At 72.5% G+C, this 461373-nt stretch carries 409 protein-coding genes, 2 tRNA genes, 2 pseudogenes and 3 riboswitches (2 of these 416 running past the window's edge); of the genes and pseudogenes, 173 read left to right on the top strand and 240 right to left on the bottom strand.

The window, feature by feature from the left end; translation table 11 throughout:
* Window positions 1–155 carry the 5' end (the start) of a helix-turn-helix domain-containing protein gene (locus BJ982_RS30425; RefSeq protein ID WP_260413879.1) on the bottom strand. 1165 nt of this gene lie to the left of the window's left edge, so the window shows 155 of its 1320 coding nt (coding positions 1–155); its start codon is at window positions 153–155; its stop codon lies off the left edge, out of view.
* Window positions 156–515: 360 nt separating this feature from the next.
* Here BJ982_RS30425 and BJ982_RS30430 point away from each other — a divergent pair, with 360 nt between their 5' ends.
* The 3 genes from BJ982_RS30430 to BJ982_RS30440 are packed head-to-tail and all read left to right on the top strand — an operon-like array spanning window position 516 to window position 1233.
* Complete coding sequence (locus BJ982_RS30430) at window positions 516–731, top strand: hypothetical protein (protein ID WP_184885713.1); 216 nt, start codon at window positions 516–518, stop codon at window positions 729–731.
* The gene (locus tag BJ982_RS30435) at window positions 728–910 is read left to right on the top strand and encodes a hypothetical protein (RefSeq protein ID WP_184885715.1); all 183 of its coding nucleotides are present in this window, start codon (window positions 728–730) and stop codon (window positions 908–910) included. Before BJ982_RS30430 ends, BJ982_RS30435 begins: the two co-directional genes overlap by 4 nt.
* Window positions 907–1233 (top strand): hypothetical protein, encoded by a 327-nt coding sequence (locus BJ982_RS30440; RefSeq protein ID WP_184885718.1) that lies wholly within the window; start codon window positions 907–909, stop codon window positions 1231–1233. The genes BJ982_RS30435 and BJ982_RS30440 overlap by 4 nt, the downstream gene beginning before the upstream one ends.
* A 238-nt stretch (window positions 1234–1471) precedes the next feature.
* On the opposite strand, the gene BJ982_RS30445 is transcribed toward BJ982_RS30440, so the two are convergent.
* A complete protein-coding gene (locus BJ982_RS30445) occupies window positions 1472–1699 on the bottom strand; it encodes a hypothetical protein (RefSeq protein WP_184885720.1) in 228 nt (75 codons plus the stop codon).
* 96 nt (window positions 1700–1795) lie between these two features.
* On the opposite strand from BJ982_RS30445, the gene BJ982_RS38695 reads away from it, so the two are divergent.
* Together BJ982_RS38695 and BJ982_RS41100 are read left to right on the top strand one after the other, a co-directional pair.
* Window positions 1796–2110: a hypothetical protein gene (locus tag BJ982_RS38695; protein WP_203959208.1), complete on the top strand. Its 315-nt coding sequence runs from the start codon at window positions 1796–1798 to the stop codon at window positions 2108–2110.
* A 46-nt stretch (window positions 2111–2156) separates the two neighbouring features.
* Window positions 2157–2987: a site-specific integrase gene (locus BJ982_RS41100; RefSeq protein ID WP_239123136.1), complete on the top strand. Its 831-nt coding sequence runs from the start codon at window positions 2157–2159 to the stop codon at window positions 2985–2987.
* Window positions 2988–3020: 33 nt separating this feature from the next.
* On the opposite strand, the gene BJ982_RS30455 is transcribed toward BJ982_RS41100, so the two are convergent.
* Window positions 3021–3094 (bottom strand) — tRNA-Pro (locus tag BJ982_RS30455).
* Between the two features lie 201 nt (window positions 3095–3295).
* Here BJ982_RS30455 and BJ982_RS30460 point away from each other — a divergent pair.
* Window positions 3296–3703, top strand: coding sequence for a hypothetical protein (locus tag BJ982_RS30460; protein WP_239123137.1), 408 nt, complete (start codon window positions 3296–3298; stop codon window positions 3701–3703).
* A 155-nt stretch (window positions 3704–3858) separates the two neighbouring features.
* Here BJ982_RS30460 and BJ982_RS30465 read toward each other — a convergent pair whose 3' ends face one another.
* Entirely contained in the window at window positions 3859–4290 is a 432-nt protein-coding gene (locus tag BJ982_RS30465) for a hypothetical protein (protein ID WP_184885724.1), read from the bottom strand.
* Between the two features lie 631 nt (window positions 4291–4921).
* Between BJ982_RS30465 and BJ982_RS30470 the strand changes: the two genes are divergently transcribed.
* Window positions 4922–6067 carry a TROVE domain-containing protein gene (locus tag BJ982_RS30470; RefSeq protein WP_184885726.1) on the top strand — a complete coding sequence of 382 codons (1146 nt, stop codon included), beginning with the start codon at window positions 4922–4924 and terminating at the stop codon, window positions 6065–6067.
* 81 nt (window positions 6068–6148) lie between these two features.
* Here the strand turns inward: BJ982_RS30470 and BJ982_RS30475 are convergent, their stop codons facing one another.
* The 3 genes from BJ982_RS30475 to BJ982_RS30485 all read right to left on the bottom strand — a co-directional run bounded on the left by BJ982_RS30475 (window position 6149) and on the right by BJ982_RS30485 (window position 11237).
* Window positions 6149–7204, bottom strand: coding sequence for a methyltransferase (locus BJ982_RS30475; protein ID WP_184885728.1), 1056 nt, complete (start codon window positions 7202–7204; stop codon window positions 6149–6151).
* A 78-nt stretch (window positions 7205–7282) separates the two neighbouring features.
* Entirely contained in the window at window positions 7283–8554 is a 1272-nt protein-coding gene (locus BJ982_RS30480) for a hypothetical protein (protein ID WP_184885730.1), read from the bottom strand.
* A gap of 22 nt (window positions 8555–8576) precedes the next feature.
* Window positions 8577–11237 (bottom strand): hypothetical protein, encoded by a 2661-nt coding sequence (locus BJ982_RS30485; RefSeq protein ID WP_203959210.1) that lies wholly within the window; start codon window positions 11235–11237, stop codon window positions 8577–8579.
* 297 nt (window positions 11238–11534) lie between these two features.
* Here BJ982_RS30485 and BJ982_RS30490 point away from each other — a divergent pair, with 297 nt between their 5' ends.
* A complete protein-coding gene (locus BJ982_RS30490; RefSeq protein ID WP_184885732.1) occupies window positions 11535–11864 on the top strand; it encodes a hypothetical protein in 330 nt (109 codons plus the stop codon).
* Between the two features lie 103 nt (window positions 11865–11967).
* Here BJ982_RS30490 and BJ982_RS38705 read toward each other — a convergent pair.
* Window positions 11968–12563: pseudogene (locus BJ982_RS38705) on the bottom strand (histidinol dehydrogenase).
* 128 nt (window positions 12564–12691) lie between these two features.
* On the opposite strand from BJ982_RS38705, the gene BJ982_RS39895 reads away from it, so the two are divergent.
* Genes BJ982_RS39895 through BJ982_RS30510 form a run of 3 tightly spaced genes read left to right on the top strand, consistent with a single transcriptional unit; the run spans window position 12692 to window position 14812 of the window.
* Window positions 12692–13519, top strand: coding sequence for a hypothetical protein (locus BJ982_RS39895; protein ID WP_239123138.1), 828 nt, complete (start codon window positions 12692–12694; stop codon window positions 13517–13519).
* Window positions 13520–13525: 6 nt separating this feature from the next.
* Window positions 13526–14614 (top strand): hypothetical protein, encoded by a 1089-nt coding sequence (locus tag BJ982_RS30505; protein WP_184885734.1) that lies wholly within the window; start codon window positions 13526–13528, stop codon window positions 14612–14614.
* A gap of 3 nt (window positions 14615–14617) precedes the next feature.
* Complete coding sequence (locus BJ982_RS30510; protein ID WP_184885736.1) at window positions 14618–14812, top strand: hypothetical protein; 195 nt, start codon at window positions 14618–14620, stop codon at window positions 14810–14812.
* A 77-nt stretch (window positions 14813–14889) separates the two neighbouring features.
* Here BJ982_RS30510 and BJ982_RS30515 read toward each other — a convergent pair whose 3' ends face one another.
* The 3 genes from BJ982_RS30515 to BJ982_RS30525 all read right to left on the bottom strand — a co-directional run bounded on the left by BJ982_RS30515 (window position 14890) and on the right by BJ982_RS30525 (window position 17705).
* Window positions 14890–16227 (bottom strand): NAD(P)/FAD-dependent oxidoreductase, encoded by a 1338-nt coding sequence (locus BJ982_RS30515; protein ID WP_184885738.1) that lies wholly within the window; start codon window positions 16225–16227, stop codon window positions 14890–14892.
* 80 nt (window positions 16228–16307) lie between these two features.
* Entirely contained in the window at window positions 16308–16760 is a 453-nt protein-coding gene (locus BJ982_RS30520) for an ATP-binding protein (RefSeq protein WP_184885740.1), read from the bottom strand.
* Window positions 16761–16919: 159 nt separating this feature from the next.
* Window positions 16920–17705: a SigB/SigF/SigG family RNA polymerase sigma factor gene (locus BJ982_RS30525; protein ID WP_184885742.1), complete on the bottom strand. Its 786-nt coding sequence runs from the start codon at window positions 17703–17705 to the stop codon at window positions 16920–16922.
* 225 nt (window positions 17706–17930) lie between these two features.
* On the opposite strand from BJ982_RS30525, the gene BJ982_RS30530 reads away from it, so the two are divergent.
* Entirely contained in the window at window positions 17931–18299 is a 369-nt protein-coding gene (locus BJ982_RS30530) for an STAS domain-containing protein (protein WP_239123139.1), read from the top strand.
* Between the two features lie 52 nt (window positions 18300–18351).
* Here BJ982_RS30530 and BJ982_RS30535 read toward each other — a convergent pair whose 3' ends face one another.
* Complete coding sequence (locus tag BJ982_RS30535) at window positions 18352–19083, bottom strand: GAF and ANTAR domain-containing protein (protein ID WP_239123140.1); 732 nt, start codon at window positions 19081–19083, stop codon at window positions 18352–18354.
* A 182-nt stretch (window positions 19084–19265) separates the two neighbouring features.
* On the opposite strand from BJ982_RS30535, the gene BJ982_RS30540 reads away from it, so the two are divergent.
* Together BJ982_RS30540 and BJ982_RS30545 are read left to right on the top strand one after the other, a co-directional pair.
* Window positions 19266–21167: a SpoIIE family protein phosphatase gene (locus BJ982_RS30540; RefSeq protein ID WP_184885746.1), complete on the top strand. Its 1902-nt coding sequence runs from the start codon at window positions 19266–19268 to the stop codon at window positions 21165–21167.
* Window positions 21168–21369: 202 nt separating this feature from the next.
* The gene (locus tag BJ982_RS30545) at window positions 21370–22545 is read left to right on the top strand and encodes a glycosyltransferase (protein WP_184885748.1); all 1176 of its coding nucleotides are present in this window, start codon (window positions 21370–21372) and stop codon (window positions 22543–22545) included.
* Between the two features lie 96 nt (window positions 22546–22641).
* On the opposite strand, the gene BJ982_RS30550 is transcribed toward BJ982_RS30545, so the two are convergent.
* Window positions 22642–23508, bottom strand: a complete 867-nt coding sequence (locus tag BJ982_RS30550) for a neutral zinc metallopeptidase (RefSeq protein WP_184885750.1) — start codon at window positions 23506–23508, stop codon at window positions 22642–22644.
* A 94-nt stretch (window positions 23509–23602) separates the two neighbouring features.
* The gene (gene sthA, locus BJ982_RS30555) at window positions 23603–25006 is read right to left on the bottom strand and encodes a Si-specific NAD(P)(+) transhydrogenase (RefSeq protein WP_184885752.1); all 1404 of its coding nucleotides are present in this window, start codon (window positions 25004–25006) and stop codon (window positions 23603–23605) included.
* A 111-nt stretch (window positions 25007–25117) separates the two neighbouring features.
* On the opposite strand from sthA, the gene BJ982_RS30560 reads away from it, so the two are divergent.
* A complete protein-coding gene (locus tag BJ982_RS30560) occupies window positions 25118–26194 on the top strand; it encodes a glycoside hydrolase family 16 protein (protein ID WP_184885754.1) in 1077 nt (358 codons plus the stop codon).
* On the opposite strand, the gene BJ982_RS30565 is transcribed toward BJ982_RS30560, so the two are convergent.
* Window positions 26172–27257, bottom strand: a complete 1086-nt coding sequence (locus BJ982_RS30565) for a PucR family transcriptional regulator (protein ID WP_239123144.1) — start codon at window positions 27255–27257, stop codon at window positions 26172–26174. The genes BJ982_RS30560 and BJ982_RS30565 overlap by 23 nt on opposite strands.
* 95 nt (window positions 27258–27352) lie before the next feature.
* Here BJ982_RS30565 and BJ982_RS30570 point away from each other — a divergent pair, with 95 nt between their 5' ends.
* From BJ982_RS30570 to BJ982_RS30585, 4 genes are all read left to right on the top strand, one after another.
* Window positions 27353–28270: a proline dehydrogenase family protein gene (locus BJ982_RS30570; RefSeq protein WP_184885758.1), complete on the top strand. Its 918-nt coding sequence runs from the start codon at window positions 27353–27355 to the stop codon at window positions 28268–28270.
* Window positions 28271–28278: 8 nt separating this feature from the next.
* Entirely contained in the window at window positions 28279–29958 is a 1680-nt protein-coding gene (gene pruA, locus BJ982_RS30575) for an L-glutamate gamma-semialdehyde dehydrogenase (RefSeq protein WP_184885760.1), read from the top strand.
* A 180-nt stretch (window positions 29959–30138) separates the two neighbouring features.
* Complete coding sequence (locus tag BJ982_RS30580; protein ID WP_184885762.1) at window positions 30139–30732, top strand: NUDIX hydrolase; 594 nt, start codon at window positions 30139–30141, stop codon at window positions 30730–30732.
* 306 nt (window positions 30733–31038) lie between these two features.
* On the top strand, window positions 31039–32721 hold the full coding sequence (locus tag BJ982_RS30585; protein WP_184885764.1) for an alkaline phosphatase D family protein: 1683 nt from the start codon (window positions 31039–31041) through the stop codon (window positions 32719–32721).
* Window positions 32722–33443: 722 nt separating this feature from the next.
* Here the strand turns inward: BJ982_RS30585 and BJ982_RS30590 are convergent.
* Complete coding sequence (locus BJ982_RS30590) at window positions 33444–35180, bottom strand: ATP-binding cassette domain-containing protein (protein WP_184885766.1); 1737 nt, start codon at window positions 35178–35180, stop codon at window positions 33444–33446.
* 87 nt (window positions 35181–35267) lie between these two features.
* On the opposite strand from BJ982_RS30590, the gene BJ982_RS30595 reads away from it, so the two are divergent.
* Window positions 35268–36041: a TetR/AcrR family transcriptional regulator gene (locus tag BJ982_RS30595; RefSeq protein ID WP_184885768.1), complete on the top strand. Its 774-nt coding sequence runs from the start codon at window positions 35268–35270 to the stop codon at window positions 36039–36041.
* Between the two features lie 6 nt (window positions 36042–36047).
* Here the strand turns inward: BJ982_RS30595 and BJ982_RS30600 are convergent, their stop codons facing one another.
* Genes BJ982_RS30600 through BJ982_RS30610 form a run of 3 tightly spaced genes read right to left on the bottom strand, consistent with a single transcriptional unit; the run spans window position 36048 to window position 38942 of the window.
* Window positions 36048–36473, bottom strand: a complete 426-nt coding sequence (locus BJ982_RS30600) for a PPOX class F420-dependent oxidoreductase (protein WP_203959211.1) — start codon at window positions 36471–36473, stop codon at window positions 36048–36050.
* A gap of 52 nt (window positions 36474–36525) precedes the next feature.
* Window positions 36526–38172 carry a thiamine pyrophosphate-binding protein gene (locus BJ982_RS30605; protein ID WP_184885770.1) on the bottom strand — a complete coding sequence of 549 codons (1647 nt, stop codon included), beginning with the start codon at window positions 38170–38172 and terminating at the stop codon, window positions 36526–36528.
* Complete coding sequence (locus BJ982_RS30610) at window positions 38169–38942, bottom strand: cyclase family protein (protein ID WP_184885772.1); 774 nt, start codon at window positions 38940–38942, stop codon at window positions 38169–38171. The genes BJ982_RS30605 and BJ982_RS30610 overlap by 4 nt, the downstream gene beginning before the upstream one ends.
* A 174-nt stretch (window positions 38943–39116) precedes the next feature.
* Between BJ982_RS30610 and dhaK the strand changes: the two genes are divergently transcribed.
* From dhaK to BJ982_RS30630, 4 genes are all read left to right on the top strand, one after another.
* A complete protein-coding gene (dhaK, locus tag BJ982_RS30615) occupies window positions 39117–40109 on the top strand; it encodes a dihydroxyacetone kinase subunit DhaK (protein WP_184885774.1) in 993 nt (330 codons plus the stop codon).
* 2 nt (window positions 40110–40111) lie between these two features.
* Window positions 40112–40750: a dihydroxyacetone kinase subunit DhaL gene (gene dhaL / locus BJ982_RS30620; protein WP_184885776.1), complete on the top strand. Its 639-nt coding sequence runs from the start codon at window positions 40112–40114 to the stop codon at window positions 40748–40750.
* Window positions 40747–41139, top strand: a complete 393-nt coding sequence (gene dhaM, locus BJ982_RS30625; protein ID WP_184885778.1) for a dihydroxyacetone kinase phosphoryl donor subunit DhaM — start codon at window positions 40747–40749, stop codon at window positions 41137–41139. The genes dhaL and dhaM overlap by 4 nt, the downstream gene beginning before the upstream one ends.
* A gap of 118 nt (window positions 41140–41257) precedes the next feature.
* The gene (locus BJ982_RS30630) at window positions 41258–42676 is read left to right on the top strand and encodes a dihydrolipoyl dehydrogenase family protein (protein ID WP_184885780.1); all 1419 of its coding nucleotides are present in this window, start codon (window positions 41258–41260) and stop codon (window positions 42674–42676) included.
* Window positions 42677–42891: 215 nt separating this feature from the next.
* On the opposite strand, the gene BJ982_RS30635 is transcribed toward BJ982_RS30630, so the two are convergent.
* Window positions 42892–43224, bottom strand: a complete 333-nt coding sequence (locus BJ982_RS30635; protein WP_221482400.1) for an ArsR/SmtB family transcription factor — start codon at window positions 43222–43224, stop codon at window positions 42892–42894.
* A gap of 81 nt (window positions 43225–43305) precedes the next feature.
* On the opposite strand from BJ982_RS30635, the gene BJ982_RS30640 reads away from it, so the two are divergent.
* From BJ982_RS30640 to BJ982_RS30650, 3 genes are all read left to right on the top strand, one after another.
* Complete coding sequence (locus BJ982_RS30640) at window positions 43306–44568, top strand: MFS transporter (protein WP_203959212.1); 1263 nt, start codon at window positions 43306–43308, stop codon at window positions 44566–44568.
* Between the two features lie 141 nt (window positions 44569–44709).
* Window positions 44710–44973 carry a DUF6343 family protein gene (locus tag BJ982_RS30645; RefSeq protein ID WP_184885782.1) on the top strand — a complete coding sequence of 88 codons (264 nt, stop codon included), beginning with the start codon at window positions 44710–44712 and terminating at the stop codon, window positions 44971–44973.
* Between the two features lie 109 nt (window positions 44974–45082).
* The gene (locus BJ982_RS30650) at window positions 45083–45733 is read left to right on the top strand and encodes a pyridoxamine 5'-phosphate oxidase family protein (RefSeq protein ID WP_184885784.1); all 651 of its coding nucleotides are present in this window, start codon (window positions 45083–45085) and stop codon (window positions 45731–45733) included.
* A 30-nt stretch (window positions 45734–45763) separates the two neighbouring features.
* Here the strand turns inward: BJ982_RS30650 and BJ982_RS30655 are convergent, their stop codons facing one another.
* The gene (locus BJ982_RS30655; protein WP_184885786.1) at window positions 45764–46078 is read right to left on the bottom strand and encodes a hypothetical protein; all 315 of its coding nucleotides are present in this window, start codon (window positions 46076–46078) and stop codon (window positions 45764–45766) included.
* Between the two features lie 311 nt (window positions 46079–46389).
* A complete protein-coding gene (locus BJ982_RS30660) occupies window positions 46390–46644 on the bottom strand; it encodes a Smr/MutS family protein (RefSeq protein WP_184614554.1) in 255 nt (84 codons plus the stop codon).
* Window positions 46645–46946: 302 nt separating this feature from the next.
* Here BJ982_RS30660 and BJ982_RS40690 point away from each other — a divergent pair, with 302 nt between their 5' ends.
* Window positions 46947–50333: a S8 family serine peptidase gene (locus BJ982_RS40690; RefSeq protein ID WP_203959213.1), complete on the top strand. Its 3387-nt coding sequence runs from the start codon at window positions 46947–46949 to the stop codon at window positions 50331–50333.
* Between the two features lie 127 nt (window positions 50334–50460).
* On the opposite strand, the gene BJ982_RS30670 is transcribed toward BJ982_RS40690, so the two are convergent.
* On the bottom strand, window positions 50461–50910 hold the full coding sequence (locus BJ982_RS30670) for an ATP-binding protein (RefSeq protein ID WP_184885788.1): 450 nt from the start codon (window positions 50908–50910) through the stop codon (window positions 50461–50463).
* A gap of 305 nt (window positions 50911–51215) precedes the next feature.
* Between BJ982_RS30670 and BJ982_RS30675 the strand changes: the two genes are divergently transcribed.
* Together BJ982_RS30675 and BJ982_RS30680 are read left to right on the top strand one after the other, a co-directional pair.
* A complete protein-coding gene (locus BJ982_RS30675) occupies window positions 51216–52043 on the top strand; it encodes a helix-turn-helix domain-containing protein (RefSeq protein ID WP_184885790.1) in 828 nt (275 codons plus the stop codon).
* Complete coding sequence (locus BJ982_RS30680) at window positions 52034–52255, top strand: DUF397 domain-containing protein (protein WP_184885792.1); 222 nt, start codon at window positions 52034–52036, stop codon at window positions 52253–52255. The genes BJ982_RS30675 and BJ982_RS30680 overlap by 10 nt, the downstream gene beginning before the upstream one ends.
* A gap of 83 nt (window positions 52256–52338) precedes the next feature.
* Here the strand turns inward: BJ982_RS30680 and BJ982_RS30685 are convergent, their stop codons facing one another.
* From BJ982_RS30685 to BJ982_RS30695, 3 genes are all read right to left on the bottom strand, one after another.
* Window positions 52339–52791 carry an iron chaperone gene (locus tag BJ982_RS30685; protein WP_184885794.1) on the bottom strand — a complete coding sequence of 151 codons (453 nt, stop codon included), beginning with the start codon at window positions 52789–52791 and terminating at the stop codon, window positions 52339–52341.
* A gap of 158 nt (window positions 52792–52949) precedes the next feature.
* On the bottom strand, window positions 52950–53504 hold the full coding sequence (locus BJ982_RS30690) for a DoxX family protein (protein WP_184885796.1): 555 nt from the start codon (window positions 53502–53504) through the stop codon (window positions 52950–52952).
* A gap of 93 nt (window positions 53505–53597) precedes the next feature.
* Window positions 53598–53951, bottom strand: a complete 354-nt coding sequence (locus tag BJ982_RS30695; RefSeq protein WP_184885798.1) for a VOC family protein — start codon at window positions 53949–53951, stop codon at window positions 53598–53600.
* A 196-nt stretch (window positions 53952–54147) separates the two neighbouring features.
* Here BJ982_RS30695 and BJ982_RS30700 point away from each other — a divergent pair, with 196 nt between their 5' ends.
* The 6 genes from BJ982_RS30700 (at window position 54148) to BJ982_RS30725 (ending at window position 60910) form a co-directional block, all read left to right on the top strand.
* Window positions 54148–56967: an ATP-binding protein gene (locus BJ982_RS30700; RefSeq protein ID WP_184885800.1), complete on the top strand. Its 2820-nt coding sequence runs from the start codon at window positions 54148–54150 to the stop codon at window positions 56965–56967.
* Between the two features lie 366 nt (window positions 56968–57333).
* Window positions 57334–57888 (top strand): hypothetical protein, encoded by a 555-nt coding sequence (locus tag BJ982_RS30705; protein WP_184885802.1) that lies wholly within the window; start codon window positions 57334–57336, stop codon window positions 57886–57888.
* A gap of 381 nt (window positions 57889–58269) precedes the next feature.
* Window positions 58270–58767: a TIGR03618 family F420-dependent PPOX class oxidoreductase gene (locus BJ982_RS30710; protein WP_184885804.1), complete on the top strand. Its 498-nt coding sequence runs from the start codon at window positions 58270–58272 to the stop codon at window positions 58765–58767.
* A 103-nt stretch (window positions 58768–58870) separates the two neighbouring features.
* Window positions 58871–59590: a DsbA family oxidoreductase gene (locus BJ982_RS30715; RefSeq protein WP_184885806.1), complete on the top strand. Its 720-nt coding sequence runs from the start codon at window positions 58871–58873 to the stop codon at window positions 59588–59590.
* The gene (locus tag BJ982_RS30720) at window positions 59587–60294 is read left to right on the top strand and encodes an MBL fold metallo-hydrolase (RefSeq protein WP_184885808.1); all 708 of its coding nucleotides are present in this window, start codon (window positions 59587–59589) and stop codon (window positions 60292–60294) included. The genes BJ982_RS30715 and BJ982_RS30720 overlap by 4 nt, the downstream gene beginning before the upstream one ends.
* A 235-nt stretch (window positions 60295–60529) precedes the next feature.
* Window positions 60530–60910 (top strand): effector-associated constant component EACC1, encoded by a 381-nt coding sequence (locus tag BJ982_RS30725; RefSeq protein ID WP_184885811.1) that lies wholly within the window; start codon window positions 60530–60532, stop codon window positions 60908–60910.
* Window positions 60911–61025: 115 nt separating this feature from the next.
* Here the strand turns inward: BJ982_RS30725 and BJ982_RS30730 are convergent, their stop codons facing one another.
* Window positions 61026–61235: a hypothetical protein gene (locus tag BJ982_RS30730; protein ID WP_184885813.1), complete on the bottom strand. Its 210-nt coding sequence runs from the start codon at window positions 61233–61235 to the stop codon at window positions 61026–61028.
* Between the two features lie 70 nt (window positions 61236–61305).
* Complete coding sequence (locus BJ982_RS30735) at window positions 61306–61734, bottom strand: CBS domain-containing protein (protein WP_184885815.1); 429 nt, start codon at window positions 61732–61734, stop codon at window positions 61306–61308.
* Between the two features lie 181 nt (window positions 61735–61915).
* Here BJ982_RS30735 and BJ982_RS30740 point away from each other — a divergent pair, with 181 nt between their 5' ends.
* Window positions 61916–63310, top strand: coding sequence for an aminopeptidase P family protein (locus BJ982_RS30740; RefSeq protein ID WP_184885817.1), 1395 nt, complete (start codon window positions 61916–61918; stop codon window positions 63308–63310).
* A 224-nt stretch (window positions 63311–63534) separates the two neighbouring features.
* Entirely contained in the window at window positions 63535–64818 is a 1284-nt protein-coding gene (locus tag BJ982_RS40695) for an amidohydrolase family protein (protein ID WP_184885819.1), read from the top strand.
* Between the two features lie 46 nt (window positions 64819–64864).
* Here BJ982_RS40695 and BJ982_RS30750 read toward each other — a convergent pair whose 3' ends face one another.
* Window positions 64865–65869, bottom strand: coding sequence for a cation diffusion facilitator family transporter (locus tag BJ982_RS30750; RefSeq protein ID WP_184885821.1), 1005 nt, complete (start codon window positions 65867–65869; stop codon window positions 64865–64867).
* Window positions 65870–66002: 133 nt separating this feature from the next.
* Between BJ982_RS30750 and BJ982_RS30755 the strand changes: the two genes are divergently transcribed.
* The 3 genes from BJ982_RS30755 (at window position 66003) to BJ982_RS30765 (ending at window position 69140) form a co-directional block, all read left to right on the top strand.
* The gene (locus BJ982_RS30755; protein WP_184885823.1) at window positions 66003–66497 is read left to right on the top strand and encodes a MarR family winged helix-turn-helix transcriptional regulator; all 495 of its coding nucleotides are present in this window, start codon (window positions 66003–66005) and stop codon (window positions 66495–66497) included.
* A 75-nt stretch (window positions 66498–66572) separates the two neighbouring features.
* Entirely contained in the window at window positions 66573–67295 is a 723-nt protein-coding gene (locus tag BJ982_RS30760; protein WP_239123147.1) for an LppX_LprAFG lipoprotein, read from the top strand.
* 3 nt (window positions 67296–67298) lie between these two features.
* Window positions 67299–69140 carry an MFS transporter gene (locus BJ982_RS30765; RefSeq protein ID WP_260413881.1) on the top strand — a complete coding sequence of 614 codons (1842 nt, stop codon included), beginning with the start codon at window positions 67299–67301 and terminating at the stop codon, window positions 69138–69140.
* Window positions 69141–69175: 35 nt separating this feature from the next.
* Here the strand turns inward: BJ982_RS30765 and der are convergent, their stop codons facing one another.
* The 11 genes from der to pyrG all read right to left on the bottom strand — a co-directional run bounded on the left by der (window position 69176) and on the right by pyrG (window position 80975).
* The gene (der, locus tag BJ982_RS30770) at window positions 69176–70600 is read right to left on the bottom strand and encodes a ribosome biogenesis GTPase Der (protein WP_184885825.1); all 1425 of its coding nucleotides are present in this window, start codon (window positions 70598–70600) and stop codon (window positions 69176–69178) included.
* A 107-nt stretch (window positions 70601–70707) separates the two neighbouring features.
* A complete protein-coding gene (gene cmk, locus BJ982_RS30775; RefSeq protein ID WP_184885827.1) occupies window positions 70708–71382 on the bottom strand; it encodes a (d)CMP kinase in 675 nt (224 codons plus the stop codon).
* Window positions 71383–71443: 61 nt separating this feature from the next.
* The gene (locus BJ982_RS30780; protein WP_239123156.1) at window positions 71444–72550 is read right to left on the bottom strand and encodes a prephenate dehydrogenase; all 1107 of its coding nucleotides are present in this window, start codon (window positions 72548–72550) and stop codon (window positions 71444–71446) included.
* A complete protein-coding gene (aroH, locus tag BJ982_RS30785) occupies window positions 72547–72906 on the bottom strand; it encodes a chorismate mutase (RefSeq protein ID WP_184885829.1) in 360 nt (119 codons plus the stop codon). The genes BJ982_RS30780 and aroH overlap by 4 nt, the downstream gene beginning before the upstream one ends.
* A 127-nt stretch (window positions 72907–73033) precedes the next feature.
* On the bottom strand, window positions 73034–74971 hold the full coding sequence (locus BJ982_RS40700; RefSeq protein ID WP_184885831.1) for a pseudouridine synthase: 1938 nt from the start codon (window positions 74969–74971) through the stop codon (window positions 73034–73036).
* Window positions 74968–75552, bottom strand: coding sequence for an SMC-Scp complex subunit ScpB (scpB, locus tag BJ982_RS30795; protein ID WP_203959214.1), 585 nt, complete (start codon window positions 75550–75552; stop codon window positions 74968–74970). Before scpB ends, BJ982_RS40700 begins: the two co-directional genes overlap by 4 nt.
* Window positions 75542–76432: a segregation and condensation protein A gene (locus tag BJ982_RS30800; RefSeq protein WP_184885835.1), complete on the bottom strand. Its 891-nt coding sequence runs from the start codon at window positions 76430–76432 to the stop codon at window positions 75542–75544. The genes scpB and BJ982_RS30800 overlap by 11 nt, the downstream gene beginning before the upstream one ends.
* A gap of 87 nt (window positions 76433–76519) precedes the next feature.
* Window positions 76520–77443 (bottom strand): ParA family protein, encoded by a 924-nt coding sequence (locus BJ982_RS30805; protein ID WP_184885837.1) that lies wholly within the window; start codon window positions 77441–77443, stop codon window positions 76520–76522.
* A 90-nt stretch (window positions 77444–77533) separates the two neighbouring features.
* Window positions 77534–78496: a site-specific tyrosine recombinase XerD gene (locus tag BJ982_RS30810; RefSeq protein ID WP_221483071.1), complete on the bottom strand. Its 963-nt coding sequence runs from the start codon at window positions 78494–78496 to the stop codon at window positions 77534–77536.
* Window positions 78497–78511: 15 nt separating this feature from the next.
* Entirely contained in the window at window positions 78512–79174 is a 663-nt protein-coding gene (locus tag BJ982_RS30815) for an NUDIX domain-containing protein (RefSeq protein WP_184889572.1), read from the bottom strand.
* A 130-nt stretch (window positions 79175–79304) separates the two neighbouring features.
* Window positions 79305–80975 carry a CTP synthase gene (gene pyrG / locus BJ982_RS30820; RefSeq protein WP_184885839.1) on the bottom strand — a complete coding sequence of 557 codons (1671 nt, stop codon included), beginning with the start codon at window positions 80973–80975 and terminating at the stop codon, window positions 79305–79307.
* 184 nt (window positions 80976–81159) lie between these two features.
* On the opposite strand from pyrG, the gene BJ982_RS30825 reads away from it, so the two are divergent.
* The 3 genes from BJ982_RS30825 to BJ982_RS30835 all read left to right on the top strand — a co-directional run bounded on the left by BJ982_RS30825 (window position 81160) and on the right by BJ982_RS30835 (window position 83225).
* Window positions 81160–81807, top strand: coding sequence for an acyltransferase (locus tag BJ982_RS30825; protein WP_239123158.1), 648 nt, complete (start codon window positions 81160–81162; stop codon window positions 81805–81807).
* Between the two features lie 120 nt (window positions 81808–81927).
* Window positions 81928–82554 carry a DUF4126 domain-containing protein gene (locus BJ982_RS30830; protein WP_239123160.1) on the top strand — a complete coding sequence of 209 codons (627 nt, stop codon included), beginning with the start codon at window positions 81928–81930 and terminating at the stop codon, window positions 82552–82554.
* 83 nt (window positions 82555–82637) lie between these two features.
* Window positions 82638–83225, top strand: coding sequence for a Uma2 family endonuclease (locus BJ982_RS30835; RefSeq protein ID WP_184885843.1), 588 nt, complete (start codon window positions 82638–82640; stop codon window positions 83223–83225).
* Here the strand turns inward: BJ982_RS30835 and BJ982_RS38710 are convergent.
* The 7 genes from BJ982_RS38710 to uvrB form a co-directional block, all read right to left on the bottom strand.
* The gene (locus BJ982_RS38710) at window positions 83222–84169 is read right to left on the bottom strand and encodes an HPP family protein (protein WP_203959215.1); all 948 of its coding nucleotides are present in this window, start codon (window positions 84167–84169) and stop codon (window positions 83222–83224) included. The two genes, BJ982_RS30835 and BJ982_RS38710, sit on opposite strands and share 4 nt — an antisense overlap.
* Entirely contained in the window at window positions 84166–84876 is a 711-nt protein-coding gene (gene narI / locus BJ982_RS30845) for a respiratory nitrate reductase subunit gamma (protein ID WP_184885845.1), read from the bottom strand. The genes BJ982_RS38710 and narI overlap by 4 nt, the downstream gene beginning before the upstream one ends.
* Entirely contained in the window at window positions 84873–85676 is an 804-nt protein-coding gene (gene narJ, locus BJ982_RS30850) for a nitrate reductase molybdenum cofactor assembly chaperone (protein ID WP_184885847.1), read from the bottom strand. Before narJ ends, narI begins: the two co-directional genes overlap by 4 nt.
* Window positions 85673–87265: a nitrate reductase subunit beta gene (gene narH / locus BJ982_RS30855; RefSeq protein ID WP_184885849.1), complete on the bottom strand. Its 1593-nt coding sequence runs from the start codon at window positions 87263–87265 to the stop codon at window positions 85673–85675. Before narH ends, narJ begins: the two co-directional genes overlap by 4 nt.
* Window positions 87265–90981 (bottom strand): nitrate reductase subunit alpha, encoded by a 3717-nt coding sequence (locus BJ982_RS30860; RefSeq protein WP_184885851.1) that lies wholly within the window; start codon window positions 90979–90981, stop codon window positions 87265–87267. The genes narH and BJ982_RS30860 overlap by 1 nt, the downstream gene beginning before the upstream one ends.
* Before the next feature lie 856 nt (window positions 90982–91837).
* On the bottom strand, window positions 91838–92275 hold the full coding sequence (locus BJ982_RS30865) for a MarR family winged helix-turn-helix transcriptional regulator (RefSeq protein ID WP_184885853.1): 438 nt from the start codon (window positions 92273–92275) through the stop codon (window positions 91838–91840).
* Window positions 92276–92886: 611 nt separating this feature from the next.
* Window positions 92887–94998 (bottom strand): excinuclease ABC subunit UvrB, encoded by a 2112-nt coding sequence (gene uvrB, locus BJ982_RS30870; RefSeq protein ID WP_203959216.1) that lies wholly within the window; start codon window positions 94996–94998, stop codon window positions 92887–92889.
* Between the two features lie 224 nt (window positions 94999–95222).
* Here uvrB and BJ982_RS30875 point away from each other — a divergent pair, with 224 nt between their 5' ends.
* The 3 genes from BJ982_RS30875 to BJ982_RS30885 are packed head-to-tail and all read left to right on the top strand — an operon-like array spanning window position 95223 to window position 97739.
* On the top strand, window positions 95223–96245 hold the full coding sequence (locus tag BJ982_RS30875; RefSeq protein WP_184885855.1) for a hypothetical protein: 1023 nt from the start codon (window positions 95223–95225) through the stop codon (window positions 96243–96245).
* 2 nt (window positions 96246–96247) lie between these two features.
* On the top strand, window positions 96248–96898 hold the full coding sequence (locus tag BJ982_RS30880; RefSeq protein ID WP_184885857.1) for a hypothetical protein: 651 nt from the start codon (window positions 96248–96250) through the stop codon (window positions 96896–96898).
* Window positions 96899–96917: 19 nt separating this feature from the next.
* Window positions 96918–97739, top strand: a complete 822-nt coding sequence (locus tag BJ982_RS30885) for an inositol monophosphatase family protein (RefSeq protein ID WP_184885859.1) — start codon at window positions 96918–96920, stop codon at window positions 97737–97739.
* Between the two features lie 13 nt (window positions 97740–97752).
* On the opposite strand, the gene BJ982_RS30890 is transcribed toward BJ982_RS30885, so the two are convergent.
* Window positions 97753–98934: an ArsB/NhaD family transporter gene (locus BJ982_RS30890; RefSeq protein ID WP_239123161.1), complete on the bottom strand. Its 1182-nt coding sequence runs from the start codon at window positions 98932–98934 to the stop codon at window positions 97753–97755.
* A gap of 270 nt (window positions 98935–99204) precedes the next feature.
* Between BJ982_RS30890 and BJ982_RS30895 the strand changes: the two genes are divergently transcribed.
* Window positions 99205–104919 (top strand): WD40 domain-containing protein, encoded by a 5715-nt coding sequence (locus BJ982_RS30895; protein ID WP_184885864.1) that lies wholly within the window; start codon window positions 99205–99207, stop codon window positions 104917–104919.
* A gap of 97 nt (window positions 104920–105016) precedes the next feature.
* On the opposite strand, the gene coaE is transcribed toward BJ982_RS30895, so the two are convergent.
* From coaE to polA, 5 genes are all read right to left on the bottom strand, one after another.
* On the bottom strand, window positions 105017–105616 hold the full coding sequence (gene coaE / locus BJ982_RS30900; protein WP_184885866.1) for a dephospho-CoA kinase: 600 nt from the start codon (window positions 105614–105616) through the stop codon (window positions 105017–105019).
* Between the two features lie 23 nt (window positions 105617–105639).
* Complete coding sequence (locus BJ982_RS30905) at window positions 105640–106110, bottom strand: GNAT family N-acetyltransferase (RefSeq protein WP_184885868.1); 471 nt, start codon at window positions 106108–106110, stop codon at window positions 105640–105642.
* 102 nt (window positions 106111–106212) lie between these two features.
* The gene (gene rpsA / locus BJ982_RS30910) at window positions 106213–107691 is read right to left on the bottom strand and encodes a 30S ribosomal protein S1 (protein ID WP_184885869.1); all 1479 of its coding nucleotides are present in this window, start codon (window positions 107689–107691) and stop codon (window positions 106213–106215) included.
* A 224-nt stretch (window positions 107692–107915) separates the two neighbouring features.
* Window positions 107916–109001 carry a polysaccharide deacetylase family protein gene (locus BJ982_RS30915; protein ID WP_239123163.1) on the bottom strand — a complete coding sequence of 362 codons (1086 nt, stop codon included), beginning with the start codon at window positions 108999–109001 and terminating at the stop codon, window positions 107916–107918.
* A gap of 198 nt (window positions 109002–109199) precedes the next feature.
* Window positions 109200–111902, bottom strand: coding sequence for a DNA polymerase I (gene polA / locus BJ982_RS30920; RefSeq protein ID WP_184885872.1), 2703 nt, complete (start codon window positions 111900–111902; stop codon window positions 109200–109202).
* Window positions 111903–111970: 68 nt separating this feature from the next.
* On the opposite strand from polA, the gene BJ982_RS30925 reads away from it, so the two are divergent.
* A complete protein-coding gene (locus BJ982_RS30925; RefSeq protein WP_184885874.1) occupies window positions 111971–112393 on the top strand; it encodes a PaaI family thioesterase in 423 nt (140 codons plus the stop codon).
* A 163-nt stretch (window positions 112394–112556) separates the two neighbouring features.
* Here the strand turns inward: BJ982_RS30925 and BJ982_RS30930 are convergent, their stop codons facing one another.
* Genes BJ982_RS30930 through BJ982_RS30940 form a run of 3 tightly spaced genes read right to left on the bottom strand, consistent with a single transcriptional unit; the run spans window position 112557 to window position 114897 of the window.
* Window positions 112557–113351, bottom strand: coding sequence for an amino acid ABC transporter ATP-binding protein (locus tag BJ982_RS30930; RefSeq protein ID WP_184885876.1), 795 nt, complete (start codon window positions 113349–113351; stop codon window positions 112557–112559).
* A 4-nt stretch (window positions 113352–113355) separates the two neighbouring features.
* Entirely contained in the window at window positions 113356–114207 is an 852-nt protein-coding gene (locus tag BJ982_RS30935) for an amino acid ABC transporter permease (RefSeq protein ID WP_184885878.1), read from the bottom strand.
* A 3-nt stretch (window positions 114208–114210) separates the two neighbouring features.
* Complete coding sequence (locus BJ982_RS30940) at window positions 114211–114897, bottom strand: ABC transporter substrate-binding protein (protein ID WP_221482401.1); 687 nt, start codon at window positions 114895–114897, stop codon at window positions 114211–114213.
* 339 nt (window positions 114898–115236) lie between these two features.
* Here BJ982_RS30940 and BJ982_RS30945 point away from each other — a divergent pair, with 339 nt between their 5' ends.
* The 7 genes from BJ982_RS30945 to BJ982_RS30975 all read left to right on the top strand — a co-directional run bounded on the left by BJ982_RS30945 (window position 115237) and on the right by BJ982_RS30975 (window position 120206).
* Window positions 115237–115788 carry a DUF4352 domain-containing protein gene (locus BJ982_RS30945; protein ID WP_184885882.1) on the top strand — a complete coding sequence of 184 codons (552 nt, stop codon included), beginning with the start codon at window positions 115237–115239 and terminating at the stop codon, window positions 115786–115788.
* Window positions 115789–116121: 333 nt separating this feature from the next.
* The gene (locus BJ982_RS30950; protein WP_184885884.1) at window positions 116122–116319 is read left to right on the top strand and encodes a hypothetical protein; all 198 of its coding nucleotides are present in this window, start codon (window positions 116122–116124) and stop codon (window positions 116317–116319) included.
* A gap of 78 nt (window positions 116320–116397) precedes the next feature.
* The gene (locus BJ982_RS30955; protein WP_184885886.1) at window positions 116398–116949 is read left to right on the top strand and encodes a TlpA disulfide reductase family protein; all 552 of its coding nucleotides are present in this window, start codon (window positions 116398–116400) and stop codon (window positions 116947–116949) included.
* Between the two features lie 53 nt (window positions 116950–117002).
* The gene (locus BJ982_RS30960) at window positions 117003–118811 is read left to right on the top strand and encodes an ABC transporter ATP-binding protein (protein WP_239123164.1); all 1809 of its coding nucleotides are present in this window, start codon (window positions 117003–117005) and stop codon (window positions 118809–118811) included.
* Between the two features lie 3 nt (window positions 118812–118814).
* Window positions 118815–119357: a MauE/DoxX family redox-associated membrane protein gene (locus tag BJ982_RS30965; RefSeq protein ID WP_184885890.1), complete on the top strand. Its 543-nt coding sequence runs from the start codon at window positions 118815–118817 to the stop codon at window positions 119355–119357.
* A gap of 35 nt (window positions 119358–119392) precedes the next feature.
* A complete protein-coding gene (gene lepB / locus BJ982_RS30970) occupies window positions 119393–119890 on the top strand; it encodes a signal peptidase I (protein WP_184885892.1) in 498 nt (165 codons plus the stop codon).
* A 109-nt stretch (window positions 119891–119999) separates the two neighbouring features.
* Entirely contained in the window at window positions 120000–120206 is a 207-nt protein-coding gene (locus BJ982_RS30975; RefSeq protein ID WP_184885894.1) for a hypothetical protein, read from the top strand.
* 99 nt (window positions 120207–120305) lie between these two features.
* On the opposite strand, the gene BJ982_RS30980 is transcribed toward BJ982_RS30975, so the two are convergent.
* The 5 genes from BJ982_RS30980 to BJ982_RS31000 form a co-directional block, all read right to left on the bottom strand.
* Complete coding sequence (locus BJ982_RS30980) at window positions 120306–121037, bottom strand: ABC transporter ATP-binding protein (protein WP_184885897.1); 732 nt, start codon at window positions 121035–121037, stop codon at window positions 120306–120308.
* The gene (locus tag BJ982_RS30985; protein ID WP_184885899.1) at window positions 121027–121809 is read right to left on the bottom strand and encodes an ABC transporter ATP-binding protein; all 783 of its coding nucleotides are present in this window, start codon (window positions 121807–121809) and stop codon (window positions 121027–121029) included. The genes BJ982_RS30980 and BJ982_RS30985 overlap by 11 nt, the downstream gene beginning before the upstream one ends.
* Window positions 121806–122951, bottom strand: a complete 1146-nt coding sequence (locus BJ982_RS30990) for a branched-chain amino acid ABC transporter permease (RefSeq protein WP_184885901.1) — start codon at window positions 122949–122951, stop codon at window positions 121806–121808. The genes BJ982_RS30985 and BJ982_RS30990 overlap by 4 nt, the downstream gene beginning before the upstream one ends.
* A complete protein-coding gene (locus BJ982_RS30995) occupies window positions 122948–123916 on the bottom strand; it encodes a branched-chain amino acid ABC transporter permease (protein ID WP_184885903.1) in 969 nt (322 codons plus the stop codon). Before BJ982_RS30995 ends, BJ982_RS30990 begins: the two co-directional genes overlap by 4 nt.
* Window positions 123917–124015: 99 nt before the next feature.
* Entirely contained in the window at window positions 124016–125179 is a 1164-nt protein-coding gene (locus BJ982_RS31000; RefSeq protein ID WP_275411716.1) for a branched-chain amino acid ABC transporter substrate-binding protein, read from the bottom strand.
* Window positions 125180–125606: 427 nt separating this feature from the next.
* Between BJ982_RS31000 and BJ982_RS31005 the strand changes: the two genes are divergently transcribed.
* Window positions 125607–126521, top strand: coding sequence for a permease-like cell division protein FtsX (locus tag BJ982_RS31005; RefSeq protein ID WP_184885907.1), 915 nt, complete (start codon window positions 125607–125609; stop codon window positions 126519–126521).
* Window positions 126522–126600: 79 nt separating this feature from the next.
* Here BJ982_RS31005 and BJ982_RS31010 read toward each other — a convergent pair whose 3' ends face one another.
* On the bottom strand, window positions 126601–127194 hold the full coding sequence (locus tag BJ982_RS31010) for an ANTAR domain-containing response regulator (protein WP_184885909.1): 594 nt from the start codon (window positions 127192–127194) through the stop codon (window positions 126601–126603).
* Between the two features lie 50 nt (window positions 127195–127244).
* On the opposite strand from BJ982_RS31010, the gene BJ982_RS31015 reads away from it, so the two are divergent.
* Window positions 127245–127317: transfer RNA gene (locus BJ982_RS31015), tRNA-Leu, on the top strand.
* Between the two features lie 122 nt (window positions 127318–127439).
* Here the strand turns inward: BJ982_RS31015 and pyk are convergent.
* The 16 genes from pyk to hisI all read right to left on the bottom strand — a co-directional run bounded on the left by pyk (window position 127440) and on the right by hisI (window position 147009).
* Entirely contained in the window at window positions 127440–128870 is a 1431-nt protein-coding gene (gene pyk, locus BJ982_RS31020) for a pyruvate kinase (protein WP_184885911.1), read from the bottom strand.
* 275 nt (window positions 128871–129145) lie between these two features.
* Entirely contained in the window at window positions 129146–130822 is a 1677-nt protein-coding gene (locus tag BJ982_RS31025) for a S8 family peptidase (RefSeq protein ID WP_184885914.1), read from the bottom strand.
* Window positions 130823–131062: 240 nt separating this feature from the next.
* Window positions 131063–132547 carry a glutamate synthase subunit beta gene (locus BJ982_RS31030; protein WP_184885918.1) on the bottom strand — a complete coding sequence of 495 codons (1485 nt, stop codon included), beginning with the start codon at window positions 132545–132547 and terminating at the stop codon, window positions 131063–131065.
* A gap of 14 nt (window positions 132548–132561) precedes the next feature.
* Window positions 132562–137076: a glutamate synthase large subunit gene (gltB, locus tag BJ982_RS31035; protein WP_184885920.1), complete on the bottom strand. Its 4515-nt coding sequence runs from the start codon at window positions 137074–137076 to the stop codon at window positions 132562–132564.
* A gap of 296 nt (window positions 137077–137372) precedes the next feature.
* On the bottom strand, window positions 137373–138020 hold the full coding sequence (locus BJ982_RS31040; RefSeq protein WP_184885921.1) for a beta/alpha barrel domain-containing protein: 648 nt from the start codon (window positions 138018–138020) through the stop codon (window positions 137373–137375).
* 11 nt (window positions 138021–138031) lie between these two features.
* Window positions 138032–138838: a hypothetical protein gene (locus BJ982_RS31045; RefSeq protein WP_184885923.1), complete on the bottom strand. Its 807-nt coding sequence runs from the start codon at window positions 138836–138838 to the stop codon at window positions 138032–138034.
* 106 nt (window positions 138839–138944) lie between these two features.
* On the bottom strand, window positions 138945–140015 hold the full coding sequence (lgt, locus tag BJ982_RS31050; RefSeq protein WP_184885925.1) for a prolipoprotein diacylglyceryl transferase: 1071 nt from the start codon (window positions 140013–140015) through the stop codon (window positions 138945–138947).
* Window positions 140016–140041: 26 nt separating this feature from the next.
* Window positions 140042–140791: a DsbA family protein gene (locus BJ982_RS31055; RefSeq protein ID WP_184885926.1), complete on the bottom strand. Its 750-nt coding sequence runs from the start codon at window positions 140789–140791 to the stop codon at window positions 140042–140044.
* A complete protein-coding gene (locus BJ982_RS31060; RefSeq protein WP_239123167.1) occupies window positions 140791–141351 on the bottom strand; it encodes a DoxX family protein in 561 nt (186 codons plus the stop codon). The genes BJ982_RS31055 and BJ982_RS31060 overlap by 1 nt, the downstream gene beginning before the upstream one ends.
* A 279-nt stretch (window positions 141352–141630) precedes the next feature.
* Entirely contained in the window at window positions 141631–142425 is a 795-nt protein-coding gene (trpA, locus tag BJ982_RS31065) for a tryptophan synthase subunit alpha (RefSeq protein WP_184885930.1), read from the bottom strand.
* A 39-nt stretch (window positions 142426–142464) separates the two neighbouring features.
* The gene (trpB, locus tag BJ982_RS31070; RefSeq protein ID WP_221483077.1) at window positions 142465–143688 is read right to left on the bottom strand and encodes a tryptophan synthase subunit beta; all 1224 of its coding nucleotides are present in this window, start codon (window positions 143686–143688) and stop codon (window positions 142465–142467) included.
* Window positions 143689–143702: 14 nt separating this feature from the next.
* Entirely contained in the window at window positions 143703–144527 is an 825-nt protein-coding gene (gene trpC, locus BJ982_RS31075) for an indole-3-glycerol phosphate synthase TrpC (protein ID WP_184885934.1), read from the bottom strand.
* Window positions 144528–144737: 210 nt separating this feature from the next.
* Window positions 144738–145223: a DUF2752 domain-containing protein gene (locus tag BJ982_RS31080; protein ID WP_239123169.1), complete on the bottom strand. Its 486-nt coding sequence runs from the start codon at window positions 145221–145223 to the stop codon at window positions 144738–144740.
* A 1-nt stretch (window position 145224) separates the two neighbouring features.
* Window positions 145225–145623, bottom strand: coding sequence for a CD225/dispanin family protein (locus BJ982_RS31085; RefSeq protein WP_184885937.1), 399 nt, complete (start codon window positions 145621–145623; stop codon window positions 145225–145227).
* Window positions 145624–145981: 358 nt separating this feature from the next.
* Entirely contained in the window at window positions 145982–146671 is a 690-nt protein-coding gene (locus BJ982_RS31090; RefSeq protein WP_184885939.1) for a TIGR02234 family membrane protein, read from the bottom strand.
* Complete coding sequence (hisI, locus tag BJ982_RS31095) at window positions 146668–147009, bottom strand: phosphoribosyl-AMP cyclohydrolase (protein WP_184885941.1); 342 nt, start codon at window positions 147007–147009, stop codon at window positions 146668–146670. Before hisI ends, BJ982_RS31090 begins: the two co-directional genes overlap by 4 nt.
* 163 nt (window positions 147010–147172) lie before the next feature.
* Between hisI and BJ982_RS31100 the strand changes: the two genes are divergently transcribed.
* From BJ982_RS31100 to BJ982_RS31135, 8 genes are all read left to right on the top strand, one after another.
* The gene (locus BJ982_RS31100; protein WP_184885943.1) at window positions 147173–148021 is read left to right on the top strand and encodes a helix-turn-helix domain-containing protein; all 849 of its coding nucleotides are present in this window, start codon (window positions 147173–147175) and stop codon (window positions 148019–148021) included.
* 134 nt (window positions 148022–148155) lie between these two features.
* A complete protein-coding gene (locus BJ982_RS31105; protein WP_184885945.1) occupies window positions 148156–148497 on the top strand; it encodes a hypothetical protein in 342 nt (113 codons plus the stop codon).
* 49 nt (window positions 148498–148546) lie between these two features.
* Window positions 148547–148852, top strand: coding sequence for a hypothetical protein (locus BJ982_RS31110; protein WP_184885947.1), 306 nt, complete (start codon window positions 148547–148549; stop codon window positions 148850–148852).
* Window positions 148853–149137: 285 nt separating this feature from the next.
* Window positions 149138–150292, top strand: coding sequence for an LLM class flavin-dependent oxidoreductase (locus tag BJ982_RS31115; protein ID WP_184885949.1), 1155 nt, complete (start codon window positions 149138–149140; stop codon window positions 150290–150292).
* 19 nt (window positions 150293–150311) lie between these two features.
* The gene (locus tag BJ982_RS31120; protein WP_184885951.1) at window positions 150312–151316 is read left to right on the top strand and encodes an amino acid ABC transporter permease; all 1005 of its coding nucleotides are present in this window, start codon (window positions 150312–150314) and stop codon (window positions 151314–151316) included.
* Between the two features lie 8 nt (window positions 151317–151324).
* Window positions 151325–152077, top strand: coding sequence for an amino acid ABC transporter ATP-binding protein (locus tag BJ982_RS31125; protein WP_184889581.1), 753 nt, complete (start codon window positions 151325–151327; stop codon window positions 152075–152077).
* Window positions 152078–152099: 22 nt separating this feature from the next.
* Entirely contained in the window at window positions 152100–153110 is a 1011-nt protein-coding gene (locus tag BJ982_RS31130; protein ID WP_184885953.1) for an ABC transporter substrate-binding protein, read from the top strand.
* 67 nt (window positions 153111–153177) lie between these two features.
* Window positions 153178–153666, top strand: a complete 489-nt coding sequence (locus tag BJ982_RS31135; RefSeq protein ID WP_239123171.1) for a GNAT family N-acetyltransferase — start codon at window positions 153178–153180, stop codon at window positions 153664–153666.
* Here the strand turns inward: BJ982_RS31135 and BJ982_RS31140 are convergent.
* Together BJ982_RS31140 and BJ982_RS31145 are read right to left on the bottom strand one after the other, a co-directional pair.
* Entirely contained in the window at window positions 153630–155402 is a 1773-nt protein-coding gene (locus BJ982_RS31140) for an ABC transporter ATP-binding protein (protein WP_184885957.1), read from the bottom strand. The two genes, BJ982_RS31135 and BJ982_RS31140, sit on opposite strands and share 37 nt — an antisense overlap.
* Window positions 155399–157183, bottom strand: a complete 1785-nt coding sequence (locus BJ982_RS31145) for an ABC transporter ATP-binding protein (protein WP_184889584.1) — start codon at window positions 157181–157183, stop codon at window positions 155399–155401. The genes BJ982_RS31140 and BJ982_RS31145 overlap by 4 nt, the downstream gene beginning before the upstream one ends.
* Before the next feature lie 195 nt (window positions 157184–157378).
* Here BJ982_RS31145 and BJ982_RS31150 point away from each other — a divergent pair, with 195 nt between their 5' ends.
* Window positions 157379–158014 (top strand): TIGR03085 family metal-binding protein, encoded by a 636-nt coding sequence (locus tag BJ982_RS31150; RefSeq protein WP_203959217.1) that lies wholly within the window; start codon window positions 157379–157381, stop codon window positions 158012–158014.
* Window positions 158015–158164: 150 nt separating this feature from the next.
* Window positions 158165–158326 (top strand): hypothetical protein, encoded by a 162-nt coding sequence (locus BJ982_RS31155; protein ID WP_184885961.1) that lies wholly within the window; start codon window positions 158165–158167, stop codon window positions 158324–158326.
* 27 nt (window positions 158327–158353) lie between these two features.
* On the opposite strand, the gene BJ982_RS31160 is transcribed toward BJ982_RS31155, so the two are convergent.
* From BJ982_RS31160 to hisD, 9 genes are all read right to left on the bottom strand, one after another.
* On the bottom strand, window positions 158354–159349 hold the full coding sequence (locus tag BJ982_RS31160) for an LppU/SCO3897 family protein (protein ID WP_184885963.1): 996 nt from the start codon (window positions 159347–159349) through the stop codon (window positions 158354–158356).
* A gap of 231 nt (window positions 159350–159580) precedes the next feature.
* Complete coding sequence (gene hisF / locus BJ982_RS31165; protein WP_184885965.1) at window positions 159581–160351, bottom strand: imidazole glycerol phosphate synthase subunit HisF; 771 nt, start codon at window positions 160349–160351, stop codon at window positions 159581–159583.
* Entirely contained in the window at window positions 160348–161070 is a 723-nt protein-coding gene (priA, locus tag BJ982_RS31170; protein WP_184885967.1) for a bifunctional 1-(5-phosphoribosyl)-5-((5-phosphoribosylamino)methylideneamino)imidazole-4-carboxamide isomerase/phosphoribosylanthranilate isomerase PriA, read from the bottom strand. Before priA ends, hisF begins: the two co-directional genes overlap by 4 nt.
* 2 nt (window positions 161071–161072) lie before the next feature.
* Entirely contained in the window at window positions 161073–161411 is a 339-nt protein-coding gene (locus BJ982_RS31175) for a hypothetical protein (RefSeq protein ID WP_184885970.1), read from the bottom strand.
* A 43-nt stretch (window positions 161412–161454) separates the two neighbouring features.
* On the bottom strand, window positions 161455–162087 hold the full coding sequence (gene hisH, locus BJ982_RS31180) for an imidazole glycerol phosphate synthase subunit HisH (protein WP_184885972.1): 633 nt from the start codon (window positions 162085–162087) through the stop codon (window positions 161455–161457).
* Entirely contained in the window at window positions 162078–162233 is a 156-nt protein-coding gene (locus BJ982_RS31185; protein ID WP_184889979.1) for a CG2302 family histidine operon protein, read from the bottom strand. The genes hisH and BJ982_RS31185 overlap by 10 nt, the downstream gene beginning before the upstream one ends.
* The gene (gene hisB, locus BJ982_RS31190) at window positions 162230–162850 is read right to left on the bottom strand and encodes an imidazoleglycerol-phosphate dehydratase HisB (RefSeq protein WP_184885974.1); all 621 of its coding nucleotides are present in this window, start codon (window positions 162848–162850) and stop codon (window positions 162230–162232) included. Before hisB ends, BJ982_RS31185 begins: the two co-directional genes overlap by 4 nt.
* Complete coding sequence (locus BJ982_RS31195) at window positions 162847–164013, bottom strand: histidinol-phosphate transaminase (protein ID WP_184885976.1); 1167 nt, start codon at window positions 164011–164013, stop codon at window positions 162847–162849. Before BJ982_RS31195 ends, hisB begins: the two co-directional genes overlap by 4 nt.
* The gene (gene hisD / locus BJ982_RS31200; protein ID WP_184885978.1) at window positions 164010–165314 is read right to left on the bottom strand and encodes a histidinol dehydrogenase; all 1305 of its coding nucleotides are present in this window, start codon (window positions 165312–165314) and stop codon (window positions 164010–164012) included. The genes BJ982_RS31195 and hisD overlap by 4 nt, the downstream gene beginning before the upstream one ends.
* A 101-nt stretch (window positions 165315–165415) precedes the next feature.
* On the opposite strand from hisD, the gene ybaK reads away from it, so the two are divergent.
* Both ybaK and BJ982_RS31210 read left to right on the top strand, forming a co-directional pair.
* The gene (gene ybaK, locus BJ982_RS31205; protein WP_184885980.1) at window positions 165416–165913 is read left to right on the top strand and encodes a Cys-tRNA(Pro) deacylase; all 498 of its coding nucleotides are present in this window, start codon (window positions 165416–165418) and stop codon (window positions 165911–165913) included.
* Window positions 165914–165922: 9 nt separating this feature from the next.
* Window positions 165923–167338 carry an amidase gene (locus BJ982_RS31210; RefSeq protein WP_184885982.1) on the top strand — a complete coding sequence of 472 codons (1416 nt, stop codon included), beginning with the start codon at window positions 165923–165925 and terminating at the stop codon, window positions 167336–167338.
* 609 nt (window positions 167339–167947) lie between these two features.
* Here BJ982_RS31210 and BJ982_RS31215 read toward each other — a convergent pair.
* Together BJ982_RS31215 and BJ982_RS31220 are read right to left on the bottom strand one after the other, a co-directional pair.
* Window positions 167948–168382 (bottom strand): hypothetical protein, encoded by a 435-nt coding sequence (locus tag BJ982_RS31215; RefSeq protein ID WP_184885984.1) that lies wholly within the window; start codon window positions 168380–168382, stop codon window positions 167948–167950.
* A gap of 558 nt (window positions 168383–168940) precedes the next feature.
* A complete protein-coding gene (locus BJ982_RS31220) occupies window positions 168941–169162 on the bottom strand; it encodes a hypothetical protein (RefSeq protein WP_184885986.1) in 222 nt (73 codons plus the stop codon).
* A gap of 231 nt (window positions 169163–169393) precedes the next feature.
* Here BJ982_RS31220 and BJ982_RS31225 point away from each other — a divergent pair, with 231 nt between their 5' ends.
* A complete protein-coding gene (locus BJ982_RS31225; protein WP_260414652.1) occupies window positions 169394–169717 on the top strand; it encodes an amidase family protein in 324 nt (107 codons plus the stop codon).
* Between the two features lie 187 nt (window positions 169718–169904).
* Entirely contained in the window at window positions 169905–170429 is a 525-nt protein-coding gene (locus BJ982_RS31230) for a snapalysin family zinc-dependent metalloprotease (RefSeq protein WP_184885988.1), read from the top strand.
* Between the two features lie 107 nt (window positions 170430–170536).
* On the opposite strand, the gene BJ982_RS31235 is transcribed toward BJ982_RS31230, so the two are convergent.
* Window positions 170537–171055 (bottom strand): hypothetical protein, encoded by a 519-nt coding sequence (locus tag BJ982_RS31235; protein WP_184885990.1) that lies wholly within the window; start codon window positions 171053–171055, stop codon window positions 170537–170539.
* 126 nt (window positions 171056–171181) lie between these two features.
* Here BJ982_RS31235 and murA point away from each other — a divergent pair, with 126 nt between their 5' ends.
* Together murA and BJ982_RS31245 are read left to right on the top strand one after the other, a co-directional pair.
* On the top strand, window positions 171182–172486 hold the full coding sequence (gene murA, locus BJ982_RS31240; RefSeq protein WP_184885992.1) for a UDP-N-acetylglucosamine 1-carboxyvinyltransferase: 1305 nt from the start codon (window positions 171182–171184) through the stop codon (window positions 172484–172486).
* 52 nt (window positions 172487–172538) lie between these two features.
* Window positions 172539–174935, top strand: a complete 2397-nt coding sequence (locus BJ982_RS31245) for a transglycosylase domain-containing protein (protein WP_239123666.1) — start codon at window positions 172539–172541, stop codon at window positions 174933–174935.
* A 50-nt stretch (window positions 174936–174985) separates the two neighbouring features.
* On the opposite strand, the gene BJ982_RS31250 is transcribed toward BJ982_RS31245, so the two are convergent.
* Complete coding sequence (locus tag BJ982_RS31250; RefSeq protein ID WP_184885994.1) at window positions 174986–176284, bottom strand: hypothetical protein; 1299 nt, start codon at window positions 176282–176284, stop codon at window positions 174986–174988.
* Between the two features lie 710 nt (window positions 176285–176994).
* Here BJ982_RS31250 and BJ982_RS31255 point away from each other — a divergent pair.
* A complete protein-coding gene (locus tag BJ982_RS31255) occupies window positions 176995–177753 on the top strand; it encodes a DUF2306 domain-containing protein (RefSeq protein ID WP_184885996.1) in 759 nt (252 codons plus the stop codon).
* Between the two features lie 96 nt (window positions 177754–177849).
* Here the strand turns inward: BJ982_RS31255 and BJ982_RS31260 are convergent, their stop codons facing one another.
* The gene (locus tag BJ982_RS31260) at window positions 177850–178764 is read right to left on the bottom strand and encodes an oxidoreductase (protein ID WP_184885998.1); all 915 of its coding nucleotides are present in this window, start codon (window positions 178762–178764) and stop codon (window positions 177850–177852) included.
* A gap of 63 nt (window positions 178765–178827) precedes the next feature.
* Between BJ982_RS31260 and BJ982_RS31265 the strand changes: the two genes are divergently transcribed.
* Window positions 178828–179163, top strand: coding sequence for a hypothetical protein (locus BJ982_RS31265; protein WP_184886000.1), 336 nt, complete (start codon window positions 178828–178830; stop codon window positions 179161–179163).
* A 79-nt stretch (window positions 179164–179242) separates the two neighbouring features.
* Here the strand turns inward: BJ982_RS31265 and BJ982_RS31270 are convergent, their stop codons facing one another.
* From BJ982_RS31270 to BJ982_RS31285, 4 genes are all read right to left on the bottom strand, one after another.
* Window positions 179243–180691 carry an alpha/beta hydrolase gene (locus BJ982_RS31270; protein WP_184886002.1) on the bottom strand — a complete coding sequence of 483 codons (1449 nt, stop codon included), beginning with the start codon at window positions 180689–180691 and terminating at the stop codon, window positions 179243–179245.
* A 260-nt stretch (window positions 180692–180951) separates the two neighbouring features.
* Window positions 180952–181227: an aldo/keto reductase gene (locus BJ982_RS31275; protein WP_239123657.1), complete on the bottom strand. Its 276-nt coding sequence runs from the start codon at window positions 181225–181227 to the stop codon at window positions 180952–180954.
* A 653-nt stretch (window positions 181228–181880) separates the two neighbouring features.
* Entirely contained in the window at window positions 181881–182096 is a 216-nt protein-coding gene (locus BJ982_RS31280; RefSeq protein WP_184886004.1) for a DUF397 domain-containing protein, read from the bottom strand.
* Window positions 182078–182917, bottom strand: a complete 840-nt coding sequence (locus BJ982_RS31285; RefSeq protein ID WP_184886006.1) for a helix-turn-helix domain-containing protein — start codon at window positions 182915–182917, stop codon at window positions 182078–182080. Before BJ982_RS31285 ends, BJ982_RS31280 begins: the two co-directional genes overlap by 19 nt.
* 617 nt (window positions 182918–183534) lie before the next feature.
* Between BJ982_RS31285 and BJ982_RS31290 the strand changes: the two genes are divergently transcribed.
* Both BJ982_RS31290 and BJ982_RS31295 read left to right on the top strand, forming a co-directional pair.
* Window positions 183535–183990 (top strand): ATP-binding protein, encoded by a 456-nt coding sequence (locus BJ982_RS31290; RefSeq protein ID WP_184886008.1) that lies wholly within the window; start codon window positions 183535–183537, stop codon window positions 183988–183990.
* Window positions 183991–184176: 186 nt separating this feature from the next.
* On the top strand, window positions 184177–184500 hold the full coding sequence (locus tag BJ982_RS31295; protein ID WP_184886010.1) for a hypothetical protein: 324 nt from the start codon (window positions 184177–184179) through the stop codon (window positions 184498–184500).
* Between the two features lie 171 nt (window positions 184501–184671).
* Here the strand turns inward: BJ982_RS31295 and dnaE are convergent, their stop codons facing one another.
* The 3 genes and pseudogenes from dnaE to BJ982_RS39930 all read right to left on the bottom strand — a co-directional run.
* On the bottom strand, window positions 184672–188193 hold the full coding sequence (gene dnaE / locus BJ982_RS31300) for a DNA polymerase III subunit alpha (protein WP_184886012.1): 3522 nt from the start codon (window positions 188191–188193) through the stop codon (window positions 184672–184674).
* An 89-nt stretch (window positions 188194–188282) separates the two neighbouring features.
* Entirely contained in the window at window positions 188283–188651 is a 369-nt protein-coding gene (locus BJ982_RS39925; RefSeq protein WP_239123667.1) for a chorismate mutase, read from the bottom strand.
* Between the two features lie 201 nt (window positions 188652–188852).
* A pseudogene (locus BJ982_RS39930) lies at window positions 188853–189266 on the bottom strand (chorismate mutase); the annotation flags it as partial.
* A gap of 358 nt (window positions 189267–189624) precedes the next feature.
* On the opposite strand from BJ982_RS39930, the gene BJ982_RS31310 reads away from it, so the two are divergent.
* The 3 genes from BJ982_RS31310 (at window position 189625) to BJ982_RS38715 (ending at window position 195512) form a co-directional block, all read left to right on the top strand.
* The gene (locus BJ982_RS31310) at window positions 189625–192084 is read left to right on the top strand and encodes a serine/threonine-protein kinase (RefSeq protein ID WP_184886016.1); all 2460 of its coding nucleotides are present in this window, start codon (window positions 189625–189627) and stop codon (window positions 192082–192084) included.
* Between the two features lie 127 nt (window positions 192085–192211).
* Window positions 192212–193954 carry a serine/threonine-protein kinase gene (locus BJ982_RS40705; RefSeq protein ID WP_184886018.1) on the top strand — a complete coding sequence of 581 codons (1743 nt, stop codon included), beginning with the start codon at window positions 192212–192214 and terminating at the stop codon, window positions 193952–193954.
* Window positions 193955–194030: 76 nt separating this feature from the next.
* Window positions 194031–195512: a serine/threonine-protein kinase gene (locus BJ982_RS38715; protein ID WP_203959417.1), complete on the top strand. Its 1482-nt coding sequence runs from the start codon at window positions 194031–194033 to the stop codon at window positions 195510–195512.
* Window position 195513: 1 nt separating this feature from the next.
* On the opposite strand, the gene BJ982_RS31325 is transcribed toward BJ982_RS38715, so the two are convergent.
* The 4 genes from BJ982_RS31325 to BJ982_RS31340 all read right to left on the bottom strand — a co-directional run bounded on the left by BJ982_RS31325 (window position 195514) and on the right by BJ982_RS31340 (window position 197812).
* Entirely contained in the window at window positions 195514–196443 is a 930-nt protein-coding gene (locus BJ982_RS31325) for an RluA family pseudouridine synthase (protein ID WP_184886020.1), read from the bottom strand.
* Window positions 196436–197083: a signal peptidase II gene (gene lspA, locus BJ982_RS31330; RefSeq protein ID WP_307784662.1), complete on the bottom strand. Its 648-nt coding sequence runs from the start codon at window positions 197081–197083 to the stop codon at window positions 196436–196438. The genes BJ982_RS31325 and lspA overlap by 8 nt, the downstream gene beginning before the upstream one ends.
* The gene (locus BJ982_RS31335) at window positions 197047–197448 is read right to left on the bottom strand and encodes a TraR/DksA family transcriptional regulator (protein WP_184889588.1); all 402 of its coding nucleotides are present in this window, start codon (window positions 197446–197448) and stop codon (window positions 197047–197049) included. The genes lspA and BJ982_RS31335 overlap by 37 nt, the downstream gene beginning before the upstream one ends.
* A gap of 94 nt (window positions 197449–197542) precedes the next feature.
* Window positions 197543–197812 (bottom strand): DUF167 domain-containing protein, encoded by a 270-nt coding sequence (locus tag BJ982_RS31340; RefSeq protein WP_184886024.1) that lies wholly within the window; start codon window positions 197810–197812, stop codon window positions 197543–197545.
* 335 nt (window positions 197813–198147) lie between these two features.
* Here BJ982_RS31340 and ileS point away from each other — a divergent pair, with 335 nt between their 5' ends.
* From ileS to BJ982_RS31355, 3 genes are all read left to right on the top strand, one after another.
* Complete coding sequence (gene ileS, locus BJ982_RS31345) at window positions 198148–201312, top strand: isoleucine--tRNA ligase (protein WP_184886026.1); 3165 nt, start codon at window positions 198148–198150, stop codon at window positions 201310–201312.
* A gap of 172 nt (window positions 201313–201484) precedes the next feature.
* Window positions 201485–203113 (top strand): Ig-like domain repeat protein, encoded by a 1629-nt coding sequence (locus BJ982_RS31350; protein ID WP_184886027.1) that lies wholly within the window; start codon window positions 201485–201487, stop codon window positions 203111–203113.
* A gap of 302 nt (window positions 203114–203415) precedes the next feature.
* Complete coding sequence (locus tag BJ982_RS31355) at window positions 203416–205047, top strand: alpha/beta fold hydrolase (protein ID WP_203959416.1); 1632 nt, start codon at window positions 203416–203418, stop codon at window positions 205045–205047.
* A gap of 179 nt (window positions 205048–205226) precedes the next feature.
* On the opposite strand, the gene BJ982_RS31360 is transcribed toward BJ982_RS31355, so the two are convergent.
* Window positions 205227–205613: a DUF6355 family natural product biosynthesis protein gene (locus BJ982_RS31360; RefSeq protein WP_184886031.1), complete on the bottom strand. Its 387-nt coding sequence runs from the start codon at window positions 205611–205613 to the stop codon at window positions 205227–205229.
* A gap of 294 nt (window positions 205614–205907) precedes the next feature.
* On the opposite strand from BJ982_RS31360, the gene BJ982_RS31365 reads away from it, so the two are divergent.
* From BJ982_RS31365 to pntB, 4 genes are all read left to right on the top strand, one after another.
* Complete coding sequence (locus tag BJ982_RS31365; RefSeq protein WP_184886033.1) at window positions 205908–207014, top strand: hypothetical protein; 1107 nt, start codon at window positions 205908–205910, stop codon at window positions 207012–207014.
* A gap of 94 nt (window positions 207015–207108) precedes the next feature.
* Window positions 207109–208176: a glycoside hydrolase family 43 protein gene (locus tag BJ982_RS31370; protein ID WP_184886035.1), complete on the top strand. Its 1068-nt coding sequence runs from the start codon at window positions 207109–207111 to the stop codon at window positions 208174–208176.
* A gap of 160 nt (window positions 208177–208336) precedes the next feature.
* Window positions 208337–209872 (top strand): Re/Si-specific NAD(P)(+) transhydrogenase subunit alpha, encoded by a 1536-nt coding sequence (locus BJ982_RS31375; protein WP_239123654.1) that lies wholly within the window; start codon window positions 208337–208339, stop codon window positions 209870–209872.
* Window positions 209873–209876: 4 nt separating this feature from the next.
* Window positions 209877–211298: a Re/Si-specific NAD(P)(+) transhydrogenase subunit beta gene (pntB, locus tag BJ982_RS31380; RefSeq protein ID WP_184886037.1), complete on the top strand. Its 1422-nt coding sequence runs from the start codon at window positions 209877–209879 to the stop codon at window positions 211296–211298.
* Window positions 211299–211409: 111 nt separating this feature from the next.
* On the opposite strand, the gene BJ982_RS31385 is transcribed toward pntB, so the two are convergent.
* Window positions 211410–211823 carry a PPOX class F420-dependent oxidoreductase gene (locus BJ982_RS31385; RefSeq protein ID WP_184886039.1) on the bottom strand — a complete coding sequence of 138 codons (414 nt, stop codon included), beginning with the start codon at window positions 211821–211823 and terminating at the stop codon, window positions 211410–211412.
* A 345-nt stretch (window positions 211824–212168) separates the two neighbouring features.
* Between BJ982_RS31385 and BJ982_RS31390 the strand changes: the two genes are divergently transcribed.
* Window positions 212169–213383 (top strand): acyl-CoA dehydrogenase family protein, encoded by a 1215-nt coding sequence (locus BJ982_RS31390; protein ID WP_184886041.1) that lies wholly within the window; start codon window positions 212169–212171, stop codon window positions 213381–213383.
* A 112-nt stretch (window positions 213384–213495) separates the two neighbouring features.
* On the opposite strand, the gene BJ982_RS31395 is transcribed toward BJ982_RS31390, so the two are convergent.
* From BJ982_RS31395 to mraZ, 18 genes are all read right to left on the bottom strand, one after another.
* On the bottom strand, window positions 213496–214986 hold the full coding sequence (locus BJ982_RS31395; protein WP_184886043.1) for a hypothetical protein: 1491 nt from the start codon (window positions 214984–214986) through the stop codon (window positions 213496–213498).
* A gap of 42 nt (window positions 214987–215028) precedes the next feature.
* Window positions 215029–215898 (bottom strand): DivIVA domain-containing protein, encoded by an 870-nt coding sequence (locus tag BJ982_RS31400; protein ID WP_184614304.1) that lies wholly within the window; start codon window positions 215896–215898, stop codon window positions 215029–215031.
* A gap of 48 nt (window positions 215899–215946) precedes the next feature.
* A complete protein-coding gene (locus BJ982_RS31405; RefSeq protein WP_184886045.1) occupies window positions 215947–216231 on the bottom strand; it encodes a YggT family protein in 285 nt (94 codons plus the stop codon).
* 109 nt (window positions 216232–216340) lie between these two features.
* Window positions 216341–216850 (bottom strand): cell division protein SepF, encoded by a 510-nt coding sequence (locus tag BJ982_RS31410; RefSeq protein WP_184616392.1) that lies wholly within the window; start codon window positions 216848–216850, stop codon window positions 216341–216343.
* Between the two features lie 101 nt (window positions 216851–216951).
* Complete coding sequence (locus BJ982_RS31415) at window positions 216952–217662, bottom strand: YggS family pyridoxal phosphate-dependent enzyme (RefSeq protein WP_184886047.1); 711 nt, start codon at window positions 217660–217662, stop codon at window positions 216952–216954.
* A gap of 129 nt (window positions 217663–217791) precedes the next feature.
* On the bottom strand, window positions 217792–219267 hold the full coding sequence (gene ftsZ, locus BJ982_RS31420) for a cell division protein FtsZ (RefSeq protein ID WP_184886049.1): 1476 nt from the start codon (window positions 219265–219267) through the stop codon (window positions 217792–217794).
* 235 nt (window positions 219268–219502) lie between these two features.
* Entirely contained in the window at window positions 219503–220174 is a 672-nt protein-coding gene (locus tag BJ982_RS31425) for a cell division protein FtsQ/DivIB (protein WP_239123650.1), read from the bottom strand.
* Entirely contained in the window at window positions 220171–221580 is a 1410-nt protein-coding gene (gene murC, locus BJ982_RS31430; RefSeq protein WP_184886051.1) for a UDP-N-acetylmuramate--L-alanine ligase, read from the bottom strand. The genes BJ982_RS31425 and murC overlap by 4 nt, the downstream gene beginning before the upstream one ends.
* Window positions 221577–222668: an undecaprenyldiphospho-muramoylpentapeptide beta-N-acetylglucosaminyltransferase gene (murG, locus tag BJ982_RS31435; RefSeq protein WP_184886053.1), complete on the bottom strand. Its 1092-nt coding sequence runs from the start codon at window positions 222666–222668 to the stop codon at window positions 221577–221579. Before murG ends, murC begins: the two co-directional genes overlap by 4 nt.
* Window positions 222665–224017, bottom strand: coding sequence for a putative lipid II flippase FtsW (gene ftsW, locus BJ982_RS31440; RefSeq protein WP_239123645.1), 1353 nt, complete (start codon window positions 224015–224017; stop codon window positions 222665–222667). The genes murG and ftsW overlap by 4 nt, the downstream gene beginning before the upstream one ends.
* Window positions 224014–225366, bottom strand: a complete 1353-nt coding sequence (gene murD, locus BJ982_RS31445) for a UDP-N-acetylmuramoyl-L-alanine--D-glutamate ligase (protein ID WP_184886055.1) — start codon at window positions 225364–225366, stop codon at window positions 224014–224016. The genes ftsW and murD overlap by 4 nt, the downstream gene beginning before the upstream one ends.
* Before the next feature lie 51 nt (window positions 225367–225417).
* Complete coding sequence (gene mraY, locus BJ982_RS31450; protein WP_184886057.1) at window positions 225418–226476, bottom strand: phospho-N-acetylmuramoyl-pentapeptide-transferase; 1059 nt, start codon at window positions 226474–226476, stop codon at window positions 225418–225420.
* Window positions 226473–227873 (bottom strand): UDP-N-acetylmuramoyl-tripeptide--D-alanyl-D-alanine ligase, encoded by a 1401-nt coding sequence (locus BJ982_RS31455; RefSeq protein WP_184886059.1) that lies wholly within the window; start codon window positions 227871–227873, stop codon window positions 226473–226475. The genes mraY and BJ982_RS31455 overlap by 4 nt, the downstream gene beginning before the upstream one ends.
* Before the next feature lie 108 nt (window positions 227874–227981).
* Window positions 227982–229499, bottom strand: a complete 1518-nt coding sequence (locus tag BJ982_RS31460) for a UDP-N-acetylmuramoyl-L-alanyl-D-glutamate--2,6-diaminopimelate ligase (protein ID WP_184889596.1) — start codon at window positions 229497–229499, stop codon at window positions 227982–227984.
* Between the two features lie 37 nt (window positions 229500–229536).
* Entirely contained in the window at window positions 229537–231240 is a 1704-nt protein-coding gene (locus BJ982_RS31465) for a peptidoglycan D,D-transpeptidase FtsI family protein (protein ID WP_184889598.1), read from the bottom strand.
* A 686-nt stretch (window positions 231241–231926) separates the two neighbouring features.
* Entirely contained in the window at window positions 231927–232466 is a 540-nt protein-coding gene (ftsL, locus tag BJ982_RS31470; protein ID WP_184886061.1) for a cell division protein FtsL, read from the bottom strand.
* A complete protein-coding gene (gene rsmH, locus BJ982_RS31475) occupies window positions 232463–233446 on the bottom strand; it encodes a 16S rRNA (cytosine(1402)-N(4))-methyltransferase RsmH (protein ID WP_184886063.1) in 984 nt (327 codons plus the stop codon). Before rsmH ends, ftsL begins: the two co-directional genes overlap by 4 nt.
* Before the next feature lie 291 nt (window positions 233447–233737).
* The gene (mraZ, locus tag BJ982_RS31480) at window positions 233738–234169 is read right to left on the bottom strand and encodes a division/cell wall cluster transcriptional repressor MraZ (RefSeq protein WP_184889600.1); all 432 of its coding nucleotides are present in this window, start codon (window positions 234167–234169) and stop codon (window positions 233738–233740) included.
* A gap of 503 nt (window positions 234170–234672) precedes the next feature.
* Here mraZ and BJ982_RS31485 point away from each other — a divergent pair.
* Genes BJ982_RS31485 through BJ982_RS31495 form a run of 3 tightly spaced genes read left to right on the top strand, consistent with a single transcriptional unit; the run spans window position 234673 to window position 239437 of the window.
* Complete coding sequence (locus tag BJ982_RS31485; protein WP_373869698.1) at window positions 234673–235674, top strand: AAA family ATPase; 1002 nt, start codon at window positions 234673–234675, stop codon at window positions 235672–235674.
* On the top strand, window positions 235671–236954 hold the full coding sequence (locus BJ982_RS31490) for a DUF58 domain-containing protein (protein ID WP_184886067.1): 1284 nt from the start codon (window positions 235671–235673) through the stop codon (window positions 236952–236954). The genes BJ982_RS31485 and BJ982_RS31490 overlap by 4 nt, the downstream gene beginning before the upstream one ends.
* Entirely contained in the window at window positions 236951–239437 is a 2487-nt protein-coding gene (locus BJ982_RS31495) for a transglutaminase TgpA family protein (RefSeq protein WP_184886070.1), read from the top strand. The genes BJ982_RS31490 and BJ982_RS31495 overlap by 4 nt, the downstream gene beginning before the upstream one ends.
* Window positions 239438–239792: 355 nt before the next feature.
* Here BJ982_RS31495 and BJ982_RS31500 read toward each other — a convergent pair whose 3' ends face one another.
* The 11 genes from BJ982_RS31500 to BJ982_RS31550 all read right to left on the bottom strand — a co-directional run bounded on the left by BJ982_RS31500 (window position 239793) and on the right by BJ982_RS31550 (window position 249868).
* A complete protein-coding gene (locus BJ982_RS31500) occupies window positions 239793–240185 on the bottom strand; it encodes an SCO2097 family morphological protein (RefSeq protein WP_184886071.1) in 393 nt (130 codons plus the stop codon).
* 147 nt (window positions 240186–240332) lie between these two features.
* Window positions 240333–241589, bottom strand: coding sequence for a DNA polymerase IV (locus tag BJ982_RS31505; protein WP_184886073.1), 1257 nt, complete (start codon window positions 241587–241589; stop codon window positions 240333–240335).
* Between the two features lie 56 nt (window positions 241590–241645).
* Window positions 241646–242410: a class I SAM-dependent methyltransferase gene (locus BJ982_RS31510; protein WP_239123635.1), complete on the bottom strand. Its 765-nt coding sequence runs from the start codon at window positions 242408–242410 to the stop codon at window positions 241646–241648.
* A 111-nt stretch (window positions 242411–242521) separates the two neighbouring features.
* Window positions 242522–242932 (bottom strand): transcription antitermination factor NusB, encoded by a 411-nt coding sequence (nusB, locus tag BJ982_RS31515; protein ID WP_184886075.1) that lies wholly within the window; start codon window positions 242930–242932, stop codon window positions 242522–242524.
* Entirely contained in the window at window positions 242933–243493 is a 561-nt protein-coding gene (gene efp / locus BJ982_RS31520) for an elongation factor P (protein WP_184886077.1), read from the bottom strand. It lies immediately after the preceding gene.
* Between the two features lie 54 nt (window positions 243494–243547).
* Window positions 243548–244597: a M24 family metallopeptidase gene (locus BJ982_RS31525; protein ID WP_184886079.1), complete on the bottom strand. Its 1050-nt coding sequence runs from the start codon at window positions 244595–244597 to the stop codon at window positions 243548–243550.
* Between the two features lie 42 nt (window positions 244598–244639).
* Window positions 244640–245680 (bottom strand): LLM class F420-dependent oxidoreductase, encoded by a 1041-nt coding sequence (locus BJ982_RS31530; protein ID WP_184886080.1) that lies wholly within the window; start codon window positions 245678–245680, stop codon window positions 244640–244642.
* Between the two features lie 109 nt (window positions 245681–245789).
* Window positions 245790–246401 (bottom strand): nucleotidyltransferase family protein, encoded by a 612-nt coding sequence (locus tag BJ982_RS31535; protein WP_184886082.1) that lies wholly within the window; start codon window positions 246399–246401, stop codon window positions 245790–245792.
* 90 nt (window positions 246402–246491) lie between these two features.
* On the bottom strand, window positions 246492–247640 hold the full coding sequence (locus BJ982_RS31540; RefSeq protein WP_184886084.1) for an XdhC family protein: 1149 nt from the start codon (window positions 247638–247640) through the stop codon (window positions 246492–246494).
* A complete protein-coding gene (locus tag BJ982_RS31545; RefSeq protein ID WP_260413884.1) occupies window positions 247633–248697 on the bottom strand; it encodes a vWA domain-containing protein in 1065 nt (354 codons plus the stop codon). Before BJ982_RS31545 ends, BJ982_RS31540 begins: the two co-directional genes overlap by 8 nt.
* 193 nt (window positions 248698–248890) lie before the next feature.
* A complete protein-coding gene (locus BJ982_RS31550) occupies window positions 248891–249868 on the bottom strand; it encodes an AAA family ATPase (protein ID WP_445009398.1) in 978 nt (325 codons plus the stop codon).
* Between the two features lie 357 nt (window positions 249869–250225).
* Between BJ982_RS31550 and BJ982_RS31555 the strand changes: the two genes are divergently transcribed.
* From BJ982_RS31555 to BJ982_RS31575, 5 genes are all read left to right on the top strand, one after another.
* A complete protein-coding gene (locus tag BJ982_RS31555; protein WP_184886088.1) occupies window positions 250226–251092 on the top strand; it encodes an ABC transporter permease in 867 nt (288 codons plus the stop codon).
* Window positions 251065–251811: an ABC transporter ATP-binding protein gene (locus tag BJ982_RS31560; RefSeq protein ID WP_184886090.1), complete on the top strand. Its 747-nt coding sequence runs from the start codon at window positions 251065–251067 to the stop codon at window positions 251809–251811. The genes BJ982_RS31555 and BJ982_RS31560 overlap by 28 nt, the downstream gene beginning before the upstream one ends.
* A gap of 31 nt (window positions 251812–251842) precedes the next feature.
* Entirely contained in the window at window positions 251843–252841 is a 999-nt protein-coding gene (locus tag BJ982_RS31565; protein ID WP_184886092.1) for an ABC transporter substrate-binding protein, read from the top strand.
* Window positions 252841–254010: an LLM class flavin-dependent oxidoreductase gene (locus tag BJ982_RS31570; protein ID WP_184886094.1), complete on the top strand. Its 1170-nt coding sequence runs from the start codon at window positions 252841–252843 to the stop codon at window positions 254008–254010. Before BJ982_RS31565 ends, BJ982_RS31570 begins: the two co-directional genes overlap by 1 nt.
* A gap of 289 nt (window positions 254011–254299) precedes the next feature.
* The gene (locus BJ982_RS31575; protein WP_184886096.1) at window positions 254300–254548 is read left to right on the top strand and encodes a hypothetical protein; all 249 of its coding nucleotides are present in this window, start codon (window positions 254300–254302) and stop codon (window positions 254546–254548) included.
* 21 nt (window positions 254549–254569) lie between these two features.
* On the opposite strand, the gene BJ982_RS31580 is transcribed toward BJ982_RS31575, so the two are convergent.
* From BJ982_RS31580 to BJ982_RS31600, 5 genes are read right to left on the bottom strand one after another with little or no spacing between them, the layout of a single operon-like run.
* Complete coding sequence (locus BJ982_RS31580; protein WP_239123625.1) at window positions 254570–255022, bottom strand: PH domain-containing protein; 453 nt, start codon at window positions 255020–255022, stop codon at window positions 254570–254572.
* A 35-nt stretch (window positions 255023–255057) separates the two neighbouring features.
* Complete coding sequence (gene ribH, locus BJ982_RS31585; RefSeq protein ID WP_184886100.1) at window positions 255058–255528, bottom strand: 6,7-dimethyl-8-ribityllumazine synthase; 471 nt, start codon at window positions 255526–255528, stop codon at window positions 255058–255060.
* 34 nt (window positions 255529–255562) lie between these two features.
* On the bottom strand, window positions 255563–256780 hold the full coding sequence (locus BJ982_RS31590; RefSeq protein ID WP_184886102.1) for a bifunctional 3,4-dihydroxy-2-butanone-4-phosphate synthase/GTP cyclohydrolase II: 1218 nt from the start codon (window positions 256778–256780) through the stop codon (window positions 255563–255565).
* Window positions 256777–257400 carry a nicotinamide riboside transporter PnuC gene (gene pnuC / locus BJ982_RS31595; RefSeq protein WP_184886104.1) on the bottom strand — a complete coding sequence of 208 codons (624 nt, stop codon included), beginning with the start codon at window positions 257398–257400 and terminating at the stop codon, window positions 256777–256779. Before pnuC ends, BJ982_RS31590 begins: the two co-directional genes overlap by 4 nt.
* The gene (locus BJ982_RS31600) at window positions 257397–258017 is read right to left on the bottom strand and encodes a riboflavin synthase (protein WP_184886106.1); all 621 of its coding nucleotides are present in this window, start codon (window positions 258015–258017) and stop codon (window positions 257397–257399) included. Before BJ982_RS31600 ends, pnuC begins: the two co-directional genes overlap by 4 nt.
* A gap of 332 nt (window positions 258018–258349) precedes the next feature.
* Window positions 258350–258478, bottom strand: a riboswitch (FMN riboswitch).
* A 403-nt stretch (window positions 258479–258881) separates the two neighbouring features.
* Here BJ982_RS31600 and BJ982_RS31605 point away from each other — a divergent pair.
* The 5 genes from BJ982_RS31605 to BJ982_RS31625 all read left to right on the top strand — a co-directional run bounded on the left by BJ982_RS31605 (window position 258882) and on the right by BJ982_RS31625 (window position 264945).
* Window positions 258882–259904 (top strand): ABC transporter permease, encoded by a 1023-nt coding sequence (locus tag BJ982_RS31605; RefSeq protein WP_184886108.1) that lies wholly within the window; start codon window positions 258882–258884, stop codon window positions 259902–259904.
* A gap of 63 nt (window positions 259905–259967) precedes the next feature.
* Window positions 259968–261758 carry an ABC transporter substrate-binding protein gene (locus BJ982_RS31610; protein WP_184886110.1) on the top strand — a complete coding sequence of 597 codons (1791 nt, stop codon included), beginning with the start codon at window positions 259968–259970 and terminating at the stop codon, window positions 261756–261758.
* 75 nt (window positions 261759–261833) lie between these two features.
* The gene (locus BJ982_RS31615) at window positions 261834–262814 is read left to right on the top strand and encodes an ABC transporter permease (protein WP_184886112.1); all 981 of its coding nucleotides are present in this window, start codon (window positions 261834–261836) and stop codon (window positions 262812–262814) included.
* A 35-nt stretch (window positions 262815–262849) separates the two neighbouring features.
* Complete coding sequence (locus BJ982_RS31620; RefSeq protein WP_239123624.1) at window positions 262850–263914, top strand: ABC transporter ATP-binding protein; 1065 nt, start codon at window positions 262850–262852, stop codon at window positions 263912–263914.
* Entirely contained in the window at window positions 263911–264945 is a 1035-nt protein-coding gene (locus BJ982_RS31625; protein ID WP_184886116.1) for an ABC transporter ATP-binding protein, read from the top strand. The genes BJ982_RS31620 and BJ982_RS31625 overlap by 4 nt, the downstream gene beginning before the upstream one ends.
* Window positions 264946–265079: 134 nt before the next feature.
* On the opposite strand, the gene BJ982_RS31630 is transcribed toward BJ982_RS31625, so the two are convergent.
* Window positions 265080–265487 (bottom strand): DUF7674 family protein, encoded by a 408-nt coding sequence (locus BJ982_RS31630; protein WP_184886118.1) that lies wholly within the window; start codon window positions 265485–265487, stop codon window positions 265080–265082.
* Window positions 265488–265653: 166 nt separating this feature from the next.
* Between BJ982_RS31630 and BJ982_RS31635 the strand changes: the two genes are divergently transcribed.
* The gene (locus BJ982_RS31635) at window positions 265654–266397 is read left to right on the top strand and encodes an SDR family oxidoreductase (protein WP_184886120.1); all 744 of its coding nucleotides are present in this window, start codon (window positions 265654–265656) and stop codon (window positions 266395–266397) included.
* 63 nt (window positions 266398–266460) lie between these two features.
* Here the strand turns inward: BJ982_RS31635 and rpe are convergent, their stop codons facing one another.
* The 23 genes from rpe to pyrR all read right to left on the bottom strand — a co-directional run bounded on the left by rpe (window position 266461) and on the right by pyrR (window position 292931).
* On the bottom strand, window positions 266461–267132 hold the full coding sequence (rpe, locus tag BJ982_RS31640) for a ribulose-phosphate 3-epimerase (protein ID WP_184886122.1): 672 nt from the start codon (window positions 267130–267132) through the stop codon (window positions 266461–266463).
* A gap of 172 nt (window positions 267133–267304) precedes the next feature.
* A complete protein-coding gene (locus BJ982_RS31645) occupies window positions 267305–268222 on the bottom strand; it encodes a leucine-rich repeat domain-containing protein (RefSeq protein WP_184886124.1) in 918 nt (305 codons plus the stop codon).
* 276 nt (window positions 268223–268498) lie between these two features.
* Entirely contained in the window at window positions 268499–268996 is a 498-nt protein-coding gene (locus tag BJ982_RS31650; RefSeq protein WP_184886126.1) for a cupin domain-containing protein, read from the bottom strand.
* Window positions 268997–269027: 31 nt separating this feature from the next.
* On the bottom strand, window positions 269028–270449 hold the full coding sequence (locus tag BJ982_RS31655) for an RsmB/NOP family class I SAM-dependent RNA methyltransferase (RefSeq protein WP_239123623.1): 1422 nt from the start codon (window positions 270447–270449) through the stop codon (window positions 269028–269030).
* Between the two features lie 66 nt (window positions 270450–270515).
* The gene (fmt, locus tag BJ982_RS31660; RefSeq protein ID WP_184886130.1) at window positions 270516–271466 is read right to left on the bottom strand and encodes a methionyl-tRNA formyltransferase; all 951 of its coding nucleotides are present in this window, start codon (window positions 271464–271466) and stop codon (window positions 270516–270518) included.
* Between the two features lie 3 nt (window positions 271467–271469).
* Window positions 271470–272018 carry a peptide deformylase gene (gene def, locus BJ982_RS31665; protein ID WP_184886132.1) on the bottom strand — a complete coding sequence of 183 codons (549 nt, stop codon included), beginning with the start codon at window positions 272016–272018 and terminating at the stop codon, window positions 271470–271472.
* Between the two features lie 100 nt (window positions 272019–272118).
* Entirely contained in the window at window positions 272119–273480 is a 1362-nt protein-coding gene (locus tag BJ982_RS31670) for a hypothetical protein (RefSeq protein WP_184886134.1), read from the bottom strand.
* A gap of 198 nt (window positions 273481–273678) precedes the next feature.
* Window positions 273679–275394, bottom strand: a complete 1716-nt coding sequence (locus BJ982_RS31675; RefSeq protein ID WP_184886136.1) for a hypothetical protein — start codon at window positions 275392–275394, stop codon at window positions 273679–273681.
* Window positions 275395–275444: 50 nt separating this feature from the next.
* Entirely contained in the window at window positions 275445–278075 is a 2631-nt protein-coding gene (locus BJ982_RS31680) for a primosomal protein N' (protein WP_184886138.1), read from the bottom strand.
* Window positions 278076–278266: 191 nt separating this feature from the next.
* On the bottom strand, window positions 278267–279460 hold the full coding sequence (gene metK / locus BJ982_RS31685; RefSeq protein WP_184886140.1) for a methionine adenosyltransferase: 1194 nt from the start codon (window positions 279458–279460) through the stop codon (window positions 278267–278269).
* A 124-nt stretch (window positions 279461–279584) separates the two neighbouring features.
* On the bottom strand, window positions 279585–279953 hold the full coding sequence (locus tag BJ982_RS31690; RefSeq protein WP_184886142.1) for a hypothetical protein: 369 nt from the start codon (window positions 279951–279953) through the stop codon (window positions 279585–279587).
* Between the two features lie 99 nt (window positions 279954–280052).
* Window positions 280053–281273, bottom strand: a complete 1221-nt coding sequence (gene coaBC / locus BJ982_RS31695) for a bifunctional phosphopantothenoylcysteine decarboxylase/phosphopantothenate--cysteine ligase CoaBC (RefSeq protein WP_184889606.1) — start codon at window positions 281271–281273, stop codon at window positions 280053–280055.
* A 24-nt stretch (window positions 281274–281297) separates the two neighbouring features.
* Window positions 281298–281561: a DNA-directed RNA polymerase subunit omega gene (gene rpoZ, locus BJ982_RS31700; RefSeq protein ID WP_184614195.1), complete on the bottom strand. Its 264-nt coding sequence runs from the start codon at window positions 281559–281561 to the stop codon at window positions 281298–281300.
* A 105-nt stretch (window positions 281562–281666) separates the two neighbouring features.
* On the bottom strand, window positions 281667–282260 hold the full coding sequence (gene gmk, locus BJ982_RS31705; protein WP_184886144.1) for a guanylate kinase: 594 nt from the start codon (window positions 282258–282260) through the stop codon (window positions 281667–281669).
* A 121-nt stretch (window positions 282261–282381) separates the two neighbouring features.
* Window positions 282382–282705 carry an integration host factor, actinobacterial type gene (gene mihF / locus BJ982_RS31710; protein ID WP_114031276.1) on the bottom strand — a complete coding sequence of 108 codons (324 nt, stop codon included), beginning with the start codon at window positions 282703–282705 and terminating at the stop codon, window positions 282382–282384.
* Window positions 282706–282972: 267 nt separating this feature from the next.
* Window positions 282973–283671, bottom strand: coding sequence for an orotidine-5'-phosphate decarboxylase (pyrF, locus tag BJ982_RS31715; protein WP_184886146.1), 699 nt, complete (start codon window positions 283669–283671; stop codon window positions 282973–282975).
* Window positions 283668–284642, bottom strand: coding sequence for a dihydroorotate dehydrogenase (locus BJ982_RS31720; protein WP_184886148.1), 975 nt, complete (start codon window positions 284640–284642; stop codon window positions 283668–283670). Before BJ982_RS31720 ends, pyrF begins: the two co-directional genes overlap by 4 nt.
* Window positions 284632–285528 (bottom strand): dihydroorotate dehydrogenase electron transfer subunit, encoded by an 897-nt coding sequence (locus BJ982_RS31725; RefSeq protein WP_373869609.1) that lies wholly within the window; start codon window positions 285526–285528, stop codon window positions 284632–284634. The genes BJ982_RS31720 and BJ982_RS31725 overlap by 11 nt, the downstream gene beginning before the upstream one ends.
* A gap of 14 nt (window positions 285529–285542) precedes the next feature.
* Window positions 285543–288836, bottom strand: coding sequence for a carbamoyl-phosphate synthase large subunit (gene carB / locus BJ982_RS31730; protein WP_184886150.1), 3294 nt, complete (start codon window positions 288834–288836; stop codon window positions 285543–285545).
* Entirely contained in the window at window positions 288829–289980 is a 1152-nt protein-coding gene (carA, locus tag BJ982_RS31735; RefSeq protein ID WP_184886152.1) for a glutamine-hydrolyzing carbamoyl-phosphate synthase small subunit, read from the bottom strand. Before carA ends, carB begins: the two co-directional genes overlap by 8 nt.
* Window positions 289981–290023: 43 nt before the next feature.
* Window positions 290024–291328, bottom strand: a complete 1305-nt coding sequence (locus tag BJ982_RS31740; protein ID WP_184886154.1) for a dihydroorotase — start codon at window positions 291326–291328, stop codon at window positions 290024–290026.
* Complete coding sequence (locus BJ982_RS31745) at window positions 291325–292260, bottom strand: aspartate carbamoyltransferase catalytic subunit (protein WP_184886156.1); 936 nt, start codon at window positions 292258–292260, stop codon at window positions 291325–291327. The genes BJ982_RS31740 and BJ982_RS31745 overlap by 4 nt, the downstream gene beginning before the upstream one ends.
* Window positions 292257–292931: a bifunctional pyr operon transcriptional regulator/uracil phosphoribosyltransferase PyrR gene (gene pyrR, locus BJ982_RS31750; protein ID WP_184886158.1), complete on the bottom strand. Its 675-nt coding sequence runs from the start codon at window positions 292929–292931 to the stop codon at window positions 292257–292259. The genes BJ982_RS31745 and pyrR overlap by 4 nt, the downstream gene beginning before the upstream one ends.
* A 522-nt stretch (window positions 292932–293453) precedes the next feature.
* Between pyrR and bldD the strand changes: the two genes are divergently transcribed.
* Window positions 293454–293948 (top strand): transcriptional regulator BldD, encoded by a 495-nt coding sequence (bldD, locus tag BJ982_RS31755; protein ID WP_184886160.1) that lies wholly within the window; start codon window positions 293454–293456, stop codon window positions 293946–293948.
* Window positions 293949–294700: 752 nt separating this feature from the next.
* Here the strand turns inward: bldD and BJ982_RS31760 are convergent.
* Together BJ982_RS31760 and BJ982_RS31765 are read right to left on the bottom strand one after the other, a co-directional pair.
* Window positions 294701–295141 carry an SAV_6107 family HEPN domain-containing protein gene (locus BJ982_RS31760; RefSeq protein WP_184886162.1) on the bottom strand — a complete coding sequence of 147 codons (441 nt, stop codon included), beginning with the start codon at window positions 295139–295141 and terminating at the stop codon, window positions 294701–294703.
* A gap of 483 nt (window positions 295142–295624) precedes the next feature.
* A complete protein-coding gene (locus tag BJ982_RS31765; RefSeq protein WP_184886164.1) occupies window positions 295625–296446 on the bottom strand; it encodes a L,D-transpeptidase family protein in 822 nt (273 codons plus the stop codon).
* Between the two features lie 128 nt (window positions 296447–296574).
* Here BJ982_RS31765 and BJ982_RS31770 point away from each other — a divergent pair, with 128 nt between their 5' ends.
* Window positions 296575–297051, top strand: a complete 477-nt coding sequence (locus BJ982_RS31770; protein ID WP_184886166.1) for a YbaK/EbsC family protein — start codon at window positions 296575–296577, stop codon at window positions 297049–297051.
* A 137-nt stretch (window positions 297052–297188) separates the two neighbouring features.
* Window positions 297189–297770 (top strand): GNAT family N-acetyltransferase, encoded by a 582-nt coding sequence (locus BJ982_RS31775; RefSeq protein WP_203958952.1) that lies wholly within the window; start codon window positions 297189–297191, stop codon window positions 297768–297770.
* Here the strand turns inward: BJ982_RS31775 and metF are convergent.
* Window positions 297767–298699 carry a methylenetetrahydrofolate reductase [NAD(P)H] gene (gene metF, locus BJ982_RS31780; protein ID WP_184886168.1) on the bottom strand — a complete coding sequence of 311 codons (933 nt, stop codon included), beginning with the start codon at window positions 298697–298699 and terminating at the stop codon, window positions 297767–297769. The genes BJ982_RS31775 and metF overlap by 4 nt on opposite strands.
* A gap of 110 nt (window positions 298700–298809) precedes the next feature.
* On the opposite strand from metF, the gene BJ982_RS31785 reads away from it, so the two are divergent.
* A complete protein-coding gene (locus tag BJ982_RS31785; RefSeq protein ID WP_184886169.1) occupies window positions 298810–299874 on the top strand; it encodes a polyprenyl synthetase family protein in 1065 nt (354 codons plus the stop codon).
* A gap of 16 nt (window positions 299875–299890) precedes the next feature.
* Here the strand turns inward: BJ982_RS31785 and thiE are convergent, their stop codons facing one another.
* The 3 genes from thiE to BJ982_RS31800 are packed head-to-tail and all read right to left on the bottom strand — an operon-like array spanning window position 299891 to window position 302100.
* Window positions 299891–300529, bottom strand: coding sequence for a thiamine phosphate synthase (gene thiE, locus BJ982_RS31790; RefSeq protein ID WP_184886171.1), 639 nt, complete (start codon window positions 300527–300529; stop codon window positions 299891–299893).
* The gene (locus tag BJ982_RS31795) at window positions 300507–300881 is read right to left on the bottom strand and encodes an Rv2175c family DNA-binding protein (RefSeq protein ID WP_184886173.1); all 375 of its coding nucleotides are present in this window, start codon (window positions 300879–300881) and stop codon (window positions 300507–300509) included. Before BJ982_RS31795 ends, thiE begins: the two co-directional genes overlap by 23 nt.
* A gap of 49 nt (window positions 300882–300930) precedes the next feature.
* On the bottom strand, window positions 300931–302100 hold the full coding sequence (locus BJ982_RS31800; protein WP_184886175.1) for an NAD(P)/FAD-dependent oxidoreductase: 1170 nt from the start codon (window positions 302098–302100) through the stop codon (window positions 300931–300933).
* Window positions 302101–302237: 137 nt separating this feature from the next.
* Window positions 302238–302349: riboswitch (TPP riboswitch) on the top strand.
* Between BJ982_RS31800 and thiO the strand changes: the two genes are divergently transcribed.
* The 4 genes from thiO to pknB all read left to right on the top strand — a co-directional run bounded on the left by thiO (window position 302339) and on the right by pknB (window position 306585).
* Entirely contained in the window at window positions 302339–303499 is a 1161-nt protein-coding gene (gene thiO / locus BJ982_RS31805) for a glycine oxidase ThiO (protein WP_184886177.1), read from the top strand. It overlaps the preceding riboswitch by 11 nt.
* 58 nt (window positions 303500–303557) lie before the next feature.
* The gene (gene thiS / locus BJ982_RS31810; protein ID WP_184886179.1) at window positions 303558–303758 is read left to right on the top strand and encodes a sulfur carrier protein ThiS; all 201 of its coding nucleotides are present in this window, start codon (window positions 303558–303560) and stop codon (window positions 303756–303758) included.
* Between the two features lies 1 nt (window position 303759).
* Complete coding sequence (locus BJ982_RS31815; RefSeq protein ID WP_184886181.1) at window positions 303760–304575, top strand: thiazole synthase; 816 nt, start codon at window positions 303760–303762, stop codon at window positions 304573–304575.
* Between the two features lie 84 nt (window positions 304576–304659).
* Entirely contained in the window at window positions 304660–306585 is a 1926-nt protein-coding gene (gene pknB / locus BJ982_RS31820; protein WP_184886183.1) for a Stk1 family PASTA domain-containing Ser/Thr kinase, read from the top strand.
* A gap of 33 nt (window positions 306586–306618) precedes the next feature.
* On the opposite strand, the gene alc is transcribed toward pknB, so the two are convergent.
* From alc to uraD, 8 genes are read right to left on the bottom strand one after another with little or no spacing between them, the layout of a single operon-like run.
* The gene (alc, locus tag BJ982_RS31825; protein ID WP_184886185.1) at window positions 306619–307704 is read right to left on the bottom strand and encodes an allantoicase; all 1086 of its coding nucleotides are present in this window, start codon (window positions 307702–307704) and stop codon (window positions 306619–306621) included.
* On the bottom strand, window positions 307701–309017 hold the full coding sequence (allB, locus tag BJ982_RS31830) for an allantoinase AllB (protein WP_184886187.1): 1317 nt from the start codon (window positions 309015–309017) through the stop codon (window positions 307701–307703). Before allB ends, alc begins: the two co-directional genes overlap by 4 nt.
* Window positions 309014–310432, bottom strand: a complete 1419-nt coding sequence (locus BJ982_RS31835; RefSeq protein ID WP_373869611.1) for an 8-oxoguanine deaminase — start codon at window positions 310430–310432, stop codon at window positions 309014–309016. The genes allB and BJ982_RS31835 overlap by 4 nt, the downstream gene beginning before the upstream one ends.
* Window positions 310429–310902, bottom strand: coding sequence for a (2Fe-2S)-binding protein (locus BJ982_RS31840; protein ID WP_184886189.1), 474 nt, complete (start codon window positions 310900–310902; stop codon window positions 310429–310431). The genes BJ982_RS31835 and BJ982_RS31840 overlap by 4 nt, the downstream gene beginning before the upstream one ends.
* Window positions 310893–311768, bottom strand: coding sequence for an FAD binding domain-containing protein (locus BJ982_RS31845; RefSeq protein WP_184886190.1), 876 nt, complete (start codon window positions 311766–311768; stop codon window positions 310893–310895). Before BJ982_RS31845 ends, BJ982_RS31840 begins: the two co-directional genes overlap by 10 nt.
* Window positions 311769–311798: 30 nt before the next feature.
* Window positions 311799–312674, bottom strand: a complete 876-nt coding sequence (gene pucL, locus BJ982_RS31850) for a factor-independent urate hydroxylase (RefSeq protein WP_184886192.1) — start codon at window positions 312672–312674, stop codon at window positions 311799–311801.
* A 2-nt stretch (window positions 312675–312676) separates the two neighbouring features.
* Complete coding sequence (uraH, locus tag BJ982_RS31855; protein ID WP_184886194.1) at window positions 312677–313000, bottom strand: hydroxyisourate hydrolase; 324 nt, start codon at window positions 312998–313000, stop codon at window positions 312677–312679.
* On the bottom strand, window positions 312997–313527 hold the full coding sequence (gene uraD / locus BJ982_RS31860; protein ID WP_184886196.1) for a 2-oxo-4-hydroxy-4-carboxy-5-ureidoimidazoline decarboxylase: 531 nt from the start codon (window positions 313525–313527) through the stop codon (window positions 312997–312999). The genes uraH and uraD overlap by 4 nt, the downstream gene beginning before the upstream one ends.
* A 172-nt stretch (window positions 313528–313699) precedes the next feature.
* On the opposite strand from uraD, the gene BJ982_RS31865 reads away from it, so the two are divergent.
* The gene (locus BJ982_RS31865; RefSeq protein WP_184886198.1) at window positions 313700–314575 is read left to right on the top strand and encodes a deoxyribonuclease IV; all 876 of its coding nucleotides are present in this window, start codon (window positions 313700–313702) and stop codon (window positions 314573–314575) included.
* A gap of 496 nt (window positions 314576–315071) precedes the next feature.
* On the opposite strand, the gene BJ982_RS31870 is transcribed toward BJ982_RS31865, so the two are convergent.
* The 3 genes from BJ982_RS31870 to BJ982_RS31880 form a co-directional block, all read right to left on the bottom strand.
* Window positions 315072–315881 carry a LytR/AlgR family response regulator transcription factor gene (locus BJ982_RS31870; RefSeq protein ID WP_184886200.1) on the bottom strand — a complete coding sequence of 270 codons (810 nt, stop codon included), beginning with the start codon at window positions 315879–315881 and terminating at the stop codon, window positions 315072–315074.
* A gap of 73 nt (window positions 315882–315954) precedes the next feature.
* Window positions 315955–317142 carry a histidine kinase gene (locus BJ982_RS31875; RefSeq protein ID WP_184886203.1) on the bottom strand — a complete coding sequence of 396 codons (1188 nt, stop codon included), beginning with the start codon at window positions 317140–317142 and terminating at the stop codon, window positions 315955–315957.
* 42 nt (window positions 317143–317184) lie between these two features.
* Entirely contained in the window at window positions 317185–317793 is a 609-nt protein-coding gene (locus tag BJ982_RS31880; protein ID WP_184886205.1) for a molybdopterin-dependent oxidoreductase, read from the bottom strand.
* Between the two features lie 337 nt (window positions 317794–318130).
* Between BJ982_RS31880 and aroF the strand changes: the two genes are divergently transcribed.
* Window positions 318131–319171 (top strand): 3-deoxy-7-phosphoheptulonate synthase, encoded by a 1041-nt coding sequence (gene aroF / locus BJ982_RS31885; RefSeq protein ID WP_184886207.1) that lies wholly within the window; start codon window positions 318131–318133, stop codon window positions 319169–319171.
* Between the two features lie 157 nt (window positions 319172–319328).
* On the opposite strand, the gene thiI is transcribed toward aroF, so the two are convergent.
* From thiI to BJ982_RS31900, 3 genes are all read right to left on the bottom strand, one after another.
* On the bottom strand, window positions 319329–320549 hold the full coding sequence (gene thiI / locus BJ982_RS31890; RefSeq protein WP_184886209.1) for a tRNA uracil 4-sulfurtransferase ThiI: 1221 nt from the start codon (window positions 320547–320549) through the stop codon (window positions 319329–319331).
* A gap of 298 nt (window positions 320550–320847) precedes the next feature.
* Entirely contained in the window at window positions 320848–321873 is a 1026-nt protein-coding gene (locus BJ982_RS31895; RefSeq protein ID WP_184886211.1) for a 6-phosphofructokinase, read from the bottom strand.
* 228 nt (window positions 321874–322101) lie between these two features.
* Window positions 322102–323109, bottom strand: coding sequence for a lactonase family protein (locus BJ982_RS31900; RefSeq protein WP_184886213.1), 1008 nt, complete (start codon window positions 323107–323109; stop codon window positions 322102–322104).
* A gap of 171 nt (window positions 323110–323280) precedes the next feature.
* Here BJ982_RS31900 and BJ982_RS31905 point away from each other — a divergent pair, with 171 nt between their 5' ends.
* Together BJ982_RS31905 and BJ982_RS31910 are read left to right on the top strand one after the other, a co-directional pair.
* The gene (locus BJ982_RS31905; protein WP_184886216.1) at window positions 323281–324192 is read left to right on the top strand and encodes a bifunctional helix-turn-helix transcriptional regulator/GNAT family N-acetyltransferase; all 912 of its coding nucleotides are present in this window, start codon (window positions 323281–323283) and stop codon (window positions 324190–324192) included.
* A gap of 419 nt (window positions 324193–324611) precedes the next feature.
* Window positions 324612–327881, top strand: coding sequence for a KAP family P-loop NTPase fold protein (locus BJ982_RS31910; protein ID WP_184886218.1), 3270 nt, complete (start codon window positions 324612–324614; stop codon window positions 327879–327881).
* 3 nt (window positions 327882–327884) lie between these two features.
* Here BJ982_RS31910 and BJ982_RS31915 read toward each other — a convergent pair whose 3' ends face one another.
* Window positions 327885–328352 (bottom strand): Dps family protein, encoded by a 468-nt coding sequence (locus BJ982_RS31915; RefSeq protein ID WP_184886220.1) that lies wholly within the window; start codon window positions 328350–328352, stop codon window positions 327885–327887.
* 111 nt (window positions 328353–328463) lie between these two features.
* On the opposite strand from BJ982_RS31915, the gene BJ982_RS39940 reads away from it, so the two are divergent.
* A complete protein-coding gene (locus tag BJ982_RS39940) occupies window positions 328464–329336 on the top strand; it encodes a helix-turn-helix domain-containing protein (protein ID WP_184886222.1) in 873 nt (290 codons plus the stop codon).
* A complete protein-coding gene (locus tag BJ982_RS31925; protein ID WP_184886225.1) occupies window positions 329333–331870 on the top strand; it encodes a VIT domain-containing protein in 2538 nt (845 codons plus the stop codon). The genes BJ982_RS39940 and BJ982_RS31925 overlap by 4 nt, the downstream gene beginning before the upstream one ends.
* 41 nt (window positions 331871–331911) lie before the next feature.
* Here BJ982_RS31925 and BJ982_RS31930 read toward each other — a convergent pair whose 3' ends face one another.
* Both BJ982_RS31930 and BJ982_RS31935 read right to left on the bottom strand, forming a co-directional pair.
* Complete coding sequence (locus tag BJ982_RS31930) at window positions 331912–332742, bottom strand: SWIM zinc finger family protein (RefSeq protein ID WP_184886227.1); 831 nt, start codon at window positions 332740–332742, stop codon at window positions 331912–331914.
* A gap of 44 nt (window positions 332743–332786) precedes the next feature.
* Entirely contained in the window at window positions 332787–335771 is a 2985-nt protein-coding gene (locus BJ982_RS31935) for a DEAD/DEAH box helicase (protein ID WP_239122833.1), read from the bottom strand.
* A gap of 582 nt (window positions 335772–336353) precedes the next feature.
* Between BJ982_RS31935 and mmuM the strand changes: the two genes are divergently transcribed.
* The gene (gene mmuM / locus BJ982_RS31940; RefSeq protein ID WP_184886231.1) at window positions 336354–337238 is read left to right on the top strand and encodes a homocysteine S-methyltransferase; all 885 of its coding nucleotides are present in this window, start codon (window positions 336354–336356) and stop codon (window positions 337236–337238) included.
* Here the strand turns inward: mmuM and BJ982_RS31945 are convergent.
* The gene (locus BJ982_RS31945; protein ID WP_275411670.1) at window positions 337214–338665 is read right to left on the bottom strand and encodes an MFS transporter; all 1452 of its coding nucleotides are present in this window, start codon (window positions 338663–338665) and stop codon (window positions 337214–337216) included. The two genes, mmuM and BJ982_RS31945, sit on opposite strands and share 25 nt — an antisense overlap.
* 584 nt (window positions 338666–339249) lie before the next feature.
* On the opposite strand from BJ982_RS31945, the gene BJ982_RS31950 reads away from it, so the two are divergent.
* On the top strand, window positions 339250–340281 hold the full coding sequence (locus BJ982_RS31950; protein ID WP_184886233.1) for a LacI family DNA-binding transcriptional regulator: 1032 nt from the start codon (window positions 339250–339252) through the stop codon (window positions 340279–340281).
* Window positions 340282–340393: 112 nt separating this feature from the next.
* Window positions 340394–343057: a carbamoyltransferase HypF gene (locus BJ982_RS39945; protein WP_311772293.1), complete on the top strand. Its 2664-nt coding sequence runs from the start codon at window positions 340394–340396 to the stop codon at window positions 343055–343057.
* 316 nt (window positions 343058–343373) lie between these two features.
* Here BJ982_RS39945 and BJ982_RS31965 read toward each other — a convergent pair whose 3' ends face one another.
* Window positions 343374–343883 (bottom strand): YceI family protein, encoded by a 510-nt coding sequence (locus tag BJ982_RS31965; RefSeq protein ID WP_184886235.1) that lies wholly within the window; start codon window positions 343881–343883, stop codon window positions 343374–343376.
* Between the two features lie 121 nt (window positions 343884–344004).
* Entirely contained in the window at window positions 344005–344712 is a 708-nt protein-coding gene (locus BJ982_RS31970; RefSeq protein WP_184886237.1) for a lysophospholipid acyltransferase family protein, read from the bottom strand.
* A 229-nt stretch (window positions 344713–344941) separates the two neighbouring features.
* Here BJ982_RS31970 and BJ982_RS31975 point away from each other — a divergent pair, with 229 nt between their 5' ends.
* Both BJ982_RS31975 and BJ982_RS31980 read left to right on the top strand, forming a co-directional pair.
* Window positions 344942–345703, top strand: coding sequence for an alpha/beta hydrolase (locus BJ982_RS31975; protein ID WP_184886240.1), 762 nt, complete (start codon window positions 344942–344944; stop codon window positions 345701–345703).
* Window positions 345704–345837: 134 nt separating this feature from the next.
* The gene (locus tag BJ982_RS31980; RefSeq protein WP_184886242.1) at window positions 345838–346296 is read left to right on the top strand and encodes a hypothetical protein; all 459 of its coding nucleotides are present in this window, start codon (window positions 345838–345840) and stop codon (window positions 346294–346296) included.
* A 28-nt stretch (window positions 346297–346324) separates the two neighbouring features.
* Here BJ982_RS31980 and BJ982_RS31985 read toward each other — a convergent pair whose 3' ends face one another.
* The 7 genes from BJ982_RS31985 to BJ982_RS32015 form a co-directional block, all read right to left on the bottom strand.
* On the bottom strand, window positions 346325–347527 hold the full coding sequence (locus BJ982_RS31985) for a hypothetical protein (RefSeq protein WP_239122835.1): 1203 nt from the start codon (window positions 347525–347527) through the stop codon (window positions 346325–346327).
* Between the two features lie 111 nt (window positions 347528–347638).
* Complete coding sequence (locus BJ982_RS31990) at window positions 347639–348328, bottom strand: endonuclease/exonuclease/phosphatase family protein (protein WP_184886244.1); 690 nt, start codon at window positions 348326–348328, stop codon at window positions 347639–347641.
* A 22-nt stretch (window positions 348329–348350) separates the two neighbouring features.
* On the bottom strand, window positions 348351–349295 hold the full coding sequence (locus BJ982_RS31995; protein WP_184886246.1) for an ROK family glucokinase: 945 nt from the start codon (window positions 349293–349295) through the stop codon (window positions 348351–348353).
* Window positions 349296–349331: 36 nt separating this feature from the next.
* Window positions 349332–350069 carry a hypothetical protein gene (locus tag BJ982_RS32000; RefSeq protein ID WP_184886248.1) on the bottom strand — a complete coding sequence of 246 codons (738 nt, stop codon included), beginning with the start codon at window positions 350067–350069 and terminating at the stop codon, window positions 349332–349334.
* A complete protein-coding gene (locus BJ982_RS32005; RefSeq protein ID WP_184886250.1) occupies window positions 350069–351280 on the bottom strand; it encodes an ArsA family ATPase in 1212 nt (403 codons plus the stop codon). The genes BJ982_RS32000 and BJ982_RS32005 overlap by 1 nt, the downstream gene beginning before the upstream one ends.
* On the bottom strand, window positions 351277–351714 hold the full coding sequence (locus BJ982_RS32010; RefSeq protein WP_184886252.1) for an SRPBCC family protein: 438 nt from the start codon (window positions 351712–351714) through the stop codon (window positions 351277–351279). Before BJ982_RS32010 ends, BJ982_RS32005 begins: the two co-directional genes overlap by 4 nt.
* A gap of 84 nt (window positions 351715–351798) precedes the next feature.
* The gene (locus BJ982_RS32015; protein WP_184886254.1) at window positions 351799–352566 is read right to left on the bottom strand and encodes a metallophosphoesterase family protein; all 768 of its coding nucleotides are present in this window, start codon (window positions 352564–352566) and stop codon (window positions 351799–351801) included.
* 162 nt (window positions 352567–352728) lie between these two features.
* On the opposite strand from BJ982_RS32015, the gene BJ982_RS32020 reads away from it, so the two are divergent.
* The 3 genes from BJ982_RS32020 (at window position 352729) to BJ982_RS32030 (ending at window position 359705) form a co-directional block, all read left to right on the top strand.
* Window positions 352729–354543, top strand: a complete 1815-nt coding sequence (locus BJ982_RS32020) for an AMP-dependent synthetase/ligase (protein WP_184886256.1) — start codon at window positions 352729–352731, stop codon at window positions 354541–354543.
* Between the two features lie 22 nt (window positions 354544–354565).
* Window positions 354566–355306: a 3-keto-5-aminohexanoate cleavage protein gene (locus BJ982_RS32025; protein ID WP_184886257.1), complete on the top strand. Its 741-nt coding sequence runs from the start codon at window positions 354566–354568 to the stop codon at window positions 355304–355306.
* A gap of 151 nt (window positions 355307–355457) precedes the next feature.
* Window positions 355458–359705, top strand: a complete 4248-nt coding sequence (locus tag BJ982_RS32030) for a HAMP domain-containing protein (protein WP_184886258.1) — start codon at window positions 355458–355460, stop codon at window positions 359703–359705.
* Window positions 359706–359748: 43 nt separating this feature from the next.
* Here BJ982_RS32030 and BJ982_RS32035 read toward each other — a convergent pair whose 3' ends face one another.
* The 3 genes from BJ982_RS32035 to BJ982_RS32045 all read right to left on the bottom strand — a co-directional run bounded on the left by BJ982_RS32035 (window position 359749) and on the right by BJ982_RS32045 (window position 362853).
* Complete coding sequence (locus BJ982_RS32035) at window positions 359749–360588, bottom strand: carbohydrate ABC transporter permease (protein WP_184886259.1); 840 nt, start codon at window positions 360586–360588, stop codon at window positions 359749–359751.
* Between the two features lie 73 nt (window positions 360589–360661).
* Complete coding sequence (locus BJ982_RS32040) at window positions 360662–361600, bottom strand: carbohydrate ABC transporter permease (RefSeq protein WP_184886260.1); 939 nt, start codon at window positions 361598–361600, stop codon at window positions 360662–360664.
* Complete coding sequence (locus BJ982_RS32045; RefSeq protein WP_184889618.1) at window positions 361597–362853, bottom strand: extracellular solute-binding protein; 1257 nt, start codon at window positions 362851–362853, stop codon at window positions 361597–361599. The genes BJ982_RS32040 and BJ982_RS32045 overlap by 4 nt, the downstream gene beginning before the upstream one ends.
* Before the next feature lie 144 nt (window positions 362854–362997).
* On the opposite strand from BJ982_RS32045, the gene BJ982_RS32050 reads away from it, so the two are divergent.
* A complete protein-coding gene (locus BJ982_RS32050) occupies window positions 362998–363822 on the top strand; it encodes an IclR family transcriptional regulator (RefSeq protein ID WP_239122836.1) in 825 nt (274 codons plus the stop codon).
* Between the two features lie 147 nt (window positions 363823–363969).
* Here BJ982_RS32050 and BJ982_RS32055 read toward each other — a convergent pair whose 3' ends face one another.
* From BJ982_RS32055 to BJ982_RS32065, 3 genes are all read right to left on the bottom strand, one after another.
* The gene (locus tag BJ982_RS32055; RefSeq protein WP_239122837.1) at window positions 363970–365100 is read right to left on the bottom strand and encodes a glycosyltransferase family 4 protein; all 1131 of its coding nucleotides are present in this window, start codon (window positions 365098–365100) and stop codon (window positions 363970–363972) included.
* A complete protein-coding gene (locus BJ982_RS32060) occupies window positions 365097–366380 on the bottom strand; it encodes a M48 family metallopeptidase (protein WP_239122838.1) in 1284 nt (427 codons plus the stop codon). Before BJ982_RS32060 ends, BJ982_RS32055 begins: the two co-directional genes overlap by 4 nt.
* Before the next feature lie 64 nt (window positions 366381–366444).
* Complete coding sequence (locus tag BJ982_RS32065) at window positions 366445–367338, bottom strand: peptidase MA family metallohydrolase (RefSeq protein ID WP_184886264.1); 894 nt, start codon at window positions 367336–367338, stop codon at window positions 366445–366447.
* Between the two features lie 287 nt (window positions 367339–367625).
* On the opposite strand from BJ982_RS32065, the gene BJ982_RS32070 reads away from it, so the two are divergent.
* Window positions 367626–368498, top strand: a complete 873-nt coding sequence (locus tag BJ982_RS32070; RefSeq protein ID WP_239122839.1) for a CHAP domain-containing protein — start codon at window positions 367626–367628, stop codon at window positions 368496–368498.
* Between the two features lie 107 nt (window positions 368499–368605).
* On the opposite strand, the gene BJ982_RS39950 is transcribed toward BJ982_RS32070, so the two are convergent.
* On the bottom strand, window positions 368606–369178 hold the full coding sequence (locus tag BJ982_RS39950; RefSeq protein WP_275411671.1) for a C40 family peptidase: 573 nt from the start codon (window positions 369176–369178) through the stop codon (window positions 368606–368608).
* Between the two features lie 82 nt (window positions 369179–369260).
* Window positions 369261–369421, bottom strand: a riboswitch (cyclic di-AMP (ydaO/yuaA leader).
* Between the two features lie 434 nt (window positions 369422–369855).
* On the opposite strand from BJ982_RS39950, the gene BJ982_RS32080 reads away from it, so the two are divergent.
* Together BJ982_RS32080 and BJ982_RS32085 are read left to right on the top strand one after the other, a co-directional pair.
* On the top strand, window positions 369856–370431 hold the full coding sequence (locus tag BJ982_RS32080; RefSeq protein ID WP_184886266.1) for an ArsR/SmtB family transcription factor: 576 nt from the start codon (window positions 369856–369858) through the stop codon (window positions 370429–370431).
* Window positions 370428–371732, top strand: coding sequence for an MFS transporter (locus tag BJ982_RS32085; protein ID WP_184886268.1), 1305 nt, complete (start codon window positions 370428–370430; stop codon window positions 371730–371732). The genes BJ982_RS32080 and BJ982_RS32085 overlap by 4 nt, the downstream gene beginning before the upstream one ends.
* A gap of 349 nt (window positions 371733–372081) precedes the next feature.
* On the opposite strand, the gene BJ982_RS32090 is transcribed toward BJ982_RS32085, so the two are convergent.
* From BJ982_RS32090 to BJ982_RS32100, 3 genes are all read right to left on the bottom strand, one after another.
* Window positions 372082–373068 (bottom strand): C40 family peptidase, encoded by a 987-nt coding sequence (locus BJ982_RS32090; protein ID WP_239122840.1) that lies wholly within the window; start codon window positions 373066–373068, stop codon window positions 372082–372084.
* Between the two features lie 148 nt (window positions 373069–373216).
* Window positions 373217–374539 (bottom strand): NYN domain-containing protein, encoded by a 1323-nt coding sequence (locus BJ982_RS32095; RefSeq protein WP_184886273.1) that lies wholly within the window; start codon window positions 374537–374539, stop codon window positions 373217–373219.
* Between the two features lie 326 nt (window positions 374540–374865).
* A complete protein-coding gene (locus BJ982_RS32100; RefSeq protein WP_184886275.1) occupies window positions 374866–375432 on the bottom strand; it encodes a hypothetical protein in 567 nt (188 codons plus the stop codon).
* 223 nt (window positions 375433–375655) lie between these two features.
* On the opposite strand from BJ982_RS32100, the gene BJ982_RS32105 reads away from it, so the two are divergent.
* The 4 genes from BJ982_RS32105 to BJ982_RS32120 all read left to right on the top strand — a co-directional run bounded on the left by BJ982_RS32105 (window position 375656) and on the right by BJ982_RS32120 (window position 383248).
* A complete protein-coding gene (locus tag BJ982_RS32105; RefSeq protein WP_184889635.1) occupies window positions 375656–377389 on the top strand; it encodes a DEDD exonuclease domain-containing protein in 1734 nt (577 codons plus the stop codon).
* A 531-nt stretch (window positions 377390–377920) separates the two neighbouring features.
* Window positions 377921–381316, top strand: a complete 3396-nt coding sequence (locus BJ982_RS32110; protein ID WP_203958954.1) for a DEAD/DEAH box helicase — start codon at window positions 377921–377923, stop codon at window positions 381314–381316.
* 139 nt (window positions 381317–381455) lie between these two features.
* A complete protein-coding gene (locus BJ982_RS32115) occupies window positions 381456–381743 on the top strand; it encodes an Lrp/AsnC family transcriptional regulator (RefSeq protein ID WP_184886277.1) in 288 nt (95 codons plus the stop codon).
* 248 nt (window positions 381744–381991) lie between these two features.
* The gene (locus BJ982_RS32120; protein ID WP_184886279.1) at window positions 381992–383248 is read left to right on the top strand and encodes a hypothetical protein; all 1257 of its coding nucleotides are present in this window, start codon (window positions 381992–381994) and stop codon (window positions 383246–383248) included.
* A 212-nt stretch (window positions 383249–383460) separates the two neighbouring features.
* Here the strand turns inward: BJ982_RS32120 and BJ982_RS32125 are convergent, their stop codons facing one another.
* From BJ982_RS32125 to BJ982_RS32135, 3 genes are all read right to left on the bottom strand, one after another.
* The gene (locus tag BJ982_RS32125) at window positions 383461–384012 is read right to left on the bottom strand and encodes an effector-associated constant component EACC1 (protein WP_184886281.1); all 552 of its coding nucleotides are present in this window, start codon (window positions 384010–384012) and stop codon (window positions 383461–383463) included.
* 622 nt (window positions 384013–384634) lie between these two features.
* Complete coding sequence (gene trpD, locus BJ982_RS32130; protein WP_184886283.1) at window positions 384635–385720, bottom strand: anthranilate phosphoribosyltransferase; 1086 nt, start codon at window positions 385718–385720, stop codon at window positions 384635–384637.
* A 198-nt stretch (window positions 385721–385918) separates the two neighbouring features.
* On the bottom strand, window positions 385919–386314 hold the full coding sequence (locus BJ982_RS32135; protein WP_184889639.1) for a response regulator transcription factor: 396 nt from the start codon (window positions 386312–386314) through the stop codon (window positions 385919–385921).
* A 181-nt stretch (window positions 386315–386495) separates the two neighbouring features.
* Here BJ982_RS32135 and ctaE point away from each other — a divergent pair, with 181 nt between their 5' ends.
* The 4 genes from ctaE to qcrB are packed head-to-tail and all read left to right on the top strand — an operon-like array spanning window position 386496 to window position 390745.
* Window positions 386496–387122, top strand: coding sequence for an aa3-type cytochrome oxidase subunit III (gene ctaE, locus BJ982_RS32140; RefSeq protein WP_184886285.1), 627 nt, complete (start codon window positions 386496–386498; stop codon window positions 387120–387122).
* Between the two features lie 17 nt (window positions 387123–387139).
* Window positions 387140–387970 carry a cytochrome bc1 complex diheme cytochrome c subunit gene (qcrC, locus tag BJ982_RS32145; protein WP_184886287.1) on the top strand — a complete coding sequence of 277 codons (831 nt, stop codon included), beginning with the start codon at window positions 387140–387142 and terminating at the stop codon, window positions 387968–387970.
* Window positions 387963–389096 (top strand): cytochrome bc1 complex Rieske iron-sulfur subunit, encoded by a 1134-nt coding sequence (gene qcrA / locus BJ982_RS32150; RefSeq protein WP_184886289.1) that lies wholly within the window; start codon window positions 387963–387965, stop codon window positions 389094–389096. Before qcrC ends, qcrA begins: the two co-directional genes overlap by 8 nt.
* Complete coding sequence (gene qcrB / locus BJ982_RS32155) at window positions 389093–390745, top strand: cytochrome bc1 complex cytochrome b subunit (RefSeq protein WP_184886291.1); 1653 nt, start codon at window positions 389093–389095, stop codon at window positions 390743–390745. Before qcrA ends, qcrB begins: the two co-directional genes overlap by 4 nt.
* Window positions 390746–390864: 119 nt before the next feature.
* Here qcrB and BJ982_RS32160 read toward each other — a convergent pair whose 3' ends face one another.
* From BJ982_RS32160 to ctaC, 4 genes are all read right to left on the bottom strand, one after another.
* The gene (locus tag BJ982_RS32160; protein WP_239122842.1) at window positions 390865–392139 is read right to left on the bottom strand and encodes a L,D-transpeptidase; all 1275 of its coding nucleotides are present in this window, start codon (window positions 392137–392139) and stop codon (window positions 390865–390867) included.
* 202 nt (window positions 392140–392341) lie between these two features.
* Complete coding sequence (locus tag BJ982_RS32165) at window positions 392342–392737, bottom strand: cytochrome c oxidase subunit 4 (RefSeq protein ID WP_184886293.1); 396 nt, start codon at window positions 392735–392737, stop codon at window positions 392342–392344.
* On the bottom strand, window positions 392734–394386 hold the full coding sequence (gene ctaD, locus BJ982_RS32170) for an aa3-type cytochrome oxidase subunit I (RefSeq protein ID WP_260414669.1): 1653 nt from the start codon (window positions 394384–394386) through the stop codon (window positions 392734–392736). Before ctaD ends, BJ982_RS32165 begins: the two co-directional genes overlap by 4 nt.
* 14 nt (window positions 394387–394400) lie before the next feature.
* Window positions 394401–395183 carry an aa3-type cytochrome oxidase subunit II gene (ctaC, locus tag BJ982_RS32175; protein ID WP_184886295.1) on the bottom strand — a complete coding sequence of 261 codons (783 nt, stop codon included), beginning with the start codon at window positions 395181–395183 and terminating at the stop codon, window positions 394401–394403.
* 261 nt (window positions 395184–395444) lie between these two features.
* On the opposite strand from ctaC, the gene BJ982_RS32180 reads away from it, so the two are divergent.
* Window positions 395445–396584, top strand: a complete 1140-nt coding sequence (locus tag BJ982_RS32180; RefSeq protein ID WP_184886297.1) for a cysteine desulfurase family protein — start codon at window positions 395445–395447, stop codon at window positions 396582–396584.
* The gene (locus tag BJ982_RS32185) at window positions 396581–396883 is read left to right on the top strand and encodes a sulfurtransferase TusA family protein (protein WP_239122844.1); all 303 of its coding nucleotides are present in this window, start codon (window positions 396581–396583) and stop codon (window positions 396881–396883) included. The genes BJ982_RS32180 and BJ982_RS32185 overlap by 4 nt, the downstream gene beginning before the upstream one ends.
* Window positions 396884–396919: 36 nt before the next feature.
* On the opposite strand, the gene BJ982_RS32190 is transcribed toward BJ982_RS32185, so the two are convergent.
* A complete protein-coding gene (locus tag BJ982_RS32190; RefSeq protein WP_184886299.1) occupies window positions 396920–397906 on the bottom strand; it encodes a carbohydrate kinase family protein in 987 nt (328 codons plus the stop codon).
* Between the two features lie 104 nt (window positions 397907–398010).
* Between BJ982_RS32190 and BJ982_RS39955 the strand changes: the two genes are divergently transcribed.
* Window positions 398011–398145, top strand: a complete 135-nt coding sequence (locus tag BJ982_RS39955; protein ID WP_260413885.1) for a hypothetical protein — start codon at window positions 398011–398013, stop codon at window positions 398143–398145.
* A 117-nt stretch (window positions 398146–398262) separates the two neighbouring features.
* Here BJ982_RS39955 and erpA read toward each other — a convergent pair whose 3' ends face one another.
* A complete protein-coding gene (gene erpA, locus BJ982_RS32195; protein WP_184886302.1) occupies window positions 398263–398616 on the bottom strand; it encodes an iron-sulfur cluster insertion protein ErpA in 354 nt (117 codons plus the stop codon).
* A gap of 217 nt (window positions 398617–398833) precedes the next feature.
* On the opposite strand from erpA, the gene nadA reads away from it, so the two are divergent.
* The gene (gene nadA / locus BJ982_RS32200; RefSeq protein ID WP_184886303.1) at window positions 398834–400018 is read left to right on the top strand and encodes a quinolinate synthase NadA; all 1185 of its coding nucleotides are present in this window, start codon (window positions 398834–398836) and stop codon (window positions 400016–400018) included.
* A gap of 13 nt (window positions 400019–400031) precedes the next feature.
* Here nadA and BJ982_RS32205 read toward each other — a convergent pair whose 3' ends face one another.
* The 6 genes from BJ982_RS32205 to BJ982_RS32230 form a co-directional block, all read right to left on the bottom strand.
* On the bottom strand, window positions 400032–400754 hold the full coding sequence (locus BJ982_RS32205) for an SIMPL domain-containing protein (RefSeq protein ID WP_184886305.1): 723 nt from the start codon (window positions 400752–400754) through the stop codon (window positions 400032–400034).
* 85 nt (window positions 400755–400839) lie between these two features.
* Window positions 400840–402633, bottom strand: coding sequence for a phosphatidylglycerol lysyltransferase domain-containing protein (locus tag BJ982_RS40710; RefSeq protein ID WP_239122845.1), 1794 nt, complete (start codon window positions 402631–402633; stop codon window positions 400840–400842).
* Between the two features lie 137 nt (window positions 402634–402770).
* Complete coding sequence (gene pspAB / locus BJ982_RS32215) at window positions 402771–403331, bottom strand: PspA-associated protein PspAB (RefSeq protein WP_184886307.1); 561 nt, start codon at window positions 403329–403331, stop codon at window positions 402771–402773.
* Between the two features lie 4 nt (window positions 403332–403335).
* Window positions 403336–404247: a zinc metalloprotease HtpX gene (gene htpX / locus BJ982_RS32220; RefSeq protein ID WP_184886309.1), complete on the bottom strand. Its 912-nt coding sequence runs from the start codon at window positions 404245–404247 to the stop codon at window positions 403336–403338.
* A 9-nt stretch (window positions 404248–404256) separates the two neighbouring features.
* A complete protein-coding gene (gene pspAA / locus BJ982_RS32225) occupies window positions 404257–404535 on the bottom strand; it encodes a PspA-associated protein PspAA (protein WP_184886311.1) in 279 nt (92 codons plus the stop codon).
* Window positions 404532–405347, bottom strand: coding sequence for a PspA/IM30 family protein (locus BJ982_RS32230; RefSeq protein WP_184886313.1), 816 nt, complete (start codon window positions 405345–405347; stop codon window positions 404532–404534). Before BJ982_RS32230 ends, pspAA begins: the two co-directional genes overlap by 4 nt.
* A gap of 232 nt (window positions 405348–405579) precedes the next feature.
* On the opposite strand from BJ982_RS32230, the gene BJ982_RS32235 reads away from it, so the two are divergent.
* Entirely contained in the window at window positions 405580–406203 is a 624-nt protein-coding gene (locus tag BJ982_RS32235) for a DUF3043 domain-containing protein (protein WP_184886315.1), read from the top strand.
* 80 nt (window positions 406204–406283) lie between these two features.
* Window positions 406284–407282 (top strand): aldo/keto reductase family protein, encoded by a 999-nt coding sequence (locus tag BJ982_RS32240; protein ID WP_184886317.1) that lies wholly within the window; start codon window positions 406284–406286, stop codon window positions 407280–407282.
* An 87-nt stretch (window positions 407283–407369) separates the two neighbouring features.
* Here BJ982_RS32240 and BJ982_RS32245 read toward each other — a convergent pair whose 3' ends face one another.
* A complete protein-coding gene (locus BJ982_RS32245) occupies window positions 407370–407576 on the bottom strand; it encodes a hypothetical protein (protein ID WP_184886319.1) in 207 nt (68 codons plus the stop codon).
* Between the two features lie 261 nt (window positions 407577–407837).
* On the opposite strand from BJ982_RS32245, the gene BJ982_RS32250 reads away from it, so the two are divergent.
* Both BJ982_RS32250 and BJ982_RS32255 read left to right on the top strand, forming a co-directional pair.
* Complete coding sequence (locus BJ982_RS32250; RefSeq protein WP_203958955.1) at window positions 407838–408953, top strand: bifunctional adenosylcobinamide kinase/adenosylcobinamide-phosphate guanylyltransferase; 1116 nt, start codon at window positions 407838–407840, stop codon at window positions 408951–408953.
* A 90-nt stretch (window positions 408954–409043) separates the two neighbouring features.
* Window positions 409044–409811: an adenosylcobinamide-GDP ribazoletransferase gene (locus BJ982_RS32255; RefSeq protein WP_184886321.1), complete on the top strand. Its 768-nt coding sequence runs from the start codon at window positions 409044–409046 to the stop codon at window positions 409809–409811.
* A 2-nt stretch (window positions 409812–409813) separates the two neighbouring features.
* Here the strand turns inward: BJ982_RS32255 and BJ982_RS32260 are convergent, their stop codons facing one another.
* The 3 genes from BJ982_RS32260 to BJ982_RS32270 are packed head-to-tail and all read right to left on the bottom strand — an operon-like array spanning window position 409814 to window position 412067.
* Complete coding sequence (locus tag BJ982_RS32260; protein ID WP_184886323.1) at window positions 409814–410719, bottom strand: CPBP family intramembrane glutamic endopeptidase; 906 nt, start codon at window positions 410717–410719, stop codon at window positions 409814–409816.
* Window positions 410716–411711 (bottom strand): DUF1648 domain-containing protein, encoded by a 996-nt coding sequence (locus tag BJ982_RS32265; RefSeq protein WP_184886325.1) that lies wholly within the window; start codon window positions 411709–411711, stop codon window positions 410716–410718. The genes BJ982_RS32260 and BJ982_RS32265 overlap by 4 nt, the downstream gene beginning before the upstream one ends.
* Window positions 411708–412067, bottom strand: a complete 360-nt coding sequence (locus BJ982_RS32270; protein WP_275411672.1) for a GntR family transcriptional regulator — start codon at window positions 412065–412067, stop codon at window positions 411708–411710. Before BJ982_RS32270 ends, BJ982_RS32265 begins: the two co-directional genes overlap by 4 nt.
* Before the next feature lie 136 nt (window positions 412068–412203).
* Here BJ982_RS32270 and BJ982_RS32275 point away from each other — a divergent pair, with 136 nt between their 5' ends.
* From BJ982_RS32275 to BJ982_RS32320, 10 genes are all read left to right on the top strand, one after another.
* The gene (locus tag BJ982_RS32275) at window positions 412204–413703 is read left to right on the top strand and encodes a leucyl aminopeptidase (protein WP_239122846.1); all 1500 of its coding nucleotides are present in this window, start codon (window positions 412204–412206) and stop codon (window positions 413701–413703) included.
* A 155-nt stretch (window positions 413704–413858) separates the two neighbouring features.
* Window positions 413859–415238, top strand: a complete 1380-nt coding sequence (gene lpdA, locus BJ982_RS32280) for a dihydrolipoyl dehydrogenase (RefSeq protein ID WP_184886329.1) — start codon at window positions 413859–413861, stop codon at window positions 415236–415238.
* Window positions 415239–415272: 34 nt separating this feature from the next.
* Entirely contained in the window at window positions 415273–416745 is a 1473-nt protein-coding gene (gene sucB / locus BJ982_RS32285) for a 2-oxoglutarate dehydrogenase, E2 component, dihydrolipoamide succinyltransferase (protein WP_184886332.1), read from the top strand.
* A gap of 103 nt (window positions 416746–416848) precedes the next feature.
* Window positions 416849–417796: a TIGR01777 family oxidoreductase gene (locus tag BJ982_RS32290; RefSeq protein ID WP_184886334.1), complete on the top strand. Its 948-nt coding sequence runs from the start codon at window positions 416849–416851 to the stop codon at window positions 417794–417796.
* Between the two features lie 96 nt (window positions 417797–417892).
* The gene (locus BJ982_RS32295) at window positions 417893–418630 is read left to right on the top strand and encodes a Type 1 glutamine amidotransferase-like domain-containing protein (protein WP_184886336.1); all 738 of its coding nucleotides are present in this window, start codon (window positions 417893–417895) and stop codon (window positions 418628–418630) included.
* Between the two features lie 86 nt (window positions 418631–418716).
* On the top strand, window positions 418717–419385 hold the full coding sequence (gene lipB / locus BJ982_RS32300) for a lipoyl(octanoyl) transferase LipB (RefSeq protein ID WP_184889651.1): 669 nt from the start codon (window positions 418717–418719) through the stop codon (window positions 419383–419385).
* 87 nt (window positions 419386–419472) lie between these two features.
* Window positions 419473–420402 carry a lipoyl synthase gene (gene lipA / locus BJ982_RS32305; protein ID WP_184886338.1) on the top strand — a complete coding sequence of 310 codons (930 nt, stop codon included), beginning with the start codon at window positions 419473–419475 and terminating at the stop codon, window positions 420400–420402.
* A 79-nt stretch (window positions 420403–420481) separates the two neighbouring features.
* The gene (locus BJ982_RS32310; protein ID WP_239122847.1) at window positions 420482–422983 is read left to right on the top strand and encodes a beta-glucosidase family protein; all 2502 of its coding nucleotides are present in this window, start codon (window positions 420482–420484) and stop codon (window positions 422981–422983) included.
* Window positions 422984–423039: 56 nt separating this feature from the next.
* A complete protein-coding gene (locus BJ982_RS32315; protein WP_184886340.1) occupies window positions 423040–423720 on the top strand; it encodes a DUF4191 domain-containing protein in 681 nt (226 codons plus the stop codon).
* Window positions 423720–424532 (top strand): class I SAM-dependent methyltransferase, encoded by an 813-nt coding sequence (locus tag BJ982_RS32320; RefSeq protein ID WP_184886342.1) that lies wholly within the window; start codon window positions 423720–423722, stop codon window positions 424530–424532. The genes BJ982_RS32315 and BJ982_RS32320 overlap by 1 nt, the downstream gene beginning before the upstream one ends.
* Here BJ982_RS32320 and BJ982_RS32325 read toward each other — a convergent pair.
* Window positions 424529–424990: an RDD family protein gene (locus BJ982_RS32325; protein ID WP_184886344.1), complete on the bottom strand. Its 462-nt coding sequence runs from the start codon at window positions 424988–424990 to the stop codon at window positions 424529–424531. The two genes, BJ982_RS32320 and BJ982_RS32325, sit on opposite strands and share 4 nt — an antisense overlap.
* Before the next feature lie 142 nt (window positions 424991–425132).
* Between BJ982_RS32325 and glnA the strand changes: the two genes are divergently transcribed.
* On the top strand, window positions 425133–426557 hold the full coding sequence (glnA, locus tag BJ982_RS32330; RefSeq protein ID WP_184886346.1) for a type I glutamate--ammonia ligase: 1425 nt from the start codon (window positions 425133–425135) through the stop codon (window positions 426555–426557).
* A 96-nt stretch (window positions 426558–426653) separates the two neighbouring features.
* On the opposite strand, the gene BJ982_RS32335 is transcribed toward glnA, so the two are convergent.
* On the bottom strand, window positions 426654–427220 hold the full coding sequence (locus tag BJ982_RS32335) for a DUF6461 domain-containing protein (RefSeq protein ID WP_184886348.1): 567 nt from the start codon (window positions 427218–427220) through the stop codon (window positions 426654–426656).
* A gap of 280 nt (window positions 427221–427500) precedes the next feature.
* Here BJ982_RS32335 and BJ982_RS32340 point away from each other — a divergent pair, with 280 nt between their 5' ends.
* A complete protein-coding gene (locus BJ982_RS32340; RefSeq protein WP_184886350.1) occupies window positions 427501–428055 on the top strand; it encodes an ester cyclase in 555 nt (184 codons plus the stop codon).
* 52 nt (window positions 428056–428107) lie between these two features.
* Here the strand turns inward: BJ982_RS32340 and BJ982_RS32345 are convergent, their stop codons facing one another.
* A complete protein-coding gene (locus BJ982_RS32345; RefSeq protein ID WP_184886352.1) occupies window positions 428108–428290 on the bottom strand; it encodes a hypothetical protein in 183 nt (60 codons plus the stop codon).
* 258 nt (window positions 428291–428548) lie between these two features.
* On the opposite strand from BJ982_RS32345, the gene BJ982_RS32350 reads away from it, so the two are divergent.
* From BJ982_RS32350 to BJ982_RS32365, 4 genes are all read left to right on the top strand, one after another.
* Window positions 428549–428731, top strand: coding sequence for a hypothetical protein (locus tag BJ982_RS32350; protein WP_184886354.1), 183 nt, complete (start codon window positions 428549–428551; stop codon window positions 428729–428731).
* Window positions 428732–428874: 143 nt separating this feature from the next.
* A complete protein-coding gene (locus tag BJ982_RS32355; RefSeq protein WP_184886356.1) occupies window positions 428875–429087 on the top strand; it encodes a heavy-metal-associated domain-containing protein in 213 nt (70 codons plus the stop codon).
* Entirely contained in the window at window positions 429084–430043 is a 960-nt protein-coding gene (locus BJ982_RS32360) for a DUF8832 domain-containing protein (protein ID WP_184886358.1), read from the top strand. The genes BJ982_RS32355 and BJ982_RS32360 overlap by 4 nt, the downstream gene beginning before the upstream one ends.
* Window positions 430044–430250: 207 nt before the next feature.
* Complete coding sequence (locus BJ982_RS32365; protein ID WP_184886360.1) at window positions 430251–431459, top strand: acetyl-CoA C-acyltransferase; 1209 nt, start codon at window positions 430251–430253, stop codon at window positions 431457–431459.
* A 9-nt stretch (window positions 431460–431468) separates the two neighbouring features.
* On the opposite strand, the gene BJ982_RS32370 is transcribed toward BJ982_RS32365, so the two are convergent.
* The 3 genes from BJ982_RS32370 to BJ982_RS32380 form a co-directional block, all read right to left on the bottom strand.
* Window positions 431469–432515 carry a polysaccharide deacetylase family protein gene (locus tag BJ982_RS32370; RefSeq protein WP_184886362.1) on the bottom strand — a complete coding sequence of 349 codons (1047 nt, stop codon included), beginning with the start codon at window positions 432513–432515 and terminating at the stop codon, window positions 431469–431471.
* Between the two features lie 160 nt (window positions 432516–432675).
* Window positions 432676–433698 (bottom strand): hypothetical protein, encoded by a 1023-nt coding sequence (locus BJ982_RS32375; protein WP_184886364.1) that lies wholly within the window; start codon window positions 433696–433698, stop codon window positions 432676–432678.
* A gap of 446 nt (window positions 433699–434144) precedes the next feature.
* Window positions 434145–434732: a hypothetical protein gene (locus tag BJ982_RS32380; protein ID WP_184886366.1), complete on the bottom strand. Its 588-nt coding sequence runs from the start codon at window positions 434730–434732 to the stop codon at window positions 434145–434147.
* 226 nt (window positions 434733–434958) lie between these two features.
* On the opposite strand from BJ982_RS32380, the gene BJ982_RS32385 reads away from it, so the two are divergent.
* Window positions 434959–435507: a DinB family protein gene (locus BJ982_RS32385; RefSeq protein WP_184886368.1), complete on the top strand. Its 549-nt coding sequence runs from the start codon at window positions 434959–434961 to the stop codon at window positions 435505–435507.
* Between the two features lie 46 nt (window positions 435508–435553).
* On the opposite strand, the gene BJ982_RS32390 is transcribed toward BJ982_RS32385, so the two are convergent.
* On the bottom strand, window positions 435554–437092 hold the full coding sequence (locus BJ982_RS32390) for an alpha/beta hydrolase (RefSeq protein WP_203958957.1): 1539 nt from the start codon (window positions 437090–437092) through the stop codon (window positions 435554–435556).
* 87 nt (window positions 437093–437179) lie between these two features.
* Window positions 437180–438967 (bottom strand): AfsR/SARP family transcriptional regulator, encoded by a 1788-nt coding sequence (locus BJ982_RS32395; protein WP_184886370.1) that lies wholly within the window; start codon window positions 438965–438967, stop codon window positions 437180–437182.
* A gap of 511 nt (window positions 438968–439478) precedes the next feature.
* On the opposite strand from BJ982_RS32395, the gene BJ982_RS32400 reads away from it, so the two are divergent.
* From BJ982_RS32400 to BJ982_RS32410, 3 genes are all read left to right on the top strand, one after another.
* Window positions 439479–440672, top strand: a complete 1194-nt coding sequence (locus tag BJ982_RS32400) for an amidohydrolase family protein (RefSeq protein ID WP_184889657.1) — start codon at window positions 439479–439481, stop codon at window positions 440670–440672.
* A 118-nt stretch (window positions 440673–440790) separates the two neighbouring features.
* Entirely contained in the window at window positions 440791–441294 is a 504-nt protein-coding gene (locus BJ982_RS32405) for a hypothetical protein (RefSeq protein ID WP_184886372.1), read from the top strand.
* A complete protein-coding gene (locus tag BJ982_RS32410) occupies window positions 441291–442496 on the top strand; it encodes an MAB_1171c family putative transporter (RefSeq protein ID WP_184886374.1) in 1206 nt (401 codons plus the stop codon). Before BJ982_RS32405 ends, BJ982_RS32410 begins: the two co-directional genes overlap by 4 nt.
* A gap of 45 nt (window positions 442497–442541) precedes the next feature.
* On the opposite strand, the gene BJ982_RS32415 is transcribed toward BJ982_RS32410, so the two are convergent.
* The 4 genes from BJ982_RS32415 to BJ982_RS32430 form a co-directional block, all read right to left on the bottom strand.
* Window positions 442542–442964: a helix-turn-helix domain-containing protein gene (locus BJ982_RS32415; RefSeq protein WP_184886376.1), complete on the bottom strand. Its 423-nt coding sequence runs from the start codon at window positions 442962–442964 to the stop codon at window positions 442542–442544.
* A gap of 125 nt (window positions 442965–443089) precedes the next feature.
* Window positions 443090–443548, bottom strand: a complete 459-nt coding sequence (locus tag BJ982_RS32420) for an NUDIX domain-containing protein (protein WP_184886377.1) — start codon at window positions 443546–443548, stop codon at window positions 443090–443092.
* Between the two features lie 104 nt (window positions 443549–443652).
* Window positions 443653–446643 (bottom strand): bifunctional [glutamine synthetase] adenylyltransferase/[glutamine synthetase]-adenylyl-L-tyrosine phosphorylase, encoded by a 2991-nt coding sequence (locus BJ982_RS32425; RefSeq protein WP_184886379.1) that lies wholly within the window; start codon window positions 446641–446643, stop codon window positions 443653–443655.
* A 34-nt stretch (window positions 446644–446677) separates the two neighbouring features.
* Entirely contained in the window at window positions 446678–447433 is a 756-nt protein-coding gene (locus BJ982_RS32430; RefSeq protein ID WP_184886381.1) for a type 1 glutamine amidotransferase, read from the bottom strand.
* 442 nt (window positions 447434–447875) lie between these two features.
* Here BJ982_RS32430 and BJ982_RS32435 point away from each other — a divergent pair, with 442 nt between their 5' ends.
* The 6 genes from BJ982_RS32435 to BJ982_RS32460 all read left to right on the top strand — a co-directional run bounded on the left by BJ982_RS32435 (window position 447876) and on the right by BJ982_RS32460 (window position 458635).
* Window positions 447876–448637, top strand: coding sequence for a nucleotide exchange factor GrpE (locus BJ982_RS32435; protein ID WP_239122848.1), 762 nt, complete (start codon window positions 447876–447878; stop codon window positions 448635–448637).
* A gap of 3 nt (window positions 448638–448640) precedes the next feature.
* The gene (locus BJ982_RS32440) at window positions 448641–450224 is read left to right on the top strand and encodes an Hsp70 family protein (RefSeq protein ID WP_184886383.1); all 1584 of its coding nucleotides are present in this window, start codon (window positions 448641–448643) and stop codon (window positions 450222–450224) included.
* Between the two features lie 10 nt (window positions 450225–450234).
* Window positions 450235–452802 (top strand): SaeA-related protein, encoded by a 2568-nt coding sequence (locus tag BJ982_RS32445; protein WP_184886385.1) that lies wholly within the window; start codon window positions 450235–450237, stop codon window positions 452800–452802.
* Window positions 452803–452864: 62 nt separating this feature from the next.
* A complete protein-coding gene (locus BJ982_RS32450; protein ID WP_239122849.1) occupies window positions 452865–454037 on the top strand; it encodes a TRAFAC clade GTPase domain-containing protein in 1173 nt (390 codons plus the stop codon).
* Window positions 454038–454217: 180 nt separating this feature from the next.
* Window positions 454218–456857: a GAP1-N2 domain-containing protein gene (locus BJ982_RS40715; protein ID WP_184886387.1), complete on the top strand. Its 2640-nt coding sequence runs from the start codon at window positions 454218–454220 to the stop codon at window positions 456855–456857.
* Window positions 456857–458635, top strand: a complete 1779-nt coding sequence (locus tag BJ982_RS32460; RefSeq protein WP_184886389.1) for a TRAFAC clade GTPase domain-containing protein — start codon at window positions 456857–456859, stop codon at window positions 458633–458635. The genes BJ982_RS40715 and BJ982_RS32460 overlap by 1 nt, the downstream gene beginning before the upstream one ends.
* Window positions 458636–458689: 54 nt before the next feature.
* On the opposite strand, the gene BJ982_RS32465 is transcribed toward BJ982_RS32460, so the two are convergent.
* Entirely contained in the window at window positions 458690–459427 is a 738-nt protein-coding gene (locus tag BJ982_RS32465; protein ID WP_184886392.1) for a hypothetical protein, read from the bottom strand.
* A gap of 666 nt (window positions 459428–460093) precedes the next feature.
* Between BJ982_RS32465 and BJ982_RS32470 the strand changes: the two genes are divergently transcribed.
* The gene (locus BJ982_RS32470; protein WP_184886394.1) at window positions 460094–460987 is read left to right on the top strand and encodes a hypothetical protein; all 894 of its coding nucleotides are present in this window, start codon (window positions 460094–460096) and stop codon (window positions 460985–460987) included.
* 165 nt (window positions 460988–461152) lie between these two features.
* A protein-coding gene (locus tag BJ982_RS32475) for a dihydrofolate reductase family protein (protein ID WP_184886396.1) crosses the window boundary here: on the top strand, window positions 461153–461373 show its 5' end (the start). It continues 388 nt past the right edge of the window; 221 of the gene's 609 nt are visible here — the first part of the coding sequence; its start codon is at window positions 461153–461155; the stop codon falls past the right edge of the window.

Here is a 461373-nt window from a genome sequence, read left to right on the forward strand (position 1 = left end):
TTCTCCCACTTGGCGAGCAGCGACAAGTCGACTGGGAGCAGCGACGCCACAGCCTCAAGGCTCTCACCCCGCTGCTCACGACACCACCTCAGCGCGGCGCCAAGTAAATGCCACGGCGACAGGGACGGGTCCACGGCATCAGCGTGACGAGACATCGGCTCCCCAGGTTTTGGACACCCTCGGCCACTTCGTCTTGGCCAAATCGTTGACCTTGGAATTGGCGTTGACCGCACTCCAGCATTGCATACGCCGGTCTTTCGCGTCCCACAGCTTGGAAAGAGGTCAATGAGCTACTCAGAGTCGAAACGCCCGTTATGCGGAGGCGACGAGAAGACGACAGCTCCACAGAACCGGACTCCAAGGGCGACGACCGCACAGTCACGAGCGAGCGCGAGGACTGCGGGCCCCCGTTGACCTGACGATCTAAGACTCGCGCCGCGGAAATTGGACGGGCCCATCTCGGCAGGTTTCTCCCCATGCCAAGACAGGCCCTTGATCGCATGGAGGTGCGATCCATGACACACCCTACGACCGCCCCCGAGAAAGTCCCGCCCGCATGGCGTGTGTTCCGGAGCGACGCCGGGCGCCTGTGGGCGACACGTGTACCACCGTTCCCGTCCTCGAAGTGGAAGTTCGGCGTGGAGCCCATGGTCGACGCCGACGACTTGGTCAGCCTGGCCCGAGTGATGGCCGAGCAGGAGTCCCGTGCGGCCCTGGCCGGTGAGCAGTGAACGCCGCGGCCGAGCACGGTCTCGCCGAGTTCGAGAATGTGCGGCAGGACGAGGACGGCATGCTGCGCGCCACCCACATCCGCAGCAGGCGAGAGGCGTGCGGAGAGAACTGGGAGGCGATCCGTCTCGACGCCCTGGTCATCCGGATCAGCGAGACTCTGAAGCGGGCGTGGTCGTGAGCCACATCGAGGGCATGCTCGGCGCCTCTCAGGGACACGCGGGCCACGGCCCGCACGTGGAGGAACTGGCGGGCGAACCGGAGCAGCGCATCACCTGGTACAAGGCGGGCCCGCATGTCGACCGGCCGCGGGAGCAACGCTGGACGTGCCAGTGCCGGCTGACCGTGTACGTCCTCGTCGTTGGGGCCGGCCGAGCATGGATCCGCCGGGTGAGAAAGCGGAACGTGGCGGATCAACGGCCGGAGGTCGTCGAGAGCGAGCATCTGCCGCACCGGGACGCCGCGGCACTGTGGGAGCGGCTGCTGCTGGGCCGGGCCCGGTAGAGACTCCCGCCCGGTCTCGCCGTGGGGGTCCGGCCGGGCGGGTCTAACGTGCGGCGGTACGCCAAGGTCCCGGTGTGGGAGCCATGACCCGCGTACCGCCGCACCTTAATACTCCCGCCTGCTGAACCTGGGGAGAATCACCTGGGCGGGAATGGCGCGGCGGCATACACCTCTCCCTCGCCGGGTGTCGGGGTACGCCGCCGTGCCTGCTATTCCGAAACCACCACTGCGAGGTGGATCACTTGCCGCCTCGGCTAGCTCTCTTGGCGGCCTTGGCTTGACGCATCTTCAAGGTCGCGCGCTGGTAGTACGCCTTCTTCGCGTTCTCGGCCGCCTTGCGCCGGTTAGCCGGCGTCAGCGGGTCCGGCTGGAGACGGCTTACGGGCACATCCTGCTTTCGGACCGGGCCACCGTGGATGATGGGCTGGTGATCCTCGACCGTGCCGCATGCGAGGCCGCGCAGCACGGGCTCGCACACCAACTGCGCAGCATCGAGGGCATCCAGCGGACCATCCAGGGGGAGATCCGCCTCCCCCTACCACGGCGACCAGGGAGCAACCGAGTGAGCGTTAAGCAGAAAGTCATCACCGACGAGCAGTGGCGGCACGCCCGCACCATCTGGGACTACCACCAGATGCACCACGACCTGCGCCGATGTGATGTGGCCATCGGCCTGGGCAGCCACGACCTCGGGGTCGCGCATGCGACGGTCGAGCTGTACCACGCCGGGTGGTTCCCGCTGCTCGTCTTCTCCGGCGCCACGAGCCCCACCACCGCGGCTCAAGACCCTGGACCCCTACCTTGCCGGCTGGCGTCGGCGGGTGGTGCCCACACTTGGCCACCTGCCCATACGGCTGATCTCCAACGGGGTGGTTGACCGCGCCGTCCATGGCTGGATCGCCGATGAATGTGGCCAGTCAACCGTGAAGAACAGCTTGGCTGTGCTCGTGCGCGTCATGGAACAGGCCGTCCGCGACGGCATCATCGATCGCAACCCCGCCCGGGTGACCGGCTGGCGCAGGGAGTACCAACGGGCGGAAGACGAGTTGGACGATCCTCGCGCGCTGGCTCTTCCCGACTGGGAGACGCTGACCCGGCTCGCCGCGGCGTTGGTGGAGCGCTCGGTCGGCGCCTATCAGGGGTGGGGTGAGGTGGTCATCTTCGCTGCGTGCACCGCTGCTCGGATCGGTGAGGTGTCAGGCGTACGGGCCGGTGACATCGATTGCGTCTCGTGGACCTGGACGGTTCGCCGTCAAACCACGCCCAGTCCCGGCGGCCTGGTGGACAAGGGCACGAAGGGGAAGCGGGCTCGCAAGGTGCCACTGATCGCGGAAGTTCGAGACCTGGTCGCTCGCCGGCTCGATGCGCTCGGCTCGGATCCGGCGGCCAGGCTGTTCACCGGGCCGCGTGGGGGGGCGGATCACCACCGCGGTTCTCCGGGACGCGACCCATTGGGACGAAGTGGTGACCAAGCTGGGTTTCGAGCACCTTCGGCGCCACGCCCTTCGGCACACGGGACTGACCTGGATGGCGGATGCCGGCGTGCCGGTGCATGTGCTCCGGAAGATCGCCGGGCATGGCTCGCTGAGCACGACGCAGCGCTACCTTCACCCGGACGTGCGCTCGATCTCGGACGCGGGGGAGGCGTTGAGCGCTCATCTCTCGGTGCGCCGGTCCCCAAGTGGTCCCCGGCTGCGGGCGGTCTAGAGACGCCCGATGATCTAGCCGACATGAAGAAAGGTCTGTTGACCTGAGGTTTCCCTCAGCTCGACAGACCTTCTCGTCTGTCGGGACGACAGGATTTGAACCTGCGACCCCTTGACCCCCAGTCAAGTGCGCTACCAAGCTGCGCTACGTCCCGTTGCTCACTGGGTGAGCAAGAACAACCTTAGCGCAGATCCAGGGGTCCTGCGTACGCGTGCTTGGCGGTGGGGAAGGGCGGGGTGGGTGGCGCCGGGTGAGAGGTGGGAGAACATGGGGGTGAGGGGTTCTCGGTGTCTAGGAGGAGAGGTTGAGGGTGGGGCGTAAGGCTCATATTGATCGGGAGGAGTTGCGGCGGCTTGTGGCTTCTGGGCGGTCCAACGCGGAGCTGGCCGCGTACTTCGGGGTGACCGAGTCGGGGATCTTGCAGGCCAAGCGGATGGCGGGGCTGGCCAAGCCGATGCTCGATCATGGGCGTGCGCTTCCCTGGAAGCTCAACCGGGCGCACAACCAGAGTGGGCCGGCGACGAACCTCAGGAACCTCTCGGCGATCGCCCAGGGCGGGCAGGTGCCGCAGACGAAGATCAATACGGCGCTCAGGTGGGCGCGGAGGCTCACCGAGAGCGGTCTGGACGTCGGCTACAGCTACGAGGACGGGTTCTACGAGAGGCCGGTCGAGGGCGCCTCCCACATCGAGGCCGTGCTGACCGCGGCGCTGACGTCCCTGAACGAGCGCGGAGAGGGAGAGCGGGCCGACGAAGGCGCCTGATCTACAGGCTCCGCCCGGTTCGGCGCCGAGCCTGGCATCGCAAGGTCCACGCCTTTGCCGGGCCTGGCTGTCATGGGAGATGGCGGTGAGTCAGGGGTATCGCACGATCCACGCCTTTGCCCGGGGGCCTGACTGTCACCGAAGAGGACGGCGAGTCAGGGGCGGGGAAGCTCGAAGGCCAGGTAATGGGGTGCCAGCCGATTCTGGACCCGATCGTCGGTGACGACGAGGGACGGAAGCGCGGCGCCGATCCCTCCTCCCGCGGCTCCGAAGGCCGACGCTGTCAGCCCTCCGAAAGACGCGCCCACGGCGCCGCCGAGCGAACCGAGCGTGAACATGATGGAGGATCTTCCCATCCGGTGAAGAAACTTCGATGCGCGCCGCGCTCGGAGAAGGTGGACCCTTCCTTTGGTGAGGGCGTCGCTGACGCAGCGTCGGGAATCGACGAAGTGCCCCAGGGAGCGCAAGGTCATGGATTCCTGCGAGCCGAGGCTGACGTGGCGCTGCCACAGTGCGAAGGCATCGTCGTCGAGACGCATGGAGATGATGTCGCGCCAGGACGGATCGTCGATTCCCGGGACGTCCATACGCGCCAGTTCCCTGAGCCATCACCGGCGCCGGCGTCCGCCTTTCGCGGAAATTCACGTGTGCTATTCACGTCTACTGGCTAATGTGGAGATCAGTTCGTCGGGCTGGAAGTGGGCGCGAGTCGAAGGACATCGGTTATCTCTCCCATAGATTCCGCCGGTGGTCACCCGCACATCCGCGTCCGCTCCCGGCTCGATGAACTGGTCAGGTCGGGAACCGGCACGAGTCGAAGTCTCATCGGTTATCCACTCATAATGGGGCGGTCGCGGGTTCGAGTCCCGCCACGGGTTCGCCTGTGTAGCTCAGTTGGTAGAGCACCAAAAAGGCCGGTGGGCATGCCCATATCCGTGCCGGTTCCCGATCTGATCGTTCGTCGGTCCCGTGGGTGGTACGGGTCGAATCCGGTCGGTTATCTCACGGTGAATACAGGTTCGAATCCTGTCGGGCCGCCGCCTACGCCGAGGGCGACGCCGGCACCCGCCAGGCCGCCAAGTTCGCGCTGCCCAAGGTCGCCCGCACCACCGACCACCTGGCCGCGTTCTTCGGCTACTACAAGAACCTCGGCGGCAAGGCCACCAGGCGCGGCACCGGCCCCGTGGCGGGCCGCAGCCTGCGCTCGGCTCGTGGCTCTTGGAGGGCAGTGCGAACGACGTGGCGTTCCGGGTGTGCAAGGCCCGCCGGCGGAAGACGCCGCAGGGCGAGGCGTTCGATGTGCGCGACGTGCTGCGCATCGCCCACCCGGCCGCCGACGCGGAGCAGCGGAAGGCGCTGTTCGGGTGGATCGCCGGGAACGTCGGCGACGACGAGGCGCGCGCCGAGCTGCCCGCCGTGGACCGTTTCCTCACCGCCAAGGCCGTCACCTCGGCGGAGGAGGCGGTGCGCGTGGTGACCGAGGCGCGGGTGCCGTGGGAGTTCCTGCCCGACGCGATGCTGCGCGAGCCGGGAGTGTGGGACGCCCTGGTGGACACGGTCGGCATGACCGCGCTCGTCCGTAACCTGGCGCGGATGACCCGCATCGGCACGCTCAAGCCCATGGGCGACGCCACCCGGCGCGCGGTCGCGCGGCTCACCGACGCCGACGCCGTCCACCGGGCGCGGATCCACCCGATGGACGCCTGGCTTGCCATGCGCGTCTACGCCTCCGGCCGCTCCCAGCCCAACCGGCGCGCCGCCGCGCAGACCTGGAAGCCGGTCCCGGCCGTCCTCGACGCCCTGGAGGAGACCTACGAGCTCGCCTTCGGCGCCGTCGAGCCGTCCGGGAGGCGCCTCCTGGTGGCCGTCGACTCCTCCGGGTCCATGGCGTGCGTGAAGGTCCACGCGGGCGGTTCGCCGATCGGCACGCCGTACGAGGTCGGCTGCGCGATGGCCGTCATGCTCGCGCGGATCGAGGACGGCGGCGTCCACGTCATCGACGTCGACACCCGCGTCCACGCCTCCAAGGTCACCCCGCGCACCAACCTGCGGGAGATCGCACGCTGGCAGCCCTCCGGCGGCGGCACCGACCTGTCGCTGCCCTTCACCTGGGCCCGGGACGAGCGCCTTGAGGTCGACGGGGTCGTCCTGTTCAGCGACAACGAGACCTGGGCCGGCCGCGCCCACCCCTCGCAGGCGCTCACCGCCTACGGGCGCTCGGTCAACGCGACCGCCCGGGTGGTCGTGGCGTCCATGACCGCCACCGGCCACTCGATCGGTGACCCGCGCGACGACGGCGTGCTGAACGTCGCCGGGCTGGACGCCTCGCTGCCGCTGGTCGTGAACGGTTTCATCCGCGGCTGACGGGCGCGCCGCACGGGCTCTGCCTCGGACGGCCGGACTGCGCCACCCGGCCGTCCGAGGCGTTCGCGTGGCCGCGGAGGATTATTCGGGCGGTGCCGGCGCGCAGGTGAGGACGAGTTGGCCCAAGGGGGTGCGCTGGGTGTTGAGGAGGTGGAGGGCGGAGGCGGTGGTGAGCGCCGTGTAGTCGTCGACGGTGCGTTCCCGGCCGCCGCTGAGGACGAGCATGCGCAGGTTCATCTCGGCGTGCGGGGCCGGGTCGTCGCCGGAACCGCCGGGAGACTCGATGACGACGACCCGTCCGTGCCGTCCGGCCGCGTCGGCGCAGCGGCGCAGGATGCGGACGGCCTCGTCGTCGCTCCAGTCGTGGAGCACTCGTCTGATCACGTAGACGTCGCCCCCTGCGGGCAGCGGGTCGAAGAAGCTCTGGCCGGCGAACGCGCACCGCGTGCCCAGGCCGCGCGCGGCCAGGTGCCGCCGGGCTCGCTCGACCGTGCCGGGCAGGTCCACGAGCGTGGCCCGGATCCCGGCGTGGGCGCTTAGCACTTCGGCGAGCAGGGCTCCGGTGCCGCCGCCGACGTCGACCACGTGCCGTGCGCCGGACCAGTCGTACGCGCCGGCCGCGTCGGCGACGTAGTCGGCCCCGGAGGCCATGACCGCGTCGAACGACTCGCTCATCGCCGGGTTCTCGGCGAGGTGACGCCAGAACGGGGCGCCGAAGACCGTCTCCCAGGCCGGTCGCCCGGTGCGGACGGTGTGGAGGAGGCCGGTGAACGCCAGGTCCATCCGCCCGCCGAAGCCGTCCAGGTCGAGCCGGGCCCGCATCCCGGACGGGTGGCCGGACGCCAGCAGCGCGGCGGGCGCGTTGACCGCGAACGCGCCCGGCTCCGGCTCGGTGAAGACGCCCCGGCAGACCAGGTGGCGCAGCAGCCGGCCCAGCGCGTCCGCGTCGGCGCCCGCCCGGCGTGCCAGTTCCTCGACGGGCACGGCGGCGCCGGCCATCAGATCGGCCAGCCCCAGCGAGGCGGCGACCCGTACGGCCATCGGCGTGGCCAGGTCCGCCATGGGGGCCAGCACCTCCCATGCCGCCTCCCACGCCGAAAGCCGCCCCTGCTCGTGATCGTCTTCGCCGCCGGTCACAGCCCTTCCTCCCCCGGAATCACGGCTCGCCGGCCGGGCAGGCCATCCGGCGGCCTCGGCTCCATCGCCGGGCACCGGTCACTTCGTGCCTTTGGCGGTGAAGAACAGCGGGTCGGCGTGGGCGAGCGCATGGGACATCATCCCGCGCAGGAACAGGCCGTGGCCATGGGCGCGGCCGATGTCGTAGTCGCCGTCGTGCCACCCGCGCTGCTGGTTGCCGACGATGATCTCGTTGCCGTTCTTGTCATGGTTCAGCAGGTAGAAGCGGAAGAAGGACACCGGCAGGCAGACCAGGCCGAACCGCGCGTCCGATCCGTACGCCTCCGACGCGAGGCCCCGCGCCTGGCCGCGGACCTTCTTGGCCGGGCCGTCCGACCAGGAGACGTCCTCCAGGTCGAGGTCGGCGCGGTCGGTCCACCCGCGCCCGCCCGGCTCGGGATCGCCCAGGCACTGGTTGTAGTGGCTCCGGTAGGAGGTGTACAGGTAGGCGCGGGCCCTGCGGTTGAGCTGCGCCCACTGGCGGGTGGCCGTCCAGAGCCGGGCCAGCTCGGGCAGCCGCTGGGCGTCGTTGTCGCCGAGGTTGATGTCGAAGCCGTTCCACTGGGTGAGGTGCTCGATGAAGAACGGCGTGCGGCCGACCTGGCGCATGAGCTGGACCAGCCGGTCGCCGCTGCGGCTGTACGCGGAGAGCATCACGGCGCCGGGCCGGTCGAACTGGGCCGGGCCCTTCAGCAGCGTCGTCAGGGACCGGTAGACGTCGGCCAGGGCGCCCAGCATGCCGGCCGGGGTGAGCAGGTCGGCGAAGTTCCCGGCCACGTCGGCGACCGGGACCACGTAGGCGAGGTTCGGGTCGCGCTCGGTGACGGCCATGACGTGGTGGGCGACGCTCTTGAAGTCCTGGCAGAGGTAGCGGATGCCCAGCTTCACGTAGTACGGCACCCCGTCCGCGCGCAGTTTGCCCCGCCAGTAGGGCCGCGAGCCGGTGTAGTCGCCCTCGTACGTGGGCGGGTGGAACAGGACGTGGAAGTTCAGCGGCGCGGTCAGCGCGCCGCGGCTCAGCCGCCCCGCCAGCGCGCCCGGCAGCCAGACGAAGAACAGCCGTGTCGTGCCGGAGTCGCGTTCCAGCGCGAACGCGCGCCCGGCGGCGTCCTTTCCGTGGCCCGGGCCGTAGGCGGCCTCGTGGTAGCCGATGCCGTCGCCCGCCGCCTTGTCGAGCACCTTCCAGGCGAACTTGCGCAGGCCGCCGCCGGGCAGCAGCGCGCCGGGATCCGCCTCCACCTCCCCGGCGGGGCCGCGCCGGAAGAGCGGCAGCGGCTGGAGTGCCAGGACCTCCGCGCTGACGTCCCTCATCGTCATCGTCGTCGGGCGCCGTCTACGAGATCGTCGTGAGGTTGGACGTCATGGCGATGTCCGTTCCCGACGACGGGGTGTACTCGCCCCACTCCGCGATGAGCGCGCCCTTCTCCCCCGGTTGCAGGATCGGCACCGGGGACTGGGTGCCGCGGTGCGCGACGGTGATCCGGGCGACGGTGATCTGCGTCGGGCCGGGGATCGCGGTCACGGTCTGCGCCTCCTGCAGGCGCCGGTCGTCCTCCACGTCGATGACGACCGGCAGCCCGACGACGAAGCCCTCGCTGCTCTCGACCCTGATCGTCACCGGGTTGGGGCTCGGCGCGATGTCCGCCGCGCAGGTGGTGTAGACGGCGTCCTGCAGGCGGACGGCCGCCCGGCCCGGATTGGCGGGCGGGATGCCCGGGTAGTTGCGGTCGTCGTACGCGGCGATCTCCTTGGCGATCGACAGGTAGGGGGCGGGGATCTGCGCGTCGACCGCGCCGCCCTCGGCGAAGCGCATCCACCGCTCCTCCCAGCCCTTGCGCACGGTGAGCACGATGCGGGCGCTGCCGGCGCGCAGGAACGCCTGCCGGTTGGGGTCGGGGTGCCGGAGGCGGCGGACGAAGTCCCAGCTCGGGGGGACGTCCCAGAAGTAGGAGTACAGGAACGTGACCACGTTCTCCCACTCGATGGCCTGGTTGAGGAACCGGATGACGTCCTCGTGCCGCCGCAGCACCGACCACTGCTCGGGGCTCAGGTCCAGCCCCGGCCCGTCGAAGCCGATGCCGTGCTTCAGATCGACTCCCGCGGCGGTGAACGCGGCGAGCACGTCGTCCGGCATGAAGTCGAAGTCGGGGCCGAGGACGAAGCGCAGCACGCACTTCATCAGCTCGTCGTTCTCCTCGCGCCGCAGGGTCAGCGTGTCGACGCTCTCCAGCCGCTCCTCGATGGCGGCGATGCGGGCGGCGATCTCCTGCTGCTGGGCGAAGTACCGGGTCTGGGCGGCGGTGTACAGGGTGTTCCAGACGTCGGTCCGCCACTGCTCGACGGCCTCGGGCGTCAGCTCGCGCAGCACGGTCAGCCCGGCGAACACCTGCTCGGAGTGGTGGAAGAAGAAGGTGACCTTGTGCCGTCCGGTGAACCCGGCCATGTACGGCACGCCGGAGCCGACCGACATGATCTTGTGGTCGCGGATGATCAGCGGCCCGCTGAGGCCGCCCCACCCCGGCTCGGCGTGCGCGCCGATGACGTCGAAGTTCATCCTGTCGTCCGAGTCGTCCTTGCCGATCTGCGCGTCCAGCCGCATCTCGCGGACCCGCGTCCCCCCGGGGACGTCGAACTCCAGGTCCAGGAAGTACCATCCGCCGCCCGTGCCGACGTGCGCGCTGACGGTCAGCGGCGTCGGCTCCTCCGGGTACGGCCGGACCGCCACGCCGTGCCGGTCGGCGAGCCACCGGTACTTGGGCACCCCGGCCGGGTCCGGCCGTCCGTTCTGGTCGACCTTGTCGGTCGTGATGTCGGAGTACTTCACGTCGAACTCGAACGGCCCTTGCTGCGCGCGCAGCCATTCCAGGTCGGCGTACGCGCGCCGCATGGCCGCGCCCGGCTCCGGCACCGTGATGTCGTACGTCAGACGCAGCCCGTAGCGGTACAGCCGGACCCGCCACTTGCGCATCAGGCTGAAGTAGTCGACCCGGATGGGGTCCTTGCCCGGGTTGCGCAGCATGCGGGTCGAGGTCTCGGACGCGCCCGTCTCGGTCTTCGTCGAGATGGTGACCTTGTGTTCCCGCCGCGACCGCGACGCGGCCTTCTGGGTGGTCGTCCGGGCGTGCTTGACGCTCTCGCTCGCGGACGCCGACTCCGACCCCTGCGCGGTGAAGCCGGTGGTGCTGGAGCCGGAGATGATGGGGATGCCGCCCTGCACCGTTCCGGTGATGTTGAACTGGTTGGAGTGCTGGCTCTGCGACGACGTCGACTGGGCGAGGTCGGTGTTGTCGGTGACACCCGTCTCGCTGACCTCCTCCAGCGAGTCGGTGACGATGGTCGTGAACTCCTTGGACGTCACCGACCACTCGGTGTGCGTGACCGCCGTCTCCTCGCCGGGGGCCAGCGGGATGGTCGCCACGAGTTCGCCGCGCTGGATGCCCACCGGGACCATCTCGATGCGTTCCAGGTTGAGCACGCCGACCGGCGGCGCGGTCACCGCGAGCAGGCCGCGCAGCGCGACCGCCGCGGTGTTGACCGCCTGGGCGGCACGGCCGCTCGCCTCCGGGTCGCGCGCCGCGTCCACCGCGTTCAGCCGCTCGGCGCGCCTGCCGAGCAGGGCTTCGGCGAACGCCGCCAGCTCGCCGGCCGGCACGCGCGAGATCGCGGCGAGGCCCGGGCGCAGGGCGGGGACGGCCGGCTCCTCGAACGCCTGGAGCAGTTCGAAGGTCGCCTCGGAGACGCGCGCCTCCGCGTCCCGTAACCGGTCGCGGACCTCGGCGGTGTCGCCGGCGTTCAGGGCGAGCTGCCGGATGGCGCCGGACTTGGCGATGCCGCCGCCCGGCTCGCCGGCCGCCGCCGTGACCTGCACCGGCACGAGCGTGCCCTTCAGGATCTCCCGCGCCGAGTTGTCCAGGACGGGCGCGGTGGGAGGCGAGGGTGGCGGCGGATTCGGCGGGCCCGCGGCGGGAATGGGGGCGGAGGCGGGAGTCGGCATGGTTTTCCCCTGACAGCCGGAACTGGCATCGGCGCTACTTCGCGGCAAATGTCCGGAATCATGAGGTATGTAGATAATGCCAGGCTATGCCGCTGTTTACGGGTAAAAGGTCGGCCGGAGAATTGGCATATGGGATTGTGCGCCCAGGCTAATCCCGGATTCCGGTCGGCGGCCAGTCCTTTCCCCGGATCGGTCTCCCCCGAGTAGCCACATACCAGGAAATGCAACGATTCGATCAACCCGGTACGCCGCCCGACCGCGCGGACAAGACTCACCTTCATGCAGTTAGGACAGTTCATGAAGATGCGGGAAGAGCCGTGGACGCCTGGCCCTAACGACTCACCCTTCGGTTTCACGCTGCTCAACCCGCAAGGGGACAGACACCTCGCGTTCGACGACAGGCGTGGTCACTGGTACCGGCTGTGGCGAGGCCGGCGCCCCGAGCGCCTCAACGGCGGCGACGCCATCCTCCTCCGCCCGAGCGAGACCGGCTCGATCCTCCAGATCTCCATGGTCTGGATCATGAACCACCCCACGGAGACCCGGCGCCACGCCTTGGCCGAAGAGGTCGCCGCCGGCGCCCACGCCGTCGTCCAGCACTTCGCCAGACTCTCCGGCGCCGTCTGACCACACGAACCCCCACGACACTCCCCCGACAACCAGCGGCGTCCCCTCCGACGAGGAGCGGGCGCCGCCCTCATGCCATGGAACCGGCGTCAGCGCCGGATGCTCATCGAGGGAGCCAGGGGACGTTGTGGCCCAGGTGGCGGATGTCGGCGCTGCGGGCGTGGCCTTCGAAGTGTTCTGTGCGGGAGGTGCGGGCGCAGAGCTCGCCCAGGCGTGCGCTGGCCGCTGGGGTGGCCACCTCCTGGTACGTCACTGTTTTGAGGTATTTGCCGACCCACAGGCCGCCGGTGTAGCGGGTGGGGAGGGTGTGGTTGGTGCCGATCACCTTGTCGCCGTAGGAGACGCACGTGCCGGCGCCGAGGAACAGCGCGCCGTAGTTCGTCGTCACGTCGAGCGCGCGGCGGGGGTTCTCGGTGAGGATCTCCACGTGCTCGGCGGCGAAGGTGTCGGCGAGCCTGAGCGCCGCGTCGACGGAGCCGTCCACCACGATCACCTGCCCGTGGTCGCGCCAGGCCGGCCCGGCCATGTCCCTGGTGGGCATGGTGGGCAGCAGGTCGTCGATCCAGCACATCGTCCGCTCGGCGAGGCCGCCGAGGTCGTGATGAGGATGGCCGGCGAGTCGGGGCCGTGCTCGGCCTGGCTGAGCAGGTCGACGGCGACGACGATCACGAGCCGCGCCTGGTTCTGCGGGCCACCCACGCCGCCGCGCCGTGACGAGGGCGGGCCCGGACGTGGCCGCGCGGGTGGAGGTGGGATCCGGGTCGTTTCGGGATGGCCGTCGCGGGCAGTCGGGGGGTTGACAAACGCAGACAAACCCGGAGGCAGACATGACCATCGCCTGGGTGGCCGTCGTCCTAGCCGTGGTGGTGGCGATCCTGGCGGTCGGCTACCTCATGGCGCAGCGGCAGCGGAGGCACCGGCTCCAGGAACGTTTCGGACCGGAGTACGAGAGGACGCTCCGCGCGAGCGACAGCCGTCGCGAGGCCGAGCAGGAACTACGCGAACGAGAGCAGCGCCACGCCGAGCTGGACATCAGGCCGCTCGCGCCGGAGAGCCGCTCCGCCTACGCCAAGAAGTGGACCGAGGTGCAGGAGCGGTTCGTCGACGCTCCCGGCTTCGCGGTCACCGAGGCGGACCACCTGGTGACGGCCGTGATGGCGGACCGGGGGTACCCGACCGAGGGCTTCGAGCAGCAGGTGTCGGACCTGTCCGTCGCCCACGGGCCGGCGCTGGACCACTACCGCGCGGCGCACGAGATCAGCAGCCGCGCCGCCCGTCAGGAGGCCTCGACGGAGGAACTGCGGCAGGCCATGGTGCACTACCGCGCCCTGTTCGAGGAACTGCTGGAAGACACCACGAGCAACCTCACCGGCCGGGACGGGCACCGTCACGACACGGCCGCGCACAACGGCACGACGACCCACGACGGCACGACGACCCACGACCGGGCCGCGCGGGACGGCGACGTTCCGGCCGCCCGCCCCGAGGACGTCCGCCGCGAGGATGTCCACCGTGACGAGGTGCGTCGCGAGGACGTCCGCCGGGAGCCGGGCGACCGGCTCGTCAGCCCGGGCCGCGGGGAGCACGGACGGCACGAGGCCGTCGAGGTCCCCGGTCGCCGGGACGGCCGGAACCACGACGTTCAGGGAGGCTGACCAGCGATGGAACCGTATCGCCGAGACAAGGCCGAGGACGAGGCGACGCGCGAGCGGGCGCGGGTGGACCTCGCCGACCATGAGCGCGCCGACCATGAGCGTGCGGGCGGGCCGCTCGCGGACGAGGGCCTCGGCGGGCTCCGCGACGCCCGCCCCGAGGACGGCCGGTCCCCCTCCGGGACGGCCGACCCCGCGCACACCGCCACCTCCCCCGGGTCCGACCTGGCCGATCCGGGCGAGGCGCGGGAGGCGGAGCGGCGGCGGGAGCACGACGACGCGCTGCGCGACCCCGACTCCGTCCCCGGGCGGCCCGGACGGACCGGCGAGCCCGGGTCGCACAGTGAGGCGCGGCCCACGCCCGAGCCCGTCCTCGACTTCGAGCCGACCGGGCAGTTCGGCGCGCCTCCGCAGTCCTCCGACCTGATCGTGTACCCCAAGCCGGAGGAGCGGGCGGGGACGGACGAGCTGACGACGACCGGCAGGCCGGTGGCCGGTCCCGGCCTCACGCGCACCGGCCATGACAAGGGAGACGACCTGGTGAGGGAGAACGAGGTGGCGACGAAGGACCGGGCAGGGCTCACGGTCGCGAAGGACGGCACGCACGAGTCCTCGCGCGCGGCCGGCCTGGACCACGACGGCGTGGCCGCGCACGACGGCGCCGCGGACGGCGTGACCGCGCACCGCGACGCCCCGGACGGCGCGATCGCGAACGGCGGCGCCACTGGTGGCGTGACCGCGCTTCGCAGCGTCCCGGGTGACGGGACCGTGAACGGCGCCACGGACGGCGCCGGCGGGAACGGACGGGGCACGGCGGACGGGGACTTCCTCGGGCGGTGGCGCGAGGTGCAGGCCGGGTTCGTGGACGACCCCCGGGACGCCGTGGAGCGGGCCGACCGGCTCGTCGAGGAGGCCGTGGACGCGCTGACCACGCGCAGGAAGAACCTCGCCGACCGCTGGAAGAACGGCGGCGACGGCGACACCGAGCGGCTCCGGCTGGCGCTGCGCGACTACCGCTCGCTCCTGGAGGAGCTGGTGGGGCTCAATCACGCGAACGCCGGGCACGCGAGTTCCCCGGCCCGTCACGAATCGAGGTAACGCATGCTTGCCATCGTCGCGGCGATCGTCTTCGGACTCGCCTTCATCCTGGCGCTCATCGGCTCCACCATCGGGATCTCGACCACCGCGCTGATCGCGCTCGGGCTGTGCCTGCTGGCTCTGCACCAGGGCGGCATCGGGACCTCCAGCGTCGGCTCCGGCTCCTGGCGCGGCGGCTACCGTCGCACCCGCCGCTGACGACGCGCATGACAGGACGAAGAGGGGGCGCCGGGACGGCGCCCCCTCGTCTGCGTTCCAACGGGCTTTCCACCACGTCAGCCGCGGGCGAGCATGCGTTCGCGGATCGGGGTGGTGCGGGCGGCGTACTCGAACTCCTGGCGGGGGTCCTGCATGGCGCCCAGGGAGACGATCTCGCGCCGGAAGAAGAAGCCCATGATCCAGTCGGCCATGATGCGGGACTTCTTCTCGAAGGTCGGCACCTTCGACAGGTGGTAGGCACGGTGCAGCATCCAGGCCGGGAGGCCCCGGATCCGGTGCCCGTACACGTTGGCCACGCCCCGGTAGCGGCCGAGGCCGGCCACCGACCCGGCGCTGCGGTGGACGTACGGACGCCGCTCCTCGCCGCGCAGGGTGGCGATGAGGTTGTCGGCGAGCCGGGCGGCCTGGCGGACGGCGTGCTGGGCGTTGGGCGGGGTGGTGAGGCCGGGATGGACGAGGTCGGGGACGGCGGCGCTGTCGCCGGCGGCGAAGGCGAAGTGGGTGCCCTCGACGAGCAGGTAGGCGTCGACCTTGACGCGGCCGTGCTCGTCGAGGGGGAGGTCGCCGCTCGCGGCGAGCGGGTTGGGTTTGACGCCCGCCGTCCACACCAGGGTGCCCGCGTCGAACTCGTCGCCGTCGCTGAGGACGATATGGCGGTCCACGGCCGATTTCAGCAGGGTGCTGGTGCGCACGTCGATGCCGCGCCCGCGGAGCTGCTGGGCGGTCCACCGTCCCATCTCGGGGCCGACCTCGGGCAGGATCTCGCCGGTGGCCTCGACGAGGATCCAGCGCATGTCCCGGCGTTCGATGGTGCGGAAGTACCGGCAGGCGTCGGCGGCCATGTCCTCCAGCTCTGCCAGGGCCTCGACGCCGGCGAAGCCTCCGCCCACGAAGACGAAGGTGAGCGCCCGCCGCCGTACGTGGACGTCGGTGGTCGAGGCGGCGAGGTCGAGCTGGGCGAGCACGTGGTTGCGCAGGTGGATGGCCTCTTCGAGGGTCTTGAAGCCGATCCCCCACTCGGCGAGGCCGGGGATGGGCAGGGTGCGGGAGACCGAGCCGGGCACGAAGACGAGGTGGTCGTACCGCAGCCGGCGCGGCGGCCCCTCGTAGGGCTGGAACCCGGCGGAGCGGGAGGAGAGCTCGACGTCCAGGACCCGGCCGCTGAGGATGGTGCACGCGGGCAGGACGCGGCGCAGGAAGACGACGACGTGCCTGGGCTCGATGTTGCCGGCCGCGGCCTCGGGGAGGAACGGCTGGTAGGTCATGTAGGAGTCCAGGTCGGCCAGGGTGATGGACGCCTCGCCGCGGTGGAGCCTGCGCTGGAGGCGGAGGGCGGCGAACATGCCGGTGTGGCCGCCACCGACGATGAGCACGCGCGGGGTTCGCTCCCTCATGGTTGCGGACGTACCCCATCCGATGCCGCCGAACAGGGGATTTGCCAGAATTGTCAGCTTTGCCGGATATATCCGAGCTGTCAGACCTGGAAGCGCATGGTGAGGCTCGTCCCAGCGGCGCCGGTGCGGAGGATCAGCTGCTTGGTCAGCCGGCGCGCCACCCACAGGCCCATGCCGCTCGTCGAATAGTCGTGCGGGGCGATCATCCCGGGCTGATCTTCGATGATCCAGTGGCCGTCGTCGTGGACGTCGATGAGGAGGTCGCCGCCTTCGCACCACACGCGCAGCCGCGCCTTGGCCGAACCGTGTGTCACGGCGTTGGTGGCGACCTCGTTGACGGCGACGAGATAGTCCCCGATGCTCTCCTCCGCCATTCCGGCCCTGCGGGCCTGGAGCGCGGCGAAGTCCCGCACCTCGGGGAGGTCGGCGACACAGAAGGTCAGTTCCCTGACCGGCACGCCGGACGGGAACAGCGAAGTGCCGCCCCCGTCCGCGAGGAAGCGGGGAGGAGGAGGAATATCGTCCTCGTTCACCCGATAACCGCCTCCATGAGCGATCAGACTAGGTCACCCTGTGCCCGGGAATGCCGTCATACATCGATGAAGATACCCCGGGACACCGCTTCGCGAGGGTGATGGCCTGCACGCAAGCCGCTTTCCGCCCGATTCAGTGCCCCGGGATCGCCCGTCTAATCAGCTCGCGCCCACGAGTTGTGCGCGGAGCTGGTCAAGGACCTTGCGGAGGATACGCGAGACGTGCATCTGCGAGATGCCGAACTCGGCGGCGATCTCGGCCTGCGTCATGTTGCCGTAGAAGCGCAGCAACAGGATGTTGCGCTCGCGGTCCGGCAGCCGGTCGATCAGCGGCTTCATCGCCTCGCGGTCGACCAGGGTGGCCAGCTCGTCGTCGTCGTCCGGGATGACGTCCCCGAGCGCGGCGGCGTCGTCGTCGGCGCCCATCGGGGCGTCCAGCGACAGGGTGCTGTAGGCGGCGGAGGCGTCCATCGTGAGGAGCATGTCCTCCTCCGAGATGCCCATCTTCTCGGCCAGCTCGGCGACGGTGGGGAACCTGCCGAGCTCCTGGGTGAAGTCGGCGACGAGACGGTTGAGCTCCGAGCGCCGCTCCTGGTAGAGGCGCGGAACCCGCACGGCCCAGGTGCGGTCACGGAAGTGCCGCTTGACCTCGCCGGTCATCGTGACCATGGCGTAGCCCCTGAAGCTGTGGCCGAGCTCGGCGTCGAAGCCGTTGATCGCCTTCATCAGGCCGACGTACGCGGCCTGGAGCAGATCTTCCATGGGCTCGCCGCGGTGGCGGTAGCGGCGGGCGATCTCACGCGCCATGGGAAGGTGCATCTCGACTATCATCTCGCGAAGCCGCGCCGCGCGTTCCTCGTCGGTGGCGGGCTCGGCCAGCTCACGGAGGAGGTCTTCGGCGGTGACGTCGGTCTGGGGGAAGGTGCTGCGGTCTTCGGCAGCCATTGCTGCTCCCTCGTATGCCTTGCAAGCGAGGCGAGAACCACCTGAACCCATGCAGAGCAGGCGTCGCCTCGCGTACTACGGTCGAGACGAGGCCCTCTGCTGGACCTCGGCTCCAGTATTCCCCAGAAATCAAGAGTATTGCTACCCCCTAAGCAACAGTAATGTTGCGATTGACCCCCCGATGGGGTTGGCGCCATGCGCCAGGATGCGGTGAGGAGGCGCGTGGTGACCGTTCCCGACAAGGCCGAGTCGGCTTTGACCCTTACCTCGGCGGTTGCCGAGGGCGTACCGGTGGTCCGGGTGAGCGGCATCCTCGATGCCACCACACGTCAGCAGTTCACCGACAGCCTGGCCGAGATCACCGACGATCACGGCCCCGACCTGGTGCTCGACCTGGCGGGCGTGACCTTCATGGACTCCCGGGCGCTCGGCCTGATCGTCCACCACTGGCAGCGCACGATGGCGGCGCAGGGCCACTTCGCCCTGGTCGGCGTGCAGTACTCCAACTCCAAGGTGATGTGGGTGACGGGCCTGGCGCAGCGGCTGCCGCTGTACGACACGCTGGAGGAGGCGCTGGCCGCCTTCCGCGGATGACCCCGGGGCCGTCCCGGGCGCCGGGCGGGAGCCGCGGCGTCCCGGGCCCGGCTCAGGACGGGGCCGCGCCGCCGTGCTTGCTCTGGTGCTCGCTGACCAGCAGCCGCGCGAGGTCGGCCACCTTGACCTGGTGGTGCTGGGACAGGCGGCGCAGCTCGTCGAAGGCCGCCTCGGCCGAGCATCCGCTGGCGTGCATGATGATGCCCTTGGCCTGGTCGATCACCGAGCGGCCCGCGAGGGCCTCCTGGAGCTGGGCGGCGTCGGTGAGCACCTCGTCGTAGTCGGAGATGTTGGCCAGCGCCACGGTGAGGTGCTCGGTGAGCAGGGCGGCGAGCGGGTCGGCCGAGCCGCCGGTGAACGCCCCCGGCCGCACCGCGTACAGGCCGAGCACGAGCGTGGCGTCCTCGATCGTGATCGGCAGCACGAGCGCGGCCCGCACGCCGTAGCGGACGGCGGTCGCGGCGTACCGGGGCCAGCGCGTCTCCTGCAGCAGGTCGGGCACCAGGACGTTCCTGCGGGTGGCCACGGCCTCCAGGGCGGGGCCCTCGCCGAGGGCCTGCTCGCGGTCGATCAGGGCGATCAGGTCGCTGTGGGAGGCGGAGAACATGAGCCGCTCGTCGCGCCGCAGCTCGACGGTGCCGCCGGCGCACCCCGGGACGCCGACGGCGACGGCGCCGGTGATGCCGCGCAGCACGCTCTCCATCGAGGTGCCCTCGTGGACGCGGCCGAGCGCCGCCAGATCACGGGCGAGGGCGGGACCGAACATGCGCATCGTCTCCGGCATCGTCTACAGCACCTTCTCCATGTGCGGGCTCCATACGCAGGCTCATCTGCGGGTCTCGGTTCCCCGAAGCCTCAGGTTAATTCGCGCCATGAGATGCTCTTCGACGCGCGGGCGCCGTGCCGCCGTAGTTGACGTACCGTCTAGCAGGGGAACGCCCGCCCGGTGACACGAAGGACGCCCAATTGACCGAGCCTACCGACCTGCCCGCGCTGGAACAGGCGCTCAGCGGCCTGACCGCCCGCATCTCGTCGCTGCGCCAGGCCCGCGCGGCCTATCCCGCCGACCCCGGGCCCACGCTGGACGCCGCGCTCGTGGAGCTGGACACGGCCCGCGACCTGTTGCGGGGAGCGATCGGAGAGCTCGGCAAATCACGCCGCAGGCCGGCGGGGCCCGGCGGCAGGGACGGCACGAACCGTGAGCTCAAGCTGCTGCGCACGCTCTACCGGGCGATGCCGGTGCCGGTGATCGTGCTGGACGCCTCCGGCACCGTGCGGCGGGTGAACGCCGAGGCGTCCCGCCTGCTCGGCAGCCCGGACGGCTATCTCACCGGCCGCGCGTTCCCGCTGCTCGTGGACGTCTCCCGGCGGGCGGCGTTCCGCTCGCACCTGACGTCCGTCCTGCACACCGGCGAGACCGCGGCGTTCCCGACGCGGCTGGCCCACCAGGGGCGCGCCCACAACGTGCAGCTCGTCCTGACCCAGCTCCGCATGGCCGGCGAGCCGCAGGAGATGATCGCGGCGGTCGCGCTGCCGGTCGAGGCGCGCACGCCCGAACCCGGCCGCGCCGAGGAGCAGGACGCCACGCCGGACGAGCCCCAGCTCCTGGCCGGCGCGCGGCGCCAGGAGCTGCTGTCGCAGCTCACCCGCCTGCTGCTGGACGAGGAGAGCCTGAGCCAGCCGGTCGCGCTGATCCGCTCGGGCCGCCTGCTGGCCGCGCACACCGCCGACTGGGTCATCGCCGACGTCGTGCGCGATGGGGTGGCGCGGCGGTCGCTGGTGCTCGGCCCCACCAACCAGCCGGTGTCGCGGCTGATCCGCACGCTGGAGCGCCTCTCCCCCACCGCGGCGCCGCTGATCTCGCACGTGCTGGAGAGCGGCACGGGCGTCGTCCACGAGATGGTCGAGGACGAGTCGCTGCTCGGCGCCCTGCCCGACGGCGTGCCCGTCCTGCAGGCGGCGCGGGCCGGCTCCGTACTGAGCGTGCCCATCGGCGTGGGCGACGAGACGGTAGGGGTGCTCACGCTGCTGCGGCTGCGCGAGCGTCCCTCGTTCGGCCTGGCCGACCTCGGGCTCATGGAGGACGCCGGCGCGCACATCGGGCTGGCCCTGCGCGCCCAGCGCACCTTCCACGAGCGCTCGCAGGCGGCGGACACCCTGCAGACCGGCGTGCTGCCGCGCACGCTCCCGGAGATCCCCGGGTACGACACGGCGGCGGCCTACCACACCGGCGCGGGTCCGCGGGCGATCGGCGGCGAGTTCTACGACGTCTTCCGCGTGAAGGACGGCTGGGGGTTCGCGGTCGGCGGCGTGGTCGGCCAGGGCGAGGAGGCGGCGTCGGTGACCGCGATGGTGCGCGGCGGCCTGCGCACGCTCAGCGTCTGGGAGGACGACCCGGCCGAGGTCGTCGCGCGGCTGAACGACGCCCTGGTCGCGCAGGACACCGGCATGTTCGTCATGGTGGCCGCGGGTTTCGTCACGCCGGGACGGCGCGGCGGGCGCGTCCGGCTGGCCTCGGCGGGCAACCACCCGCCCGCGGTGCTGAAGGGGGACGGCGAGGTCGGCTACACCGCCGGGGGCGGCATGCCGCTCGGCATCGAGATCGGCACGAAGTTCCCCGTCGAGGAGGTCGCGCTGGCGATCGGCGACACGCTGGTGCTGTACTCCGACGGGCTGGCGGGCTCGCGCGGCAGGTCGGGCCAGGCCGAGCTGGCCTACGGCGAGGGCCGCCTGACCGAGGTGCTGGCCCGGTGCGCGGGGCAGCCGGCGACGTCGGTGGTCAAGGCCGTCGAGGACGACCAGCGGGCGTTCTCCGGCGGTCAGGTGCTGGACGAGACGACGATCCTGGCGCTGCGGCGCGCCCGCTGACCTGGCGCTGCGGCGGGCCCGCCGGGGCCGCCGCGGGGCCTGTCCGGGTGGATCCGGGGCAGGGTTTACAAGATTTTTTCGCGAAAGGGGTTTGCCGCTTAACTGACATCGGTACACTGACGTACAGATTTCGTGCCTAAGACGCAGGCACAACTCAGTACGTTCACGGGTCCGTCGCGACCCGGCTTCCCTGAGGTGTGCCGTGAAAATCGCCTTCGTCTCCGTGCACGAGCTTTCGTCCGACCTTCTCGCCGTCGCCCGCGAGTTGAGCGCTGCCCACCGCGTCACCATCTACACGCGTCGCGACGCCGCCGACCGCAAGCCCCGCGGCAAGGTGGCCACCGGCGTGGCGATCGAGTACGTGGACGCGGGCCCGGCCCGGCCGCTCCCCGAGACCGCGGTCATGCCGCACGTCTCCGCCTTCAGCGCCCATCTGCGGGAGCGCTGGGCCAAGGACCGCCCCGACGTCGTGCACGCCCACTCCTGGACCGGCGGCCTGGCCGCCGTCGCCGCGATCGACGGCCTGGACGTGCCGATCGTGCAGACCTTCCACGCCGCGAACCCGATCGGCGCCCGCCCGGGCGACCGCGAGGCCGCGGCCCGCACCAAGCTGGAGCGGGCGATCGGGCGGCGGGCCAACGCGGTCGTCGCGTCCTGCGCGAGCGAGGCGGCGGACCTGATCCGGCTGGGCGTGCCGCGCAGGACCATCGCCGTCGTCCCGCACGGCGTGGACGTCGAGCGCTTCCGCCGCCAGGGCCCGGCCGGCGCCCGCGGCGACCGTCCCCGCCTGCTGCACGTCGGTCACATCGGCCGGGGCGGCGGCGCCGACGTCGCGATCCGGGCGCTGGACGGCATTCCGGGCGCGGAGCTGGTGATCGCCGGCGGCCCCCGTCCCGACGCCCCGGAGGCCGAGCGCGACCTGGAGCGCCTGACCCTGCTGGCCAAGGAGGCCGGCGTGGAGGACCGGGTCACGCTGCTCGGCCACGTCACCCACAACGCGATGCCGAAGCTGATGCGCGGCGCGGACATCGTCCTCACGCTGCCGGTCGCCGCGCCCAACGGCAAGGTCGCGCTGGAGGCCATGGCCTGCGGCGTCCCGGTGATCGCCTCGGCCGTCGGCGCGCACCTGGACTCGGTGGTCGAGGGCGTGACCGGCCTGCTGGTCCGCCCGCAGGACCCGGCGGCCCTGGCCCGCCGCACCCGCGCCCTCCTCGGCGACCTCACCCGCCGCACGGCCCTGGGCTTCGCCGGCGCCGACCGCGCCGGGTCCCGGTACTCGATGGAGCGCATCGGCCGCGAACTGGTCCGCGTGTACGAGAACGTGACCGGCCGCGCCCGTCCCGTCGAGCTGGACGAGGCCGAGGCCGAGGCCGCCTGACCACTCCCGCCGGGCCCGTGCCACCCCCGGGTGGCACGGGCTTCGTCGCTCCCGGGCCTCTGCGGGTCTCCCCGGCTCCGGGCAGCCGGGCGCCGGTCAGGTGACGGCGTGTACGGGGACGGTCCAGGTGTCGCACGCCTTGGGCCGTCCCGACCGGAATCCTCGTTCCAGCCACCGCGACTGCGTGTCCGACCGCCCGTGGTCGCGGACCCACCGCGCCTCCAGCGTGCCCTGATAGGACTCCTGGAACCGGCTCCACGGCGGGAGCGCCTCGCGCAGGAGGTGGAGCGCGACTCCGCCCAGGCAGGTCGCCTGGAGCTCCAGCCGCCGGCTCAGGACGTCCTGTACGGCGCGTTTGGCGCCGTACGCGGCCTCCGCTTCCCAGTCGAGGATGTTGACCATGTGCTGGACGTGGTGGGCGTACTCGTGGGCGACGAGGTCGGCCACCAGGGCGGTCCCGTCCGGGGACAGGTCGTCCCGCTCCAGAAGGACGTAGTAGGCGCGGGACTCCGGGCAATAGGTGCCGTCCGCGCCTCTGGAGGGCATCGTCCCGCATTCGCGATCCTTGACCCGGCGCGGCACGAAGACCCGGCGCGGCGGCGTGAAGTACGTCCTCGCCGCCTTGAACTCCCGCGCCCAGACGCGGTCCAGGCAGGCGGAGAAGGCGTTGCCGTACCGCCGCATCGAGGCCAGGCTTCCCGCCCTGACCACGGGAAGGCGGCAGGACGTCCTCGGGACCTTCGGCACGGCGTAGAGCGGGCTCCTGACGGCGGCGTCACGGCCCTGGGGCGGGGGGACCCGGTCCGGTGCCCTGGCCGGGGACACGGGTCGCGTGGGAGTGGCCGTGGGGCTGGGCTCGGCGTGCCACCGTCCCACGCCCAGAGGCGCCGCGTCGCGGGCCGGCTCCGCGGCACAGGAGGCGAGGACGGCGCACACGCTGAACGCGGCGAGGATGCGGCGCATGATCGCGCATCATAGGGAACGAAGCCGCATGTCGTATATCAAGTGATATTGCTTCACATGCCGGGCGGACCTTATCGTCCGCCCGGAACGGGCGTCAGTCGGCGAAGCGCGCCATTCTGCGGATCTTGTTCATGGCGTCCAGGGCGGCGACCTTGTAGGACTCCGACAGGGTCGGATAGTTGAACACCGCCTCCACCAGGTAGTCCACGGTGCCGCCGCAGCCCATGACCGTCTGCCCGATGTGCAGCAGCTCGGTGGCGCCGGTGCCGAAGACGTGCACGCCGAGCAGGGCGTGGTCCTCGGGCGAGACCAGCAGCTTGAGCATGCCGTAGGTGTCGCCGATGATCTGGCCGCGCGCCAGCTCCCGGTAGCGCGACACCCCGACCTCGAAAGGGATGTGCGCCTTGGTCAGCTCGTCCTCGGTCCTGCCGATGAAGCTGATCTCCGGGACCGTGTAGATGCCGATCGGCTGAAGGTGCGACATGCCCCGCAGCGGCTCGTCGCAGGCGTGGTGGGCGGCGATGCGGCCCTGCTCCATCGAGGTGGCGGCCAGCGCGGGGAAGCCGATGACGTCGCCGACCGCGTAGATGTGCGGCACGGCCGTGCGGTAGTACTCGTCCACGGCGATCCGGCCCCGGGCGTCGGCGGTGAGCCCGGCGGCGTCCAGGCCGAGGCCCTCGGTGACGCCGTTGCGGCCCGCCGAGTACAGGACGGTCTCGGCCGGGATCTTCTTGCCGCTCTCCAGCACCGTGACGCAGCCGCGCGCCCGCCGCTCGACCGAGGCGACGGTCTCGCCGAAGCGGAAGGTGACCGCGAGGTCGCGCAGGTGGTACTTGAGCGCCTCGACGATCTCCAGGTCGCAGAACTCCAGCATCCGCTCCCGCCGCTCGACCACGGTGACCTTGGTGCCGAGCGCGGCGAACATGGAGGCGTACTCGATGCCGATCACCCCGGCGCCGACGACCACCATCGAGTCGGGCACGTGCTCCAGCCGCAGCATCCCGTCGGAGTCGATGATCGTGCGGTCGTCGAAGTCCACGCTGTCCGGGCGCGCGGGCCGCGTCCCGGTGGCGATGATGACCTTGTCGGCGGTGACCTTGGCGGTCTTGCCGCGCTCGTCGGTCACCTCGACCGTGTGCGGGTCCAGGAAGCGGCCGCAGCCGAGCAGCATGGCGACGTGGTTGCGGGACAGCTGGCTCCTGACGACGTCGATCTCCCGGCCCACCACGTGCGCGGTGCGCATGGTGAGGTCGGCGACGGTGACGTCCTCCTTCAGCCGGTAGCTCTGGCCGTACAGCTCCCGTTGGTTGAGGCCGGTGAGGTAGAGGACGGCCTCGCGCATCGTCTTGGACGGGATCGTGCCGGTGTTGATGCACACCCCGCCGACCATGTCGCGCCGCTCGACGATGGCGACCGTGCGCTCCAGCTTGGCCGCCGCGATGGCCGCCTTCTGCCCGCCGGGGCCGGACCCCAGAACAAGGATCTCGAAATCGGACACACCGCCAAGTGTGCGGTGAAGCTAGGAAATGGTGAATACCTACCTGCCATAGGGGGCGCGAATTCGGCATAACGCTGGGATCACGGACAGATGCCTGTTTTCATTGGGCGCATGTCGATCCGTGGCGCGTACCTGATCGTGGTGGCGGCGAGCCTGACGCTCTGCCCGATCCCGGAACCGGCGGCCCGGCACTCCCCCACGGCTCCCCCGCCGGCCGTCCGCCCCGAGACACCCCCCGCGCCTCCCGTGACTCCCCCGCCGGCGGTCCGCCGCGGGACGCCGCCCCCGTACCCGCCCCACGCCCCGCCGGTGGTGAGCCGTCCCGCTCCCCCGCCCGCCCGTGCGGCGGACGCCGGCCCCGACCGCCCCCCGCCTCCCGTCTACGACCACCGGTACGGCGGCACCGCCGCGCCATCGGTCCCGGTTCCCCCGCCTGCCCCTGTCCCCCCGCCCGGCCTGGACGGCACCCCGCCCGCTCCTCCCTCTCCGCCGGCCGCGCCCGGCTCCGCCGAGCCGCCGGGCGGCGCCGCGTCCGATCGTCCCGACGCCCGGTGGGGCGTGCCCGTGCTGGTGGAGGACTTCGACGGCGACCGGGTCGACACGAGCAAGTGGGAGGTCTACCACTCCCCCGGCGCCGCGGTGAACCCGCGCACCGCCGAGGCGACCACCGTCCACGACGGCATGCTGCGCATGACCGGCGGCTTCTACGGCGGCAAGGACCTGTCCGGCGGCGTCGCGAGCCGGATGTCGCAGACCTACGGCCGCTGGGAGGTCCGGTTCCGCGGCGAGCCCGGCCGCGGGTACTCGCTGGTCGCGCTGCTGTGGCCGGAGAGCCAGAGCCCCGAGTACGCCGAGGTCGACTTCGCCGAGGTGATCGACGCGACCCGCCGGAGCGCGGGGATCTACGTCCACCGGGGCGAGTCGCGGCAGGCGCAAAGCCTGGTGCGCGCCGACTTCACGCGCTGGCACACGGCGGCCGTCGACTGGACGCCCGGACGGCTGACGTTCTGGCTCGACGGCAGGCGGACCTGGGAGTACACCGGGCCGAACGTCCCCGCGGCGCGGCCCATGCACCTCACCCTGCAGAACGACGTGGTCTGCAACCAGTGGTCGCCCTGCCGGGACGCGTCCACGCCCGCCACGGTGTCGATGTTCGTGGACTGGGTCAAGATCTACCGGGCGCCCTGACCCGGGCGCGGGCGGGCCCGTCCAGCAGTTCGGCCGCCTTGAGCCCGAGGTGCAGCACGAGGCGGTCCTCTCCGTCGGCGAGGTCGAGCCCGGTGGCGCGCTCGGCCTTGGCCAGCCGGTAGTAGAGGGTCTGGCGGTGGACGCCGAGCCGCGCCGCGGTCTCCCCGGCGTGCCCGGCGTGGTCGAGGTAGGTGCCGACGGTGTGGGCCAGCTCGCCGTCCAGCACGGCGGCCTCGGCGGCGAGGTCGGCCAGCTCGGCGGCGGAGAGCCGGGCGAGCAGGCGGTGGACGCCGAGCGAGCTCCAGCAGGCGACGGGCGCGTGCCGGGGCACCCGCTGGGCGACGCGCAGCGCCAGCGTCGCCTCCCGCCAGCTCCGCCACGCCTCGCCGACGTCGTCCCGGACGCCGCCGATGCCCGCCGCCGTGCCGTACATGCCGATGACCCGGGCCGCGACGGCCTCGGCCTGCGCGGCGGGGACGAGGACGGCGGTGACCGGGTCGCCCGCGTCGGCGATCACGCCGCGCGGCAGCGTCCACAGCGGCACGACGCCGCCGGTGCCGCTCTGCACGGCGATCGCGGCGCACGGCCCGGGAAGATCGATCGCGGCGGAGGCGCGCAGCTCGGGGTCGGCCGACAGCAGGTCGCGCAGGCGGGCGCCGAGGTCCTGGCGGCTGCGCGCCTCCCTGGCCAGGGCGGCGGCGGCACGTTCCACCAGGGGCGCGACCCGGGCCAGCCGCTCGTCGCCGAGCGCGCCGGAGTCCAGCAGCCACAGGTAGCCGTAGGTGACGCCGCGGTGGCGCAGCGGGACGCAGACGCGGGCCAGCACGCCGAGGCCCCGGTCGGCCGGGATGCGGACCGGGCCCTCGGCCGAGGCGATGCCGTACCCCTCGAAGTAGGCGCGGACCTCGTCGGAGGCGCGCCTGCGCAGGATGGACTCGCGGCGCACGGTGTCGATGTCCCCGCTCTGGGCCGCGTAGGCGAGCATCTGGAACGAGCGGTCCTCCAGCGTCGCGGAGGCGTCCAGGATCCCCGCGATCTCATCGACTGTTTCCTGCAGATCCACTCGCACATTGTCATACATCTGTATGAACCGGGTAGACGCCGCCCGTGGCGGATGTCCATGGAAGCCGCTGAAGTGCAGCTTTTAGGGTGGTTGACATGCTCGGTTCCCTGCTTCTGGCGGTTTCGCGCAGCCCTCTCGCGCGCCGCGCCGTATCGGGTTTCCCGGTCACCCGGCATGTGGTGGACCGGTTCGTCGCGGGCGAGGACGCCGGAGACGCGCTGCGCGCCGTGCGCCGCCTCACCGACGCGCGCCTCACGGTCACCCTCGACCATCTCGGCGAGGAGACCAAGGACGCCAGGGCCGCCGCCGAGACGGTCAAGGCGTACGTCACGATGCTGGACACGCTGCGCCCCCTCGGCCTCGGCGACCGCGCCGAAGTGTCGGTCAAGCTCTCGGCCGTCGGCCAGATGCTGGACGACCGCATGGCCCTGGACCACGCCCGCGAGGTCTGCGCCGCCGCGCGGGACGCCGCCACCACCGTGACCCTGGACATGGAAGATCACACCACGGTCGACTCCACGCTGTCGATCCTGCGCGACCTGCGCGAGGACTTCCCCTCCACCGGCGTGGCGATCCAGGCGTACCTGCACCGCAGCGAGCAGGACCTGCGCGAGCTGTCCCGGGAGGGCTCCCGGGTGCGGCTGGTCAAGGGCGCCTACCGCGAGCCCGCCACCGTCGCCCACCAGAAGAAGACCGAGGTGGACAAGGCGTACGTGCGGTGCCTGCGCATCCTCATGGAGGGGAAGGGGTATCCCATGGTGGCCACGCACGACGACCGGCTCATCTCGATCACCGAGCTGCTCGCCGACGAGGCCGGACGGAGCCGCGACAGCTTCGAGTACCAGATGCTCTACGGGATCAGGACCGACAAGCAGGAGGCGCTCGCCGCCGCCGGCTCCACCGTCCGCGTCTACGTGCCCTACGGCGACGACTGGTACGGCTACTTCATGCGCCGCCTGGCCGAGCGGCCCGCCAACGTCGCCTTCTTCCTGCGTTCACTCCGCTCCAAGTGAGGTCAGTCATGGATGCCGTCACCAACGTCCCCGTCCCGGCCAACGAGCCGGTCCACGGCTACGCCCCCGGCAGCGCCGAACGGGCGGCGCTGGAGGGCCGTGTCAAGGAGCTGTCCGGCACGGCGATCGACCTGACGATGACGATCGGCGGGGAGCGGCGCATGGCCACCGGCCCGGCCATCGAGGTCGTGCAGCCGCACAACCACGCCCACGTGCTCGGGCACACCGCCGACGCCTCGGCCGCCGACGTGCGCGCCGCCGTCGACACCGCGCTGCGGGCCGCCCCGGCATGGCGGGCGCTGCCGTTCGAGGAGCGGGCCGCGATCTTCCTCAGGGCCGCCGACCTGCTGTCGGGCCCGTGGCGGGCGACGCTCAACGCGGCCACGATCCTCGGCCAGTCCAAGACCGCGCAGCAGGCCGAGATCGACGCCGCCTGCGAGCTGATCGACTTCCTGCGCTTCAACGTGCACTTCGCGCGGCAGCTCCTCACCGAGCAGCCGAGCTCGTCGCCGGGTGTGTGGAACCGCATGGAGTACCGGCCGCTGGAAGGCTTCGTGCTGGCGATCACGCCGTTCAACTTCACCGCCATCGCCGGCAACCTGCCGACCTCCGCGGCGCTGATGGGCAACGTGGTCGTGTGGAAGCCGTCGCCGACGCAGCAGTTCGCCGCGCACTTCACGATGCGCCTGCTGGAGGAGGCCGGGCTGCCGCCGGGCGTCATCAACATGGTGACCGGCAACGGCGCGGCCGTCTCGGAGGTCGCGCTCACCCACCCGCGGCTGGCGGGCATCCACTTCACCGGGTCCACCGCGACCTTCCAGCACCTGTGGGCCACCGTCGGCGCCAACATCGCCGGCTACCGCGGCTACCCGCGCCTGGTCGGCGAGACCGGCGGCAAGGACTTCGTGCTCGCCCACCCGTCCGCCGACCCGGCCGCGCTCACCACGGCGCTGATCCGCGGCGCGTTCGAGTACCAGGGCCAGAAGTGCTCGGCGGCCTCCCGGGCGTACGTCCCCCGCTCGATCTGGAGCGGGATCCGCGACGACTTCGTGGCGACCGCCGAGTCCCTGACCGTGGGCGACGTCGCCGCCGACCTGTCGACGTTCATGGGCGCGGTCATCGACGCGCGCGCGTTCGCCAAGAACAAGGCGGCCATCGACCGGGCGAAGGCCACCGGCTCGGTGGAGGTGCTCACCGGCTCCTACGACGACTCCACCGGCTACTTCGTCAGGCCCACGGTGCTGGTCGGCGCCGACCCCGAGGACGAGGTGTTCGTCAAGGAGTACTTCGGGCCGATCCTCGCCGTGCACGTCTACGACGACGGCGACTACGACACCGTCCTCGACCAGCTGGAGGGCGTGTCCCCGTACGCGCTGACCGGCGCGGTCATCGCCCGCGACCGGTACGCGATCGCCGAGGCGACCGAGCGGCTGCGCTTCGCGGCCGGCAACTTCTACATCAACGACAAGCCCACCGGCGCGGTCGTCGGGCAGCAGCCGTTCGGCGGCGCCCGGGGCTCGGGCACCAACGACAAGGCCGGCTCGATCTTCAACCTGATCCGCTGGGTCAACGCCCGCGCCATCAAGGAGACCTTCGTGCCGCCGGTCGTCGCGCCGCCCTACCGGGGCGACATCCCCCAGACCGGCTGGCAGCAGCCCGGCCTGGACGCGCTCGGCTTCACGGAGTGACGTCCGGCTCCGGCCTCGCTTTCCCGAGCGGCGCCTGACGTGGGCGCCCGGCCCCAACGGCGTGGCCGGGTGCCCTCGTCATCAGGGCCGGGCGGTCCGTCGCCGTGGCGATGGCCGGTCCTGGCGGCGTGCGTCTCCTGACAGAATCTCCCGGGTACGGGTGACGACGGGGGGAGCGACATGACCGCGGCCGGGCACGACGGCGGGCACACCACACTGGCGGACGTCCTCGGCGGGTACGCGCCGGCGTCGGAGAGCGAGGCGGCCGAGCTGCGGCGGGTCCGTGCGCTGGCCTCTGGCGAGAACCCCTGGGACCGGGCGACGCCGCTGCACCTCACGGCGTCCGCGCTGATCGTCCACCCGCCGACCCGCCGCGTGCTGCTGCGCTGGCATCCGCGGCAGCGGGCGTGGCTCCAGGTGGGCGGGCACGCCGACCCGCACGAGGAGCTTCCCCTCGCGATCGCCCTGCGCGAGGGCGCCGAGGAGACCGGGCTCGCCGACCTCACGCCGTGGCCGGACGCGGCGCTGGTGCACCTCGTCATCGTCCCCGTCGCCGCCGGGTCCGCCGAGCCCGCGCACGAGCACGCCGACCTGCGCTTCGTCCTCGCCACCGCCACGCCCGAGGCGGTGCGGCCGGAGAACCCGGAGGCGCGGCTGCGGTGGGCGTCCATCGCCGAGGCCCGCGAGCTGACCACCGAGGCCAACCTGCGCGAGACGCTGTCCCGCGTCGGGCGGCTCCTGGAAGACGCGCCCGCCTCCGCCGGGGCCGTGTGACCGTCCGCCTCGCGGAGCATGTCCCGCAGGCCGCGCTCGGCGGGCCGCGTCCCGGTGGGGGGCGCGGCCCGAACTTCTGGTGGGGCGCTTCGGCGGGGCGCGGTTCACCGTACGTCAACGCCACTGACAACGCGTGAGAGTCGCAGGCCAAGGCCACAGGGGGTCTGGGAGCGACTGCCGGGTTGGTGCTCGTCTCTACCTGAGGCAGCAACCATGCCCTTTTCATGATGGTCGGCGTTAACTAGGTTTTCATGATCGTCGGTAAGGCTACGGGTGACCACCCCAAGATCAGACCTGGGAGATCCCGTGCAGCGTCTCGACCGACGATCATTCCTCGTCACCGGACTGGCCGCAGGAGCGATCGCCACAGTCCCCGCCGCCTCGGCCCTCGCCGAGCCCGACCCCGCCGCCGAGACCGCGCTGAGCCTCGCCTCCCGCGGGCTGCGCACCGACCCGTTCCAGCTCGGAGTGGCCTCCGGCGACCCCGGCCACGACGGCTTCGTGATCTGGACGCGCCTCGCCCCCCAGCCGCTCGCCGAGGACGGCTCCGGAGGCATGCCGTCCCGCCCCTTCCCCGTCCTGTGGCAGGTGTACGCCGACGAACGCCTGCGCCACGTCGTGCGCGCCGGCGTGGCCATCGCCTCGCCCGAATGGGGGCACGGCGTCCACGTGGAGGTCGGCGGCCTGCAGCCCGGGCGCGAGTACTGGTACCGCTTCCGCCTCGGCTCCTACGTCTCCCCCGCCGGCCGGACCAGGACCGCGCCCCACCCGCTGACCCTGGGCGGACCGCTCTCCATGGCGTTCGTGTCCTGCGCGCAGTACGAGCACGGGTACTTCACCTCCTACCGGCGCCTCGCCGAGGACCACCCCGACCTCGTGCTGCACCTCGGCGACTACCAGTACGAGTACACCAAGGACACCTACACGATCCCCGGCGGCAACGTCCGCGACCACGACGGCCCCGAGACCGAGACGCTGGCCGGCTACCGGCAGCGGCACGCCCAGTACAAGGCCGACCCCGACCTGCAGGCCGCGCACGCCACCGCCCCCTGGCTGGTCGTCTGGGACGACCACGAGCTCGACAACAACTGGGCCGACGAGGTGCCCGAGCGGCCCGACATCCCCCAGCCGAACTTCCTGGCCCGCCGCGAGGCCGCGTTCCGCGCTTACTACGAGAACATGCCGCTGCGCCGCACCTCGGTCCCGCGCGGCATCGACATGCAGCTCTACCGGCGGATCCGCTGGGGACGCCTGGCCACCTTCCACATGCTCGACACCCGCCAGTTCCGCGACGACCAGGCCTGCGGCGACGGCTACCGCGACTGCCCGGCCGCCCTCGACCCCGCCCGCTCCATCACCGGGCCCGAGCAGGAGGCATGGCTGATCGACGGCTTCCGCCAGTCCCGCGCCCAGTGGGACATCATCGGCCAGCAGGTCTTCTTCGGCCAGCGCGACAACAACGCCGGGCCCGCCAAGGTGACCAGCATGGACGCCTGGGACGGCTACGTCGCCTCCCGCCAGAGGATCACCCAGGGCTGGGTGGACGCCAGGGTCCGCAACGCCGTCGTCCTCACCGGCGACGTGCACGCGCACTGGGCCGGCGACCTCAAGCTCGACTACGACGACCCCGACGGCCGCGTGGTCGGCTCGGAGCTGGTCGCCACCTCGATCAGCACGGGCGGCGACGGCGCCGACTCCGACCCCGCCGGCCAGCCCTTCCTCAAGATCAACCCGCACCTGAAGTTCTACAACAACCAGCGCGGCTACGTGCTCACCAAGGTCGAACGCGACCAGCTCACGGCCGACTTCCGCGTCGTACCCCACGTCCAGACGCCCGGCGCCGCCGTCCACACCAAGGCCACCTTCGTCGTCGACGACCGCGTCCCCGGCGTCCGCCAGACCTACCTCCGCCCCGTCGACCCCGCCCTCAGAACCACCGGCGCCCCCACCATCGAAGACACCGTAAAACTCGAAACCGACCGCCCGTAACCACCTCACCGGCTCCCGGGCGACGACGCCCGGCCCCCGCCCGAGGGGCCGGGCGTCGTCCAGGCTCCTCGGTCATCCCCGTCGTTCTCCGAGAGAAGTCTCGGGGCCGCGCGGCTTGCCGACGTGCACTTCTGGAGAGGTCTCCAGACTGCGCCGCTCCCCGGCGTGCAGCTCTGGGAGGTCTCCGGACTGCGCGGCTCGCCGACGTGCACTTCTGGGGAAATCTCCAGACTGCACCGCTTCCCGGCGTGCCGCTCTAGGGCGGTCTCCAACCGCGCCGCTCCCTGGCGTGCACTTCTGGGTGGGATCGCGGCGCCTGACCACGACGGCGCGGCACGGGTGGGCTCAACACACCTCAACCACTACAAACCACCCTTCGCCTTGGCCTCGCCGTACAGCCGGCCATCCAGACGACTCCGCGCAATGATCGAAGTGATCGAGCCCACCCGAGCGGCACCGTCGTGGCCGATCACCGTGAGCCCACCCGATAGCGCGCAACCCCCAACCGGCAGGGATCAACACCGGACGGCTTGGAGCTCCCCTGCCACGCGGCGCGGAAGTCTCCGGGCTGCGCGGCCCGCCGGCGTCCACTTCTGGGTGGGATCACGACGCCCGACCACGACGGCGCCGCACGGGTGGGCTCAACACACCTCAACCACCACAAACCACCCCTTACCTTGGCCTCGCCGTACAGCCCGAGCGACCCCGTGCTGGATGGGGATTCAGTCCCAGGTCGGTTGTGGGGATTCGTGGACGGTTCCGTTGGGGTGGAAGATCAAATAGCGGTCGAAGTCGGTGGCGAACCAGCGGTCGTGGGTGACGGCGAGGACCGTGCCGGAGAATCCCTCCAGGCCCCGCTGGAGGGCGTCGGCGCTGGCCAGGTCGAGGTTGTCGGTCGGCTCGTCCAGGAGGAGGAGGGTCGCGCCCTGGAGTTCGAGGAGGAGGATCTGCAGCCGGGCCTGCTGGCCGCCGGACAGGGTCTCGAAGCGCTGCCGTCCGGCCGGGGCGAGTTCGTATCGGGCCAGCGCGGCCATGGCCTCGTTGAGCGTCAGCCCGTGCCGTTCGGTGATCAGGTCGGCGGGGGTGCGGCCGTGCAGGTCGGGGCGCAGGTGCGTCTGTGCGAAGTGCCCCGGCACGACCCGCGCCCCTAGCCGCACCAGCCCCTCATACCGCACCCGCCCCTTGTGACGCGCCAGTTCCTCATGCAGCACCAGCCCCTGCCGCAGCGCCAGCTCTCCATGCGGCGCCAATTCCTCATGCAGCACCAGTTCCTCGGGCAGCGCCGGCCCTTGCGGTGTCGGCGCGGCGGCCGTCGGCGGGGCTTCGCCTGTCGCCTCGGTGAGGAGGCGGAGGAAGTGGGACTTGCCCGAGCCGTTGGCGCCGAGGATGGCGACGCGTTCGCCGTACCAGATCTCGGTGTCGAAGGGCCGGGTCAGGCCCGTGATGGCCAGCCCCTCGCAGACGATCACCCGTTTGCCGGTGCGCCCGCCGCGCAGGCGCATGCGGACGTTCTGTTCCCTGGGCGCCTGCTCGGGCGGGCCCGCCTGCTCGAAGCGCTCCAGCCGTGTGCGTGCCGCGCGGTAGGCCGATGAAAGGGCGTCGTTGTTGGCGGCGGTCTGCCGGAGGGTCTGGACGAGGCGGGCGAGCTTGGCGCGCTCCTCGTCCCAGCGGCGGCGGCGCTCCTCCAGGCGGGCGACGCGGTCGCGCCGGGCCTGGGCGTAGGTGGCGAAGCCGCCGCCGTGGACCCACGCCCCCCGGGACTCGACGGTGACGATGCGGTCGGCGGCGGTGGCCAGGAGTTGCCGGTCGTGGGAGACGAGCAGCACGGTCTTGGCGGTGGCGCGCAGCGCCTCCTCCAACCGGCGCTTGGCCGGGACGTCGAGGTAGTTGTCCGGCTCGTCGAGCAGGAGCACCTCGTCGGGGCCGCGCAGCAGCGCCTCCAGCACGAGCCGCTTCTGCTCGCCGCCGGACAAGGTGACCACCGGCCGCTCCCTGATCGCGTCGTACGGCAGCCCCATGGCCTCGGTCGCGCAGGTGTCCCACACGACCTCCATGGCGTACCCGCCGGCGTCGCCGTACTCGGCCAGCGCGTGGGCGTAGGCGAGTTGCGCCGGTTCGTCGTCGCGCGCCGCCAGCGCCGCCTCGGCCGCGCGCAGGGCGGCGGCGGCGCCGCGCAGCCGTTCGGGCGCGACCGACAGGAGCAGGTCGTGGACGGTGCGGCCGTCGCGGACGGCGCCGATGAACTGCCGCATGACGCCGAGCCCGCCCGATCGGGCCACCCGGCCCGCGGCGGGGGCGAGATCGCCTGCGATCAGCCCGAGGAGGGTGGTCTTGCCCGCGCCGTTGGGGCCGACCAGCCCGGCGGTGACGCCTTCACCGACGCGGAAGGAGACCTCGTGGAGCAGGAGCCGCCCGTCGGGCAGCACGTAGGTGAGGCCGTCCACCTCCACATGTCCCATGACCGTCCGCCTCCACTCCGACCGGACCAACGTTCGAGTACCGGATCGCTGGTCCAGTACCGGAACGCCATACTAGACTGAGCGTCCATGAACGCGAACACGTCGGGATCGGACACGGCGGGGAACGTGTGGCTGCGCCCGGCGAAGGCCCGGCGCGCGACGGCTCCGCTCAGCCCCGAGCGCATCGCCGGCGAGGCCGTCGAACTGCTGGACGAGGAGGGCATCGGCGGGCTGACCATGCGGCGGCTGGCCGAACGCCTCGGCACCGGCTCGACGACGTTGTACTGGCACGTCAAGACCAAGGACGACGTCCTGGACCTGGCACTGGACACCATCTTCGCCGCGGTCCCGCTCCCCGCGGCGGCGCGCGAGCGGGCCGGATCGAGCGCCCCCGCGAACGATGGGGCTCCGCCGTCAGGAGGCCATGGCGGGAGCTGGCGGGACGAGATCACCCTCCTGATCAACGGCTGGCGGGCCGTCCTGCTGGCGCATCCGTGGTCGACGGCCGCGCTGGGCCGTCCGCTCCTCGGGCCGAACGTCCTCGGCAGGACGGAGTTCCTGCACGCCACCCTGGCCGGGGCGGGCTTTCGCGAGCCCCATCTCACCGCAGCCGCCTACGGACTGTTCAACTACGTCATCGGCTCCACGGTGATGCAGGTCATCGCGCAGGCGGGCGACGAGGCGCGCACCCGCGAGGCGACCGCGCGCCACCTGCGCGAGAACGCGGACCGCTACCCGACCCTGGCCGCGATGGACCCCACGGCCGCCGACTGGGACACCACCTTCGCCCTAGGGCTCGGCTACCTCCTCGACGGCATGGCGGGACCCGGCCCGCACTCCCCCGCCCCGCCACGCGGCTGACGGCGGTCAGATGGCGATGTCGCTCGCCGCGATGACCCGTTCCGCCCGGACGCGCACCACCACCTCGCCCGGCGCGCCGTTGCGGCGGCCGTACTCCGCGGCGAGGTCCGGGCCCATGTAGCGGCCGCCGAGGACGGTGGCCCACTTCCGGAGCTCGTCCAGGTCGTCCGACAGCGTGGCCGTGCCCTCGACCATGACGAACGCGTACGGCGGCCGCTCGTCGTCGACGCAGATCGACACCCGGGGGTCGCGCCGCATGCTCCGGGCCTTCTGGCCGGCGCGGGCGGTGGTGAACACGAAGTCGTCGCCGTCGAGGGTGAACCACACGGGGGTGACGTGCGGGCGGCCGTCCGCGCGCGTGACCCCGATCTTGCCGGTGCGCGTGCCTTCCCGCACGAACCGGCGCCACTCGTCGTCACTCATCCGTTTCATGAGGTCACGCTACGGCACCGCCACCCGCGCGCCGCCGGGCGGGGGCCGGGCGTCAGTGGCCGCGGAACGCCTCCTCCAGCCACCACGCGCCCCGCTCGCAGGTCACCTTGGCGTGGACGAGCAGCGGCCGGTCGCGCGGCCCGTCCAGCCATTCCGCCACCGCGGCGAGGTCTCCGGGCCCGCGCACGATGACCGCCGCGCACCCGTACCCGCGCCCGATCGAGGCGAAGTCCACGGGCGGGAAGCGCACCTGGTCCAGCGGATGGCCGTCCGGCCCGAAGTGGTGGACCTCCGCGCCGTACGCCTCGTCGTCGTAGATCACGATGACCATGGGCAGCCCGAGCCGTACGACGGTCTCCAGCTCCGAGGCACCCATGAGCGCGCCGCCGTCGCCGAGCGCCGCCACGGGCAGGCGGTCGGGCCGGGCGACGGCCGCGCCGATCGCCGTGGCCAGGCCGAGGCCCACGGACTGGAACGCCTGGGTGAAGCAGAGGCCGTTCTCGTCGGGGACGGACAGGAACATGGACGGATAGCCCATGAAGTTCCCCGAGTCGACGCCGATGATCCGCTCGGCGGGCAGCAGGCCGTCCAGCGCGATCGTCAGCGTCCTCGGGTCGATGCGCCCCGCGGCCGATTCGTCGGTGTAGGGGACGTCGCGCCAGGACACCTCGCGGGCGATCCGCTCCGCCAGCGCGGAAGTGCGCCTGGCGCGTCCGGCCGGGGGACGGTTCTCGCCCTCGACGAGGGCGGTCACCGCGCGGGCGGTGGCGGCGGCGTCGCCGACCACGCCGATGTCGATGGGCAGGTGCGCGCCGAGCGCCCCCGGCTCCAGGTCGACCTGGGCGATCATGGCGGACGGGCCGATGAGCCTGCCATGACGCATGGTCCACATGTTGAGCGCGCAGCCCCACCCGACGATCAGGTCGGACTCGCGGATCAGCGCGGCGGTGAGCGGGGAGGCGAACCCGCCGCTCACGTCCAGGTTCCAGGGGCTGCCCGCGAACAGGCCGCGGGCGACCGCCGAGGTGGCGAGCAGCGCGCCCGTGCGGTCGGCGAGCGCCTCCAGCTCGCGCCGGGCGTGCCGCGCCCCGCGTCCGGCGACGAACACGGGGCGCCGGGCGGCGGCCAGGGCGGCGGCGAGCTCGCCGGCCCGCTGGGGCGGGGATTCCGGCACGGCCCGCTCGGGCGGGGCCGGGACGGCGAGGGCGTCGTCGGCGAGCGTCAGCCGCTGCACGGCCAGGGGCAGGTTCAGCACGACCGTGCGGCGCTCCGCCGCGGCCAGGCGGAAGGCCCGCACGGTCTCGGCGACGGCGGTCTCCGCGGAGGTCACGCGCAGGGGCACGGCGCCGACGGCCTCGGCCAGCCGGAACTGGTCGATGTGGAAGTTCGACCTGGGTTCCATGGCCTCGCCGGCGAGCACGACCAGCGGCGTCCGGCTCTTGGCGGCCTCGGCGATGCCGGTGGTCGCGCCGGTCAGCCCCGGCCCCTGGTGGACGCTGAGCACGCCGACCGTGCCGCTCACGCGGGCGTAGGCGTCGGCCATGGTGGCCGCGCCGCCCTCGTGGCGCGCGGCGACGAATCGCACGCCGTGCTCGGCCAGGGCGTTGGTGACGTGGAAGTTCCCGCTGCCGACCACGCCGAACGCCGCCGTCACGCCGAGCCGTGCCAGCACGGCGCCGACGGCCCGCGCGACGATCATCGCTCGACGAGGGCGAGGACGCGGACGGGGCTGCCCGAGCCGCCCACGATCGGCAGCGGCGGGGCCACCACGACGGCGCCGGTGACGGGCAGCCGGTCGAGGTTGCGAAGCTGCGTGAGGCCGTACTTGCCGGCGCCGAGCAGGAAGGAGTGGCAGGGGAAGGCCGGGTCGAAGGAGTGGGCGGCCCCGGCGTCGGTGCCGACGGTCTCCACGCCGATGCCGGCGATCGGCGTCTCCTCCGCCAGCCACCTGGCGCATTCGGCGGAGACGCCCGGGGTGTGCGAGCCGGTCTCGTCGGCGTTGAGGAAGCCCTCCTGGTCGTTGGCGCGCACGTCCCAGCCGGTGCGGTAGAGGAGCCAGCCGCCCTCGGGCAGCGGCCCGTTGGCCGCCTCCCACTCCTTGACGTGCTCGATCCGCAGGAGGAAGTCGGGGTCGCCGGCCGCGTGGGCGGCGAAGTCGAGCACCACGGCGGGCGCGATCAGGCGGGCGGGCGGCACCGCGGCGACGTCCTCGCCGTCCCGGCCGGTCACCCAGTGGACGGGCGCGTCGAAGTGGGTGCCGGTGTGCTCGCCGGTGGTGATGTCGTTCCAGTACCAGGCGGGGCCGCGGTCGTCGTAGCGGCTGATCTCGGTGAGCCGGAAGGGGACGGTGTTCCCGAACGGCTCGGGCAGCTTCAGGACCGGCGTCGAGGAACTCAGCGGCGCCGTGAGGTCGACCACCTCGATGGCCCCGCTCCGGATGCTCTCGACGAGACTGCTCAACACCGACATCTACCGCACCTCACGTTCTCGGATCGTTCGGCCTCGATCCTCCCGCGCCGCCGGGGCCGTCCGCCACCACCCGGGCGTACGGAACGGCACTTCACCGCGAGGAGTCGAGCTTGCCAACACCTCCCTGGCAGGAGAGATTGGCCGGGGGACCGCCGACGGCCGGAGGACCAGATCATGAAAAAGCTGATCAACCACCCGGACGACGTGGTGACCGAGGCGCTCGCGGGGATGGCCCTGGCCCACCCGGGGCTGCGGGTGGACGTCGCGAACAGGGTCGTCTACCGGCGCGCGGCGCCCGTCCGGGGCAAGGTGGGGCTGGTGTCCGGCGGCGGATCCGGCCACGAACCCTTGCACGGCGGCTTCGTCGGCCATGGCATGCTCGACGCCGCCTGCCCCGGCGAGGTCTTCACCTCGCCCGTCCCCGACCAGGTGGTCGAGGCCACCAAGGGCGTGGACGGCGGCGCGGGCGTGCTGCACGTCGTCAAGAACTACACCGGCGACGTGCTGAACTTCCAGATGGCGGCGGAGCTGTGCGCCGAGGAGGGCGTGGAGGTGGCGTCGGTGCTGGTGGACGACGACGTCGCCGTCACCGACTCCCTCCACACCGCCGGGCGCAGGGGCACCGGCGCGACCGTGTTCGCCGAGAAGATCGCCGGGGCCCTGGCCGAGGCGGGGGCGCCGCTGGCCGAGGTCGTCAAGGCGGGCGAGGAGGTCGTCGCGCGCAGCAGGTCCTTCGGCGTGGCCCTCACCCCGTGCACGGTCCCCGCCGCGGGCCGGCCGACGTTCGCGCTCGAACCCGACGAGGTCGAGCTCGGCATCGGCATCCACGGCGAGCCCGGCCGCGCCAGGGCCGCCGCCGCGCCGGCCCGCGAGCTGGCCCGCGTCGCCATGGAGGCCGTGCACACCGACATGCCGCTGTCCGGTGACGTCCTGGTGATGGTCAACGGCATGGGCGGCACGCCGCTCGCCGAGCTGTACATCGTGTTCGCCGAGGTCGCCGCCTTCCTGCGCGAGAAGGGCGCCGCACCCGCCCGGTCCCTGGTCGGCAATTACGTCACCAGTCTGGACATGCAGGGCTTCTCGGTCACCGTCTGCCGGCTGACCGACGAGCTCACCGCCCTCTGGGACGCCCCCGTGGACACCCCCGCCCTCCGCTGGGGCCGCTGACCATGGACACCGGGTTCTTCGTCGCCTGGATCGAGGCGGCGGCGCGGGCCGTCGCCGCCGACCGGGAGCGCCTGACCGAGCTGGACGCCGCGATCGGCGACGCCGACCACGGGATCAACCTGGACCGCGGCTTCACCGCCGCGCGCGAGGCCCTCGCCGCCGACCCTCCCGCCACCCCGGGCCGGGCGCTCACCCTCACGGGCACGACGCTGATCCGCAAGGTCGGCGGCGCCTCCGGTCCCCTGTACGGCACGGTGTTCCGGCAGATGGGCACGGCGCTCGGCCCCGCCGCCGCGGCCACGCCGGACGCCCTCGCCGACGCGGTGGCGGCCGCCGTGGCCGGTGTGGAGCGGCTCGGCGGCGCCCGCGAGGGCGACAAGACCATGGTCGACGCCCTGGCGCCCGCGTCCCGGGCGCTGTCCGGCGCCGTGCGCGCCGGGACCGCGATCGAGGAGGCGCTGGACGCCGCCGTGGCCGCCGCCGAGGACGGCGCCCGCGCGGCGATCCCGTTGCGGGCCCGCAAGGGCCGGGCCAGCTACCTCGGCGACCGCGGCATCGGCCACGAGGACCCCGGCGCCGCGTCCTCCGTCCTCCTGCTCGCGGCCCTCCGGCAGGCCGCACGAGGAGGCCTGCGCCGATGAGCACCCCTCAGCGTCTGGTGGGAATCGTCCTGGTCTCGCACAGCGACACGCTCGCGTCCTCGGCGGCGGCCCTCGCCGTGCAGATCGCCGGACCCGACGTGCGCGTGGCCCCCGCGGGCGGCACGGAGGACGGCGGCCTCGGCACCAGCGCCGACAAGGTCGCCGCGGCCATCGAGACGGTCGACCAGGGGGTCGGCGTGGTGCTGATCCCCGATCTCGGCAGCTCGGTGCTCACCGCCCGCCTGCTCGAATCGCCGGGCCGGGTCGCCATCGCCGACGTCCCCTTCGTCGAGGGCGCGATCGCCGCCGCCGTCCAGGCCGGGATCGGCGGCAGTCTGCAGGACGTCCTGGCCGCCGCCGAGGACGCCCGCGTCTACCGCAAGCTCTGACGATCCGGCCCGGCCCCGAACCGTCATCCGGGACCAGCGCGTCGCCGTGTCGGCGGCCCGAAGACTGGGCAGGCCACCCGTAGGCGTGTGAGCTGCGACGACGGGGGGCCGCGTGTCCATGGGTGACGATGGCGACGCGTTCGACGTGATCGTGATAGGCGCGGGCCCGGCCGGGGAGATCGCCGCCGCGCGGGCCGTGCGGGGCGGCCTGACGGCGGCCGTCGTCGAGGAGCGCCTGGCCGGCGGCGAGTGCGCCTACTACGCGTGCATCCCGAGCAAGGCCCTGCTGCGGCCGGTGGACCTGGCCGCCGAGGTACGCGGTCTGCCGGGGCTGGAGCTGCGCGGCCCGATCGACGCGGCGGCGGTGCTGGCCCGCCGCGACGAGGTCGTGTCGCACCTCGACGACAGCGGCCAGGTGCGCTGGATCGAGGACCGGCCGGCGACGTTCGTCCGGGGCCGGGGACGCCTGGCGGGGCCGCTGCGCGTCGAGGTGACCGGGCCGGACGGGGACGTCAGGACGCTCCAGGCCCGGCACGCGGTCGTCGTCGCCACCGGCAGCGACCCGCTCGTCCCCGGCGTGCCCGGGCTGCGCGAGGCGCGGCCGTGGACGAACCGGGAGGCCACGGTCGCCGAGCAGGTGCCCAAGCGGCTGGTCGTGATCGGCGGCGGGGCCGTCGGCTGCGAGATGGCGCAGGCCCTGCACGCGCTCGGGGCGCTGGAGACGACGATGCTCGTGCGCGGCGGCCGCCTGCTGAGCCGGTTCGAACCGTTCGCCGGGGAGCTTCTCGCCGATTCGCTGCGGCGGGACGGCGTGGACGTGCGGTTCGGCCGCTCCGCCGTCCGCGTCGAACGCGCGTTCCTGGACGGCCCGGTGACCGCCCACCTCGACGACGGCGTGCAGATCGAGGCCGACGAGGTCATGGTCGCGACCGGGCGCAGGGCCGCCGTCGTGGATCTCGGCCTGGAGACGGTCGGCGTGCCGGCGGACGGGCCGATCGAGGTGGACGCGACCATGCGGGCGACCGCCGTCCCGGACGGCTGGCTCTACGCCGTCGGCGACGTCAATGGGCTGAACCTGCTCACCCATATGGGCAAATATCAGTCCAGGTTGTGTGGGGACGCGATCGTCGCCCGCGCCCGGGACCTGCCCGGCGAGCCGGCGCGCGACACCGCCGACCACGCGGGCGCCCCGCAGGTCATCTTCACGGACCCGCAGGTGTGCGCGGTGGGCCTCACCGAGTCGCAGGCGCGCGAGGCCGGCCTGCCGGTGCGGGTCGTGGAGGACGACCTCGCCACGGTGTCGGCCGCACGTCTCCAGGCCGACGACTACCGCGGCCGGGTGAAGATCATCGTCGACGAGGAGCGCCGCGTCCTCCTCGGCGCCACCATCGTGGGCCCCGCCGTGCTGGACCACCTGCACGCCGCCACGATCGCGGTCACGGCCGAGGTGCCGCTCGACCGCCTGTGGCACGCCGTCCCGGTGTTCCCGACGATGAGCGAGTTCTGGCTGCACCTGCTGGAGGCGTACGGCCTGTGAGCCACGGCTCAGGGCGCCGGGCGTGAGGGAGGAAGCGGTCGGCCATGCGCAGGGCCGGGTCCGTGCACCACTCGGCGTGGAGGAGTACGGCGAGGCCAAAGGCGTTCAGGCGTTCGATCGCTTCCTCTCTTCGAGCATAACGCCTGGTCATCCCACCCGCCGTGGCACGATCGACGACCTGTCCGCGCCCGCGCGGGCCGCTGCCGGTGGACCCGTCAGGCGTCCGAGGGCCCGGGCGTGGCGAGGACGGCGGTGAGCAGGCCGGGGAAGCGGCCCTCCAGGTCGTCGCGGCGCAGGCTCACGTAGCGCCGGCGCCCGGCGGGGACGTTGCGGATCACCCCCGCCTCGCGGAGCGTCTTGAGGTGGTGCGAGAGGGTCGATTTGGGGATCTCGCCCTCGATGGGCTGGCAGGCGGCCACTTCGAGCGGCCCCTCGGCGAGCCGCCGTACCAGCGCGAGCCGCGCGGGGTCGCTCAACGCGAACAGCACGTCGGTCACCACGAGGTCGGCGGCTTCGGGGTGCGCCAGCTCCCGCGCGGAGGACATCATGGTTCGATAATAGTTGAACAGTGCGCCCGGGCAGGCGTAGCCTCTAACCGTTCGAAAATTCTGGAACAGTTGGGGGCTTCATTGAGTACCAGAAGGAACGAGCGCACACCGGCGGCGCGGATGTCGCGGCGTGCGGGGTTCTGGACGCTCGGGGGCACGTTGCTGGCGTTCATGGCCGCCTCCAGCGCGCCGTCGCCGCTCTACGTCGTGTACCAGGCGCGATGGGGCTTCTCCTCCGGCACGCTGACCGCCGTCTTCGCCGTCTACGCCCTCGCCCTGCTGCTCGCGCTGCTCACCGTCGGAGGGCTCTCGGACTTCGTGGGACGCCGCCCGGTGCTGCTCGCCGCCCTGGCCGGCGAGATCGTGGCCATGGTGACCTTCCTGACCGCGGGCGGGGTGGCGCAACTGCTGGCGGCGCGCATCGTGCAGGGCCTCGCGACCGGCGCGGCCACCGGCGCCATCAGCGCGGGACTCGTGGACCTGCAGCCGTCCCCCGGCTCGCGGCTCGGCCCCCTGGTGAACACCGCGGCCCCGACCACCGGACTCGCCGTCGGCGCCCTCGGCACGGGACTGCTCGCCCACTACGCGCCCGCGCCGACCACGCTGGTGTTCGCCCTGCTCACGGCCGCATTCGTCCTGATCATCGCCGCGATCGCCCTGCTCCCGGACACGGTCACGCCCCGCCCCGGCGCCCTGGCCTCGCTGCGCCCCCGCGCGCGGGTCCCCCGGCAGGCGCGGGCCGCGTTCCTCGGGGCCGTCCCCTGCCTGATCGCCACCTGGGCCCTGGGCGGGCTGTACCTGTCACTCGGGCCCTCGCTCGTGGCCGGCGTCCTGCACGTCCCCGACCGCCTGGCCGGCGGGCTCCTGGTCGCGGTGATCACGACAGCGGGGGCCGTCGCCTCGGTGCTGGCGCGTGACCTCGCGCCGCGACGGGTCATGATCGGAGGCTCGGCGGCCCTGGCGGCCGGCACGGTCATCACCCTGACCGGCCTGGCCGTGACGTCGCTCCCGCTGTTCTTCGCCGGCGCCGCCGTCGCGGGCTCCGGTTTCGGCGCCTCGTTCCTCGGCACCCTGCGCTCACTCGCCGCCCTCGCGGCCCCCCGCGAGCGCGCGGAGCTGTTCGCCGCCGTCTACGTGGTCAGCTACCTCGCGTTCAGCCTGCCCGCCGTCCTCGCCGGCGAACTCGTCCCCGTCCTCGGACTCGCCACGACGGCCACCGCGTACAGCGTCCTGATCATCATCCTGGCCCTTCTCGCCGTGGCCACCGGCCCCCTGTCGAAGCGCCCCGTCCTCTCCCCCGACCCGGTCCTGACCGACCCCGCTCCCGCCGCCGAACGCGTCTGAGGCACCTCCCCCGGACCCCGCCCGCGACGACCATGCCGCCCGCCGAATCGCACCCGGACGCGGAGGGTAGGGCCTCCTTGAAGAGGAAGGACGCGGGGGCGGGGCCCGGTGACGACCTCGGCCGCGGGCGAGGTGAGAGCCATGTGGGGAGACCGCTCAGGAACCGAGCCGAAGACGGCGCGCAGCCCGCTCGGCCTGCGGGCCATCCTCTCCGGCGTGGCACTGCCCGTGGCCATGGCCGTCGGGGTCGCCTTCATCGTGGCGGGCACGAGCACCGGCGCCGGCATCTGGTACGCCGAGGCCGCCGTGGCCTTCGCCGTCGCGCTCATCGCCGCCATAGACCTCATAGTGATCCGCCACAGGGCCCGCCGCCGCTCCCAGGAGAACCACCCCCCATCCTCTTGACCCCAACGTTCACCATCCCCGTCCCACCGCGAAAGGGTGTCGCGCGCCGAGGCGGCCTTTGTTGGGCGAAATGTGGCAAGTATGCTGATTGGCGCTTGATCATCGGTCGATGTGGGGAGTCGTCGTGGCGGAGGGGTCGGAGATCGTGGAGGTCACCTCGGAAGCCGAGTTGCGGGCGCTGCTCGGCGCGCCGATTCCCCGGGCCCTGGCCAAGGAGCGGGTCACGCTGCACGAGCGGGACCGCGAGTGGCTGGCGGCGTCCCCGTTCTGCCTGGTGGCGACCTCCGGAGCGGACGGCACGTGCGACGTCTCCCCGAAGGGCGACCCTCCCGGCTTCACCTACGTGATCGACGACACCACGATCGCGATCCCGGACCGCCCGGGAAACCGGCGGGTGGACGGCTTCCTGAACATCCTGGCCAACCCGCACGTCGGCCTGCTCTACGCGGTCCCTGGCCGCAACGAGACGCTCCGTATCAACGGCCGCGCCCGGCTGGTCCGCGAGGCGCCGTACTTCGACGAGATGATCGTCAAGGGACACCGCCCCGCGCTCGCGCTGGTCGTGGACATCGAGCAGATCTTCTTCCACTGCGGCAAGTCGTTCATGCGCTCATCCCTGTGGAAGCCCGGCACCTGGAACCCCGACGCCCTGCCGTCCCACGCCACCATCGTCAAGAGCGTGCAAAAGACCGAGGAGACCCTCGAAGAACTGGAGCACTACTACGGCGCCCAGTACGCCACCCGCCTCTACCGCTCCTGACGCGGCCGTACGCGCCCTCGCGCCGCCCGCTCAGATGTGGAAGATCACACCCCAGTAGATGGGGAGGTCGTCGCGGGAGCTTCCCGGGTTCATCCTGGCCACGATGACGTTGCCGCGGCAGCCGGGTTCGGCGTAGAGGTAGGCGATCCGGTCGGTGTTGTTCCGCGCCTTTCCACCACCGTCCACCAGCCAACAGCGCCAGTCCTCAGGGTTCCCCAAGGTCTGCCAGCCGCCGTCGGGGGTGGTCGCTCTGAAGATGCCGGTCGCCGCGTGAGCCGGGGTGGGGGTGCTGAGGGTGAGCACGGCGGCGGTGATGCCACCGAGTAGAGCTGCCTTACGACGCACGATCATCACTCCTCGCAGTCTGGTCAACACAAGTAGCGTCGGCGACAGGGCGCGTGCTGCCGATAGGGCGGTCTGGTGGCGGTACGGCGAGGCTTTCATGGCTTCTGGGGCAATTGGCATCGAAGTCCCCGACCCGGCCTGGATTGAGCGCCGCAAGAGCGCGCGAACCGCGAAGGCCGAGTCGGTGAAGCCGCCGGCCCCGGCCCGCGAGAAGGTGGTCCCATGCACACTCGCGCAGGTCGAGGCGCTCAGGAAGCGGTACGCCTCAGGCGATCAGCTTGAGCGTTCAGCCTGGCGGACGCGCTACGCCGCTACTTGTGCCGGAAGTACACGAACAGGCGGCCGTGGTTCTTGGCGTCCTTGTCGATGCGGTGGTAGAGGGCCTTGATCTCTTTTTGGTCCAGGAAGCGCAGGACCTTCTTCTTGAGCTGGCCTGATCCCTTGCCGGGGATGATCTCGACCTCGGTGGCCTTCTTCCGGATCGCCTCCTGGATGATGCCGTGCAGCGCGCGGTCGATCTCGGCGCCCCTGTTGTAGATGTCGTGGAGATCGAGCTTCAGCTTCACGACCGCGATTGTACGTCCCCGGGCCTGGAACGTTCTTCCAACTGCGCCGATCACACGAACTAACCGTGAACTGTCCGCTTTTGGTCAGATATTGCCGCAGATCAGTCTGTAAATCGACCTAGGCCGGACTCAAGTCCGCACTTAGACTCCCCCTGTGTTCGACCATCCGGCGGCGGCCGGACGGCCGGCACGTGTCGCCCAACGGGGAGGGTGAAGTCTCCTTCCCGTGTCGTCGTACGCGGGCGGCACGGCTTCTCCATGCCCTTTTGGCGGCAGGTCCCAGTGGTCCTCCAGGAGGTGCCGTGCCAAGCAATCCCCCGCCCACCCTTTTATCCCGTACACGCCGGTCATCCCGTTCGCGCCGGGCGCTGGCCGTCGCAGCGAGCCTCGTCGTCGTCGGCGCGATCATCCCCGCCGTCCCGGCCTCCGCGGCCCCGACCCCCGGGCCGGAGACCGCGTCCACCAGCAAGTGGAAGGCCACCGCGCTCACGCCCGCCGACCGCGTCCAGGGCGCCAAGTCGCCGAGCGGCAAGCTGGCCAAAAGCGACACCGCGCTGTTCAAGGCCACCGGAAGCGCGCCGGTGAACGTGGTGGTCAAGCTCGACTACGACTCGCTCGCCGCCTACAAGGGCGGTGTGGACGGTCTCAAGGGCACGAGCCCCTCGGTGACCGGAAAGAGCCTGGACGTCAAGAGCGACGCCGCGAAGAAGTACGAGAAGCACATCGAAGGCGTCGAGAACGCCTTCCTCTCCGCCTTGGCCGGGAACGTTCCCAGCGCCAAGGCCGGGCAGCGCCTGCGCACGGTGTACGGCGGCATCGCGGTGAAGGTGCCGGCCAACAAGGCCGTTGAGCTGCTCAAACTGCCCGGCGTGGCCGCGGTGCAGGAGGACAGGCTCCAGCAGCCGCTGACGGATTCGAGCCCGGACTTCATCGGCGCCCCGACGATCTACAACAAGCTGGGCGGCAGCCCGTCCTCCGGCAAGGGCGTGGTCTTCGGCAGCCTGGACTCCGGCGCGTGGCCCGAGCACCCGTCGTTCAAGGATCCGGGCAACCTGCCCGCTCCCCCGCCCACCAAGGACGGCACGCCGCGCGTCTGCGACTTCGGCGACAACCCGCTGACCCCCGCCACCGACGTCTTCGTCTGCAACAACAAGCTGATCGGCGGCAGGCCGTTCCTGGACACCTACAACGCCGTGTACAGCGGCGAGGTGTACCCCGACAGCGCCCGTGACTCCAACGGGCACGGCACCCACACCGCCACCACCACCGCGGGCGGCCCCGTGGCGGACGCGAACCCGCTCGGCATCAGCCGGGGACCGATCCACGGCATCGCCCCGGCCGCCGCGGTCTCGGTGTACAAGGTGTGCGGCGCGGAGGGCTGCTTCCCGTCCGACTCGGCCGCCGCCGTGGGCCGGGCCATCCTGGACGGCGTCCGGGTGATCAACTTCTCGATCTCCGGCGGCAGCGACCCCTACAGCGACCCGGTGGAGCTCGCGTTCCTCGACGCGTACGCGGCCGGGGTGTTCGTGTCGACCTCGGCGGGCAACTCCGGCCCCGGCGCGGGCACGACCGACCACCGCGCCCCGTGGGTGACCACGGTCGCCGCCTCCACCCAGACCCGGACGTACCGGTCGACCGTCACGCTGACCGGCACGGGCGGGGCCACGGCCACCGTCTCCGGCGCCTCGATCACGGCGGGCGTCGACTCCCCGCTGCGCATCGTGTCGGCCGCGGCGCCCCCGTACTCCGACCCGCTGTGCCAGAACCCGGCTCCTCCGGGCCTGTTCAGCGGCAAGATCGTCGCATGCCAGCGGGGCCCGAACCGGGTCCTGAAGAGCTTCGCCGTCCGGCAGGGCGGCGCGGCCGGCATGATCCTCTACAACTCCACGCCGCTCGACGTGATGACCGACAACCACTGGCTGCCGACCGTCCACATCGATCAGCCGGACAGCACGACCCTGCTGAACTTCCTCGCCGCCAACCCCGGCGCGACCGCGAAGTTCACCCAGGGCACCAAGACCACCTGGCAGGGCGACGCCATCACCTCGTTCTCGTCGCGGGGCCCCGGCGGCGACTTCCTCAAGCCGGACGTCACCGCCCCCGGCCTGCACATCCTCGCCGGCACGACCCCCACGCCCGAGTCGCCGCTGGAAGGCCCGCCGGGCAACTACTACCAGGTCATCGCGGGTACCTCGATGTCGGCGCCGCACGTGGCCGGGGCCGGCGCGCTGCTGTTCGCGCTGCACCCCGACTGGACGCCTGGCCAGGTCAAGTCCGCGCTGGAGACCACCGCCAAGACGGCCGGCGTCACCAAGCAGGACCGCACGACCCCGGCCGACCCGTTCGACCACGGCGGCGGGCGCATCGACCTCACCAAGGCCGGCGACCCGGGCCTGACCCTGGACGAGACCGCCGCCAACTACGCGGCCTCCTCGAACGACCCGCTCAACCGGATCGACCTGAACGTGCCGTCGGTGAACGCGCCGGTCATGCCGGGCGTCATCACGGCCAAGCGCAAGGTCACCAACGTCTCCGGCAAGACGCTCGCCTACACCGCCACCGGAACCGCCCCGAACGGCGCCTCGGTGACGGTGCTGCCGCCGCTGTTCAGCGTCAAGCCCGGCAAGACCGCCGAACTGACCGTCGTGATCACCGCGGCGGACCTGCCGGACGGTCAGTACTTCGGCCAGGTCAACCTGAAGCAGGTCGGCGGCAGCCGTGACCTCCACCTGCCCGTGGCGTTCTACCGTCAGGAGGGCGCGGTGCCGGTCGACCAGACCTGCGCCCCGGCCACCATCGCGCGGAACACCGGCGAGTCCACCTGCACGGTCACCGTCGAGAACACCACGCTGAAGGACACCGAGGTCACCGCGCTCACCACGCTCGACGCCAAGCTGCGCCTCAACAGCGTGACGGGCGCGACCAAGGTCGGCACGCAGATCGCGACGACCAAGACCACGCTCGCGGCACGCCAGCCCGACAAACCGGGCATCGCCCCTGGAATCGGCCCGGCGGGCTACATCCCGCTCGACGTGTTCGGCATCACGCCGACCCCGATCGGCGACGAGGAGGCGATCAACTTCACCGTTCCGGCCTTCGTCTACGCGGGTAAGTCGTACAACCGCATCGGCGTCGTCTCCAACGGTTACAGCATCCCCGGCGGCAGCTCCGGATCCGGCGACGTGAGCTTCACGCCGCAGACCCTGCCGGACGTCTCCCCGCCGAACAACGTCCTGGCGTCCTACTGGACCGACCTGGACGGCACGGGCGCGCCGGGCATCCTCGCCGGCACGCTCACCGACGGCGTGTCCACCTGGCTCGTCCTCGAATGGCGCGTCCACCTGTACGGGCAGACCGGCCTGAAGGTCTTCCAGCAGTGGATCGGCGTCAACGGGGCCGAGGACATCACCTACGCCTACGACCCCACCGCCCTGCCCGGCGACCCCGGCGCCACCTACGGCCTGACCGTCGGCGCCGAGAACGCGGAGGGCACGGCCGGCGGCCAGATCTCCGGCCCCCCGACCGAGGACTACCGCGTCCAGAGCACCCCCGGCGCCCCCGGCGGCAAACTCACCTACACCCTGAAGGTGAAGGGCGTCTCCCCAGGCGTCGGCTCCCTCACCACGGCGACCTCCACCGCCGAAGTGAAGGGCATCACCGTCGAAGTAGACAAGATCACCGTCCAGTAGCACAACACCAGGCGGGGCCGGCACCAACCGGCCCCGCCCTTTTTCTTTCCGCCCCGGATCCTTGTGACCCGGATCCTTGTGACCCGGATCGACGGCACGAGCCGGGAAGCTCACCTCGCATGGGTGGCTACTCCAGCACCTGGAACCACACCGACCGGCCCGGCCCGTCGTCCCGAGGCGACGCCCCCCAGGCCGACGCGATCTCACTGACCAGCCAGAGCCCCCGGCCACCGGCGCTGCCGGCCTCCGCCGGGCGGGCGACCGGCGCCCCTCCCGCCGCGCCGTCGTCCGCCACCTCGACGTGCACCCCCCGCACCCGCGACAGCAAGGAAACGCGCAGCGTCACCCACCCGTCGGCCGAACGGCCCGAGTCCGAGTGGGTCACCGCGTTGGTGACCACCTCGCTCAGCAGGAGGAGCACGTCGTCGAGCACGGGCGCGACGATCCACACCGCGAGCAGCTCCCGCGCCCAGGCCCGGGCCACCGGCACCGACGCCTCCACCGCCGGGAACGCCCTGCGCCACCCTCCCGCCGCCACCTCCCCGCCGTGCCGCAGAACCTGGTCGCCCGTGGTCATGTCATCCCCGTGAGGCCGCATTTCTCCCGTCCCGGACATGGCACGCCCGGACGGAGAAGGGCCGTCTTTTCGATGAGGCATCACGCGCATCCGTCCCTCGCTCAGGCGGCACATACTCCGCTTTGATTTCGCGTTCGAATAAAGAAGGCGTGTGCTTAGATTGCTCTCGTGACCGGTGAATCCATGACCGATCGGCGATCCATAAGATGACCCGCGATACCGAACGCTGGTATATCGAAACCGCTTTTCGACATCACGGAGTCGCATACGAATGGCCCGTTTTTCGCTGTTTCTGGAGGAAGGCAATGAGCGTCGAACCGTTTCCCGACCCCGGTTCCCCCCGCGCGCTCTTCGGCGCGGAGATGCGCCGCCTACGCGAGGCCGCCCAACTGTCCCAGGCCGCCGTGGCCGCCCGCCTCGGCTGCACCCAGACCCAGGTCAGCCGCCTGGAGGCCGCCACGCGCACCCCGTCGAAGTCCGACGCGGAAAGACTGGACCGCCTGTTCGCCTCGGCGGGCGGCACTCATTTCGCGAACTTGTACCGACGCATCACCGTGCGCCCGGGCGGGCCGATCTGGTTCAAGGGCTGGACGGACGAGATAGAACCGAACGCCCTGGTCCTCCGCTCTTGGGACCCGCTCTTGATCCCGGGCCTCTTCCAGACCGAGAGCTATGCCCGACACATCTTCGCCCAGGAACCCCAGATGGCGCCGGAGCGAGCGGAAGAACTGGTCGAAGCCCGCATGCGACGCCGACGGGTACTCGATAGAGCCACCCCTCCGATCGTTCACGTTCTGATCGACGCCGGAGTACTACGCCGCAAGGTCGGCGATCCCGATGTGATGCGAGAGCAGCTCGAATACCTGCTCAGCGCGTCCACGATTCCACATGTCTCCATTCAGGTCGTCGACCCTGAGTGTCTTCCTGGAATGGCAGGGCCGTTCATGATCGCGGAGTTGCCGCACGGTCAGCCACATACCGTTCACGCGGACTCTCCCGTCGAAGGACAGATCACAGTGGCCCCGGATTACGTGAATTCAGTCCAAAGGCGATATGAAGCCATACGGCTTTGGGCCTATCCTGAGCGGATATCGCAGCGAATGATCGAGGATGTGAAGAACGAATGGATCTGAGCGTCGCCGTCTGGCGGAAGTCAACGTACTCTTCCGGGAACGGCGGGCAGTGCGTCGAGGTGGCGAGCAATCTGCCGCGGGTGGTCGCGGTTCGCGACAGTAAGAACACTGGCGTCCCTGCCCTCCTGACCGCCCCGGGGGCGTGGTGCGCCTTCATCGAAGGCGTCAAGGCGGGACACCTGGGCACTCGCGTTGTCGGTGGTCGCCGCTAGCGTGCAGGGATGATCAAGTTACGAGGGCTCCGCCTGGCATCGGGGGCTTTGGTCGTGGTGGTGATGCTGGGCGAGGCGGCCGATCAGCCTTGCGCCTGTCTCACCAGGGCGGCGATCCGCTCTTCCACCTCGGGTGTCACCTCGGTCAAGGCGAAGCTGGTCGGCCACATGGGGCCGTCGTCCAGGTTGGCCGAGTCGTTGAAGCCAAGGGTGGCGTAGCGGGCCTTGAACTTGTCGGCGCTCTGGAAGAAGCAGACGACCTTGCCATCCCGGGCGTAGGCAGGCATCCCATACCAGGTTTTCGGCGCGAGGTCCGGGGCGTTTTCGGTGACGATGGCGTGGACGCGCTCGGCGATGGCCCGGTCGGAGTCCGGCATATCGGCGATCTTGTCGAGCACGTCCTGGAGCGCCAGTGCCGCCTTGTCGGCGCGTGAGGTGCGGCGCGCCGCCTTCTTCTCCTCCTCGGCGTGCTCCTTCATCGCGGCCCTCTCCTCGGCCGTGAATCCCTCGTAGCCGGTGCTCTGCTTGCCGCTCATCTGTCGATCTCCTTCAAGGCGCTCGGCGCGCCGCGTCCGATGTGCTGGTGATTTCCTTGATTCCCAGATTGACCTGGGATGCCGCTACTGCGGCGGGTGTCGGCGGGTGTCGGCGGGTCAGACGGCCGCAGCCTGGACCATGGCGGCCATCGCGCGGATCAGAATTGAGCGTGGGTCATCGTGTACCACGTCGGGGCGAACGTCAGAAGGGCTATCACGGCGAGGGCCGCAAGCGACTTGAGGAGGCGGGGGGTGGTCAGAGTAGCCGCAGAGGTAGGCCTGAGCGTCCATCGTCCGACCGTGATGAACGCTGCAACGCCGCCCAGGACGAGATTCGCGGGTATGAGGCCGTACTCACCGCGGATGAGATGGAATCCCGTCGCGAGGATCATCGTCAGGGCCAGGCCGGCCGCGGCGAGCGGCGTGAGCTTCGGCTTGACGCCCGTCATCGCGGGCAGGATGAGGCCGAGACCGCCGAGCACCTCAACGACTCCGATGAAGACGATCAGCGGCTGCGGCACGACCGCATACCAGGCTACGGCCCGAGGTGCGGCCGCGTAGAGGGCATCGTCATACAAAAGGACCTTGCCGAAGCCGCTGCCTGCGAAGAAGAAACCCCACAGCGCTTGAAGCGACCACAACACGCCGTTCAGCGTCAGCATAGTGATCCTGGCCTTGCCGGCAGGGCCGTTGAAGGTCTTGGCAGCGGTCATCGCCGTGCGCCTTGGACGGGCCGCTGGGCCGGCATTCGCGGTCATGGGTGTTCCTTTTCCGGGTGGGGTGGCTAAGGCTGGGGCGTGTGGTGTTCAGCGGTCCTGGAGCAGGCCCAGAACGTTGCCGTCGGGGTCGGTGACGGTGGCGACCACCCGGCCGCCGCCGACGTCGTGCGCGGCCTCCTTCACCACGGCGCCGGCGGCGGTGAGCTCGGCGAGCTTGGCTTCGATGTCCGGCACGTGCCAGTAGGCCACCGGCGAGGTCATGCCCTGCGGCCCGCCGCCCGGCACCAATCCGATGTGCTGGCCGCCGATGTCGAAGCCGACGTAGTACGGGCTGTCGGTCTGCGGCGGGCCACCGAGCAGGGCCGCGTAGACCTGCTTGGCCTTGGCCAGGTCGGACACGGGGTGCAGCACGGTCTTGATGCTCAGGGCGGTGTCGCTCATCGTCACTCCTAGGGTCGCGGTCCGATGTTCATCGGCCTGTTGTTCATGTGCCCTCAGCTTCGCCTCTCGGCAGGTCGGACCACATCCGTGGCGGCCACGGAACGCGAGCACGGAGCCGGCCACGGAACGCGAGCACGGAGCGGAGTCCCGTGCTCGCCCGGAGGGGGCACATTGGGACCTACGGCAGAATGGGACGATGGCGGCCACGGTGGACGTATCACCTCGGGAGGCCGAGGTCCTGGAGCTGATCGGCGAGCATCTCAGCAACGCCGAGATCGGGGCTCGGCTGTTCATCTCGGTGCGGACCGTGGAGAGTCACGTCTCTTCGCTGCTGCGCAAGCTGGAGGTGCCGGACCGGCGGGCGCTCGCCGGCCGGGCGGCCAGGCCGATCGCGGCTGACGGGACGACCGGGACGACGCACCCCGCGCCGGTCCTGCCGACGCCGTTGACCTCGTTCGTCGGCCGGGCGAGCGAGCGGGCCGAGCTGACCAAGATGATCGAGACCGGGCGGCAGGTGACCGCCCTCGGCCCCGGTGGGGTGGGAAAGACCAGGCTCGCACTGACGGTGGCCGCGGACGCGGCCGAAACGTACGCCGATGGGGTGTGGTTCGTCGACCTGGTGCCGGTCACCGGCCCGGGCATGGTCGCGGCCGCGGCCGCCGGCGCGCTCGGCCTCGGCGAGGAGCCCGGCCGCGATCTGACCGAGTCGGTGATCGCCGCGCTGGCCGGCCGGCACGCGCTGCTGGTGCTGGACAACTGCGAGCAGGTACGGGACGGGGTGGCGCTGTTCCTGGAACGGCTGCTGGCGGCATGCCCCCGGCTGGCGGTGCTGGCGACCAGCCGGGCCCGGCTGATGGTGCCGTTCGAGCGGATCTACCAGGTGCCGCCGCTGTCGCTGGGGGGCGACGGCGATTCGGACGCGGTCGCGCTGTTCACGGAAAGGGCGGCGGCGGTCGGCCGGTCGCTGGACCCGTCGCTGCGCGCCCAGGTAGCCGCGATCTGCGACCGGCTGGACGGGATGGCGCTGGCGATCGAGCTGGCCGCCGCCCGGTACCCCACCCTCGGCCTGGACGGCCTCACCGCCGCCCTGTCTCACCCGCTTCGAATGCTGACCGGCGGCTCCCGCGCCGAAGACCGGCACCGCTCGGTACGGGCCGCGCTGGACTGGAGTCACGCACTGTTGGAACCGTCCGACCGCGCGCTGCTGCGCCAGGTGTCATTGTTCGTGGCGCCGTTCACCGCCGCGGCGGCGGCGGAGGTGGCCGGGGTGGATGGAGGCATCGTCGCCGACGGGCTGGCCCGGCTCGCCGAGCAGAGCCTGCTGGTGGTGACGCCCGTGCCCGGCGGCACCGGCTACCGGGCGCTGGAGACCATCCGGCAGTACGGGACCGAGCGACTCGCCGAGGCCGGTGAGCTGGCCGAGACCCGATCCCGGCACCTGCGCTGGTGCCTGGCCAGGGCCGCCGACCTCGCGGCGGTGTCCCCGGACTGGCGGGCCCGCTTCGACGCGGTCGCCGACGACCTGCGCGCCGCGCTGAAGTGGGCGGCCGATCTGCCGGAGCACCGCGCTGACGCCCACCGTCTCGCCCGTTCGCTGGCGGACCTGACCTTCACCCGCCACCTGGTCGGCGAGTCCCAGGCCCGCTTCGAGCAGGCCGCCGCGCTCGCCGAGGACCCGGCCGACGCCGCGCCGATGCTGCGAAACGCCGCCGCCGTCGCCGGTTGCCGGATGCGCGGCGACGACATGTACCGCCTGCACCGCGAGGCCGCGGACGCCGCCCGCCGTGCGGGCGACACGGCGGGCGCCGCCACCGGCCTGGCGACCGTCGCGACGACGGCGTTCCGCTTTTCCAGCAAGTTCGTCCGCGTCCCACCCCGGGAGGAAGCCATCGGCCTGATCACCGAGGCCCGCGGCCTGGCCGGGGAGTCCCCGTCCGCTCAGGCGGCGGTGGCATTGGCCGAGGCCGGGATGGCTCTCCTGGATGCCTTCGAGACGGCCCAGAGCGGTGCGGGGGGTGGGCGCGGCGACGCGCTGCCGGAGACGATCAAGTGGGCCGAGCGGGCAGTGGAGCTCGCCCGGCGGACCAATGATCCGCTCGCTGAATCCGCCGCGCTTGACACGTTCGCCGCCGTCCGGAGTTGGGCCGGGGACACGTTCGGCGCGGCCGAGACGATCCGGCGTCGGGCCGGGCTCCTGGCCGCCGCGCCGGTCACCCCGGCCGGCACCCATGAACTGATCGACGCCCTCGCCGAGGCCGCCGAAGCGGCCCTCGGCATCGGTGATCTGCCCGGTGCCCGCCGCTGGGCCCGGCAGCTGGCCGATCATCCGCTGCTGGCCGAGGTCGGGCATCGCGCGACGAGCCTTCTGCTGGTGGCCGACGCGCTGGCGGGCAACGTCGACGAGGTGCTCACTGGCGGCGTCCGGTTCCTGGACACGTGGCGGCGGAGCGGCAGCCGGGACACCCCGGTCCTCGGCGCGGCGGCGGCAGGGGTCATCATGGTCCACGGCCTGCGCCACGACGACGAGGCCCAGCGCGAATGGCAGGAGGTCCTGAACCAGCCCGAAACCTTGTCCGAACACGCCCATGGCTACGGCGCGGTCTTCGACGCGATCCTCCTGCTCCACCACGGCCAGGCGGCGCGGGCACTGGAGCGGATGGCGCCCGATCCCGAAGAGGTCTGGCGATGGATCACCTGGACCTGGCTTCACTGGTACGTAGCGCTGCGCGCCGAGGCCACGGTGCTCGCCGGTAGCCCCAACGCCGCCGAACGCCTCGCCGACGCCCGGACCGTCGTGAGCGGCAATCCGATCGCCACCGCCATCGTGGAACGAGCCCAGGCCCTGCTCGACAAGGACCGGAAACGCGTGCTCGCCACAGCGGACGCGTTCGAGACCGCCGGTTGCCGCTACCAGTCGGCACGAAGCCTGATACTCACGGGCGGCGAGCACGCCGCCCGTGGCACGGCCCTGCTCTCCGACCTCGGACTCGCACCCATGGCCGTACCTGGCGGATGATCCTGTCGTTCTCATGAAGACCGCTGAGACGTAGCCGTAATGGCCACGTCAGGCCAGGCCCCTTTCCCGGAGCACGGCAGGGGGTGCGCCATCGCAGGCGGACGAGCCGACATCCGAGACCGAAGATCACCGCCCTGCGCGGTGGAGGCGTCAGCCTCACCGCGGCCGCGCCGCCATCACCTCCTGGCTGACCTGGTGCCGGCCGGCGGCGGTGACACTGCGCCGGCGCACCGCCTGAGCGGAGACATCACATCTACGTCACGCCGAAGTGACGCTCGGCTTCTGATGATGGGCTTGCCCCCTGTCCCCAGAAGAAGGGATCGAAAAAAGGCAGGTCAGCCAGACGCGCTCACACGGGAGACAGCGATGACGAGAAAGTCCGTGCGCCGGGTGCTCGCCGGTGCCGTGGGAACCTGTTGCCTCGCGGGAATGGTTCAGATGGCGGCGAGTCCGGCCATCGCGCAGGCGACGCACAAGGCGACGCAGCCGATCACCACGTCGATGCCCGCGGACAACGGAGACGACTGGGGCCGCGACCGGGACCGCGACGGCGGCTGGGACCGCGACGGCAGCTCCAGGCGCGGCAGAGACCGCGACTGGGACCGCGACGGCAGCTGGGATCGGGGCGAAAGCTCCAGACGCGGCCGAGGCTTCGAGCGCGAGCGCGAGATCAGCCCCCGGCGCGGCCGGGAGATGGAACGCCGCGAGATGGAGCGCCGCGAGAGCTCAAGGCGCGACTGGGACCGCGACCGGGGCGAAAGCTCCAGGCGCGGCCGAGGCTTCGAGCGCGAGCGCGAGATCAGCCCCCGGCGCGGCCGGGAGATGGAACGCCGCGAGATCAGCCCCCGGCGGAGCCGCGAGATGGAGCGCGGCCGGGAGATCAGCCCCCGCCGGAGCCGAGAGAGTGAAAGGCGGTACTGAGAGCAGCGCCGCCACGCTCTGACCCGTCATCTCGGCGGGTCAGGACGGCGCAGGATCCGCCCGGACGAGCAGCCGTTCCGGGCGGTCCTCGCTCAGGGGTCAGGCCGTGGAGTGACGCGGGCGTCCCGCCGTCTGTCCTCCCCCGACAGCACAGACGTGATCTCACAAGCCGCAGAGACGGCGACGCCCTCGATCGAGTCGGCCTTCCTTGATGCGACCGCGCCCTTCGTCAGGATGTCCCGATTGACGTAACCGGACCGGGGTCCGTATCGTGGTTGACGGATCGGATCACAGTCCGTCCTCAGGGGACAGGTCGGTCACGGTCCCCCTAGGGGACAGTCGGATCACGGTCCACCCCCAGGCGAGCGATCGGGAGGGAAGATGACGGTGCCCGGCGACCCGCGGGTCTCCGCCGAGGAGGGCCTGCGGCTGGTCCGCGCGTACGGCGGCGCGGACAACTGGCTCGCGGTGCTGGTGACCACGCGCCCGGACGGGCAGCCCTCGGTCAGCGTGGTCAACGCGGGCGTGCTGCCGCACCCGCTGACCGGGACGCCTGCCGTCGCGTTCGTCTCGCGCGGCGGCACGGCCAAGCTGGCCAACCTGCGCCGGGACCCGCGCGCCACCCTGGTCTTCCGCGCCGGGTGGGAATGGGTCGCCGTCCGCGGCCCCGCCGAGCTGGCCGGACCGGACGATCCCCTGGCCGGACTGGACGCCGATCGCGTGCCCGGGCTGCTGCGCGACATCTACCACGCGGCCGGCGGCGAGCATCCCGACCTGGAGGAGTACGACCGGGCGATGGCCGCCGACCGGCGCACCGCCGTGCTGCTGCGCCCGGACCGGTTCACCACCAACCCGCGCGGCGCCGAACACCAGGAGTGAGAATGACGATCGCCCACGACCGGCCCCCGCGGCGCCGGGGCAGAGGAGCTGGAATGACGCCACCCCAGGACCGGCCCTCGCGGCGCCGGGCAGAGGAGCAGGGATGACGCCCCCCGGCGATGTCCCTGGCGATGTCCCCGCCGTGCCGCCCGTGCGGAGCGGCACGATCCAGGTCTGGTCGGACCTGCTGTGCCCGTTCGCCTACGTCGGCCTGCTGCGCCTGCGCCGGGCCCGCGAGCGCCTCGGGCTGAGCGCGGCCGTCCGGCTGGAGCACCGGACGTTCCCCCTCGAACTGTTCAACGGCCCCCACCCCCGACGCGGCACCGACACCGAGGCCGTCGGGCTCGGCCAGATCGAGCCCGCGGCGGAGTTCCGCGTCTGGACCGCCGACGAGGCCCTCTACCCCCACACCGTCCTGCTCGCCGCCGAGGCCGTGCACGCCGCGAGCGCGCAGGGCCCGCACGCCGGGGAAGAGCTCGACCTGGCGCTGCGCCGGGCGTTCTGGACCCGTTCCCGGTCGATCAGCCACCGCCAGGTCATCCTCGACGTGGCGGGCGAGCTGCCGGACGGCGTGATCGACGTGGCGGCGCTGGCCGCCGCGCTGGACGACGGGCGGCACCGGTCCGCCGTCATGGCCGACTTCGCGGTCGCGCGGACCGACGCCGTCTCGGCCAGCCCCACCTTCCGGCTCGCCGACGGCACGGCGGTCGCCAATCCCGGCATCGCGGTCCGCTGGGAGGGCCCGTGGGCGTCGGGCTACCCGGTCGTGGAGTCCCATGACCCGGACGTGTACGACGACCTGCTCAAGCGCGCCACCTCGTGAAGGCGGCCACCGAGGCCGTTCTGCGGCGCGTCGTCGTCGGCGTGCTGGACACCAACTGCTGGGTCCTGCACGCCCGCGGCGACCGCCGCGCCCTGGTCGTGGACCCCGGGGACGAGCCGGGCCGCGTGCTGGCCGCCGTCGCGGACCTCGACGTGGTGGCCGTCCTGCTGACCCACGCCCACTTCGACCACGTGCTCGCGGCCCCGGATGTGGCCGGATCCCTCGGCGTTCCCGTCCTCGCGCACCCGGCCGAGGCGCCGGTCTGGCCGCACGAGATCGAGACCGCGCGCCGCGCCGGGCACTGGGACGCGGGCACCGCCACGGCCGACCTGCTGGCCCGCGATCCCGCCCTGCTGGCCTTCTCGGCGGGCGCGGCCCGCTGGGACGGCGCGTACACGCCGGTCGCCGACGGCGAGGTGCTCACGGTGGGGCCACTGGAGGTCACGGCCCTGCACACCCCCGGCCACACCCCGGGCGGCCTGACCCTCTCGGTGGACGGCCACCTGCTCACCGGCGACACCCTGTTCCCCGGCGGCCCCGGCCTGACCGGCCCCGCCCTCTCGGACTTCCCGGCCATCATCGACTCCGTCCGGCGGCTCCTGACCTGGCCGGGCCCGACACGGATCCACCCCGGCCACGGCCCGGACACCACCGTCGCGGCCGAACGCCCGCACCTGGACAGCTGGATCGCCCGCGGCTGGTAAGCCCAGACCCACGGACGGCAGGACCCGCCGCCGGCATGGCCAGGCGCGTTTCCTCGTCGGCGGGGACGACGGGCATTTCGTCCACCCCCTTATTCCGGCGGTACACCCTGTTATTCCGCCTTTTACGGCGGACGCCGGTTCATCGGGTGACCAGATCGATATCCCGAATCCGCCATCCTGACCACGCCTTCCCCCGTCACAATGACGAAGCGCCGACGGGAGGAAACCCAGGGACATGAGCTTCATCGTCGAGGTCGAGACCGGCGACGCCGGTCATCTCCGCGACCTGCACGCGTGGACGGGCCGGCAACCCGCGCTCCGAGGTCTGACCCGCATCATCGCGGCAGCGCCCGCACCGGGCAGGCTCGGCCCGGTCCCGGAGATCCTCCAGGTCGTCGTGGGCTCGGGCGGCGCGCTCGCCGGACTGTCGGGCATGGTGATCGCCTGGCTCAATGCGCGCCCGGGTGAGGTGACGGTCAAACTGACCCGCGGCGAGGACCATCTGGAGATCACCAGCAAGTGCGTGAGATCCCTGTCGCCCGAAGAACTGCGCACGCTCGTCATTCAGGTTTCGGAAACCCTTGACGGTAGCCGAAAAATCGCTGGTGGCCGATAACCGGCAAATCCGAATATTGTCGCCAAAGGCCGGCAGGGCCCTCATCCCCGGCTCAGGCACGTACGGCCCCGGTCACGCCTCACTCCCCTGCCCGCCGTCCGGGCGACCGTCGGGCTCAGACGAGACGCTCCGGGCGGTCCTCACGGATCCAGGTGACGCCGTCGAGGCGGGCCAGGGCCTTGGCCGCCTCGGGGGAAGGGACGACCACGACGACGCGGGCGGGTGGGAGTTCGCGGATGAGTACCGCGCCCGGGACGGTGGTCAGGTGGGCGCGGAAGTCGGGCATCGGGATGGAGATGCCGACGATGAAGGCGGTTCTGGTCACCGCGTGGTCCTTCATCTCGCGGCCTCGCGGGTTCTCGGGAGGCCGGTCGGCGGGGTCGACGGGGCGGAAATCAGCCGTGGAGGTAGTCGACGAGGTGGGCTTTCTCGGCTTCCAGCTCCTCGATGGCGCTCTTGACGACGTCGCCGATGCTGACGATCCCGGCGAGGCGGCCGTCGCTGACCACGGGGACGTGGCGGATGCGGTGGTCGGTCATGGTCTTGCGCAGGTCGCCGGCGTCGGCGTCGGGCTCGCACGTGCGGACGGGGGTGGTCATGATGGCGGACACGGGCTCGGCGAGGACCTCGGGGCCGTTCTGGTGGAGGCGGCGCACGACGTCGCGTTCGGAGACGATGCCGAGGATGGACATGCCGTCCTCCGACACCACCACGGCGCCGATGTTGTGGTCGGAGAGGGTGGCCAGCAGTTCCGTCACCGTGGCCTGGGGGCGGACGGTGGCCACCGTGCTTCCTTTGCGCCGTAGGATCGCGCTGATGAGCATCGACATCACCTCGTGACGCTGGGGAACGCGGAGAGTACCTCTGACTTCCCCACCTGATGTCATCGTTAAGCGCGCGGGGCGGTAAAGCCGGCGGCATAAGGGGGACCCAAATCCGGGGCTCTTCCCGGAATGCCCGCGATGAGTAAAATGCCACATACCACCGTCTCCCTCAAGGACTGCGATGAGCGATCAGCTGAACACCGGCAGCCACGACCTGCCCTTCTCCGATGCTCTGGCCGCGTTCATGACCACCGGGTGGCAGGAGAGCGAGACCACCCACGCCCCGCTCCCCCTCGCCGCCTACACCGCCAAGCGGCGCGCCGCCCTGGCCCAGCGGTTCCCCGGCGAACGGCTCGTCATCCCCTCGGGCACGCTCAAGGTGCGCAGCAACGACTCCGACCACCGCTTCCGCCCGCACAGCGCGTTCTCCTACCTCACCGCCGGGCGCGAGCCGGACGACGTGCTCGTCGTCGCCCCGGACGGCCACGCGACGCTGTTCACCCGCCCCCGCTCGCCGCGCTCCGCCGACGGCGCGGCCGGGCAGGAGTTCTACCGCGACCGCAGGTACGGCGAGTTCTGGGTCGGCGCGCGCCCCACCCTCGCCGAGGCCGAGGCGCTCTACCAGATCGAGTGCGCGCCGATCGGCCGCCTGCCGGAAGCGCTGACCGGGCCCGCGCGGGTGCTGCGCGGCGTGGACGACTCCGTGGACGCCCGGGTGACGCCGCACGAGGGCGACGACGAGCTGGCCGCGTTCCTGTCGGAGATGCGCCTGATCAAGGACGAGTGGGAGGTCGCCGAGCTGCAGCACGCCGTGGACGCGTCGGTCCGTGGCTTCGAGGACGTCGTGCGCGCCCTGCCCCGCGCGCTCGCCCACCCGCGCGGCGAGCGCTACGTCGAGGGCGTGTTCGGGCTGCGGGCCCGGCTGGAGGGCAACGCGACCGGCTACGAGACCATCGCCGCCTCCGGCGCGCACGCCTGCGTACTGCACTGGATCCGCAACGACGGGCGGCTGAACCGGGACGAGCTGCTGCTGCTCGACGCGGGCGTGGAGACCGACGACCTCTACACCGCCGACATCACCCGCACCCTGCCGCTGTCCGGCCGGTTCAGCCCGGTGCAGCGGCAGGTGTACGAGCTGGTGCACGCGGCGCAGGACGCCGGCATCGCGGCGCTGCGGCCGGGCGCGCGCTTCCGCGACTTCCACCGGGCCGCGATGGCGGTGATCTCCGAGGGGTTGCGCGAGTGGGGCGTGCTGCCGCACGCGGACGGCGACCTGCACCGGCGCTACACGCTGTGCAGCAGCGGGCACATGCTCGGCCTGGACGTCCACGACTGCGCCAAGGCCCGCGCCTCGGCGTACATGGACGGCGTGCTGGAGGCGGGCCAGGTGCTCACGGTGGAGCCGGGCCTGTACCTGCAGCCGGACGACCTGACGCTGCCGCCGGAGCTGCGCGGCATCGGCGTGCGCATCGAGGACGACCTGGTGATCACCGAGCACGGCGCCCGGCTGATGTCGGCCGGCCTGCCGCGCCACCCGGACGAGGTCGAGTCCTGGATGGCCTCCCTGGCCGGCTGAGCGGACGCGGGGACCGGGACGCCGTCCGCGCCCGGTCCCCGCCTGTTCGCGGGAGTTCACCCGGCGGCTACGGGGCGGCCGTACGGGCCGTGGCCGCGTCGGCGTGTCGGCCCGGCTAATGATCAAATAGCCGTTAACCTGGGCTTTTCGTGAACTCCTTACAGCAATCGCTTCTGTCGCAGAGTGCGGCCCCCGACGGCCCTCTCGCCCTGACCGGGGTCACAGTGGTCGACACGACCGGAGGGCCGTCCCTACCGGGCACGACCGTCGTCGTGGCGGACGGCCGCATCGCCGCGGTGGACGCGCGGCCCCCGCTCCCGCCCGGCACGCGCGTGGTGGACGCGCCCGGCGCGCACGTCATCCCGGGCCTGTGGGACATGCACGTCCACGTGTTCGACGAGACCCGCCTGCCCCTGTTCCTCGCCAACGGCGTCACCGGCATCCGTCACATGGGCATGGCGCCCGTCCACACCGAGTGGCGCGACCGGCTCACCCGGGGCGAGCTGCTCGCCCCGCGCACGGTGGTCGCCGGCCGCATCATCGACGGCCCGAACCCGATGCGGCCGAACTCGATCGCGGCCGGCACCGAGCGGGAGGCCAGGGAGGCGGTGCGGATGAGCGTGGACGACGGCGCCGACTTCCTCAAGGTCTACAGCCTCCTGCCCCGGGACGCCTACTTCGCGCTCGCCGACGAGGCCGCGCGGCTCGGCGTCACGTTCGCCGGGCACGTGCCGTTCGGGGTCACGGCCACCGAGGCGGCCTCCGCCGGGCAGCGCAGCATCGAACACCTGGAAGGGATCTTCCTGGACACCTCGGCGCGGGCGGCCGAGCTGCGCGGCGAGGTCGCCGCGATCGACGGCACGGACATGGCCGCCATCTTCCGGATCTTCTCCGAGGTGCTCCCCGCCGCGGCCGCCTCCGCCGACCCGGCGCGGGCCGCCGCGCTCTTCGACACCTTCGCCAGGAACGAGACCTGGCACGTCCCGACGCTGTCCGCGCTCCAGGCGATGGCCTTCGCGGGCGGCGACGACTTCCCTCTTGAGAGCTACCTGCCCTACGTCGAGCCCGGCCTGCGGGACGCGTGGAGTTCGCACCGGGCGTGGGGCGGCGACCCGGAGCGGCGGGCGCGCAACCGCGACCAGTTCGACCGCCAGCTCGGGGTGACCGCCGGCCTGCACGAGGCCGGGGTGGACCTGCTGGCGGGCACCGACACCTTCGTGCCCGGGTTCAGCCTGCACGACGAGCTGGAGCTGCTGGTCCACGCGGGCCTGACGCCGCTCGCGGCGCTCCGCGCGGCCACCTGGAACCCGGCCCGCTTCCTGGGGGTCACCGACGCCTTCGGCAGCGTCGAGGTGGGCAAGGCCGCCGATCTGCTCGTCCTGGACGGCGACCCGCTCCGCGAGATCGGCAGCACGCGGAAGATCCGGGCGCTGGTCCACGGCGGCAGGCTCTTCGACCGCGCGGAGCTGGACGGCATGGCGTCCGGCTTCGGCGACGAGCAGGCGTGACCGGGAAGGCCGTCCCGGGACACCGGTGAGGCCGGCGCGGCGCCGGTCAGATCTCCCCGCCCCCGAGCGGCGGGGAGGCCGTGCCGGCGGCGCGGGCGGTGACGCGGCCGGGCGTGGGGTCGAGGAAGACGTGGCTGACCCGGGGGAAACGCTCCATCAGGTGGCTCTCCATGCGGTCGGACGCCGCCTCCAGCCGCGCGCCCGTGCACTCGTCCACGAAGTCCACCTTCGCGGCGACCAGCACGTCGTTGGGGCCGAGCATCATCGTCAGCAGCTCGACGACCTGGCTGACCTCGTCGTGGGAGATCAGCTCGTCCTCGATCGCCTCGCGCAGCCGGGGCGAGGCCGCCTGGCCGATCAGCAGCGAGGCGTTGGCCCGGATCAGGTGGAGCGCGACGCCGAGCAGCAGCAGGCCGATCACCACCGAGGCCAGGCCGTCCCACAGCGCCGAACCGGTGAACCAGGCCCCGGCCAGGCCGAGCGCCGCGATCAGGATGCCGGCCAGCGCCGCGGCGTCCTCGAACACCACGGCCTTGACGGCGGTGTCGGCGGTCTGGGCGACGTACCGGCGCGGTGTGACGCGCAGGCGGCGCGCCTCGCCGCGCACCTGGTGCAGGGCCCGCAGGAACGAGACCCCCTCCAGGACGAACGAGACGGCGAGGACGGCGAAGGAGACGCGCAGGTCGCCGAGCTCCTCGCCGTCCCTGATCGTCTGCACGCCGTGCGTCATCGAGAACCCGGCGCCGATGACGAGCGTGGCCCCGGCGGCCATGAGGGCCCAGAAGAACCCGGCCTTGCCGTAACCGAAGGGGTGGCGGGGGTCGGCGGGCTTCTCGGCGCGCCGCACCGACAGCAGCAGGAGGATCTCGGTCACGGTGTCGGCGGCCGAGTGGGCCGCCTCCGACAGCATCGCGGAGGAGCCGCTGAGCAGCCCGGCCACGAGCTTGGCCACCGCGATCGCCAGGTTGACACCGGCGGCCACCAGGACGGTGAGGAAGCTTTCCCTGGCGCCGTTCCGCCGCGTCGTGCCGGCGGTCTGTCCTTCACTCATTTCGCCGCTTCTTCCCCGCGCTGACCTTCACTATCGGTTCGGCGCGGAAAAGCTCGTCCATCAGTCACAATGGGGTAAGCAGCGCACCACCCACCGCACTTCGTTCCGCGGAGTCCCGAGAGATAGATCACCTATGAGCACGGCGGAATCCGACGAACTCGACCCCCACTGGCTGAGCAGCGGTGAGCAGCGTGCCTGGCGGGCTCACCTGTCCGCGCACAAGCTCCTCGAACACCGGCTCGACCGCGAGCTCCAGGAGTTCGGGCTGTCGATCAACGACTACGAGATCCTGGTCAACCTGTCGGAGAGCCCCGGGCACCGCATGCGCATGAGCGACCTGGCCGAGGCGACCATCCAGTCCAGGAGCCGCCTGTCGCACCAGATCGCCCGCATGGAGGCGTCCTCCCTGGTCTGCCGCGAGAGCTGCGCCGACGACCGGCGCGGCACGTTCGCCGTGCTCACCGAGCACGGCTGGGAGACGATCCAGCGGGTCGCCCCCACGCACGTCGCCAACGTCCGCTACCACTTCATCGACCGGCTCGCCCCCGAGCTGATCGGCGCCCTGGAGGCCGCTTACGCCCCGGTCGTGGCGCATCTGCTGAAGCTGCGGGCCGAGGAGCGCGCCTAGCGGTCCTGGAGCGATCCCGAACCGATACCCGCGAACGGGGCTGCGGACCCGGGAATGGTGGCTAGCATCCCGGCTGTGTCGAACAGGTCCGCTGAATCGCCGATGCCGCCCGCAGCGGGGCGGCGCACCCCTCGCGTCCGCACGCTCGTGACGTTGCTGGCCGCGCTCTGCCTGGCCGCCGCCTGCTCGTCGCAGGGCGAGCTGCCCGCCGGTCCCGATCTCATGAAGAAGTCCGCCGAGGCCATGCGGTCGGTCAAGAGCGTGGCGTTCGCGATCACCACCGAGGGCAAGCCGCCCGTCCCGCTCAAGCGCGCCGAGGGCTCGTTGATCACCAAGGGGGACGCCAAGGGGACCGTCCAGATCGAGGTGCTCGGCATGTTGCAGGAACTGGCGTTCGTGCTGACCGGCGACACCGTCTACTTCAAGGGCCCCACCGGCGGGTACCAGACCATGACCCGCGCGCAGCTCGCGCAGCTCTACGACCCGTCGGCCATCCTCGACCCGGACAAGGGGGTGGCGCGACTGCTGTCCGGCGCGACCGGGGCCACCACCGAGGCCGCGGAGGACGTCGAGGGTTCGCGCGCCTACCGGGTCGCGGCCACGCTGCCCCGGGAGGTCGTCACCGCCGTGGTGCCCGGGGTGCGGCAGGAGGTCAAGGGCACGTTGTGGGTGGACATGGCGAGCGGCCGGCTGGTGAAGGCGAGCCTGCCGATCTCCGAGGGGGCGAACTCCGGCACGGTCCTGGTCACGCTGACCGACTACGACGCGCCGGTCACGATCGCCACGCCGGCGCCGTAGCCGATGGCCGGTCCCTCCGCACCGGGCGGCGTCCCGCACGACGCCGCCCGCCCCTCCAGCGGCCCGCCCCCGCACGACGGCACGCCTCTGCACGACGGTCCGCCCCCGAAAGACGGTCCGCCCCCGCAGGACGGCATGCGCTCGCGGGACGGCATGCGCTCGCGGGACGGCATGCGCTCGCACGATGGTCCGCCCCTGCCGAGTGAGTCCCCCACGCAGGGTGAGCTGTCCCCGCAGGGTGACCCGACGCCTCGGGGCGGCTTCCCGTCACGGGCCGTGACCCGGCGCGCGGCGCTCGGGGTGGGCGGGGCGGCGGTGCTGCTCGCCGCCCTGGACGCCTACGTCGTGGTCACCGTCCTGGTGGACATCGCCACGGACGCCGGGGTGCCCGTCAACCACCTGGAGCGCGTCACCCCGGTCGTCACCGGCTTCCTGCTCGGGTACGTCGCCGCGATGCCGCTGCTCGGCCGCCTGTCGGACCGCTACGGCCGCAGGCCGCTCGTCCAGGCGTGCCTGGCGGGCTTCGCGGCGGGCTCGGCGGTGACGGCGCTGGCCGGCTCGATCCCCCTGCTGACGGCGGGCCGCACGCTGCAGGGCATCGCCGGGGGCGCGCTGCTGCCGATCACCATGGCGCTGATCGGCGACCTGTGGGACGAGCGCGCCCGGCCGATCGCGCTCGGCGCCGTCGGCGCGGCCCAGGAGCTCGGCAGCGTCCTCGGCCCCCTGTACGGCGCCGGGGTCGCCGCGGCGGTCGGCTGGCGCGGCATCTTCTGGATCAATATCCCGCTGGCCCTGCTCGCCGCCGTGGCCGTCCACCGGACGCTGCCCCGGACCGGCCCCGGGTCCGGCGTCAGGACCGGCCCCGCAACCGGCGCCGAGACCGGCGTGGGGAACGGCATTGCGACCGGCGCTGGGACCGGCCGGCGCGACGCGGGCCGCGTCCGGATCGACGTGGTCGGGGGACTGCTGCTGGCGCTGGCCCTCGGCCTGCTCGTGGCCGGGCTCTACAACCCCGAGCCGGACAAGGCCGCGCTGCCCGCGTGGGGCCCGCCGGCCATCGGGGCGGGCCTGGCTGTGGGCGTGGCGTTCGTGCTGTGGGAGCGGCGCACCCCGGCCCGGCTGCTGGACATGAGCGGCGTGCGCCGCCTGCCGTTCTCCGGCGCCCTGGTGACGAGCTTCCTCGCCGGGGCCGCGCTGCTGGTGACGCTGGTGAACGCGCAGCTCGTCGCGCAGACCCTGCTCGGCAGGGACGCCGTGGGCGGGGCGCTGGTGCTGTCGAGGTTCCTGGTCGCGCTGGCCGTGACGGCGTTCGCGGGCGGCCCGCTGGTCCGCCGCTTCGGCGAGCGGGCCGTGGCCGTGTCCGGGATGGCGGTGGCCGCCGCCGGGTACGCCCTGATCTCGCAGTGGCCGGTGGCGCTCGCCGACGCCCACTATCCCCTGGGCCTGGCCCGCACCGACGTGGACCTGGCCGTCGCCGGGCTCGGCCTGGGCCTGGTGATCGCGCCGGTGTCCTCGGCCGTGCTGCGCCTGAGCCCGGCCGACCGGCACGGGCTGGTCTCGGCCGCGGTGGTGGTGGCCCGCATGATGGGCATGCTGCTCGGCGTCGCCGCGCTGTCGGCGTGGGGGTTCCACCGCTTCCAGTCGCTGACGGCCGACCTGGACACGCCGCTGCCGTTCGGCGTGGAGCCCGCCGAGTACGCCCGCCGCCTGGCCGCCTACACCGCCGAGGTCACCCGGGCGCTGCATCAGGAGTACACCGAGATCTTCCTGCTGACGGCGATCGTCTGCGCGGCCGGAGCGCTCGCCGCGCTCACCCTGCCCGGACGGCGGCGCGAACGGTCGTGAGCCCGCGCCCCCCTTCGCGGGGGGGCGCGGCGGCGTCACTTCTTCTTCGCGGCGCCCCGCTTGTCGCGGATCCTCATGGTGACCTCCAGCGGGGAGCCCGCGAAGCCGAACTCCTCGCGGATGCGGCGTTCCAGGAAGCGCCGGTAGGTCTCCTCCAGGAAGCCGGAGGTGAACAGCACGAACTTGGGCGGCTCGGTCGACGCCTGCGTCGCGAAGAGGACCTTGGGCTGCTTGCCGCCGCGCACGGGCGGCGGCGTGGCCGCGATCAGCTCCGACAGGAAGGCGTTGAGCCGGGCGGTGGGGACGCGGGTCGTCCACGACTCCAGGGCGCGCTCGATCGCCGGGACGAGGCGGTCGATGTGCCGGCCGGTCTTGGCGGAGATGTTCACGCGCAGCGCCCACGGCACGCGGACGAGCTGGCGGTCGATCTCTTTCTCCAGGTAGTACCGGCGGTCCTCGTCCACCAGGTCCCACTTGTTGAACGCCACCACCATGGCGCGCCCGGACTCGATCACCATGCTGATGATGCGCAGGTCCTGCTCGGTGAGGACGTCGGAGGCGTCGATGAGCACGACGGCGACCTCCGACCGCTCCAGCGCGGCCTTGGTGCGCATGCCCGCGTAGAAGTCGGCGCCCTGGAGCTGGCGCTCCCGGCGGCGGATGCCCGCGGTGTCGACGAAACGCCAGGTCTTGCCGCCCAGTTCGACCAGTTCGTCCACCGGGTCACGGGTGGTGCCCGCCATGGGGTCGACCAGCACGCGCTCCTCACCCGCGAGCTTGTTGAGCAGCGACGACTTACCGACGTTCGGCTTGCCGACCAGGGCGATCCTGCGCGGGCCGCGCTCGGCGGCGAACCGCTGCGGCGGCGCCTCGGGCATCTTGTCCAGCAGGACGTCCAGCAGGTCGCCGCTGGAGCGGCCGTGCAGGGCCGAGACGGGCTGCGGCTCGCCGAGGCCGAGCGACCACAGCGCCGAGGCCTCCAGCTCATGCCGCTGGTCGTCCACCTTGTTGGCGGCCAGCACGAGCGGCTTGCCCGAGCGGCGCAGCACCGAGGCCACGGTCTCGTCGGCGTCGGTCACCCCGACCGTGGCGTCCACCACGAACAGGATCACGTCGGCCAGCTCGACCGCGACCTGGGCCTGCTCGGCGATGCGCAGCCCCATGCCGGTGGCCTCGGGGTCCCAGCCGCCGGTGTCGACCAGCGTGAACCTGCGGCCCCGCCAGACCCCTTCGTAGGTCACGCGGTCGCGCGTGACGCCGGGGACGTCCTCGACGACGGCCTCACGGCGCCCGATGATGCGGTTGACCAGCGTGGACTTGCCCACGTTGGGACGGCCCACCACGGCGACGACCGGCAGGGGGCCGGAATCCGGCTCCGCCTCCGGCGTGGCGCCGTCCTCCTCGAATTCGGCGAGGTGGGCGGCGATCCAGCCGCCCTCGTCCTCGTACTCCCCCGTCACGTCACGTCACGTCCGTTCCGTTGTTTCTCGGCGCAGTTCTGCGCAGTCCTCGGCACACCGGTTCCGGCGGGCCGGGACGCCCTGACGGGGCCCGCGCGGGCCACGGGTCAGGTGCGCTCCTTCACAAGTCGCAGCACCTCGGAGATGACCTCGTCCAGGTTGAGCTCCGTGGTGTCCAGTTCGACCGCGTCGGCCGCCATCACCAGAGGGTCGGCCTTGCGGGTGGAGTCGAAGGTGTCGCGCCTGGCCATCGCCAGGCGCTGCGCCTCGACCGTCGTGCCGGTGAGCTCGGCGCTGCGGCGCCGGGCGCGGGCCTCCGGGCTCGCCGTCAGGTAGACCTTGACCGGCGCGCCGGGGGCGACGACCGAGCCGATGTCACGCCCCTCCACGACGATGTCGCCGTCGCCGATGAGGGCGCGCTGCTCGGCGACCAGCCGGGCGCGGACCTCGGGGACGGCGCTCACCGCGGACACCGCGGAGGTGACCTCGTGGGTGCGGATCTCGGCGGACACCTCGCGCCCGTCCACCGTGACGCCGGGGGCGTCGGGGTCGGTGGCGATGGTGAGCACCGGCTCGGCGGCGCGGGCGGCCACGGCCGCCGGGTCGCCGATCTCGACGCCGTGCTCCAGCATCCACCAGGTGATCGCACGGTACATCGCCCCGGTGTCGAGATAGCGAAGCCCGAGCGCGCGCGCGACCCCGCGCGAGGCGCTCGACTTGCCCGACCCCGAAGGACCGTCCATGGCGACGACCAGTGCGGTCACGGCATCTCCCTCCGCCATCCCGATTGAGTTGTCCGCAACGAGGGTACCGGGAATCGTCCGCCACCCGGGCATCGACGGCCTAGGGCACGTGCCAGCCGTGCGCGCGCAGCGCCTCGGCCAGCGCCCCGGCCGCCTCGGGCTGCACCGACAGCTCGGCGGCGCCCAGCGGGAGGCCCGGGGCGTGCTCCAGGCGGACGTCCTCGATGTTGACCCCGGCGTCCCTGGCCACCTGGAACAGGCGGGCCAGCTCGCCGGGACGGTCGCCGACCAGCACCTGCACCACGGCGTACGACCTCGGGGGGCCGCCGTGCTTGCCGGGGATCCTGCTCTGGCCGGCGTTGCCGCGCCGCAACAGGTCGGTGACCTGGCCGATCGCCGGGGCCCCCTGGGCGGAGTCGCCCACCGCGACCTCCCGGAGGGCCCGCGCGGCCTCGTTCAGGTCGGCGGCCACCGCCTCCAGGACCTCGGCCACCGGGCGGGCGTTGCCCGACAGGATCACCGTCCACAGCCCGGGGTCGCCCCCGGCGACGCGCGTCACGTCCCGCACGCCCGGCCCCGCCAGGCCGAGCGCCGTCTCCGACGCCTCGGCCAGCCGGGCCGCGACCGCGGACGCGGCGACGTGCGGGGCGTGGGAGACCAGGGCCACGGCCTCGTCGTGCGCGGACGGCTCGACCGGGACGGGGTTGGCGCCGCACAGGCCGATCAGCGACAGCACCGCCGCGACCGCCTCGGGCGCCGATTCGGCCGCCGGGCAGTACGCCCACGGGCGGCCGAGGAAGATGTCGGCGCGCGCCGCCGCCGGGCCGGAGCGCTCGCGCCCGGCGAGCGGGTGCCCGGCGACGTAGCTGGACATGTCGCAGCCGAGCGCGGCCGCCTGGGCGATCGGCAGGGCCTTGACGCTGGCCACGTCGGTGTAGAACCGGGCGGCGCCGGTCTTCTGCAGGTCGAGCAGCCACTGGGCCACGTACTGCGGCGGCACGGCGATCACCGCCAGGTCGGCGGGCGGGCCGTCCTTGGACCACGGAGCGCCCGCGCCGAGTTCGCTGGCCAGCCGCACGGCCGCGGGGTCGCGGTCGGCGAGCGCGACCGTCACCCCGTGCTCGCGCAGCGCGAGGGCGACGGACGTGCCGATCAGGCCCGTGCCGACGATCAGCGCGGTCTCGACGGCCCGGGGCTCGGCGTTCACTGCGCGATGTCCACCCTCAGCGCGGCCGCGCCCTTGAGGTAGACGTGCTGGATCTCCTGCCGGGGCTTGGCCGTCTCGATGTGGGCCATCAGGCGCACCACGCGGGGCAGCGCGCTCGGCACGTCGATCTCGCTCGCGCAGATCAGCGGCACGTCGTGGAAGCCGAGCTTGCGCGCGGCCAGGGCCGGGAACTCGGAGGTGAGGTCCGGCGTGGCGGTGAAGATCACGCTGATCACGTCGTCGGTGGTCAGGGCGTTGCGCGCCATGACCTCGGTGACCAGCTCGGTCACCCCCGCCAGGATGGCCTCCCGTGTGTCGGCCTCGACCTGGACGGCGCCCCGGACCGCGCGCACCATGGCAAATTCCTTTCACCTACCGCCGCGCCCGCTCGGCGGGCCTGAACCGGCCCCGGGAAGGCCCGGGCGGCCGGGGACGTCCCCGGCGTGCCCGGTGATTCCCGGCAGGCCTCACCTTCCCGACAGGTTACATTCCCACGACCGCGTAAAGGTCGCCGACCTCCTTGAGGCTGAGCGTCCGCATCGTGCCCGGCTTGAGACGGCCCAGCTTGACGGGGCCGAACTCGATGCGGGCCAGATCGATCACGGGGTGGCCCACGGCCTCCAGCAGGCGGCGGACGACGTGCTTGCGGCCCTCGTGGATGACGACCTCCACCAGGGCCTGCTGGCCGTGCTCCTGGACGATCTTGAAGTCGTCGGCCTTGACGACGCCGTCCTCCAGCTCGACCCCGTCGCGCAGCACCCGGCCGAGGCCGCGCGGGATCGGGCCGGGCACCTTCGCCCAGTACTTCTTCTGCACGCCGAAGCTCGGGTGGGTGAGACGGTGGGCCAGCTCGCCGTCGTTGGTGAGGATGATCAGGCCCTCGGTCTCGGTGTCCAGGCGGCCGACGTGGAACAGCCGCTCGGCGCGGTCGACGACGTAGTCGGCCAGCGAGGGGCGGCCCTCGGGGTCGGACATCGTGCTGATCACGCCGATCGGCTTGTTGATCGCGAAGTACACCTGGTCGGGCGCGGTGGGGATGCGCTTGCCGTCCACGTGGATGACCTGCTTGGCCGGGTCCACGCGGGCGCCGAAGCGCCGCACGACCTGGCCGTCCACGGTGACGCGGCCCTCGCCGATCATCTCCTCGCAGGTGCGCCTGGCCGCGACGCCCGCCGTGGCGAGGACCTTCTGCAGGCGCACGCCGCCCGGCACCTCGGTGGTGTCGCGCTCGTCGGTGTAGTCGGAGGGGTAGAAGTCGGGGTCGCGCAGCGGCTGGCGCGCGCTCTTGAACGCCCCGCCCCGCCCGGCGCGCGGCGCCTGGGGACGCCCCTCGCCCCGGCGTCCGCGGACGTCGGCCTCGCGCCGCCCGCCCACGCCGCCCTCGCGCCGCCCGGCCGTGCCGCCGGTCCGTCCGCCCCCGCGGGCCACCGCGCCGCGGCCCTCCTCGGAGCGGCCGTACCGCCCCCGGGAACTCGCCGGGGTGCCGCCGATGGTGCGGATCTCGTCGCGTCCGTACCGGCCCTCGCCGGACTCCCGCGCGGGCCGATCCCTGCCGGCCTCGTCCCGCCCGTACCGCGGCCTGTCCCGGCCCGCGTCCTCACGGCCGAACCGAGGCCGGTCCCGGCCCGCGTCCTGCCTGCCGAAGCGAGGCCGGTCGCGACCCGCGTCCTCACGGCCGAACCGAGGCCGGTCGCGGCCCGCGTCGCCGCCGCCGGAGCGGGGACGGTCACGGCCCGCGTCCTCACGGCCGAAGCGGGGACGGTCACGGCCGGAGTCGTCGCGGGTGTAGCGGCCGCGCGTGGCGCCGCGCCCGTCCCTCGGGGCGCCGCCGCGGTCGTCATCGCGGCGGTCGCGGAAGGAACCCTCGCCGCGGGACGCGCCGCGCCGGTCGTCGCCGGCGAAGCCCCCGCGGTCGTAGGAACTCCTCCGGTCGTAGGAGGAGCCGCGGTCGTAGGAGTCCGCCCGGCGGCCGGCGGCGGAGGAGCCGCCCCGGCCCGCGCGGATGGACCCGCCGCGCTCGTCGTCGCCCCTGCCGTACCTGCCGCGGGACCCGCCCCGCGCCGCCCCGTACGCCGAGGAGCCCCCGGACGAGGGGCCGCCCCGGGAGCCGCCCCGCGGGCCGCCCTCGAAGGAGCGGGAACCGTCGCGCCCGCGGGGGTCGCGGTCGTCGTCACGGGCGAACGCGCCGCGCCCGCCCTTCGAGGCACCCCGCTCGCCGGTGCCGCGCCGCCCCTCCGGGCGGAAGGCGTCTCCGCGGTCGCCCGCGCCACGGAAGCCGCCCCGGGAACCACCCCGGGGCGCGCCTCCTCCGCGAGGGCCGCCGGAACCGCCACGGGATCCCGCGCCCGCCCGGGAACCGGGGGCGTCGCCGCGTCCTCGACCGCGTCCATCACCGGACGGGGTGCCACGCCTACTGTTCACTTCTGTTGCTCCTCTAAGGTTTCCACGTCGTCGGGGAGGAACGGGGCGAGCGCGGGGAGCTCGTCGAGACTCCGCAGCCCCAGCCTCTCCAGGAAGTACGAGCTCGTGCGGTAGAGCACCGCCTGGCTCTCGGGGTCGGTGCCGGCCTCTTCCACCAGGCCGCGCGCCACGAGCGTGCGCATGACGCCGTCGCTGTTGACGCCCCGGATCGCGGCGACCCGCGCCCGGTTCACCGGCTGCCGGTAGGCCACGACCGCGAGCGTCTCCAGCGCGGCCTGCGTCAGCCGCGTCTGCTGCCCGTCGCGGACGAAACGCTCCACGTGGGCGGCCTGGTCGGCCCGCGTGTAGAAACGCCAGCCGCCCGCCACCTCTCGGAGATCGAAACCACGGCCGTCGCGCGTGTATTCCGCCGCCAGCTCGCGCAGGGTCTCGGTGACCTCGCGCACGGGACGCTCCAGCACCTGCGCCAAGGTGATCTCGGCCACCGGCTCGTCCACGACGAGCAGGATCGCCTCCAGGGCGGCGCGCAGGGCCGTCCCGTCCCGGAGGGCGGGGACGCCCGGGGCGTCCTCAGGAGTCATCGGATGCTTCCTCCCGGCCGGAGCGCTCGCCCGGCCCGCTGTCGTCGCCTTGCGGGCGCTCCGCAGGCGGGGCGCCCTCGTCATAGTCGTCGGCCACCGCGATGTCTCCGTCGTCGGCGCCGGTCCAGATCACGTGCAGGTCTCCGAGCGGCTCCAACTGCTCGAAGGAGACCGCGGCCTCCCGGAAGAGCTCCAGGACGGCGAGAAAGCGCGCGATGACCTCGTAGGTGCCCGCGCAGTCGGCGGTCAGGGCCCGGAACGTCGCCCTGCGCACGCGCCGGAGCCGTGCGACCAGGATAGCCGCTTGCTCGCGGACGTTGGCGACGGGCTGATAGATGTGCGAGGTCGAGACGGTGGGGGGAAGCTTGGGGGTGAACGCGCGGGCGGCGATCTTGGCGAGGCGTTCGGGGCCGATGCCGAGGACCAGTTCGGGCAGCAGGCCGGCGAACCGGGCCTCCATGGGAACGACCCGGGGATAGCGCAGAGCCTCCTCGGCCATGCGGCCGGAGAAGACCTTGGCGACCTCCTTGTAGGCCCGGTACTGCAGCAGGCGGGCGAACAGCAGGTCGCGGGCCTCCAGCAGCGCCAGGTCCTCCTCGTCCTCCACCTCGCCGGTGGGCAGCAGGCGGGCGGCCTTCAGGTCGAGCAGGGTGGCGGCGACGAGCAGGAAGTGGCTGGCCTGGTCCAGGTCCCACTCGGGGCCGCGGGCGCGGATGTGGGCGATGAACTCGTCGGTCACCCGGTGCAGGGAGACCTCGGTGATGTCCAGCTTGTGCTTGGCGATGAGCCCGAGCAGCAGGTCGAACGGGCCCTCGAAGACCTCCAGGTGTACCTGGAAGGCGTCGGGCCTGGCCTGGCCGGTCGCGGGCTGCTCGGTCACCGGTCCATTCTCCCGTACGCGGGCGGCCGTGCACGCCACGCGTCCGCGCGGTCACGTACCGGACCGGCCGGCGCGGGACGGGTGCGGCTACGACCAGCGGGACAGCAGCTCGCGGGCCAGCTCGCGGTAGGCGGTCGCGCCCATGGACGCGGGGTCGAACTGGGTGATCGGCTCGCCGGCCAGCGTGGCGTCGGGGAACCGCACGGTGCGGTTGATCACGGTGTGGAAGACCTTGTCCCCGAAGCCCTGCATGATGGTCTGCAGGACCTCGCGCGCGTGCAGCGTGCGCGGGTCGTACATGGTGGCCAGGATACCGTCGATCTCCAGGTCCTTGTTGAGGCGCTCCTGCACCTTGGTGATCGACTCCATGAGCAGGGCGACGCCGCGCAGCGCGAAGAACTCGCACTCGAGCGGCACCATGACGCTGTGGGCGCAGGTCAGCGCGTTGACCGCCAGCAGGCCGAGCGAGGGCTGGCAGTCGATCAGGCAGATGTCGTAGTGCGGAAGCAGGGGCTCCAGGGCACGCCCGAGGGCGTACTCGCGGGCGACCTCGTTGACCAGCCGGATTTCGGCGCCGGACAGGAAGATGTTGCTGGGCAGCAGGTCCATGCCCTCGACGCTGGTGGCGAGCAGGACGTCCTCGGCGGTGACGTCGGGCTCTTCCATGATCAGGTCGTAGATCGTGGCTTCGAGCGGGCGCGGGTCGATGCCGAGGCCCACCGAGAGGGCGCCCTGGGGGTCGAAGTCGACGAGCAGGACGCGCTGGCCGCACTCGGCGAGCGAGGCGCCGAGGTTGATGGTCGTGGTGGTCTTGCCGACGCCGCCCTTCTGGTTGACCATGGCGACGACCCGCGCGGGGCCGTGCGTGGTCGGCGGGACCGGATCCGGGAAGACGGGACGCGGACGCCCTGTGGGACCGAGGAGACCCTCGTTCCTGGTGTCGCCCCAGGAAGAGTCGGTGCCGGGGTTGCCGGCGACCCCCCGGGCTGAAGCGTCTGTGGTCGCAGTCACCAGTTGAACCTCCCTGACGGCCCCGAACCGGACCGTCCGGACGGACACTATGGGGTCGGCACGTATGCGGCAAGGCGACGCGCCCTAGAGCTATGAAGTTGGGTGCCGGGCCCCCGGTGGGGCCGCCGCGTACGCGTCTCGGAGCCCGTCGACACCGACCAGGGTATAGACCTGGGTCGTCGTCACCGAGGCATGCCCGAGCAGTTCCTGCACAACCCTAACGTCCGCTCCTCCGTCAAGGAGGTGAGTTGCGAACGAATGGCGCAACATATGCGGCGACACCCCTTGCAGCCCGGCACGCTCCGCGGCCGAGCGCAGCACCTCCCAGGCGCCCTGGCGGGTGAGCCTGCCGCCCCGTGCGTTCAGGAACAACGCGCGGGTCTCCGGGGCGCGCGGCGAGATCAGCGGACGGGCCCGGTGCAGGTAGGCGCGCAGCGCCTCCCGGGCGTACCGGCCGAGGGGGACGACGCGCGCCCGGCCGCCCTTGCCGCGCAGGCGCACGTGCCCGGCCCCGGCCTCGCCGCCCGCCTCGACGTCGTCCACGGCCAGCCCGACGGCCTCGGAGATCCGTGCGCCCGTGCCGTACAGGACCTCCAGCAGGGCGCGGTTGCGGTGGGTGAGCGGGGCGTCGCCGGCGCCGGCGGCGGCGATCAGGCGTTCGACGTCGGCCACCCCGATGGCCCGCGGCAGGTGGTGCGGCCTGGTCGGCGGGTGCACCCCGCCCGCCGGGTCGTGCGCCGCCAGCCCCTCGCGCAGCGCGAACCGGTGCAGGCCCCGCACGGCCGAGACGGCCCTGGCGGCCGAGACGGCCGCCAGGGCCCGGTGGTGGGCGTCCCCTTCACGCAGGGAGGTCAGGAACTCCCGGACGTCCGCCTCGCCGACCTCGGCCAGGGAGAGACGGCCGCGCGAACGCAGATGCTGCAGGTAGCGCCGCAGGTCACGCCGGTAGGAGGCCAGGGTGTTGGCCGCGAGCCCGCGTTCGGCCGCCAGGTGGGCGAGGTAGCCGGCGATCGCGGCCTCGATGCCGGCGGGGGGGTCGGCGTGGGGGCGCAGGACGGAACCTCCCTGTCAGGCCTCCTCCGCGTCGGCGGGACGCAGGGTGGTGAAACCGTCCGGCGATGCGGCGTACACGGCGAGGATACCGGCGACGGCAGGTGCGTTGTGGATCATTCCGGACAGTGCCCTGCCGACCGCGTCCGCGAGGGGCACCCAGACGACGGGCATGTCGACCTCCTCGTGCCTGCGGACGAACCCGTTCTCCTCGTCGGGGATCGCCTCGACGTCGCGGGCGAGGAAGACGCGGATGCGCTCGTCGCTCGCGCCGGGCGTGGTGAGGATGTCGATCAGCGTGTGCCAGGTCTTGGCACGGTACCCCGCCTCCTCGGCCAGCTCGCGGGCGGCGCAGTCGACCAGCGGCTCGCCGCGCACGTCGCGGATCCCGGCGGGCAGCTCCCACAGCAGGCGGCGCGCCGGGTGGCGGTACTGCCGCAGCAGCAGCACCCTGCCGTGCTCGTCCAGGGCCACCACGGCCACCGAGCCGGGGTGGACGACGTAGTCGCGGTCGACGACCTCGTCGCCGGGCATGCGCACCTTGTCGGTGCGCACGGCGATCACCCGGGCCCGGAACCGCTCGGCCGACTCCACGACCTCCCAGGACGCCGGGAGGTCCCGGACGTCCTCCACGGTGAGATCCTTTGGCGCGGTGCCGTCCCGCTCGGCGGACTCCCGCATGCCGTCTCGCCGGGTGTCGTCCCGGGCGTCTGCTCCTGAGCCGTCCGCGGTCGTTCCGCTCACGCGCCCCCCTGTCTTCCGTTCGATCGGCTTGGTCGCTCTAGTGCGGTTGGTCGCCGCGCCGGGCGGCTCACGCGCCGCGTCCGGCCTTGGTGACCCTCTCGCGCGCGCCGGCGTACGTCAAAGCCGCCTCGACGAGGCCGCGGAAGAGCGGGTGCGGGCGCGTCGGGCGGGAGCGGAACTCGGGGTGGGCCTGGGTGCCGACGAAGAAGGGGTGGGTCTCGGCGTCCAGCTCGGCGTACTCCACCAGGCGGCCGTCCGGCGACAGCCCGGAGAAGACCATGCCGACCTTCTCCAGCGGCTCGCGGTAGGCGTTGCCGACCTCGTAGCGGTGGCGGTGGCGCTCGTCGGCGACGGCCGTGCCGTACAGCCGCTGGACGATCGAGCCCTCGGCGAGCTTGGCGGGGTAGAGGCCGAGGCGCATGGTGCCGCCCATGTCCCGCTCCCCCGCCACCACGTCCTCCTGGTCGGCCATCGTGCTGATCACCGGGTGCGCGGTGGCCGGGTCGAACTCGGCGCTGTTGGCGTCCTCGATGCCGGCCAGGTTGCGGGCCGCCTCGATGACCATGCACTGCATGCCGAGGCACAGGCCGAGCAGGGGCACGCGCCGCTCGCGGGCGTGGCGGACGGCACCCACCTTGCCCTCGATGCCGCGCACGCCGAACCCGCCGGGGATGAGCACGCCGTCCACGCCGTCGAGCTCGCGCTCGGCGCCCTCGGGGGTCTCGCAGTCGTCGCTCTTGACCCAGCGGATGTTGACCCGCGCGTCGCAGGCGAACCCGCCCGCGCGCAGCGCCTCGGTGACCGACAGGTAGGCGTCGGGCAGGTCGATGTACTTGCCGACCAGCGCGACCGTGACCTCCTTGGCGGGGCGGTGCACCCGGCGCAGGAGCTGGTCCCACTCGTGCCAGTCGACGTCGCGGAACGGCAGGCCGAGGCGGCGGATCACGTAGGCGTCCAGGCCCTCGGCGTGCAGGACCTTGGGGATGTCGTAGATGCTCGGGGCGTCAACCGCCGAGACCACGGCGTCCTCGTCCACGTCGCACATCAGGCTGATCTTGCGCTTGAGCGAGGTGGTGATGGGCCGGTCGGAGCGGCAGACGATCGCGTCGGGCTGGATGCCGATGCTGCGCAGCGCGGCGACGGAGTGCTGCGTCGGCTTGGTCTTCAGCTCGCCGCTCGGCCCGATGTACGGCAGCAGCGACACGTGCAGGAAGAACACGTTGTCGCGGCCGACCTCGTGGCGGACCTGGCGGACGGCCTCCAGGAACGGCAGCGACTCGATGTCGCCGACGGTGCCGCCGACCTCGGTGATCACCACGTCGACGTCCGGGCCGGCCATGCCGCGGATGCGGTCCTTGATCTCGTTGGTGATGTGCGGGATCACCTGGACGGTGTCGCCGAGGTACTCGCCCCTGCGCTCCTTGGCGATGACGTTGGAGTACACCTGGCCGGTGGTGACGTTGGCCGAGCCGTGCAGCTCGGTGTCGAGGAAGCGCTCGTAGTGGCCGACGTCCAGGTCGGTCTCGGCGCCGTCGTCGGTGACGAACACCTCCCCGTGCTGGAAGGGGTTCATCGTCCCGGGGTCGACGTTGAGGTAGGGGTCCAGCTTCTGCATGGTGACCCGCAGGCCGCGAAGCTTCAGCAGGCGCCCCAGGCTCGAGGCGGTGAGCCCTTTGCCGAGACTGGAGGCGACGCCACCCGTGACGAACAGATGCTTGGTGTTTGCGGCGCTGCGCAAGGAGGTTCTCCCGTGGTCCGTTGTGAGCGTGGCCGTCCGACGGGCGACCGCGTGTCCACGGGCTCTCAGAATATCAAAGCACGCTTGCGAAGTGCCCGAACATCACCCGGGCGTCCGTTCCCAGCATGCTAACCAAGCGGTAACTTTTCCGGTTATGTCACCCCGTGATGGTATTCGCCGGATCTTGACCGGCCTCGTACACCGAGCGTGGTCGGCGATCCGGGCGGCGGGCGCGATCACACCGAGGACCCCCGCCGGCTACCGCTTCCGCCGGCTCGGCGAGGGCGCGTGCCTCTCCTTCCCGCCCGGGGCGATCTTCGGCGAGGGGTGGATCGAGATCGGCGACCACACACTGGTCGGCGAGCGCGTCTCCATCTCGGCGGGCATGGGCCCCGGCGTCGACCTCGGCCCGGACTCCATCGTCCGCATCGGCGGCGGCTGCTCGATCGGGCGCGGCAGCCACATCGTCGGGCACCACTCCATCGACATCGGCGACGACGTCTTCACCGGGCCGTACGTCTACATCACCGACCAGAACCACGTGTACGACGACCCCGACACGCCCGTCGGCCGCCAGTGGCCGCGCAACAAGGCCGTGGTCATCGGGGCGGGGTCCTGGGTCGGCACCGGGGCCGTCATCCTGCCGGGCACCCGCATCGGCAGGCAGTCGGTGGTCGCCGGCGGCGCGGTCGTGCGCGGCGAGTTCCCCGACCACTGCGTCATCGCCGGCGTGCCCGCCAAGATCGTCCGCCGCTACTCCCCCGAGGACGGCTGGCACACCCCGGGCCCCGCCGACCCCAACCCCCTCCGAGCCCTCCGCCCCGGCGCCTGAGCCCTCCCCGCCGATCCCCGCGGCCCGCGGCCTTGACTCCCCTCCTGGTCACGGCCACGCACGGTTGCGGACGGGAACGCGGGGCAATCGGTCTTCGTTGCGGTGTGAGGAATCGTCGTGGTGGAGGGATGCGAAATGCTGGCGGCGCTGACCGGCCTCGGCCTGTCCACGGCTGCGGGGCTGAACGCCTACATCCCCCTGCTGGTGGTCGGTCTGCTGGCCAACTTCACCGACAGGGTGAAACTACCGGGCGACTACGCCTGGCTCACCAACGGCTGGGTGCTCGCGGTGATCGCCGTCCTGCTGCTCGCCGAGATCGTGCTCGACAAGGTGCCCGTCGTCGACCACGTCAACGACATGATCCAGACGGCCGTGCGCCCGGCGGCCGGCGGCGTCGTGTTCAGCGCCACCCAGGCGGCCTCCCAGCTCGACCACTCCGCCTGGATGGCCGAGAACCCCTGGGTGGGCTGGGTGGTCGGCATCGGCGTCGCCCTGGTCGTCCACGTCATGAAGTCCTCGGCCCGCCCCGTCGTCAACGCCACCACCGTCGGCGCCGGAGCCCCCGTCATCAGCACCGTCGAGGACGCCGGCTCCCTCGGCATGAGCCTCGTCGCCGTCTTCTTCCCCGCCCTCGTCATCCTCGCCCTCATCGTCCTCGCCATCCCCGCCTTCTTCCTCCTCCGCGCCCTACGCCGCCGCAGAGCCCGCCGCGCCCAACGCCTCTCCCAGGCATCCCAGCCGTCATAGCCATCGACCCCGGAAGGCTACGGAGCGTGGCAGGATGGTGCTGTCGCGTAGGGTCCTGACGCCGGCAGGGAGGAGTCGACCGGATGACCACGGCATTCCCCGAGTGGTTCTACCCCGGCCCGAAGGACGGCTGGACCGCCGACATGCTGGACGATCTTCCCCCAGACGCCCCCCGGCGCGTCGAACTCATCGACGGGTCCCTCATCATGATGTCCCCCCAGACGCAGTTCCACATGCTCATGATCAATCTGCTCATCGACAGGGAACTGGGCATCCGGCCGCCCGAGGGGCTGGCCGTGGCGCGCGAGATGTCGGTGACGCTGGGGTTGAGACAACGCCCCGAACCTGACGTGCTGGTGGTGAAGAGAGAGGCCATGGAGGACCTCTCGAAGACCTCCTACACCCCCGACGAGGTCCACCTGGTCGTGGAGGTCGTCGCACCCGACTCCGAGGAACGCGACCGGAGCGCCAAACCGATCAAGTACTCCAACGCCGGGATCAAGTTCTTGTGGCGCGTCGAGCTGGAGGAGCGCGACGCCGTGGCCTACACCTACGAACTCGACCCGGCCGTCAGAGCGTACGTCCCCACCGGAATCCACCGCGGACGCCTGCGCACCGACATCGGCTTCGACGTGGACATCGACCTGGACTTCCGCAAGCTGATCGGCTAGCCGTGACCATGCGTACGCTCCTCGCGGAGCGGACCGGTCCTGGACGCCGGGGCGGGGATCGCGCGGAGCAGGTAGGTGATGGTGTCGGTGAAGGCGGACAGGGTGCGGGCGGCGGTGGGGTCGCGGGTGAGGAGGGTGCGGAAGTCGGCGGTCCAGTGGGCGGCCGTCGCCACGGGGTCCTTGGTCTCCAGGAGCGCCGCGCGGGAGGCGTTCAGGCGGGCCGCGACCGCGTTCTCGCGCCCGCTGTCGCCCCGGCCGAGGAGGCGGGCCACCCGGACGCGGGCCACCGGCCACACCGCGCTGGTCATCGCCCCGGCCAGGCACCGCGCCGCCTCCCGGCACATCCGCTCGGCCGCCGCCTCCCGGGCCCTCCGTTCGGACGCCGCTTCCCGGGACGCGGGTGACCAGAGGGGGTAGGAGCGGCCGGACAGCCGGTTGACGGTGACCAGGACGCCCGTGGTGGTGACCACGGCGGCCATGAGGATCGTGAGCTGGCCGGGCGTGCGCAGCAGGCCGAGGGCGACGATCAGGGTGGTGGCGCCGCCGGGTGGGTGGGGCAGGTCGCCGAGCAGCATCCCGCCCGCGGTCAGCGCGAGCGCGATGGCGACGGCGGCGACGCGGTGACCGTTGGGATGGGACAGGTCGGGGCCGGCGCGGGTGAGGCCGGTGAGCGCCAGCGCGGCGTACCCGGCGCTCGCGCTGATCAGGTGCCCGGCCACGGTGTTGCGAGGGCTCGCGGCCGGGGTGGAGGCCGAGGTCAGCGCCAGGAAGACCGTCGGCCCCAGGGAGGGGAACACGAACGGCTGCCCGCTGACCCACGCGACCACCGCCGGGACGGCGATGCACACCGCGGCCTGCGCCGCGGTGACCAGCGCGCGATGCCATCGGGACCGCCCGGCCGGCGCCGGCGGGAGAGTGCCGCCGGGCCCGGTCGCGGAGGTCATGGCCGGTGCCGCGCGGTGGCAGGGGGCACGGCTCCGCCGCGGCGGCGGTAGACGACGTAAGGGCGCACCAGGTAGCCGACCGGGGCGGCGAAGGCGTGCACGAGGCGGCTGAAGGGCCACAGGGCGAACAGGGCCATGGCCAGCGCGGCGTGCAGTTGGAAGACCAGCGGCGCGTGCGCCATGTCGGGCACGTCCGGATGCAGCATCAGCAGGCTGCGGAACCAGACCGACACGCCCAGCCGGTAGTCGTAAGGGCTCTCGGCCTCGCCCAGGGTCGCCCACAGGCCGGCGAGCAGCACCGTGGCCAGGATCGGGTAGGTGAAGCGGTCACTGCGGCTGGTGGCCCGGCGCACCGCGCGGACCCGCAGCCGCCGCCACACCAGCACGGCGAGCCCCGCCACCGTCGCCGCGCCGGCCAGCCCGCCGACCATCAGGGCGTTGAGCCGGTACAGCGACTCGGGGACGTGCATCCGCTCGGTCAGGCTCTCGGGCACGAGCAGCCCCACGGCGTGACCGGCGATCACGAACAGCAGCCCGTAGTGGAACATCGGGCCGCCGACGGCCAGCAGGCGGCTCTCGTGCATCTGGCTGGAGCGGGTGGTGAACCCGAACCGGTCGTGGCGGTAGCGCCACACGCTGCCGAGGAGGAACAGCATGATCACTAGGTAGGGCAGCACGCCCCAGGCGGCGATCTGCAGGCCGTTCATCGGCGAACCTCCCGTGGGGATCCGGCGGGCGCGGCCGGGAACGGGTCCAGGCCCACACGTTCCACCGGCGGCGTGGCGGGGCCCGGACGGGCGGGCGGCAGGGTCTGCGCCACGGCCGCCACGACGTCGGCGTAGGGGCTGCGGTGACGGCACAGGGCCGCGTGCAGCAGGTCCAGGCCCGGACGGTGCCGCCACAACAGGTCGGCGCCCGGCCGCGGGCAGCGGGCGGCGAACTCCAGCATGAGCGGCAGGAAGTCGGGCAGCTCCGCGTCATCGGGCCGCCAGCCGTGCGCCCGGTACAGCGCCTTGATCTCGGCGAGCGACGCGCCGCGCCTGCGCGTGTCGCCGTCGGTGTAGTAGGTCATGTGCAGGGTGCGGCGCGCGCTGCGGTCGAAGGTGGCGACGTACTCGGCGGCCAGGCCGAGCGGCTCGGCGGCGGCCATGCCGGCGCAGAAGCCGCGCAGCGTGGCGGCGGGGTCGCCGCGCAGCGGCGCGAGCGCCCGCCGGACGAGGGCGAGACGGTCCCGCCAGTCGGCGCCGGGGTAGGTGAGCAGCAGGGACGCCGCCTGGTGGACGGCCCGGCCGGACGCGCGGCCCGGCAGCAGGCGGCCGACGGCGCCGATCACCGGACCGAACGCCGTTCCCAGCACGGGTGGAAGGACCGCGCCGAGCACGGGCCCGGACGGATGGAGGGCCGCGCCGGGAATGGAGCCGAACGCGGGATGGAGGGCCGCGCCGAGCACGGGCCCGGATGGATGGAGGGCCGCGCCGAGAGTGGGGCCGAGGGCGGGGACGATCATGAGCTCTGCTCCCCGCGCCGGGGGAACAGCCCGGTGGGCAGCCCCTTGCCGTCCCAGTTCAGCAGGTTGACGCGGCCGCGCAGGCGGTCGTCGGCCGGGGGCCGGTGGAAGCCCTCGACGGAGGCGGCGGACGGCTCCAGCATGCCGGGCCCGCCCGGGACCTCCAGACTGCACCCGTCCGCGCCGGGGACGGACGGTGCGGCGTACGTGGTGGGGATGACGTACCGCTCGTCGTACTTGGCGAGCGCGAGCAGCCGGTACATCTCCTCAAGCTGCCCGGCGGTCATGCCGGCGTCCGCGGCGATGCGCGGGTCCGGCTCCTCCCCGAGGTTGGCCCGGCGCATATGGGCGCGCATCGCGGCCAGCCGGCCGAGGGCCGCCTCGACCGGCCCGGTGTCCCCGGCCGTGAACAGCTCGGCCAGGTACTCCACCGGGATGCGCAGGGTCTCGATCGCGCCGAAGAGGTTGCCCGCGTCCTCGCCGTCGTTGCCGGTCTCGGCCAGCGCGTCCACGATCGGCGACAGCGGCGGCACGTACCAGACCATCGGCATCGTGCGGTATTCCGGGTGCAGGGGCAGCGCGACGCGGTAGCGGGAGATGAGCGCGTGGACCGGGGAGCGGCGGGCCGCCTCCACCCACTGGTGCGGGATGCCGGCCCGTTCGGCCGCCGCCGCCACGGCCGGGTCGTCCGGGTCCAGGAAGCAGCCGAGCTGGGCGCCGTACAGGTCGCGCTCGTCGGGGACGGCGGCGGCCTGCCCGACCCGGTCGGCGTCGTAGAGGATGACGCCCAGGTAGCGCAGGCGTCCGACGCAGGTCTCCGAGCACACGGTGGGCTCGCCGGCCTCGATGCGCGGGTAGCACAGCGTGCACTTCTCGGCCTTGCCGGTGCCGTGGTTGAAGTAGATCTTCTTGTAGGGGCAGCCGGTGACGCACATGCGCCAGCCGCGGCACCGGTCCTGGTCGACCAGCACGATGCCGTCCTCGATCCGCTTGTACAGGGCGCCGGACGGGCAGGCGGCCACGCAGGACGGGTTGAGGCAGTGCTCGCAGATGCGCGGCAGGTAGAACATGAACGACTGCTCGTACCGCAGGCGCACCTCCTGCCCGATCTTGCGCAGGATCGGGTCGCCCGCCAGATGCTCGGGGCCGCCGCCCAGGTCGTCGTCCCAGTTGGGGCCGTAGGTGACGGCGGTGGGCGCGCCGTCGATCAGCGAGCGCGGCGGCGCGGTCGGCACGTCGTCGCCGAGCGGCGCGGCGGTCAGGTTCTCGTAGTCGTAGCTCCACGGCTGGTAGTAGTCGTCCAGCAGCGGCAGCTCGGGGTTGGCGAACAGGCGGGTCAGGCGGCGGACGCGGCCCCCGGCGCGCGGGACGAGCCTGTCGCCCTTGAGCCGCCAGCCGCCCTTCCACTTGTCCTGATCCTCGTACCCGCGCGGATACCCCTGTCCCGGCCGGGTCTCGACGTTGTTGAACCAGACGTACTCGGTGCCCGCCCGGTTGGTCCACGTCTGCTTGCAGGTGACCGAACAGGTGTGGCAGCCGATGCATTTGTCGAGGTTCATCACCATGGCGACCTGCGCCATCACGCGCATCAGTAGATCACCTCCTGGGAGCGGCGGCGGATGACGGTGACCGCGTCGCGCTGGTTCCCCGTGGGCCCGTAGTAGTTGGGCGCGAAGGACAGCTGGCCGTATCCGCCGATCAGGTGCGTGGGCTTGACCAGCAGCCTCGTGAGGGCGTTGTGCACCCCGCCACGACGGCCGGTGGCCTGCGACTTGGGGACGTTCACCAGCCGCTCCTGGACGTGGTACATGAACACCGTCCCCGGCGGCATGCGGTGGGAGACGACGGCGCGCGCGACGACCACGCCGTTGGGGTTGACCGCCTCGATCCAGTCGTTGTCGGCCACGCCGATCGCCGCGGCGTCCTCGACGCTGATCCAGATGACCGGGCCGCCGCGGGCGAGGGTCTGCATCAGGAGGTTCTCCTGATATTCGGAGTGGATGGACCACTTGGAGTGCGGCGTGAGGTAGCGGACGGCCACCGCGCGCCCGTCCGGGGACGCGTCGGCGGCAGCCGTGTCCCCGGCGTCCTCTGCGAGCGCGGCCATGTCCAGAGGAGGCCGATATATGGGCAGTTGCTCGCCGTACTCGGCCATCCAGTCGTGGTCGAGGTAAAAGTGCTGGCGGCCGGTGAGCGTGTGCCAGGGCTTGGCGTTCTCGGTGTTGATCGTGAACGGCGCGTACCGGCGGTCGGGGGCCTCCTTGCCCGACCATTCGAAGCTCATGCCGACCTGCACCGGCCGCTCCTGGGTGTCGGAGAACACCACCCGGCGTTCCGCGACGGCGGCGCCCAGCTCGGCCAGCCCCGTGCCGGGCCCGCAGCGCGCGGCCAGCGCGGACAGGCCCGCCGCGGCGAGGCGGCCGTTGGTGGTGCCCGACAGGGCGAGGATCGCCTCGCACAGCTTGACGTCGGTGTCCAGCAGGGGACGTCCCTCGGCCGGCCCGGCGGGGGCCCGGCCGCACCGCGCGGCCAGCCAGCCCGCCTCCGGGACCGGGTGGACGGTGACGCCTTTGACCGTCATGCCCTGCTCCTCGGCCAGCGGGCCGAAGGCCGCGAGCTTGCCGGCGATCGCGGTGTAGTCCCGCTCCACCAGGGCGATGGCGGGCATGTCCCGGCCCGGCTCGGGCGCGCGGCCGTCCCCGCGCCAGTCGGGGACCGTCCCTCCCGGCTGCGCGACCTCGCCGGGCGTGTCGTGCTGCAGCGCCGTCGCGACGAGGTCGTGTGCGGTGTCCAGACGCCCCACGGCGAGCTCGCTGATCCGGCGCGCCAGCCCGTGGAAGATCTCGAAGTCGGTGCGGGCCTGCCAGGGCGGGCTGATCGCCGGGGAGAAGGCGTGGACGTACGGGTGCATGTCCGTGCTGGACAGGTCGTGCTTCTCGTACCAGGTGGCCGCGGGCAGCACGAGGTCGGCGGACAACGTGGTGGAGGTCATGCGGAAGTCCAGGGCCAGCAGCAGGTCGAGCTTGCCGCGCGGCGCCTCCTCGCGCCACGTCACCTCCCGGGGACGCGCCTCGGGGGGAGCCTCGCGCGCCGCGGCGTTGTCCCGCGCCCCGAGCAGGTGGCGCAGGAAGTACTCGTTGCCCTTGGCCGAGGACCCGATCAGGTTGGCCCGCCACACGGTCAGCACGCGCGGCCAGTTCTCCTCCGCGTCGGGATCCTCGCAGGCGAAGCGGAGCCGCCCGGCCGCGATCTCGCCGGCCGCCCACCGCGCCGGGTCCCCGCCGGCCGCCCGCGCCTCGGCTCCGAGCTTCAGCGGGTTCGCGGAGAAGGTCGGGTAGGACGGCATCCAGCCCAGCCGGGCCGACTGCGCCACGAGGTCCACGGTGTGCCGGTCGCCGAAGAGGCCCGGCCCCGCCGGGCTGGACAGCGCCGACGCCGCGAACTTCTCGTACCGCCACTGGTCGGTGTGGACGTACCAGTAGGGCGTCCCCGCCATCTGCCGCGAGGGGCGAACCCAGTCGGCCCCCGTGGAGAGCTGCTGCCATCCGGCCAGCGGGCGCACCTTCTCCTGGCCCACGTAGTGCGCCCAGCCACCGCCGTTGACGCCCTGGCAGCCGGTGAGCAGCAGCAGCGACAGGAACGAGCGGTAGATCGTGTCGGAGTGGAACCAGTGGTTGGTGCCGGCGCCCATCACGATCATCGCCCGGCCGCCGGTCTTGCGCGCCGTCTCGGCGAACTCCCTGGCGATGCGGGCCACGCGGGCGGCCGGGACCGAGGTGATCCGCTCCTGCCAGGCGGGCGTGCACGGCAGCGAGGCGTCGTCGTACCCCGTGGGCCACCGGCCCGGCAGACCGGGGCGCGCCACGCCGTACTGGGCCAGCAGCAGGTCGTAGACGGTGGTCACCAGGCGGCCCGCCACGCGGCGCACCGGGACGCCGCGGCGGACCACGCCGCCATCCTCGTCGAAGCGCGGCAGCACGACCTCGGCGGTCTCGCCGCCCTCCTCGTCCAGGCTGAGCAGCGGATCGACCTCGCCGAGGTCGAGGTTCCACCGCCCGGCCCCCGCCTCGGTCCACCGGTCTCCGAGGGTGCCGGCGGGGACGGTGATCCGCCCGTCGCGCGCGTCGGCCAGCACCGGGCGCCAGCGCGCCCCCTCCTCGGGGCCGAGGCCGGCGTCGGCGGCCGTGAGGAACTTGCCGGGCGCGTGGCCGCCATCGGGCCGCTCGGTCAGCGTGACCAGGAACGGCAGATCGGTGAAGCGTTGCACATAGTCGGTGAAGCGGGACACCGGATCACGGACGAAGAACTCCGTCAGGATGACGTGCCCCATCGCCATCGCCAGGGCGCCGTCGGTCCCGGGATGCGGGTGCAGCCACTCGTCGGCGAACTTGGTCGCGTCCGAGTAGTCCGGCGAGACGACGACCACCTTCTGCCCCCGATAGCGGGCCTCGGCCATCCAGTGCGCGTCCGGGGTGCGGGTGACCGGCACGTTCGAACCCCACAGCATCAGGTACGCCGCGTCCCACCAGTCCGCCGACTCCGGCACGTCGGTCTGGTCCCCGAACACCTGCGGCGAGGCGATCGGCAGGTCGGCGTACCAGTCGTAGAACGACAGCATCGGCGCCCCGATCAGCGCCATGAACCGGGCCCCCACCGCGTGCGAGGCCATCGACATCGCCGGGATCGGCGAGAACCCCGCCACCCGGTCGGGGCCGTAGGTCATGATCGTGTGCACGTGCGCGGCCGCGGCGATCTCCAGCGCCTCGTCCCAGTCGATCCGCACCAGGCCGCCCCTGCCGCGGGCCGACTGGTAGCGCCGGCGCCGGTCCGGGTCCCCGGCGACACTCCCCCACGCCGCCACCGGGTCGCCCAGTTCGGCCTTGGCCTGGCGGTACATCTCCACCAGCACGCCCCGGGCGTGCGGGTAGCGCACCCGGGTCGGCGAGTAGGTGTACCAGGAGAAGGCGGCGCCACGGGGGCAGCCGCGCGGCTCGTACTCCGGGCGGTCCGGGCCGACGCTCGGGTAGTCGGTCTGCTGGGTCTCCCAGGTGATCAGCCCGTCCTTGACGTACACCTTCCAGGAGCACGAGCCGGTGCAGTTCACGCCGTGGGTGGAGCGGACCACCCGGTCGTGGGCCCACCGCTCGCGATAGGGCGCGTCGTTGACGCGGTCACCCGGCCGGTACAGGGCCCGCAGGTCGGGCGAGGTGTCGGAACGGTGGAGCAGCTTGCCCGCCTCCAGCAGCCGCCGCGCGGCGGTGGCCGCCGCCTTCTCCGCGAGCGCTCTGGGCGCACGACCGAACATGCCGCCGACCTCTCCGTGGCATGGCGCCACACCCCTGGCCATGGCCGCCGCCCTCGCGAACACGACCGACGCCGAATCCGCTGATCGACGCCTCGGGACGTTGATCCAGGACGCACGGTAACTGTCCGACGAGAAACAGTTTCTATCATGCAACAGTCGTCAGACGGAATCTAACAACGCCACCAGCCATTCATTCAGACCCGAAAACCCCCCCAAAGTCCACCAAAAGGCAACACTATTAACAATCGATGTCAACTCTCTGAATACCAAGATGTAAAAACCCATTCTCCCCACCAATAACGGCCCCCGAACCCACCCCAAACCCCACCTACGGGAGGGCCGACGAGGGGTGTCGTGGCCGGTCGGTACGGGTCTGAGTCCTCCGTACGCGCCGTAGGACGGTCGGCCGGGGTGTCGTGGTGATCAGGGTGGGTGTGGGCGGTCGTTCACGTCGCGAGATCTTTCGAGGAGGGCGACAGACACAGGCAACTGACCCAGCACATCAAGTGCCCACGTACGTCAGTGATACCGACCGTGGTGCTGGTTGTAGCTGGAAGTGAGGGATTGTGGGCGCGGAGCCGGTGTCTTCGGGGCTGGGATAGGTATGGGAGCCCACCCGTGCGGGTCCTACGGCGCGGACGGACCACTCAGACTCGCCCGATCACCACGACACCCATCACCAGCGCCCCCGGGGCGCGCGCTTATGGGTGGGCCAACGGCGGCCAGCCACGACGGACCCGCACGGGTGGGGCTCACAGACCTCTGCCAGTTCGGCAGCCGCCCGCAACCCTCACTTCCGGCTACAACCAGCGCCATGATCGGTGGCACGGAAGCTCACGGAAGCTACGGAGGATCTCTACAAGTCGTCGTGGTCTCGGGACGCGTCTGCGGCGGTGAACTCCTGTAGGACGTGGGTCAGTTGGGCACGGGCGTCGGGGGTGAGGCGTTCGAGGACCGTGCCGATGCGGCGCCGTCGTGCCGAGCGCAGCCGTTCCAGAACCTCGCGTCCGTCCGAGGTGGTCTCGATACGGATCTCGCGCCTGCTGTGCGGGGCGGGGAAGCGCCGTAGCAGGCCGGAGCCGTCGAGACGGTCCACCATTCGACCGGCCGCGGACAGTGACATGTTCAACCGGGTGGCGAGAGAGCTGAGGTTCAGCGGCCCGTGCCGATCGACCGCGAGCAGTGCCCTGAGCTGCGTCAATGAGAGATCGCCCATCTCGGCCACCGCGTCCAGCGTCACCTCGACCAGCACCAGGGACGCCTCCTCGACCAGCCACGCCGAGTCGTGCGACACGCCGGAAAGACCCCGCTCACCGCCGGCTTCATGAAGTCCCCACCTATGGCCAGGCGCCGGTTCGGCGGTCATCACGGCCACCTTCCTTCACTGATCGGCATTGATGGGCACAGATCGGCGTTGATCCGCCCTCGTCGGCACCGGTCGACATAGACCGAACTTCACTGGTCGGTTCAGCCAACCCCCGCCGGTCGACACAGGCCGGCTTCACCAGTCGGCCCCGATCGCACCGACCGACCCTGGAGGGCCGTAGTTCGCCGGGAGGCAGGGAGAGCACGTGCGCGCGGGCTGTCCGGCGTGGGGCCGCCATTGAACCCCGCCGGACTTGTCCGCGTGCCCGCCGGTGACCGCCACACATGACCCCGCGCATCGGCCGGCGATCACATCTCCGACGAACCGGCGCCTGTTCCGCCGCGTGATCTCCACCCTAACGCCCGGCGACGTCACCGAGAACGTGCGGCGGCCTCGACTTCCCTAGAACTCCGAAGCCTGACGAGCCGCCCCACCCACCGCCCGCAGGCGCCTCCCGGCGGTGGGTGGGGTGAGGCGGCGTGGACGACTCTGGGCGGGCGGGTAGGGCGGGTGCGTCAGCGGACGGGATGGGCCGGGGGTCAGTGGACGCCGGCCTCCTGCATGTCTCTGAGTTCTCGCTTGAGTTCCTTGATCTCGTCGCGGAGGCGGGCGGCGACCTCGAACTGGAGGTCGGCGGCGGCGGTGTGCATCTGTTCGGTGAGCGACTGGACCAGGGATTCGAGCTGGGCGCGGGGCATCTCGCCCGCGATGGCCTTGGCGTGCTGGCCGGCCTGGCGGGCGGCGGCCATGCCGGGGACCGGCGCCTTGCCGCGGCTCTGCTGGCGGCCGGCGCCGAGGAGCCGGTCGGTGTCGGCGTCCTCCCTGGCCAGAGAGTCGAGGATGTCGGCGATCTTCTTGCGCAGGGGCTGGGGGTCGATGCCGTTGGCCTCGTTGTAGGCCACCTGCTTGGTCCTGCGGCGGTTGGTCTCGTCGATCGCGCGCTCCATGGACGGGGTGACGCGGTCGGCGTACATGTGGACCTGGCCGGAGACGTTGCGGGCCGCGCGGCCGATGGTCTGGATCAGGGAGGTCTCGCTGCGCAGGAAGCCCTCCTTGTCGGCGTCGAGGATGGCCACCAGCGAGACCTCGGGCAGGTCGAGGCCCTCACGGAGCAGGTTGATGCCGACCAGGACGTCGAACTCGCCCATGCGCAGCTCGCGGAGCAGCTCGATGCGGCGCAGCGTGTCGACCTCGCTGTGGAGGTAGCGCACGCGGATGCCGAGCTCCAGCAGGTAGTCGGTGAGATCCTCCGCCATCTTCTTGGTGAGGGTGGTCACCAGGACGCGCTCGTCCTTCTCGGCGCGCTCGCGGATCTCGTGGACCAGGTCGTCGATCTGCCCCTTGGTCGGCTTGACGACGACCTCGGGGTCGACCAGGCCGGTCGGGCGGATGACCTGCTCGACCACATCGCCCTTGGCCCGGCCCAGCTCGTAGGGCCCCGGCGTCGCCGAGAGGTAGACGGTCTGGCCGATGCGGTCGAGGAACTCCTCCCACTTGAGCGGGCGGTTGTCCATGGCGGAGGGAAGGCGGAAGCCGTGGTCGACCAGGGTGCGCTTGCGGGAGGCGTCGCCCTCGTACATCGCGCCGATCTGGGGGACGGTCTGGTGGGACTCGTCCAGGACGAGCAGGAAGTCCTCGGGGAAGTAGTCGAGGAGGGTGTTGGGCGCGGAGCCGGCCTCGCGGCCGTCGATGTGGCGCGAGTAGTTCTCGATGCCGGAGCACGTGCCGACCTGGCGCATCATCTCGATGTCGTAGGTGGTGCGCATGCGCAGCCGCTGGGCCTCCAGCAGCTTGCCCTGCTTCTCCATGCGGGCCAGGGTGGCGGCGAGCTCCTCCTCGATGTCGCGGATCGCGCGCTCCATGCGCTCGGGGCCGGCGACGTAGTGGGAGGCCGGGAAGATGTACAGCTCGGCGTCCTCGGTGATGACCTCGCCGGTGAGGGGGTGCAACGTGGCCAGCTTCTCGATCTCGTCGCCGAACATCTCGATGCGGACGGCGAGCTCCTCGTACTGCGGGATGACCTCGATCGTGTCGCCGCGCACGCGGAAGGTGCCCCGGGTGAACGCGAGATCGTTGCGCGAGTACTGCATGTCGACGAGGCGGCGCAGGAGCCGGTCGCGCTCGATCTCTTGGCCGACCTTGAGGCGGACCATGCGGTCGACGTATTCCTGCGGGGTGCCGAGGCCGTAGATGCACGAGACGGAGGCGACCACGACGGTGTCGCGGCGGGTCAGCAGCGAGTTGGTCGCCGAGTGGCGCAGGCGGTCGACCTCGTCGTTGATCGAGGAGTCCTTCTCGATGTAGGTGTCGGTCTGCGGGACGTACGCCTCGGGCTGGTAGTAGTCGTAGTAAGAGACGAAGTATTCGACGGCGTTGTTGGGCAGCATCTCGCGCAGCTCGTTGGCGAACTGGGCGGCGAGGGTCTTGTTGGGCTGCATCACCAGAGCCGGGCGCTGCAACCGCTCGATGAGCCAGGCCACGGTCGCCGTCTTGCCGGTGCCCGTGGCGCCGAGCAGGACGTTGTCCTTCTCACCGCCCTTGACGCGGCGCTCCAGCTCGGCGATGGCCGTCGGCTGGTCACCGGACGGGGACATGTCGGTGACGACCTCGAAGGGCGCCACCTTGCGCTGCAAATCAGTTACCGGCCTCACACCTCCATAACCTACGCCGGGCCACCGACATTTCCGCCCGCCCGCCGGACGAGGCCGGGGCGGGACCGGCGTACGGGCGCGGGGAACCCGGAGAACGCGGCGTGAACAGGTGCTGTCCCGCGCGGCACTGGCCCAGGTTTTGCCTTCTCGTTACCATGACGGCGGGGACATGACGGCGGGGCTGACTGATCGTCGAGGGCGGGCGCTGTAACGCTGTGGAACGCATGGGGAAGTTCGTGGCGTGGGTGGGCAAGAACGCCGACGGCGTCGTCGCCCTGGTCCTGGCGCTGTTCATCGCCTTCCTGGGGCTCACCTCCGACGACAAGATCCTCGGCCAGAGCAAGAGTGACCTGATCAGCGGCGTCACGCTGCTGGTGCTGGGCCTGCTGACCGCCGCCATCCTGCGCGACCGGTGGCGTCAGGAGCCCATGGAAGACACGATCAAGGAGAACTTCCGCACCACCTCGGGCGCCCTGGCCGGTCTCCCGGCGCGGCTGGACCGCCTGGAGCGGCTGGAGGCCGTGGTCGAGAGCGCGCGCCGCGTGCTGGACGACCTGCAGGTGGTCGAGGTGCTCAACGGGGCCGACGAGATCGCCGAGGCGCACGCGGAGGCCAGGCGCGCCACCGACCGCTGGATTTTCAAGGGCGGCACGGGCACGTACATGCGCGCCGTGACGCTGCCCGACCTGGTACTCGCCGCCCGCAGGGAGCGCAAGGCGCTGCTCGTGCGCCTGGAGATCATCGACCCCACGCACGCCGGGGTGTGCGAGGCGTACGTCCGTTTCCGCAGGTCGGTGTCGGACACCCCGGACGGCACCGGCGAGTTCTGGACGGTGGACCGCACCCGCAAGGAGTCGTACGCGACGATCCTGGCGGCCTGCTGGCACCGTCAGAGGTTCAGCCTGCTCGACATCGACCTCGGCCTGTCGTCCACGATGACGACGTTCCGCTGGGACATGTCGGCCGGCTACGTGATCATCACCGTCGAGGACCCGAACCGCGCCCTGATGAGCAGGCGGGGCAGCTTCTACTACGACCACTGCTCCACCGAGCTGCTGGCCAGCCTGGACCAGACGCGCCGGGTCCCCATCGAGGCGGCCAGGTCCGCCACGCTCGGCGACGAGCCCACCGTGGACGAGACGCGCAAGCTGTTCGAGGCGCTCGGCCTCGGCCTGCCGCGCTCCTACACGGACCGCGACGTCGTCGAGATCATCCGCAAGGCCATCCGCGCGAAGAATCCGTATTAGCCATGAAGTATCAGGAACTGCACGACGAGCTGACCTCGGGCGCCGTCTCCCGGTCGCTGCCGCGCCGGGTCCTCGGCCTGCTGGAGGACGTCGCCGCGGGACGTTCCGCGATCAGGGCGGTGCGCCATCCGCTCGGTTTCGTCTGCCTGCCGGTGGAGCGCGGCGGCGCGTGCGGCGTCTGCCTCCACCTGTGGTCGGCGGACCTGCCGCGCGCGGGCAACACCACCTCGGAGGTCCACTGCCACAGCTGGGACCTGGTGAGCTACGTGCTGTACGGCCAGGTGCGCAACGAGCTGGTCGGGGTGAGCGACAGCGCGACGGGGGCGACCCACCAGCTCATGGAGGTGGTCAGCGCGGGCGGCGTGGACAGCATCAGCCCCACGGGCCGCACCGTCACCTTCCGCGAGGGCGCCGCCGGGGTGTACCGCACCGGTGACGTCTACACGATGCCCGCCGGGGTGTTCCACCGCAGCGTGATCCCCGACGGCGTCGACACCGCGACGATCGCGCTGGGCAGCGGACGCGCGGGCGCGGCCGACCTGTCGCTCGGCCCGCTCGGCACGCGCTCCCACCGCGTGACGCGGGAACGCTGCGACGATGAGGAGACCGCGCGGGCCGCCCGGCTGGCCGCGGACCACCTGGCGCGCACCTAGCGCGGACCTTGGAGGGCTCATGGATCTCGATCACGCTCGCCGGGTGGCGGTGGCGGCCGTGGAGGCCGCGGGAGATCTCCTGAGGGAGCGCGTGCGAGGGACGCTGGGGGTCCGCGCCAAGGAGGGCGGCGACATCGTCACCGACCTGGACGTCGCCGCCGAGAAGCTCCTGCTCGAACGCATCCAGGGCGCCTTCCCCGGCCACCGCGTCGTCGCGGAGGAGTCGGGCGTGTCGGGCGCCCCCGACGGCGAGTGGACGTGGCTGGTGGACCCGCTGGACGGCACGAACAACGTCGCGCTCGGGCTCCCTTTGTACGTGGTGGGCGTCGCGCTGTGCCACGCCTGCCTGCCCCGGCTCGGCGTCGTCCACGACCCGGTGGCCCGGCAGACCTGGTGGGCGGTCCGCGGGCAGGGGGCGTCCGGGCCGGCGGGCCCGCTGGCGTACCGCCCCGCCCGCGCCACCCCGCACGGCCCGGTGCTGGCCTGGACGCAGGGGCACGGCGTGGCCAGGGACGACCCGGCCCTGCGCGCGCTGAAGACGGCGCTGGACGTGCGCGCGCGGCGGGTGCTGCAACTGTGGGCGCCGCTGCTGGGCTGGGTGTTGCTGGCCCGGGGCGACATCGACGCGGTGGTGGGGTACCGGGCCGAGGCGGTGGACCTGCCCGGCGGCCTGCTCATCGCGCAGGAGGCGGGGCTGACCGTGCGCGGCTTCGACGGGAGCCGCTTCGACGGGCGCACCGACCTGCCGCCGGAGCGGCGCAGCTTCGTCGCCGCGCGCCCGGCCCTGGTGGACGACCTGCTCGGCCTGGTCACGGCGGCCACGGCACGGGCCCGCGCCTAGCGCGGCGCGGGGCTCAGGCCGTGAGCAGCAGAGCCGCGATCGTGGCGGCGAGCCCGGTCACGGCCAGGGTCAGCCCGGTGAGGACGAACTTCACCATCGGCACCTTCACCCCGCGGCGGCGGCACCATTCGAACCACAGCAGCGTGGCCAGGGACGCCCACGGGGTGATGACGGGCCCGACGTTGGTGCCGATGAGCAGCGAGAGCAGCTGGTCGTGGCCGGCCGCCGGGATCACGGCCTCCCCCGCGGCGTAGGCGGGCAGGTTGTTGACGACGTTGGACAGCGCGGCCCCGGCGGCGGCGGCGCGGTAGTCGCCGAGGGCGTCGCCGCCGGACCCGATCAGGCCGCGCATCAGGTCGTTCAGGCCGTACCGGCTGAGGGTGGGGACGACCAGGAAGAGCCCGCTGACGAAGACCAGCAGTTGCCAGGGGAACAGCGACCAGGTGAGCTTGGCGCGGTCGCGCCAGGCGAAGGCGGCGATGACGATCACGGCGGCGACGGCGGCGGCGACGCCGATCTGGACGCCGGCGAGGATGGCGGCGATGAACAACACGCACGCCACGGAAGCGACGCCGAACAGCACCGGGTCGCCGACGAGGGCGGGGGGCGGCGGCGTGTACCGGTCCTCGCCGCGCTCGCCGCGCCGCCAGAAGAAGATCCACAGCAGCAGCATGGTGACGGCGATGGCGGCGGCCTGCGGCGCCCACATGCGGCCGGCGAAGTCGCGCGTGGACAGGCCGACCCGGCCCATGGCGAGCAGGTTGGTCAGGTTGGACACCGGCAGCAGCAGGCTCGCGGTGTTGGCCAGCCAGATCGTGGTCATGGCCAGGGGCAGCGGGGTGATGCGGGCGCGCGGCGCGAGGGCGAGCATGACGGGCGTCAGCAGCACCGCCGTCGTATCCAGATTCAGAAATATCGTGACAAATGACGCGAAGGCCGTACAAAGCACGAAAAGGGCGGCATAGTTCCCGCGGCCGATGATCGCCAACCGGCCGGCGAGCACGTCGAAGACATTCGCCTCCTTGGTCAGCTCGGCCAGCACGATCACCGCGGCCAGGAAGAGCAGCAAGGGGCCGATGCGCCGGATGTTCGCGGCGGCCTCCGCGCCGGGGAGCAACCCCGTGGCCACGCAGAGCAGGCCCGCGGCCAGCACGCCGATCCTCACCCAGTCGAGGACCGTCGGCCGCCACTTCACGCCGCCATGATCGCACACCTCCCGGGTGATCAAAATCTCGAAAGCCCCGCCCGCAAAGGAGATAATGACGCCGGTGAACCGGCGCGCCGAGGCGGCTGTCCTATGAACGGGGGCCTCGCGGGACATCGGGCGCGCCGGGCCCACACAGCAGCAGGACACCCACGAAGACCCCGGGACGGCACGGAACGGCACAGCACAGGACGGCACAGCACAGGACGAACGGGGCGGCCTGCGGGTGGCGGCGCGGCGCACAAGAGATGAGGGACCGGCATGGACGACCGGAACGGCACGCGGACCGACATCTTCGTCAGCTACTCCCCCGCGGACGAACGCTGGGCGTCCTGGATCGCCTGGCAACTGGAGGCGGCGGGCTACCGCACCATGCTGCAGGCCTGGGACTTCGTGCCGGGCACGAACTTCGTCGACTTCATGGACCGCGGGGTCAGCGAGGCGGGCCTGATCGTCGCGGTCCTGTCCCGCAACTACCTCGGCTCCCGGTTCGGACGGCAGGAATGGCTGACGGCCTTCCGCGCGGACCCGGACAACCCGGGCAACCGGCTGGTGACCATCCGCATCGAGGACTGCCCCCTGGAGGGCCTGCTGTCCACGATCACGTGGGTGGACATGGTCGGCGTCACGGATGCGGCGGAGGCCAGGTCGCTGCTGCTCGGCCGCATCCGCCACACGCTGGCCGGCCGCGCCAAGCCCGCAGAGGAGCCCGGCTTCCCCGCCGTCCCGGCCCGCACCATCCCCGGCACCGTGGTCCGCGAGGCCGGGGTGGCGCGACGGCCGGAGCCGCCGCGCCCGCCCGCCGCCGTCCCGTCCGCGCGCAGGACGCCCGTGACGCCCCCCGCCTTCCCCGGGGAGGCCCCGGCCGCCAGGGAACGCGAGGCGATCACGCTGCTGCACGTCGCGGGCCCCCGCTTCGGGCGCGGCCTGGCCGACGCCGACGAGCCGCTGGACGCGGGCGAGCTGCAGTCCGGCATCTGGGCGGACCTGACGCGCCTGGCCGACGCCGGCGTCCCCCGCCCGGACCTGCTGCTGGTCACCGGCGACCTCACCGAGTCGGGCAGCGTCCGCGAGTACGGCGAGGCGCTCGCGTTCCTGACCGGCCTGCGCGTCCTGCTGGGGCTGGAGCCCCGGCGCCTGGTGATCGTGCCCGGCCCCCGCGACGTGACCAAGGCCGCGAGCCGCGCCTACTTCGCCACGTGCGAGGCCGACGACGTGGCCCCGCAGCCGCCGTTCTGGCCGAAGTGGCGTCATTTCTCCGGCCTGTTCAAGGACGTCTACCAGGGGCTGACGGACCTCGACTTCGACAGCGCCCAGCCGTGGAGCCTGTTCGCCCAGCCGGAGCTGCGGGCGGTCGTGGCCGGGATCAACTCGACCATGGCGATGAGCCACCGCGAGGAGGACGCCTACGGCTGGGTCGGGCAGGCGCAGGCGGCCTGGTTCGCCGAGCGCCTGCGGCCCTTCGAGGAGACGGGCTGGCTGCGCGTGGGGGTGGCCGGCCATCCTCCGGGCGCGCTGCGCGACGCCGCGACGTTCGGCCAGTTGCTGGGCCCGCGCCTGAACCTGCTGCTGCACGGCGGCGGCCCGGACGAGGTCGGCTGGATCGGCGAGGTGCCGTGCCTGCCGTCCCTGGCCCCGGGGCGTCACCAGGTCATCGAGGTCGGCCCGGCGGGCCTGCGCCGCTGGGCGCGCGACCGGATCGACGTCCCGCCGCCTCAGGAGCTCTCCTACGACCGCCGGGCGCTGCACGGCGCCTTCCCCCCGGCCACCGCCTCCCGGCCCGCCCCTGATCCCTTGGAGGCCCCTCCGGACGGCGGCGGCGAGCCCGAGCGCGAGGCCGACCCGTCCACCCTGCTGCTCGACATGATCGCCGAGGTGTGCGAGACGCGCAGCGAGCGCGCCCGCATCCGCAAGGTGCCCGGCGACCCGCCGCACCTGCTCGTCACCCTCGCCGAGGACGGCTTCGTCAGCCGGCAGCTCATCGGCGCGCACGCCGGCCCGCCCACCACGGAGGCCGTCACGTCCTTCCTGCGGCACGTCCACGCGGCGGGGCTCGACCACGGCGCCGAGCTGGTGTACCAGGGGCAGGGGCCCGCGCGGCAGGTGCGGGACGACGCGCTGCGCCGTGGCGTGCGCCTGCGCAGCTTCACCGAGTTCCAGGGCCTGCTGGACCTGTCCGACCACGTCGCCGACCAGAGCGCGCGCCTGCGCGACGACCGCCGCTACCCGCCGGAGCTGTACGTCCCGCAGCGGTTCAGGGAGCTGGACCGGGCCTCGACGGTGCGCGACGACCTGACCGGCGAGCTGATGCGCCTGCTGGCCGCCGACCACGGCAGGTTCGTGCTGCTGCTCGGCGACTTCGGCCGCGGCAAGACCTTCGCCCTGCGCGAGGTCGCCCGCAGGATCCCCGCCGAGCTGCCCCACCTGACGCCGATCTTCATCGAGCTGCGCGCCCTGGACAAGGCGCACTCGGTGGACGGCCTGGTGGCCGCGCACCTGGCCAACCACGGCGAGGAGCTGATCGACCTCAAGGCGTTCCACTACATGCTGCGCCAGGGCCGCATCGTGCTGCTGTTCGACGGCTTCGACGAGCTGGTCACGCGCGTCACCTACGAGCGCGCCGCCGACCATCTGGAGACGCTGCTGCGGGCGGCCGAGGACAAGGCGAAGATCGTCGTGGCGAGCCGAACGCAGCACTTCAAGTCCCACGCCCAGGTGCTGACCGCGCTCGGCGAGCGGGTGGGCACGCTGCCGCACCGCCGGGTGCTCAGCGTCGAGAAGTTCACCACCGCCCAGGTCCGGGCGTACCTGGTGAACCGGTACGGGGACGAGCACGCCGCCGACGAGCGCATGAGCATGATCACCCGCATCTCGGACCTGCTCGGCCTCGCCCAGAACCCGCGCATGCTGAGCTTCATCGCCGACCTTCCCCCCGAACGGCTGCGCGCGGCGGCCCAGGCCGGCGACACCCTCAGCGCGGCCGGGCTGTACGCCGAGATCCTCGGCCACTGGCTGCGGTTCGAGGAGCACCGCACCCACGTGCCCGGCGCGCCGGGCGGGCTCGGCGTCGAGGAGCTGTGGGGGGCGGCGACGACGCTGGCGCTGCGCCTGTGGGAGAGCGGCGAGTCCTACCTGCGGCCGGCCGAGCTGACCGAGGTCGCCGAGACCCTCGGCGAGCTGGCGAACAGCCCTCTTTCCGCCGGCCAGGCCGCGCACGCCGTCGGCACCGGCAGCCTGCTGGTGCGCACCGACGAGGGGTTGTTCGGCTTCATCCACTCCTCGGTGATGGAGTGGCTCGTCGCCCGGCACCTCGCGCTCACCCTCGACGAGCGGCTGACGCGGCGGCCGTTCTCGGCGCTGGTCGTCGACTTCCTGTGCGACCTGGCCGACACCGCGCGGCTCCAGGCGTGGGCGGGCGCCACCCTGGCGGACCCGGAGTCGGACGACACCGCGCGCGCCAACGCCATCAAGATCACCACCCGGCTGCGCACCCCGGCCAGGACCGACCTGCGCGGCGCCCGCCTCAGCGGCGAAGACCTGTCCTACCGCCACTTCGCCGGAGTGGACCTCAGCGGCGCCGACCTGACCGACGCGCGACTGGTCGGCACGAACCTCTCCCGCGCCGACCTGCGCGACGCCCGCCTCACCGGCGCCCGGCTCGACGAGGCCGTCCTGGCGGGCGCCGACCTGCGCGGCGCCGACCTCACCCGCGCCCGCCTCTCGCGCACCGACCTGCGCGACGTCGCCGTGGAGGGCGGCCGGTGGAACCGCGCGGCCCTCATCGACGTGACGGCCTCCCCCTCCCTGGCCGCCGACCCCGCGCTGTACGGCGCCGCCGTCGCCCCCGGCCACCCGGTGACGCCCGAGCTCGCGCCGCCGCAGGTCGGCGTGCCGTACGGGTACCACTACCAGAGCAGCCGCCTGCCCAGCCCGGTCGCCTACAGCCCCGACGGCGGGCTGATCGCCCTCGGCAGCGAGGACGGCGGGGTGCTCGTCTGCGACAGCGTCACCGGCTCCCCGCTGCGCACGCTGCACGGCCACCGGGGCCGGGTCTACACCGTGGCGTACGGACCCGGCGTGCTGGTGACCGGCGCGGCCGACGGCACCGTCCGCGTCTGGGACCCGCTCACCGGCGAGGTGCGCCACGTGCGCGCCGGGCACCCTCAAGGGGTCTGGCCGGTCGCGGTGAGCCCCGCGGGCGACCTGGTGGCCGCCGGCGGCGCCGACGGCGTGATGAACGTCTGGTCGGCCCGCACCGGAGCCCACCTCGTCGCGCTGCCCGGCCACACCCCGCCGATCTACACCGTGGTCTTCCTGCCGGGCAGGCTCGTGACCGGCGACGCGGCGGGCGTCATCCGCGTCTGGGACCTGGCCACCGGCGGGCTCGCCAACACCCTGACCGGCCACCGCGGCACGGTGTACCGGCTCGTGCTCAGCCCGGACGGCCGCATGCTGGCCACCGGGGACGGCGCCGGGGTCGTGCGCGTCTGGGACCCCGTCACCGGCGAGCCGCTGCACGACATGCGCGGCCACACCGGCCGCGTCTACGCCCTGGACTTCCACCCCTCGGGCGAGCTGCTCGCCTCCGGCGACACCACCGGCGCGGTCCGCCTGTGGGACCCCCGCGACGGCCGGGCCCTCAGCGCGCCGCAGGGCCACTCGGGGGCCGTCTACCAGGTGCTGTTCAGCCCGGACGGCGCCACGCTCGCCACCGGCGACAGCGACGGCGTCGTGCGCGTGTGGGATCCGGAGACCGGCCGGCAGCGGGCCGAGCTGGCCGGGCACCGCGCGTCGGTGTGGCCGTTCGCCTTCCGCCCGGACGGCCGCCAGCTCGCCACCTCCAGCAACGACGGCACCGCGCGGCTGTGGGACCCGGCGAGCGGCCAGTGCCGGCACACCCTGCGCGGCCACGGCCGCCGCATCGTCGCCGCCCGGTTCAGCGCCGACGGCTCCATGCTGGCCACCTGCGGCAACGACGGCTACGTCCGGCTGTGGGACCCGCGCACGGGCCGGCGGCTGCGCGAGATGACCGGCGCCGCCGACCGGCTCATCTCCGCGATCTTCAGCCCGGCCGGTCCCCTGCTGGCCACCGCCAGCAACGACGGAGGGGTCTACCTGTGGAACCTGACGGCCGGGGGGTTCGAGCGCGAGCTGAACGTCGAGACCGACCACGTCTGGGCGGAGGCGTTCAGCCCCGACGGCGAGATCCTCGCCACGGCCAACGACGACGACAGCGTCCGGCTCTGGTACCGCAGCAGCGGGCGGCAGGTCGGCAGCCTCGCCGAGCACCATGGCCGCGTGCGCTCGATCGCCTTCAGCCCCGACGGCGCCACCGTCGCCACCGGCTGCGACGACCGCATGGTCCGCCTGTGGGACACCGGCTCCGGCATGCGCCTGGCCACCCTGGAGGGCCACTCCGACCGCGTGTACGCCGTGCGGTTCGACCCGTCGGGCCGCCTGCTGGGCAGCGCCGGCAACGACGGCACGGCCCGGATCTGGCGGCTCGGTCCCGACGGCGCCTGGTCGGCCGACCTGCTGCACACCCTCAAGCGGCACACCGGCCGCCTGTGGTCGCTGGACTTCAGCCCCGACGGCGCCATGATCGCGACCGGCGGGGACGATCTGGTCGTCCGCCTGTGGGACACCACCTCCGGCGACCACCTGCACACGCTCGTGGGCCACACGCGGCGGGTCTGGTCGGTGGCGTTCAGCCCCTCGGGCGACCAGCTCGCCAGCGCGGGCGACGACGGCGTGGTGATCCTGTGGGACCTCACCGGCGAGGCGCCCGTCCAGCGGGCCACGCTGCTCGGCCTGCCCGAGGGGTGGGCGGCGTTCAGCCCCGACGGCCGGTACAAGACCGAGGGGGACGTCGCCGGGCAGTTCTGGTACGTGATCGGCATGTGCAGGTTCGACCCGGGCGAGCTGGACCCCTACCTTCCCGGCGTGCGGCAGATCGCCCTCGACGCGCCCTTCTGAACCGGTAGCCGGTGCCGAGCTGGACCTGACCCGGTCCTGGGCCGGTCCTGGGCCGGTCCTGGGCCGGTCCTGGGCCGGTCCTGGGCCGGTTGGAGGGTCAGGCGCCGCGGCGGGCCAGCAGCTCGGTCCACACCTCGGCCACGCGGGCGTCCAGCTCGCCGAGCCCGGCCTCGTTGGGCACGACGATGTCGGCGATCTTCAGGCGGTCCTCCCTGGCGGCCTGGGCCCCGATCCGGGCCAGGGCGTCCTCGCGGGTCATGCCGCGCCGGGAGGTCAGACGGTCGAGGCGGACCTCGTCGGAGGCGTCCACCACGATCACCACGTCGTACATGGGGGCCAGGCCGTTCTCGGCGAGCAGCGGCACGTCGTACACCACGACCGCGTCCGCCGGGGCCCGCCGCTGGAGCTCGGCCATGCGCTCGCCCACCCGGGGATGCACGATGGCGTTGAGCCGCGCCAGCTCGCCGGGGTCGGAGAAGACGATCCGGCCGAGCCGCTCGCGATCCAGTGTGCCGTCCTCGCGCAGCACGCCGGCGCCGAACGCCGCGACGACCTCGGCCAGGCCGCCGGTGCCCGGCTCGACGACCTCGCGGGCGATCCGGTCGGCGTCGATCACCACCGCGCCGTGCCCGGCGAGACGCCGGGACACCTCGCTCTTCCCGGATCCGATCCCGCCCGTCAGCCCGACCTTCAGCACGCTTGGAAGGGTAGCGGACGGCCTCAGGGAGCGAGCGGGGCGGGCTTGCGCATGTGGACGAGCGTCAGGTGCTCGTGGACGCGCTCGCGCCGGGTCTCCCGGTACCCGAGGCGGCGGTACAGCCGCAGGTTGCCCTCCGACAGGTGGCCGGTGAACAGGCCGAACGCGTCGGCGCGCGCGCCGAGCTCGCGCTCGATCGCCGCGAGCAGGGCGGTGCCGAGGCCGCGCCCCTGGTGGTCGGGGGCCACCACCAGCCGTCCGATGACGGCCGTGCGGTCGGCCATCTGGCCGCGCACCGCGCCGACGATCCGGCCGCCGCCGAGGGCCTTCAGGACCGTGGCGCCGCCGATCGCGGCGCGCATCTGCTCCAGCGACTCGATCAGCGGGGCGATGAAGGGGTCTCCGTAGAGCTGGGCCTCGGTCACGTAGGCGGCGCGCTGGAGGGTGAGGATCTCTCCGGCGTCCTCGGGCGAAGCCTGTTCGATCCGCGTCACGCGCACCACTGTAGGGCGGCCGGACCACCGCGGCGCGCGGGCCCCCGGACGCGAAGAGGGCCCCGCCGGATGGCGGGGCCCTCTGTCGTCGTGCTCAGAGCGTCAGCTCTGGCCGCCCGCGAGCTTCTCGCGGAGCGCGGCCAGGGCCTCGTCGGAGGCCAGGGCGCCCGCGGCCGGGGACGTGCCGCCCCCGCCCTGCTGGGCGGACGACTCGCCCGAGTAGCCGGTCGCGCCGGCGGCCTGGGCCTCTTCCTGACGGGCCTTCTCGACCTGCGACTTGTGGGCCTCGAAGCGGGTCTGGGCCTCGGCGTACTGCCGCTCCCACTCCTCGCGCTGCTTCTCGAAGCCTTCGAGCCACTCGCCGGTCTCGGGGTCGAACCCGTCGGGGTAGATGTAGTTGCCCTGGTCGTCGTAGGTCGCCGCCATGCCGTACAGCGTGGGGTCGAACTCGACGTCGGCGCCGATCGCACCCTCGTTGGCCTGCTTCAGCGACAGCGAGATGCGACGACGGTCGAGGTCGATGTCGATGATCTTCACGAAGATCTCGTCGCCGACCTGGACGACCTGCTCGGGAATCTCGACGTGGCGCTCGGCCAGCTCGGAGATGTGGACCAGACCCTCGATGCCCTCTTCGACCCGGACGAACGCGCCGAACGGCACCAGCTTGGTGACCCGGCCGGGGACGACCTGGCCGATCTGGTGCGTGCGGGCGAACTGCTGCCAGGGGTCCTCCTGGGTCGCCTTGAGCGACAGGGAGACCCGCTCGCGCTCCATGTCGACGTCCAGCACCTCGACGGTGACCTCCTGGCCGACCTCGACGACCTCGGAGGGGTGGTCGATGTGCTTCCAGGACAGCTCGGAGACGTGGACGAGACCGTCCACACCGCCCAGGTCGACGAACGCGCCGAAGTTGACGATCGAGGAGACGACGCCCTTGCGGACCTGGCCCTTCTGCAGGGTGTTGAGGAAGGTCTGGCGGACCTCCGACTGGGTCTGCTCCAGCCAGGCGCGGCGGGACAGGACCACGTTGTTGCGGTTCTTGTCCAGCTCTATGATCTTCGCCTCGAGCTCACGGCCGACGTAGGGCTGCAGGTCGCGGACGCGGCGCATCTCGACCAGCGACGCGGGCAGGAAGCCGCGCAGGCCGATGTCGAGGATGAGACCACCCTTGACGACCTCGATGACCGTGCCGGTGACGATGCCGTCCTCGTCCTTGATCTTCTCGATCGTGCCCCAGGCGCGCTCGTACTGCGCACGCTTCTTGGACAGGATGAGACGGCCTTCCTTGTCCTCCTTCTGGAGGACAAGCGCCTCAACGTGCTCCCCGACCTCGACGACCTCGGCCGGGTCGACATCGTGCTTGATCGAGAGCTCACGCGAGGGGATGACGCCCTCGGTCTTGTAGCCGATGTCGAGCAAGACCTCGTCTCGATCGACCTTGACGACGGTGCCTTCGACGATGTCGCCGTCGTTGAAGTACTTGATGGTCTCGTCGATCGCGGCGAGGAAGGCCTCCTCGGAACCGATGTCGTTGACCGCTACCTGCGGGGTGTTCGAGGTGGCCTCGGTGCTGCTCGTCATGTGTGGAATTGCTCCGAACGCGGACAGATGTCGATGTGGCGGACGCGCGGCAGGCCCTCTTGCTTCGCTCAAGCCGAGGATGGTCGGAATGACCCATGGTCGACGACATGACCGAGCGCGAGCCCGCTCCGTCCGAGGCACGCGAGCCCACAACGCAGCGATCAGCATATGAGAGTACGCGGGCGTGGTCAATCCGGCGTCCACCCGCACAACCCCGTCACCCGCTAATAAGCGATCATCGCCTCGCGGAACTTTGCCTGGATCTTACCCTTAAATCGACGGGGCATGGAGACGCGTGTGGGGTCGCCGTCGGAGGTATACCGCCTGTCCGGATGCTTGTCGAGCCATCCCAGCCAGTACTCGGAGCACCAGCGGCGGCATTCCCCTTTTTTACCGTTCGCCTGGATTCTCGGGATGTTGTACGGGTCGAACGTCTTCGCGTAGGGCGAAACCGACGGTTCGGACCCGGCCATGAACACCGCGCGGTAGGCGTAGGAGGTGCCGTCCCACTTCCCCTTGCGCGCGGCCGACCTCTTCTTCGGCCGGCTGCCGTAGGGCAGGGCGAAGGTGTACGACGGCGGCGCGCCGAGCGAGGTCACCAGCCGCTCGCCGCGCACGATCGCCTCGTTCACCTTCTTGGTGCGCAGCCGCCGCAGGTCGGGGTGGGAGTAGGTGTGGTTGGCCACCTCGAAGCCGTGCTCCACGAGCCAGCGCACGGCCTGCGCCTGCCGCTCGCGGTCGCGCAGGCCGAAGGGGGTCTTGTTGATCCAGAACGTGGCCACGGGGCGGAAGCCGGGGAACCTGGCCGCGACGTCGTAGAGCACCGCCACCACCGTGTCCGGCACGGGGGCCCCGTCCGGGCCGAGGGCGAAGTGCGAGGGATGCCCGTCGTCGAAGCTGAGCACGACCGGATGGGCGCCGGCCGGGACGTCGATCGCCCCGGAGGCGTACTGGGCGGCGGTGATCGGCACGTACCCGCCCTTGGCGAGCCGCTCCAGCTCGCGGCGAAGCTGGCTCGGGGTGCGGTCGATCGAGGCGACCGGCTTGCGCAGGATGCGGTGGTACATCAGCACCGGCACCATGCCGAGCTCGTTGGCCCGGACCCGCCGGGCCGACTCGGCCGAGGCGCGCTGCGGCTCACGGGTGGGCGTCGCGGTGGGCGAGGGCTGGGGAGACGGGGCGGTGACCTGTCCCGTGGTCGGCTCGTCGTCACCTCCCAGGGGATGGACGAGCAACACGACCGCCGCGACGATCATGACACCGACGTTGACGATGCCGATGAGGGGCGTCAGGCCGGGCGTGCTCCGCACAGGTTCACTCCAAGGTCGGCGGCGGGTCGTCTTTCTCCCTGGGAGACCCTTTTCGGGCTTTGTCCGCGGCCAGCGTACACGTCTGTCCTGTGCCGATATTCGATTGTGAATCCGGATGGGCGCGTCCCCGGACGGGAATGCGCAGGTGAAACCGCCGAAAAGCCGGCCCCGCCCGACGAGGCCTTCAGCGTCCTCAGGTCAGTGGCCGGCGTCCTGCCAGGTGCGGCCGACGCCGACCGAGACGTCCAGCGGGACGCGCAGCTCGTAGGCGGCGCACATCTGGCCGACGACCAGCTCGCGCAGCGCCTCCAGCTCGCCGGGGGCGACCTCGAACACCAGCTCGTCGTGGACCTGCAGCAGCATGCGCGAGCGCAGGCCCCTTTCGTGCAGCGCGCGGTGGACGTGGAGCATGGCGACCTTGATGATGTCGGCGGCCGAGCCCTGGATCGGGGCGTTGAGCGCCATGCGCTCGGCCATCTCGCGCCGCTGGCGGTTGTCGCTGGTCAGGTCGGGAAGGTAGCGGCGGCGGCCGAGGATGGTCTCGGTGTAGCCGTCGTGGCGGGCCTGGGCGACGATGGCCTCCAGGTAGTCGCGGACGCCGCCGAACTCCTCGAAGTACTCGTTCTTGAGCGCGCGGGCCTCGGCGACCGGGATGTTGAGCTGGCCGGAGAGCCCGAAGTCGGACAACCCGTAGGCCAGGCCGTAGTTCATGGCCTTGATGCGGGCGCGCAGCTCGCCGCCGACCTCCTCCGGAGGGATGTCGAACACGCGCGAGGCCGTGGCCTGGTGGAAGTCGTGCCCGGACTCGAAGGCGGCGATCAACGCCTCGTCGCCGGACAGGTGGGCCATGATGCGCAGCTCGATCTGGCTGTAGTCGGCCGTGAGCAGGCTCTCGTACCCCTCCCCCACGATGAAGCCCTGGCGGATGCGCCGCCCCTCCGCCGTGCGGATCGGGATGTTCTGCAGGTTGGGCTTCTCCGACGACAGCCGGCCGGTCGCCGCGATGATCTGGTTGTAGGTGGTGTGGATGCGCTCGTCGTCGGCGACCTCCTTGATCAGGCCCTCGACGGTGACGCGCAGCTTGGTCTGGTCGCGGTGGCGCAGCAGGATGGTGGGCAGCTCGTTGTCGGTCTGGGTGGCGAGCTGGGCCAGGGCGTCGGCGTCGGTGGTGTAGCCGGTCTTGATGCGCTTGGTCTTCGGCAGGCCGAGCTTGACGAAGAGGATCTCCTGGAGCTGCTTGGGCGAGCCGAGGTTGAACTGCTCGCCGACCACCCGGTGGGCCTCTTCGACGGCCTGCTTGACCGCGGCGCCGAACTCGGCCTCCAGGCCGGTGAAGTAGGCGCGGTCGGCGGCGATGCCGGCGCGCTCCAGCTCGGCGAGCACGCGCACCAGGGGCAGCTCGACCTCGCGCATGAGCCGGATGCCGCCCCGGGGCTCCAGGTGGGCCTCCAGGGCCTCGGCCAGCTCCTGGACCGCCTGGGCGCGGACGGCCAGCTCTTGTCCCGCGTCGTCCTCGGGGTCGTCGAAGAGGGCGGCCTGGCCGCCGGTGTCGGCCTCGGCGCGCAACTCGCGGTGCAGGTAGCGCAGCACCAGGTCGTCCAGAGGGAAGGACCGCTGCCCCGGCATGGCCAGGTAGGCGGCGAGCGCGGTGTCGCAGGTCAGGCCGCGCAGGTCGAGCCCCTGCGCCCACAGGGCCAGCAGGGGGCCCTTGGCGTCGTGCAGGGCCTTCGGCGCGTCCTCGTCGGCCAGCCACCCGCCGAGCGCGGACTCGTCCTCCGGGGTGAGGGCGGTGAGGTCGAGGTAGGCGGCGCGGCGGCGGCCCTCGGCGTCGGCGGGGGCGGCGATCGCCAGGTGGTCGAGCCGGCCGGTGCCGCTGCCGTAGGCGCCCTTGACGGCCAGCCCGGCCCGCCCCGCCGGCATCCCGGCGAGCCAGCCGGCGACCTGGCCGGAGCCGAGGGTGACGACCTCGACGTCGAAGCCTTCCTCCGCCTCGGGCTCGGCGGTGCCGATGCTCTGGTAGAGGCGGTCGCGCAGGACGCGGAACTGCAGGGTGTCGAAGAGCTTGTGGATCTCGTCGCGGTCCCACTGGCCCATCTTGAGGTCGGCGACCTCGACGTCCAGCGGGACGTCGCGCCGCAGCTCGGTCAGCTGGCGGTTGTGGATGACCTGGCCCAGGTGCTCGCGGAGCTTGTCGCCGACCTTGCCCTTGACCTCGTCGACCCGGTCGACCAGCTCGGTGAGCGAGCCGAACTCCCTGACCCACTTGGCGGCGGTCTTCTCGCCCACGCTGGGGATGCTCGGCAGGTTGTCGCTCGGATCGCCGCGCAGGGCCGCGAAGTCGGGGTACTGCCGGGGGGTCAGGCCGTACTTCTCCACCACGGCGTCGGGGTCGAAACGGGTCATGTCGCTGATGCCGCGGCGGGTCATGAGCAGGGTGACCCGCTCGTCGACGAGTTGCAGGGCGTCGCGGTCACCGGTGACGATGAGCACGTTCATGTCGCGTTCGGAGGCGCGGTGCGCCAGCGTGGCGATCAGGTCGTCGGCCTCGAACCCCGCCAGCGACAGGTACGGGAGGCGCAGAGCGTCGAGCACCTCGAAGATGAGGCTGACCTGGCCGCGGAAATCGTCGGGCGTCTCCTGGCGGTTGGCCTTGTAGTCGGCGTACGACTCGTGCCGGAAGGTGGGCTCCGAGCGGTCGAAGCACACCACCACATGGGACGGCTTCTCATCGCGCAGAACATTGATGAGCATCGAGGTGAAGCCGTACACCGCCTCGGTGTGCTGCCCCTCGGTCGTCATGAGGTTGGCGTCCTTGAGCGCGTAGAACGCCCGGTACGCCAGTGAGTGCCCGTCCAGCAGGAGCAGGCAGGGACGGGTGGGGGTCGCTTCCTTCTTCGGCACACCCGCAGCCTAGTCTCCATGTACGACAGAACACCCCTCGATGTGCCACTGGAGGGTCTCCCTTGACCATGACGAACCCCGATGACCTGGCCCGTCTCGCGGCCCTGCACGGCGGCGACCACTCCGGCACCCTGGTCGAGCGCATGGGCATCGAGTTCCTGGAGGCCGCGGCCGAGCGGGTCGTGGCGCGCATGCCGGTCGAGGGCAACACCCAGCCGTACGGCCTGCTGCACGGGGGCGCCTCCTGCGTGCTGGCCGAGACGGTCGGCTCCACCGGCGCGGCCCTGCACGCCGGGCCCGGCAGGATCGCCGTGGGCATCGAGATCAACGCGACCCACCACCGCTCCGCGCGCTCCGGTCACGTCACGGGTGTGGCGACCCTGCTGCACGGCGGCCGCAGCCTGGCGACCTACGACATCTCGATCACCGACGACGAGGGCCGCCTGGTGTGCACGTCCCGGCTTACGTGCATGCTTCGTGACGCGCCGTGAGATTTGCCCTCTATCTGGGCACGATTTGCCACTCTCTTTGCACGTGCCCGTCCGGGCTCGCTAGCGTTGGGACACCAGAGCCCGTGGGTGATCGAGTAGACAACGTGTGCGGCCGGGGAAGCCCTACATGGCCCCAAAGATCACCCGCGGGCTCCTGCCGGCGTCAGGCCCCTGAGGGCCTGGTGGCCGTCTCCTCCGCCGGGCCGTCGTCGTCGGAGTGCGTCGGGTCCAGCACCCTCCTGAGGAACGCGCGCGTGCGCGCGTGCCGCGGGTCGCCGATCACCTGCTCCGGCGGGCCCTCCTCGACGATCACGCCGCCGTCCATGAACACCACGCGGTCGGCCACCTCGCGCGCGAAGCTCATCTCGTGGGTGACCACCAGCATCGTCATGCCGTCCTGGGCGAGCTTGCGCATCACCGACAGCACGTCGCCGACCAGCTCGGGGTCCAGGGCGGAGGTCGGCTCGTCGAAGAGCATCAGGTCGGGGTCCATGGCCAGGGCCCTGGCGATGGCCACCCGCTGCTGCTGGCCGCCGGAGAGCTGGGGAGGGTAGGAGTCCCACTTGGCGCCGACGCCGACCTTGTCGAGGTTCTCGCGGGCGACGCGCTCGGCCTCCTGCCTGCCGCGCCGGAGCACCCGCCGCTGGGCGATCACGACGTTCTGCAGGACCGTCATGTGCGGGAAGAGGTTGAACGACTGGAACACCATGCCGAGCCTGCGCCGGGCGGCGTCGATGTCGACATCGGGGTCGGTCAGCTCGACGCCGCCGACCACGACCGTGCCCTTGGTGGGCTGTTCGAGCAGGTTCACGCAGCGCAACAGCGTCGACTTGCCCGAGCCGGACGGGCCGATGACGCAGACCACCTGGCCCTGGTCGACGGTGAAGTCGACGCCCTTCAGGACCTCCAGGGGGCCGAACGACTTGTGCAGGTGCTTGATCTCGACCGCGTGGGCCACCGGGTCACCGTCCCTTCGCCTGACGCTTTTCCAGACGGCCCGCCAGGTAGCCGAGCGGGATCGTCACCATCAGATATGTCAGGCCCACGACCATGATGGGCGTGGCGTTGGCCGTGGTGGAGGCGAGGTCGTTGCCGAACTTGGTCAGCTCGACGTACTCGCCGCTCACCCCGAGGAACAGCACCAGCGAGGAGTCCTTGAGCAGCGCGACGAACTGGTTGGTCGTCGGCGGGATCACGATGCGCAGCGCCTGCGGGATCACGACGGAGATCATGCCCCGCGCGTGCGACATGCCGAGCGAGCGCGCCGCCTCCATCTGGCCCTTCGGCACGGCCTGCAGGCCGGCGCGCAGCGTCTCGGCCATGTAGGCGGCGCTGACCACCGTCAGGCCCAGGATGCCCTGGCCGTAGGTGCCGCCGGGCACCTCGAAGCCCGGCAGGGCCAGCGGCAGGAACAGGATGAGCAGGAAGATCAGCAGCGCGGGCAGGCCGCGGAAGATCTCGATGTAGACGGTGGCGATCCAGCGGTAGGGCCGCACGGAGGACAGCCGCATGAGGGCGAGCAGCAGACCGCCCAGCGAGCCGAAGACGAAGCCTCCGACGGTGTAGATGATGGTGTTCTTGAGCGCGACCGTGAAGACGTCCGGCAGGGCCTGCTCCGCCACGTCGAGCTTGGCGAAGTTCTGGGCCAGTCCCTGCCAGTTGACGAGGAGCGCGAGCACGACGACCGCGGCGACCAGCACCGCGTACTGGACGCCGCGGCTGATGCGCTGCCTCTTGCGCGGGCTCATCCGCGCCCTGCCGGGCGCGGGCCCGGCAGGGCCGGCGGACCCGGCCGCCGTGGACTGGTCGGTCATGGATCAGGAGGTTCCGAGCTCGCCGGGCTTCTTACCGAACCACTTGACGTAGATCTGCTCGTAGGTGCCGTCGGACTTCGCCTTGGCGATCTCCTCGTTGATCACCTTGGCCAGGGCGTCGTTGCCGAGCTTCATGCCGATGCCGTACTGCTCGCCGGTGTCGAGGCTCGCGGCCAGTTCGAACTTGTCGGCGATCTCGGGCTTCTTGAGCCAGGTGAGCACGACGGGCAGGTCCTGGACGATGACGTCGGCCTGGCCGGACTGCAGGCCGAGCAGTTCCTTGGGCGAGTCGGCGTACTCGGTCGGGTTGAGGCCCTGCTTCTTGACGTAGTCGAGGCCGGTCGTGGAGGCCTGGGCGCCGAGCTTCAGGCCTTTGGCCTTGACGTCGGCGAGCGACTTGACGCCGCTGCCCTTCTTGGCGAGCAGGGCCTGCGTGGCGTCGAAGTAGGGCTCGGAGAAGAGCATGTTCTTCTTGCGCTCGTCGGTGATCGTCATGCCCGCCGCGGCGACGTCGCACTTGCCGGCGTTCAGGGCCGCGCCGCTCTTGATCACCGCGAAGTCGATGTCCACGATGTCCTGCTTCACACCGAGCTTCTTGGCCGCCAGGTCGACGATGTCGACGTCGAAGCCGACGACGTCCGCGCCGTCCTTGAACTGGAAGGGCTCGTACGGCAGGTTGGTGCACGTCATGAGCTTTCCTGGGCTGACGAGCTTGATCCCGCCGGCCTGTGTCGTGGCGCCCGACCCACCCGTGTTCGCGCTCGTGTCGGAGCCCGACCCGCCTCCGCAGGCGGAGAGAAGGCATGCGGCGCCCACGGCGACCGCCCCAATTGTGGCGAAACGGCGACGCCTGGACCAAAAGACCACTACGCCCTCCTCTGTAGCCGCGTGTCGGAGTCAAGTTAACTTACCGTAACCCTGGCCATGGTTCCGCACCTGGTCACCAGGGGTATTACCGGAATGAAACGATCGCACAACACCTGTCGCCGCCTGGTACTCCCGGCTCCGCGACCGGAATATCGTGCGATCGTGCGGGCACCGATCTTCGTTCTCGGCCTCGCGGCCGCGCTGCTGGCCTCGGGATGCACCTCCACGCCCGCCGCCCCCGCCACACCGTCGGCGAAACCCTCCCCCACGTACGTGGTCCCGGCCGGGACCGCGCGCCCCGGCGAGACGGTGATCACGGCCAAGCCGGTGGTCGACGGGCAGATGCGCTTCCGCGTGCTCGGCTTCCAGGACGGCATGCCGAGCGTCGTCGGCAGCCACGCCGAGTGGAACGCCAAGGGACAGTACGCCCGGGTGCGCGTGCTCATCGAGAGCACCGACCGCACCAACCAGAAGTTCGACGCCGGACAACAACTGCTGGTCGCGGCCGACGGGCGCGTCTTCCACGTCGACGACTTCACCCAGGCGATCAAGCGCCAGCCCGACGAGATCCCCGTCGGCAGCTTCGTGCGCATGGAGTTCGACCTCTGGTACGACGTGCCCAAGGACGCCAGGATCACCGCGATCCGCTTCGTCGCCGACCCGCCGCTCGGCGCCATCGGCCCGTCCAAGGGCGTCGACGTCCCCCTGCGCTGACCCACCGCGCTGACCCACCTCACTGAGCCCCCGCACTGAGCCCCCGCACTGAGCCCCCGTCGGCGGCGTCCACCGGCGTGCCGCCACACCGCGCCCGCCATGTCCCATACGCCATATCGCCGTACCGCGATATCGCCTGTAACACCGGTCACAACAACCCCACCATGCGAATCGAATTGCACCACGCCATGCCGGAAATGACTCCATGTAGCTACACGACGACCCATGGGCGATATTCAGAAAAGCTCTCCCCATGGTCCTTGACCAGGTCGGCGAATTGATGTCAACTGACAAGTGCCATTACCGAGGCCCAGCCGACCGAATGGAAACAGAATGCCGAGTGTAGCCGCCATCAGTGACCGAATCGTCGCCAAGCTCGTACCGAGCGTCGCCGCCACCGCGAGTAGCTGCTTCACCCAGAGCTGCGGATGCCAGGCCAACCGTTATTCGTATCGGGAATGCTGCTGGATCGACCAGCCGGGCGGGCCGTACACCTGCCTGATCTGCTACCGCAGCAATATCCCCTGCTGAAAAAGCCCGCGGCGAACGAGAACCGAACGCGCACCACCGCCCGTCCACCCGCGCCCCCGGAGAGACGAAAGGGCCCACGTGCCTCTCATCATCCCCGCACTGCTCCTCATCGGAGTGCTCTCGGTACTCAACCTGCTCCTGACCTACGGTGTGATCCGCCGGCTCCGCCGGCACGCCGCCCTCATCGAGGGCGGCGCGATGTCCGGCGGACCGTCGATGACCCTGCTGGAACCGGGCACGACCGTGGGCGACTTCGCGGTGCTCACGACCGACGGCGTCCCCATCACCCGTGACACCCTGCCCGGACGGACGCTGGTGACGTTCTTCTCGTCGAGCTGCCGGCCGTGCAGGGACAAACTGCCGGCCTTCGTCGAGCAGGCGCGCGGGTTCACCGGCGGCCGCGACACCACGATCTGCGTCGTGATCGGCGACCCGGCAGAGAGCGCCGACATGGTGGCGGCCCTGGAGCCGGTCGCGCACGTGGTGACCGGCGAACACGGCGACGACGAGATCTCCAGGGCCTTCCAGGTGCAGGGATATCCCTCCTATTACCTCACCAGGGACAAGGGGGTCGTCGAGGCCGCGGCCTTCGACCTCGCGGCGCTGCCCCTCGGCGCCTTCGGGAGATGAGCCCCGAGGCGGGCTCCGACGAACCATGGCGCCCGCGGGCCTGGGCGCGCGCGATGCGAACCGCCCTTGAGCTCTACTGGCACTCCGCCCGGGGCAGGTTCGCGCTGATCGTGCTCCTCACGCCCGTGGCCGCCGCCCTGCCGATCGGGTCGGCGTGGTTCCTGAAAGCGATCATCGACGGGCTCACCCGGGCCGGCTCCGGCCCGGGTGTCCTCCCCGCCACGGCGGGACTGGTGGCGACGTCCCTCGCCATCGCGACGATCCCCCACCTCACCCGCTACCTGCGCTCGGACGCCGACCGGGCGGCCGGGCGGCTCGCCCAGGAACGCATCTTCACCGCGGTCGAGCGCTTCACCGGGCTCGCGCGGTTCGAGGACCCCCGCTTCCTGGACCGGATGCGCCTGGCGCAGTCGGCGACCGCGCAGACGCCGGGCCAGGTCACGCAGGGTTCGCTGGAGACCGTCGGCGGCATCATCGTGATCGCCGGGTTCCTCGGCTCGGTGCTGGCGCTCAGCCCGCTCATGGCGCTCATCGTCCTGGTGGCGGCCGCCCCGATGTTCGCCGCCCAGATCGGGCTCTCGCGGCGGCACGCCTCCGCGATGCTGGGGCTCAGCCCCTTCGAGCGGCGCGAGATGTTCTACCGCATCCTGCTGACCAGCGTGGAGGCGGCCAAGGAGATCCGCCTGTTCGGGGCCGGCCCGTTCCTGCGCCGCCGCATGATGGGCGAACGGGAGAGGGTCGACGCCGGCCACCACGAGCTCGACCGGCGCGAGCTGGCCGTCCAGGGCGGGCTGGCCCTGCTGTCCGCCCTGGTCACCGGGGCCGGCCTGCTCGTGGCGGTGCGGCTCGCCCTCACCGGGCGGATCAGCCCCGGCGACATCGCCATGTCGATCGCGGCGCTCACGGGCGTGCAGGGCGCGGTGACGCAGGTGACGGCCTCGATCGCCACCACGCACCAGCAGCTGCTGCTGTTCGGCCACTACGTGGCGGTGACCACCGCCACGTCCGACCTGCCCGCCGCCGAACCGCCCGTGCCCGTGCCGGAACTGCGCCGCGGCATCGAACTGCGCGACGTCTGGTTCCGCTATGCCGACGACCATCCCTGGGTTCTCCGCGGGGTCGATCTGTTCATTCCGCACGGGCACACGATGGCGATGGTCGGCAGAAACGGATCGGGAAAAAGCACGCTCGTCAAACTGCTGTGCCGATTCTACGACCCGACCAGGGGCGCGATTCTCTGGGACGGCGTCGATATACGTGAATTCCAGATATCGGAGCTGAGGACAAGAATCGGAGCGCTTTTCCAGGATTTCATGCAGTACGACATGAGCGCGCGCGAGAACATCGGTCTCGGCGACCCCGCACAGGACGGGCGCCGGGTGGAATACGCCGCGGAATCGGCGGGCGTCCACGACGTGCTCGCCGCCCTTCCGCACGGTTATGACACGCTGCTCACGCGCATTTTCTTCAGCGAGGCCGACAAGAACAACAGCGAGACCGGGGTCATGCTGTCGGGCGGCCAGTGGCAGCGGGTCGCCCTCGCCCGGGCCCTGCTGCGCGGTGACCGCGACCTGCTGCTCCTGGACGAGCCCAGCTCCGGCCTCGACCCCGTCGCCGAGCACGAGGTGCAGGCCCGGCTCCGCCACACCCGGGCGGGACGGACGAGCGTGCTGATCTCGCACCGGCTGGGCGCCATCCGCGACGCCCACCGGATCGTGACGCTGGCGGAGGGGCGGATCGTGGAGGTGGGCACGCACGACGAGCTGATCGCCCGTGACGGGCACTACGCCGGGTTGTTCCGCCTCCAGGCGAACGCGTACGCGCCGGGGAACGAGCAACTGCCGGCTTTCGCCGAGGAGTGACCTATGACGTACCTGGAGATCGCCTGCCGCTGCCTCATCGGCCTGACGTTCGTCTTCGCCGCCGTGAGCAAGATCATCGGACGGGGCGCGGCCGCCGGCTTCGTCGCGACGATCCGCGAGCTGCGGCCGCTGTCCCGCGGCACGGCGCGACTGGTGGCGGCGACGGTCGTCGCGGCGGAGTTCGCGGTCCCGGCGCTGCTCCTGGCGCCCGCGACGGCCCGCCTGGGCTTCCTGCTCGCCGTGGCGCTGCTGGCCGCCTTCACCGCGGGCATCGTCACCGTGCTCAGGAGGCGCGTGAGCGTGCGGTGCCGGTGCTTCGGGCCCTCGGGCGCCCCGATGGCGCCCCACCACGTCGCGAGGAACGCCGTGCTCGCCCTCGTCGCGGTCACCGGGCTCGTCGCGGCGTCCGCGGGGCCCGCGCCGGCCGACCCGGGCGCCCTCGTCCTGGTGGCCGCGACGGCGGGCGTCGTCGCGATCGTCGTCGTCATGCTCGACGAGATAGTGGACCTCTTCCGGACGGAAAGCCTGTCCCCGCGGTCACGCTGACCCGTACCCGCCCACTCCCCCGAGATGGCAGGACCATGACCATGCCCGTCATCCCCGTCGTGACCGTCACCGTCCTGATCGTCCTTCTCCTCACGGCACTGCGCCGGTGCTTCCTCGTCGTCACCGTCGACGGCGTCAGCATGGCGCCCACGTTCCGGCCGGGCGACCGGCTGATCGCCCGCAGGTGGGGGCTGCGCGCCGTCCGCGCGGGAGACGTCGTCGTCCTGCGGGGCGGGACCCCGGACGAGGTGTTCGCCGCGCTGCGGCCGGACGCCGCCACCGCGGGGCGCGTCCTGCCTCCCATCGACGGGGGGCACCTGATCAAGCGGATCGTCGCGGTCCCGGGCGATCGAGTACCCCGCGCCGGGTTCCACGTCCTGCACGACTCCCCTGGCGACGTGGTACCGCCCGGGAAGATCGTCGTGGCGGGCGACAATCCGCGGTTCAGCGCGGACTCCCGGACCTACGGCTACCTGCGCCGGGAGCAGATCGTAGGGGTGGTGATCCGTGACAGAGACGTAGCGACGACCTAGCGACCCTCGCCAGACCTCGTGGATCCCGCGACTCGTCCCAGCGCGGCGGTCCGTCCCTCCGTCCGGGTCTTTCACCCGGCGGGCCGTGCCAACCCAGAGAGGAACTTCCATGACGCTCTTCGGCAAGATCAGTGACCGGATGCTCGCCCTCGTGGTGCCACACGTCGCCGCCAAGGCGGCCGACTGCTTCACCCAGAGCTGCGGCTGCCAGGCCGGCCTCATCAGGTACTACTGGTACCGCACCTGCTGCTGGAGGGGCGCCGCCGGCGGGCCGTACGACTGCCAGCCCTGCTACCAGAGCTCGATCACCTGCTAGACGCCGCACGATCCGTTCCCGGCGTTGATCCGAGAACAGACGAGGCTCTTCCGGGCCTGGCCCGGAAGAGCCTCGTCGTCGTGCCGGCTCGTCGCGTGCTCAGCTCCTGCCGGACTCCGCCTGCCCGAACTCCCCGCCCAGGTACGCCGCGCGCACCTGCGGGTCGTTGAGGAGGTCGGCCGCCGGGGCGGACTTGACCACCTTGCCGGTCTCCAGGACGTAGGCGCGGTGCGCCAGCTGCAGGGCCTGCTGGGCGTTCTGCTCGACCAGCAGGACGGTGGTGCCCCGGTCGTTGATCTCCTTGATGATCGAGAAGATCTGGGCGACCAGCATCGGGGCCAGGCCCATCGACGGCTCGTCCAGCAGCAGCACCTTCGGCTTGCTCATCAGCGCGCGCCCGATGGCGACCATCTGCTGCTCGCCGCCCGACATCGTGCCGCCGGCCTGGTTCCTGCGCTCGGCCAGCCGGGGGAACAGCTCGAAGACCTCGTCGAGGTCCTTGGTCACGTCGCCGGCGCGGGTGTAGGCGCCCATGAGGAGGTTCTCGGTGACGGTCATGCCCGGGAACACCCCCCGGCCCTCGGGCGACTGGCCGATACCGGCCAGCACCCGCTTGTGGCCGGGCATCTTGCTGATGTCGGCGCCGTCGAAGGTGACGGTGCCCGAGGTCAGCGCCCGCAGCCCCGAGATGGTCTTCAGGGTCGTGGTCTTGCCGGCCCCGTTGGCGCCGATGAGCGTGACGATCTCACCCTCGGCGACCTCCAGCGAGATGCCCTTGATCGCCTCGATCTTGCCGTAGTGGACGCGCATGTCCTTGACTTCAAGAAGCATCTGCCGGAGCTCCCAAGTACGCCTCGATGACCCGCGGGTCGTTCTGCACCTCGGCCGGGAGACCGTCGGCGATCTTCTGGCCGAAGTCCAGCACCGCGATGCGGTCGCTGATGCCCATGACCAGGGCCATGTCGTGCTCGATGAGCAGCACCGTGCGGCCGGCGTCGCGGATCTTGCGGATCAGCCCCTGCAGGGACTCCTTCTCCGCGGGGTTCATGCCGGCCGCGGGCTCGTCCAGCAGCAGCAGCTTGGGCTTGGTCGCCAGCGCCCGGGCGATCTCCAGCCTGCGCTGGTCGCCGTAGGGCAGGTTCTTGGCGGTCTCCTCGGCGCGGTGCGGGATGCCCACGAACTCCAGCAGTTCGAGCGCCATGGCCTTGCCGTCGCGCTCCTCGTGGCGGTGCCACGGCAGGCCGAGCGCCGCGCTGACCATGCCCGCGCGGTGGTGGGCGTCGGCCCCCACCATCACGTTCTCCAGCGCTGACATGTTGTGGAACAGCCGGATGTTCTGGAACGTACGGGCGACACCGCGCTTGGTGACCTTGTACCGCTTCATTCCGTCGATGCGGTCGCCGTCGAACACCACCATGCCGGAGGTGGGGCGGTAGACGCCGGTGACGACGTTGAACACCGTCGTCTTGCCGGCGCCGTTCGGCCCGATGAGGGCGAAGATCTCGCCCTCGTTGATCGTCAGCTCCACGTCGCGCAGCGCGACGACGCCGCCGAACTGCATCTTGACGTTCTGCAGCTCAAGGAGCGGGCGTGGATCGGTCATTTGGCTGCTCCCTCGGCCGCGGCCTGGGTCTCGGGACCCGGGACCTCGGCGCCCATGCTTCCCATACCACCGGTGCCCTCGGCCAGCTCGGCCTTCCGTCTGCGTGACGGCAGCAGGCCCTCGGGACGGAAGATCATGAGCGCGACGATCGCGGCGCCGAAGACCAGGATGCGGTAGTCGGACAGGCCGCGGAACCGCTCGGGCAGCCACGCGACGAGGAACGCCCCCAGCATGACGCCGGGGATGTTGCCCGAGCCGCCGAGCACGACCGCGGCGAGGATGGTCGCCGACAGCATGAACAGGAAGTCGTTCGGGTTGATCGAGATCGTCTTGCCGGCCCACATCACGCCCATCGCCCCGCCGATCGAGGCGCCGATCGCGAAGGCCAGGAGCTTGAACTTGAAGGTGGGCACGCCCATGACCTCGGCGGCGTCCTCGTCCTCGCGGATCGCGGCCCAGGCGCGGCCGACCCGGCTCTTCTCCCACCGCTTCACGAAGATGATGATGAGCGTCGCCAGGACGACCAGCAGGTAGTAGTACGGCCGGGGGTCGAGCACGCCGTACTTGAAGGGCTGGACCCCGAAGATCTCGATGGCCTCGAAGCTCGGCGGGTGCGGGATGCCGGCGATGCCGCGGGGGCCGCCGATCGCGTCGGTGTTCTCGGCCGTCTGCCGGACGATCTCACCGAAGCCGAGCGTGACGATCGCCAGATAGTCGCCGCGCAGCCGCAGCGTGGGCCCGCCGAGCACGATGCCGGAGATCGCCGACAGCACGACGCCGACGACCATGATCTCCCAGAAGTTCAGGCCGACCTTGGTGCCCAGCATGGCCATCGAGTACCCGCCGATGGCGAAGAACGCGACGTAGCCGAGGTCCAGCAGGCCCGCCTGCCCGACCACGACGTTGAGGCCGATCGCCAGCAGCACGTAGGTGCCGATGGGGAAGAACAGCACGCTCGGCCAGTCGGCGTAGGGCGACATGAAGGAGCCGATGGACTCCGACGGCAGCAGCAGCGCGCCGATGAACAGCAGGACGTAGACCGTCCAGCGCTGCCAGCCGGGCGCGGTGGCCCAGCGGTCGCGGATGCGGTCGAGGAACGAACCGACGGCGTTCCTGCGTGTGGTGATCGAGTTCGTGCTCATGCGCGCGCCTGCTGGAGTGATTCACCGAGGATGCCGGTGGGCCGGAACATCAGGACCAGGACGAGGATCGTGAACGCGATGACATCCTTCCATCCCGAGCCGAAGAGGGCGGCGCCGTAGTTCTCGATGAGACCGAGGAACAGGCCGCCGAGCAGCGCTCCGCGTAGGTTGCCGATGCCTCCGAGCACCGCGGCGGTGAACGCCTTGATGCCGAGCAGGAAGCCGATGGAGAACTTGGTGACCTCGAACTGGAGGATGAACAGCGCGCCCGCGACGCCGGCCATGAGGCCGCCGATCAGGAACGTCACCCGCACGATCTTGTCGATGTCGACGCCCATCAGAACCGCGGTCTCGGGGTCCTGGGAGGTCGCCCGGATACCGCGACCGATCTTGGTGCGGTTGACGAGCAGGTCGAGCAGGATCATCATGCCGATCGCCGCGACGAAGATCAGGACCTGGTCGACCCGGACCTGCGCGCCGCCGATCGTGAACAGGGTCTCCTTCTCCATGATGCGCGCGACGCCCATCTGGTTGCGGCCCTGCTGCGGACGGTTGAACACGTGCGGGATGATCACCAGGGCGAAGAGCTCCTGGAGGAACAGCGATGCGCCGATGGCCGAGATGAGCGCGGCCAGCCGGGAGGCGCCGCGCTTGCGCAACGGGCGGTAGGCGATGCGTTCCAGCAGCATGGCCGAGCCGGCCGAGGCGGCGCCGCCGGCGAGCACCATCAGCAGCAGGCCGCCGACGAGGGCGAAGCCGGTGAGCGGCTCGGTGATGCCCATGGTCATCACCACGAACGCCGACGCCATGGTGCCGATCATGAAGATCTCGGAGTGCGCGAAGTTGATGAGGCGCAGGACGCCGTAGACCATCGTGTAGCCGAGGGCGACTAGGCCGTAGATCGCGCCCAGGATGAGGCCGTCGATCGTGTACGGCCAGAAAGAACCGAGAAGGTTATCGAACACGGAGTATCGCTTTCAGGGGAGCCTTCCCGCGGGAAGGGAAGGGGGCGGGATCGCGCATGGCGTTCCCGCCCCCTCTACCTGGCCGGTAACTGTGGTCCGTCAGCCGAGCTTGGCCGTCGTCGTGTCGCCGAGCAGGCCGATCTGGCCTCCCTTGACCTGGTACATGTAGATCGACTTCGCCGCGGGCTCGCCGTTCGGGTCGAACTTGATGTGCTTGGAGATGCCGTCGAAGTCGGACTTGCCGATCGCCTCGTTGATCGCGTCGGACGTGGTGGCGCCGCCGGCGATGGCCTTGGTGTACGCCGTCATGGCGTCGTAGCCCTCGGTGGCGTAGATCAGCGGGTCGGCGCCGAACTTGGCCTTGTAGTCGGCCGCGAACTTCTTGACCTTCTCGTCGGTCTCGGCGGCGGTCGGGATGCGGCAGGGGCAGCCGATGAGGGCGCCCTCGGCCTGCGCGGAGCCGGCGCTCTCGACGATGCCCTTGTCCAGCGAGCCGTCGCCGGAGAAGAACTTGGCCGTCACGCCCTTGTCACGGAGCTGCTTGAGGAGCTTGCCGGCACCGGCGTAGTAGCCACCGAAGAAGATCGCGTCCGGCTTCGCGGAGTTGACCTTGTTGACCGTGGAGGAGTAGTCGGTGGCGGCCGGGTCGAGCGCGTCGTCGGTCGGGGTGACGCCCTTGGTCTTGAGCTGGGCGCGGACCGCGTCGGCGAGTCCCTTGCCGTACTCGGACTTGTCGTCCACCACGAACACCTTCTTGGCCGCGGCGGCCCCGACGATGAAGTCGGCGATGGCCGGGCCCTGCACGCCGTCGTTCGGGACGACGCGGTGCCAGTACTTCCACCCCTGCTTGGCCAGGTCCACCGCGGTGGCCGAGGCGGAGATGTTCGGGATCTTCGCCTCCTCCAGCACCGGGACGGCCTGCTTGGACTCACCGGAGAAGGCCGGGCCGACCAGGGCGACGATCTTGTCGTCCTTGATCGCCTGCTGGGCCAGGTTCACGGCCGTGGTGGCGTCACCGCGGCTGTCATAGGTGACCAGCTCAAGCTTGACCTTGGGGTTGGTGGCGTTGTACTCGTCGATCGCCAGCAGCGCCCCGTTCTTGGGGGGAATGACGATGCCGGAGTTCTCGCCCGACAGGTCGCCCATGAAGCCGATCTTGAGCGTGGAGGGCGCGGCCGCCGAGCCGGAGCTGCCCCCGCCTGGTTCTTCCGACCCGCCACATGCGGCGAGACCAACGGTAAGCGCCACACCGACGGCGAGCACGCCCCCGAGGCGAGCAATCTTGGGCCGCAAGGTTGCCTTCCTTTCGCCTGATCCCGTGTCGGGATCGGGTTCACAGAGCCACCCTGGCGATCTGGCCAGGGGTCATTGACGGCATTACACCCAGCACAAGTCACAGGTCGGTACAGAGTCACATCACGTTACCGCTTCGTTATCACACCGGTCCTCTTCGGCGATCGACTCGAAAAGTAAAGGTCACGTGGGGCGGGGAGGCATGGATGGTCCCCTCCATGCCCTGCCCGGAGACCGGCCCGCGGAGGGCCGGCGCCCACGCTTGACACGACCGGCACGGGAATCCTGACACGCTGGGTGCGTCCCTGGTGCGAAAACGTAACGAAGATCACAGGCCCCTGTCCGGTGTTCCCGAATCGGTCGCCCGCATCTCGTCATCTCCCCCAAACTGAACGCCGTGGAGAAGCGTCCCGATCCGCCGGAGCCCGAGGAGTTATCCTTCGGCGAGGTCTCCGAGCGAACCGCCCGTCTGCACGCCTGGATCCTCGCCCGCCGCCGCGCGCTCGCCGTGTGCGCCGCGGCCACGCTGCTGATCTGCGCGGCCGCGGCGGGCGGCTGGTACCTGCGCGACCTGTCCCGCAGACCGCTCCCTCCCCCGGACGGCCCCTGGCCGGAGCGCTACGAGATCATGGCCGGCCTGTGCAGCCCCCTGATCTCCGATTGCGGCTCCGGCGGGGACGCGGCGGCGAAGGACCCGGCGGCCGTACGCGCCGCGGTACAGGCCGCCACCGGAGCCGCCGCCGTCCGGCTCGTCGATCCCGCGGGCGAGCGGCCGGGCAAGACTGTGTGGACGTCGCGAGTCCTCGCCGGGACCCACTACGCCCCGTCCTCCGACACCGTCTACCTGCCCGTCCTGGTCGCGCGTCTGGACCGGCGAGAGGACTACGCGCGTGCGGTGGAGCAGGCCGGATCCGTCCCCGGGGTGAGTCATGTCGTTCCCGGCACACCGGACTTCTGGACGGGCAAGGCGGACGTGGAGATCCGGTTCTGCGCGAACGGCCCGGACAGGCTCTGCACCGGGGTGCGCGACCGGTCGATCACCGAGGCGCAGAAGCGGGACATCGTCGACCGGCTCTGGGCGATCGAAGGCGTGGAGAAGATCTACTTCGAGGATCGGGCCCACGCGGACAAGGTGGCCGCCCATTACGCGGTGAACGGCACGAGGTTCGGCGACGACCGCCTGCTCTCCCTGCGAAGCCTGGAGGAGGCGTTCTACGTCAGGCTGACGGACCGCCGGGCCGTCAAGACCATCGGTGAGACCGTCAAGGACATGCCGGGCGTGCACGTCGTGCGGGCGCTCGGCCCGGCATAAGGGGCGGCCCGGCGCGGTCCTCTCGCGACCTGGCATGACGCCTCGCGCCGGCCTGACGCGCGGGCCGGCGCGAGGGCGGTCAGGGCCGCGGGGTGCCGGTCTCGGCGTCGGTGACGACCGCCTGGGCCACCTGGCGCATGCTCAGGCGGCGGTCCATCGAGGCCTTCTGGATCCAGCGGAACGCCTGGGGCTCGGTCCAGCCGTGCTGGGCCATCAGCAGCCCCTTGGCGCGCTCGACGAGCTTGCGGGTCTCCAGGCGCTCGCCGAGGGTGGTGACCTCCTTCTCCAGGGCGATGATCTCGACATGGCGGCTGACGGCCATCTCGATGGCGGGGACCAGGTCGGACTTGGTGAACGGCTTCACCAGGTAGGCCATGGCCCCGGCGTCCCTGGCCCGCTCGACCAGGTCGCGCTGGGAGAACGCCGTCAGGATCAGGCAGGGCGCCACGCGCTCGGACACGATGCGCTCGGCGGCCGAGATGCCGTCCAGGATCGGCATCTTGACGTCCAGGATCACCAGATCGGGACGCTGCTCCAAGGCGATGCCGACGGCCGCCTCGCCGTCCCCGGCCTCGCCGACGACGGCATAGCCCTCCTCTTCCAGCATCTCCTTGAGGTCGAGGCGGATCAGTGCCTCGTCTTCCGCGATCACCACTCGCCGCTGCGTACTCACGACCAAGAGGGTACCGACGTCCGCTAGATTAGGGGCACGAGCCTCACGGCGCCCCGATAGACCAACGGCAGAGTCAATGGCCTCAAAATCCATCAAGTGTGGGTTCGAATCCCACTCGGGGCACTGAGCCGGCGCGCGACACGTCCGCGGGCGGCACATCAGAGGCGAGACCCATACGAAACGGGAGCGTCCCCGCGCGGGCCGCTCCCGTTGTCGTGCGGGGCCGCCCACGCGGGCGGCGGGGCTCAGCCGGAGCTGGAGACCGCCGAGCCGATGGTGTGCACGCGCAGGGCGTTGGTGGAGCCGTGGCTCCCCGGGGGCGACCCGGCCACGATGACGACCTTGTCCCCCTTCTCGCAGCGGCCGAGCGACAGCAGGGCCGACTCGACCTGGCGCACCATGTCGTCGGTGTGATGGACGAAGGGGACCTCGAAGGTCTCGACACCCCAGGTGAGCGCGAGCTGGCCGCGGACCTCCGGGGCCGAGGTGAAGGCCAGCAGCGGGATCGGCGAGCGGTAGCGGGCCAGCCGCCGCGCGGTCTCGCCGGACATCGTGAACGCGCACAGGGCCTTGGCGCCGACGATGGCCCCGACCTCGGCGGCGGCGCGGGCGATGGCGCCGCCCGTGGTCTCGGGCACGCGCTCGAAGGTGTGGGTGGACTGCAGGGACTCGACCTCGGCGGCGCAGGCGATGCGGTCCATGGTGGCGACGGCCTCGATGGGGTGGCTGCCGACCGAGGTCTCGCCGGAGAGCATGACGGCGTCCGCGCCGTCCATGACGGCGAAGGCGACGTCGGACGCCTCGGCGCGGGTGGGCCGGGGGGCGCTCATCATGGAGTCGAGCATCTGGGTGGCGACGATGACCGGGTGCGCCTTCTCGCGGGACAGGGCGATGGCGCGCCGCTGCACGATCGGCACCTGTTCGAGCGGGAGCTCGACGCCGAGGTCGCCGCGGGCGACCATGATGCCGTCGAAGGCGTCGACGATCTCTTCGAGGCGCTCGACGGCCTGCGGCTTCTCGATCTTCGCCAGCAGCGGGAGGTGCACCCCCTCCTCGTCCATGATCGCGCGGACCAGGGAGGCGTCGTCGGGGCTGCGGACGAACGACAGCGCGATCAGGTCGAAGCCGGTGCGCAGCGCCCAGCGCAGGTCTTCCTCGTCCTTGTCGGTGAGGGCCGGGGCGGAGACGGCGACACCGGGCAGGTTGAGGCCCTTGTTGTCGGAGATCATGCCGCCGACCAGGACCTTGGTGACCACGCGCGGGCCCTCGACGTCGGTGGCCTCCAGGACGAGGCGGCCGTCGTCGACGAGGATCGTGTCGCCGGGGCGGACATCGGAGGGCAGGCCCTCGTAGGTGGTGGACACCAGGGAGCGGTCGCCCGGGACGTTCTCGGTGGTGATCGTGAAGACGTCGCCGTAGCCGAGGCGGACCGGGCCCTCGGCGAAGCGGCCCACCCGGATCTTCGGACCCTGCAGGTCGGCCAGGACCCCTACGGCCGCGCCGAGCTCGGCGGCGGCCTCCCTCACCCGCCCGTGAATCTCTTTGTGGAGCTCGTGGCTCCCGTGGCTGAGGTTGAACCGGGCGACGTTCATGCCCGCGACGATCAACTCGCGCAGGCGCTCCGGGGAGGAGGTGGCCGGCCCCAGTGTGCACACAATCTTCGCTCGACGACTCACAAGCCCTACCCTAATTGGTACAGACCACTTGGCGATGACGAAGTGCGCAGCGCCTGGGGAAATCCAGGTGACGTGAGATCGCCTCTGGGGTTCCGGCATGTTCCGTCGCAGCTGGGAGGCCCTGTCGCCAGGGCGGGCGCCGCGACGGCGCGGCCGGGCCCGCGTGGCCCGTCATGGTGTCCGTGCGTCTCACAGGATAGTTGCCGCGGGCACCCGCGCGGGCGCGCGCGCCGATTCGCGGGTCACGGCCGCCCGAGGCGGGCGGCCGTGACGGGTCAGCCCTTGACGGTGGCCGCGCGCGAGGCGCTGACGACGCCGTGGCCGTAGAAGCCGTTCTTGGCGCGGCTTCCGGCGCAGACGTGGGTCTGCTCGCTCACCGAGTACTTGGTGGAGCCCGAGGCGGGGCACGCGGTGGGCGTGGCCGTGGCGTACAGCAGCCGCTCCACGGTGGCGGGGGCGAGGGCGAGGCCGCCCTTGCCGGGCTTGCCCAAGCGGGCGACCAGGATCGCGGCGACGCCCGCGGCGTGCGGCGAGGCCATCGAGGTGCCCGAGAGGTACTGGTAGTAGGCGCACCGGCCGTTGTGGCAGTCGCGCACCACGGAAGGGCCGGTGGGCTTGCCGGAGGCGTCGATCAGCTTCTGCCTGCGCAGCGCCTTCTCCGGCGCGGCGGCCAGGATCTCGCGGGCGTTGCCCTTGAGGGAGGTGCCGGAGTCGCTGGGGTCGCCGCCAGGGGCCGACAGGTCGGTCTGCTCGATGCCGTAGTCGGAGTACCAGGCCTTGCGCCCGCTCGGGCCGAGGGCGGACACCGAGATGACGCCGCGGGACTCGGCCGGGACGTTGAGGCAGGAGTTGTTGATCTTACGCTCGCGCTCGCCGCCGAGCGGGTAGCCGGGGCTCTCCTTGTCCACGGTCGGGTTGCCGAGGTCGGTGGAGCCGTTGCCGAGGGCGGTGATGAGCGTGACGCCGCGGGCGCGGGCGTAGTCCAGGGCCCGCTGGACGCCCGTGATGATGCCCTTCTGCTGGAGCTGCTCGGCCCGGGAGTCTTGCGGGTTGTTCGCGCAGTTGAACGTCCAGGGGTCGACGAAGAAGCTCATGTTGACCACGTCGATGCCCGCGTCGCCCGCGTAGGTGAGCGCGTCGAGCACCGGCTTGAGGAAGAAGAACCCCGAGTCCGTGCCGGCGCGGATGTTGACCAGCGACACGTCGGGCGCGACGCCGGCCACGCCGAGGCCGTTGAGCGGCGAGCCGATGGTGCTGGCGACGTGGGTGCCGTGGCCGTCGTCGTCCACGTCGGCCGGGTCCTTGCAGCTCTTGACCTCACACGGCCCGTCCAGTTCCTTGCCGTTGGAGTCGTTCGGGCGGTCGGTGACGAAGTTGCGGCTGCGCGCGCGGTCGAAGTTCGGGGCGATGTCGGGGTGCTTGCCGTCCACGCCGGTGTCGATGATGCCGACCAGCACCTTCTTGGTGCCGCGCGCCTTGGCGTAGGAGCCGGAGGCGGTGGCGCCGATCATCTTCATGTCCCACTGGCGGGACGAGAGCGGGTCCGCCCCCGCCGTGGACGCCGGCGCGGCCGCGGCCGTGCCGGAGGCGGCCGTCGTGCCCGTCCGGCCCGCCGCGGAGGCGAGGGAGGTGGCGGCGCCGATCCGCCGGTCGGCGGTCACGCCGACGATGGAGGCGGAGGCGCCGAGGCGCTCGGCGAACCCGGCGCCCGCGCCGCGGGCCAGGACGTAGCCGAGCTTGGCGTCGACGGCGCCGGGCGTGCCGCCCGCGCCCTTGATGGCGGCCAGGGCGTCGTCACGCGCGCCGGGGGCGTAGAAGACCAGGTACTCGGCCGCCGTTCCCGTCGCGGGCGCGGCGCCGGCGGAGGCCGCTCCGGTCAGAAGAGATCCGGCGGCGAGCGCGCCCACCGTGACCGAAACGACAGCGCCTCTCAGGCGTCCGTACCCCCGCATTGACCCTCTCCTCAAGCCTGTCTCTATGACGAGGCAGCATCTTTCAGTGGATCGAGGACCAAAGCAACTTGTCTCCCGATTGCCACGGCATTCCACCCCACCCGTGCATATGTAACTACAAGCTATACGCGACGGCCCTTAAAACCCGCAAAAAGGACGGCGCTCCGGGGTGCGGAACGCCGTCCTCGCAGCTCAGCGGGCCGGCCGGACCCCCGGGAAGGGACGCCGGCCGGCGGCGCGTCAGACCAGCGGCCTGGCCGTCGGCGGGATCACCTCCGGCAGGGCCGTCTGGCCGGTGAGGTAGCGGTCCGCGGCGGCCGCGGCCGTGCGGCCCTCCGCGATCGCCCACACGATCAGCGACTGCCCGCGTCCCATGTCACCGGCGACGAAGACGCCCTCGACGCCGGTCATGTAGCCCTTGTCCCTGGCCACGTTGCCCCGGGCGTCGAAGAACGCCTCGCGGTCCGCGGCGAGCGCGGCGAGGTCGGTGAGCAGGGCGCCCTTCTCCGGGCCCACGAAGCCCATCGCCAGCGTGACCAGTTCGGCCGGGATCTCGCGCTCGGTGCCGGGCACGGGCTTGAAGCCGCCGGACGGGCCCTCGACGTCCACCAGGCGCAGGGCCTTCACCCGGCCCTGCTCGTCGGCGACGAACCCGGTGGTGGACACCGCGTAGACCCGGGCGCCGCCGTCGTCCTCCAGCTCCTCGTGGGCGCTCTCCAGCTTGAAGAGCATCGGGTAGGTCGGCCACGGCTGGGCGTCCGGCCGCCGCTCCGGGGGCCGCGGCATGATCTCCAGCTGGGTGACCGAGGCCGCGCCCTGGCGCAGCGCCGTGCCGATGCAGTCGGCGCCGGTGTCGCCGCCGCCGATCACCACGACGTGCTTGCCCTCCGCCGAGATCGGCGGCGTGGCGAGGTCGCCCTCCTGCACCTTGTTGGCCAGCGGCAGGTACTCCATCGCCTGGTGGACGCCGTCCAGCTCCCGGCCGGGAACCGGCAGGTCGCGCCAGGCGGTGGCGCCTCCGGCCAGCACGACCGCGTCGAACTCGCCGCGCAGCCGCTCGGCCGTGACGTCCACGCCGGCGTTCACCCCGGCGCGGAACTCGGTGCCCTCGGCGCGCATCTGCGCCAGGCGCCGGTCGAGGTGCCGCTTCTCCATCTTGAACTCGGGGATGCCGTAGCGCAGCAGGCCGCCGATCCGGTCGGCGCGCTCGAACACCACCACGTCGTGCCCGGCGCGGGTGAGCTGCTGGGCGGCGGCGAGGCCCGCGGGCCCCGAGCCGATCACCGCGACCTTCTTGCCCGACTTGGACGTGGGCCGCTGCGGCGTCACCCAGCCCTCGTCGAAGGCGCGGTCGATGATCTCCACCTCGACGCGCTTGATCGCCACCGGGTCGGAGTTGATGCCGAGCACGCACGCCGTCTCGCACGGCGCCGGGCACAGCCGCCCGGTGAACTCGGGGAAGTTGTTGGTCGCGTGCAGCCGCTCGACCGCCTCGCGCCAGTCGTCCCGGTACACCAGGTCGTTCCACTCGGGGATGAGGTTCCCGAGCGGGCAGCCGTTGTGGCAGAACGGGATGCCGCAGTCCATGCAGCGTGCGGCCTGCTTGGTCAGCGCGGGCTTGGAGAAGTCCTCGTAGACCTCCCGCCAGTCGCGGATGCGCACGTCGACCGGGCGGCGCGGCGGCAGCTCGCGGGCGTGCGTCAGGAACCCCTTCGGGTCGGCCATCGGTGGAACCTCCCTTAACCGTGCACGGCGGCCATGACCGCCTCGTCGATGTCCCGGCCCTCGGCGCGCGCGGTCTCGGCGGCCTTGAGCACCCTCTTGTAGTCGGACGGCATGATCTTGCCGAACCGGGTGAGCGCGATGTCCCAGTCGTCCAGCAGGGCCTTGGCGACGGTCGACCCCGTCTCGGCCAGGTGGCGCTCGACGATCTCGTGCAGGAACTCCGCGTCGTCCTCGGTGAGCTGCTCGATCTCGACCATCTCGCGGTTGACCCGCGCCGGGTTCAGGTCCAGCGCGTAGGCGATGCCGCCGGACATGCCCGCCGCGAAGTTGCGGCCCGTCGGGCCGAGCACGACCGCCCGCCCGCCGGTCATGTACTCGCAGCCGTGGTCGCCCACGCCCTCGACGACGGCGGTGGCGCCGGAGTTGCGCACGCAGAACCGCTCGCCGACGACGCCGCGGATGAACACCTCGCCGGAGGTCGCGCCGTACAGGCCGACGTTGCCGGCGATGACCTGCGTCTCGGCGCTGAACGGCGCGTCGTCGTGCGGCCGCACGGTGACACGGCCGCCCGACAGGCCCTTGGCGAGGTAGTCGTTGGCGTCGCCGGTCAGCCGCAGCGTCACGCCCCTCGGCACGAAGGCGCCGAAGGAGTTGCCCGCCGAGCCGGTGAAGCCGACGTCGATCGTGTCGTCCGGCAGGCCCTCGCCGCCGAACCGGCGGGTGACCTGGTTGCCGAGCATGGTGCCGACGGTGCGGTTGACGTTGCGGATCGGCAGTTCGAGCGTCACCCGGTCGCCGAAGGCCAGCGCACCCTCGGCGAGCTGGATCAGCGTGTTGTCCAGCGCCCTGTCCAGGCCGTGGTCCTGGGCGACGGTGCGGCGCAGCGGCGTGCCCTCGGGCAGCGCGGGCACGTGCAGGACCGGGGACAGGTCCAGGCCCGCGGCCTTCCAGTGGTCCTCCGCGGCCGCGGTGTCCAGGAACTCGGCGTGGCCGACGGCCTCGTCGATCGAGCGGAACCCGAGCGCGGCCAGGTACTCGCGGACCTCCTCGGCGATGAACTCGAAGAAGTTGACCACGAACTCCGGCTTGCCGCTGAAGCGCCTGCGCAGCTCGGGGTTCTGCGTCGCGACCCCGACCGGGCAGGTGTCCAGGTGGCACACGCGCATCATGACGCAGCCGGACACCACCAGCGGCGCGGTCGCGAAGCCGAACTCCTCGGCGCCGAGCAGCGCGGCCACGACCACGTCGCGGCCGGTCTTGAGCTGGCCGTCCACCTGCACGACGATGCGGTCGCGCAGGCCGTTCAGCAGCAGGGTCTGCTGGGTCTCGGCCAGGCCGAGCTCCCAGGGCGCGCCCGCGTGCTTGATGGAGGTCAGCGGGGAGGCGCCGGTGCCGCCGTCGTGCCCGGAGATCAGCACGACGTCGGCGTGGGCCTTGCTGACGCCCGCCGCGACCGTGCCGACCCCGACCTCGGCGACCAGCTTGACGTGGACGCGGGCGTCGGGGTTGGAGTTCTTCAGGTCGTGGATGAGCTGGGCCAGGTCCTCGATCGAGTAGATGTCGTGGTGCGGCGGCGGCGAGATGAGGCCGACGCCGGGCGTGGAGTGCCGGGTCTTGGCGATCCACGGGTACACCTTGTGGCCGGGGAGCTGGCCGCCCTCGCCGGGCTTGGCGCCCTGGGCCATCTTGATCTGGAGGTCGGCCGCGTTGACCAGGTACTCGCTGGTCACGCCGAACCGGCCGGAGGCGACCTGCTTGATCGCGCTGCGGCGCGCGGGGTCGTAGAGGCGCTCCGGGTCCTCGCCGCCCTCGCCGGTGTTGGACTTGCCGCCGAGGCGGTTCATGGCGATGGCGATGGTCTCGTGCGCCTCCTGCGAGATCGACCCGTAGGACATCGCGCCGGTGGAGAACCTGCGCACGATGCTCTCGACCGGCTCGACCTCCTCGATCGGCACCGGCGGGCGCAGGCCCTCGCGCAGCCGGAACAGGCCGCGCAGCGTCATGAGCCGCTCCGCCTGGCCGTCCACCAGGCCGGTGTACTGCTTGAAGATCTCGTAGCGCCGGGTGCGGGTGGCGTGCTGGAGGCGGAAGACCGTCTCGGGGTTGAACAGGTGGGGCTCGCCCTCGCGGCGCCACTGGTACTCGCCGCCGACCTCCAGCCGGCGGTGGGCGTTCTCGGCGCGCGGGTAGGCCCGGCGGTGGCGCAGGGCCGCCTCGCCGGCGAGCACGTCGAAGCCGACGCCGCCGAGCCGGGAGGTGGTGCCGGCGAAGCAGGCGTCGATGACGTCCTTGCCGAGGCCGAGCGCCTCGAAGATCTGCGCGCCGGTGTAGGAGGCGACCGTGGACACGCCCATCTTGGACATGACCTTCAGGACGCCCTTGCCGTACGCCTTGATCAGGTTGCGCACCGCCGCGCGCGGCTCCAGGGCCAGCGCGCCGGAGGCGATCATGTCCTCGACGGTCTCGATCGCCAGGTAGGGGTTGACGGCCGAGGCGCCGTACCCGATGAGCAGCGCCATGTGGTGGCACTCGCGGGCCTCGCCGGTCTCGACGACCAGGCCGACGCGGGTGCGGGACTTCTCGTGGATCAGGTGGTGGTGCACCGCGCCGGTCAGCAGCAGCGACGGGATCGGCGCCATGCGGGCGTCGGAGCCGCGGTCGGACAGCACGATGATGCGGGCGCCGCCGGCGATGGCCTCCGAGACCTCGGCGCAGATCTCCTCAAGGCGGTGCAGCAGCGCCTCGCCGCCGCCCGCGACCTCGAACAGGCCCGACACCACGTGCGGCTGGAAGCCGGGCAGCGCGCCCTCGTCGTTGATGTGGATGATCTTGGCGAGCTCGTCGTTGTCGATCACCGGGTAGGGCAGCACGAGCCTGCGGCAGGACGCCGCGCCCGGGGCCAGCAGGTTGCCCTCGGGGCCGATCGTGGTCTGCAGCGAGGTGACGAGCTCTTCGCGGATCGCGTCGAGCGGCGGGTTGGTGACCTGGGCGAAGAGCTGGCTGAAGTAGTCGAACAGCAGCCTCGGCCGCTCGCTGAGCACCGCGACGGGCGAGTCGGTGCCCATCGAGCCGATCGGCTCGGCGCCGGTCCTGGCCATGGGCGCCAGGATGATCCGCAGCTCCTCCTCGGTGTACCCGAAGGTCTGCTGGCGCTTGACCAGCGCCTCGTGGGTGAGGATCGGGCGCACCCGCTCGGGCAGCTCCTCGAAGCGGACCAGCCCGGCGTGCAGCCACTCGCCGTAGGGGTTGGCGGCGGCCAGCTCGGCCTTGATCTCGTCATCCTCGATGATCTTGCCGAGGGAGGTGTCGACGAGGAACATCTTGCCCGGCTGCAGGCGGCCCTTGCGCACCACCTTGGACGGCTCGACGTCCAGCACGCCGGCCTCCGAGGCCAGCACGACCAGGCCGTCCTCGGTCACCCAGAAGCGGCCGGGGCGCAGGCCGTTGCGGTCCAGCACCGCGCCGACCAGCGTGCCGTCGCTGAAGGTGATCGACGCCGGGCCGTCCCACGCCTCCATGGCGGTGGAGTGGAACTCGTAGAACGCCCGCCGCGCGGCGTCCATCTCGGTGTGGTTCTCCCACGCCTCGGGGATCATCATCAGCACGGCGTGCGGCAGGCTCCTGCCGCCGAGGTGCAGCAGTTCGAGGCACTCGTCGAACGACGCGGTGTCGGAGCCGTCGGGGTCGCAGATGGGGAAGAGCCGGGCGAGGTCACCGGGAATCAGATCGCTCGCCAGCATCGCCTCGCGGGCGCGCATCCAGTTGCGGTTGCCCTTGACGGTGTTGATCTCGCCGTTGTGGGCGACGTAGCGGTACGGGTGCGCCAGCGGCCACGACGGGAAGGTGTTGGTCGAGAAGCGCGAGTGCACCAGCGCGATCGCGCTCTCGAAGCGCGCGTCGGTCAGGTCGGGGAAGAACCCTTCGAGCTGCGGCGTCGTCAGCATGCCCTTGTAGACGATCGTGCGCGACGACAGCGAGGCGAAGTACACGTCCGCCTCGTGCTCGGCCCGCTTGCGCAGGCAAAAGGCCAGGCGGTCCAGCGCCAGGCCGCTCTCGCCGCCCGGCGAGGAGACGAACAGCTGCGCGAAGAACGGCATGACGGCCCGGGCGCTCGGCCCCGCCTGCGAGGAGTCGATCGGCAGCTCGCGCCAGCCGAGGACCGTGAGGCCCTCCTCGGCGGCGATCTCCTCGATCATGCCGGTGGCGACCGCGCGGGCCTCGCCGTCGGCGGGCAGGAAGGCGATGCCGGCCGCGTAGGAGCCGGCGGAGGGCAGGGGAAAGCCCACCGAGACGCGGAGGAACGCGTCGGGCAACTGCGTCAGGATGCCGGCGCCGTCGCCGGTGTCCGGTTCACTACCCTTGGCTCCTCGGTGATCGAGATTGCACAGTGCCGTCAAGGCCTTCGCGACGATCTCGTGGGTGCGCCGGCCGTGGACGTCGGCCACCATGGCGACACCACAGGCGTCATGCTCGTGCGAAGGGTGATACAGGCCCTGGGGCTCGGGGAGACCGAGGCGGGCAGCAGGCATTGAATCCCTCCCGTCGTCTTCGTCTGCTTCGTCGGATTGGCGAGTGCAGGCAAGAGGGACGACGTTGGCCCTGCTGCAGTTAGGTGTGTAGAGACTACCTCACCCTGCCGGAATGGTGCCCGCCAGGTGGGGATCGCGAACATTCACCATCGGAGTGCCCACATCTTGGTGTACACAGCCGCACGTCCCAGGCCGCAGTCAAAGGAACGGCGCACGGCAGGACGTTATTCCAGGTCAGAGCACCCGGGAATTGCCCGGACCCAGTCAGGGAGCGGTCAAACGCGCGCCCGCCGCGATCACCCGGCGGCCAGCACGCGCCGCTGCGCGAACGCGCCGATCCGCTCCAGCGCGAGCTGCGGGAGGGTCAGGTCGGCGCCGCGCTCGTCCCCCACCGGGCCGACCCAGTTGACGACGACGAAATGGCCGAGCGCGCGCACCGCGGCGCGGCTGTGCCCGGCGTCGAACGACGGCGGCTGGCCGGGCGCCGTCCGCAGGAAACCCCCGCCGCGCCGCGGGTCGAGCGCCGCCACGAGCCGGTCGGCGGCGGCGCCGTCGGGCATGTCGAACACCGCGTACTGGCCGGAGACCGCGCCGCCGGCGCCGGCGAACGAGGCCCGCGCCACCCCCGCGCACCCGGCCGCCGCGGCCTTCACCCCGCTCCCCCACAACGCCTCCGCGCAGTCGGCCGACAGCGCGGCCTCGCGGCGCTCCATGGTCACCCCCTGCTCGACCAGGCGGGCGGCCTGCCCGAAGACCTCCTGCTCGGTCAGCGGACCCGGATCCTGGCGGCGGGTGGCGATGGGGGCGTACAGCGCGGAGGTGCCCTCCCCCCGGAAGTAGGCGGGGCTCGGACCGGTCTCGGGCCGGGTGACGACGAACAGGACCGCCCCCGCGGCGGCCAGCACCCCGGCCACCGCGGCGACGATCAACGCACGGCTTGGCACGGCAGCCGACCCTACCCCGCCGGAGACGCCTGTGGCCCGGTGACGGCCACCACACGGCGGTAGATCGCCTTCTCGGCCCCCCGGACGGCCAGGGCCAGCGAGACGAAGTCGTCCTTCGGGCCCGGTTCCCGGCCGTCGGCCCGGCCCACCCAGACGAACCCCGCGAAGTGCCCCATCGCGTGGCCGCTGCCCTCGGTGTAGCCGTCCCCGGTGAAGACACCGGCCCCGGACTGCAGCGCCCGCACCCACCCGCCGCCGCGCGACAGCGTCGCCATGTCGCGCACGAAGGCGTCGGCGGCCTGGGCGCTCGCCATGTTGAACAGGGTGTACTGGGCGACGTAGCGGCGGTCGGCGCTGAGGTACACGCCCCGCGCCGCCTGCGCGCACCCGGTCGAACCGAGCCGGGCCAGCACGCCGCCGCCCCACACGACCGGCGCGCACGTGTCGTCCAGGCGGCGCTCGGTGAGCCGCAACGCGACCCCGCCGCTCTTCAGCGTCTTGACGTTGAACACCTCTTCGGCCCGCAGCGGGGCCGGATCGGCGCCGCGGTCGGCGATGGGGCCGAAGAGCTTGGGCGAGGGCCACGCCTGGTAGTCGTCGGGGAGCGGCAGGCCGATCAGGTCGCCGGAGCTCTGGCCGGGCGCGGCGTCGGAGATCCCGAGGTTGCTGACGATGGCGGTCAGCGCGAAGCCGCCCGCGAACACGGCCAGGACCGTGCCCACGATGATCAGCACGCGCTGCTGACGCCGGGTCAGCCCGCGCTCGGCCAGGGCCGGGACCTCGAACGAGGACCGGCGCCTCTTGTTGCGGGCGCTCACAGGCCGCCGGCTCCGCGCGGCGCGCCGTGCGCGGCCCGGCGGGCGCCGGGCGCGTCACGGTACCGGTCGTGGACCTCGGCGCGCCCCCCCGAGGAGCGGCCGTGGATCATCGTGGATTCGCCTCCGGGTCCGGCGTCGCCGACGTGGAGGTGGCCGCCCCGGCGACCTTGGGCTCGTCCGCGCCGGCCTCGCGCGCGGCCGCCTCGGTGTCCCCGGACGCCTCGTCCCCGCCGGGGGCGCGAGGAGCGGCCTCGTCCTCATCGGCCTGCCCGGCGTCGTGCGCCGGGTCGGCCGCGGCCGTCTCGTGCTCGTCGGCCTGGTCCGCGCCGTGCGCCGGGTCGACGTGGACGCCGCCCGCGGCCGGGACCACGACCTCTTCCGTGGTCCTGTTCCTGGTCAGGTAGAAGTACAGCAGGGCGGCGGCGAACAGCAGCAGGGACGTCCACTGGTTGAGCCGCAGGCCGAGGATGTGGTGCGCCTCGTCGACCCGCATGCCCTCGATCCAGAACCTGCCCAGGGTGTACCCGGCGACGTACAGGGCGAACAGGCGGCCGTGGCGCAGGCCGTACCGCTTGCCGGCCCAGATGAGCACCGCGGCCAGGGCCAGGTTCCACAGGCACTCGTACAGGAACGTCGGGTGGTAGGTGGACACGCCCGCCACCGTGCCGTCCCGTCCCGGGTCGATCTCCAGACCCCATGGCAGGTCGGTCGGGCCGCCGAACAACTCCTGGTTGAAGTAGTTGCCCCAGCGGCCGATGGCCTGGGCCACCGCGATGCCGGGCGCGCAGGCGTCGGCCACCGCCGACAGGGAGATGCCGCGCCTGCGGCAGGCGATCCACACGCCGACGGCGCCGAGCGCGATGGCGCCCCAGATGCCGAGGCCGCCGTGCCAGACGTACAGGACGTCGATGGGCCGGTTGCGCGCGTCAGGACCGAAGTAGAGCTGCCAGTCCGTGATGACGTGGTACAACCGGCCGCCGACCAGGCCGAACGGGACTGCCCACACGGCGAGGTCGGTGATGGTGCCCGGCTCGCCGCCGCGGGCGCGCCAGCGGCGCTCACCCATCCAGACGGCGACGATGACGCCGAGCACGATGCAGAAAGCGTAGGCCCGCAGGGGAATCGGTCCGAGGTACCAGACCCCTTCGGACGGGCTGGGAATGGAGGCCAGGGGCATGTCAGGTGACGTTACCGTTTCCGTGCCTACTTCGCGGCATCAAGAATGGTCTGACGCAGCGAAGCCGGGCTGAACGCGACGTTGTTGTCGACGATCTCGCCGTTCAGCCGGAGCGTGGGCGTGCCCTCGGGCACGAGCTTGGCGTCGAGGATCTTCGTGCTGTAGGCCGCCTGGGCCTGCGCGTGCTTCTGGGACCTGACGCAGGACTCGAAGCCCGGGTCGGTGACGCCGGCCTCCTTGCCCCACTTCACCAGGTCGTCCAGTGAGAAGCCCGACCGGGTCTCCGGGGGCTGCTCCTTGAAGAGCCGGTCGTGGAAGGCCAGCCACTGCCCGGCCGGCACGCACCGCGCGGCCGAGGAGGCGCGCATGGTGTTCCCGAGCGTGGGCTCCTGGCTGAAGATGTTGATCGGGTGGTAGACGACCTTCACCTGGCCGTCCGCCGCCATGTTCTTCAGCGTCGCCGAGCTGGTCTGCTCGAACGCCTGGCAGGCGGGGCACTGGAAGTCCTCGTAGACGTCGACCACCGGCTTCTGGACGCCGGGCTTGGCCATGGCGACCGAGCCGTCCTGCTGGAAGGTGATCGGCGCGAGCCCGCCGCCGACGGTCTCGGATTTACCTCGGTCGACGTACCACCAGCCGCCGCCGATGACCGCGAGCACGACCACCACGACGGCGACGATGGTGACGACGCGGCGCCTGGCCTGCTCCTTGCGCTCACGCTCGCGCTGCGACTTGATCCGGTCGCGGGCGGAGACCTCCCGCGCGGCCTTTCCCATCAGTGATCCCCCTTCATGGCGGGCTCCTCGCCCTGCTCGTCGTCGTCCCGGCCCCCGGCCCATCCGGCGTCCAGGTCGTCGTCCCTGTCCCGCCCGGGCGCGAGCCCGAGCGCCGCGTCGAGCGCGAGGCGGCCCGGGGCGAACCAGGCGACCCATGCCCCCAGCAGGAACAGCCCGGCGTCGCGCAGGATCTCCCACAGGTAGCCCGGATCGGCCCCCGCGGCGAGCTTGCCGCCGCCGCCGAAGCACCCGCAGTCGATGCGCAGGCCGCGCGCCCACGCCGACGCGATGCCGACCACGAAGGCCAGCATGAGCAGCGCGGAGACGACGCCCGCCACCCGGGTCAGCAGCCCGGCGACGAGCAGCACTCCGACGACGATCTCGATGATCGGCAGGCCGTGGCCCACCGCGGACGCGACCGACTCCGGCAGCAGCTCGTACGCCTCCACCGCCTGGACGGACAGGGCGGGCGTGCCGATCTTCAGCCAGCCGGCCGTGATGAGCACGCCGGCGACCACCAGCCGGGCGACGGTCGTCACCCAGGGTACCGCCGGATGCACGTAAAGCCACCTCATCGGCGCGGCCTCTTCCCGCTTGGCACGTCAACGTCTCCTTAGCCCTGGACGGGCGCCCGAACGGCGCCACGCGGCCCCAGCCCGCACGCGGCGGCCCGCCGGCGGACCGGGCCGGCGTCGGCGCTCATGCCGAGGGTACCGGCCACCAAGCTCATCATGAACGCGATAAGCCCCGGCTAAGCGCTGGTGGCGCGGCCGAAGCCGGACGCCGCCGTGCCCGCCGGGGCCCTGCGGATACCGCGTATCAGGGAAGATCAGGAAAGATCAGGAACGCACGCCCGCGGCGAGCTCGGCGCCGAGCTCGCGCACCGCCGCCAGCCCGGCGGCCTCGTCGGGCGCGTCGAGGAGGCGGCGGATGAACGCCGAGCCGACGATGACGCCGTCGGCGTACTTGGCGACCTCCGCGGCCTGGGCGCCGGTGCCGACGCCGAGGCCCACGCACACCGGGAGCGAGGTGTGGGCCCGGGTGCGCTCGACCAGGCCCTCGGCGGCCGAGCCGACCGAGTCGCGCGCGCCGGTGACGCCCATGAGCGAGGCGGCGTAGACGAAGCCGGTGCAGCAGTCGGCCACGGCCTGGATGCGCTCGCCCGTGGAGCTCGGGGCGACCAGGAAGACGGTGTCGATGCCGGCCTCGGCGCTGTACCGGCGCCAGGGCCCGGCCTCCTCGGGGGTGAGGTCGGGGGTGATGGTGCCGACGCCGCCCGCGGCGGCGAGGTCGCGGGCGAAACGCTCGGCGCCGTAGCGGTCGATGGGGTTCCAGTACGTCATGACCAGAACGGCGGCGCCGGTCTTGGCCACGCCCTCGACGGTGCGCAGCACGTCGGCGATGCGGGTGCCGCCGGTGAGCGCGCGGTGCACGGCGGCCTGGATGGTGGGGCCGTCCATGAGGGGATCGGAGTAGGGCAGGCCGATCTCGATGACGTCGCAGCCGGCCTCCACCATCGCGCTCGCGGCGGCGATGCCGCCGTCCTTGCTGGGGAAGCCCGCCGGGAGGTACCCGACCAGGGCGGCCCGCTTGTCGGCCCGCGCCTTCTCGAACACCGTCTGAAGAGTCGTCATGTCAGAGAGTCCCGCTCACAGGTTCTGGGGCCCACAGGCCTACAGGTTGAAATATTTCATGGCGGTGCCCATGTCCTTGTCGCCGCGGCCCGAGAGGTTCACCAGGATGGTGGCCTCGGGGCCCAGCTCGCGGCCGAGCTTGATCGCCCCGGCGAGGGCGTGCGCCGACTCGATGGCCGGGATGATGCCCTCGGTGCGCGCGAGGACGGAGAAGGCCTCCATCGCCTCGGCGTCGGTGACGCCGTGGTAGGTCGCGCGGCCGGAGTCCTTCAGCCAGGCGTGCTCGGGGCCGACGCCGGGGTAGTCCAGGCCCGCGGAGATCGAGTGGGACTCGATGGTCTGGCCCTCGTCGTCCTGCAGGACGTAGGTGCGCGCGCCGTGCAGGACGCCGATCGAGCCCTCGGTGAGGGTGAGGGCGTGCTCGCCGGACGCGAGGCCGTGGCCGCCCGCCTCGTAGCCGTGCAGGGCGACGCCCTCGTCGCCGATGAAGGCGTGGAAGATGCCGATGGCGTTGGAGCCGCCGCCGACGGCCGCGGCGACGGCGTCGGGCAGCCGGCCGGTCAGCTCCAGGACCTGGCGGCGGGCCTCGACGCCGATGATGCGCGCGAAGTCGCGGACGATCTCGGGGAACGGGTGGGGGCCGGCGACGGTGCCGAACAGGTAGTGCGTGGAGTCGACGTTGGTGACCCAGTCGCGGAAGGCCTCGTTGATGGCGTCCTTGAGCGTGCGGCTGCCGTTGGCGACGGGGACGACCCGGGCGCCGAGGAGCTTCATGCGGGCGACGTTGAGCGCCTGGCGCTCGCAGTCGACCTCGCCCATGTAGATGACGCATTCGAGGCCGAGCAGCGCGCAGGCGGTCGCGGTGGCGACGCCGTGCTGGCCGGCGCCGGTCTCGGCGATCACGCGGCTCTTGCCGAGGCGCTTGGTGAGCAGGGCCTGGCCGAGCACGTTGTTGATCTTGTGGGCGCCGGTGTGCGTGAGGTCCTCGCGCTTGAGCAGAACGCGGGCGCCGCCGGCGACCTCGGAGAACCTGCGGACCTCGGTCACGGCGGTGGGCCGCCCGGCGTAGGTGCGCAGCAGGTGGTCGAACTCGCGCAGGAACGCGACGTCGGACTTGGCGTCCTCGTAGGCCTTGGCGACCTCGTCGAGGGCGGGGATCAGGGCTTCGGGCACGAATCTGCCGCCGAACACCCCGAATCGCCCGCGGACGTCGGGATCGTCGCCTGCCGCGCCGTTGCCGGCGAGGTCGGCCGCGGTGATCAGGGTGCCCTCTGTGCTCACTGCTGCCTCTCGGGTCCGTTGTCGAATCGGGACGCGGGGTGCGCTCCGGCCGTGACCAGGTCGACCACGGCGGCCCGCGGGTCCTTGCCGGTGACCAGGCTCTCGCCCACGAGCACGGCGTCGGCGCCCGCGCGGGCGTAGGCCAGCAGGTCGTGCGGGCCCCGGACACCGGACTCGGCGATCTTGATGACGCCGTCCGGGATCTTGGGGGCCAGCCTGGCGAACACGTCGCGGTCGACCTCAAGGGTTTTGAGGTCGCGCGCGTTCACGCCGATGATGCGCGCGCCGGCGTCCAGAGCCCGGTCGAGCTCCTCCTCAGTATGCACCTCGACCAGCGGCGCGAGGCCGATCGACTCGGCCCTTTCGATCAATGAGATCAAAGCGTTCTGGTCGAGGGCCGCCACGATGAGGAGCGCGAGGTCGGCGCCGTACGCGCGGGCCTCCCACAGCTGGTAGGAGGTGACGACGAAGTCCTTGCGGAGGATGGGGATGTCGACCGCGGCGCGGACCGCGGCCAGGTCCTCCAGGCTGCCGCCGAAGCGGCGGCGCTCGGTGAGCACGCTGATGACGTGCGCGCCGCCCGCCTCGTAGTCGCTCGCGAGCGCCGCGGGGTCGGCGATGGCGGCCAGCGCGCCCTTGGAGGGGCTGGACCGCTTGACCTCGGCGATGACCGAGACCTTGTCGCCGCCGAGCGCGGCGTAGACGTCCTTGGTGGCCGGCGCGCGCTGGGCGCGCTCCTGGAGCTCGGTCAACGACACGTCACGCTGCCGATCGGCGAGGTCGGCACGCACGCCGTCCAGGATCTCGTCGAGCACGCTCACTTGATCTCCTCGCTTGGCTCGCTCACCCGATCAGGGTCCCCTCCGGTCGACTGCGCCGCGGGCGAGGACGTCCCGGCCCGCGTTCAGCGATCGCCGCGCGGGCCTCCGTCCTCATCCCGACCTTGCCCTGCCGATGGTATCGGGCTTACCGCCGTCGGCTCGCCACAGGGTGGCGGGTCTGGGGGGCTCGCGGCGCCGAGCCGGGGGGCCTCACGGTGCGAGAAAGGCACCGAACGGGAGATTCCTCACGATCCAGTACACAATGATCAATCCCAGGAAGGACCAAATGTAAACCGGACGCGTCAAGCGGGTGCGGACGGGCCGCCCGCGCCAGGTCCTGACGAGCCAACGCCCCCACCAGAACACCAGGAAGGGAATGGTGAGCACCGCCAGCGGATTCAGTCCGAGCGCCGCCACCGGGTCGGCGTGCGCGAGCGCGTGCAGGGCGCGCAAGGTGCCGCACCCCGGGCAGTACAGCCCGGTCACCAGCAGGAACGGGCAGGTCGGGTAGTGGCCGGGCCGGTTCGGGTCCACGACGCCGACGAAGGCGACGGCCGCCCCCGCGAGCGCCGCGGCCCCGAGGGGCGCGAGCAGTGCCCCCGCCCGTCCGGTGCCGCGCCCCCCGGCGCGCGTCCCGCGCACGCCGTCCGCGCCGCTCACTCCGCTCACGCCCTCGACGCCGTCCGTGCCGCCCACGTCATGAGTATGGACCGCCGTTCTGCATGTTCTCGATGCCGTTGAAGAGGGACACGCCGATGGCGAGCCACAGGACCAGGTACAGCACCCACATGCCGAGGCCGACGAACAGCGAGATCATCCACCACTTCTTGGCCTGCTGGGACGCCTCCAGGGCGCCTTGGTAGTCCCCGGCCTCGTACTTGCCGTTGACCTTGCCGGCGTAGAAGATCGCCGGGAGGCTGAACGGGCCGCAGCAGAACAGCGTGGTGAGGATCGCCGGGAGAAGCTGGTTGTTCGGCGGCTCGGGGGCGTAGGGCTGGCCGTAGCCCCCGGGCGGGTAGCCGCCGGGAGGGGGATAGCCGCCTCCGGGGGGAGGCGCGTTGTAGCCACCGCCGCCGCCCTGCTGACCGTAACTCATCGATGGTCTCCTTGCCGTGACGCGGGGCCGGGCGCCCAGTGCCCGGCCGGTGTGATGCCGATGAGCGCGAGACCGGCCGGGATCGGCGGCAGGACATGCCCGGAGATCACGCCGAGAACGTGCCGGCCGTGCCGGTGATACCGGCCGCCGTCGCCGTACGGCCCGTGCCGCCCCCCGGCGTCCCGCGGCCGGTCGCCGTGGCACATGCCGCATGCCCCCTTGAAGCCCGCCCGTAGCGCATCGCGCGGCGGAAGCTTAGCGACGTCAGGGGCGTCACAGGGACATTGTTTTACTTTGTCGGCAGATCGTCACTAAATCCGGCGGACAGGCCGGACGCGCGCGGGGCACCGGCCCGGCGTCAGCCCCGGCCGCCGTCGCGCTCGCCCGGCTCGCCCTCGGTCGGGTCCACGCCCTGGTCGAGCGCGTCCCACAGCGACCGCTCGGCCTGGCCGGCGCGCTCGGCGGGTCTCGCCGTGGACCCGCCCGGCCTTTCGTAGCGGTCGGACATGCCGGGCCAGCGGGCGCCGCGCGCGACGGCCAGCACCCCGGCCGCCAGCAGCAGCGCGCCGCCGGCGACCGCGGCCACCGGCCAGGCCCAGGAGTAGGCGACGGCGGCGTGCGCGGCGGCGCCGGTGACGCTGGTGTGCTCCTCGGCCAGCGCGACCAGCCGGGAGGAGGGCGTGACGCCCCGCAGCGCGGACCCGGCGACGGCGAGCCCGATCAGCGCGATGACCGCGCCCACGACCGCGCGCCACGCCCCTCGGGTGGCGAGCACGGCGACGGCGGCGGCCAGGGCCGCCAGGGCGAGGGGGCTCAGGACCGGCGCGATGTCGCTCCCGGAGAGCGGCACGGGCGCGGCGCGCCCGCCGGCCGGGCCCGCGCCGAGGGCGACGGTGGCCCAGGTGCGGCCGGAGGCGGCGAGCGTCAGCACGGCGCCGGCCACGGCCAGGGCCAGCCAGGCGAGCAGCGCCCGGCGCGCGGACCGCGGCGGGCCGGGCGCGGGCACGGCGGCGGTCGCCGCGGGGCCGCCGGAGTTCGCGGGGCTCATGGGACCGGCAGGACGTCGGCGTCGAAGCAGGTGCGGTCGCCGGTGTGGCAGGCGGCCCCCACCTGGTCGACCTTGAGCAGGATCGTGTCGCCGTCGCAGTCGAGCGCGACGTGCCTGACCCACTGGGCGTGCCCGGAGGTCTCGCCCTTCACCCAGTACGCGCGGCGGCTGCGCGACCAGTAGGTGGCGCGGCCGGTGGTCAGCGTGCGGTGCAGCGCCTCGTCGTCCATCCAGGCCAGCATGAGCACCTCGCCGGTGTCGTGCTGCTGGACGACCGCGGGCACCAGGCCGTCGCGATCACGCTTCAGGCGGTCCGCGATCTTTGGGTCAAGAGGCATGGCCCAATTGTGCCGCAGAGGCGCGCCGGTGCCGGTGACCACCCCGCGTCCCCGGCGCCTCCCACCCGTCAAGCAACATCGCGCAACATATGGGCATAAGCGGAAAATCTCACGCTACGGTCGGGGTGTCAGCGAAAAAGAACGCGTCCCCAGAGGTGCCCCCATGGCCTCACCGCGCATAACCGAGGCGAAGGGAATACTCGCCGCACGGCTCCGCGAGATCCGCAACGAGGCCAGCCTGACCGGGAGGTCCCTGGCCTCCAGGGCCGGCTGGCACTACTCCAAGGTGTCCAAGATCGAGCACGCCTCGCAGATGCCCAACGAGAACGACATCCGCGTGTGGTGCCGGGTCTGCGACGCCGAGGAGTACGTCGTGGACCTGATCGCGGCGGTGCGCAACATCGACTCCATGTACACCGAGTGGCGGCGGCTGGAGGCCACCGGGCTGCGGCACATGCAGGAGTCCTTCCACCCGCTGTACCGCGAGACCCAGCAGTTCCGCGTGTTCCAGCACTCGGCGGTGCCCGGCCTGCTGCAGACCGCCGGGTACGCCCGCGCGCACCTGCGCACCGTGATCGAGTTCCGCGGCATCCCCGACGACCTGGAGGAGGCGGTGCGGGCGCGCCTGCGGCACCAGGAGGTGCTGACCTCGGGCGGCAAGCGCTTCATGTTCATCGTCGGCGAGCAGGCGCTGCGCACGCCCGTGTGCGGCGCCGAGGAGATGTCCGTGCAGCTCGCGCGGCTGGCGGAGCTCACGGTCAACATGCCGCAACTCAGCTTCGGGGTGATTCCGGCTCGGGGGCGTCCCGCACTCATGCCGCCCGAAAATTTCTGGATATACGACGACAATCAGGTCCGAGTCGACACCATCCCCGGCCAGTACCGGATCAAGACGCCCACCGACGTGGCCCTGTATGAGAAGGCGTTCTCGGCGCTCGCCGACGCCGCCGTCTATGGTCAGGCGGCCCGCGACCTGATCAACGCGACCGCGGGCGAAATACGAGGAACATGAAGCAACATCATTGATCTCGCGATCACGGTGGGCCTAGCCTCACGGCAGAACTCCGTCGCGGCGCGGGGCCTCCCCCGTATCGCACCCTTCCGGACAAGCCAGGCGCGGTCGCCGCGCCGGTGAGGAGTCACGCCGTGCCCGCCGTCCACGTCGAAGCGGCAGCCCTGGTCTGCAGGCGTCCCTCGGCGGAGATCAGGCGCGTCGCCGAGGAGCTTCAGGCGTCGCTCGCCCGCCGGGACGTCCCGTCGTACATCTACTACCTGGAGGACGGGCAGGCCGCCGTCTCCCTGTGGCAGGGGCTGCTGGCGCGCGTCGACGGGCACATCATCTGGTGGACGAGCCCGTATCTGAGCCGCAGGGGCGGCGCGCTGCGCACCTTCGCGGTCGCGCCGGCCACGGCGGCCGTCCGGCTGGCGGAGCACTACGCGACGCTGCGCGCCCGGCACATCCCCCAGCTCTACGCCCACCCGGAGTGACCGCATGATCCACGGCCCGGCCGCCGGGCCGCCGAACAGGGAGGCCCCGATGACCGGTGCCGGCGAGGCGGCGGGCGCCACCACGGCCACCGCGCACCTGCAGGCGCTCGGCGACTCGCTGCGGGCGCGGGGCCTGCACGCCCGCGTCGGCGAGACCAGCGGGGGGCTTCCCCAGCTCATCGTCCTCAGCACGGCGGCGCCGAGCCTGTCGGAGGTGGTGTTCGCCGCGCGCAGCGAGGGCTCCTGGTGGTTCTGGTGGTCCTGGGCCGAGCGCATCGCGCCGGTGGAGGAGCTGGCCACCGCCGTCACCCGCGTGTGCGGGGTGCTGACGCCGGCGGGCCGTGTCCGCGAGTGACCCGGCGCCGGGGGGGCGCCGGGTCCTCGCCCTCCATAAAACCCACTAAATTAGTAGGTCTTGACGGGAATCTGGGCCTGTGCTGGAGTGGACGCATGCGGGCCGATATCCGATTGGTGATTCGCGGGCACATCGATCTGTGCCGCGTGTGGTCCTCCTCCTGTCAGCGCTGAGGCGGCGCCCGGCACCGCCGGGCCCGTGACCCGGCTCCTCCCCCGGTCCCGCCGCGGGGCCCATCACCCCACCCATGGCACCCGTAGCCGCACGGCCAGAAAGGCTTCCGCCATGCCCATCGAGTTCCTCGGAATCGGCGGCACGCACGACGGGTCGGAGACCACCCAGCGTTCCGGCCCCTCCTTCGACAAGCAGTACACGCTCAGGCTCGCCCGCGCCCACCAGGAGTACGGGTGGGACCGGGTGCTGTTCGCCTACGGATCCGGCTCCCCCGACCCCGCCCAGGTCGCCGCGTACGTGGCGAGCCGGGTCGAGGACCTGGAGATCCTGCTCGCCCACCGCCCCAACCTGTCCACCCCGACCTTCGCGCTGAAGACCTTCGCCACCCTCGACCAGATCAGCGACGGCCGCCTGACCGTCCACTTCATCACCGGCGGCAACGACCACGAGCAGCGGCGCGAGGGCGACTTCCTGACCAAGGACGAGCGCTACGCGCGCACCCGCGAGTACATCCGGATCGTCAAGAAGGGCTGGACCTCGCGCACCCCGTTCGACCACGCCGGGGAGCACTACCGGTTCGACGACTTCGTCGCCGACGTCTTCCCCGTCCAGAGCCCGAGGCCGCTGGTGTCCTTCGGCGGCTCCTCCCCCGCCGCCTACCGGGCGGGCGGCGCGGAAGCCGACATCTACTGCCTGTGGGGTGAGCCGCTCGCCCAGACCGCCGAGCAGATCGAGTCGGTCCGGCGCGCCGCCCGCGAGGCCGGGCGCGAGGACGTGCCCAAGATCCAGGTGGCCTTCCGGCCCATCATCGCGCCCACCGAGGAACTGGCCTGGGAGAAGGCGCACCGCACGGTGGCCGCCATCAAGGCGCGCCAGAACGGCTCGGGCGCGTCCGGGCGCGGCGACCACCCCCGGCGCGCCCCGGAGAACACCGGCTCCCAGCGGCTGATCGCCATCGCCGAGCGGGGCGAGCTGTTCGACCGCGCCCTGTGGACGCCCACCGCCGCGGCCACCGGCGGGGCCGGCAACTCCAACGCCCTGGTCGGCACGCCCGAGACCGTCGCCCAGGCCCTGCTGGACTACTACGACCTCGGAGTGGACATCCTGTCCGCGCGCGGCTACGCCCTGCTCGACGACGCCATCGACTTCGGGCGGCACGTCATCCCGATCGTCCGCGAGGAGGTCGCCAAGCGGGACGCCGAGAGGAAGCGGCGCGAGACGGCGCACGTCCCCGGGCCCCGGCCGGCCGGCCTGTCCGGGACCTGAGGACGGAGCCGTACCGATCATGACCGTTCCCCCCGACATCGCGCACGCCCGCACCACACCGGACAAGACACCGGCCCCCGAGACCGTCCATGACGGCGCCCATGACGGCGCCCATGACGCTGAGGCGCTCAAGGTCGTCACCGCGCGGCATCCGTGGCGCCTGGCCTCGGCCGCGGTCGTGCTGGTGCTGCTGGCCATGGCGGCCAGCGCCCTGATCACCAACCCCGCGTGGGACTGGCCGGTCGTCGGCGAGTACCTCTTCGCGCCGGCGATCCTGCGCGCGGTGGCGTTCACGCTGCGGCTCACGGCGCTCGGCATCGTGCTGGGCTTCGTCATCGGCACCGTCGTGGCGCTCATGCGGATGTCGAGCAACCCGCTGCTCACCTCGGCGGCCTGGGGCTACACCTGGCTGTTCCGCTCGGTGCCGCTGATCCTCCAGCTGCTGTTCTGGTACAACCTCGCCCTGCTGTACAAGTACATCGAGTTCGGCGTGCCCTTCGGCCCGTCGTTCTTCTCGATCGGCACGATGGAGCTGATCGGCCCGGTCACCGCCGCGGCCATCGGCCTCGCCCTGCACCAGGGCGCCTACGCCGCCGAGATCGTGCGCGCCGGGTTCCTGTCGGTGGACCCGGGCCAGCTGGAGGCCGCCGCCGCGCTCGGCATCCCGCGCACCCGCCAGATCTTCAGGATCCTGCTGCCGCAGGCCATGCGGACGATCGTCCCGACGGCGGGCAACGAGATCATCGGCCTGGTCAAGGGCACCTCGGTGGTCTACATCATGGCGCTGCCCGAGCTGTTCTACCAGGCGCAGGTGATCTACAACCGCAGCGGCCGGGTGATCGCGCTGCTGCTGGTGGCGGCGATCTGGTACCTGATCCTGACCACCGTCCTGTCGATCGCGCAGTACTACCTGGAGCGCCACTACGCCCGGGGCACGAGCAGGGGGCTGCCCGACCCGCCGCTGCGGCGCCTGCGCCGCGCGCTGGCCGCACGCGGCGCGACCGTGACGAGGAGGGCGCCGTGACCCGGCCCATGGTGGAGCTGCGCGGCGTGCACAAGCGGTTCGGCCCGCTGGAGGTCCTGCGCGACGTGAACCTGCGCGTCGATCCCGGCGAGGTCACCGTCGTCGTCGGGCCGTCCGGGTCGGGCAAGTCCACCCTGCTGCGCAGCGTCAACCACCTGGAGAAGGTGGACAGGGGCGCGGTGCTCATCGACGGAGAGCTGGTCGGGTACCGCAGGTCGGGCGACCGCCTGCACGAGCTGCCCGAGCGGGAGATCCTGCGCAGGCGGGCGCGCATCGGCTTCGTGTTCCAGAACTTCAACCTGTTCCCGCACCTGACCGTCCGCCAGAACGTCACCGAGGCGCCGCTGTCGGCGCAGCGCCGTCCCCGCGCCGAGGTCGAGGAGCTCGCCACCCGGCTGCTGGACCGCGTGGGCCTCGCCGGCAAGGCCGGCGAGTACCCGCGCCGGCTGTCCGGGGGGCAGCAGCAGCGGGTCGCCATCGCGCGGGCGCTGGCCCTGCGGCCGAAGGTCGTGCTGTTCGACGAGCCGACCTCCGCGCTGGACCCCGAGCTGGTCGGCGAGGTCCTCGACGTGATGAAGGACCTGGCCCGCAGCGGCACCACCATGATCGTCGTCACCCACGAGATCGGCTTCGCCCGTGAGGTCGCCGACACGGTGGTCTTCATGGACGCGGGACGCGTCGTCGAGCAGGGGACGCCCGGCCAGGTGCTGGACTCCCCCCGGCACGAGCGGACCCGCGCCTTCCTGAGCAAAGTGCTCTGACCCACCCGAAAAAGGATCTGAAATGCGCTCGTTATCCCCGCATGCGGTTCGCCGCGCCCTCCGCCCGCTCGCCGCGCTCGGGTTGCTCCCCGCGCTCCTGCTGACGGCCTGCGGCTCCGGGACCTCCGCGGCGAAGGAGTCCGCCGCGGTCCCGGCCGCCGCCGCGTCCACCCTCAAGATCAACACCAGCCCGGAGCAGAACCGGATCCGCGCCGAGAAGGCGGAGGAGATCGCCGCGAAGGTGCCCGCGGCGATCCGTGCCCGCGGCGAGCTCGTCGTGGGGATCACCGGCGACGGCATCCCGCCGCTGTCCTTCCTGGCCGACGACGACAGCACGGTGATCGGCGTGGAGTCCGACATCGCCCAGCTCGTCGCCGACGTCCTCGGGCTGCGGCTGCGGCTGGACCGCACCTCGTGGGAAAACCTCTTCCTCGCGGTGAAGTCGGGCAAGGACGACGTCGGGTTCTCCAACATCACGGTCACCGAGGAGCGCAAGGACATCTACGACTTCGCGACCTACCGCGTCGACCAGGTCGCCTGGGAGGTCGCCTCCGACGGCAGGATCACCAAGATCACGCAGCCGTCGGACATCGCGGGACTGAAGGTGGCGGTGGGCACGGGCACCAACCAGGAGAAGATCCTGCTGGAATGGGACGAGCGCAACAAGAACGCCGGGCTCGCCCCCATCGAGATCCAGTACTACCAGCGGCCCGCCGACTACTACCTGGCCCTGAAGTCCGGGCGCATCGACGCCTACTTCGGCCCGAACCCGACCTCGGCCTACCACGCGGCCGTCAGCGGCGACACGAAGATCGTCGGCACGGTGTCCGGCGGCGGTGATTCGCTGCAGGGGCTGATCGCCGGCATGACGCAGAAGGGCAACGGGCTGGTCGAGCCGGTGTCCGAGGCGCTGAACACGGTGATCGAGAATGGGAAGTACGGCGAGGTGCTCAAGCGTTGGGGCATTTCGAACGAGGCCCTTCCCGCCTCACGGGTCAACCCCCCGGGCCTGCCGCGACCGACCAAGAAATGAGCCTGCCCTGAGCATCCGGCGCACGACCGCAGAGCCCTCCGCCCCCATCCGGGTCCGCCTCGTCCCGGTGCGCGACCCCGCCGCCGCGCCCCTGCTGGAGGACCTCCACCTGGAGTACACCACCAGGTACGGGCCGAACGAGGAGCTCAACCGGTACCCCGACGCCGAGTTCACCCCGCCGGGTGGCGCGTTCCTGGTGCTGGTGGCGGATGGGCACACGATCGCGGGCGGCGCGTTCCGCCGGTACGACGCGACGACGGCCGAACTGAAGCGCGTCTGGGCCCACCCGGGCCACCGCAGACGGGGCCTCGGGAAGCTGGTGGTGCGGGCCCTGGAGGAGGAGGCGGCGCGCCGGGGATACCGGCGCGTCTACCTCACCACGGGCCCGCGCCAGCCCGAGGCCGCGGCCCTGTACCTCAGCACCGGGTACCGTCCGCTGTACGACGTCACCGCGCCGCCCGAGACGCTGAGCCACCTGGCCTTCGAGAAGGACCTGACCGCCGGCGCGCCGGATCGGGCTCAGGAGGTCCGGGCGGCGGAGGTCCACGACGCGTAGAGGTCGGCGTACACCCCGTCGACCCGCAGCAGCTCCGCGTGCGGCCCCCGCTGCACGATGCGGCCGCGGTCGAAGACCAGCACCTCGTCCGCGGCCTCCGCGGTGGACAGGCGGTGGGCGATCGACACGGCCGTGCGGCCCCGGGTGACTCCGTCCAGGGCGCGCGCGATGCGCACCTCGGTCGCCGGGTCCACCGCGGAGGTGGCCTCGTCGAGCAGCAGCAGGTCGGGGTCGGCGAGGTAGGCCCTGGCCAGCGCGACGAGCTGGCGCTCGCCCGCCGACAGCGACTCGCCGCGCTGGCCGACCGGCGTGGCGAGGCCCGCGGGCAGGCCCTCCAGCCAGTCGGCGAGGCCCAGCTCGGTGACGGCCAGCGCGATCTCCTCGTCGGTGGCCTCGGGACGGCCGTAGCGGATGTTGTCGGCCAGCGAGCCGTCGAACAGGAAGCCGTCCTGGGGCACCATGACGACGCGCTCGCGCAGCGAGGAGAACCGCACCCTGCGCAGGTCCACGCCGTCCACCAGGACGCGCCCCTCGGTGGGGTCCATGAGCCGGGTGAGCAGCTTGGCGAACGTGGTCTTGCCCGAGCCGGTCTCGCCGACGACCGCGACGCGTGTGCGGGGCGGGATCTCCACGCTCACCTCGTGCAGCACCGGAGGGCCGCCGGGGTAGGAGAAGCCGACGTTCTCGAAGGTGACCGTGATCGCGCCGCGCGGCAGCACGGCGCCGGCCTCGCCGGGGTCGGCCACGTCGGCGGCGGTGTCGAGCACGCCGAGTATCCGGCGCCATCCGGCGAGCGCGTTCTGGGCGTCGTTGAGCACCTCGGTCGCGGTCTGCAGCGGGCTGATGAACAGTGTGATCAGGAACAGGAACGCGACCAGCCGCCCGGGGGAGATCATGCCGTCCACGCCCAGCCTGACGCCGAGCAGGACGACGCCGGCGATGGCGATCGCGCCCACCAGCTCGGTGATCGGGAAGGTGAACGCGATGATCTTCTGGGCGCGGGTCTGGGCCGCGCGGTGGGCGTCGACGGCCTCGTCGATCCGCCGGGCGGTGCGCTCCTCGGAGCCGTAGGCCCGGATCACCGCGCTGCCGACCACGCTCTCGCTCACCGCGGCGAGCATGTCGCCGGTGCGTTCGCGCACCTCGGTGTAGGCGCGGGCCACCCAGCGCTGGAACCGCGGCAGCACGATCACCAGCGGCACGAAGCAGGCCCAGACCAGCAGCGCGAGCTGCCAGGAGTAGACGGTCATCAGCACGCTCGCGATGAGGAGCTGGCCCAGCGAGACGATGACCATGAGCCCGCCCCACTGCATGAACGTGCTGATCTGGTCGACGTCGCCGGTCACCCGCGAGACCAGCGCGCCGCGCCGCTCGGTGTTCTGGGTGAGCACCGACAGGTCGTGGACGTGCCGGAACCCCTTGCCCCGCAGCGTGGCGAGGCCCGACTCGGTCGAGCGGTAGAGGCGCACGTTCATCAGGTAGCCGCACAGCGCGGTCACCAGCACCGCGACCGCGCACCAGATGACCGCCGCCCTGATGAAGGGGATGTCGGGCGTGGCGCCCTTCAGCCCGCGGTCGATGACCTGCTGAATCGCGATGGGGACGATCACCTTGCCGAGCGTGGCGGCCACGGCGAGCAGCAGCGTGACCGGCAGGCCCGTGCGGAACTCCGGCGAGAGCGCCAGCCCGCGGCGGAACGTCGCCACCGCCGAGCGTTCGTTGCTGGTCAGCGTCATGCCACGATCTCCTCACCGGCGTCCAGCGCCGCGCGCTCGGCCTCTTCGCGCTCGTAGGCCGTGACGAGGTTGCGGTATCCCTGGCAGCGGGCGAGCAGCTCGTCGTGCGGGCCGCGGTCGGCCACCCGGCCGTGCTCCACGTAGACCACCTCGTCGGCCAGCGCGATCGTCGCCATCCGGTAGGCGACCACGATCACCGTCGTCTCCGGGGACCCCTCGCGCAGGCCGGACAGGATCCGGCCTTCGACCTGTGGGTCCACGCTGGAGGTGGCGTCGTCCAGGATCAGCAGGCGGGGTTTGCGCACCAGGGCCCTGGCCAGGGCCAGGCGCTGCCGCTGACCTCCGGACAGGGTCGCGCCGCGCTCGCCGACCCGCGTGTCGACGCCCTTGGGCAGCGCGCTGACGAACCCTTCCGCCTGGGCGAGCCGCAGCGCCGCCCAGATCTCCTCGTCGGGGACGTCCTGCGCCGCGCCGAGGCTGAGGTTGCCGCGCACGGTGTCGTCGAACAGGAAGGTCTGCTGGGGCACCAGGGCCGCGGCGGCGCTGAGTCGTCCCGGCGCCAGCGCGCGCAGGTCCACGCCGTCGACCAGCGCACGGCCGGCGTCGGGGTCGATCAGCCGGACCAGGAGCTGGGTGAGCGTGGACTTGCCCGAGCCGGTGGGTCCGACGACGGCGACCGTGCGTCCCGGGCGCACCTCGAAGGACACCCCGGAGAGCACCGGCGCGTCCTCGGCGTACCCGTAGGTCAGGTCCCGCGCCTCCACCCGGGCGGGGCCGTCGCCGGGCAGGTCCTCGGCGCCGTGCTCCATGGACCCGGTGGCGTCCAGGACGGCGCGCACCCGCGTCCAGCCGACGACGCTGCGCGGCAGCTCGGCCAGCACCCAGCCGAGCGCGCGCACCGGGAAGGCGAGCAACGTGAACAGGTAGGCCACTTGGACCAGCTCGCCGGAGGAGACGCCGCCGGCCTGCAGCCGCAGCGCGCCGAACAGCAGGACGGCCAGCACGCCGAGCGTGGGCAGGGCCTCAAGGAGCGGGTCGAACAGGCCGCGCACCCGGCCGACGGCGATGTTGGCGTCGCGCAGCAGGTCGGCCTTGGCGCGGAAGCGGGCCGCTTCGGCGTCCTCCCTGCCCAGCGTCTTGACGACGAGCGCGCCGTCGAAGCTCTCGTGGGCGATCTCGCTGACATCGGCGCGCAGTTGCTGGGAGCGCATCACCAGGGGCGACAGGCGGCGCTGGTAGACGAAGTTCAGCACGGCGATGAGCGGGAAGATCAGGAAGCCGACCAGGGCGAGCAGCGGGTCCACCAGCAGGATCGCCACGGCGGCGGTGACCAGCATGACCACCACGCCGACGGCCATGGGCAGCGGGGCGAGCGGGGCCCAGGCCGCCTCGACGTCGGAGCTCGCGTTGGACAGGAGCTGGCCGGTGGGGTGGCGGTGGTGCCAGGCGAGGGGAAGCCGCAGGTACTGGCGGGTGACGTCGCGCCGCGACCGGGCCTGCATGCGGTACTGCATGATGCCGGCCAGCGTCCTGCGGCCGATCACGCCCGCGGCCTTCAGCACGGCCACGCCGATGATCAGCAGGGCCGCGGCGATCAGCGCGCCCGTGCGGGCCTCGCCGTCGCGGAAGCTGGGCAGCATGGCGTGCTCGGTGGCCCAGCCGAGCGCCCAGGAGGAGGCGACCGTCATGATCCCGTAGAGGGCGCTGGCGAGCACCGCGCCGGTGAAGACGCCCCTCTCGGTCTTGATGGCATGCCCGAGGACGTGGAATCCCTCGCGCATGACGGTCGGATTGGAGTCGCGCTCGCTCGGCACGCGGGAGGTCCTCTCGAACGGGGGCCCGTCGGCGGGGACGGGGGCTTCCGGGGGATGCGATGGGGTTCGCCTGACTAAATGCCTATCATCCTTGGCAAAACGTTTATTCCCACCCCTACCACGCCCGATCTCCGTACCACCCGCCTGAGTAGGGTGATCAGGGTGAACCACGCACGCGCCGAGCGCGCCGCCCTCTGTGACCTTCTCGACGAGCTGGGCCCGGACGCTCCCACCCTCTGCCAGGGGTGGACGACCGCCGACCTCACCGCCCACCTCGTGCTGCGCGAGCGGCGGCTCGACGCCGCCGCCGGCATCGCCGTCCCCGCCCTGGCCGGCCGCACCGCCGCCGTGCAGGAGCGGATCAAGAACCGCGGGGGCTACCACGAGCTCGTGGACGCCGTGCGCCAGGGCCCGCCGCGCTGGTCCCCCTACGGCCTGGTGCCGGGGCTGGACGCCGCGGTGAACACGCTGGAGATGTTCGTCCACCACGAGGACGTGCGGCGGGCCCGGCCGGACTGGGAGCCGCGCGCGCTGCCCGCCGACCTCGCCGAGCTGCTCTGGAAGCGGGTGGCGGCGGGTGCCCGGCTGATGTTCCGCAGGTCGCCGGTGGGCGTGATCCTGCGCCACACCGACGGGCGCAGGGCCGGGGCCAAGAAGGCCGAGCCGCACGTGATCGTGACCGGCGACCCGGCCGAGCTGCTGATGTTCGCCTTCGGACGGCAGGACCACGCGCGCGTCACCTGCGCGGGCGACCCTCCGTCGGTCGCCCGTCTCACCGCCGCCCGCCTCGGCGTCTGAGCCTCCCCCGGACGTCGATTACTCGGTTTTCGGACATCCCGGCCATGTCGGCGATATGATCACAGCGGGGTCGTTCCATGACCGTTTGTGGAGATCAGGGCTTTCGGCTTCCGGGTAGGACCCCGTCACCGGAACCGCGGGAGGCGGCAGATGAAGACCAAAAAGGTGCTCCTGTACCTCGCCATCGCCTTCGCGGTCTTCTACACCCTGTCCCGCCCCACCGACGCCGCGAACGCCGTCGAGGGCATCTTCCAGGGCGTCGGCTCGGGCGCCGGTCAGCTCGCCACGTTCTTCACACGCCTGCTGAACTGACCCCGGCCCGGCCCCCGTCCGCGGCCCTCACTTCTCCACGGCGAGCAGGCACAGGACCCAGCCCACGCCGCCCGGCTTGCCTTCCCAGTAGGCCTGCTCGACCTTCTCGTCCTTGCACATCCTGAGGTTCTTGTCCGCGTCGAACTGGGCCTCGGTCTTGCCCTCGACCTTCTGGGAGACCTTCCACTCGGCGGTCGCGTCCGTGCAGTCGACCACCTTCAGCGTCTTCTCGTTCTGGCCCGACATGCAGTCGCCCACGGCCGCGACGCGCGGCGCGCCGTTGATCTCGTCCTGGACCGCGTGCGCGCCCTCGCGGACGCCGAACTTCACCACGCCGATCACGGCGATGACGACCAGCGCGCCCACGATGCCGAGCAGCTTGCCGCCCACCTTCTTCTTGAACGACGGCGCCGGCGGGGCGGGCGGGGCGCCGAAGCCGGCCTGCGGGCCGTTCCCCGCGGCCTGCTGGGCGTAAGGGTCGCCGCCGGGGGGCTGCGCGTGCCCGGCCTGCCGGTACGGGTCCTGGTGGCCCTGCGCGCCGCCCTGCTGCTGGTAGGCCGCGTAGGGGTCCTGGGGCTGCCCCGGATACCCCGCGTACGGGTCCTGGCCCGCGCCGGGCCCGGCCTGGTTCCGGTACGGGTCCTGCGGCGCGCCGCCCTGGCGGTAGGGGTCCTGCGGGGCGCCGTACGGCTGCCCGGCGCCCGCGCCCGGCTGCTGCCCGTACGGGTCCTGCGGGGCGTGGCCTTGCTGGGGATACCCACCCTGCTGGGGGTGACCCCCCTGCTGCGGATAGCCGCCCTGCTGGGGGTACCCGCCCTGCTGAGAGTAGTCGCCCTGCTGCGGATAACCGCCCTGCGGAGAGTAGTCGCCCTGCTGCGGATAACCGCCCTGCGGAGAGTAGTCGCCCTGCTGGGGATGGCCGCCCTGCTGGGGGTATGTCGGCTGCCCGCCGCCCGCGGGGGGCTGATAGGGGTCCGGCTGGTAGGGCGAACCGTGCCGGCCTGAAGAAGGAGGAGTGGTCACGGAAATCCTTGTGGTCAAACGGGATCGTCGAACGACCCGCCTGACCGTAGCGGATCACCACCCACTATGGGATGTCATTCCACCATTCGAGCGGGTTTGGAGCGCTCCCAGGAGGGGTAGAGTCATTTGTCGGTATTGCGGGCATGCCACCGGTCCCTTCCCGGACGCGCCCCATCACCCCCGCGCCGGACCCGCGCGCCGCCGGGACCCGACGGCCCCGGCGGCCGGCCGTCACCGGACCGGATGCCCCGCCGCACGCAGCGCGCGCTTGACGTCCCCGATCGTGAGCTGGCCGAAATGGAAGACGCTGGCCGCCAGCACCGCGTCCGCGCCCGCCTCGACCGCGGGCGGGAAGTGGTCCAGCCCGCCCGCGCCGCCGCTGGCGATCACCGGCACCGTCACCGCCGCGCGTACGGCCCGGATCATCGGCAGGTCGTAGCCGTCCTTGGTGCCGTCCCCGTCCATCGAGTTCAGCAGGATCTCACCCACGCCCAGCTCCTGGCCGCGGCGGGCCCACTCCACCGCGTCGATGCCGGTGCCCCTGCGCCCGCCGTGCGTGGTCACCTCGTACCCCGACGGCGTCGGCGGGCCGTCCACGACCCGCCGGGCGTCCAGCGACAGCACCACGCACTGCGCCCCGAAGCGGTGCGCGGCCTCGGTGAGCAGCTCGGGACGGGCGATGGCGGCGGTGTTCAGCGACACCTTGTCCGCGCCCGCGCGCAGCAGCCGGTCGACGTCCTCCACCGAGCGCACTCCCCCGCCCACGGTGAGCGGGATGAACACCTGCTCGGCGGTGCGGCGCACGACGTCGAGCATGGTCCCGCGGTCGCCCGAGGAGGCGGTGATGTCCAGGAACGTCAGCTCGTCCGCGCCCTCGGCGTCGTAGCGGGCCGCCAGCTCCACCGGATCGCCGGCGTCCCTGAGGTTCTCGAAGTTCACGCCCTTGACCACCCGCCCGGCGTCCACGTCCAGGCAGGGGATCACGCGCACGGCGACCGTCATGCCCGCACCGCCTCCAGCGCCTCCTCCAGCGTGAACGCCTGCGCGTACAGCGCCTTGCCGACGATGGCGCCCTCGACCCCCTCGGGCACCAGCGTGGACAGCGCCCGCAGGTCGTCCAGCGAGGAGACGCCGCCGCTGGCGATCACGGGCTTGTCGGTGCGGGCGCAGACCTGGCGCAGCAGGTCCAGGTTCGGGCCGCGCAGGGTGCCGTCCTTGGTGACGTCGGTGAGGACGTAGCGGGGGCAGCCGTCGGACTCCAGGCGGTCCAGGACCTCCCACAGGTCGCCGCCCTCCTTGGTCCAGCCCCGCGCGGCCAGCGTCGTACCGCGCACGTCCAGCCCGACGGCCACCCGGTCACCGTGCTCGGCGATGATCTTGGAGCACCAGGCCGGGTCCTCCAGGGCGGCGGTGCCGATGTTGACCCGCCGGCAGCCGGTGGCCAGCGCGGCCTCCAGGGAGGCGTCGTCGCGGATGCCGCCCGACAGCTCCACCTGCACGTCCAGCGCGTCCACCACCGAGGCCAGCAGCTCGCGGTTGGAGCCGCGGCCGAACGCGGCGTCCAGGTCGACCAGATGGATCCACTCGGCGCCCGCGTCCTGCCAGGCGAGCGCGGCGGCCAAGGGGTCGCCGTAGGAGGTCTCCGTGCCCGCCTCCCCCTGGACCAGGCGCACGGCCTGGCCGTCGGCGACGTCAACGGCGGGCAGCAGCACCAGCGACATGTTCACGACCTCCGGTCGAATACGACGGTGACGAGCACCGGGACGAGCAGAAGGGACAACACCAGGACGCCCACCCGGGCGGCCCAGCCATCGAGCAGAATCCACGCCAGGGCCTGGACCAGCACGAACAGCACGGCCACGACGGCGTTCTGCGCGCGCTGCCGCCGGGCGATCAGGCCGCCCTGGCGCGCCACGCGCACCGGCCGGGGCACCAGCGCCAGCAGGCGCCCGCGCCGCCGGCGCCACCGGGCCGACCGTGCGTGCCGCTCGGCGCGCCGCGCGGCCAGCCGCTCTCGTTCGGCCTCGCGCTCGGCGCGGCGGCGGGCGCGCTCCTTGCTCACGCGGGGCCGCCGGGGACGGCGCCGGGTAAGGACGTGCCCGCGCTCACAGCGTGCCCAGCCAGTTCTTCAGCAGCGCGGCCCCGGCGTCCCCGGACTTCTCCGGGTGGAACTGCGTGGCCGACAGGGGGCCGTTCTCGACCGCGGCGACGAACGGCACGCCGTGCTCGCCCCACGTGACCAGCGGCGGCCGGAACCCGGGCCCGGCCTCCAGCTCGAACTTGCGCACCCCGTAGGAGTGGACGAAGTAGAAGCGCGTGGCGGCGTCGAGCCCGGCGAACAGCGCCGACCCCTCCGGGGCCTGCACGGTGTTCCAGCCCATGTGCGGCAGCACGGGGGCCTCCAGCCGCTCGACGACGCCCGGCCACTCGCCGCAGCCCTCCGCGCGCCGGCCGTGCTCGACGCCCTCGGCGAAGAGGATCTGCATGCCGACGCAGATGCCGAGCACGGGCCGCCCGCCGGCCAGGCGGCGGCCGATGATCTGCTCGCCCCGCACGGCCCGCAGGCCCGCCATGCACGCGGAGAACGCGCCCACGCCGGGCACGACCAGCCCGTCGGCGCCGAGCGCGGTGTCGAAGTCGGAGGTCACCGTGACCGCGGCGCCGGCGCGGGCCAGCGCGCGCTCGGCCGAGCGCAGGTTGCCCGAGCCGTAGTCCAGGACGACGACGTTCACCACCACAGCACCCCCGCGACGAAGGCCAGCACGGCTCCGGCCCCGACGAGGACGGCGCCGGACTTGATGCCCTGCCGGGCGAAGGAGAACGCGCCGCCGACCAGGAAGAGCCCGACGGCGATCATCGCGATGGCCGTCCAGTTGGAGGTCACAGGACTCCCTTGGTGCTCGGCACGCCGGTGGCGCGGGGGTCGCGCTCGGCGGCGGCCCGCAGCGCGCGGGCCAGCGCCTTGAACTGGGCCTCGACGATGTGGTGGGCGTTACGCCCGTACGGCACGCGCACGTGCAGGCAGACGGCGGCCTGGGCGACGAACGACTCCAGGATGTGGCGGGTCAGCGTGGTGTCGTAGTCGGGGCCGATCATCGGGGCCATGCCCTCGGGCTCGGTGTGCACGAGGTAGGGGCGGCCCGACAGGTCGACGGTGACCTCGGCGAGCGCTTCGTCCAGCGGGCAGGACGCGTTGCCGAACCGCCGGATGCCGGACTTGTCGCCCAGCGCCTCGCGGAAGGCCGCACCCAGCGCCAGCGCGGTGTCCTCGATGGTGTGGTGGGAGTCGATGTGCAGGTCACCGTCGGTCTTCACCGTCAGGTCGAACAGGCCGTGCTTGCCGAGCTGGGCGAGCATGTGGTCGAAGAACCCGACGCCGGTGGCGACGTCGACGCGGCCGGTGCCGTCCAGGCCGACCTCCACCAGCACCGAGGTCTCCTTGGTCGTACGCTCCACGCGGCCGGTGCGCGGCCTCGGCTCGCGTACGGCGGGACTGGTCACAGGATCGCCTCCAGGTCGCCGCGCCCGGACGTTCCGGCCGCGGGGGTGTCTCGGGTAGAGCGGGCGCCGGGGACCGGCACGGCCGCCATGGCCGCGCGGAAGGCCGCCATCTCGTCCTCGGTGCCGATCGAGACGCGCAGCCACTCGGGCGGCCCGACCTCGCGGATCAGCACCCCGTGCCCCAGCAGGGCCTCCCACACCGCGCGGCGGTCGGGGAAGCGGCCGAACAGCACGAAGTTGGCGTCGGAGTCGGCCACGGCCAGACCCCGCGCGCGCAGCCACTCCACGCAGGCGTCGCGCTCGGCGCGCAGACGGTCGACCGTGCCGAGCAGCTCGCCGCGGTGGGCGAGCGCGACCCGGGCCGCCGCCTGGGTGAGCGTCGACAAATGGTACGGCAGGCGGACCAGCAGCAGCGCCTCGATCACCGCGGGATCGGCGGCGAGGTAGCCGAGCCGGGTGCCCGCCATGGCGAACGCCTTGGACATGGTGCGGGTGACGATCAGCCGCGGATTGTCCGGCAGCAGGCTCAGCGCGCTCGGCGTGCCGGTGCGGGCGAACTCGAAGTACGCCTCGTCCACCACGACCATGCCCGGCGCGGCCTCGGCGATCCGCGCGATGACCTCCAGCGGCAGCGCCGTGCCCGTGGGGTTGTTCGGGCTGGTCAGGAAGACGACGTCCGGCCGGTGCTCCTCGACGGCGGCCACGGCCTTGTCCGGGTCGATGCCGAAGTCGTCCTCGCGGGCGCCGGAGATCCACCGGGTGGCGGCGCCGGTCGCGATGATCGGGTGCATGGAGTAGGACGGCTCGAAGCCCATGGCCGACCGGCCCGGCCCGCCGAACGCCTGCAGGATCTGCTGCAGGACCTCGTTGGACCCGTTGGCCGCCCACACCCGCTCCACCCCGAGGCCGTGCCCCAGGTAGGCCGCCAGCTCCTCGCGCAGGGCGACGGCGTCCCTGTCGGGGTAGCGGTTCAGCGACACGGCGTCGCGCCGCACGGCCTCGGCCAGGCCGGCGGCCAGGCCGGGCGAGGGCGGGTAGGGGTTCTCGTTGGTGTTCAGCCGGACCGGCACGTCGATCTGCGGCGCGCCGTACGGCGAGCGCCCGCGCAGGTCGTCGCGCAGCGGCAGGTCGGCGAGCGTGATCGCGCGCTGCGGGGTGGTCATCGCGTGCCACCGCCGAACCGCGCCCGCACGGCCGCGCCGTGGGCCGGGAGGTCCTCGGCCTCCGACAGCGCGTACACGTGGGCGGCGGCCTCGGCCAGCGCCTCGCGCGTGTAGTCCACGACGTGGACGCCGCGCAGGAAGGTCTGCACCGACAGCCCCGAGGAGTGGCAGGCGCACCCGCCGGTCGGCAGCACGTGGTTGGAGCCCGCCATGTAGTCGCCCAGGGACACCGGGGAGTACGGGCCGACGAAGATCGCCCCCGCGTTGCGCACCCGCGCCGCGACCTCGCGGGCGCCGGCGGTCTGGATCTCCAGGTGCTCGGCGGCGTAGGCGTCCACGACCTTCAGGCCGTCCTCCAGGCCGGAGACCAGCACGATGCCCGACTGGCGGCCCGCCAGGGCCTCGGCGATGCGCTCGGAGTGCCGGGTGGCGGCGACCTGGCCGGGCAGTTCCTTCTCGACGGCCTCGGCCAGCCTCTCGCTGGGGGTGACCAGCACGGCCGCGGCGATCACGTCGTGCTCGGCCTGGCTGATCAGGTCGGCGGCGACGTGCGCGGCGTCGGCGGTGTCGTCGGCCAGGATCGCGATCTCGGTGGGGCCCGCCTCTGAGTCGATGCCGATGCGGCCCTTCAGCAGGCGCTTGGCCGCGGCGACCCAGATGTTGCCCGGCCCGGTGACCATGACCGCCGGCGCGCACTCCTCGGTGCCGTAGGCGAACATCGCCACGGCCTGGGCGCCGCCCACCGCGTAGACCTCCTCGACGCCGAGCAGCGCGCACGCCGCCAGGATGGTCGGGTGCGGCAGCCCGCCGAACTCGGCCTGCGGCGGGGAGGTCACCGCCAGGGACGGCACCCCCGCCTCCTGTGCGGGGACGACGTTCATGACCACGCTGGACGGGTACACCGCGCGCCCGCCCGGCACGTACAGGCCCACCCGCTCGACCGGGATCCAGCGCTCGGTGACCGTGCCGCCCGGCACCACCTGCGTGGTCGTGTCCGTACGCCGCTGGTCGCGGTGGACGAGCCTGGCGCGGCGGATCGACTCCTCCAGGGCGGCGCGCACATCGGGCGTGAGCGCGGCCACGGCGTCGGCGAGGGCGGCCGCGGGCACGCGCGTGCTCTCCAGCTCGACGCCGTCGAACCGGGCCGTCAGCTCCCGCACGGCCGCGAGACCCCTATGGCGCACGTCGTCGCACACGGGCCGCACCTGTGCCAGGGCGGCCTCGACGTCGAGTTCGGCGCGGGGCAGCACGTCGCGCAGGTTCTCCGGAAGGGGCCCGCGCAGGTCGATACGGGATATCACCGCACCAGTCTACGAAGGCCGGGACATGGATCCGGTCTTGGTCCGCCATTCGGACAGCCGCTTTACATTGTAGATTTTAACCTGACGTTAAGCTGGGCGGCGTGAGCAAGACGAAGAGCAAGGGCGGCCAGGGCACTCCCGCGACCGTGGCCCTGACCCGCGCCGGAGCCACCTTCACCCTCCACCCCTACGACCACGACCCGAACGCCCAGGCGTACGGCGAGGAGGCCGCCGACGCGCTCGGCCTGCCCTACGACCGCATCTTCAAGACCCTGGTCGCCGAGGTCGAGACCGGCCTCGCCGTCGCGGTCGTGCCGGTCTCCGGCCGCCTGGACCTGAAGGCGTTCGCCGCCGCGCTCGGCGGCAAGCGCGCGGCGATGGCCGACGCCGCCAAGGTCGAGCGGGTCACCGGGTACGTCGTCGGCGGCATCAGCCCGCTCGGCCAGCGCAAGGCCCTGCCCACCGTGGTCGACGCCTCGGCGCTGGACCACGAGACGATCTACTTCTCCGCCGGCCGCCGCGGCCTGCAGATCGAGACCGCCCCGGCCGAGCTGGTGCGCCTCACCCGGGCCGTCACCGCCCCGATCGCCAAGTCCTGAGGCGGCGCCATGGGGAGCGAGCTCAACTACCTGCCCGCCACCGAGACGCTCGCGCTGCTGCGCGCCCGCGAGGTGAGCGCGGTGGAGGTCGCCGAGGCGAGCCTGCGGCGCGTCGAGGAGGTCAACGGCCGGGTCAACGCGATCGTCACCGTGACCGCCGACCTGGCGCTCGCGCGGGCCAGGGCCCTGGACGACGCCCTCGCCCGCGGCGAGGAGCCCGGTCCGCTGCACGGCCTGCCGATCGCCTACAAGGACCTGACCGACACCGCGGGCGTCCGCACCACCTACGGCTCCCCCCTGTTCGCCGACCACGTGCCCGGCTCCGACGCCCTGGTCGTGCGGCGCGCCAAGGCCGCGGGCGCGGTGACGATCGGCAAGACCAACACGCCCGAGTTCGGCACCGGCTCCCACACCGTCAACGCCGTGTTCGGCGCCACCCGCAACCCCTACGACCTGACGCGCAGCGCGGGCGGCAGCAGCGGAGGCTCCGCCGCCGCCCTGGCCGCCGGCATGGTGGCGCTGGCCGACGGCTCCGACATGGGCGGCTCGCTGCGCAACCCCGCGTCCTTCTGCAACGTCGTCGGCCTGCGCCCCACCCCCGGCCGGGTGCCCGACCACTCCCCCACCGCGGCCTGGTTCAGCCTGGGGGTGGCCGGGCCCATGGCCCGCACGGTCGCCGACGCCGCGCTGCTCATGAGCGTGATCTCCGGGTTCGCGCCCACCTCGCCGTTCGCGGTCCGCGAGGACGGCTCCCTCTTCGCCGGGCCCCTCGAATGCGACCTGTCCGGCCTGCGCGTCGCCTACAGTCCCGACCTCGGCGGCCTCCCCGTCGACCCGCGCACCGCGGCCGTCACCGCGCGGGCCCCCGAGGTGCTCGCCGGGCTCGGCGCCCGCGTCGAGCGGGCCGACCTCGACCTGTCCGGCGCCGAGGACGCCTTCCGCGTGCTGCGCGCCTGGCACTACCTGAACGCCTTCGGCGGCCTGCCCGCCGACCAGCTCGGCGCCAACGTCGCCTGGAACGTCGACCAGGGGCGCCGGGTCACCGCCGCCGACCTCGCCCGCGCCGAGCGCCTGCGCAGCCTGCTGTTCCACCGGGCCGGCGCCTTCTTCGACGCCTACGACGTGCTCGTCGCCCCGGTCAGCCAGGTGCCGCCGTTCCCGGTCGAGGAGCCGTACGTCACCGAGGTCGCCGGCACTCCCATGCCGGACTACCTGGCCTGGATGCGCTCGGCCTACTGGATCAGCGTCCTGCACGCACCCGCGGCCTCGGTGCCGTGCGGCTTCACCCCGGAAGGGCTGCCCGTCGGCGTCCAGATCATCGCCAGGCCGTGGGCCGACCTCACCGTGCTGAAGGTCGCCCACACCTTCGAACAGGCCACCCGCCACAGCGCCCGCCGTCCCCCGCAGAACTCCGCCTACGCCTAGACCTCCGCCCGGACCCATCACCGGCCCTGCCCGGGAGAGCCGGGCGCGTGCTGACACGGTGGGTGCCTCCGCTGGCCGCGGGGCGCGCTCGATGAGGATGCCGCTGATCGGCGACTCCGGCTTCTCCTCCGTCCTGAACCTGCGGGCTTCTTGGACCTGCGGGACGGTCCGGCCGGCGCCTTGGCCGGGATCTATCACCAGCGGTGGTCACACGGGACCGGGAATGATCAGATCAAGACGCATCCGCGCGGGGCGGCATTGGCTCAAAAGATCCAGTACCGCCCGCGCCTCGTCGACGGATGCCTCGCCGAGTCACGGAAGCCGTAGTTCGTGAAGCCGGGGGATCACGAACTACGGCTTCCGTGACAGAGGACCTGAACAGTCACAGATGACAATCTACGACTGGGCCCGCGTGACACCGACCTGACCATCACAGCAGGAGTGTAATCACGCGCATCAAGGATCAGTAAGGCGTCTTCCGCAGTCACTGGAATCAGATCGGTCAACCCAAAACGAAATGATTCTAGCGGGCCATTTCCGATCTCTTCATACGCCTGGGATCAACACAGCCTGGATAATCTACTGTTACCCTTTGGAGCGGCGATTGAGCTAAAGCCAGATGGCGTTATCCCAAGAACCGCACGAGTAATCTCCACCCGCCTCGGTGAGGCACTCTTTGACTTGGACGGCGTCATCGCCGTTGCTGACATTGATTCGAGGGTAGCTGATAACTCTTTCTTGATATGCACCACTACCAGAGGCGCTGACGCTATAGGGAGATGAAGAGCCACCCGTGGCGAGTCCAAATCGGATGTAGAGGCGGGCACCGTGACTATCGGTGGCGGTATCAGTAACCGCGATGGTGAGTGCGATGTCGCCGTTGGCGTCGAAATCGAGGTCCCCACGCCCGTAAGCGCCCACTACATCTCCGGCCGTTCCGGTCGCGGTCCACTCGGGGGTGACTGAGGCAGCAGCCGGTACAGCACTCGCGACGACAGCGCTGAGAGCCAATGCTCCAGCCAAGATAAGGGACGACTTCTTCATGAGCATCCTTTCGCGTACACCGATCCATGGCAGGCTAAAGGGATGACCGATATGCAGGCGGCCATGAAGGTCCATATGACGCCACGCATGTCCAGGCTAGAAATAGTCCAAATACATCACCCCTTTTCGGCGTGTTTCTCTGCCTGACTGCAGGATGTCAAATTCACCTAAGGAAATCAAGTGGCATGTTCCGGTATATGAACTCTCACCGTCGGCCGCCATCCTGTTATCAGCTGATAGCTGAGCGTGACAGGAAGGTTGGTAACGGTCTCAGCGTCTCGCGTCGCCGTGGCGGCCGAGGAGTCATGGTCACGGCTCAGTACTCAATGCCGCTTACCTAAAAATGATCAAGTGGCGAGGGTGGGTCAAGGCAGGTTGGGGCGAGGTTGATCACGGCGGGTCCATCGCGGCGTACGCCAACATCGCCAGGCCTTTGAGCGCGAAGGAGTTGTGGTGGGCACGCTTGACCACCGCGGGTAGCTGCGGTCGCGCCGCTTGGGGTGACATGCTGTTTCGCGTGATGTCCTTCCTGAGGACCTCGCTCACCGATCCTGCCGATCAGGAGGAAATCCACAGCTCATCGGCACGGCCACGGACTTCGTGGACGGGCCAGGTGAACTTGACCCGGTCCGGGCCGATCTGGGCCTCGGTCGCGGCTTCGCAGATCAACACCGACAGCGCGTAGTGGGTCAACAGGTAGCCGCACATTCCGGCGAGCACCAGGTCCGGTTTCTTGGACCGAAGCACCCGGCCCGCGCGGATGCGTCTTGATCTGATCATTCCCGGTCCCGTGTGACCACCGCTGGTGATAGATCCCGGCCAAGGCGCCGGCCGGACCGTCCCGCAGGTCCAGGAGCGCGGTGACCGAGCACATCAGCGCGCCGTCCTGGCCAGGCTCGCGATTGGGATCCGTGTACTCGACCACCCGGATCAGGGCTGCCTGGTCCGGGCCGAACTCGCCTCCCGCACGGGTCGCCTCCACCACCGCGTCCCGACGTCCTGCGCAGCCTGCTGTTCCACCGCGCCGGCGCCTTCTTCGACGCCTACGACGTGCTCGTCGCCCCGGTCAGCCAGGTGCCGCCGTTCCCGGTCGAGGAGCCGTACGTCACCGAGGTCGCCGGCACTCCCATGCCGGACTACCTGGCCTGGATGCGCTCGGCCTACTGGATCAGCGTCCTGCACGCACCCGCGGCCTCGGTGCCGTGCGGCTTCACCCCGGAAGGGCTGCCCGTCGGCGTCCAGATCATCCCCAGGCCGTGGCCCGACCGCGCCGCTCCGGCCCCGCGTCGCGGAATTTCGCGGTCAGGACGGTCCGCCCCGGACCAGCGCATATAACGCTCGCCCGGGCGCCCGCGCACATAACATTTCCCAGTAACGCCGGTGCTATATCACCGTCCGGCGTTCTCGTCGCCGCAGGCCAGACCCCTGAGAGGCGCGAAACGCCCACGGCTCCGGGCTTCTTGACGCCGTAGATGACATATGTCATCCAATTGGGTAACCCCCAGCCCCCCGGAGGATACCGATGCGAAGAGCTGTGCATTTCCTCGCCATCCTGGCCGTCACCCTCACGTCTTTTCTAATCAGCGCCCCCGCCGGCCACGCGAAGTCCCTCGTCACGGTCCTGCGATATGACGCCAGCCGTGCCCAGGAGTTCCGCCCCTACATCGACCAGGCCGCCGCGATCTGGAATTCCAGCGTCCGCAACGTCCGGCTGGAACCGGGAACGCCCGCCCACTTCGTGGTGTACGCCGACAACGGATGGCCCCGTGCCATGCCCACCAGCCTCGGCCGCGGAACGGTCTGGATCGGCCGTCAGGCCACCCAGCAGGGCCACAACCCGCTGCGCATCTCCACCCACGAGATCGGCCACATTCTCGGTCTGCCCGACCGCCGCACCGGCCTGTGCACGGACCTGATGTCGGGCGCCAGCGCCGGCACGAGCTGCACCAACCCCAACCCGAACACGGCGGAGAAAGCCGAGGTCGACCGCAACTTCGCCGGCAGAACCCCGCAGATCACCTTCAACACGCTGTACGTCAACCGCTGACGAACCGGACAGGCGATAAGCGGCGGCCCGGAGGGCTCCTGCCCCCGGGCCGCCGGAATTCGCGGCCTGCGGGCCCGCGCGGACGACGCGGTGACCGGTCGCGGTGACTAGGAGTCCAGCGGGCCCAACTCCCCCGCGTACGGCTTACGGAGAGGCGAGTCGCGGTAGCCGTCCACGGACTCGACGATGCCGAAGACGGCGACCGCGATCAGAGGCCAGGCCAGCAGCACGCCGTAGGCCGTGACGGTGAGGACGTCGACGCGGGAGCCGATCGCCGCCGCGCCGGTGGAGGCCGCGCGGATGGTGGAGTCGCCGAGCGACATGCCGACGCTGAGCGTCAGGAACCCGGCGAGCAGGCCGCCGACGGCCAGCCCGGCCAGCAGCGCCACCGGGCGCCCCCGGCGGGAGATCAGGTAGGCGACGATGCCGCAGGCCAGCCCACCGACGCCGGTGACCACGGCGAACCAGCCGTCGGCGGCGATCAGGGACTGGGAGGTGGGATCGGTGAGCTGGGGACCCGTCCGGGTGATCAGATACGGCGTGCGGGGGGCGAGGGCCGACCACGTGAACCCCGCGACCACCCCCAGGACGGCGAGGACGACCACGGTCGCTCCGAAATCGCGCACATGCCGCACCGGATCACTCCGTCCTGTCGCGCGCCCCTGCACCAGCGTGCGGATCCGCATATGTTACCCACGGGAGCACGCCGCCGTACCTTCGGCCACGCGCGCCGCATGGTTAGGCTGTCCCCCGTGAGCGATGAGGTATGGCTGATCGATCCGAGCGGCCCCCTGCGCGGGGACGTCGAGGTACGCGGCTCGAAGAACGCGGTGTCCAAGCACATGGTCGCGGCCATGCTGGGCATCGGCCCGAGCACGTTGCACAACGCCCCCGAGGTGGGCGAGGTCGGCATCACGGCCGCGATGCTCTCGGCCCTCGGCATCGAGGTCGACATCACCCAGCGTGAGATCACCCTGGAGCGCGGCCCCGAGATCCGTCCCCGCGTCCCCGAGGCCTTCACCGGCCTCAACCGCATCCCGATCCTGATGCTCGGCCCGCTGCTGCACCTGGCGGGCGAGGCGTACGTCCCGCTGGTCGGCGGCGACCCGATCGGGCGGCGGCCGGTGAACTTCCACGTCGAGGCGCTGCGCGCCCTCGGCGCGGAGATCGAGGTGCGCGACACCGGCATCTTCGCCAAGGCGACCCGGCTGCGCGGCGCCCGCATCGAGCTGCCCTACCCCAGCGTCGGCGCCACCGAGACGATCCTGCTGTCGGCGGTGCTCGCCGAGGGCAAGACGGTGATCAAGGGGGCGGCCACCGAGCCCGAGGTGGTCGAGCTGGCGCTGTTCCTGCAGCGCATGGGCGCGCGCATCGAGCTCAGCCCGGACCGCCGCATCGTCATCGAGGGCGTCGAGCGGCTGCGCGGCGCCTCGACGTGGCTCGCGGGCGACCGCATCGAGGCGTTCTCCTACCTGGTGGCGGGCCTGATCACCGGCGGCGAGGTGCGGGTGCACGGCTGCCCGCAGGACCGTCTGGTGACCGCGATCACCACCCTGGCCCGCATGGGGGCCCGGTTCGACATCACCGACGAGTGGCTGACCGCCTCCGCGCCGCACGGCCTGCGCGCCGCCGCCGTGCAGACCGACACCCACCCCGGCTTCATGACCGACTGGCAGACCCCGCTGATGGTGCTGTTCACCCAGGCCGAGGGCATGTCGGTGCTGCACGAGACCGTCTTCGAGAACCGCCTGGTGTACGTGCCGGCGCTGCAGAAGATGGGCTGCGAGATCGAGACGTTCGACGTGTGCCTCGGCGGGCCCGCGTGCCGCTACCACGACACCAACGCCAAGCACTCGGCGGTCGTGCGCGGGGTGTCCAAGCTGCGCGGCGCCGACGTCACGCTGCCCGACATCCGGGCCGGGTTCTCGGCCGTGCTCGCCGCGGCGGTGGCCGAGGGCACCTCCACGCTGCGCGGGGTGAATCACATCGAGCGCGGCTACCATCGCGTTTTCGACCAGTTCACCTCACTTGGGTTGAAGATCAGCCGGGGAGCGTAAAGGTTCCGCGAGGGGCGTTTGCGGACGTTCCTCCTGTGAGCACCTTTATCCCGTGACCTCGGGATCCGACCGCCGCACCGAAGCGGGTGGCGAGCCCGCACGGCTCCGGTGGCCGGGGCCGTCGGTGCCGCTCGCCATCGCCACGCTCGGCATGGCGGGCGTGGTCGGCGGCCTGCTGGTGGCGGCCATCGCGCTCCCGGCCGTGGGCGGCGCCGGCGTCCTGACCCGGGACGCCGCGCACGACTTCTTCGAGGTGCCCACCATGCTGCGCGAGCTGCCCCTGCCGGAGCGGACCCGCCTGCTGGACAAGAACGGCCGGCAGTTCGCGCAGTTCTACGTCCAGAACCGGCAGTCGGTCGACCTCCAGGCGATCGCCCCGATGATGCGCAAGGCGATCGTGGCCATCGAGGACGCGCGGTTCTACGAGCACGCGGGGCTGGACGTCAAGGGCACGCTGCGCGCGCTGGTGACCAACGCCAGGGCGGGCAGCATCCGGCAGGGCGGATCGTCGCTGACCCAGCAGCTCGTCAAGAACATCCTGCTGCAGAACGCCCGCTCGGAGGGCGAGCGCGACCTCGCCCGCGCGCCGAGCATCCGCAGGAAGATCCAGGAGCTGCGGTACGCCATGGGCCTGGAGCGCAAGTACACCAAGGACCAGATCCTGCTGCGCTACCTCAACATCGCCTACTTCGGCGGCGGCGCCTTCGGCGTGGAGGCCGCGGCGCGGCGGTTCTTCGGCGTGCCGGCCTCCGCGCTCACCCTCGCCCAGGCCGCCACCCTCGCCGGGGCCGTGCGCACGCCGTTCGTCACCGATCCCACGCTCGGCACCGAGCACCAGTCCGAGCTGCTGACGCGTCGCAACCTCGTCCTGGACCGCATGTCCCAGCTCCGCATGGCGCCGCGCGCCGAGGCCGAGGCCGCCAAGGCCGGGCCGCTCGCGCTGAACATGCGGGCCGAGCCGGGCGGGTGCTCCGAGAGCGACTCCCCGTACTTCTGCCTCTACGTGCAGAAGGAGATCGTGACCAACGCCGCGTTCGGGCGCACCCGGGCCGAGCGGGAGCGCCGCCTGTACCGCGACGGGCTGGTGATCAAGACGACGCTCGACCCCGTCGCGCAGCGGGCCGCCGAGCGGGCCATCGCCGCCCACGTGAGCCCCAAGGACCACCAGGTGGCCGCCGAGGCCATGGTGGAGCCCGGCACCGGCAGGATCCGGGCCCTCGCCGCGAGCAAGAAGTTCGGCGTCAACCCCGGCGACGACGGGCCGAAGACGACCTACAACCTCGTCGCGGACATGGCGCACGGCGGCGGGCAGGGCTTCCAGGCCGGGTCGACGTTCAAGGTGTTCACGCTGGCCACCGCCCTGGCCAAGGGCTGGAGGTTCGACCAGGGCTTCGACACGCCCGGCAGCTTCGTGCCGTCCTCGGGGTACAAGGACTGCTCGGGCCGGCGGGTGAACGCGCCGGGCACGGTGATCCACAACGCGGGCGGCGAGGGCAAGGGCGGCCCGCACAGCCTCGCCACCGGCACCTGGCAGTCGGTGAACATCTTCTACATGATGCTGGAGCGCGAGGTCGGCCTGTGCGACGTCGTGAAGACCGCCCGCGCGCTCGGCGTGGTCCGCGCCGACGGCAAACCGCTCAAAGAGGTGCCCACCTTCACGCTCGGCGTCAACGAGATGGACCCGGTGACGGTGGCGGGCGCGTTCGCGGCGTTCGGGGCGCGCGGCCGGTACTGCCGCCCCATGGCCATCCTGGAGATCACCGAGCGGCGCGGCCGGCGCACCACCGTCGCGCCGAGCTGCTCGGCCGCCCTGGACGAGGACGTCGCCGACGCCGTCAACCACATCCTGTCCGGGGTCTTCACCCGCGGCACGATGAAGGGCCAGGGCATCGGCCGCCCCGCCGCGGGCAAGACCGGCACCAACAACGACTACACCTCGGCCTGGTTCGCCGGCTACACCCCCGACCTGGCCGCCGCCGTCAGCCTGGGCGACATCCGCGGCGCCTACAAACACCCGCTGACCGGCGTGGAGATCGGCGGCCGCTCCTACGGCGGCGTCCAGGGCGCCACCCTCCCCGGCCCCATCTGGGTCCACTCCATGGACAACGCCCTCCGCGACACCCCCGCCACCTCCTTCCACCCCCCGAATACCTCCCGCTTCGGCGGCGGCACCACCCCCAGCCTCAAGCCCGAGGACATGGAATCCGCAGACCCCCGCAAACGCCGCGACGGCGAGGACCCCCGCACCGGCCCGGGAGCCCCTGACGACCACGGCGACCCCGGCGGCTACGCCGAGGGCCCCTACACCGACGAGGACCGCGGCCACCGGCCACGCCCCCACTGGAGACGATCCTCCATCGACCCCTACCGGTACCTCTGGGACCTCTACCACGGCCGCGACCACCGCCACCCGTGGTTCCTGGAGGAACCACCGCGAAGCCGCTGGTAGTGCGCGCCGTCCCGCCACTGAGGCCTGGGACGCCGTCGAGGGCCCCCGGGTCAGCGGTTTGCGGAGGAATCGCCGGGCGGGAAGCGGAAGAACGGGCTCTGGAGGTTCTGTGGGAATGGCCGGCGGGTCGTTGGATTCGGTGGGGTGGGGAGTTGGCGGCGTGCCGGGGGTGGTGTGCCGGGTGTGCTGGACCGGGCTGGGTTCGGGAGGACGAAACCGACGCGGGGCTTGGAGGGGGGCGTCAAGGTCAGGGTCGTGAGGGAGGGGCGGCTCAGGGTGAAGGTCTTGGTCTTGCCGGGAGCGACGCGGTTCTGGGCGGGGAGCGTGCCGTTCACGGGAACTTCGACGATCACCGCGGCCTGTGTCAGCGACACGGCGATCCACTCGGCCCTCCTGTTGCGGACCTTGAACTTCACGGTCCCGCCGGACCCCGTGCGCCCGAGAGGACTCGCGAGAGGACGCTGTCCGGGTGTCCTGGGAAAGAACGCCGGCCTGGGCGGCACGGAGGTGCCCAGCGACCATGAGTTCGGATCCGCCGACGGGACGATCCCTCCGCCGGAGCGCCGGACGAACCGGGTCGGGGGCGGGTTGGGGGCCGTCGAACGCGGACGTGGCGCCGTCGGGGGCTCAGGGGCCGTCACGGCCTCCACGTTGACCTCGACGTCCGCGCATCCGACCCAGTGCCCCTGAACCGCCGTGACGGCGAGACGCGCCCCCGGCGTCGGCGCCTGCCCGCTCCTGGGGATGACGGGAAGCCCGGTCGAGGCCGGCCGCTCGCCCAACGCCTTGCACAACGAGAGCACGTCCTTGTACGAGGCCGCGAGCGGAGCGGCGCCGAAGAGGATCTCCTGTTCCAGAATGCGGCGGGCGGCCCCCACGGTCTTCGTCACGTCGTTCATCGACGGCACCCATAACCAGCAGCCCGCGATCGCCACGTCCGCCAGCGCCTGCCGGTGCGCGTCCTTCATCCGCTCGGCGACGCCGAACGCGCGGACGAACTCGTGGCGGGCGTCGCGGACGAGCTCGCGGCGGTCCTGCGCGGTGCGCCACGAGTCCGGGAAGTCGCGCACATATCTGCGGCCGGCGGCCATGTGGTTGTCGAACTCCCGGGCGGGAAGGGCGTCGATCCGCCGCCCGAGATCGTCGATCTGCCGTCCGAACTGATCCAGTCTCTGTCCCACCTGCTGGAACCCGGACCGCTGCCCGGTCGCCGTGGTGATGAGCGCGTCCACCACCTGGGCCGCGACACCCGCCCAGTCGTCATTGCTCAGGTAGGCGCCGCGGATCAACTGGGCGACGGCGGTCCGCGCCGCGATGACCCCCAAGGCGACCGCCAGCTCGATGGCCATGTGAATCCCCCTCGAATATCCCCTCTGATATCGGTTTCGACTTGATCACCGTTCCCCCGCCACCATGGTGCCCGGCGCAAAGAACACCGTCCCCGCACAAGCCGGATGGGACCGGCGAGAATGATCGTCTCCAACCCTTCGGACAGAGGCCGTCTTCGCCCGTACGCACGGGAAAACGGCTGAATCACTCGTTCCCGAAGAATGACGCGCGTGCCCCTGTTCCCGGTTTACGCACCCAGCCCACGAACAGACTGTGAATCACAGACCGGAACACCACACCCCGATCAAGCTCAACGGCCGCCCGCCTGGATCCGGCGCGATCACCCGCGGTCTTCAGCCGTCCCCGCCGCGATGGACCACCCCGGCCACTGGCGATCCCCTCGCGACGATCCCGGCCACGCCCGCCCGTGGCCCCTGGAGCACCACCCCGGAACCGCCGCTTTATACCGCACGCCGCCCACCGACGGATACAACCGGATATTCGTGATGTCGCACGATTAATACGGCACGGCACCCGGATTTCGCTCCGGCGATTATCCGCGGTGCGGTACACCGAAACCCCGAAAGCGGTGCCCGGAAAACCGCGCGCCGATTCCACGGCTCGCACTTCAGAAGTTGCCGCACGGTGAATTTGGAAAGACGCTGGGGTGCATTGGATCGCGCTGGGGGGGATTCATCGGCGATCCGTGCGTTCCGACAGGAGGACGGACGTGACGCAGCTTCATGATCTCAGCACTCCGCAAGGCCGGACCGGCGAGCGGGAGAATCCCGGCACGGAACTCCATCGGCCGCGCGGCCGGACAAGACGGCGGCCCGGCGACTTCGCGCCCCTGCCCCTGGCGATCCTCACCATCGTGTTCCTCGCCTTCCAGATCCCGAAGTACTCCGCGCTCGACCCCGCCCGGGCGCAGCGGCCCGTGGAGTCCGCGGCGCACTATTGGCTGATCGCGGCGCACGTCGCGACCGGCACGCTGGCGCTCGTGACGGTCGTCGTGCAGATCTGGCCGTGGCTCCGGCGGCGCCACCCGGCCGTGCACCGGTGGGCCGGCCGGGTGTACGTGTTCGCGGGGGCGATCCCGTCCGCGCTGCTCGTCCTCGTCATGCTCCCGGTCTCCAGTCCGGTGGGCAAGGTGGGCAGCGCCATGGCCGCGGTCCTGTGGGCGAGCACGGCGCTGATCGGCTGGGTCGCGCTGCGACGCCGCCGGTACGCCGAGCACCGGCGCTGGATGATCTACAGCTTCGCGGTCGTGTGGGGCGGCCCCGTCTGGGCGTTCTTCGTGGGAATGTCGTGGCTCTGGTGGTCCCCGTGGGCCGAGCAGGTGGACTTCGACCACGTCCTGGACACGATCAGCTGGGCCGGCTGGATAATCAACCTCATCATCGCCCAATGGTGGATCGAGCACACCTCCGGCCGACGGCTCACCCTGCCGCCGCGAGAGATCCCGACATCGGGCGCACGCGGGCACTGACGAACCGCAGGCCGGATCACGTCGTCCCAGTCACGGGCGAGGATCCTACGCCGCGCGCGGCAGCGGCGACCAGGCGTCCCCCTGTCGGCCGGTCTCCTACCCGGGTGAGCAGCCGACCGAGTGGAGAGAGTCGAGGCGGGCCAGTTCGGCGCCGGACAAGCGCAGGGCGCCGGCGGCGATGTTCTCGGCGAGGTGGGCCGGGTCGCCGGTGCCGGGGATCGCGAGGACATGCGGGCCCCGCTGGAGGGTCCACGCCAGGCGCACCTGCGCCGGCGAGGCGCCGTGCGTACGGGCGATCTCGGTGACGGCATCGTCGTGGGTGGCGGAAGCGCCCTGCTCGCGCCCTTCACCGGCGATGGCGAAGAACGGCACGAACGCGATGCCCTGCTCGCCGCAGACCCGCAGCACCTCCTCGGAGCCGGCAGGCCGGACGTCAAGGCCGTAGCGGTTCTGCACGCAGACCACCGGGGCGATGCCCTGAGCCTCGGCCAGCTGCTTCGCGCTGACGTTGGAGACGCCGAGATGGCGAACGAGACCCTGCTCCCGCAGATCGGCCAGCGCGCCGAAGTGCTCGGCGATCGACCCGGTCCTGTTGACGCGCAGGTTCACCACGTCGAGGTGGTCCAGGCCGAGCTGGCGGATGTTCTCCTCCACCTGGCCGCGCAGCTCCTCGGGAGTCGCCCACGTGGCCCACGCCCCCGACTCGTCGCGCCTCGGCCCCACCTTGGGAACGATGACCAGATCATCGGGGTACGGAGCCAGCGCCCGGTTGATCAGTTCATTGGCGGACCGCAGCGCCGAGAAGTAGAACGCGGCCGTGTCGATATGGTTCACCCCCCACTCGACCGCCCGCCGCAGCACGGCGATCGACCGTCCCCGATCTCTCGGCACCCCCAGATGAAACGCCGCACTCCCCGTCAGCCGCATGGCCCCGAACCCCAGCCTGTTGACCGTAAGGTCCCCAAGCTCCCAAGTCCCCGCCGCCCCCGCGGCAACACTGTTCAAACCCATTGACGCAGTCTCCCACCTGGAGCCCCCGCTCTGAACTGGGACACCTGCGGCACGCCGGGCTCGGTGTACTACAGCGCCAAGAGCATCGAGGACGCCACCGGCACGCCCTCCGGCGGCACCGTGACCGCCTGTATCACCCCGCCCCCGGCCGGGTTCTACGCGACGTCCTTCTCCTACTCGTTCTCCTGCGAGATGACGAAGACGCCCAACCGCATCTTCAACGACCAGCACACGCTGACCAACCTCAACGGCCGCCCGGCCGGATCCACCGCGATCATCTGCGGACTCCAGTCGTCCCCGCCGGGATGGACCACGACCGCCGTTGTCCAGGCGTACCAGTGCATCTACCCGCGCTCCGGCGGCCTCGGCGACAACGCCATCGCCATCCGTAAACTCTGAAATCCCGTCACCTCCCGGCGCCCGGCCGGCGGCTCCGGCCGCGACGGACGGGCGCGCGGGGCGACGCGGACGTCGAGCGCTACCGGCCGGCCTCGCAGACGGTTCCCCGGGCGGGGAGCCGACCCGTGAGCAGGTACCGGTCGACTTGGTCGGTGGCGCAGGCGGAGCGCAGGTAGGCGGTGTGGCCGGTGCCGTCGTACGTCAGCAGGCCCGAGCCGCTGATGTGGGACGACAGGCTACGGGCCCAGCCGGCCGGGGTCGCCGGGTCGTGGGTCGTGCCGACGACCAGGATCGGCGGGGCACCGTGAACGTCCACGGGCCGCTGGGGATTGGCGGGCGGCACGGGCCAACCGAGGCAGCCGGCCGTCATGTCCCAGAACTCCGACGTGCCCTTCATGTGCGGTGACAGCGCGCGGGCCTTCTCCAGCCGCGCTCGCAGGTCGCGGTAGCCGTGGATCCGCGGGTCGATGTCCAGGCACAGCACGGAGCGGTACGCGGCGGTGCTCACCGGGTCGTCCAGCGCCTGCCCCCGCATGGAGGCGAAGATCGAGGCGTCGCCCCGCTCGGCCTGCGCGAGGGCCGTCGCCAAGCCTCCGGCGAACTCCGGCACCATCGTGAGGAAGGCGTACGCGACGTACCGCAGTTCCTCGGCCGTCAGCGGGCGTCCGTCCTTGACGGGAATCGGTTCGCGTTCGGCCAGCGCCACAAGGCCGTCCCACACGCGGCCCACGTCGCGGCCGTGCAGCGCACAGTTCTCCGTGCGGTCGCACCAGGCCGCGAACTGCTCGAACGAGTCCTCCACCGCCCTCGTCGCGTCGGTGACCAGACGCCGGGAGCTCATGCCATGGTCGACCGCGCCGTCCAGCGCCATCGCGCGGATCCGGTTCGGGAACAGCTGGGCGTACTGGGTGCCGAGGATGGTGCCGTAGGACTTGCCGAGGAAGGTGATCTTCGATTCGCCGAGCGCGGCTCGCACGGCGTCGACGTCGCGCGCCACGCTCACGGTGTCGATGTGCCGCAGCAGCGGGCCCGTCTCCGCCAGGCAGCTCTCCCCGACGGCCTTGTTGTGCGCGACGAGCGCCTCGTAGCCGGCGGGGGTGTCAGGATACTCGCTCACCTCGGGATCGTGGACGGGCAGACCGCACCGCACCGCCTGGCTCTCCCCCACGCCGCGCGGGTCGACGCCGACGACGTCGAAGCGGCGGAGCAGTTCCGCGCTGAACGCGGTGGAGGGGTAGTCACGGACGATCAGCACCGCCTGCCCGCCCGGCCCGCCGGGGTTGTAGAAGAGCGTGCCGACGCGAGCGGCGGGATCGGCCGCCTTCCGGCGGGTGACCGACAGCTTGATCGTGGCGCCGGTGGGGTGCGTCCAGTCGAGGGGGACGTCCAGGGAGCCGCATTCGGCTCCGGGCTGGTCGCCGCACTGCCGCCAGGAGATCGGGGCGTCGGCGGCGGCCGTCGTGCCGCTCAGCGTGACCGGCAGGACGGCCGCCAGCGCGAGCAGGGAGGCCGTGAGCGTTCGCTTCATGGAGTGCCATGGTCCCCGTCGGACGCGGATGAGGTCCTCGGCCGAAAGTACGGTCGCCACCGGCCGGATGGACACCGTCCGCAGATGACGAGCCGCGGACTCGGCGTCCGCGCGATCGGCGTCCACCGACCGCACGTGGGCGTCACGTCCTACCCGCTCCTCATGGCCGCTGGAGACGTTGGGGGTCGCCGGAGGGGAGAGAGTTCAGGCGGGTGAGGTCGGCCGCGGAGAGGCGGAGGGCGGCGGCGGCGACGTTCTCCTCAAGGTGGGCGGGGGTCGCCGGTGCCGGGGATCGCCAGGACGTGCGGGCCCCGCTGGAGGGTCCACGCCAGGCGCACCTGCGCCGGCGAGGCGCCGTGCGCACGGGCGATCTCGGTGACGGCATCGTCGTGGGTGGCGCAAGCGCCCTGCTCGCGCCCTTCACCGGCGATGGCGAAGAACGGCACGAACGCGATGCCCTGCTCGCCGCAGACCCGCAGCACCTCCTCGGAGCCGGCAGGCCGGACCTCGATGCCGTAGCGGTTCTGCACGCACATCACCGGGGCGATGCCTTGGGCCTCGGCGAGCTGCTTCGCGGGCCGGGCTATCGGGGCCGGGCTATCGGGGCCGGGCTATCGGGGCCGGGCTATCGGGGCCGAGGTGCCGGCTTCCCGGTGTGTCATGCGACTTGGCGCGTACTTCTGGGTGGGATCGCGGCGCCCGGCCACGGCGGCGCCGCACGGGTGGGCTCAACACACCTCAGCCACCGAACATCTTCACCCGACCATTCAAGATCCAGAGCATGCACGGCCGTGTGACCAGATGGATCGACCACGCGCTGATACCGATCTTCAGGCTGATCTGGTAACGCCGAGCCCACCCGTGCCCGTTCCGCGTGGTGACTCACCGTAATCCCACCCAGACGTACACCGGCAGCAGGCACCGGACAGAAGACATGCGGAGGTGAGGACATCAAGATCTGCTGAGCGCACCCAGAAGTACGCGGAGTCGAACATGCGCGATAACGTGCGGGCGCATCCGGTCACACCGGGCAGCCGCTCGTCATACCCGAGGAGCCGGGCTCTGGCCCGGGCACGGCGCACCGACACCGATGTGGACCTGCCGCGGTTCACCGCCCATCGAATGCGCATCCCATCAGTGTGCCCGCAATCGTGATCTCCGCCATCGCCCCGTCCGGAACCCCGTGGAATCACATACCGGCGCCTTTCACACCAGCAACGAACCGGCTCCACGACTCGGCGCCGAAGACCAGAACAGGCCCGTCGGGCACCTTGCTGTCCCGAACCGCCACCACGCCTGGCAAGTTACGCGTCGTCTCGACGCAGTTCCCGCCTTCCACCCCCGAACGGCGCGGCTTACGCCATACGGCCTTGGCCAAATCCGGGTTCAGGTCCTTTGGTTCCATCGGTCCCTTGCGTCCTTCATCATCTTGAGCGAGATGGCTGCCGTGTATGCTTCGGCACGAATTCTGTCATATGCGCCCCATATGTGGGCCACTAGCTCGCGGTCCACACTTACCTCCCCCCTGCCCGCCGACTCGACGGAAACGACCACGGCTCCATCGCCAAGTTGCGCGATCACAAAACCGGACGACAGGCCCGCTGGACAACAGGCGTCCCCTGGAACGAGCTGAATGTTGACGTTATGCCGTCCTGACACCTCGATCAGGTAATCCAGTTGCTCACACAGGACCGCCTCCCCACCCATAGGACGCCGTAGAACCCATTCGTCTATCAGCGCCCAGATGGCCGGCGGCTTTTCGCGCTCCAGGATGTCTTTCCGACGCATACGAGCGCCGACCTGGCCCTCAACGTCGCGCGGGACCGTATCTGGGGTCCCTAAGAAGATGGAGCGGGCGTACGCCTCGGTCTGCAGCAGTCCGGGGATGAGCAGAGGGTCCCAGCTCCGGAGGATCAGCGCCTCCGGCTCCACCTCTTCCACCCAGCGCATATACCAGCCGGGTCCGCTAGGGCGCGCGGTTATGCGCTGACGAAGTCCCACGAAGTACTTCTCGTCCGTCAGGCCGAACAGGCGGTCCAACGTCTCCGCCTGACACTGTTGCGGCATGCGCTTCCCCAGTTCCAGACGGGACACGTGCGTCTGCGTGATCTGCAGTCGCGCCGCCATCGCCTCCTGCGACAGCCCGGCCTCCTCGCGCAGGCGACGCAACTCGGCTCCGAATCGCCATATCGGAGACCCCGGGTCGCACACCGGCTCATCTTTCATGCTTCCCCCGCCCTCGGCAGTCGCGATATTCCACGTGCTGGTCTATATGGCTGTTGCAGTCCTCGATAGTCCGCGGCCCTGACATCCTTTGACGTCCAGCGGCCTGGTAATCAGTCGGCAAAGCGTCGCTTCACCCGGCAGTGTAAACACACATCACCCGACATCGCGACGCGATTCCAAAGCCCGGTGACCGAATCCGGCGCCCGTCGACAAGACGAGAGGTATCAACCACATACAAAGTCGCAATTCGGGCGCCGACCGGCCGCACCAGCGCGGAATGGAGCCGCAATGAAACACCTATACCCTTCCCCTCGCCGATTCGGCGGGAATGCGCACCACCTGGCCATCAGTTCACGAAGCCCTCGGGCGGTGCGGGAGGAGCAGTACTTTCAGCTCGCCCGCCTGGCCTGGAGTCTGAACACGAGAGGGCTGCGCACGGTGGTGGAACTTCCGCTCAGGTCAGAACCGGTGCTGCTCGTCCCCCGTCCCGACGGCACCATGAGAATCATGGCTTTCACCCGAAAGGGAGCCTGGACCTACACCTGGGGTCGAGGCCGGGCCCAGAAGGTCACGGCGCCCGCGGACGAGGCGGCCGACCGTATCTGGGGGCTCGCGCAATGAGAACGACGACCTTCCTCGGTTTCGTGGAACTCCTCGGAAGGACCAGCTCGGTCACACTGGCCCGCGCCTATGTACGGGGGCTTCTCATGGCCGCAGGGCATCGCGACACCGACGACGTCGAACTACTGGCCGGCGAGCTCGTCGCCAACGCGGTGAATCACTCCAACTCCGGCCGCCGCACCAGCGGAACGATCAAACTACGCGTGTCAGCAGAAGACAGAAACGTGCGGGTCGAAGTAACCGACGAGGGCTCGGCCATGCCCATTCCGCCGATCCCGGCACAGGTGGACCCTCTCCAGGAAAGCGGACGCGGCCTGTGGCTCGTCCGGGAACTTTCCTCGGCCTGGGGCTGGACACAGTCCGCCGCGGGCCGCACGGTCTGGTTCGAGATGGCGAGCCCTCAGCGGACGGGAAGCCCGGACTCGAACGGCGACGACGCCACGGAGCGATGAACGCGGCCGTCGAGCCTCATCGGGTCATCGATCACCACGTCATCGATGCCGAGGTCTCCCATTCTCGGTGGTGCCGATCCCTGGCTTCGGGTAAGACCCATGTATCCCTGCGGCAAGTATGCGCGCCTTCCGTGGATCTCGACCATGAGTGCGATCACCGTCGATCCCGTTCGGGAGGCACAAGGCATGAGGAAAGCAGTCATCGCAGTAGCCATGGGCGCCGTCGTCACCGGCGCCCTGCTCACCATGCCCGCGACGTCGGCGAACGCCGCCGCGGGCTGCCAGTACAACTTCGGCACGCCAACCCCCTGGGGCGGCACGAACGGGTTCGCCGCCAAGTGCGACACCGACGGCCCGGCCTACGAGTTCCGCGCGTGGGTGCAATGTGAGAACGGCCGCCGTGACGGAATCTGGGTCCGCACCAACTCCGGCGCGTGGTCCGAGACCAGCTGCGGTCCGTACTACATCATGCGCCTCAACTACGGCATGGACACGCGCCCCGTCGCCTGACGGCCGGCAGATCCGCGAAGCCTGGGCCAGGTAGCCCTTCCCTACCTGGCCGGCATCCTCTCTGCCGGCTCGCCGCAGGGCGCAGTGACCCGACGTACGATGACCGACCCCGTGGCGGACGGTCTGAGCGGTTCTCTGTGTCCTGCGGCTCGGTTGCGCGTGGTCGTGGGGTCAGGCGCCCAGGCAGGTGGGGCCCAGGAGTTGTTTCAGGTCGCCCATCAGGGAGGGGGAGGGGGCCACGCGGAGGCGGTCGTCCAGGCGCATGATCGTGGTCTTGGGGCCGTTGTGGAGCTGGAGGTGGACCTCGGTGGTGCCGCGGTGGGTGGTGAGGACCTCCTTGAGGCGGCCGATCACCGGGGGGGTGCAGCGGGTGAGGGCGAGGCTGACCACCAGGGGGCCGCCGGCCTCCTGGGTGAGGTCGGGGGCGGTGACCTCCATGGCGACGACCTTGGCGACGTCCTCGCGCTTGTCGAGGCGGCCCTTGACGAAGACGATGGCGTCCTCGGCGAGGACGGTGGAGCAGAGCTGGTAGGCCGAAGGGAAGATCATCACCTCGATGGCGCCTTCGAGGTCCTCCAGGGTGGTGAGCACCCAGGTGTCGCCCTTCTTGGTGACCTTGCGCTGCAGGCCCGTAAGAATGCCGCCGACCGTGACGACCTGGCCGTCCGGACGCTGGTCGTCCTGCAGGGCGGCGATGGAGCAGTCGGCTCCGGCGGACAGGATGTGCTCCACGCCGAACAGCGGGTGGTCGGAGACGTACAGGCCGAGCATCTCGCGCTCGAACACCAGCAGCGTGGACTTGTCCCACTCGCCGGGCGGGATCTGCACGTCGAAGGTCTGGTCCTCGGCGCCGTCGATGGCGCCGAACAGGGAGTCCTGCCCGATGGCCTCGTTCTTCTTGATGTCGATGATGGCGTCGACGGCCTGCTCGTGCACCATGACCAGGCCCTTGCGCTGGTGGCCGAGGGAGTCGAAGGCGCCGGCCTTGATCAGGGACTCGATGACGCGCTTGTTGCAGACCAGGGCGGGCACCTTGCGCAGGAAGTCCTTGAAGTCGCTGAAGCGGCTCTTCTGCTTGCGCGCGGTGATGATGCCGTCCACGACGTTGCCGCCGACGTTGCGGATCGCCGACAGGCCGAAGCGGATGTCGCTGCCGCGCGGGGTGAAGTCGAAGTCGGAGTCGTTGACGTCCGGGGGGAGCACCTTGATGCCCATGCGGCGGCACTCGTTGAGGTAGAGGGCCGACTTGTCCTTGTCGTCCTTGACGGAGGTGAGCAGGGCGGCCATGTACTCGGCCGGGTAGTTGGCCTTGAGGTACGCCGTCCAGTACGAGACGAGGCCGTAGGCCGCGCTGTGGGCCTTGTTGAAGGCGTAGTCGGAGAACGGGAGGAGGATGTCCCAGAGCGTCTTGATCGCCGCGGCCGAGTAGCCGTTGTCCTTCATGCCCTGCTCGAAGGACTCGAACTGCTTGTCCAGCTCGGCTTTCTTCTTCTTGCCCATCGCGCGGCGCAGCAGGTCCGCCTTGCCGAGCGAGAACCCGGCGACCTTCTGCGCGATGGCCATGACCTGCTCCTGGTACACGATCAGGCCGTAGGTGGTGCCGAGGATCTCGGCCAGCGACTCGCGGAACTCCTCGTGGATCGGGGTGATCTCCTGCTGGCCGTTCTTGCGCAGCGCGTAGTTGGTGTGGGAGTTGGCGCCCATGGGGCCGGGACGGTAGAGGGCGCCGACGGCGGAGATGTCCTCGAAGTTGTCGGGCTTCATGAGGCGCAGCAGCGAGCGCATGCCGCCGCCATCGAGCTGGAACACTCCGAGCGTGTCGCCCCGGCCGAGCAGCTCGTAGGTCTTCGGATCGTCCAGCGGCAGCTTGAGCAGGTCGATCATGCTGCCGGTGTTGCCTTCGATCATCTTCAGGCAGTCGTCGATGATCGTGAGGTTGCGCAGGCCCAGGAAGTCCATCTTCAGCAGGCCGAGCGTCTCGCAGGTCGGGTAGTCGAACTGCGTGATGATCGCGCCGTCGGAGTCGCGGCGCATGATCGGGATGTAGTCGGTGAGGACCTCGGCCGACATGATGACGCCGGCGGCGTGCACGCCGGTCTGCCGGATCAGGCCCTCAAGACCCCTGCCGAGGTCGACGGCCGCCTTGACGTCGACGTCCTCCTCGTAGAGCTTGCGCAGCTCGCCGGCCTCGTTGTACCGGGGGTGGTCGTTGTCGAAGATGCCCGACAGCGGGATGTCCTTGCCCATCACGGCGGGCGGGAACGCCTTGGACACCTTGTCGCCGAGCGCGTAGGGGTAGCCGAGGACGCGGGCGGCGTCCTTGATGGCGGCTTTCGCCTTGATGGTGCCGAAGGTGGCGATCATCGCGACCTTGTCGGCGCCGTACTTCTCGGTGACGTAGCGGATGACGTCGGCCCGGCGACGTTCGTCGAAGTCGATGTCGACGTCGGGCATGGAGACGCGGTCGGGGTTGAGGAACCGCTCGAAGATCAGGCCGTGCGGGAGGGGGTCGAGGTCGGTGATGCCGAGCGCGTACGCCGCCAGCGATCCCGCCGCCGAGCCTCGGCCCGGACCGACCCGGATGCCGTTGTTCTTGGCCCACATGATGAAGTCGGCGACGACGAGGAAGTACGAGGGGAACCCCATCTGGAGGATGACGTCCATCTCGTACTCGATCTGGCGCTGGTGGACCTCGTCGATGCCCTCGGGGAAGCGGCGGGCCATGCCGCGGGCGATCTCTTCACGGAACCAGCTCTCCTCGGTGTGGCCCTCGGGCACCGGGAAGGTGGGCATGAGGTTCTTGAAACCGAACATGCCCGCGGGGTCCACGCGCTCGGCGACGAGCAGCGTGTTGCGGCAGCCCTCGGCCCACAGGTCGGAGGAGTCGACCGCGCGCATCTCGTCGGCGGTCTTGACGTAGTAGCCGCTGCCGTCGAAGCGGAAGCGGTCGGGGTCGGAGAGCTGCTTGCCGGTCTGGATGCACAGGAGGGCGTCGTGGGAGGTGGAGTCGGACTCGTAGGTGTAGTGCGAGTCGTTGGTCACCAGCGGAGGAATGGCGAGTTCCTTGGAGATGCGGGTGAGGCCGTCGCGGACGCGGCGCTCGATGTCGAGGCCGTGGTCCATGACCTCCAGGAAGTAGTTCTCCTTGCCGAAGAGCTCCTGGTAGCGGGCGGCGGCGGCGAGGGCCTGGTCGTACTGGCCGAGGCGCAGCCGGGTCTGGACCTCGCCGGAGGGGCAGCCGGTGGTGGCCATGAGGCCGTCGGAGTGCTCGGCGAGCAGCTCGGCGTCCATGCGGGCCCACTTGCGCACGAAGCCCTCGGTGTAGGCGCGCGAGGAGAGCTTCATCAGGTTGCCGAGGCCGGTGGCGTTGCGCGCCCAGATGGTCATGTGGGTGTAGTAGCCACCGGCCGAGACGTCGTCGCTCTTCTGGTGCGGCTCGCCCCACAGGACGGGCTTCTTGTTGAGCCGCGACTCGGGCGCGACGTACGCCTCGATGCCGATGATGGGCTTGATGTCGGCGGCCGTCGCCTGCTTGTAGAAGTCGTAGGCGCCGTGCATGTTGCCGTGGTCGGTGATCGCGATGGCGGGCATGCCGAGATCGCCGACCTGTTTGAACATCTGCTTCAGCCGGGCCGCTCCGTCCAGCATGGAGTACTCGGTGTGAACGTGCAGATGCACAAACGAATCAGCCATGCGGCCGTCCCTCTCCCCTCGATCCGGTGCGGCGGATCAGAGCCTACGCCGTCGCGGCGGCCTCCCGGAGCACACGGGCCGCAGCAGTCTCAATCGTGATGCCGCCGGGCCGCGGCCGGCGTCTCCGGGCCGGGCGCGGGTTCCCCGCCATTGTCCCCCGGCGACCCTCTGAGCTCCTCGGCGAGGTGAAGGCCGCTTTCGATCACCGCTTTCATGATCGGCGCGAGCCGCCGCTCGCCCAGGCGCGGCGCGCGGCGGGCCATCGCGGCGACGATCCGGCGCTCGCGCTCGGGGTCGCGCCCGGCGAACCCCCCCACCGGCTTGAGGCGCTGGACGACGCCCGCCAGCGCGGCCCGCCGCTCCAGGATCACCGCCAGCGCGGCGTCCGTCCTGTCGATCGCGTCCCGGGCCGCCGCGACGGTGGCGGGACGCTCGTCCCGCAGGAGCGCGCCGACCACGGTGACGGCCTCGCGGGCCGCGGCGACCTGGCCGGCGGGGGCGTCCTCGGCCAGCCAGATGCCGTCCACTCCGGCCGCGACCGCCGCGGCGGCGAGCCCCGCGCCGTCCCCGGCCGCCGCCAGGACCGGCAGCTCGCCGCGCTCGCGCGCCGCCCGCGCGAGCCCGAGGTCCACCCCCTGGCCGGTGTCCTCGCACAGCACCACGCCCGGCGCCCCGGCCTCCGCGCAGCGGCCGGCCGCCTCCAGCCACGCGGCGAGCGAGGCCCCCGGTGCACGGCGCACGATCACGGGAAGTCGCAGGCCCGCGGCGGCCCTCAGCAGCGCGGCGTCCTCCGTCCACTCCGCCCCGATCACCACGGCGTCGGCGTGCTCGGCCACGGCCGGGAGATCGCCGGGCCCCGCGGGCTCGGCGAGCAGCGGGCCGTCCCACGAGGCACGGGCCTTGGCCAGCACGGCCGGACGGTCGCCCGCAGTGACGCGCGCGAGGCTCAGCCGCAGCCCGTCGGCGTGGGGACCCCTCCCCTGAGCTCCCCCGAACACCACCGCGGGACCGTCCCCCACGGTGAGGCTTCCGATGCGTACCACGCGCCTGCCCGGCTGCCCGGTCGATGACATGTCGGCTCCCTCGCTGGACGCCGGCCGCGCGCTGACCGCGAGCCGGCGGGGTCTGAAACGACGAAAGGCAGAGACGCCATCGTCTCCGCCCTGTGCCGGCTCCGGAAATGGTCGCTAGATCATGCCACCGCGACCGGCCCCTCCCGGAACCGGCCTGGTAAACATGAAACTGCTAGTCACGGCACCGAGGTTAGCAGCCCCCCGCCACCAGGTGGACACTCTTTCTCACATACCGGACTCTTCCGCCGGAGCCGCGTTTGCACGTGCGCACCGCTATGGGACGATTCACTCGCCTGAAAGGGGGTAGCGGCGAGTGATGTCGGAAGCACGGCCGGGTGGGCGGCGCCAGGGACGCCGCGTGGCCGGACGCTACCAGCTTGAGGAGCAGATCGGCCGGGGTGGCATGGGCGTCGTCTGGCGCGCCCACGACGAGCTTCTGGACCGGGCCGTGGCGGTGAAAGAGGTCCGCTACCCCGGAGACCCGGACGACGACGAGGTGGCCGAGCTCAACCGCCGCACCTTGCGCGAGGCCCGCGCCGCCGGCCGTCTCAGCCACCCGAACGTCGTCGTGGTGCACGACGTCATCGAGGAGGGCGGACGTCCCTGGATCGTCATGCAGCTCATCGAGAGCCGCTCGCTCGGCCAGGTGCTGCGCGAGGATGGGCCGCTGCCGGTCCGCATGGTGGCCGAGATCGGGCTGCAGGTCATGGAGGCGCTGCGCACCGCGCACGCCGCCGGGGTGCTGCACCGCGACGTCAAGCCCGAGAACGTCCTGCTCACCGATGACGGCCGCGTGGTGCTGACCGACTTCGGCATCGCCCGCATGGAGACCGACACGACGATGACCCGCACCGGGCTCGTCGGCACGCCCGCCTTCATCGCGCCCGAGCGGCTGCGCGGATCCCCGGCCCAGCGCGAGTCGGACCTGTGGTCGCTCGGCGCCACGCTGTACGCCGCCGTCGAGGGCCGCCCGCCGCACGACAAGGGCATGGCGATGGCGACCATGCACGCCGTGCTGACCGACGAGCCCGAGCCCGCGCCGCGCGCCGGGCGGCTCGGCCCCGTGCTGCTCGGCCTGCTGGAGAAGAACCCCGCGCGCCGCCTCACGGCCGACCAGGCCGAGCGCCTGCTGCGCGCCATCGCCGAGGACCGTTCCGCCGCGCCGACGTCGAGCATGCAGACGCTGCCCGCCACGCCGCGTCCCGTGCCCGAGACCAGCCCGCCGCGCCGGCGTCCTCGTCAGGACCTTCCTTCGCCGCCGCTCCCCCACCAGGACGACGCGGGGGACGACGCCGCGCCCGCCGGGGAGCAGGACGGGGCGCTGGACCGCGTGCGGGCGCTCCGCCAGGCGCCCGGCCGGCCCGGAAAGTCCGCGCCGAAGTCCGCGCCCGCGACGCCCCCCGCCGGGCCCCCGCCGTCCTCAGGACGCGCCGAGCCCGCCGAGGCCGAGCGTCCGGCGTCCGTCGGCTCCCCCGCCGAGGCCGCCCCCGAGGCCGCACGGAAGCCGGCGCCCGCCGGGGTTTTCCCCTCCTCCGGGGCGGAGGCGGCGGACGGAAAGGGCGTCCGCGGCGGCGAGGGTGACGGCGGCGCGCCGTCCCCGGGCTCCGAAGGCGAGCAGGCCCCGCGGCCCGCCCCGTCGAAGTCCTCCGCCAAGCCGGCGAAGCCCGCCAAGCCCGCCGCGGGTAAGTCCGCCGGGCCGTCCGCGCCGAAGGACGCCGAGGAGGCCCCGCCGTCCCAGGGCTCCGAGCGCCCCAAGGCGCCGCCGGTCACCGGGGCGGTCGCCGCGCCCGTCCAGCCGGTCACGCCCGATGCGCCCGGCCGGAGCGCCGGCCCGGCCCCGTACGGCCCGGAGTCACGGGAGGCCCTGCGGCCGACGCGCGTGCCCCGGCCCGGCGGACGGCCCGAGGCCGAGACCCGCCCCGAGACGCGCAGGCGGCCGTACGGGGACGCCGGCCCCGACAGGGCCGCGGCCGAGGAGGTCGTGGCCCCGGGACCGGGCGTGGCACCGGCGCCGGGCACCGACCGGGCCACGGCCGTCCGGGCCGGGGAGTCGTCGGCGTTCTCGGGTTTCTGGCAGACCGGCCCCGCGCGCGAGGACGGGGACGACGGCCCGCCGAGGCGGCCGCTGCCGGTGGCGCGCATCGTCCTGGTCACCCTCCCGGTCGTGCTGATCGTCGCGGGCGTCGCCCTGTGGCTCGGCCTGCGCGACGCCTCCGACACCCCCGACCCGTCGGCGTCCGGCAAGAACGCCGCGCCCCCGGCCACGAACTCCTCCGCGGGCGCCTCGCCCTCGCAGAGTTCCTCGCCGCCGCCGTCCCCGACCCCGAGCGAGAAGCCCAAGCCGTCGTCCACCCCCAAGCCGGACGAGATCGGTCCGGGGGACGTCCCGGAGGGCTGGCGCAAGCACAAGCACGGCGGGTTCTCCCTCGCGCTGCCCAAGGGCTGGCGCGTGGACGGCAGCGGCAACGGCGAGATCCGGTTCCGCGGGGACTCGCACACCTACCTGGAGGTCCACCACACCTCCAACCCCGAGTCGGACGCGTTGAAGACCTGGCGGCGGGACGTGCCGGGCATGAGCGGCAACTTCCCGGGCTACAAGCTGATCGCGATCCGTGAGGTCAAGGGGTTCTGGAAGACCGCGGCCGACTGGGAGTTCACCTTCGGCGACAGCCGGTTCCGGTCGCGCGTGATCGACCGCGGCTTCGTCACCGACAAGAACAACGGCTACGCGCTGCTCTACAAGACCCAGGACAAGGACTGGAAGAAGAAGAAAAAGCTCTTCGAGAAGCTCGCCGCGACCTTCAAGCCCGCCAAGTAGCGGGCGCGCCGCCGGGCGGCCCGGGGGACCGCGAACCGCGTCTACTCCGTCGGGTCGCGGGCGCCGGTCCCGTGCCCGGCGGTGTCGGGATATGGGACGATCAGTGGCGGGCGACGGGAGGGGTGCGGTGACGTCGGAGACGCAGCGCCGGATCGCCGGCAGGTACCGCCTGCTGGAGGAGATCGGCCGCGGCGGCATGGGCGTGGTCTGGCGCGCCCACGACGAGCTGCTGGACCGCACCGTCGCGGTGAAGGAGGTCCTGCACCACGCGACGAGCGAGCAGGACCGCGCGGCGTTCAACCTGCGGACCGTCCGCGAGGCGCGGGCGGCCGGGCGGCTGGACCACCCCTCGGTGATCGTCGTGCACGACGTCATCGAGGAGGACGGCCGTCCCTGGATCGTCATGCAGCTCGTGCGGTCGCGGTCGCTCGGCCAGGTGCTGCGCGAGGAGGGGGCCCTGTCCCCGCGCCGGGTGGCCGAGATCGGCGCCCAGGTGCTCGACGCGCTGCGGGCCGCGCACGCCGCCGGGGTGCTGCACCGCGACGTCAAGCCGGAGAACGTGCTGATCACCGAGGCCGGCCGGGTCGTCCTGACCGACTTCGGCATCGCCACGATGCCGCAGGAGACGGCGCTGACCACGACCGGAAGCCTGTCGGGCACGCCGGCGTTCCTGCCGCCGGAGCGGCTGCAGGGCCTGCCCGCGATCCCGGAGTCCGACCTGTGGTCCCTCGGGGCGACGCTGTACGCGGCGGTGGAGGGGCGTCCGCCGTTCGACCGGGGCGCGCCCGTGCCGACGATGGCGGCGGTGCTGAACGACGAGCCCGACCCGCCGCGGCGCGCCGGGCCGCTGGTCCCGGTGCTGGAGGGGCTGCTGCGCAAGGACCCCGCCCTGCGCGCGCCCGCCGCCTGGGCCGCGGAGGTGCTGGGCAGGGTGGCCGCAGGCGATCCCGCCGCGAGGGGCCCGGCCGAGGGTTCGTGGCGCTCGACGGCGGCGACCTCGGAGGCCGCGATCCCGTGGGCGGCGCCCGGCCCGCAAGGGTCCCCCGGGCCCTACGGCCCGCAGGGTTCCCAGGCTCCCTATGGCCCGCAAGGGTCCCACGGCCCCTATGGCCCGCAGGGTTCTCACGCTCCCTATGGCCCGCACGGCCCCGGCACCGGTTCGCCGGGGGCGCGCAGGCGGGTGCGGCCGGGAGTGCTGGTGCTGGTGGGCGTGCCGCTGCTGGTGGCGCTCGGCGCGGCCGGGTGGTACGGCTACGGCGTGCTGACCGACGGGCGGGTGACCGTCACGGTCTCCGAGGACGACCGCGGGACCGCCTCTGCCTCCATCCCCTCCCCTACCGCGGGGGACCCGTCGCCGACGGCCTCCGCGACCCCGAAGCCCACGGATCCGCCCGTCACCCCGGCCCCGTCGCCCGCGGCGACCGGCCTGCCGGACGGCTGGCGCACCCATGCCGACCCGCTGGGGTTCCGCATCGCGCTGCCCAAGGGCTGGCGTCCGGTGGACCGTGAGGCCACCCGCGTGTGGTTCCGCCCGAAGGGTTCGCAGACCTATCTTCTGGTCGATCTGACCCGCTGGGGCGAGAGGGACCCGCTGACGGCGCTGCGGACGGTCGAGCGGCAGGCTCTGGGCCAGGAGAGGCTGCCCGGCTACCGGCTGCTGTCGCTGCGCGCGCTCACCCAGAAGGGCCGGGAGGCGGCCGAGTGGGAGTTCACCTGGCGGATGGACGCGGGCGTGGCGCACGTCCGGGACCTCGCCTTCTACGACGCCGACGGCCGCCAGGTCGCGGTGTACCTGCACACGGCCGAGAAGCGATGGGCAGCGGAGTCTGCCTATTTTGACACGTTTGCGGCTAGTTTCCGACCTTCCTGATTTTGCGGGAATGCCCCTTGCCATTTCGGGTAGCTCGGGTTGTATGCCGGAATCCTCCCAGGTCACAGACAGAGTCGTGGCAGGCAGGTACCGTCTGCTGGAGCACATCGGCCGCGGCGGTATGGGCACCGTCTGGCTGGCCCGAGACGAGATCCTCGGCCGCCAGATCGCCGTCAAGGAACTGATCGCGCCGCCCGAACTCACCGGGCCCGAGCGCGAGATCTTCACCGCGCGCACCTTCAGGGAGGCCCGCGCGGCGGGCCGGGTGAGCCACGCGGGCGTCGCCACCGTGTACGACGTCTTCGAGGAGAACGGTCACCCCTGGATCGTCATGCAGTTCGTGCCGTCGGACACCCTGGGCGCGGTGGTCCGCGACCAGGGCCCGCTGCCGCCGGACCGCGTGGCCCGCATCGGCCTTGAGGTGCTCGGCGCGCTGCGCGCCGCCCACAAGGCCGGGGTGCTGCACCGCGACGTCAAGCCCGACAACGTCCTGCTGGACAAGCGGGACGGCCGTGCGGTGCTGACGGACTTCGGCATCGCGATGCTCGACGACGACTCCCCCGTGACGCGGACCGGCACGCTCATCGGCACGCCGGCGTTCATGGCGCCGGAGCGCGCGGAGGGCGGGCAGGCGACGCGCGCCTCGGACCTGTGGTCGCTCGGCGTCACCCTCTACGTGGCGGTGGAGGGCCGCTCGCCCTTCCAGCGCGGCAACCCCCTGGCCACGCTGGGCGCGGTCATGCACGACCCGCCCGCGCCGATGCGCCGGGCCGGCGCGCTGGCCCCGGTGCTCGCCGGGCTGCTGCGCAAGGACCCGGCGCAGAGGCTCACGGCGGCCGAGGCCGAGCGGAGCCTGCGCATGGTGGCCGAGGGACTCCAGCCCGAGCCCACCGCGCCCGCCGCCGTGCCGATCCCGGCGCCCCGGCGTCCGGACAACAGCGGTCCCGTCCCCGTCGCGGCGCCCGCCGCCGCCCCGCGGACCTCCCCCGTGCCGCCGCGGCGGCCCGCCGGAGGGCGCGGCATGGCGGTCGCGGGCCTGACCTCGCTCATCCTGTCGGTGGGCCTGGTGGCGGGCGGGCTGGCGTGGGTGCTGGCCCGCACGCAGCACACCGCCCAGACCCCCGCGGTGTCCCCCACGGTGCGGGTGACGGTGTCGGTCACGCCCACCGCGGAGCCCTCCACGGCGGAGCCGGTGACCAGGCGCTCCTCCGGTGGCACCACCCCGCCGCGGTACGACCCGCCGTCCTCGCAGCCGCGCCGCTCCTCCCCGCAGCCCACCGAGGACAAGCCCAAGCCCGAAAAGACCGACAAGCCGGACAAGAAGGGTCGGCCGAGCCCCTCCCCCAAGCCGACGGGCTCCGGCGACTCCGACGGCGACACGAAGAAGAACGGGCAGGACAACACCGTGCCCCCGGCCGACGGCCTCGACACCCCCCGCGACGACCCCGGAGGGAGCCAGGACGACCCGGGCGGCAGCAACGGCGACGACGCGACGACCGACGGCTCCCAAGCCGAGGGCCACGGCGTCCTCCAGGGCGACCCCGTGACGAAGATCTGACTCAGGACTCCTCGCGCGCGATCTCCAGCGCGCGGGCCAGGTCGGCGGGGTACTCGCTGGTGAACGAGACCCACTCGCCGCCGACGGGGTGCTCGAAGCCCAGCGACACGGCGTGCAGCCACTGGCGGGTCACCCCGAACCGCGCCGCGAGCGTCGGATCGGCGCCGTAGGCCAGGTCCCCCACGCAGGGGTGCCGGGTGGCGGCCATGTGCACCCGGATCTGGTGGGTGCGCCCGGTCTCCAGCTTGATGTCCAGCAGCGAGGCGGCGCGGAACGCCTCGATCGTGTCGTAGTGGGTGACGGACGGCTTGCCGCCCGCGACGACCGCGAACCTGCCGTCCCCGGCCGGGTGCCGGTCGATGGGGGCGTCCACGGTGCCGCGCAGCGGGTCCGGGTGCCCCTGCACCAGCGCGTGGTAGCGCTTGTCGACCGTGCGCTCCTTGAAGGCGCGCTTCAGCCGCGAGTAGGCGACCTCGCTCTTGGCGACCGCCATGACGCCGGTCGTGTTGGCGTCCAGACGGTGCACGATGCCCTGACGCTCGGCGGCGCCGCTGGTGGCGACCTTGTGGCCCGCGCCGAGCAGGCCGCCGAGGACGGTCGGGCCGGTCCACCCGACGGTCGGGTGCGCGGCCACGCCGATCGGCTTGTCGATCACCACGATGTCGTCGTCCTCGTACAGCACGCGCATGCCGGGCACCGGCTCGGCCACGGGCACGGGCGCGGTGGGCGGCGGGGGGATCACGACGTCGAGCCACGCGCCGGCGTGCACGCGGTCGGACTTGGCGGCGGGCGCGCCGTCGACCTGTACGTCGCCCGCGGCGATCAGCTCGGCGGCGCGGGTGCGCGAGAAGCCGAACAGCCGGGCCAGCGCGGCGTCGAGGCGCTCGCCCTCCAGCCCGTCGGGCACCGGGAGGCTTCGCTGCTCAGGCACCGGCCTCACCGTCCCGCTCCGAGGGCTTCACGCTCTCCTGCGGCTCGTCGCCGGCGCGGGTGCCGTCGAGCTGGTGGCCGCGCCAGGCGAGCAGCACGGCGAGAATACCGCCGCAGACGATGCCGGAGTCGGCGACGTTGAACACCGGGAAGTGGCCGGGGAACGTCTCGATCCAGTCGACGACGTGCCCCTGGAAGGGAGCGGGGTAGCGGAAGACGCGGTCGGTCAGGTTGCCGAGCGCGCCGCCGAGGAGCAGGCCGAGAGTGATCGCCCAGGGGAGGCTGCGCAGCCGGCGGGCCGTGCGCAGGATCGCGACCACCACACCCGCGGCGATGACCGTCAAGATGATCGTCATGCCCGTGCCGGCGCCGATGCTGAACGCCGCCCCGGAGTTGCGGATCACGCGCAGTTGCAGCAGGTCGCCGATCAGGCGCAGCGGCTCCTCGCCTTCCAGCTCGGCGACCACAAGCGTCTTGCTGATCAGGTCGAGGGCGTAGACGACGACCGCGACGGCGGCGAGCCAGGCCAGGCGCCGGGCACGCGCGGGCCCCCGGCCGCCGGGGGGGCGGCCCGTGGCGTCCGGCGTCGCGTCCGGCGTCGCGTTCAGCGGCGCTCCTCCCGCTGCTTGCACGACACGCACAGCGTCGCCCTCGGGAACGCCTGAAGGCGTTCCTTGCCGATCGGCTTGTGGCACGATTCGCACACTCCGTAGGTTCCCGCGTCTATGCGGGCGACCGCCCGCTCGTTCTGCGCGATCAGGTCGCGCGCATTCAGGGTAAGGGCGATCTCGCGTTCCCGCTCATAGGTCTTGGCGCCGGCGTCCGCCTGGTCGTCCCCGGCGCTGTCGCTGATGTCGCCCGAGGCGATCTGCGACTCGGCCTTGGCCACCTCGGCGTTGAGCTCCTCGATCTCCCCTTGGAGGCGGTGCTTGACCTCGGCCAGCTCCTGGGTGGTCCAGACGGCGTCGCCGCCCGTCTCGGTGGCGGTCTTGGCCGCCCGCGTCATGCCCGCCATGAAGGTCTCCTCGCCGATGGACCAGATGAACAGTGCGGGAAGCATAGGTCGGCCATTTCGGAAGAACAAACGACGCGCCGACCGTTTACGCCATCCGTAACGCCCTGGCCCTTTCGGTCAATTCCTGGTCGTTGCCGAGGATCTCCACGACCTTATCCCTGCTTGTCGCTCCGCTTACCAGGCGGACGTCCGCCCTGCGGACTCCGAAGGCCGCGGCCAGCGCGCGCAGGGCCGCCTCGGTGGCCCTGCCGTCGACCGCGCGGGCGTTCACCCGCACCACGACGGCCTGGTCACCGTACGCCCCGCCGACGCCCTCGCGCGCCGAGCCCGGCCGTACTCTGATCGCCAGCCTCATGAACGTGTCGGTCCTCTCGCCCGGGTGGGATATCGTTTTAGTTTGCAAGGCGTTGATGGGACGAGTACCTCCGAGCCCACCTCGCAGGAGCGACCCGGGGACGGTGCGAGCCCGGGGCGAGAGCCGGAGGGAATATCACCCGGAGCCGCCGGAAGAACGGCCGAGGCCGGGCCCAGCCCGCCTCCCCGGCTCAGTAGAACCGGCAGCGGCAGACAAGAGTGGGCCTCTTTTCGGGAGATTCTCTCGCAGGAGGTCAAGGAGGGTGGTACCGCGGGGCCTCCGGCCTCGTCCCTCCACGCCATGGAGAAACACTCGCGTGGAGGTCCACCCCTACGATGTCACCTTCCTCACCGTACTTCCGGCCGCTCCCGCCGCAGGCCGACCTGCCCGCCTTCGAGGCCGAGGTGCTCGACCGCTGGCGTGACGGCAAGGTGTTCGAGCGCTCCCTGGAGCAGAACGCCGGCGGGCCGTCCTGGGTGTTCTTCGAAGGGCCGCCCACCGCCAACGGCATGCCCGGCGTCCACCACGTCGAGGCCCGCGTCTTCAAGGACGTCTTCCCCCGCTACAAGTCGATGCGCGGGTTCCACGTCGCGCGCAAGGCCGGGTGGGACTGCCACGGCCTGCCCGTCGAGGTCGCCGTCGAGCGCGAGCTCGGCCTGTCCGGCAAGCCCGAGATCGAGGCGTACGGCATCGCCGAGTTCAACGCCCGCTGCCGGGAGTCGGTGGAGCGCCACGTCGACGCCTTCGAGGCCATGACCGAGCGCATGGGCTACTGGGTCGACATGTCCCAGGCCTACCGCACCATGGACGCCTCCTACGTCGAGGCCGTGTGGTGGTCGCTGAAGGTCATCTGGGACAAGGGGCTGCTGTTCCGCGACTTCCGCATCACGCCGTACTGCCCGCGGTGCGGCACGGGGCTGTCCGACCACGAGCTGGGCCAGCCAGGCGGGTACGAGAACGTCACCAGCCCGTCGGTGTACGTCCGCATGCCGGTCACCTCCGGCCGGTTCCAGGGCGCCGACCTGCTCATCTGGACCACCACGCCGTGGACGCTCGTCTCCAACACCGCCGTCGCCGTCCACCCCGAGGTGACCTACGTCGTCGCCTCCCGGGAGGGCGAGAAGCCGGTCATCGTCGCCGAGCCGCTGGTGGACGCCGCCCTCGGCGACGGCTGGACGGTCACCGAGCGCGTGCCCGGCACGGAGCTGGAGCGCACGCCGTACTCCCGGCCGTTCGACCTGGTCGACATCCCCGGCGCCCACTACGTCGTCCTCGCCGACTACGTCACCGTCGAGGACGGCACCGGCCTGGTCCACCAGGCCCCCGCGTTCGGCGCCGACGACATGACCACCTGCAAGAGGTACGGCCTGCCGGTGGTCAACCCGATCGGCCCCGACGGGCGCTTCCTGCCCACCGTCCCGCAGGTCGGCGGCGCGTTCTTCAAGGACGCCGACGAGCGCCTGACCGAGGACCTGCGCGCGCGCGGCCTGCTGTTCCGCGGCTCGCACTTCGAGCACGCCTACCCGCACTGCTGGCGCTGCCACACCGCGCTGCTGTACTACGCGCTCCCGTCCTGGTACATCCGCACCACCGCCGTCAAGGACCGCCTGCTGGAGGAGAACGCCCGCACCAACTGGTTCCCCTCCACGATCAAGGAGGGCCGGTACGGCGAGTGGCTGCGCAACAACGTCGACTGGGCGCTGTCCCGGTCCCGGTACTGGGGCACGCCGCTGCCGCTGTGGGTGTGCACCGCCGACGAGTCCCACGTCACCTGCGTCGGCTCCCTGAAGGAGCTCGGCGAGCACGCCGGGCGCGACCTGTCCGCCCTGGACCCGCACCGGCCGTTCGTCGACGACGTCGTCCTGCCCTGCCCCGACTGCGGCGCCGAGGCGCGCCGGGTGCCCGACGTCATCGACGCCTGGTACGACTCGGGGTCCATGCCGTTCGCGCAGTGGGGCGCGCCGCACGTCAACCAGGAGACCTTCGAGCAGTCCTACCCCGGCCAGTTCATCTGCGAGGCGCTGGACCAGACGCGCGGCTGGTTCTACTCGCTGATGGCCGTCGGCACGCTGGTGTTCGACCGGTCCTCCTACGAGAACGTGCTGTGCCTGGGCCTGATCCTGGCCGAGGACGGGCGCAAGATGAGCAAGCACCTCGGCAACGTGCTGGAGCCGATCCCCCTGATGGACCAGCACGGCGCCGACGCGCTGCGCTGGTTCATGGCCACCTCGGGATCGCCGTGGGCGCCCCGCCGGGTGGGCCACGCCGCCCTGGAGGAGATCGTCAGGAAGGTCCTGCTGACCTACTGGAACACGACCTCCTTCTTCACGCTGTACGCCGGCGCGGAGTCCTGGTCGCCGTCCGGCCTCGCCGCCGCCCCGGCGTACGCCGACCGGCCGCTGATCGACCGGTGGGCGCTGGCCGAGCTGAACCGCACGGTGGCCGAGGTCACCGAGGCCATGGAGTCCTTCGACACCACCCGGGCCGGGCGGCGGCTCACCGAGTTCCTCGACGACCTGTCCAACTGGTACGTCCGCAGGTCCCGCCGCCGTTTCTGGTCCGGCGACGCCTCCGCGTTCGCCACCCTGTACGAGTCGCTGGAGGTCGTCACCCGGCTGCTCGCCCCGCTGGTGCCGTTCCTGACCGACTACGTGTGGGACGTGCTGCGCGCGCCGGACGCGCCCCCCTCCGTCCACCTGGCCACCTGGCCCGAGGTGAACCGCGAGCTGCTCGACCCGGCGCTGTCGGAGCGGATGGCGCTGGTGCGGCGGCTCGTCGAGCTGGGCAGGTCCGCGCGGGCCGGCAGCGGCGTCAGGACCCGCCAGCCGCTCGGGCGCGCCCTGATCGCCAGCCCCGGCTGGGCGTCGCTCCCCGCGTCGCTGCGCGAGCTCATCGCCGAGGAGCTGAACGTGCAGACCCTGGAGGACCTGTCCTCCTACTCGTCCGACCTGGTGTCCTTCACGGTCAAGCCCAACTTCCGCGCCCTCGGCAAGCGGTTCGGCAGCGCCACCAAGGAGGTCGCGGCGGCCGTGACCGCGGCCGACCCGGCCGAGCTGGCGGCCGTGATCCGGGGCGGCGGGACGGCGACGCTCGCCGTGCACGGGGAAGAGGTCACGCTCGGCGCCGACGACGTCATCGTCACCGAGCAGCCGAAGGCCGGCTGGGCGGTCGAGACCGGCGCCGCCGGGTCGGGCGGCGGCGAGACCGTCGCCCTGGACCTCGCCGTCACGCCCGAGCTGCTGCGGGCCGGGCTGATCCGCGAGGTGATCCGGCTGGTCCAGGACGCCCGCAAGTCCACCGGCCTGTCCATCACCGACCGCATCACCCTGTGGTGGACGGCCTCGGACGAGCTGGCCGAGGCGCTGCGCGCGGACGGCGCCAAGGTCGCCGAGGAGGTCCTCGCCACGACGATGACCGAGGGCACCCCCGGCACCGCCCTCCCCACCCACCACGACCCCGACCTCGGTCTCAGCTTCCACCTGTCCCGCGCGTCGTCCTGACCCCGGAGAAAGGCGCCCGTGAGCGCCGCACAAAGAAAGGGCCCCGGAACCACTCCGGGGCCCTTTTTCATGCCCTCATCCCCCACGAGACCGCAAACCGGGCCCCGCCTTTCTCCGCGACCGCCCCGCCGGGCCGTACAAGAAGATCACTGACCGACCCAGGGAGGCTCGCGTGTCGCGAGAACGGAAACCTCACACGCCGGACGACCACACGCAGCCGAAAGGCCGGCGCCGGCGATCGGCGCGCGGCCGCTGGACGGCCGCCGCCATCGCCGTAGCCCTGACAATGGCGACCCCCACCACCCCCGCGGCCGCCGATCAGCAACCACGTCAGTTCCTCTACGTGGCGGCCGAGTCGGAGGTGGTCGTGATCGACACCGAAACCGATACGCCCACCGCCGGCGTGCCGGTCGAAAATCCCGGATCCCTCGTGATCACGCCCGACGGCCGCCACGTCTACGCGGCCGGCTCCAAGGGGATGGTGATAGCGATCGACACCGCGACCAATACCGTCACCCGCCCCATTCCGGTCGCCCCGGCTCCGTCTTCGATGGCGATCACCCCGGACGGGGCCAGGCTCTACGTCGCCCACAACGCGTCGGACATCGTGACGGTCATCGACACATCCACGAACACCGTCATCGCCGTCGTCCCCGTAGGCGGCCACCCCGACGATGTGGCCGTCACCCCTGACAGCCGCCGCGTCTATGTGACCAATACGAACGCGAATTCGGTATCCGTGATAGACACCGCCACCAGCACGATCGCCGCCACCATCCCCTTGGGGGATCTCCCCAAAGGCGTGGCGATCACTCCGGACGGCCACAAGGCCTATGTGGCCTGCTCAGGATCGGTGGCGGTGATAGACACCACCACGGAGACCGTCGCCGCCACGATAAAAGACGCGCCCTCGGACAATCCCCCGATGGTCAGTCCGGACGGCACCCGTGTGTACGTCGCGGCTTGGCGTGGCCTCCTGTCGGTCATCGAGACCGCGACCGACACGGTCATGTCCACCATCAGAACAGCGGTGGAGGCCAGGGCCATGGCGATCACGCCGGACGGTTTCCGGCTCTACGTCGCGTCCTGGATCGGCGTCACCCAGGTGATCGACACGGCTACCAACCAGGTCCTCGCCGACATCATCCCTACCGGTTGGCCTCCGCGTATGCAGATCACGCCGGACGGCTCCCGGCTCTACATCGGCGCATCGTCCTGGCCCCTGCTGGCGGCCGTCGACACGAAGCTCAACCGCCTGGTCAATATCTTGAATGTCGGAAGAGTCTACGGAGGGATGGCGATCACTCCCGCCCCGCCAAAGGTGAAGACGTCGGTGAGCCTGACCGCCTCGCCCGACCCGGTGACGGCCGGCACCTTCGTCACCCTCACGGCCACCGTCACCGAGACACCGGCTCCGGCGAAGGCGGCCGGACGCCTGTCATCCACCCCCACGGGAAACGTGACCTTCTTCGACTACACGGCCACCCTCGGCGTGATCCCCCTGACCAACGGCACGGCCGCCTTCAGCACCTCAGCCCTTACGCCAGGCCCGCACAGGATCACCGCCCGCTACAACGGCGACGACTCACACACCGCCTCCCGAACTCCTCCTTTCATCCTCATGATCACGCCACCCGCCCCCGATACCCCGCCCTGCGCCGAACCCATCGAAGGGGAGGAACCCCGGCCCTGTCCTCAGAAATTGCACAAAAGGGACCAGCATCCCAGAAGCCCACACAAGCGACACCAATCCTGCTCAGCAAGCCACCGAAAACCGCCGTGCCATCACACGGGACGGTGACGGCTCGCGCGGCTCAGCGGCTCCGAACCGTTCCGGCGCCCTCCCTGGCCTCCCTCGCGGGCCAGGGGAATGCCGGCCATCACACCGCGCTCCTTCATCGGACGCGGCACAGGCCGACGATCTCCACCTACGATCGCCGAAGCCTCACACGCGGTGGCCGTGACGCCGGACCGGAACCAGGTTCCAGCCGGTTATGCGAAGGATATCTTTTCTATGTAATTTCACTATGGTCAGGGAATATCGATCGGCGGACAATCGCGGGCGTCGAAGACTTCGACATGCGCCCCGTGATTGGAGATCGCGTGCGTAGAACTCTTCTGTCACTCACGGCCGTCCTGGCGGCCACCGTCGCGTTATCCCCGCTCGCACCCGCGCGGGCCACACCCACGGCGCCCGCCGCCGCGTCCGGTGAGATCGCCTGGACGCCGTGCCCGCGCAACCCCGCCGCCGAGTGCGGCACGCTCACCGTGCCGGTGGACTGGGAGGACCCCGGCGGGCCGACGTTCAAGCTGGCCGTGGCCAGGCTCAAGGCCACCGACCCCGCGGCCAGGATCGGCACGCTGCTGTTCAACCTCGGCGGACCCGGCGTCTCCGGGGTCACCTACACGCAGTTCGGGAACACCTTCAGCCCCGAGGTGCAACGCCGGTTCGACGTCGTGGGCTTCGACCCCCGCGGCGTGGAGGGCAGCAGCCCCGTCAAGTGCTCGTTACCGATCCTGACCCAGTTCCCCGACCCGCTCATCAAGAACCAGGCGGAGTTCGACTCCTGGCTCGACTACAGCACGCGGTTCCGCGCCGACTGCCGCGCCCGGACCGGACCGGTGTTCGACCACGTCGACAGCGTCAGCGTGGCCCGGGACATGGACGCGATCCGCGCCGCGCTCGGCGAGCAGAAGATCACCTACTACGGCCTCTCCTACGGCACGCTGATCGGCCAGATGTACGCCGAGCTGTTCCCCCGGCGGATCCGCGCCCTCGTCCTGGACAGCAATGAGGACCACAGCCTGAGCACCGGCCCCTACCTCGCCTCCTGGGCCGCGAACGTCCAGGACTCCTTCGACGAGTTCGTGAAGTGGTGCGGCACCGAGACCCGCTGCGCGCTGCACGGCAAGGACGTACGCGCGCTCTGGACCAGCCTGCTGGAACGCGCCGACCGCGGTGAGATCCGCAACCCGAGCTCCCCGAGCAGGCCGCTCACCAGGATGGACGTGATCCGCAGCGCCTTCCGAGCGGGCTACGGGCCCACGTGGTACGAACTCGCCACCCTGCTCGCCGCCCTCGATGCGGGCTCGCGTCCACCCGCCTCGACGGCCACCCTCACGCGCGCGGCGACCGGCACACAGACGAACCCGTTCCAGGCGGCGACCAACGATCCTAAGACGGACACGGATGCGCGCCAGGCGGCGGCCGAGGATCCGGCAGTCAGCTACCCCAACCTGATCTTCTGCGCGGACTTCCGCTGGCCGATCCGCGACTACAAGGAGTACGCCAAGCACCTCCGTCGCGCCCAAGCCGTCGCGCCGGACATGGGGATCGTCCCGACCAGCCTGACGCTCACCGGCATATGCCTGTCCGCGCCGGACCCGATCCCGAACCCCCAGCACCGCCTGCGCGTGAAGGGCACGCCGCCCCTGCTGCTCGCCAACGCCCTGCACGACCCGGCCACCGGCTACCTCTGGGCACTGAACTCCGCCGCCCAGATCGGCAAGGAGGCACGCCTGCTCACCTACGAGGGCTGGGGCCACGGCGTCTATGGCCGCAGTGAGTGCACCACGACCGCGATCGACCGCTACCTGATCTCGGTACGCCCGCCCGCCCCCGGCACCCGCTGCCCCGCCATACCCCCGGTACCTCCCAAGGCCGCGAGCGGCCTGTCCGACGGCCGACCCGCACCATGGCCGCCCCTCTCGGACCTGCTCCCGTCTGACCGCTGACCTCTCGTATCGTCCACACACCCGGAATCCCGCCATCGACAGTCGGCGTCCCGCCGTAGAGAAGGGCTCCGGACAAGTCCGGAGCCCTTGACTTTGTAGATCAACTAAATGCGTACTGATCGCCGGCGTCGCGGGACGCCACTCGTCGCCACCGGTGGGCCGTCGCCGGGGTGGTCGGGCTAGCAGCCGCCCTGGTTGTACACCCGGAAGACGTTGTTCCAGCGGCCGAGGTGCTTCACGGCGCCTGCGGGGACGCAGTACGTCTGGTTGGAGCTCCAGATGTAGGTGACGTAGATCTTCTCGGCGGCGCCCGAGCAGTTCCGGTACTGGGCGGCGTCCTCGTCGCGGTACAGGCCGCAGGCGGCCCTGCCGGCGGCGACGTCGCCGGCCGCCGCGGTGGCCGCGGCGCCGGCGGCGGGCAGGCCGGTCGCGATGGAAAGGGCCAGGGTCAGCGCGGCCCATCGCGCCGTGCCGGTCCTGCCGGCGTGGCGCGACTTGTCCGTCCCGCTCGTGTGGCGTGCCGTGTTCGTCCTGCCCATGTGCCGAGCCTTGCTGGTCTTGCTCATGTGGGATCTCCTCTCGTGGCGTTCGCGCCGGGGCGGTCTCGTCCGGGGTGACCGTCCGCCGGCCCTTCGTCGTCGTGGTGCGCCGCTCGCGTCTCGGCCGGTCACCACGCTCGAACGTCAGCCAAGCCGGGCCGTCCAGGTGTCCAACAGAGCCTCGGACGGACTCGTCCGGAATCGATCCACCCTGCGCCCACGGCCGGACAGCGGAGGGTAATCGTTTGTACACTGTCGGACACGACGAGCGGCGGGGTGGGCCGGACGGCCCGGTTCGGAAGAGGACGGGCCTGAGAAGCGATGAGCACGGAGCCGGGTGGCGGCAGGGCGCACCGGACGGCCGGTGAGGCGTACGACGCCGCGGTCGGCCAGGTGACCCGTCACGAGGAGCTGGTGAGGCTTCTGGCCGAGGAGTTCGCGCGCGCCGACGTGTCGCTGCGGGAGCTGCAGACCAGGGCGGACAGGGCGGGCGGCACCCGGCTGCCCCGGGCCACCTGCTCGGACATGCTCGCGGGGCGGCGCTTCCCCAAGAAGGCGGTGATGGTGGCGTTCCTGCGCGCGTGCCGCGTGCCCGAGGAGCGGCTACCCGCCTGGGAACGGGCCTGGGAACGGGTCCGGATCGCCCACCTGCCCGCCGCCTATGGAACGAACCGGACGTTCAACCTCAGCGGAGGCATCGAGTCCGCCACGTCTACGTCGGAACAGGCCCCTACCGAACCGGTCCGAACGGAGCCGCCCCAGGCCGAAGCAGCCCGCACGGGACCGCCTCCGACCGACCCCACCCGCGCAAGAGCGCATCCGACCGAACCGGCCCCGGCGAAACCGGCGCGGGCGCGGCCCGCCCGCGTTCGCGGTTCGCTACGCCGGAGGCTCGTGGCGGTGCTGTGTGTGGTCGCCGCGATGGTGATCCTTGTCGCGGGGGCCGTCGTGTGGAAGGCGCTGCACGGCGTCACCGACGACGGGCGGGCGTTCGGGCCCGGTGGGTCGAGCCGGTTCACGATCAAGATCGATCCGGCGAACGGCGGCGTGCGGCTGATCCGCCGCCTGGACGCCAACGTGCCCTGGCAGCGTGCCGCCATCAGCGTGGACGGCGTCCGGGCCGGTGAATGGAAGCCCTTGCGCGGCGGCACCTACGGGTGGCTGGACCAGAGCGTCGACATCCCGCCGGCGCTGACCGAAGGCCGAAGTTCGCTCACCCTGACCAACACGTTCGTGTCCTCCGTCTGGGACTTCAACGAGTTCTTCTACCTCGCCCAGCAGAAGATCAACGGAGCCTGGTCGACCGCCGACACCCTCGACGTCGGCAACGCTCGCAGCGAGGCCGCCCACGGCTACCACATCACCCGCGAGACCTTCCACGGCACCCGGACCTTCGACTATCCCCCCTCAGGCCGACATATCGGCTGATCACCCCGCGGAGCGACGTCCCCGTCACCCGCCCGTACGCCCGTGGCGCCGGCCCCTCACACCCGTCACCCACGCGTACCCAGAGGAGAGAGCGATGCGATCGTCTCGCCACCCCATGCTGCTCGCCGCCGCCCTGACCGCGGCCACCTTGCCCGTCGTTCCCGCCGAGGCCGCCGTGCGCGCCGGCTCCGTTCCCGCCGAGGCCACCGCGCCCGCAGCCTCCCTTCCCGCCGCACACATCCCGCCCAGCGCTTTCCTTCCGGCCAAGGCCACCGCACCGGTCGCCCCGGTGCCGGCCGTGGCGACGGTGCGACCCGTGGCCGCGATCACCGCCGACTTCCCGGACCCCGACGTGGTCCGCGCCGGGTCCACCTTGTACGCCTACTCCACCAGCGGCTCGGCGGGGACGGTTCCCGTCGCGAGCGCGCCGTCGGCCACCGGGCCGTGGACGATGCGCGGGGACGCCCTGCCCGGCAAGCCCTCCTGGGCGGGTGAGGGAGGATTCTGGGCGCCCGACGTGTCCCGGCGCGCGGACGGGCGGTATCTCATGTACTTCACCGCGCCCAGCGCCGCGGCCGGGCGGATGTGCGTCGGCGCCGCCCTCTCCCCCGGCCCGCTCGGCCCGTTCCGGCCGCTGGGCGACGGCCCGCTCGTCTGCGACGCTCGCGAGGGCGGCGACATCGACCCGGCGAGCTTCGTCGACGCCGACGGGAAGCGGTACCTGCTCTACAAGAACGACGGGAACGCGCTGACCCCTCACGCCCCTTCGATCATCTGGCTGCAGGAGGTGCGCGCCGACGGCGTGACCTTCGCCGGCCCGCGCCGGGAATTGATCCGCAACGACCGTCCCGACGAGCAGGGCGTGATCGAGGCGCCCGTCCTGGTGGGACGCCCCGACCGGTACGTGCTCTTCTACGCGGGTGGCTCCTACACCGGCGACCGCTACTTCACCGGCTACGCCACGTCCGCCACGCTCGCGGGTCCGTTCGCCAAGGCGGGGCAGCCGCTGATGACGACCGGCGGCCTCGGCGGAGCGGTTCAGGGCCCGGGCGGCGCCGACGTGCTCGGTGAGCGCATCTTCTTCCACGGCTGGGCGGGCAAGGTGCGCTGGATGTACACGGCAGAGCTGGGCTGGGTGAACGGCAAACCGGTCCTCCGGTAAGGCGGTTTTCGGCACGGGACCGTGCGATCAGCCGATGGTTCCATCGATCACAATTCACGCGGAGTGGATTTGATCTAGTAGTCGTATTCTTGCGGATTTGGCACACTTTGTTCAGCTTGACGATCTCGACCCGCTTCGCAGAGCCGAATAGTGGAGGTCAGTGTTGATCATTGGTGTGCTCAGGGAGTCGCCCCCGGGCGAGGCTCGCGTGGCGGCGACGCCCGCGAGCGTTGTGGAACTGGTCAAACTGGGCTACGAGGTGGTGGTGGAGCAGGGTGCCGGTCTGGCCGCATCGTTCTCCGACGACGCGTACGTGAAGGCCGGCGCCGTCATCGGAGACGCGCTGGCGGCCGACATCGTGTTCACCATAAATCCGCCGCCGGTCGAGCGACTGGACCAACTGTCCAGAGGCGCCATGTTGATCAGCATGCTGAATCCGCGCCTTGACCCTAATATGGTCGAGGACCTTTCCCGGCGGCCGATCACGGCGCTGGCGATGGACGCCGTACCGCGGATCTCGCGGGCGCAATCGCTGGACGTCCTGTCATCGATGGCCAACATCGCCGGCTACCGCGCGGTCGTGGAGGCCGCGCACGTGTTCGGCCGGTTCTTCACCGGCCAGGTGACCGCGGCGGGCAAGGTCCCGCCGGCCAAGGTGCTCGTCGCCGGGGCGGGCGTCGCGGGCCTGGCGGCGATCGGTACCGCCGGCAACCTGGGCGCGATCGTGCGGGCGACGGACCCGCGGCCGGAGGTGGCCGATCAGGTCAGGTCGCTGGGCGGCGAGTACCTGGCCATCGAGACGGCGGACGTGGAGGTGTCCGCGACCGGCTACGCCAAGGAGATGTCGGACGACTACAACCAGCGCGCCGCGCGACTGTACGCCCAGCAGGCCACGGACGTCGACATCATCATCACCACGGCCCTCATCCCCGGCAAGCCGGCGCCGCGCCTGATCACCGCCGAGATGGTGGCGAGCATGAGACCGGGCAGCGTGATCGTCGACATGGCCGCGGCCAACGGGGGAAACGTCGAGGGCACCGTCCCGGGTGAGGCGGTGGTCACCGGCAACGGAGTGACGATCATCGGCTACACCGACCTGGTGGGGCGTCTGCCGGCGCAGGCGTCGCAGATGCACGGCACCAACCTGGTGAACCTGATGAAGCTGATGACACCGGACCGGGACGGCCGGTGCGTGCTCGATTTCGAGGACGTCGTGCAACGCTCGATCACCGTCGTACGCGACGGCGAGCTGACCTGGCCGCCCCCGCCGGTGCCGGTGTCCGCGACGCCCGCGGCGACGAAGCCCTCCGCCGCTCCTTCGACCGCCCCACCCGAACCGCAGGAGAAACGACGGGCCTTCGGGCGATGGCGGTGGGCGCTGGTCGGGTCGGCCGCGCTGTTCGCGGTCACGGCGCTGGCGCCGGCCGCCCTGCGGGGGCATCTCACGATCTTCGCACTGGCGATCGTCATCGGCTACTACGTGATCGGGCACGTGCACCACGCTCTGCACACACCGCTGATGTCGGTGACCAACGCGATCTCGGGGATCATCGTCGTCGGCGCCCTGCTGCAACTCGGGCACGGCGGCAACGTCGTGACCGCGTTGGCGTTCGTGGCGATCCTGGTCGCCAGCATCAACGTCTTCGGCGGCTTCGCGGTGACCCGCCGCATGCTCGCCATGTTCTCCAGGAGTTGATCCGGTGACCATCGAAACGGTGGCGCAGGCGGCGTACATCGTCGCCGCCCTGCTCTTCATCCTGGCGCTGGCCGGTCTGTCCAAGCACGAGACCGCCAAGGCGGGTAACACCTTCGGCATCACCGGCATGGCTCTGGCGCTGGCGGCGACCACCGCGCTCGCGGTGAATCACGACATCGGCGGCCCCGGCCTCGCCCTGCTGATCGTGGCGGTGATCATCGGCGCCGCGATCGGGCTGCACCGGGCGAGCAGGGTCGAGATGACCAGCATGCCCGAGCTGATCGCGCTGCTGCACAGTCTGGTGGGTCTCGCCGCCGTGCTCGTCGGCTGGAACGGGTACCTCCACGTGGAGGCCGACCCGGGCGGCGCCGAGGCCGGCCTGCTGCTCACCCAGAACATGCTCGGCATCCACAGCGCCGAGGTCTTCATCGGCGTGTTCATCGGCGCGGTGACCTTCACCGGCTCGATCGTGGCCTACCTGAAGCTGTCCGCCCGGATCAAGTCCAACCCGCTGATGCTGCCGGGCAAGAACATCCTCAACCTCGGTGCGCTCGCCGCGTTCGTCGTGCTCACGGCATGGTTCGTGATCCAGCCGCGACTCTGGCCGCTGATCGTCGTCACAGCGGTCGCCCTGCTTCTGGGGTGGCACCTGGTCGCCTCCATCGGCGGGGGCGACATGCCGGTGGTCGTGTCGATGCTCAACAGCTACTCCGGCTGGGCCGCGGCCGCCTCGGGGTTCCTGCTCGAAAACGATCTGCTCATCGTCACCGGCGCACTCGTCGGCTCCTCGGGCGCCTATCTGTCCTACATCATGTGCAAGGCGATGAACCGGTCCTTCATCTCCGTGATCAGCGGTGGTTTCGGCATCGAGGCCGCCGCGCCCGCCGAGGACGCCCAGTACGGCAAGCACCGCGAGGTCACGGCCGAGGAGGTCGCGAAGTTGCTCGCGACCGCCGACTCCGTCGTCATCACCCCCGGGTACGGCATGGCGGTCGCCCAGGCGCAGCACGGCGTCGCCGAGCTCACCCGCAAGCTGCGGGAGAAGGGCGTCAACGTCCGCTTCGGCATCCATCCCGTGGCAGGACGCCTCCCCGGACACATGAACGTGCTGCTCGCCGAGGCCAGGGTGCCCTACGACATCGTCCTGGAGATGGACGAGATCAACGACGATTTCGCGGACACCTCGGTCGTCCTGGTCATCGGGGCCAACGACACGGTCAATCCCGCGGCCATGGACGACCCGGGCAGCCCCATCGCCGGCATGCCCGTCCTCAAGGTGTGGGAGGCCGACAACGTGATCGTGTTCAAGCGCTCGATGGCCTCCGGCTACGCCGGCGTGCAGAATCCTCTGTTCTTCCGGGAGAACAGCGCGATGCTCTTCGGCGACGCGAAGGCCCGGGTGGAGGACATCCTCCGCGTTCTCTGACCTTAGTGGCACGGCCGCACGCGGTTGTCGTGCCGACGCCCTCGCAGGTTCCGCGCCGCTCCCGGGACGCCTCGCCGGCCCCGGGAGCCCGCGCGCCACCGCTCGGGGGAGCTAGTCCTGGTCGGCCTCGGGCCAGCCCCAGGAGTGCCAGGTGTCGATCTCGATCCAGCCGGTGATCCGGGGCCGTTCGCGGTTCGGGTACGGCTCGCCGGTGTAGTGGACGGACAACCGGTCGATGTCCTCCATGTTCGGGTCGTCCTCCATCGACACCACACGACCCTGCAAGCTGATGTGGCGGTACCAGCTGTCGGAGTCCAGCACCGTCAGCGAGACCCGGGGATCGGCGCGCAGATGGTCGAGACGCTTACGACCGGCGTCCATGTTGACCAGCACCTTTCCGTCCTGCCACAAGTACCAGGTGGCCACGGAGACCGGCGCGCCGTCCGGGCGCACGGTGCTGATGACACAGGGATTCGGGCGGGCGAGAGCCGCGAGGAGGTAGTCGGGCAGGGGCGCGGTGGACATGAAGGGAAGCCTTCCTCGATAGCGGGACGTGCGATGAGATGTCCCACCCTAGAGGGGCCCGCAGCGGTCGCCGCGAGCAGGTGCCCGAAGACGCGGCAGCCGCGTTTCGCTGCCGAGCGCAGGTCTCGCAACCACGCGGGCCGGGTGCGAGGATGTGCCAAAGTGCGTGCGCATACCAACAAACGGTGACAGAGCACCGTCCCACCTGTGGGACCCGCTGCGAAAGCGGCCAAGCTGTCGCACCGTCCCGCTTCACAGGGCGCCGGCCGCCCTGCATCACGACCGGACGCCGGCAGTCGTCGTCGCGACCGGACAGAGGCGAAGCACGACCACAGGAGGCCGCACATGACCGTGCCGCAGAGGACGCTGCGCCCCATGGCGGGTCGCGAGCAGGACCACGTCTCGCCCGAGGAGATCCTGGCGCGCGCGCAGGCCGCGGCTCCTCTGCTGCGCGAACGCTCCGAGGAGATCGAGCGCGGCAGGCGCCTTCCCCAGGATGTCGTCGAGCTGCTGCGCGCCACGGGTGTCTTCCGCGTCGGCATGCCCAAGGAGTGGGGCGGGCCGGAGCTCACCTTCGCCCAGCAGTGCGAAGTCATCGAGGCCCTCTCCTACGGGGACGCGTCGGCGGGCTGGTGCGCCATGATCGGCATGGACACCTGGATCTACGCGGGCTACCTGGACCAGGCCGTCGTCGACGAGATGCTCGCCGACCCCGACGCGATCACCGCCGGTCTGATCTTCCCGGTGGGCCGCGCCGACCGGGTGCCGGGCGGGTACCGGGTCACCGGCCGCTGGCCCTTCGGCAGCGGCGTCACGCACGCCGACTGGGTCGTCGGAGGCTGCGCCGTGTACCGCGACGGCGCGCGGGAGCCGGGGCCCGGCGGCGCGCCGACGAACTGGCGCCTGATGCTGGCGCGCGCCGGCGAGTTCCAGCAGGTGGACACCTGGCACACCACCGGACTGGCCGGCAGCGGCAGCATGGACTACCAGGTCACCGACCTGTTCGTGCCGGAGGAGCGATCCTTCGACTTCATGAGTTCACGCAGGTCGGGTCCCCTGGCCGCGCCCGACGCCTTCCTGAGCGACGCGCCGGGCGTGCCGCTCGGAGTCGCGCGCGCGGCCCTGGATCACGTGCGTGCGCTGGCCTCCGGCCGTGCCGACAGGGCGACGGGCACGCCGTGGCCGGACAGTTACCGCGTGCAGACCGTCATCGGCCAGGCGGAGATGGAGATCACCGCGGCGCGCTACGCGGTCTACGGCACCCTGAACGACCTGTGGCAGCGGCTGGAAGCCGACATCGAGCCGACCCCCGACCAGCAGGTGTCCACCGCGCTGGCGCGGGTCAACGCCTTCAGGACGGCCCGGTCGGTCGTCTCCCGCCTCGCCGACCTCGTCGGAACGGCCTCCATCTACCGGACCTCTCCCCTGGACCGCTGGCTTCGCGACGCGCACACCATGTGCCAGCACATCCTCGCGCAGGAGCAGATCGTGCAGTCGGCGGGAGCTCACCTGCTCGGCGGAACCCCTCAGGCGCCTTTCCCGCTCGGGCTCAGGACGTGACACGGACGGCGACCACGGGCCGAGGAGACGCGATTCCCCGCCCTTGGCCGGACCGCCGGTAGCGGCGGAGAAAGCCGTGGGATCGTCCTGACGGCGCCCTACGCGGAGACGTTCAGGCGGAGTCGCAGACCGAGCAGTGGGTGAGGCCCCTGGACTCGGCCTCGGACTCCGTCATCGATTCGAGGGTGTCGGGGTCCGACCCCTGGATCAGCGGGCACGCCGAGCTGTGGTAGCGGCGGGTGCCGGGGATGACCTTCACGGTTCCCGCGCCCTTCGCCGGGCCCTTTCCACTCCCCGGTCCCTTGGCGGGGCCCGGCCGGGCGTCCTCACGGGAGGATCCGGCCGTCCGGTCCTCACCGGCCTTCGGGGCCTGACCGGTTCTCGGGTCCTGAGCCGGCTTGGCGTCCTGCGCGGCCTTCGCCTCCGGGGCGCCGTCCGCGCGGTCGGCGTCGCTCTTGTCGCCGGTCTTCTTTCCCTCGGCCGGTCGCGCGGCCACGACGACGATCGGGTCGTCGTCCTCGCCTGTGGGGTCCGGGCGCTTGAACGCGTTGAAGGGACTGGACGCCTCGGGGACCACCGGCGCCGAGAAGGAGATCAACGGCCGGTCCGCGGGCTTGGACGGCGGGGGCGCCGGCTTGGAGGGGGTGGACGCGGCGGGGGTGGCCTCGGCGGGGGTGGACGCGGCCGGGCGCGGGGGGACGGCAGGCGGACGGACGGGGCGGGTGTCCTCGGAGCGGTACCCGCCGGAGGGCTCCCCGCGCGAAGGGGCGGGGCGGTCGGCGGGCGGGGGGACGGCGGCCTTGGGGGCGTCCGCGGGGGGAATGACGATCGGGTCCGCGGCCGGAGGGATGACGATGGGGTCCGCGGCGGGCGAGCGCGGGGCCTCCAGGGACGGGCGCGGGCCCTCCAGCGAAGGGGTGGCGGGGCGCCGGGACGTCTCCACGGAGGGGGTGGCGGACGACCGCGGCGGCGCCTCCACGGAGGAGGTCCACTGGGGCGTGTCCAGGGTGACGACCGGCTCGGCCTTCAGGGGGGCGTTGACGGGCTGGGCGCCGTCGGGCAGGCAGCTCGTGCAGGCGGAGAAGCCCTCCTCGCGGGCCTCCTCGTAGGTGAGCTCCTCGGTCTGGCGGCCGGAGAGCTGGCGGCACCCGGCCAGGTGGAACCGCTTGCGCCCGGGGACGACGAAGACGATCGCGTCGGGAGCGAGCCTGCCACTCGCCCCCGCGACCGGCGCGGTCGCGGGAAACGCGGGCGGCGCGGCCAGGGTGGCCGTGGGATGCGCCATCTGGGGTGTGGCCGTGGGACGGGCCACGGGGGAGGCGGGCCCTCGCGGCGGGGCCGCTGAGGAGGCCACCGCCCCGGGTCGGGCCATCAGGCCATCGGCGACGCCGGCTCCGGCCGGGGGCATGGGCGGCATGGCCGCCGGCACGCCGCCGGAGGGGAAGAGCTCATGGCGTCGCAGCAGGGCGCCGATCATCAGGAAGACCGCGGACAGCACGCTGACCACGATCGACCACATGACCAGGACCGCTGTTCCGGTCACAACACCCGCGACCAGGAGGCCGAAGGCGAGCACGACCAGAATGGCGCTGAGGTAGATCACAGATACTCCCAGTCACGGGCCGGAGAGAGCCGACCCGTTACTTTAACGGCGATCGTTGTGAGGGCCGTCGACTCCCTGGAAGGCGCCGGAGTGCTGTGCGGGCTCGGGACCGAACGGGTTGTTCTGGGGGCCGGGGATCTGGGGCTGGCCACCGGGGGCGCCGGCGTGGGACATGGCGGGGGCGCCGCCCATCTGTGCGCCGACGACGGGGAAGGCGCCGCTGCCCTCGGCGGAGACGTTCAGCTCGGCGAGCTGGTTCTCGAGGTAGAGCTTGAGCCTGCTGCGGTACTCGCGCTCGAAGCTGCGCAGCTCGTCGACCTTGCGCTCCAGCTCGTCGCGGGTCTGGACCAGCGAGCCCATGGCCTGGCGGTGGCGCTCCTGGGCGTCGCGCTCCAGCGTCTCGGCGCGGGCGCGGGCGTCGCCGATGATCTGCTCGGCCTGGCGGCGGGCCTTGCCGAGGATCTCGTCGGCCTCGCGGCGGGCGCGGGTGACGGTCTCGTCCGCCTCGCGGCGGGCGTCGGCGATGGCCTGGTCCGCGGTCTGCTGCGCGAGGGCGAGCACGCGGGCCGCGGTGTCCATGTTGTCCTCGGCGGGGGGCATTCCCATGCCGACGGGGACCGGCTCGGGCCTGATCGGCTCGGGGGCCTTCATGGGCTCCGGCTGGGGCATCATCATCTCGGGCTTGGGCTCGGCCACGGGGGCGGGCGCCATGCTCATGCCCATGCCTCCGGGGACCTTGCCCCGCAGGCACTCGGTCAGCTTCGCCCGAAGCTCCTCGTTCTCCTGGATGAGGCGGTCGAGCTCGGCTTCCACTTCGTCGAGGAAGGCGTCGACCTCTTCCTCGTCGTACCCCGGCCTCAGCCGGGTGGTACTGAACTGCTTGTTCCGCACATCAGCGGGCGTCAGCGGCATTTCGGTCTCCTTGGCGCGCTCGGAGTCTGTCCGGAGGACGGTACCCGATCAAAGCGCGGACACGATCTGGATCATGACCAAGACCACAATGAACAGCACTGTGAAGCTTAGGTCAAAGGCCACCGTACCCAACCGGAGGGGCGGAATGAAACGGCGAAGGAACTTGAGAGGCGGGTCGGTCACGGTGTACGTGGCCTCGGCGAGCACCAGGACGACACCACGCGGGTGCCATGAACGGGCGAACGCCTGCACCGTCTCGAAGATCATTCTGCCGATCAAGAGCACGAGATAGATCGCCAGGATCGCGACCACGATCTCTTTAAGAACCCCCACGGTCGCGTCCTGCCTCCGTTTCGCGCTGCCGGCCTCGGTCGGGGTGGGCCCTGCGGGCCAAGCTGGTCGTGCCGGCCGTGTCCGGCCGTGAACTGTTCATGGTGGAACTCTAGCTCTGATTGAAGAACCCGCGTTCCGCGATTCGGGCCTTGTCCTCGGCGGTCACCTCGACATTGGCTGGGGACAACAGGAACACCTTGTTCGTAACACGTTCAATGCTTCCATGTAGGCCAAAAACCAGACCTGCCGCGAAATCGACTAGCCGCTTCGCGTCACTGTCAACCATTTCGGTCAAGTTCATGATGACGGGCGTGCCCTCACGGAAGTGCTCCCCGATGGTACGCGCCTCGTTGTACGTGCGGGGGTGAAGCGTGGTGATCCGCGCCAGATCGGTCGTACGGCGCTCGGCCACCGCCGCCCCCGCCCGGGGTGCCGGGACGGGGGTCTCGGTCTCCTCCGGGCCGTCTTGGGGCGTTCCAAGCCCACGCTCGTCGCCGCGCCGCCGATCGACGTACTCGTCGGGGTAGTCCTCGTCCTCGGCGTAAGTGCCATAATCCGGGTAGCGGTCGTCCTCCACGAGACCGAGGTAGACCGCCATCTTGCGCATCGCGCCGGCCATCGCTACGTCGTCCTCCTGCTCAGGGTCGCCGTACCCAGGGCAACCTAAGGCACCGCCATCGACCTCGGATACATGGACATCAAGGTCCACTCGGGGGGACATTACCTGACGAAGGGCTTCCGGCGACCGAGCAACGCCGTACCGACACGCACGTGTGTCGCTCCGTAGGCGATGGCCTCGGCCAGATCTCCGCTCATTCCGGCCGATACGACCGTCGCGGACGGGTGGTCCGCCCGCAGGGCGGCGGACAGCTCGCGCAGCCGCGCGAACGCCGGGGCGGGGTCGGCGCCGAGCGGCGCCACGGCCATGACGCCGCCGAGGACCAGCCCCTCCGCGCCGGCGATGGCGTCCGCCAGCGGCGCGAGCCCCGCGGGGCCGACCCCTCCCCTGCCGGGCTCGTCGCCGAGGGCGACCTGCACCAGGCAGGTGAGGCGGCGCCCGGCCCGGACGGCCTCGCGGGACAGCGCGCCGACCAGGCGCTCCCGGTCCACCGAGTGGATCACATCGGCGTAGGAGACGACGGACCTGGCCTTGTTGGTCTGCAACTGGCCGACGAAGTGCCAGGTCAGCGGGAGGTCCGCGCAGTCGCCCGCCTTGGGCTCCGCCTCCTGGTCGCGGTTCTCACCGATGTCGCGGACGCCGAGGCCGGCGAGGATGCGCACGTCGGAGGCGGGGTAGGTCTTGGTGATCGCCACGAGCGTGACCTCGCCGCGCGCGCGGCCCGCGGCCTCGCAGGCGTCCGCGATGCGGCGCTCGACCTCGGCGAGGCCCGCGGCGATCTCGTCACGTCGCGTCGTGTGGGTGTCGTTCACGTGGGGGTCGCGTCACTTCGGTGGTCGGTACGGGTGGCCGGGCATCAGCGTACGGGCCGCGCCGGACCCCGGCCGCGCCGCCCCCGCCCGCGCGGCGCGCGCCCCCGCGAGGGGTGCGCGCGCCGGGGCTCACTTCAGGAAGTCGGGGACGTCCAGTTCCTCCTCCTGCTCCTCGAAGACCACCGGACGGCGCCGGGCGGGCTCGGAGACGCGGGAGGTGATGGGGGTGGGCGGCTCGGGCGCCGGCCTCGGGATCGACACCGGGCCCTGCGGCTCGGCGTGCGGGACCGCCTCGGCGGCCTCGCGCGCGAAGGAGGCGGGCCCGGCGGCGGCCGGAGCCGGGGCGGGCTCGGGGGCCGGGACGGGCTCGGGCGCGGGCGCGACCGGGGCCGCCTGCGGCGCCGGATGCGGGGCCGGGTGCGCCGGAGCCGGGTGTGCCGGGGCCGTGCTCGCCGGGGCGGCGTGCGGGGCCGGCAGCGGGCGGACCGGGGCGGGCCGCTCGGCGCGCGGCGGCTCGGCCCTGGCCGGCTGTGGGGCCGGCTGCGGGGCCGGCGCGGCGGCGCGGGCCGGCGGCGCGGCCGGCGGCGGGGTCTGCGGGGCGGGCCTCGCGGCCGCCTGCGGGCGCGTCACCGGCTGGGCGGCCGCCTGGTTCTCCGCACCGGGCTCGTCGAACCCGGCGGCGATCACCGTGACCCGGACCTCGTCGCCGAGGGCGTCGTCGATCACCGTGCCGAAGATGATGTTGGCGTCCAAGGCCGCGGCGTTGGACACGAGCTGGGCCGCTTCGTTGATCTCGAAGAGTCCGAGGTCGGAGCCGCCGGCGATGGACAGCAGCACGCCGTGGGCGCCGTCGATGCTGGCCTCCAGCAGCGGGCTGGAGACGGCCATCTCGGCCGCGGCCACCGAGCGGTCGTCGCCGCGGGCGTGGCCGATGCCCATGAGGGCCGACCCGGCGCCGGACATGACCGACTTGACGTCCGCGAAGTCGAGGTTGATCAGGCCGGGCGTGGTGATCAGGTCGGTGATGCCCTGGACACCGGACAGCAGGACCTGGTCGGCCGCCTTGAAGGCGTCCAGCACGCTGACCTGGCGGTCGGAGATCGACAGCAGGCGGTCATTGGGGATGACGATCAGCGTGTCGACCTCGTCGCGCAGGGTCTCTATGCCGGCCTCGGCCTGCATGGCCCTGCGGCGGCCCTCGAAGCTGAAGGGCCGGGTGACGACGCCGATGGTGAGCGCGCCGAGCGAGCGGGCGATGTTCGCCACCACGGGCGCGCCGCCGGTGCCGGTGCCGCCGCCCTCACCGGCCGTGACGAAGACCATGTCGGCGCCCTTGAGGACCTCTTCGATCTCTTCGCGGTGGTCCTCGGCGGCCTTGCGTCCGACCTCGGGGTTGGCCCCCGCGCCGAGGCCCCGCGTGAGCTCGCGCCCGACGTCCAGCTTGACGTCGGCGTCACTCATCAGCAGCGCCTGGGCGTCGGTGTTGATGGCGATGAACTCGACGCCCTTGAGTCCCTCCTCGATCATCCGGTTCACGGCGTTCACTCCGCCGCCGCCGATGCCGACGACCTTGATGACCGCGAGGTAGTTCTGCGGTGCTGCCACGACGAGGGGCCTTTCCGCTCGTTTACTTGCATTACGTGAAGCCCGAAACGGTGCCGGACCTTCTTGTTTAACTCTCACCCTCAAGTTGAGATTTAGAGTTATGTCAACCTGAGGAATGATACGGACAGTAGGGTTGCCCGTCCCCCAGGGTCAACTCACCGCGCCGCAAGCGCGCCCGGCGTGTTGCCGCCTGTCCCTTTCGCTCCTGCGGCCTCCCGCCGGGCTGTGGGACAAGTCACTTGATCGTCACGACGTCCGGAGAGCTGACGTCGTACCGCTGGGCGGGGCGTTCCAGCAGCGTGAGCACGATGCGCGCCTTGTCGCGCGTGCGCTCGGCCCCTCCCCACATGATCGTACGGCCGTCGCCGAGCCGGAGCGAGACATCGGCGGCGGATGTCGCGCTCACGGTCCTGATCATGCGGGTCAGGTCGCCGGGAAGCCCGCCGGCGACCTTGAGCGCCGCCATGGTGGCCGGGTCGCCCACGGCGAAGCGGGGCACCTGGAGCGTGGGCAGGCCGAACGGCGCCGAGCCCTTGGTCTCGATCACCACGGCGTGCCGGTCGACGACCGCCGTCGCGCCGCCCCAGGAGACGACCGCGACGGGCCTGCGCTCGGCCACACGGATCTTGAGGGTGTCCGGCCAGGCGCGCTCCACGGCCGCCGACTCCACGCGGCGCATCCCCGCGACCGCGCGCCGCACGGCCTCCAGGTCCACGGTGGCCATCGGCGTCAGCTCGCGGACCGCGGCGGCCCGCCTGACCTCCTCGTCGGTGACCATGGCGTTGCCGGACACCGCGACGTGGCGCACGCCGAGGACCGGCGAGAAGAACACGAGCCACGCGGCGGCCCCCACCACCCCGCAGGTCAGCAGGGCGGCCAGGACCGTGCGCCGGGCCCGGCGGCTCACCGCGCGGCGAGCTCTGCGACGATGAGCGGCCCGAGCTCGGTGACGTCGCCCGCGCCCATGGTGAGCACGATGTCCCCCGGCCTGGCCCGGCCGGCGACCAGGCCGGGCACCGCGCCGCGGTCGGGCGCGTAGGCGACCCGCTCGGCCGGCAGCGGCACCTTGCCGGCCACCAGCGCGCCGGACACGCCGGGCTCGGGGTCCTCGCGGGCGCCGTAGACGTCCAGGACGATCGCCTCGTCGGCCAGCCCCAGCGCGGCCCCGAACTCGTCGGCGAAGAAGCGCGTGCGCGAGTACAGGTGCGGCTGGAACACCGCGATGACCCGCCCGGAGGGCCCGGAGAAGGACGCCACGACGTCGCGGGCGGCGCGCAGGTCGGCGGCCAGCTCGGTGGGGTGGTGGGCGTAGCTGTCGAAGACGGCCACCCCGGCGCCCTCCCCCTTGGCCTCGAAGCGCCGCTTGGCGCCGGTGAACGCCGCGAGGCCCTCACGGAACTCGTCGAAGGGCACGCCGAGCTCCTCGGCCACGGCGAGCGCCGACAAGGCGTTCAGGGCGTTGTGCCGGCCGGGGACCGAGAGCCTGACCTCGCCCTTGCCCTCGACGCGGAACGCGACGCCGAAGCCGTCGGGCGCGATGCCCGTCACGCGCAGGTCGGCGCCCTCGGACTCGCCGTAGGTGCGGACCCGCAGGCCCCGGGCCCGCGCGGGCGCGGCCAGGGCCGCGGCCCCGGGATCGTCGGCGCAGATGATCAGGGTGGAGCCGACCCTCTCGGCGAAGCGGGCGAACCCGTCGTACACCGCCTGCGGGTCGCCGTAGTTGTCCAGGTGGTCGGGCTCGACGTTGGTCACCACCGCGATCTCGGGGGCGAGCATGAGGAACGAGCCGTCGCTCTCGTCGGCCTCGGCCACGAACACCTCGCCCGCGCCCTCGTCGGCGCCGAGGCCGGTGGTCACGAGCTGGCCGCCCACGCAGTAGGACGGGTCGCGGCCGCACTTCTGCAGGGCGACCGTGAGCATGGAGGAGGTGGTGGTCTTGCCGTGCGTGCCGGCGACGGCGATGCCGCTGCGGCCGACCATGACCGCGGCCAGCGCGGCGGCCCTGGGGATCACGCGCAGCCCCTGGCGCAGGGCCTCGCCGAGCTCGGGGTTGGAGTCGCGGATGGCGGTGGACACCACCACGGTGTCGACGTTCTTGATATGGGACGCGGCGTGGCCGACGTGGACCAGGGCGCCGAGCTCGCGCAGCTCGTTGACCATGGCAGAGCCGCGCGCGTCGCTGCCGGAGACCTTCACGCCTCGCTTGAGCAGGATGCGCGCGATGCCCGACATGCCCGCGCCGCCGATGCCGATGAAGTGCACCCGGCCGAGCTCGTCGGCGGCGACCGGGGCGACCGGCTTGACCAGGCTCATCGCCGGCCTCCCGCGGCCACCACGCCGAGCACCTTGCTCGCGAGCACCTCGTCGGCGTCCTTGCGGCCCATGCGACCGGCGGCGGCCGACATGGCGACGACCCGCTCGGGGTCGCGCAGGATGGGCAGCACGTTGCGGAGGATCCACTCGGTGGTGAGGTCGGCGTTGTCGACCATGATGCCTCCCCCGGCCTGGACGATCGGCGCCGCGTTGAGGCTCTGCTCGCCATTGCCGTGCGGCAGCGGCACGAAGGCCGCGGGCAGGCCCACGGCGGTGAGCTCGGCGCAGGTGAGCGCGCCGCTGCGGCACAGCACGAAGTCCGCCGCCGCGTACGCCAGGTCCATGCGGTCGATGTAGGGCAGCACGACGTACTGCGGGTCGCCGGGCGGCGGCTCCTGGATGATCTCGTTCTTGGGGCCCACCACGTGGACGACCTGGACGCCGGCCTGGCGCAGCGCGGGCGCGGCGGCGAGGGCCGCCTCGTTGATCGCGCGGGCGCCCTGGGAGCCGCCGAACACCAGCAGCGTCGGCCGGTCGCTCTCCAGCCCGAAGTAGGACCGCGCCTTGTCGCCCATGGACAGACGGTCCAGCATGGCGATCTCGCGGCGCAGCGGGATGCCGACGTACTGCGCGCGCGGCAGGACCGCGTCGGGGTGGCCGGTGAAGACGTGCTCGGTGAGCCGTGCGCCGAGCCGGTTGGCCAGGCCGGGCCGCGGGTTGGCCTCGTGCACCACGATCGGCACGCCGCGCCGCCGCGCGCCCAGGTAGGCGGGCGTGGCGACGTACCCGCCGAAGCCGACCATCACGTCGGCCCGCAACCGGTCCAGGATGCCGGCGGCGGTGTTGATCGCGCCCGCCAGGCGGCCCGGCACCGTCAGAAGCTGCGGCGTGATGGCGCGCGGCAGCGGGACCGCGGGCACCAGCGCCAGCTCGTACCCCCGCGCGGGCACCAGCCTCGACTCCAGCCCGCGCTCGGTGCCGAGGCAGGTGACCCCGATGGAGGGGTCATACCTGCGCAGCGCGTCGGCGAGCGCCAGAGCGGGTTCGATGTGGCCGGCCGTGCCGCCGCCTGCGAGGACCACCCTCATGTCGGTCCTTTCACTCCACGTGCCTCGATGTCGGCCCTGAGACGCCCCGGACGGCGCCCCTTCGCCGATGGACGACCCAAACCAAGCCAGCTTAGAGCCCGCGCCAGGGGGCCGGGGCCGCGAGCGGCCAGTGCGTCGGCCGCGCCCGGCTCCCGTTTGGCGAATGACAACAACATGCCAAGCGCCGCGAGCGTGGGCAACAGTGCCGAACCACCGTACGACACCAGCGGCAGCGGAATGCCCGTGATGGGCAACGCGCCGATCACCGCGCCGATGTTCACGATGGCCTGCCCGGCGATCCAGGCGACCGCCGCGGAGGACGCCAGGCGGATGAACGGGTCCTTGACGCGGGAGGCCACCCGCAGGCCCGCGTACCCGAGCAGGCCGAACAGGGCGACCACGACGAGGGTGCCCATCAGGCCGAGCTCCTCGCCGATGATGGAGAAGATGAAGTCGCTCTCGGCGTGCGGCACCCAGCTCCATTTCTGGCGGCTGCTGCCGAGGCCGAGGCCGAACCAGCCTCCCGAGCCCATCGCGATCTGGCCCTGCGCGGCCTGGTAGCCCGACCCCTGGGCGTTGCCCCAGACGTCCAGCCAGCCGGTGATGCGGTCGGAGCGGTAGCCCTCGACGCTGATCATGATGACGGTGGCCAGGGCGGCGACGGAGAGGATGACGCCGAACAGCTTGAGCGGCGCGCCGACCACCCACAGCAGCGCCAGGAAGATCAGCATGAGGACCAGCGTGGTGCCGAGGTCGCTCCCGAGCAGGACCAGGACGGCGAGGATCACGGTGCCGGGCAGGAGCGGGAGCAGGAGCTGCCGCCACTCGATGCGCCCGTTCTTGGCCTTGCGCGCGAGCAGGTCGGCGCCCCACAGCATCAGGCCGAGCTTGGCGGGCTCCGACGGCTGGATGGTCAGCCCGCCGATGTAGATCCACCGCTGCGCGCCGAGCTCGGTCTCGCCGATGAAGATCACCATGATGAGGCCGATGATCGAGAGGATCATCAGCGGGTACCCGGCGAGGCGGAAGAAGCGCTGCGGCAGTCGCGAGCAGATCCACATCGCGGGCAGGCCCAGGCCGACCGACAGCGACTGCTTGAGGAACCAGTAGAACGGGTTGCCGGTCTTCTGCAGCGCCTCGATGCTGGACGCCGACAGCACCATCATCAGGCCGAGCGCCAGCAGCAGCAGGCTGCACCCGAGCACCAGGTAGTAGGAGGTGAGCGGGCGGTTCAGCAGCTCGCCGAGCGCCGCGAGCCTGCCGCCCGCGTGGGCGCGGCGCGCGCCGGCCGCCACCGTGCTCTCGGCGGGGGCCGTGGACCCGGTGGCCTGCCCCGCCTCGGCGGTCACGGGGCCGCCAGGCGGCGCACGGCCCGCGCGAACTCCTCCCCGCGGGCGCCGTAGTCGGCGAAGATGTCCATGGAGGCCCCGGCGGGCGCCAGCAGCACGGTGTCTCCGGGGGCGGCCAGCCGGGCGGCTTCGGTGACGACACGATCCATCACCCCAGTGTCTTGCCCTTCGACCTCGGCGACCGGAACATTCGGCGCGTGTCGCGCCAGAGCCTGGCGAATTCGCGCCCGGTCCGCGCCGAGGAGCACCGCCCCGCGCAGCCGTCCCGCCGCGCGGCGGACGAGGTCGTCGACCTCCGCGCCCTTCAGCAGCCCGCCCGCGACCCACACGACCGAGGGGTAGGCGGCCAGGGACGCGGCGGCGGCGTGGGGGTTGGTGGCCTTGGAGTCGTCCACGTAGTCCACCCCGGCGAGGCGCGCGACGTGGGCGATGCGGTGCGGGTCGGGGACGTGGGCCCGCAGGCCCGTGCGCACGGCCTCGGGCGGCACGCCGTAGGCGCGGGCCAGCGCGGCGGCGGCCAGGGCGTTGGCGACGTTGTGCGGCGCGAACGGGCGGACGTCCTCCAGCGTGGCCAGTTCCTCGGCCCGGGAGGGGTCGCCGGTGAAGGCGCGGTCCACCAGAAGGTCCTCCACGACGCCGAGCCGCCCGGGAGCGGGCACCTCCAGCGTGAAGCCGACCGCGCCCGCGTACGGGGCCGCCAGGCGGGCGGAGACGGGATCGTCGGCGTTGTGGACGACCACGCCGGCGCGCTCGAAGACGCGGCCCTTGGCGCGGGCGTACTCCTCCATGGAGCCGTGCCAGTCCAGGTGGTCCTCGGCGACGTTGAGCACGGCGGCGGCGGCCGGGGCCAGGGTGGAGGACCAGTGGAGCTGGAAGCTCGACAGCTCGACGGCGAGCACGTCGTGCGGCTCGGCGACGGCCTGGATGACGGGGGTGCCGACGTTGCCCACGGCCACGGCGTCGTGCCCGGCGGCGCGGAGCATCGCGGTCAGCATGCGCACGGCCGTGGTCTTGCCGTTGGTGCCGGTCAGGGCGAGCCAGGGGGCCGCCCCCGGGGGCCGCCGGCGCCAGGCCAGCTCGACCTCGCCGATCACCTCGACGCCGTTCTCGGCGGCCTCCACCAGGAGGGGGTGGGTGGGACGCCACCCCGGCGAGGTCACCACCACCGAGGTGCCCTCGGGCAGGCCTCCGCCGAAGCGGACCTCGACCCCGGCGTCCGCCAGCCCGGCCGCCGCGGCCCGCTGCCGCTCGCCGTCCACGCCCTCGACGACCACGACCTGGTGCCCGTCCCGGGCGAGGCTCAGCGCCGCCGCGATCCCCGACACGCCGAGCCCGGCCACTGTGTACATTGCGCTCTCTTTCGTTCACACCGCGCGAGGCCCCGGCCCCGGCGCGCCGCCTCAGGCCTTCGGCATCCACTCGACGTAGAACAGGCCGAGGCCGGCGGCGGCGCACAGGACCGCGATCAGCCAGAAGCGGACCACGATGGTGGTCTCGGCCCAGCCGGCCAGCTCGAAGTGGTGCTGGAGCGGCGCCATGCGGAACACCCGTTTGCCGGTCATCTTGAAGAACCCGACCTGGATGATCACCGAGGCGGTGATGATGCAGCACAGGCCCGCGAGGATGAACAGCAGGATCTGCGTGCGGGTGGTGATCGCCAGCCCGGCGAGCACGCCGCCGAGCGCCAGCGACCCGGTGTCGCCCATGAAGATCTTGGCGGGCGGGGCGTTCCACCACAGGAAGCCGACCAGCGCGCCGAGGACGGCCGCCGCGACCACCGCCAGGTCCAGCGGGTCGCGCACCCAGTAGCAGTTGGGGCCGAGCTGGTTCAGGCAGCTGTTGCGGAGCTGCCAGTTGCCGATCAGGACGTAGGCGGCGAGAACCACCCCGGTGGCGCCGCTGGCCAGGCCGTCGAGGCCGTCGGTGAGGTTCACCGCGTTGGAGAAGCCCACGATCATGATGAGCACCCAGATCGTGAACATGACGATGCCGATCGAGGGCCCGAAGTCGCGCAGGAAGGACACCCGGGTCTCGGCGGGGGTGATCGAGTAGGCGTTCGGGAACCGCACGACCAGGACGGCGAACACCGCGCCGACGACGAGCTGGCCGAGGGCCTTGGCGCCGCTGCGCAGACCGAGGCTGCGCTGCTTGTAGATCTTGATGAAGTCGTCGAGGAAGCCGACCGTGGCCAGGCCCGTCATCAGGAACAGCACGAGCACGGCGGAGGCGGTCGGCGGGGTGAAGGTGGCCAGGTGCGCGCAGGCGAAGCCGATCAGCGCGGCGATCACGAAGACCGTGCCGCCCATGGTGGGGGTGCCGCGCTTCTCGTGGTGCCCCGACGGGCCCTCCTCGCGGATGTTCTGGCCGTAGCCCCTGCGGCTGAACAGGCGGATCGCCAGCGGGGTGCCGAGCATGGACAGCAGCAGCGCCACGCCCGCGGCGATGAGGATGTCCCTCATCGGGCGCCACCCCCCGCGCCCGCGGCGTCCCCGGTCCCGGCCAGCAGCCTCGCGGCGACCCGTTCGAGCCCGGCCGCGCGCGGCCCCTTGACCAGCACGACGTCGCCGGGCCGCAGCTGGGCGACCAGTTCGGCGGCGGCGTCCTCCGGCGCGGGGACGTGGACGGCGCCCGAGCCCTTGGCGCCGGCCAGGACCGGCCAGGGGTCGTCCCCCACCACCCACAGCCCGGCCAGGCCCGCGGCGGCGGCGGTGCGGCCGACCTCCTCGTTGAGGGTGTCGGAGTCCTCGCCGAGCTCGCGCAGCGAGGCGATCACCGCGAACCGGCGGCGGTCCTTGCCGAGGGCGGCGAGGGCGTCGAAGGCGGCGCGCATGGACTCGGGGTTGGCGTTGTAGGCGTCGTTGATCACGGTGACCCCGTCGGGGCGCTCGGTGACCTCCATGCGCCAGCGGCTGCGCGGCTCGGCGCGGGAGAGCTCCTCGGCGATGGTGGCCACCGGCAGGCCGAGCTCGTAGGCCGCCGCGGCGGCGGCCAGGGCGTTCTCGACGGTGTGGGCGCCGTGCAGGCGCAGCCGCACGTCCGCGCGGCCCGAGGGGGTGACGAGCGTGAAGCCGGCCCGGCCGCGTTCGTCCAGCGTGACGTCCTGGGCGCGGATGTCGGCCTCGGACGAGCGGCCGAACCACCGGACCCGCGCCCGGGTGCGGGAGGCCATGGCGGCGACGTTGGGGTCGTCGGCGTTGAGCACCGCGACGCCGTCGGCGGGCAGGGCCTCGACCAGCTCGCCCTTGGCCTTGGCGATCTGTTCCCTGCCGCCGAACACGCCGAGGTGGGCGCTGCCGACGTTCAGCACGACGCCGATCTTCGGCGGGGCGACGCCGGCGAGGTAGGCGATGTGGCCCTCCTCGCGCGCGCTCAGCTCCAGCACCAGGAATCGGGTGTCCTCGTCGGCCCTCAGCACGGTGAGGGGGTGGCCGATCTCGTTGTTGTAGGAGCCGACGGGCGCGACGGTGGGGCCGACCAGCGCGGTGAGGCCGCCGAGGAGGTCCTTGGTGGTGGTCTTGCCCGCCGACCCGGTGACGCCGATGACGGTCGCGCGGGGCAGCTCGGCGACCACCGCGGAGGCGAGCCGGGCGAGCGCGGCCACGACGTCGGCGACGACCACCGACGGGGCGTCGACGGGCCTGCTCGCCAGCACGGCGACCGCCCCCGCCTGGTGGGCCTGGGCGGCGAAGTCGTGCCCGTCCACCCGGCCGCCCTTGATCGCGGCGAACAGCGACCCCGGGCCGGCGGCGCGGGAGTCTATGAGGACCGGCCCCCGGACCACGGCGCGGGGATCGGCCATGCCCGTGAGGGCACCCGAGGTGATCTCGGCGATCCTTGCCAGCGGCAACGGGATCATTCGTTATCCCTACTCTCCATACAAGCTCGTTCGTGCGTACGCGGGGCGCCGGCGACCGGCCGGCGCGACCGGGGCGCCGCGCGCCTCAGCCTCGCACAACACCGCAGCTCACATTCGCTCACGTCTGCTGATCGCCTCTGCGACCACCTGCCTGTCGTCGAACGGCAGCACTTCGCCGGCGACGTACTGACCCTGCTCGTGGCCCTTGCCCGCGACCACGACGACATCACCCGGCCGCGCGCGGCCGATCGCGAGTCCGATCGCGGCGGCCCGGTCCGGTTCCATGATCACATGGGCGCGGTCGCGCCCGGGCACCCGCAGGACGCCCTGGAGCATCTCGAAGAGGATGCGCACCGGGTCCTCCGAGCGGGGGTTGTCGCTCGTGAGGACCGCGACGTCGGCGAGGCGGGCCGCGGCCTCCCCCATCATCGGGCGCTTGCCCCGGTCGCGGTCGCCGCCGCAGCCGAGCACGATGATCAGCTCGCCGGAGGTCACCTCGCGCAGCGCGCGCAGCACCGACTCGACGGCGCCCGGCTTGTGGGAGTAGTCGACGATCGCCTGGAAGCCCTGAGCGCCCGGGACGCGCTCCATGCGCCCGGGCACGCCGGTGACCGTGCCCACGCCGTGCACGGCCGTCTGCAGCGGCACGCCGGCCTCCACGAGCGCGACCAGCGCGCCGAGGGTGTTGGCGACGTTGAACGGGCCGGGCAGCCCCACCGACACGTCGGCCTCGACGCCGCCGGGGCCGACCACCCGGAAGGTGCTGCCGTCCGCGCCGAGGCGGACGTCGTGGGCCCGCCAGTCGGCCTCGGCCGCGCCGCCGGACGAGAACGTCGTGACCGGGATCTTGGCCAGGCCCGCCAGCTCGCGGCCGTGGGCGTCGTCGATGTTGACCACGCCCACCCGCGACAGCTCGGGGGTGAACAGGCGGGCCTTGGCCCTGAAGTAGTCGTCCAGGTCGCGGTGGAAGTCCAGGTGGTCCTGGGAGAGGTTGGTGAACAGCGCGACGTCGTAGCGGGTGCCGTCCACCCTGCCGAGGGCCAGGGCGTGGCTGGAGACCTCCATGGCCGCCGCCGTCACCCCCTGCTCGCGCATCAGCGCGAACAGGCCCTGCAGGTCGCTGGCCTCGGGAGTGGTCAGCGTGGGGGTGAAGCGCAGGTCGCCCACGTGGATCTCGACGCCGCCGACCAGGCCGGTGCGGTGCCCGGCGGCCCGCAGGCCGCCCTCCATCAGGAAGCTGGTGGTGGACTTGCCGCTGGTGCCTGTCACGCCGAGCAGCAGCAGCCCTTCGGAGGGCCGCTCGTACACCCAGGCGGCGACCGTGCCGAGCACCGCGCGCGGCTCGGGCACCACCAGGACGGGCAGGCCGGAGGCGACGGCGTCGCGCCGGCCCGCGGGGTCGGTCAGGACCGCGGCGGCGCCGGCCTCCGCGGCCGCGCGCGCGAACGCGGCGCCGTGGACGCTGGTGCCGCGCACCGCGACGTACAGGTCGCCTGGCCTGACCTGACGGGAGTCGATGGTGACGCCGGTGACGGCGGCGAGGGGCGCTCGGCCGCCGCCGGAGGGCGCGCCGAGCAGGGCGGCGAGGCCGGACAGCGGACGGACCTGGCCGGCGGCGGGACGCATGGACGGGGGACGCACGGGCGAGAGCGTACCTTCCCCGTCAGCCGTCGGCGCTCAAGCGCACGGCGGGGGCGGTCGTGCCGGTCGGCGGGATCTTGCGGCTCTTCAACGCGAACGTCATGACTTCCTTGAACACGGGCGCGGCGATTTCCCCGCCGAAGTGGCCGTTCTTGGGCGCCTGGAGCACGGCCAGGGCCACCAGACGCGGCGCGTCGGCGGGAGTGAACCCCACAAAGGTAGCGGTATAGCCGCAATACCCTCGGCAGTTCTCGTCGTATCGCATCGCGGTGCCGGTTTTACCCGCCACCCGGTATCCCTTGATGGCGGCAAGCGACCCGGTGCTGCCGTCGGCGTTCACCGCGGCCTCCAGCATCCGCGCGATGTCCTTGGCGCTGCGCCGGCTCACCACGCGGGTCTGCTTCGGGGCCTTCGCCGGGACGAGCCTGTTGTGCTGGTCGACCGTGCCCGCGACGATCTGCGGCGTGATCCGCACCCCGTCGTTGGCGATGGTCTGGTAGACGCTGGCCATCTGCAGGGCCGTCACCGACACGCCCTGGCCGAAGGCGATCGTGCAGCGCTGGCTGCCCGACCAGGTTTCGGCCTTGGGCAGCAGCCCGGCCTCCTCGCCGTAGAACCCCGCGCCGGTCTTGGCGCCGAAGCCGAAGTTGCGCAGCATGGTGTAGAGCGTGTCGTCGCCGACCCGCTCGGCGGCCATCAGAGTGCCCACGTTGCTGGACTCGGCCATGATGCCGGTGAAGGTCAGCCGCTCGGGCGGGTGCGGGTGGGCGTCGCTGAGCAGGCGGTCGGCGCACTGGTACTTGTCCTTGACCTCGAACACGGTCTCGGGCCGCACCGCGCCCGTCTCCAGGGCGGCGGCGGCCGTGATGACCTTGTTGGTGCTGCCGGGCTCGAAGACCTCCGACACCGCGCGGTTGCCCCAGTCGCCGGGCGGGACCGACTCCCACTTGTTGAGGTTCACCTCGGGGGCGTTGGCCATGGCGACCACCTGTCCGGTGCGGACGTCCATGACGATCACGCTGCCGCTGCGGGCGCCGGTGGCCTTGACCTGCCGGGCGATGGCCTGCTGCGCGGCCCACTGGACGTCGCGGTCGATGGTCAGCCGCACCCCCTGCCCGGCCACGGGCTCCACCCGCGTGCTGCGGGTCATGGGGATGCGCTGGCCCGTGCCGCCGATCTCGATGGTCTGCTTGCCGTCCTTGCCGCCGAGCAGCTTGTCGTAGGCCTGCTCGAAGCCGGTCAGGCCGCCCCCCTCGTCGCCGACGAACCCGACCAGGCCCCCGGCGAGGTCGTCGCCGGGGTAGAGCCGCTGGTACTTCGGCTTCGCGGCCAGGCCGGGGATCTTCGCGTCGCCCACCTTGAGGTCGAGGACGTTCTTGGCCACGCCGATGGGCACGTCGCGGGCCAGCAGCGCGTAGTGGGTCCGCTGGATCGCCAGCTTGGCCACCAGATCGTCCTTGGGCACGCCCAGCAGCGGCGCCAGCGCCGCCGCGACCTGATCGCGGCGCTCGGCGGGCACCTTGGTGGGGTCGATGGAGACCTCGCGGGCCTCGACGGTGATGGCGAGCGGGTGGCCGTTGACGTCGCTGATCGTGCCGCGGCGCGCGGGCAGCGGCTCCTCGCGGACGCGCAGCGAGGCGGCCTTGGCCTCGAAGACCTTGGAGTCCAGCCCTTGGAGCTGGACCAGGCGCCCCGCGAACAGCGACAGCACCACCGCCATGCCCATCAGGCCGATGTTGATGCGCCGGCGCGGGTTGCCGAGCCGCAGCGGCGCCGCCGGGCGCGGCCCCCAGGAGCGCCAGGGCGGGAGACGGAAGTCGTACCCGTCCCCCGTGCCGTCACGGAAGCGGTCGGCGAACCGGTCGGCGAACCGGTCGCGGTATCCGCCACTGTTCCTGTCCCCGCGCCTGTCGCGGCGTCCGTCGCGGTCTCCCGGCGGCAGGCGGCCGGACGTCCGCCCCGCGCCGCCGGGACGGCGGGGGGAGTCGCGCGCGGGACGGCGCGGGCCGCGCCCGTCGCCGAGCACGCGGCGCGGCGCCGGGACGGTCTTCTCCGCGTCGCCGGGCCTGCCCTGCGCCCCCGGACGCGGATGGCGCCCCTGCGCACCCGGCCGGCCCTCGCCGTCCGGACCGCCCCGGCCCTCGGGGCGGGGGCGTCCGGGAGAACCCTGGCGGCCGTCGCCGTCCTGGCGCGAGCGCCCGGCGGACCCGGAACGCGGGTCGCCGTCCTGGCGGGGCCGTCCGCCGGGGCCGGGGCGGCCGTCGCCCTCGGACCGGCCGGGCCGTCCCTCGTCCTCGGGACGGCCGGGACGGCCGCGCCGGGGGCCGCCGGGACCTCCCGAGCCGCCGCGGGCGCCGCCGGAACCGCCGCGCCCGCCGCGGCCGGGCCCCGGAGGACGGCCGCCGCCTTCTCTCACGGGACCGGGACCTCCACCTGCGACTGCCCGCCCACGACGCGGCCCTCGGGAACGTCCAGGATCTCGGGGGCGGAGTTGTCCGGCCTGACGCCGTGCTTGCGCGCCTCCTCGGCGACCGCCTCGGGCTGGGAGCGCTGCAGCAGTTGCTTGTTCAGGTCCTGGGCCTGCTCGTGCAGCTCGCGCGTGCTGTCGCGCAGGTCGTTCACGCGGAACGAGTCCTGCGCGAGCACGGTGTTGAGCAGCAGCAGCGTCACCAGGCCCCCGCACAGCAGGCCGACGACCAGCAGCACGAACGGCGTGCGCGGGACGTTCCGCGGGCCGGTGGCGGCCGGACGCGCGGCGGCGGGAGCCTGGGTCGCGGGCACGGAGCCGCGGCGCGGCGGGCGCGGCGGCACGGCCCTGCGCGGGGCGCGGGCCGGCCGGGACGGCGGCGCGGTGACGCCGCGCGCGGCGCGCGGCGCGCGCACGGGCCTGTCGTCGACGGCGGTCGCCGTGCCGCCGCCGGTCTGGATGGTGGGCTCCTCGTCGTTTCTCATTCCGGCTCCCGGATTCTCTCTGCGGCCCGCAGCCGGGCCGAGGCCGCGCGCGGGTTGCGCGCGATCTCGTCCTCGTCCGGGACCTCCGCCCCTCTGGTCACCGAGCGGAACCTCGGCGCGTGCGCCGGCAGAGGGACGGGAAGCCCCGGAGGGCTCGTGTCCCTGGTCCGCTCGGCGATGATCTGCTTGCTCAGCCGGTCCTCCAGCGAGTGGTACGAAAGGACGACCACCCGCCCTCCGACCGTCAGGGCGTCGAGCGCGGCGGGGAGGGCACGCTCGAAGGCGGCCAGCTCTCCGTTCACCTCGATGCGCAGTGCTTGGAACGTTCTCTTGGCGGGGTTCCCGCCGGTGCGGCGGGTCGCGGCCGGGATCGCCTCGCGGACGATCTCCGCGAGCCGCTTGGTGGACGCGATGGGCCCGGCGGCGCGCTGCCTGACGATGAGGCGCGCGACGCGCGAGGCGAAGCGCTCCTCTCCGTAGTCGCGCAGGATGCGGGTGAGCTCGCCCTCGGAGTAGGTGTTCACGACGAGGTGTGCCGTGAGCTCCTGCTCGGGGTCCATGCGCATGTCCAGCGGGGCGTCGTAGGAGTAGGCGAAGCCGCGCCCGGCCTCGTCGAGCTGGGGAGAGGAGACGCCGAGGTCGAACAGCACGCCGTCGACCTTCGGGCGCCCGGTGCGCGCGAGCAGACCGGGCAGTTCGTCGGAGACCGCCCGCACGAGGGTGGTGCGCCCGGCGTAGGGCGCGAGGCGGGCGGTGGAGCGCGCGATGGCGTCGGGATCGCGGTCGATGCCGACCAGGTGGAGGCCGGGGTGCGCGGCGAGCAGCGCCTCGGCGTGCCCGCCGAGGCCGAGGTTGGCGTCGACGAGCACGGCTCCGGGCCTGTCCAGCGCCGGCGCCAGCAGTTCGAGGACACGGCGCAGCATCACCGGGACGTGACCGCCCGGCTCGCCGTGAACTCCGGCATGCTCGTCTACATGCATGATGAAACCCCCTCTTGCCGCCATGACCGTGTCGGTGGACCCCCGGGACACGGAACTTGCTCGCGGATGCGCGGCCTTACGTACGTCTTCTCGCCGGTTCTCACCCCACCCTGGTGACGGCTCGCCCGGCCAGGTCCCCATCCGCGTCCCCTGCCGACGCGCCGTCACCTGACACCGGGGAAGGTGCATCAGCTGACGGCGGCGCCGTGGTGCCCGCGCGAACCTGCCGGGCCCCTCGGGAGCGGGTGGAGACCTCGCCGAACGACGTCTTCACCGACGAGTCGACCGTTGTCAAAGGATCCCTGGCAGCACCTCCTCCGAGAGGTCGGAGAAAGCCTGCTCTTGGGCGGCCAGGTAGGTGTCCCAGGCCACGGCGTCCCAGATCTCCAGCCGGGTGTTCGCGCCGATGACGGCGCAGTCCCGGCGGAGGCCCGCGTACTCGCGCAGGCCCTGGGGAATGGTGATCCGCCCTTGTTTGTCGGGCGTCTCATCGGAGGCGCCGGCGAAAAGGACACGACTGTAATCGCGGACGGCCTTGGCGGTCACGGGTGCGGTGCGCAGCGCCTCGGTGATGCGCTGGAACTCCTCCACGGGAAACACGTAGAGGCACCGCTCCTGGCCCTTGGTGATCACAAGACCCTCCGCCAGCTCCTCACGGTACTTCGCCGGCAGGAACAGTCGTCCTTTCTCATCCAGACGCGGGTGATGGGTGCCGAGGAACACCGGCCCCACCTCCCGTGCCACATGGAACGACTGACGCCATGGCACCAGCCCCTCCACTGCGCACCACCATACTCCACTTCTCCCCACCGTCAACTGATCCAAACAAGTTCCGCGCGCCAATACGCCGACGTTTCCGCAGGTCAGAGCAGGTGGAGCGGAGTGGGGCGCCCGGTGGGGGCGCGCGTGCGCACGGGCGTGTCGGAATCGCCCCCTTGACACCGTCCGGGCGGGCATGCCGCACCTGTCTGGGCGATCGCGCGGCGGGACGGCCGCGGGTGGGGGAAAGTGGGGGGCGTCTCGCGACCGAATGTCACGGGATTCGGACGCCGGCGGGACGGCACCGCGACCACCGGCCAGAACACTTGGGGCCAGTTCTTCCGGAATATCACGGAACGTCGCCTGGAAACTCCCCGCATCATAGTGTCGGTATACAGAATGAAGAAGAACGACAAAGCCCCCGCAATACCACCCCGCGTGGGCTACCACACCCTCATGGAGGCCCGGTGGGAGTGACCCACGATGTCGGACAGGAATTGGGGGGTCTGGTCGCGACGGCGCACCGGATCCGCGAGGCCATCGAATCGGTGATCGAGGGAAAGGGCGACGTCGTCCGCCTCACCCTCACCGTGATGCTGGCCGAAGGGCACCTCCTCATCGAGGACGTCCCCGGCGTCGGCAAGACCATGCTGGCCAAGGCGCTCGCGCGGTCCATCGACTGCCCCGTGCGCCGCGTCCAGTTCACCCCGGACCTTCTCCCCAGCGACATCACGGGCGTGAGCGCCTTCAACCAGCAGTCGCGGGAGTTCGAGTTCAAGCCGGGCCCCGTCTTCGCCAACATCGTCGTGGGCGACGAGATCAACCGCGCCTCCCCCAAGACGCAGTCGGCCCTGCTGGAGTGCATGGAGGAGCACCAGGTCACCGTCGACGGCACGACCTACCGGCTCGACACGCCCTTCATGGTCATCGCGACCCAGAACCCCATCGAGATGGAGGGCACCTACCCCCTCCCCGAGGCCCAGCGCGACCGCTTCACGGCGCGGATCGCCATGGGCTACCCCGAGCCGGCCGCCGAACTGGAGATGCTGGACGTCCACGGGGCGTCCTCGCCGCTCGACAAGCTCGAACCCGTCGCCACGACCGCCGAGGTGCGCGCCCTGATCGACGCCGTGCGCGCCGTCTACGTCTCCCAGCCCATCAAGAGGTACGCCGTCGACCTGGTCGCCGCCACCCGGCAGACCCGCGACCTGCGGCTCGGCGCCTCGCCCCGCGCCACCCTCCACCTGGTGCGCGCGGCCAGGGCGCACGCCGCGCTGTCCGGCCGCGACTACGTCATCCCCGACGACCTGCAGGACCTGGCCGTCCCGGTCCTGGCCCACCGTCTTCTCCCGAGCCTGGAGGCCCAGGGCCAGCGCCTGCGGCCCGAACACGTCATGGCCGACCTCGTACGCCGCGTCCCCGTGCCCGAGAGCCGGGAAAGGGGGGCGGGCGGGGCGGCGCCGCGGTGATCGCCGGTCTCAGGGCGCTGACCTCGCGCGGCCGCTCCTTCCTCGCCTCGGGCGTGGCCGCGCTGCTGTGCGCGGTCGCGCTCGGCGAGCACGACCTGCTGCGGGTCAGCGTGCTCGTCATCGCGCTCCCGCTCCTGTCGGCCATGGTGGTCGCCCGCACCCGCTACCGGCTGAGCTGCGCGCGCAGGCTCTACCCGGCCAGGGTCCCCGTCGGCACCGACAGCACCGTGACCCTGCGGCTGGAGAACGTCACCCGGCTGCCCACCGGCCTGCTCCTCATCGAGGACACCGTCCCCTACGCCGTCGGCACCCGCCCCCGGTTCGTCCTGGACCGGGTGGAGTCGCGGGGGGTGCGCGAGATCGACTACAAGGTGCGCTCCGACCTGCGCGGCAGGTTCCCGATCGGGCCACTGTCGGTGCGCATCGCCGACCCCTTCGGCCTTGTCGAGCTCAACCGGGCGTTCGCGGCCACCGACACTCTCACGGTGGTGCCGGAGGTCGTGCCGCTCCCCCACGTCAGGCTGTCCGGCGAGTGGACCGGCGGAGGCGACAGCCGCACGGCCAGCGTGGCGGCGGCGGGGGACGACGACGTCGGCCCGCGCGAGTACCGCCAGGGCGACGACCTGCGGCGCGTCCACTGGCGCTCGACCGCGCGCTACGGCGAGCTGATGGTGCGCCGCGAGGAGCAGCAGTGGCAGAGCAGAGGCGCCCTGCTGCTGGACACCCGCAGGCACGCCCACCGCGGCGAGGGGCCGCGCTCGTCCTTCGAGGTCGCGGTGTCGGCCGCCGCCTCGATCGGCGTGCACCTGGCCCGCGACGGGCTCGGGCTGCGGCTGGTCACCGACCAGGGCGCCCAGCACCTCGCCGACGCCGGCGGCGGCCAAGGGCTGCTGGACGCGCTTGCGGTCGTGCGCCAGAGCACCGCGCGCTCCCTGGAGTCCGGCGTCGCGGCGCTGCGCCAGGGCGGCGGCGACGGGCTCATCGTCGCCGTGCTCGGCGACCTCGACCCCGAGGAGGCCAGGGCGCTCGCCCGTCTGCGGCTCGGCGGGGTCACCGGCGTGGCCGTGCTGCTGGACGTACGCGGCTGGCAGCAGACCCCGGCGCACCACACCGCCGAGAACGAGTCCTACGAACTGGCCCGCGCCGTGCTCGCCGGCGCGGGGTGGCGGGTCGTGCGGCTGCCCGCGGGCACCTCGCTCGCCGCCGTCTGGCAGGAGGCCGCCCAGAACAGCCGGTTCACCGGGCCGGCCGGCACGATCACCTCAGGAGACGCGGCATGAGACTCCCGATCGCCGCGGCGCTGGCCACGGCCGCGGTGTCGCTCACCCTCTATCCTCTGTTCCGCGAGGGCGACTGGTTCTGGACCGGCATGGGGGCGATCCTGGTCGTCGGCGCCGTGTCGGTCCTCACCACGCGGCCCGCGGTGCCGCGCTGGCTCGGCCCCCCGCTCGGCCTGCCGGCGCTCGGCCTGTACCTCAACCTGGTGTTCGCCGCCGACGAGTCCTGGGGGCGCGTCGTCCCGACCGGCGAGTCGCTGGTCGCGCTGGCCGGCCTGCTCGGCGAGGGGTTCGCCGACATCCAGCGGTACGCCGCCCCCGTGCCGGCCAACCCGGGCATCACGCTGCTCACCGCCGGGGGCGTCGGCGTGATCGCGCTGACGGTGGACCTGCTCGCGGTGCGGCTGCGCCGCGCGGCGCCGGCGGGGCTGCCGCTGCTGGCCCTGTTCACCGTGCCCGCCGCGGTGATGACCGAGCCCCTCGGGTGGCCGGCGTTCATCCTCGGCGCGCTCGGGTACGTGGGCCTGCTCGCCGCGGACGGGCGCGAGCGGATCACCACCTGGGGCCGGGCCGTCCTCGTGCGCAGGACGCGCGCCGCCGCCGCGACCGCCAGGCCCGACAGCACGCCGATCTCGCTGTCGGGCAAGCGCATCGGCATCGCGGCCATCGCGCTGGCCGTCGGCGTGCCCGCGTTCGTGCCCACCCTGGCCCCCAACCCCCTGTTCGGGTTCGGCGTCGGCTCGGGCAACGGCGCGGGCGGCAACACGATCACGATCCCCGACCCGATCGCGAACTTGCGCGGCCGGCTCACCCAGCCCGGCAACGCGACCGTCCTCACCTACACCAACAGCGACAACACCGCCCGCTACCTGCGGATGTACTCGCTGGACACCTTCGACGGGCGGCGGTGGACGATGACGCAGCCCAAGGGCCGCCCGGAGAACGGCGTGGCGGAGGGCCCGCTGCCCGCGCCGCCCGGCCTGGACCCCGAGGTGCCGGTGAAGCAGGTGGACACCCGGCTCAAGGTGAGCGACGCGGTGGAGGGGCTGAGCTTCCTGCCGCTGCCCTACCCCGCGGCCACGGTGCGGGTGGACGGCGACTGGCGCGCCGACGAGTCGACGCTCATGGTCTTCTCCACGCGCGACACCGCGGGCGGTCAGGAGTACGAGGTCGGCCAGCGGGAGCCGCAGCCGACCTCCGAGGCGCTGTCGGACATGGTGGCGAGCCCGGACCCGGAGGTGGCGGCCCGGTACCTGCGACTCCCCGACGACCTGCCCCTGGAGATCGCGATCACCGCGCGGGGGCTGGTCTCGGACACCGACAGCCCGTACGAGGTGGCCGTCAAGCTGCAGAAATGGTTCACCACCACGGGCGGGTTCACCTACAGCCTGCGCACGCAGGGCAACGGCAGCGACGCGCTGGTGGACTTCCTGCGCAACAAGAACGGCTACTGCGAGCAGTTCGCCGCCGCGATGGCGGTCATGGCGCGGGTGCTCGGCGTGCCCGCCCGCGTGGCGATCGGCTACACCGGCGGCACCTTCTCGGACGGCGCCTGGCAGGTCCGCACGCACGACCTGCACGCCTGGCCGGAGCTGTACTTCCAGGGCGCGGGGTGGCTGCGCTTCGAGCCGACGCCCTCGGGCGGGCTCGGCCAGGCCACCGCCAGGATCCCGGACTACTCGCGCCCGTCGGTCACGACCGGCGGCCCCGACTCCACGAGCGCCGCGCCGACGGCCGGGCCCGAGAGCGAAGACCCGGAGACCTCCACGGCGCCGAGGCGCGCCGTCCGCGACCCGGACGCGAACCTGCCCCAGGGCTCGGTGAGCACGGAGACCGGCTCGTCCGTCCCCGCCGTGATCGGGATCGGGCTGGTGGTCCTGCTGCTGGTCATGCTCCTCCCCGCCGCCTGGCGGGCCGCCACCCGGTACCGGCGCGGGCGCGGGTGGGCCCGCGCGGCCACCGGAGCCCCAGCGGCCGGTGTCCCGGCGGCCGGCGCGGCGGGGCCCGCGGCCGAGGGCGGGCGGCTCGGGCGCGCGGTGCGCGGCACGTGGCGCGAGCTGATCGACACCCTGCACGACCTCGGTCTCGGGCACGAGCTCAGCGAGACGCCGCGGGCGCTGGCGCGCCGGCTGGCCGAGCGGCACGAGCTGGACGCGGACGCGGCGGCGGCCGTGGCGCGGATCGCCTCGGCCGAGGAACGGCTGCGGTACGCGCGCACGCCGGGCGAGATCGCGCCCCTGGCCGGGGACCTGCGGGTCGTGCGCGGGGCGCTGCGGCGGGCCGTGCCGCGCGGGCGGCGGCTGCGCGCGACGCTGCTGCCGGCCTCGACGCTGCTGCGGCTGCGCCGGGCGGGCGGGGCGATGCTGGACGGGTTCGACCGGCTGGAGAACATCCGCCTGTGGCCGCGCCGCCGCGACCAGGACCCGGCGGCCGGACCGGCGGCGCCCGCGGAGGAGACCCGGGTGCTCACCGGCTCGCGCCGCTGAGAGCCGGGCCCCCCGGGCGTGAGGACGCCCGGGACGCCCGTCCGGGGTGAGCCCGGCAGGCCCGGGACGTGACGAGGCCCGGGCCGTGAGCTCTGGAAGAGATTTCCAGGGATCACGGCCCGGGCCTTGTCACGCCGCGAGGTCGCACCGCCCGGGTGGGGCGTGGCCGCGAGGTCGCACCGCCCGGGTGGGGCGTGGCCGCGAGGTCGCACCGCCCGGGTGGGGCGTGGCCGCGAGGTGGAGCCGTCAGGTCGCCGTGGTCGCCGGATGTCCCGGCGAGGTCGTCAAGGGCCGGCGCGCGGGCGCGGCGCCGGGGTCCGCCGGCGGCCGCGCGGTGCCACGCCCCGCCACGAACTCAGCGCTCGTCGCTCCGGCGGCGCCAGCGTTCCTCCATGCGTTCCATGAACCCTTGCCGGGAACCGCGGCGCCGCTCGGGCCGGCCGGGGCCGCCCTGCGCCCTGGCGTCGCCGCCGAACCCGTTCATACGCTTCCAACTGGACAGACCCCACAAACACGCGGCGAGCATGACCACGAAGCCGCCCACACCGAGTGGGATGATCGGTGCCACGACGCCGACCATCAGCAGGACGACACCGAGGACGAAGCCGATGGAGGCTTTCACAAGGCGGCGTTTGTAATGGTTGCGTGGATCACTGATCCGAACGGTGTTGGCCCACTTCGGGTCCTCGCTATAGAGGGCCTGCTCGATCTGGTCGAGCAGGCGCTGCTCGTGCTCAGAGAGCGGCACGGCGCCTCCCAAGGACGGCCCCTTGACGGGGAAGACGGCAACGGGCACCACAGGGTGTCCGGACCTCGCGGTCGGTTATCCCCAGAATACGAGGCTGTAGACGTAGGCGAAAGAAAACGTCCAACGTAGACCAAACCGGAGGTGACGTCATAGATCCGTTCCCTCGAACGGCGGGCGTACGAGCGAGGCCGGGCGCACGGCCTCAGGACCGAAGCGCCGGGCGGCCTTGTCCATCGCCATTTCGGCCTCCCGCCAGCCTGTTTCGCGTTCGCCGAGCCCGAGCTGGCGGGTCGCCGCGGCCGCGGGACGCAGGTTCTCCACCCGCACGCCGACCAGACGGAGGCGCACGCGCTCCAGCCCGGCCGCCGCGAACAACTCACAGGCAGTGGCATATATCTCTTTCGCCACATCCGTCGCCTCACGCAGCGTGCGCGACCGGGTGATGGTGGTGAAGTCCGAGCGGCGCAGCTTGACGCTCACCGTGCGCCCGATGTGACCGCCCGCGCGCAGCCGCGCGGCCACACGCTCGGAGAGCCGCAGCAGCTCGCGGCAGACGGCCTCGGGGTCGTCCACGTCGTGGGAGAAGGTCTCTTCGGCGCCGATGCTCTTGTCGGGGACGTGCGGGGTGACGCGGCGGTCGTCGCGGCCCCACGCCAGGGCCGCCAGATGCTCCCCCACGGCGCCGAACTCGCGCCGCAGCGTCGCCGGCGGGACCTGCGCCAGATCGCCCACGGTCTTGATGCCGAGCCGGACCAGGGCCTGCTCCGTGCGCTCCCCCACGCCCCACAGGGCCGCGACGGGCAGGGGGTGGAGGAACTCCACCACGCCGTCGGCGGGGACCACCAGGAGGCCGTCCGGCTTGCAGTGGCGCGAGGCGAGCTTGGCGACGAACTTGCTGCTCGCCACGCCGACCGAGCAGGTGATGCCGTGGCGCTCTGCGACCTCGGCGCGGATGCGGGCGGCGATGACCGCCGGCCGCCCCAGCCTGCGCAGCGCCCCGCGCACGTCGAGGAACGCCTCGTCGGAGGCGACCGGCTCGACCTCGGGCGTGACCGCGTGGAAGATCTCCATCACGCTCTTGGAGACCTCGGAGTACTTGCCGTGGCTCGGCGGGATGACCACGGCCCGCGGGCAGAGGCGGCGGGCGCGGGTCATGGGCATCGCCGAATGGACGCCGAACCGCCGGGCCTCGTAGGTGGCGCTGAGCACCACGCCGCGGGCGCCCGCCGCACCGACGATCACCGGGGTGCCCTTGAGCTCGGGACGCTCCAGCAGCTCGACGCTGGCGTAGAAGGCGTCCATGTCGACGTGCAGGATCGGGCACCCGGTGTCGTCGGCCGGCGGCGCCTGGGCCGGGTGGCGCCCCCGCCCCGGCTCGGGCCGCAGAACCTGCTTGCGCGACACACGTCGATCCTACCCGAACAGGCGTTCTAGCCGCCGGGCGGCACGCCGTGACGTGGTCAGCGCCGGGCCAGGACGTGGAGCTGGGTGGCGATGTCGCGCAGCACGGGGTGGGCGGCGGCGGCCTGTTCCAGCGCCACCAGCGCGCGGGCCGCCCCCGGCTCGCCGTCGAGCAGGCGGCCCGGCACCAGGTCGGCGAAGACGCGCACGCCCCTGACCTCGCCGGGCGCGAACCCCGCGGCCGACAGCAGGCCGGCCAGCGCCGCGCCGTCGAACCTGCGCGGCGTCGGGTCCTGGTCGCCCCAGCGGCCCGCCGGGTCGGACAGGGTTTGGCGCGCCTCGTCGAAGTGGCCGGCGAGCGAGCGGTGGATCGCGGTCGCGACCGGGTTGGCCGCGAGGACGCTGATCAGCCCGCCCGGCCGCAGCAGGCCCGCGACGGCGGCGAGCGCCCCGGCGGGGTCCTCGACGTACTCGAGGACGCTGTGGCACAGCACCAGGTCGGCGCAGCCGGGCTCCAGCACGTGGCGCAGGTCGGCGGTGTCGCCCTGGATGCCCTTGACCGCCACCCCGGCCTCGGCGGCCCGGCGCTCCAGGGCGGCCAGGGAGTCGGGGCTGGGGTCCACGACGGTGACGGCGTGGCCGAGCCCGGCCAGCGGGACGGCGAAGCCGCCCGTGCCGCCCCCGGCGTCGACGATGTCGAGCCGCTCGCGCCCGGTCGCGTCCGCCAGTCCGGCGAGCGCGGCGCGCAGGGCCTCCCAGACCACGGCGGTGCGCGCCGCCGGGGTGGCGGCCGCCTGGCGTGTGGGGCCTTCGGCGGTGGGCACGTTCAGCTCGCCTCCTCGCGAGGACGCCGATCGGAACCTCGATCGGGCACGTCGGTAGGGGCCCAGCCTACCCGCGGCCGACGGGCCCCCACGCGCGGGAGGCGGCGCGTCCTACAGGACGAGGGACGGCTTGAGCTGCTTGAACCGGGCCAGCAGGCCGTTGACGAACTGCGGAGACTCGTCGGTGGAGAGCTCGGAGGCGAGGTGCACCCACTCGCTGATGACCACGGCCTCCGGGACGTCGGGCATCCACAGCAGCTCGTAGGTGCCGGCGCGCAGCAGGTTGCGGTCCACGGCGGGCATGCGGTCGAGGGTCCAGCCCTCGGAGTAGGTGGAGATCAGCTCGTCGACGCGGGCGCGATGCCGGTCCACGCCCTCGACCAGGGCCGAGGTGTACTCGTTGACCGGCGGCTCGGCCCGCTCGACGCGCTCGGCGAGCACCTTGGTCGCGGGCTCGCTCCGCAGCTCCGCCTCGAAGAGGATGTCCAGTGCGCGCCTGCGCGCCTTTCCCCGCGCGGACACTCAGGCCCGGCCGAGGTACTCGCCGGTGCGAGTGTCGACCTTGACCTTCTCACCCGTGGTGATGAAGAGAGGGACCTTGATCTCGGCGCCGGTCTCCAGCGTCGCGGGCTTGGTGCCGCCGGTGGAGCGGTCGCCCTGCAGACCCGGCTCGGTCTGGGCGATGGTCAGCTCGACGGCGGCGGGCAGCTCGACGTACAGGACGTTGCCGTCGTTGATCGCCACCGTGGCGAGGCCGTTCTCCAGCAGGTAGTTGGCCGCGTCGCCGACCGTGGCGCGCGAGACGTTGAGCATGTCGTAGGTCTCGGTGTCCATGAACACGAACTCGTCGCCGTCGAGGTAGGAGAACTGCATCTCGCGCTTGTCGACGTTGGCCACCTCGACCTTGACGCCCGCGTTGAAGGTCTTGTCCACGACCTTGCCCGAGAGCACGTTCTTCAGCTTGGTGCGGACGAAGGCGCCGCCCTTACCGGGCTTGACGTGCTGGAACTCCACCACGCTCCACAGCTCGCCGCCGTCGAGCCTGAGCACAAGGCCGGTCTTGAGGTCGTTGGTCGTCGCCACTCGTAATCTCCTGCGTCGTGATGGTCACGCTGAGCTCGGCCGCTTTCCCGCCCGTCACAGGACCAGCAGTTCCTTGGTCGTCCGGGTGAGGAGTTCCGGGCCGCCGTCACGCGTGACGAGAGTGTCCTCGATCCGGACGCCGCCCCTGCCCGGCAGGTACACGCCGGGCTCGACGGTGATCGGAACTCGATCCTCAAGTCTACCGGCACCCGTGGAACGCAGGAACGGATCCTCGTGGATCTCCAGGCCGACGCCGTGGCCGAGCCCGTGCCCGAAGTGCTCGCCGTGCCCGGCCGCCTCGATGAGCGCGCGCGCCGCCCCGTCCACCTCGGCGATGTCCGCGCCGGGGGCCACGGCCTCGCTCCCGGCGCGCTGGGCGCGCAGGACCAGGTCGTACAGGTCGCGCTGCCAGGCGGCGGGCTCGCCCACGGCGACCGTGCGGGTCATGTCGGCGTGGTAGCCCTGGTACAGGGCCCCGAAGTCCATGGTGACCAGGTCGCCGCGCTCGATGGGGCGCCCGGTGGGCGCGTGGTGGGGCACCGAGCCGTTGGGGCCGCTCGCCACGATGGTGTCGAAGGCGGGCCGGTCGGCGCCGAGCTCGCCCATGCGGGCGTCCAGCGCGCGGGCCAGCTCCCGCTCGGTCGTGCCGGGCGCGATCGCGGGGAGGACGTCGGCGAACGCCTGGTCGGTCAGCTCGCAGGCGACGCGCAGCGCGTCGATCTCGCCCTCGTCCTTGACCACCCGCAGCGCCTCCACCGGCCGGTCCAGGGGGACGAGGTCGCCGCCGAGACGCCGGTACAGGGACACCGGCATGTCGTGCGCCTCGATGCCGGGCCTGGCGGCCATCCCGGCCAGGGATCCGGCCACGTCGCGCCGTTCGACGACCTCGACGTCGGCGCGGAGGCGGCGCGCGGTCTCGATGTACCGGGAGTCGGTGGCGAGGACGGCCGAGGCGTCCGCCCGCACGAGCACGGCGGCGTTCGAGCTGGCCAGCCCGGTCAGATAACGCACGTTGACGCCGCGGGTGACCAGCAGGGCGTCCACGTCGTGCTCTTCCAGCAGCGCGGCGAGCCGGGCCCGCCGCGCGTGGTGAATGGCGGTCATGTCCGAGACTGTACGGCCTCGCCCGTCCTATCCCGCCGGAGGTCAGGCGGCGATGTCGCGGATCTTCTCGACGAGCCGGAGGCGCTCCTCGTGGGTGGCGGCGAGCGGGGCGACGTTGAGGGTGGTGACCCCGGACTCCTTCAGCGCGGCGACGCGTTCGCGGACGAAGCTCTCGGGCCCGGCGAGCGACATCTTCTCCAGCAGCTCCCTCGGCACCGCCGCCGCGGCCTCGTCCTTCTTGCCGTCCAGGTAGAGGTCCTGGATGAGCCGGGCCTCCTTCTCGTAGCCGTAGCGGCGGGCCAGGTCGTTGTAGAAGTTCCTGCCCCTGGCGCCCATGCCGCCGATGTAGAGCGCGGCCATGGGGCGGCCGAGTTCGAGCAGGTCCCCGGCGTCCTCGCCGATGGCGAGGACGGCCTGGGCGATGACGTCCAGCTCGCCGAGGTCGCCGGCGCGCCGGGCCGAGCCCGCCTTCAGCGAGGGGCCCCACACCTCGGCGGCCTTCTCGGGGACGTAGAAGATCGGCTCCCAGCCCTCGGCCAGCTCGGCGGCCAGCTCGACGTTCTTCGGGCCGATGGCGGCGAGCACGATGGGGATGCGCGGGCGCACCGGGTGGTTGATCAGCTTAAGGGGCTTGCCGAGCCCGGTGCCCTGGTCGGGCGGGAGGGGCAGCGTGTAGTGCGCGCCCTGGTGGGTGAGCCGCTCGCGCCGCCAGACCTTGCGGCAGATCTCGATCACCTCGCGGGTGCGGCCGAGCGGCGCGGTGTAGGGCACGCCGTGGAAGCCCTCGACGACCTGCGGGCCCGAGGCGCCGATGCCGAGCACGAAGCGGCCGTCGGAGACGTAGTCCATGCCGGCGGCGGTCATGGCGAGCAGGGAGGGGGTGCGCGAGTAGATCGGCAGGATGCCCGAGGCGATCTGGACGCGCCGGGTGCGGGCGGCGATGTAGCCCATCTGGCTCACGGCGTCGAAGCTGTAGGCCTCGGCGACGAAGACGATGTCGAGCCCGGCGCTCTCGTAGTCCGCCAGCTCGGCCACCGTCTCCTTGAAGCCACCCGCGTAGTTGAGCGCCATGCCCACGCGCATGTCGAGTTCCCCTCGCCAAGAAACCGAATGATGTTCCAGTCACGGACAGGCTACCGAGTCCCCCGGCGGGGGGAAAGCCCGGCGCGCACGGCGTCGCCGCTGCCACCGCTCATGGGCGGTCGCGGCCGTCAGGCGCGGCGGGCGGGGGTGGCGCGGCCGTGAGGCGCTCCAGGTCGGCCACGGTGTCGATGTCGGCGGGGTCTCCCGCGTCGTCGCAGGGCACGGGAGTGACCAGTTCGGGATGGGCGCGCAGGAAGGGGCGCGCGCCGGCGTCCCCGGCGGCGAGCCTCGCGACCTCGCCGAAGTGCTCGCGGCCGATCAGCACGGGGTTGCGCGGCGCGCCGCCGTAGGTCGCGACCGCCACCGCCGCGCCCGCCGCCCGCGCCGCGATCAGCCGGCGCACGGCCTCGGCGCGGACCAGCGGCTGGTCGGCCAGGGCCACCACGACCGCGTCCGCCTCCGGCGGGAGCGCGTCCAGGCCGGTGCGCAGCGAGGAAGCCATGCCGGTGCGCCAGTCGGGATTGCGGACGGCGACGGCCCCGCCGACCTGGACGTCGGCCGCGCCGAGCACCACGACCACCGGACGGCAGCCGCCCTCGCGCAGCAGGCGCGCTCCCCGGTCGGCCAGCCGCTCCCCCTGGAACTCCAGGAGCGCCTTGGGCATGCCGAGCCGCGTCCCCGCCCCCGCGGCCAGCAACAACCCGGCGCACGGCCCCCTCATCCGCCGCCTCGCACGCCGGAGCCGGCCGCGCTCACGCGCCGTCCCACGCGCCGGGAACCGGTGGCGCTCATCGGTGCGAACCGGTCGCGCTCATCCCTCGCCCCGCGTGCCGGGGTCGGCCGTGCCCGCGCCGTGCGCGCCGTCCGCCGGGCCGTGGATGCGGCCGGTGGTGTCGCTGAGCGCGCGGCCGGAGCCGCCCCACCGGAGCTGGATCAGCTCGGCGGCGATGGACACGGCGGTCTCCTCGGGGGTGCGCGCCCCGAGGTCCAGGCCGATCGGGGAGCGGAGCCGGGCCAGCTCGTCCTCGGTGAGGCCCGCCTCGCGCAGCCGGGCCAGACGGTCCTCGTGGGTGCGGCGCGACCCCATGGCGCCGACGTACCCGGCCTCGGTGCGCAGCGCGACCTCCAGCAGGGGGACGTCGAACTTCGGGTCGTGGGTGAGCACGCAGATCACCGTGCGGGCGTCGACGTGGGCGGTGGAGAGGTAGTCGTGCGGCCACGTGACGACGACCTCGTCGGCCTCGGGGAAGCGCTTGGCCGTGGCGAACACCGGGCGGGCGTCGCACACCACGACGTGGTAGCCGAGGAACTTGCCGACCCTGGCGACGGCGGCGGCGAAGTCGATGGCCCCGAAGACCAGCATGCGCGGCGGCGGCGCGAAGGAGTGGACGAAGACCGGCAGGTCGTCCAGACGCCGCTCGCCGCGCGTCCCGTACCTGCGCACGGACGTGAGCCCTTGAGCGAGCATGCCGCGGACGTCGTCGTCCACGGCGGCGTCGAGCCGGGCGGGCCCGAGCGAGCCCGAGGCGCGGCCCGGCCACACCACCCGGCGCGCGCCCCGCCGCCGGGGGCCGGGCAGGACGGTGGCGACGGCGACCGGCTCGTGGCGGCGCACCGAGGCCGCGATCTCGCCGAGCTCGGGGAAGTCGTCCCTGGACACCGGCTCGACGAGGACGTCGATGATCCCGCCGCAGGTGAGCCCGACCGAGAAGGCGTCGTCGTCGCTGACCCCGTACCGCTGGAGCACCGGGCGTCCCCCGGCGGCGACCTCGCGCGACAGCTCGTACACCGCGCCCTCGACGCAGCCGCCGGACACGCTGCCGACCGCCTCGTCCCCGAGGACGGCCATGGACGCGCCGGGCGGCCGGGGCGCGCTGCGGAAGGTCTCCACGACGGTGGCCACCCCGAACCGCTCCCCCGCCTCCCACCAGCGCACGATCTGGGAGAGCACGTCACGCATGCGACAGCCTTTCCGCGAGCTCCTCGAAGGCGGCCAGGCTGTGCCCGGCGACGAACGCCCCGACGTACGGCAGGGCGGCGCGCATGCCGCCGGTCAGCGGCTCGTACCCCTCATGCCCTTTGTGGGGGTTCGCCCAGACGACCCGGTGCGCCAGGCGGGACAGCCGGGCCATCTGCCGCCCGAGCAGGGACGGGTCGCCGCGCTCCCAGCCGTCGGAGGCGATCACGACGATGGCACCCCTGGCCGTGGAGCCACTGTCGAGGAACCGCTTCAGCTCCTCGCCCAGCCGGGTGCCGCCGCGCCAGTCGGGGACGGCGGCCGAGACCTCGCGCATGGCCGCGCCGGGATCGCGGTGGCGCAGCGCGGGGGTGACGCGGGTGAGCCGGGTGCCGACGCTGAACACCTCGGTGGCGCGCGGCTCGCACCGCACCAGCGCGTGGGCGAACCGCAGCAGCGTGTCGGCGTAGGGGGCCATGGAGCCGCTGACGTCGACCAGCAGCACGACGCGGCGGGGCCGCACCCGGCGCGACCTGCGGCGCAGGCGGGCGATCTCGCCTCCCCTGCGCAGGGTCTCGCGCATCGTGCGGCGCGGGTCGAGCCTGCCCCGGGTGGAGGGGGCGAACCGGCGGGAGCGGCGCGGCTCCCTGCGGGCGCGCAGCAGTCCGATCATGCGGTGGACCTCGGCCAGCTCGGCGGGGGTCATGCGGGCGACGTCACGGTGCCTGAGCACCTCCGTCCGGCCGGCCGTGGCCGCCAGGGCCTCGCGGGAGGCGTCGCCGGAGGAACCGTCGCCGTCCGGGGCCAAGGTGTGGCGGACGACGGTGACCACCGGGGCGGGGCGGCCCGGCCCGGGGCGGTCACCGCCGAAGTAGGCGGCGAAGCAGCGGTCGTAACGGGGCAGGTCGTCGGGGCCGGCGCACATGGTGAGGCGGCCGGCCCAGTAGACGGCCTCACGGTCGGCGGCGCCCAGGTGGACGGCGGCCTCCAGCATGGCCTGAGTGCGCTCGTGATCGGCGGGCACGCCCGCGGCACGCAGAGTGCGGGCGAACCCGACCAACGTGGCGGCCCTCGCGGCGGCGTCCCCGGTGACCGCGCGGCTCGGAACGACCGTCCCGGCGGGACCGCCGCCAGGGGCCTGAGGGACTCCCTCAGATGCCGCAAGGGATCTCGCGGACACCGGAGGGGATTCCCCGGACGCCAGAGCGGCTTCCCCAGGTACCGGACGGACCCCGGAGGTGGGACGGGCGGGGTCAGGCATGGCGCAGGAGTCCGTTCGCCAGGACGGTCTGCTGGTCCTCGCGGTACTTCAGCAGCGCGCCGAGCGTGGCGGCGGCCAGGCCCGGGTCCAGGTGGTCGCGCGCCCCGAGCGTGAGCAGGGCGCCGGCCCAGTCGAGGGTCTCGGCGACGCCGGGCGGCTTGACCAGCCCGGCCGAGCGCAGGCGCCCGGCCGCGGCGGCGACCTGGGCGGCGAGCGCCTCGGAGCAGGCCGGCAGCCGCCGGAGGAGTATCGCCACCTCGCGCTCGAACGGCGGGTGCTCCAGCCAGTGGTACAGGCACCGGCGCTTGAGCGCGTCGTGGACGTCGCGGGTGCGGTTGGAGGTGACGACCACCACGGGCGGCTCGGCGGCCCGCACGGTGCCGAGCTCGGGGATGGAGATGCTGAAGTCGGAGAGGACCTCCAGCAGGAACGCCTCGAACTCGTCGTCGGCGCGGTCGATCTCGTCCACGAGCAGCACGGCGGGCCGGGTCTCCAGGGCCCTGAGCAGGGGGCGGGCGATGAGGAACCTGCGGTCGTACAGCTCGCCTTCGAGGCGCGCGGCCTCGGCGGCCCCGGTGGCGCCCGTGGCCTCGGCGGCCTTGAGGTGGAGGAGCTGGCGGGCGAAGTCCCAGTCGTACAGGGCCTGCGCGGCGTCCAGGCCCTCGTAGCACTGCAGGCGGATCAGGGGCGCGCCGAGCACGGCGGCGAGGGTCTTGGCCAGCTCGGTCTTGCCGACGCCCGCCTCGCCTTCCAGGAACAGCGGCCTGCCCATCTTGAGCGCGAGGAAGCACGCGGTGGCCAGCCCCTCGCCGGCCAGATAGGCGTGCGCGTCGAGAAGCGCGGCGAGCGCGGCGGGACTACTGACGCCGGACACCCCGCGCCCCCGATCCGCCCCCTCACCGGACCCCACGGCGGACCCCACGGCGGACCCCACGGCGGACACCGCCTCGGGCACAACGGCGGGCACCACGCCAGGCACCACAGCGGACTCCACGTCAGGCACCGTGTCAGGCACCGCATCGGGCGCCACCGCGGGCACCGCGCCAGACTCCACGTCAGGGACCGCGCCGGACACCGCGCCAGGCACCCCGGCGGACTCCACGTCAGGGACCGCGCTGGACACCGCTTCAGGTACCGCGCCGGACACCTCTTCGGACACCTCATCAGACTACGCGCGGCGGCCCCTGTCCGCTCGGGAGCAATGCGGCCCGGGGGCGGCCGGCGGCGCGTGGCCGGTGGTCGTTCCATAAAACCCTATTGACCCGGTAGGAAATGGCGGCAATTATGGGTCGGAGGCCGCACGAGACAACCCCTGCGAGGTTCCTTGATGTCGTCCCCCACCCTGGACGTTCAGGCGGCACGGGCCCCGGGCCCGGCCGCCGGGCCGTCCACCGCCTCCACGTCCCCGCCCCCGCGCGCGTCCCGTGCCCCGCGCCGCGCCCGGGCCTGGCGGCGATGGCTCAGCCCTCTGGCCGTCGTCGTCCTCTGGCAGATCGCCGGCGGCGCCGGGCTCCTGCCCGAGCGCCTGCTCGCCGCGCCGAGCACGGTCGCCGCCACCGCCGCCGACCTGGTCACCCAGGGCGTCCTGCCCACGGCGATCGCGGTGTCCCTGCAACGGGTCGCCATCGGCTTCGCCGCCGGAGCGCTCGCCGGCGTGCTGCTCGCCGTGGTCGCCGGGCTCGGCCGCCCGGGCGAGTACGCCGTGGACCCGATCATGCAGATGCTGCGCGCGCTGCCGTTCTTCGGCCTGATCCCGCTGTTCATCCTGTGGTTCGGCATCGGCGAGACGCCCAAGGTGACCCTGGTCGCGCTCGCGGTGTCCTTCCCCCTCTACCTCAACACCTTCGCCGGCATCCGGGGGGTGGACGGCAAGCTCGCCGAGGTCGCCCACACCCTCAGACTCGGCCGGGCCGCGCTGCTGCGCCACATCGTGCTGCCGGGCGCGCTGCCCCAGACGCTGGTCGGGCTGCGGCAGAGCCTCGGCGTGGCCTGGCTGGCGCTCATCGTGGCCGAGCAGGTCAACGCCGACGCCGGGCTCGGCTTCATGATCAACGACGCCCGCGAGTTCCTGCGCACGGACGTCATCGTGGTCGGCCTGCTGGTCTACAGCGCGCTCGGCCTGCTCACCGACGCGCTGGTACGGCTGCTGGAACGGAGGGCGCTCGTATGGAGACGCGGATTCCTCGCCGAGTAGCCGGGCTGCGCGGCCTGACCCGCCGCTTCGGCGACCGCGCCGTCCTGGACGGCCTGGACCTGGACATCGAGGGCGGCGAGTTCATCGCCCTGCTCGGCCGCAGCGGCTCGGGCAAGTCCACCCTGCTGCGCGCGCTGGCCGGCCTGGACCGCGACCTCGACGGCGAGCTGAGCGTCGGCGACTCGGTCGCCGTCGCCTTCCAGGAGCCGCGCCTGGTGCCCTGGAAGCGCGTCCGCGCGAACGTCGCCCTCGGCCTGGACGTGCCCGACGCGGGCGCGCGCGCCGACCGCGCCCTTGAGGAGGTCGGGCTGAGCGAGCGCGCGGACGCCTGGCCGCTCACGCTGTCCGGCGGGGAGGCCCAGCGGGCCAGCCTCGCCCGCGCCCTGGTCAGGGAGCCGGAGCTGCTGCTGCTCGACGAGCCGTTCAGCGCCCTGGACGCGCTCACCCGCATCACCGTCCACCAGCTCGTCCTGGACCTGTGGGCCCTGCACCGCCCCGCCGTGCTGCTCGTCACCCACGACGTGGACGAGGCGCTGCTGCTCGCCGACCGCGTGCTCGTGCTGTCGGAGGGCCGCATCGCCCACGAGTACGCCGTCACCGCGCCCCGGCCCCGCCACCGCGACCATCCCGACCTCGTGAACCTGCGCGACCGCCTGCTCCGCGCCCTCGGCGTGGCGGCATGCGAGCACCCCACCGACCCCCCGGAGGAACGGCGATGACGACCCCCCGCACCGCACCGGAGGCCGCACCATGATCGTCAAGGTCGTCCGGCTGCTCGCCGCGACGGGCCTGGCCGCGGCGCTCGCCGCCTGCGGGGCCTCCGCGTCCTCGCAGGGTTCCTCCGGCTCGGGGGGCGGCGGCCTCTCCGGGGTCACGCTGCGGGTCGGCGACCAGAAGGCGGGCTCCCAGGTGCTGCTCACCGCCGCCGGCGAGCTGGACAAGCTCCCGTACAAGGTGACCTGGGCCCAGTTCACCTCGGGCCCGCCGCTGTTGGAGGCCGTCAACGCCGGGGGCGTGGACATCGGCGCCGTGGGCAACACCCCGCCGATCTTCGCGGCGGCCGCCGGCTCCAAGATCTCCGTGGTGGCCGCCGACCAGACGAGCGGCAAGGCCTCGGCCATCGTCGTCCCGTCCGGCTCCCCCATCACCGCCACCGCGCAGCTCAAGGGCAAGCGGGTCGCGGTCGCCAAGGGCAGCTCGGCGCACTACCACCTGCTCGCCGTGCTGAAGAGGGACGGCCTGTCCTTCAAGGACATCACGGTGAGCTACCTGCAGCCCGCCGACGCCCTGGCCGCGTTCACCTCCGGCCGGATCGACGTCTGGGCCATCTGGGACCCTTACGCCTCCCAGGCGGTGGTACAGAACAAGGCCAGGGTCCTGGTGGACGGCACCGGCTACGTCAACGGCTACGGCTTCCAGGTCGCCGGCCGCGACGCGCTCGCCGACAAGGACAAGACCGCCGCGATCCGCGACTACGTGGCGCGCCTGCAGCGCGCGAAGATCTGGGCCAACACCCACCAGGACGAATGGGCGAAGGTCTGGGCCAAGGAGACGGGCCTGCCCGTCGAGGTGACCGGGCCCGCCGCCGCCAACCGCGTCACGAAGATCGTGCGGATCGACGACGCCCTGGTCGCCTCCGAGCAGGAGATGGCCGACGCCTTCGGCGCCGAGGGCCTCATCCCCGGAAAGATCGACTTCGCCGGCTTCGCCGACCGGCGGTTCAACGACCTCGTGAAGAAGGACGTCTGATGAGCCTGCGGTTCCACTGGTTCCTGCCCACCTCCGGCGACAGCCGGTCGCTCATCGGCGGCGGCCACGGGCTCCAGCGCGGCCACGGGCTCCAGCGCGGCCACGGCCGGGCCGCCGCGGCGAAGTACCGGCCGCCGTCCATCGACTACCTCGGCCAGATCGCGCGGTCGGCCGAGCAGCTCGGGTTCGACGCCGTGCTCACCCCGACCGGCACCTGGTGCGAGGACGCCTGGCTGGTCACCGCCGCGCTCACCCAGCAGACCCGGACGCTGAGGTTCCTGGTGGCGTTCCGCCCCGGGTTCGTCTCCCCCACGCTGGCGGCGCAGATGGCCGCGACCTACCAGCGCGTCTCCGGCGGCCGGCTACTGCTCAACGTCGTCACCGGCGGGGAGACCGCCGAGCAGCGCCGCTTCGGCGACCACCTGTCCAAGGACGAGCGGTACGCCCGCACCGACGAGTTCCTGTCCATCGTGCGCGGCGCGTGGAGCGGCACGCCCTACGACTTCTCCGGCGCCCACTACCAGGTGGAGGGGGCGACGGTCGCCGAGCCGCCCGCGCCGGTCCCCGAGCTGTACTTCGGCGGCTCGTCGGCGGCGGCGGGACGTGTCGCGGCGCGCCACGTGCAGACGTACCTGACCTGGGGCGAGCCGCCCGCGCAGGTCGGCGAGAAGATCGCGTGGGTGCGGGGGCTGGCCGCCGAGGAGGGGCGGACGCTGCGGTTCGGCGTCCGCCTGCACGTCATCGCCCGGGACACCTCCGAGGAGGCGTGGGCCGAGGCCGGGCGGCTGCTCGCGGGCCTGGACCCCGAGGACGTCCGCACCGCGCAGCAGACCCTGGCGCGCAGCGAGTCGGTGGGGCAGAAGCGCATGCTGGCCCTGCACGAGGGCTTCCGGCGCGACGGCGGCGGCGTCCACGACCTGGAGATCCACCCCGGCCTGTGGGCGGGCGTGGGGCTGGTGCGCGGCGGCGCGGGCACGGCCCTGGTGGGCAGCCACGCCGAGGTCGCCGGCCTGATCGAGGAGTACGCCGCGCAGGGCGTCGCCGAGTTCGTCCTGTCCGGCTACCCGCACCTGGAGGAGGCGTACTGGTTCGGCGAGGGCGTGCTGCCCGAGCTGCGCCGCCGGGGAGCCCTGGACGGCGCGCGGGCGCCCGTCCGGCTCAGCGCCTGACCTCCCGCCCGGCCGGCCGCCCTCTCCCTCCGGGGCGGCCGGCCGTCGGCGTGCCCGCGCCCCCCTTCGCGGGCCCGTCCGCACGGCATCCGGCCTGACCCGGTCGTTCTTTCCCGCCCGCGGGACCACGGAATGTACTTGAATCGCTACTCGGGCCATCCGCGGCAGGTCCCGCGGCGAACAGCACTTGAATGCTTCGCGTCACATTCCGTAAATATGATCTTGACTCGGGTTATCGGCGAAGGGAAGCTGTCATCGTGACTCTCATCGGCCACGCCTCATGGCGCTCGTGAAACGCCTGACGCTCGCCGAGGTGCGGCAGCGCCACGGCAGGACGTGGGAGATCCTGGACTTCTACGGCGGGTGGGTGGCCTACCGGCGCAACCCGTGGTCGACCTCCGCGTCGCGGTTCGGCGTGTCCAACGTCCTCGGCGCCGACGACCTCGACGAGCTGGCCCGCCAACTCGAGGAGCAGGCGACCGCCGAGTCGCGGCGCAAGAGCCGCTACCCCGCCCCCCGCCCCGGAGACGACGCCTGACCCGCGCGCGGGGGCGCGGGTTCAGCTCCGGTCCGGGGCCTCGCCGTACTTCTGGATCAGGGACCGCAGCTCCGCCACCGCCTTGTGGGACCTGGTCCTCTCGGTGCCCTGGATTCCCATGGCGCCGACGCTGGAGCCGTCGGCCAGGTCCAGCTTGGGCCACGGCTCCCCCTCGGGCAGCGTGACGCCCAGCACCTCGGCCCACTCGTAGCGGTGGACGCGCACGGCGTTCACGACCGTGACGCCCCGCTCGTCGGCCTCCACCCGCAGCCGCCCGAGCAGGTGGAGGATGAACGCCACCAGACCCCCGAACACCACGACGCCGATCTTGTCGGGGAGCCGGAACGGCGGCGGCAGCACCACCGCGAGCACGATCGCGCCCACCACCATCACCGCGGCGGCGGTGTAGGCGATGACGCGGGCCCGGCGCGGCCTCCAGACCATCGGCAGCGGCGGCGGCTCGGGCTCAGGCACGGCGCGGAGGGCGGGCGGATCGGCGGGGCACTGGGTCATCCTTTCAGCTCACGCAGAACCAGAGCGGTCTCGATCGCCGCGACCGTGGCCTCATACCCCTTGTCCTCGTGACTGCCGGGCAGACCGGCCCGATCTACGGCTTGGTCAAGGGTGTCACACGTGAGGACGCCGTTGCCCACCGGAGTCGACTCGTCCAGCGACACCCGCGTGAGCCCGGATGTCACCGAATCGCAGACGTACTGGAAGTGCGCGGTCTCGCCGCGGATGACCACGCCGAGCGCCACGACGGCGTCGTGCGTCCTGGCCAGGGCCTGGGCGACGACGGGGACCTCCAGCGACCCGGCGACCCGCACGGTGAGGCGCGCGGCGCCGCAGTCGTCGGCCGCCCGCTCGGCCCGTGCCACCAGCTGATCGGTGATCCGCTCGTGCCATCGGGCGGCCACGATCCCCACCGTGAGCCCCTCGGCGCGAACCGGCGCGGCGGCGGGCCGCCCCTCGCCGCTCATCGGCGCTCCCCGCCGGCCGCCGGGCGCTGCTCGCTCATCGCACTCCTTCGATCTGGTGGCCGAGGCGGTCGCGCTTGGCCGTGAGGTACTTGATGTTGTACTCGTTGGCGGCGACCGGCATGGGCTCCCTGCCGATCACCTTGATGCCGTACCCGTCCAGGCCGCGGAGCTTGGCCGGGTTGTTGGTCAGCACCCGCACCGACCTGACGCCGAGGTCGGCGAGCATCTGGCCGGCGTTGGAGAACTCGCGGGCGTCCACGGGCAGGCCGAGCTCCAGGTTGGCGTCCACGGTGTCGCTGCCGTTGTCCTGAAGACTGTAGGCCCTGAGCTTGGCGAGCAGGCCGATGCCGCGCCCCTCGTGCCCGCGCAGGTAGACGATGACGCCCCTGCCCTCGGCGGCGACCGCGCGCATGGCGTGGTCGAGCTGGACGCCGCAGTCGCAGCGCAGCGAGCCGAGGACGTCCCCGGTGAGGCACTCGGAGTGCGCGCGCACCAGGACGTTCTCGCCGTCGCCGAGGTCGCCGTAGACCAGGGCGACGTGCTCGCCGCCGTCGATGCCGCTGGCGAAGCCGTACGCCCGCCAGATGCCGTAGCGGTTGGGGATGTCGGTGACGGCGACCCGCGAGACGACCTTCTCGGTGCGCCTGCGGTACTCCACGAGCTGCTCGATGGAGATCAGCGCGAGGCCGTGCTCGTCGGCGAACCTGCGCAGCTCGGGCAGGCGGGCCATGGTGCCGTCGTCGTTGACGATCTCGGCGAGCACCCCGGCCGGGGTGAGCCCGGCGAGCCGGGCCAGGTCGACCGACGCCTCGGTGTGGCCCCTGCGGGCCAGCACGCCGCCCTCGTGGTAGCGCAGGGGGAAGATGTGACCGGGCCGCACCAGTTCGTAGGGCTCGGTGGCGGAGTCGGCGAGCGCGCGGATGGTGCGGGCGCGGTCGGCGGCGGAGATGCCGGTGGTGACGCCGTCGCGGGCGTCCACGCTGATCGTGTACGCGGTGCGCAGCCGCTCGCGGTTCTGCTGGACCATCAGGGGCAGGCCGAGGCGGTCCAGGTGGTCGCCGGTCATGGGGACGCAGATCACGCCGCTGGTGTAGCGGATCGTGAAGGCGAGAAGTTCGGGGGTGGCCTTGGAGGCGGCGAAGATGATGTCGCCCTCGTTCTCGCGGTCCTCGTCGTCGACCACGACGACCGGTTTGCCGGCGCGGATGTCGGCGATCGCGCGATCGATCGTGTCGAACGTGATGTCGCTCATGCTGGTGCCACCTCCGGGGAGCGCGTCCTGTACTGCCGCGACCACTCGCGGAAGCCGAGCACGACCAGGACGAAGAAGATTCCGTACACCACTCCGGACACGTACAGCCCGGAGGTGAAGGCCAGGGGGACGCCGACCAGGTCCACGGCCACCCAGATCCACCAGAAGTCGATGAGCGCCCTGCCCTGCGCGTAGGTGGCGACGGCGCTGCCGACGAAGATGTAGGCGTCGGGCAGCGGCGCCCAGGACCACCCGGTGGCAGCGAAGAACAGGGCGACGAGGACGGTGCCCGCCGCCATGACGGCGATCAGCGCGATCCGCTCCCGATCGGTGCCCGGGCGCACGGGCAGGTCGCGTCCCTCCCGGATGCCGCGCGTCCACCTGACCCATCCGTAGACCGCGAGCGCGCCGAACATGACCTGCTTGAGGGCGTTGCCGGTGATATGGGCCTGCAGGGACGCCACCAGCAGCAGGACCGAGCCCGCGAGCTGGACCGGCCAGGTCCACACGGTGCGCCGCATGGCCAGCCACACGGTGGACAGCGCGCCGATGTTGCCGGCGAGGTCGATCCAGAGGACGTGCTGCCCGAAGACGTCGAAGCCCGCCGTGGTCCAGCTCATGACGCCGGGCCTCTCGCGGTGACGAGCCGTTCGACGTACTTGGCGATGACGTCGACCTCCAGGTTCACCGGGTCGCCCGGGGCCTTGTGGCCGAGGGTGGTGAGCTGGAGCGTGGTGGGGATGAGGCTGACGGAGAACTCGGGGCCGCCGTCCGGCCCGTCGTCGTCCACGGACACGACGGTGAGGCTGATGCCGTCGACGGCGATCGAGCCCTTCTCGACGACGTAGCGGGACAGCTCGGCGGGCAGGGAGATCCGCACGACCTCCCAGTGCTCGCCGGGCTCGCGCGCCAGCACCGTGCCGGTGCCGTCGACGTGGCCCTGGACGATGTGGCCGCCGAGCCGCTGGTCGGCGCGGACGGCGCGCTCCAGGTTGACGCGCGCGCCGGGGGTGAGGGAGCCGAGCGAGCTGCGGTCCAGGGTCTCCTGCATCACGTCGGCGGTGAAGGTGTCGGCGGTGGCGTCCACGACGGTCAGGCAGACGCCGTTGACGGCGATCGACTCGCCGTGCCGGGCGCCGTCGGCGACGATCTTCCCCCGGATGGCGAGCCGGGCCGCGCGGGGCAGGGTCTCGATGGCGGCGAGCTCGCCGAGCTCCTCGACGATTCCAGTGAACATCAACGCTCCTTTGCCGGCCGGAGCGGCCGGGGGCCCGGGACGATCAGGTCCTGCGACAGGAAGCAACCCGAAGCGGCCCCCACGTCTTCCTGCGCGCCCGTGGCGGCAGGGGCGTGGCGGGGAGGACAAGGCCGGCGTCGCGCACACGACGAACGCGCGGGACGCGCTGAACGTGATGGACGCGCTGAACGCGGTGAACGTGATGAACGCGGTGACGTCTGTCGTCGCACCCGGCCCCTCCTCGCCTGCGGCTTGCTGCCACGGCGGGCCCCGGGGAAGAGTGCGGCGCACGCGCACCACACAGATGCCCGGCGACAGGGGTCGCCGGACGCGCGCGCTGCCTCCCATCCGGACTTTCACCGTCGGTCCCGGAGTTCCACCGGGTCCACCGGCCGATGGACTCGGCCGGGTCGCGGACTGTCACCGCCGGTTCGGAATTTCACCGACCCCGGAGCACGCTGCTCTGCTCTCAGTGTGCCATGCCACGCAAAGAGGACGTAACCCTCGGCACCCCTATCTCACCCGGACGCTCGCGAGCCGGGGTGACGGGCCGGGACGGACGCGGACGATCAGCGCCGCGTGCAGGTATTAGGCGGGACATCACAGATAATCCGACGATATCGTCATGTCCAGGTCTTGCTTGTGTCACAAAATCGTGACACTTGAAATTGCGTGTAATGCGCAGTCTGTCCTACCCAATCACCGCAGGTCAATAGGGCTGTGGACACAACCTGATTGACATTGCACAACGAACGACGAAATCGTGTAAAGGATCCGTCCCGGACATTGACCGACAGGTAATAAATTGCCAAGGTTCCCTCAAGTCACGATTTACCGCGATCGATCTCTGGTGGCACCCGGACAATGACACTCCCCTCACAGGCCAGGTCCGAGACGGCTCCCGGCCCCGGCGAAGGCCCGGCGGCCGCGGACGAGGTCCGCTCGTCCCTGGTGGGCCGTTCGCCGGCCCAGCTCATGTGGCGCCGCTTCCGCCGGGACCGCACCGGGGTCACGGCCGCCTTCGTCGTGGCGTTCTACTTCCTCGTCGCGCTGCTCGCGCCGGTCATCTCCTGGCTGTACGGCAAGGACGCCTATACGCCCTACGGCCAGAACGCCGACGGCCTGCTCAACGAGTACGGCTACCCGATCGCGCCCAATGGGGGCATGAGCGGGGATTTCTGGTTCGGCCTCGAACCAGGGCTCGGCCGTGACGTGTTCATGCAGCTCGTGTACGGAATTCGCACCTCGCTGTCCATCGCGATCATCGTCACGATCATCACGACGCTGATCGGCGTCGTCATGGGCATCTGGTCGGGATACGCCGGAGGCAAGACCGACTACGTGATCGGCCGGATCATCGACACCCTGCTGGCCTTCCCGTCGCAGCTCTTCCTCATCGTGTTCCTGCCGGTCGTCGAGGCCGCGTTCGTGTCCCCCGAGGAGGAGACCCCGGTCTGGCTGCGCTACGTCTCCATCTGCGTGGTGCTCACCGTGCTGGGCTGGGCGACGATCTCACGGCTGCTGCGCTCGCAGGTGCTCTCGCTGCGCGAGCGCGAGTTCATCGAGGCCGCGCGGGTCACCGGCGCCTCCCCGGCGCGGATCATCTTCAAGGAGCTGCTCCCCAACCTCTGGACGCCGATCATCATCCAGTCCACGCTCGCGCTGCCGCTGTACGTCGGCGCGGAGGCCGGCCTCGGCTTCCTCGGCGTCGGCATGACCGAGCCCACCCCGGACTGGGGGCGCATGTTCCTGGTCGGCTCCAACGTCTACCACCAGGACATCACCTACCTGGTTTTCCCCGGCGTCTCCATGGTGATCTTCGTCGTCGCGTTCAACCTCCTCGGCGACTCCCTACGGGACGCCTTCGACCCCAAGACCCGGCGATGAGCCGCTCCACCCCCCGCTGACCTGCGGACCAGGACCAGCATGTACATGATCAGGAAGGGCGATATGACAGTCTCACGCAGGAGGCTCACCGCGGCGGCGGCGATCCTCACGGCCGGGGCCCTCACGCTTGCCGGTTGCGCCAAGGGCGGAGGCGGCGGCCCCGCCGCGACCGGTGGCGGCGCGGCCACGCCCACCAAGTCCCTGGAGAACAAGGCCGTCAGCGCCATCACCGTGGGCACCGCGGCCGACTCCAACGGCCCCGCGAACCCCGTCGACGGCGCCAAGCGCGGCGGCACGGTCAACATGATCGACCGCGACGACTTCTCCCACCTCGACCCGGGCCGGGTCTACCTCAACTACAACGCCACGGCGTCGCTGCTGTTCACCCGGCAGCTCACCGGCTACCGCCAGGCCGCGGACGGCTCGCTCAAGCTGGTGGGCGACCTGGCCACCGACACCGGCACCACCACCGACGGCGGCAAGACGTGGAAGTTCACGCTCAAGGACGGCCTGAAGTGGCAGGACGGCACGGCGATCACCTCGGCCGACATCAAGTACAGCGTCGAGCGCCTCTTCGCCCCGTTCATCACCGAGGGGCCGACCTACCTGCAGCAGTGGCTGGCCGGGGCCGACTACCGCAAGGCGTATGAGGGCCCCTACAACGGCAAGTCCCTGGACGCGATCGAGACGCCCGATGACAAGACGGTCGTCTTCAAGCTGAAGGAGGCGCACCCGGACCTGAACTTCACGGTGGCCATGACCGGCTACGGCGCGGTGCCGAAGGCGCAGGACACCAAGGAGAAGTACGACAAGAAGCCGTTCTCCTCGGGCCCGTACCAGATCGTCAGCCACATCACCGACAAGTCGATGGACCTGGAGCGCAACCCGCACTGGGACCCTAACACCGACCCGATCCGCAACGCCTTCCCCGACAAGTGGCACATGGAGTTCGGCCTGCAGTCGCAGCAGTCCACCGAGCGCTTCCTGGCCGACAGCGGGCCGGACAAGACCGCGATGACCTTCCACAACGCGGTCGCGCCCGAGCGGGTGCAGGAGGTGCTCGGCAACCCCGAGGCGATGAAGCGGTCGATCCAGGGCCTGACGCCGTTCACCACGTTCTACAACCTCAACAGCAAGCGGCTGACCGACGTGAAGGTCCGCCAGGCCATCATCAAGGCGTGGCCGTCCAAGCAGCTCCAGCTCATCGCGGGCGGCGAGATCAACAGCGGCAAGATCGCCACCACGGTGATGAGCCCGACCGTGCTCGGCTACGAGGCCTTCGACCTGTACGGCACGCTGGCCAAGCCGAACGGCGACCCCGAGGGCGCCAAGAAGCTGCTGCAGGAGGCCGGCAAGCCCAACCCGACGGTCGTCTACGCCTACAACCAGACGCCGACGCAGGAGAAGATCACCGTCGCGATCAAGGACGCGCTCGGCAAGGCCGGCTTCAAGGTCGTGGCCAAGCCGCTGAACCCGGCGACCTACTACGACGCGATCGGCCCGGTGGACAACAAGTACGACATCTACTGGACCGGGTGGGCCGCCGACTGGCCGACCGGCCAGACCGCGATCCAGCCGCTGTTCGACAGCCGTCTGATCGCCGACAACTCCACCAACTACAGCCACTTCAGCAACCCTGAGGTGGACGCCGCGATCGACGCCGCCAACAAGATCACCGACGCGGCCGAGGCCGGCAAGGCGTGGGCCGCGCTCGACAAGAAGATCATGGAGCAGGCGCCCATCGTCCCCGAGTACTACCAGACCTACTTCGGCCTGTACGGCTCGGGCCTCGGCGGGGTGGAGTTCAGCCTCGTCCAGGGCGAGCAGTCCCCGCTGAACGTCTACGTCAAGTAGTCCTGAGCCGCCGCCCGGCAACGGCCGGGCGGCGGCGCCCGTCCCCCGCACGTCCCGCAGAAGAAGCCCGAGGCCATGTTCCGGTTCTTCGTACGCCGCCTCATCGGCGCCGTCGTGATCCTGCTGATCATCAGTGTGGTCACGTTCTTCCTCTTCTACGCCGTCCCCCGTGATCCCGCGCGGGCGTTCTGCGGGAAGATCTGCTCGCCGGAGAACCTGGCACTGATCCGGCACAACCTCGGCATGGACCAGCCGCTGTTCGTCCAGTACTGGCACTGGCTGGCCGGCATCTTCACCGGCCGCGACCTGGTGCAGTTCGGCGTGTGCGCCGCCCCCTGCCTCGGCTACTCGTTCGCCACCCAGGAGCCCGTCTTCGGCGCGATCCTCGACCGTTTCCCGGTGACGCTGTCGGTGACACTCGGCGCGGCGGTCGTGATCCTGTCCTTCGGCGTCGTCACCGGCATGATCGCCGCCTGGCAGCAGGGCAAGCCGCTCGACAAGATCGCCAGCACGTCCTCGGTGATCGGCGCGTCCCTGCAGATCTACTTCGTCGGGCCGCTGCTGGTGTTCTTCATCGTCGACAGCCTGGGGCTGCTGCCCCGCCCGTCCTACATCCCCTTCACCGAGGACCCGCTGGGGTGGTTCGTCCACCTGCTGATCCCGTGGGTGGTGCTGTCGATCATCTTCACCGCCAACTACACGCGCATGACCCGCTCGACCATGGTCGAGCAGCTCGCCGAGGACTACGTCCGCACGGCGCGGGCCAAGGGCATGTCCGGCCGGGCGGTGTTCCTCAGGTTCGCCTGGCGCGGCGCGATGATCCCCATCGTGACCATCTTCGGCGTGGACCTCGCCACCCTCCTCGGCGGCGCGATCATCACCGAGCAGACGTTCACCCTGCACGGCATCGGCGAGCTGGCCGTGCGCGCCGTGCAGAACACCGACCTGCCCATGCTGCTCGGCGTCACCCTCGTCGGCGCCTTCGCGATCGTCATCCTGAACATCGTGGTGGACGTCCTGTACGCCGTCATCGACCCCCGCGTGCGGCTCGGATGACCGGCGCGCGCCCCGAGAACGCGAAGGAGCGGCCCGTGACCACCGTGACCTGGGAGCGCGAGCCCGCGGCCGCCGGCGGCCGTGCGCCGTTCCTGTCGGTGCGCGACCTGACGGTCGAGTTCTCCACCGAGGACGGCGTCGTCCACGCCGTGGACCACCTGTCGTTCGACCTGGCCAAGGGCACCACGCTCGGCATCGTCGGCGAGTCCGGGTCGGGCAAGTCGGTGTCCAACCTGGCCATCCTCGGGCTGCACGACCCGGCGTACACCTCGCTCGGCGGGCAGATCCTGCTGGAGGGCGAGGACCTGCTCCAGGCGAGCCGTCACACCCTGGAGCGGCTGCGCGGCAACCGCGTCGCCATGATCTTCCAGGACCCGCTGACCTCGCTGTCGCCGTACCACACGGTCGGCCGCCAGATCTCCGAGGTCTACCGCAAGCACAAGGGCGTGGGGAAGCGCGAGGCGCGCGACCGCGCGGTCGAGATGCTGGAGCGCGTCGGCATCCCGCACGCCAGGACGCGGGTGGACGACTACCCGCACCAGTTCTCCGGCGGCATGCGCCAGCGGGTCATGATCGCGATGGCGCTGGTCTGCGACCCCGACCTGCTCATCGCCGACGAGCCGACCACGGCGCTGGACGTCACCGTGCAGGCGCAGATCCTGGACCTCCTCAAGGACCTCCAGCAGCAGTTCGGCACCTCGATCATCCTCATCACCCACGACCTCGGCGTGGTGGCCAGGACCGCGCACGACGTGCTGGTCATGTACGCGGGCCGCGCCATCGAACAGGGGACGGTGCGCGAGGTGCTGCGCGAACCCCGCCACCCCTACACCTGGGGGCTGCTCGGCTCGATGCCCAAGCTGGCCTCCAACGTCGACATCCCCCTGCTGCCGGTGCGCGGCACCCCGCCCAGCCTGCTGTCCCCCCCGTCCGGCTGCCCCTTCCACCCCCGGTGCGACCACATGGCGCGGGTCGGCTCGGACGTGTGCGCCACCGAGCGCCCCGAGCTCTCCCCCGCCGAGGGGCACCGCGACGCCTGCTACCTCACCCTCGCCCAGAAGCGGGAAATCTTCGACGGCACGATCAAGGAACGCCTGTGACCGAGACCCTGCTGGAGCTGTCCGGCCTGACCAAGCACTTCCCCGTCCTCGGCGGGCTGGTCTTCAAGCGCCAGGTCGGGCGCGTGCACGCCGTGGACGGCATCGACCTGGCGGTCGGCGCGGGCGAGACCCTGGGCCTGGTGGGCGAGTCCGGCTGCGGCAAGTCGACGACGGGCCGCCTGGTGGCACGGCTGCTGGAGCCGACCGCGGGCCGCATCGTGTACCAGGGCAAGGACATCTCCCACGCGAGCCGGCGCGAGCTGAAGCCGATCAGGTCCGAGATCCAGATGATCTTCCAGGACCCGTACTCGTCGCTCAACCCCCGGCACACGGTCGGCGCCATCATCAGCGGCCCCATGGAGGTCAACGGCATCGACCCGCCCGGCGGGCGGCAGAAGCGCGTGCGGGAGCTGCTGGAGATCGTCGGGCTCAACCCCGAGCACTACAACCGGTTCCCGCACGAGTTCTCCGGCGGCCAGCGCCAGCGCATCGGCATCGCCCGCGCCCTCGCGCTGGAACCGCGGCTGATCGTCGCCGACGAGCCGGTCTCGGCCCTGGACGTCTCGATCCAGGCCCAGGTGATCAACCTGCTGCAGCGCCTGCAGCAGGACCTCGGCATCGCGTTCCTGTTCATCGCCCACGACCTGGCCGTGGTGCGGCACTTCTCGCAGCGCGTCGCGGTCATGTACCTCGGCAAGATCGTCGAGGTCGGCGACCGCCGCTCCATCTACGAGCGCCCCCGCCACCCCTACACCCACGCCCTGCTGTCGGCCGTCCCCGAGGTCGACCCCGGCGAGGGCACCGTCACCGAGCGCATCCGCCTCGCCGGCGACGTCCCCTCCCCCATCGACCCGCCGTCCGGCTGCCGCTTCCGCACCCGCTGCTGGAAGGCCCAGGACAAGTGCGCCACCGAGGAACCCCCGCTCGTCCGCCTGGACGGCAACCACGAGGGCCACCTGACCGCCTGCCACTTCCCCGAGGCCCCCACCACCCACGGCGAGGACGTCGTCCTCGACCCCGCCCTCGCCTGACCGGCACCCGTCCGCCCTCCCGGCTCAGGCGGCGAACTCAGAGCAGCGGAGTCGACCTCCCTGAGCCCCGGGTTGCTCCCAGGCGGCCCACCACCTGCGGTGTGACGGCGTCCTCGGCTGACGGAGGCGGTGGGTCACTCCATCGACGCCAGTACCTTCTGGCGCAGCAGGGGCCCGTAGTGGGCGCCGAGCGTGTCGTAGTGGCTTCTGAGGTCCTTGAGGAACACCATGTCGAAGCTCTCCTCGACGACCTCGGAGCCCATCGCGAGCGTCCGTTCGAAAGCCTTCATGATCTTGTGGAGGATCGGCAGGTCGCCGGTTTCCACCGCGGGAAGGAACAAGGCATCCCAGAGGGCGAGAAAGTACATGTAAGGGGTGTCTTCCGGCACATCCAGACGCGGCTCCCCGGGGGCGCGGCCTTCCGACGCCAGGATCGCCGCCTGGGCCTCCGGGATCTCCTCCCAGAGGATGTCCCGAACTCCGCACGAGGAATCGTAGGTGGGGTCCGGCTTCCATTCCCTGGCGAGATCGATCAGCGTCACAGGGCGTTCACGCCATCTCCAGGCCATATCGGGGACCTTACCCGACCTGCCGATCATGGTTTCCGTAACGCCTGTCGGTCATGCCGAATCATCCGGGCGTGCGCAGGTGATCGTGAGGCCGTAGGTTCGAGCCAGGACGTCCGTCACGATCGGCGAGGGGAGCGTCATGGCAGTGCTTGGGGGAAAGAGGGCCGTGGTCACGGGGGGTTCCCGGGGTATCGGCAGGGCCATCGTCGAGCGGCTGGCACGTGACGGGGCCGAGGTGGTGTTCAGTTACGCGAGCAACGCCGGGGCCGCGGCGGAGGTGGAGAAGGCCGTGGCGGGGGCGGGGGGACGGGCGCACGCCGTGCGGGCCGATCTGGCCGAGGCGGGGGCCGCCGAGCGGCTGATGGAGAGCGCCGAGAAGCGACTGGGGGCCGTGGACATCCTGGTCAACAACGCCGCGCTGAGCTTCACCCCGACGCCGCTGGCCGAACTGGACGAGGACCTGTACGACCGGACCATGACGGTCAACGCCCGCGCGGTCTTCCTCACCCTCCGCCACGCCGCCCGGCACATGCCCGACGGCGGGCGCGTCATCAACATCTCCACGCTCAACACCACGCGCCCGGCGCGCGGCATCGCCCCGTACGCGGCCAGCAAGGGGGCGATCGAGCAGCTCACCGCGGTCGCGGCGATGGAGCTCGGCGCGCGCGGGATCACCGTCAACACCGTCTCCCCCGGCGCCACCGACACCGACCTGCTGCGCGGCACCAACTCCGCGGAGGCACTGGAGACGGTGGCCGAGGTCACCGCCCTCGGCCGTCTCGGGCGGCCCGCGGACGTGGCCGACGTCGTGGCCTTCCTCGCCGGCCCCGACGCCCGCTGGATCACGTCCCAGAACATCCACGCCACCGGCGGCCTCGCCTGACCGATCGTCCTCGCCGGGCCACCCGCCCGGACGTCCTCACCACACCGTGGCCGTCGGCCCCGATCAGGGCGTGGAGGAGGCGTGTTCGGCCTGGGCGCGGAGGGTGCGGACGGCGGCGGCGGGGTCGGCGGCGCCGTAGACGGCGTTGCCGGCCACGAAGACGTCGGCGCCGGCTTCGGCGCAGCGTTCGATGGTCGTGGCGGAGACGCCGCCGTCGACCTGGAGCCAGACCTCGCCGCCGTGCTTGTCGATGAGCTCGCGCGCCTTGCGGACCTTGGGGAGCACGATGTCGAGGAACGGCTGGCCGCCGAAGCCGGGCTCCACGGTCATCACCAGGAGCATGTCGATCTCGCCGAGCAGGTCCTCGTAGGGCTGGACGGCCGTGCCCGGGTTGAGCGCGAAGCCCGCGCGGGCCCCCAACTTGCGGATCTCGCGGAGCGTGCGCACCGGGGCCTTGGCCGCCTCCGCGTGGATCGTCACGCTGCCCGCCCCCGCCTCGGCGTAGGCCGGCGCCCACCGGTCCGGGTTCTCGATCATCAGGTGGCAGTCGAGCGGAAGGTCGGTCGCCTTCAGCAGGGACTCGACCACCGGCAGGCCGATGGTCAGGTTGGGCACGAAATGGTTGTCCATCACGTCGACGTGCAGCCAGTCGGCGGCGGCGCCCACCTGGGCGGCGGCGTCGGCGAGCCTGGCGAAGTCGGCGCTGAGAATGCTTGGTGAGATCTGTACGGCCATGATGCCGAAGTCTAGAACCCGCCCGCCCGCTCCCAGAACAGACGTCCCACCTGGGCGCGGGCCGGCGAGCGGTCGGCCCGCCGCGCGGGCGAGTGGCCGGTGGGCCGGGCGGCCCGCCCCGGGCGGTGGGTGGGGCGGGCCGGGTTCGGGGGCGGCCGGTGCCGGTGGAAAGTCAGTCGGTGCCGCTGGAGAGGGCGAGTTGGATGACGTTGTCGTTCTCGGTGACCCAGGTGGCGGACAGGCCGCCCTCCTTGACCAGCGCCGTCCCGTCGCCCTTGAGGACGCCGATGCGGTTGCCGGCGAGGGCGATCTGGAGCACGTTGTCGTTCTCGGTGACCCAGGTGGCCGAGAGGCCGCCCTCCTTGACCAGCGCCACGCCGTCGCTCTTCAGGACGCCGATGCGGTTGCCGGACAGGGCCAGTTCGAGGACGTCGGTGTTCTCGGTGACCCAGGTGGCGGACAGGCCGCCCTCCTTCACCAGGGCCGTGCCGTCGCCCTTGAGGACGCCGATGCGGTTACCGAACAGCGCGATCTGGCGGACCCGGGTGTTCTCGGTGACCCACGTGGCGGACAGGCCGCCCTCCTTCACCAGGGCCGTGCCGTCGCTCTTCAGGACGCCGATGCGGTTACCGGACAGCGCGATCTGCTTGACGTCGGTGTTCTCGGTCACCCAGGTGGCCGACAGGCCGCCCTCCTTCACCAGGGCCCGGCCGTCGCCCGTCAGGACGCCGATGCGGTTGCCGGAGAGGGCGATCTGCTTGATCTCGGTGTGCTCGGTGACCCAGGTGGCGGACAGGCCGCCCTCCTTGACCAGCGCGGTGCCGTCGGCCTTGAGGACGCCGATGCGGTCGCCCGCCAGCGCGATCTGCTTGATGTCGGTGTTCTCGGTGACCCAGGTGGTCGACAGGCCGCCTTCCTTGACCAGCGCCCTGCCGTCGCTCTTGAGCACGCCGATGCGGGGCGGCGCCACAGCGGCGGGGACGGCGGACGCCGTGGCGAGGACGGCGGCGAGCCCGCCCGCGATCACGAGCGTGAGCCTTCCGCAGAGGGCGCGGACGTGCCCGCGCCGTACGGCTGAACCGATCGTCATGAGGGACCTCCGAATAAGGCCGGACGGGGGTTCCACCCCCGTCTCGGGACAGCACGGAGAGTTTACGATCGATTACCTGTTGTGATGACCTGTCGGGACGCGGCAGGGGTGAAGGTCATCCGTCCCGGTGGGCTTTGTGTTGCACCATGTCGACGAAGCGCCCGCCCGGATGGCCAACCGCCGTTTGCCGGGCTCCTGTCCGCCGCGCACGACTCCCTCACGCACCGCGCCGTATGACCGGCGAGGAACCCGGGCGGGCGTGGGTGAGTGCCTGTTTCAGACCATGTACTGGTCGTGGCGCAGGTACAGCTCCGTCCACTCCTCGGGCGTGAGGGTGCGGCCGGTCGCCGCGATCTCGGCCAGTTCCTCGAAGTACGCCTCGCGGGGCGCGCCGGGGGCGAAGTGCAGCAGCATCGAGGCGGGCTCGCCGGATTCGTTGCGGAAGGCGTGCACGCCGCCCGGGGGGATGTGCAGGAAGTCGCCCGCGGTCCCCTCGACCCAGGTGGCGCCGTCGTACAGGCGGATCGTGCCGGACAGGACGTAGAACGACTCGGCCATGGTGCGGTGGAAGTGCGCGCCGGGGCCGCTCGGGCCCGGCCCCATGTCCCAGCGGTACAGCCCGAACAGCCCGCAGGTGGTCGCGCCGGTGGCGAGGTAGCGGACGTGGGTGCCGTCGGGGCCGCCGATCCGCAGCTCGGGCTCCGATCCCCCCGGCCGGAGGGTCCCGCTGACCTCACCGGTCTCGGCGTGGTAGAGCGGCTCCGGATATGACATGACAAGCCTTCCGTGTCGTGCGAGAGAACGCTCAGGGCGTGCGGCGCAACAGGGCGAGGAACATGGCGTCGGTGCCGTGGCGGTGCGGCCAGAACTGGGCGTACGGCCCCTCCCCCAGACCGTCGACCTCGTCCAGGTAGGCGCGGGCGTCGAGCACCTCGGCGCCGCCGCGGCGCCGCACGACGTCCTCGACGACGGCGCGGGTCTCGGCGAGGTGCGGCGAGCAGGTCACGTACGCCACCACGCCGCCGGGGCGGGCGGACGACAGCGCCGAGCCGAGCAGCCGCCGCTGCAGGTCGCCCAGCTCGGGCACGCTGGCCGCGTCACGGCGCCAGCGGGCCTCGGGACGGCGGCGCAGCGCGCCGAGCCCCGTGCACGGCGCGTCCACGAGCACGCGGTCGAACGCGTCGGCGCGCCAGGCGGGCGTGGCGCCGTCCGCGGTGATGACCCCGGCCGCGCGCGTGGCGCGCCAGACCAGCCGGGCGCGGTGGAAGCGCTGGTCGGAGGCCAGCAGGTGGCGGTCCTCCTGGACGGCGAGCGCGTCGAGCAGGCCGGCCTTGCCGCCGGGGCCCGCGCACATGTCCAGCCACAGCCGGTCGCCGCCCTCCAGGGGCACGCGGGTCAGCGCCAGGGCGACGAGCTGGCTCGCCTCGTCCTGGACGGCCGCACGGCCCTCGGCGACCGCGGGGACCGCGCCGGGGTCGCCCTCGGGCAGGTAGGCGGCGTACGGCGAGTAGCGGGCGGGCACGGCGCCGGCCTCGACGAGCTCGCCGACCGTGCTGCGGCCCGGCCAGGCGATCAAGGTGACGCCCGGGCGCTCGTTGTCGGCGGCCAGCAGCGCCGCGGTCTCCTCCGGGTCGCCGCCGACGGCGTCGCGCAGCGCCGAGGTGATCCACCGGGGGTGGCTGTGGGTGACGGCGAGGTGGCCGATCGGGTCCTGTGCCGGGTCGGGGGCGACGATGGCGAGCCAGCGGTCGTAGTCGCGGGTGGCGACCTTGCGCAGGACGGCGTTGGCGAACTTGGAGGCGCCGACGCCGACGCGCAGGCGCGCGAGGTCGACGGTGGCGCTCACGGCGGCGTGCGGGGGCACGCGGGTCTTGAGGAGCTGGTGGACGCCGAGGCGGATGGCGTCGAGCAGCGGGGGGTCGATGCGCTCGGGCGGACGGTCGCTGCAGACGGCGATGATCTCGTCGTAGGTGCCGAGGCCGCGCAGGGTGCCGTAGGCCAGCTCGGTCGCCAGGGCGGCGTCGCGGCCGCCGAGCCCGCGCTCGCGCAGCAGGGTGGGCATGAGCAGGTTGGCGTAGGCGTCGCGCTCGTCGACGGCCCTGAGCAGGTCGTAGGCGGTGTTGCGCGGCTCGTCGCGGACCGGCCGCGTCCGGCCCGCCGGCCTGCCCTGCCCGCGGCGTCCTCCCCGCGCGGCCCTGCGGCCCGGCGCGGCGTCGTCCCCTGTCACACTTCCCCCGCCATCAAGCCCATCATGTCGCCTCATATCCGGACGTCGACGCTCCCCCGTGGCCGCTCAGCCGAGCCGGTCGGCCGGGGTCAGGCGCACGCCGCGCGCCCACTCGCCCGCGGTCATGCGCCGCTTGCCCTCGGGTTGCACCTCGCCCAGCAGCACCGGGCGGGTGGAGGTGCCCACCAGCACGGTGTTCTTGGCCGCGGCGATCTCGCCCGGGCCGAGGGGCCCCGCGCCCGGCACCGGCCCCGCGCCCTCGGCCACGAGGGTGACGGGGTCGAGCTTGAGGCGCTCGCCGCGGAACTCCGTCCAGGCGCCCGGCGCCGGGGTGCAGGCACGGACCAGCCGGTCCACGCGCAGCGCCGGAGCCGTCCAGTCGACCCGCGCGTCCGCGACCTCCAGCTTGGGGGCGTGGCTCACGCCGTCGGCGGGCTGGGGACGTGCCACCAGCTCGCCGTCCTCCACGCCGTCCAGCGTCGCCAGCAGCAGGCCCGCGCCGGACTCCGCCAGCCGGGCCAGCAGCTCGCCGCTGGTGTCGGCGGGCCGGACCTCCTCCGTCACCACGCCGTACACCGGACCGGCGTCGAGCTCCTTGACGATCTGGAAGGTCGCCGCGCCGGTGATCTCGTCCCCGTGCAGCACCGCGTGCTGGACGGGCGCCGCGCCCCGCCAGGCGGGCAGCAGCGAGAAGTGCAGGTTGATCCACCCGAGGCGCGGGATGTCCAGCGCCGCCTGCGGCAGCAGGGCGCCGTAGGCCACGACCGGGCAGCAGTCGGGCGCGATGGCCTTCAGCCGGGCCAGGAAGTCCGGGTCGCCGGCCTTGGCCGGGCGCAGCACCTCGACGCCCGCCGAGGCCGCCAGCTCGGCGACGGGGCTCGGCTGGACCCGGCGCCCGCGCCCCGACTGGGCGTCCGGGCGGGTCACCACCGCCGCGACCTCGTGCCGGGGCGAGTCCAGCAGCGCCCGCAACGAGGGCAGCGCGGTGTCCGGGGTTCCGGCGAAGACGAGGCGCACGGGCTAGAGGGCCTTCCCTTGAGTGGCGTGCGGCGAGACCTTCACGACCGGCGCGGCCAGGCCGCTCCACTCGGCCTCGCGGATGGCCTTCATCGCCAGCTTGCGCTGCTTGGCGTCCATGCGGTCGATGAACAGAACACCGTCGAGGTGGTCGGTCTCGTGCTGGACGCAGCGGGCCATGAGGTCGGTGCCCTCGATGGTGATCGGCTCGCCGTGCATGTCGAACCCCTTGGCCACGGCGCGGATCGCCCGCGGCGTGGGGAAGGCGAGGCCGGGGAAGGACAGGCACCCTTCCTCGCCCTCCTCGTCCTGCTCGTCCGACAGGTCGAGGGTGGGGTTGATGAGGTGGCCGAGCTGCTCGTCGACGTAGTAGGTGAAGACCCGCAGGCTCACACCGATCTGCGGCGCGGCGAGCCCGGCGCCCGGCGCGTCCTTCATCGTGTCGGTGAGGTCCTTGACGAGCTTGCGGAGCTCCTTGTCGAAATCGACGACCGGCTCCGCGGGGGTGCGCAGCACCGGGTCGCCGAACAGGCGGATCGGCTGAATTGCCACGGACGACTCCGATCACGTCAGGCAGGGTCAGGCGGGAAAGGTCACCTAAGTTTATGGCGCGCGGCGAGCCGTCCGGTCTGATCGCCGGGCGGCGCCGGGGTCAGCGGGAGCGGGCCTTCATCGCGGCCTTGCGCGCCGCCTTGGCCACCGTGGCGTCCGGGTGGTGGGCGCCGAGGAGCTCCAGGACGGCGATGGCGTCGGGGTGGCCGCCGCGGCTGATGTCGTCGACCAGGCGCAGCAGCTCCTCGCCGGGCTCCAGGGCCTCGAACTCGCCCATGGCCTCGGGGACGTCGGGGATGTGCAGGAGCGTGGCCAGGGTGTCGACGGCGAGCCAGGTGCCGTCCTCCTCGGTCAGGACGGGGGCGTCCAGGTCGCGGACGGCGAGCCACACGGCGGCGTGCCGCCACATCGCGGGCTCGGCCAGGGCCTCGCGCAGGGCGGGCTCGGCCTCCGGGCCCATCTCGGCCAGGACCGTGCCGATCACTCCGCGCTGGCCGGGCGTGCCCGAGGCGGCGACCTTGATCAGCTCACGGGCGGCGTCCTCGGGGACGCGGCGCTCGGCCCACAGCGCCGGGGCGCTGGAGGGGGCCTCGCCGCTCAGCATGGCGTCGACCAGCTCGGCGGCGCTCAGCTCGGCGAACCCGGCGATCTCCGACAGCAGCGGCGCGTCATGGCCCTCGCGCAGCAGGTCCTGCCGGACGGCCCACACGCCGAGCGGGGTGAGGCGCACGCTGTCGGCCGCGCGCTCGAACAGCCCGCAGTAGCCGAGCAGGTCGAGGGCGGCGTCCAGTTCGCCGGGCAGCACCTCGCGCAGCCGCCGCATCTCGTGGGCGCGGGCCTCGCAGCCGATCTCATGGGCCTGAAGCATGCCCTCGACCAGACCGGCGTAGGTGATGCCGTCGCTGGTGGCGTAGATGGTGGCGAGCATCTCGGTGAGGTGCTCGTCGGCCACCGCCGAGCCGGTCAGACCCTCCTCGGTGCGGTCCAGCACGTCCATCACGACGCCGTCCCAGAAGTTCATCAGGTCGGGAGGCAGGCCGGGGCCCGGCACGGCGCCCGCGCGCGTGACGCGCACCAGGCCGCCGTTCACGGCGACGACCCACACGAGGCGCAGCCGGTCCAGCGTGAGGCCCAGCTCGCCGGAGGCCGCGCGGGCGTCGCCCGGCGTGAGGTGGCCTTCCTCGGTGACCTCGCGGGAGCCCGTCCAGGCGGCCAGCCGCCGGGCGTCGCGGACCAGCGGCACGGAGAGGACCGCGTCGGCCAGCTCGGCCTCCGGCGCCAGCTCGACCGGGGGGAAGCTCAGCACCTCGCTCTCGCAGTCCTCGCAGTCGCACGGGTCGCTCTCGCCCGCCATCTCGGAGAGCAGCGCCTCGCGCTCCTCGCCGGACACGCTGCCCAGCTCGTCGATGAGGTTGCGCAGCTCTCCGAGATCGAAGACGCCGCCGTTCCCGCTGTTGGCCATTCAGGCAACTTACTCCACACCAGCCACACCCGATGACGGGTCTCCGGACGTTCGGCATGATCACCACACCGGCGCCCCTTCGTCCGGCGAAGAACGCTCAAAGTACGCCGCGGCACGGGCTCCGGCGCGGCCCAAGGCGGGCCCGGGCGCGGCCTTGGCGCGGTTTTGGCACAGCCCGGCGCCGGGCACCGCGCGGGGTCAGTGGATGCCGCGGGAGCGGGCCTTGAACGCGGCCTTGCGGGCCGCCTTGGCCAGGCCCCGGTCGGGAAGGTGACGTCCGAGCAGGTCGAGCACCTCGGCGACGTCCGGGTGGTCCACGTGCCACATGTCCTCGATGACCTGCGCGGACGGCGCCGACTGCGCGAGGCTCCTCGCGATCTCGTCGGGATCGTCGGCCTCGCGGGCCAGCGCGAAGGCCAGGGTGTCCACGCCCGCCCACAGCGCCTCCTCCGGCGTCGGCGCGGGGGCCTCCAGGCCGTGCGAGGCCAGCCAGACGAGCGCGTGGGGGCGCAGGCAGGGGTCGTCCAGGACGGCGCGCACCGCGGGCGCGGCCTCGGGGCCCAGCCGGTCGACGATCGTCAGCGCGACCCCGCGCGCGGCGGCCTCGCCCCCTTGGACGGCGGCCAGCAGCTCGCCCGCCGCCTCCCCCGGCTCGCGCCTGCCGAGCCAGGCGGCGATGTCCTGCTCGGCGAGCCAGGCCGGGTGGCCCTCCACCAGCAGGGCGACCAGGGCGGCGGCGTCGCCCTCGGCCGGGTCGGGGGCGACCGGCGCGGCCAGGCCCATGCGGCTGAACACCTCGCGCAGCCCCCACCGGCCGTGCGGGGTGAGCCGCACGGCCTCGCCGTCGCGTTCGACCGTGCCGCAGCGGGCCAGGACGTCCAGCGCGGCCCCGAGGCCGGCCTCCAGTTCCTCGCCCGCCTGCGGGCCGTCCCCGGCCCAGGTCTCCTCCAGGTACTCGCGCAGTGCGGCGACCTCCAGCGGCGCCTGCGCCCGGTACAGCATGTCGTGCACGCCGTACAGCTCGCGGTCGACGGGCGCGAAGCCGGTGACGTCCGCCTCCGAGCCGCCGGTCAGGAAGGCCACCACGCCCGCCCACAGGTCCAGGACGGTCTCGTCGTCGCGGGCCGGCAGCGGCTCCGCGCCGCGGGGCGCGGTGAGCGCGCGGCCCGAGACCTCCGCCAGGCCGACCGCAAGCGCCGCGTCCCAGGCCAGGACGGGGGCGGTCAGGCCCAGCTCGCGAGCGGCACGCGCGGCGTCCCTCACGCGCAGCGTCCCCTTCACGGTCGGGACCCGGCCGCCTTCCAGCATCCAGGCCACCAGCAGGTGGGCCTCGCGGAGCAGACCGGCCTCCCGCGCGCCCTGTGCGACCTCCTGCGGCGGCGCCAGGCGCACGGCGGGCAGAGGGGCGCACGCCGGGCAGTCACAGTCCCCGGCGCCGTCGTCGGACCGCGGGCGGCGCGGCGCGGCGACGAGATCGTCGGTGGCGACGTACGGCGTGCCGGCCTCCAGGGCGTCGGCGCCCATCGCGCCGAACATGCTCTTGGCCATGCCGAACTTGGTGGTGTCGGCGAGCGCGGCCGGCATCTCCGGCGCGATCTCGTCGATCTTGGCGCGCATGCGGGCGGCCATCTTGGTGCCGATCTCCCCGCTGTCCAGCAGGAAGTCGACCAGAGTCCGCGACGCCGCGACGGTCTCGGCCGCGCTCTCGGGCGGCGCGATGACCTTGCGCGGATAGATGTCGAGCAGGAGCCGCTCGAAGGTCACGGGCGTGAAGTCGGCGAGTTCCTTCACGTCCAGATAGTCGCTGGCGTAGTCGCACAGGAGCCGGATCTCATCGGCGTCCACCACCACCCCGTTGGAGCGCCCCCACGCCCGGATCTCCTCGATGGCCCCGTTCACCCATTCGATCGACACAGGGAGAAACTAACGGCTCGCTATCAGCCCCGCGAATCGGCGAGCTGCGGTCAGACCAGATCCATGGGGTCCATACACACCCGGACCAGGTCAGGGGCCTTGCGCGCGGCCCGCACCCCGGCCGCCCCCTTCAGCGCCCTGGCCAGCGCCGCCTCGGCCCCGCGCGGCACGCGGACCATCAGGCGCTCCTCCGGCTCGGCCGGGCGGCCCCGCGGCGCCTCCACCGGGACGGGGCCGAGCACCTGCGCGCCCTCCGGCAGGCCGAGGCCGGCCGCCATGTCGCGGACCGCCGCCGGCGGGCCGGTCAGCGTGGCCATGCGCACGGCGGGCGGGAAGCCCAGGACCGCCCGCTCGGCCAGCTCGCGCTCGGCGTGCGTCACCGGGTCCCAGCGGATCAGGGCCTGCACGACCGGCAGCGATGCGTCGGCGAGCACGACCAGCTCGGCGCCCGGCCGCAGCAGCGCCGCCGCGTTCATCCACCGCCGCAGCGTCTCCTCGGCGGCGCGCAGGTCGGGACGGCCCAGCATGGTCCAGCCGTCCAGCAGCACGGCGGCGGCGTACCCGCCCTTGGGGACCGGCTCCGCACCCGGAGTGGCCACCACCAGGGCCCGCGAGGAGCCGACCGTGGCGAGCACCGAGTCGCGGCCCGAGGTCCTGACCGGGACGGACGGGAAGGCGCGGCCGAGCTCCTCGGCGGTGCGGCGCGCGCCCACCACCAGGGCGCGCAGCCGGTTGTTGCCGCAGATCTGGCAGCGCCAGAGGCCCGCGATGCGGCCGCACCAGCGGCAGTAGGGGGCGGAGTGGCCGCCGCGCAGCGCCAGCGGGCCCCCGCACAGCGGCACCGGCATGAACCGCATGACGGCCGCCGCCGCCGCGTCCTGCGGGTCCGCCATGTCCCCGAACAGCTCGCGGGCCACCGGGACGCCGGCCAGGCCCCAGGCGGAGCCTTCGAGGGACGGGCGCGGGGCGGGCGCGGCGGCGGCCGGGGCCCGCCGGCGGCCGGGCTGCGGGATGGACGGGTCGGGCGTCCCGCGCGGCGGCGGCGCCTCGGGCGGGAGGCCGGCCAGCGGCGGGGTCTGGACGCAGCGCGCGGGCGTGCGGCACGCCTGGCAGGCCAGGGCGGGCAGGTACCCCCGGCGCGGCACCTGGATGAGCACAGGGCCGGACTCCAGGCCGGTCCTGAGCACCGACCACGCCAGGGTGGGCAGGCGCGCGGCCCGGGCGGCGGCGTCCCTGGCCAGCTCGGCGTCGTCGCCCGCCGGGCGGACCCGCGGGGCGTGCCGCCTGACGGTCTCACGGGCGGGGCCGATCGGGCGGGCCCAGCCGGTGGCGACCAGCCGCGTCGCCTCGGCCGTGCGGGCGTGCCCGCCGACCAGCATGGCGGCGCCGGTCTGGTGCGCGCGCAGGGCGAGCACCTCGCGGGTGTGGGGGTAGGGGGCCAGGCGCTCGGCGTGCAGGTCGTCGCCGTCGTCCCAGATCACCACCAGGCCGAGGTCGTGGACGGGCGCGAACGTGGCGGCGCGGGCGCCCGCGACCACGCGCACCTGGCCGCGCAGCACCTTCAGCCAGCGGCGGTAGCGCTCGGCGGGGCCCAGGCCGGCGGTCAGGGCGACGTGCGCGCCCTCGCCGAGCACGCGGGTCAGCGCCGCGTCCACCAGCGCGACGTCCTTGCCGTCCGGGACCACGACCAGCGCTCCCTTGCCGGCCCGCACGGTCGCGAGGACGGCGAGCGCGATGCCCTCGGGCCAGGCCGGGCCGTCCTCGCCGACCCCCGGCAACGCCGTCCACACCGCCCGCACCCCCCGCCCTTCGGCGAGCGCCTGCACGAACCCCGCCCCCGCGACGTACTCCCCCCAGACCCCCGGCAACGGGTCACCCTCGCTTCTGGTGGCCCCCTCCCCCGAAGACTCCGGCCGTCCCTCCGCATCCCGTGACGGCGACGAGCCGGTGTCCACGGGCCGGGCACTCCCGAGCCCGGAGGACGGGCGGGTGCTCGCGGGCGGGGAAGCCGGCCGGATGGTCGCGGGCGGCGGAGAAGGAAGCCGGATGGCCGCGGGCGGGGAAGACGGCTGGGTGGACGCAGGCGGCGGGGATGGGGATGTGGTGGGCCCGGGGACCGGAGGTCCGGGGGTCGTGTTCTGCGGCTCCGATTCGACCTTGGCGTGTCGTGGAGGGATGGCCAGGCGCACGACGTCGGACATGGTGCCCGCGTAGCGGTCCGCCACGGCGCGGCACAGGGCGGCGATCTGGGGGGTGAGCACCGGCTCCGGGGAGACCACCCGCTCCAGGGGCGTGAGCCTTCCCTCGTGCTCGGTGGAGGCGGCCCGCTCCAGCACGAGGCCGTCGGTGAGCTTTCCGGCGAAGCGGACCCTCACCCGGCAGCCGGGCACGGCGTCGGCGGCCATCGTCTCGGGGACGAGATAGTCGAAGGGGCGGTCGAGGTGCGCCAGCGAGGTGTCCACGAGCACGCGGGCCACGGGCAGCTCCGCGGCGGGCACGGGCGCGCCCTTGGCCGCCGGATGCCCGGCCCCCTCGCCGCCACCGGCTCCGGGCCGGCCTCCCACGGCCTCCAGCGGCAGCAGCGCCCCCGCGTCCTCCGGACGGGCGTCGCCGGGCGACGGTGCCGGCGTACCGTCGCGGCCGGAGCCCGTGGTCGCCCCCGAGGATTGATGAGGCCGCATATCGAACACACTATCGCCAGGTCAGAGCCGGAAAAGCCGCCCGCGCCGTAGCCGTCGGGGACGACGGAAGCATCGGACTCCGGCGATCGGAGTCCGATGCCTCACGAGCGCGGACCATGCCCGGCCCCCGGTCCCCGAGCCGGGGTCCGGTGCCGGGCGCTCACAGAGCTTGAGGCGCTGTGAGGGGTGGGTCAGAGGCCGAGGGCCCGGCGGAGGTCCTCGGCGCGGTCGGTGCGCTCCCAGGAGAAGTTGGGCTCCTCGCGGCCGAAGTGGCCGTAGGCGGCGGTCTGGGAGTAGATCGGCCGCAGCAGGTCCAGATCACGGATGATCGCCGCCGGACGCAGGTCGAACACCCGCGAGATCGCCTCCTGGATCCGCGGCACCTCCACCTTCTCGGTGCCGAACGTCTCCACGAACACCCCCACCGGCTGCGCCTTGCCGATCGCGTAGGCCACCTGCACCTCCACCCGATCCGCCAGACCCGCCGCCACCACGTTCTTGGCCACCCACCGCATCGCGTAGGCCGCCGAACGGTCCACCTTGGACGGGTCCTTGCCCGAGAACGCCCCACCACCATGACGGGCCATCCCGCCATAGGTGTCCACGATGATCTTCCGGCCCGTCAGCCCCGCGTCACCCATCGGGCCGCCGATCTCGAACCGGCCCGTCGGGTTCACCAGCAGCCGGTACCCCTCGACGTCGATGTCCAGCTCGGCAAGCACCGGCTCGACCACGTGCTCCTTGATGTCGGGGAGGAGCATCTCCTTCAGGTCGATCTCGGGAGCGTGCTGGCTGGAGACGACCACCGTGTCCAGCCGCACCGGCCGGTCGCCGTCGTACTCGATCGTCACCTGCGTCTTGCCGTCCGGACGCAGATACGGCACCGTGCCGTTCTTGCGCACCTCCGACAACCGGCGCGCCATCCGATGCGCCAGCGTGATCGGCAACGGCATCAGCTCCGGCGTCTCCCGGCAGGCGTACCCGAACATCAACCCCTGGTCGCCGGCCCCCTGACGGTCCAGATCATCGGAGCCCTCACCCTCACGGACCTCATAGGCGTCGTCCACGCCCTGGGCGATGTCGGGCGACTGCGCCCCGATCGACACCGACACACCACACGAGGCACCGTCGAAGCCCTTGTGCGACGCGTCGTACCCGATCTCCAGGATCTTCTCCCGGATGACGCCGGGGATGTCGACGTAAGTCTCGGTGGTGACCTCACCGGCGACGTGGACCTGGCCGGTGGTGATCAGCGTCTCGACCGCGACCCGGCTGGTCGGGTGGTCCTTGAGCATGGCGTCGAGAATCGCGTCACTGATCTGATCGGCGATCTTGTCCGGGTGGCCCTCTGTGACCGACTCGGAAGTGAACAGGCGGCGGGACAACTCACAGGCTCCTCATGCAGCGGCTGCTGACGTCGTGGCTTTGGCTTGGACGGCCAAGGCGCTGCGCCGAGTTTAGCCCGACGAGGTGCGGCGCCGCGCAACCGTCTCACGGCGTGGCGGGGGCCTAAAGGTCGGGAAGGGGGTCCTTCGGCAGGTCCGCGGGTGAGAACGCCTCGGCGTCGGCCGCCGCGACGACGGGGACGTACTCGGCCTCGACCTCGAACAGGGTGTCGCCCAGCCGGATCGCGGGCCGCGGGCCGTGCCGTACGGGACCGAGGCGGGTGCGGCGAGGGTAGCGCGCCCAGACGACGGCGGGCTCGTCCCGGCTGAACAGCTTGGTGGCGAGCACGGTGATCGACAGGCCGGTCACCACGACGAGGTAGTGGGCCGCGCCGCCCGATCCGGTGAGGGTGGCGGGGAAGACGTAGTGCAGTTCCTCACCCGGGGGCAACAGGGATCGGCAGCGTTGTCGCACCGCGGCGGTCACCGGCATCGCGTGGCCCTCTCACTCCGGCATCCTCCTGGAGTATCCGCCCGGAACCGCCCGCCATCAAGCCGTCATGAGCAGGACTCATCACGATGGGGCGGGGGCTCAGGCGAGGCGGGCGGCCACGAGGTCCCAGACGACGTCGGCCAGCCCCTCCTTGGGGCCGCGCGGCACCTCGACCGGGTCGCCGCCCGCGACGAGGATCACGGCGGCGTTGTCGGGGGTGCCGAAGGCGAGGTTCTCGCCGACCTGGTTGACGACGAGGAGGTCGCAGCCCTTGCGGGCGAGCTTGGCCTGACCGTTGGCGAGGACGTCGTCGGTCTCGGCGGCGAACCCGGCGATGACCTCGGGCCAGGGCCGGCGCCCGGCGCGGCGCAGGTCGCACAACTCGGCGAGGATGTCCGGATTTTTCGTGAGATGAATGGGCTCGGGATCCGCCGACGACTTCTTGATCTTGGAGTCGCTGCGCGCGGCGGGCCGGAAGTCGGCCACCGCCGCCGCCATCACCACCGCGTCGGCGCCCCCCGCGGCCTCCAGGACGGCCTCCCGCAGGCCGAGCGCGGACTCCACCCGCACCACCGTGGCGCCCGCCGGGTCGGGCAGCGCCACGTTGGCGGCCACCAGCGTGACCCGGGCGCCCCGCGCGACGGCCGTGCGCGCCAGCGCGTACCCCTGCAGGCCCGAGGAACGGTTGCCGATGAACCGCACCGGGTCGATGGCCTCGCGGGTGCCTCCGGCGGACACGACGACGTGGCGGCCCGCCAGGTCGGCCCCGCGGCCGGACAGGACGCCGCGGCACACCTCGAAGATCGCGGCGGGGTCGGGCAGGCGCCCCCTGCCGGTGTCGGCGCCGGTCAGCCGCCCGACGGCGGGGTCGATGACCAGGCAGCCGCGCTCGCGCAAGGTGGCGACGTTGGCGCGGGTGGCGGGGTGCTCCCACATCTCGGTGTGCATCGCCGGGGCGAAGACGACCGGGCAGCGGGCGGTCAGCAGGGTGTTGGTGAGCAGGTCACCGGCCAGGCCGTGCGCGGCCTTGGCGAGGATGTCGGCGGTGGCCGGCGCGACCACCACCAGGTCGGCCGCCTGCCCGATGCGGACGTGCGGCACCTCGTGGACGGACTCCCAGACCTCGCTGGTCACGGGATTGCCCGACAGGGCGGCCCAGGTGGGCTCGCCGACGAACCGCAGGGCGTCCCGCGTGGGGACGACGCGGACGTCGTGACCCGACTCGGTGAACAGCCGCAGCAGCTCGCACGCCTTGTAGGCGGCGATGCCCGCGCCCACGCCGAGGACGACGCTCGGCCCGGCGGAGGCCTTGCTGTTCATCACGGGGCGCGCGGGTCGGACCGGTCAGCCCTCGATGGCCTCGGAGGTCAGCAGGCCCTCGGAGATCTCACGCAGCGCGATGGAGAGGGGCTTCTCCTGGGCGTGGGTCTCCACGAGGGGCCCGACGTACTCCAGAAGGCCCTCGCCGAGCTGGGAGTAGTAGGCGTTGATCTGGCGCGCCCGCTTCGCGCCCATGATGACCAGGCTGTACTTGCTGTCGACGACCTCAAGCAGCTGGTCGATCGGCGGGTTGGTGATGCCTTCGGCAAGCGGGGCGGTGCCGGCCACGTCGTCGGCCTCTCAGTCGGGATGTCGGATCGATCGGAGGATCGGTCCCGGCCTTGCAGAATACCAAGCCTCACGGGCGCGCCGGACGCGCGCACGGGCCGATCGTCACGTCATCAAGGCTATCAGCCGGGCGCACACGTCACCGACGGCCGTGTTGACCAGCGACACGTCGAACTCCTTCTCGGCGGCGAGCTCGACGCGACCGGCGGCCAGGCGGCGCGTGATGACGTCCTCGGGTTCGGTGCCGCGCCCGCGAAGGCGGCTCTCCAGTTCTTCCCAGCTCGGCGGGGCCAGGAAGACCAGAAGCGCCTCGGGCATGGACTCACGGACCTGCCGGGCGCCCTGGAGGTCGATCTCCAGGAGCGTGGGGACGCCGTCCGCGAGCTTGCGCTCCACGGGCGCCCGGGGCGTTCCGTACCTGTTGCCGGCGAACTCCGCCCATTCGAGGAGCTCACCAGCGCCGACCATGCGGTCGAATTCCTCGCCGGCGACGAAGTAGTACTCGACGCCGTGCGTCTCGCCGGGCCGGGGGGCCCTGGTGGTCACCGAGACCGACAGCCACACCTCGGGGTGGGACCGCCGAAGCTCGGCGACGACCGTGGACTTTCCCACGCCGGACGGCCCGGAGAGGACCGTCAGGCGCTTTCCCGCCGGTCCGGAGGAGACGTGCGCCGCCTCCGGACTGCCGGTCGAAGGCATGGAGTCACCGCCACGTGTCCCGAACCCCCCGAAAACGGGCGCCCGCTGGACGCCGCCCTCTTCGGGCCAGGACGTACCGGTCACTCCACACCCCCGTGATTTCTGTTCCAGCCGGCCGAGATCAGCTCTCGGCGCCGCCGAACTCGCGCTCCAGAGCGGCCCGCTGGTTCGCGCCGAGACCCCGCACGCGGCGGGACTCGGCGATACCGAGCCTCTCCATCAGCTGCTTGGCGCGGACCTTGCCCACGCCGGGGAGCGACTCCAAAAGTGCCGACACCTTCATCTTGCCGATGACGTCGTCGGTCTGACCATCCTTCAGCACCTCAGCCAGAGAAACCGCGCCGTGCTTGAGCCGGTTCTTGACCTCGGCACGCTCTTTGCGGGCTTTGGCAGCCTTCTCCAGGGCTGCGGCGCGCTGCTCGGGGGTCAGGGGAGGAAGAGCCACGCCGGGTCACCTCGAATTTCTGTCGATGTACTCGGACGGGAGGGGAAACTAGCTGGTCTTGGGCCTTCAAGCAACGTCAAGCCCAGTTTCTCCCCCGACAAAATTGTTTTCATCACTCTTCGTGTCCGGAGAATCGCATTCCGTCGACAAAACGCGCCTGTACTGGCCGCTCTCGGGCTAGTCATCCCCGGACGGCGGATCGGCTCCGGGCTAGTCCTGGAAGGCGGTTCCCGGCCATCCGCGCGGGCCGCGGAAATGATCCGCGCGTCAGGCCTGGAGCACGCGCCGCAGGGCCGTGGCGATGCGCGCGGCGGCCGCTCCGGGGTCGGCGGAGGCGGTGATGGGACGCCCGATCACGAGAAGATCGGCCCCGTCGGCGATGGCCTGCTCGGGAGTCGCTACTCTTGCCTGGTCCTGGGTTTCGGCACCGGCGGGCCGCACCCCAGGCGTGATGAGCATGACACCGGGCCCGACCTCGGCCCGCACCGCGGCGACCTCGCGGGGCGAGCAGACCAGGGCCTGGGCGCCCGCGCCGACGGCCTCGACGGCCAGACGGCGCACGGCGTCACCGGAGGGTCCCCTGACTCCGATACGCTCCAGATCGGCCTCTGAGAGCGACGTCAGGGCCGTGACGGCGGCGACGCGGGTGTTCGGGGCGTTCTCGACGGCCGCCCGGATCATCGCGCGGCCGCCCGCGGCGTGCACGGTGAGGATGGCGGGCCTGAGCCGTGCGACGGCGCGCGCGGCCCCGGCGACGGTGTTCGGGATGTCGTGCAGCTTCAGGTCGAGGAAGACCTGCACACCGGTGGCGCCCCGCACCGAGGCGATCACGTCGGGGCCGTAACGGAGGTAGAGTTCGAGGCCGACCTTGACGGTGCTCACGTGCGGGGTGACGGCCGCGGCCCAGCGGGCCGCCGTCTCCAGGTCGGGCGCGTCCAGGGCCACGGCGATGGGTGCGGACGTCACAGAGAGGTCTCCTCAAGATCGGTTCGGTGCCGGGGTCCCGCCCCGGGCGGACGGTGGGCCAGCCCCACCGCGTCGGCGAGCCGCTCGAAGCCGCGCTCCTTGAGCAGCTCCTCCAGCTCGCGCAGGATGCGCAGGCAGGCGTAGGGGTCGTGGAACAGCGCGGTGCCCACGGCGACCACGCAGGCGCCCGCCAGGATCATCTCCAGCGCGTCGCGGCCGCTCGCCACGCCGCCCATGCCGACGATCGGCACGCCGGGCAGCGCGGCGTGCACCTGCCACAGGCAGCGCACGGCGAGGGGCCTGATGGCCGGGCCCGAGAGGCCGCCGGTGCCGGCGGCCAGCGCGGGCCGCATGGTGTCGACGTCGATGCTCATGCCCAGCGGCGTGTTGATCATGGCGAGCGCGTCGGCGCCGCCGTCCACGCAGGACCGGGCGATCGCGACGATGTCGGCGACGTCGGGGGCGAGCTTGGCGACCACGGGCACGTCGTAGCGCATGGTCGCGCGGACGGAGGAGACGACCTCCGCCGAGGCGGCGGGGTCGCGGGCGAACACCCTGCCCATGTCCTCCACGTTGGGGCAGGAGAGATTGATCTCGACCGCGGCGACGCCGGGCGCGTCCGACAGCCTGCGGGCCAGCGCGGTGTACTCGGCGACGCTGCCCCCGGCGATGGACACGACGGCGCGGGCGCCCCGGTCGACCAGTCGCGGCAGCTCGCGCTCCAGGAACGCCTCCACGCCCGGCCCCTGCAGGCCGACGCCGTTGAGCAGGCCCGAGGGCGTCTCGGCCATGCGCGGGGTGGGACGCCCGGCGCGGGGAGCCATGGTGATCGAGCGGGTGACGACCGCGCCGAGGCGTGCCAGGTCGAAGAACTGGGAGAGCTCGGCACCGGAGGCGGCGCACCCGGCGGCCGTGGTGATCGGGTTGGCCAGTTCGACGTGCGCGAGGTACGTCCGCATGTCAACTGACATTTCTGGAGTGAGCACCCCCCTCCTGCGCTCGTCCCCCGGGCGCGCCGAGGGCGTCGAAGGGGATCGTCCCGACGTCCTCGAACCGCACCCGCTCCCCGCGGAAGACCGGGCCATCCACGCACGACCGCGCCATGCGCGTGACGCCGTCGTCGCCGATGACGGGCAGCACGCAGGTCATGCAGACCCCGTACCCGCAGGCCATCGCCTCCTCGACCGACACCTGCACGGGGATGTCGAACTCGACCGCGACGGCGGTGACGCCGCGCAGCATGGACATCGGCCCGCACGCGTACACCACGTCGGCGCGCGCGTCGGCGATCACCGAGGGCAGGGCGTCGGTGACGCGGCCGCGCAGGCCGAGCGAGCCGTCCTCGGTGGTCAGGGTGATGGTCTCCCCCATGCGGCGGGCCCGCAGCGCGCCGAAGACGCGGTCGGCGGAGGCGGCGCCGAGCACGAAGTCCACCCGGCAGCCGCGCTGCTGCAGGGTGTCGGCGAGCGCGAACAGCGACGCCGAGCCGTACTCGCCGCCGACCAGCACGCACGTGCAGGGGTCGCGGGGCACGGGGAACGGCCGGCCGAGCGGGCCCACCAGGTCCAGGGTGTCCCTGGCCTTGCGCTCGGCCAGCCACGCGGTGCCCCGGCCGCGCACGGCGAAGACCAGCTCCACCGTGCCGCCGTAGTCGGGCTTGACGTCGTGCACCGAGAAGGCGCGGCGCGCGGGCATGGAGGTGTGCGGGCCGCCGACGGCCACGGAGACGAAGTGGCCGGGACGGAAGCGCTCGGCGATGCCCGGCGCCACCACGGTCAGGGCGTGGTAGGCGTCGACGCGGCGCGTCGTCAGCACCGTGCCCGTCACCTGCACCGGAGTTCCGGCCGTCTCCTTCACCTCCCGCCGCGGGGTCAGCCCCTCAGTCTCTTGGCGTGCTCCTGGAGCGACCGTACGCCCACCGACCCCGCCGCGACGGCCTGGATGCCCTGGACCGCCGCCGCGAGCCCCTGCACGGTGGTGACGCACGGGACGCCCCGCAGGACGGCGGCGGTGCGGATCTCGTAGCCGTCCAGGCGCGGCCCGGACTGGCCGGGGCTGCCGAAGGGGGTGTTCACGATAAGGTCGACCTCGCCGTCCAGGATGCGCGTGACGATCGTCGGCTCACCGTCCGTGCCGGGGCCGTCGCTCTGCTTGCGCACGATCTTGGCATGGACGCCGTTGCGGCGCAGCACCTCCGCGGTCCCCTCCGTGGCGAGGATCTCGAAGCCCAGGTCGGCGAGGGCCTTCACCGGGAAGACCATCGCGCGCTTGTCGCGGTTGGCGACCGAGACGAACGCGCGCCCCTTGGTCGGCAGCGAGCCGTAGGCCGCGGACTGCGACTTGGCGTAGGCGGTGCCGAAGACCTCGTCGATGCCCATCACCTCGCCCGTGGAGCGCATCTCGGGCCCGAGCACGATGTCCACGCCCCGGAACCTGTTGAACGGCAGCACGGCCTCCTTGACCGCGATGGGGGCGTCCAGGGGCAGCGTGCCGCCGTCGCCCTCGCGCGGCAGCATGCCCTCCTCGCGCAGGGAGGCGATGCTCGCGCCCATCATCACCCGGGCCGCGGCCTTGGCGAGCGGCACCGCCGTCGCCTTGGACACGAACGGCACCGTGCGGCTCGCGCGCGGGTTGGCCTCCAGGACGTACAGGATGTTGGCCGACAGGGCGTACTGGACGTTCAGGAGGCCGCGCACGCCGACGCCGCGCGCGATGGCCTCGGTGGCGGCGCGGATGCGCTTGATGTCGAACCCGCCGAGCGTGATCGGCGGCAGCGCGCACGCCGAGTCGCCCGAGTGGATGCCGGCCTCCTCGATGTGCTCCATCACGCCGCCGAGGTACAGCTCCTCGCCGTCGAACAGCGCGTCCACGTCGATCTCGATGGCCTCGTCGAGGAACTTGTCGACGAGGACGGGGTGGTCGCCCGCCGCGCGGCCCATGTAGGCGCTCAGCGTGTCCTCGTCGTAGACGATCGCCATGCCGGCGCCGCCGAGGACGTAGGACGGGCGCACCAGCACCGGGTAGCCGATCTCGGCGGCGACCTCGCGCGCCTGCTCCACGGTCATGGCGGTGCCGTGCCGGGGCGCGGGCAGCGCGGCCTCGGCGAGCACCCGGCCGAACGCCCCGCGGTCCTCCGCCAGGTGGATGGACTCGGGGCTGGTGCCGACGACCGGCACGCCTGCGTCCTTGAGCGCCTGGGCGAGGCCCAGCGGCGTCTGGCCCCCGAGCTGCACGATGACGCCCGCGATGGGACCGGTCTCGCGCTCGGCGCGCACGACCTCCAGGACGTCCTCCAGCGTGAGCGGCTCGAAGTAGAGCCGGTCGGAGGTGTCGTAGTCGGTCGAGACGGTCTCGGGGTTGCAGTTGACCATCACGGTCTCGTACCCGGCGGCCGACAGCTCGAAGGAGGCGTGCACGCAGGCGTAGTCGAACTCGATGCCCTGCCCGATGCGGTTCGGCCCGCTGCCGAGGATGATCACCTTGGGCCGGTCGCCGTGCGGGACCTCGGTCTCCTCGTCGTAGGTCGAGTACAGGTAGGGGGTCTTGGCGGCGAACTCGGCGGCGCAGGTGTCCACGGTGTTGTAGACCGGGCGTACGCCGAGCGCGTCGCGCAGGGCCCTGACCTCGGGCTCGGCCAGCCCGCGGATCTCGGCGATCTGGGCGTCGGAGAAGCCGTGCCGCTTGGCCCTGGTCAGCGCGGCGGCCGTCAACTCGCCCTCGCGCAGGGCGGCGGCCTCCTCGTCGATCAGGAAGAGCTGGTCGAGGAACCACGGGTCCACGGCGGTGGCCTCGTACAGCTCCTCCAGGGTGGCGCCGGCCCGGATGGCCTGCTGCATCGTGCGCAGCCGCCCGTCGTGCGGGGTGCGGCACGCGTCGAGCAGCCTGCTCCTGTCCTCGGGGCCGCCGGGCTCTCCGGCCCAGGAGAAGGACGACTCCTTCTTCTCCAGCGACCTGAGGGCCTTCTGGAGCGCCTCGGGGAAGGACCTGCCGATGGCCATGGCCTCGCCCACCGACTTCATGTGGGTGGTGAGGGTGCGGTCGGCGCCGGCGAACTTCTCGAACGCGAACCGCGGGACCTTCACCACCACGTAGTCCAGCGAGGGCTCGAAGGAGGCCGGGGTCTCGCGGGTGATGTCGTTGGGGATCTCGTCCAGGGTGTAGCCGATGGCGAGCTTCGCGGCGATCTTGGCGATCGGGAAGCCGGTGGCCTTGGAGGCCAGGGCGCTGGACCGCGACACCCGGGGGTTCATCTCGATGACGATCATGCGCCCGGTGCGGGGGTCCACGGCGAACTGGATGTTGCAGCCGCCGGTGTCGACGCCGACCTCGCGGATGACGGCGATGGCGACGTCGCGCATGTTCTGGTACTCGCGGTCGGTCAGCGTCATGGCCGGGGCCACGGTGACGCTGTCGCCGGTGTGCACGCCCATCGGGTCGATGTTCTCGATGGAGCAGACGATGACGACGTTGTCGGCCCGGTCGCGCATGACCTCCAGCTCGTACTCCTTCCAGCCGAGGATCGACTCCTCCAGGAGCACCTCGGTGGTCGGCGAGGCGTCGAGCCCGGCCCCGGCGATGCGGTGCAGGTCCTCCTCGTCGTAGGCGAAGCCCGAGCCGGCGCCGCCCATGGTGAAGCTCGGCCGCACGACCACCGGGTAGCCCAGGGTGTCCGCGGCGGCGAGGCACTCCTCCAGCGTGTGGCAGATCGCCGACCGCGCGGACTCGGCGTTCAGCCCGTGCTCCTCGGCGACCTTGGCGACGATGCCCTTGAACAGCTCGCGGTTCTCTCCGGCCTGGATCGCCGCGATGTCGGCGCCGATGAGCTCGACGCCGTAGCGCTTGAGCACGCCCGCCTCGTACAGGGCGACCGCGGTGTTGAGCGCGGTCTGGCCGCCGAGGGTGGGCAGCAGGGCGTCGGGGCGCTCCTTGGCGATGATCTGCTCGACGATGCCCGGGGTGATCGGCTCGACGTAGGTGGCGTCGGCGAACTCGGGGTCGGTCATGATCGTCGCGGGGTTGCTGTTGACGAGGATCACGCGGTAGCCCTCGGCGCGCAGCACCCGGCAGGCCTGCGTGCCGGAGTAGTCGAACTCGCAGGCCTGCCCGATCACGATGGGCCCCGAGCCGATCACCATGATCGACGAGATGTCGGTGCGCTTAGCCATTGCGCCGCTCCTCCCCCTTCGTGCCCGTGGCGCCGCCCGCCATCAGGGCGCAGAACTCGTCGAACAGGCCCGCGGCGTCGTGCGGGCCCGCGGCGGCCTCGGGGTGGTACTGCACGCTGAACGCCGGGTAGTCGAGCAGGCGCAGCCCCTCGACGCAGTCGTCGTTGAGGTTGACGTGGCTGACCTCGCCGCGCCCGTACGGGGTGTCGAACGGGCCCTCCAGCGGCGCCTGGACGGCGAAACCGTGGTTGTGGGCGGAGATGTCCACCTTGCCGGTCCGGCGGTCCTGGACGGGCTGGTTGACGCCCCGGTGGCCGTAGCGGAGCTTGTAGGTGCCGAGGCCGAGCGCCCGGCCCAGGATCTGGTTGCCGAAGCAGATGCCGAACACCGGCCTGCGGGCCTCCAGCACCCCGGTGAGGGTCTCCACCGCGTAGTCCGCGGCGGCGGGGTCGCCGGGGCCGTTGGACAGGAACACCCCGTCGGGGTCGACGGCCAGCACGTCGGCCGCGGTCGCGGTGGCGGGCAGCACGTGCACCTCGCAGCCGCGCTCGGCCATGCGGTACGGCGTCATCGCCTTGATGCCGAGGTCGATCGCCGCGACCGTGAACCTCTTGACGCCGTGGGCGGGCACGACGTACGGCGCCGCCGTGGAGACCTCCTTGGCCAGGTCGGCGCCGACCATCGAGGGGCTCGTGCGCACGCGCTCGGCCAGTTCCTCGACCGGGGCCGTGGGCGCGGTGAACACGCCGGCGCGCATCGCGCCGCGCTCGCGCAGGTGGCGGGTGAGCGCGCGGGTGCCGGGCATGGCGATGCCGACCACGCCCTGGCGGCGCAACTCGTCGTCCAGGGAGCGGCGCGAACGCCAGTTGGAGGCGACGCGCGCCGGCTCGCGCACGACGTACCCGGCCACCCAGACGCGCGAGGACTCCGGGTCCTCGTCGTTGACGCCGGTGTTGCCGATGTGCGGGGCGGTCATCGCCACGATCTGGCGGTGGTAGGACGGGTCGGTCAAGGTCTCCTGGTATCCGGTCATGCCCGTGGCGAAGACCATCTCGCCGAAGGTCTCCCCCTCGGCGCCGTAGGAGGTGCCATGGAAGGCGCGGCCGTCCTCCAGCACGAGGACCGCCGGGGTGGGGCGCGTCACCTGGTCTTCCCTTCTACGTGGACGGGACGGGTCACGGGGGTCGTCACGTCAGTTTCCCTTCGAGGACGGTGGGGCGGCCGCGCAGGAACGTCGCGACGACTGCGCCCGGCAGCGTCATGCCCACATAGGGCGTGTTACGGCTCTTGGAGGCGAAGGCGCCCGGGTCGACGTCCCGGCGCGCGGAGGGGTCCACCAAGGTGAGGTTGGCGGTGGCCCCCGCCTCCAGGGGCCCGCCGTGGCCGGACAGGCGGCCGATGCGGGCGGGGCGGGCGGACATGCGGTCGGCGACGCCGGCCCAGTCCAGCAGCCCGGTCTCGACCATCGCCTCCTGGACGACGGACAGGGCGGTCTCCAGACCGATCATGCCCATGGCCGCCGCCGGCCACTCGGTCTCCTTGTCCTCGACCGGGTGGGGGGCGTGGTCGGTGGCCACGCAGTCGATCGTGCCGTCGGCCAGCGCCAGCCGCAGCGCCCGGACGTCGGCCTCGGTGCGCAGCGGCGGGTTCACCTTGTAGATGGGGTTGTAGGGCCCGGCGGGCGAGGACTCGGCGCGCGCGTCGGTGAGCAGCAGGTGGTGCGGGGTCACCTCGGCGGTGACGTCCCAGCCCTTCGACTTGGCCCAGCGGATGATCTCGACGGAGCCGGCCGTGGAGACGTGGCAGACGTGCAGGCGGGAGCCGACGTGCGCGGCCAGCAGGCAGTCGCGCGCGATGATCGCCTCCTCGGCGACGGCGGGCCAGCCGGTCAGGCCGAGACGGCCCGACACCGCGCCCTCGTTCATCTGCGCGCCCTCGGTCAGGCGGGGCTCCTGCGCGTGCTGGGCCACCACGCCGTCGAACGCCTTGACGTACTCCAGGGCGCGCCGCATGAGCACCGCGTCCGAGACGCACACGCCGTCGTCGGAGAAGACCCGCACGCGGGCCGCGCTGTCGGCCATCGCGCCGAGCTCGGCGAGCTGGCGGCCCGCCAGGCCCGCGGTCACCGCGCCGACCGGCCGCACGTCGCAGTGGCCGGCCTCCTGGCCGAGCCGCCAGACCTGCTCCACCACGCCCGCGGTGTCGGCGACCGGCGAGGTGTTGGCCATCGCGTGCACGGCCGTGAACCCGCCGAGCGCGGCGGCCGCCGTGCCCGACTCGACGGTCTCGGCGTCCTCGCGGCCCGGCTCGCGCAGGTGGGTGTGCAGGTCCACCAGGCCGGGCAGCGCGACCAGCCCGTCGGCGTCGACGACCGTCGCGCCCGCCGCGTCCAGCCGGCCGGGCGCGCCGATCTCGGCGATCCGGCCGTCGTCGAGCAGCACGTCGCGCGGGTCGCCCCCGAGAACACGGGCGCCCCTGAGAAGGTAGGTCACTGGTTTCCCCCGATCGCGGGCTCGGAGCCGGACAGAAGCAGATACAGCACGGCCATGCGGACGGTCACGCCGTTGGTGACCTGCTCGACGATCGTGGAGCGCTCGCCGTCGGCGACCTCCGCGGCGATCTCCATGCCGCGGTTCATCGGGCCGGGGTGCATCACGATCGCCCCCACGGGCATGCGCGCCATGCGCTCGGGGTCCAGGCCGTAGCGGCGGCTGTACTCCCGGGCGGAGGGGAAGTAGGAGGCGTTCATGCGCTCGTGCTGGACGCGCAGCATCATCACCACGTCGGACTTGGGCAGCACCGCGTCGAAGTCGTAGGAGACCTCGCACGGCCAGTCGCCCATGGACACCGGCAGCAGCGTGGGCGGGGCCACGAGGGTGACCTCGGCGCCGAGGGTGTGCAGCAGGTGGACGTTGGAGCGCGCCACCCGGCTGTGCAGGACGTCCCCGACGATCGTGACCCGGCGGCCGTCCAGGTCGCCGAGGCGGCGGCGCATGGTGAACGCGTCGAGCAGCGCCTGCGTCGGGTGCTCATGGGTGCCGTCGCCGGCGTTGACCACGCTGCCGTCCACCCAGGTGGCCAGGCGGTGCGGCGCCCCGGAGGCGCCGTGCCGCACCACCACGGCGTCGGCGCCCATCGCCTGCAGGGTGAGGGCCGTGTCCTTCAGGCTCTCGCCCTTGGACACGCTGGACCCCTTGGCCGAGAAGTTGATGACGTCGGCGGACAGGCGCTTGGCGGCGGCCTCGAAGGAGATGCGGGTGCGCGTGGAGTCCTCGAAGAAGAGGTTCACCACCGTGCGCCCGCGCAGAGTGGGCAGCTTCTTGATCGAACGGCCCGAGACCTCGGCGAGTTCCTCGGCGGTGTCGAGGATGAGCAGGGCGTCCTCGCGCGACAGGTCGGTGGTGGACAGCAGATGGCGCTTCATCGCTGGCCTCCCCTCAGCAGGACGGCGTCCCGCTGGTCGGTCTCGGTGAGACACACCCGCACCGTCTCGGCGCGGGAGGTCGGGAGGTTCTTGCCGACGTAGTCGGCGCGGATGGGCAGCTCGCGGTGGCCGCGGTCGACCAGCACCGCCAGGCGGACCGCCCTCGGACGGCCGAGGTCGTTCAGCGCGTCGAGCGCCGCGCGCACGGTGCGGCCGGAGAACAGGACGTCGTCCACCAGGACGACGATGCGGCCGTCCACCCCCTCTTTGGGGAGGTCGGTGCGGCCGAGCGCCCGCGCGGGCCTGAGCCGCAGGTCGTCGCGGTACATGGTGACGTCGAGGGAGCCGAAGGCCACCGGGCGGCCCTCGACCTGCTCGATGCGGTCGGCGAGCCTGCGCGCCAGGAAGGTGCCGCGGGTGGGGATGCCGAGCAGGAGAAGGTTCTCGGGGCCCTTGGCCCGTTCGAGGATCTCGTGGGCGATGCGGGTGAGGGCCCGGTTGATGTCAGGGGCCTCCAGCACCGCGCGCTCGCCGTCGCGCGGGGAGGTCTCGTCGTGCGCCGGGGCCTGTGCCCGCGCGTCTTCCCCGCCGTCGTCGTACCCGGCGTCGTGGCCGTGGTCGCGAACTTCGGCGCGTACGTCGTCGTGCGCCTGATTCCGGGCGCCGTTCATGGAGGTCACCGCCTTTCCCGCCTCACAGGACGGGGTTAAAGGAACTGGTGCACTCACGTTAGCAGCCCGCCCGAGAACGCCCCGAACCGGTTCGCCCCACTCGACCTGGGCGGATACCCTTCCGCTGACCTGCGGGGGAACGGCCGCCGCTCCAGTCGCGCGGGCGGGCCGGGGCTCGGCCGCGGCGCACGGGGGTGCCTTATCGGACGGGACGCCGGGCGCGCGCGGACGTTCCGTGAACCCGTGGCCGACGGATACGGAAGGGACCGGAGCCACGTTCACGGCCGCGCAGATCAGCACCCGACCGGACAGGATTCGGCATCTTTTTTCCAATCAGCTTGACCAATCACGCCCACACCTTTACCGTCACTGTCCGTAACCACACCTCGCGACGTACTCGGGTAAACCGCGACGCTCCGGTCACCGATGGTGCCTGTCCCGGGTCCCAGACCCGAGCGCCGCCACAACCGTCGCGAGGCGCACAATAAGTGAGAACGTTCATAGAAAGCCGGGGGCCTAACAATGCCGTCTGACTACGCCAAGTCGCTGGGCGCGCGACTCCGCGCCATCCGCACCCAGCAGGGGCTATCACTGCACGGGGTCGAAGAGAAGTCGCGCGGCAGGTGGAAAGCCGTCGTCGTCGGCTCTTACGAGCGCGGCGACCGCGCCGTGACCGTGCAGAAGCTCGCCGAGCTCGCTGATTTCTACGGTGTGCCCGTCTCCGAGCTGCTGCCCGGAGGGTCCGCGCCCGCTCCTCTTGGCCCTACGCCCAAACTGGTGATCGACCTGGAGCGCCTCGCCCAGTTGCCCAAGGAGAAGGCCGGGGCCCTCGCCCGTTACGCGGCCACGATCCAGAGCCAGCGTGGCGACTACAACGGCAAGGTGCTGTCGATCCGCCAGGAAGATCTGCGCTCGCTCGCGGTCATCTACGACAAGTCCCCGAACGAGCTGACCGAAGAGCTCATCACCTGGGGCGTGCTGGACGCGGAGGCGCGCCGCGCGGTCGAATCGTTCTGACGACCGTTCTTCCCCGGGACCGTACGGTCGCCACGCCGTACGGTCACCGCCCTGAGCAGTCCGGTCACGCCCCTGAACGGGCCCGTCCGGTCATGGCCCCCTGAGCGCCCTGCCCGACCCCCCGAGCCCTCCCAGGACCACGCCCGCCTGAGCATCCCAGCCGTTCTCAGGACCGCGCCGGCCCGCGGAGCGATGACGACCCGGGGACCACGACGGCCGTCAGGCCCGTCGGCTTCCCGGCCGGTCGCGCCGGTGGCACGGGACTCTGCCCTCACGGCGTCGGCGACCCGAACGAAACACGCACCGTCGTGTGCGGCGAGGATCCCGGGGCGATCCCTCCCGCACACGACGCTCCGCGCACTCACCGCGTCGGCACGCCTGTGAGCCCGGCGACCCGGGGACGGATGGTGATAAGGCCCGCAGGCCACGCATCGGCCGGGCGAGTCGCCAGAACGCCGCACATCGGCCCGGCAGAGCCGGTGGATCGCACATAGGCCAGGTAAGGCCGACGGATCGGGCATCGGCCGGGTGAAACCGGTAAATCGCGCATCAGCCGGTTGAGCAGCCATAAGATGGCGCATCGGCCAGGTAGAGCGGGTGCGACACGCGTCGGCTCGGTGGCGCGCCGGTGCGTCTCGCCTGGGCAGGTTGGATCGACCACCCGGCGGGATCGTGGCACACGGCAGGGTGGGATCGGCGACCCGGGGGCGGGTGTGGGCCGACGGCGCGATGAGGGCGCTGGGCGGGGTGGGTCAGCCGGCCATCGGGGTGTTCACCGGGATGGTGGCCTGGCCGGGGACGCCGAGGATGTCCTCGACGACGGCCACGAAGGTGCGGGCCTCGGCGAGCAACTCGTCGGACTCCGGGGCCGACACCACGCGCACCATGCCGGCCTCGGCCATGGCCCGCTTGCGCGCCGTCTCGGCGAAGTAGGCCGCCCACTGCGCCAGCTTGGGCTCGGCCTCCGGTAACAACTCCCACGCGCTGCGCAACCGGCGTCTTCGCCCGTCCATGGGCCGCGGGAGCGCCGCGAGGATCGCGGCCGCCGCGCGCAGCGCCGCGAGGTGGGCCGAGACGTACCCCTCGGCGGGGGTGCGGGACGCCGCCGAGTCGGCCAGGCACGCGTGCGCGTCGGCGAGGTGCGCGCGCACCGTCTGGGAGACCCGGGGACCTTCTCCGGACTGTCGAGTCATGCCAACCCTCCTTGGGTCATGGCCTCGGCGGTGACCGCCGGTGATAACACCGTCGCAGATGCCACCGACAATTCCGATGGTCTGCTGGTAGGGGTCACGTGGCAGGCTCGTCCCTCGCTCTCTCGGCCCGGCTCGCCGCCCGGGGCCGGACGAGGAGCTTCCCCTCTCCCCGTCCGGCCGTCGCGTCTCGCCGGCGGGGCCGCCGCCATGGACGGCGGCCCGCCGGAGGTGAGGGCAGGCCGCGAGTCCCGCCCCCACTGTGTCGAACATAAATTCGATGATGAGCGATGTCAAGCATCTCACGAACAAAGGTTCGATCATGGCGTCAACCTGCGCCCGAGCACGGGCCTCTGACACGAAACCGCACGTGACGGCGGGTGGCGCCCAGGGACGAGGGGCGGGAGAAGGGGCTGGATCCTGGGGCCGGACATGACGAAGGCCGCGGCGTCGTGACGCGCGCGGCCTTCGAACAGAGCAACCGGATCAGCGCCGGAACTTGCCCCTCACGTGGACGGGCACCCCGGTGCCGAGCATCGAGGGCAGGGCCTGCGCGACGTGCATCGGCAGGCGCACGCACCCGTGGGAGGCGGGGTAGAGCGGCACCGAGAGCGCGCCGTGCAGCGCGATGCCGCCGTTGAAGAAGATCGGGTTGTAGAGCTGCCCGAGGTAGGACTTGTGCCAGCCCGAACGCCGCCACGTGGTCTTGTAGTCGCCGGTCGGGGTCCTGGCGTCGCCGCAGAACTTCTGCACCTTGCCCTGCCAGGTCGCCGTCTCGCAGTAGGGGATGCCGCTGCCCGAGGAGACGTGGGTGATCAACCGCACCTGACCGGACCGGTACAGGACGGCGATCTGCCGGGTGAGGTCGACCTCGACCCGGTCGGGCTTGCCCCGCGGCACGAGCACCCGCGGCGGCCTCGGGTCCTCCAGGGCCCGCCAGGTGCGCGAGGTGATCGTGCTCGTGGGCGTGATGCCCTGGACCTTCTGGAACGCCCAGACGGCGGACTGTGTGGTGCCTCCGTACCGTGCGTCGATCTTGCCGGGCGCGTAGCCGAGCTCCCGCAGGCGGCTCTGCAACTGCTTGACGGCGGCGCCCTTGGCGCCGATCTTCAGCCGGACGTTCGGCGCCGTGAACGGCGCGACCGCGACCTCCCGGCCGACCGGCGTCGCGTGGATCTCGACCGTCGCGCCCCGGGCGCCGGCTCCCCCTGCCGGCGCCGCGTAGTGGATTCCCGTCCCGAGGCCCGAGACGAGCACGGCTCCCGCGGTCAGCACCGCCGCGGCGGCGAGCCGCCTACCAACCCCCATGTCAAAACTCCCCTTCGGTAACGCCATGTACAGATCACGGACATTAGCGCAAGGATCAAGCTCACCCACCGTGAGTCACGGAGATGTAATCAATGGCTCAACCGGGTCAACATGCTTAGAGTGGTCCGGTGCCAGAAAAGTTGCATCCGAGCGTCCAGAAGGTGACCGTCGCTCTGCGCGAGGCCGGCGCGACCGGCGAGGTGGTCGTGCTGGAGGATGCCGCGCCCACGGCCGTGACCGCCGCCGCCCAGCTCGGCTGCGAGGTCGGGGCCATCGCCAACAGCCTGATCTTCGACGCCGACGGCGAGCCTCTGCTGGTGCTGACCAGCGGCGCGCACCGGGTGGACACGGGTTTGATCGCCCGGCTGGTGGGCGTGGCCAAGGTCAAGAGGGCCACGCCGGAGTTCGTGAAGGCGGCGACCGGGCAGACCATCGGCGGCGTGGCCCCGGTCGGGCACCCGGCGCCGATCCGCACGCTGGTGGACACCTGGCTCGGCAAGCACGAGGTGGTGTGGGCCGCGGCCGGTCACGCGCACACGGTCTTCCCGACCACGTTCGACGAGCTCGTGCGCATCACGGGCGGCAGCGCGGCCGACGTCGAGTAGGCGGGCCGGTCCCACATCGCCCTCGGCCGCCCGGTACGCCGGATTCCCTCGCCGCCCGGTACGCCGGGTTAACACCCTGAAGATCGCTCTGATCGGGTTCGGCCGTGCCTCCGCAGGGTGCTGCTAGTGTGCGACGAGTGATCGAACTGCGACGCGCCGGTGCCGCGGAGTTCACCGCCGAGCTGGACACGGTGATCCGGATCTACACGGCGGCGATGCGCCCTCCGCCCGAGCAGCTGGCGGGCCGGCAGGGCATCATGCGCAACCACGCCACCTTCCCGGACTTCACCTGCCTGTTCGCCGAGACCTACGACGGCGCGGTGGCCGGCTTCGGGTACGGCTTCCACGGCGCGCCGGGACAGTGGTGGCACGACGTCGTACGCCGGGGCCTGGAGGACCGCGAGGGCGCCGCCGTCGCGGCCGCGTGGTTCGAGGACGCCCTGGAGATCGCGGAGATCCACGTGCACCCCGGCTACCAGGGCAAGGGCATCGGGCGGCGGCTCGTGCGCGGCCTGTGCGAGGGCCGGCGCGAGCGCACCGCCGTGCTGTCCACCCACGACCGTCCGACGGCGGCGCGCCACCTGTACCGGACGCTGGGCTTCGTCGACCTGATGGAGATGTTCGTCTTCCCCGGCGGCTACGAGCACTACGCGATCGTGGGCAGCACGCTGCCGCTGCGCGCGGCGGACCCGGCCGCCGCGCGCCCCGGCCGGGGTTAGCCGGCCTTCGCGACGGCGGGCTCGGGGGACAGCGCCTGGTAGACCTCGCGGGTCGCACTGGACTTGTTGAAGGTGATGAAGTGGATGCCGGGCGCGCCCTCGTCGAGCAGGGTCTGGCACAGCTCGGCGGCGTGCTCGATGCCGACGCGGCGCACGTCGGCGGGGTCGCCGGCGACGGCCTCGAAGCGCGCGGCGACCTCGGGCGGGAACGGCGCGCCGGACAGCTTCTCCGACCTGGCGATGGTGCTCATCTGGGTGACGGGCATGATGCCCGGGATGATCGGCGTGTCGCAGCCGCGGGCCGCGACGCGGTCGCGCAGCCGCAGGTAGTCCTCGGCGCGGAAGAACATCTGGGTGATGGCGTAGTCGGCCCCGGCCCGGCACTTGCGCACGAAGTACTCGGTGTCGGACTCGATGGAGGGCGACCTCGGGTGGCGGTAGGGGAAGGCGGCCACGCCGACGCAGAAGTCCCCGGCCTGGCGGATCAGGCGCACCAGGTCCTCGGCGTACGCGACGCCCTCGGGGTGCTTGATCCACTCGGCCAGCGGGTCGGTGCCGGGCGGGTCGCCGCGGACGGCGAGGATGTTGCGCACGCCCGCCCCGGCGAACCTGCCGATCAGGTGGCGCAGCTCGCGCAGCGAGTGGTCGACGGCGGTGAAGTGGGCGACGGGCGTGAGCGTGGTCTCGTGCGCGATGCGCTCGACGGCGTCGACCGTGCGGTCCCTGCTGGACCCGCCCGCGCCGTAGGTGACGGACACGAAGGTCGGGCGCAGGGCCTCCAGCTCGCGGATCGCGCGCCAGAGCTGCCGCTCCCCCTCGTCGGTCTTGGGGGGCATGAACTCGAAAGAGAACGACCGGCCACCGGCGGCGAGCAGATCTCTGACGGTGGGCACGCGGTCAGGGCGGACGGAAGGACGACCCAGAGACATGGGTCCAAGGCTACAGGTCCGGCCCGGTGCGGACCCCGTGCGAACGTGCGGTTCCCGCAAGTGAGGGGCGGGTAATCAGTACGTCAGCAAGCGACCACTAATCTCGGAGCATGACCCCTTCCTTCCAGTGGGACTCCTTTCGCACCGAGGTGGACCGCAGGCTGCGGGCGTTCGTGGAGCGGCAGCGGCCTCTGGTCGGCGGCCCCGACCTCGCTCCCCTGCTGACCGCGGCGGAGGACTTCCTGGCCGGCGGCAAGCGGCTGCGTCCCGCGTTCTGTTACTGGGGGTGGCGCGGGGCGGGCGGAGAGGACGGCCCCGAGATCTGCGCCGCCGCCGCGTCGCTGGAGTTGCTCCAGGCCAGCGCCTTGATCCATGACGACGTGATGGATTCCAGCGACCTGCGCAGAGGCAGGCCCTCCGCGCACAAGCGGTTCGAGGCGATGCACGAGGAGGCCGGATGGCGCGGCTCCCCTGCCAGGTTCGGCGAGGGGGCCGCCGTCCTGCTCGGCAGCCTGCTGCTGGTCTGGTCGAGCGAGATGTGGCGGGCCAGCGGCCTGCCCGCCGAGGCACTGGCCGCCGCCGAGCCCGTTCACGACCTCATGCGGACCGAGCTGATGTGCGGTCAGTACCTGGACCTCCTCGAACAGGCGCACGGCGAGAGCACCTTCGAGAGCGCTTTGCGCGTGGCGCTGCACAAGAGCGGCAAGTACTCCGTCGAGCAGCCCCTGCGGCTCGGCCTGGTGCTCGCCGCCCGCCGGCAGGAGCCCTGGATCGACCGGCTGTGCGTGCAGTACGGGCACAAGGTCGGCATCGCCTTCCAGCTGCGCGACGACATCCTCGGCGTCTTCGGCAACCCGGCCGAGACCGGCAAGCCCGCGGGCGACGACCTGCGCGAGGGCAAGCGCACCATGCTGATCGCGCGCACCCTGTCGGCGGCCTCCGAGCGCCAGGCCGCCGACGTGCGGCGCCTGCTCGGCGACCCCGCCCTGGACCAGGAGGGCGTCGGGCGGCTGCGGGCGATCATCGAGGACACCGGGGCGCTCGCGGCCGGCGAGGAGATGATCAAGCGGTACCTCGACGACGCGCTGAGCTCGCTGGAGCGCGCGCCGATCACGCCCGAGGCGCGGCGGGCCCTGGAGGAGCTGGCCGTCGCCGCGACCGCGCGCCGGAGCTGACCCGGGGCCGCGGGCGTCAGGGCGCCCGCAGCCGCCGCGCGAACTCCGCCGCCGCCGCGCCGGGGTCCTCGGCCTCGGTGACGGCCCGCACGACCACCACCCGTGACACGCCGTAGGAGAGCACCTCGTCCAGCGTGTCCAGGCCGATGCCGCCGATGCCGAACCAGGGGCGTTCCGTGCCCAGCGAGGCCGCGTGCTTCAGCAGGCCGGGCCCGGGCGCGGGACGCCCGGGCTTGGTCGGCGTGGGCCACACCGGCCCGCAGCAGAAGTAGTCGACGCCCGGCTCGACGGCCGCCGCCGACGCCTCGGCGTCGCTGTGCGTGGAGCGCCCGATGACGACGTCCGGCCCGAGGATGGCGCGCGCCACGGGCACGGGCAGATCGTCCTGCCCGAGGTGGAGCACGTCGGGGCGGGCGGCGTAGGCGATGTCGGCGCGGTCGTTGACCGCCAGCAGGGCCCCGTGCCTGTCGCAGGCGTCGCGGAACACCTCCAGCAGCGCGAGTTCCTGCCGGGCCTCCAGGCCCTTCTCGCGGAGCTGGACGATGTCCACGCCGCCGGCGAGCACGGCGTCCAGGAAGTCCTCCAGGTCGCCCTGGCGCCGGCGGCCGTCGGTGCAGAGATAGAGCCGCGCGTCAGAAAGCGAGCGCTTGGGCACGCCGCTTCACCTCGGTGTGCCGGCCCGCGCGGATCGCCTCGACCGGCGCCCCCGGCAGGGAGTCGTCGGGCGTGAACAGCCAGCGCAGGGACTCGACGTCGTCGTATCCCGCGTCGGCGAGGACGGTGAGCGTGCCGGGGAGACCCTTCAGCACGTCGTCGCCGGCGATGAAGACCGCCGGCACCTCGGGCTCCGGGCCGCCCCTGCGGACGCCGAGGAGCTTCTTGTCCTTCAGGAGCTGCTTGGCGCGCCCGGAGCTGAGCCCCAGCCGGACGCCAACCTCCGAGAGGGGGAGCCATTCCCCTACGAGCTGGTCGGTTTCCCGGTCGATCTGTGCAACAGAAAGCGTCACGAGTCCACAATTACCACGTCACGGCTGGTCTGAAACACCCCCACAGGGGTCACAAGCAGTCGCGCAAGGGTATCGATGGGTCTTTCGCCCGATTCACATCGAGCCTTTGCCCCCCCTCGACGATCCGGCGGCCCTGCACCAGGTCACGCGGCAGGTCGACGGTGAATATCGCGGACAGGCGGTCGTCCTTGGTCAGCCAGAGGGCCGCCCATTTCGGCGCCGACGCGGGGTCGCCGCGCATGACCAGCCGGGCCCCGGCGTGGTGGCCGGCGTACTGGAGCATGTGACCGAATTGTTCTGACCAGAAATACGGCACGGGGTCGTAGACGGCGGTCTGGCCGAGCAGGGTGGCGACGGCGGTCTCCGGGGAGTGCAGCGCGGTGTCCCAGTGCTCGACCCGCAGGCGGCGGCCGAAGCGGCGCGACCACCAGTTGGCGCAGTCGCCGGCCGCGACGACGCCGTCCAAAGACGTGCGCAGGTGCTCGTCGACGAGGACGCCGTTGTCCAGCGCGACGCCCGACCCGGCGAGCCACCCGACGGCCGGGCGCACGCCGACGCCGGTCACCACCAGGTCCGCCGGGATCCAGGTGCCGTCCACCAGCGTGAGCCCGCCGGGGTCCACCGAGCCGACCATCACGCCGAGCCTGAGGGCGATGCCCGCCTCGGCGTACCAGGCCGCGGTGTGGCCGCCGACCTCGGTGCCGAGGGCCACGGCGAGCGGCGAGGCGGCGGCCTCGACGACGGTCACCTCACAGCCGGCGCGGCGCGCGGCGGTGGCGACCTCGGCGCCGATCCAGCCCGCCCCGACGACCACGACCCGGGCTCCGGGGAGCAGGCGGGCGCGCAGGTCCAGCGCGTCGTCGATGGTGCGCAAGGTGTGCTGGGGCCCGTCCCCCCTCAGCCGTATCGGGGCGGCGCCGGTGGCGATGACCAGCCCGTCGAACTCCAGCTCGCCCTCGGTCGTCTCGACGACGCCCGGGCGCAGGCCCTTGGCGGCCACATTGGTGCGCAGGTCGATGTCCAGGGCCCCGAGGTCGGAGTCCACCACGGTCGAGTCCAGGCCCCCGGCGAGCACGGCCTTGGACAACGGCGGCCGATCGTAGGGACGGTGACCCTCGTCGCCCACCAGTGTGACGCGCCCGTGGTACCCGCGCGCCCGCAGCGCTTCGACACTCCGCACGCCGGCCAGCCCGGCGCCCACTACCACGACATGATTCACAACCCGACAGTAAGCGGCCAGCCGGGTCACTCGCCAACGGCGATTTGGTAACGAATCGGCTCACTACTCCACACGGTAAGTGATGAGAACACTCAAGCCGGTGCGCACGGCGTACCCCGGCAGGAATAGGCTTGGGGCGTCAGACGCGCGGGAGTCCGGCGAGACCGGGCTGAGAGGAGGGCTGGCGGCCCTCGACCGCAAAGACCTGATCCGGATCATGCCGGCGAAGGGAGCGAGCATGGATGTGGTCGTCGTCGGCGGCGGCGTGGCCGGCCTCTCGGTGGCCTGGCGCGCCGCGCAGGCCGGTCACGCGGTCACCGTCGCCGACCCCTCCCCCGGCTCGGGGGCCACGCACGCCGCCGCGGGCATGCTCGCCCCGGTCAGCGAGGTCTCCTACACCGAAGAGCCCCTGCTGCGGCTCGGCCTCGCCTCCCTGGAGCTGTGGCCCTCCTTCGCCGCCGAGCTGGCCCGCGAGTCCGGCGTGGACGTCGACCACCGCGCCGAGGGCACCCTGGACGTCGCGTTCGGCGCCGACGACCTGACCGCCCTGGACGAGACGGCCGCGTTCATGGAGGGGCTCGGGCTGCGCGTCGAGCGCCTGACCGGGCGCGAGTGCCGCCGGGCCGAGCCGATGCTCGCCCCGGCCGTGCGCGGCGGCCTGCTGGCCTCCGGCGACGCGTGGGTGGACCCGCGCCGGGTCACCGCCGCCCTGCTCGCCGCGCTGGCGCGCCGCGGCGCGGCCGTGGTCGCCGAGCACGTCGCCGGCCTGGCGGTCGAGGGGGGCGCCGCGCGCGGGGTGCGCCTGCGCGGGGGACGGGTGATCGCCGCCGACCGTGTCGTGCTGGCCGCCGGGGCGTGGTCGGGCTCGCTGGAAGGGCTGCCGCCCGGCGTCCTGCCGCCCGTGCGCCCGGTGAAGGGGCAGATCATGCGCCTGCACGGCGCCCCCGGGTTCCTGCGGCGCTGTGTGCGCGGCGTGGTCCACGGGTCCAGCGCCTACCTGGTGCCGCGCGGCGACGGCGAGATCGTGCTCGGCGCCACCCAGGAGGAGATGGGCTTCGACACCCGCGTGACCGCCGGCGGCCTGTGGGAGCTGCTGCGCGACGCGCGCGAGCTGGTCCCCGGCGTGACCGAGCTGGAGGTCGCCGACGTGTGCGCGGGCCTGCGCCCCGGCACGCCCGACAATCTGCCCGTGCTCGGGCCCGCGGCGATGGAGGGCCTGCTGCTCGCCACCGGACACCACCGCGGCGGCGTCCTGCTCGCCCCGCTGACCGCCGCCATGCTCATGGCCGAGCTGGACGGCGGCCCCGGCCCCTACGCGCGGGAGGCGGAGGTCTGCTCGCCGCTGCGCTTCGGCGGCGACGTGACCCACGCCGCCTTCGCCGCCGCCCGCCATCGATGACGCGGCCCACCTTCGACGACAAGGAGGATCGGGGCGCCCCCGGCCCCCGTGAACGACCATGAACGTGACGATCAACGGCAACCCCTGCGAGCTGCCCGACGGCGCCACCGTCGCCCAGGCCGTCCAGGCGCTCACCTCGGCCTCGTCCGGGGTGGCGGTGGCGGTGAACGACGAGGTGGTGCGGCGCGGCGCCTGGCCGTCCACCACGCTCGGCGAGAACGACCGGGTCGAGGTCCTCACGGCGGTGCAGGGTGGCTGAGATGACGACCACGACGGGCACCACGACCGGCGCCGACGCCCTCGCGGACGACGTGCTGGAGCTCGGCGGCGAGAAGTTCTCCTCCCGCCTCATCATGGGGACCGGCGGCGCCCCCTCGCTGGAGGTGCTGGACGAGGCGCTGGCGGCCTCCGGCACCGAGATGACCACCGTCGCCATGCGCCGGCTCGACCCGGCCGCCGCCGGCTCGGTGCTGGACGTGCTGCGCGCCCGGGGCGTGAAGGTGCTCCCCAACACGGCGGGCTGCTACACCGCCGGCGAGGCCGTGCTGACCGCGCGCCTGGCCCGCGAGGCCCTCGGCACCTCCTGGGTCAAGCTGGAGGTCATCAGCGACGAGCGCACCCTGCTGCCCGACCCGATCGAGACCTTCGACGCCGCCGAGCGCCTGGTCGCCGACGGTTTCATCGTGCTGCCGTACATCGGCGACGACCCCGCGCTCGCCCGGCGGCTCGAACAGGCGGGCTGCGCCGCCGTCATGCCGCTCGGCTCCCCCATCGGCTCGGGTCTCGGCATCCGCAACCCGCACAACATCGAGCTCATCGTCGAGGCGGCGGGCGTCCCGGTCATCCTGGACGCCGGCGTGGGCACGGCCAGCGACGCCGCCCAGGCGATGGAGCTGGGCTGCGACGCGGTGCTGCTGGCCAGCGCCGTCACCCGGGCGCGCAGGCCCGCGCTCATGGCCACGGCGATGCGGCACGCGGTCTCGGCGGGCCGCATGGCGCGCCTGGCGGGCAGGATCCCCCGGCGGCGGTACGCTGAGGCGTCCTCGCCCGCGGTCACGCGGGGCGCGCTCGGATGAGCCCTTCCTGACGGGAGAACATGTCGGCATCGGTTTGGGATGTGCTTGCCCTCGTCCTGGCAAACCGCCCGTAAACTCACTCCCGTGGACACGACGGTTGCGGACCCCCTCGTAGGGCGGCTGCTGGACGGGCGCTACCGCGTTGAGTCGCGCATCGCCCGCGGTGGCATGGCCGCCGTCTACCTGGCCATGGACATCCGGCTCGACCGCACGGTGGCGCTGAAGGTCATGCACCGCTCGCTGGCCGAGGACCCCGATTTCGTGCGCCGTTTCATCGGCGAGGCCAAGTCCGTGGCCAGCCTGTCGCACCCCAACATCGTGCACGTCTTCGACCAGGGCACCGACGGCGGCCACGTCTACCTCTCCATGGAGTACGTCCCGGGGCGCACCCTGCGCGACGTGCTGCGCGAGCGCGGCCGCCTGCCCGCCCGCGAGGCGCTGGAGATCATGATCCCGGTGCTGGCCGCGCTCGGGGCCGCGCACCAGGCGGGCATGGTCCACCGCGACGTCAAGCCCGAGAACGTGCTGCTGAGCGACGACGGCCGGGTCAAGGTCGTGGACTTCGGGCTCGCCCGCGCCATCGAGGCCGGGCGGCAGACCCGCACCGGCGTCATGATCGGCACGATCGCGTACATGTCGCCCGAGCAGGTCACCTCCGGGGTCGCCGACGCGCGCAGCGACGTCTACGCCGCCGGGGTCATGCTGTTCGAGCTGCTCACCGGGAAGCAGCCGTACGAGGGCGAGACCCCGATGTCGGTGGCCTACCGCCACGTGCACGACCGCGTGCCCGCCCCGTCCTCCGTGGTGCCCGGCGGCCCGGTCCAGCTCGACAGGCTCGTGCTGTCGGCCACCGACCGCGACCCCGGCGGCCGCCCCGCCGACGCCACCGCGCTGCTCGTGGCGGCCGTCGAGGCCCACCGCACGCTGCCGCGCGACGCCGGCCCGAAGCCCGCCCCCACGGCCGCCACCTCCCACACCTCCCCCGCCGCCCCGGTGCCGCCCGCCAACCCCACGCTCGTCCAGTCCCGCACCGAGATGCTCACCTCGCCCGGGGCCGCGCCCGCCGCCGAGGGCCACCGCGCCCGCCGGCGCGTGCGCCCGATCTGGTTCATCGTCGGGCTGGCCACCGTCATGGTCGCCGCCATCGCCGTCACCGGCTGGTGGTTCTCCGAGGGCCGGTACACCCAGGTCCCCGACCTGCTGCGCATCAACATCAGCGTGGCCAAGGCCGAGGCCGAGAAACAGGGATTCGCCGTCAAGATCGGCAAGCCCGAGAACGACCAGGAGCTCGGCGAGGACAAGGTGCTGCGCACCGACCCCGAGTCCGGCCGCGAGGTCGTCCGGGGCTCGGTCATCACCCTGATCCCCTCGGCGGGGCCCCGCAAGATCGCGGTGCCGAACGTCGTGAACCTGTCCGAGGCGGACGCGCGCAGCAAGATCTCCGAGGCCGGGCTGACCGCGGGCGCCGTGAGCAGGGTGCCGAGCGACACCGTGCAGCGCGGCCTGGTGCTGCGCACCAGCCCCCAGGTCGGCACGCGGATCAAGGAGGGCGGCACGGTCCAGATCGTGCTGAGCGCCGGCCAGCTCATGCCGGACGTCAGCGAGATGCAGTGCGACCAGGCCGAGGCGTTCCTGCGGGGCAAGGGGTTCACCCCCACGATCGTCCAGCAGACCGACAACGCCCAGCCCGGCACGGTCATCGCCCAGAGCCCGGCCGCCCGCGCCGAGGTCACCGCCGGGCAGGCCGTCCAGCTCACCTGCTCCAAGGGCCCCGACAGCGGCTTCCACTGGCCGTGGGAGAACCCTCAGGACCCACAGAACGTCCAGCCCGGCCAGGCCCTCATCCCCATCCCCGACGTCCGCTTCAAGCGCGTCGGCGACGCCAGCCGCGAGCTGCGCACCGCGGGCTTCAAGGTGCACGTCCGGAAGATCGCCGGGTCCGGCGCCGTGGTGGCGGAGAACCCCCTGGGTCAGGCCCCGGCCGGCACCCGCATCACCATCTGGCACTGACCGGGCCCCGCCGCGGCGATCGCCCGGGCCGTGTCACGCGGCGGGGGCGCCGTGGAGGCGCAGGCGGGCCAGGCCGCCGTCGGGGTGGATGTCGAGGCGGACGTGGGTGGCGGCGCGGGCGGCGGCGAGCCGGAACCGGTGGCGGGTGTCGGGCTGCAGGCGCGTCGGCGGCAGCAGCTCGAACCACTCGGCCTCGCCGGGCGCGTCGGGGGGCCCGGCGGCCCGGCCCCGCAGGTCGGCCCCCTTGAGGGAGGCGGCGGCGGGGGCGTTGTAGACCAGGTTGGTGGTGTCCAGCTCGGCGACCTGGATCACCCCCGGCACGGCCAGGCGCACGGTGAGCCAGTCGTTGCCGCCGTCGCGGCGGCGGGCGGTCTCCCAGCCTTCGGCCTGGTGGCGGGGCAGCCCGGGGGCGATCACGTTGACGGGCGAGGAGTAGAAGTCGTCCGAGCAGCCGGTCACCAGGGCGCCGTTCTCCAGGGCGGCGAGGTCGATCGTCAGGCCGGCGAGCAGGGCCGGGTCGGGGACCACCTCGCCGTGGACGCGCAGGCGGGCGACGCCGCCGTCGGGGAAGATGTTCAGCCGCACGTGCGTGTACCTGCGGGGGTCGGTGACCGGGAACCCGTGCGCGGCGTCGCCGGTCAGCCGGCCGCGCGGCACGATCTCGGTCCAGGCGGCGGCGAGCAGCTCGCCCGGCGAGGGGTATCCCTCGGCGGCGCAGGCGTCCACGGAGGCGTAGGGCGGGTAGTTGCCGGTGAACCAGGCCGTGTCGATGACGACGTGGCGGACGACGCCGGGCATGCCGAGCCGCACCAGGGCCCAGTCGTGGCCGCCGTCGCGCCGCCGCCGGGTCTCCCAGCCGTCGTACACCTGCCCGCGCGCGCCGAAGGTCCCGGGCCGGAAGGCCGGGCGTCCCGGCAGGATGAGGGCCTGCCGTTCGGCGAACGACTCGTCGCTGGCGGCCACGACCGACCCTCCGTAGGACCGCGAGGCCAGATCGGGCAGCCGGGGGACGGCGGCGGGGCCGGGCTCGGGTGGCCGGGAAACGGCGGCGGGGCCCGGGGGCCGCTCGTGGGGGGCGGATGTCGTCTCCGGGTCCGGGGTGCCGGGCGCGGGGGTCATAGGAGGGTTCCCGTCGGTGGGGTGGCGGGGGTCAGTTCCCGGCCGCGAAGCCAGGTGGTCAGGACCGTGCCGGTGAGCGTACGGCCGTGGTACGGGGTGATCGGGTTGCGGTGGTGCAGGCGGGCGGCGTCCACGGTGAAGGCGGCGGTGTCGTCGAAGGCGACCAGGTCGGCGTCCCGGCCCGCCGCGATCGCGCCCTTGCCCGCGAGCCCGGCCAGGCGGGCGGGGGCCTCGGACATCCACCGGACGACGTCGGCCAGGGTGTGGCCGCGGGCGCGGGCCTCGGTCCAGACGGCGGGCAGGGTGACCTGCAGCGAGGAGACGCCGCCCCAGGAGGCGGCGAAGTCCGGCACCTTCAGGTCGGGGGTGGACGGCGAGTGGTCGGAGACGACGCAGCTGAGCGTGCCCGCCGCCAGGCCGTCCCACAGCCGGTCGCGGTTGCCGCGGTCCCTGAGGGGCGGGCAGCACTTGAACTCCGGGCCGCGCACCTGGTCGGCGGTGAGGGTGAGGTAGTGGGGGCAGGTCTCGGCGGTGACGCGCACGCCGTCGCGCCGGGCGGCCTCCAGGGGGGCCAGGCAGGCGGCGGAGGAGACGTGCAGGATGTGGGCGCGTACGCCGGTCTCGCGGGCGAGCGCGATGACCCGTTCGACGGCGGCGCGTTCCGCCTCCCCCGGCCGCGACGCCAGGAATTCCGGATATGTCGGGCCGGTGGGGTGGGTGAGCAGCGTGGGATCCTCGGCGTGGACGACCAGCAGCCCGTCGAAGGACGCCACCTCGCGCATCGCCTCGGCCAGGCCCGCGGGGCCGAGCGGCGGGAACTCCTCCACCCCGGACGGCGACAGGAAGCACTTGAACCCGCGCACCCCCGCCTCGTGCAGCGGGCGCAGCGCGGCGGTGTTGCCGGGGACCGCGCCGCCCCAGAAGCCGACGTCGACGGCGCACCGCCCGGCCGCCGCGGCCCGCTTGACGGCGAGCGCGCCGGTGTCCACCGTCGGCGGGATCGAGTTGAGGGGCATGTCGACGATCGTCGTCACGCCCCCGGCCGCCGCCGCCCGGGTCGCGGTGGCGAACCCCTCCCACGCGGTGCGGCCCGGCTCGTTGACGTGCACGTGCGTGTCGACCAGGCCGGGCAGCAGGCACACCGCGCCGAGGTCCACCCGCGCGGCGCCGTCCGCCGGATGGTCGTACGGCAGCACCGCGGCGATCCTGCCGTCGCGCACCGCCACCGCCGCGGGCCGCTCCCCGCCGGGCAGCACCGCCCGCCGCGACCGCACGACCAGCGCGTACCGCTCCTCGGGAGCCGGCGGGATCATCCGGGGGGCCCTGGGAGGACGTCGCCCGCCAGGCGGGTGAGGCGGCGGTGCGCGTCGGCGCCCAGGCGGGCGGCGGTGTCCTGCGGGACGGTGCGCAGCTCGCCGTCCCGCACCACGGTCCTGCCGCCGACCAGGGCCAGGGCGACCTCGGGACGGCCGCCGAAGACGAGGGCGCACACGGGGTCGTCCAGGGCGGCGGCGAAGCCGTCCACGCGCCACAGGACGACGTCGGCGAGCTTGCCCGGCTCCAGCGAGCCGATCTCGTCCTCCCGGCCCAGGCAGCGGGCGCCGCCGAGCGTGGCCGCCTCCAGGGCCTGGCGCGCGGTGAGCGCCGACGGGCCGTACCGGGCGCGCTGGAACAGCAGGGCCTGGCGCATCTCACCGGCCAGCGGCGTGAGCTCGCTGGAGGCGGCGCCGTCCACGCCGAGCCCGACCGCGACCCCGGCCCGCAGCATCTCGGCGACCCGGGCGATCCCGGCGCCGAGCCTGCCGTTGGAGCTCGGGCAGTGCGCCACGCCGGTGCCGGTGGCGGCGAACCGGGCCAGGTCGCGGTCGTGCAGGTGGACGGCGTGCGCCACCCAGACGTCGGGGCCGAGCCAGCCGAGCTTCTCCATGTAGTCGACGGGCGTGCAGCCCATCTGCTCGACGCAGTGCCGTTCCTCCTCCGCCGTCTCGCACAGGTGGGTGTGCAGGCGCACGCCCTTGTCCCGGGCCAGCGCGGCGGACTCGGTCATGAGGTCGGCGCTGACCGAGAACGGCGAGCAGGGCGCGACGGCGACCCGCAGCATGGAACCGGGCGCGGGGTCGTGGTGGGCGTCCACGGCCTCGGCGGTGGCGGCGAGGATCTCCTCCAGGCTCTCGACGACCTCGTCCGGCGGCAGCCCGCCCTGGGAGGCCCCGCGGTCCATCGAGCCGCGGCAGGGGTGGAAGCGCAGGCCGACCGACCGGGCCGCCTCGATCTCCGCGGCGAACAGGTCGCCGCGGCCCTTGGGGAAGACGTAGTGGTGGTCGGTGGTGGTGGTGCAGCCGGACAGCGCGAGCCAGGCGAGCGCGGCCGTGGCGGCGCCGCCCACCACCTCGGCGTCCATCGCGGCCCACACCCGGTAGAGCGCGGTGAGCCAGCCGAACAGCGGGGCGTCCTGGGCCGTGCCCTGGGTGGCCCACTGGTAGAGGTGGTGGTGGGTGTTCACCAGGCCGGGGGTGGCCAGGCAGCCCGCGCCGTCGACACGCGCCGCGCCCGGCAGGGCGGGAGCCGGCCCCTCCCCCAGGGCGGCCACCCGGCCGTCGCGCACGTGCAGGTAACCGCGGCGTATGTCCGGCCCGGCGACGGGGGCGACGGCGACGTTCTCGATGACGGTCTCCCCCGCGCCGGACGGTCCGGGGGAACGCGCCGTCGCCGGGTCCGGGGCCGTCACGCGGAGCCCGCCCTGCGCGCGGCGGCCAGGCGCACGGCCTCGATGATCTTCTCGTAGCCGGTGCAGCGGCACAGGTTGCCGGCCAGGGCCTCGCGGATCTCCCCGTCGGTGGGGTCGGGGACGCGGGCCAGCAGGTCGTGGGCCTGGACGATCAGCCCGGGGGTGCAGAAGCCGCACTGGACGGCCCCGCGGTCGAGGAAGGCCCGCTGCACCGGGTCCAGGCCGCCGCCGGCGGCCAGGCCCTCGATCGTGCGCACCTCGCGGCCCTCGGCCTGCCCGGCCGCGACCAGGCAGGCGCACACGGGCAGCCCGTCGAGGTAGACGGTGCACGAGCCGCACTCCCCCTGCTCGCAGGCGTTCTTGGCGCCGGGCAGGCCGACGCGCTCGCGCAGCACGTACAGCAGGCTCTCGCCCTCCCAGACGCCGTCCACCGCCTCGCGCCTGCCGTTGACGGTGAGGTTCACGCGCATTCCGCCGCCTTCTTCCGGTAGTCGTCGTAGGCCCAGGTGAGCGTGCGGCGGGCCATGACCGCGATCGCGTGGCGGCGGTAGTCCGCGGTGCCGCGCACGTCGTCGATCGGCGCGGCGGCCCGGGCCGCCAGCGCGCCGAACCTGGCGGCGACGCGGGCGTCGAGCGGGGCGGCGCCCGTCCAGTCCAGTTCCCCGGCGAGGAACCGCTCGGCCTCCGGGGCGCGGCGCGGGGTGGGGGCGGCCGAGCCGACGCCGGTGCCGACGCGGCGCTCGGCCGGGTGCAGGGCGATGGCGAACGAGCACACCGCGATGACCATGGCGTTGCGGGTGCCGACCTTGGAGAAGTACTGCGGCCCGCTCGCCGGGGCCGCCCAGAACGCGCGGATCAGCTCGTCGGGGGCGAGGGCGCTGCGCTTGACGCCGAGGTAGAAGTCGCCGGCCGGGATCATGCGGGTGCCGCGCGCCGCGGACTCGGCCTCCACGACGGCGTCCCCGGCCAGCAGCGGCGGGTGGGAGTCCCCGGCCGGGGAGGCGGCGCCGAGGTTTCCGGCGACGGTGCCCCGGTTGCGGATCTGCGGCGAGCCGACCGTCCGCGCCGCCTGGGCCAGGCCGGGCAGGAGGTCGCCGAGCTCGGCGATGAGGCGCGCGTAGGTCACGCCGGCGCCGACGCGCAGCCGCCCGTCCACCGCGCGCTCCCAGGCCGCGAGGCCCGGCACCGCGGTCAGGTCGAGCAGCGCGGCCGGTCTGCGCGCGTCGAGGTTGATCTCCACCATCACGTCGGTGCCGCCCAGCAGGGGCACGGCGTCCGGCCGCCGGGCCTTGGCGGCGAGGGCCTCCTCCCAGGTGGCGGGCCGCAGGAAGTCCATGGCGTCCTCCTCGTCGTTTCCCGTGGCCCGCTAGTCCCACGCCGGGCCGGGCGCGGGCGCGGCGTCGTCGAGCACGGTGCCCTCGATCAGCCCGTACGGGCGGTCGGCGGCGACGTACACCTCGTTGTCGTTGTCCATGCCGAACGGGGTGAGGTCCACGAGGAAGTGGTGCTTGTTGGGCAGGGACAGCCGGATCTCGCAGATCTCGCGGCGGGTCTCCAGCACCCGGGAGCCCATGGCGTACAGGGTCTGCTGCAGCGACAGGCTGTGGGTGCCGGCGAACGCCTCGGCCAGGCAGCGCCGCACCCGCGCGTGCGACTCCCCGAAGTCGTACCCGCCGGGCGTGTCCGGTGGGGCCGTGTGCCGCCAGCGGGCGGTGACGGCGGTGGCGAGGACCCGGTCGTGGGTGGGGGCGAGCGTGGTGTAGGCGTCGCGGGCGAAGCCGTGGAACTCCGACCCGGTGGTGTTCAGCAGCACCAGCCCCTCCAGCCCCGAGACCACGGTGGTGGAGCCGTCCCGGTCGTGGTGGACGACGCAGGTGCGGGTCTCGGCGGAGGCGCGGGCGAAGGAGTGCGGGCCGTGGCGCTCCCAGCGGTGCTCCTCCACCGCGACCCGCGCGTGGTGGACCGACGGCTGCCCGCCGACGAAGTGCCGGGCGAGCAGGCCGGCGAACTCCTCGATCTCGCCGATCCCGTGCTCGCCCGCGAAGGCGTAGACGGTGTTCTTCTGGGTGTCGGTCGGCAGCACGGCCGCGTTGTCGCCGGTGAGGTGGACGTCGCGCATGTCGCCGGACAGCGCGACGCCGACCGTGCAGTCCTTGAGCCGGTGCGCCTCGCCGTCGCGGGTGACGCGCACGACGCGGGTCTCGGCCTTGCCGTAGCGGTTGGGTCCGAGGACGACGGCCATGGCTAGCTCCCGCGGTAGGTGGAGTAGGCGAACGGGCTGAGCAGCAGGGGGACGTGGTGGTGCTCGCCGGGGTCCTCTACGGCGAAGGTGACCACGACCTCGGGGTAGAAGGTGCGCACCCCCCTGCCGGCGAAGTAGGCGCCGGTGCGGAAGACCAGGCGGTGGACGCCCGCGCCGGGCTCGCCGTCGGGCAGCCAGTCGTTCAGGCGCCCGTCCTCGCCGGTCACCCCCTCGGCGATCAGGCGCTCGCCCCGGTGGAGGCCGACGGCCACGCCGCGGGCGGGACGGCCGGTACTCGCGTCCAGCACGTGGGTGGACAGGCTCATCGGGCCTCCCCCGCCGGGTCCGTGGTCAGCCGGGCGACGCGCAGGCGGGTGATGGCGGCCAGCTCCTCCTTGACGACGGCGCGCTCGGCCTCGGCGTCGTTGCCCAGCCGGGCCTCCAGCCGGTCCAGCATCGCGGCGGCCGTCAGCCCGGTGGCGCAGACCAGGTAGACGTGGCCGAACCGCTCCTCGTACCGGGCGTTGCCCGCGGCGAGGCCGGCCAGCACCCGCCGGTCGGCCCCGGCGGCGCCGGACTGCTCCGCGCGCGACCAGGTCGCCGCGCGGGACGGTCCGCCGGCCGGCTCGCCGACGCGCGGGTGGGCGGCCAGTGCCTCCAGGACGTCCGGCCAGGCCAGGGCGCGGACGGCGGCGTCGGCCGCGGCGGTGAGGGCGGCCTCGTCGCCGTAGGGCCGGCCGGCGGCGACGGCGCGGGCGAACGCGCGGGAGGCGCAGCAGGCCAGCAGTTCACGCTCGGCGCGCGGCGGGCTGAGCGCGTTCAGGCCCGCGAGGCCGGGCGTCACCTTCGGCATGGCAGCAAGTAGATCGCCGGGGGCGGGCCCGGTCCATCCGCAGGAGCTCCCAAGCGGGCCAACGCTCGGCCAGGACTTTTCGTGTCATGCTCCAAGAGCGTGCGGCGACACCGGGGGAAACCGCTGGTCGGGGGCGGATCACCGGGTGGACTCCCCTAAGCTGTGGGCCACCATGACCACACCTTCCACTCCTTCCCCGGCCCCGGCCACCCCGCTGATCGGCGGCCACGTCCTGGTGGCCGGCGGCCTCGCCACGGGCGGCCTGAAGTACGCCGCCCAGATCGAGGCCGAGGTCGTCCAGGTCTTCGTGACCAACCCGCGCGGCTGGGCGCTCGCCGAGGGCAAACCCGCGGAGGACGCCGCGCTGCGCGAGTCGCCTCTGCCGGTGTTCATCCACACGCCCTACCTCGTCAACGTGGGCTCGCCCAGCCCCGACGTGCTGGAGAAGTCGCTGACGTCGATCCGGCACGCGCTGCGGCGCGGCGTGGAGACCGGCGCGCTCGGCGTGGTCGTGCACACCGGGTCGGCGGTCAGCCGGTCGCGGGAGGAGGCCCTGCTGCAGGTGCGCGAGCATCTGCTGCCGGTGCTGGAGGAGATCCCCGACGACGGCCCCGACCTGCTGCTGGAGCCGATGGCGGGCCAGGCCAACATGCTGTGCGCCACCGTGCAGGAACTCGGGCCGTACCTGGAGGCGCTGGAGTTCCACCCGCGCGCCAACGTGTGCCTGGACACCTGTCACGCCTTCGCCGCCGGGCACGACCTGGCCGCCCCCGGCGGGGTGGCGCGGATGATGGACGCGCTGCACGCCATCGCCCCGGGGCGGCTGAAGCTGCTGCACGCCAACGACTCCAAGGACCCCTGCGGGTCGGGGCGCGACAGGCACGAGAACATCGGCGCCGGGCAGATCGGCGCGGCGGCGTTCGGCGAGCTGATGCGCCACCCGGTCGCCGCCGGAGTGCCGCTGTGCATCGAGACCCCCGGCAAGGTCGAGGGCCACCACGCCGACATCCTGCTCCTGAAGAGCCTCCGCGACGCCGCCTTCGCCTGAAGCCCCTGCCGGAAGTCCTGGCCGGAAGCCTTGCCGGTCCGCGGACGGCCGGTGGCGGGGTGCTCGCCTGGGTGATCCGGCCGCCCCCCTTGGGCCGGATCACCGCGTCGACCTGGACGCCGAAGGGCGACCACCCCGCCACGCCGCGGCCGCCGGGCCCTACCCCCCGGTGAGGGCCCGGCGGCGGTGGGCGGCCGCCTGATTCGCGCGTGGGTACGGAAGACAGGCGGGCGCCGTGGGTCCGCGTAGCCGGGATCCGCCCGTCCCCGCGGGCGAGCTCTCCGGTTACGCAGTGTGGCCTGGTGACGCGGATGACATTACGCTGGGTCATCGGCGGCACGGGGGCCGCTTCGCCCCCCTCTCGCCGAACGGCTCGCGGCCCGCGCCGTACGGATCGCCCGTCCGCGACGAGCGGCGCGCCGACGTCGCCGAACGGCGCGCAGGGGGCTCGCCACCAGGCCAGGCCGCCTGTGCGGGCGGTCCGCCGCGGGGGGGGCTAGGGGTGCCCTGGCCCGTCCTCCGGCCCGTCGGGCGGAGGGAGGGACGGGGGGCTGGGCGGAGTGGGCGGGGCGGGGCGGAACTGCCGCACGAGCTGGTCGCGGACGCGCCGGGCGTGCCGCCGGCTCACCGGCAAGGTGGTGGCGCCGACGCGCAGCACCATCCGGCCGTCGTCGAAGCGCATCTCGGTGATGTGCCGGGCCGACACGAGCGTGCTGCGATGCACCCGGATGAACCCCGAGGCCGCCCAGCGGCGCTCCAGGGCCGCCAGGGACATGCGCACCAGGTGTGTGCCCTCGGCGGTGTGCAGGCGCACGTAGTCGCCGCTGGCCTCGGCGTAGGCCACGGCATGCTGGGGGACGAAGCTGGTGCGCCCGCTCAGCTCCACGGGGATCACATCGTCCATGGGCGCCTCGGCGGCCTGCGTGCCGTAGGTCGCCGACTCCACCCGCCGGACGGCCTCGGCGACGCGGTCGGGGCGCAGTGGCTTGAGGAGGTAGTCCACGGCCTCCAGTTCGAAGGCCTGCACCGCGCGGTCGTCGTGCGCGGTGACGAACACCAGGCGCGGCGGGCTTGGGAACGCGCCGATGAGCCGGGCCAGGTCGAGGCCGTCGAGGCCGGGCATGCGGATATCGAGGAACACGCAGTCCAGCCGCTCCCCCGCGCCGATCATCGCGACCATGTCCTGCAGCGCGGCGACCCCGTCCGAGGCCGTCAGGACCTCCTCGACGCGATCGTCCCGCCGGAGAAGGTAGGCGAGTTCGGAGAGCGCGTGCACCTCGTCGTCGACCGCCAAGACACGGAGCATGGCACACACGGTGCCGCCACGACCGGCCCCCGGGCAAGACCCATCTTCACGCGGCGTAGTCGTTCAGCCGTGTTTAGTCATGGCTTGGCCGCATTTTCGGCACCCGCATGCGGACGGTGGTGCCCTCACCGGGGGCGGTGTCGATGGTGAGGCCGTAGTCCTGGCCGTAGATCTGGCGCAGCCGCACGTCGACGTTGGCCAGGCCGATGCCGCCGCCCTCACCGCTCGGCGGGCCGCCGTGCAGCATCTCGCGCACCCGGCACGGGTCCATGCCGGCGCCGTCGTCCTCGACGGTGATGTGCACCTCGCCGCCGGCGTCGCGCACGACGACGTTGACCTCGCCGGTGCCGCCCCGGCGGCGGATGCCGTGGGTGATGGCGTTCTCGACGATGGGCTGCAGGCACAGGAACGGCACGGGGACGGGCAGCACCTCGGGCACGACGTCCACGGCGAAGCGCAGCTTCTCGCCGAAGCGGGCACGCTCCAGCAGCAGGTAGCGGTCGACGCAGGTCAGCTCGTCGGACAGGGTGGTGAAGTCGCCGGCGCGGCGCAGGGCGTGGCGGGCGAAGTCGGCGAAGTCCAGCAGCAGCTCGCGGGCGTGGTCGGGCTCGGAGCGGGTGAAGGAGGCGATCGTGGTCAGGGAGTTGCACACGAAGTGCGGCGAGATCTGGGCGCGCAGGGCGCGCGTCTCCGCCGACAGGGCGCGGCGGCGCGTGGCGTCGAGCTCGGCCAGTTCGAGCTGCCCGGACGCCCACTGGCCGACCTCGGTGGCGGCGCGGACGAGCGCGGCGTCCACCTCGGCGTCGTAGGCGGCGAGCGCGCCGATGACCCGCCCGTCGACGGTCAGGGGGACGACGACGGCGCCGCGGACGGCGCAGTCCTCGGCCTCGCAGAACAGCTCGTCGCCGGCGACCAGGTAGGGCCGGCCGCCCGCCAGGACGCCGTGGACGTGGCCGAGCAGGTCGCGGGTGTGCTCCTCGCCCGGGGGCTCGGTGTCGCCGTCCCAGGCCAGGAGCTGGTCCAGGGAGGTCACGGCCAGCGCGGAGGACCCGACCAGCGCGCGCAGGTGGCGCACGGCCCTGCGCGCCGCGTCGCGGGCGAGGCCGGCGCGCAGGTAGGGGGCGGCCATGGCGGCCTCGTGGAGCGTCGCGAAGGCGTCGTCCCGCGAGGCGCCACCGCGCGCCACGGCGCCGCGGCGGCCGAGGACGTAGGCGAGCAGCCCGCTCAGGGCGCACAGCAGCGGCCAGCCGGTGTCGAGCATGCCGGCAACCGTAATGGGTCACCTAACGTGATCGTGCCCGAACTACGAAGGACCGTCGCCGGCGTCCTCCTGGTAGGAGTAGCGCTGCTCGCGCCACGGATCGCCCACGTTGTGGTACCCGCGCTCCTCCCAGAACCCGCGGCGGTCCTCGATCATGTACTCGACCGCGCGCACCCACTTCACGCTCTTCCACGCGTACAGGTGCGGGACCACGATGCGCACGGGGTGGCCGCGCTCGGAGCTCAGCGGCTTCTCGTCCAACTCGGTGGCGAAGAGGGTGGAATCGCGCGCGAAGTCGGACATGCGAATGTTGGCGCTGTAGCCGTACTCGCCCCAGATCATGACGTGGCTCACGCCCTCGGCGGGCGGCGCGGCGCGCATCAGGGTGGCCGCCGAGACGCCGCGCCACTCGTTCCCCATGAGCGAGAACTTGGTGACGCAGTGGAAGTCGGCCAGGACCGTGACACGCGGCAGCGCGGAGAACTCCGGCCAGCCGAAGCGGGCCTCCTCGCCCGAGGCGGTGGCCCCGAACACCAGGAGGCTCCAGCGCTCCGGCCGGAACTGCGGGACCCGGCCGTAGTGGATGACCGGGCGGCCGCGTGGAACGTGCTGCCCGGGGGGCAGTCGGTCTTCCTCGCTTGGATCCGGCACGCAGCAATCCTGCCATCGCGGTGGTGACGGCGGGTCATCGGCACCCCACTTGACGGACTCGGCGCCGATGCGGGGCCGGGCCGCCGGTCGGGCCGCGCGGATGCGTTAGACTTTCCGGCGATGCGTAGCGTGTATGAGTTTTGGTATGGCGACGGACCCTGGGAGGTGGCCGTTCGCCCTCAGACGCTGCGCTGAGGCAAACGTGATCGAAGGCCCCGGGTCCGTCGGACCCGGGGCCTTCGCGTTTCCGGGGCCACGAACGACGGCACGGCGGTCAGGCGATCAGCACAGAGCACGGTCCACGACAAGAGCGGATCACCCAGAAAGGGCATCCACCATGGTCATCGTCATGAGTCCCGGCGCCACCCGGCAGGACGCCGACGGCATCGTCACGCTGATCGCCGCGGCGGGCGGCGAGGCGTTCGTCAGCCGCGGCGTCAGCCGCACGATCATCGGGCTGGTCGGGGACGTCACCCGCTTCGCCACCCTCAACCTCAAGAGCATGCCCGGCGTCGCGGACGTCGTGCGCATCAGCACGCCCTACAAGCTCGTGAGCAGAGAGAACCACCCCGAACGCTCGACCGTGCGCGTGGGCGGCGTGCCGATCGGCCCCGGGACGCTCACGCTGATCGCCGGGCCGTGCGCGGTGGAGACCCCTGAGCAGACGCTGGAGGCGGCCCTGATGGCGCGGGCGGCCGGGGCGGGCCTGCTGCGCGGCGGCGCCTACAAGCCGCGCACCTCGCCGTACGCCTTCCAGGGGCTCGGCGAGGCCGGGCTGCGCATCCTGGCCGACGTGCGCGCCGAGACCGGGCTGCCGATCGTCACCGAGGTCGTGGACGCCCACGACGTCGACCTGGTCGCCTCCTACGCCGACATGCTGCAGGTCGGCACCCGCAACGCCCAGAACTTCGGGCTGCTGCAGGCGGTGGGCGCGGCCGGCAGGCCCGTCATGCTCAAGCGGGGCATGAGCGCCACCATCGAGGAGTGGCTCATGGCCGCCGAGTACATCGCCCAGCGCGGCAACCTGGACATCGTGCTCTGCGAGCGCGGCATCCGCACCTTCGAGACCGCCACCCGCAACACCCTCGACGTCTCCGCCGTCCCCGTGGCGCAGCGCCTCTCCCACCTCCCCGTCATCGTGGACCCCTCCCACTCGGGCGGGCGCCGCGACCTGGTGATGCCCCTCAGCCGCGCGGCCATCGCCGCCGGCGCCGACGGTGTGATCATCGACGTGCACCCCCACCCCGAACGCGCACTGTGCGACGGCCCCCAGGCACTGGTCCGTGAGGACCTGGAAGAACTCGCCACAGTGATCGACACCTTCGCCCCCCTCATGAACCGCCTCCCCGCCACCGCGGACCTGACCCCGGTCGCGTAGAAGCACCCGGCAGGACACGTCAACAGCCACGTGGCGGCCCGAACCCCCTCACCCCAAGGAGCCTCGCGCGCCGCCACACCGGCCAAGCACCCGCCCCTCGCTCACGCCCGCGCCCAGACCGAACGTGCGGGTGGGGCCACCCGTGCAGGTACGGCGGTCAGCGTGGGTCTTCGAGTTTGTACTCCTGGATGGAGGCGGCGAGTTGGACGGCGAGTTCTTCGGCGTCCAGGCGCTTCTCTATTTGGCGGAGGTCGGCGATCTTGGCGCGGGTTTCGGCGCGGCGGGGGGCCAGGAGGGTGCAGCAGTCCTCGTCGGGGAGTTCGGAGATGGCGAGGGTGCCGATGCGGCGGGCCTCCGCCATGATCTCGGTCTTGTCCATGCCGATGAGCGGACGCAGGATCGGCATTCCCACCGCGTCGTCCAGGGCGGTGAGGTTCTGCAGGGTCTGGGAGGAGACCTGGCCGAGCGAGTCGCCGGTGACCAGCACGTCGCGCCGCAGCCGGTGGGCGACCTCCTCGGCGGTCTTGAGCATCAGGCGGCGCTGGGCGACGACCTGCAGCCGGTCGGCGCCGGAGCTGCGCAGGGACTGCTGGGCCTTGCCGAACGGCACCACGAACAGCCGCGTCCTCGTCTGGAACTTGCCGAGCGCCCGCACCAGCGCGTACGCCTTGTAGATCGACTCCGAGGTGGTGAAGGGGATGCCGGAGAAGTGCAGGAAGTCCAGGTCGAGGCCGCGGCGCATCATGCGGTAGGCCGCCACGGGCGAGTCGATGCCGCCGGACATCAGCACGAGGCCACGCCCGCTGATGCCCACGGGCAGGCCGCCGTGGCCGGGCATGCCGTCGGTGAAGACGAAGACCTCGTCCCTGTCGACCTCGATGTGCACGGTCAGCTCGGGGTTCTTCAGCCGGACCGGCAGCCCGTACTTGTCGTTGATCTCGCCGCCGACGAGGCGGTCGAGCTCGTTGGAGCGCAGGGGGAAGCGCTTGTCGCGGCGGCGGGAGCGCACGGCGAAGGTGGCGCGCCGCTCGATCACCTCGGTGCGCCCGGCGACGAGCTCCAGCGCGGCGGCGGTGACGGCGTCGGGGTCCTTGGCGACGCGCCAGGCGCGGTGGATCCACACGAGGCCGATGACGTCGGTGAGGCGCCGGGCGACGGTGTCGGCGACCTCCACGCTCGTGCCCTCGGGCAACAGGATCGCGATGACGCCGTGCCGCTGGCGCAGGTCCACGCGAAGCCCGGACTCCTTCAGCGCCGACTTGATATTGGCTTGGAGGCGGCGCTCGAACAGCTCGCGGTTCCTGCCCTTGAGGACGACCTCGCCCAGCTTCAGCAGGACGCAGGGCTCGCCCAGCGCTGAGGGGGGCACGACGGACATGGACTTGCCTTTCGGGGCGTGAGGGTCAGGCCGGACGCGCGCCGGGGCGGCGGACCGTTCCGGGCTGCGGGCACCACTCAATTTATCCCGGATGACCGCCTGCCGGTCCGCCGGACGGCACGCGACCGCCTCACCGGAAGGTGACAGACCGCCCCCGCGGCTCGGGCGGCCACCGTCGCCCGCCCTTTCCCCTTCTCACGCCGGCCGCCGGAAAGCCCCGCCAAGCCCTGACAGCGCCGGCCCCCGGGCGCCGGTGGCGGCCGGGGGCGACGGCAGGGCCGCGCGGCGGCGGGGCCCGTCAGCCGAAGAAGACCTCGGCCTCCTCGTACCGGGACGCCGGGACGGTCTTGAGCTCGGAGGTCGCCGCGTCCAGCCCGACGCGGACGATATCGGTGCCGCGCAGCGCGACCATCTTGCCGAAGTCGCCGTCGTTGACGGCGTCGATGGCCTGGAGGCCGAAGCGGGTGGCGAGCACGCGATCGTAGGCGCTCGGGGTGCCGCCGCGCTGCACGTGGCCGAGGACCGTGGTGCGGGCCTCCTTGCCGGTGCGCTTCTCGATCTCACGGGCGAGGACCTCGCCGATGCCGCCGAGGCGGACGTGGCCGAAGGCGTCGAGCTCGCCGGCCTGCAGGGCGAGCTGACCCTCGATCGGGTGGGCGCCCTCGGCGACGACGATGATCGGCGAGTACCTGATCTTGAAGCGGCTCTCGACGTACTCGCACACCTTGTCGATGTCGAACGGCTTCTCGGGGATGAGGATGACGTTGGCGCCGGCCGCCATGCCCGCGTGCAGGGCGATCCAGCCCGCGTGACGGCCCATGACCTCGCAGATCAGCGCGCGGTGGTGGGACTCGGCCGTCGTGTGCAGGCGGTCGATGGCCTCCATGGCGATGTTGACCGCGGTGTCGAAGCCGAAGGTGTAGTCGGTGGCGTTGAGGTCGTTGTCGATGGTCTTCGGCACGCCGACGACGTTGACGCCCCGGTCGTAGAGCTGCTTGGCGACGCCGAGCGTGTCCTCCCCGCCGATGGCGATGAGGGCGTCCACCCCGCCGGAGGCGAGGTTCGCCTTGATGCGGTCGACGCCGCCCTCGATCTTGATGGGGTTGGTGCGCGAGGAGCCGAGGATGGTGCCGCCGCGCGGGAGGATGCCGCGCACGCTCTGGATCTCCAGCGGCATCGTGTCGCCCTCAAGCGGGCCACGCCACCCGTCGCGGAAGCCGACGAACTCGTGGCCGTAGACGCCCACGCCCTTGCGGACGACGGCACGGATGACCGCGTTGAGACCGGGGCAGTCGCCGCCCCCTGTCAGTACTCCGATACGCATGGCGGGTTCCTCCCGATGGGGTTCACAGTCAGACTACGGTGCTCTCCGCGGTCACCGGAAAAGGTCGGCGCCGCCGGAGTCCTGCCAGGTCACCGGGACGTCGAGCATCGCCGATGCGGCCGCCACCGCAAGGCATTGTGCCGCAGGCGCGCACATTGGTCTAGACCAAGCGCTTAGACCGTACCGTACTCGGGCGCCGGTCCGCGCCCGGGTCCGCGGGAGGGGCCGTCAGGCGCGCGCCACCAGGACGCTGGACGGGCTGCCGACCTTGAACTCCTCGCCGGTGACCTCCGGGACGCCGTCGCGCAGCGCCAGCGTGGCCACCAGGTCGGAGCGCTGGTTGGCCACGTACATGCGGTCGCCGGCCACGGCGAAGTGGCGGGGCCACAGGCCGCCCGCGCTGGACTCGGCCACCAGGGACGGCGCCTCGCCGCCGAGCGAGAACACCGCGATCGTGTCGGGGCCGCGGTTGGCGACGTAGAGGTGACGGCCGTCGGGCGAGACCTCGACGTGGGAGGGGTGGTTCTGGCCGGAGGTGCCGCTGGCGGGCACCCGGGCGACCTCGCGCCAGTCCGCGTCCAGGACGGTGATCATGCCGTCCAGCTCGCCGACGACGTACCAGCGGCCCTCGTGGTGGACCATGTGCCGGGGACCGCTGCCGGGCGGCAGGTGGGCGGAGCCCTCCGGGTGCGGCTCGGGCTCCGTGCCGAGGATGACGCGGCGGACCTCGTCGGTGCCGAGGTCGGTCACGTGCAGCACCCGGCCGGGGCCGAACGTGGCCTGGTGGGCGTGCGGCTCGGCCTGCCGGGCCGGGTCCTGCCCGTGGCCCCGGTGCGGGAACAGCCGGGGCGGCCCGTCGAACAGCCCGGCCTCGCCGAGACGGTGGATCGCGACGGTGCCGTCGCCGTAGTTGGCCACCGCGAGCCACGAGCCGGTCGGGTCCACGGCGAGGTGGCAGGGGTAGGAGCCGCCGCTGGTGTGGTCGGCGAGCAGGCGCGGGCCCCGGGCGTCGGCGGAGTAGGCGGCGACCCCGCCCTCCTCGCGCTCCAGCACCGCGTACAGGACGGGCAGGCGAGGGTGGAGCGCCAGGAAGGAGGGGCCGGGCGCGGCCACCTCCGCCAGCGCGGTCAGGGCTCCGTCCCCGCGCCGGACGACCGTGAGCCCGGTGCCGGACCCTCCGGTGTCGGGTGTGTAGCCGCCGATGTAGAGCACGTCGCCCGCAGTCCCCGAAGTCATGGCACCGACGATAGCGCCCTGACCCGTCCTTGATCACCCTTCGCGGCCGGAACGTCGCTCTCCTGACGGATTTCCTGCGCGCCCGGGGCGGGTCGCCGTGTCGCGGGGGTCTGGCGTCCGCGATCGCCACATGCTTGACTGAGTCAACGAATTCGTTGATTGGAGCAATGAATGGACGATCTCGTCGCCGAGGTCAGGGCGTTCAACCGCTTCTACACGCGCGTCATCGGCGTCCTCGGCGCGGGCATGCACGACACGCCGTACTCGCTGACCGAGGCCCGGGTGCTGTTCGAGCTGCGCGGCCGCGAAGAGATGGAGACCGGCGAGCTGCGGCGGCTGCTCGGCCTCGACGCCGGCCACCTGAGCAGGATGCTGGCCCGCTTCGAGGACGGCGGGCTCGTCACCCGCGCCCGCTCCGCCGCCGACGCCCGCAAGCAGGTCGTCCGCCTCGCCCCGCACGGCGCGGACGTCTCGGCGGCGCTCGACGCGGCCTCGGCCTCGGAGGTGCGGGGCCTGCTGACCCCCCTCACCGGGGATGAGCGGCGGCGGCTGACGTCCTCCATGGCCGCGATCCGGCGGATCCTCGACGGCGGCCCGCGCCGCGAGCCGTACGTGATCCGGCCGCCGCGCCCCGGCGACCTGGGCTGGATCGTCCACCGCCACGGCGTGCTGTACGCCGAGGAGTACGGCTGGGACGAGACCTTCGAGGCGAGTATCGCCGACATCGTCGCCGGATACGTCCGCGACCACGACCCCAAGCGCGAGGCGTGCTGGATCGCCGAGGTCGAAGGGGAGCCCGCCGGGTCCATCATGTGCGTCCGCGAGGACGACCGGACGGCGCGGCTCCGGCTGCTGCTGGTCGAGCCGTCCACCCGGGGCATGGGCATCGGCGCGCGGCTGGTCGAGGAGTGCCTGTCCTTCGCCCGGCGCGCCGGCTACACGCGGATCGTCCTCATGACCGTGGAGGTGCTGGCCGCCGCGCGCCGCATCTACCAGCGGGCAGGCTTCGAACTGGACGAGCAGCACCGCGAGCACGCGCACGGCGCAGAGATCACCCGCCAGAACTGGTCCCGAGACCTTTGACCTCAGAGACCCCCGGTAACCCCCGCAGCCCGACTTCCGCGACCGGCCCGCGGCCCGGCCTCGCTGAGCGCGGGGAGGGTGGGCCGGGGGTGATGAGCCCGAGATCCGGGCCATGGGGATGAGCCTGGATCGCGGGTCCGGGGTGGCGTCGCCGGGCTCTTGGTCCTGACGGTGGCCCGGGGTGGTGGGGCCGAGGTGGCTGGGGCCGGGGTCGGTCAGCGCGGTTCGGAGGCGTTTGGACAAGGGCTTTCGCCGTGCTTCGCCAAGGGGTGGGCAAGGCTTGAGCAGGGGTTCGGCGGGGGTGCTCGCGTCGCGTCTAGGGTCGGCCCGGTCGCCTGGGATCGTCGGGTGAGCGCCGTGTCGCGCGGCCGGAGGTCCAGGGGCGCCCGAGCCCCGCCGCCCGGCCCTGGGAGCCGCCGATGACCTCGATGATCGTTTCGACGCCGTCCGCCCCGACGATCAGGGCGCGCAAGGCCCTGGTGTTCCTCGACCGCGAGGAGCCGGGGGCGGCGCGCAGGCTCGCGCACGCCCTGGCCACCGAGGGGTACGCGGTCGAGACGGCCGAGGGCGACGCCGCCGACCACCGGCGGGTGGGGGCCTTCCTGGACGCCGTGGAGCCGGGCGACCTGCTCCTCGTGCGCTGGTCCACCGAGGCGGGATGGGGACGGCGCGAGTTCGGCGTTCTGATGGAGGAGTTCGCCCGGCGCGTCGAACGGTCCGACGGCGCCGCACTGCTGCTGGTCGTCGACTTCGGCTGGCTGGTGGCCGCGGGCCCCGGCCTGCCGCACGAGGACACCGGCCGGCTGCCGGTGCGCGGGGAGCCGGTGGCGGCGGCCGCGGCCCTCACCACCAGCGCGACCATGGCCCCCGGTGGACGGCCGGCCCGCCCGGTGCCGCTGACCGCGATCCTCGCCGACGGCGTCCTGTCCGGCGAGGCCGACCTCGACCACGACGGCACGATCTCGGTCGGCGACCTGTTCCGGTACGCCCAGGAGCGCTGCGCCACGCTGGGCGGCGACCGCCGGCCGTTCCTGCTCACCTACGGCGAGGGCGAGCGGGTCGGGGTGGCCTCCCCGCGCCGGACCGCCCGCGACCTCGGCGCGGCGTTCGGCCCCGCGCTCGCCCGCCTGGCCGCGCTCGGCGACACGGTGCCCCCGGCCTCGGCCGCCGAACTCGTGAACCGCGTCTACGACGTCCACCTCGGGGCGGACGCCCGGCGACTGCTGCGCCGCTCCACGCTCCTCCCCGACGACGAGCCCTTCACCCACGAGATCGCCGCACTCCTCCTGGACGAACACCCGCCACCCACCGCCCCTGGCGCGGGAGCCGCCGGCCCCTTCTCCGCGGGAGGGGCCGCAGGCGAGGCCGTGGAGGAGTTGCGGGGCTGGGGGCTGCTCGGGGCGGAGGGGGCGCTCGCGGGGCCGGTCGTCCGGGACGCGGCGGCGGGAAGGCTGGAGCCGGGAGAGCCCGCGCACGTGTCGGCGATTCTGCGCCGGTGGCGGGCGGCGCGGCGGCCCGTGCGGCCCCGGACCCGGCTCACCGGCGACCGGTGGACCCTGCGCGACCGGCTCGGCCACCGCGTCCACGCCGAGGCGGTCGCGGCGTTCGTCCGTCATCCCGACACCCGGCCGCCGCTCACGATCGGCATCAAAGGGCCGTGGGGCGCGGGCAAGACCTCGCTGATGCGGATGATCCAGGACGTGCTGGACCCGGGGGCAGCCGAGGGCCGTCCCACCGAGATCCACCTGGGCCCGGGAGGCCGGGGGAAGGTCACCAACGCCGAGGTGCTCGCGCTGGCCAGGCGGCCCGAGCCGGACGCGGCCGTGCGGGCCGTGCCCGGGGAGCTGCCGCTGCGGCCCGCGGACTGGCGTCCGACGGTGTGGTTCAACCCGTGGATGTACCAGAACGGCGAGCAGGTGTGGGCGGGGCTGGCGCACGAGATCATCAGCCAGGTCACCTGCCGCCTGCCGCGCGGGGAGCGTGAGCGGTTCTGGCTGGCGCTGAACCTGTCGCGCGTCGACAGGGAGGCCGTGCGCAGGCGCGCCTACGGCTTGGTCGCGACGCGCCTGCTGCCGCTGGTCCTGGCCCTGGTGGCGACGCTGGTGCTCACCGGGGCCTCGCTGGCGGCCGGCGCGCTGCTGCCCTCGGCCGCCGCCCTGCTGCGGGGGACGGCCGCCGCCGCCGGGGCCGGGGGGCCGCTGATCGTGCTGGCCGCGGCGGCGGTGCGGCTCGCGGGGTTCTTCCGCGAGTCGGCCGACACCGCCTTCCGCGGTCTGGTGCGCCAGCCCGACCTGCCGGCGGGCGACCTGACGCCCGATCCCGGGTACCGGGCGCGGACGGGGTTCCTGCACCTGGTGCAGACGGACATGCGGCGGGTGCTCGGCATGGTCGCGACCGAGGAGCGTCCCCTGGTGGTGTTCGTGGACGACCTGGACCGGTGCTCGCCGGGCACGGTGGCACAGGTGATCGAGGCGATCAACCTGTTCCTCGCCGGGGAGTTCCCGAACTGCGTGTTCGTGCTGGCCATGGAGCCGGAGGTGGTGGCGGCGCACGTGGAGGCCGCCTACCGGGACCTGGCGGGCGGTCTGCCGCCTGCCGCGCCGGGCGGCGCGGAGCGGTCCGGGCTCGGCTGGCGGTTCCTGGAGAAGATCGTCCAGCTCCCGCTGAGCGTGCCGCTGCTGGACGACGACGACCGCGTGCCCGCCTACCTGCGCTCCCTGCTCGACGTCCCCGCCGTCCCACCGCGTGCCCGTCCCGGGGACGGCCCCGCCGCGCCGGACGAGCGGCCCGATCCCGAACTGGTCGACCGCATGGAGGCCGCCATCCGGGCCCTGCACCCCACCGCGGAGGACCTGGACGCGGTGGCGCGCCGCGTGCAGGACACCGTCGGCGGTCCCGGCCGGCCGGTGTCGCCGCCGCGAACCGGCCTGTTCTCGCGGCGCGCCCGGATCGTCTTCGCGCCGTGGCCGACCTCCTCGCGACGGGTCGCCTCCACGGGCGATGTCGTCGGCGCTCAGGATCGGCTCGGCGGACGCCTCCAGCCGTCACGGACCGGCTCCCGGCGGCGGGTCGCCTCCGCCGACGAGGTCGTCGCGCGAGAAGGACCGCCGTCGCGGGCCGGCTCCCGGCGGGTCGCCACCGCCTCCCCTGCCTTCCCGGCGGCCTCCGGCGACGCGATCGGCGGGCTGGGTCCGGCGGCGCGGCTGGCGGCCGATCGGGTCTACGACGACATCTACAGCGACGAGAACGCCTGCGCGGCGATCGAGCGGGTGCTCCCCGCGCTCACGCTGACCAATCCGCGCGAGCTGAAGCGGTACGTCAACGTGTTCCGGTTCTACTCGTTCGTCACCTACCGGCGCGCCCTGGCGGGCGGGCCGCGGGCGACGGACGACGAGGTGGCCAAGCTGGCCGTGCTGGCGGTGCGCTGGCCGCACCTGCTGACCCTGCTCGCCTCCGAGCTTCCTCCCCGCCCCTCGCCGGAGCCCCGGCGGGCGCGCGGACGCGGCCGCACCGTGCTGGAGCGGCTCGAACGGGCGGCGTCCGGCCGGGGGCACCGGGAATGGGCCCGCGCCCTCGGCGAGGCGGGGCTGACCGGAGAGGCCGGCGCGGGAACGGCGCGCTGGGACGCGTTGCGCGCCCTGCTGTCCGCTCCGCCCTCGGTCTCCGGTCTCGCGCGCGACGTGCTGTGAGCGTCAGCGCTGCGCCTGGATCATCCAGTGGTGCTTCTCCAGTTCCTCGGTCACCGCGATGAGCAGGTCCTGGGTGACGAGGTCGGCGTCGTCGGTCGCCTCGATCCGCTCGCGCATCCGGGCGATCATCGAGCCGAGTATCTCGGTGAACGCCTCGATGACCTTGGCGTCCTCGATGTAGCCGTAGCCGAGCTGCTGCACCCGCGTGTCGCGGGCGACCGTGGCGGCCCGCCCGTCGGGGTTGACGCCGAGGGCCACCGCCCGCTCCGCCGCCGAGTCGGCGCTGGATCGGGCCAGCGAGACGATGTCGTCCAGCTGGAGGTGCAGCGAGCGGAAGTTCCGCCCGATGAGGTTCCAGTGGGCCTGCTTGCCCACGAGCGAGAGGTCGAGGAGATCGATGAGCGCGCCCTGCAGCGCCTCCCCGACGATCTTCTGCTTGTCGGCCGGCAGCGGGCTGGTGATGTGGGCCATGAAGATTCTCCCCCTCAAGAGTCATTTGTGGCCTCTTACGTATTTCGCCCTAACCGGTCTGCGGCATCCTAAACGTTGACACTGTAATGATTGCAGTGTCACTATGGAGGTATGAGCGACACCTGGACCATCGGCGAGCTGGCGGAGCGGGCGGCGGACCTGCTCGGCCCCGCGACGCGCCGCCCCAATGGCCGGGTCCGCGACGTTCCCAACGAGCGGCTGATCCGGTGGTACACGACCATCGGCCTGCTGGACCCGCCGCTCACCCGCCGCGGCCGGGTCGCCCTGTACGGCAGGCGCCACCTGCTCCAGCTCCTCGCCGTCAAACGCCGCCAGGCCGAGGGCCGGTCGATCGCCGAGATCCAGGCCGAGCTGGCCGGCGCGACCGACGGGACGCTGGAGACGATCGCCCGCCCGGCCGTCCCCTTGGCCCCGCCCGTGGACATGCCTCACCCGGCGCCGTCCCCGCAGAGTCCCCCGGATCCTCGGGCCCCCAAGTACGTCCCCACGTCGCCGCCCCCGGCGCGGGCCCGGTTCTGGGCCGAGCGCCCGGCACCGCCGTCCGCGCCCGCCCAGGGTCCGCACGCCGACGACGCCGACGAGGGCTTCACCACCGGTCTCACGGACGGCGCGGGCGTCGGTCCCGCCGACCGTCTCACGGACGATCTCGGAGGCGGTGTCTCGCACCCGCCGGACCATGGGCTCTCGGACCGGCTGGTGCACGGGGTACGGCTCGCGCCCGGGGTCACGCTGCTGCTCGACGGCCCCGCGCCCGGCCCCGCCGAGGTCGCCGCGCTGCGCGAGGCCGCGCGCCCCCTGCTGGCCGCGCTCGCCGCGCGCCGCCGATCCCCCGCCCCGCCTCGGTCAGCGGCGCCGTCCCCGGCCCCCGACGACATCACCGCCGGCGCGGAGGCCGGCGCGGAAACCGCCCACCCCGGCCCCGTCCGTCCCGGGCCCGGCCCGTCCGAAGGGATGCACGCATGACTGTTCCGATCACCCCGCTGAAGCCCGGTGAGTACGCGCCGCTCCCCGACGCGGGGCTGGGCGCGCTGCGGACCGGCAAGGGCAACCTCCCGTTGGAGAGCGTCGGCGTCGAGGCCCTGATCACCGGCCTGACCTCGGGCGTCGAGGTCGCCCAAGGGTTCTGCAACCCCTACGACGTGCCGTTGGAGGCGACCTACATCTTCCCGCTCCCCGACCGCGCCGCGGTGACGTCCTTCCGCATGGAGGCCGCCGACCGCGTCGTCGAGGGAGTGCTCAAGGAGCGCGGCCAGGCCCGGCGGGACTACGACCGCGCGCTGGCCGAGGGCCGCAGGGCCGCCATCGCCGAGGAGGACCGCCCGGACGTGTTCACGATCCGGGTCGGCAACATCCTCCCCGGCGAGCGGGTGACCGTGCAGCTGTCGCTCAGCCAGCCGCTCCCCTACGAGGACGGCGCCGCGACGTTCCGCTTCCCCCTCGTCGTGGCCCCCCGGTACATCCCCGGGGCGCCGCTCGACGACCGCTCCGCCGGGGACGGCGTCGCGCCCGACACCGACGCCGTGCCCGACGCCTCGCGCATCACTCCCCCGGTGCTGCTGCCCGGCTTCCCCAACCCCGTGCGGCTGGAGCTCGGCGCCCGCGTCGACCCGGCGGGGCTGGACCTGACGGCGATCCGGTCCAGCCTGCACGAGGTGGATCAGGAAGGGGACACCGTACGGCTGCGGCCGGGCGAGCGGCTGGACCGGGACTTCGTGCTGCGCCTGGAGTTCGCGGCCTCCGCCGCCCTGGCTCTGGTTCCCGACGAGGCCACGGAGCACGCCGGACACGAGGACGCGGCCGGGGCCGTACCCGGCGAAGGTGACGCGGAGGACGGGGACGGCACCTTCTCCCTCACCGTCCTGCCGCCTCGGGAGGAGGCCGGGGAGCGGCGGCCACGCGACGTGGTGCTGCTGCTGGACCGATCTGGCAGCATGGCCGGGTGGAAGATGGTCGCCGCCCGCCGGGCCGCGGCCCGCATCGTCGACACGCTCACCTCCGCCGACCGGTTCGCGGTGCTGTCGTTCGACTCGGTGGTGGAGCGCCCCGAGCGCCTCGACCCCGGCCTGGTGCCCGCCTCCGACCGCAACCGGTACCGCGCGGTCGAACACCTGGCCCGCCTGGAGGCCCGGGGCGGCACCGAGCTGCTGCAGCCGATGGAGGAAGGGCTCGGCCTGCTGGCCGACCCGGCGCGCGACGGCGTGCTGGTGCTGGTCACCGACGGCCAGGTCGGCAACGAGGACCAGATCCTGGAACGCCTCGGCGCCAAGCTGGCCGCCGTCCGCGTCCACACCGTCGGCATCGACCGTGCCGTCAACGCCGGGTTCCTCGGCAGGCTCGCCGGGCTCGGCGCCGGCCGCTGCGAGCTGGTCGAGTCCGAGGACCGCCTGGACGAGGCCATGGAGCACATCCACCGCAGGATCGGCTCCCCGCTGGTGACCGGCCTGACCCTCAAGGCCGAGGGCCTGGACGTGCTGCCCGCCACCGTCACCCACCTCGGCTCCCTGTACTCCGGGGTGCCGCTCACCGTCTCGGGACGGTTCCGCGGCCCCGCGAGCGGCGCGATCACCGTCCACGGGCTGACCGCCGACGGGCGGCCGTGGGAGCACCGCCTCACCGGGACGCCGGCCGCGGGCACGGCCACGCGGGCGATCTGGGCCAGGGCGCACCTGCGCCGCCTGGAGGACCGCTACGCGACCGGGGAGCACGGGCTGGAGCACGACATCGTCGCCACGTCGCTGCGGCACGGGGTGCTGTGCCGGTTCACCGCGTTCGTCGCCGTCGACACCCGCGTGGTCGCCGAGGGCGAGCCCCGGCACCGGGTGGTCCAGCCGGTGGAGATGCCGAGCGGCTGGGACATGCCGGCCCCGGCCGCGCCCATGGCGGCGGCCGCCCCGATGGCGTTCGCGTCGGCGGCGCCCGCGATCTTCAGGGTGCCGGACGACGAGGACGATTTCGACGTGCCCGACCGGCTGGACCCGCTGCCGCGAACGAGCCCGCGTCCGGGGGCCGCGCGCGGCAGGGCCTTCTTCCGCGCGCCGAGCCCCAAGGCGGCCCCGGCGCCGCCCCCGCCGGTGCGGCTGTCGCCCGACACCGTCCGGCCGCAGCTCGCCGCCGAGCTGACCCGGCTGCGCGCCGCCGCGTCCCTGCCCGGCCTGGAGCGGCGCCGCTACCTGGCCGACCTGGGCAGCCGCCTGGCGGCCCTGGTGTCCTACCTCGGCGGCGAGGACCGTCTCGCCGCCCTGGCCGCGGAGCTGTCGGCGTGCGAGACGTCCCCGGACGCCGACGTGGACGCGCTCTGGCGCCGGACGGACGCGCTGCTCACCGAGCTGACCGCCGGGCACGGCGGCGGGCCCGGCGCTCCGGGCGTTCTCGGCCCCGACGACCCCGGCGTTCTCGGTGACCCGGGCTTGCCCGGCTCCGTCGCCGGCGAGCCCGGCGGCCCGGTGGGCGGGGAGCGCGGACGCGGCTTCCGGCCGTCCTTCTGGAAGCGCTCCTGATCAAGGGGGCTTCGCACCCCGCGCCCCGGACGGGCGCGGGGTCAGGGGCCGTCGGCGCGGGTGCCGAGGTCGCGGTAGGCGGGGCGCAGGATGTCCAGCAGGGGGATGTGCCGCACCTTGACGGGCGGCGGCTCCAGGGCGCGGAGCAGTAGTTCGGGCGGCGCGCCGGCGGGCGCGGGACGCGGGCGCAGGCGTCCCGGCGGGACCGCGGGGCCGTAGAAGTCCCCCGTGCGCTCGGCGAACGGCACGTCGTCCACGTGCAGCGGGTCTGCGGGGACCTCCTCCTCGCCGGCGCCGCGCAGCGCGTCCAGCAGGGCGTCCCTGGCCCGGCCGCGCCAGGCGAGCACGAGGAAGGGGTCCTCGTCGAAGGACTCGGCCAGCAGGTACAGCACGGCCGACAGGTGCTTGCAGGGCAGGCCCCAGTCCGGGCAGGAGCACTCCATGTCCAGCTCGGACGGGAACAGCGGCAGGCCGAGCCGGTCGAAGACCTCGACGATCTCGGGGGGCATCTCACCCGCCAGCAGCGCCGCCCGGTACAGCGCCTCGCCGGCCAGGGCGTCCTGGACGGCCTCCCACGCGGCCTCGCCGTAGGCGCCGATCCTGATCGACAGCTCGTACGGCTCGGGCCGCGAGCCCTGGACGCGGGCGCGGGCGACGCCCGGCTCCAGGTGGATCTCCAGGACCTGGCCCTTCCTGGCGTAGGACCGTCCCCGCGTGAGACGCCCGGGGTCGCAGACGCGTTCGAGGATGTCGACGAACCGGCGCGACCACCACTGCTCGCCGAGGGACCCGCGCCTGCCGCGCGCCCGGATGCCGCCCTCCACGCGGATCGGCGCCGCCGCGTCGAACCATCCGTCCTTGCCGACCGGCATGTCAGTCCTCCTTCCCCGGCCGGGGCGCGGTCACCGGCCGCACCTCAGCTCACCGCCTCGGGGCCGAGCCGGAACAGCTCGCGCAACTGCTCGGTCGTCAGGTCGGCGATCCAGTCCTCACCCGCGCCGACGACGCTCTGCGCCAGCGCCTTCTTGCGTTCGATCATCTCGTCGACGCGCTCCTCCAGCGTGCCCGCGCAGATGAACTTCCTGACCTGGACGTTCCTCGTCTGCCCGATGCGGAAGGCGCGGTCGGTGGCCTGGTCCTCCACGGCCGGGTTCCACCAGCGGTCGACGTGGATCACGTGGTTGGCGGCGGTGAGGTTGAGCCCGGTGCCCGCCGCCTTCAGCGACAGCAGGAAGATCATCGGTTCGTCGTCGTGCTGGAAGCGTTCGACGAGCTCGTCGCGCCGCTTCTTGGGCAGCCCTCCGTGCAGCCAGAGCACGGGGCGGTCCAGGTGGGCGGCCAGGTAGGGCTGGAGCAGGGCGCCGAACTCGGCGTACTGCGTGAACACCAGCGCCTTGTCCCCCTCCTCGACGATCTCTTCGGCGAGCTCCTCCAGCCGGGCGAGCTTGCCCGAGCGCCCGGCGAGCCGGGAGCCGTCCTTGAGCAGGTGGGCGGGGTGGTTGCAGACCTGCTTGAGCCTGGTCATCGTGGCCAGGACGTTGCCGCGCCGCTCGATGCCCTCGGTCTGGTCGATCTTGGCGATCATGTCGTTGACGACGGCCTGGTAGAGGCTGGCCTGCTCGGGGGTGAGCGTGCACCAGACCTTCATCTCCAGCTTCTCGGGAAGGTCGGAGATGATCGTCTTGTCGGTCTTGAGGCGGCGCAGGACGAACGGCTGGGTGGCCCGCTTGAGCGCCCGGGCGGCCTGCTCGTCGCCGCGTGCCTCGATCGGCTCCTGGTAGCGCTCGCGGAACCGCTTGGCCGGTCCGAGCAGGCCGGGGTTGCAGAACTCCATGATCGACCACAGTTCGGCCAGGTGGTTCTCGACCGGGGTGCCGGTCAGCGCCAGCCGGGTGCGGGCCGGGATCGCGCGGACGGCCTGCGCCTGCCGGGCGCCGCTGTTCTTGATCGCCTGCGCCTCGTCGCAGACCACCCGGCCCCAGGGGAACTCCCGCAGGACCTCGGCGTCCCGCAGCGCCGTGCCGTACGTGGTGACCACCAGGTCGGCGCCCGCCACGGCGGCGGCCAGCTCCTCGCCGCGCCCGCGCGTCCCGCCGTGGTGGACGTAGACCCGCAGGGACGGCGCGAACCGCGCGGCCTCCTTCTGCCAGTTGCTCAGCAGGGACATCGGGCACACCAGCAGCGTGGGCGGCACGGGCCCGGCGGCGCGCTCTTCCAGCATGAGTGACAGCGTCTGGGCCGTCTTGCCGAGCCCCATGTCGTCGGCGAGGATCCCGCCGAGCCCTATGCGCGACAGGAAGGCCAGCCACGACAGGCCGCGCTCCTGGTAGGGGCGCAGGGCGCCGTTGAAGGCGGCGGGGGTGGCGACCGGGGTGAGACGGCGGTCGGCCTCGCCGGACAGCAGGTCGCCGAGCGCGCCGTCGGCGTCCACCCCGACGAGCGGCAGCTCCTCGTCGCCGCCGGTGACGACCTCCCGGAGCACCTCGGCGACGGTCATCTCGCCCGCGCGGCGCCGCTCCATCACCGACAGCGCGGCCTTGAGCTGGCGGTCGTCCAGCTCCACCCACTGGCCGCGCACCCGCACCAGCGGCACCTTCAGCCGGGCCAGCTCCTCCAGTTCCTCCTCGCCGATGGTGTGGTCGCCGACGGCCAGGTCGACGCGGAAGTCCACCAGCTCGCCGAGGCCGAACCCCTGCCCCGCCACCGCCCGCGCCGCCGTCGAGCCGCGGGAACGGGTGGTGAGCTTGAGGCCGAGCCCCTTGCGCCCCGCCCACGCGGGCAGCCGCACGCCGTACCCCGCGGCCTGCAACAGGGGCGCGGACCTGCGCAGGAACCCGAACGCCCACGCCGTGTCCACGATCATCCGGGACGGCTTGGGGTCGCGCAGCGCCGTGTGCAGCTCCGGACAGAGCCGCACGGCGCGCCCGAGCCCGGCGAGCAACGTCTCGTCGGGCCGGCGAGGCAGCCCGGGTACGCGCGTCCCCTCCCACAGCAACGACGCCGGAACATACAGGCTCGGATCATCCACAGACTGAAGCGCGAACTCCAACTCCCACGCGTCCCCACCCCCAGCGGGTCCGGCTCCCACTCCGCCATCCCCACCGGCTCCCACCCCGGCTTCGCTCCCGAGTCCGCCCCCTGCCCCGGCTTCGGTTCCGGGTTCCGGTTCGGGTCGGGGTTCGGAGAGGCGGAAGCAGAGGCGGATCGGGCCTTCGAGGTCGCGGGCGGCCTCCAGCCAGCCGCGCAGCGCGTCGCCGAGCTCCGCGGCCTCGCGCGCGCCGGCGCCGGGCAGGTCCGGGTCCTCGCCGGTGAGGGCGAACAGCCAGCGTTCGGCGAGAGGGCTCCTCAGCCCGGCGCGGTTGCCCCGCAGCAGCCTGTCGGGAAGCGCGCGGCGGGTCGCCGCGTCGGCGAGCGCGCCGAGCGCCTCGCGCAGGACCTGAGAAGAGGAACGCTCCTCGACCGCCGCCCGGCACACCGGGGGCATGGCGGCGGCGAGCTCGCGGAAGGCGGTGGCGTCGGCCCCGGTGATCACCGGCACCCAGCGCGCGGTGTGCGCGCCGTCCTCCATGACCAGCTGAGGAAGCACCCGGCCCCGCCTGACCAGGGCCTCGGCGTGCTCGGCCACGACGGCGAGGTAGCGCAGCGCGGCGCCCGGCCCCCACTCCGGCGCGCCCGGCTCGCCGGGAAGGGGCGAGGACAGGCGCTCCAGCAGGGTGAGCGCGCCCGCGGCCGGAAAAGCGAGCGCCTGGACCGTCCAAGGCAGGACCCGGGTGCCGCGGGCCGCACCGTCAAGCCCGGACTCCGGCGAGGGCAGCGGCCCCTTGGCCGAGCCCGGCAACAGCAGCGTGGCCTCTACGGCAACGGCCCTGGCGGCGGCCTCCCCCAACGCCGCGGCAAGCACACTCGCCTCAGCCGCGAACGGATGCCCCCGCACACCCCGGCGCCCCCGCCCGGACGCCTCCCCGCGCACGACGCGCGCGGAGGGGCCGCGTGCCGGGGAGCCCTGCGCCGAGATGTCCCTCGCGAAGGGGTCGCCTGCTGAGATGTCGTTCGCACGGATGTGTGGTGCTGGGGTGTCGTGCGCGAAGGTGTGTCGGGGGGAAGTGTCCTCTGCCCATAGCAGAAGGCCCCCTTCGGTCCAGGCCCCGTGGACCACGAGCACTCGGCCACCCCCGTCCCCTGCTCGATCGGCCGCCCTACCAGATCGGCACCGGACGCGCGCGTGTTACGCCCTTCCGGCCACCGCACCGTAAGCCCTTACGGGACCGTACCGTACGTCGTACGGCCCGCGCCGGTACGTCTTCCGGCCACCGCACCGTACCCCCGGCCGGGGCCGGCAGCGCACGTGTGCCCCGGCGCGCCTCGCGTGCCCGTAACCGTCGCAATGACATATGCCCAGGTCAACGACGATGTGTGGAAGGCGGACGGGCGTGGCGGGTCCCGCGTGGCCGACGTGTGACCAGCCCCGACATAGGGTATATGCGTGAGTTCCGAGCTTGATGAGACCGACGTCCTGATCCTCGACGGCGGTCTCGCCACGCATCTGGAGGCGCTCGGCTGCGACCTCCGGGACGAGTTGTGGTCCGCCAGACTGCTCCTGGAGAACCCCGAGGCGATCCTGCGAGCCCACCGCGACTTCTTCGCCGCCGGGGCCGACGTCGCGACCACGGCGAGCTACCAGGCGAGCTACCCCGCCCTGACGCGCCGCGGGCACGTCGCGCAGGAGGTGCAGGCGCTGCTGCAGTTGTCGGTGGAACTCGCCGCGCAGGCCAGGGACGAGGCGGGCGGCGGCCTGGTGGCGGCCAGCGTGGGACCGTACGGCGCGAGCCTCGCCAACGGCGCCGAGTACACCGGCGACTACGACCTCGACGAGGAGGGCCTGCTCGCCTGGCACCGCCCCCGCTGGGAGGTGCTCGCCGACAGCCAGGCCGACCTGCTGGCGTGCGAGACGATCCCGTCCTTCGCCGAGGCGCGCGCGATCGCCCGGCTGCTGGAGGAGACGCCGAACGTCAACGCGTGGGTGAGCTTCTCCTGCCGTGACGGCGAGCGCATCAACGACGGCACGCCCCTGTCCGAGTGCGCGGAGCTGTTCGCCGGGAACACCCAGGTGGTCGGCGTCGGCGTGAACTGCACGGCGCCGGGTCACGTCAAGAACCTCATCGGGCACGTCACCGGCTCGCCGATCGTGGTCTACCCCAACTCCGGGGAGATCTGGGACGCCGAGCGGCGCCGCTGGCTGGGGCTGGCCGACCCGCTGGAGTTCGGCGCGGCCGCCCGGGAGTGGCGCGACGCCGGGGCGACGCTGATCGGCGGCTGCTGCCGTACGACCCCCGAACACATCCGTCAGATCCGGGCGAGCCTCTCCTGACGCCTGCCGGGGACGGAGCGGCCGCGCCCCGGGATGAAGCCGGTGATCAGCAGGCCGAGCACCCCCGCCCCGGCGGCCACGATCAGCGCGACCTGCAGGCCGCGCAGCGACGGCAGCGTGAACGTCCCCAGGGAGACGGTCATGTGGGCCAGGAGGACGCTGATCACCGCGCTGGCGGTGGAGGTGCCGATGGACCGCATGAGCGCGTTCAGCCCGTTGGCCGCCGCCGTCTCCGACGCGGGCACGGCCGTCATGATCAGCGCGGGCATGGCCGAGTACGCCAGCCCCACCCCGGCCGCGATCACCGAGGAGGCCAGGACCACCTCCCAGGCCGAGCCCATCAGGCCCAGCGCGGCGGCGTACCCCACGGTGATCACGAGGGCGCCGAGCATGAGCGCGATCTTCGGCCCCCATTGGCGCGAGACGCGGGCCGACAGCGGTGAGAGCAGCATCATCATCAGGCCGCCCGGCGCCAGGCACAGGCCCGCCTGGAACAGCGTCAGGTCAAGGCCGTACCCCGAGGCACGGGGGCTCTGCAGCAGAGTAGGCAGCACCAGCGACATGCCGAACATGGCGAAGCCCATGAGGATCGAGGCCAGGTTGGTCAGCAGCACCTGACGGCGGACGGTCGTCCGCAGGTCCACCAGCGGGTCGCGCACCCGCAGCTCCATGAACGCCCAGCCGACCAGGACCACCGCCGCGGCGGCGAAGAGGCCCAGCGTCACGCCACTCCCCCACCCCCAGTCGCCGCCCTTGCTGATCGCCAGCAGCAGGCACGACAGCCCGGCCGTGAGCCCGATCGCGCCGGGCACGTCGAACCGGCCGCCCGCACGCAGCGGCGACTCCGGGATCAGGAGCAGCACCAGCAGCAGGTTGAGGGCGCCGAGGCCCGCCGACATCCAGAACAGTGTCTTCCAGCTCGCGTGCTCGGCGACGAACGCGGCCAGCGGCAGGCCGATCGCGCCGCCGACGCCGAGCGTCGCGCTCATCAGCGCCATGGCCGAGCCCAGCTTCTCCGGTGGCAGCTCGTCGCGCATGATGCTGATGCCGAGCGGGATCACGCCGATCGCGCACCCTTGCAGCACCCGGCCGGCCACGACCGGGACCAGGCCACTGGACACCGCGCAGACGACCGACCCCGCCACCATCAGCAGGAGGCTGGCCAGCATCACGCGGCGCTTGCCGTACAGGTCGCCGAGCCGGCCGCTGACGGGGTTGCAGACGGCGGCGGCCAGCAGCGTGGCGGTGATCACCCAGGAGGCGTCGGAGGCCGAGGTGCCGAGCAGGCGCGGCAGGTCCGGGATCAGCGGCACGACGAGCGTCTGCATCAGCGCGACGACGATCCCGCAGAACGCGAGCACCGCGACCACCAGGCCGGACCTCTTCGCGGGCGCCTCGGGCCCCGCGGCCGAGGGGGATGCGGTCACGAGGGGCCCTCCGATGCTCCCTTGACGATCAAGAACACGCACGACGATACAGACGCCGTCAGATCACCCCACCCCCGGGTACACCACCGCACTCACCCCGATACCCCCCAAGCCACCGGATCCCCCCCATCCGAATACACCCCCGCACTCCCTCCTGGACACCCCAAGCCACCGGATTCCCCCCATCCGGAGACACCCCCGCGCTCATCCCTCGGACATCCAAGCCACTGGAGAACCGGACTCTCCGGCACACCACCGCACACAGCCCAAGCCACTGGACAACCGGATCTTCGGGTACATCTCCGCACCCCAAGCCGGCGGAACCCTCCGGCTACGCCCCCGGATTCATCTCCGGACATCCGCTCCGCCGGATCACCCCCTTCGGGGGAATCGCCGCATTCCCCTCGAACACCCCAACGGTGGACCGCCCGCCCCCTCCTTCGCTCACGCGGACTGCGCGCGTTCGGCCGTGCCACCTGGGGCGGGGCGCAGGCAAGGCGCCGGGATCCGTGTTTCCCCCTGGCCACTGGCGCGGGCCGACGATCCCACGTTTTAATGAACGCCCGAACACGGAAGGGGTCCGGATGACCACGGGGAGTACCGCGGGGCCGGTCAGCATCAAGGAGGTCGCCGCGCAGGCGGGCGTCTCCCCCGGAACCGTGTCCAACGTGCTCAACCGTCCCCACAAGGTCGCGGCGCGGACGCGTTCCCGCGTCGAGCAGGTGATCAGCGAGCTGGGCTTCGTCCGGCACGGCTCGGCCTCGACCCTCCGCGCGGGCCACAGCCGTACGATCGGCCTCTCGCTGACCGACATATCCGACCCCTTCTGCACGGGCGTCGCCGCCGGGGTCGAGGCGACGGCGAGCGAGCGCGGCTACGCGGTGATCCTCGGCAACTCGGCGGGCGACCGGGCCAGGGAGGAACGCAACCTGCGCGTCTTCGCCGAGCAGCGGGTGCGCGGACTGATCATCACGCCGTCCGGCGACGACCCGCGCCGCCTGGACGTGGTGCGGGAGCGCGGCATCCATGTCGTCCTCGTCGACCACCAGGTCCGCCGCCCCGACCAGTGCTGGGTGGCCGTCGACGACTTCTCCGGCGGTCACATGGCGGCCGGGCACCTCATGGCCGCCGGCGCCACCCGCCTGGCGTACGTCACCGGCCCGCTCGCGATCCGGCGGTGCCGCGACCGGGGCAGAGGCGCCGCCCACGCGATCGGCGCGGCGGGGCAGGACACGGGCGCGGCCCTCCAGGTGGTCGAGGTGCCCGCGATGAACGCGGCGGCGGGACGGCAGGCCGCCGAGACCCTACTGGCCGGGCACGACCTGCCCGACGCGATCTTCTGCGCCAACGACGCGCTCGCCCTCGGCCTGCTGCGCGGCCTGCTGGGCGGGGGCGTGCGCGTCCCCGAGGACGTCGCCCTGATCGGCCACGACGACGTGGACCTCTCGGCGGCCTCGGCCGTCTCGCTGAGCTCGATCCGCCGGCCCACCGGCAGGCTCGGCCGCGTCGCCACCGAGCTCCTCATCGACGAGTGCGAGAACCCCGAGACCCACGCCCACCGCCAGATCGTCTTCCGGCCCGAACTGGTCCCCCGCGGGTCCACCCGCGCGATGTGACGCGCGGCGCGGTCCCGCCCGGCCGCGACACGCGGGAAGTCCGGTCGTTGTCCCTGGTCAGAGGCCATTCGAGACTGGGCGGGTGGGGGCGTGCGCGCGAGTCGAGGTCAGGGTGGACGGCATCGTCCAGGGGGTCGGGTTCCGCCCGTTCGTGCACCGGCTCGCCACGGGGCTCGGCCTGCACGGGGTCGTGGGCAACGACGAACGCGGCGTGCTGATCGAGGTCGAGGGGAACCCGGAGGCCGTGGCCGCGTTCACGGACGCCGTACGGCACCGGCCACCTCCCCTGGCGAGCGTCGAGCGGGTGACCACGCGCCCGCTCCCGGTGACCGGCGAGCCCGGGTTCCGCATCGTGCCGAGCACCGGCCGCGACCACGGCCGCGCGCTCATCTCCCCCGACGTCGCCACCTGCGACGACTGCCTGCGCGAGCTGTTCGACCCCGCCGACCGCAGGCACCTGTACCCGTTCATCAACTGCACGGCGTGCGGGCCGCGGTTCACGATCGTCACGGCATCCCCGTACGACCGGGCGGGCACGACGATGGCGCCGTTCGCCATGTGCCCGGCGTGCGCGGCCGAGTACCACGACCCGTCGAGCCGGCGCTTCCACGCCCAGCCGGTGTGCTGCCCCGCCTGCGGACCCCGCCTACGCCTCCTCGTCCCGGCCGGAACCGAGGACGCACGGCCGCCGGGCAGGTGGGCCGAGGTCGCCGGCGATCCCATCGCGGGCGCGGCGAACGTCCTGCGCCGGGGCGGCGTACTGGCCGTCAAAGGTATCGGCGGCTACCACCTGGCCGTCCGAGCCGACCTCGAGGACGCGGTGGCCACGCTGCGCGCCCGAAAGCGCCGCGCGGAGCGACCGTTCGCGGTAATGACTCCAACCCTGGCGACAGCCCGCCACCTGTGCACGACGGACCCGCACGAGGAACGACTCCTCACCGCCCCCCAACGCCCCATCGTCCTCCTAGCCAGACGCCACATCCCCTCCACTCCCCGCGTCCCCGAACCCGGCCTGGCATCGGCGCAGGGTGTCCGTGCCGGGGACGGTGGAGACGGTTCCGCGTGCGGTGCTGAGCAGCGGAGTGGAGATGTCGCCGCGGCGGTGGGGCCACTCGTCGATGCTTCTGTGGCCCCGCTTATCGACCCGTCCGTGGTGACGCTCATCGCTCCTTCGGTGGCGCCCTGTGACCGGATGCTCGGGGTCATGCTGCCGTACTCCCCCGTGCACCATCTGCTCCTGCGCGAGTTCCCGCAACCGATCGTTCTGACCAGCGGGAACGTGTCGGATGAGCCGATCGCCTACCTGGACGCCGACGCGCTGTCCCTGCTGGGCGGCCTGGCGGACGCTTTCCTGCTTCACGACCGCGCCATCCGCACGCGGGCGGACGACTCGGTGGTCCGGGTGGTGCGTGGGCGCGAGGTGCCGGTACGCCGGTCGCGTGGGCACGTTCCCCGGCCCTCCCCGCTCGTACGCGCGGCACGCCGTCCGGTGCTCGCGTGCGGGGCCGAACTGAAGCACACCTTCTGCCTGGCGCGGGGCCGGCACGCGCTGGTGTCCCAGCACATCGGGGACCTGGAGAACTACGAGACGCTGCGGTCGTTCACCGAGGGGGTGCGCCACTTCGAGCGGCTCTTCGGCATCCGCCCCGAGGTCGTGGCCCACGACCCGCACCCCGAGTACCTCTCGACGAAGTACGCGCTGGAGCGGGGGGATGTCCAGCTTGTCGCCGTGCAGCACCACCACGCGCACATCGCGTCGTGCCTCACCGACAACGGCGCCGCGGGCCCGGTGATCGGGGTGGCCTTCGACGGCCTCGGATACGGCCTGGACCGCACGCTGTGGGGCGGGGAGTTCCTGGTGGCGGACCTGACCGGGTTCCGGCGCGCCGGGCACCTGGCCACGGTGCCCATGCCGGGCGGCGCGGCGGCGATCCGCCAGCCCTGGCGCATGGCGGCGGCCTACCTCGCAGACCTCTCCCCGAGCGTTCCGGACAGCGTTCGACAAGGTCCTACCGACGGAGCGGCCCACCTCGCGAGTATCTCCGGCAGGTTTCCCGATGGCGGACACCGGGACCCCGCCGATGGAGCGGCACAGCTCACCGGTCTCTCCATGAGCTTTCCCGATATCGGACGACGGGGCCACGCCGAGGGAAACGCCGGGACGGCCGGGCTCGCGGTGCGCGAGCGCAACGCGGCGCGGTGGGACGCGGTGACCGCGCTGGCCGCGCGGGCCGTCAACGCCCCGCTCACCTCCAGCGCCGGGCGCCTCTTCGACGCGGTCGCCGCGATCGCCATCGGCCGCGACACAGTGAGCTACGAGGGTCAGGCCGCCGTCGAACTGGAACGCGCCGCCGCCCCCGGAGAGGCGGGCACATACCCCTGCCGCATCATCGGGGCCGGGCGCGCGGAGGGGCCGGGGGCCGGGCGCGCGGACGGCGGGGAGGAGATGTTCGTCGCGATGGGGCACGACCTGGTGCGCGCGGTGGTGGACGACCTCGGGGCCGGCGCGGAACCGGGGGTGGTCGCCGCGCGCTTCCACAACGGGGTGGCCCGTTTGATCGTGGAGGGATGCGTGCGGCTGCGCGAACAGACGGGACTGTGCGTGGTGGCGCTGTCAGGCGGGGTGTTCCAGAACGCGCGCCTGGTCGCCGGGACGACGGCCGGGCTGGAAGAGCGAGGCTTCACCGTCCTGACCCACAAGAACGTCCCCCCCAACGACGGAGGCATCAGCCTCGGCCAGGCGGCAGTGGCCGCCGCCCTCAGCCACCCGGGATGAGCGGCCGACTGGGCCACCCAGCATGAACGACCACCCTCGGCCACCGCCATGAATGGCCGCCCTTGGCCACCCGACATGAGCGGCCGCGCTCGGCCACCCACCGTGAACGGCCACCTGGGTCACCCGGTGGAGGCGGCCCTCGGCCACCTGGCGTGAGTGGCCTCCCGGCCGTCAGCGGCGCGGAGGGCCGAGCGGTCCTCCGGGCAGCCCGGGCGAGGCGACCGACGGGTCTCCTGGACGGACCACCCCAGTAGTCGGTTTCCCAGGCGGACCCCTGGCGGACCCTCCAGTCGGGACGCCCCCGCATGGTCGGCCGCTACCGTTCTCGGTCCGCGATGAGGTGGATGCGGACGTGGACTGTGGGGTGGAGGCGGAGCATCAGCAAGCGCGGGGGCTGGAGGCCGTAGTCGCGGATGTCGAAGGACTGCTCGCCCTCTATGAGGAGCGTGTGGTCGTCCGGGGCGGAGACGGTGATCTCTCCCTCCGCGGGGCGGGTGACGCCGTGGAAGGAGAGCCGGCCGCGGACCAGGTAGCGGCCCGGGTCGGGCAGGGCGGTCACGTCGGTGGCCTCGCCGACGACGTGCGGGTGGGCGCGGACGTCGACCCGTCGCCGCAGCTCGCCGTCGTACAGGGCGTTGCCCGAGCGCAGGCGCGCCACGGGCAGTTCCAGGCGCATGCGCGGGGTGGTGGCGAGGTCGAGGAGGCCGCCGGTGAAGGCGCCCTCGATGTAGCCGGTTACGCCGTCGGCCTCACCGTGGATCGGGTGGACGCTGCTGCTCGCCTCGATGCCGATCTTCGACCGCGTGGGCGAGAATCGTTCGGTCATCGCCTCACTCACCTTGTGGGGATCCTTCCTCCAGTATCCCCGCGCGGCGTCCCCGAACCCCGGGCGGTATCCCTGTCCCGCCGTTCACGCGGACGGCGGGCGGCCGGGGGTGCGGGTGGGGTCAGGAGGATTGGGTGGCGCGGCGGGCGGCGCGGGCAAGTTCTACCTTGGCGCTGGCGGCGTACTTGTCGACGTACTCCTGGCCGGACAGTTCCATGAGCGCGTACATGATCTCGTCGGTGACGGCGCGCAGCACCAGGCGGTCCTCCTCCATGCCGTAGTAGCGGGAGAAGTCCAGGGGCTTGCCGTAGCGGACGCCGGGGCGGATGCCGAACTTGGGGAACGGCCGGCCGGGGGGCATCATCTCGAAGGTGTCGACCATGGCCCAGGGGATCACCGGGACGCGGGACTCCAGGGCGAGCCGGGCGACGCCGGTCTTGCCCTTGTAGAGCCGCCCGTCGGGCGAGCGGGTGCCTTCGGGGTAGATGCCGAGCAGTTCGCCCTCGCGCAGGACGCGCAGGCCGGTGCGCAGCGCCGCCTCGCTGGCCTTGCCGCCGGATCTGTCGATCGGCACGGTGCCGACCCCGGTGAAGAAGAGCCGGGTGAAGAAGCCCTTGATGCCCTTGCCGGTGAAGTACTCGGCCTTGCCGAGCGAGATGACCTTGCGCGGGAGCGGCAGCGGGCCGAAGAAGTGGTCGGCGAACGACAGGTGGTTGCCGGCGAGGATCGCCGGGCCGTCCTTCGGGACGTTCTCCTTCCCCTCCGCCCAAGGACGGAACAGGAGATGGAGGAACGGGCCGAGAATGGCCTTGACCACCCAGTAGAACACGCGGGGCACCTCATTCTCTGGCTCGTCTCCGGCTGGTCCGGCGTCGTCGGGCCTTCTTGACGATCACGGCGGTGTGCCGCGACGTGGCGTCATCTTCGCATGCCCGGCGCACCGGACCTACACTTGCGAGCCCCTCAACCGCGACACCGAGCTTACGGATCTCGCGGCGGAGCCGGGAACGTGCGACGATCAGGCGAGCGTGTCAGGGTGGGGACAGGAAGGAAACGTCATGCCGCTCATGCCGGGCGCCGAGCCGTACGAGCACGACGGCGGCCAGATCGGCGTCCTGCTCTGTCATGGTTTCACCGGGACTCCGCAGGCGCTGCGCCCGTGGGCCGATCATCTGGCGGCAGCGGGCCTGACGGTGTCGCTACCCAGGTTGCCGGGTCACGGCACGACCTGGCAGGAGATGAACCGCACCCGCTGGGAGGACTGGTACGCCGAGCTGGAGCGCGCCTTCGAGTCCCTGCGGGGGCGTTGCGCGGAGGTGTTCGTCATGGGCCTGTCGCTCGGCGGGTGCATGGCGCTGCGGCTGGCCGAGGTCCACGGCCCCCAGGTGCGAGGGCTGGTGATCGTCAACCCGTCCGTCGTGAGCGACGTGCCGCTGCTGAAGCTGGCGCTGGTGCTGAAGTTCCTGGTGGCGTCGGTGCCGGGGGTGGCGGGCGACATCAAGCGCGAAGGGGTGGCCGAGGTCGGGTACACCCGCACCCCGGTGAAGGCGGCGGCCACGCTGCCGCGGCTGTGGTCGCTGGTGCAGTCGGAGCTCGGCCGGGTGACCCAGCCCGTGCTCGTCTACCACAGCCCCGAGGACCATGTCGTGAAGCCCGCGAGCGTGAAGCTGCTGAGGGAGGTGATGGGTGACAACCTGACCGTGCGCGAATGCGTCGACAGCTACCACGTCGCGACTCTGGACAACGATGCCCCCGAGATCTTCGAGGGCAGCCTCGAATTCATCAGGATTCACGCCTCGGTACCCTTGCAACGAGACTGACCGGCCTTACGGCGAGGCGGCACGGCGGCGGACCTCCGCGAGGCCGGGCCGCCGGCGGCGGAGCCGGCCCGGTAACGCGATCAGCACCAGCCATCCAGTCATGATCATGAGCATTGGACGAATCGAAGTGACCGGTGACGCCGCAGAGCGATGAGGACGAGGTCTGGCGTCAGATCGTCGCCTCCTTCAACCAGACCGCCGAAGCCCCTTCGGCCACCCAGCCCTGGCCGGACCGCGAGAACGTCCCGGCCGAGGACGCCTCCCAGGCCGTGACGGCCCGGCCTCCCGCCGAGGCCCGCGAGGAGACCGGCGAACAGCGTCCCCCCACTCCGCCGGAGGACGACGACGATCACTACATCCCGCCTCCGCCTCCGCCGCTGCCGAAGATGGACCCGGGCACGAAGATCGCCTGGCTGGCGCTGTTCGGCGGCCCCGCCTACCTGCTGCTCGCCGCGCTGCTGACGTGGCCGATGGACGGCTGGATCATCTTCACGGCGATCGCCGCGTTCATCGGCGGCTTCGTCGCGCTGATCGTGCGCATGGGCGACGGCCCTCCCCCGGACTCGGGCTGGGACGACGGCGCGGTCATCTGACCGTCCCCGTCCCATCCGAGGCCCGTGGTCACCGCTGGGCCGGGGAGGTCGGGGGCCGCGGCGTGCCGTCCGCGGAGCCGCCCTTGGAGGTGTACGGCCGGAAGCGTTCGACGGCGTCGGTGTACCGCTCGTCGGCGTCGACGACGTGCCCCACGGCGAGGGTGAGGTCGCCGACGTGGGTGACGGCCTGCAGGCGCATGGTGCGCGGCGCGGGCGCGGAGCGTCCCCGCACGACGCGCCAGGCGGAGCCGGAACTGCGCAGCAGGAACGCCTGGCCCGCGTGCTCGGGGTCGTAGCCGGACGCCCAGAAGCGCCCCTTGCCGTCCCCGGCGACGCCGTACAGCTCGGCGTGCCGCGCCGGGAGGCCGGCCCGGCTCCACCGTTTGCCGTTCCAGGTGAGCACGAGGGGGGCGACCTTCTCCCCGTCGCGGTAGACGCCGCCCACGGCGACGGCCTTCTTGGGGCCGTCCACGGCGACGTCGCGCAGGAATCCGCCGTCGATGGACGGGGCGGGAACGGTGTCCCAGGTGTCGCCGTCGAAGCGCATGATCACCGGCCGGGTGCCGTCGTCGCCGACCGCCCAGCCCTGGTCGCCCTTGCGGGTGAGCGCGACGCCGTACAGGGTGCCGTTCTCCTCGCCCTCGGTGACCGACCAGCCGGCGGAGTCGGCGGTGGCGATGAGGGGGTGCTTGCCGCGGCTGCCCACGGCTACCGTGCGGCCGGGCACGGCGGCCACGCCGCCGAGCCAGTCGGTGGAGCCGAACTGGGGCACGCTGACGCGGTCGAAGGCCGAGCCGTCGCCGCGCACGACGTACGGCAGGCCGTCGTGCCCGTCGCCGACGGCCCAGATCTCGTGCGAGGAGGGGGCGGCGACCGAGCGCAGGTGCCCGGCGCCGGAGGCGTCGTTGCGGATGCCGATCTCGGTCCACGCCGAGCCGTCCCAGTGGGTGATGACGCTGCGGTTCTGCCACGCCTCCCAGACGTCCTCCTGGCCGACGGCCCAGATGTCGTTGGGGGACAGCCCGGCGACGTCGGACAGGGAGGCGTCGGCCTTCAGGCGCGCGGTGGCCGACTGCTGGAGAAGCGCGGACGGCGACCGGTCGGCGGCCTGGGGCCGGGCCGGGTCGACGTGGGCGTGCGCCGCGGATGTGGCGCGCAGGAATCCACCGGTCAGCACGCCGGTCAGCAACACGCACAAGGGCAGGGCACGCCGCGACAGGCGGCGGGACATGACCAAATGGTACGTGTCCCGTCATCACGTGCGCGTAAGGTACGCCAGTGTTGACCGAAAGGTCACCTGAACTCGTCCTGCCCGTCCCCGTGGCGACGACGGCCGGACGCCTCAGCGGGTGGCGAGGTCGGCGACGACCGGCAGGTGGTCGCTGGCGGCCCGCAGGTCGGCGACCCGCGCCTCGACGCCGCCGCAGGACCGCACCTCCAGCCCCTCCCCGGCCAGGACGGCGTCCAGGCGGTCGCGCGGCTCGCGCGCGGAGAAGGTGAGCCCCTCGCCGCGCGGCGCGAGCGCGTAGCAGTCGGCCAGGCCGCGGGTCAGGTAGGTCCACACCGGGTCGCCCGGCCGCTCGTTGAGGTCGCCCGCGATGACCACCGGCGCGCCGTACCGCAGGGAGATGGGGCGCACGAGCCGCATGATCTCGACGGCGTGGCACAGCCGCGCGGCGGCGTGCAGGTCCAGGTGCACCGAGGCGACGGTGACGCGGGTGCCCGCGTGCGCGACCACGGCCACGGCGACCGCGCGCCGCTCCAGGCCGGCGAACGGGCGCAGCAGGTGGCTCTCGGCGTGCAGGACCCGGGTGCCGGGGGGGGCGAGCACCGCGACGCCCCCGAACCGCCTGCCGGTGACCACGCGCAGGCCCGCGGAGCGGGCCAGCTCGGCGCGCCTGCGCCGCCAGCGCGTCAGGCGCGGGGCCTCCTGCACGCACAGGACGTCCGGGGCCATCGCCGTGATGACCCGCGCCAGCGCCGCCGTGTCGTCGTACATCGACCGGACGTTGTAGGTGCCGACGCGGATCATGACCTGCTCCGGGCGCGGGTCCTCAGGGCTGCCGCGCCAGGTCCGCCGCGCCCACCAGCCCCGCGGACGCCCCGAGCTCCGCCGTGCGCAGGTCGGGGTGCGGGCGGTGCTCGCGCGCGGTCAGGGCGCTCAGGAACGCGGCGCGCGCCTGGTCCAGCCACAGGTCGGCGGCACGCGAGACGCCGCCGCCGAGGATGAAGCACCCGGGGTCGAGCACGGCGGCGATGTCGGCCAGGCCCTGGCCGAGCCAGCCGGCCAGGGAGGAGAACGCGGCGAGCGCGGCCTCGTCCCCTTCGCGGGCGGCGTCGGTGATGTGCTCGCCCTCGATGTCGGACACCGAGCCGCCGGCCAGTTCCAGCATGCGGGCCGCGCGCCCGGGGTCGGCGGCGGCGATCACCCGGGCCTCGTGGACCAGGGCGTTGCCGCTGGCGTACTGCTCCCAGCAGCCGAGGTTGCCGCAGCCGCACAGCCGCCCGCCCTGGACGACCTGCATGTGGCCCATCTCGGCGCCCATGCCCCAGCGCCCGCGGTACAGGGTGCCGCCGAAGACCAGGCCGCCGCCGATGCCGGTGCCGACCGTGACGCACACGACGTGGCTCTCGCCGCGTCCGGCGCCGAAGCGGTACTCGCCCCAGGCCATGGCGTTGGCGTCGTTCTCGACGACGACCGGCATCCCGACCCGTTCGGCGACCTTCTTCTGCAACGGCTCCTCACGCCAGGCGAGGTTCGGGGCGAAGCGGACGATCGACCGGGTCTCGTCGACGAACCCGGCCGCGCCGACTCCCACGGCCTCGACGTCGTGGCGGCCCGCGAGCTCGCCCACGACCTCGGCTATCGTGTCGGCGACCTGGTCGGGGCTCTCGGCGGGCGTGTGCCGCAGCAGGTCCTCCACGATGCGGCCGTCCTCGTCCACGACCCCGGCGGCGATCTTCGTGCCACCGACGTCGACGCCGATCGTCAGCGCCATGTCTCATCCCTTCCCCCGGGGCGTGCCACCGGGCCCTCAGCCCAGGTCGATGTGCTCCACCCGGGTGTCCGTGCCCCCTCCTGCGCCCCCTGCCGGGCCGCCGGCGCCCCCTTGGCGGCCCTGGACGCGCGCGCCCCCAGGCTCGGCGGTCCGCGCGACGGCGTCCACCGCCTGGCGGAACGCGGCGAACAGCTCCCCGGCCGCCGCCACCAGATGGTCGCCGACGTCTCCCCCGGCCTCGCGCCGCGCGGCCTTGAGCCGGCACACAGGGCAGGCCCGGCAGATGTACTCGTCGTCGTGGTGCCCGCTCACGGCCTCGCCCCACACGTCGCCGTGCGAGCGGCCGCCGCCGCCGGCGCCGAACGCCTGCCCGAGCCCCTGGCCGAGGCCGCTGACGCCGCCCTTCACGAAGCCCTTGCCGATCTCGCGGCCGACCCGCTGCTGCAGGGAGTCGAAGAGCTTGCGCGCCTCGCCCGCCATGGACCCCAGCGTGTCGGGGATCTCGCGGGCGATGTCACGGCCCGCGCCCAGCGCGGCGTCCCTCGCCCATCCGGCGGCCGAGTCCAGGCCGGTGTCCCAGCCCGCGCCCCTGCCGGGGTCAGCGCCGGTGTCCGGGCCGGTGTCCCGGTCCGCGTCCCGGTCCGTGTCCCTGGCCGGGTCCGGGCCGGAGCCGCGCTCGGCGCGCCGCTCCTCGTCCCGGCTCCTCAGCCATTCTTCCCGGTCGTCGCGCCCGCCGGGCACGGCGCCGCCGGTGTTGTCGTTCATCTCCGTCATCAGGCCCCTCCTGCCTCGAACCGTACCCGGAGGCGGCCGTCGCGGAGCGCCGCGTCGCGCACCGATCTTCTGGCCAGCGCGGCGGGCAGCGCCAGCACGCGGCGGTAGGACCCGGCGGTGATGATCAGCTCGTCGCCCTTCCTGGCCAGGCCCACCTCGTCGCGGCCGGCCAGCGGCAGGGCGAGGCTGAGCTCGCGCACCTCGCCGTCGGCGCGGATCACCAGCGGCGGCTCGCCGGACGGCGGCGCGAACGGGTCCGCCCCGCCGTACAGCTCCCCGGCCAGCGCGGCGAGCGCCTCGGCGCCGATCGGCTCGGCGGGGAGGTAGGGGACGGTGTGGACGGGCAGCGGCGCGAACGACTCGTGGACGGCGGCCAGGTGGCGCGCCTGGGACTCCACCCAGCCGCGCCGCCAGGGGTCGGAGCCGGTGTCGGGGAAGACGCGGTTGGCGACGACGGCGTCCACCCGGTACCCGTACAGGCTGAGGGAGGTGAAGGTGCGGCGGGCCTCGGCCACGACGACCGCCTCGGGCGTGAGCACGAGCCGCACGGAGGCGTTGTCGCCGGTCAGAAGGTCGCGCACGCCCATGAGCCCGGTGTGCAGCCGCTCGCCGGCGGTGACGACCGCGTCCTCGGGGAGGGTGAGCCTGGCGACGTGGCGGATCACGGGGGCCAGCGCGCGCAGCAGCTTGCGTCCCGCGGGCAGCAGGCGGTTGACGTGCCAGTCGAGGGCTTCCGGCAGGGCGAGCAGGCGCAGCGTCTCGGCGGTGGGGGCGCAGTCGACCACGACGACGTCCCAGCGGCCGGTGCCGGCCTGCTCGCGCAGTTCCAGAAGGGCGATGACCTCCTCGGCGCCGGGCAGGACGGTCAGCTCCTCGGAGGTGATCTCGTCGAGGCCGAGCTCGGCGAGCACTCCCCTGGCGTAGTCGCGCAGGTCGCCCCAGTGGCGTTCGAGGGCGCGCTGGGTGTCGACCTGCTGCAGGTACAGGTTCGGGGCGATCTCGGCGGGCTCGCCGGCGCCGGGCACGCCGAGCGCGTCGGCCAGCGAGTGCGCGGTGTCGGTGGAGACCACGAGCGTCTTGTGCCCCCGGCGGGCGGCGAGGGTGGCGGTGGCCGCGGCGACGGTGGTCTTGCCGACGCCGCCCTTGCCGGTGAACAGCAGGATCCTGGGGCCCGCCTCCCCCGCGGGACCGGCGACGCCCGTCGCGCTCATCGGCCCTCGACGCGCTTCTTGAGGCCCTTGAGCGCGGTGTCGACGATGACCTTCTCGGCCTTGCGCTTGACCATGCCGATCATGGGGACCTTCAGGTCCACGGCGAGCTCGTAGGTGACCTCGGTGGCGTTCCCGGCCGGGACGAGGCGGTAGGCGCCGGTGAGCGCGGAGAGCATCTTGCCGGACTCGACGATGTGCCAGTCGACGGCCTCGTCGCCCCGCCAGGTGTAGCCGAGGGTGTACTCGTCGCTGATCATTCCGGCGTCGAGGCTGAAGCGGACGGCCGCCGGACGACCGTCCTCGCCCACCGACAGGATCTTCGCCGCCTTCACCTGGCCGGCCCATTCGGGGTAGGCGGGGAAGTCGGCGATGACCGCCACGATGGCCGTCGGATCGGCCGCGATCGTGATGCTGGAGATGGTGCGATCAGCCATGCGCTTACCGTACTCGTTCCGCGCCCGCGGACGTGCGCGCGCCGGGCCGCGCCGCCCGCGCGGACGGCGGGAGCCGGAGGGGCGTCACAGGTCGAGGACGAAGGGGGTTCCCCGGCCGCGGAAGTGGCCCACGTTGACGCACTCGGTGCGGCCGATGCGGGTGCGGGCCGCCAGGGGCTGGTGGACGTGGCCGAACAGCGCGTAGCGGGGCTGGGTCTCGCGGATGGCGGCCAGGGTGGCCTCGCTGCCCCGCTCGAACCGCCGCGCCACGACGTCGTACAGCAGGCCGGGGACGGCGGGCGGGATGTGGCAGCACAGGACGTCCACGGCGCCGACCGCGCGGACCTTCCTGGCGAACTCCTCGTCGTCGAGCTCGGTGGGGGTGCGGTAGCGGGTGCGCAGGCCGCCGCCGACGAACCCGAAGGTGAGGCCGCCGATCTCGGCGGTCTGGCCGTCGAGCACGTGGTGGCCGTCCCTGACATAGTCGGCCCACAGGGCGGGCAGGTCGACGTTGCCGTAGGTGAGGTAGGCGGGTGTGGGCATCGCGGCGAACAGGCGGGCGTACTGCTCCCGCACGGCGCGCTCGATGTGCTCGCGCGGGTCGCCGCCGAGGGCCCGCCACAGCGCGGCGGACATGTCCCGCGCCTCGTCCAGGCGGCCGGCGGTGCGCAGCCGGACGTACTCGGTGGCGCGCTCGGCGCCGAACAGGTCGGGGAAGATGCCCTGGGAGTGGTCGGCGTAGTCGACGAAGAGCAGAAGGTCGCCCAGGCAGATCAGCGCGTCGGCGCCGTCCGCGGCCCGGGCCAGGGCGTCGGCGCGCCCGTGGACGTCACTGACGACATGCACCCGCATGACGGACATCGTAGACGCGCCGGCGGCCTACCTATCGCTTGTCCGGGTGAGCGACACGTCGCTCACGACAGGGCTACCGGACGGACGACACTGATAGCGTGGATTCGCCCGTGATAAGGGGTCTGTGACGGAACTACCGGCGGTCCGCCAGAGGAGTTGAACGTGCGCGAGTACAGCGTTCCCGTGCTGGTGGACGTCCCGGCGTCCGCCAACTGCGCCGACACCGTCTTCACCCGCGGCGAGCAGGAGCCGGACACCGTGGTGATCAGCCGCAAGGACGGCGGCGCCTGGGTCCCGGTGACCGCGGCCGCGTTCCGCGACCAGGTCGCCGGGGTCGCCAAGGGCCTGATCGACGCGGGGGTGCGGCCCGGCGACCGGGTGGCCCTGATGTCGCGCACCCGCTACGAGTGGACGGTGGCCGACTACGCCATCTGGGCGGCGGGCGGGGTCGGCGTGCCGATCTACGAGACCTCCTCGGCCGACCAGGTGAACTGGATCGTCTCCGACAGCGGCGCCACCGTCGTCATCGTCGAGAGCGAGGCGCACGAGGAGGTCGTGACGCGGGCCGTCGCCGGCCTGCCGGACAAGCCGTCGGTCTGGTGCGTGGACCAGGGCGCGTTCTCGCGGCTGACCGCGGGCGGCGCCGACGTCCCCGACGAGACGCTGAAGGAGCGCCGCACCTCACGCGGCGGCCGCGACCTCGCCACGATCATCTACACCTCCGGCACGACCGGGCGCCCCAAGGGCTGCCGCCTCAGCCACGACAACCTGCTGTTCACCGCGCGCAACGTCGCCACCGGCCCGCTGGAGGCCCTGTTCGAGACGGACGGCCGGGCCGCGCTGCTGTTCCTGCCTCTCGCGCACAGCTTCGCCCGCCTCATCCAGGTCGTGCTCATCGAGACCGGCACGGTGCTCGCCCACACGCCTACCATGAAGAACGTCGCGCCCGACCTCGCGGCGTTCAAGCCGACGTTCCTGCTCGGCGTGCCGCGGGTGTTCGAGAAGGTCTACAACGCGGCCGAGCAGAAGGCCTCGGCCGGGGGCGCGCTGAAGAGCCGGATCTTCCACCGCGCGGTGGCCACCGCGATCGCCTGGAGCACGGCCGAGAGCTCGGGCGGCGCGGGCGCCGGGCTGCGGCTGCGGCGGGCCCTGTACGACCGGCTCGTGTACGCCAAGCTGCGCGCGGCCACCGGCGGCCGGCTCACCGCCGCGGTGTCGGGCGGCTCGGCGCTCGGCGAGCGCCTCGGCCACTTCTTCAGGGGCGCGGGCATCGAGGTCTTCGAGGGGTGGGGGCTCACCGAGACCTCCGCGCCCTCGACGGTCAACATCCCCGGCGCCAACAAGATCGGCACGGTGGGCAAGCCGTTCCCGGGCGTGACGATCGGCGTGGCCGGCGACGGCGAGGTGCTGGTCAAGGGCCGCCACGTCTTCGACGGGTACTGGAACAACGAGGGGGCCACCGCCGAGGCCGTCGACGCCGACGGCTGGTTCCACACCGGCGACGTCGGCGAGCTGGACTCCGACGGCTACCTGCGCATCACGGGCAGGAAGAAGGAGCTCATCGTCACCGCGGCGGGCAAGAACGTCGCGCCCGCCCCCCTGGAGGACCGCATCCGGGCCCACCCGCTGGTCAGCCAGGCCATGGTGGTGGGCGACGACCGGCCCTTCGTCGCCGCCCTGGTCACGCTGGACCCCGAGGCGCTCGACCAGTGGAAGAACGCCAACGACAGGCAGGGGGCCTCGATCGCCGAGCTGGCCTCCGACCCGGCCGTCGTGGCCGCGGTCCAGTCGGCGGTGGACGAGGCCAACACCCTGGTCTCCAAGGCCGAGCAGGTGAAGAAGTTCGTGATCCTCGACACCGACTTCACCGAGGAGAGCGGCCATCTCACCCCCTCGCTGAAGGTCAAGCGCAACCTCGTCGTGCGGGACTTCGGCAAGGACATCGACAATCTGTACGCGGTGGACACCCGCGCATAGGCGTCCCCGGTACGGTGGCCGAGTGTGGTTGAAGGCATCCCTCAACGGCGGGCGCGCGCCGGGCGAACACCCCGCGCTGCCGCTCACTCCTCAGGACCTGGCCGACGACGCCCGCGCCGTGGCCGCGCAGGGAGCGTCGGCGGTCCACGCCCATCCCCGTGACGCCGGCGGGCTGGAAACACTCGCCGCGCCGGCGGTCGGGGCCGCCGTCTCCGCGATCCGCAGGGCCGTGCCGGGGCTGCCGGTGGGCGTCTCGACGGGCCTGTGGATCACCGGCGGCGACGTGGAGGCCCGGCTGAGCGCGGTTCGCGCGTGGGCGCCGCTCCCCGACGAGGAACGGCCCGACTTCGCCTCCTGCAACGTCTCCGAGCCGGGGTTCCACGACCTTGCCGTGGCCGTGCTGGAGTCCGGGGTGGGCGTGGAGGCCGGGGTGTGGTCGCGGGACGACGCCGAGGAGCTGGCCGCCTCCGGTCTGGCCGGCCGGGTCATGCGCGTGCTCGTCGAGATCATGGACGCGTCCGCCGAGGACGCCGTGCCGGAGGCGGCGCGCGTCCTGGACAGGCTCGACGCCCTCGGCCTGACCGCTCCGCGCCTGCTGCACGGCGAGGGCGCGGCGGCCTGGCCGCTGCTGGAGGAGGCGGTGCGCCGGGGGCTGCCCGGCCGCATGGGCCTGGAGGACGTCCTGCACGGGCCGTCCGGGGAGCCGGTGAGCGGCAACGCCGAGCTGGTCCGCCTCGCGCTCGCCCGCTCCGCGCAGGGGTAGGCGGCCACCGGCCACCCCTTCCCGGCGGTTAGATTCGCCTGCCCAGGGCAGCGACCGGCCCGGGAGGTGCCCGCCGACGCCTCAACGCACGGGAATCGCCTCTATACGATGGCGTGACGGGGCGTTGGGGCCCGGATTGTTAAAGGTGGTCATGGTGGAGAACGTCAGCACGGCCAAACGCGGACGACCCTCCCGGGGCGGGACGGGAAGCCCGGACGTCGACCTTCGCCAATTGCTGGCCGGGCTCACGGCCGTCCGCGACGGCGACTTCGGCACGCGGCTCCCCGAGGACGGCGACGGCCTCTACAAGGAGATCGCCACCGTCTTCAACGGCATGGTCGACCAGCTCTCGTTGTTCACCTCCGAGGTGACGCGCGTGGCCCGCGAGGTCGGCACCGAGGGGCAGCTCGGCGGCCAGGCCGAGGTCCCCGGCGTGTCCGGCACCTGGGAGGACCTGACGGACTCGGTGAACGCCATGGCGGGCAACCTCACCGACCAGGTCCGCAGCATCGCCCAGGTCACCACGGCCGTGGCGCGCGGCGACCTCTCGCAGAAGATCACCGTTTCGGCGCGCGGCGAGATCCTGGAGCTGAAGAACACGATCAACACCATGGTCGACCAGCTCTCCTCCTTCGCCGACGAGGTCACCCGCGTGGCCCGCGAGGTCGGCACCGACGGACGGCTGGGCGGCCAGGCGCAGGTCACCGGCGTCGCCGGAACCTGGCGCGACCTGACCGACTCGGTGAACTCGATGGCGGGCAACCTCACCGACCAGGTCCGCAACATCTCGCAGGTCGCCACGGCCGTGGCACGCGGCGACCTCTCGCAGAAGATCACCGTCTCGGCGCGCGGCGAGATCCTGGAGCTGAAGAACACCCTCAACACCATGGTCGACCAGCTCTCCTCCTTCGCCGACGAGGTCACCCGCGTGGCCCGCGAGGTCGGCACCGAGGGGCGTCTCGGCGGCCAGGCGGACGTCAAGGGCGTGTCGGGCACGTGGAAGGCGCTCACCGAGTCGGTGAACGTCATGGCCGACAACCTGACCGCGCAGGTCCGCAGCATCGCCGAGGTCACCACGGCCGTCGCCAAGGGCGACCTGTCGCAGAAGATCCGCGTGGACGCCCGCGGCGAGATCCTGGAGCTGAAGGAGACCATCAACACGATGGTCGACCAGCTCTCGGCGTTCGCCGACGAGGTCACCCGCGTGGCCCGCGAGGTCGGCACCGAGGGCAACCTCGGCGGCCAGGCCACCGTCCGCGGCGTGTCGGGCACCTGGAAGGACCTCACCGACAACGTCAACGTCATGGGCTCCAACCTGACCGGCCAGGTCCGCTCGATCGCGCAGGTCGCGACCGCCGTGGCGCGCGGCGACCTGTCGCAGAAGATCACCGTCGAGGCCAAGGGCGAGGTCGCCGCGCTGGCGCAGACGATCAACACGATGGTGGAGACGCTGAGCGCGTTCGCCGACGAGGTCACCCGCGTGGCCCGTGAGGTCGGCACCGAGGGCCAGCTCGGCGGCCAGGCGCGGGTGCCGAACGTCGCTGGCACCTGGAAGGACCTCACCGACAACGTCAACTCCATGGCGAACAACCTGACCAGCCAGGTCCGCAACATCGCCCAGGTCACCACGGCGGTCGCCCAGGGCGACCTGACCAAGAAGATCGACGTGGACGCCCGCGGCGAGATCCTGGAGCTGAAGACCACGATCAACACGATGGTCGACCAGCTCTCCTCGTTCGCGGCGGAGGTCACCCGCGTGGCCCGCGAGGTGGGCAGCGAGGGCCGCCTGGGCGGCCAGGCCGAGGTCGAGGGCGTGTCGGGCACCTGGAAGCGCCTGACCGAGAACGTCAACGAGCTGGCCGGGAACCTGACCCGCCAGGTCCGCGCGATCGCCGAGGTGACCAGCGCGGTGACCTCCGGCGACCTGACCCGCTCGATCACCGTGGACGCCTCCGGCGAGGTGGCCGAGCTCAAGGACAACATCAACTCCATGGTGAAGTCCCTGCGTGAGACCACCCGCGCCAACGAGGAGCAGGACTGGCTGAAGACCAACCTGGCCCGCATCTCCGGCATCATGCAGGGCCACCGGGACCTCGCGGTCGTGGCCGAGCTGGTCATGAACGAGCTGGCGCCGCTGGTCCTGGCCCAGCACGGCACGTTCCTGCTGGCCGAGGACACCCCACGCGGCATCGAGCTGCGCGTGGTCGGCACCTACGGCCACCAGGAGGTCTCGCGCCGCCACTCCCTCGGCGAGTCGCTGGTGGGCCAGGCGGCGCTGGCCAAGCGCACGATCCTGGTCGAGGACGTCCCGGCCGGCTACCTCACGATCTCCTCCAGCCTCGGGCAGGCGGGCCCGGTCAGCCTGATCGTCCTGCCGATCGTCGTGGAGGACCAGGTCCTCGGCGCGATAGAGCTGGCCAGCCTCAACAACTTCACCCAGGTCCACCGCGCCTTCCTCGAACAGCTGGTGGAGACGATCGGCGTCAACGTCAACACGATCGTCGCCAACGCCCGCACCGACGCCCTGCTGGCCGAGTCGCAGCGCCTGGCGACCGAGCTTCAGGTCCGGCAGGAGGAACTGCAGCGCTCGAACGCCGAGCTGGAGGAGAAGGCGGAGCTGCTCGCCCAGCAGAACCGCGACATCGAGACCAAGAACAGTGAGATCGAGCAGGCCCGCCAGGAGCTGGAGGAACGCGCGCAGCAGCTCGCGCTGGCCTCCAAGTACAAGAGCGAGTTCCTGGCCAACATGAGCCACGAGCTGCGCACCCCGCTCAACTCGCTGCTCATCCTGGCCCAGCTCCTCGCCCAGAACCCGGCGCGCAACCTGACCGCCAAGCAGGTCGAGTACGCCAACGTGATCCACTCGGCGGGCACCGACCTGCTGCAGCTCATCAACGACATCCTCGACCTGTCCAAGATCGAGGCGGGCAAGATGGACCTCACGCTGGAGCCGTTCCACCTGCGCCAGCTCCTGGACTACGTCGAGGCCACCTTCCGCCCGATGACCACCGAGAAGGGGCTGCGGTTCGACGTGCGGATCGCCCCGGACGTCCCCACCCAGCTCCTCATGGACGAGCAGCGCCTGCGCCAGGTGCTGCGCAACCTGCTGTCCAACGCGGTGAAGTTCACCGAGGCCGGGTCGGTCGAGCTGCGCGTCGAGCGCGGCACGCTGGAGCCCCACGGCGGCCCGCCGCAGGAGGCGCTGGTCTTCCACGTCACCGACACCGGCATCGGCATCGCCGACGAGAACCTGTCGCAGATCTTCGACGCCTTCCAGCAGGCGGACGGCACCACCAGCCGCAAGTACGGCGGCACGGGCCTCGGCCTGTCGATCAGCCGCGAGATCGCCGCGCTGTTCAACGGCGAGATCCGCGCGGTGAGCGCGCTCGGCGAGGGCAGCACGTTCAGCCTGTACCTGCCGATGAGCGGCTTCGCCCAGCAGCCCTCCGCCGACGCCCGGCCGGAGGCCGCCGCGCCGGCGGTGCCCGAGATCCTGCTCCGCCAGCCGATCGACCTGCCGGCGCCGGTGCCGGTGGATTCCGCGCCGGACGAGGAGGGCCGCAGGCTGCTGGTCGTGGAGGGCCGGGCCAACGGCCTGCTGTCGCTGCTGGCGCAGAGCGTGGTCGCCGACCTGTCGGTGACGCACGGCCCGGTGCGGGTGACCACGGCGAGCGACCCCGACAGCGCCATGGCCGCGCTCACCTCGTCGGGCTACCACTGCATCGTGCTCGACCTCGGCATGCCGCACGACGCGGCGGCCGAGTTCCTGCGCAGGCTCGACGACGACCCGGTGCTGCGCACGCTGCCGGTGCTGGCCCACCACACGCGCAAGCTGACCCGCAACCAGGAGAAACTGCTGCAGGGCCGGTCCCGCACCCAGCCGCTGGAGCGCCTGCCCAGCCTGGACGAGCTGCGCGAGCGCATCACGCTCCACCTGTCGGCCAAGGGGCCCGGGGACGTCCTGCCGCTGGTGCAGGCCACCCTCGAAGAGGCGCCGCGCGACGTCGAGCAGGTCGACAGCGGCCTGCTCGGCCGCAAGGTGCTGGTGATCGACGACGACGTGCGCAACGTGTTCGCGCTGACCAACATCCTGGAGCTGCACGGCATGCAGGTGCTCTACGCCGAGAACGGGCGCAAGGGCATCGAGATGCTGATGCGCAACGACGACGTCGATCTCGTGCTGATGGACATCATGATGCCCGAGATGGACGGCTACGCGGCGACGGCCGCGATCCGCGAGATGCCGCGCTTCGCCAGCCTGCCGATCATCGCGGTCACGGCCAAGGCCATGCACGGCGACCGCGAGAAGACCCTCTCCTCCGGCGCCAGCGACTACGTCACCAAGCCCGTCGACTCCGAGGAACTGATCGACCGCATGCAGCGCTGGCTCCAGCTCTGACCCGGCGGCGGACCTCGATAAGGACCGCCGCCCGCCCGGAGGCTCAGTCCTTCACGGCGCCGCCGAGGCCGGCGACGAGGCGGCGCTGGACGGCCACGAAGAAGATCAGGACGGGGATGGTCATGAGGGTGGAGGCGGCCATGATGCCACCCCAGTCGTTCTCGTCCGGCTTGAAGAAGACCAGCAGCGCGGCGGGCAGGGTCTGGTTGTCCTTGGCCGAGATGATGAACGTCCTTGCGAAGATGAAGTCGTTCCAGGCGGCGATGAACGAGAACACGCTGGTCGCGACCAGGCCGGGGGCTACCAGCGGGAACAGGATCCGCCAGAGGATCACCGCGCGGCTCGCGCCGTCGATGGTGGCGGCCTCCTCCAGCGCCTCGGGGACCGCCGCGACGAAGCCGCGCATCATCCAGATCGCGAACGGCAGCGAGAACGCCAGATGGACCATGATCAGCGATCCGAGGGTGTTCAGCCCGACGCCGGGCACGACCGCGCCGATGTCGCGGACCAGGAAGAACAGCGGGATGGTCAGCGCCTCGACCGGCACCATCTGCGCGATCAGGAACATGATCAGCACGGTGGTGCGGAACCGGAAGTGGAACCGGGTCACCGCGACGGCGGCGAGGAACGCCACGACGGCCGACAGGACGACGACCGTGAGGGCGACGCCGAGGCTGTTGAGGAAGTACCGGCCGAAGTCCTCGCCGCCGAGCACCCGCCGGAAGCTCTCCAGCGTCGGGTGCAGCGTCCAGGGGCGGACCTCCAGCGACTGGATCTCCCCCGGCGGCTTGAACGCCGAGAGCACCATCCAGTAGATCGGGAAGAGCGTGACCAGGGCCGCGACCACGGCGATCGTGCTCGCGACCACGCGGGACCTGTTCACGGCGTCCCTCCGCGGACGGCGTGCGGCGCCGGCGTTCCGGCCGGGCAGGCGGGGACGGCGGGGGCGCGGGAGGTCACAGCTTCTCCCCTCCTCGGTAGAGGGCGCGGATGTAGAGCAGGGTGACGACCAGCAGGATCAGGGTCATGACGACGCCGATCGCCGAGCCGAGCCCGTACTCCGAGGAGCCGAAGGCGGTCTGGTAGGCGTACACGTTCAGCACCGAGTTCTGTCCCGCGATGCCGCCGCCGCTGGTCATCACGTACACCTGCGTGAAGATCTTGAAGTCCCAGATGATCGACTGGATGACCACGATCGTGATGAGCGGGCGCAGGATGGGCACCATGACCCGCCAGAACGCCTGCCAGGCCGAGGCGCCGTCCAGCGCCGCCGCCTCCAGCACCGAGCCGGGGATCGCCTGGATGCCCGCGTACAGCGTCACCATGACGAAGGGGAAGGAGTGCCACACGACGGTGGCGCCGATGATGAGGAACGCGACCCACTTGTCGTAGAACCAGTTGTACCCGTCGAGGCCGAGCACCTGGTTGACCAGGCCGAGGTCGGCGTCGAAAAGGAACATCCACACCGTGGACCCGGTGACGGCCGGCGCCGCCCACGCGGCCATGGCCGCCAGCGACAGCAGCAGGCGGGGCACCCGTCCCGCCTTGGTCAGCACCACGGCGAGCGCCGCGCCGACGGCCAGGGTGGCGACGACCAGCGCGGCGGCGAACACCACGGTCTGGGCGAGCACCGACCAGAACCGCGGGTCCCCGGCGAGGGCCGCGTAGTTGGCCAGGCCGATGAAGCGGGTCGGCTCCCCGCCGCTGACCTGGGCCTGCCGGTAGTCGAACACCGACAGCAGGCCGAGCATGTAGACGGGGTAGCCGAGCAGGGGCAGCAGGACCGCCGCCGCGGGGAGCAGGTAGATCCAGGGCCGCAGCCGGCCGGCGCGGCGCGGCGCCGCCCGCCCGGCGCTCGTGGCCGGGCCGGCGGGCGCCGTGGTAACCGTCGTCATGAGCCGCCGAACGCCGCCTTGACCGCGGCGGCGGCCTCCGTCGTGGCCTGCTCGACGGTGGCCTGCTTGGTGGCGACCTTCTGCAACATGGTCGGGATGACCTTCTGGTTGTCGATCTTCACCCAGGCGGGGTCGATCGGCACGAACCGGGTGCCCGCCGCGACCGTGTCCATGAACGGCTTGAGGAACGCCTCCTTGGCGGCCAGCTCGTCGCGCGCCGAGGTCAGGGTGGGCAGGTTGCCCATGGCCTCGAACATCTTCGTCTGGTAGGTCTTGCCGCCGAGAAGCTGCAGGAACTTCACCGCCAGCGAGCGGTGCTTGCTGTTCTTCATGACGCCGAGGTTGTTGCCGCCCGCGAAGGCCGGGGCGACCGAGCCGGGCTCCTGGCCGGGCAGCGGCATGACGGCGTACTTGCCCGCGGCGGCCCCGGCGTCGATGGCCGACCTGTTGAAGTTGCCGGCGATGGCCATGGCCGCCTTGCCGCTGGCGAACAGCTCGACGGTCTTGCCGCCGGTGAGGCCGGCGCACGCCTGGGGCGGGCAGTTGTCGTCCGCGAGCAGGTCGGTGTACTGCTTCACGCCCTTGCGCGACTCGGGCGAGTCGAGCTTCTCGATGTCGCCGCCCGCGCTCCACACGAAGGGAAGGGCGCCGAAGGTGTACTCGCCGCCGGCCGCGAGGCCGTACAGGTCCGGCTTCTTCTCGCGGATCCCGCGCGCGGTGGAGATCAGCTCGTCGATGCTCGCCGGCGGCTTCAGCTTGAGCTCGTCGAAGACGTCGGTGCGGTAGTACAGCGCGCGGATGCCGATGTACCACGGAAGGCCGTACACCTTGCCGTCGACCGTGGCGGTCTTCAGCAGCTCCGCGTTGACGTCCTTGCCCTCGGTCCACGCCTGCAGGTCGGCGCCGAGGTCGGCGAACCCGCCCGCGGCGGCGTACTCCGCCAGGTCGGTGTTGCCGTACTCGGCGACGTCGGGGGCGCTGGCGGGGTCGTTGAACGCGCCCTTGAACTTCTCGTGCCGGGCGGGGGTCGTCGGGATGTAGGACACCTCGACCTTCACCCCCGCGTTCGCGGCGGTGAACTCCTTGATGGCCTCGCCGACGACCTTCTCCTTGGGGGCCCGGTTCGGCTCGTCGAAGAGCCACACCCGCAGCGTTCCCGACTTCTCGTCTCCGCCGCTCGTCGCCGGGGCGGTGGAGGGCGCGCAGGCGGCCAGGGCCAGCAGGGCCAATCCCGCGACCGCCCGGTCAAGCATTCTCACAGCAGTCTCCTCCCGTTGGCGGCAGACCTTAGAAAGCGGCCCGCGATCACGGGAAGAGTCAGGGTGATTTGTTGTGCATTGCGGAATCTTATGGTGCAAAGTGGCGTCATCGGCTTTCGTGAGCCTAAGTTGACCTGCGTGTTCGATAAGCCGGATCACCGTTCCACGACCCCCCTGACCGGCCCCGCCACTCCCGCGCGCAACCAGTCGCTGTCGCTGCGGCGCGCGCTGGCCGTGCTCGACCACGTCCGCGACCACGCCGGCACCGGTCAGGGCCTGTCCCTCACCTCGCTGGCCGAGGAGCTCGGGGTTTCCAAGAGCACCGTGCTGCGGCTGACCACCCCGCTCATCGAGGCCAGGCTGCTGGAACGCGACCGCAGGACCGGCGCCTACCGGCTCGGGCACGGCGCCCTGCTGCTCGGCCAGGCCTACCTCGCCACCCTCGACCTGCGCACCGTCGCCGCCGAGGAGTCGCACCGGCTGATGACCGAGGTCCGCGAGACCGTCCACCTGGTGGTGTACGACCCGCCGGACGTGGTCTACATCGACAAGGTGGAGAACACCGCGACCGTGCGCATGGCCTCGCGCATCGGCAGCCGCGTGCCCGCCTACCGCACCGCCGTGGGCAAGGCGATCCTCGCCTGGCAGCCGGAGGCGGACCTGCAGCAGGTCGTGGCCGCCGGGATGCCCGCCGTCACCCGCTTCACCATCACCGACCCGGCCCACCTGCGCGCCGAACTCAACAGGATCCGCCAGCGCGGCTACGCGGTGGACGACCGCGAGAACGAGCCCGAGGTGCGCTGCGTGGCCGCCCCGATCTTCGGCCACGGCGACGCGGTCACCGCGGCGATCTCCGTATCCGGCCTGACCTCGCGGATCACGGCCGCCCGGGTGCGCCACCTCGGGCCGCTGGTGGCCGAGGCGGCGCTGCGCGTCTCCAGGAAGCTGGGCGCCACCCGCTGACCCCGCGCGGCCGCCGATCGAGGCCGGGCAGAGGGGGCCGGCCTCGATCGGCCACCCGCGCCCGGCGCGGTCGTGTGCGAGCGTGGGGGAACATGTCGGAGCGAGTGCACACCCTCGCGATTGACATGTGCGAACGCGATGACCCGGTCAGCCGCCGGCCAGCAGCTCGGAGAACCGCGCGGCGACCAGGTCCCAGCGCCACTCATGCTCGATCCACGCCCGGCCGCGCGCGCCCATCTCGCGGGCCGCGTCCGGGTCCTTGAGCAGGACGGCCAGCGCGCGGGCCACCTGCTCGGGGCGGTCGCCGTCCACCAGCAGGCCCGTCTCCCCGTCGCGCACCGCGTCCGGCGCCCCGCCCGAGCGGCCCGCGACCACCGGGAGCCCGGTGGCGGACGCCTCCAGGTAGACGATGCCGAGCCCCTCCACGTCCAGGCCGCGCAGGCGGGTGCGGCAGGGCATGGCGAACACGTCCCCGGCGTCGTAGTAGGCGGGCAGGCTGCTCCAGGGCACCGGCCCGGTGACGACCACCGAGCCGCCGAGCCCGCGCGCCGCGACCAGCCGCGTCAGGGCGCGCCGCGACGGGCCGCCGCCGACCAGCAGCAGCACCGCGTCGGGCACGGCGCGCAGCACGGCCGGCCAGCAGCGCACCAGCGTGTCCTGGCCCTTGCGCGGCACCAGCCGCGACACGCACACCACGACGGGCCTGCCGCCGATGCCGAGCGCGGCGCGCACCCCGGCCCCGCCCGCGCCGGGCCGGAACAGCTCCGTGTCCACGCCCGGGGCCAGCCTGACCAGCCGGGACGGCGGCACCACCCGGGCCAGCCGCTCCCGCGTGTAGTCGCCGAGGTAGGTGATCGCGTCGGCGTGGCCGCCGATCCTAGCCAGCACGCCGCGCGCCAGCGGCGTGCCCGCCCAGGCCGCCTCGTGGCCGTGGGTCAGCATGACCACCCTGCGCGCCCCGGCAGCGCGCACCGCGGGGGCCAGCAGGCCGAGCGGGGCCGCGGCGCCGAACACCACGGTCTCGCACTTCTCCCGCCGCACCAGCTCCGCCGCGCGCCGGGCCACGCCGGGCAGCGGCAGCATCAGCGAGGTGGGGTGGCGCACCACGCGGTAGGGGCGGCGCGCGTCGAACTCCTCCCAGCCGGGCCAGCGCGAGGCGTACACGACGGTCGAGCCGGGAGGCCGCCGCTCGGCGAGGGCGTGCACGAACGCCTGGATGCCCCCCGGGCGCGGCGGGAAGTCGTTGGTGACGATCAGGACGCGGCCCCGCGGGTTCACGGCTCGGGCAGCCCGTTCTTGCGGGCCCAGGCACGGGCGAGGGCGATGCGCTGCGGGGTCGTGGGGTGGGAGGCGTGCAGCAGGTAGTCCAGGGCGTCCGGCGACAGGTCGGAGAGGTTGGTGACGGCCAGCCGCTTCTGCATCGCCACGAACGTCGCCGGGTCGCGGGTGAGGTCGAGCGCGTGGACGTCCGCCCGGGCCTCGACCGCCCGGCTCACCACGTTCTCCACCGGACCGGCCAGCACGGAGGCGAGCGTGACCAGGCCGAGCAGCAGCCCCACCGACCGGGGGTCGCCCACCGACGGCGTCCCGGCGCGGCGGCGCACCGCGGGCGCGCCGGCCACCAGGTACAGCAGGCACGCGCCCGCCGCGGCGCCGAGCCCGCCGACCAGCGTGCCGTACAGCACGTCGTCCTCGCGGGCGTGGCCGAGCTCGTGCGCGACCACCAGCGCGACCTCCTTCCGCGGAGCGCGCAGCAGCGTGTCGTAGACGACGACGCGCCGGGTCGCGCCGAAGCCGGAGACGTAGGCGTTGAGCGCGGTGGTCCGGCGGGATGCGTCGGCGACCAGGACGTCACGCACGGGGACGCCGTCGCGGCCGGCCATCGCGATCAGATCGGCGCGCAGCGGCCCGTGCGGCAGGGGCCTGAAGTCGCTGAACAGCGGCTCCACGACGACGGGGTAGGCGAACGACGCCGCGACGGTGAGGGCGAAGGCCCCCGCGGCGGCGGGGATCCACCAGCGGGCCCGGAACCGGCGGGCCAGCCACACCACCGCGACGATCATCACGGCGATCAGCACGGTCTGGACGGCGAAGCTCTTCAGCCGGTCGAGCGACCACCCGGCCCAGCCCTGCGTGGACAGCCCGTACGCGCGCAGGCGGGTCTCGTACCACATGCCGAACGGCCACTTGAGCAGCAGCGTCACCGCCGACAGCAGCAGCACCCCGGCCAGGGCGCGCAGCCACCACGGCCCTTTGAGCCGGCCCACCACCCACGCCCCCACCGGGGTGAGGACCAGCGCGCCCGCCACCAGCAGCGTCACGGCCAGCGACAGGTAGGACGGCGGGCTGACGGCGGCGTCGAAGGCGGCGGCCCGGGAGATCTGCGCGGGGGTGAAGTCGCGGGCCGGGTCGGGCGGCACGGCCGGGGCGCCGCCCAGGGGGTCCCAGGGCGTCGTGAGCGCGACGACGGCGGCCATGACCGCGCCGAGCGCCACGAGCGCGGCGCCCGCCGCGCGCACGCGCCTGCCGGGGCGGGTCTCCTCGGTCAGCTCCGCCACCAATACCAGCCTTTCTCCCGTGCCCCGCGGTCACGGCCCCTGGCGCGGCGCCTGCGACGGGCGGTCACGACAGCTCCGCCACCACGTAGGCGCGCCAGGCGGCGGTGAACCGCTCCGCGCTCACTCCGAGCACGCGGGGAAGCGCGCCCGGCGCGCCGCCCCCGCTGAACTCACGGTAGAGGGCGACAAGGGCCCGCTCACCGTAACGGGCCACGACATACCGGCAGGCGAGCCACGCCTCCTCGTACGCCTGCGCCAGGCGCGGCGATCCCGGGGCGAAGGCGTCCGGGCCCGGCAGCGCGACCGGGCGCCGGCCCGCGCGGACCTCGGCGGCCAGCTCGGCGGCGGCCGTCGGCACCGGGATGCCCGAGTCCAGGTAGCCGACGTAGTCGGCGAAGCCTTCCACGAGCCACTTCGGCGTGCGGGCGTCCGTGGCCGCGCCGGTGGCGAGGTGGGTGAGCTCGTGGGCCAGGACGACGTCGCGCCCGGCGTCGCTGAGCCGGGCGTACGCGGCGGGCTCGACGATCACGCGGTCCGCCGCCGCGACCGCGGCGAGCCCGCGCACCGAGGCGGGCACGGCGAGCGCGGCGGCCTGCGCGGTGGTGCCGGGCAGCAGTACCAGCGGCCGCACCGGCCCGCCCAGTCGCGCCACGGCACGCGCGGCCCGGTCGGCCCCGCGGGCCAGGTCGGCCGTCTCGGCGGCGCCCGCCCGTGCCGCGGCGAGCACTACGGCGCGCTCCCCCGTGACGATCCTCGCCCCCGCCCAGATCTCCGGGCGCCCGGCCACCGCGGCCCGCGCGAGGCTCTCCGGGTCGGGAGTGGCGGCGGGCGGGGCCGCGAGGACGGCCGAGGCCCCGGGCGCGGCCGGGAGGGCGCCCCAGAGCGCCGGAGCGGCCGTCGGCGCGCTCAGGGCCGCCAGCAGGCCCGCCAGTGAGGCCCCCAGCCGGACGACGCGCATGCGGGCAATCTACCGGGCGCCCCGCCCCTGAAACGCGCCCCCGAGGGCGCGGCTCCGGGACGGGGTGAGGCACGCGCGACGGCGGGAACACTCCCTGTGGGCACGTCCTCGTCCTCGGAGGCGCGATCTGACGGGCGTGCCGGGCAGTCCTGGACGGCCGGAAGCCGCCCGGGCCGGGAAGGGCCCCGGCGGATCGCCTGAGGCGTCCGGCCGTGCACGCCTGACGGCTGCGGATCATCGACCACATTCCGCGTCAGGGGGCGCGTCACGACCCGTGGAGGCCGGCCATGAGCAAGGCCAAGATCAAAACGGAGTACGAGCTCGTACAGGAGAACGTCGACCAGCCCCCGTGGGGGCCCACCGAGCCGGACGAGGAGGAGGTCCTCATCGGTCTCGGCTACCACCTCAACGAGGAGACCGGCGTCTACGAAGGCTTGCCGAGGACCATGGTCACGGAGGCCGAGAGGATGCTCCAGGAGGCCCGCATGGACCTCGGGATGAGCGGCCGTCCGAACCAGATCACCGAGGACTACGCCTCGCGCAACGGCTCGGAGTTCCTGACGGCCCACTGGTGTGACATGGCGGTCACCCACTGGGCCCGGGAGTCCGGCAACAGGAAGGCGGTGCTGCCGGAGGGCGACCGGGCGTACACCGTCTGGCACGCCGAGGACGGCCTGCGGCTCGGCCGCTGGCACACGGGCACGGTGGCCCAGATCAAGGAGCACGCCCGCCCGGGGGCGATCATGTTCGTCGACCACCAGGGATCGAACGACATCGGCGCGATCGACCACGTGGGCGTGGTGGAGGTCAACCTGGGCGACGGCCGCCTGCAGACCATCGAGGGCAACGTGAGCGACAGGTGCGTCCGCACCGTGCGCGGCGCGGCCGACATCGCCGGATTCTGGAATCCCGCCTACAACTGGACGGAGGCCATGGTGGAGAAGCTTCCGACGCTCCACGAGGGCGACCACGGCAAGCACGTGCGGACGATGCATCACCTGATGCTGGCCCGGGACACCACGGGGCTGGAGGGCCTCGGGGACGACGCCTTCACCGCGGAGCACGCGGCCGGCATCCGCCGGCTGCAGCAGGCCGCGGGCGTCGAGGTCGACGCGATCGTCGGCCCTGAGACCTGGAGCGTGCTGCTCGCGGTCCGGTAGGGCCGCCGGGCGTCGCGTGCGCCGGGAACGCGAAGGCCCCGTCCGCCCGCGAGGGGTGAGGGGGACGGGGCCTTCGGTCCGGTGCGCTCAGCGCGGGCCCGGACCGGTCACGCGCCGGGGCGGACGGCTCCGACGAAGCTGCCCTTGCGGTAGCCGTTGAGCTTGTCGATCCGCACCCGCGAGCCGCTGTTCGGGGAGTGGATCATCTTGCCGTGGCCGACGTACATGCCGACGTGGCCGAGGCCGCGGAAGAACATCAGGTCGCCCGGCTGGAGGTGCTTCCACGAGACCTTCTTGCGCACCGCGCGGTACTGCGCGCCGGTGACACGGGGCAGCTTGACCCCGGCCTTGCGCCAGGAGTACAGGACCAGACCCGAGCAGTCGAACGCGCCGGGGCCGGTGGCGCCCCAGCGGTAGGGGTCGCCGATCTGCCTCTTGGCCACGGCCACGGCGGTGCGCGCCTTGACGCGCTGCCGTGCGGCCTTGCTCAGCTTGGTCTTCTTGGTCTTCTTGGTCTTCGACGTCTTCGCGGCCGTGGAGCCCGTGGTGGTCGCCGCCGACTCGCTCTGGGTGGTCGCCGCGGGTTCCGCCGAGGCCACCGGGGGAACGACGGGAGTGACCGGCGTGGCGGCGTCCGCCGCCGGCACCTGCAGGGTCGCCAGGGCGACGGAGGCCGTCACGGTCAGGACGGCGCCGCCGAGGGAGAACCTGGCGATTCGGGGCAGGCGGGGGCTAGGGGTGGTGCTGGACAGGATCGCTCCTAGAATCTTCCACTTACGCCTACCGGGTTAGCTGACGGATTCGGGCATGGAAGCAGCCCTACGGCGCGCGGGGCGCCGATTCACCCCCGGCCTTCCGGCTGGAAGGCCAATTGGGTCCCCGGCTCCGTGCTCCTTGCCGCACGGATTCGGCAGGCCGCCGCGGTGTGGGTTCCTTGTGGGGTTCCCGGTTTCGCCGGCATGTGCCGGCGACGACGGCCGAATGGATGGGTGGTACGTCGGCCGATCTTGCGGACCGGCCCTCGTTCGCGACGGCATGGCGTTGCTCGCCGCGGCCCAGAAGCTACACAGATTGCGAAATTCCAGCAAAGGGTGGGTCAACGAAACGTAGATCATTACGACTGATCACTAACCGATAACGCCTGCATATCAATGCCCTCTGTTACCCGAATGTGATTCCTCTCACATAGCCGGAAACATGGCCCGCCCTTCGTCACATCCGTCACATCCGTCACACAAGTCTTGATCTTGGACGGGCCGGATCGGCGGTTGCGGGCCTCTCCAGAGATGTCAATATGCAAGAGTTCTTTAGCAATGTCTGTTGCGCAAGGCATGTTGCTCATGCCAGCGTGGGGCCCATGGAGAACGAGAACGTCCGGCAGATCACCGACTCGCGCGTGCTGGCCGCCCTGGCCCATCCCCTGCGGCGCCGTCTCATGGACGCGCTCAAGGTCTACGGGCCCTGCACCGCCAGCATGCTGGCCGAGCACACCGGCCAGGCCGTGGCCAACGTCAGCCACCACCTGCGGGTCCTCGCCTCGGGCGAACTGGTCGAGGAGGCCCCCGAGCTGGCCCGCGACCGGCGTGAGCGCTGGTGGCGCCTGGTGTCGGCCTCGCTCCGGTGGTCCACCCGCGACTTCGAGTCCGACCCCGCCTCCGCCGCCGTGGCCGGCGCCGCCGAATCGCTCAACCTGGACCACCACGTGGCCATCGTCCGCGCCTACTACGCCATGACCGAGGACGAGCGCGCGGCCTGGGACAACGCGCCGTTCTCCGCCGACAAGTGGCTGCGGCTGACGCCCGCCGAGCTCGCCGAGGTGAGCCGGGAGGTCGTCGCCCTGTTCGACCGCTGGGCGGCCCGTGACGTCCCCGACGACGGCGCCTCCAGGGACCCGGTGTTCCTGTTCGCCTTCGGCGTCCCGGGGCGTCCATGAGCGCCCTGGACGCGCGATCCCCGCATCCCGGGCCGCCCGGCCGCTCCCCCGCGCGCCGCGGCGTCGGGGGCCTCCTGCGCGAGCGCGACTTCCGCCTGCTGTGGATCGGCGAGACGTCCAGCGCCTTCGGCAGCTCGGTGACCAGCGTCGCGATGCCCCTGGTGGCCGTCACCGCGCTGCACGCCGACGCGCTGGCCGTGGGCGTGCTGGCCGCGGCGGCGTGGCTGCCGTGGCTGCTCATCGGCCTGCCCGCGGGCGCCTGGGTCGACCGGCTGCCCCGGCGTCCGGTCATGCTGGCCTGCGACGTGGTCTCGGCGCTGGCGTTCTGCAGCGTCCCGGTGGCCGCGTGGCTGGGCGTGCTCACCATCGGCCACCTGATGGCCGCGGCCCTGGTCGCCGGCACCGCCAAGGTGTTCTTCCAGACGGCCTACCAGGTCCTGCTGCCTTCGGTGGTCGCCACGGCCGACCTGCGGGAGGGCAACGCCAAGCTCCAGGGCGGCGAGTCGGCCGCCCAGGTCGCGGGCCCGGGGGCGGGCGGCCTGGCCGCCCAGGCGTTCGGGGCGGTCGCCGGCCTGATCGCCGACGCGGCCACCTTCGTGATCTCCGCGGCCTGCCTGCTGGCGATGCGGACGCGCGAGGCGGCCGCCCCGGCGCGCGAGACCGCCACGCTGCTCCGGCAGATCGGCGAGGGCACGCGGTTCGTCCTGCGCGACCCCTACCTGCGGGTCATGACCCTGTTCGGGGCCGTGTCGAACCTGTTCCTCATCGGCTACCAGGCCATCCTCGTGGTCTTCCTGGTGCGCGACGTCGGCCTGAGCGCCGGGACGGCGGGCGGCCTGATCGCCGCCACCAGCCTCGGCGGCGTCGCGGGCGCCGTCCTCGCCACCTCGATCGCGCGCCGCCTCGGCAGCGCGAGGGCCCTCATCGCCTGCGAGGTGGTGTGCACGCCGTTCGGGCTGCTGCTGCCCGCCGCGCGCCCCGGGCCGTCGCTGGCCCTCGGGATCGCGGGCGCCCTCATGGTGGTCGCGGGGGTCGTGGCGGGAAACGTGATCAAAGGCGCGTTCCGGCAGACGTACTGCCCGCGCCATCTGCTCGGCCGGGTTTCGGTCACCATGCAGTTCGTCAACCTGGGCACGCTTCCGGTCGGCGCCGTGGCCGCGGGGGCGCTCGGCGACGCGCTCGGCGTGCGCCCCGCCATGTGGATCGCCATGGTGGGAGTGGCCCTGAGCGGCCTCATTCTGCTCGCGGGGCCATTGCGGCGCGACCGCGACCTGCCTGCGGCGCCCGCCGCTGCGGCGTGAGAAACCGGTCCGTTCCAGGGGCGGAACGGATGTGCGCGGCCGGGTCACGGGGACACCCGGGCGCCCGATCAAGAGTGCTCATTTTTTATCAAATGTCACCATGACCGCACGAGCGCGTGACGGATCCGCGCACGCGACCCCCAGAAATCCGAGCACCCCTAAGCCGCATAATTTGGCTTATATCGGGATATTCTGCGAGTCAAACCGAATTGCCAGCCAGAATATTAGTATCACCGTTAGGTGCGTCCGCTGCACGGCACTAAGGCGTCGTCAATAGGAAACAGTGCCGGATTTCCGCACCCCGGCGATCCGGCGCCGGGAACGGCGCCGCCGGGACCACGCTCCCGCGTCAGGGACGCACGGCGGCGAAGATGCCCCGGTACGAGGACAGCGGGACCACGCTCACCACGCTGCCCGTGCGCGGCGCGTGCACCATCTTGCCGTCGCCCGCGTACATCCCGACGTGGCCGAGGCCGGAGGCGAACAGCAGGTCGCCCGGCTGGACGGCGCCGAGGGGCACCCGCCGCGAGGCGCCCCAGTTGTACTGCTGGGCGGCGGTGCGGGGCAGCGTGACGCCCGCGGCCCGCCAGGCCATCAGCGTGAGGCCCGAGCAGTCGAAGCCGTCGGGCCCGGTGCCGCCGTACCGGTACGGCTTGCCGACCTGCGCGAAGGCGTACTGCAGCGCCGCGCGCGCGTTGCCGGACGCCGGGCCGGTGTACTTGATGCCCGGGCTGTTGGGGTTGCCGGGGTTGTAGGCGTTGAGCCGGCGCAGCAGGCGCTCCTGCTCCCCGACGAGCTTCTCGACGTCCTTCTTCTGGCGCTTGAGCTCGTTCAGCAGCTCGATCGCCTTGTCGTAGGACTTCTTGGCGTCGTCCCGCTCGCCCTGGATCGACGCGGTCGCCTGCTGATAGGCGGCGAGCTTGCGCGCCCGGTCCGCCGACATCTGGTCGACGGAGGAGAGCCCGCTCAGCAGCGCGTCCGGATCGCCCTGGGTGATCAGGCTCGGCCAGGCCAGCATGTCGCCGGACTGATAGGTGCTCACGGCCATCGTCACCAGGCCCGCGCGCAGGCCGTCGATCCTGCCGAGCTGCTCCTTGAGGCGCCCGTTGGCCTTGTTGTAGTCCTTGCGGGCCTTCTTCCAGCGCTCGCCGGCCTCGTTGTACTTGTCCACGACGAGATCGGCGCGCTCGTTGAGCTTGGCGAGCCTGGCCTTGGCCTGGGCGACCGTGGGCCTCGGTTCGGCGCCGGCCCCGCCGGCCTGCGTCACCAGGACGGCGGCGATCAGACCTGTGATGACAGGAATCCGCCCGACTCCCCGGATGCCACGCGCGAGCACTGGGACGCCAGCCCCCTCATGTGAGACAAGTGAGACAGGGCGTGATCCTACAGAAAAGCCGCAGATACCTGCACCTTTTCTCATGATTTCTTGGGACCGCCGCGAAACCGGCCGGTGGGAGGCCGTCCCGAACCGGCGAAAGCGCCGGTCAGGCGCGGCCGAGGCGGCGCAGCAGCAGCGTGGACGGCACAGGACGGGCGCCCATGCGGCGCACGGACTCGGCCACCTCGCGGTCGGAGGAGACGACGGCCACGGCGCGGCCCGGCGGCTCCGCGCGCACGAGCTGCCGTATGAGATCGTCGGCGATCTCGCCGGGCGCGCTGAACAGCACGCGCACCCCGCGCGGCGCGGAGACCTGCACCGGCCCGTTCAGCTCGGCCCCGTCGAACGCGCACGTCACCTCGACGCGCGTCTGCGCCGCCAGCCCGCCGAGGCCCGTCAGAAGCCGCGAACGCTGGTCGAGCAGGGTGAGCGTGGGGTAACCGGTCTTGGTGACGTTGTAGCCGTCCACGATCAGATGGAGCTGCGGGATCGCCAGGAGCTGGTCGAGCAGCGCCGGGTCGTCGTCGGACAGCGCGCGGGCGGGCACGGCCCTGACCGACGGACGGCCGGGCGCGACGGCGCTCACCGAGTCGGCCGGCCTGCTGATCGCCACGGGCAGGGCCAGCTCACTGCGCAGCCCGGCGGCGGCGTCCTGCAAGGTGTCCAGGAGCACGCGGATGCGGGCGTCCTCGATGCTGCGCCCCTCGCGCGCCGCGCGGCGGCTGGCCTCCAGTTGCCGCTCGGCGTCGGTGAGGCGCTCGCGCAGCTTGCGCAGCTCGGTCTCGCCGGCGCTCGCGGCCGAGCTGACGGCGGCCCTGGCCTCCTGGGCCGCCGCCTCCAGCTCGGCGGCGCGCTCCTCGGCGAGCCGGCCGCGCTCGCGGGCGTCGTGCAGCCTGCGGCGCAGGTCGGCGACCTCGGCCCGCGACGCCTTGAGCTGCTCACGCAGCCGGTCGGCCTCCTCTTTGGCGGCGGTCTTCTGCGCGGCGAGCTGCTCGCGCAGCCGCGTCAGCGCCTGTTCCTGCGCGCTGCCCTCGGCCACGACGGCCGCCTGCTCCAGGTCGGCGCGCGCGGTCTCCACCAGCGCGGGCCAGCCGGGCGGGCGCGTCAGGTAGGCGGCGGCGGCCACGAGCACCGGCTCGGCGGCGGGCGGGACGTTGCCGTCCTCCAGGCTCGCGACCAGCTCGGGCCAGGCCTCCTTGAGCGCCTCCGCGACGATCTCGCGGAACTCCTTGTCGGTTTCGAGCTGCGCGGCGATCGGCGCGCTGCCCAGGCGGGCGCGCTTGCGCGGGTCGAACTTGGCGATGCCGCGCAGCGGAGGCGGGATCGCCGGGGGTTGCATCGAGCCGAGCACCTGGGCCGCGAGCTCGACGACGTGTAAGCGGACCTGCTCGGGCAGCGGGCGAGACAGACCTTCACCGGCTGAACTCATCCGACTTCCCCTAGCTGACTGGCCGTTCAGAAACTCCCTATCCGACAAGGGTACGGCTGACGCGTCCGTGGTCAGAGCGCACAGTGCCGGGTTCCCCACGCGGCGCGCCCTCCGCGCGTCGCGCGCGGGCCGCCGTTCCAGGCGGGCCGGCCGCGCACGCCCGGCCCGACGAAGGTGTGATCCCAGGTGGACGCCGCCTCCGCCCGCGAGCGCGCGGGCGCCGGGACAGGGGATGGCCTCCGCAACGGAAAGATACGCCTGAGCTGGGAAGATCTGCGCTGGGGCCCACCCGGCCCCGCGGGGGAACGCGCGGGGCCGGGGGACGCTCAGCGGAGCGAGATCTTGGTCTTCGACCGTCCGATCCGGTCATCCCGGGTGAGCTGGTCGACGTAGTCGCGGGCGGTCAGCCCGGACTCGAAGCTGACCGGCGCCCAGTAGTGGTCCGCCATGAAGGTGCCGCCGTACCGGTACTTCACCCACACGCGGATCTGCATGGTCAGCGTGTTGGCGGAGCCCAGCCGGACCACGCAGTACACCCGCGGGTTGCGGTAGGAGCACGAGGCGTTCGGCGGCTTCCTCAGGAAGCGGACCTTGGAGACCTCCTTGGGCGGCAGGAACGTCGCGAGCACGAGCCCGTCGTCCTGGATCTGGCGCGCGCCGGTCACCTTGAAGGTGTAGGTCGCGTAACCGCCGCGCCGCATGCCCTTGGGGTAGCTGACGTTGACGCGCGGGCGGGCCGCGGCGACGTCCGCGCGCGCCGCGGTGGCGACCGTCCGCGCGGTGGCGGCGGTCTCCGTACGGCCGGGGACCGGGGCGGCCTGGGCGGAGGCGGGTAACAGGAGCGTTCCCGCCGCGACGGCGAGAGACGCGATCAGGATGGCAGGCTTGCGCATGCGCACCTCCGGATATTTCTGGAGTCGAGTGATCAAAGCCGCCCTGACCTGCGGGGCGGCCGCTTCGGGCACGCCGGCCAGAGACCGCCGGCGGCGGCGTCCGAGGCGCCGGAGCGCACCGAACGCACGTCGTATAACGATCGTCGGGCCGCGGGGTTGCGACCGGATTCCACGCGGATTTCCCGTGCCCTCTGGGGAACTGTCGGTCGGCGACCGTATGGTCATGGGCGTGGAGATCGGGGTTCAGGGAACGCTGGACGAGCTGGGCACGCCCCTCGACCAGGTGACCTTCGTCGTGTTCGACCTGGAGACGACGGGCGGCTCGCCCGCCGAGCACGCCATCACCGAGATCGGCGCGGTCAAGGTCCGCGGCGGCGAGGTCGTCGGCGAGTTCGCCACGCTCGTGGACCCCGGGCGTCCCATCCCCCCGTTCATCACCGTCCTGACCGGCATCACCGACGTCATGGTCACCGCCGCCCCCCGCGTCGAGCGGGTCCTGCCGTCCTTCCTGGAGTTCATCCGCGGCGCCACCCTCGTCGCGCACAACGCCCCGTTCGACGTCGGGTTCATCAAGGCGTGCTGCCAGGCCGGCGGCTACGCTCCCCCGGCCAACCCGGTGGTCGACACCGCCGATCTCGCCCGCCGCGTCCTCACCCGCGACGAGGTCCCCAACTGCAAGCTGGCCACGCTGGCCCGGTTCTTCCGGTCCTCCACCGAGCCGTGCCACCGCGCCCTGGCCGACGCGCGCGCCACCGTCGAGGTCCTGCACGGCCTGATCGAGCGCGTCGGGGCCTACGGCGTCCACACGCTGGAGGAACTGCGGGGCTTCGTGCGCGCCCCCACGCCCGAGCAGAAGCGCAAGCGCCACCTCGCCGCCGCGATTCCCAGCGCCCCGGGCGTCTACGTCTTCGAGGACGAGCGCGGCGAGGCGCTGTACGTCGGCAAGAGCGGCGACCTGCGCACCCGCGTGCGGTCGTACTTCACCGCGAGCGAGACCCGGCCGCGCATCCGCGAGATGATCGGCATCGCCGAGCGCGTCCGGCCGATCGTCTGCGCCACCGCGCTGGAGGCCGAGGTCAGGGAGCTGCGCCTCATCGGCGCCACCAAACCCCGCTACAACCGGCGCTCCCGCTTCCCCGAGAAGGTCGTCTGGCTCAAGCTCACCGACGAGCCGTTCCCGCGCCTGTCCATCGTCCGCGAGGTCAAGGCCGACGCCGCCACCTACCTCGGCCCGTTCACCTCCTCCCGCGGCGCCGAGGACGCCCGGACCGCGCTGCACGAGGCCGTCCCCTTACGCCAGTGCACCGAGCGCATCACCCCGCGCACCCGCCGGTCCGCCTGCGCGCTGGCCGAGATGGGCCGCTGCGGCGCGCCCTGCGAGGGGCGGCAGACCGTCGGCGAGTACGGCGCGCACGCCGAGACCGCGCGGTCGGCCATGGAGCACGACCCCGGCCCGGTGTTCGCCGCCCTCCAGGCCCGCATGGATCGGCTGGCCGCCGAGCAGCGTTACGAGGAGGCCGCGGTCGACCGCGACCGGCTCGCCGTCTACGTGCGCACGGCCGCGCGCATGCAGCGCCTGCGGTCCCTGACCGGCATCCCGGAGCTGGTCGCCGCGAGCCCGTCGTTCGACGGCGGCTGGGACATCCACGTCGTCCGGCACGGCCGGCTGGCCGCCGCGGGCGTGATGCCGCGCGGCGCGCACCCGGTCCCCTACGTCGACGCGCTGGTCGCCACCGCCGAGACCGTCACCCCCGGCCCCGGCCCGCTGCCCGCCGCGATCGCCGAGGAGACCGAGTGCGTCCTGCGCTGGCTCGACTCCCCCGGCGTCCGCCTGGTCCGCGTGGACGGCACCTGGAGCACCCCCGCCCGCGGCGCGGGCCGCCTCAAGGGCCGCATCGACCGCGCCTACCAGGGCCTGGAGCCTCGTCAGCGCCGTGAGGGCAGGCCGCTCACCTGAGGGCTCCGGTCGTCCTTCCCCATCGGGTGACCTCGTTGGCGCCGGCTGTCACGCAGGTCAAAGAATCCGACACAAAAGCATAAGGCTCCCAGAGCACACATAACTCTAAGTCGCCACTTATGTCATGCATTCACGACGATAAATGCCAATAATCCCGCATAAATAATCTCCTCATAACCATGCGTAACCCCTATATCCGCTATACCCTGTGAAGGCGTTCGCGGCGCCGCGATCCGGCTCTCCGCGTGACGGCCGCGACGTGCTCGGCATCGAGACCCGCCATACCGGCTTCCCCGTCGAGCCTGCCGCGTTACCCGCGGTGACAGCACATGTCCGGCACTTCACCCGATCGAGGTATGAGTGAACGGCGACAGCTCCCACGAAAGCGACGGCCTGTCCGTCCCGGAATTGGCGGAGTCACTCTGGGGGGTTCGCCCCGAACCGGCGATCGAACGATTCGCGCAGCCGGGCTGGACTCATCGCGAGCAGGTCACCGCTCAATGCCCGCAATGTCACGCTTTTCTGCACACCATGTGGAAAGCCGACGAGCGCGACGGACGAAACTCCCCCTATGTGGCGGTCGTCTGCCGGCGTTGCCCGGCCACCTTCACCCTTGACGACCTGAGGCTGCGCGAGTACGCCGATCTTCTCCAGCAGCCGGGGCCGGGAGGACGACCGGCCCCGTCCGCGGCGGATCGTGGCGCGCCCGGCGACACGACCGTCGCCGGCGTAGCCCAGTGGATGTGGGGCGTGCGCCCCAGCCTGGCGGTGGCCCGGTTCGCCCTCCCAGGATGGCGGTACCTCCGCCAGACCGATCTGTGCTGCCCGACCTGTGACGGCGCTCTTCATGGCATGACCCGGGCCTATCAGGTCGAAGGAGCACGGCGAGCGGAGTTCGCCGTGGTCTGCCCGGCCTGTCCCGCGACCTTCACCCTGCAACATCTCAGGATCTCGCGCCGTCCGGTGCTGGGCGACCTTCCCGCGGACGCCCCCTTCGAGGATCCCGGCGCCGCGCTGGTGGCAGGGCCCGCGCCCGGCCCGGCCGCGGCGGGCCACGACGACGCCGCCCCGGCGCCGCCGCCAGGGTCACAGGTCGCCGCGATCCGTGCGGGCCGGGTGCTGGGCCTCCTGCCCCATCTCTCCCCTCACCAGGGATCCGGCGCCCGCGATGCCAAGCCACCTCAGGAGATCACGGATCAGCCGCCGGCGGAGCACCGTCTGCTGCACTGGTGCAAGATCACCAACCCGCGGTGGACGCTGCCGCCGCTGCCACCGGGCACCGATGTCCGGGTCATCCTCCCCGACGGGCCGGAGTTCGGCCGGCTGCGCACGACGCTGGCGGCGGCGGGAGTCCCCCACCGATCGGTGGCGTACTGGGCCGAGAACGAGATCGTCTCGACGGTCGGCGCGGACGGCCAGGCGGCGCCGCTTTCGGTCATCACCGCGCTGACCCGGCCAGGGGCCGACAAGCTCTTCTGGCGTTCCCCCGTATCCGGGCAGCCGGCCTGCAACGCCCACGGCGCGTTCGAGAAGATCTGGGACACCCACGAGGAGACGGTCACCGACCACCGGTCCGAACTCGTCCCCGCGGCCGACCTGGTCCCGCAGGCGTGGCTGGACTACCTCCCGTTCGACCGGCTCAACCCGGCCCAGGTCCAGGCCGCTCCCGCGGTGCTGAACTCCAAACGCCACCTGGTCATCACCGCCCCGACCGGGGCCGGGAAGACCGTCATCGGCATGCTCGCCGTCCTGCGCGCCATCCTGGGCGAGGGGCGCAAGGCGGCGTGGCTGGTCCCGCAACGGTCCCTGACCGACGAACTGGACCGGGAACTCGAAGGCTGGCGCGGAAAGGGACTCCGCGTCGAACGGCTGTCCGGCGAGTACACCACCGATATCGAGCGGATCCGCGCCGCGGATCTATGGGTGGCCACCACCGAGAAGTTCGAGGCGATCTGCAGGACCAATTCCCTGCAGGCCGCGCTCGGCGAGGTCGGCTGCCTGGTCGTCGACGAGGTCCACCTCCTCGGCTCCCCCGGACGAGGCCCTCTCCTGGAGGCGCTGCTCGCCCGGGTCCGCGGTGTGAACTCCCCCGTCCGGATCGTCGGGCTGTCGGCCACGGTGTCCAACGCCGCCGAGATCGCCGAATGGCTCAACGGCCGGCTCATCTCCACCGCCTGGCGTCCCAGCCGACTGACCTGGCAGCTCCCGGCCATCCCCGTCACCCTCGATCAGGCCGCGGACAACAGCGTGCGCAACCGCCTCGCCGTCGTCCTGGCCCGGCGCGTCACCGACGACGGCGGGAGCGTTCTGGTGTTCTGCGGGAGCAAACGCAACGTCCGCGTCACCGCGCTGGCGCTGGCCGCCGAACGCGGCGTGGACATCAGGGGCGTCGACGACGAGGACATCGACCGCGTCAACGAGCTCTGCACCGCCGCCAGCATCGGCCTGCACTACAAGGACTGGGAGTTCAAGCACGAGGCCGAGGCCCGCTTCCGCAGCCGCGACTTCGATGTCCTGGTGGCCACCACCACCGTCGCCGCCGGCGTCAACCTGCCCGCCCGCGCCGTCATCGTCCGCGACACCATGGTCGGCCGCGACCCCCTCGACGTCGCCACCCTGCTGCAGATGTTCGGCCGCGCCGGCCGGGTCGGGGCAGGCGAGCACGAAGGCTGGGCCTATCTCATCACCAGCGAGGTGAAACGCGCCGACTGGCAGGGCGCGCTGGTGGACGGATACCACGTCCATTCACAGATCCACGCGACCCTCACCGATCATGTCCTCGCCGAGGTGGTCCAGGGGCGCATCACCAGCGTCGAACAGGCCGAGCAGTGGTGGAAGCACACCCTGTGCCACCACCAAGGGGACGACGACACCGAGCCGGTGATCGAGGCCGTCGACTTCCTCATCGACCACGGCTACCTCACGCAGGTCCCCGGCAACGGCGGCGACACGCGTGTCGCCGTCACCGACCTCGGGTTGCTCACCGCGCGGCTGATGGTCAACACCGACGTGGCCGCCGACCTCCGCGCGGTACTGGGCGAGATCCCCGTCCCCTCCGATCCCGACATCGCGGAGGACGTCCTGATCCACGTGGTGGCCGCGCTCGTGCCCGAGCTCGCCTTCGCCCCGGTGGCCGATTTCCTCCGGCCGGTCGTGGCGAAGATCATCAGGGGCGGCGGCCGGCGCGAGGCGAACGACTCCAGCAGCGCGATCAGCGGGCTCGGCGCCGCCCGCACGTACGGGCCAGGCGATCTCGCACGGGCGGCGCTGCTGCTGGCGGCGCACAGCCCTCGGCTGTTCACGCGGTCCTTCCGCTTCGTCGCGGGCCTGCCCTCCAGCACCATCGCCCCGATCCTCGAGGCGGCGTCCCGCTATTTCGCCTGGCTCGGAGCGCAGGGCTACCTGGGGACCATGCACCCGTGGATCGCGATCGTCGCCGGCGACATCGATCGCCGGGTGCGCTGGCGGCGGTGGGGTCCCCGGCGAGGCTCCGGCAGGCTGCTGTGGATGTGCGAGCAGATGGCGACCGCCCCTCTCGCCAAGGAGTTCGTCCCGACCCTGTGGCGGTGCGCCACGGAGTCGGGCTTCACCAGTCCCGACTGGGCCCAGACCACTCCGCCGCGTGACTGTCAGCTTGACCACGATCAGTACATCGGCCTGCTCCGGGAACGGACCACCGGATGCGAGCTGGCCGAGGGCCTCGACCACGTGAGCGTCACCGATATCAGCGCCGGCCACCTGATCACCTGGAACGGCCGGGCCACCGCGACCACCGCCGTGATCGGCAAGGCGACGGCCGCGTACCCGCCCCGTCCCCTCGACGACCCCGACGATGCCGACACCGGCGGGGCGATCTTCACCAAACGCGGGGACCACATGGCCACGGGATGGCTGGGCCGCCACTACTCGGCGGCATCCCCGTACTGAGGCGCCCCCTATTCCTGGACCTCCCCGAACAACGCCGGCCCGCCAGGCACGCCACCGCCCGGCTCCGATGAGGGCGGGGGCGCCGCTCGGCGCTAGAGTCGGGCCAGGCCGTACTCGGTACTCGAAGGAGAGAGCGCGTATGATCACCGCGATCGTGCACATCAAGGCGGAGGTCGACCGGATTCCCGAGGTCGCCGAGACGATCGCCGAGCTCGACGGCGTCAGCGAGGTCTATTCGATCACCGGCGACTACGACCTCGTCGCCATGGTCCGCGTCCCCCACTACGACGACGTCGCCGAGGTCATCCCCGGCCGCATCAACAAGGTCCAGGGCGTCCTCGCCACCGAAACCCACCTGGCCTTCCGCACCTACTCCAAGCACGACCTGGACGCGGCTTTCTCCATCGGCTTCGCCGAGTCCGACTGACGACGCCGTCGAGAACATCGCCTCCGGCCGGGTCTGACTCTCCAGACGCCGGCGATTTCCCATGTCTGCTCATCGCATTCGGAGGTGTGGTCCGAATCTGAAGCCTCCGGCTTCGAGCAGCGAATTCCGCCGGACGGTGCGCGGAGGAACTCCTGTTCTGGGAGACTTCGACCGCCCCGCACCCCCCGGCTCCATCGTCAGCTGCGAAGAGCCGTTCCGCTTCCCTGCCCACGCTTCAGGAGCCGACGATGGACGACGAGATTCAGCTGATCAGTGACGGCGACGGGCTGGCGGTCATCGGGAATCCGGCGGCGGTCGAACGCTTCCTGGTCTCTGAGGGACTGCCGTCGCAGGACCTCGGACTGCAACGGCTCGGATCCGCTCTCCGCACCGGGGCTCAAGCGTTACAAGCAGGTTCCGAGATCGCCGCCGGCTCGGGTCGCTGGGTCAAGCTGACCAAGGATTCCGCGCAGCTCGTCGGGAAGTACGGGCTGAGGAGAAGCGCGAAGTCGGGTCTCAGTACCGGTGTGCTGAAAGGCGACCACGGCCAGATCAAGGGATTCGTCGAATTCACGAAGGGGCCCGGGTCGTTTCTGACCAATCCGGCGATTCTGGCCGGCGCCGCGGGGATCATGGCCCAGATCGCGATGCAACAGACCATGAAGGAGATCACCGACTATCTCGCCACGATCGACGAGAAGGTCGACGACGTGCTCCGCGCCCAGGAAGACGCCGTGGTGGCGGACATGATCGGAGTGGACCTCGTGATCGGTGAGGCCATGACCATCCGCGAGCAGGTCGGCCGGGTCTCCGAGGTCACGTGGTCGAAGATGCAGGGCGCTTCCGTGACGGTCGCACGAACCCAGGCGTACGCATTGCGTCAACTCGACGCGCTCGCGGACAAGGTGCAGCAGAAGACCAATATCGGTGATCTCGCCAAGACGTCCGAGGAAGCCGAGCTCAAGGTCCAGCAGTGGCTCGCCGTGCTGGCTCGCTGCTTCCAACTCCAGGACGCGATCGCCGTGCTCGAACTCGACCGGGTGCTGGACACGTCTCCGGAGGAGCTGGACCAGCATCGCCTCGGCCTTCGCGCCGCACGGCAGAACCGGCTGGAACTCATATTACGGTGCACCGAGCGCCTGATGGCCCGCATGGACGCGGCCGCCGTCACGGCCAACACGAAGGTGCTGCTGTACCCGGCCAAGTCCCGGGCCGTCGTGCATTCGAGCGACCATGTCGCGGTCTCCGTCGTCGACTTCCACGGGCGGCTCGGGATCGAGCGCGGCCGACAGTCGTTGGAGGCCAGACGATGGGCGGACGCGGCCGCGGAGGTGCGGGACAAGGTGCTCGAAGCAGGAGCAGAGAGCATCGATACCGCCCGGCACCTCGGTAACGAGACCCTTGACCGGGCCAGATCGGTGACGGGAAGGCTCTCCAGCGGGATCGCCGAGCGAGCGCTCCGTCTGCGCGGGAACGAGGTGGAACGCGACAGAAGGACGGAGTGAGCACCGACCATCAGCACTGGTCGTACTCACCGAGCCCGGCGTCTTCCTCGGCGAACCCTCCTTGCGGCGCGGCCCGGTCCCGCTCGAACTGCTGACGTCTCGAACAGGCCGTCCAGGGGCAGCTCGTCAATGCCGCTCACCCGCCCGACAGAGGACGATCCCGTGACGGCAGCGGCTAGGCGATGGCCGGGTTTTGGGCGGCCGTCTCACCCTCAAGCCTTTGGTTCACGATCAGATGCGGCGCCCTGATCGCGGGTATCGCCCTGTCCACGCCTTCGCGTACCACTCGATCTTTTCTTGGGTGACACGGTCAACTGCTGCTCGGAAGCCGCCGCCATGTAAGCCTTGTAGAGCGCCGCACGGACTTCTGGCTTGACCGGGCCTTCCGGTAGTTTGCTGATATGGTGCCACAGGATTTGCGAAAGGCTTTCGAAGGATTGGAACGGTAGCGCCTCGAAGTCCTTGACCATCTCAGCGACCGGGTCGAGAGCTTGCTCTTCCACTTCCAGACTGCGGGCTTCCTGGAACTGCTCGGACAGGGTTCTCGCCAGCTTGTTCGGGTCCGCCGGTCCCTCGATGTGAATCTCTACGTTCGACCCGTCCTTCTTGGTGATCTTCAAGATCACTTTGGACTTACGATGGCGCAACCATGCGATGAGGACGCCTGCCACTGCGGCCGGTCCTCCGACCGCCGTGACGCCGTGGACGATCTCCGCCAGAGACATGCTCTCGAAGACCGGCCCGTCGGCCGAGTCGCCCTGCACCGCCGGAAGGGATGGGTGGCTCGGGTCTTGTTGCACGGCTGACCACGGTCCTCTCGGTCGGTGCCCCAATGCTGGTCCGCGACACTTCTTGATCGTCAGTTGTCACGACCGGCCAGTTGCCTGGTACTACTCGTGCCCGCTCCGTCGACGCGCAGGAGCAGTCACGGACATTATCGGCCGTAACGCCGGTCAGAGCGCGCCTGTCTTCAGACCGGAGAGGACGTACGCCAATCCAGTTCTTACGCCGCCCGGCGGGCACGGCGCTGTGCCCGCGTTCGCCCGGCCCTCGATACCGGCCTGGCTATGGGGAGGGGTCGTGCGCCTAATCGTCAGCCGGCATAGGCGACGTGAATCCGATCACGGATCGTCGGCATGTCCGGGACTATAGCCGCTCGTCACAAACCAGGGAGCAATACACCAGCGACGTGACTTTCCCGGATAAACGTCTGCGCTTCCGGCCGGAAGGAGGACTTCGCGGCTCTGGACCGACGTGGGCCGTAGGCCCCTGAGGAAACGCGGCCAGAGGCCTGGAAAGAACAGCCCGAGCCGGAGGCGAGGACCTTTCGCGGCGGGTCACACCGTTAAGTGGCCCAGATCGGCGGGCCCGCGGATGGTGTTCGCGCTAGGCGCCGTGGGAGCGGCTGACCTCGATCCAGCGGGTGAGGGTTTCGGAGGCGCGGCCGGAGTCGACGGCTTCGGCGGCGCGGGCGTAGGCGGCGGACATGGCGGTGACGAGGGCGTCGCCGGCGCCGTTCTCGTCCAGAGCGGGAGTGCCGGCGGGGAGGGTGAGTGCGTCGACGCTCACCAGGGCGGCTGCCGCGTTCAGGAGGACGGCGTCGCGGACCGGGCCTTTCTTGCCGTCGACCAGGTCGAGGACGGCCTTGGCGTTGAACTCGCGGTCGCCGCCGCGCAGCGCGCCGGGGTCGGAGCGGGGGACGCCGATGTCCAGGGGGTCGAAGATCGTCTGGACCGCCGCGCCGTCACGGACCACCCAGACCGTGGAGGTGCTGGCGGTGGACAGCTCGTCCAGGCCGTCGTCGCCGCGGAACACCAGGGCGGACACGCCACGCTCGGCGAAGACCCCGGCGATGACCGGCAGCATGCGGGCGTCGTAGACGCCGATGGCCTGGGCCTTGGGGCGGGCGGGGTTGGTGAGCGGGCCGAGGAAGTTGAAGAAGGTGGGCACACCCAGCTCGGACCTGGCGGGGCCGGCGTAGCGCAGCGCGGGGTGGTAGACCGGCGCGAAGCAGAACGTGATGCCCGCCTCCGCGGCCACGCGCGCGGTGGCCTCCGGCTTCATCTCCAGGACGATGCCGAGCTGTTCGAGCACGTCGGCGGCGCCGCAGGAGGAGGACGCCGAGCGGTTGCCGTGCTTGACGACCTTGGCGCCCGCCGCGGCCGCGACGATGGCGGCCATGGTGGAGACGTTGACGGTGTGGGCGCGGTCGCCGCCGGTGCCGACGACGTCGACGGTGGGGCCGTCGACCGTGAGGGGGGTCGCGAACGCGAGCATGGTGCGCGCGAGCCCGGTGACCTCGGCGACGGTCTCGCCCTTGGCGCGCAGCGCCGTGGCGAACGCCGCGATCTGCACGGACGTCGCGGACCCGGACATGATCTCGCTCATCGCCCAGGCGGTCTCGTCGGCGGTGAGGTTCTCGCGGGACAGGAGGGCGGTGAGCAGCGCGGGCCACGTGGTGCGCGCGTCCATGGGGGCTCCGGTCGGTGAGAAGGTCGATGGCGGCAGGTACGGGCGGTCGGCGGGCGAGCCGCTTGACGGTCGGCGATCCGGTGGGACGCTCGGCCGTCGCGGAGACGGTCTGACGATCAACGGTCGGCCGTCCGAGAGACGGTCGGCCGTCAGTGGGACGGTTTGGCGGTCGGCCGCCGGTGGGACGGGCGGCGATGGTCAGTGGGAGATGCGGGTCTCCGAGCGGCGGCGCATGAGGCCGGCCACGGCCTCGGCGAGCGCGATGGGGTCGATCGGCTGGGCGACGACGGCGTCGGCGCGGGACCACTCGGCGAGCCATCGGTCGTCCCGGCGGCCGATGACCACGCAGATGGGCGGGCAGTCGTAGACCTCGTCCTTCGCCTGGCGGCAGACGCCCATGCCGCCCGCGGGGACGGCCTCGCCGTCGAGGACGGCGACGTCGATGTCGCCGGAGTCGAGATGCTTGACGACGGCGGGCTGCGTGGCGCACTCGACGATCTCGACCTGGGGCACGTCGGCCGCGGGACGCCTTCCGATCGCCAGCCGGACCTTCTCCCGGGTGCCGGCGTCGTCGCTGTAGACGAGAACCCTCATGCTCACGGTCGCGCTCACTATCGATTGACGAGGTATGGTCACCAAGGATGGTACCGGTCCCCGCCGACCGAAGCCCAGACGAGCCATACTTGGCGTAGAACCCGGCGTATGTCCGGTTTATCCGCGTGATGTGCTCCTTAGCGGGGGGTCGTGCGGCGACCCGACCTGTGGAGCCGCAATAATGCTGCGCGTGGCGACAGCATCCGCAATCACGACGACGACAGCCCCATCGTCCCGCCGGCCGAACCTGGTCAGCGTCGGCACGATCGTCTGGCTGTCCTCTGAGCTCATGTTCTTCGCGGCGCTGTTCGCGATGTACTTCACGATCCGGTCGGTCAGCCTGGGCATGGACAGGCCCTGGCCCACCCTTCCCGAGGGCGTCCACCTCGACGTCCCCTACGCGCTCGTCAACACGATCGTTCTGGTCCTGTCCAGTGTGACGTGCCAGCTCGGCGTGTGGGCCGCCGAAAAGGGGCAGGTCGGCAAGCTCCGGTTCTGGTACATCGTCAGCTTCCTCATGGGCGCGTGGTTCGTCGGAGGCCAGCTGTACGAGTACCGCAACCTCGTGGAAGAGGGCCTGACCCTGTCCTCGAACGCCTATGGCTCGATCTTCTACCTGGCCACAGGCTTCCACGGCCTGCACGTGACCGGTGGCCTGATCGCGTTCCTGTTCATGCTGGGACGCACGTACGCCGCGAAGCGCTTCACACATGAGCAGGCCACCAGCGCGATCGTCGTGTCCTACTACTGGCACTTCGTCGACGTCGTCTGGATCGGCCTCTTCGCGACCATCTACATCATCAAATGATCGGAACGAGGATATCGGTGAACTCGATCACCGCTCGGAGACGGCATCCACTCGCGCGCTATGTCGTCCTCCTTCTGGCCCTGAGCGTCCTCGGAGGGGTGTACGCCCTGCTGGTGCCCGGAGGTGACCGGGCCGACGCGGCGATCGCCTCCGGCAAGGCGGACGACGTGGCCGCGGGCAAGGACCTGTTCGCGGCGCACTGCGCGAGCTGCCACGGCCTGAACGCCGAGGGGTCCTACTCGCCCGGCGGTGCATCGGGCCCGAGCCTCATCGGCGTCGGCGCCGCCGCCGTCGACTTCCAGGTCTCCAGCGGCCGCATGCCGTTCAGCAACCCCGGGCCGCAGGCTCCGCGCAAGCGTCCCCCGGAGTGGGTCAACCCGGACACCGTCCGCCAGCTCGCGGCGTACGTCCAGTCGCTGGGCGGCGGCCCGACCAAGCCGTCGCTGGAGGCCGTCGACCCCGCCAAGGGCGACCCGGCCAAGGGTGGCGAGCTCTTCCGCGCCAACTGCATCCAGTGCCACAACTTCGTGGGCGCCGGCGGCGCGCTGACCTACGGCAAGTACGCCCCCTCGCTGGAGCCGGCCACGCCGACGCAGATCTACGAGGCGATGGCCACGGGCCCGCAGGCGATGCCGGTCTTCAACGACAGCACCATCACCCCCGAGCAGAAGCGCGACATGATCGCCTACATCGTGGGCGTCCGCAACGAGCCCAACCCGGGCGGCAACGGCCTCGGCCGCATCGGCCCGGTCACCGAGGGTCTCGTCGCGTGGATCGGCGGCATCAGCCTGCTGATCCTCGCCGCCATCTGGATCACCGCGAAGAAGCGGCAGGTCAACCATGACTGACAACCCGAACGAGATCGAGCCGGAGGAGCGCCTCCCGAGGCGCGTCATCGGCACCCCCCCACCGCGCGGCGGCGACCTGGTGCTCGGCGAGCCCTCCGGCTCCCGCGCCCGGGCGGGCGGCCACGGTCACGGCGCGGCGACCGCGAGCGAGCCGCCGCACTCGGCCAACGAGCCGGTGGCGGTCGGCGAGGTGAAGTTCCCCGACCCGGCCGCCGCGCGCAAGGGTGAGCGCCGCGCCGCCCTGCTGTTCGTGGTGACCTTCCTCGCCGCGGTCGGGTTCGTGGCGTCCTACGTCATCTTCCAGGTCGGCTCGGTCGAGAAGACCCAGACCTCGAACCTGGCGCTCGGCGGCTTCCTGGCCCTCGCGCTGCTGTCGCTGGCGGCGGGCCTGGTCGTGTGGGCGCGGCAGATCATGCCGAAGTACACCCTGGTCCAGCAGCGCCACCCGATGGCCTCCGGCGCCGATGTGCGGGCGGACGTCGCCCGGACGTTCCTGGAGGGCGCGGAGGAGAGCGGCTTCGTCCGCCACAAGCTGCTGCGCCGCACGCTGCTGCTGGCCGCGGCCCCGCTCGGCCTGCTGCCGCTGGTGATGCTGAAGGACCTCGGCCCTCTGCCCGGCACCTCGCTGCGGCACACGGTGTGGAAGAAGGGCCTGCGCCTGATCGTCGAGGGCACCGGCCAGCCGATCCGCGCCGCCGACTTCAACTCCCCCGGCGGCATCCTGTCGGTGGTGCCCCAGGGGCATGAGGACGACCTGAACGCGCTGGCCAAGGCCACGCTGATCCTGATCAAGTTCAGGCCGGAGGACCTCAAGCCGGGCGTCAATCTCAACTGGACGCACGACAGCATCGTCGCCTACTCCAAGATCTGCACCCACGTGGGCTGCCCCGCGGCGCTCTACGAGCAGACGACGCACCACATCCTCTGCCCGTGCCACCAGTCCACGTTCGACGCGGCCGACGGCGCCAAGGTCATCTTCGGCCCCGCCGCCCGCCCGTTGCCCCAGCTGCCGATCGCCGTCGACAACGAGGGGTACCTCATCGCACAGAGCGACTTCAACGTCCCGGTGGGCCCCAGCTTCTGGGAGCGCGGGGACGCTGAGGCCGAAGTCAGGGGGCAGGCATGAGCCTGGACACCGTCCCGAAGCCCATCGCCGGGCCGTCGTCCTTCCTCGACGACCGCCTCGGCGCCGGGAACTTCCTGCAGCGCAACCTGCGCAAGGTCTTCCCGGACCACTGGTCCTTCCTGCTCGGTGAGATCGCGCTCTACTCGTTCATCATCCTGCTGCTGACCGGTACGTTCCTGACGTTCTGGTTTAAGCCGAGCATGGGCGAGGTCGTCTACCAGGGCTCGTACGCCCAGTTGTACGGCGTCCACATGTCGGAGGCGTACGCCTCGGCGCTGCACATCAGCTTCGACGTCCGCGGCGGCCTGCTGATCCGTCAGATCCACCACTGGGCGGCGCTGCTGTTCGTGGCGGGCATGATGGTGCACATGCTCCGGGTGTTCTTCACCGGGGCCTACCGCAAGCCGCGCGAGCTCAACTGGATCATCGGCGTCCTGCTGCTGACCCTGGCGCTCGCCGAGGGCCTCACCGGCTACTCCCTGCCGGACGACCTGCTCTCCGGCGCCGGCCTGCGGATCACCGAGGGTGTCGCGATCTCGATCCCCCTGGTGGGCACCTACATCACGTTCTTCCTCTTCGGCGGCGAGTACCCCGGCGAGGACGTGATCTCACGGTTCTACAGCCTGCACATCCTGCTGATCCCGGGCATCCTGCTGGCGCTGATCTCCGCGCACATGATCCTCATGTGGGTGCAGAAGCACACGCAGATGCCGGGCAAGGGCCGCACCGAGACCAACGTGGTGGGCGCGCCGTTCTACCCGACCTTCATGATCAAGTCGGGCGCGTACTTCCTGTTCACGTTCGGCGCGCTGGCGCTGCTCGGCACGTTCGCCCAGATCAACCCGATCTGGCTGTTCGGTCCGTACACGCCGGCCGACATCTCGGCGGGCTCGCAGCCCGACTTCTACATGGGCTTCCTCGAAGGCGCGCTGCGCCTGATGCCCGCGTGGGAGATCAACTTCCTCGATCACACGCTGCCGCTGAGCGTGCTGATCCCGGCGCTGGTGCCCATGGGCATCGTCATGACCGGCCTGGCGCTGTATCCGTTCGCGGAGCGCTGGATCACCGGGGACAACCGCGAGCACCACCTGACCGACCGTCCCCGCAACAACCCGCACCGCACCTCGATCGGCATCTCGGCGATCACGTTCTACGGCATCCTGTGGCTGCTGGGCGCCAACGACGAGATCTCCTCGACGTTCCACATCCCGCTGTACACCACGACCGAGATCGGCCGCGTGGCCATCTTCGTCGGGCCGGCCATCGCGTACTTCATCACGTACCGCTTCTGCATCGGCCTGCAGCGCAGGGACCAGGAGACGCTGCTGCACGGCGTGGAGTCCGGCGTCATCAAGCGCCTGCCCCACGGCGAGTACATCGAGGTCCACGTGCCCCCGGCCGAGGACCTGGCGGCCCTCATGCAGGGCAAGAAGCGCATCCCGGCCATCGAGGCCGAGCCGGACGGCGCGGGCGTGCCCCCCAAGGGCATGCGCAACCCGCTCGGCAGGCTCAGGGCCAAGCTCAGCCGGGCCTACTCCGAGGACAGCGAGGCCATCTCGCTGGAGACCGACGGCCACCACCACGTGGAGGGCCACGGCCACGCCACCGTCGGGGCCGGCGCGGACGAGACCAAGTCCATCGGCCACTGAGCGAGCCCCCTCCGGGGTTCCACGGGCGACAAGGGGCCCGGGCGCGCACGTCGCGCCCGGGCCCTTTCGCGTCCGGCGGGGACCGCGTCAGAAAGAGACCGCCGCAGAGGGAGGCCGCGTCAGGAGGTGACCTTCTTCTTGCTCTCGCTGACGGGCACGCCCGCGCCCTCGTGCCCGCCGGCCGTGAGGGCCTCGGTGGTGAAGCCCGAGCGCAGGCCGCTCCAGCGCAGCCACTGCGGCCAGGTCTCCTGCCAGTGGCCCCACCCGTTCGCCGGGTCGAGGGGGCGCGGCGATCCGCTCACGATGATCGGGTCGCCGATGAGCGTGGTCTCCTTGAACCACTTGGCGTTGGACGGGCTGATGTTGATGCAGCCGTGGCTGACGTTGGAGTTGCCCTGCGAGCCCACCGACCAGGGCGCGCCGTGGACGTACTCGCCGGTGTCGGAGATCCGCACGGTGTCGTACACGGTCATGCTGTAGTACCCGGGGCTGCCGGGCCCGGCGTCGGGCGAGGTCATCGTGGTGACGTCCTCGCGGGACATGGCCAGGTGGATGCCGTTGGTCGTGTAGTACTTCATGTCGCCGCCCCGGCCGGCGCTGAGCGGGACCGTCCTGATGACCTGCCCGTCGCGCCTGACGGTCATCTGGTGGCTGGAGGTGTCGGCGTGGCTGATCTGGGCGCGGCCGATCTCGAACTCGCGCACGTAGTCCTGCCCGCCGTACATGCCCGGGCCGCCCCGCACGCCGGCGAGCCGGGCGATCACCTTGACCTTGGTGTGCGCGGGCCACCACTGCCGGGGCCGGAAGGACACCGTCTTCTCGTCGAACCAGTGCCAGGCCCCCTCGATGGGCCGGGACGCCTGCACCATGAGGTTGCGCTCGACCGACACCCGGTCGGCGATGGGCTGGTCGAAGGTCAGGATGATCGGCATGCCGACGCCGACGGTGAGGCCGGTGGCCTCCTTGTTGGGGAGCATCTTGTCGACCGCGTAGATCTTGGACGCCTGGATGGTGGTGAACTCGCTGGTCACCCGCTTGGTGTCGCCGCCGCGGCCCACCGCCTCCGCGGTGACGCGGTAGGTCTCGCCCGGCGCCATGGGGCGCTTGCTGCGCCACTGGGTGCGGTCCGCGCTGAGCACGCCCTCGACCTGCGTGTGCCTGGAGACGGCCTGCACGCTGACGCTCCTGAGAGCGCCGTTGACGGCCCCGACCGTGACGGGCAGCTCCGGGGCCACCTGGGCCGCCCTGTCGGCCGGAGAGACGCTCACGGCCACGTCCCCGCGGTTCTCCGCGGCCTGGTCCTTGCTCGTACCGGAACTTCCGCAACCACTCGCCAGCGTCAGGGCCAGAGCTCCCGCGCCCAGGGCGACCACCCGGATCTCGACGTGTCTCACGTGACGTCTCCCCCGCCTCCGATGGATCACTCCTTGTCGGTTATTACCCGGTTACTGTGTGTCGCGTACCCGGAGCGAGGGAGAAAGCCCGACACGACGCGCCAAAAAAGAATCGCGGGCGGCAGGCGGTCCCTTGGAGGAACCGGCCGCCGCCCGCGATCACGGGCCGGGCGCCGGGGCAGGCGCGTAGATCCGCGGGTGATCAGTGCGTGAAGTGGCCCCGGTAGTACTGGAAGACGAAGCCGATGGCGGCCATGATCACCGCGAAGGCGCCGATCAGGAACATCCACCAGCCGATGACGAATCCGACGGTCATCAGGGCGGCGGCCAGGCAGACGAACAGCGGCCACCAGCTCGACGGGCTGAAGAAGCCGAGCTCGCCCGCGCCGTCGCTGATCTCGGCGTCCTTCCTGTCCTCGGGCTGGTCGCCGATGCGGCGGGCCGTGAAGAGCAGGTAGTAGCCGATCATGAGCGCCAGGCCGACGGAGATCGCCAGCGCGGTCGTGCCGGTCGGCTCCTTGGACCAGAACCAGTAGACCAGGTCCACCGCGGCGAAGAAGATGCCGCAGAGGAGGAACATCCAGCCCTGGACCTTCATCGGGCCTCCTCCACTTCCTTGACCGGGACGAGCGTGTGCGGGTTGTGCAGGTCGAAGGCCGGGCGCTCGGAGCGGATGCGCGGCAGCTTCGTGAAGTTGTGCCGGGGCGGCGGGCAGGAAGTGGCCCACTCCAGCGAGTTGCCGAAGCCCCACGGGTCGTCCACGACGACCTTGGGGGCCGTCCTGGCGGTGCGCCACACGTTGTAGAGGAACGGCAGCGTCGAGGCGCCGAGGATGAACGCGCCCACCGAGGAGACGACGTTCAGGTCGGTGAAGCCGTCCGCGGCCGAGTAGTCGGCGTAGCGGCGCGGGAAGCCCTCGACGCCCAGCCAGTGCTGCACCAGGAAGGTGGTGTGGAAGCCGATGAACAGCGTCCAGAAGTGGAACTTGCCGAGCGCGTCGTTCAGCATCTTGCCGGTGAACTTGGGCCACCAGAAGTAGAAGCCGGCGAACATCGCGAACACCACGGTGCCGAAGACGACGTAGTGGAAGTGCGCGACCACGAAGTAGGAGTCGCTGGCCTGGAAGTCCAGCGGCGGCGACGCCAGGATGATGCCGGTCAGGCCGCCGAACAGGAACGTGACCAGGAAGCCGACCGCGAACAGCATCGGCGACTGGAACGAGATGTGGCCGCGCCACATCGTGCCGATCCAGTTGAAGAACTTCACACCGGTCGGGACGGCGATGAGGAAGGTCATGAACGAGAAGAACGGCAGCAGGACCTGGCCGGTCACGAACATGTGGTGGGCCCACACCGCCGCGGACAGGCCCGCGATGGCGATGGTGGCGCCGATGAGGCTCATGTAGCCGAAGACCGGCTTGCGGCTGAACACCGGAAGGATCTCGGTGATGATGCCGAAGAACGGCAGCGCGATGATGTACACCTCGGGGTGCCCGAAGAACCAGAACAGGTGCTGCCAGAGCATCGCACCGCCGGTCGTCGAGTCGAAGATGTGCGCCCCGAGCTTGCGGTCGGCCTCCAGGGCCAGCAGCGCGGCGGCCAGCACCGGGAAGGCCAGCAGCACCAGGATGCTGGTGAGCAGGATGTTCCAGGTGAAGATCGGCATGCGGAACATGGTCATGCCGGGCGCCCGCATGCAGACGATCGTGGTGATGAAGTTCACCGCGCCGAGGATGGTGCCGATGCCGGACATCGACAGACCCATGATCCACAGGTCGCCGCCCAGGCCCGGCGAGCTGACCGCGTCCGAGAGCGGGGTGTAGGCCGTCCAGCCGAAGGAGGCGGCGCCGTCGGGGGTGAAGAAGCCCGAGACGGCGATCGTGCTGCCGAAGAGGTAGAGCCAGTAGCTCACCATGTTGAGGCGCGGGAACGCCACGTCCGGGGCGCCGATCTGCAGCGGCATCAGCTCGTTGGCGAAGCCCGCGAACAGCGGCGTCGCGAACATGAGCAGCATGATCGTGCCGTGCATGGTGAACAGCTGGTTGAACTGCTCGTTGCTCACGAACTCCAGGCCCGGCTGTGCCAGCTCGGCCCGCATGATCAGCGCCATGACGCCGCCGATCAGGAAGAACACGAAGGAGGTGATCAGGTACATGTGCCCGATCACCTTGTGGTCGGTGGAGGACATCCACCGGACGATGACGTTCCCCTTGCGGGCGCGCCGGGCCGGGATGCCCCGGTTGATCAGTTCGCTTGCGGCGGTCACTTGGCACTCCCCGCCTGGTTGATGTACGAGTCGTATTCGGCCTGCGGCACGATCTTCACCGTGAAGAGCATGCGGCTGTGGTCGACGCCGCACAGCTCGGCGCAGCGGCCGGCGAAGGTGCCGGTCTTGCTGGTCTGGATCTCGAAGACGTTCTTGACGCCCGGGATCACGTCACGCTTGAACAGGAACGAGGGCACCCAGAACGAGTGGATCACGTCCGGCGAGGACAGGTCGAACTGGACCTTCTTGCCGACGGGCAGCACCAGCTCTGGCCGCTTGGCGGGGGTGCCGACGACCTGGGCCGTCTTGCCGCCGTACTCGCTGGTGAAGCGCCAGCTCCACTGGAAGCCCTCGACGTGCACCTTGACGTCGGGGTTCTTCGACACCGCGACGATGGTGTTCTCGTCCCGCGCGGTGAAGTAGAAGAACACCGCCACCATGATGATCGGCACCGTGGTGTAGAGGATCTCGATCGGCAGGTTGTAGCGCACCTGGGGCGGCAGGGCGTCGGGCGAGTTCTTGCGCTTGCGATGGAACGCGCACGCCCAGAGGATCAGGCCCCAGACGACGACACCCACGGCGAGGGAGGCGATCCAGGCACCGTTCCAGAGACTCTGGATGATGCCTGCCTCCTTGGTGGCACCTTCGGGCATGCCGGCACGATTCCACGTACCGGGGCCTCCACACGCCGTCAGGGACACCAGCAGCACCGCCAGCGCGGCGGCGCGCGGCACCCTGCGGGCCAACGGGCGCCGTGTCGAACGGCGGGTCGGACTCACGGGTCGCCTACTCCACAGTTGAAAGCCCAAGAGTCTGCCTCCTGGGCGGTCGTTTTCAGATTCGCGATCTCGGAAGGGGACCGCGCTCCAAGTTGTCTCACGTCACGCTGGGGGACACATTAGCGCGCACCGGGGCCGCCCTCCTTCTCAGCCCCCGGTAACGGAGTCGCCACGTCTTCACCAGCGCCTCCCCCAGGGCCCCGGCGGGCCCGGCCGCGCCCTGGGCGAGGGCCGCCGTCCGCCGGGTGGGACCATGAACGCGTGGCGTACTTCGACGCGGCCTCCAGCGAACCCCTCCACCCCGCCGCGCGCGAGGCGCTGGTCTCGGCGCTGGACGCGGCGGCCGCCGACCCGGCCCGCCTGTACGGCGAGGCGCGCCGTTCCCGGCTGCTGCTGGAGCGGGCGCGCGCCGAGGCGGCCGAGCTCATCGGCGCCCGGCCCGACGAGGTGTCCTTCACCACCTCGGGCACGCAGGCCGTCCACCTCGGGGTGCTCGGCACGCTGCTCGGACGGCGCCGCGCCGGGCGGCGCATGGTGGCGGGCGCGGTGGAGCACTCCAGCGTGCTGCAGGCGGGGGCGGCCCACGAAGGCGACGGCGGCGAGCTGGAGATCGTCGGCGTGGACATCGCGGGCCGGGTGGATCCCGCCGGGTTCGCGGCGGCGGTGGCCCGCGAGGGCACGGCGCTGGCGTGCCTGCAGACGGCCAACCACGAGGTGGGCACGCTGCAACCGGTCGCGGAGGCCGCCGAGGCGTGCCGGGCGGCGGGGGTGCCGCTGCTGGTGGACGCCGCCCAGACCCTGGGACGGCTGCCCGTGCCGCCCGGGTGGTCGGTGCTGACCGGGAGCGCGCACAAATGGGGCGGCCCGGCGGGGGTGGGGGTGCTGGCGGTGCGCAAGGGCACCCGCTGGCGCTCGCCCCTGCCGGAGGACGAGCGGGAGCGGCGCAGGGTGCCGGGCTTCGAGAACGTCCCGGCCGTGGTCGCGGCGGTGGCGGCGCTGCGGGCGCGCGCGGCCGAGGCCGAGGCGGAGAACGCCCGGCTGTCGGCGCTGGTGGACCGCATCCGCGCCAGCGTGCCGCGCCTCGTGCCGGATGTGGAGGTGGTCGGCGACCCGGTGGCGAGAGCGCCGCACATTGTCACGTTCTCATGTCTTTACGTGGCAGGTGAGGTGATACTGACCGAGTTGGATAGAGCTGGGTTCTCCGTCTCGTCGGGCAGTTCGTGCACGGCGAGTACGCTACGTCCATCGCATGTATTGGAGGCCATGGGAGTGCTCACGCACGGGAACGTCAGGGTGTCCCTGCCCCGGGGCGCGTCCGAGGCGGACGTGGACCGGTTCCTGGCCGTCCTGCCGGAGATCGTGCGGCGCGTCCGCGCCGCCGTCGGGGTGGAGTCGCCGTGAGAAGGCGGGACTCCGAAACCCCTGTCAACGCCGCCGAGGGCGCGCCGGAGCGCGCGGAGGCGCCGCCGCCGGTCGCGCTGACGATCGACGCGCTCGGGCGCAAGTGCCCGATCCCGATCATCATGCTGGCCCAGCAGATCAACGACGTGCCGATGAACGCGACGGTGGCCGTCCTCGCCGACGACCCCGCGGCGTTCACCGACGTCCCCGCCTGGTGCCGGCTGAAGTCCCACCACCATGTGGGGAGCTACGAGCTCCCCCAGGGCGGCTGGGCGATCCACGTCCGGCGCAACTACTGACCCACGGCGGGGCCGGCCGCGCCGGGCGCGGAACCGTCAGGCGTTGAAGCAGTCGAGGTGCGGCGTGATCTCGCCGGCGGCCTCGGCGCCGTAGGCGGCGGTGAAGCGGTCCAGGAAGCCCTGCCGGCCGAGCTGGTACTCCTGGCCGCCGACCTCTTCGAGGACGTGGGTGGCGAGCAGGTTGCCGACCTGGCCGCTGCGCTCGGGCGAGACGCCCCAGGCGAGCCCGGACAGGAAGCCCGCGCGGAAGGCGTCGCCCACGCCCGTCGGGTCGACCTTGCCGCGCTCGGCGGCCGGGGGGACGTGGACGGAGGGCTCGCCCTCGCGGTCGATGCGGGCGCCCTTGGGCCCGAGGGTGGTGACGCGCACGCCGACGTGGCCGAGCACCTCTTCGTCCGACCAGCCGGTCTTCTGCTCGACGAGGGCCTTCTCGTAGTCGTTGGTGAACAGGTAGGCGGCGCCCTCGATCAGGCTCTTGATCTCTTCGCCGCCCATGCGGGCGAGCTGCTGGGAGGGGTCGGCCGCGAAGGGGATGCCACGCTCGCGGCACTCCTCGGTGTGGCGGAACATCGCGTCGGGGTCGTTGGGGCTGATCAGCACGAGGTCGAGGCCGCCGAGGCGGTCGGCGACGGGCTTCAGCTCGATCTCGCGGGCCTCGGCCATCGCGCCGGTGTAGAAGGACGCGATCTGGTTGTGGTGCTCGTCGGTGGTGCACAGGAAGCGGGCGGTGTGGCGCAGCTCGGAGACGTGCACCGAGTCGCAGTCGACGCCGTGGCGCTCCAGCCAGGAGCGGTAGTCCGCGAAGTCGTTCCCGACCGCGCCCACGAGGGTCGGCTTGAGGCCCAGGCAGCCCATGCCGAAGGCGATGTTGGCCGCGACGCCGCCGCGGCGGATCTGGAGATCGTCCACGAGGAACGACAGCGAGACGCGGTCGAGCTGCTCGGCGATGAGCTGTTCCCCGAAGCTCCCCGGGAACGTCATCAGGTGATCGGTCGCGATGGATCCGGTGACGGCGATGCGCACGGGTCGCTCTCCTCATGGTCGGCATGGTCTGCCACGGCCTGGGAACGGCCCTGGTCGGCGTCGTCAGCGTGTTGAGCCCGCCAAGAATATGACACGGAAACGCGGTGCGTAGCGATGGCGCCGCGCCGCGGATGATCTTCACGGGTGCGGGAGAGCGCTCGGACGCGAGCACGGCGACCCGCCTGGCCTGCGGTGACGTCGCCGCCCCCTACGGCTCCCTGACGTTCACGCCGACCTGACGTGGCGCGGGGCTGGGGTGGGCCTCCACGGGCGCGGGGCGGGGCCACCGGAGCAGGGCATGCCGAAACCCCGCCCGGCGGAGGGATCCGCGAGCGGGGCCGGACCGCGCGCCGTCTTTAGTTGAACGAATCGCCGCAGGCGCAGGAACCGGTGGCGTTCGGGTTGTCGATCGTGAAGCCCGACTTCTCGATCGTGTCGACGAAGTCGACCGTGGCGCCCATGAGGTACGGCGCGCTCATGCGGTCGGTGACGACACTGACACCGCCGAAGTCGGAGACGACGTCCCCGTCCATCGTGCGGTCGTCGAAGAAGAGCTGGTAGCGCAGACCGGAACAGCCGCCCGGCTGCACCGCGACGCGGAGCTGAAGCCCCTCCTCGCCCTGCTGTTCGAGCAGGCTGCGCACCTTGGCCGCGGCCGCGTCCGTGAGGATCAGGCCCTGCTGCGTGGTCTCGCTGCTCTCAACCGTCATCTGTTGACTCCCCGTCTGCCCCAACGCCCCTTGGGGACGGTGGCCTTGTTCTGAGGTCGTACTCAGACGCTACCAACACCACGGCACGAGTACACATTCCTGTCTCAGGGTCCGGTACGCGGCCCCCCTCGGGAATAGCCGGCGGGTGCCATGTGTCATCATTAGTCGTCAACTAGACGATAAGTCCTCCCAGGATCCCCACACGAGGTGCGCTGCCGTGACCACTACCGACACCGGGCTTCCCCTCTTCATCCTTGGCCGCGGGGCCGACCCGCACAGCGAGCGGGGCGTCGACTGCCCCGGCGACCTGCCCCCGGCCTCCGACCCGGATCTGGTCGCGCGCGCGGAACGGGCCAAGGCCGCCCTGGGCGACCGGCTGTTCGTGCTCGGCCACCACTACCAGCGCGACGAGGTGATCCGGTTCGCCGACGTCACCGGCGACTCCTTCAAGCTGGCCCGCGAGGCGGCGGCCCGCCCCGAGGCGGAGTACATCGTCTTCTGCGGCGTCCACTTCATGGCCGAGTCGGCCGACATCCTGACCGGCGACGACCAGAAGGTCGTGCTCCCGGACATGGCCGCGGGCTGCTCGATGGCGGACATGGCGACCTTCGACCAGGTCGAGGAGGCGTGGGACGTGCTGAGCGACCTCGGCCTCGCCGAGGTGACCGTGCCGATCACCTACATGAACTCCTCGGCCGACATCAAGGCGTTCTGCGGGCGCAACGGCGGCGCGGTCTGCACGTCCTCCAACGCCCGCCGCGCGCTGACCTGGGCCTTCGACCAGGGCCCCGAGGGGCCGGGCAAGGCCGCGGGCGACAGGAAGGTGCTGTTCCTGCCCGACCAGCACCTCGGGCGCAACACCGCGGTCCTGGAGATGGGGTTCTCGCTGGAGGACTGCGTGGTCTACAACCCGCACCGCCCGAACGGCGGCCTCACCGACCAGCAGCTCAGGGACGCCAAGATGATCCTGTGGCGGGGCCACTGCTCGGTGCACGGCCGGTTCTCCGCCGCCTGCGTGGACGACGTGCGGGCGCGCGTCCCCGGGGTCAACGTGCTGGTGCACCCCGAGTGCCGCCACGACGTGGTCACCAAGGCCGACCACGTCGGCTCCACCGAGTACATCATCAAGACGCTGGAGCAGGCGCCCGCCGGCTCTGCGTGGGCGGTCGGCACCGAGCTCAACCTGGTCAAGCGGCTGGCGGCGGCGCACCCGGACAAGACCGTGACGTTCCTGGACCGCACGGTCTGCTACTGCTCCACGATGAACCGCATCGACCTGCCGCACCTGGTGTGGGCGCTGGAGTCGCTGGCCGAGGGCCGGGTCGTCAACCAGATCACCGTGGACCCGGACACGACGCACTGGGCCAAGATCGCCCTCGACCGCATGCTGGCCCTGCCCTAGGCGGGCGGCCGGGCTAGACCAGCTCGTACAGCGCGCGCACGACGATCGTGATGGTGCCCTGCCCGGGGCTCAGCGCCCCCTTCTCCGCCGCCACGGCGAAGCGCGGGGGCGCGCCGTCGCCCTCCTCCTCCAGTTTGAGCACCCGCCCGACGCGGCGGCCGGTGAGCGTGGCGTACTGCCGGGCCTTGGCCAGGGCGTTGCGGTAGGCGGCGGCGCGGGCCGACCTCAGCAGGGTCTGGGAGCGGGAGATCTCGAAGGTCACGCCGGTCAGCCGCACCGCCTCGCCCGCGGCGGCGACGGCGTCCACGACGGCGTCCGCCTTGGACAGGTCGCGGACCAGCGCCTCGACGCCCTGGGAGGCGCGGTAGCCCACGACCCTCGGGTACTTCTCGTACTCGGCGCCCAGGGACAGGTCGTTGGTGCGCAGGTCCTCCCGCGCCACCCCGGCGGCGACCAGGGCGTCGGTCAGCCGCGCGGCGGCCGCCCTGACGGCCGCGAACGCCTCCCCCGCCTTGTCCTTGCGCACCTCCACGCCCACGCCGAGGCGCATCACGTCCGGCACGGCGCGGACGCTCCCCCGGCCGGTGACGCCGACCTCGGCCGCCTCCCCCGCGGTGGGCGCCTCGTTCCCGCCGGGAGGGCGCGGGGCCGCGAGCGCGGGGCCCGCCTGGGCTCCGGCCAGGACGATCCCCGCCGCCGCCAGCACGGCGCTCACCTTGGTCACGCGCACAGTCATGAGGCCATGCCACCACCGGGCGCGGCCGGCGCCGGCGAGCCGCCTCCGCACGCGGCGGGAACTTGACCAATCGCAGACCCCGGCCTCACGCCTCCGCGGCGCCGTCCCCGCCGCGCCGCGGCAGGACGCGGGGCGGCGTCAGGAACCCCTCGGCGGTCACCGAGGCCAGGCCCACCTTGGGCAGGTCGCGGGTGTCCTCGAAGGCGATGAAGCGCGGGACCCACACCGGGTGGTACTTGGCGTTGGCCCGGTACAGCGATTCGAGCTGCCACCAGCGCGACAGGAACAGCAGCGTGCCCCGCCACAGCCGGAGCACGGGCCCGGCGCCGAGGCGGGCGCCGCCCTCGAACACCGACCGGAACATGGCGAAGTTGAGTGAGATCCGCTTGACGCCGAGCCGGTCCGCCTCGGCGATCAGCCCGGCGACCATGAACTCCATCAGCCCGTTGTCGCCGCCCCTGTCGCGCCGCATGAGGTCCAGCGACAGGCCGTCCTCGCCCCAGGGCACGAAGGACAGGATCGCCGCGAGCCTGCCGGCGGCGTCCCTGGCCTCGACCAGGACGCACGCGCCGTCCGCCGGGTCGCCCAGGCGGCCGAGCGCCATGGAGAAGCCCCGCTCGGCCCGCGTGCCGCGCCAGGCGGCGGCGCGGTCGATGACGTGGCGCGTCTCCTCGGGCGTCAGGTCGGCGTGCCGGCGGATGCGCAGCGTGAACCCGGCGCGGCGCACCCGGTTGACGGCCTGGCGGACCCCGCGCATCTCCCGTCCCTCCAGGCCGAAGGCCGCGGCCTCGATCACGGCCTCGTCCCCGAGCTCCAGCACCCGCAGCCCGGCCCGGACGTAGGCGTGCGCGCCGGCCTCGCCGGGGCCGATCGCGGCGGCGGCCCAGCCGTAGCGGCGGGCCTCGTCCAGCCAGGCGCGGATGGCGTGCCCCCACGCCTCGACGTCGCCGATCGGGTCTCCCCCGGCCAGGCAGACCCCGGCGACGACCCGGTAGGAGACGGCGGCCTTGCCGCTCGGCGAGAAGATGACGGCGCGGTCGCGGCGGGTGGCGAAGTAGCCGAGCGAGTCACGCGAGCCGTAGGAGCGCAGGAGCGCCCTGACGCGCTCCTCGCTCTCGGCGGGCAGCTCGGCCCTGGCCCGCTGGGAGCGGAACAGCACGGCGAAGGCCACCAGCACCGCGACGGCGCTCAGCAGGCCGATGACCAGGTTCACCCACGACGGAGGGCGTCCGGCCCGGTAGAAGTCCAGGGTGACGACCCCGCCCAGGGTGCGTTCCAGCGTCCAGGCGAGGTGGTCGCGGGGCTTGAGCGTGCCGGGGAAGAGCGCGACCAGCGTGTAGCCGACGGCGAACGACACCCCCAGCAGCGAGCCCAGCGTGAGCAGGGCCTTCCTGAAGGACGCGCGGCGGGTCGGGGCGAAGAACTCGTCGCGCGTGGCGGCCAGCACGCCGAGGACCACCGCCGACACCACGAGGTTGACGTCGGCCGCGACGACCTGACCCGTGAGCGAGAACTCCTCCACCAGGTCGGGCATCAGGGACGAGGAGAGCACGACCGCGAGGTTGCCGAGCACGAGCAGCGCGAAGATGGCCGTGACGACGCCGTAGGCGGCCCTCTTGCGGCGGGCCAGGGCCCCGGCGAGGATCGCCAGGAACACCGCGTACCCGAGGTTCGGCTCGACGGGGAAGACCGCCGTCTCGATCAGGCCGGTGACGGGGCCGAGCGTGCTGCGCAGCGGGCCCGCGACCGCGATGGCCGCCGAGTACACGGCGGCCACCGCCATGCACACCGACAGCACGCGCGGCACCCTGACCCGGAAACGCCCTCCCGCCTCGGCCCGTACGGCCACGCCGTCGCGGCCCTGCTCGGTCACTGCCACCCTGTGTCCCCCCGGCGATGACTCGGTCACGCCGGGTATACCCCTCGATTCGTATCGTTAAGGGCGCGCGGGCATTACTGATCGTTCTAGGCGGGCCGGGACCGTGCTCCCGGGGGCCGCGCAGGCGGCGGCCGTGGTCAGAGGCCGGGGGCTCCCCAGAGGGGGAACCAGCGGGAGAGGTCCGGCTCGATCTTCAGATCGCCGGACACGGCGGCGCGCACCTCCAGCTCCAGGGCGTTGTCCCTGCGCTGACCCGTCAGCGGCGCGAAGGGATAGAAGGTGCCCTGCTTGTAGAGGTAGACCAGGGCCAGGCGGCGTCCCGGCCCGTCGGTGAAGGCGGCCGTCGAGCACAGCAGGGACGGCCCGAAGCCCGCGCCCTCCAGCGAGGAGTTGATGCCGTGCAGGTCGGTGACCAGCGTGGAAAGGTCGTCGGGGCTCCGGCGCGCCACCAGCCAGGTGTAGCCGTAGGAGTCCTGGGTCTGCTCGACCTCGGAGTCGCCGAGCAGGGCCCGGATGTCCTGCTGGAGGGTGGCGAAGGCGCCGCCCTCGGCCGCGCGGAAGCACACCGAGCCGGTGCCCGTGGGCGTGAAACCGGTGGCCGCCTGCAGGGTCACCGCGGCGGACGGCAGCGCGAACAGGGCGTCCAGGTCGGGTTTGGCGGGTCTGCTGCGCCCGAGCAGCGCGTCCAGCCATCGCACCGGCTCAGGCCCCCCGTCCGAGCTGTGCGGAGATGCGGCTGAGCTGGTCCAGGCGGCGCTCCAGCGGCGGGTGGGTGGCGAACAGGGTGGCCAGGCTCGCGCCGGCGCTCCTGCCCGACAGGGCCGGGGCGAAGAAGAACGCGTTGAAGGGCTGGGCCTCGCGCAGGTCGCGGGTCGGGATGCGCGACATGTCGCCGGTGACCTTGACCAGGGCGCTGGCCAGGGCGGAGGGGCGCTGGGTGAGCAGGGCGCCCGCCCGGTCGGCCGACAGCTCGCGGTAGCGCGACAGCGCGCGGGTGAGCAGGAAGCTGACGGCGTACACGATCAGCGAGACGAGCATGATGATGAGCCCGATCGGCGGGCCGTTGTTGTTGCCCCGGTCGCGGCCGAGGCCGCTGTAGAGGGCGAAGCGGGTCATCAGGCCGGCGACGACGCCGAGGAACGAGGCGATGGTCATCACGGCGACGTCGCGGTGCGCCACGTGCGACATCTCGTGGGCGATGACGCCTTCGAGTTCCAGAGGGTCGAGCCGCCGCAGCAGGCCGGTGGTGACGCAGACGACCGCGTGCTTCTGGTCGCGGCCGGTGGCGAAGGCGTTCGGCACGTCGCTGTCGGCGATGGCGACCCGCGGCTTGGGGGTGTTGGAGATCACGCTCAGCCGGTCGACGACCCCGTGCAGCTCCGGTGCCTCCTGCGGGGAGACCTCCCTGCCGTGCATCGCGAACAACGCGATCCTGTCGGAGAGGAAGTACTGGACCAGCAGGAGGCCACCGGCGAGAACGAGGACGACGATCGCCCGGACCCCCACGGCGATCAGCGCGCCCACGAAGGCGACGTAGAGCAGGCCGAGCAGGAACATGGTGACGACCATGCGCACGGTCAGTCCCCGGTCGGGGGCGTACCGGGTTTGAGTCATATGCCCAAACTATCCCGGGATGAGACCCGAATCCCCAAGCATTCCCCTCACTTCGTCGATCGAAGCGTCAGAGGGAGGCAAAATCAGCTCGGACGGCTCCAGCGCGTCGTCGGGGAGCGGCTTGCCGAGCTGGCGCACCTTGTCCAGCAGCGCGTGGAGCTTGGAGCGGAACTCGGTCTCGTCATCGGTCTCGATGGCCGCTTCCAGCTCGGTGTCCAGGGCGTTGAGCACGTCGATGTCGCCCTCGGCGATCTGGACCTGCCCCTCCCCCATGATGCGGACGATCACAAGCCCTCCCCAGGCTGGCGGTACTGCTGGGTGTGCTGGGTGGGGGCCTGCTGCGGAGCCGCCTGCTGCTGGTTCTGCGGGCCGGACTCGATCGCGTCACGCGGCGCCGGGCCCTGGCCGAGCTCCGCCTTCATGCGGGCGAGCTCCAGCTCGACGTCGTGGCCGCCGCCCATGCGGTCGAGCTCGGCCTGGATGTCGTCGCCGCGCTGGCCGCTGAAGTCGTCCAGCGCACCGCTGGCCAGCAGCTCGTCGATCGCGCCGGCGCGCGCCTGCATCTGGGCGGTCTTGTCCTCGGCGCGCTGGATCGCCAGACCCACGTCGCCCATCTCTTCGGAGATGCCGGAGAACGCCTCGTTGATGCGCGTCTGCGCCTCGGCGGCGGTGTACGTCGCCTTGATGGTCTCCTTCCGGTGACGGAAAGAGTCGACCTTGGTCTGGAGGCGCTGGCTCGCGAGGGTGAGCTTCTCCTCCTCACCCTGGAGGTTGTTGTGCTGCACCTGCAGGTCGGCGATCTGGGTCTGCAGCGCCGACCGGCGGCTCAGCGCCTCGCGCGCCAGGTCCTCACGGCCGACGCTCAGCGCCTTGCGGCCCTGGTCCTCCAGCTTGTTCGACTGCTGCTGGATCTGGTTGATCTGCAGTTCCACCCGCTTGCGCGAGGTGGCGACGTCGGCCACACCCCGGCGAACCTTCTGCAAGAGCTCAAGCTGCCGCTGATAGGAGTAGTCGAGGGTCTCGCGCGGATCCTCCATCTTGTCCAAGGCTTTGTTCGCCTTGGACTTGAAGATCATGGAAAGTCTCTTCATCACGCTCATGCGCGTTGGCCGTCCCCTTCTAGGTAGTGCTGTGCCTATACTCCCGCTCGACGCGACGCTCGCCGGCCGTATGCTCGCTGCGCTGGCATTCCGTGCTCCTCGCGCCCACTCGCAACTCCATAGGCTGCCCACTCATCGTCGGCCCCCGATTATCGCGGCAAAGTCGCCTAGGTCCACCCTACGCATAACGCACGAGGGCGTCATTAAGTTGCACCGCCGGTAGGCTGACGTCGTGTTCCGACGTCGTACCGAGGCTCCCGCGGACGCCTCCGCCACCGCGCCAGAAGAGACGCAGGCGAAGACCGCGGGGAAGGGCCGCCCCACTCCCAAGCGCCGCGAGGCCCAAGGCCGCCGCCGCTCGCCGGTGACCGCCCCCACCAACCGCAAACAGGCCTACCGGCAGGCGCGCGAGCGCCAGGCCGCCGAGCGCGTCCGCGCCCGCGAGGGCATGTTGCGAGGCGACGACCGCTACCTTCCCGTGCGCGACCGGGGTCAGACCCGCAAGTTCGCCCGCGAATGGGTCGACTCCCGGCGGACGGTGAGCCAATACTTCCTGCCCATCTCGCTGCTCCTGCTGGTCGTCCTGTGGACGATCCCGATGCTCGGCGGGCAGACGGGCATGCTGCTCTACTCCTACGCCATCACGATCCTGTGGCCCGCGATGATCGTCGTGGTGGCCCTGAGCGGGTTCTGGGTGGCGCGGCGCGTCAAGAAGGAGGCGGGCGAGAAGTACCCGGACGAGAGCCTCAAGGGCGTCGGCTTCTACGCCGCGATGCGCGCGATGCAGATCCGCCGGCTGCGCTTCCCGCCGCCGACCGTGCTGCCGGGCGGCAGACCGGTCCCGCCGAAGAAGTGACGTCCTGGCGGTGACGCCGTGCCGTGGGGGGCTCTCCACCGGCTCACGGCGGCCTCGCCATGGGTCGTTAAGGTCGGAGTATGCAATTTCGCCATCTCGGCCGCAGCGGCCTGAAGGTCAGTGAGATCAGCTACGGCAACTGGATCACCCACGGATCCCAGGTGGAGGAGGACGCCGCCAAGGCGTGCGTCCGGGCGGCGCTGGACGAGGGCATCACCACGTTCGACACCGCCGACGTGTACGCGGCCACCAAGGCCGAGGAGGTGCTCGGCCGCGCCCTCGCGGGGGTGCGGCGCGAGTCCCTGGAGATCTTCACCAAGGTCTACTGGCCGACGGGCGCGGGCCCGAACGACCGGGGCCTGTCCCGCAAGCACATCACCGAGAGCATCAACGGATCGCTGCGGCGGCTCGGTACCGACTACGTGGACCTGTACCAGGCGCACCGCTACGACCACGAGACCCCGCTCGAAGAGACGCTGAAGACCTTCGACGACCTGGTGCGCCAGGGCAAGGTGCTCTACGTCGGCGTCAGCGAGTGGACCGCCGACCAGATCGCCGGCGCGCTGAAGATCGCCGACGAGATGGGCTTCGACCGGCTGGTGTCCAACCAGCCGCAGTACTCGATGCTCTGGCGGGTCATCGAGGCCGAGGTCGTGCCGCTGTGCGAGAAGGAGGGCGTCGGCCAGATCGTCTGGTCGCCCATCGCGCAGGGCGTGCTGACCGGCAAGTACCTGCCCGGCCACGCCCCTCCGGCGGGCTCGCGGGCCACCGACCCGGCGGGCTCGTCGTTCATCGGCCGCATGCTCGGCGACGACGTGCTGACCCGCGTGCAGGAGCTCAAGCCGATCGCCGCCGATCTCGGCCTCACCATGGCCCAGCTCGCGGTGGCGTGGGTGCTGCAGAACCCCAACGTCTCCTCGGCCATCGTCGGGGCCAGCAGGCCCGAGCAGGTGCGCGACAACGTCAGGGCCTCGGGGGTCCGCCTGGACGCCGAGGTGCTGGAGAAGATCGACGACCTGCTGGCGCCCGTCGTGGAGCGGGATCCGGCCAGAACGGAAAGCCCGGCGACGCGTCCGTGATCCCCGCCCCGCCCCCTGTCCCACCGGTCGCTCCACATCATTGCGGTCACACCGGCACCGGGTAAAGGCGGGGGGCGCGCGGCCCTCTCACTCGACGCGCAACGACATTCCCGCGTACTCGACCTTGTCGTCCTCCAGCAGCGTGACCTGCTCGATCCCGGAAGTCAGCAGCGTCCGCCAGTTCTCCCCGAGCCATGACTCCGCGTCGGCCTGGCTGGGAAAGATCTCGCGCGGAAGCGGGCCGTCCGTAACCTCGCCGCCGTTCGCGTTTTCATATCGCCAGCGCCAAGTCATGCCATACGCTCCTTTTCGCGGGATCGCCCAATACCCTCACCATGGTTGTGCGAACCCTACCTCCTGGAGTGTGCCGCAGATCTTGCCGCCGGGCGCGGGCCAGGCCAGGATGCCCGGGGCTGTCCGTCCCGCTTCGCTCCCTTCGAACGATGGAGGCCGTCCCATGCCGCCCACGCCCCGTCCTCCGGCGCCCGGACCCGCGACGGCGGCGGCCACGGTCTTCTCCTGGTTCTCCCGGTCGGCCCGGTTCCTCCCGTCCTCGTGCGGGGCCTGGTGAAGGTCCTGCTGTCCGGCACGGCCGGTCCCTACGGCTGGCCGGAGCCCGGCTGCGGCTGCGCCTCCTGCGGCCGGCTGCCCGCCGGGCACCGCCTGCCCACGGCCGTGGTGCTGGACGACGCGGTGCGCCTCGCGCCGCCCGCCGGACTCGCCCTCGCCCCTCCGGCGACGCTCCCCAAGGGCTACCGCATGACCGTCACCCCGGACGGCTACGCGGTCAGCGGGCCCGACCGCGGCCGCGTGCTGCACGCGGCGCCGCCGGGCGGCCACGCGGGCGAGCCCTCGCCGAGCTGGGCGGAGGACGCCTACGACCTGGTGCTCATCGACCTGCTCGACCGTCCGCAGCGCCTCGGCGACCTGCGCCGCCGCGGCCTGGTGACGGACAGGACGCGGGTGGTCGCCGTCGGCCTGGACCACCGGGCGCCCTCGGAGGCCGAGCTGTTCAGACGCCTGGCGTTCTGGGGCGCCGAGGCCGTCGCCGACGGCACGACGCTGGACACCAGGCGTCCCGCGCCCGCCCGCGCGCCCGCGCCCAAGCGGGTGCTGGTGCTCGGCGGCGCGCGCTCGGGCAAGTCGGAGGAGGCGGAGACCCGGCTGATCGCCGAGCCCGACGTCACCTACGTGGCCACCGGGCCCACGGGCAGGCTCGACGAGGACTGGCTGGCCCGGGTGCGCGCCCACCGGGCCCGCCGCCCGCCGTACTGGACGACGATCGAGACCACCGAGCTGGAGGCCCTGCTCAGGTCGGAGTCGGGGCCGCTGCTCGTCGACGGGATCGGCACCTGGCTGGCCGCCGTCTTCGACGCGTGCGGCGCCTGGGACGACCCCGCGCACGACCGTCCGCGCGGGCGCAAGCCGGGACGCTTCGGCACGGCGCTGGACGCGGTGGCGGCGCGGTGCGACGAGCTGGTGGCGGCGTGGCGGCGGACCCGGGCGCAGGTGGTGGCGGTCAGCGACGAGGTGGGGCTGAGCGTGGTGCCCGCGACCGCCGCCGGGCGGGTGTTCCGCGACGCGCTCGGCCGGCTCAACCGGGGGCTGGCCGAGGAGTCGGAGGAGGCCCTGCTGGTCGTGGCCGGCCGCGTCCTTCCCCTGCCGATCTGACGTCCTGGAAGGCCGGCCGGGACGGTCCGCACCCTCGTCCCGGAACCGGCCGCCCCCTTGCCGATCTGAAGCCCTGGAGATTCAGCCGAGATGTCCGCACCCTTCGTCCCCGAGCCGATCGTCGCGGGGCTGCGCCTGGCCGTGGGCACCTTGAGCATCTGGCCCGCGGGGCTGCCGCGCGCCGACCGGGAGACCGCCGGGTGGGCCATGGCGCTCGCACCGCTGGTCGGCCTGCTCCTCGGCCTGGCGGCCGGGGCGGTGATGACGCTCGCCGGGCTGCTCGTCTCGCCGCTGCTCGCCGCCGTCGCCGGGGTGGCCACGCTGGCCGTGCTGACCCGCGGCCTGCACCTGGACGGCCTGGCCGACCTCGCCGACGGGCTCGGCAGCGGCCGGCCCGCCGCGCAGGCCCTGGAGATCATGAAGCGCTCGGACATCGGGCCGTTCGGCGTGGTCACGCTGGTGCTCACCGCGCTGGCGCAGGTCGCCGCCGCGGCCGAGGCGGGCCCCGCGGCGCTGGTGCTGGCCGGGATGACCGGGCGGCTGGCGGTCACGTGGGCCTGCGTGGCGGGCGTCCCCGCGGCGCGGCCCGGCGGCCTCGGGGCGATGGTCGCCGGCACCGTGCGGCAGACCTCGGCGATCTACGCGTCCGCCGCCGTGTCCGCGGCGGCCCTGGCGATCGGCCTGGTGGCGGAGCACCCGGTGATCTACCTGGTGGCCGCCGCGGCGGGGCTCGGCGCGGCCTGGGCGGTGCTGGCGCACGCGATCCGGCGGCTCGGCGGGATCACCGGCGACGTGCTCGGGGCCCTGGTCGAGGTGAGCGCCACGATCACGCTGGTCGTCTGCGCCGCCGCGCCCTGAGCTCACGCCTGGGGAGGCACCGGCGCGGCCGGGACCGGCCGCCCGCGCAGGAGGACGATCGCCACGACCGCGAGCAGCACCCAGCCGACCACGCCGGTGATCCCCGCGAGCAGCAGGTCCGGCGGACGCGCCGCGTCGCCCAGCAGCAAGGGCAGTCCGCCCAGGGCGTTCAGCGTGCCGTGCCCGGCCACCGCGGGCCAGACGCTGCCCGACCGCAGGCGCAGCACACCGAGGAAGATGCCGAACAGGACACAGAAGACGACGAACACCGGGGCGGCCCACGGCCCGAGCTGGGCGTAGTTGTAGCCGCGCAGGGTGAGCGGCGCGTGCCACAGGCCCCAGATCACGCCGGAGACGATCAGCGCGCGGACGGCGCCCAGGGGCATCAGCCGGGGCAGCAGCCAGCCGCGCCAGCCGTACTCCTCCCCCAGGGACGGGATCGCGTTGAGCACCGGCCCGATGACCAGCCCTTGGACGACCTGGATCACCGCGAGCGTCCTGGGATCCAGCGGCAGGGACGTCCCTCCGGTGGCCGAGGCCAGCTCGCGGCGGAGGAGGCTCAGGCCGGACAGGTCCACGCTGAGCAGGCCGGTCGCGACGCTGACGCCGAGCGCGAGCAGGACCAGCAGCGCGGTGCCGCCCCAGCCGATCAGGACGAATCGCAGGCCGCGCCCGCGCGCCGGCCCGAGCGTGAGCCCCGTCGCGCGGGCCCACTCCCGGAACGGGACGTCGCGATGGCGCAGGCGCCACACCGCGAGCACGGCCAGCGCCGGGGTGAACATCATCACGAAGCCGGTGACCGTGGTCAGCCCGGACCGGCCGGTGATCCACAACGGCAGCGCGGCCAGCCACGACAGGCCGTAGGCGACGAGCAGGAAGACGGCGAGGTCGCCGGGACGGCGGCTCATCGGACGCCGCTCCTGGCGACGAGGGCGTTGATCAGCGCGGCCCCGCGATGGGCGTCGTCGACGGTCACGGCCAGCTCGCCGCCCGAGTGGTAGCGGACGATCAGGCACTCGCCGCCCCTGATCATGATCGTCGCCATGCCGGGCAGCCCGCGGAAACCCCAGCCGCCCACCTCGAACGGGCCCTTCACCTCGACCCGGGCGCTCTCGATCCTGCCGAGCGGCACCGTGCGCCTGGGGCGGCCGAACGGGCCGAACGAGATCACCATGGCCTCGTCGCCGACGCGCACCCCGACCGTGGACACCCCGAGCATCGCCAGCCCGGCGATCGTCAGCCCGATCGCCGTGCTCTCCAGGCCGCTCGGCCCGAGCGTCGTGCGCGTGAGGGCGAGCAGCAGGGCCGCGGCCAGCGCCGCGACGCCGCCGATCGCCGCGCCGGCGTTCCTGGCCGAGGACACCCACACCGCGCGCTGCCCGCTCCTGAGGGGCAGGGGGACGGCGGGCCGCGCGGCGGGCTCCGGCTCCGCGCCGCCGGCGCCCGCCGAGGCGATCAGCACGCCGAGCACGCCCGCGGCGATCGCGGCGGCGGGGACCAGGACGACGCGCCACCCGAGCGGCGCCGCGTCGCGCCAGTCCAGGGTGCCGAGGTTGGCGGCGAGCGTCGCCCACTGCTGGGCCAGCAGGAAAACCGCCCCGCCCGCGAACAGTCCCCCGGCCGCGCGCACGCGGGTCGCCGCCGCCGCGCCCCTCGCCTCGGCGCCGAGGCGCAGGACGCCGCGGGCGACGCACGCCACGAGCAGCGCCCACAGCGCGGCCTCCATGGCGAACCACGCCCAGAAGGACATCGAGCCGTCCGGCGCGCCGGACACCTCCCAGTGGGTGGCGAGCGGGTCGGGCAGCCGGCCTCTCAGCACGAGGGGGCCGGCCACCAGGACCACGGTGACGAGGACCGCCCATCCGGCCGAGAGCCGCGCGAGCCACGGACGCCCGCTCATGACGATGTCCTGATCATCTCGATGACCTCCTCGGGGCCGAGGCCGTACAACCGCGCCTCCTCCAGCAGTTCCCGCGTCCTTCGCATGACGAGTTCACGGGCGTCGGGCGGGCGCAGGACGGACACGCCGCGGCCTCTGCGGAACTCCAGCACCCCCTCGTCGCGCAGGTCGCGCAGCGCGCGCAGCACCGTGTTGGCGTTGACGCCGAGCGCGGCGGCGAGCTGGCGCGCCGACGGCAGGCGCTGCCCGGGGGTGACGACGCCCGAGGCGACGGCCTGCCTGACGGCCGCGGCGACCTGCTCGTGCAGCGGCCGGGGGTCGTTCAGGTCCAGGGTGAGTAACATGGTGCTAGCCACATTAGCACTATCTGCCCGGTATCAGCAGGGATGGTGCTACTGCGAGTGGCACCATCGGCGTCGCCGCAGGTGAACGAATTCGTAGGACGAACCCTCGTTTATGCGTACGCGGCGTGCAGGACTAGCATCGGCCTACGTGACGACAGTGCGACTTAACGCCCTTGACTCGGGGTCGGTGGACGCCGACGCCCTCGTAGTCGGTATCAACACCTCCCCCGCGGGCCCCCGCCCCGCGCCGGGCGCGGACGGCGTCGACGCCGCGCTCTCGGGTGGCCTCGCCGCGACACTTGACGCCCTCGGCTTCACCGGCAAGGCCGGCGAGATCGCCAAGATCCCGACCTTCGGCGCGCTGCCCGCCGCCGTGGTCGTCGCGACCGGACTCGGCGAGGCTCCCGAGGGCGACGCCTACGACCTGGAGGTCCTGCGCCGCGCCGCGGGCGCCGCCGTCCGCTCGCTGGCCGGCACGCCCCGGGCCGCGCTCGCGCTGCCCGCCACGACGCCGGAGCAGGCCGAGGCCGTGGCGCTCGGCGGCCTGCTCGGCGCCTACGACTTCGTGAGGTACCGCACCGCCGAGGAGCAGAAGGCCCCGGTCGGCGAGCTCACCGTGCTGAGCGGCGCGGACGGCGGCGAGGAGGCCGTCGCCAGGGCCGCCACGCTCGCCGAGTCCGTCGCGCTGGTCCGCGACCTGGTCAACACCCCGCCGTCCGACCTCCCGCCGGTCCGCTTCGCCGAGATCGCCGAGGAGAGCGCCGCGAAGGTGGGCCTCTCGGTGGAGGTGCTGGACGAGAACGCGCTCAAGGAGGGCGGCTACGGCGGCATCGTCGGCGTCGGCCAGGGCTCGGTCAACCCGCCCCGCCTGGTGCGCCTCGGCTACACCCACCCCGAGGCCGCCACGACCCTCGCCTTCATCGGCAAGGGCATCACCTTCGACTCCGGCGGCCTGTCGCTCAAGCCGTCCGCCTCCATGGCGTGGATGAAGTCGGACATGGGCGGCGCGGGCGCGGTGCTCGGCGCGCTGCTGGCCGTCGCCAAGCTCGGCCTGCGCGTCAACGTCGTCGGCTACCTGTGCCTGGCCGAGAACATGCCGAGCGGCAGCGCCCAGCGCCCCTCCGACGTCCTCACCACCTACTCGGGCAGGACCGTCGAGGTGCTCGACACCGATGCCGAGGGCCGCCTCGTGCTCGTGGACGGCATCGCCCGCGCCGGCGAGGACTCCCCCGACATCATCGTCGACGTCGCCACGCTCACCGGCGGGCAGATCGTCGCGCTCGGCTGGCGCACCTCCGGCGTCATGGCCTCCGACGACGAGCTGCGCGAGCAGGTCGTCGAGGTGGCCGTCGGCCAGGGCGAGGCCGCCTGGGGCATGCCCCTGCCCGAGGAGCTGCGCAAGGGCCTGGACTCCCCGATCGCCGACATCGCCAACCTCAACCCCGAGCGCTCGGGCAGCATGCTCGCCGCGGGCATCTTCCTGCGCGAGTTCGTGCCCGACGGCGTTCGCTGGGCGCACATCGACATCGCCGGGCCCGCCTTCAACAAGGAGGCCCCCTACGGCTACGTCCCCAAGGGCGGCACGGGATACGTCACCCGCACCCTCGTCGCGCTGGCCGAACGCCACCAGGCCTCCCGCGGGGCATGATGAACGCGTGACGCCGCCGCCGACGAGGCCGGCGCGTCACGCACACGCGGGACAAGTGAAAAGATGCTGTTGGGCAGGCATGGCGCGCCGCCGTCGTAGATCACGGGCGGCGACGCCGGCCGTGAGAGCCCACCGATCCGACAAGGAGCTTTCCAGTGGCTGATGGCACCGGCCCCTTCGACATCGTTGTCCTGGGCGGCGGTAGCGGCGGGTACGCCTGCGCCCTGCGGGCGGCCGAGCTCGGCAAGTCCGTCGCGCTGATCGAGAAGGACAAGATCGGCGGCACGTGCCTGCACCGGGGGTGCATCCCCACCAAGGCGCTGCTGCACGCGGCGGAGGTCGCCGACGAGACCCGCGAGGCCACGACCGTGGGCGTCAAGGCGAGGTTCGAGGGCATCGACATGCCCGGCGTCCACGCCTTCAAGGACAAGATCGTCAACCGCGCCTGGAAGGGCGTGCAGGGTCTGCTGAAGAGCCGCGGCGTCACGCTCATCGAGGGCGCCGGCAAACTCGCGGGCCCCGGCCGCGTCCTCGTGGGCGACCAGGCCGTCGAGGGCCGCGCCGTCGTGCTGGCCACCGGCTCGGCGCCGCGGTCGCTGCCCGGCCTGGACATCGACGGCGAGCGGGTCATCACCAGCGACCACGCCCTCAAGCTGGACCGCGTCCCCGCGTCGGTGATCGTGCTCGGCGGCGGCGTGATCGGCGTCGAGTTCGCCTCCGTCTGGCGCTCGTTCGGCGCCGAGGTCACGATCGTCGAGGCCCTGCCCCACCTGCTCCCGCTGGAGGAGGAGTCCAGCTCCAAGCTCCTGGAGCGCGCCTTCCGCCGCCGGGGCATCAAGTACGAGCTCGGCACCCGCTTCGAGAGCGTCAAGAGCAACGACACCGGCGTGATCGTCACCCTGGAGGGCGGCAAGACCCTGGAGGCCGAGCTGCTGCTCGTGGCGGTCGGCCGCGGCGCGGTCTCGGCCGACCTCGGCTACGAGGAGTCCGGCGTCGCGATCGAGCGCGGCACCGTCGTCGTCGACGAGTTCTGCCGCACCAGCGTCCCGGGCGTCTACGCCGTCGGCGACCTGATCCCGACCCTCCAGCTCGCGCACGCGGGCTTCGCCGAGGGCATCCTGGTCGCCGAGCACATCGCCGGCCTCGACCCGGTGCCGATCGACTACGCGGGCGTGCCCCGCATCACCTACTCCGACCCCGAGGTGGCCTCGGTCGGCATCACGTCGGCCGTCGCCAGGGAACGGGGCTACGAGATCACGGAACTCGTCTACGACCTGGGCGGCAACCCCAAGAGCCAGATCATCGGCACGCAGGGCGCCGTCAAGATCGTTTCCCAGAAGGACGGCCCGGTGCTCGGTGTCCACATGGTGGGCAAACGCATGGGCGAGCTCGTCACCGAGGGGCAGTTGATCTACAACTGGGAGGCGTTGCCCTCCGAGGTGGCCCAGCTCATCCACGCGCACCCGACCCAGTCCGAGGCTGTCGGCGAGGCGATGCTCGCCCTGGCCGGCAAGCCCCTTCACGTACACAACTAAGCCCTCACAGGAAACGCGAGAGAAGACAGACACCATGCCGGTTTCCGTAACCATGCCCCAGCTCGGCGAGAGCGTGACCGAGGGCACCGTCACCCGCTGGTTGAAGAAGGAGGGGGACCAGGTCGAGACCGACGAGCCGTTGCTCGAGGTCTCCACCGACAAGGTCGACACCGAGATCCCCTCCCCGTCCTCCGGCGTCCTGACCAAGATCGTGGTCGCCGAGGACGAGACCGTGGAGGTCGGCGCCGAGCTGGCGGTCATCGACCAGAACGGCGCCGCGGCGGGCGCGGCCGCGCCCGCGCAGGCCGAACCCCAGGCGCAGCCCGAGCCTGAGCCCGAGCCGGAACCCGAGCCCGAGCCCGAGCCGGAGGAGGCCAAGGCCGCTCCCGCCCCGGAGCCGGCCCCCGCCCCCGCGTCCTCGATTCCTCAGCCGCCGCAGCCCGCGGCGCAGCCGCCGAGGCCCCAGGCCGCCCCGGCCCCGCCCACCCCGGCCGCGCCCGCGGCTCCCGCCGCGGGGGGCGAGAGCCCGTACGTGACGCCGCTGGTGCGCAAGCTCGCCACCGAGCACGGCGTCGACCTGGAGGGCCTGAGCGGCACCGGCGTCGGCGGCCGCATCCGCAAGCAGGACGTCCTGGAGGCGGCGCGCACCCAGCGCGAGCAGGCCGCCCAGGCCCAGGCGGCGCAGGCCGCGCCGCAGGCCGCCCAGCCCGCGCCCGCCGCGCCCGCCGCCCCGGCGGCACAGGCCCCGGCCCCGGCGCCCGAGCCGGTCCAGGCCGACACCACCCTGCGCGGGCGCACCGAGAAGATGTCGCGCATCCGGCAGACCATCGCCAAGCGCACGCTGGAGTCGCTGCAGACCTCCGCGCAGCTCACCACGGTCGTCGAGGTCGACGTCACCAAGATCGCGCGGCTGCGCGACCGCGCCAAGGTGGAGTTCCAGCGCCGCGAGGGCGTCAAGCTCAGCTTCACGCCGTTCTTCGCGCTGGCCACTGTCGAGGCGCTCAAGCAGCACCCCAAGCTCAACGCGGTGATCAACAGCGAGACCAACGAGGTCACCTACTTCGACCACGAGCACCTGGCCTTCGCCGTGGACGCCGAGCGCGGCCTGGCCTCCGCGGTGATCAAGGACGCCGGCGACCTCAACCTCGCCGGGCTCGCCCGCAAGATCGCCGACCTGGCCGAGCGCACCCGCACCAACAAGGTCAGCCCCGACGAGCTGTCCGGCGGCACGTTCACGCTGACCAACACCGGCAGCCGCGGCGCGCTGTTCGACACGCCGATCATCAACCAGCCGCAGGTCGCGATCCTCGGCACGGGCGCGGTCGTCAAGCGCCCGGTCGTGGTCGACACCCCTGAGGGCGAGGTCATCGCCGTCCGCTCGATGGTGTACCTCGCGCTGACCTACGACCACCGCCTGGTGGACGGCGCCGACGCCGCCCGCTTCCTCACGACGGTCAAGCGCCGTCTGGAGGAGGGCCGGTTCGAGGCGCAGCTCGGCCTGGCCTGACCCGTCCGCCGCGGGTCCCCGGCCATGCCACGGGGCCCGCGGCGCCTTTCCTGACACGGCCACGCTCCCCCTTCGCCAGGGGACGCCGACATAGGCTGGCCGCATGTCAGTCGTGATCACCGGCTCGTCCGGCCTTCTCGGATCGGCCCTCGTCCGTGCCCTGCGCGACGAGGGCCGTTCCGTCGTCAGGCTCGTGCGCCGCGCGCCCACGGCCCCCGGCGAGGCGTTCTGGAACCCGGGCGAGGGCGTCCTGGACCCGGCGGTGCTGGAAGGCGCCGAGGCGGTCGTGCATCTGGCGGGCGCCGGGGTGGCCGACCGGCGGTGGACTCCCGGCTACCGGCGTGAGCTGGTCGAGAGCCGGGTCGCCGGCACCCGCGCGCTCGCCACCGCGATCGCCTCCCTGGACCTCCCGCCGGCCGTCCTGCTGTCCGGATCGGCCATCGGCGTGTACGGCGACACCGGCGACCATCCGGTGGACGAGTCCGCCGAGCCCCGGGCGCGCCCGGGGTCGCGGCCCCGCGCGATCGGCGAGCCGGGCGAGGGGCCCACGGGCCAGTGGCTGGCCGCGCTGGTGCGGGCCTGGGAGGCCGAGACGGCCCCGGCGGAGGAGGCCGGGGTGCGGGTCGTCCACCTGCGCACCGGGCACGTCCTGACGCGCGAGGGCGGCTTCCTCGGCAAGATGCTCCCGATCTTCCGTGCCGGGCTCGGCGCGCCCCTCGGCTCCGGGCGCCAGTACACCTCGTGGATCTCCATGCCGGACTGGACCGGCGCGGTGCTGCACCTGATGGCCGAGCCCGCGGTCTCCGGGCCGGTCAACCTGACCGCCCCCGCCCCGGTCACCAACGCCGAGTTCACCCGGGCGCTGGGCCGCGCGCTGCGGCGCCCCACCCTGCCGGTCCCGGTGCCGGCGCTCGCGCTGCGGGCCGCGCTCGGCGGCCTGGCGGACGAAGGCGTGCTGATCGGCCAGCGTGTGATGCCCCGCCGCCTGCTGGAGATGGGGTACCGGTTCCTGCATCCTCGTCTCGACACGGCATTGGCGGCCATACTCTAGGGTGCCGTTCCGGTTGAATGGGAGAGGAAGCCCCGGCTCGGCCCCGCGGCCTTCGGTGCGAGGCTGCCCGCCCCCCGAAAGGCTGCAGGAGACGACATGAGCAGGCTCGGCCAGTCCCACATCCTCGCCATCGGCGGTGGTTCGTTCCGTGCCACCGACCGGTACGGGTTCATCCAGGCCTCGGCCCTGCTCCGCTACGCGCTCGACCTGAGCGGCCAGGACCGTCCCAGGCTGGGCCTGCTCGCCACGGCCACCGGCGACGACGCCGACTGGCTGCTGAAGATGTACGGCGCGTTCCGCGAATGGGACGTCGAGGTGAGCCATCTCACGGTGTTCCCCATGCCGAACGTCGACAGCCCCAAGGACTGGGTGCTGGAGCAGGACGTCATCTACGTCAGCGGGGGCAGCGTCGCCAACCTCGCCGCCCTGTGGCGGCTGCACGGCCTGGACGAGGCGTTCGAGGAGGCCTGGCGGGCGGGCGTGGTGCTGTCGGGGCAGAGCGCCGGCGCGCTGTGCTGGCACGTCGGCGGCAACACCGACTCCTTCGGCCCGGTGCTGCGCCCGTGGGCCGAGGGCCTCGGCCTCCTGCCCTACTCCTGCGGCGTCCACTACAACTCCGATCCGCAGCGGCGCGCCCTGCTGCACGAGTCGATCGCCTCGGGCGAGCTGCCGCCCGGGTACGCCGCGGACGAGGGCGTCGCCCTGCACTACGTGGGCCGCGAGTTCATCCAGGCGGTCACCGTCGACCCCCGGGGGTACGCCTACAAGATCGAACGGGGCGACGACGGCGACGTGAAGGAGTTCAGGATCGAACCCCGCCTTCTCACCACATGAGCGCACGTTAGGCTGACCGCGTGAGCGAGCGTGCCAACCATCGGACTCCCCCTGACGACACGGCCGGCAGGGCCGGCAGGCTCGCGCTGGTCCGCCTGGGGGTCGACGTCCCGTACGAGCAGGCGTGGGAGCTCCAGCGGGCGGTGCACGCCCGCCGGGCCGCCGAGGCCCTCCCCGACACCTGCCTGCTGCTGGAGCACGCCCCCGTCTACACGGCGGGCACGCGCACCAGCCCCGACGAGCGTCCCGCCGACGGCACCCCGGTCGTCGACGTCGACCGCGGCGGCAAGGTCACCTGGCACGGCCCCGGGCAGCTCGTCGCCTACCCGATCGTCCGGCTCGCCGGCGCCCGCGAGGTCACCACGTTCATCCGGCTCCTGGAGGATTCGCTGATCAGCGTCTGCGCCGACTTCGGCGTGACCGCGCGGCGCGTCGCGGGCCGGGGCGGGGTGTGGGTGCCGGGCGACCCGGCGCTCGGCGTCCCCGACCGTGCGATCGGCGCGATCGGCATCCGGGTCTCCCGGGGCGTCACCATGCACGGCTACGCGCTCAACTGCGCCAACGACCCGTCCTGGTTCGACCGCATCGTCCCGTGCGGCATCCGGGGCGCGGGCGTGACGTCCCTGTCGGCCGAGACCGGCCGCCGCGTCACCGTGGACGAGGTCCTCCCCTTCGCCGAGAAGCGCCTGGCCGAGGCCCTCGGCGCCGAGGGCCTCGACGTCCAGGAGGAGGACCTGCTGTCGGGCCGGTTCTGACCCCCGCCGGCCCCCTCTTCGGCCCCCTCCCGGGCACTGCCGGCACCCGGTCGGGGTACGCGCCGGCGGAGACGTAAGCTGGATCGCGTGACCGTTGCTCCTGAAGGCCGAAAGCTCCTCCGCCTGGAGGTGCGCAACAGCCAGACCCCTATCGAGCGCAAGCCCCCGTGGATCAAGACCCGGCTCAGGAACGGGCCGAACTTCAACGAGATCAAGAACCTCGTGAAGGACCAGGGTCTCCATACGGTCTGCCAGGAGGCCGGCTGCCCGAACATCTCCGAGTGCTGGGAGGACCGCGAGGCCACCTTCCTCATCGGCGGCGACCAGTGCACGCGGCGCTGCGACTTCTGCCAGATCGACACCGGCAAGCCCAAGGAGTACGACAAGGACGAGCCGCGTCGCGTGGCCGAGTCCGTCGTCCAGATGGGCCTGCGCTACGCCACCGTGACCGGCGTCGCCCGTGACGACCTGCCCGACGGCGGCGCGTGGCTGTACGCCGAGACCGCCAGGCAGATCCACGCCCAGGTCCCCGGCTGCGGCGTCGAGCTGCTCGTGCCCGACTTCAACGGGCACCGCGACCAGCTCGACGAGGTCTTCTCCAGCCGCCCGGAGGTCTTCGCGCACAACATCGAGACCGTGCCGCGCATCTTCAAGCGCATCCGCCCGGCCTTCCGCTACGAGCGCTCCCTCGGCGTCATCACCACCGCGCACGAGGCCGGGCTCGTCACCAAGTCCAACCTGATCCTCGGCATGGGCGAGGAGCGCGACGAGGTCGTCCAGGCCATGCGCGACCTGCACGAGGCCGGGTGCGACCTGCTGACGATCACCCAGTACCTGCGGCCGACGCCGCGGCACCACCCGGTGGACCGCTGGGTCAAGCCGCAGGAGTTCGCCGAGCTGCAGCAGGAGGCCGAGGCCATCGGCTTCGCCGGGGTCATGTCGGGCCCGCTGGTCCGCTCGTCCTACCGCGCCGGCCGTCTCTACCGGCAGGCCGTGGAGGCCCGGCAGACCGCCTGAGCGGTCCCGCCGCGGCGCCCGGCCGGGCGTGGCATGATCGGCCTGTTCGGTCGGCTGATCCGCCTCCCCCTGGAGCGTCGTGGACATCGAGGAACTGATCCGCGGGCTGGGCCTTCGCGAGAAGGTCCGCCTGCTGACCGGCGCCGGCATGTGGTCGCTGCCCGCCCTGCCCGCCGCCGGCCTGCGCGGGCTGGTGGTGAGCGACGGCCCGGCGGGCGTGCGGGGCGGGCCCTGGCCGGCCGCCGACCCGTCGATCGCCCTGCCGTGCCCCACCGCCCTCGCCGCCACCTGGGACGTCGCCCTGGTGCGGCGGGCGGGGCTGCTGCTGGGCCGGGAGGCCCGCCGCAAGGGCGTCCACGTCCTGCTCGCGCCCCGGCTGAACATCCAGCGCGGCCCGCTGGCCGGCCGCCACTTCGCGTGCTTCTCCGAAGACCCTCTGCTGACCGGCGAGATCGGCGCGGCCTACGTCGAGGGCGTGCAGCGGTGCGGGGTGGCCGCGGCGCCCGGCCACTTCGTGGCGGGCGACTCCGAGACCGGGCGGTTCACGGCCGACGTCGTGGTGGACGAGGCGGCGCTGCGCGAGGTGTACCTGGCGCCGTTCGAGCGGGTGGCGCGGGCGGGCGCGTGGGCCGTGACGGCCGCGGGCAACGCCGTGGACGGCACCACGATGACCGAGCACGCCGGGCTGCTGCGCGGGGTGCTGAAGGACGAGTGGGGCTTCGACGGGGTGGTGCTCGCGGACCGGGGCGCCGTCCGCTCGACCGAGGCGGCCGCGCTCGCCGGGCTGGACGTCGTGCTGCCCGGCCCCGGCGGGCCGTGGGGCGAGCGGCTGGAGGAGGCGGTCCGCGCCGGGCGGGTCCCCGAGCACGGCGTGGACGACAAGGCGCGCCGCGTGCTGCGCCTGGCGGCACGCACGGGCGCCCTGGCCGACGCCACGCCCGGTGCCGCCGTGAGCGGTGTCGTGGGCGCTGTCGTGGCCGCCGCGAAGGGCCCGGTGTCCGCCACCGTGAACGGTCCTGTCGCAGGCCCCGTTGACGGCCCGATCGACGGTCCCGTTGACGGCCCCATTGACGGCAGGACGCTGGCGCGCGAGGTGGCGGCGCGGTCGTTCACGCTGCTGCGGAACGAGGGCGGGCTGCTGCCGCTGGGCGGCATCCGCAGCGTGGCGCTGATCGGCGCCGCGGCGGCCGAGCCGAGGATCATGGGAGGCGGCGCCGCGCGGGTCTTGCCCGAGCGGGTGGTCTCCCCGCTGGAGGGCCTGCGCCGCCGGGAGGGGCTGGACGTGCGGCACGCCGTGGGCACCGACCCCCGGGTGCGCCTGGCCCCGCTCGCCACGCCGAGCCTGGCGGTGTTCCAGGACGCCGGAGGCGCGACGCTGGCCGAGTGCCCGCTCCCCACGGCCGAGGCCCGCTGGATCGGCGAGCTTCCCGCCGGCCTGGACGCCGCGCGCCTGGCGGCCGCCGAGCTGCGCGCGTCCTTCACGCCCACCGCCGGGGGCCCGCACCAGTTCTCGATCTCCGGCGCGGGCGCGTTCACGCTGGCCGTGGACGGCCACACGGTGCTGGACGAGACCATCGTCGCCGCGCCGGGCGACGACCCGGCCTCGGCCCTGCTGTCGCCGCCCGAGCGCAGAATCGTCGTCGAGCTGGAGGCGGGCGTCCCGGTCGCGCTGGCCGTGCGGCACGCCACCGCGGCGCCGGACGGCGTGGGCTTCGTCGCGTTCGGCCTCGGTCACGGCGCGCCCGCCCCCGACGACGAGGCCCTGATCGCCGAGGCCGCGGGCATCGCCGCGGGCGCCGACGTCGCCGTGGTGGTCGTCGGCACGACCGAGGAGGCCGAGGGCGAGGGCTTCGACCGGGCGGGGCTGGCGCTGCCCGGCCGTCAGGACGAGCTGGTGGCGCGGGTGGCCGCCGCCAACCCGCGCACGATCGCCGTCGTGAACGCCGGGGCCCCGGTCGAGATGCCGTGGCTGGAGCGGGTCGCCGCGGTGCTGCTGGTGTGGTTCCCCGGACAGGAGTTCGGGGACGCCCTGGCGGACGTCCTGTTCGGCGACGCCGAGCCGGGCGGGCGGCTGCCCACCACCTGGCCGGCGCGCCTGGCGGACGCCCCCGTCCCGGCCGTCGCCCCCGTGGAGGGGAAGCTGCGCTACGAGGAGGGGACGCTGGTCGGCCACCGCGCCTGGGCGGCCTCCGGCCGGGCCCCGGCCTTCTGGTTCGGGCACGGGCTCGGCTACACGAGCTGGTCCTACGACGCCCTGGCCGCCCAGCCGACGGCGGACGGCGGCGCGTCGGTGACGGTGGCGGTGCGCAACACCGGCGGGCGCGCGGGCCGCGAGGTCGTGCAGGTCTACGTCACGCCGCCCGCGGAACCGGACGGCGGTCCGCCGCCGCGGCTGGCGGGGTTCGCGGTCGCCGAGGCCGAACCCGGCACGACCGTCCTGGTGACGATCCCCCTGCCCGGGCGCGCCTTCCAGGAGTGGGCCGGGGCCGGATGGCGGGCCGTGCCGGGCCGCCATCTGGTGCGCGCGGGACGGTCGGCGGCCGACCTTCCTCTTTCCACGGCCCTCACCGTCGCCGGCTGAGCCCGGCGCAGGGCGGCGTTTTCCTTTCTTCAGCTCCGCATTTGTATCCTTTACCCATGGCCAACAAGCCCGCAGACCCAGAGCGCCCGGGGCGCGTCAAGCAGCTCCGCATGATCGCTCAGATCATCCAGAAGGCCAACCCGAAGGGCATGCCGATCGTCTACGCGTCGGCGCTCGGCACTTTGGCCGTTTTCGTCGTGCTCGGGCTCGTGACGGGTCTGGTGTGGCAGCTCATCGTGCTCGGCCTCATGGTCGCCGTGACGGTCGGCATGGTCGTGTTCGGGCAGCTCGCCCAGCGCGCGCAGTACTCCATGCTCGACGGCCAGCCCGGCGCGGCCGCCGCCATCCTGCAGAGCATGCGCGGCAACTGGCAGGTCACCCCGGCCGTCGCCGTCACCCGCGACCAGGACGTCGTCCACCGCGCCGTCGGCTACCCCGGCATCGTCCTGGTGTCGGAAGGCCCCGGCAACCGCGTGCAGAAGATGCTCGTGGCCGAGAAGAAGCGCGTCCAGCGCGTGGCGATCGACGTGCCGGTGTACGACATCCAGTGCGGCGAGGGCGAGGGCCAGGTGCCCCTCAAGAAGCTCCAGCGCCACATGATGAAGCTGCCGCGCAACCTCAAGAAGCAGGCGGTGTCGGAGGTCAACTACCGGCTCCGCGCGCTGCCCCAGACCCTTCCCATGCCCAAGGGCCCGATGCCCAGAGGCGCGCGCATGCCGCGCGGCAAGATCCGCTGATGTCCGTTCCCACCTCGGCGGGGGTCTCCCGCGGCCCGGTGGCCGCGGCGCCGACCGTGCGGGCCAACCGCCGCTGGTGGGACTCCGCCGCCGACGACTACCAGTCCGAGCACGGCGCGTTCCTGCGGGACGACGGCTTCGTCTGGTGCCCCGAGGGGCTGGACGAGGCCGAGGCCCGGCTGCTCGGCGAGGTGCGCGGCCTGCGCGTGCTGGAGATCGGGTGCGGGGCCGGGCAGTGCGGGCGGTGGCTGGCCTCGCAGGGGGCCGTGGTCGCGGCCTTCGACCTGTCCTTCCGCCAGTTGCAGCACTCCCGCCGCATCGACGAGGAGCGCGGGTCGCGCCTGCCGGTCGTGCAGGCCGACGCGGGCCGCATCCCGTTCGCCGGCGCCTCCTTCGACCTGGCGTGCTCGGCGTTCGGCGCGCTGCCGTTCGTCACGGACGCGGGCGCGGTGCTGGCGGAGGTCCGGCGGGTGCTGCGCCCGGGCGGGCGGCTGGTGTTCTCGGTGAGCCACCCGATCCGCTGGGCCTTCCCCGACGATCCGGGGCCGCGCGGGCTGACCGCCGACCGGTCCTACTTCGACCGGGCGCCGTACGTCGAACACGACGAGCACGGCGAGGTGTCCTACGTCGAGCACCACCGCACGCTGGGCGACTGGGTGGCGGCGATCGTGTCGGCGGGCCTGGCGCTCACCTCGGTGACCGAGCCGGAGTGGCCGGCGGGCCACGACCGAGTTTGGGGCGGCTGGAGCCCGCTGCGCGGCCGTCACATCCCGGGGACGGCCATCTTCACCTGCGTGCGGCCCGACGGCTAGAGGCGGACCACCACGGTGCGGGCGGCGCGGTCGTGCAGGCCGCGCTGGTCGCGGTCCCAGATCAGGGCGGGGACGGCCAGGCACAGCAGCAGCGTGCGCAGCAGGACGGCGCCGAACGGCGGCCGGCCGCCGCCGTCCAGGGAGGCGACCCTGATGCCGAACAGCCTCATGCCGAACGTCATGCCGATCGAGCCGACCAGCAGGACGTACTCCGCCGCGAAGACCAGCAGGCCGAGCCAGCCGGCGTGGCGCGGGTCGGCCTGGAGCAGGCCGCGGGTGATCGCCCACGTGCAGATCAGCCAGTCGACCATGATCGCGCCGAGCCGCCTGCCGAACCTGCCGACCGAGCCGCTGCCCTGCTCGGGGAGGCCGAGGCGCTCGCCGGGGTAGCCGAGATCGACCCCCGCGGCGCGGGTGCCGCTGATCCACGTCTGGGTCCACCTGGGCTGCTTGTCCATGCAGGTAAGATAGCCGTTGGCCGTGGTGGTCGGTCCGGCGGCATACCCCCTCTGCTTAACACCGGTGAAACAAACGGGACACGGGGTGGAAACGGGGCAGTCCTACGTTCGAGACTGCAAGCCCGTGCCCTTGGGAGGTTGGATGTTCAGCTCCGCCGACGAAGTCCTGAAGTACATCAAGGACGAGGGGGTGCAGTTCGTCGACGTCAGGTTCACCGACCTGCCCGGCACGACGCACCACTTCACGTTCCCCGTCGAGAACTTCGGGGCCGGCGTCTTCTCCGACGGCCTGATGTTCGACGGGTCCTCGATCCGCGGTTTCCAGGCCATCCACGAGTCGGACATGCTCCTGCTGCCCGACCCGTCCACCGCCGTGCTGGACCCGTTCCGCAAGCACAAGACGCTCATCCTCAACTTCTTCGTGCACGACCCGCTGACGGGCGAGGCCTACAGCCGCGACCCGCGCAACGTGGCCCGCAAGGCCGAGGAGTACCTCAAGGGCACCGGCATCGCCGACACCGTGTTCTTCGGCCCGGAGGCCGAGTTCTACATCTTCGACGACGTGCGCTTCGCCAGCAGCGCCAGCGAGTCGTACTACCACATCGACTCGATCGAGGGCGCCTGGAACACCGGCAAGGCCCAGGAGGGCGGCAACCTCGGGTACAAGCCGCGCTACAAGGGCGGCTACTTCCCCGTCCCGCCGATGGACCACTTCACCGACCTGCGCTCGGAGATGGTCCGCCAGCTGATCGACGCGGGCATCGAGACCGAGATGCAGCACCACGAGGTGGGCACCGCGGGCCAGGCCGAGATCGACTTCAAGTTCGGCACGCTGCTCAAGACCGCCGACAACCTGATGCTGTACAAGTACATCATCAAGAACACCGCGCTCAAGAACGGCCACACCGTCACGTTCATGCCCAAGCCGATCTTCGGTGACAACGGCTCCGGCATGCACTGCCACCAGTCCCTGTGGAAGGACGGCGAGCCCCTCTTCTACGACGAGGTCGGCTACGCGGGCCTGTCGGACATGGCGCGGTACTACATCGGCGGCCTGCTCAAGCACGCCCCCGCGCTGCTGGCCTTCACCAACCCGACGGTGAACTCCTACCACCGCCTGGTTCCGGGCTACGAGGCGCCGGTCAACCTGGTGTACTCCCAGCGCAACCGCTCGGCCTGCATCCGCATCCCGATCACCGGGTCCAACCCCAAGGCCAAGCGCATCGAGTTCCGGGTGCCCGACCCGTCCTGCAACCCGTACTTCGCGTTCGCCGCGCAGCTCATGGCGGGCCTGGACGGCATCCGCAACAAGATCGAGCCGCCCGCGCCGGTCGACAAGGACCTCTACGAGCTCCCGCCCGAGGAGGCCGGCCAGGTCCCGCAGGTCCCCGGCACCCTGGCCGAGGTCCTCACCGCCCTGGAGGCCGACCACGACTTCCTGCTCGAAGGCGGCGTCTTCACCCCCGACCTGATCGAGACCTGGATCAGCTACAAGCGCGAGAACGAGATCGACCCGATCCGCCTCCGCCCGCACCCGCACGAGTTCGAGCTCTACTACGACGTGTGACCGGTTACCGCGCATGTGACCCGCATGCCGCGCGTCGTGGAATCGGAAGCCCGTGGCAAGGTCTCGCACCTTGCCACGGGCTTCTCGCATCCCCCGCTATGACTTGGCCGGTTCGGGGATGACGCCCCACATGAACGTGGAGCCCTTCAGGAGGGACTCCGTGGCTCTGATCCCGGTCAGGTGCTCGGCGAGCAGGAAGGCCGGCCCCTCGTAGAGCCGGGGAGACGATGGGAAGAGCCTGTCGATCTCTGTCATCGCGTCCGCGAGTTCGTCCGGAACCTCCGTCAGGTATCCCTCATCGCCTCCCCATGCGAATCTGATCTCACCGTCCTCACACCAATAGAAGTAGTCCAAGCACTTGATGCCGAGTGCGGCCTGGGAGACGAGGCGGGTGCCCTCGGAGAGCCTGGTGATCACGTCTTCGTCGGTGCCAAGCCAGTCGGGATCGAAGACGAACGTCCAATCTCCGAAGGAGGTGACGCCGAGAGGTCCCCTTGAGTAGTGATCGGCGTCATCGGGGAAGGGCCCCGGCGTGAAGTCCTCCCATCGGCCACCGAGACGTGCGACCACCTGTTCAGGTGTGGCACGGACATAGATGAAGCTGTAGCACTCTTCGGCGTATTCGCCGCAGAGCCACGAGATGTCGAGGGGCCTCATGGTCATGTCGTCATGATGCCAGCCGACTCCGACAGATAACCGTTGTCGCCTGCGCATTCTCGGAGCCGGTCGCCGACGCGCGCACCGCCCACCGAGGAATGCGCTCGGAGCCGGAAGGCGCGGTACGCGGATGGCCGTTTCCGGGGCGGAGCGGACCTGTTCTTGGGGTAACGGGGAGACCGGGCGGTGGCTTTTGGGGTGGGCGAGACGTCGGGGAGAGCCGGGGGTTAAGGATGGCTGGGTAAGATCGCACTAATTGTCAGGTTTCGAGCGCCGAAGGCATCCCATGGCCACCTACTGGGATCTCAAGCACCGTCTGGGCGAGGCGATCAACGCGCACGACCTCCAGGGAGTGCTCGACTGCTACAGCCCGGACGCCGTGTACGTGACGCCGTCGGGCGTGGCACAAGGGCACGGCGAGATCGCCTGGGTCTACGAGCAGCTGTTCACGGGGTTCCCGGACTTCCACGCGACGGCCTGGTTCGAGGTCGGGGACTGTGACAACCCGGCGGTCACCGAATGGACCTACACCGGCACGCACACGGGGCCCCTCCTGCTGCCGGACGGGCGGGAGATCGAGGGCACCGGCCGCGCCGTGACCGTCCGCGCCACCTGCGCCAGCCACGTCGAGAACGGCAAGATCAGCACGCATCGGGAGTACTTCGACCAGCTTGAGCTGTACAGCCAACTCGGCTTCGGCCTGGCCAGGCTCGAACCGGAGGCGGCATTCCCCGTCCGCACCTGCTCCGCGGACGACGGCCGGGCGCCGGCGGAGGCGCGGATACAGGTCCTCTATGACGACCACCGCGGACATCCGGCGTTGGGCCACGGCGCCGCCTGAGGTCGAGGAGAGCGGCCACTTCCGGTTCCGCGGTCCGCTCCCCTCGGCCGGGTCAGGGGCGGCGGGGCTTGCCGTGCTTGATGTCGACGACCGGGCCGGGCGTGATCGGGGTGTTGATGATGCCCTTGGTGAGGGCGCCGGTGAGGTCGGCGACGGCGGCGAAGAGGGTCGCGACGAGGTCCTTGGCGTCCACGTCGCCCTTGACGTGCTTGGCGTTCTCGGCGTCGCTCGACATGGTCCGTCCTCCTGGTGAACGATGGCCTGTACGGTATCTGCGCCTCCTATACACGATATATCTCGTCAACCTGACATGTCCACCGCGTCGCCCCGCCCGCCCACCTCCGCCGGAGGGACCACAGGCCGGGCCGGATACCCTTACGGAAGTCAGGCCTCGTCATCCCCCGCCCGCGGACCTTCGCACGGAGCACCGCTCCGCGGCGGGCGCCCGCGGGCTCCCGCGACGGGGCCGTCCGGTCGAGCGGAAGGCAGTGCAGTGTTCGGTCGCAAGCCCCTCGAAGAACGCCTGGCCGAGCGTCGCGCCCAGTTGCCCCCGCTCCGCGAGGGCCGGCACTTCGAACACGGCCCGGCCAAGTTCGTGTTCATCTTCCTGATCGTGTTCGTCGTGCTGGGCCACTTCGTCGGCCTCTTCGTGCTGATGGCCCTGGACCTGCACTGACGGCGCCGGCCAGGCACACCAGACCTCTTTGACAAACCCCGGGGGGGTATATTACGGTCATGAGCGTGTCGAGGTACCCCAACCGGGTAGCCGTACATATGACGGGCAACGGAAACCGCCCGCCTCACGACCAAGGAGATGACATGAACACCGCCACCTACACCGTCGAGGGCATGACCTGCGGACACTGCGTCAGCTCGGTGAAGGAGGAGGTCGGCGAGGTCGAGGGCGTCGGCGCCGTCGACGTCGACCTGGCCACCGGGCTGCTCACCGTGTCCGGCGACGGCCCGCTGGACTCCGAGAAGATCGTCGCCGCGGTCGAGGCCGCGGGCTATCACGTGGCGGCCAGGCCATGAACGCCCCTGCCCGCTTCGGGGCCTACGTGCTCGGGCTCGCCGTCGTCTTCGGCGGCGCGCTCGGCGCGGGCCGGGCCGTGGGCCCGCTGGGCGCTCCCGCCGAGGCGGAGCACGCCGCCGCCCCCGGCCGTACGGCCGCACCGATCGCCGCTGATACCCCCGGGGGGCTCCAGGTGTCCGAGAACGGCTACACGCTCACTCCCGTCGGCGCGGCCATCGAGCCGGGCGAGACCACCGACTACCGCTTCACGGTGACCGGCCCGGACGGCAGGCCGGTCACGGCGTACCAGGTCCAGCACGAGAAGAAGCTCCACTTCATCGTGGTCTCGCGCGACCTGGCCACCTTCCGGCACCTGCACCCGGTCGAGGCCGGGGGCGGCGTCTGGTCGGTGCCGCTCACGCTCCCGGCCGCCGGGGCCTACCGCGCCTTCGCCGACTTCGCTCCCGAGGGCGGCGAGGCCCTCACGCTCGGCGCCGACCTGTTCGTGCCGGGCGCCTACACGCCGGGGCCTCTCCCCGCGGCCTCCCGCACGGCCACCGTGGACGGCTACACCGTCACCCTCGGCGGCGACCTGACGGCGGGCAGGTCGAGCATGCTCACGCTGTCCGTCCGCAAGGACGGCCGCCCGGTCACCGATCTGCAGCCGTACCTCGGCGCGTACGGCCACCTGGTGGCGCTGCGCGCGGGCGACCTGGCCTACCTGCACGTCCACCCCGACGGCGAGCCCGGCGACGGGACCACGAAGCCGGGCCCCGACGTCGCCTTCCACGTCGAGGCGCCGAGCGCCGGGAGCTACCGCCTGTTCCTGGACTTCCGGCACGGCGGCGAGGTTCGCACCGCCGCCTTCACGGTCACCGCGGGCCAGGCCGCGCCGGCGACGCCCGGCGCGTCCGAGAGCCCGGGCGGGCACGGCGGGTCCGGCGGGTCCGGCGGGTCCGGCGGGCACGGTCACTGATCGAGAGACGGGAGGATCGGTGATGGGTTCCGTCATCGACGACCGGCAGAACGTGGTCGAGCTCTCGATCGGCGGCATGACCTGCGCGTCCTGCGCCAACCGCGTCGAGCGCAAGCTGAGGACGGCCGTGACGGTGACCTTGCCCGTCATGTCGGCGCGCAACTACGGTTGCCGGAACAAATGTCCGGAAAGAGAGGACGGCGTAGGGTGCCCGACGCCTACGTGCTCGACTACGTCAGAACCCCGCGTGCCAAGGGCTCGCCCCGGGGGTCCCTGCACCACATGAGCCCGGTCGATCTGGTCGTCCTGCTTCAGCGGGCGCTGGTCGAGCGCACCGGCCTGGATCCCGCCGCCGTCGAGGACGTCGTCGTGGGCTCGGCGTCCCAGGTGGACGAGCAGGGCGCCAACCTGGCCCGCACCGCCACCCTGCTCGCCGGCTGGGGCGAGGGCGTCCCGGGCGGCACGCTGAACCGCTTCTGCGCCTCGGGCGCCGACGCCGTGGCCCAGACCGCGGCGCGGATCCGCGCGGGTGACCTGGACCTCGGGGTGGCGGGCGGCGTGGAGAGCGTCTCGCGGGTGCCGATGTTCAGCGACCGCGGCCCGCTGTGGACGGACGCGGAGACGGTCCGGCGGACCGGGGCCATCCACATGGGCGTCGCGGCCGACCTCAACGCCACCCTCGACGGCTGGACCCGTGAGGAGCTCGACGCCTACGGCCTGGAGACCCAGCGCAAGGCCGCCGCCGCGTGGGACCGCGGCGACCACGCCGGCTCGGTGATCCCGGTGCCCCGCGCCGACGGCACGGCGTTCGCCCGCGACGAGCTGATCCGCGCGGACACCACGGCGGGGACGCTGGCCGCCCTGCCGCCCGCGTTCGAGGAGGCCGGCACGGCCGGGCAGGACGAGGTGGCGCTGGCCGCCTACCCGGAGGCCGGGAAGATCTCCCACCTGCACACCGTGGGCACCTCCCCCGCGCTCGCCGACGGCGCGGCGCTGCTGCTGCTCGGCACCGCGGAGCGCGCCGCGCGTCTCGGGCTGCGGCCGCGGGCGCGCGTGGTCGCCACGGCCACGGCCGCCGTCGACCCGGTGCTCATGCTCACCGCCGGGCAGGAGGCCGTCGAGCGGGTCGTCGCCAAGGCGGGACTGCGGCCCTCCGACGTCGACGTGTTCGAGTTCGCCGAGTCGTTCGCCGCGCTGTGCCTGCGCCTGCGGCGCGACCTGTCCGCGGGCCCCGACCGGCTCAACCCGGGCGGCGGCACGATCGCGATGGGCCACGCGTTCGGCGCGACCGGCGCGATCATGGTGGGCGGCTGCGCCGAGGAGCTGGACCGGCGCGGCGGACGCTACGGCGTGGCGGCCGTCAGCGGCGCGGCCGGGCTGGGCGTGGCCGTCCTGATCGAACGGGTCGCCCTGTGAGGTGCCCGCTCAGTACGGCAGCGTGTAGCTCGTGAAGCGCGGGGCGACGTAGGGGCCCTTGAACTTCGGATACGCGACGGTCCTGACGTCGCCGTCGGAGGTGTAGCGGTCCTCCGGGTGGGCGTTCAGCCAGTCCAGCCAGGCCGTCGAGCAGAAGCGGGCGCAGTCGCCGACCTTGTCCATGGCGCGGATGCGGGGGATGCCGAGCGGGTCGAAGTCCTTGCTGAACGGCGAGGCCGCCGGGGTGTACCCGGCGAGGAAGACGCCGGTGTACGTGTAGTGGACGTTGCCGGCGTCGCCGCGCATCGCCCAGTTCTTGGTGCTCGGCTGGTTGCCGTAGGGCAGCGCCAGCGTCGCGGGCGCGGTCCTGATCAGGTCGGTGATCAGCTTGTGGCCGGCGGCGATCTGGCCCATCACCTGGTCCTGGGAGCGCCCGCGCAGGTTGAGGTGGTCACGCGTGTGGTTGCCGACGTCGAAGCCGTTGTCGCGCAGCCAGCCGAGCGTCTGCGCCTGCGCCTCGGCCCCGAAGGTGCCGAACATGTCCTTGATGACGTAGAAGGTGCCGACCGGCCGGAAGCCCGGGTGTTTGCGGGCGACGTCCATGAGGATGCCGACGGCGGTGTCGGGCTTGGGCTTTCCGGAGCCGTCCAGGGTGAGCTGGGAGGGCGAGGAGTCGTCGAACGTCAGCACGACGGGGTGGCGCCCCGCCGGGATGGCGATCTTGCCGGTGGTGTACTCGCGGGCGGTGATGGGGACGTAGCCCTCCCTCGCCAGGCGTTCCAGCTCGGTGCGGAACTGCTCGGGGGTCCGGTCGTCGGTCCCAGCGGGCTTGGGCACGATGCGGTGGTACATCAGCACCGGGATCTGGCCGAGCTCGTTGGCCTTGGCCTTGGCCGCGGTGGCGGCGGCCGCCTTGCGCGCCTCCTGCGCGGACTGTTTGCCCCCCTTGGCGGGCTGCGCCACCACCTTGGACGGCTGTTCGTCCGCGCATCCGGTGAGCGCGAGCGCGCTCAGCGACAGCACTCCGGCCGTTCCGAGTATCCCGAGACGCCGCATCGTCCCCCCAAGCCGCTCAGAGCAGTGAGATACGACTCTCCTACCCGACCGGCCGGGGGTACGCACACGTTCCGAAGTCGCGCGAACACCAAAAGTGACACCCTGTTGTCCATGTTCGGTACGGGCCCTGCATATCACCTATAAGGGACGGCGGTCCGCGTCACTTCGCGGTCTCCCCCGCGCGGGACCGGATGCCGGTGAGGCGGCGGAAGATGTCCCACCAGAAGGGTCCGCCGAACAGCACGGCGACGAACGTGACGAGGAAGCCCGGCCAGTGGCCGGGGGTGACGAGGCGGTGCAGCCACTCGCCGCCGTTCCACCGCCACCGCGGGGACCCACTGTCGGGGATCGTCACCGACACCGGGGCGTTGCCGACGATCTTCACGAAGGCGGGCGAGGACAGCACCTCGGTGACGCAGGCGTACGGGTCGGCGGGGTGCTCGGGGCACTTGTCGCGCAGGGACTCCAGCGACGCGGTGCCGCCGTCCGCCAGGACCGCGACCTGGGCGCGGACGGCGTTGTCGGTGAGGATCGCCCGGCCGTACTCCAGCGAGTCCAGGCTGAACAGCAGCGTGACGGCCAGGCCGAGCGCGGCGATGACCCACTTGACGTACCGGCGGTAGAGCATGGTCAGCCGGCGCATCTCGCCGTCGAACCAGTCCTCCACGCCCTTGCGGAAGGCGTCCAGGTCGCCGTGCGCGGCGTCCCACACGCCCTTGAGCGGCCCGTACAGCGGGCTGCCGTCGGCCTTGAGCTTCTCCAGGAACGCGGTGACCCCGCCCTCCCCCGCGACGATCTCCATGATCGCCACGCTGAAGCGCGGCGGCGGGATGGAGGCGATGCTGGTCCTGCCGTCCTTGCGGTGGTCGATCTCGCGCAGCCGTTCGTACAGCCGCCCGGACCAGGTGGTGGCCGTGCTCTGGACGGGCGCCGGGAGGGGGCTGAAGACCGGCCGGGCGTCCTTGCTGAAGGGGAGCCGGGCGAAGACCTCGGCGAGGGTGCCGGGGATCCAGGACTTCTTGCCGTCCGGCCCGTCGAGGGTGTCCCGCAGGTAGGCCCACAGGAACTTGCCCCGGATGCCGAGCAGGCGGACGATGCCCTCGTTCACGCCGCTGACCAGCAGGGAGAAGAGCAGGAACGCGATGACCAGGCCGATCGCCAGGTCGATGTAGACCGAGTTCATGAGATCACCCGCGAGTGTGGACACGTGGACACGCACTTTCGCGACGGTGGCCGCGCCGAGCCTGTGGCCGCACTGAACTGACGTCGCGGCGGGCCGATCGGTTGTCACGGACGGCGAAGCGGGTGACGGACTCCGACGGCCGCGGGGGCGGCCACCCTCCGCCGTCCTCGCGTGCGCGCGGGACGGCGGAGGGCATTGGCCCGCCTTCCGTGGGAAGGGGGCCGTTCACCTGAAATCGGCGACGGCCGGCCACGTCGGCCGTCGCCGCAGGTGCCGCACCCGTGATGCACCTGCCTCAGTGGATCCGCGCAGGCGTTCCCATCGACGTTCCTCCTGACGGCCGACCGTCAGGGACAACCCTAGAGGGGGTCGATATACGCGCACGTATATACGAGATACACGCGTATACGCCCGATGACCTGCCCGGATGCCGGACGGCAGAGGGATCACTCGCGGTCGCCGGTGGAGTGGGGGACGCGGTTGAGCGCGAACACCTCGGCGATGTCGTCGAAGTAGATGAACAGCGAGGCGATCGCGGCGCCCGCCAGGCTCGCCAGCACGCCGCCGACCAGGTCGGGGTCGCCGGGCCGCGCGACGATCCCGCTCACCACCCCGATCGAGGCGATGGCGGCCAGCGCGAACTTGCGCAGGATGCGGCGGGTGGTCGCCGCGCACGCCGCCGTGCCGGTGGGGCGGGGGCGCGGGCCCCGCTCCCGGGCGAGGAACACCAGGCCCGCGACGCCCAGCAGCAGGACGGCGACCACCGCCCACAGCGCCGGGAGCAGGGGCACGTACGGCGTCTTGGCCAGCAGCATGCGCGGCAGGACGAGCGGCGAGGTCACGGCCACCAGCGCCTCCGCGACCACGATCGCGAGCGCGACACGGCGCTCCCAGCCGTACGGCACGAAGGGCAGCGCGCCCATGGCGCCGGTGAAGGTGGAGAAAGCGGCCCCGCACCGTGCCTTGCTGATCGAGGACACCCCGAACACGACACCAGCGAGGGATCCGGCCCCCGCGGCCACATAACCCATCATCGACGGACCTCGACTCGGTCGGAAAGCACCGTAACGAACGTAGATCAAGCCGCTACATCAGGGGTACATGCGCTATATACGCGAATATGCGGCACGAGAGGCTCCCCCCGGATGCGACCTCATCAGATGTCCAGGATGCCGTTTTCTTCCGCCGATTTCCTGCTCTTTAGTGTCTTAGCGCGATTTAGCGTGGCATATCCACAGAGACGCGCGGCATGATGGCGCGGTGACCTGGACCGCGCCCCCCGTCAGCCCGGCCAACGCCCACTTCTCCCACGCCGCCGCGACCGCCCGGGACGAACGGGCGCTGGCCGAGGCGTGGCTCGACCAGCACCGGCAGACGCTGCTGTGGAAATGCTCCGGCCTCCCGGAGGACAGACTCAGGGAACGCGCCGTGCCGCCCTCGCGGCTGACGCTGCTCGGGCTGCTCCGCCACATGGCCGAGGTCGAGCGCGACTGGTTCCGCACGCGGTTCGACGGGCAGCGGCCCGGCTACCTGTACTGCTCCGACGACGACCTCGACGCCGAGTTCGACGTGGACGGCGCCGACGCCGAGGCGGACTACGCCGCCTATCTGCGCGAGATCGAGGCCGTGCGCGCGACGACCTCCGGCCGCTCCCTGGACGAGACCTTCCTCGACCCGCGCCGGGGGATCGAGATGAGCCTGCGCTGGGTCTACTCCACCATGATCCAGGAGTACGCGCGGCACAACGGGCACGCCGACCTGCTGCGCGAGCGCATCGACGGCGCGACCGGCCACTCGGCCGGCCCGTGAGGCCGTGTGGCGCCGGGCCCCCGCCGGCCCGGCACCACGCGCGGCGCTACCTCGCGAGGGCCGCGGCGGCCAGGCCCGGCGGCAGAGCGCCGGGGCGCGCGGTCAGGCCGGCTCGGGCCGGTGACGGCGCGGGCCCCGCCACGGGCGCCGGGGCACAGTGCGCGCCCGGCGCCGGGAGGGCGCGGGAGACGAGGTAGCGGTCGACGGCCCCGGTGACGCAGGGGGTGCGGCCGTACATGCCGTGCCCGGCGCCGTCGTAGGTCAGCAGCCTGGCCTCGTCGCCGATCTGCCGGGCCGTGCTCAGCGCCCACGGGTACCCGGCGGCCGGGTCGTGCCGCCCGTTGACGAGAAGCAGCGGCGGGGTGCCGTCCACGCGCAGGCGGTGCTGCGGGTTCGGGACCGGCGCGGGCTGGCCGAGGCAGGCGACGGTGAGCGCGACCGAGACCGGGCTCATGCGCATGTCGGGAGCGATGGTCTCCAGCCGGCGCAGGTGGCGGGCGAACTCGCGGTGGTCGCGGATCGGCAGCAGGAAGTCCTGGCAGACCACCTGGGTGGCGTCGTTGAACACCTCGTCCTCGGGCTCCTCGGCCGGCGCGGCGGCCGTCCGCGCGGGCGCGCCCGTGTCGAGGGCGTGGAGCAGGTCGGCCACGGCGGGCCAGTCGGGGGCGTAGAAGGCGTTGAACACCTGGTAGATGAGCATGATCGGGGCCAGCGGCGCGCCCGGCGCCGTCGGGTCGGGCAGTTCGCCGCGCCCGGCGCGTTCCAGCAGGTCACGCCACAGCGCACGCACGTCGCGGCCGTGCAGCGCGCAGTCCGCCGACCGGGCGCACCAGGCGGCGAACTGGTCGAAGGAGTCCTGGGTGGTCCAGGTGTCGGTGTCCAGCATGGCGGTGGTGCCCAGGCTGTGGTCCATGTTGCTGTCCAGCGCCAGCGCGCGCACCCGGCCGGGGAAGCGCTCGGCGTAGAGCTGGCCGATGAGCGTGCCGTAGGAGACGCCGTAGAAGGTCAGTTTGGGCTCGCCGAGCGCGGCGCGCAGCGCGTCGAGGTCGCGGACGACGCTCGCGCTGTCCACCCGGTCGTACAGCGGCCCGGTGCGGGCGCGGCAGTCGTCGCGGTAGCGGGCGTTGTAGGCGAGCCGCCGGTCGAAGGCCGCCTGGTCGGCCATCAGCGGGTCGGGGGCCGCCATGGCCAGCCGCAGCGAGCACAGCACCGGGTTGCTGCGCCCGACGCCGCGCGGGTCGAAGCCGACGACGTCGAAGCGGCGCAGGAGCTCGGGGCTCAGGCCGAGCCAGTTGGTCAGCACGGCGTCGACGCCGGAGTTGCCGGGGCCGCCGGGGTTGATGACCAGGGTGCCGACCCGGGCGGAGGGATCGGCGGCCGGCCGGAGGGCCACCGCCATGCGGAAGGCGGCGCCGCGCGGGGCGTCCCAGTTCACCGGCAGGGTCAGGCTCGCGCACTGGACCGTCGCGTCCTCCGGACAGGGCGCCCAGGCGAGCGGGGCGGGGCCGGCCGCGGCGGGGACGGCGGGCAGCAGGGAGATCAGGACGCCCAGCAGGGCGGCCAGGATCGGGACGGTTCTTCGCACCGTGTGTCCAATCGTCGGGGGGTAAGCCCGATCATGGACCGTCCGGCGGGCGGGGACCAGGGGTTCAGGGGTCGCCGGGCGGGCCTTTCACGACGGGTCGCGGGGCACGAGGATGCGCAGCAGGCCGACCATCTCGTAGCGGCCGGGCGCCACCCGGCGCAGCATGTGCTCGTCGGCGAGCCGGTCCAGGGCCCGCTGGGCGGTGCCCGCGGGCGCGCGCAGCATGTCCGCGGCCTGGGTCACGGTGACCTCGGTGCCCGGCAGGTAGGTGATCGTCCACAGCAGGCGCGCGGCCTCGGGGTCGGTGCGGCGGAACAGCTCGAAGCTGCCCCACAGCCGGTCGCGGATGTTGTGCTCGCCGTCCCGGTTGTCGAGGATCTCGCACAGGCCGCGGGCCATCCGGGCGGACAGCCGCTCCACGGGCCAGTCGGGACGCGCGGCCAGCAGGGCGCCGGCGGCGCGCAGGGCGAGCGGGAGGTGCTCGCAGCGGCGGGCGATCTCGGCGGCGGCGTCCGGCTCGGCCGCCACGCGCGCGGCGCCCGCGTGCCCGGCCAGCACGGCGACGGCGTCCTCGGGGGTGAGCGCGCCGAGCGTGAGGTGCTCGGCGTGGTCGAGGGCCGGCACCCGCCTGCTGGTGATCAGCACCGCGCAGCCGGGCCCGGCGGGCAGCAGGGGACGCACCTGGGAGGCCCCGGCGACGTTGTCGATCACGAAGAGCACGCGCAGGCCCGAGGTGAGGGACCGCAGGCGCGTGCTGGCCTCGCCGAGGCTCGGCTCCCCCGGGGCGGGGTCGCCGAGCGCGCGCAGGAACCAGGTGACGGCCTGCCGGGGGGTGACCGCGCGCTCCTGCTGGAAGGCGCCGGCCATGTCGACGTAGAGCTGCCCGTCGGGGAACCGCGAGGACACCGCGTGCGCGACCCGCAGGGCCAGCGCCGACTTGCCGACTCCGATCGGCCCGCTGACGGCCGCCACCGGCGGGACCGCGCCCGACGGCGTGAGCGCCTCCTCCAGGAAGCGCGCCTCGGCGTCGCGGCCGACCAGCAGGCCCGGGCGCGGGAGCTGGCGCGGGGCCGGGGTGCAGGGGGTCGCGGAGACGTGGGCCGGCTGGCGGGCGAGGGGGGCGAGCGCGGGGTCGCGGTGCAGGACGGCCTGGTGGATGCGCCGCAGCTCCTCCCCCGGCTCCAGGCCGAGCTGCCCGGCCAGGTGGTCGCGTGCCTCGGCGTAGGCGCCGAGCGCGCCGGCCGCGTCGCCCGCGCCGTACAGGGCGCGCATGAGCAGAGCCCAGGCCCGTTCGCGCAGCGGCTGCTCCCCGACCAGCAGCCGCAGGTCGGCCACGGCCTCGGAGTGCCGGCCGAGCGTGAGCCGCGCCTCGGCGCGGTCCTCAAGCGCGGTGAGGCGCTGCTCGTGCAGGACGGTCAGGCGCGCGGCGAGCGGCTTGCCGTACGCCAGGCCGTCGCCGGCCGGGCCGCGCCACAGGGCGACCGCGTCGTCGAACCGCTGGACCGCGACGTCGGGGCGGCGGCCGGCGAGCGCCGTCCTGGCCTCGGTGGTGAGCTTCTCGAAGCTGGTCAGGTCGAGCTTGGCCGGGGACGCGACGAGCTGGTAGGCGCGGTCGGAGGCGACGATGCCGACGCCCTTCATCTCGGTGGTGAGCACGCGGCGCAGCCCGCCCGCGTACGTCCGCAGGTTCGCCGTGGCGGACTGCGGGGGCTCGCTGTCCCACAGGGCCTCCGAGAGCCAGTCGAGGCTGACCGGGCGGTTCATGTTGAGCAGGAGTGACAGCAGCAGCGTGCGGCGCATGCGGCCGCCCAGGTTGACGGCCTTCCCTGAGAGCCCGGCCTCGACCGGTCCGAGGAGGCGGAACACGTGTGGCATCGCCGGCGGCCTAGAGAGAGCGCCTCGGCGGGACGTCACGGAAGCGGCCCGCGGCCTCGCGGGCCGCGGTTTCAGGAAACACTCGGAGCACTCGCGCGAACCCCCTGGTCCCATGGCCGTGAGGCGGCCTCATGGTGAAACGCGGGAAATACCGGGAATCGGCCACGACACGATTCCTGCCGCCGAGGCCCGCGATAGGAGGCGGACGCGACGGCCGCGGAACGACGGCACCCCCGGATACGCATCACCGGGAGCCTTTCACGACCTCCGACTGGACGTCAACCGGGGATGATGAGAAGGGACTTCTGTAATCGTGAAGTGATAGAGCGCGTTCGTTCGCGCCGCATCATTTTCATAGTGGAAATGTCGCTCATCGAGGTACCTGTCGTCCTGGCTGTAAAGCGAACGGATGTGGCAGTATGGCCGCGCCCGAAGATCACACGAAGATCAAGGGACGCCGCGACGGCACCGCCCCACCGCCGGGACACGACCGAAGGAGCGCTTCGTGGGAATGCTGGTCACCGCCGGCCTGCTCGTCACGGCCACCCCGGACGGCCCGGTCCGCGACGGGGCCGTACTCGTCGGCGAGGGACTCATCCGGGCGGCGGGGCCGCGCGAGCGGGTCGAGGCCCTGGCCCCGCCCGGCACCCCGCGCCACGACTACCCCGGCGGCACGCTGCTGCCCGGCCTGATCAACTGCCACGTGCACCTGGTCTTCGACGCGAGCATGGACGGCATGGGCAAGGTCCGCGAGGCCGACGACCTCTCGCTGTTCCTCGGCATGGCCGACCGCGCGCGCCGCTTGCTCGACAGCGGCGTGACCACGGTCAGGGACCTCGGCGACCGGGGCGGCCTGTCCCTGCGCCTGCGCGACGCCATCGCCGCCGGCCTGCTGCGCGGGCCGCGCGTGCTGGCCGCCGGCCCGCCGCTCACCGTCCCCGGCGGGCACTGCTGGTACCTCGGCGGCGAGGTCGGGGACGAGGCCGCGTTACGCGCGGCCGTGCGGGCCCGCGCCGAGCAGGGGGCCGACCTGGTCAAGCTGATGGTGAGCGGCGGGCAGACCACCTCGGGCGGGGCCGGGATGTCGGAGTCGCAGTTCACCCCCGAGCAGGTCCGCGCCACCGTCGAGGAGGCCCACCGGCTCGGCCTGCCCGTCGCCGCCCACGCGCACGGCACCGAGGCCATCGCCGCTTCCGCCGCCGCGGGCGTGGACACCATCGAGCACTGCACCTGGCTCACCGGCGACGCCTACGACCCGCGCGAGGACGTCGCGGCGCTGATCGCCTCCCGGGGCATCGCCGTCTGCCCCACCACCAGCCCTGGCTGGCGGGCCATGGCCCGCTGGATCGGCGAGGAGCGCGCCGCGCTGCTGCAGAGCCGCCTGCCCTGGATGCGCGACCTCGGCGTCCGCCTCGTGATGGGCACCGACGCGGGCCTGCCCGGCTCGGTCTTCGACGACTTCGCCGGCAGCTTCACCCTCTACGAGGAGCTGGGCTTCTCCCACGAGCGGATCATCGAGATGGCCACCGCCGACGCCGCCGACGCGCTCGGCATCGGCGGCGAGACCGGCAGGATCGCCGAGGGACTGCGCGCCGACCTGCTGGTGACGGACGGGGACGCGCTCACCGGCGTCGAGGCCCTGCGCCGCCCGCTGCTCGTCGTCAAGGACGGCGTCGCGCACGTGCCGCCGCCACGTCCGGAATAGCGCCGACGCCCGGCCCGGTGAAGGCGCATGTCAGGGCGATTTCATTTCGGCGTCCATTACGGAGCACATCCCGGCGTTCGGGTTGAACTACCGCGTCGCAGTCTAAAGAATCGTGCCCATGAGAGAGAGGGCGCTGCGCAGAGAGTGCCGTCGCCTGCTCAGAGAGCTGGACATCCGCCCGCCGCTCGATGTGAGAGAGCTGTGCGCGCGGCTGGCGGAACGCCGGGGCCGCGACATTCGGCTGGTCGCATATCCCATTGACATCCCCGGCCCTTTCGGGCTGTGGTTCATGACGGACTCGACCGATTTCATTTACTACCAGCAGGAGACCACCCGTCCCCACCAGGACCACATCGTCCTGCACGAGATCGGTCACATGATCGCCGAGCACCCGAGCGACGAGCCCGCCGACGGCGAGGCCATCACGCCCGGCCTCACGGCGGGAGGCCGCGTGCTGCGGCGCACCTGCTACGACACCAAGTACGAGCGTGAGGCCGAGCTGATCGCCACGATCATCCTGGAGTGGGCGAGCGTCCTCAACGTCACCCACCATTCGTCGGAGGACGACGACGCCCTGGAGCGGATGCGCGCCTCCCTGGCCAACCACAAGGGGTGGCTGTGAGCCAGCTCGCCTTGGGAATCCTCAGCACCCTGGCCTTCCTCGGGGTGCTCAACAAGCTCGTCCAGGTCTGGCGCGCGCCGGAGGATCTCCCCCTGCGCGCCATGGGCGCGTTCGTGTTGTGCATCGCGCTCGCGGCCGTCCTGAACGTCCCGGTGCTCAGGACGGCGGTCGACCAGGCCGGCGCGGGCCTCGCCAAGCTGGCGGTGAACCTGCTCACGGTGCTGTGCGCGTACTTCCTGATGGCGTTCTTCACCTACTCGGTGCACGGCGTGGCGGCGCGGGGCCGGCTGCGCGCGCGGCTGGTCCTGCTCGGGGCCGCCTCGGGCGTGATGGTGACGGCCTGGCTGCTCGCCCCGGAGCCCGTGCGCGCCGCCCCGGCCGACCTGGCCAACGGCGACGACCCGCACGCGACCGTGTTCGTGCTCGCCGCGCTCGGCTACCAGGGGTACGCGCTGGCGCTGAACCTGCGCTCCTCGGCGACGTTCTCGCGGGCCAGCGCCCGCCCGCAGCTCAAGCGCGGGCTGAAGGTCCTGGCGGTCGCGCAGGGCTCGCTGCTCTGCGCCGCCGTCGCGAAGATCTCCGTCGCGCTCGTCCAGGCCGCGACCGCCACCGACCCCGCCTTCCTGCGCCCGCTCAACACCTCCTACCTGTGGCTGGTGTTCGTCGGGATCATCACCGCCATCGTCGGGGTCGGCTACCTGGCCGTCACCGACATGATCGCCGCCATCCCGGTATGGCGGCGCCACCGCCGCGCCTACCGGCGGCTCAGCCCGCTGTGGTCCGCGCTCAACGAGGCGTTCCCCGACCTGGCGCTGACCCGCGTGCCGATGTCCCGGCTGCGCGACGCGCTCGGCCTGCGCCCGACGCACCGCGGCTACTACCGCCGCGTGGTCGAGATCCGGGACGGCATCGTGCAGCTCGGCCCGTACTACGACCGCGGCGTCGCGGAGGCGGCCGAGTCGGCGGGACGGGCCGCGGGGCTGTCGGGGACGGCGCTGGAGGCCGAGGCGCAGGCGGCCCTGATCGCGGACGCGCTGCGCCGCAAGGCGCACGCCTCCCCCGCCGCCGACCCGTGTCCGATCCCGACGCGCGGCGGGGACGACCTGGAGTCGGACGCCGCGTGGCTGGTGCTGCTGTCGGACACGCTCAGAGACCTGTGGCGGCGCCCGCCCGCCGCGGCGATGGACCCCTCGCGCGGATAGGCGCGGGCCCGCCGGGCGGCCGTCCTCCTCGCGGAGGGCCGCCGGTCAGCCGGGGCGGGAGTCCTCCGGCGGAACGCTCCCGGCGGGCTCCTGCGGCGGCGGCGCGGCGGCGCAGTCCGGCGGGAGCCCTTCGAGCGTGCGCAGGTGGGCGATCATGTTGGCGATGTTCTCGATGCTGGAGTGCGACAGACCGGCGGCGCGCATGGCGATCCTGCGCACGCCCGCGTCCTTCATGGCGGGCAGCAGCTCCAGCCGGACGTTGGCCTGCGCGGCGTAGGCGTCGTCGAAGAAGTACGCGGGCTCGACGCCGAAGAAGTCGGCGATGGCGACCAGGTGGCTCACCGACAGGTCGTCGGTCCTGCCGGTGCGCAGCTTCCACAGGGTGGTGTGCGAGACGGGAGTGCCACGCCGGGTGATCTCTCGCGCCGCCTGCTCGTAGCTGTAGGTGGTGCCGTCGGGCTGGCGCACGGAGCGAAACAAATGATCGAGTTGCTCCGCGAGAGGACGTCGATAGCGTTTGTCGGCCATGGCTACTCCGAGGGGACCATATCAAGCACCGGATTACCAGACCATCGCCCGCGCGGGCGAGCTGGTCAGGAGACGGGGCTCCAGGTCTGGCGGGCGGACCGCCACCACGCGAAGCAGTCGGGCAGCACGAGCGGCAGCCAGGACGGCGTGGGAAGGGCGGCGGCCTCCGGTTCGGTGACCCAGCGGACCTCGGCGATCTCGACGCCGTCGGGGACGGGCGTGCCGCCCTCGGCGGTGCAGCCGTAGACGGTGATGACGTGCGCCACCTGGTCGCCGTTGGGGTAGGTGGTGCGGAACCCGGGGCCTCCGTAGGCGCCGATCAGGCCGCGGATGCGGACGTCGAGCCCGACCTCCTCGCGCGTCTCGCGCACCACGGCCTCGGCGGGCGGCTCGTCGGGCTCGACGATGCCCCCGGGCGCGGACCACACGTCGCCCTGCTCGCTGTGCCGGGCCAGCAGCAGCCGCCCCTCGTCGTCGAAGACGAAGGCGTTGACCGACGGCAGGAGCAGCAAGGCGTTGCCCACCTGACCGCGTAAACCCGCAAGATACTCAGAAAGGGGCACGGTCGTCCTCCGCCGCTTCGCCGACTCGACCCCACAAAGGTACCCAGTCGGTCAAGCCGCCGAGGTCAGTCCGCGCCGTAGAAGACGCGCTCGGTGACGGCCCTGGCGCGGCGGGTGGCCCTGCGGTAATCCTCGACGAAGTCCTCCGAGCCGTCGGGCGGGTAGCCGAGCGCGCGGGCGATCATGGCGCGCTCGCGTACGTCGGCGGGAATGCTGTCCCCCGCGCGGCCGCGCACGAGCATGATGGCGTCGCGGACCCGCGAGGCGAACCGCCACGCCTCGGCGAGCACCTCCTCGTCGGGCTCCGCGAGCAGCCCGGCCTCGGCGGCGGCGCGCAGCGCCGCGAGCGTGCGCGTGGTGCGCAGCCCGGGCACCGCGTAGGCGTGCCGGAGCTGGATGAGCTGCGCCGGCCATTCCACGTCGGCCAGCCCGCCCCTGCCGAGCTTGGTGTGCAGCAGCGGGTCGGCGCCGCGCGGCAGCCGCTCGGCCTCCATGCGGGCCTTCAGCCGCCGGATCTCGCGCACCGCGTCCTCGCCGATGCCGCCCGGCGGGTGGCGGAGCGGCTCGATCAGCGCCATGAACTCCGCGCCCAGCGCGGCGTCGCCGGCGGAGTAGCGGGCCCGCAGCAGGGCCTGCGACTCCCACGGCGAGGACCAGCGCCGGTAGTAGGCCGCGTAGGAGGACAGGGAGCGCACCAGCGGGCCCTGGCGGCCCTCCGGGCGCAGGTCGGGGTCGATGTGCAGGGGCGGGTCGGGCGCGGGCCGCGCCAGCAGGCGGCGCAGCTCGTTGGCGACGGCGTGCGCCGCGTCGGTGGCGTCCTTCTCGCCGGCGCCCTCGACCGGCGCGTGCACGAACATGACGTCGGCGTCGCTGCCGTAGGAGCACTCGTAGCCGCCGAGCCGGCCCATGGCGATCACGGTGAAACGGGTGGGCAGCGGCCCGCGGCGCTCCACCGCGACCTTGTGGGTCGCGGCGTCCAGCGCGGCCTGGATGGTGACGTCGTTCAGCTCCGACAGCGCCCGGCCGACCTCGTCGACGCCGGCGCCGCCGACCAGCCCCGCGACGGCGATGCGCAGCAGCTCGCGCCTGCGCAGCGCGCGCACCGCGTCGACGGCGGCCTCGGCGTCCTCGGCGTGGCGGCGCACGGACGCGGCCAGCTCGCCGGCCAGCGCCTCCTTGGGGCGTGCCGCCAGCTCGGCCTCCGACCCCAGCATGGCCACGGCGTCCGGCGCGTGCAGCAGCAGGCCGGTGGCGTAGCGGCTGGTGCCGAGCAGGCGGGCCATGCGCTCGGCGGCGGCGGTCTCGTCGCGCAGCAACCGCAGGTACCACGGGGTGGTGCCGAGCTTGTCGCTGACCTGGCGGAACCCGAGCAGGCCCGCGTCGGGGTCGGGGGCGTCGGCGAACCAGCCGAGCATGACCGGCAGCAGCGTGCGCTGGATCGCGGCGCGCCGGGTGACGCCGCTGGTCAGCGCGGCGATGTGCCGCAGCGCGCCGTCGGGGTCGGCGTATCCGAGCGCGGACAGGCGCGCGGTGGCGGCGGCGGCCGTCAGCCGGGCCTCGTCTCCCGGCAGGCGGGCGACGGCCTGGAGCAGCGGACGGTAGAACAGCTTCTCGTGCAGCCGCCGGGCCTCCATGGCGTGGCGCTTCCACCGGGTGGTGAACTCGCCCACCGGGTCCACGGTCATGCCGAGCGCGCGCCCGATGCGGCGCAGGCCGGCCTCGTCCTCGGGGAGCACGTGCGTGCGGCGCAGGTTGTGGAGCTGCATGAGGTGCTCCACCTTGCGCAGGAAGATGTACGCCTCGGCGAGCGCCTTGGCGTCGTCCCTGCCGACGTAGCCGCCCCGGGAGAGCGCGGCGAGCGCGGGCAGCGTCGCGCGGCGGCGCAGCAGGGCGTCGGTGCGGCCGTGGACGAGCTGGAGGAGCTGCACGGCGAACTCGATGTCGCGCAGGCCGCCGGGGCCGAGCTTGATCTGGCGGTCGGCCTCGCCGGCGCGGATGTGGGCCTCGACCCTGCGGCGCATCGCCTGGACGTCCTCGACGAAGTGGTCGCGGGCGGAGGACTGCCAGACCATCTCGTCCACCGCGGCGACGTACTCGCCGCCGAGCTCCAGGTCGCCGGCGACCGGGCGCGCCTTGAGCAGGGCCTGGAACTCCCAGGTCTTGGCCCACCTGCGGTAGTACGCCAGGTGGCTGGCCATCGTGCGCACCAGCGGCCCGGCCTTGCCCTCGGGCCGCAGCGCCGCGTCCACCTCCCACAGCGCCCCTTCGGGGGTGCTCGCCGAGCAGGCGCGCATCATGGCCTGGGCGAGGCGCGTCGCCGCCTGGAGCCCCTTGGTCTCGTCCACGCCCTCGCGGGGCTCGGCGACGAAGACGACGTCGACGTCGCTGATGTAGTTGAGCTCGCGGGCGCCGCACTTGCCCATGCCGATCACGGCGAGGCGGGCGTCGGCGCCCTCGGGGACCTCGGCCCTGGCGATGGCGAGCGCGGCCTCCAGCGCCGCGCCCGCCAGGCCGGACAGCTCGGCGGTGACCTGGGAGAAGGAGGCGGCGCCCGTGACGTCGCGCGCGGCCAGGTGCAGCAGCCTGCCCCGGTAGGCGACGCGCAGGGCGGACATGACCTCGGTGCCGCCGCGGGGGGCGCGGGGCTCGGGGTCGGCGGGGTCGGCGCCGACGGACTCCAGCAGCGCGGCCCGCACGTCACGCTCGGGTGGGCGCTGGAGCGCCTGTTCACCTTCGAGCGCCTTCCAGTGCCCGGGGTGGCGCACGACGTGCTCGCCGAGCGCCGCCGACAGGCCGAGGACGCCGACCAGCCGGGCCCGCAGGCCCGGGTCCGCGCGCATCGCGCCGAGCACGCCGGGGTCGCGCTCGGCCAGGCGGCTGAGGGAGGTCAGCGCGAGGTCGGGGTCGGCCGCGCCGACCAGGGCCGTGAGCAGGCCCATGTCGCCGGCGGCCTCGGGGCCGAGGCCGTCCAGCAGCCGTCCGGCACGGGCGGCGTCCGCGAAGCCGAGCCGGGCCAGGCGCCCGGCCGTCGTCTGGATGCGGGACTCGGCGTTCACAACGCCAACGTAACCGGTGGCCCGGTGTTCGTCGTCAGCGGTTGCGCACTGTTTCGCGGCGTTCCGGGGAGTTGGGCGGCCAAGCGCGTACGACGGCGGCGAACGCCTCGGCGAACGGGCGCCAGGTCGCGCTCAGCTCGGCGCCCGCGGCGGCGACCTCGGTGTCCAGGGCGCGCGGGTCGTGCCCGGCGGCGGTCAGCGTGGCGCCGGTGACGGTCATCCAGTCGGAGAAGACCTCGGGGGACGCCTCGGGGTGGAACTGCACGGCCCAGGCACGCTCGCCGAACCGGTACGCCTGGTTGGGGTAGGGGTCGCCGGTGGCCAGCGGCACCGCCCCTTCGGGGAGGGCGGTCATGGCGTCCTGGTGGTAGTGCACGACCTTCGGGCCGGCGGGCAGCCGTCCCATCAGGGGGTCGTCCGCGGCGGCGGGCAGCGGCGCGATCCGGCACAAGCCGATCTCCAGCCCCGCGGCGCCGCGCTCGACCCGCCCGCCCAGGGCCAGGGTCATGAGCTGGGCGCCGAGGCAGATGCCGAGGGTGGGGACGGACGCCTCCACCGAACGCCTGATCAGGTCACGGATGGCGGGGAGCCAGGGGTGCCCCTCGTCGTCCCAGGCCGAGGGGGCCCCGCCGAGCACGATCAGCCCGTGCGGGAGCGGGCCGTCGGGGAGCTCCTCGCCGCGGGAGGGCCGCACGACCTCGGGGGTGATGCCGGCCTCGGTCAGCCATTCGCCGAAGAACCCGAGGCCGGCGTCGGCCTCGTGCTCGATGATCAGTACCCGATATGTCATGACTCAATTATGGGTGTCCTAATTGATCGGCGGCAGGGGTGCGCGGCCGACGGTGCGGTGACGGTACGGTGCGGCGCGGGTTCCGGACGGCACGGGCGGGGCGGCGGGCGGCCCGGCCAGGGCGGACGCGGCGGCGGGGCGCCGCGCGGGGCGGAGCGTGGTTTCGGGGTTCTCGCCGGGTTTCGCGCGCGTTTACCGGTAAACGTGGAATTTGTGGTTTGGGACACCTGTGATTCCGGTCTCTTCGCCGGAAAACCGGGTGCGGAGCAGGCGGCCCCCGATATACGTACTCGCCGGGGGGCACTCCGAAGGGTGTTCGAAAGAGCGCCAAGAACTACGACATACGTCCCATTACCGGACACGTGAATCTCTACCAGGCGGAGGCATTGATGGCTAGAGTAACTGCCGTCAGGAATTCCTGTATTTCCGCACAAGGAGATAGATGCCGCCCCCAGAGCCGCGCGTGACCACGGCAGCCACCTCCGCGGACGGCACCGGCCCCGACGCCGCGGCGGGCGCCGAGGTCACGGAGCCGGCGCGGCAGATCGAGGAGCTGACCCGGCGGCTCGACGCGCTCACCGAGACGCTGCGGCGCGACCACGAGCGCGCCGCCCACCGCGAGCAGGTCATCGACCGCCTGCACGCCGAGAACCAGCAACTGCGGCACGGCATCCTCCAGGAGGCCCTGGCGCCGGTCCGCACGGCGCTCTACCGCCTCCACGACACGGCGACACGCGTGGCGGCGCGCTGGCGCTCCGACGACCCGCCGTCCCCCGAGTTCGCGGGCCCGCTGCTCGCCGCGATGGCCGACGAGGTGGCCGAGGTCCTCGGCCGCGCGGGCGCCGAGCGGCTGTCGGTCCGGCCCGGCGACGCCTACGACCCCGCCCTGCACCGCCCCGCGGGCACGAGCGCCGTCCCCGCGGCCGAGGACGGCACGGTCGTGGAGGTCCTCGCCGACGGCTTCACCACGGGCGACCGCGTGCTGCGCAAGGCGTCGGTGATCATCGGCAGGGCCTCGGAGGGCGAGGACGGCGATCCGGCCCCCGAAGAGGACTCCGCCGGGGCGGACGGGGCCGAGACGGCGGACGCGCCGTCCGACGATGACGGCGGGGACGGCCGGGACGACACGGACGGCCGGGACACGGACCGCCGGGACGGCGGGGACGCCGAAGAGGACAGCGGCAAGGAAAAGGAGAGCGAGTAGGCGATGGCTGTTTACGGGATCGACCTCGGCACGACGTATTCCTGCATCGCCTATGTGGACGACGTCGGCCGCCCGACCGTGCTGCGCAACCTGGAGGGCACCGACACCACGCCGTCCGTGGTGTTCTTCGAGTCCCCCGACAACGTGGTGGTGGGCGCGACCGCCAAGGACAGCGCGGTGCTGGAGCCGGACCTGGTGGTCAGCCGGATAAAGCGGGACATGGGGCAGGACGTTCCCCGAGTCCGGCACGGCCGCCCGTACACGCCGGAAGAGATCTCGGCCTTCGTCCTGCGCAAGCTCGCCGACGACGCCAGGACCGCCACCGGCGAGACCGTCGAGGACGTCGTCGTCACCGTCCCCGCCTACTTCGGCGCCGCCGAGCGCGACGCCACCCGCAAGGCCGGGCAGATCGCCGGGCTCAACGTCATCGACATCGTCTCCGAGCCCATCGCCGCGGCCATCACCTACGGCGTGCTCAACCCCGGCTCCGACCACACGATCCTCGTGTACGACCTCGGCGGCGGCACGTTCGACACCACCATCATCACCCTCAAGGACGGCGACATCGAGGTCGTCTGCACCGACGGCGACCACGAGCTCGGCGGCGCCGACTGGGACGACCGCCTCGTCGAGCACCTGGCGCAGAGCTTCCAGGCCGAGCACCCCGCCGCCGGCGACCCCCTGCTGGACAAGCAGTCCGAGCAGCAGCTCCGCCGCGACGCCGAGGACCTGAAGAAGACGCTGTCCACCCGCACCCAGCACGTCGTGCGCGTCGTCCACGACGGCAGGGTGGCCACCATCGAGGTGACCCGCGAGACCCTGCTGGACCTGACCCGCGACCTGCTCGACCGCACCGTCGAGATCACCCGCAGGACCATCGACACGGCCGCGGCCAAGGGCGTGCGCCACTACGACCACCTGGTGCTGGTCGGCGGCTCCACCAAGATGCCCGCGGTCGCCGAGACCCTGCAGAAGGAGTTCCAGCTCGTCCCCCGCCTGCAGGACCCGGACCTCGCCGTCGCCAAGGGCGCCGCGCTGTACGCCTTCGAGGAGACCTACCGGCGGCTGATCGCCGAGGGACGGCACGACCAGGCCGAGGACATGGCCGCGCGGGCCGGCCTGACCGCCGACCAGCAGGAGCAGATCGCGGGCCGCACGATCAAGACCGTCGCCTCGCGGGCCTTCGGCATCGTCGTCGTCGACAAGGAGACCCGCGGCCGCGGCGTCGCCCACCTGGTGCACGCCAACGACGCCCTGCCCGCCGCCGTCACCCAGGACTTCTACACCATCGACGACGGCCAGACCGGCGTCGACGTCGAGGTCATGGAGCAGGCCGGCGCGGTCGAGTCGGAGTCCCCCGAGGACAACGGGCTGATCGCCGAGGGCCTGCTGCAGATCCCCCCGGGCAAGCCCGCCGGGTGGCCCATCGAGGTCACCTTCGCCCTCGACGCCTCCGGCCTGCTCCAGGTCACCGCCAGGGAGCGCGAGACCGGCGAGGCCCTGGAGCTGCGCATCCAGATCGGCGGCATGTCCGAGGAGGACGTCGCCGAGTCACGGGCCGCCCTGTCCCGCGTCCAGGTCGGCTAGCCGGGCGGCTATGGCCTTCGACGAGCGGCGGTACACCCGTGAGGTGCTGGAGCCCGCGCGCGAGGCGGGCGGGCTCCCTCCGGAGGACCTGCGGATCCGCTACCAGCTTCACGAGGCGATGACCGCGGCCGACGTCACCGGCACCGTCAAGCAGGTGCGCCAGTGCTGGCGCCGGGCGCGCGGCATGCTGAAGTACAAGCGTCTCGCCGACCGGCTGGAGGCCGACCACGCGCGGTTCGCGCCGCTCTTCTCCGCCGCCGCCGAGGGCGACCTGCGGCCGCTGCGCGACGCGCTCGGCGAGTCCGAGCACCGCGCCGCGCGCAGGCTGTCGGAGGCCGCCACCCGGCTCGCCGACGCCGCCGGGCCGCTGCGCATGCTGTCGCCCGCGCTGCTCGCCACCATCGCCCGCTCCAGCGGCGTCGGCCACGAGGAGGCGCTGCGGCTGGCGGCCGAGCGCTCCATCGAGGTCGGCGACCCGGACACGCTGCCCGAGGCGGCCCCGTACGCGGGGTACGCACGGGCCCGCGAGGCGCTGGACACGCTCGGGCTGGCCCACCTCGGCCGGTTCCTGTACGGCGACCGGTGCGCGGGCATGCGCGTCCTGGACGGCTTCGCCGTGCCGGGCGCGGTCCCGGTCGAGGACGCCCTGGAGGAGGCCGAGCGGTACTGGGCGGCCCGCACCCGGGGGCCGTGGACGGTCGGCGCCGACACCGTGATCGCCGCGCTGCGCAACTCCCCCGACCCCGGCACGCTGGTCCGCTACGACATCGTGTCCCGGCTGCGCGAACGCCTCCGCGAACACCCCTACGACGACTCGCTGCTGCGGCACGCCACCACCGAGCTCGACCTGGACGTCGGCGACGCCCGACGCCTCGTCTTCGCGGTGCGCGCCGAGGGCGGCGGCGTCGTCACCGGCCCGGCGGCGCGGCTGCGTGAGCTGGTGGACGCCGGCGAGATCCACGCGGCGGCCGACTTCGCCGGGGCGCTCGACGCCGCCGCGCTCACCGGCGAGGCCGCCGAGCTGGCCACCGAGGTCAGGGCCAGGCTCGCCAGCGCGATACGGCTCAGGGACCGGGCGCGGGCCGCCCTCGACCCCGACGACGCCTGGATCGCGCTGCGCGACGCGCTGCGGCGCGTGCCCGACCTGCCGGGCGCGAGCGAGCTGCTGCTGCGCCTCGCCCCGCACCCGGCGCGGGCGGTGCGGGTGAGCGTCCAGGGCGGCGGGGTGGGGCTGGTGTGGCAGCCCTCGCCGTCGCGGGCCGGGCGGGTCGTGTACGACGTGCTGCGCAACGGGACCGTGGTGACCAGCACCGAGCGTCCCTCCGCCCGCGACGAGCGCCCGCCGGTGAACGTGCCGCTGGTGTACGCGGTGGTCGCGCGGCGCGAGGAGGCCGTGGCGATGCCCGCCGTGGCGGCCACCCTGATCGTGCGGCCCGAGCCCGCGGAGGTCGCCCTCGGCGCGGGCGACGGCGTGGTGTCCGGCACCTGGAGGCTGCCCGCGGAGGCGGCGGGCGTGCGGGTCACCCGCGACGGGCTGCCGGTCCCCGCCGGCGAGACCGGGTTCCGCGACCGGGACGTGGTCAACGGCACGACCTACACCTACGTGGTCTCGGCGGTCTACCCCGGGCAGGACGGCGAGGCCGTCACCCCGGGCGTGCGGCGCGCGGTCACCCCGCAGGGGCGTCCCCGGCCGGTCACCGGCTTCACGCTGCGCGCCGACCCGGCCGCGCCCGGCACGTTCCTGGTCCGCTACGAGGAGCCGCCCGAGGGTGCGGTCGAGTTCGTCGCGCTGGACGTCCCGCCCCCGTGGCCGGTCGGCACCACGCTCGCGCTCGCCGAGCTGCGCGCGGCCGGGCGGGCGATCCCGTCCATCCCGACCCGCGACGGCCAGGCCATCCGCCCGGGGGCCGGCCGCAGCGTGCTCGTCGCGGTCACCGTGGCGGGCGAGCTGGCGACGGTCGGCGGGCACCTGGACCACATCAGCCTCGTGCCGCCGACCGAGCTGACGGCCACGCGGCGGGGCGGCACGGTGTTCGTCGGCTTCGAGTGGCCTCAGGACGTCACCGAGGTCGAGGTGATGTGGAACGGGCACAGCCTGCCGGTCACTTCGGCGGCCTACCGGGCCCGGGGCGGGGTGCGGTTCGACGTCCCCGAGAGCGAGCCGGTCGTCATCGAGGTCATGGCCACCTCCCTGGTGCGCGGCACCCGGGTGCGCGGGCCCGCCGCGCGGTTCGACCTGCCCGGTCGCATACCCGTCCACTACGACGTGACGTACCGTGGCCCGGCCTGGAAGCGGTCGGTGGTCGTCGAGGTCACCGCCGAGCGGCCGGTGCTGCTGCGCCGTCTGTCGCTGGTGCTCAAGCCCGGCCACGTCCAGCCGACGACCGCCGAGGACGGCGTCCTGCTCGACCACTGGACCGACCTCGCGGTGCCCGCCCGGCTCACCGTCCCCGTCCCCCGGCAGGCCAGGCCGTACTGGCTGCGCTGCTTCGCCGAGGGCGCCGAGGACGGCGGCCCCGGGCGCGCGGGCGGCGTCGCCCTCATCGACCCGCCGGTCCGCCGCCTGAAGGTGGAGTGACGACGTGCCCGCCCCCTCCCCCACCGCACCACCGAATCGACGGCAGAAGGCGAAGTGACCGCGTGACCATCACCTGCCCGTTCTGCTTCGCCCGGCTGGACCGCGACCGCATCGCGTTCCGGTGCGCGGGCCGGGCCGGGCTCGGCGGCGGCTGCGAGGCGCGCCTGGACGAGACCCTCGCCGAATATCTGGGCTCCTCCGCCGCCGCCTACCTCCCGCCCGTGTTCTCGGTGCGCAGGCCGGGCCGCCGCGCCGACTGCCCGACCTGCCGCCGCTCCACCGGCTGGCGGGTGTGCCCCGAGTGCCACAGCAGGCTGCCCGCCGAGTACTGCGCCAACCCCGGCAGGATCGTCGCCCTCGTCGGCGCCAAGGGGTCCGGCAAGAGCACCTACATCGCCGTGCTGCTGCACGAGCTGACCAACCGGGTGGGCGCCGAGCTCGACGCCTCGCTCGTCGCCTGCGACGACCGCACCATCGCCCGCTACAAACAGGACTTCGCCCGCCCCCTGTACGGCGAGCACCGCCTGCTCAGCACCACCCGGCCGGCGGCCACCGAGCCGCGCGACCCACTGGTCTACCTGCTCACCCGCACGGTGCCGGGACGGCTGCGCACCAAGACCATGTCGCTGACGCTGGTGTTCTTCGACACCGCGGGCGAGGACCTGCGCAGCCGCGAGTCCACCGAGACCCACCTGCGCTACCTCAACGCCGCCGACGCGATCATCTTCCTGGTCGACCCGCTGGAGCTGCCCGGGGCCAAGGCGTCGCTGAGCGGGACGGCGGCGGCGCGGGGCGGCGTCAACGCCGGCGACCCCGACAGCGACCCGATCAACGTGATCAGCCGGGTCGCCGAGCTGCTGCGCGACCGCGCCGGTTCCGGCAAGCTGAAGGTCCCCGTCGCCGTGGCGCTCAGCAAGATCGACGCGCTGCAGGACACCATGGACGCCCAGTCCGCGCTGCACCGCGCCCGCACCCCCTCCGGCACCCTCGACCTGGACGACAGGGACGCCGTCCACGAGCAGGTGCGGGCGCTCATGGACGAATGGGAGGCCGGCATGGTCGACCGCTACCTACGTCAGCACTTCACCGACTTCGCCCTGTTCGGCCTCTCGGCCCTCGGCGGCATCCCCGGCGACGACACCGTCGCCCCCGGCGGCGTCCGCCCCTACCGCGTCGAAGACCCCTTGCTCTGGCTCCTCCACAGATTCGGCATGCTCACGGGGGTGCGCCGGTGACGGTGTTCATGGCGCCGCCTCCGGCGTCGCGGTGTGCGGGCGCCTTTGAGCCGGTGCTCTTCCGTCGTCGGGCGCAAGGGATCGTTCCTCACCCTTGCGCCCTCCTCCAGAGCACCGGCGCGCCCTCACACACGAGCTTTCTGGGGCTTTGGGCTGGGTTACAAGGGCGGGGGTGAGGGCGTGGCGTGGCAGTTGCAGTTCACGTCGGTGGAGGCCGGGCCGGCGGGGCGGGCGGGGTTCCAGTTCGTCGCCGAATCGGCGGGGCTGCCTCAAGGGCTCACCGACAAGATCGCCCGGCATCTCGCCTACAAGCCGCCGCCCGGCGCCCCGCTGGCGCCGTCCCCCGAGCAGATCGCCCGCATGCCCGTCGCCCTCGCCTACGGCTCCCTCGGCACGGCCGGCCACCCTGGCGCCCCCGAGGGTTCCTCCCGCTCTCATGGCGAGCTGAGCGTTCTCACCCGATGCGTCTACCTGGGCCGCGACTACTCCGGGCGGTACGGCAACTTCCTCGGCCACGCGATCGTGGCGACCGAGGAGGAGATGACGGGGCTGCGTCCGGTCGAGTTATGGGGGTCACCCCTGTGGCAGGACGTCCCCGCCTCCCCGGGCGCCGACCTGCCCGAACTGTCCGACCTGCCGCCCGGTGACGGCGCCGACCCCGACGCGCTGGCCGCCTGGCTGGCCTCCGGCGGCGCGGCGGCGTACGCGCGGCTCGGAGGGCTGCTCGAGACGGTCACGCTCGCCCTCGCCGGAGGCCACGGCCGTCTCGTGCTGGTCAGCGCCGACACCGACGAGATCGTCCGCTGGATCTCCGTCCTCTCCTACTCGCTGCCCTGGCCGGTCGCGGCCCGGCTGTCGTTCCTCACCTACAGCGCCGACCCGGCCGCCGCGCCGCACCTCGTCGTCGGCACCACCCCCGACGTGTGGCTGCCCGCCGACATCAAGGCCGCCGTCCTCCGGCTCGACGACCCCCCGGACGCGGCGGCGCCCGCGCCGGGACGCTTCGCCCGTACGGTGGCCGACTGCTGGCGGCGCGGCGACCTCGACGGCATCGACGCGATCAGCGAACTCGCCTGGCGTGGCGCGGGGGCCGAGGCCGGCGGACCGGGTGAGCTTGGCGTGCCGTCCGGCAGGGCTTCGGACGGCGTGCCCGGGGGGCGGGCGTTCGAGCCGGAGATGGGCGCTGCGCTCCTGGCCTTCTGCCGGGGGGACGCGACCGTGACCGCCGAGGAGCAGGCGGCCATCGCCCGCGGCCTGTCCCGGGACCTGCCCGACTGGCTGTGGGAGGACCTGGCGCGCGCGACCGGACGGATGGGGTTCGAGCTGGCCGCCGCCGTCCGCGCGCACGCGCCCGCCGAGACGGCCGAGCGGTGCGCGCTGCGGTGCGCGGCCCTGGCCCTGGCCGACCCCGCCCTGCCGGCGCCGGCGCCCGCGCGGCTGCCGGAGACGCGCGCGTCGCTGGCCCCGGACGCGGCCCGCGCGCTGGCCGCCGTCGGTGACCTGGAGGAACTCGGCCGTGCGGTACGGACCGCGCACGCCGTCGGCGCGCCGGTGACCGCCGCCGACCTCGAACGGGCGGCCCGGACGCTCGTCCGCGACGGCCTCGGCGACCTCGCCCGGCTGCTGGAACGCCTGCCCCCGCACCTCCGCGAGACCGCGGTCACGGGCGTCGTGGCGGGCCTGGAGGAGTCGGACGACGACGTCAGGACGCGGATGCTCACCGACGAGGTGTGCGAGCGCTTATGGGCCCGCGACCTCGCACACGCCCCGCGCACAGGGACGGCCGTGGTGCGGTCGCTGGCCCGCCGACAGCGACTGTCCCGCGTCGAGGCCACCAGAGAACTCCTCCGCCTGGTCCCCCCGGACGATCCCGCCGCCGCACGGAGCCGCCCCGCGACCGAGGAGGCCGAGCTCACCAACGGTACGAACGCGCGCAACCGCGCGGAAGGGGCGGGTTCAGAGGAGCCCAGGATCCCCGGAGCGGTGGGAAACCGCGACGGCACAGGCCCGGGGAATCACGCGCAAGGGGCGGGATCGGAGGAGCCCAGGTTCGCCGGAGCGGTGGGAGGCCGCGACGGCACAGGCCCGGGAAGCCGCGCGGAAGGGGCGGGGCGCGAGGGCGGTGGAGTGGTGGGCGGGCGGGACGCGGGGATCGGTGAGATCTGGGCGCGGGCGCCGGGGGTCGCGGAGGTGGCGGCGCTGGTCGAGGGGGCCGGGGCCGTGCTCGGGGATGTGCCCGTGCTCGGGGACGTCCCGGCCCGGGCGTTTCTCGCCGCCGGTCTGGAGGACCCCGAGACCGTGCGCCTGGCGCGTCAGGTGCGCGGCGCCGTACCCGGCTATCCCGCCAAGGACGCCGAGGCCGTCCTGCTCGCCGCGGGCGTGCGCGAGGCGGCGGACCCGCCGGACGCCGCCGCGCTACTCGTGCGGCTGGACGAGCTGGCCCGCGAGACACACGAGGAGCTGCACGCCGCGGCGTGGGAGGTCGCGGCGGCGGCGGTGGCGGAGCGGGACCCGCGGTTCAGGACCGAGGTGGTCAGGCGGCTCCCGGACGAGGCGCGGAGCGTGCTGGCGCGCGCCTGGGTCGCGGCCCGGACGCCCCGCGAGGAGGAGCCCGCCCTGCTGGAGGTCGCCGTGCGGCTGCACCTGGCCGGCGAGACGGTGCCCGAGCTGGACTCCTGGGCGCGGTCCCGGCTGAGCGGCTGGTCGATGTTCGGCTCGGCCGAGGCCCGGTTCCGGCGGGACACCGAGCTGCTGGCGGGGCTGCGCGAGCTGCGGGACGCGGCGCGGGGCCGCCGGGGGCGGAAGCGCGGGGACCGCTGATGCCGCTCGTCGTGGTTTTCCTGGTCGCGCTGTGGGCCGCGTGCATGTACTTCGGCTTCCTGTACGCGTTCCCGGTGGTGTGCGTGCTCAGCGTGGTCGCCGCCACGCTCACCGGCGCCGTCCACTACCACGTGCGCGCCGGGGAGGTGCTGCTGCCGGCGACGGCGGGCGGCCCGTCCCCCGCCGTGCCGGGCGAGGCGGGCGAGACACGCGACCCGGCGTTCCGCCACTACCTGTTCGGGCAGGCGGGCCAGGACTGGTGGCGGGTCGCGGGCTTCGCCGTCCCGGCGATCTGGCGGACGGTGCGCCGTACCCTCCGCACCCTCACCCGGTGGCTGATGAGCAACACGCAGGGCTTCTTCCTGGTGCCGGTGTGGCTGGCCGTCGTGGTCGGCGTCGCGGTCGCCGCGGTGCCGCTGGGGGCCGCCGCCGCCGCGGTGGCGGCGGCGTACGCCGTGGTGTGCGGGGCGGGCATGCTGCTGTGGGCGGCGGGCGTCCTTCTCGTGCGCGGCGCTGAGGGCGTCCTCATGCTGATCCGGCGCATCCTGCAGACCTGCCCGCACCCGCAGTGCTACGCCCGGTTCGCCCTGCCCGAGTACGCCTGCCCGTCCTGCGGCGAGCGCCACCGGCGCCTGGTGCCGAACCGGGACGGCGCGTTCCGGCACGTGTGCCGGTGCGGTACCCGGCTGCCCACGGCCATCGTGCTCGGCCGGTTCCGCCTGCAGGCGTACTGCCCGGAATGCGACCGGGCGCTGCCGCACCGCATCGGCCGGGCGAGGATCGAGCCGCTGCCGTTCGTCGGCGGCCCGGACGCGGGCAAGACGACGTTCATGGTGCTCGCCGTCAACGCCCTGCACGGGGTGGTGCGGGAGGCGCGCGGGCGGGCGGGGTTCGTCGTCCAGGGGGACGAGGCGGCGTTCTCGCGGCTGCGGCAGGAGCTGCGGCTCGGCAAGGTGTCCAAGACCACGACGCGGGCGCCGTCGGCGACCATGGTGGACATCACGCTGCCCGGCGCCAAGCCCCGCAGCGGCAACCGCATCCTGTACCTGTTCGACCCGTCGGGCGAGGGGTTCACCGGGGCGGCCCAGGTGGAGGCGATGAGCTACCTGGCCCACGGCGAGGCGATGCTCATCGTCGTGGACCCGTTCGCGCTGCCGCTGGTGCAGCGCGGCCTGTCGGAGGCCGAGCGGCGGACGCTCAAGGACGCCGGGGTCGTGCTGTCGCCGGAGGATCCGTCCGACACCTTCCAGCGGGTGCGCAACGAGCTGGCCGCGCGGGCGGACGGGGGGCGGCAGAAGCGGGTCGCCGTGGTGGTCACCAAGGCCGACCTGCTGCGCCGCACGGCCGTCGGCCACGACGCGGACGACCTTCCCGCGTGGTTCGACGGCGTCGGGCTCGGCAACATGGTCAGGGATCTGGCCAGGACGGCGGCGGAGGTGCGGTACCTGTCCTCCGGGCTGCCGGCCGACACCGCCGCGATCGGGCGGCTGCTGGCGTGGCTCACCGGCCTGCCGGTCCCGGAGCCCGGCGCTCCTTCGGACGCCTCCCCGCACGCGGCGCCGGAGAAGGACGCCGGCGCGGACGAGGAGGAGCTGACGCTGACGGACCTGCGGCGCCCGTGGAACCCGGTCAAGGCCGCCGCCGGGCGGGCGCCGCTGGGCTACCGGCTGTTCCGCCGGTCGCTGTTCGGCGCGTCGCTGCTGCTGTGCGCGGCCACGCTGGCGTTCCTGGCCGCCCGGGCGTGGTCGTTGCTCGGCGCGATCGTGATCGCCTCGTGACCGGTCCCGGCGGGCACGGGGCCCGCCGGGGGTGCGGTCGCGCGGCCCGGCGGGTCAGGCGGCCGGGGCGGGGATGATCCAGGTGGTCCTGGCGGCGGCGACCAGGGCGCCGTCCACCTCGTAGATCGCGCTCTCGCCGAAGAGCTTGCGGCCGTCGCGGCCCGTGGCGCGGGCCACCACCGAGTACGTGCCGTTCGGGTACACGCGCCGGAACACCTGCGCGGTGATGCGGCCGAGCAGGCCGGGGCCGCCGTTGCCGGCGTGCGCCCAGCCGGACGGGCAGTCCAGCGCCGCCCACACGACCGCGTCGGGTACGACGCCCTCGTCGGTGACGGTCACCGGGACGCGCCAGCCCGCCGCCACGACGCCGGTGCCCTCGACCGGGCCGGGGAACAGGCGCAGGCCGTCGCCGGGGTGGCGCAGGCCGCAGACGAAGCAGCCGGGGACGGGGTGTTCGCCGGAGAACCCGGCGAAGCCCGCCTCGGCCCGGGCGGCGTCGGCGAAGGGCACGAACGGCGGGGGCGTGACGTCCTCGGCGACGGGGATCGCCTCGGCGAGCACCTGCCCCTCGTGGGAGAGCGAGGCGGAGTTGGCGACGTGGGACACGTCGAGGGCTGTGGACAGGGGGACCGGCCGGCGCAGCGTGACCTCGACCGCGTGCGGGCCGTTCAGCGTTTCCGCGAAGGTGCCGGCGAGCGTTCCGGCGATCCAGCCGCCGTTGGCCATCCCCTCGGGACCTCGGAAGCGGGCCGGGACCGTGAGACCGGTCTCCAAACCCGCGGACGTCGTCATACCGGGCACCCCCCACTGCTCCCCAGGACCTGGAGCGCAAGCCTGCATATTTTCAATACCACCAATGCCGTGAATCAGTGCACATGCGGCTTATGCCGCGAATAACCCTCTATACCGTTCCATTTTAATCCACCCCATCGGCCCCCTCATCGAACCAGGGGCCGATGACGGGACCGTTAGCCCGCGGTGACGGAGGCGTGACGCCGGGCGAAGGACCGCACCGGCACGCGCCCACCGGGATCGGACGACCGGATGGCGTCCGGCCGAACGACCGCCAAGGCACCGTCAGGCGCAACCACGGCGACCCCTGTGCCCATTCCCGTCGAGCCGAAACCCGCACGCGAGCAATCGCCGCGCCCCGCGAACGGCCCGGCACGTGCCCGGACCCGCCGGCGCGAGCCCCGCCACGGCCCGGGCCGCGCCCCGTACGGAACGGCGCGCCCGCGCGACGGCCCGGCACGGCGGCGGCGAAGGAACGGGCGCCCGGAAATGGTGTTTCGCTTTTCCGAATGGCAGAGATGACCCGCGAGAGAAGGACCGTGTCAAATTCGGATCGGCCTGCCGCGCACAAATGATCGGCACCCTGAATGGGGCCGGGAAACGTGGCGATCATGTCGGCGCAGGCAATAGCCTGACACCCCCCTCGGGCGCACCAAGGAGGCCGACGTGCCGATCCGCCGGGCATTATCACCCATTTTGGCCGCCTGCCTGATTTCACTGGCGGCCTGTTCGACCGGTAATCCTCTCGGCGACGCGGACGGCAGGGGCGGCCCGGTACCAATGGGGCATATCGCCTATCAGCCGCCGCTTCTGCCGATCGAGTTCTTCATCGACACCGCCGGCAATATCGGCGTCAACGCCAAATCGCCCAAGATCGTGACGCCGATCGGCGTCTTCACCATCAGCGCCGGCGCCGTCAAGGACCTGCGGGGCGACCCGCTTCCTCCCGAACCGGCCGACGTGACGCAGGTCGTCATCTGCCAGGGCGCCGAGCCGAAGAGGTGCCACGCCTACCAGATCGGCAGCGGACGCAAGATGCGCATCACGATGGACGGCCGCTTCGTGCAGGACATCGAGCGCAACCGTGTCACGATCGAGGCGGCCCCCGGCTCCACCATCACCGTCACCGACAACGGGCCGCCGTCCAGGGTCGGCGAGGCCCACGACGCGGCGCGCCTGGCCGTCGAGGAGTTCACCTTCTTCGAGACCAGCCCCCACACGAACGTCGACCTGGAGAAGTCGCGCTCGGGAATCGCCGCCGACCTGTCCTACGACCACATCAGCGGCCGGCTCGCCCCGGTGAACGGCGCCAAGGTGGCGCGCGTGGAGAAATACGGCGCGTGGAGCACACGGCGAGGCAACTGGGAATTGCCCAGCGAGTACGAATGCCAGCAGGCGACCGGCTGGAGCACCACGTTCGCCCCGGACGCTTTCGACGACGACAGCACGCTCGCCTGCGTGAAGACCGCGGAATCCGACCTCGGCGTCATCCTGGTGATCCCCGACACCGGCACGAAACCGATCAGCTACCGCCTCTACAGCAAGGTCTGGGTACGCTGACACCCCCACGTGTCAAGACATACAGAACCCCCCGAACCGACGACCGGCGTCCCCGGAAAAATCTTCGAATAAGTCCGGGAGGAGGTGTCGGATCGGGGCGGTGGTGTTCGTAGCAGGGGTGAGGCCGCCCGCACGGGGCGGCGCCAAGGCATAGGAACCGCGATCATGAAGCTGACGACCATGACTCAGGTCACCATCGATGGAGTGATGCAGGGAAACGGCGGCGCGTCGGATGAGGACCGCAGGAACGGATTCGAGCGCGGCGGATGGGCCCGGGGGGCGGGTGACGACGAGACCAGGACGTTCATCACGCGGACCACCCAGCGCGCCGAGGCGTTCCTGTTCGGCCGGCGCACCTACGAGTTGTTCACCTCGTGGGGGTCAAC

This window comes from Sphaerisporangium siamense, from assembly GCF_014205275.1.
Classification (GTDB): Bacteria; Actinomycetota; Actinomycetes; order Streptosporangiales; family Streptosporangiaceae; genus Sphaerisporangium; species Sphaerisporangium siamense.

Bases quoted from the DNA above. Each gene is read 5' to 3' on its own strand.
- narH (WP_184885849.1), bottom strand. From the start codon at position 87,265: ATGCGCGTGATGGCGCAGGTCGCCATGGTGATGAACCTCGACAAATGC.
- lepB (WP_184885892.1), top strand. From the start codon at position 119,393: ATGACCATGCCCGTCATCCCCGTCGTGACCGTCACCGTCCTGATCGTC.
- BJ982_RS31280 (WP_184886004.1), bottom strand. From the start codon at position 182,096: ATGGAACCAAAGGACCTGAACCCGGATTTGGCCAAGGCCGTATGGCGT.
- BJ982_RS31720 (WP_184886148.1), bottom strand. From the start codon at position 284,642: ATGTCAGTTGACATGCGGACGTACCTCGCGCACGTCGAACTGGCCAAC.
- BJ982_RS31815 (WP_184886181.1), top strand. From the start codon at position 303,760: ATGACGACCACGACGGGCACCACGACCGGCGCCGACGCCCTCGCGGAC.
- BJ982_RS32360 (WP_184886358.1), top strand. From the start codon at position 429,084: ATGAACGCCCCTGCCCGCTTCGGGGCCTACGTGCTCGGGCTCGCCGTC.
- BJ982_RS31590 (WP_184886102.1), bottom strand. From the start codon at position 256,780: ATGAGCGACATCACGTTCGACACGATCGATCGCGCGATCGCCGACATC.
- BJ982_RS31155 (WP_184885961.1), top strand. From the start codon at position 158,165: ATGAAGACCAAAAAGGTGCTCCTGTACCTCGCCATCGCCTTCGCGGTC.
- BJ982_RS32070 (WP_239122839.1), top strand. From the start codon at position 367,626: ATGAGCAAGGCCAAGATCAAAACGGAGTACGAGCTCGTACAGGAGAAC.
- BJ982_RS32065 (WP_184886264.1), bottom strand. From the start codon at position 367,338: ATGCGCGTCGTCCGGCTGGGGGCCTCACTGGCGGGCCTGCTGGCGGCC.
- BJ982_RS31365 (WP_184886033.1), top strand. From the start codon at position 205,908: ATGAGCACGGAGCCGGGTGGCGGCAGGGCGCACCGGACGGCCGGTGAG.
- BJ982_RS30710 (WP_184885804.1), top strand. From the start codon at position 58,270: ATGACGGTGCCCGGCGACCCGCGGGTCTCCGCCGAGGAGGGCCTGCGG.
- pyrR (WP_184886158.1), bottom strand. From the start codon at position 292,931: ATGAACGGCGCCCGGAATCAGGCGCACGACGACGTACGCGCCGAAGTT.
- BJ982_RS30510 (WP_184885736.1), top strand. From the start codon at position 14,618: ATGCTTGCCATCGTCGCGGCGATCGTCTTCGGACTCGCCTTCATCCTG.
- htpX (WP_184886309.1), bottom strand. From the start codon at position 404,247: ATGACTCAAACCCGGTACGCCCCCGACCGGGGACTGACCGTGCGCATG.
- BJ982_RS30600 (WP_203959211.1), bottom strand. From the start codon at position 36,473: ATGAAACGGATGAGTGACGACGAGTGGCGCCGGTTCGTGCGGGAAGGC.
- BJ982_RS30515 (WP_184885738.1), bottom strand. From the start codon at position 16,227: ATGAGGGAGCGAACCCCGCGCGTGCTCATCGTCGGTGGCGGCCACACC.
- BJ982_RS30895 (WP_184885864.1), top strand. From the start codon at position 99,205: ATGGACGACCGGAACGGCACGCGGACCGACATCTTCGTCAGCTACTCC.
- BJ982_RS30975 (WP_184885894.1), top strand. From the start codon at position 120,000: ATGACGCTCTTCGGCAAGATCAGTGACCGGATGCTCGCCCTCGTGGTG.
- BJ982_RS32205 (WP_184886305.1), bottom strand. From the start codon at position 400,754: ATGACTGTGCGCGTGACCAAGGTGAGCGCCGTGCTGGCGGCGGCGGGG.
- BJ982_RS31645 (WP_184886124.1), bottom strand. From the start codon at position 268,222: ATGACGATCGGTTCAGCCGTACGGCGCGGGCACGTCCGCGCCCTCTGC.
- gltB (WP_184885920.1), bottom strand. From the start codon at position 137,076: ATGCCTGCTGCCCGCCTCGGTCTCCCCGAGCCCCAGGGCCTGTATCAC.
- BJ982_RS30465 (WP_184885724.1), bottom strand. From the start codon at position 4,290: ATGGACGTCCCGGGAATCGACGATCCGTCCTGGCGCGACATCATCTCC.
- BJ982_RS31090 (WP_184885939.1), bottom strand. From the start codon at position 146,671: ATGAGCCCCGCGAACTCCGGCGGCCCCGCGGCGACCGCCGCCGTGCCC.
- BJ982_RS31900 (WP_184886213.1), bottom strand. From the start codon at position 323,109: ATGACTTCGGGGACTGCGGGCGACGTGCTCTACATCGGCGGCTACACA.
- BJ982_RS32100 (WP_184886275.1), bottom strand. From the start codon at position 375,432: ATGCGCAAGCCTGCCATCCTGATCGCGTCTCTCGCCGTCGCGGCGGGA.
- alc (WP_184886185.1), bottom strand. From the start codon at position 307,704: ATGACCCCCGCGCCCGGCACCCCGGACCCGGAGACGACATCCGCCCCC.
- BJ982_RS32345 (WP_184886352.1), bottom strand. From the start codon at position 428,290: ATGTCGAGCGACGCCGAGAACGCCAAGCACGTCAAGGGCGACGTGGAC.
- BJ982_RS32120 (WP_184886279.1), top strand. From the start codon at position 381,992: ATGGACGACGAGATTCAGCTGATCAGTGACGGCGACGGGCTGGCGGTC.
- BJ982_RS30485 (WP_203959210.1), bottom strand. From the start codon at position 11,237: ATGCCGACTCCCGCCTCCGCCCCCATTCCCGCCGCGGGCCCGCCGAAT.
- BJ982_RS31360 (WP_184886031.1), bottom strand. From the start codon at position 205,613: ATGAGCAAGACCAGCAAGGCTCGGCACATGGGCAGGACGAACACGGCA.
- BJ982_RS32265 (WP_184886325.1), bottom strand. From the start codon at position 411,711: ATGAGCGGGCGTCCGTGGCTCGCGCGGCTCTCGGCCGGATGGGCGGTC.
- dhaK (WP_184885774.1), top strand. From the start codon at position 39,117: ATGAAAAAGCTGATCAACCACCCGGACGACGTGGTGACCGAGGCGCTC.
- BJ982_RS30715 (WP_184885806.1), top strand. From the start codon at position 58,871: ATGACGCCCCCCGGCGATGTCCCTGGCGATGTCCCCGCCGTGCCGCCC.
- BJ982_RS32375 (WP_184886364.1), bottom strand. From the start codon at position 433,698: ATGAACTCGGTCTACATCGACCTGGCGATCGGCCTGGTCATCGCGTTC.
- BJ982_RS31055 (WP_184885926.1), bottom strand. From the start codon at position 140,791: ATGGGAAAGGCCGCGCGGGAGGTCTCCGCCCGCGACCGGATCAAGTCG.
- BJ982_RS31555 (WP_184886088.1), top strand. From the start codon at position 250,226: ATGTCGTCCCCCACCCTGGACGTTCAGGCGGCACGGGCCCCGGGCCCG.
- BJ982_RS32255 (WP_184886321.1), top strand. From the start codon at position 409,044: ATGTCCGCACCCTTCGTCCCCGAGCCGATCGTCGCGGGGCTGCGCCTG.
- rpe (WP_184886122.1), bottom strand. From the start codon at position 267,132: ATGGCCGTACAGATCTCACCAAGCATTCTCAGCGCCGACTTCGCCAGG.
- ileS (WP_184886026.1), top strand. From the start codon at position 198,148: ATGTCACCTTCCTCACCGTACTTCCGGCCGCTCCCGCCGCAGGCCGAC.
- BJ982_RS31115 (WP_184885949.1), top strand. From the start codon at position 149,138: ATGCCCATCGAGTTCCTCGGAATCGGCGGCACGCACGACGGGTCGGAG.
- BJ982_RS30765 (WP_260413881.1), top strand. From the start codon at position 67,299: ATGGCCGGTCCCTCCGCACCGGGCGGCGTCCCGCACGACGCCGCCCGC.
- BJ982_RS30880 (WP_184885857.1), top strand. From the start codon at position 96,248: ATGAAGTATCAGGAACTGCACGACGAGCTGACCTCGGGCGCCGTCTCC.
- BJ982_RS30675 (WP_184885790.1), top strand. From the start codon at position 51,216: ATGAGCGTCGAACCGTTTCCCGACCCCGGTTCCCCCCGCGCGCTCTTC.
- BJ982_RS31140 (WP_184885957.1), bottom strand. From the start codon at position 155,402: ATGACGCTGACCAGCAACGAACGCTCGGCGGTGGCGACGTTCCGCCGC.
- BJ982_RS30690 (WP_184885796.1), bottom strand. From the start codon at position 53,504: ATGACCGCTGCCAAGACCTTCAACGGCCCTGCCGGCAAGGCCAGGATC.
- BJ982_RS32335 (WP_184886348.1), bottom strand. From the start codon at position 427,220: ATGACCATGAGGCCCCTCGACATCTCGTGGCTCTGCGGCGAATACGCC.
- rpsA (WP_184885869.1), bottom strand. From the start codon at position 107,691: ATGACGAGCAGCACCGAGGCCACCTCGAACACCCCGCAGGTAGCGGTC.
- scpB (WP_203959214.1), bottom strand. From the start codon at position 75,552: ATGACTCCTGAGGACGCCCCGGGCGTCCCCGCCCTCCGGGACGGGACG.
- BJ982_RS32045 (WP_184889618.1), bottom strand. From the start codon at position 362,853: ATGCTTGACCGGGCGGTCGCGGGATTGGCCCTGCTGGCCCTGGCCGCC.
- BJ982_RS31540 (WP_184886084.1), bottom strand. From the start codon at position 247,640: ATGCGTGACGTGCTCTCCCAGATCGTGCGCTGGTGGGAGGCGGGGGAG.
- trpD (WP_184886283.1), bottom strand. From the start codon at position 385,720: ATGGACGCGCGCACCACGTGGCCCGCGCTGCTCACCGCCCTCCTGTCC.
- BJ982_RS30590 (WP_184885766.1), bottom strand. From the start codon at position 35,180: ATGGGACATGTGGAGGTGGACGGCCTCACCTACGTGCTGCCCGACGGG.
- hisI (WP_184885941.1), bottom strand. From the start codon at position 147,009: ATGCCTCTTGACCCAAAGATCGCGGACCGCCTGAAGCGTGATCGCGAC.
- BJ982_RS31125 (WP_184889581.1), top strand. From the start codon at position 151,325: ATGGTGGAGCTGCGCGGCGTGCACAAGCGGTTCGGCCCGCTGGAGGTC.
- BJ982_RS32000 (WP_184886248.1), bottom strand. From the start codon at position 350,069: ATGACGGAGATGAACGACAACACCGGCGGCGCCGTGCCCGGCGGGCGC.
- pnuC (WP_184886104.1), bottom strand. From the start codon at position 257,400: ATGAGCTGGACCACGGCGGGCTTCGACGTCTTCGGGCAGCACGTCCTC.
- BJ982_RS31990 (WP_184886244.1), bottom strand. From the start codon at position 348,328: ATGATCCGCGTCGGCACCTACAACGTCCGGTCGATGTACGACGACACG.
- BJ982_RS31110 (WP_184885947.1), top strand. From the start codon at position 148,547: ATGACCGGTGCCGGCGAGGCGGCGGGCGCCACCACGGCCACCGCGCAC.
- BJ982_RS31250 (WP_184885994.1), bottom strand. From the start codon at position 176,284: ATGGCCATCGAGCTGGCGGTCGCCTTGGGGGTCATCGCGGCGCGGACC.
- BJ982_RS31120 (WP_184885951.1), top strand. From the start codon at position 150,312: ATGACCGTTCCCCCCGACATCGCGCACGCCCGCACCACACCGGACAAG.
- BJ982_RS31290 (WP_184886008.1), top strand. From the start codon at position 183,535: ATGAGAACGACGACCTTCCTCGGTTTCGTGGAACTCCTCGGAAGGACC.
- murD (WP_184886055.1), bottom strand. From the start codon at position 225,366: ATGTACACAGTGGCCGGGCTCGGCGTGTCGGGGATCGCGGCGGCGCTG.
- BJ982_RS30645 (WP_184885782.1), top strand. From the start codon at position 44,710: ATGTGGGGAGACCGCTCAGGAACCGAGCCGAAGACGGCGCGCAGCCCG.
- aroH (WP_184885829.1), bottom strand. From the start codon at position 72,906: ATGGTGCGCGCGGTCCGGGGCGCCGTCCAGGTCGAGGCCGACACACGG.
- BJ982_RS31535 (WP_184886082.1), bottom strand. From the start codon at position 246,401: ATGAGGGGGCCGTGCGCCGGGTTGTTGCTGGCCGCGGGGGCGGGGACG.
- priA (WP_184885967.1), bottom strand. From the start codon at position 161,070: ATGTCGCTGGTGCTGCTGCCCGCCGTTGACGTCGCCGACGGCCAGGCC.
- BJ982_RS32030 (WP_184886258.1), top strand. From the start codon at position 355,458: ATGGTGGAGAACGTCAGCACGGCCAAACGCGGACGACCCTCCCGGGGC.
- metF (WP_184886168.1), bottom strand. From the start codon at position 298,699: ATGTCTCTGGGTCGTCCTTCCGTCCGCCCTGACCGCGTGCCCACCGTC.
- BJ982_RS30875 (WP_184885855.1), top strand. From the start codon at position 95,223: ATGGGGAAGTTCGTGGCGTGGGTGGGCAAGAACGCCGACGGCGTCGTC.
- BJ982_RS30750 (WP_184885821.1), bottom strand. From the start codon at position 65,869: ATGAGTGAAGGACAGACCGCCGGCACGACGCGGCGGAACGGCGCCAGG.
- BJ982_RS30835 (WP_184885843.1), top strand. From the start codon at position 82,638: ATGACCACGGCATTCCCCGAGTGGTTCTACCCCGGCCCGAAGGACGGC.
- BJ982_RS31270 (WP_184886002.1), bottom strand. From the start codon at position 180,691: ATGAAGCGAACGCTCACGGCCTCCCTGCTCGCGCTGGCGGCCGTCCTG.
- BJ982_RS32405 (WP_184886372.1), top strand. From the start codon at position 440,791: ATGAGAGAGAGGGCGCTGCGCAGAGAGTGCCGTCGCCTGCTCAGAGAG.
- BJ982_RS31460 (WP_184889596.1), bottom strand. From the start codon at position 229,499: ATGCGTCCCGCCGCCGGCCAGGTCCGTCCGCTGTCCGGCCTCGCCGCC.
- BJ982_RS39895 (WP_239123138.1), top strand. From the start codon at position 12,692: ATGACCATCGCCTGGGTGGCCGTCGTCCTAGCCGTGGTGGTGGCGATC.
- uraD (WP_184886196.1), bottom strand. From the start codon at position 313,527: ATGCCGAAGGTGACGCCCGGCCTCGCGGGCCTGAACGCGCTCAGCCCG.
- BJ982_RS31895 (WP_184886211.1), bottom strand. From the start codon at position 321,873: ATGCGTATCGGAGTACTGACAGGGGGCGGCGACTGCCCCGGTCTCAAC.
- hisF (WP_184885965.1), bottom strand. From the start codon at position 160,351: ATGACGGTCGCCGTGCGCGTGATCCCCTGCCTGGACGTGGACGCCGGG.
- BJ982_RS30980 (WP_184885897.1), bottom strand. From the start codon at position 121,037: ATGCTTCTTGAAGTCAAGGACATGCGCGTCCACTACGGCAAGATCGAG.
- aroF (WP_184886207.1), top strand. From the start codon at position 318,131: ATGGTCATCGTCATGAGTCCCGGCGCCACCCGGCAGGACGCCGACGGC.
- BJ982_RS31950 (WP_184886233.1), top strand. From the start codon at position 339,250: ATGACCACGGGGAGTACCGCGGGGCCGGTCAGCATCAAGGAGGTCGCC.
- BJ982_RS31210 (WP_184885982.1), top strand. From the start codon at position 165,923: ATGGGGAGCGAGCTCAACTACCTGCCCGCCACCGAGACGCTCGCGCTG.
- BJ982_RS32245 (WP_184886319.1), bottom strand. From the start codon at position 407,576: ATGACTTGGCGCTGGCGATATGAAAACGCGAACGGCGGCGAGGTTACG.
- BJ982_RS31965 (WP_184886235.1), bottom strand. From the start codon at position 343,883: ATGACCGAACGATTCTCGCCCACGCGGTCGAAGATCGGCATCGAGGCG.
- sucB (WP_184886332.1), top strand. From the start codon at position 415,273: ATGCCGGTTTCCGTAACCATGCCCCAGCTCGGCGAGAGCGTGACCGAG.
- BJ982_RS30725 (WP_184885811.1), top strand. From the start codon at position 60,530: ATGAGCTTCATCGTCGAGGTCGAGACCGGCGACGCCGGTCATCTCCGC.
- BJ982_RS30860 (WP_184885851.1), bottom strand. From the start codon at position 90,981: ATGTTCGGTCGTGCGCCCAGAGCGCTCGCGGAGAAGGCGGCGGCCACC.
- thiO (WP_184886177.1), top strand. From the start codon at position 302,339: ATGGATGTGGTCGTCGTCGGCGGCGGCGTGGCCGGCCTCTCGGTGGCC.
- thiS (WP_184886179.1), top strand. From the start codon at position 303,558: ATGAACGTGACGATCAACGGCAACCCCTGCGAGCTGCCCGACGGCGCC.
- BJ982_RS31085 (WP_184885937.1), bottom strand. From the start codon at position 145,623: ATGAGTTACGGTCAGCAGGGCGGCGGCGGTGGCTACAACGCGCCTCCC.
- BJ982_RS30960 (WP_239123164.1), top strand. From the start codon at position 117,003: ATGCGAACCGCCCTTGAGCTCTACTGGCACTCCGCCCGGGGCAGGTTC.
- BJ982_RS32325 (WP_184886344.1), bottom strand. From the start codon at position 424,990: ATGGACAAGCAGCCCAGGTGGACCCAGACGTGGATCAGCGGCACCCGC.
- BJ982_RS32040 (WP_184886260.1), bottom strand. From the start codon at position 361,600: ATGACGACGGTTACCACGGCGCCCGCCGGCCCGGCCACGAGCGCCGGG.
- BJ982_RS31525 (WP_184886079.1), bottom strand. From the start codon at position 244,597: ATGACCGCCATTCACCACGCGCGGCGGGCCCGGCTCGCCGCGCTGCTG.
- BJ982_RS32105 (WP_184889635.1), top strand. From the start codon at position 375,656: ATGGGCGTGGAGATCGGGGTTCAGGGAACGCTGGACGAGCTGGGCACG.
- BJ982_RS31410 (WP_184616392.1), bottom strand. From the start codon at position 216,850: ATGGCCGGCGCGATGCGCAAGATGGCGGTCTACCTCGGTCTCGTGGAG.
- BJ982_RS31905 (WP_184886216.1), top strand. From the start codon at position 323,281: ATGGACGATCTCGTCGCCGAGGTCAGGGCGTTCAACCGCTTCTACACG.
- BJ982_RS30940 (WP_221482401.1), bottom strand. From the start codon at position 114,897: ATGACGTGCACCAACCTGCCGTACGAGCCCTTCCAGTTCAAGGACGGC.
- BJ982_RS30735 (WP_184885815.1), bottom strand. From the start codon at position 61,734: ATGCTCATCAGCGCGATCCTACGGCGCAAAGGAAGCACGGTGGCCACC.
- BJ982_RS30605 (WP_184885770.1), bottom strand. From the start codon at position 38,172: ATGATCGTCGCGCGGGCCGTCGGCGCCGTGCTGGCACGGCTCGGCGTG.
- BJ982_RS30550 (WP_184885750.1), bottom strand. From the start codon at position 23,508: ATGCGCCGCATCCTCGCCGCGTTCAGCGTGTGCGCCGTCCTCGCCTCC.
- BJ982_RS30985 (WP_184885899.1), bottom strand. From the start codon at position 121,809: ATGACCGATCCACGCCCGCTCCTTGAGCTGCAGAACGTCAAGATGCAG.
- BJ982_RS32295 (WP_184886336.1), top strand. From the start codon at position 417,893: ATGAGCAGGCTCGGCCAGTCCCACATCCTCGCCATCGGCGGTGGTTCG.
- BJ982_RS31455 (WP_184886059.1), bottom strand. From the start codon at position 227,873: ATGATCCCGTTGCCGCTGGCAAGGATCGCCGAGATCACCTCGGGTGCC.
- BJ982_RS31865 (WP_184886198.1), top strand. From the start codon at position 313,700: ATGACCACACCTTCCACTCCTTCCCCGGCCCCGGCCACCCCGCTGATC.
- BJ982_RS32465 (WP_184886392.1), bottom strand. From the start codon at position 459,427: ATGACGACGTCCGCGGGTTTGGAGACCGGTCTCACGGTCCCGGCCCGC.
- BJ982_RS32380 (WP_184886366.1), bottom strand. From the start codon at position 434,732: ATGATGGGTTATGTGGCCGCGGGGGCCGGATCCCTCGCTGGTGTCGTG.
- BJ982_RS31785 (WP_184886169.1), top strand. From the start codon at position 298,810: ATGACCCCTTCCTTCCAGTGGGACTCCTTTCGCACCGAGGTGGACCGC.
- BJ982_RS32135 (WP_184889639.1), bottom strand. From the start codon at position 386,314: ATGAGGGTTCTCGTCTACAGCGACGACGCCGGCACCCGGGAGAAGGTC.
- BJ982_RS31845 (WP_184886190.1), bottom strand. From the start codon at position 311,768: ATGGACTTCCTGCGGCCCGCCACCTGGGAGGAGGCCCTCGCCGCCAAG.
- pucL (WP_184886192.1), bottom strand. From the start codon at position 312,674: ATGGCCGTCGTCCTCGGACCCAACCGCTACGGCAAGGCCGAGACCCGC.
- BJ982_RS32400 (WP_184889657.1), top strand. From the start codon at position 439,479: ATGCTGGTCACCGCCGGCCTGCTCGTCACGGCCACCCCGGACGGCCCG.
- BJ982_RS30925 (WP_184885874.1), top strand. From the start codon at position 111,971: ATGACGAACCCCGATGACCTGGCCCGTCTCGCGGCCCTGCACGGCGGC.
- BJ982_RS31335 (WP_184889588.1), bottom strand. From the start codon at position 197,448: ATGACGCGGGCGGCCAAGACCGCCACCGAGACGGGCGGCGACGCCGTC.
- mraY (WP_184886057.1), bottom strand. From the start codon at position 226,476: ATGAGGGACATCCTCATCGCCGCGGGCGTGGCGCTGCTGCTGTCCATG.
- BJ982_RS31025 (WP_184885914.1), bottom strand. From the start codon at position 130,822: ATGCGGGGGTACGGACGCCTGAGAGGCGCTGTCGTTTCGGTCACGGTG.
- BJ982_RS32165 (WP_184886293.1), bottom strand. From the start codon at position 392,737: ATGAAGGTCCAGGGCTGGATGTTCCTCCTCTGCGGCATCTTCTTCGCC.
- BJ982_RS32115 (WP_184886277.1), top strand. From the start codon at position 381,456: ATGATCACCGCGATCGTGCACATCAAGGCGGAGGTCGACCGGATTCCC.
- BJ982_RS32095 (WP_184886273.1), bottom strand. From the start codon at position 374,539: ATGAGTTCAGCCGGTGAAGGTCTGTCTCGCCCGCTGCCCGAGCAGGTC.
- lgt (WP_184885925.1), bottom strand. From the start codon at position 140,015: ATGCCCCTGGCCTCCATTCCCAGCCCGTCCGAAGGGGTCTGGTACCTC.
- BJ982_RS31870 (WP_184886200.1), bottom strand. From the start codon at position 315,881: ATGCTCCGTGTCTTGGCGGTCGACGACGAGGTGCACGCGCTCTCCGAA.
- BJ982_RS32005 (WP_184886250.1), bottom strand. From the start codon at position 351,280: ATGAGCGCGACGGGCGTCGCCGGTCCCGCGGGGGAGGCGGGCCCCAGG.
- BJ982_RS31275 (WP_239123657.1), bottom strand. From the start codon at position 181,227: ATGTGCGTGCAGAACCGCTACGGCATCGAGGTCCGGCCTGCCGGCTCC.
- BJ982_RS30430 (WP_184885713.1), top strand. From the start codon at position 516: ATGACACACCCTACGACCGCCCCCGAGAAAGTCCCGCCCGCATGGCGT.
- BJ982_RS32110 (WP_203958954.1), top strand. From the start codon at position 377,921: ATGTGGAAAGCCGACGAGCGCGACGGACGAAACTCCCCCTATGTGGCG.
- BJ982_RS30950 (WP_184885884.1), top strand. From the start codon at position 116,122: ATGCCGAGTGTAGCCGCCATCAGTGACCGAATCGTCGCCAAGCTCGTA.
- BJ982_RS30650 (WP_184885784.1), top strand. From the start codon at position 45,083: ATGTGGGGAGTCGTCGTGGCGGAGGGGTCGGAGATCGTGGAGGTCACC.
- BJ982_RS31465 (WP_184889598.1), bottom strand. From the start codon at position 231,240: ATGGGCATGGCGGTGGTGCTGTCGCTGTTCGCGGGGCGCCTGGTCCAG.
- murG (WP_184886053.1), bottom strand. From the start codon at position 222,668: ATGAGGGTGGTCCTCGCAGGCGGCGGCACGGCCGGCCACATCGAACCC.
- BJ982_RS31390 (WP_184886041.1), top strand. From the start codon at position 212,169: ATGACCGTGCCGCAGAGGACGCTGCGCCCCATGGCGGGTCGCGAGCAG.
- dnaE (WP_184886012.1), bottom strand. From the start codon at position 188,193: ATGGCTGATTCGTTTGTGCATCTGCACGTTCACACCGAGTACTCCATG.
- BJ982_RS32430 (WP_184886381.1), bottom strand. From the start codon at position 447,433: ATGACATATCGGGTACTGATCATCGAGCACGAGGCCGACGCCGGCCTC.
- BJ982_RS32460 (WP_184886389.1), top strand. From the start codon at position 456,857: ATGCCGCTCGTCGTGGTTTTCCTGGTCGCGCTGTGGGCCGCGTGCATG.
- BJ982_RS30885 (WP_184885859.1), top strand. From the start codon at position 96,918: ATGGATCTCGATCACGCTCGCCGGGTGGCGGTGGCGGCCGTGGAGGCC.
- BJ982_RS32370 (WP_184886362.1), bottom strand. From the start codon at position 432,515: ATGCGGCGTCTCGGGATACTCGGAACGGCCGGAGTGCTGTCGCTGAGC.
- BJ982_RS31985 (WP_239122835.1), bottom strand. From the start codon at position 347,527: ATGTCCCGCCGCCTGTCGCGGCGTGCCCTGCCCTTGTGCGTGTTGCTG.
- BJ982_RS31370 (WP_184886035.1), top strand. From the start codon at position 207,109: ATGCGATCGTCTCGCCACCCCATGCTGCTCGCCGCCGCCCTGACCGCG.
- BJ982_RS30595 (WP_184885768.1), top strand. From the start codon at position 35,268: ATGAACGCGAACACGTCGGGATCGGACACGGCGGGGAACGTGTGGCTG.
- ftsL (WP_184886061.1), bottom strand. From the start codon at position 232,466: ATGAGAAACGACGAGGAGCCCACCATCCAGACCGGCGGCGGCACGGCG.
- bldD (WP_184886160.1), top strand. From the start codon at position 293,454: ATGCCGTCTGACTACGCCAAGTCGCTGGGCGCGCGACTCCGCGCCATC.
- BJ982_RS30635 (WP_221482400.1), bottom strand. From the start codon at position 43,224: ATGATGTCCTCCGCGCGGGAGCTGGCGCACCCCGAAGCCGCCGACCTC.
- qcrA (WP_184886289.1), top strand. From the start codon at position 387,963: ATGACTGACAACCCGAACGAGATCGAGCCGGAGGAGCGCCTCCCGAGG.
- BJ982_RS30935 (WP_184885878.1), bottom strand. From the start codon at position 114,207: ATGACCGACCAGTCCACGGCGGCCGGGTCCGCCGGCCCTGCCGGGCCC.
- BJ982_RS31925 (WP_184886225.1), top strand. From the start codon at position 329,333: ATGACTGTTCCGATCACCCCGCTGAAGCCCGGTGAGTACGCGCCGCTC.
- BJ982_RS31560 (WP_184886090.1), top strand. From the start codon at position 251,065: ATGGAGACGCGGATTCCTCGCCGAGTAGCCGGGCTGCGCGGCCTGACC.
- BJ982_RS31680 (WP_184886138.1), bottom strand. From the start codon at position 278,075: ATGCGGCCTCATCAATCCTCGGGGGCGACCACGGGCTCCGGCCGCGAC.
- BJ982_RS31765 (WP_184886164.1), bottom strand. From the start codon at position 296,446: ATGGGGGTTGGTAGGCGGCTCGCCGCCGCGGCGGTGCTGACCGCGGGA.
- BJ982_RS32435 (WP_239122848.1), top strand. From the start codon at position 447,876: ATGCCGCCCCCAGAGCCGCGCGTGACCACGGCAGCCACCTCCGCGGAC.
- BJ982_RS31760 (WP_184886162.1), bottom strand. From the start codon at position 295,141: ATGACTCGACAGTCCGGAGAAGGTCCCCGGGTCTCCCAGACGGTGCGC.
- trpA (WP_184885930.1), bottom strand. From the start codon at position 142,425: ATGACGACTCTTCAGACGGTGTTCGAGAAGGCGCGGGCCGACAAGCGG.
- ribH (WP_184886100.1), bottom strand. From the start codon at position 255,528: ATGAGCGGCGAGGGGCGGCCCGCCGCCGCGCCGGTTCGCGCCGAGGGG.
- BJ982_RS30705 (WP_184885802.1), top strand. From the start codon at position 57,334: ATGACGAGAAAGTCCGTGCGCCGGGTGCTCGCCGGTGCCGTGGGAACC.
- BJ982_RS32230 (WP_184886313.1), bottom strand. From the start codon at position 405,347: ATGAGCGTGATGAAGAGACTTTCCATGATCTTCAAGTCCAAGGCGAAC.
- murC (WP_184886051.1), bottom strand. From the start codon at position 221,580: ATGAGCCTGGTCAAGCCGGTCGCCCCGGTCGCCGCCGACGAGCTCGGC.
- dhaM (WP_184885778.1), top strand. From the start codon at position 40,747: ATGAGCACCCCTCAGCGTCTGGTGGGAATCGTCCTGGTCTCGCACAGC.
- BJ982_RS32290 (WP_184886334.1), top strand. From the start codon at position 416,849: ATGTCAGTCGTGATCACCGGCTCGTCCGGCCTTCTCGGATCGGCCCTC.
- BJ982_RS32355 (WP_184886356.1), top strand. From the start codon at position 428,875: ATGAACACCGCCACCTACACCGTCGAGGGCATGACCTGCGGACACTGC.
- BJ982_RS30700 (WP_184885800.1), top strand. From the start codon at position 54,148: ATGGCGGCCACGGTGGACGTATCACCTCGGGAGGCCGAGGTCCTGGAG.
- BJ982_RS30610 (WP_184885772.1), bottom strand. From the start codon at position 38,942: ATGTCGGTGTTGAGCAGTCTCGTCGAGAGCATCCGGAGCGGGGCCATC.
- BJ982_RS30480 (WP_184885730.1), bottom strand. From the start codon at position 8,554: ATGAGGGACGTCAGCGCGGAGGTCCTGGCACTCCAGCCGCTGCCGCTC.
- BJ982_RS31650 (WP_184886126.1), bottom strand. From the start codon at position 268,996: ATGTCATATCCGGAGCCGCTCTACCACGCCGAGACCGGTGAGGTCAGC.
- BJ982_RS30685 (WP_184885794.1), bottom strand. From the start codon at position 52,791: ATGAGCGGCAAGCAGAGCACCGGCTACGAGGGATTCACGGCCGAGGAG.
- BJ982_RS31600 (WP_184886106.1), bottom strand. From the start codon at position 258,017: ATGTTCACTGGAATCGTCGAGGAGCTCGGCGAGCTCGCCGCCATCGAG.
- BJ982_RS30525 (WP_184885742.1), bottom strand. From the start codon at position 17,705: ATGGCTGCCGAAGACCGCAGCACCTTCCCCCAGACCGACGTCACCGCC.
- narI (WP_184885845.1), bottom strand. From the start codon at position 84,876: ATGAACGGCCTGCAGATCGCCGCCTGGGGCGTGCTGCCCTACCTAGTG.
- BJ982_RS31840 (WP_184886189.1), bottom strand. From the start codon at position 310,902: ATGCGCGTGAACCTCACCGTCAACGGCAGGCGCGAGGCGGTGGACGGC.
- BJ982_RS31975 (WP_184886240.1), top strand. From the start codon at position 344,942: ATGCCGCTCATGCCGGGCGCCGAGCCGTACGAGCACGACGGCGGCCAG.
- allB (WP_184886187.1), bottom strand. From the start codon at position 309,017: ATGATCCCGCCGGCTCCCGAGGAGCGGTACGCGCTGGTCGTGCGGTCG.
- BJ982_RS32395 (WP_184886370.1), bottom strand. From the start codon at position 438,967: ATGCCACACGTGTTCCGCCTCCTCGGACCGGTCGAGGCCGGGCTCTCA.
- BJ982_RS31670 (WP_184886134.1), bottom strand. From the start codon at position 273,480: ATGGCCAACAGCGGGAACGGCGGCGTCTTCGATCTCGGAGAGCTGCGC.
- BJ982_RS32080 (WP_184886266.1), top strand. From the start codon at position 369,856: ATGGAGAACGAGAACGTCCGGCAGATCACCGACTCGCGCGTGCTGGCC.
- BJ982_RS38710 (WP_203959215.1), bottom strand. From the start codon at position 84,169: ATGACCTCCGCGACCGGGCCCGGCGGCACTCTCCCGCCGGCGCCGGCC.
- BJ982_RS31100 (WP_184885943.1), top strand. From the start codon at position 147,173: ATGGCCTCACCGCGCATAACCGAGGCGAAGGGAATACTCGCCGCACGG.
- BJ982_RS30990 (WP_184885901.1), bottom strand. From the start codon at position 122,951: ATGAGCACGAACTCGATCACCACACGCAGGAACGCCGTCGGTTCGTTC.
- cmk (WP_184885827.1), bottom strand. From the start codon at position 71,382: ATGGCGGAGGGAGATGCCGTGACCGCACTGGTCGTCGCCATGGACGGT.
- BJ982_RS31030 (WP_184885918.1), bottom strand. From the start codon at position 132,547: ATGGCCGACCCGAAGGGGTTCCTGACGCACGCCCGCGAGCTGCCGCCG.
- BJ982_RS31295 (WP_184886010.1), top strand. From the start codon at position 184,177: ATGAGGAAAGCAGTCATCGCAGTAGCCATGGGCGCCGTCGTCACCGGC.
- BJ982_RS30630 (WP_184885780.1), top strand. From the start codon at position 41,258: ATGGGTGACGATGGCGACGCGTTCGACGTGATCGTGATAGGCGCGGGC.
- BJ982_RS32440 (WP_184886383.1), top strand. From the start codon at position 448,641: ATGGCTGTTTACGGGATCGACCTCGGCACGACGTATTCCTGCATCGCC.
- BJ982_RS31220 (WP_184885986.1), bottom strand. From the start codon at position 169,162: ATGATCAGATCAAGACGCATCCGCGCGGGCCGGGTGCTTCGGTCCAAG.
- ctaE (WP_184886285.1), top strand. From the start codon at position 386,496: ATGCTGCGCGTGGCGACAGCATCCGCAATCACGACGACGACAGCCCCA.
- BJ982_RS32010 (WP_184886252.1), bottom strand. From the start codon at position 351,714: ATGGCTGATCGCACCATCTCCAGCATCACGATCGCGGCCGATCCGACG.
- BJ982_RS31910 (WP_184886218.1), top strand. From the start codon at position 324,612: ATGACCTCGATGATCGTTTCGACGCCGTCCGCCCCGACGATCAGGGCG.
- uraH (WP_184886194.1), bottom strand. From the start codon at position 313,000: ATGAGCCTGTCCACCCACGTGCTGGACGCGAGTACCGGCCGTCCCGCC.
- BJ982_RS31340 (WP_184886024.1), bottom strand. From the start codon at position 197,812: ATGAGGCTGGCGATCAGAGTACGGCCGGGCTCGGCGCGCGAGGGCGTC.
- BJ982_RS30570 (WP_184885758.1), top strand. From the start codon at position 27,353: ATGCTCGGTTCCCTGCTTCTGGCGGTTTCGCGCAGCCCTCTCGCGCGC.
- BJ982_RS32340 (WP_184886350.1), top strand. From the start codon at position 427,501: ATGGCCACCTACTGGGATCTCAAGCACCGTCTGGGCGAGGCGATCAAC.
- BJ982_RS31605 (WP_184886108.1), top strand. From the start codon at position 258,882: ATGACACTCCCCTCACAGGCCAGGTCCGAGACGGCTCCCGGCCCCGGC.
- qcrB (WP_184886291.1), top strand. From the start codon at position 389,093: ATGAGCCTGGACACCGTCCCGAAGCCCATCGCCGGGCCGTCGTCCTTC.
- BJ982_RS30505 (WP_184885734.1), top strand. From the start codon at position 13,526: ATGGAACCGTATCGCCGAGACAAGGCCGAGGACGAGGCGACGCGCGAG.
- BJ982_RS31215 (WP_184885984.1), bottom strand. From the start codon at position 168,382: ATGAAGAAGTCGTCCCTTATCTTGGCTGGAGCATTGGCTCTCAGCGCT.
- thiI (WP_184886209.1), bottom strand. From the start codon at position 320,549: ATGTCCGTCGTGCCCCCCTCAGCGCTGGGCGAGCCCTGCGTCCTGCTG.
- BJ982_RS31230 (WP_184885988.1), top strand. From the start codon at position 169,905: ATGCGAAGAGCTGTGCATTTCCTCGCCATCCTGGCCGTCACCCTCACG.
- BJ982_RS32315 (WP_184886340.1), top strand. From the start codon at position 423,040: ATGGCCAACAAGCCCGCAGACCCAGAGCGCCCGGGGCGCGTCAAGCAG.
- BJ982_RS31635 (WP_184886120.1), top strand. From the start codon at position 265,654: ATGGCAGTGCTTGGGGGAAAGAGGGCCGTGGTCACGGGGGGTTCCCGG.
- BJ982_RS30680 (WP_184885792.1), top strand. From the start codon at position 52,034: ATGGATCTGAGCGTCGCCGTCTGGCGGAAGTCAACGTACTCTTCCGGG.
- BJ982_RS30740 (WP_184885817.1), top strand. From the start codon at position 61,916: ATGAGCGATCAGCTGAACACCGGCAGCCACGACCTGCCCTTCTCCGAT.
- BJ982_RS31530 (WP_184886080.1), bottom strand. From the start codon at position 245,680: ATGCGCGTGGGCATGGCGCTCAACTACGCGGGTGGCTTCAAGGAGACG.
- BJ982_RS31285 (WP_184886006.1), bottom strand. From the start codon at position 182,917: ATGAAAGATGAGCCGGTGTGCGACCCGGGGTCTCCGATATGGCGATTC.
- BJ982_RS32085 (WP_184886268.1), top strand. From the start codon at position 370,428: ATGAGCGCCCTGGACGCGCGATCCCCGCATCCCGGGCCGCCCGGCCGC.
- BJ982_RS30695 (WP_184885798.1), bottom strand. From the start codon at position 53,951: ATGAGCGACACCGCCCTGAGCATCAAGACCGTGCTGCACCCCGTGTCC.
- BJ982_RS30560 (WP_184885754.1), top strand. From the start codon at position 25,118: ATGTCGATCCGTGGCGCGTACCTGATCGTGGTGGCGGCGAGCCTGACG.
- BJ982_RS31130 (WP_184885953.1), top strand. From the start codon at position 152,100: ATGCGCTCGTTATCCCCGCATGCGGTTCGCCGCGCCCTCCGCCCGCTC.
- BJ982_RS31495 (WP_184886070.1), top strand. From the start codon at position 236,951: ATGAGACTCCCGATCGCCGCGGCGCTGGCCACGGCCGCGGTGTCGCTC.
- BJ982_RS31995 (WP_184886246.1), bottom strand. From the start codon at position 349,295: ATGGCGCTGACGATCGGCGTCGACGTCGGTGGCACGAAGATCGCCGCC.
- BJ982_RS31615 (WP_184886112.1), top strand. From the start codon at position 261,834: ATGTTCCGGTTCTTCGTACGCCGCCTCATCGGCGCCGTCGTGATCCTG.
- BJ982_RS30490 (WP_184885732.1), top strand. From the start codon at position 11,535: ATGAAGATGCGGGAAGAGCCGTGGACGCCTGGCCCTAACGACTCACCC.
- BJ982_RS31930 (WP_184886227.1), bottom strand. From the start codon at position 332,742: ATGCCGGTCGGCAAGGACGGATGGTTCGACGCGGCGGCGCCGATCCGC.
- BJ982_RS31400 (WP_184614304.1), bottom strand. From the start codon at position 215,898: ATGCCGCTGACGCCCGCTGATGTGCGGAACAAGCAGTTCAGTACCACC.
- BJ982_RS31915 (WP_184886220.1), bottom strand. From the start codon at position 328,352: ATGGCCCACATCACCAGCCCGCTGCCGGCCGACAAGCAGAAGATCGTC.
- BJ982_RS30670 (WP_184885788.1), bottom strand. From the start codon at position 50,910: ATGACCACGGGCGACCAGGTTCTGCGGCACGGCGGGGAGGTGGCGGCG.
- BJ982_RS30965 (WP_184885890.1), top strand. From the start codon at position 118,815: ATGACGTACCTGGAGATCGCCTGCCGCTGCCTCATCGGCCTGACGTTC.
- BJ982_RS31745 (WP_184886156.1), bottom strand. From the start codon at position 292,260: ATGAAGCGCCATCTGCTGTCCACCACCGACCTGTCGCGCGAGGACGCC.
- coaBC (WP_184889606.1), bottom strand. From the start codon at position 281,273: ATGAACAGCAAGGCCTCCGCCGGGCCGAGCGTCGTCCTCGGCGTGGGC.
- pruA (WP_184885760.1), top strand. From the start codon at position 28,279: ATGGATGCCGTCACCAACGTCCCCGTCCCGGCCAACGAGCCGGTCCAC.
- BJ982_RS31875 (WP_184886203.1), bottom strand. From the start codon at position 317,142: ATGCTCGACACCGGCTGGCCGCTGCTGTGCGCCCTGAGCGGGCTGCTC.
- BJ982_RS30815 (WP_184889572.1), bottom strand. From the start codon at position 79,174: ATGCGGGAGTCCGCCGAGCGGGACGGCACCGCGCCAAAGGATCTCACC.
- glnA (WP_184886346.1), top strand. From the start codon at position 425,133: ATGTTCAGCTCCGCCGACGAAGTCCTGAAGTACATCAAGGACGAGGGG.
- BJ982_RS31570 (WP_184886094.1), top strand. From the start codon at position 252,841: ATGAGCCTGCGGTTCCACTGGTTCCTGCCCACCTCCGGCGACAGCCGG.
- dhaL (WP_184885776.1), top strand. From the start codon at position 40,112: ATGGACACCGGGTTCTTCGTCGCCTGGATCGAGGCGGCGGCGCGGGCC.
- rsmH (WP_184886063.1), bottom strand. From the start codon at position 233,446: ATGCATGTAGACGAGCATGCCGGAGTTCACGGCGAGCCGGGCGGTCAC.
- BJ982_RS30755 (WP_184885823.1), top strand. From the start codon at position 66,003: ATGAGCACGGCGGAATCCGACGAACTCGACCCCCACTGGCTGAGCAGC.
- BJ982_RS39940 (WP_184886222.1), top strand. From the start codon at position 328,464: ATGAGCGACACCTGGACCATCGGCGAGCTGGCGGAGCGGGCGGCGGAC.
- narJ (WP_184885847.1), bottom strand. From the start codon at position 85,676: ATGATCGTCCCCGCCCTCGGCCCCACTCTCGGCGCGGCCCTCCATCCA.
- BJ982_RS31565 (WP_184886092.1), top strand. From the start codon at position 251,843: ATGATCGTCAAGGTCGTCCGGCTGCTCGCCGCGACGGGCCTGGCCGCG.
- BJ982_RS32445 (WP_184886385.1), top strand. From the start codon at position 450,235: ATGGCCTTCGACGAGCGGCGGTACACCCGTGAGGTGCTGGAGCCCGCG.
- BJ982_RS32260 (WP_184886323.1), bottom strand. From the start codon at position 410,719: ATGAGCCGCCGTCCCGGCGACCTCGCCGTCTTCCTGCTCGTCGCCTAC.
- carB (WP_184886150.1), bottom strand. From the start codon at position 288,836: ATGGCTAAGCGCACCGACATCTCGTCGATCATGGTGATCGGCTCGGGG.
- BJ982_RS31260 (WP_184885998.1), bottom strand. From the start codon at position 178,764: ATGGGTTTGAACAGTGTTGCCGCGGGGGCGGCGGGGACTTGGGAGCTT.
- erpA (WP_184886302.1), bottom strand. From the start codon at position 398,616: ATGACGGTTGAGAGCAGCGAGACCACGCAGCAGGGCCTGATCCTCACG.
- BJ982_RS31690 (WP_184886142.1), bottom strand. From the start codon at position 279,953: ATGCCGGTGACCGCCGCGGTGCGACAACGCTGCCGATCCCTGTTGCCC.
- BJ982_RS31195 (WP_184885976.1), bottom strand. From the start codon at position 164,013: ATGACCACCCCGCAGCGCGCGATCACGCTCGCCGACCTGCCGCTGCGC.
- BJ982_RS31385 (WP_184886039.1), bottom strand. From the start codon at position 211,823: ATGTCCACCGCGCCCCTGCCCGACTACCTCCTCGCGGCTCTCGCCCGC.
- BJ982_RS32015 (WP_184886254.1), bottom strand. From the start codon at position 352,566: ATGCGGGTGCATGTCGTCAGTGACGTCCACGGGCGCGCCGACGCCCTG.
- BJ982_RS32240 (WP_184886317.1), top strand. From the start codon at position 406,284: ATGCAATTTCGCCATCTCGGCCGCAGCGGCCTGAAGGTCAGTGAGATC.
- BJ982_RS32320 (WP_184886342.1), top strand. From the start codon at position 423,720: ATGTCCGTTCCCACCTCGGCGGGGGTCTCCCGCGGCCCGGTGGCCGCG.
- BJ982_RS30535 (WP_239123140.1), bottom strand. From the start codon at position 19,083: ATGCCGGAGACGATGCGCATGTTCGGTCCCGCCCTCGCCCGTGATCTG.
- BJ982_RS30580 (WP_184885762.1), top strand. From the start codon at position 30,139: ATGACCGCGGCCGGGCACGACGGCGGGCACACCACACTGGCGGACGTC.
- BJ982_RS31145 (WP_184889584.1), bottom strand. From the start codon at position 157,183: ATGCGCGAGGGATTCCACGTCCTCGGGCATGCCATCAAGACCGAGAGG.
- gmk (WP_184886144.1), bottom strand. From the start codon at position 282,260: ATGCCTTCGACCGGCAGTCCGGAGGCGGCGCACGTCTCCTCCGGACCG.
- BJ982_RS31610 (WP_184886110.1), top strand. From the start codon at position 259,968: ATGACAGTCTCACGCAGGAGGCTCACCGCGGCGGCGGCGATCCTCACG.